Genomic DNA, 461373 nt, shown 5'->3' on the forward strand with positions numbered 1-461373 from the left:
GCGGGTTGCCGATGTCGTGCATCAGGCAGGCCATTTCGACGATACTCTCAAATGGCCCGGTTAACTCATCCAGGCCATACTTTTCCAGCAGGCGCTGCTCTTTCAGGCGGCTTAAAATCTCTTTGGCGATATAGCGCCCGACCTGCTGAACTTCCATAGAGTGCGTTAAACGGGTGCGAACCGCCGCGTTACGCTCAAGAGGAAAGACCTGGGTTTTCTGCTGCAAACGCCGGATGGCGGCGGAGTTGATGATACGTCCGCGATCGCTTTCGAAGATGCGCAGGATCTCATGTTCGGTTTTCACGCCCTGCGGCGAGCGATACCGGCGATGCCAGTTGATCTTGTTGCGAAAATCGATGTCGTCCATTTCCTCTCCTCTACGCAGGCGCACGGGGTGTCATGCAATTGTGTATGCCATGATAGACTATGCCCTGTAAACCTATTCCTGCCTTATCACATTAGCGAGTATCTCCATGAAAATTGGCATCATTGGTGCAATGGAAGAAGAAGTTACGCTGTTGCGTGACAAAATCGAAAACCGTCAGACGCTGAATATTGGCGGAAGCGAAATTTACACCGGTACGCTGAATGGCACAGACGTGGCCCTGCTCAAGTCCGGCATTGGTAAAGTGGCCGCCGCGATGGGCGCAACTCTGCTGCTGGAGCACTGCAAGCCGGATGTGATTATCAATACCGGCTCCGCAGGCGGCCTGGCACCGACCCTGAAAGTGGGCGATATTGTGGTCTCTGATGAAGCGCGTTATCACGATGCCGACGTCACCGCCTTTGGCTATGAGTATGGTCAGCTGCCGGGCTGCCCGGCGGGCTTTAAAGCCGATGAAAAGCTGGTGCTGGCGGCAGAAGCCTGCATCGGTGAGCTGAACCTGAACGCGGTGCGCGGGCTGATTGTTAGCGGCGATGCGTTCATCAACGGCTCCGTGGGCCTGGCAAAAATTCGCCACAACTTCCCGCAGGCGGTTGCCGTTGAGATGGAAGCGACCGCTATCGCTCACGTTTGCCACAACTTTGGCGTGCCGTTTGTTGTGGTTCGCGCCATCTCCGACGTGGCGGACCAGCAGTCTCACCTGAGCTTTGATGAGTTCCTGGTGGTGGCGGCAAAACAGTCCAGCCTGATGGTTGAAACCCTGGTGCAGAAACTGGCACGTGGGTAATCCCCTTTTCAGGGCGCTCGCCGCCCTGCTTCTGTTTCTGCCGGCGTGGCTCTTCGCTGCGCCGCGCGTTATTTCGCTCTCTCCGGCCAATACCGAACTGGCTTTCGCCGCCGGTATCACGCCTGTCGCCGTCAGCAGTTACTCAGATTATCCCCCCGCCGCCGCGCAGATTGAGCAGGTTGCCAGCTGGCAAGGGATAAACCTCGAACGCATCCTCGCCCTGAAGCCCGACGTGGTGCTGGCCTGGCGCGGAGGCAACCCGGAGCGTCAGGTCGATCAGCTGAAAAAGTTTGGTATCCGCGTGATGTGGATCGATGCCATCTCCATTGAGGAGGTCGCGCAGACGCTGCGCCAGCTTGCCCCTTATAGCCCGCAGCCCGCGCAGGCTGAGCAGGCCGCGCAACAACTGATGAGCGCGTATGAGACGCTAAAATCCCGCTACGCGACGCAGCCGAAAAAACGCCTCTTTATGCAGTTCGGCACGCAGCCGCTCTTTACCAGCGGCAAAGGTTCGATTCAACACCAGGTGGTGGAGTTGTGCGGCGGCGAGAATATTTTTGCCGAAAGCCGCGTGCCGTGGCCGCAGGTGAGCCGTGAACAGGTGCTGGCGCGCCATCCGCAGGCAATTATCCTCGCGGGGGAAGAGAAGGCGCAAACGCGCGTGAAACAGTTCTGGGGCGACCAGCTGAATGTGCCGATTATTTCTCTGCATGATGACTGGTTTGAACGGGCGAGCCCGCGTATTATCCTCGCCGCTCAACAACTCTGTTCTGCCCTTGCGCAGGTGAAATAACCGGGGAATGAACCATGCTGGTCTACTGGCTGGATATTATCGGCACCGCCGTTTTCGCCATCTCAGGCGTTCTGCTTGCCGGAAAGTTGCGGATGGACCCGTTTGGCGTGCTGGTGCTCGGCGTGGTGACCGCGGTCGGCGGCGGTACCATTCGCGATATGGCGCTGGCGCACGGACCGGTCTTCTGGGTGAAAGATCCCACCGATCTGGTGGTGGCGATGGTCACCTGCATGTTAACCATTATTTTAGTGCGCCAGCCGCGCCGCTTGCCGAAGTGGATATTGCCGGTGCTGGATGCGGTTGGTCTGGCGGTGTTTGTCGGTATTGGCGTTAATAAAGCATTTCTTGCAGGTACCGGGCCGCTGGTGGCGATCTGTATGGGCGTAGTGACGGGCGTCGGCGGCGGCATTATTCGTGATGTGCTGGCACGTGAAATACCGATGATCCTGCGTACAGAGATTTACGCCACCGCCTGTATTGCAGGTGGCATCGTCCATGCTACGGCGTTCTATGTTTTTGCCGTGCCGCTGGAGTCAGCGAGTATGGTGGGAATGGGGGTCACGCTGGTGATTCGCCTGGCGGCGATCCGCTGGCACCTGAAGCTGCCAACCTTTGCGCTGGATGAAGCGGGTCGTTAACAAGCGGGGTAAATGCCGGTGTTACCCGGCATTTCACATAATCAGATGCTGAACGACGAACCGCAGCCGCAGGTGCTGGTCGCGTTCGGGTTAGTCACCACGAAGCGGGAACCTTCCAGACCTTCGGTGTAATCCACCGAACCGCCCACCAGGTATTGCAGGCTCATCGGGTCAACCACCAGGCCAACGCCCTGCTTCTCAATGGTCATATCGCCGTCGTTAATCTGATCGTCAAAGGTAAAACCGTACTGGAAGCCGCTGCAACCACCACCGGTGATGTAGACACGCAGTTTCAGATTTGGGTTCTCTTCGTCCGCGATCAGGCTTTTTACTTTATTGGCTGCTGCGTCGGTAAACTGCAGCGGCAGCGCTACGTCATCACTCATGTCTTGCTCCCGTTAATACGTCGACCTGGGCAAATATTGACCCGATCATGGCGGCTATTATCCATTAGGGTAGTCAATCGTTCAAGTATTCTCCCGCGGCAGCGCACGCTCAGCGGCGGCCTCCTGCCTGGCAAGTGTTCGTGCCAGGATGGCGGAATAGAGCGGTTTACCGCCCAAAAACTGGGCTAACAGTGTCGCACCAAGGCAGGTAATGATCATTGGCAAAATAAGCTGATAATTGTCAGTCATTTCCAAAACTAGCACGATTCCGGTCAAAGGCGCGCGCAGCGAAGCGGCAAGTAACGCGCCCATTCCGGCAACGGCAAAGGTCGCCGCATCGAGTTGGTAATGGGGAAAAATCGCCATGCTCGCCGAGCCGAAGGCCATGCCGAGCACCGTGCCTAACGACAGCATCGGCGCAAAAATCCCGCCCGGCGCGCCGGAGCTAAAGCAGAGCAGCGTCATCGCCACGCGGATCAGAAAAATAAACAGCAGCGCGCTAACGCCATAATTCCCGGCAGACGCGATGGGGATCAGCGCAAAACCGCCGCCGGAGAGCGCGGGCGCCATCAGGCCGAGTACGCCGCAGGTTCCACCAATCAGGCCACCTATCAGCACCCATTTTCCGGTCTTCCCGCCATGCAGACGCTGAAACAGATCCTGGGTACGCAGCACCAGCGTGTTAAACAGCGGGCCGATACAACCAAACACCATCCCCAACAGCAGATAGAGCCACAGGGTGTTAACCGGCGCGTTACTCAATTTACCGACATCAATCACCGCCGCTTCGCCGTTGAACAGGCGAAAGACGATGCTCGACATGATCACGCCGGTAAAGACAGCCTTGATGGAGATAAGGTTGTAGTGAAACTGCGAGCGCATCTCCTCAATGATAAAGAGAATGCCCGCCAGCGGCGCGTTAAAGGCCGCAGAGAGCCCCGCCGCCGCGCCGGTCGCCAGCAGAGTGTGGCGCGCTTCGCCGCTGCGCAGACGGAAGAGATCGCACACCATTCGCCCGACGTTGCCACCAATCTGCACCGTTGGCCCTTCGCGCCCCAGCACCATGCCAGCGCCCAGCGTGCCCATGCCGCCGAAAAACTTCACCGGCAGCACGCGCCACCAGCGCACCGGGCGTAGATCCTCCAGTGCGCCTTCGATCTCCGGAATACCGGAGCCGCCCGCTTCCGGCGCGAAGCGGCGCACCAAAAAGTAGCCAATCATCGCCAGCAGCGCCGAGGCGATAAAGGCCAGCGGCCAGACGACAGCGCTGTTCGCCACCTGCGCCAGCGCACCAATGCGCAGATTGATCACCGCGTTAACCGCTTTTTCAAAGGCGACGCCAACCAGCCCGGTAAGCGTTCCCGCTACGGCCGCCACCACGAGGATCGCCAGCGGCGTTTTATCACGTTGCAGCATGCGGCGCAGAATATCTCTGCGTCGGCGTCGTTCAACCTGCTGCTGTTCAAATGAGGGAGTGTTTTCTGACATCGGCTCTGATACGTCATACAAAAGGAGTATTGTAGCCACCCGTTGCCGCCGCGTCGCGGGCAAAATCCCTGCAAAATATGTCCTTCTTCCCGGCAAAACTTTCATCCGCTTCCGGTAATCACATAGAATGAGCGGCAACGATTTTTTCCAGCAACCAGGAATGAAAGCATGAGTAAGTCTGAAAACCTCTTTAATACAGCGCGACAGCTTATCCCTGGCGGGGTCAATTCACCGGTACGCGCCTTCACCGGCGTTGGCGGTACGCCGCTGTTTATCGAGCGGGCTGACGGAGCTTATCTGTACGATGCCGACGGCAAAGCCTATATCGACTACGTCGGCTCCTGGGGACCGATGGTGCTGGGCCACAACCACCCGGCGATCCGCAATGCGGTGATTGAAGCGGCCAGCCGCGGGCTGAGCTTCGGCGCGCCGACCGAGATGGAAGTGAAAATGGCGGAGCTGGTGACCGAACTGGTTCCGACCATGGATATGGTGCGTATGGTCAACTCCGGCACCGAAGCGACAATGAGCGCCATCCGCCTTGCGCGCGGTTTTACCCATCGCGACAAAATCATCAAATTCGAGGGCTGCTACCACGGTCACGCCGACTGCCTGCTGGTGAAAGCGGGCTCCGGCGCGTTGACCCTCGGTCAGCCGAACTCACCCGGTGTACCGGCGGATTTCGCTAAACACACCCTCACCTGCACCTATAACGATCTCGACTCGGTGCGCGCGGCGTTCGAGCAGTATCCGCAGGATATCGCCTGTATCATCGTTGAGCCGGTCGCAGGCAACATGAACTGCGTACCGCCGCTGCCGGAGTTCCTGCCGGGCCTGCGTGCGCTGTGCGACGAGTTTGGCGCGCTGCTGATTATCGATGAAGTGATGACCGGTTTCCGCGTCGCGCTGGCGGGCGCACAGGCTTACTACGATGTGGTGCCGGATCTGACCTGCCTTGGCAAAATCATCGGCGGTGGGATGCCGGTAGGCGCCTTCGGCGGTCGCCGCGACGTGATGGAAGCGCTGGCACCGACCGGGCCGGTCTACCAGGCGGGCACGCTGTCCGGTAACCCGATTGCGATGGCCGCGGGCTTCGCCTGTCTGAACGAAGTAGCGCAGCCGGGCATTCACTCGACCCTGACCGATCTGACAACTCGCCTGGCGGAAGGTTTGCTGAACGCCGCGCAGGAAGCGGGCATTGGGCTGGTGGTGAACCATGTCGGCGGGATGTTTGGTCTCTTCTTTACCGACGCGCAGAGCGTGACGAGCTATCAGGATGTGGTGAAGTGCGACATTGAGCGCTTTAAACGCTTCTTCCACCTGATGCTGGAGGAAGGGGTTTACCTGGCACCGTCCGCGTTTGAAGCGGGCTTTATGTCCGTTGCCCACAGCGTTGAAGATATCGATAACACCATCGACGCCGCGAAGCGCGCCTTCGCGAAGCTGTAATGCCCTGCTGATATCGGGGAAATGCCGGATGGCGCTGCGCTTATCCGGCCTACAAAACCACCGTGATGCCATCGGGCAATGCCGGATGGCGCTGACGCTTATCCGGCCTACAAAACCACCGTGATGCCATCGGGAAATGCCGGTTGGCGCTGACGCTTATCCGGCCTACAAAATCTGGTTCTCAGCCTTCGTAGGCCCGGTAAGCGCTAGCGCCACCGGGCATTTTTTTAGCGGCTCTGCTTCCTCAGCAGATAGATAAAGTACGGCGCGCCAATAAAGGTTGAGAGCAGCCCCGCCGGGATCTGGAACGGAAACAGCACCATCCGCCCGCACCAGTCGGCAAACACCAGCAACACGCCCCCTACCAGCGCCGAAATGACCATATGCGGCATCGTGCGGCGAAAGCCCATCATCCGCGCGATATGCGGTGCCATCAGCCCGACAAAGCTGAGCGGCCCGATGGTCATCGTCGCAGCCGCCGTCAGCGCGGCCGCTAGCATCAGCAGCACGACACGCGACGAGGTCAATGCCATCCCTACCGAGCGCGCACTCTCCCCGCCGAGCGGCAGGATCATCAGCCAGCGGCGGCACAGCGGGGTTAACGCCAGCAGCACTCCCATCACCACCGCGCTGCGCACCACCAATTCACCAGAAGCGTTATAGGTACTGCCGGAGATCCAGGTCAGGATCGTCGCCATGCGCGGATCGCCGCTCGCCTGTAACATCATCAACAGCATGGTAAAGGCGGTACTGAGCGCCATCCCCGCCAGCAGCATGCGGTGCGGCGAAAAGCCGCCGCGCCCGGCGGCGAGCATAATGATCAATAGCGTTGCCGCCGCGCCAAGGCTCCCGGCGGGCAGCAGCCAGCCAAAGGCGTTGCCCGGCACAAAGAAGAGCATCAACACCACGCCAAACGCTGCGCCGGAGCTGATACCCAGCACTTCCGGGCTGGCCATCGGATTACCGGTCAGGCGCTGGATAATGCACCCGGCCACCGCCAGCATCATCCCGGCGGTCAGCGCGGCGATAATGCGCGGCCAGCGCCAGGGCAGCAGTTGATCCAGCAGCGTACCGCTGGCCCACTGCCAGCCGTGCGCGTCGCGGCCAAAACTGAGCGCCGCCCACATCGCCAGCAGCAGTAACAGCAGGCCACCCAGCGCAAACCACATCACATGCCCGCGCTCGGGGCGAACCTTATCCCCACCATCCATTGCCGGGGCGCTCATACTGCGCAGGCGCGGCAGCAGCCACAGCAGCAGCGGTGCGCCAATCAGCGCCGTCATCGATCCGGTGGAGACCTCCATCCAGATACGCGTCAGCCAGAGGATCACCTGATCGGAGAGCCAGAGGATCAGCGCGCCAATCAGCGGGGCCAGCATCAGGCGCGTCAGCAGACGCCGCGCGCCAAGCATCTTCGCCAGCAGCGGCGCGAAGAGGCCGATAAAACCAATAATGCCGACGGCGTTAACCAGCAGCGCGCTGAGGGCAATCGCCAGCGTTAACGCCGCCAGCCGCGCCAGCGACAGCGCCAGCCCAAGGTTGCGCGCCACGCCATCATCCAGCCCCATTAAAGTCAGCGGGCGCAGCAGCAGCAGCGTTAACACCGTGCCGCCAAGCAGCTGCGGCCAGAGACGCTGCACCACGCTCCAGTCGGTTTGCGTCAGCGTACCGGTGCTCCACAAAAACATGCTTTGCAGCTGATCGTGGTGAAACAGCGCCAAAAGCTGATTGATCGCCCCGCAGTAGAGGCTCACTACCAGCCCCGCAAGAATCAGGGTCACCGGAGAGAGTCGTTTCCCCCACGCCACGCCAAACACCAGCGCGCCGACGCCGCAGGCACCGAGCAGCGCCGCAAACTGCGAGGCCATCACACCGGGGATCGCCCACAGCGTAGTGATGGTGATCCCGAGCTGGGCACCGGTCGCCACGCCAAGGGTGGTCGGCTCCGCCAGCGGGTTACGCAGCACCTGCTGGAAAAGCACGCCCACCAGCCCAAGCCCGGCGCCGACCAGCAGCGAGATCGCCAGGCGCGGCAGCAGGCTGTAGTGAAACAGCATCTGATCGATACGATCGATATTCGGCGTAAACAGCGCCTGTCCCCACTGGGCGCGCGGCAGCGCAAGGGTGAGGTTGTACCAGGTTAACCCGGCCGCCAGCATAAACAGCACCGCCAGCAGCAGCGCCGATGAGAGGGAGAAGCGACGGATCATGCCCGGCCTCCCAGCGCGTTATCCAGCACGCGGGTGAAATGCATGGCGGAGAGCGTCGCACCGTAGAACCAGACCGCAGGTACGCGCTGAAAACGCCCCTGGCGCACAAACGGCATCGCCTGCCAGAGCGGTGTCGCCATCACTTTTTGCATATCCTGCTCATTGTTGTGATCGAAGCAGATCACATCCGCATCTTTATAGGCGGCAAGCCGGTCGATGCCGACCGCCACGCTGCCCCAGAAGGTCTGCTCGCCCTGCCAGGCGTTACGAATGCCGAAATCATCGAGCACTTCCTGAAACAGGCAGTTGGCACCAAATACCAGCACATGGCGCGGATCGAGCAACGTAATCATCAGCAACGGGCGGTCGCCGCGCCGGGCAAAGCGCGGCTTTGTAGCGCTCATCAGGGCATCGAACTGCGCGAGATGCTGTTTCGCTTGTGGCTCTTTGTTGAGCAACTGCGCCATCTCGTTCAGTGAGCGTCGGGCCATCGCCAGCGGCTTTTTACCGTCGCTGAAGGTAAACCCGCGCCCCGGCGCTATGGTCGCCAGCTTCGCTTCGGAGGGGCCATAACCCGCCGACCAGACCAGCAGCGACGGCTTCATCTGCGTCAGCAGTTCGAGGTTCGGTTCGGTACGCAGGCCAACATCAATGACCGACGCTGGCAGCGACGGTTCGTTGACCCAGGTATTGTAATTTTGCACATCGGCGACGCCGTAGGGCACCACGCCCAGCGCCAGCAGCAGCTCGACCGGCAGCCACTCAAGAGCGATGACGCGCTGCGGATCGACGCTCGCAGCCTTCGCATTTCGCATCTGCCAGAGCAGCGGCGACAGCGCCATTGCCGTCAGTAAACGCCGACGGCTGATTGCAGGTATAGCGGCCATCAGTAGACAAAGCTCACGGGCGCGGCACCGGCCGGGTGCGGCAGGATCCCCATCGGGATACCGTAAATCTGCTCCAGCGTCTCGGCGCGCATTAACGCCTCCGGTGCGCCTTCGGCGATCATCTCACCGCCGCGCAGCGCCACCAGATAGTCACAGTAGCGCGCCGCCATATTGATATCGTGCAGCACGGCAATTACCGTCAAGCCACGCTGTTGGCTTAAGCGGTGCACCAGCGCCAGCACATCGACCTGATGGGCGATATCAAGCGCGGAGGTCGGCTCATCAAGCAGCAGGCAGCGGCTATCCTGTGCCACCAGCATGGCAATCCACGCACGCTGGCGTTCGCCACCGGAGAGGCTATCCACCAGCCGGTGCGCCAGCGGTTTTAAACCGACCAGCGCAATCGCCTCCTCCACTTTCTCGCGGTCAGCCACACCAAAACGCCCCAGCGCCCCGTGCCACGGATACCGCCCAATCGCCACCAGTTCGCGCACGGTCATCCCTTCCGCCTGCGGCAGCTGCTGCGGCAGATAGGCAACTTTGCGGGCGAAGGATTTGCTGCTCCAGCTCTCCAGCGGCTGCCCGTCGAGCAGAATATCGCCCTCAGAGGGCGCCTGATGGCGGCCAAGCATCTTCAGCAGCGTCGATTTACCCGAGCCGTTATGACCAATCAGGCCGGTCACTTTCCCGCTCGGGAAGGTCAACGACAGCGGATGCAGCAGCGTGCGTCCCGGCACGCGAAAGGTGACATCATTCAGTTGAAAGGTGGTATCGGGAAGCGTTTTGTTTTCCTGCATGGTTGCCAACTTGTCAGAGGGCACGGCGAACCGTGCCCGAAGAGAAAGATTAGAAGCGGAAGGTTGCGGTTGCCGTCACCTGACGTTCAGCGCCCCAGAAGCAGCCGTAGCTGTTAAAGCAGCTGGCGACATACTCACGGTCGAACAGGTTATTAACGTGCAGGGCCACATTGGAGCCCGCCATACCGAAGCGCGCCAGATCGTAACGCACCAGCGCATCAACGACGGTGGCGCTACCGACTTTAAACGAGTTCGCCGGATCGCCGAAGCTTGAGCCGGTGAAGCGCGCGCCGGTACCCAGCGTCAGGCCGGAGAGCGTGCCATCATAGAAGGTGTAATCTCCCCACAGCGAAGCCATATGTTTTGGCACCTGCGGCGGAGTGTTACCTTTCTGTTTGGTATCGGTGGTGTATTCCGCTTGCGTATAGGTATAAGAGCCGACCACATTCAGGTTGGCGGAGAGTGCCGCTTTGGCTTCAAGCTCCACGCCGCGCGAACGCACTTTACCGCCTTCGACTGACCAGACCGATCCCGCAGGGTCGGCCATCAGGTTGTTGCTCTTGGTCAGCTGATAGAGCGCGCCGGTCAGCACAATCGGCCGATCGCTCGGGCTGTATTTCACTCCGGCTTCATACTGCTTGCCTTTCGACGGGGCGAAGATCGCGCCATTCGCACCGGAGGTGGACGACGGTTCGAAAGATTCGCTGTAGCTGAAGTAAGGCGTGACGCCATTATCAAACAGGTAGTTAACGCCGCCGCGCCAGCTGAATTGGTTATCATCACGGGTTGTGGTGATGCCAGTCTCGCGGTTAAACGCGCTCTGCTTCGCCCAGTCGTAACGGCCGCCGAGCGTAACCAGCACCTTCTCCCACTGCGCCTGATCCTGCGCATAGAGGCCGGTCTGTTTCTGGCGGTTAAGAATGCGGTAAGCGCCAGACGGGCCAGAGTGGGCAGCGAAATCAAAATCGCCGCGATCGAGGTTATAGATATCCGATGGCGCGACAGATCCCGCATAGCCAAACCACGAGTCGATATCGTTGCGCATACGCATAAAGTCGACGCCGGTCAGCAGCGTATGGTCGACAGATCCGGTGGCAAAGGTGCTTTGCAACTGCGTATCGACCGAGAAGTTCTGCAACTTCTCGTTATCAATCACATACTGGCGCGTCAGGTAGTGGTTCCACTGCGACGGCGCGATGCTGGCACAGGGGCTGTTTTTTGCATCGGCGGTGTAGAGCGGGTCAGAGCACATACCGTAGCCGTAGACGCTGTTTTGCGAGGTTTTGTTCTCGGCGTAGCGCAGGTTCTGGCGCACGGTAAAGGTATCGTCGAAGGCGTGCTCAAAGCTGTAACCGACCATCTTCTGGTTACGGGAGTAAGTGTTGTTCTTCGCACCTTCGTTAAAGCTGGTCGGCAGGCGTTTGCCGTTTGGCAGCGGTTCAACGGTTCCCTCTTTCGGCAACCAGCCGTAATAGCCGGTGTCAGGCTCATTCTGGAAATAGGAGAGGAAGGTGAAGTTGGTTTTATCATCCGGCCGCCAACTAAAGGAGGGCGCGATGGTATAACGCTGCTCTTTTTTCCCGTCCTGCTGCGCATTAGCAGAGCGCGCCAGGCCGGTCAGGCGATAGGAGTAAACACCGTCGTCATCCAGCGCATCGCTGAAATCAAACCCGGTCTGAAAAAGGCTGTTGGTACCGGCTTTAAACTGAATTTCATGCAGCGGCGTGGTGGTCGGGCGCTTGCTGACCATATTCATCAGGCCGCCGGGGCTGCTTTTTCCGTAGAGCACGGAGGTTGGCCCGCGCAGCAACTCAACGCGTTCCAGCATATAGGGCTCGATCACCGCGTCGTTATAGAAGTTGCCCTGCAACTTCAGGCCGTCGAGGTAGTTATTCTGGCTTTGGTTATCAGCGGCAAAACCGCGGATGATCAGCTGATCGTAAGTATTGGAAGCCCCACGTGTGCCCACGCTGACGCCAGGCGTGTAGCTCAGGGCCTCTTTCGCCGATTTCGGCTGATGCAGCGCGATCTCTTCAGCGGTGACGACAGAAATGGACTGCGGCGTTTTTTCCAGCGGCATATCCGTTTTTGTTGCGGTCGCGGTATGTTTCGCCGCGATAGTCGCCGCCGGCCCCCACGCATTCTCTTGCGGCGCGGCGGTGGTGACGGTGATAGTTTCTTCTTTTGAGGTGGTGGCAGCCTGTGCATAAACAGACATGCCGCTAACCGCTGTGGCTACTACGACTGCGAGAGTACGCAGCGTAAAAGTGACTGGCTGAGCAGTTGTTGGACGCGCCATGAGTGTATCTCTGATTCAGTAAGTGAACGTTAACGTAAACGAGAATTATTATTATGACCGCAGAATAATATGCGAAGCGCTCTGTGCATAGCAAGCGCAATGCCGCCCGGCGGGGCTTAAGCGGGAAAAATTAAGCGCTGAAAAAGCAGGATGTTAATTGCATGAAGAAAGGAATTTAACGCGGCGTTATTTGAATGTATCAGAAAGGACAAAATAAAAACCCCGGTCTGCTGAACCGGGGCTTTTTATGGCTAGTTACTGCCGAACATATCTTTAATCCAGCCCGCGACGCCGTCGCTCTTCTGCTCCTGCTGCGGCTGTTGTTGCTGCGGCTGTTGCTGCTGTTGCGGCTGCGTCGACTGATCGAACGGGTTGCCCGTTTGCGGCTGCATCATCTGACTTTGCTGGCACAGCGCGTCCGGATTAGTGGTCCAGACCGGCAGCTGGCGTACGCCACCGCCGCCGCAGATAAAGTTACCCATATCATCAACGCCGATGTTGGTGATGTCCTCCGGCGGCGTCAGATCCAGCGGGATCGGCGACTGATTTTGCAGATAACGCTGGTAAATCGCCATTGCGCCGCTGGCACCATACAGCTTGGTCGGCTGGTTATTATCGCGGCCAACCCAGGTGATGGTCACTTCACGCCCGTCGATACCGGCAAACCAGGTATCAACGTTATTGTTGGTGGTACCGGTTTTCCCCGCCAGGTGCAGGCCCGGATACTTCGCACCAAGCTGGCGACCCGTTCCGCGCTGAACCACCTGCTGCATGGTCCACAGCGTCATGTAGGCCGCCTGAGCAGGCACCACACGTTCCGCCTGCGGGTAGCTCTGATAGAGCACCGTGCCATCTTCAGCAATCACCGAACGCAGCGCGGAGAGTTGCGCGCGGTTACCGCCGCTGGCGATGGTCTGGAAGGCCTGCGCCACTTCAATCGGCGTCAGGTTGAGCGCACCCAGCAGCATTGACGGCATGCCGTTCAGCTGATTTTTCGGCGCGCCAAGTTTCTCCCAGGTGTCCGTTACCGCCGGTAAGCCTACCGCCATGCCGAGGTTAACGGTCGGCACGTTCATCGAGCGCGTCAGCGCATCTACCAGCATCACCTGACCGCTGAAGCGACGATCGTCATTCTGCGGCGACCACACCTGGCCGTTGGAGAGGCGCAGCGAAATCGGCGCATCGGCAATCCAGGTATTCAGGCGATAGGTGTTCGGCTGGCTCAGCGCCGTCAGGTAGGTCGCCGGTTTCGCCAGTGAGCCGATAGAGCGACGCGCCTGCATGGCACGGTTATAACCGGCAAACTGCGGTGTCGCACCGCCCACCATCGCGCGCACTTCACCAGTGTAGCGATCGACTACCACCATCGCGGTTTCCAGATCCGACAGCTTGCGCTGTTTGATCAGCAGCGGAATGCCCTCCACCGCTGCTTTTTCGGCGGCATCCTGCGCCACCGAATCAAAGGTGGTGAAGATCTTCACGCCGGAGAGATCTTTAACTTTATCGCCAAGTTTGCTCTGCAACTCCTGGCGCACCATCTGCATAAAGGCTGGCTGAGGTGAGATTACCCCGCCGCGAGGTTGCACGCCAAGCGGACGGGCACTGAGCATGTCATACAGCTCCTGGTCAATCACGCTCTGCTGTTGCAGCAGGCGCAACACCAGGTTACGGCGCTCAAGGGCCAGTTTCGGGTTACGCCACGGGTTGTAAATCGACGCCCCTTTTACCATCCCGACCAGCAGCGCCTGCTGATCGAGGCTCAGCTCTTCCACCGGACGGCCAAAGTAGTAGAGGCTCGCCAGCGGGAAACCGCGGATTTCGTTATCGCCGCTCTGACCGAGGTAGACCTCGTTCATATAGAGCTCAAGGATGCGATCCTTGCTGTAGCGGGCATCCATGATCAGCGCCATATAGGCTTCGTTGGCTTTACGCCAGTAGGAGCGCTCGCTGCTGAGGAAGAGGTTTTTCACCAGCTGCTGGGTCAGCGTACTTGCCCCCTGCACCGTGCGACCTGCGGTGAGGTTCGCCAGCACAGCACGGCCAATGGAGTAGAAGCTGATGCCGTCATGCTCGTAGAAGTGGCGGTCTTCCGTCGCCAGCAGCGTGTCGACCAGCAGATCCGGGAAACCGTTACGCGCAACGAACAGGCGCTGCTCGCCGTTCGGCGAAGAGAGCATGGTGATCAGGCGCGGATCGAGACGGAAGAAACCGAACTGGCGGTTGCTGTCCATATTCTCAATCGTCTCCAGGCGATCACCGTCAAAAGTCAGACGCGCGCGCACCTGGCCCTCTTTGCTGTCCGGGAAATCAAACGGACGGCGGATCATCTCGATGCTTTTCGCCTGCACGGTGAACTCACCGGGACGCGTCATCTTGGTCACTTCGCGGTACTGCGTCGCCTCCAGCAGCTTGACCATCTCATTTTTGCTGATGGCCATATCCGGCTCGAGGTTGACCATACGGCCATAGACGGCGGCAGGCAGCTGCCACACTTTACCGTCGATACGGGCGCGGATTTTCTGATCCAGATAGACGCCATAAATGGCAAACAGCACTGCGCAAACAATGAAAATTTTCAGCAGCAGCCAGAACCAGCCGCGTTTACCGCGGGGCTTCTTGCCTCTGCCTCTTCCCTTTTTCGGCACTGCGTTTTCCTCTTCATCATCGTATTCGTCATACTCTTCATCACGAACGCGACGACGACTGATTTTCTCTTTTGCCGGGCGCGCAGGTTTCCCCTTGCGTCCAATTGGCTCGCGGTCATTCCCCGCCATGCTTTACTCTCCGCAACGTTCAGGCGCAAGGGCCCGATTCTCAGCTCTTCGGCCCACAGGCAGAAGAAGAACTCTCTCAATTTATACCACTGCTGAATGACGCTATACGCATCAGCACTATGAATACTTTTTCGTTCGCCGCGTCGGCGCGGTGTTCGCTGGATCGTCCGGCCAGACATGTTTGGGGTAGCGCCCCTTCATCTCTTTTTGCACCTCGCGGTAGGTTCCGGCCCAGAACGCGCCTAAATCACGCGTAATTTGCAGCGGCCGCTGGGCAGGCGAAAGCAGCTCCAGCACCAGCGCCACACGCCCCTGCGCAATAGTCGGCGTGGTGGCTTCACCGAACATCTCCTGCATCCGCACCGCCAGCGCAGGCGGGTTATCTTCATGATATCGGATGGCTATCCGGCTTCCGGTCGGCACAGTGTAATGCCCAGGCAGCTCACTATCCAGCCGTTGACGCAACGACCACGGCAGCGCCTGCTGCAACGCCTGCCCCACATCAAGGGTCTGTAAATCGCGCAACGAACGAATGCCGCCCATCTGCGGCAGCAGCCACGCCTCAAGGGTGTCGAGCAGCGAGGCGTCATCAACGGCGGGCCAGTCGAACTCCGGCAGCCACTTCGCGGCGCAGAGTAAGCGTAAACGATACTGCGCCGCTTCGCTTGTCCAGTTCAGCACCCGCAGCCCCTTTTCGCGAATACCGTTTAGCATCGCCTGGTGCAACTCCTCTTCAGAGGGCTTCGCCAGCGGCTGCGCGCTCAGCGTCAGTTGCCCAATTTGCCGACGGCGAAATGCTTTCAGGGTGCCGAGCGTTTCATCCCACTCGACGCTGTCGGACTGGGTAATCAGTTGCGGGCATTGGGCAACAAGCGCGTCGATATCCAGCGGCAGCGCCAGTAATATACGCGCATCCGGCGACTGGCTCCCCTGCAACAGCAATGGCGCGAGCAGCCATTCGTGACGGTTTAGCGCGTCATCGGCATCCAGCGTTGCACCTAAACCGTTCGCCAGCTGGTAGCGCCCCTGCTGGCCGCGTCGGCGCGCAATACGATCGGCAAACGCGCAGGCGAGAAGCGGTGCCAGTGCGCTGATATCCGGCTCGCCGCCGCTGCTCTTCAGCCTGCGTGCCAGCTGGCGCGCGCGCTGCTGCCAGTTCCCCTGCTGGCGCGAGAAGGCGGCGCTCAAATCACTATTACTGCCGCGCGGCGGCTCTTCGAGGATCGCCGCAAGCTTCGCGGCGGTGGCAATCTCATCATCGCCCTGCGCGCTCGAAAGCATCGCCGCCAGACGCGGATCGTTGCCGAGCGCCGCCATTTTCATGCCAAACGGCGTTAAACGCCCCTCTTCCAGCGCGCGCAGTTGCGTCAGCAGCCTGCGCGCCGCCGCCAGGTTAGTCTCAGGCGGCAGATCCAGCCAATTAAGCTGGGCAGCATCCTGGCAGCCCCACTGCAATAACTCCATTAACAGGCCGGAGAGATCGCTATTGACGATCTCCGGGCTGCTCTGCGCCGCCGCACGCTCCGCCTGCTCTTTGGCAATCAGATGCAGGCAGATGCCCGGCTCCAGACGCCCGGCGCGTCCGGCGCGCTGGGTCATCGACGCCACGCTGATGCGCTGGGTAATCAGGCGCGTTAAGCCGCTGCGGGCATCAAAACGGGCAACGCGCTCCTGCGCGCTGTCCACCACCAGCCGGATCCCTTCAATGGTCAGGCTGGTTTCGGCAATATTGGTCGCCAGCACCACTTTTCGCTTGCCGGCGGGCGCAGGCAGAATCGCTTTACGCTGTTCGCTTAACGGCAGCGCGCCATACAGGGGGCAGAGCAGCACATCGCTGCCGACGCGCGACGCCAGTTGCTCCTGCACGCGCTGAATCTCGCCGACGCCTGGCAAAAAGAGCAGCAGCGAACCCGGCTCGTTGCGCAGTAGCTCAGCCGTGGCCTGCGCCACCGCCTCATCAAAACGTTGATGAGCGGGCAGCGACTGGTAGCGCTGTTCAACCGGGAAGGAGCGCCCTTCGGAGACGATCACCGGCGCATCCGGCAACAGCGAGTGTAGACGCTCATTATCCAGCGTCGCGGACATAATCAGGAGTTTCAGATCCTCCCGCAGTCCCTGCTGCACATCAAGCAGCAGCGCCAGCGCAAGATCGGCCTGTAGACTGCGCTCGTGGAACTCGTCGAGGATCACCAGCCCGACGCCATTTAGCTCCGGATCGTTTTGCAGCAAGCGAGTGAGGATCCCTTCGGTGACCACTTCAAGACGGGTATTCGGGCCGATGCAGGTGTCGGCGCGCATGCGGTAACCCACTGTGTCGCCGGGTTGCTCATTAAGAAGCTCCGCCAGCCGCTGCGCAACGTTGCGCGCCGCCAGACGTCGTGGCTCGAGCAGCAAAATTTTCCCTTCAACTATATTCTGTTGCAGCAGTTGCAGCGGCAGCCAGGTCGATTTCCCGGCACCGGTCGGGGCGCTCAGCAGCACCTGGGACGCATTTTTCAGCGCAGAGAGAAGATCGGGCAGAACGGCGGCAACCGGCAGTAAGGACACAAACGCTCCAGGGGTTAACAGAAGAGGAGCAGCAGTATACCATCCCCACATATTCTTGACCTCGAGCACACTATGCCCGCATCAAAAAGGCTCTTTTTTGCCATCGAACTGCCCGCCGATATCCAGCAGCAACTTGTGCAGTGGCGCGCGCAGCACTTCGCGCCGGAAGCGGGACGGCCAATTGCCGCCGCCAATTTACATCTGACACTGGCCTTTCTGGGCGATATCAGCGCCGAGAAACAGAAGGCGCTGGAGACGCTGGCCGGGCGCATTCGCCAGCCGGGCTTTACGCTGACGCTGGATGATGCCGGGCAGTGGCTGCGCTCGCGCGTGGTGTGGCTCGGTTCGCGCCAGCCGCCGCGCGGATTACTGCAACTGGCGGATATGCTGCGCGCGCAGGCAGCACGCAGCGGCTGCTATCAAAGCCCGCAGCCTTTTCACCCGCACATCACGCTGCTGCGCGACGCCAGCCACGCGGTTTCGCTCCCGCCGCCGGGTTTTCGCTGGTCTTTTCCGGTCACGGAGTTTGCGCTCTACGAGTCGCAGTTTCTCAACGGGCGTACCCGTTACACCGCCCTGAAGCGCTGGTCCCTTAGCGGGGAGTAATCATTTCGGCGCGTCCTGAGCCACGAACATATTAAGGAAGAGATATGGAATTCACCCCGCCGCTACAATCCGCCACGCTGGTGACGCGCTATAAACGCTTTCTGGCGGATGTGGTGACGCCCGAAGGCGAAACCCTGACGCTGCACTGCCCGAATACCGGCGCGATGACCGGTTGCGCGACGCCTGGCGATCGGGTCTGGTATTCCACCTCAACAAATCTGAAGCGTAAATATGCCCACACCTGGGAATTAACTGAAACGCAACAGGGCGCATTTATTTGCGTTAATACTCAGCGGGCAAATATGTTAACGAAAGAGGCGATTATCGCTGAGCGCCTGCCTGAGTTAACGGGATATAGCGTGCTGAAAAGCGAAGTGAAATATGGTGCGGAGCGCAGCAGAATTGATTTTCTGTTACAGGCGGAGGATCGCCGCAACTGCTATATTGAAGTGAAATCGGTCACGCTCGCCGAGCAGCAGTCAGGCTATTTCCCGGATGCGGTCACACTGCGCGGGCAGAAGCATTTACGGGAGTTGATGAGCGTTGCGGCCAATGGTGACCGTGCGGTGATCTTGTTTGCCATTCTGCACTCCGCCGTTGAACATTTCGCACCCGCGCGCCATATTGATGGGGAATACGCACGATTATTGAGTGAAGCGCAACAAAATGGGGTGGAAGTTATTGCTTATAAAGCGGAACTTTCTGCCGATAATATGAGTCTTAGCTTGCCGCTACCGTTCTCGCTTTAAGGCAAGCGCCTGACGAATAAGTGATTTGGTCGCGTGCGCAAATACGCTTTTCTTCACAGGGTTGTCAAGTGTTACGTATGGATATTTGCCATCCGTAAAAGCATCTGCTATTTATAGCGGCCTGATTTTTCCCCCGTACGGGGATCGATAGTGCGTGTTAAGGAGAAGCAACATGCAAGAAGGGCAAAACCGTAAAACATCGTCCCTGAGTATTCTCGCCATCGCTGGGGTGGAGCCGTATCAAGAGAAACCGGGCGAAGAGTATATGAACGAAGCCCAGCTGGCGCACTTCAAGCGGATTCTTGAAGCCTGGCGCAATCAACTTAGGGATGAAGTCGATCGCACCGTTACGCACATGCAGGACGAAGCGGCTAACTTCCCGGACCCGGTTGACCGTGCTGCTCAGGAAGAGGAGTTCAGCCTCGAACTGCGTAACCGCGATCGCGAGCGCAAGCTGATTAAGAAGATCGAAAAAACGCTGAAAAAAGTAGAAGACGAAGATTTCGGTTTCTGCGAATCCTGCGGCGTTGAAATTGGTATCCGTCGTCTGGAAGCGCGTCCGACTGCCGACCTGTGCATCGACTGCAAAACCCTGGCGGAAATCCGCGAAAAACAGATGGCGGGCTAACCCCCGGCATTCCCCAAGACGCCCCGCAAATGCGGGGCGTCTCTTATGCGGCGGCGAACGCGCCCGCCCTGTACTTTTTTGCCTGTCGATATGCCTGAATCACACTATATCGGGCGCTTTGCGCCATCCCCATCCGGTGAACTGCATTTTGGTTCGTTAATTGCCGCCCTCGGCAGCTATCTGCAAGCCCGTGCTCAGCGTGGTATCTGGCGCGTGCGGATTGAAGATATCGATCCTCCCCGCGAAGTGCCCGGTGCGGCAAAGACGATTTTGCGTCAGCTGGAACACTACGGCCTGCACTGGGACGGTGAGGTACTGTGGCAATCCCGGCGACATGAAGCTTACCGGGAAGTGCTGGCGCGGCTGCACCGTGAAGGGCTGAGCTACTTCTGCACCTGCACGCGGGCGCGCATTCAAAGCGTGGGCGGTTTCTATGATGGCCACTGCCGCACCCTCAATCATGGCCCGGCAAACGCCGCGGTCCGCCTGCTGCAACGCCAGCCGGTGCTGGAGTTTACCGACCGCCTGCGCGGGCGCATCGTCGCCGAAGAGAAACTGGCACGCGAAGATTTTATTATTCACCGCCGCGATGGATTATTTGCTTATAACCTCGCCGTGGTGGTCGATGACCATTTTCAGGGTGTGACGGAGATCGTACGCGGGGCAGATTTGATTGTGCCAACGGTGCGGCACCTCTCCCTTTATCAACAATTAGGCTGGCCGACACCCGAGTATGTTCATCTGCCATTAGCCCTTAATGAACAAGGGGATAAGCTCTCCAAGCAGAACCATGCGCCTGCCCTGCCGGAGGGCGATCCGCGTCCCGTGTTGATCCGTGCTTTACAATTTATGAACCAGGATGTAACAAAAGAGTGGCAGGATCTCTCGCTGGAGACTCTGCTGGAAAAGGCGGTGGCGAACTGGTCGCTTTCACGCGTACCTGTAACAGGCGATGCGAATACAGCATTCTCAAATGCTTCGCGCTGAGCTATGATTAGCCGCTATTTTTTTGTCCCGATGACGTCTGACACTACCGAGGTGTACTATTTTTACCCGAGTCGCTAATTTTTGCCGCAAGGTGCTAAGCCGCGAAGAGAGCATGGCCGTTGAGGCAATGGCCAAACCGCAGATGGCGGTTATCCCGCGTGAGCAGCACGCTATTTCCCGCAAAGATATCAGCGAAAATGCGCTCAAAGTGCTCTATCGTCTGAATAAAGCGGGCTATGAAGCTTACCTGGTAGGCGGCGGTGTGCGCGACTTGTTGCTGGGCAAAAAACCAAAAGATTTTGATGTCACCACCAACGCCACGCCGGATCAGGTGCGCAAGCTGTTCCGCAACTGCCGCCTGGTGGGTCGCCGTTTCCGCCTCGCACACGTGATGTTCGGGCCGGAGATTATCGAAGTGGCGACCTTCCGTGGTCATCATGACGATCAACAAACCGATCGCACCATCTCCCAGCGCGGCCAGAACGGCATGCTGCTGCGCGACAATATCTTCGGCTCAATTGAAGAAGATGCCCAGCGTCGTGACTTCACCATTAACAGCCTCTATTACAGCGTTGCCGACTTTACCGTACGTGATTACGTCGGCGGCATGCGCGATCTGCAAGAGGGCACCATCCGCCTGATCGGCAACCCGGAAACCCGCTACCGCGAAGATCCGGTGCGCATGCTGCGCGCGGTGCGTTTCGCCGCCAAGCTGGGCATGCAGATCAGCGAAGAGACCGCCGAGCCGATCCCGCGTCTGGCAACCTTAATTAACGACGTGCCGCCGGCGCGTCTGTTTGAAGAGTCCCTGAAGCTGTTGCAGGCCGGTTACGGTTACGAAACCTACCAGCTGCTGCGCGAATATGGCCTCTTCCAGCCGCTCTTTCCGATTATCACCCGCTGCTTTACCGAGCGCGGCGACAGCCCGATGGAGCGCATTATTGCCCAGGTGCTGAAGAACACCGATAACCGCATTCACAACGATATGCGCGTTAACCCGGCGTTTCTGTTTGCCGCCATGTTCTGGTATCCGCTGCTGGAGAACGCGCAGCGTATCACCCAGGAGGGCGGGCTGGCTTACTACGACGCCTTCGCACTGGCGATGAACGACGTGCTCGACGAAGCGTGCCGCTCGCTGGCGATCCCGAAACGCATCACTACGCTGGTTCGTGATATCTGGCAGTTGCAGCTGCGTATGTCCCGTCGCCAGGGCAAACGCGCCTGGAAACTGATGGAGCATCCGAAGTTCCGCGCCTCATACGATCTGCTGGCACTGCGCGCCGAGGCGGAAAACAACGCTGAACTGCAACGCCTGACAAAATGGTGGGGCGAGTTCCAGGTCTCTGCACCGCCAGCGCAAAAACATATGCTTGATGATTTAGGTGAAGAGCCGGCCGAGCGCCGTCGTCATCGCCGTCCGCGTAAACGCGCTCCGCGCCGTGAGGGCAGTGCGTGACGCTGGCCTTTATCGCGCTGGGCAGCAATCTCGCCTCGCCGCTCGATCAAGTGAACGCCGCGATAGCCGCGCTGGGGGAGATCCCCGACAGCCGGATCGTGGCGTGCTCCTCGCTTTACCGCACTCCCCCGCTCGGTCCGCCGGATCAGCCTGACTATCTCAACGCCGCCGTGGCGCTGGAAACAACGCTTGCGCCGGAGATCCTGCTCGATCATACGCAGCGTATTGAGTTGCAACAGGGGCGCGTGCGTAAAGCCGAGCGCTGGGGGCCGCGCACCCTCGACCTCGATATTATGCTGTTTGGCGAGATGACGGTGCAGACCGCGCGCCTGACCATTCCCCACTACGACATGAAAAACCGCGGCTTTATGCTGTGGCCGCTGTTTGAGATCGCGCCGGACCTGCATTTCCCCGATGGCGAATCATTACAGGCCGTGCTGACGCGGCTGAACGCGCCAAAACCTCACGCCTGGTAACCCCGCCTGAAAAGGTGACCTGCATCAACGGGTTGCCTAAAGTCATTGCCCCCCTGAATGTTGCTGCTTAGAATGCGCCAGATTCGCCTTCGACTATCAGGAAACGCTATGAAACCGACGACCCTCTCGTGGCTGCTGAAATGTAAGCAGGAGAAGCGCCGCTTCGCCACCATCACCGCCTATGACTACAGCTTCGCCAAACTCTTTGCCGAAGAGGGGATCAACGTGATGCTGGTCGGCGATTCGTTAGGCATGACGGTACAAGGGCACGACTCTACACTGCCGGTGACGGTAGCCGACATTGCTTATCACACCCAGGCGGTTCGCCGCGGCGCACCCGCCTGCCTGCTGCTCGCCGATCTGCCGTTTATGGCCTACGCCACCCCTGAACAGGCGTTTGAGAACGCGGCTGCGGTGATGCGCGCCGGTGCCAATATGGTGAAAATCGAAGGCGGCCGCTGGCTGGCACCGACGGTGAAAATGCTCACCGAACGCGCGGTGCCGGTGTGCGGACACCTCGGTTTAACCCCGCAATCGGTCAACATATTCGGCGGTTATAAAGTGCAGGGACGCGGCGATGCAGCGCAGGGCCTGTATGAGGATGCGCTGGCGCTGGAAGCGGCAGGCGCGCAGCTGCTGGTGCTGGAGTGTGTGCCGGTTGCACTGGCGCAACGCATTACTGAGGCGTTAACCATTCCGGTGATTGGTATTGGCGCAGGCAATGTGACCGACGGACAGATTCTGGTGATGCATGACGCCTTCGGCATTACCGGTGGACATATTCCAAAATTTGCCAAAAATTTCCTCAATGAAGCAGGCGACATGCGTGCCGCGGTCAGGCAGTATGTGGCTGAAGTCGAGTCCGGAGCCTATCCGGGCGAAGAGCACAGTTTCCATTAAGGAGCCTTGTTGTGTTGATTATTGAAACCCTGCCGCTACTGCGCCAGCATATTCGCCGCCTGCGTCAGGAAGGAAAACGCATTGCGCTGGTGCCGACCATGGGCAACCTGCACGATGGTCATATGAAGCTGGTTGAGGAAGCGAAACTGCGCGCCGATGTGGTGGTGGTAAGCATCTTTGTGAACCCGATGCAGTTTGACCGCCAGGATGACCTGGTGCGCTACCCACGCACCTTGCAGGAAGATTGCGAAAAGCTGAACAAACGCAAAGTCGATTTCGTCTTTGCCCCCGCGCCTGCGGATATCTACCCGCAGGGTACGGAAGGCCAGACCTACGTTGACGTTCCGGGCATCTCGACGATGCTGGAAGGTGCCAGCCGTCCCGGTCATTTCCGCGGCGTCTCCACCATCGTCAGCAAGCTGTTTAACCTGGTCCAGCCCGACATCGCCTGCTTCGGCGAGAAGGATTACCAGCAGTTGCAGCTGATCCGCAAAATGGTGGCGGATATGGGCTACGACATTGAGATTGTCGGTGTACCAACCGTGCGGGCGAAAGATGGCCTGGCGCTCAGCTCGCGTAACGGCTACCTCACCGCTGACCAGCGTAAAATCGCGCCGGGAATGAGCAAAGTGATGAACGCCATCGCTGATAAATTACAGGCGGGCGAGCGCGATATCGAAGAGTTGGTGGCGCTGGCGGAGCAGCAGGTTAACGAAGCCGGTTTCCGCGCTGATGATATTCAGATCCGCGATGCGGACACGCTGCTTGAAGTGACAGAGAGCAGCGAGCGCGCGGTGATTCTGATGGCGGCATGGCTCGGCCAGGCGCGGCTTATCGACAACAAAGTGGTTGAATTGACCCAGAAATAATCTGGCAGAACGCTGCGCCGGTTAAGGCGCGGCAACAACAGACGGGGTTAAGCAGGGAGCCGTCTCCCCGTTTCGGCTTTACTCTCAGTAACGAAGGTTCAACTTATGATTCGCACTATGCTGCAAGGCAAGCTCCACCGCGTCAAAGTGACGCAGGCCGACCTGCATTACGAAGGCTCCTGCGCCATCGACCAGGATTTCCTGGAAGCGGCCGGTATCCTTGAATACGAAGCCATTGATATCTACAACGTCACCAACGGTAAGCGCTTCTCTACTTATGCGATTGCCGGTGAGCGCGGCTCGCGCATTATCTCCGTTAACGGCGCGGCGGCGCACTGTGCGGATGTCGGCGATATTCTGATTATCGCCAGCTACGTCACCATGCCTGATGACGTGGCCCGCAGCTGGCAGCCGAAAGTGGCCTATTTTGACGGCGACAACGAGATGAAACGCACCGCGAAAGCCGTGCCGGTTCAGGTTGCCTGATGCCCTACCCCTGCGGCTGATTGCTGATCAGCCGCGACATCGTTTCCAGCGAGTCCGTCCGTAAGATATAGAGCCGTTTTAACAAGAACGGATTATCCCCCGGCTTCACCTTCCCGCGCACCGTGGTTACCGCCATATGGAAACCGGCATCATTTGCCGCTTTCACCGCTTTATCGTCATAACCGCCAAACGGGTAAGAGAGATAGAGCACATGCGGGTTGAACTGCGCCAGCGCGCGGCGCGAACGTTTAAAATCAAACAGAATGTTGTGATAGCTGCGGCTAAAAAGGATCGGATGGCGCGCATCGTCGACCCGGTGCAGGAAGTGGGTGTGTGACTGCACATCAAACACGTCACGAATGCCGTTAAGTTCCGACACGCTCATAAATTGCAGCGATTTTGGGTCCCACTTCTGCGGCTTTAGCTTGATGCGCGACGAGATAATAAACGCCGTCGCTTTAAAACCATACTGGCGCAGGATCGGGTAGGCGTAGCGGCTGACGGACTTCAGCCCATCATCAAAAGTGATCACCACCGCGCGGGCAGGCAGGTTCATGCGGTTACGCACATACCCTTCCAGCTGGTACATCGACAGCGTGGCGTAACCCTGGTCGCGCAGCCACGTCATCTGGTTGGTAAAGGCACGAACCGAAGTGGTAGTGGAAGTGTGGCGAAAGCGGGTGTTCTCTTCGTCATGCAAAATGTGGTGGTAGGTCAGCACCGGCAGGCCGTTATCTTCCTGCGCATCGAGGCTGCTGACCCACGCCAGCCGGTTGCCAATGCGGATCTGAAACCAGGTCTGGTTCAGGCGATCCTTGAGCTTATCGATAATCGGGTAGCGCAGGTTTTGCGCCAGCGTGCCGAACTGCGGGCTGGTTTTATCCGGCGCGTTGTAGAGCGGCGTATCCTGCCAGGTGATGAGATTCTGGTTGCTAAGCGGCTTATTGAGATCCCCGAGGCTATCCTGTACGCGCTTGTTGCCCGTTACCGTGCCGAGATGGCCTTTATCAATAAACCCCGAGCCAAAGCCGAAGCGAAAGGCATAGTAATCCTCCTCGCCCGGCACCACGCCGATAATCTGCCCGGCGCGAATATTGCCGACGGTAATCACCTTATCGCCCACCTGCGCCCAGATGTCGGCATCTTCGGTAGTTTGCAGATAACGTGCAGGAACAGCTTGTTCGCTGATAATGGCGGCAGAGGCGCTGCCGGCCAGCAACAGAAAGAGAAAGGCAATCAAACGAGACATGAGACGAACCGCGTTAGGAAAGTGGCGTGATTGTAACAAAACCTGAGGGATTTAATGGCTTTGTTTAGGTCAAAAAGTGGGCTAACTCTGCGGATTGCTTTTTGGAGCAGGGGGCGTCAGGTTCGGAATAGATGATTCCGCTCGTTCAGACATTTCAGCAATCAAATTATTTTGCTGGATAAACTGACCAATAGCCTGTGTCTTAAATTCAGCGGTGATGCGTTTTGCACCAGCCAGTAAAGCCATAGCAAAAACCAAAGGCAGATTTATATACCGGGAAAGTGAAATTAAAAGCGACAAGGCAATATAATCAGCTGCTTCCTGAATTTTGTATTAACGCTTTCTTGGTGTATTTTCACTCTGCAATTGCACCTTAATAATGGACTAAGGAAATATCATGAACATGGATAAAGCTATTATTCTCGCTCTGCTTTTAAGTTTTTCATGCGTTTCAGGCGCGGCTTTCGCGGCTCAATGCCCGGCAAAAGGAAGCATAACGTCAACGGGAGTGGAAACGGACAGTGATGGGATTTCAAGCATGGTTTATTGCTCTCCATCAGCCACTAACTGTAAATGGAAAGGATTCGATCCGATGGCCATCATTGGCAGTAAAGTAAAAGAACTCTTAAATGCGATGAATCAGCCCACACGAAATAATGGACTCACTTATTGTGATTACCGATTAGAATCGGGCGATCAAATAAGAATGTCTTTAAAACACAATTAATTGCTGTTCATGCATAACAATAAGATCGCCGAAGCGATCTTATTGTTTTTTAGAATAATGCTGAAAACAGCCGGATTACCGTTAGCTACGCAGCCCGCGCCCGCGCTGAATCAAATACCAGCAGGTCAGATAAAAACCGAGGATAAAGACCACCAGCACGCCGACCGTGGTGACCAGCGGCACATCGCTGATCCCGAGGAAGCCGAAGCGGAAACCGCTGATCATATAGACGATCGGATTCAGGTGTGACAGCGCCTGCCAGAATGGTGGCAGTAGCGTCAGGGAGTAGAAGACGCCGCCGAGATAGGTCAGCGGGGTCAACACAAAGGTCGGGATCAGGCTGATATCGTCAAAGGTTTTGGCGAACACCGCATTCAGCAGACCGGCCAGCGAGAAGAGCACTGCGGTAAGCAGCAGCGTCAGCCCGACAAACAGCCATGAGTGCACCTGGAAAGGCACGAAGAAGAGCGATACCGCCGTTACCAGCACGCCAACGCACAGGCCGCGCGCCACGCCGCCGCCAACATAGCCGACGATAATCACATGCGTCGGCACCGGTGCCACCAGCAACTCTTCAATGTTGCGCTGGAACTTGGCGCTAAAGAAGGAGGAGGCGACGTTGGCATAGCCGTTGGTGATCACCGCCATCATGATCAGACCCGGAACGATAAACTGCATATAGGTGAAGCCGTGCATTTCACCGATACGCGAACCGATCAGGTTGCCGAAAATAATAAAGTAGAGGGTCATGGTGATCACCGGCGGCACCAGTGTCTGCACCCAGATACGCATAAAACGCTGGATCTCTTTGTACCAGATACTCTTCAGCGCCACCCAATAAAGCTGCATCATGCGCCCTCTCCTTTCCTGTCATGCACCAACGTAACGAACAGCTCTTCAAGGCGATTGGCTTTGTTACGCATACTTAATACCTGGATCCCCTGCGCGCTCAGTTGGCTAAAGACGCTGTTGATCCCCTGCTCGCGCAGCACTTCCACTTCGAGCGTTGACGTATCTACCAGTCGATATTGATACCCTTCCAGCTTCGGCAGCGCGCTTTTCGCCGCTAAATCGAGGATAAAGGTCTCCGATTTAAGCTTGGAGAGCAGCGACTTCATTGAGGTGTTCTCCACCAGTTCGCCATGCTGGATGATGCCGATATTGCGGCACAGCATCTCCGCCTCTTCCAGATAGTGGGTGGTGAGAATAATGGTGGTGCCTTTGTCGTTCAGATCTTTCAAAAAGCCCCACATTGAACGGCGAAGTTCGATGTCGACACCTGCCGTTGGCTCATCAAGGATCAGCAGTTTTGGCTCGTGCATCAGCGCGCGGGCAATCATCAAACGGCGCTTCATACCGCCGGAGAGCATGCGCGCACGTTCATTGCGTTTTCCCCACAAATCAAGCTGGTTGAGGTACTTTTCGCTGCGCACTAAGGCATCTTTACGATCGACACCGTAGTAGCCCGCCTGGTTGACGACAATCTGCTGTACGGTTTCAAACGGGTTGAAGTTGAACTCCTGCGGCACCAGCCCAAGCTGGCGTTTGGCGTTCACTACATCTTTTTCCAGGTCATAGCCAAAGACGCTGACCCGGCCAGAGGTTTTGTTCACCAGCGAGCTGATAATGCCGATGGTGGTCGACTTGCCCGCGCCGTTCGGCCCAAGCAGGGCGTAGAAGTCTCCCGCCTCGACTTGCAGATCGATTCCGCGCAGCGCCTGAACGCCGCCCGGATAGGTTTTTTTAAGCTGCTCAAGCTCCAGTGCAATGGTCATGAATTATCACTTACCTATTTTCTTACACTCGATGTGTGGTTTTAAAAGAGAAAGAGTTGACCTATATTAGGCCTCGCACTTATTTTGCTTACAGGTCGCAAAGCGCTATGAAAGACATAGATACACTCATCAGCAACAACGCACTATGGTCAAAAATGCTGGTCGAGGAAGATCCAGGATTTTTTGCAACGCTGGCGCAGGCACAAAAGCCGCGCTTTCTGTGGATTGGCTGTTCAGACTCACGCGTTCCGGCTGAGCGCCTGACTGGCCTTGAACCCGGCGAGCTGTTTGTTCACCGTAACGTGGCCAACCTGGTCATCCATACCGACTTGAACTGCCTCTCCGTTGTGCAATACGCCGTTGATGTGCTGGAAGTTGAACACATCATCATCTGCGGCCACTACGGCTGCGGCGGCGTTCAGGCTGCGGTTGAAAACCCGGAACTGGGTCTTATCAACAACTGGCTGCTGCACATTCGCGACATCTGGTTTAAACATAGCTCGCTGCTCGGCGAAATGCCGCCAGAACGTCGTCTCGATACGCTTTGCGAATTGAACGTCATGGAGCAGGTTTATAACCTTGGCCACTCAACGATTATGCAATCCGCCTGGAAACGCGGCCAGAACGTGACCATTCACGGCTGGGCTTACGGCATCCATGATGGCCTGCTGCGCGATCTGGAAGTGACTGCCACCAACCGCGAAACGCTGGAACAGCGTTACCGCACGGGTGTACAGAACATCAGCCAGAAGCACATTAATCATAAATAACAATCGGGGCCGTCGGCCCCGATTTTTTATTCGTCCAGCATTACCACTTTGCCGACATAGGGCAAATGGCGATAGCGCTGAGCGTAGTCAATTCCGTAACCCACCACAAACTCATCCGGAATCGAAAAACCGACATACTCGACGGTGACATCTACTTCGCGTCGGGACGGCTTATCCAGCAGGGTGCAGATCGCCAGCGATTTCGGCTGGCGCAGGCTCAGGATCTCGCGCACTTTCGACAGCGTGTTGCCAGAATCGATAATGTCTTCAACAATCAATACATCTTTGCCGCGAATATCTTCATCCAGATCTTTGAGGATTTTCACATCGCGGGTCGATGACATGCCGCTGCCGTAGCTGGAGGCGGTCATAAAATCGACTTCATGGGAGACCTGCACTTCACGGCAGAGATCGGCCATAAACATAAACGAGCCGCGCAGCAGCCCCACCAGCACCATCTCGCTGCCGCTATCTTTGTAACGTTCAGTGATTTGACGACCCAGTTCGGCGACGCGTGCTTTGATCTCCGCTTCCGGGATCATCACTTCAACTTTGTGTTTCATATTAACTAACCATATGATTTTAGAAGCAAATAATTCAACACCAATCGCTTAAACCGGTGATTGAAACGCAAGCCGTGAAGTATACCAGCAAAACCAATTCAGGTGGGCATGCATCGAGAAAGCTCGATTTGTGATGACGATCACACTTGTTAACACCTATAATTAGTTGCTATCAAAAATTTAACAAACTGATGAGTATTCCTTTTATGGCAGAAACAAAATCGCAACGGTCGCGGCTATTGATAATGCTGACGACGATCTTTGCAGCCTTCTGCGGGCTGTATCTTTTAATCGGTGGTGTCTGGCTGGTCTCCATCGGCGGCTCCTGGTACTACCCCATCGCTGGCCTGGTGATGCTCGGTGTGACCTGGCTGCTGTGGAAAGGGAAGCGTTCCGCGCTCTGGCTTTATGCGGCCCTGCTGCTTGCCACCATGCTGTGGGGCGTTTGGGAAGTCGGCTTCGACTTCTGGGCGCTGACCCCACGTAGCGATATTCTTGTCTTCTTCGGTATCTGGCTGATTCTGCCATTTGTCTGGCGTCGCCTGATTATTCCTGCCCGCGGCGCGGTTGCTGCTCTGTTAGCGGTACTGCTGATTAGCGGCGGTATTCTGACCTGGGCCGGTTTTAACGACCCGCAGGAGATCAACGGCACCCTGAGCGCCGACTCAACGCCTGCTGCACCGATCTCCAACGTTGCCGATAGCGACTGGCCAGCTTATGGCCGTAACCAGGAAGGCCAGCGTTACTCCCCGCTGAAGCAGATTAACGCGGATAACGTGAAGAACCTGAAGGAAGCCTGGGTATTCCGCACCGGCGACCTGAAGCTGCCGAACGATCCGGGTGAAATCACCAACGAAGTGACGCCGATTAAAGTGGGCGACACCTTGTTCCTCTGCACCGCGCACCAGCGTCTGTTCGCACTTGATGCGGCAAGCGGTAAAGAGAAGTGGCACTTCGATCCGCAGCTGAACGCGGATCCGTCCTTCCAGCACGTCACCTGCCGTGGTGTCTCTTACCACGAAGCGACGGCGGAAAACGCTAGCCCGGACGTGGTGGCTAACTGTCCGCGCCGCATCATTCTGCCGGTGAACGACGGTCGCCTGTTCGCAGTGAACGCCGATAACGGCAAGCTGTGTGACACCTTTGCTAACAAAGGTATCCTCAACCTGCAGACCAACATGCCGGTTACCACGCCGGGGATGTATGAGCCGACTTCACCGCCGATCGTCACCGATAAAGTGATTATCATTGCCGGTGCGGTAACGGATAACTTCTCTACTCGTGAGCCGTCTGGTGTGATTCGTGGTTTCGATATCAACACCGGTAAGCTGCTGTGGGCCTTCGATCCGGGCGCGAAAGATCCGAATGCAATCCCGGCGGATGAACACCACTTCACCCTTAACTCGCCGAACTCCTGGGCACCAGCGGCCTATGACGCGAAGCTGGATATGGTCTACCTGCCGATGGGCGTTACCACGCCAGATATCTGGGGCGGTAACCGTACGCCGGAGCAGGAGCGTTACGCCAGTTCCATTGTTGCGCTGAATGCGACCACCGGTAAGCTGGTGTGGAGCTATCAGACCGTACACCACGATCTGTGGGATATGGATATGCCGTCCCAGCCGACGCTGGCGGATATCGATGTGAACGGTAAGAAAGTGCCGGTCGTTTATGCTCCGGCGAAAACCGGTAACATCTTCGTGCTGGATCGCCGTAACGGCGAACTGGTTGTGCCGGCACCGGAAAAACCGGTTCCGCAGGGCGCAGCGAAAGGCGATTACGTCACCAAAACCCAACCCTTCTCCGATCTGAGCTTCCGTCCGAAGAGAGATCTGAGCGGTGCGGATATGTGGGGTGCCACCATGTTCGACCAACTGGTGTGCCGCGTAATGTTCCACCAGATGCGTTATGAAGGCATTTTCACTCCGCCGTCTGAACAGGGTACGCTGGTCTTCCCGGGTAACCTTGGCATGTTTGAGTGGGGCGGTATCTCCGTCGATCCAAACCGCCAGGTGGCGATTGCCAACCCGATGGCGCTGCCGTTTGTCTCCAAGCTGATCCCGCGTGGTCCAAACAACCCGATGGAGCCGCCGAAAGATGCGAAAGGCACCGGTTCGGAATCCGGTATTCAGCCGCAGTATGGCGTGCCGTTTGGCGTAACGCTGAATCCGTTTCTCTCTCCGTTTGGCCTGCCGTGCAAACAGCCAGCCTGGGGTTATATCTCTGCGCTGGATCTGAAAACCAACCAGGTAGCATGGAAAAAACGTATCGGTACGCCGCAGGATAGCCTGCCGTTCCCGATGCCGATTAAAGTGCCGTTTACCCTCGGTATGCCGATGCTTGGCGGCCCGATCTCCACTGCCGGTAACGTGCTGTTTATTGCCGGTACAGCGGATAACTACCTGCGCGCATACAACATGACCAACGGTGACAAACTGTGGGAAGGTCGTCTGCCAGCGGGTGGTCAGGCAACGCCGATGACCTATGAAGTGAATGGCAAGCAGTACGTTGTCATCTCCGCAGGCGGTCACGGTTCGTTTGGTACCAAGATGGGTGATTACATCGTGGCGTTTGCTCTGCCGGATGACGCGAAGTAATTAAGCACTCAGTTGTCATATTGCCAGATGGCGGCTAACGCCTTATCCGGCCTACAAAACAAAGCCCGGCATGCATGCGCTGCCGGGCTTTTTTATTGTCAAATCGCAACGCATTGCCGAATGGCGGCTGGCGCCTTATCCGGCCTACAAAACCCCGAAACCGATCGCAGAACCGTAGGCCTGATAAGCGCAGCGCCATCAGGCATTTTTGCCGGGCGCAGTTTACGCGACGGTAAAGCCGAGCATCATGCCGGTATCTTCATGCTCCAGCAGATGGCAGTGCGCCATATAGGCAAACTCTTTCGCTGCCGCATGATCAAAGCGCACCAGCACTTCGCTGCGCGCACCGTACACATTAACCGTATCCTTCCAGCCTGCGCGATGCGCCGCCGGCGGCTTGCCGTTTTCGGAAAGAATGCGGAACTGCGTACCGTGAATATGGAACGGATGCAGCATCATGTCCCCCTCCCCGGAGATCGCCCAGCGCTCAAACTGCCCTTTTTGTACCGCAAATTGCGGCGTCGCCATATCAAACGCTTTGCCATTGATACGGTTGGCATTGTGGAAATCAAACCCCTGGCTGCCGTGATCCATATGGCCATGATCCATCTGCATCCCGTGCATATCGTTGTGATGCATTCCCATGCCTGCCATCGCGCCGTCGCCATACTTCTGCTGCAGCGCCTGCATGCCCATCATATCGAGCATCGGATCCATCGACAGTTGCAGGGTGCGCTGAGTTAAGCCCTCAAGCGAAGGCAGTGTGGGCAGCGAAGCAAGCGTATCCGGCAGATCGCCCGAGGCGGTCACCTGCAACGGTTGAATACGCAGCACCGGCACCGGCTTATCAAACGGCGCGACGGTCATCCCCATCTGCTTAACCGGCAGCGTCAGCAGATCGAAAGGCTTGCCGTCGCTGATATCCACCAGCACCTCGAAGCGCTCGCCCATCAACATCGGTAGCTCCGTCACCTTAACCGGCTCACTCAGCAACCCGCCGTCGCTGGCGATGACATAGAGCGGGCGCTTATCGCTGGTGGCAAAATTGAGCGAGCGCGCGTTACAGCCGTTGAGCAGACGCAGGCGCAGCCAGCCGCGCGGAGCCGCATGCTGCGGGTAGACGGCACCATTAGCGAGCAGTGTATCGCCAAACCAGCCCACCGCCGCGCTCATCACATCGAGCTGGTAATCAATCTGCCCCTGCGCGGTAAATTTTTTGTCCTGCGCGATCACCGGCACATCATCGATGCCCCACTGCTGCGGCAGGCGCAGCTTGCGGCTGTTGTCATCTTCGATCAGCACCAACCCGGCGAGCCCCATCGCCACCTGACGCCCGGTTTTGCCATGCTGATGGGGATGGAACCAGCAGGTGGCGGCCTGCTGCGTGGGCGTGAAGGTCACCGTCCGGCTACCGCCCGCCTTAATCACGCCCTGCGGCCCGCCGTCGACCTCGCCCGGCACTTCGAGACCGTGCCAGTGCACGGTGGTCTCTTCAGCAAGCTGATTGCGGATATCCACCGTCACCGCTTTTCCCTGACGCAGCTGAATGGCAGGCCCCAGCAACGCGCCGTTATAACCCCAGGTTGTCGCGCTTTTCTGCGCAAACTGGCTCTCTCCCGCCTGCACCGTTAAGACGATGCGGCTCTCTGCATCGGGGGCAAGCAGCGGTGGAATGGGTAACGTGGGCCGGGTGGCGGCGAAGAGCGAGCGGCTCCAGAGCGGCAGCGCGCTGGCGGCTCCCAGGAGCGCGGAATATTTAAGGAAATCTCGACGTTGCATGGGTATATCCTTATCAAGAGTCGGCGATGCTTTAAGCGTAAACCTTTCCCCTGCCGGAAGGTCAAGAAAGCAGACGATAATAAATATCGTCGCGTTAACTGGACTGTGCTAACGTTTAATTTCCGTTACGCCGTGGTAGAGAGAATGAAAACGTTTTTCAGAAGTATCATCCTTGGCAGCCTGCTCGCTGTCTCCGCCAATAGTTATGCCCTGAGTGAATCTGAAGCTGAAGACATGGCCGATCTGACGGCGGTGTTTGTTTTTCTGAAAAATGACTGCGGTTATAACAACTTACCTAACGGGCAGATCCGCCGTGCGCTGGTCTTTTTTGCCCAGCAAAATCAGTGGGATCTCAGCAACTACGATAGCTGGAACATGAAAGCGCTGGGCGAAGAGAGCTACCGCGATCTGAGCGGCATCGGCATTCCAACGGCGAAAAAGTGTAAGGCCCTTGCCCGTGACTCGTTGAGTCTGCTCGCCTACGTGAAATAGCGCCTATCTTTTGACCGTGCATCGTTCTCCAGAGTTGGCTATCATGTTGCGCCCGTTTTTCACGGATGTTAACAAAGGAGCGACGAATGGCCGACAACACCATTTGGCAAGAAACGCTGCACGACAACTTTGGTCAGTACTTTGCCGTTGATAAGGTGCTTTACCACGAGAAGACCGATCATCAGGATCTGATTATCTTCGAAAACGCCGCCTTTGGCCGCGTGATGGCGCTGGATGGCGTGGTACAAACCACCGAACGCGATGAGTTTATCTATCACGAGATGATGACTCACGTTCCGCTGCTGGCGCACGGTCACGCAAAGCATGTGCTGATCATTGGCGGTGGCGACGGCGCGATGCTGCGCGAAGTCTCCCGCCACAAAAATATTGAAACCATCACCATGGTAGAGATCGACGCAGGCGTCGTCTCCTTCTGCCGCCAGTACCTGCCAAAACACAACGCCGGTGCCTACGACGACCCGCGTTTTGAGCTGGTGATTGATGATGGCGTCAACTTCGTCAACCACACGCAAAAAACCTTCGATGTGATTATCTCTGACTGTACCGATCCTGTCGGTCCGGGCGAGAGCCTCTTCACCTCGGCGTTTTATGAAGGGTGCAAGCGCTGCCTCAATCCCGGCGGGATTTTTGTCGCGCAGAACGGCGTCTGCTTCTTACAGCAGGAGGAAGCCGTCGGCAGCCATCGCAAACTGGGCCACTACTTTGCCGATGTCAGCTTCTACCAGGCGGCAATCCCGACCTATTACGGCGGCATTATGACCTTTGCCTGGGCGACGGATAACGAAGCGCTGCGCTCGCTCTCCACGGAGATTATCGCCGCGCGTTTCCACACCGCCGCACTGACCTGCCGTTACTACAATCCGGCAATCCATACGGCAGCATTCGCTCTGCCACAATATCTACACGATGCACTGTCTGCACAGTGACGCTAAGGGGGTGAGAAAAATTGAAAAAGCTTAAACTACATGGCTTTAACAACCTGACCAAAAGCCTGAGTTTTTGTATCTACGATATCTGCTACGCCAAAACCGCCGAAGAGCGCGACGGCTATATTGCCTATATTGATGAACTCTATAACGCCAACCGCCTGACGGAGATCCTGACGGAGACCTGTAACATCATTGGCGCCAACATTTTGAATATTGCCCGCCAGGACTACGAGCCACAGGGTGCGAGCGTGACGATTTTGGTTAGCGAAGAGCCGGTCGACCCGCACCTGATCGACAAAACAGAACATCCGGGGCCGCTGCCGGAAGCAGTTGTCGCGCATCTGGATAAGAGCCATATTTGCGTGCACACCTACCCGGAAAGCCACCCTGAAGGCGGATTGTGCACCTTCCGCGCCGACATTGAAGTCTCAACCTGCGGGGTGATTTCGCCGCTGAAAGCGCTGAACTACCTGATCCACCAGCTTGAGTCGGACATCGTGACCGTCGACTACCGCGTGCGCGGCTTTACGCGCGACGTGAATGGCATGAAGCACTTCATCGACCACGAGATTAATTCGATCCAGAACTTTATGTCTGACGATATGAAATCGCTGTATGACATGATGGATGTGAATGTTTACCAGGAAAACATCTTCCATACCAAAATGTTGCTTAAGGAGTTCGACCTTAAGCACTACATGTTCCATACCAAACCGGAAGATTTGACGCCGCAGGAGCGGAAAGAGATCACGGAAGCGCTGTGGAAAGAGATGCGCGAGATCTACTACGGCCGTAACATCCCGGCCGTGTAAATGCGCAGCGGGAGCAGGGACGCTCCCCGATTAGCGCTGCTTGAGAAATTGCCGGTAAGCGGCCACCACCTGAAGAAAATCCTCCACGCCGCAGAGGGATAAACTCTCCTCATCGTAGTAGTTCATCCCCTCTTCCATCTCGTCGCCGGTAAACTCCAGCAGATTGGCGCGGATCATCACCTCTTCACCATCCAGCCACAGCGTATACTCATGGCCGACGCGCTGCCACGAGCGCTCGCTGCCCTTCACCGTTTGCGCCGCCTGCTCCACTTCATCCAACAGGGCGAGGTTCTCTTTCACCTCTTCGTTAAACCAGTGGCCGATCACTTCGTGCCCCATCGACATGCGCACTTTGACGCCACCGGTGACATCGCGCAGAAATTCGTAATCCATCATTGCTCCTCATGGGGGCCAGAGAGCCGCCAGTGCTTTAATTATCGCAGCACCATACAGGAAAAAAAGCGCGGGGACGGGAAGGAAGGGAAAAAAAAGCCACTCCGAAGAGTGGCTTTTTTATTTAGACGGCGGTCTGGAATATCACGCCTTCAGCTTTGTCGGTGTATTGATCAAGCTGGTCAAAGTTGAGGTAGCGGTAAGTATCCACGGCGGTTTTATCCACCTGATCCATAAAGGTCAGATACTCCTGCGGCGTCGGCAGCTTGCCGATCAGCGCCGAGACGGCTGCCAGCTCCGCAGAGGCCAGGAAGACGTTCGCGCCGGTACCTAAACGGTTCGGGAAGTTACGGGTCGACGTTGAAACGACGGTCGCACCGTCTGCCACACGCGCCTGGTTACCCATGCACAGGGAGCAGCCCGGGATTTCGATACGCGCACCGCTCTTACCAAAGACGCTGTAGTAGCCCTCTTCGGTCAGCTGCGCGGCATCCATACGCGTCGGCGGAGCAACCCACAGGCGGGTCGGCAGCTGGCCTTTATGGCTGTCCAGCAGCTTACCGGCGGCGCGGAAGTGACCGATGTTGGTCATACAAGAGCCGATGAACACCTCATCGATGCTTTCGCCCTGCACATCAGAGAGCAGACGCGCATCGTCCGGATCGTTCGGCGCGCAGAGGATCGGCTCTTTGATTTCGGCCAGATCGATATCGATCACCGCCGCGTAATCTGCGTCCGCATCCGCTTCAAGCAGCTGCGGATCCGCCAGCCATTTCTCCATGCCCTGGATACGGCGCTCCAGCGTACGGCGGTCGCCGTAGCCTTCAGCAATCATCCACTTCAGCAGCACGATGTTGGAGGTCAGGTACTCGATAATCGGCTCTTTGTTCAGCTTGATGGTGCAACCCGCGGCAGAACGCTCAGCGGAGGCATCGGTCAGCTCGAACGCCTGCTCGACTTTCAGATCCGGCAAGCCTTCAATTTCCAGGATACGGCCGGAGAAGATGTTTTTCTTACCCTTCTTCTCAACGGTCAGCAGGCCCTGTTTGATGGCATACAGCGGAATAGCGTGAACCAGATCGCGCAGGGTGATGCCCGGCTGCATTTTGCCTTTAAAACGCACCAGCACTGATTCCGGCATATCCAGCGGCATCACGCCGGTCGCAGCGGCAAATGCCACCAGACCAGAGCCCGCCGGGAAGGAGATACCAATCGGGAAACGGGTGTGGGAGTCACCGCCGGTACCAACGGTATCCGGCAGCAGCATGCGGTTCAGCCAGGAGTGGATAACGCCATCGCCCGGACGCAGCGACACGCCGCCACGGTTCATAATGAAGTCCGGCAGCGTATGGTGGGTAGTGACGTCAACCGGCTTCGGATAGGCCGCGGTGTGGCAGAAGGACTGCATTACCAGATCGGCAGAGAAGCCGAGGCACGCCAGGTCTTTCAGCTCATCACGGGTCATCGGACCGGTGGTGTCCTGCGAGCCGACGGAGGTCATCTTCGGTTCGCAATACGCGCCCGGACGAACACCTTCTACGCCACAGGCGCGGCCAACCATTTTCTGCGCCAGCGAATAGCCGCGGCTGCTTTCCGCCACGTCTTTCGCCTGACGGAAGATCTCGCTCTGCGGCAGACCCAGCGCTTCACGCGCTTTGGTGGTCAGGCCACGACCGATGATTAGCGGGATACGGCCACCGGCGCGCACTTCATCAATCAGCACGTCGGTTTTCAGTTCAAAGGTCGCCAGCAGTTCGCCGGTTTCGTGGTTGCGCACTTCGCCTTTGAACGGGTAAACGTCAATCACGTCGCCCATGTTCAGGTCAGAAACGTCAACTTCAATCGGCAGCGCACCGGCATCTTCCATGGTGTTGAAGAAGATAGGCGCGATTTTGCCGCCGAGCACCAGACCGCCGCCGCGCTTGTTCGGCACGTTCGGAATGTCGTCGCCCATAAACCACAGCACCGAGTTGGTGGCGGATTTACGCGAAGAGCCGGTACCAACGACGTCGCCGACGTAGGCCAGCGGGAAGCCTTTCTGCGCCAGCGCCTCGATCTGTTTGATCGGGCCAACGCTGCCCGGCTGATCCGGTTCGATCCCTTCACGGGCGTTTTTCAGCATCGCCAGCGCGTGCAGCGGAATATCCGGGCGCGACCAGGCATCCGGTGCCGGTGAAAGGTCATCGGTGTTGGTTTCGCCGGTCACTTTAAAGACGGTAACGGTGATCTTCTCGGCCAGCGGCGGACGGCTCTGGAACCATTCAGCATCCGCCCAGGATTGCATCACCTGTTTGGCGTAGGCGTTGCCCGCTTTCGCTTTCTCTTCCACGTCGTAGAAGTTATCGAACATCAGCAGGGTATGGGAGAGGGCTTTGGCAGCAATCGGTGCCAGCGCGTCGTTATCCAGGGCTTCAATCAGCGGATGGATGTTGTAGCCGCCCTGCATGGTGCCCAGCAGTTCAACGGCTTTTTCAGGGCTAACCAGTGGGGAGGTCGCGTCGCCTTTGGCGACCGCTGCAAGGAAACCCGCTTTTACATAGGCGGCTTCATCAACACCGGGCGGGACACGGTTAGCCAGCAGGTCTAACAGGAATTCTTCTTCGCCAGCAGGCGGACTCTTCAGCAGCTCGACAAGCGCGGCCATTTGGGTTGCATCTAATGGTTTTGGCGCAATCCCCTCAGCAGCACGTTCAGCTACGTGCTTACGGTATTCTTCTAGCACGACGGTTCTCCTCGCTCTCATTGTCATAATGCGGCAGGCGTTTCTCTTCACGCTCCTGTGAGACAGCAGTTTGTAGGGTAAATCCGCGAACCGCGCCGGGCAGCATAGCAGGAATTTCAGGGGGTGTTAATCTGTTTACAAAAAAGCAACATTAAATCCCGGCTGAATCGTTACAGATGGCATAAAGCCGACGGCAGAGGGGTTTAGCGAAAAATAATCCTCGAACCGCCGAGAAAACAAACGGCTCCGCAGAGCCGTTACGTTAAGACAATGTTAAAGCTTGCCGAGAATGTCCAGCCCCCAGCTACGGCTGTATTTCTCCGGGTTCAGGCTCTCATCAACCAGTTTGCCCAGCAGGTACTTTTTCACCGTTTCACGGTTATCTACCTGCTGATGGTGCTGAACGTTAGCCAGTTGGCCGCGTCCGTTGTAGTTGAGCGTGGTGCTGTTCTCCTCGCTGTTTTCCACCACATGGTAGTAGTAGCTTTGTGAGGATTTCTGCGTGCCCAACGCCAGCGGAATCGACGGATCGATCGCCTGGTGCCATGCGGCGCTCAGATTGCTGCGCGTCGTCTGCTTCACGCTCTTGGAGCTGTCGCTGTGGGCGTTGGCTTCCGTTGACTGCGAGGCGGTGTAGGCAAAGCGATCTTTCTCCTGCAACTTCGCCGGGTTGACCGACTTCTCCGTCTGCGTCAGCGAGAGCGAGAAATCATTCAAACCGCTCAGCTGTGACGCGCCGTTATCGCCGATGCGGATCGCATTCGTCGCCACGACAGGCATTGTTTCAGCGCTGGTATTGCTGTTAAGCGCGCGGAAGACCGCCTTCATCGCTGCCATCTGGTCATAATTGCCCTGCCCGGCAGTGCGCGCTTTATCGAATTTGCTATCCCACGCGCTTAAGGCGATTTGCTGCTGCGCGGCGTTGCCGGCAAAGGCAGAGTGCGCCATATCGCTGCTCATTTTCAGCGAGAACTCGCCATCTTCATAAGCCGTGGAGCGCGTTTTGTTATCCGCATGGAAATTGAGCGACTGCAACGACTTGTCGTCGTTACGCAGGTCGGTTTTCAGATCCACCGATTTCAGCAGGCGGGTATCAAACTGAGTTAAGCCGCTGATATCAAGTTGCGGCTGCTGCTTGCCGAGGCCGCTCAGGGTCTCCCCCAGCGCTTTACCGAGGCCTGCGATGGCGGCGGCTTCGTCGTCATTGAGCGCTTCGCCATCGGTTTTCAGCTGAACGGTCATGCCGTCATCCTGCTGGCTCATCACCAGCTGCACTTTGGTGCCGGACTGGGTGACGATATCCATGCTGATGGCGGAGTCATTTGCCGCGCGGGCAATGCCCATATCCGCACCGCGCAGCGTCTGCACGACATCGCCACGGTTATCATTCAGATTGCTCAGCAGCGTGCTGCCAAGCGTGACGAAAGCGGAGATGGAGGTGCCGCCAGAAGCCAGCCCCATCAGCCCCTGAATCTGGCTATGCTGCTGCTCGGCAATCGCCGGGTTCACTTTCTTGGGCATCAGCGAATAGACGGCGGCGATCTCCGACGTCTGGCTGCCAAACATCACTTTTGTCGAGGCGTCATCCGCGGGAGATGCTTTGTTTACAGATGCGGGTGCGGCAATGCCCACTCGCGCCGGGGTACTGACCCGCGCGGCTGATGGCAGTAGCGCAGTAAGGTTAAGGCCGTTAATCATGGCGATGAAACTCCCTCTCACCGAAATAGTAAATAAGTAACATCGGCAACGTGCGGCGAAGGTTTATCGCTTTTGGCTGAAAAGCAGGCACCCGTCACTTTTACGTATAAAAAAAGCGGACCAGTTGCCCGAGCCCGCTTTTTAAGATGTCAGCAATCAACTTACATGATGTTGGCGACAGATTTTGCCAGCTGCGCTTCGAGAGCCGGTTTCGCCTCTTCGAATTTCAGGTTTACTTTGTTGGCGTTAGAGACCACGCGGGTCTGGTATTTCGCGCGGTTACCCTCTTCGGTGCTGGTCTGCAGCTTGATACCGGAGGTGCCCTGACGCAGGGCGGCGATATTATCGGTGGTCACTTTCGCTTTGCTGCGCTCGGAGATCTGCAGGTCGGTGATCATAGTGAAGTTCACATCTTCCACCATCGCGTCTGCTGCGAGACCAATCAGGCCAGCCGCCAGACCCACACCCAGCGCGGCGCCGGAGGAGTTGCTGTTATAGGCGGTGATACCGGCACCCAGACCGGCACCAATCGCCGCGCCTTCGTAACCACTTTTCAGGTAGCCCTGAGTTTCACGCAGATCCATTTTGTCCGCTTTCAGCACGTTCGCCTGGATCCAGTAATAGGCCGTATCCGGAGAGGAGGTGACTTTGTAGCCTTTATCGCTCAGCTCTTTCGCCAGCAGAGTCTGCAAATTACTCATGTCTTTATCAGAGGTATTTTTCACCTGGATAAATACCGTTTTCTCAGAAGCCGGCTCCAGCCAGATGGTCTGGCTCATCTGGGTTTTCACATCCAGATTGCGTTTTTTGATAGCCGTCGTCATCGCGCCACAGCCGGAAAGGGTAAATGCCGCCAGAACCATACCGACGACAGCGAGTTTTTTAATAGACATTAACGATTCCTTTATATTTCGAACACCAGAAGAACAACAAATGCGGCAAAGGCAGGACGGGAGCGATGAAACGCGGATAAGAGACAAAGTCCATGTCATGACGACGCCAGGCCGCCCGCCTGAGGCGAGCGTGCCAACACTATTCTTAAGTGAGTTATCGGCTTCGTTATCAATTGGTTGAGAGGGAATTACCTACTAAATGTGGTGGTTTTCTCCAGGCATAAAAAAAGCAGCCATAAAGGCTGCTTTGTTTCGAACGCGTAAGCGGCGTGAAGAGAGTTATTTCTTCTTCGCTTTCGGGTTCGGCAGGTCGGTGATGCTGCCTTCGAACACTTCTGCGGCCAGGCCAACAGATTCGTGCAGCGTCGGGTGCGCGTGGATGGTCAGCGCGATATCTTCTGCATCACAGCCCATTTCGATCGCCAGACCGATTTCACCCAGCAGCTCGCCGCCGTTGGTGCCGACAACCGCGCCACCGATAACACGGTGCGTCTCTTTGTCGAAAATCAGTTTGGTCATACCGTCTGCGCAATCGGAAGCGATAGCACGGCCAGAAGCTGCCCACGGGAAGGTGGCGGTTTCGTAGCTGATGCCTTTCTCTTTCGCTTCTTTCTCGGTCAGACCTACCCATGCCACTTCTGGCTCGGTATAGGCGATAGACGGGATCACTTTCGGATCGAAGTAGTGTTTCTTACCGGCGATAACTTCTGCGGCAACGTGGCCTTCATGCACGCCTTTGTGCGCCAGCATCGGCTGACCGACGATGTCGCCGATAGCGAAGATGTGCGGCACGTTGGTGCGCAGCTGTTTGTCGACGCGGATAAAGCCACGGTCGTCCACTTCCACGCCCGCTTTACCGGCGTCGAGGTTTTTACCGTTCGGCACACGGCCGATGGCGACCAGCACGGCGTCGTAACGCTGCGGTTCAGCCGGAGCTTTTTTGCCTTCCATCGTAACGTAGATACCGTCTTCTTTCGCTTCAACGGCAGTCACTTTGGTTTCCAGCATCAGGTTGAACTTCTTGCTGATGCGTTTGGTGAAGACTTTCACCACGTCTTTGTCTGCGGCCGGGATCACCTGGTCGAACATCTCAACCACGTCAATCTCTGAACCCAGCGCATGGTATACGGTGCCCATTTCCAGACCGATGATGCCGCCACCCATAACCAGCATACGCTTCGGTACGGATTTCAGCTCAAGCGCGCCGGTGGAGTCCCACACGCGCGGATCTTCATGCGGAATGAACGGCAGTTCAATCGGACGGGAACCCGCCGCGATGATGGCGTTGTCGAAGTTGATTACGGTTTTGCCGTTTTCGCCTTCCACTTCCAGGGTGTTCGCCCCGGTAAATTTACCCAGACCGTTAACCACTTTGACCTTACGGCCTTTTGCCATACCTGCGAGGCCGCCGGTCAGCTGGTTAATTACTTTGTCTTTCCAGGTACGGATTTTGTCGATGTCGGTCTGCGGTTCGCCGAAGACGATGCCGTGCTCGGCCAGCGCTTTAGCTTCTTCAATCACTTTCGCGACGTGCAGCAGCGCTTTAGAAGGGATACAACCTACATTCAGACAAACACCGCCGAGGGTGTTGTAGCGTTCAACGATGACGGTTTCCAGACCTAAATCAGCGCAACGGAAGGCAGCAGAGTAACCTGCCGGGCCTGCCCCAAGTACGACGACCTGAGTTTTGATTTCAGTACTCATCATGACCTCTTATTGATTTCCGGCGGTCAGGGGTACTTCATGTCGCCCTTCATCCACCGGGACGTTCTATCCGCCCGCAGTTTACAAAATTGTTAACATTTTTGAAACAACAAACGGCTAACGAATTGTCCTTTGCCCCTGATAACCCCAAAAGCGCTATGAGATTAGCAGAAAAAAGCCGGCCGTCAGGCCGGCTTTTCGATTACATCACCAGACGGCGAATGTCGGACAGCATGTTATTGATGATGGTGATAAAGCGCGCCCCATCAGCACCGTCAATCACGCGGTGGTCGAAGGAGAGCGAAATCGGCATCATCAGACGCGGAACGAACTCTTTACCGTTCCACACCGGTTCCATCGCGGACTTGGAGACGCCCAGGATAGCCACTTCCGGCGCGTTCACAATCGGCGCGAAGTGGGTTGTACCCAGGCCGCCGATGCTGGAGATGGTGAAGCAGCCGCCCTGCATTTCGCCGGCAGTCAGTTTACCATCACGCGCTTTCTTGGAGATCACGGTCAGTTCGCGGGACAGCTCGGTCACGCTCTTCTTGTTCACGTCTTTAAAGACCGGAACCACCAGGCCATTCGGGGTATCAACCGCGACACCGATGTTGATATATTTTTTCAGCGTCAGACGCTGACCATCTTCGGACAGGGAGCTGTTGAAACGTGGCATCTGCTCAAGGGCCGCAGCAACGGCTTTCATGATGAAGACCACTGGGGTGAATTTCACGTCCAGTTTACGTTTCTCGGCTTCGGCGTTCTGCTGTTTACGGAACGCTTCCAGATCGGTGATATCGGTTTTGTCGAAGTGGGTAACGTGCGGGATCATCACCCAGTTACGGCTCAGGTTAGCACCAGAGATTTTCTGGATACGGCCCAGTTCCACTTCTTCGATTTCGCCGAACTTGCTGAAGTCCACTTTCGGCCACGGCAGCATGCCTGGCAGACCACCGCCGGTAGCGGCAGCAGGTGCGGATTCCGCGCGTTTCACCGCGTCTTTCACGTAAGCCTGAACGTCTTCACGCAGGATACGGCCTTTACGACCGGAGCCCTTCACTTTCGCCAGGTTCACGCCGAATTCGCGCGCCAGGCGGCGGATCAGCGGAGTTGCGTGGACGTAAGCGTCGTTCTCTGCGAAGTCAGATTTGCCTTCTGCTTTAGCCGGAGCCGCAGCAGCCGGTTTCTCAGCTTTTGCAGCCGGTGCCGGAGCCGCTTCCTGTTTCGCTGCCGGAGCAGCGGCAGGCGCAGCGCCTTCTACTTCGAAGACCATGATCAGCGAGCCGGTGGAGACTTTGTCGCCCACGTTCACTTTCAGCTCTTTTACCACGCCCGCGAACGGTGCCGGGACTTCCATCGAGGCTTTGTCGCCTTCAACGGTGATCAGAGACTGTTCAGCAGAGACTTTATCGCCGACTTTGACCATCACTTCGGTCACTTCGACTTCGTCACCGCCGATATCCGGTACGTTAACGTCTTTCGCGCCCGCAGCCGCTGCCGGAGCAGAAGCCGCTTCTTCTTTGACCTGCGGTTTCGCGTCAGCAGCCGGTGCAGCACCCGCCACTTCGAAGACCATGATCAGAGAACCGGTGGAGACTTTGTCGCCGGTGTTGACTTTGATCTCTTTCACGGTGCCAGCGAACGGCGCCGGAACTTCCATGGAGGCTTTGTCGCCTTCCACGGTGATCAGGGACTGCTCAGCGGTCACGCTGTCGCCCACTTTCACCAGAATTTCGGTCACTTCGACTTCATCACCGCCGATATCCGGCACGTGAACGTCTTTTGCGCTTGCAGCGGCCGGTGCGGCAGCTGCCGGAGCGGCTTCTTTCTTCTCTTCTGCCTGAGCAGGTGCAGCGTCAGCTGCACCGTCGGCGGAATCGAAAATCATGATCAGTTTACCGGTCTCGGTTTTGTCGCCGACAGAGACTTTGATCTCTTTCACGACGCCAGCCTGCGGAGACGGAACTTCCATAGAGGCTTTGTCGCCCTCTACGGTGATCAGCGACTGTTCAGCTTCAACTTTGTCGCCCACTTTGACCAGAATCTCGGTGATTTCTACTTCATCAGACCCGATGTCCGGTACGTTGATTTCGATAGCCATTGTCTCTTTACCTCTTACGCCAGACGCGGGTTAACTTTATCTGCATCGATGTTGAATTTGGTGATCGCTTCTGCCACCACTTTCTTGTCGATTTCGCCACGTTTAGCCAGTTCGCCCAGGGCTGCTACAACCACGTAAGAAGCATCAACTTCGAAGTGGTGACGCAGGTTTTCACGGCTGTCGGAACGACCGAAGCCATCGGTACCCAGTACGCGGTAATCATCAGCCGGTACATAAGTACGAACCTGTTCGGCGAACAGTTTCATATAGTCAGTAGATGCTACAGCCGGAGCGTCGTTCATCACCTGAGCGATGTACGGAACGCGCGGAGTTTCCAGCGGGTGCAGCATGTTCCAGCGTTCACAATCCTGGCCATCACGCGCCAGTTCGGTGAAGGAGGTGACGCTATAAACGTCAGAACCTACGCCGTAGTCGTTAGCCAGGATCTGCGCTGCTTCACGAACGTGACGCAGGATAGAACCGGAGCCCAGCAGCTGAACTTTACCATTGTTACCCGCAACGGTTTCGAGTTTGTAGATACCTTTACGGATACCTTCCTCGGCGCCTTCCGGCATTGCCGGCATGTGGTAGTTTTCGTTCAGCGTGGTGATGTAGTAGTAAACGTTCTCTTGTTTCTCGCCGTACATGCGCTGCAGACCGTCATGCATGATGACCGCAACTTCGTAAGCGTAAGACGGATCGTAAGAGATACAGTTCGGGATAGTCAGTGACTGAATGTGGCTGTGACCATCTTCGTGCTGCAGACCTTCACCGTTCAGGGTCGTACGACCAGAAGTACCACCTACCAGGAAGCCGCGAGCCTGCTGGTCGCCTGCCTGCCAGCACAGGTCACCGATACGCTGGAAACCGAACATCGAGTAGTAGATGTAGAACGGAATCATCGGCAGGTTGTTGGTGCTGTAAGAGGTCGCAGCCGCCAGCCAGGATGCGCCAGCACCCAGTTCGTTGATACCTTCCTGCAGGATCTGACCTTTCTCGTCTTCTTTGTAGTAAGCAACCTGCTCACGGTCCTGCGGGGTGTACTGCTGGCCGTTCGGGCTGTAAATACCAATCTGACGGAACAGACCTTCCATACCGAAGGTACGCGCTTCGTCGGCAATGATCGGAACCAGGCGATCTTTGATCGACTTGTTCTTCAGCATCACGTTCAGGGCACGAACGAAGGCGATGGTGGTGGAGATCTCTTTGTTCTGCTCTTCCAGCAGCTGAGAGAAGTCTTCCAGCGCAGGCAGATCCAGTTTTTCGGTGAAGTTCGGCTGACGTGACGGCAGGTAGCCTTTCAGTGCCTGGCGACGTTCATGCAGATATTTGTGCTCTTCAGAGCCTTCAGCGAAGGTGAGGTAAGAGAGTTTTTCAACTTGCTCATCGGTCACCGGAACATTGAAGCGGTCGCGGATATAACGCACGCCGTCCATGTTCATTTTCTTCACCTGGTGGGCGATGTTTTTACCTTCGGCGGTGTCGCCCATGCCATAACCTTTAACGGTGTGGGCCAGGATGACAGTTGCTTTGCCTTTGGTTTCCTGCGCTTTTTTCAGTGCAGCGTAGATTTTCTTCGGATCGTGACCACCACGGTTCAGTGCCCAGATCTGCTCGTCGCTCCAGTCTGCAACCAGTGCGGCGGTTTCCGGGTATTTACCGAAGAAGTGTTCGCGAACGTACGCACCATCTTTCGATTTGAAGGTCTGGTAGTCGCCGTCAACGGTTTCGTTCATCAGCTGGATCAGTTTACCGCTGGTGTCTTTACGCAGCAGCTCGTCCCAACGAGAACCCCACATCACCTTGATTACGTTCCAGCCAGCACCTGCGAAGATGCCTTCCAGTTCGTTGATGATTTTGCCGTTACCGGTGACCGGGCCATCAAGACGCTGCAGGTTACAGTTGATGATGAAGCAGAGGTTGTCCAGTTTCTCACGGGTCGCGATGGTGATCGCACCTTTGGATTCCGGCTCATCCATCTCACCGTCGCCGAGGAAGGCGTAAACGGTCTGTTCAGAGGTATCTTTCAGACCACGGTGTTCCAGATATTTCAGGAACTTCGCCTGATAAATCGCACCAATCGGGCCCAGACCCATGGAAACGGTCGGGAACTGCCAGAATTCCGGCATCAGTTTCGGGTGCGGGTAAGAGGAGAGGCCTTTACCGTGAACTTCCTGACGGAAGTTGTTCATCTGCTCTTCAGTCAGACGACCTTCAACAAATGCACGTGCGTACACGCCCGGAGAGATGTGGCCCTGGAAGTACACCAGATCGCCGCCGTCTTTCTCGTTACGAGCGCGGAAGAAGTGGTTGAAGCAGACTTCGTAAATGGTTGCGGAAGACTGGAAGGAGGCCATGTGACCGCCCAGCTCGAGGTCTTTTTTAGACGCACGCAGAACCGTCATGATTGCGTTCCAGCGGATAGCTGAACGAATACGGCGTTCCAGTTCCAGATTGCCCGGGTATTCCGGTTCATCTTCAACGGCAATAGTGTTTACGTAGTTGCTCGCCCCTGTGCCAGCTGCCACTTTCACACCGCCTTTGCGGGCTTCAGAAAGGAGCTGGTCAATCAGATACTGAGCACGCTCAACACCTTCTTCACGGATGACCGATTCGATCGCCTGTAGCCAGTCGCGAGTTTCGATCGGATCCACGTCATTTTGTAAACGTTCTGACATGGGGGGTATTCCTTATCTATCTAATCGTTGATTGTCTGGAACCTGTCCCATTGCACTCTGACGGCCTGTAAAGGTTCGTAAAAGTGCAATAAGACAGGTTCTGCGTTTAGTTGCCGCGCTCTAAAAGTTGGCGCTGTTGTTACAACTCTTCCGGCACAATTTGCGCCAGAAAATTCTAATTCTTGCGCTGCTCCAGCCGACGCAGAGAGCGTTCACGACGGCTCTGTTCACGGCTGCGATCCAGCAAAATCTCTTCGATAAACGCCAGATGGCGGTGCGACGCTTCACGCGCCTCTTCCGGTTTGCCTGCCATGATCGCGGCGAAGATGCTCGCGCGATGGTTGCTGACCAGCGGTAGCATCTCGCGGCGGGCGTAGAGCAGTTCGAAGTTTTGACGAACGTTCTGCGCCAGCATCGGCTCCATGCAGCGTAGCAGATGAAGCAGGACTACATTGTGTGCCGCTTCCGTTACGGCGATTTGATACTGCACGACCGCGCTGGACTCCGCGTCCAGATCGCCCGATTGTTGAGCCAGCTCAATGGCGCGATGCAGCTCGCCAATCCGCACTTTGTCTTCGTCGGTGCTGCGAAGCGCCGCGTAATAAGCAGCAATGCCTTCCAGTGCATGGCGCGTTTCGAGAAGATCAAATTGGGATTCGGGATGATCGGTCAGAAGCTCGACCAGCGGATCGCTGAAGCTCTGCCACAGACTGCTTTGGACAAAGGTCCCGCCACCCTGGCGACGTAGGAGCAGGCCTTTCGCTTCGAGACGCTGGATGGCCTCGCGCAGTGAAGGACGAGAAACGTCGAACTGTTTGGCCAGTTCGCGCTCTGGAGGAAGTTTTTCACCGGGACGGAGTGTGCCCTCGAGAATCAAAAACTCCAGTTGCTGCTCAATCACATCGGAAAGTTTAGGTTGGCGGATTTTGCTGTAGGCCATTGTTCCCTGTCTCTGCCACTCGCCCGGAGTAAATTGGTCTTACCAATTTCATATTGTTGACGCTAAAGTAACAAAGTATTCACCTTCTGTCCATACAGGTTTTGATTGAAATCAGGAAACCACGCACATTTTAACAAGCAAAGAGAAATGGCGTTTCAAAGATGTAACCTTACGCAAATGACTCGTTTACCCCTTAAGAGTGAGTTTTAACTTTCCCGAAACGCAAATTACTGAATGTGAACCGATTCAGTCGGTTTATAGATGATTTTTTATTCACTTCTGATGAATAAAAAGAGGGGTGTTTTGGTATGAGGGGGGAAGAGGGTTATTTGCCGGCGCTCTTTTTTTCATCAGCTCGTCATAGACCCGTCATAAAGCAGATGCATTCCCGTTCGCTTACCACTATTCTTTGGCATGCGAAAGGTCTCAAGTCAAAATCATCCTGCCGCTTCGTAAAGCAAAAAATACATATAAATGGAACTTATTCATTACACGCTCAAACATAGCGTAAACATAATAACCACACACGAGGTTTCATAATGGAAGGTCAACAGCACGGCGATCAGCTAAAGCGCGGCCTTAAGAACCGCCATATACAGCTTATCGCGCTGGGCGGTGCTATTGGGACTGGGCTGTTTCTGGGCAGCGCGTCAGTCATCCAGTCGGCCGGCCCCGGCATTATTCTCGGCTACGCCATTGCCGGTTTTATCGCGTTTCTGATTATGCGCCAGCTCGGGGAGATGGTGGTCGAAGAGCCGGTTGCCGGCTCCTTCAGCCATTTCGCTTACAAATACTGGGGCAGTTTTGCCGGCTTCGCCTCCGGCTGGAACTACTGGGTGCTCTACGTGCTGGTCGCCATGGCCGAACTGACGGCGGTCGGTAAATATGTCCAGTTCTGGTGGCCGGAGATCCCTACCTGGGCTTCCGCTGCCGTCTTCTTTGTCGTTATCAACGCCATCAACCTGACCAACGTAAAAGTGTTCGGCGAGATGGAGTTCTGGTTTGCCATTATCAAAGTGGTGGCCGTGGTGGCGATGATCCTCTTCGGCGGCTGGCTGCTGTTTAGCGACAGCGCAGGCCCGCAGGCGACGGTTCGCAACTTATGGGAACAAGGCGGCTTCCTGCCGCACGGCATCGGCGGCCTGGTGATGATGATGGCGATCATCATGTTCTCCTTCGGCGGGCTGGAGCTGGTCGGTATCACCGCGGCGGAAGCGGATAACCCGGAGCAGAGCATTCCCAAAGCGACCAACCAGGTTATCTACCGCATTCTGATCTTCTACATTGGCTCGCTGGCGGTGCTGCTCTCCCTGCTGCCGTGGACCCGCGTAACGGCTGACACCAGCCCGTTTGTGCTGATCTTCCATGAACTGGGCGACTCCTTTGTCGCTAACGCGCTGAATATCGTGGTGCTGACTGCGGCGCTGTCGGTCTACAACAGCTGCGTTTACTGCAACAGCCGCATGCTGTTTGGCCTGGCCAAACAGGGCAACGCGCCGAAAATGCTGCAAAAAACCGACAAGCGCGGCGTGCCGGTCAACACCATCCTCGTCTCCGCACTCTTCACCGCGCTCTGCGTGCTGATTAACTACCTCGCACCGGAATCCGCCTTTGGGCTGCTGATGGCGCTTGTGGTCTCGGCGCTGGTGATTAACTGGGCGATGATCAGCCTCGCGCATATGCGTTTTCGTCGTGCGAAGCAGCAACAGGGCGTGAAACCGCGCTTCCCGGCGCTCTTCTACCCGCTGGGGAACTGGATCTGCCTGATCTTTATGGCGGCAGTGCTGGTTATCATGGTGATGACGCCGGGTATGGCGATCTCCGTGTGGCTCATCCCGGTGTGGATTGCCATTCTTGGCGTCGGCTACCTGGTACGACAGAAAAATGCTAAAGCGGTGAAAGCACACTGATCCTCTTCTGCCCTGCCCTCTCCCGTCCGGGAGAGGGTTGTTAAACCAATGTTATCTTCCTCACACTTTCCTTTACGTAGCCATTTTGTCCATCTCTGCGGCGTGATCCTGCTACGCAAATAAAAATTTACGGGCGAATAATCGAACTCATACCTCAGAGGGAGACCCGTCGATGGACACCACTAAACTGTCTGTTAAAGAGAAGATTGGTTATGGCATGGGCGACGCCGGATGCAACATCATCTTTGGCGCCATCATGCTGTTTGTGAACTATTTTTACACCGATATCTTCGGTCTGGCTCCCGCGCTGGTCGGTGTGCTGCTGCTGTCGATTCGCGTTATTGATGCCATCACCGACCCGTTAATGGGCGCGCTGGCCGACCGCACGCAGAGCAAATATGGCCGTTTTCGCCCGTGGCTGCTGTGGATTGCACTGCCTTACGCGGTCTTTAGCGTGCTGATGTTTACCACCCCGGAGTGGACCTACAGCAGCAAAGTTATCTATGCCTTTGTCACCTACTTCCTGCTTTCGCTTACCTACACCGCCATCAATATTCCCTACTGCTCACTGGGCGGCGTTATCACTAACGATCCGAAAGAGCGCGTAGCCTGCCAGTCTTACCGGTTTGTGATGGTCGGCATCGCGACGCTGCTGCTGTCGCTGACGCTGCTGCCAATGGCGGAGTGGTTCGGCGGCGCGGATAAAGCCAAAGGCTATCAGATGGCGATGACGGTGCTGGCGTTTATCGGCATGTGTATGTTCCTGTTTTGCTTTGCTACGGTGCGCGAGCGTGTGCGCCCGGCGGTGCCGACTAATGACGACATGAAGAAAGATCTCAAAGACGTATGGAAAAACGATCAATGGGTGCGCATTCTGCTGCTGACGCTGTGCAACGTCTGCCCCGGCTTTATCCGTATGGCTGCAACCATGTACTACGTCACCTGGGTGATGCAGGAGAGCACCCACTTCGCCACGCTGTTTATCAGCCTTGGCGTGGTCGGCATGATGTTCGGTAGCATGCTGGCAAAAGTGCTGACCGACCGCTGGTGCAAACTGAAAGTCTTCTTCTGGACTAATATCGCGCTGGCGATTTTCTCCTGCGGCTTCTACTTCCTCGACCCGCGCGCGACGGTGATGATTGCGGTGCTTTATTTCCTGCTCAACATCCTGCACCAGATCCCCTCCCCGCTGCACTGGTCGCTGATGGCCGATGTCGATGATTACGGCGAGTGGAAAACCGGCAAACGTATCACCGGGATCAGCTTTTCCGGCAACCTCTTCTTCCTGAAAGTCGGGCTGGCGGTGGCGGGCGCGATGGTCGGTTTCCTGCTCTCCTGGTATGGCTACGACGCCGGTGCCAAACAGCAGAGCGCCAGCGCCATCAACGGCATCGTACTGCTGTTTACGGTGATCCCGGGCGTCGGTTATCTCATCACCGCAGGCGTGGTTCGTCTGCTGAAAGTCGACCGTGAATTGATGAAACAGATCCAGGCGGATCTGGAAAAACGCCGCATTAACTACCACGAACTGAGCGACAGCCAGAGCGTACCGGCGGCGAAAAACGTAAGGAATGCATAATGAAAACCTGGCCGAACCCCTTTATTGAACAGCGCGCAGACCCGTTTATTCTGCGCCACGACGAACACTACTACTTTGTCGCCTCGGTGCCGGAGTACGATCGCCTGGAGATCCGCCGCGCCGCCACGCTCGACGGGCTGCGCAGCGCAGAAGGCGTGGTGGTGTGGCGCAAGCCGCAAAGCGGGCCGATGAGCGAGCTTATCTGGGCACCGGAGCTGCATCATATTGAGGGCAAATGGTATCTCTACTTTGCCGCCGCTGGCACAAAAGCGCTCGATAAGCTGAATATGTTCCAGCACCGCATGTTTGTGCTCGAGTGCGCCGATACCGATCCATTAACCGGGGAGTGGGTTGAGAAAGGCCAGGTTAAGACGCCGTTCGACACCTTTGCGCTGGATGCCACCACCTTTGTCCATCAAGGCAAGCGCTGGTATTTGTGGGCGCAAAAAGCGCCGGATATTGCGGGCAACTCCAATCTCTATCTGGCGGAGATGGAAAACCCGTGGACGCTGAAAGGCGAGCCGGTGATGTTAAGCAAACCGGAATATGAGTGGGAGTGTCGCGGCTTTCTGGTTAACGAAGGCCCGGCGGTGCTGTTTCACAACGATAAGCTCTTTATTAGCTACTCCGCCAGCGCGACGGACGAGAACTACTGCATGGGGCTGCTGTGGATCGATCTCGACGCCAACCCGCTTGAGCCACAAAACTGGCATAAATCGCCCGAGCCGGTGTTTAAAACCAGTTATGAAAACCGCCAGTATGGCCCGGGACACAACAGCTTTACGCAGACGCCGGAGGGGGAAGATGTGCTGGTGTATCATGCACGTAATTACACCGAAATTGAGGGCGATCCGCTCTACGATCCCAACCGCCATACGCGCCTGAAAACGATTCGCTGGCAGGAAAACGGGATGCCTGACTTCGGCATCCCGGCGGCGGATAATCAGTAAACCGGCGGCACGCGGTTACATCAGCGTGCCGTAAATCGTCAGTACCGCCACCACCACGACCACGGCAAACGAGGTCTTCTTCGCCATCGACACCGCCGCTTTCGGCGTGGCGACCTTATCATGATGCGGCTCGCGCGCCAGCGAGAACTGCGCCAGCCGCGTCAACACATGGTATTGCGAGGTGTGGGTATCGCCGAGCGAGGCAAACCAGGCTGGCAGCGCTTTCTCACCATGACCGAGCAGCGCGTAGACCACGCCCGCAAGGCGCACCGGTACCCAATCGAGCAGATGTAAAATAGCGTCGATGCCAGATTGCTGCCGCTCGGTCGGCGTCTTGAAGCGCGCCAGCCAATACTGCCAGGCGCGCAAAAAGGCGTACCCGACCAGCAATACCGGCCCCCAGGGGCCACCCACCACAAACCAGAACAGCGGCGCGAGGTAGAAGCGGAAGTTAATCCACAGCAGCGCATTCTGCAATTCGCGCAGGAACTCGCGCTCGTCGCATCCGGGCGGCACGCCGTGAATCAACGTCAGCTCACTGGCCATCGCCATATGGGCGCGGCTGTCGTTTCGCGCCGCCGCTTTCAGATAGGCGTGGTAGTGCAACCGCACTTTGCCCGCGCCGATGCACAGCAGGCCAATCAGGATCCACACCACCAGCAGCGGGACGTTGAAAAACATCCCCAGCAGCGCGCGCAGAATCAGGAAGGTCACCAGCATGGCTAACGCCGTCATTAACAGCGTTCTCAGCATCGAATAGCGCTTGATGCGCCGGAACAGCACCTCCAGCCGGTGGTCCAGCTGCCAGTGCTCTCCCAGTTTAAACAGCCGCTCCGCTGCCAGTACCAGCAGCATGGTGAATAACGTCATGGCATCTCCTTTTCTGACAACGCGGCGACCAGGGCACGAAATTTGGCCCAGTCAAACGCAGGGCCGGGGTCGGTCTTACGTTCAGGCGCGATATCGCTATGTCCGGTCATATTGTCGGCAATCGCCGGGTAAAGCTCAATCACCGTTCTTGTCACCGCCGCCAGCTGGCGGTACTGCGCGTCGGTATACGCCAGATCGTCCGTTCCCTCAAGCTCAATGCCGATTGAGAAATCGTTACAGCGCTCGCGCCCCTGATAAGAGGAGACGCCCGCATGCCAGGCGCGCTTATCGAAAGGCACATATTGCACTATTTCTCCGTCGCGGCGAATCAGACAGTGCGCAGAAACGCGAAGATGAGCAATGCCGGCAAAATAGGGATCGGCGCTGGGATCCAGCGTGCCGGTAAAGAGCGCGTCAATCCACGGGCCGCCAAACTCGCCGGGAGGCAGGCTGATATTATGTACCACCAACAGTGATGGCGACTCATCGTCCGGGCGGCAATCATAATGCGGAGAGGGCACATGCCGCGCCTCCACCAGCCAACCCTTGCGTAACTGCATAAGGAACTCCTTATAGAGGATGGTGCTGAAACACGCTTCAGAGTAGCATGCTTAGGCCGCCTCCCATAATGCCGGAGCTGCACAACCAAACGCTAACTTTGTGATTCGTTACACTTTTTGGAGCCTATCATGCCGCCTCGCCGCTATAACCCCGACCTTCGCCGTGACGCGTTGCTAAAACGCATTGAACTGGATATTCCTGCCGCCGTCGCGCTGGCACTGCGTGAAGATCTGGGTGGAGAAGTCGATGCGAATAACGACATTACCGCGCAATTATTACCGCCAGAGAATCACTCCCATGCGGTAGTGATCACCCGTGAAGAGGGGGTGTTCTGCGGTAAACGCTGGGTTGAAGAGGTGTTTATACAGCTGGCGGGCGACGACGTAACGCTCACCTGGCACGTTGCGGATGGCGACACGGTGCACGCCGATCAACCGCTGTTTGAGCTGGATGGCCCTTCGCGCGTGCTGCTCACCGGTGAACGTACAGCACTCAACTTTGTTCAGACGCTCTCCGGCGTCGCCAGCGCGGTGCGCAACTATGTTGCCCTGCTGGAGGGCACCAAAACACAACTGCTTGATACGCGCAAAACCCTGCCCGGCCTGCGCACGGCGCTGAAATATGCGGTGCTCTGCGGCGGTGGCGCGAATCATCGTCTCGGGCTTTCCGATGCGTTTCTGATCAAAGAGAACCACATTATCGCCGCAGGCTCAGTGCGCAACGCGGTAGAGAAGGCCTTCTGGCTGCATCCGGATGTGCCGGTCGAGGTTGAAGTCGAGACGCTGGAAGAGTTCGATGATGCGCTGAAGGCGGGTGCCGATATCATCATGCTGGATAACTTCGCGCCCGAGCAGATGCGCGAAGCGGTCAAACGGGCCAATGGCCAGGCGAAGCTGGAGGTCTCAGGCAATGTTACCGAGCAGACGCTGCGCGAATTTGCACAAACCGGCGTCGATTACATCTCTGTTGGTGCGCTGACAAAGCACGTTCGCGCCCTCGATCTCTCAATGCGTTTTCGCTGATCATCTCCCAATATCACGGGCCGCTGGCCCGTTTTTTTGCGGCTTATCTCGCAGCAATCTTGTTCTGTTATGCAACAGCGGTAAAAACGCCGGAAGCCACTTTCCGGGCTGCTCTTTTGCCCCTCGCACCGCTTTTCACCCCCTGACACAGTAACGGCTCTGCATAAGGAGCCGTCTATGAACAGACAACACGGATTTACCCTCATTGAGCTGATGGTGGTGATTGGCATCATCGCCATTCTGAGCGCCATCGGCATTCCCGCCTATCAAAACTACCTGCGCAAAGCGGCGCTAACGGACATGCTGCAAACCTTTGTTCCCTACCGCACCGCCGTCGAGCTCTGCGCGCTGGAGCGCGGCGGCGTCGATAGCTGCGATGCCAGCAGCAATGGCATCCCCGCTCCAACGACGACGCGTTATGTCGCCGCGCTCAGCGTTGCCAAAGGCGTGGTTTCGCTCACCGGCCAGGAGAGTCTTAACGGTTTGAGCGTGGTGATGACACCGCAATGGAGCAGCGCAAATGGCATTCAGGGGTGGACGCGCAGCTGTAATACCGAGGCAGACAGTGCGCTGCAGCAGGCGTGCGAAGACGTTTTCCGTACCGGTCGATAAGGATATCTGATGAAAGAGAACAAACTCGAGGCGCTGTGCCGCCGCCATAACGCGGCATTACTGAGCAAAGATGATGAAGCACTGGTTATCGCGGTTGTAGGCAGCCCGAGCATGGAGCTCATGGAGTCACTCAGTTTCGTTGCTCAACAGCGCGTTGATATCCGCTGCTGGACGCAGGATGAAATGGAAAAGCATCAACAGCTTGCCGCGCAGTTACTACCTGCGGCAAGTGTCGCACTCACCGAGGAGAGCGGCTCGGCGGTTGAGATCATCAACCATACGCTGCAGCAGGCGCTGATGCTGCGCGCATCGGATATCCATTTCGAGCCGGGCGAGACGCACTACGCAATCCGCCTGCGAGTGGATGGCGTGCTCCATCCGCTGTCGCCCCTGCCCTGTACTCTCTCCGATACTCTGACCGCCCGGTTAAAAGTGATGGGCAATCTGGATATCGCCGAGCGGCGACTGCCGCAGGATGGGCAGTTTACCGTCACCCTCGCCGATCAGCCGGTGTCATTTCGTATTGCCACACTGCCCTGCCGTCACGGCGAGAAAGTGGTGCTGCGGCTGCTGCACCAGGTAAACCAGGCGCTGGCACTGCCCGCGCTCGGCATGACTGACGCGCAGCTGGCACAGTTCAATGCCGCGCTGGCGCAGCCGCAAGGTTTACTGCTGGTGACCGGTCCCACGGGCAGCGGAAAAACCGTCACGCTCTACAGCGCGTTGCAGGCGCGCAATAAACCGGAGGTTAATCTTTGCAGCGTGGAAGATCCGGTGGAGATCCCGCTTGCCGGGCTGAACCAAACCCAGATAGCACCGCGCGCCGGGCTCACTTTTCAGAGCGTGCTACGTGCCCTGCTGCGCCAGGATCCCGACGTCATTATGGTCGGCGAGATCCGCGATGGTGAAACCGCCGAGATTGCCATCAAGGCTGCGCAGACGGGTCACCTGGTGCTGTCGACGCTGCATACAAACTCCACCAGCGAAACGCTGGTGCGGATTGAGCAGATGGGCGTGGCGCGCTGGATGATCTCTTCGGCATTATCGCTGGTGGTTGCCCAGCGGCTGGTGCGTAAGCTCTGCCCCCACTGCCGCAAACTGGCAACGGAGAGCATTCATCTGCCGGATAACGTCTGGTCACGCCCGCTGCCACGCTGGCGCGCTCAGGGATGTGAAGCCTGTTATCACGGTTTCTACGGCCGGGTTGCGCTATTTGAGATCCTCAACATCACACCGCCGATCCGCCAGGCGATTGCCAGCGGCATGAGCGTGAACGAGATTGAGCAGTGCGCGCGTGAAGGGGGCATGACAACGCTCTTTCACCATGGCTGCCAGGCGGTTGAACAGGGGCTGACGACCTTTGAGGAGCTGGTGCGGATACTGGGTTACCCGCATGGCGAGTAGGCAACTCTGGCAATGGTCGGGGCTGGATGATAGCGGTGAACTGCAAGCGGGGCTGCTCTGGAGTGAAAGCCGCGCGGCGGCGGTATTGTGCCTGCTACAGCAACAATGCCATCCGCTGACGCTGAAACGTCGACCGGTGCGTGCGCGTCTGTGGAGCCCTGAGCAGAGTACGCCGCTGCTCAACCAGCTTGCCACCCTGCTTCAGGCCGGGCTGACACTGCCGGAAGGACTACAGCTGATGGCGGAGCAGCATCCGTCCAGGCAGTGGCAGGCACTGCTGCACAGCCTGTCAGCGGCACTCGAAGAAGGGGAAACCTTCTCTGCGGCGCTGCGTCAGTGGCCGGAGGTATTTCCCCCGCTCTGGCAGGCGATGATCCGCACCGGTGAACTGACCGGCAAGCTGGACGAGTGCTGCTTCAGGCTCGCTGCGCAGCAAAAAGCGCAGCATGAACTGAAGCTGAAGGTGAAAAAGGCGCTGCGCTACCCGCTGATTATTCTGTCGCTGACTGCGGCGGTGGTGCTGGCGATGATCTACCTGGTGCTGCCGGAGTTCGCCGCCATCTACCAGACCTTCAATACGCCGCTGCCAGCATTAACGCGCGGGGTGATTGCGGGAGCGGAGATAGTCAAACAGTGCGCGCTGCCTTTGATGCTGCTTAGCGTGCTGGCAGGCGTGCTGCTGCTACGGCTACGTAATAACGATAACTGGCTTCGTGCCTGTCAGCGGTTGCTGCTTGCCAGCCCGGTCATCGGGCCGCTGGTGCGCGGGCAGCGCCTGAGCCAGATCTTTACCGTCTTGTCGCTGACCCAGCGTGCCGGTATCGCCTTTTTACAGGGGCTGGAGAGCGTGACCGAAACGGTGGTCTGCCCCTACTGGCGGGATCTGTTAGTGCGCGCGCAGCAGGAGATAACCGAGGGTGCACCGATATTTGCCGCGTTAAAAGCGAGCGGCGAGTTTCCACCGCTCTGCATACAGCTGGTGCGAACCGGGGAACTGTCAGGCGCACTCGACAGCATGCTGGATAATCTGGCGCAGTATCACAGTGAGCAGACGCAGCATCAGGCCGACGGGCTGGCGGCGGTGCTGGAGCCGCTGATGCTGGTGGTGACAGGGATAATCATTGGTGTGCTGGTGGTGGCGATGTACCTGCCCATCTTTCATCTTGGCGATGCGATGGGCGGTACGGGCTGATGGCGGTACAACGCGTTAAGCCGCGTTTACCGCAAGCCATTTACAGGCTGTTGAAAACGCGGTTTTCCTGCTCCTGAACGCGAATAAAGGTGGTGCGTTTGGTCAGCTCTTTCAGACGAGAGGCACCGACGTAAGTGCAGGCGGAACGTAAACCACCGAGGATATCGCGCGCGGTGTTCTCAACCGGGCCACGCAGCGGAAGCTTGACGGTTTTACCTTCAGCGGCACGGTAGCCTGCCACGCCACCAACGTGACGGTTCATCGCCGACTCAGAGCTCATGCCGTAGAAGAGCATAAACTTCTCGCCATTCTCTTCCATCAGCGTGCCGCCGCTCTCTTCATGCCCTGCCAGCATACCGCCGAGCATCACGAAGTCTGCGCCGCCGCCAAAGGCTTTGGCAACATCGCCCGGCACGGTGCAACCGCCGTCGCTGACGATCTGGCCGCCGAGGCCGTGCGCCGCATCGGCACACTCAATCACCGCCGAGAGCTGCGGGTAACCGACGCCGGTTTTCACGCGCGTCGTGCAGACAGAGCCAGGGCCAATGCCCACTTTGACGATATCGGCACCGGAGAGGATCAGCTCTTCGCACATTTCGCCGGTTACGACGTTGCCCGCGCAGATCGTTTTGTCCGGCCAGGCTTCACGGGCCTTAGCCAAAAACTGCACGAAGTGTTCGGAGTAGCCGTTAGCAACGTCGATGCAGACAAAATTGAGGGACGGATGCAGCGCGAGGATCTGTTTGGTTTTTTCGAAATCGGCATCGGATGTGCCGGTTGAAACCATTACGTGGCGCAGCACAGAGTCGGCCTGCGCCTGCACAAATGCTCGCCACTCTTCAACGGAGTAGTGCTTGTGTACGGCAGTCAGAATATCGAACGAGGCCAGCGCTTTCGCCATGGCGAATGTCCCTACGGTATCCATATTGGCAGCGATAACCGGTACGCCAGACCAGCGCATTCCTGAGTGCTTGAAAGTGAATTCGCGCTCCAGTTCAACATCGGAACGGCTTTTAAGAGTGGAACGTTTAGGGCGGATAAGAACGTCTTTGAAACCTAACTTCAAATCTTCTTCGATACGCATGTAGGGATTCCTGGGGTTAATGGCGCTAAGACAAACTCACAACTCCAGTGACGCTATCATACGCACTAATAAGGGCCGCGCAAGACTGCGAAAATCTCTTTTTTTACGCTACAATCCTATAAATTTACCTGGTGAATATGCCAGTTTCAGTTAATTGATTTCTTTATTGTCTGATTGATTTTCAAATTACTGATTCCTATAAATAAAAAAAGAGTGGCTTTGCTTTTTTTCACGCTAAGTCTGCTGCGGTTTCGTTGTGATGAGTGGCGAAAATAACAGCAGAGAATGAGTCTGGCAGCCCCTTACAGGATTGAGCGTTATGAAGTATAAGGTCGCGTTAACGGGCGGTATTGGCAGCGGTAAAAGTACCGTGGCGGACGCGTTCGCCAAACAGGGCGTTAACGTTATCGATGCAGACGTTATTGCCCGCCAGGTCGTCGAGCCTGGCACCCCTGCGCTACGCGCGATTGCCGAAAAATTCGGCGATGAAATGATCCTCGCGGACGGCTCACTCAACCGTCGCTTACTGCGCGAACATATTTTTGCCTCTGACGTTGATAAGCGCTGGCTCAACGGCTTGCTGCACCCGCTTATTCAGCAAGAGACCGAGCGTCAGATGGCCCGGGCGACATCACCTTATGTGCTGTGGGTCGTTCCGCTGCTGGTGGAGAACCAGCTGTACCACAAAGCCGATCGGGTATTAGTCATTGACGTTCCGGTTGAGACGCAAATTTTACGCACCATGCGCCGTGACGGCGTGACCCGCGAACATGCTGAACAGATCCTCGCCGCGCAGGCTACGCGCGATGCGCGGCTTGCCGTCGCGGATGATGTCATTGACAATAATGGCGCACCAGATGCAATCGCATCGGATGTTGCCCGCCTGCATGCGCACTATCTCGCTCTCGCCGCGCAGGCCGTATCACAGGAAAAACCGTAATGCACACCCACATCCTTTTTGAACATCCGCTGAATGAAAAAATGCGCACCTGGCTGCGCGTCGAGTTCTTACTGCAACAACTCTCCGTACATTTGCCCGTCAGCGACCACGCTGGCGCGCTGCACTTCTTCCGTAACGTGGGCGATCTGCTGGATGTGTTCGAGCGCGGTGATACCCGTACTGAATTGTTGAAAGAGTTGGAGCGCCAGCAACGTAAGCTGCAAGCCTGGAGCGAAGTGCCGGGCGTCGATCCCAGACGTATTGAAGAGATCCGCCAACAGCTGAAAGGGAGCGGTGCCGTGCTGATGAATGCGCCGCGTATTGGTCAGATGTTACGTGAGGATCGGCTGATTGCGCTGGTACGCCAGCGCTTAAGCATTCCCGGCGGCTGCTGTAGCTTCGATCTGCCGACTCTGCATATGTGGTTACACTTACCGCAGGAGCAGCGCGATGCGCAGGTCAACTACTGGCTGGAGAGCCTGGAACCGCTGCGCGCTACCCTGACATTAATCCTCGATCTGATCCGCAACGCCGCCCCGTATCGTCGCCAGACCAGCCTGAACGGTTTCTACCAGGATAACGGTGATGATGCCGATCTGCTGCGTCTGCAACTGCCGCTCGAGGCGCGGCTTTACCCGCAAATCTCCGGCCATAAAAGCCGTTTTGCCATTCGTTTTATGCCCCTCGACAGCGAACACGGCACGGTGCCGGAGCGGCTCGATTTTGAATTAGCCTGCTGTTAAGGAACTCTGATGACTGATAAGACAATTGTGAATTGCCCGACCTGCGGCAAACCTGTGGTATGGGGCGAAGCCAGCCCGTATCGCCCTTTTTGCTGCAAACGCTGCCAGCTGATTGACCTCGGCGAATGGGCGGCGGAAGAGAAACGCATCCCAAGCTCGGGCGATCTCTCAGACAGCGATGAATGGAGCGAAGAGCAACAGTAATCCCGGGCTGCCCGCTGGCTGAAGGTCAGCGGGTCTTGCTCAGCGCAATCAGTTTTGTAATAACTGGTTCGTTAGCCGGGGGAAAATCTTCTACTTTCAGCGCGCTCTGCGCAATCCACTCGCCTGGCTGCCCCTCTTTCCCCCACGGTTCGCCCTGCCATTTATCCACCAGCCAGAACCAGAGCGTGATATGGCGGTCGGGAAATTCATACTCCAGCTTATCGAACAGCGTGGCGCTTTGCGTGGTGATGCCCACCTCTTCCTGCAGCTCACGGATCATCGCCTGCTCAGGCGTTTCACCCGCTTCGATTTTGCCGCCGGGAAACTCGCGCATGTTTGCCATATGCGCATCGGCCGCGCGCCGGGTAATAAAGATTTCGCCCTGCGGATTACGAATAATACCGACGGCAATATTGAGTATCTTCATGCTGCTGACTCCATAAAAAAGGCGCAGATCTCTGCGCCTTTTTATCTGTTAATTAGCGATTATGCGAGACGGCCATGGCACTGTTTATATTTTTTACCGGAACCGCACGGGCAAGGATCGTTCCGGCCGACTTTGCGCTCGCCAGATTGATCGGCAAGTGCGGCGGCAGCAGCGGCTTCATCGTCCTGATGGCTTAGCTGCTGCATCTGTGCCAGACGCTCGGCCTCTTCGCGGCGCTGCTGCTCCATCGCTTCCACCTCTTCCGGCATGCGCACCTGCACCTTGCTCAGAGTGCTGATCACTTCATACTTCAGTGACTCCAGCATCGCGGCGAACATGGCGAAGGATTCACGCTTGTACTCCTGCTTCGGATCTTTTTGCGCGTAGCCGCGCAGATGGATCCCCTGACGCAGATAATCCATCGCCGCCAGGTGCTCTTTCCACAGGGAGTCGAGAGTTTGCAGCATGACGCCTTTCTCGAAGTGACGCATCATCTCCGCGCCGACCACTTCCTCTTTACGCTGGTAGGTCTCTACCGCGCTCTGCAGAATACGCTCACGCAGCGTCTCTTCATGCAGGTTAGGCTCTTTATCCAGCCACTCTGCGATCGGCAGGTCGAGGTCGAAATCATTTTTCAGACGCTCCTGCAGGCCAGGAATATCCCACATCTCTTCCAGAGACTGCGGCGGAATGTGCCCGTCGATGGTCGCTTTGAAGACATCTTCACGAATGCTGTTGATGGTTTCGCTCACATCGGTCACATCCAGCAGTTCGTTACGCTGAGTGTAGATTGCGCGACGCTGATCGTTCGCCACATCATCATATTCCAGCAGTTGCTTACGGATATCGAAGTTGCGGCTTTCCACTTTACGCTGCGCGTTAGCAATCGCTTTTGTCACCCACGGGTGCTCAATCGCTTCACCCGGCTTCATGCCAAGCTTGCGCATCATGCCGGAGACGCGATCGGAGGCGAAAATACGCATCAGCGCATCTTCCATCGAGAGGTAGAAACGGGAAGAGCCCGCATCGCCCTGACGACCGGAACGGCCGCGCAGCTGGTTATCGATACGGCGCGATTCATGGCGCTCGGTACCAATAATGTGCAGACCGCCTGACGCCAGCACCGCGTCATGACGTTTCTGCCACTCGGCTTTCAGCTCTGCAACCTGTTCAGGCGTCGGATCGACAAGCTCGGCCAGCTCAGACTGCCAGCTGCCGCCCAGCACGATATCGGTACCACGGCCCGCCATGTTGGTGGCAATAGTGACCGCGCCCGGATAACCGGCCTGTGCCACGATATCGGCTTCTTTGGCGTGGAATTTGGCGTTCAGTACGTTATGTTTGATGCCCGCTTTGGTTAACTCATTCGACACCACTTCTGATTTTTCAATCGAGATGGTACCAACCAGCACCGGCTGACCGTTGGCAGTACGCTCTTTGATATCTTCGATGATCGCCTGGATTTTTTCCGCTTCGGTCATATAGACCAGATCCGCCATATCTTTACGGATCATCGGGCGGTTGGTCGGCACAACCACGGTATCGAGTTTGTAGATGGAGCTGAATTCAAACGCTTCGGTATCTGCGGTACCGGTCATACCGGCCAGTTTTTCATACAGACGGAAGTAGTTCTGGAAGGTGATGGAAGCCAGCGTCTGGTTTTCGTTCTGGATCTCAACGCCTTCTTTGGCCTCAACGGCCTGGTGCAGGCCATCGGACCAGCGGCGGCCCTGCATCGTACGACCGGTGTGCTCATCAACGATGATCACTTCGCCCTCTTTCACGATGTAATCAACATCGCGGGTAAAGAGCACATGGGCACGCAGCGCGGCGGTAACGTGATGCATCAGCATAATGTTGGTCGGGGAGTAAAGCGACTCACCCTCCTCCATGATGCCCTCTTTCACCAGCAGCTCTTCAATCAGTACCAGACCGCGCTCGGTCAGGGTAACCTGACGCGCTTTCTCGTCGACAGAGAAGTGGCCTTCGCCCTGGAAAGTGTCAGAATCCTCTTTCTCCTGGCGCACCAGGTGAGGAATGATTTTGTTCACTTTTTTGTAGAGATCGGAGCTATCTTCCGCCGGACCGGAGATGATAAGCGGCGTACGCGCTTCATCGATCAGGATGGAGTCCACCTCATCCACCAGCGCATAGTGCAGCTTACGCTGAACGCGCTCTTCCGGGCTGAAAGCCATGTTGTCGCGCAGGTAGTCGAAGCCATATTCGTTGTTGGTGCCGTAGGTGATATCGGCGGCGTAAGCTTCGCGTTTTGCGACAGACGGCATGCCCGGCAGGTTGATGCCGACGGTCAGGCCGAGGAATTCAAACAGCGGACGGTTGTTTTCGGCATCACGCTGCGCCAGATAGTCGTTGACGGTAACCACGTGCACGCCTTTGCCGCTCAGCGCGTTGAGGTAGGCCGGCAGGGTTGCGGTCAGGGTTTTACCTTCACCGGTGCGCATCTCGGCGATGCAGCGATCGTTCAGCACCATGCCGCCAAGCAGCTGCACATCAAAGTGGCGCATGCCGAAGACGCGTTTACTGGCTTCGCGTACCACCGCGAAAGCTTCTGGCAACAGGGAGTCCACGCTTTCGCCCTTCTCAAGACGCGCGCGGAACTCTACCGTCTTCCCTTTCAGCTCATCATCGCTGAGCTTCTCAAGGGCCGGTTCCATGGCATTGATCTGGTTGACGGTTTTACGCATACGACGCAGCGTACGATCGTTGCGGCTACCGAATACTTTTGTTAACAAATTTAGCATGATAAAAAATCTCTGATACTCCGCTCAGCGAAGCGAAAAAATGGATGAATAGGGCTTTTTTTAGCTGAGGGAGTATGGGCCTGCGCGGATACCCTGCGCCTGGCTAATCCAGTTCGAGACACTGAACGTTGCGAATGGTGTAAAAGAGAGGCGATCCGCAAGGCGTACGATCGCCGGCGGCTTGCTTTCGACGTTAAGCAGCGCGCTTAGCGTATCGAGCAGGGCAAGATGGTGTGCCTGAATCGGCAAAGGCTCTTCCGTTGCGGCGGCCAGCGTTTGCGGCGCCATGGCGAACGAAAGATGACGAATAACGGTGCGGATGGCGTGCTGATGCCAGTAATCGACGGTGAAGTTCGGGCGGCGTTTCGCTTCCAGCAGCGCAAGGCTGGTAAAATTGGCCGTGGTCGCCGAAGCGTGATTGCGCGTCGTTTCGCGCGTGGCATGGGTTTCGGTATTACTGGCAAGCGCAGGCAAGCCAAAACTCGCCGCGACCATCCCTAATAAGAGATGCGGCCAGAAATAGCGTCTGCCAAATTGTCGCCAACGCGTCAGTATTCCGCTCACTTGCTCCACCAAAAAAGACGCGTCCATGATGTTGCGTCTATGAAAGTCGATTGCGCCCAAATCTTATCACTAATGCCGCCGCCACACAGCAGGAAACAGGCCTGACGCGCGTGAAAACTGGCGAGGAAAGCAGCAATCAAACGCAGGATCGTAGCGTTGAAAAGATTTCCGGAAAGATTAGTCGTAAAGAGAGGGTTTTGCGGCGCGCAAAAAGAAAAACGACTGGTTCCCCTGACCGGAGAGAGTGCCAGGTTAACCAGTCGATTGTTTAGGTTATGGCGTTATGCCAGAACCATTGAAGGTGCTTTAAATGCCAGCGGCAGTTCAGCTTCGTCTTCGAAGGTCACATATTCCCAGGCTTCCTGTTTTGCCAGGACAGCCTGCAGAAGTTTGTTGTTCAGCGCATGACCGGATTTATAAGCGGTAAACGCACCGATAATGTTGTGACCACACATAAAGAGGTCGCCGATTGCATCGAGCATTTTGTGGCGCACGAATTCATCTTCGAAACGCAGGCCGTCTTCGTTCAGTACGCGATAATCGTCAACTACGATGGCACAATCGAAGCTTCCGCCCAGGCACAGGCCGCGGGACTGAAGGTATTCGATATCACGCATGAAACCGAAGGTACGCGCGCGGCTAATCTGGCGCATAAATGCGTCGGCAGAGAAGTTCATCGCGTAGCGTTGCGTGCTTGCATCAATCGCCGGGTGGTTGAAGTCGATGGTGAAATCGAGCGTAAAACCATTATGCGGTTTGAACTCGGCCCACTTATCGCCATCTTCAACGCGCACCGTCTCTTTGATGCGAACGAATTTCTTGGCACTGTTCAGCTCTTCGACCCCTGCGTCAAGCAACAGGTATACGAACGGTGCTGCACTGCCATCCATAATTGGAATTTCCGGTGCATCGACTTCGACAATAATGTTGTCGATACCCAGCCCCGCCAGAGCCGCATTTAAGTGCTCGACGGTGGAAATCCGCACGTCATGCTCGTTGACCAGACAAGTACAGAGCATAGTATCACGCACAGATTTAGCATCAGCCGGAAAGTCTACCGGTGGATTTAAGTCAGTGCGACGATAGATGACCCCGGTATTTGCCGGCGCAGGGCGCAACGTCAGTGTGACTTTCTTGCCGGTATGTAAACCGACACCAGTCGCCTGAACGATACGTTTAAGAGTCCTTTGTTTGATCATCGTATAATCTCGCCTTATTACCAATCCAACCAAATTGTATAACACAATGGGTGGGCCAGTTTAGCACAAAGAGCGAACATGCCCAACTTCCAGTAAATTCTTAGTCCGCCTGCTTACGCAGAAACGCCGGAATATCCAGATAATCGGGCTCTTTGGTGGTCTGCGGCATATTGTCGTTAACCACTTTCGCCGGCTTCTGCTCCTGCTGCATCGGCTGCATGCCGTGCTGCTGATAGCGATCCATAACCGGCTGCTGCGCCTGTTTGTTAGTTACCAGAGTAATCTCAGGACGCTTGTCCATACCGATACCGGTGGCAACAACGGTCACACGCAGTTCGTCGTTCATATCCGGGTCGAGAGAGGTACCGATAACCACCGTCGCGTTATCAGAAGCGAACGCACGAATGGTGTTACCGACGGTCTCGAACTCATCCAGACGCAGGTCGAAGCCCGCGGTGATGTTAACCAGCACACCACGCGCGCCAGAAAGATCGATATCTTCCAGCAGCGGGCTGGAGATCGCCATTTCTGCCGCTTCTTCCGCACGATCTTCACCGCTTGCCACGCCGGAGCCCATCATTGCGTAGCCCATTTCGGACATCACGGTGCGCACGTCGGCGAAGTCGACGTTCATCAGACCCGGACGGGTAATCAGCTCGGCGATACCCTGCACCGCGCCTTTCAGCACGTCGTTTGCCGCGCCAAACGCGTCAAGCAGAGAGATACCGCGACCCAGCACTTTCAGCAGCTTGTCGTTCGGGATAGTGATCAGGGAATCGACATGTTTTGAGAGCTCGGTAATACCCTGCTCTGCAAAGGCCATGCGCTTCTTGCCTTCAAAGTTGAACGGCTTAGTCACCACCGCAACGGTCAGAATGCCTAAGTCTTTAGCAACTTCAGCTACCACAGGCGCCGCACCGGTACCGGTACCGCCACCCATGCCCGCTGCGATAAAGACCATGTCAGCGCCTTCCAGCGCAGCGCGCAGCGCTTCACGATCTTCTTCAGCCGCATTACGACCGACTTCAGGGTTAGCCCCTGCGCCCAGACCTTTGGTAATACCGCCACCGATCTGAATGGTTTGCCCTACCGCCGTCTTACGCAACGCCTGAGCGTCGGTATTCACCGCGAAGAACTCAACCCCTTCGATGCGCTCGCGCACCATATGCTCTACGGCATTACCGCCGCCGCCACCGACGCCGATGACTTTAATCACCGCGTCGTTGGTTAATTCCATTGGTTCAAACATAATCTCTCTCCGTCTTTACGCCTCATCCACCTGGCAGCCCGTGGGCCGCTTATCAGGATTGGCGTATGTGCCTGTCGCCTGAAACCGCTAATTTTCTACGGTCTCTGAAAAAAATTAAAACTCTTTTCGCAGCCAGCTGTTGATTCGTTTGAACCACGAACCGACTGACGTCCGCTTTTCCACTTCCGCTTCACCACTTAAATGGGTCTCTTTCCCGTAGTGCAGCAACCCAACCGCCGTAGAGTAATACGGCTCCTGGGCGTAATCAGTTAAGCCAGTAATATTGAGCGGTGCACCAATACGCACCTGCGTATGGAACACACGTTGCGCGCAGGCCGCCAGACCTTCAATCTGCGCCGCGCCGCCGGTTAATACAATCCCTGCCGCAAGATGATGTTTCACACCCTGCTGGCGAAGCTGCTCCTGCAACTGCAATATCTCGTCGTTGACCAGGTTGAGCAGCTCGGTATAGCGCGGCTCAATCACATCTGCCAGCGTCTGGCGCTGCAGGCTGCGCGGCGGTCGACCGCCCACGCTCGGTACTTCCACGCTCTCATCTTTACCGACCAGCGATCCCAGCGCGCAACCGTGGCGAACTTTAATCGCTTCCGCATCGCTCGGCGGTGTACCGAAGGCATAGGCGATATCGCTGGTTACCACATTCCCCGCGTAAGGGATCACTTTGGTGTGGCGCAGCGCGCCACCGGTATAAACGGCCATGTCCATTGTACCACCGCCGATGTCAACGACGCAGACGCCCAGTTCGCGTTCATCTTCCGTCAACACCGAATAGCTGGAGGCCAGCCCGGCAAAGATAAGTTGGTCAACTTTCAAACCACATCGTTCAACGGCTTTAACGATGTTTTTCGCCATATCGTTATGGCAAGTAATCAGGTGTACTTTCGCCTGCATACGCACGCCGGAAAGGCCTACCGGGTTTTTAATGCCCTCCTGGTAGTCAATGGCGTACTCCTGCGGAATCACGTGCAACACGCGGTGTTCATCGCGTACGCGGACTGATTTCGCGGTATGCACCACGTTTTCCACATCTTCCAGCGTCACTTCTTCTTCTGAAATCGGCACCATACCAATTTCGTTCTGGCAACTAATGTGTTTCCCCGAGAGCGCAAGGTAGACCGAGGAGATCTGGCAATCGGCCATCAGTTCGGCCTGATCGATGGCGCGCTGTACGCACTTCACCACCGACTCCAGATCGTTCACCCCGCCTTTGTCCATCCCACGGGATGGGCAACTGCCTACGCCAATGATATTAACAATACCGTCGGGCAGAACTTCCCCTACTAAAGCGGCGACCTTCGCGGTGCCAATCTCCAGTCCAACTACCAGTTTTCTGTCCGTCGCCTTGATCATTGTTGCTCTGCCTGTGCCTGATTCTGTTGTGCCTGATTTTGCTGCTGATCCGCTTGTTCCTGTACAGGGGCAGGCTTCCAGCCTACCGCCGCGCCTGAGTCATAGCGCAAATCCACGTAGCTTATCTCTTTGCCATCCGTCTGGGCCTGCTGCTGCAGCACCGGGTAGAGTTCAACAAAGCGCGCCAGACGTTTCATCGTATCGCCACGGCCCAGGTTGAGCTTAATATCATTGCTCAGCGTCACCTGCCAGGAGCGCCGCGCGGTCATCGCCGCTTCTTTCAGCGTGAACTTATCCTTTGCCAGCACCTGTCCCATATCGCGGTATCCCTGCAGCACTTCGTTTTCGCTGCCTTCCGGGCCATACAGCATCGGCAATATCTGCTTGCTGGTGCGTTCCGCCGGTACGCTAAAGGCGTTGCCGTCCGCATCAACCATATGCTGGTCATTCCACCGCGCTATGGGCACATATTCAACCAGATGAATCTTCAATTCGTCCGGCCACTGCTTTCTTACGCTCGCCTGCTTGATCCACGGCAGGCGCTCAATCTGGCTCTGAATGATATTGACGTCCTGAGACATAAAGGTCCCGGGTGCGCCAAGCGCCAGAATGGACTGGCGAATATCATCATTGCGCGTGTAGTGACGATCGCCGGTTAAGACCAGCTTCGACAGCGGTAACCGCTGTGCGTCATCCATCCAGCCGAGCACGATCCAGCCACTCACCAACACGGTGCACAGTACCGTCAACAGGAACACAATGCCGGCAAGGCGCGTTCCATTGTTGCGGCGGGAGGTCGTTACCGCCTCCGCTTCGCGATTTCGCGTGTTCAGCGCAGCCTGAGACATATCACTCCGCCAGTTCCAGAATACGAACAACAAGCTGGGTAAAGCTCAGCCCCGCCTGACGCGCCGCCATCGGCACCAGGCTATGGCTGGTCATACCCGGCGAGGTATTCGCTTCCAGCAAGTAAAATTGACCATCGCTGTCGAGCATGGCATCAATTCGCCCCCAGCCGCGGCAGCCTAAAACCTGCCACGCTTTGGCGATCAGCGCCTGTAAAGCCGCTTCCCGCTCTGCTTCCAGACCTGATGGGCAGAAATACTGCGTCTCATCAGAGAGATACTTCGCCTCATAATCATAGAAGATTCCCGCCGGTTGAATGCGAATCGACGGTAAATTTTCATTTCCAAGCAACGCGACGGTAAATTCCGGGCCACTGAGCCATTTTTCGATCAGAACTTCATCATCGTGTTGAAAAGCAAGCGCTAAAGCCGCCTGCAGATCGCTACTTTCGTTGACCTTTGACATCCCGACGCTTGAGCCTTCACGGCTTGGCTTAACGATCAGGGGTAAGCCCAACGCTTCAATACTTTGAATATCAGACACTTGCAGGCCTGATTCAAACTCGCTGCGCGTCAGCGCAACCCACGGCGCGACTGGTAAACCCGCGCCCTGCCACAGCAGTTTGCTGCGCAGTTTATCCATTGAAATCGCAGAGGCCATCACCCCGCTGCCGGTGTAAGGAACGCCGGTCAGCTCCAGCAGACCCTGCAACGTGCCATCTTCACCGCCGCGGCCATGCAGGGCGATAAACGCTTTACTGAAGCCCATCTCTTTCAGGCGGGTTACATCAACCTCGCGCGGATCGATGGCATGGGCGTCAACACCACCTTCACGCAGCCCGGCAAGCACAGCCGCGCCTGAATTAAGCGACACATCGCGCTCGGCGGAGGTGCCACCCAGCAGAACGGCAACTTTCTCAGCCACGCTGCACCTCCTCGCTCTGCGGAACCAGTTTGCACTGCGCGAGGCTACGGGCGATCTTACCGATATTGCCCGCGCCCTGAATCAGGATCAGATCGTTACCGGTCAGCACCGGGGCCAGCATCGCTGCCACCTGATCCGGATCGGAGACCAGGATCGGGTCGATCTTGCCGCGACCGCGGATCGTGCGGCACAGCGAACGGCTGTCAGCACCCGGGATCGCCGTTTCGCCCGCGGCATAAACTTCCAGCATCAGCAGCTTATCCACCTGCGTCAGCACGTTGGCGAAATCGTCATAGAGATCGCGGGTACGCGTATAGCGGTGAGGCTGGAAAATCATCACCAGATTTTTATCCGGCCAGCCGGCGCGCGCGGCTTTAATCGTGGCGTCCACTTCCGTTGGATGGTGACCGTAATCATCAACCAGCATCGCGCTGCCGCTGTTGCCATTCACCGCTTCCAGCGGAAACTCGCCGAGGAAATCAAAGCGGCGGCCGGTGCCCTGGAAGCTCTCCAGCGCGCGCAGAATCGCTTCGTCGTCAATCCCCTCTTCCGTCGCCACGGCCACCGCCGCTGCGGCGTTAAGCGCATTATGGCGACCCGGCGCATTGAGCGTTACGCGCAGCGCCGGTTTATCCTGGCGCACCAGCGTAAAGTGGCCCTGCGGCCCCTGCTGGCGGTACTCTTCAACGCGCACATCGGCGTCGTCGCTAAATCCATAGGTGGTAATTTGACGACCAACGCGCGGCAGCAGCTCGCGAATCACCGGGTCATCAACACACATCACCGCACGCCCATAAAACGGCAGGTTGTGCAGGAAGTTGATAAAGGTCGTTTTCAAATTCTCGAAGTCACCCTGGTACGTATCCATATGGTCGGCTTCGATATTGGTCACAATCGCCACCATCGGTTGCAGGTGCAGGAAGGAGGCATCGCTCTCATCCGCTTCGGCAATCAGATAGCGGCTATGACCGAGGCGCGCATGCACCCCGGCCGCTTTTACCAGCCCGCCGTTAACGAAGGTCGGATCCAGACCCGCTTCTGCGTAGATACTGGAGACCATGGCGGTGGTGGTCGTCTTTCCGTGCGTCCCGGCGATAGCGATGCCGTGACGAAAACGCATTAATTCAGCCAGCATCTCTGCGCGGCGGATCACCGGGATACGTGCTTCCTGCGCGGCAACAATCTCTGGGTTATCGGCAGAGATGGCGCTGGAGACCACAACAACGCTCGCATCGAGCACATTTTCCGGGCGATGGTTGAAGTAGATGGTGGCGCCAAGGGACGTCAGCTGCTGCGTCACCGGGTTTGGCGCTAAATCAGAACCGCTAATCTGGTAGCCTTCGTTGGCCAGCACTTCGGCAATACCGCCCATGCCAGCACCGCCGATGCCAACGAAGTGAATGTGCCGGACGCGACGCATCTCGGGCACGATTAAACGCAGTTTCGCAAGTTCTTGTGTATTCATTTTCTAAACGCCATCAACTTCTAAAAAAATTGGCGCGACGCAAACAGGCGTCGCCACGATTTAACCTTGAGCCACAAGGCTCACTTCATGCGCCACCCGCTCGGTGGCGTCGGGGATGGCTGCCGCGCGAGCGCGTTCCGCCATCTCTCTTAATGCTTCACGATCCCAGCCCGCAAGCGTTGCTGCCACGGCATCAACGGTAAACTGCGGCTGTTCAAGGATCTTCGCCGCGCCCACTTTCTCCAGCGGCAGGGCATTCCAGTACTGCTGTCTGTCTTTGTGCTGAAACGGCACAAACAGCGCTGGCAGACCGGCAGCGGCGATTTCGCTTACCGTCAGCGCGCCGGAGCGGCAAACGACCACATCCGCCCACGCATAGGCTTTAGCCATATCGTCAATAAATTCAGTAACTTTATGCTGCGCCTGACCCGCAGTGGCATATGCCTGCTCGACATCCTGCTGCGCGCCTTTCCCGCTCTGATGCCAGATGGTGATCGCCGCGCCCAGTTTAGCCGCCACCTGCGGCATGGTCTGGTTCAGCACGCGTGCACCCTGCGAGCCGCCAACTACCAGCACGCGAATGGGTCCTTCGCGGCCCGGCAGGCGCATCTGCGGCAGGGGCAGCGCCAGCACATCGACGCGCACCGGGTTCCCCACCACTTCCGCTTTCGGAAATGCGCCGGGAAACGCCTGCATCACTTTGGTGGCGATCTTCGCCAGCCACTTGTTGGTCAAACCGGCAATACCGTTCTGCTCATGCAGGACAACCGGAATACCGAGCGACCAGGCGGCAAGACCGCCAGGGCCGGAAACATACCCGCCCATGCCCAGCACCACGTCCGGCTTGAAGCGCTTCATAATGTCGCGCGCCTGACGCCAGGCATTAAAGATACGCACCGGCGCGAGCAGCAGCGCTTTCAGCCCTTTGCCGCGCAGGCCAGAGATGCGGATGAAGTCGATATCAATGCCATGTTTCGGCACCAGGTCAGCCTCCATACGATCGGCGGTTCCGAGCCAGCGTACTTGCCAGCCCTGATCCATCAAATGGTGCGCCACAGCGAGACCGGGGAAAACATGCCCGCCGGTTCCGCCTGCCATCACCATTAACCGCTTAGGTTGACCACTCATCACACACCTCGTGTAAACGCCTGAGCTTTCTTCAGACGCGTTTCATAATCTATCCGTAGCAACAGCGTAATCGCCGTCGACATAATCAATAAACTGGAGCCGCCGTAACTGATCAGCGGCAGGGTTAAGCCTTTGGTCGGCAGCATACCGGCTGCCGCACCGACGTTAACCAGCGCCTGGAAGCTAAACCAGATACCTATGGAGCAGGCAAGGAAACCGGAGAAGCGGTGGTCAATCTCCAGCGCTTTTCTGCCAATGGACATGGCGCGGAAAGCGACGAAGAATACCATTAAAAGTGCGGCTACCACACCGATATAACCGAGTTCTTCGCCGATGATGGAGAAGATAAAGTCGGTATGCGCTTCCGGCAGATACTCCAGCTTCTGCACCGAGTTGCCGAGCCCCTGCCCCCACAGCTCGCCGCGGCCAAACGCCATCAGCGACTGGGTTAACTGATATCCGCTGCCAAACGGATCTTCCCACGGGTTCCAGAAGGAGGTTACGCGGCGAATACGATAGGGTTCAGCGAGGATCAGCAGCACCACTGCCGAGATACCCATGCCGATAATGGCGATGAACTGCCACAGCTTCGCACCCGCGAGGAACAGCATCGCCAGCGTAGTAATAAACAGCACCACCACCGTACCGAGGTCAGGCTGCGCCAGCAGCAGCACCGCCAGCACGAGGATCACACCCATCGGTTTTAAGAAGCCGCGCAGGTTATTACGTACCTCGTCCACTTTGCGCACCAGGTAGTTCGCCAGGTAGCAGAAGAGCGACAGCTTGGTGAACTCCGCCGGCTGGAAGCGCATGATGCCAAGGTCAATCCAGCGCGATGCACCGTTGATCGAACTCCCCACCACCAGCACCACTAACAGCATAATGATCGCCGCGATCAGCATCACCGAGCTGTACTTCTGCCAGAACTCCATCGGCAGACGCAGCGTGATCATCGCCATACAGAACGACAGGAACAGATAAAGCCCATGGCGTTTGGCGAAGAAGAAGGGATCGTCCGTCAAACGCTGACCGACCGGCATTGACGCCGAGGTCACCATAATGAAGCCGATCGCCGCCAGGCCCAGCGTCAACCACAGCAGCGTGCGGTCGTACATCACCAGGCTGTCGGTATCTTTCTGTCGCGAGCCCATGACCCAGCCTTTCAATGCCGCAAACAGCCACGCCAGGATCCCATAACCTGGCAGACGCGGCATTCTCGGGCGGGGAAGCGTTAAACGCATTAGCCTAACTCCTGCGCCAGACGGGTGAACTGGTCGCCCCGTTGTTCGAAATTCTTAAACTGATCGAGGCTGGCACAGGCCGGCGACAACAGCACCATATCCCCTGGCTGCACACGCGCGGCAATTAAGCGCATCGCCTGATCCATAGTTTCGGTCTGCTCAGCTACATCCGGGCGCAGCGCAGCCAGCTCAGCGCCATCGCGCCCGAAGCAGTAAAGACGAATACGATCGCCGCCGAGATAGCGCTTCAGCGGCGTGAAGTCCGCCGATTTGCCGTCGCCGCCCAGCAGCAGATGCAGCGTACCCTCCACCTGCAGGCCATTAAGCGCCGCTTCGGTGCTGCCGACGTTGGTCGCTTTCGAGTCGTTGATCCAGCGCACGCCGTTATGCTCAAACGCCAGCTGGAAGCGGTGCGCCAGCCCGCCAAAAGTGGTCAGCGCTTTCAGGCTGCTGGCGCGCGGTAAACCTGCCGCATCCGCCAGCGCCAGCGCCGCCAGCGCGTTGGTGTAGTTGTGCTGGCCGCTCAGTTTCATCTCTTTGACGTTCAGCACCTTCTCACCTTTTACCCGCAGCCAGATTTCGCCCTGCTGGCGGTTGAGGTGATAGTCACCAACGTCAACGCCAAAGCTGACGCAGCGCTCATCGGCACCGCGAACCGGCATGGTCAGAGCGTCATCGGCATTGACCACGCACACTTTGGCGTTTTCATAGATACGCAGTTTGGCGGCGCGGTACTGCTGCAGGCCAAACGGATAGCGATCCATATGATCTTCAGTAACGTTGAGAATGGTTGCCGCCACGGCGTGCAGGCTGGAGGTGGTTTCCAGTTGGAAGCTGGAGAGCTCCAGCACATAAAGCTCGCGCGCGTCGTCCAGCAGCATTAGCGCTGGCAGGCCAATATTACCGCCGACGCCAACGTTTTTACCGGCCGCTTCCGCCATCTCACCGACCAGTTTGGTGACGGTGCTTTTGCCGTTCGAACCGGTAATGGCGATGATCGGTGCCTGCGCTTCACGGCAGAAGAGCTCGATATCGCCGACAATCTCAACGCCCGCGTCCGCTGCCGCACTGAGCGACGGATGCGCCAGCGCCATACCGGGGCTGGCGACAATCAGATCGGCGCTCTGCAACCAGTTATCGTTAAGACTACCAAGATGGCGCTCGACCGTTTCCGGCAGCTTATCCAGCCCCGGCGGCGACGTGCGGGTATCCATCACCTTAGGCGTGACGCCGCGCGCGAGGAAAAAGTCCACGCAGGAAAGGCCCGTCAGGCCTAAACCGATAATGACGACTTTTTTACCCTGGTAATCTGCCATGATTAACGTACCTTCAGCGTTGCCAGGCCAATCAGCACCAGCATCAGCGAAATAATCCAGAAGCGCACAATCACGCGCGGCTCCGGCCAGCCCTTCAATTCATAGTGGTGGTGAATCGGCGCCATACGGAAAATGCGCTGGCCGCGCAGTTTGAACGAGCCAACCTGCAAAATCACCGACAGCGTTTCCACCACAAAGACGCCGCCCATAATCACCAGCAGGAACTCCTGGCGCAGCAGCACGGCGATAATGCCGAGCGCGCCGCCGAGCGCCAGCGATCCGACATCGCCCATAAAGACCTGCGCCGGATAGGTGTTAAACCACAGGAAACCGAGCCCGGCACCGACAATCGCCGTACAGACGATCACCAGCTCACCCGCGTGACGCAAATAAGGGATGTGCAGGTAGTTGGCGAAGTTCATGTTACCGGTCGCCCAGGCCACCAGTGCGAAACCGCCTGCGACAAAGACGGTTGGCATAATCGCCAGCCCATCAAGGCCATCCGTCAGGTTGACGGCGTTACCGGTGCCGACAATCACAAAGTAAGCGAGCAGCACATAGAACAGACCGAGCTGCGGCATCACATCTTTAAAGAACGGCACAACCAGTTCGGTGGCGGGAGTATCTTTTCCGGCAAGGTAGAGCGCAAACGCGACGCCCAGCGCAATCACCGACATCCAGAAGTACTTCCAGCGGGCGATAAGCCCCTTAGTATCTTTGCGCACCACTTTGCGGTAATCATCGACAAAGCCGATGATGCCGTAGCCCACCAGCACCACCAGTACGCACCAGACGTAAGGGTTGGAGGGGTAAGCCCACAGCAGCACGGAGACAACAATTGCGGTGAGGATCATGATCCCGCCCATCGTCGGCGTACCGCGTTTACTGAAGTGCGATTCCGGGCCGTCGTTACGCACAACCTGGCCAAAAGAGAGTTTCTGCAAGCGGGCGATCATGCGCGGCCCCATCCATAAGGAGATGAAGAGCGCGGTCAGCAGGCTGACAATGGCGCGAAACGTCAGATAGGAAAAGACGTTAAAGCCGGAATAATATTTGACCAAATGCTCGGCCAGCCAAACTAACATGTCCCGTTCTCCTGTAAGTCGCGTACCACCTCTTCCATGGCGGAGCTACGTGAACCTTTCACTAAAATGGTAATCATTGGGTGCTCGGCAATCAGCGCTTTTAAACGCGCCGTGGCCGCAGCTTTATCGTTGAAATGCTCGCCAACGCCGCTGGCGTCGCTGAGCGCTTTACTTAATGTGCCGACGCTCAGCACCTTGTCGATACCGACGGCTTTCGCCGCTTCGCCGACCTGAACGTGGCAGGCTTCGCTCTCGTCGCCCAGCTCCGCCATATCGCCCACCACCATCACGCGGTAGCCGGGCATCTCTGCCAGCACGTGCGCTGCGGCGGTCATCGACCCGACGTTAGCGTTATAGGTATCGTCCAGCAGCAGCTGGTTTTCACCGAGGCGCACCGGGAAAAGACGCCCCGGCACAGCTTTCAGCTTCGCCAGGCCCTGTTTTACCGCATCGAGAGATGCGCCCACCGCCATCGCCAGCGCGGTTGCTGCCAGCGCGTTAGCAATGTTGTGACGTCCCGGCAGGGGTAAAATTACCTCGGCATTGCCGGTCGGCGTTTGCAGCGTGAACTCGGTACCGTGCGAGGTGATATGCACATTGGTGGCGGTAAAATCACTGTTCGCCGCGTTGGGCGAGAAGCGCCACACTTTGCGATCGCCGATAATGCTCTGCCAGTTCAGCCAGTCATTGTTATCGGCATTGAGAATGGCGATGCCGTTGGCCGGCAGGCCGGTGTAGATTTCACCTTTCGCCTTCGCCACGCCCGCCAGCGATCCGAACCCTTCCAGATGCGCAGCGGCCAGGTTGTTGACCAGCGCCGCTTCCGGGCGGGTCAGGCTAACGGTCCAGGCGATTTCACCCTGGTGGTTAGCACCCAGTTCAATCACCGCGTACTGATGCTCTTTGGTCAGACGCAGCAGAGTCATCGGCACGCCGATATCATTGTTCAGGTTGCCCGCGGTGTAGAGGGTGTTGCCGCACTCGCCAAGAATGGCGGCGGTCATCTCTTTCACTGAGGTTTTACCGGAGGAGCCGGTCAGCGCAACGACGCGCGTAGGCACCTGCTGACGCACCCATGCCGCCAGTTCGCCAAAGGCCTGGCGGGTATCGCCCACCACCAGCTGTGGCAGATCGGTATCCAGTTTGCGGCTCACCAGCAGCGCGCCCGCGCCGCCCGCTTTGGCTTGATCGGCAAAATCGTGGGCGTCGAAACGTTCGCCTTTCAGCGCCACAAACAGGCAGCCCGGCGTCAGTTTGCGGGTATCGCTGGTCACGGCGTCAATCGTGACGTCCTGACCCAAAAGTTCACCGTGCAGCGTGCCGGCAAGCTGGCTGAGCGTTACGCTAATCATGCTACTACCCCCAGCAGACGCGCGGCGGTGACACGGTCTGAGTAATCGAGACGGTGGGTGCCGACAATCTGATAATCTTCATGGCCTTTACCTGCCAGCAGCACCACATCATTCTCTTTAGCCTGCATAATGGCGTTGGTCACCGCTTCGGCGCGGCCCTCGACGACATGCGCGCGACCGGCGTCGAGCATACCGGCGAGGATGTCATTAATGATGGCGCGCGGCTCTTCGGTGCGCGGGTTGTCATCGGTGACGACCGGCACATCGGCAAACTCTTCGGCAATCGCGCCCATCAGCGGACGTTTGCCCTTGTCACGATCGCCGCCGCAGCCAAAGACGCACCACAGTTTTCCTGTGCAGTGCAGGCGCGCGGCCTGCAGCGCTTTTTCCAGCGCATCCGGCGTATGGGCATAATCCACTACCACCGTCGGTTTGCCCGGCGCGCTAAACACTTCCATCCGTCCGCAAACGGGTTGCAGGCGGGAGGCGGTTTTCAGCAGATCGCTGAGGGGATAGCCGAGCACCAGCAGGGTTGCCAGCGCCAGCAGCAGATTGCTGACGTTAAACGCGCCCATCAGGCGGCTTTCGATTTCGCCTTCGCCCCAGCTGGAGTCAAAGCGAATGGTCGCCCCGCTGTCGTGGTAATCGACGCTCAGAGTTTTCAGCCAGCGCCCGTGGCAATCCGGGTTGATATGACCTTCCATCGACACCGCAACCGCATCCGGCAGGTTTGCCAGCCAGCGGCGGCCCACTTCGTCATCGGCGTTGATGATCGCCTGACCATAGTGGTGCGAGGAGAAGAGCAGCCATTTGGCGGCTTCGTAATGGGTCATATCGCCGTGATAATCGAGGTGATCGCGGCTTAAATTGGTGAACACCGAGGCGGCGAATTTCAGCGCCGCCACGCGATGCTGGACTAAACCGTGGGAGGAGACCTCCATTGCGGCTACAGTAGCGCCCTGCCCCGCGAGACCGGCAATCACATGCTGGACATCAACCGCGGAACCGGTGGTGTTTTCCGTCGGCACCACTTTACCAAGCAGGCCGTTGCCGACCGTACCCATCACCGCGCTGGTTTCACCCAGCAGCTGGCTCCACTGCGCTAACAGCTGCGTGGTGGTGGTTTTACCGTTGGTACCGGTGACGCCGATCAGGCGTAGCTGGTCTGACGGCTCGCCGTAGAAACGGCCCGCCAGCGCAGAGAGGCGCTCGTTCAGCTGGCTTAAGTAAACCACCGGTACACCGTGCATTTCACGAATTTCACCGTCATTTGCCTCGCCTTTCGCTTCAGCAATAATGGCAGCAACACCTTGCGCAATCGCCTGCGGGATATAACGACGCCCGTCCGCCTGATGACCGACCACCGCCACGAAGAGATCGCCCGACGCAGCCACACGGCTGTCGAGTGTCATCTCTCGTAGTGCTCGCGCAGGTAGCATCGGTACCCACGGAGCGAGAAGGTCGCGCAAATTACGATCTGCCACCTGATCCCTCGCCTTGATTAATTACAAACTCACTTTTTTCGCCCGTGGTCAGCGCATCCGGCTCGATGTTCATGGTGCGCAGTACGCCGCCCATGATGGCACCGAAGACCGGCGCAGAGACCGCGCCACCGTAGTATTTGCCCGCTTGCGGATCGTTAATGACCACCACCAGCGCAAAGCGCGGCCGGCTGGCAGGCGCGACGCCCGCAGTGTATGCAATGTATTTGTTGATGTAGCGCCCATCCGGCCCGACTTTTTTCGCCGTACCGGTTTTGATCGCGATGCGATAGCCCTTGATGGCCGCTTTTACCCCGCCGCCGCCCGGCAACGCCACGCTCTCCATCATATGCACCACGGTGCGGACAATGGATTCGTTGAAGACGCGCTCACCCGGTACGGGCGGGTCGACTTTGGTAATCGACAGCGGGCGATAGATGCCGTAGCTGCCAATGGTTGCGTAGACTCGCGCTAACTGTAACGGCGTTACCATTAGCCCGTAGCCGAAAGAGAAGGTGGCCCTCTCTATGTCAGACCACCGTTGTTTTTGAGGAAATAAGCCACTGCGTTCCCCGACCATCCCCAAATTGGTCGTTTTTCCCAGTCCAAAACGTGAGTAAGTATCTACTAACGCTGAGGAGGGCATCGCTAACGCCAGCTTGGATACGCCAACGTTACTCGACTTCTGCAGCACCCCGGTGAGGGTCAATTCGCTATAGCGCGCCACGTCTTTGATTTCGTGACCGTTAATTCGGTAAGGCACGGTGTTAAGCACCGTATTCGGGTTAACCACGCCGCGTTGCAGTGCGGTCATTACCACCATCGGTTTCACCGTTGAACCCGGTTCGAAAACGTCTGTGATAGCGCGGTTACGCATGGCATCTTTGGCAGTGCCGGAGAAGTTGTTCGGGTTATAGGAGGGGCTGTTCGCCATCGCCAGCACTTCGCCAGTGTTGACATCCACCAGCACGGCGCTGCCGGACTCGGCTTTGTTAAATGCCACGGCGTTGTTCAGCTCACGGTAAACCAGCGCCTGCAGACGTTCGTCAATGCTCAGCGCGAGATTGTGCGCCGCCTGGCTGTCGGTCGAGGAGATATCCTCAATCACGCGGCCATAGCGATCTTTACGCACGATGCGCTCGCCCGGCTGGCCGGTAAGCCACTTATCAAAGCTTTTTTCGACCCCTTCAATCCCCTGACTATCGACGTTGGTAAAGCCGATCAGGTGAGCGGTCACTTCCCCGGACGGGTAGTAGCGGCGCGACTCTTCGCGCAGATGAATGCCGGGAAGCTTGAGTTTTTTGATGTAGTCCCCAAGATCCGGATTGACCTGACGGGCAAGATAGATAAAGCGCATCTTCGGGTTAACGTTGATGCGCGAGGCCAGCTGATCGAGCGGCATGTTGAGCGCATCGGAGAGCGCTTTCCAGCGGTTATCCAGCGTTACGCCGCCCGCGTCATGCAGCTCTTTCGGATCGGCCCAGATCGCTTTTACCGGCACGCTGACCGCCAGCGGACGCCCGGAGCGGTCGGTGATCATCCCGCGCGACGTCGCCACTTCCTGCACGCGCAGCGAGCGCATATCGCCCTGGCGCACCAGCATATCGGGGTTGATGATTTGCAGATACGCGACGCGGCCAATCAGAAAGCCGAGCGCCAATAAAATACAGCCGCAAAGCAACGCAAAACGCCAACTTATAAAGTTGGCCTGCTCTTCCTGGCGTTTCGCTTTCACCATCTTCGCCGCGGCTTTCATGCGCTGGGTTGTTCCTTTTTCATCGCTATTTCTGCACCACAATATTTTCCTGTGAAGGATCGACGTGCTGCATCTGCAGCTTCTCGGTAGCAATCCGCTCCACCCGGCTATGATCGCCGAGGGCGTTCTCTTCAAGAATCAGATTGCGCCATTCGATATCCAGCGCGTCGCGCTCAATCACCAGTTGTTCACGCTGTGCGGTCAACAGACGGGTATGGTGCGCGGTGGTGACGACCGTGATGGCCGTCATGATGATGCAAATGAACAGGCAGAGTGGCAGTTTCCCGAACCGCAAAAGATCGTCGCCGATCACGCCAGGCAAAGCATGGCGCTCGCTGCTTCCTAACGATCCCTTAACTTTGCTGAGGGTCTCTGTCACTCTGCCGATCATGCGTTCGTCCTCTCTGCAATACGCAGAACTGAACTACGGGCACGTGGATTTTCCGCCACTTCTTCTTCGCCCGGCATCATTTTTCCTAAGGCTCGCAGTTGACGGCCACCCAGCTTGCTGAGTTGCGCTTCGGTCATCGGCAGCCCGGCAGGAACCTGCGGCCCACGGCTTTGCTCACGCATAAAGCGCTTCACAATGCGGTCTTCCAGCGAGTGGAAGCTGATGACAGAAAGCCGGCCTCCCGGGGCCAGCACATCGAGCGAGTTTTTTAGCGCCTGCTCTATCTCCTCCAGTTCACTGTTCACCCAGATGCGCACCGCCTGGAAGGTACGGGTCGCGGGATGTTTAAACTTATCTTTTATCGGCGTCGCCGCTGCCACCACTTCCGCCAGTGCTTTGGTGCGGGTCATCGGATCGAGGCGATTACGCTCGACGATGGCGCGGGCGATGCGTTTAGCAAAACGCTCTTCGCCAAAGGTTTTCAGCACCCAGGCAATATCCGCTTCGTCTGCGGTTTGCAGCCACTGGGCGGCAGACTGGCCGCGCGTCGGATCCATACGCATATCCAGCGGGCCGTCTCGCATAAAGGAGAAGCCGCGCTCCGGATCGTCAAGCTGCGGTGAAGAGACGCCAAGATCGAGAAGAATGCCGTCGATCTTGCCAATAAGATCGCGCTCGCTGACATAATCAGCGAGCGCAGAAAAGGGTCCATGAATGATGGAGAAGCGCGGGTCATTAATGGTCTTCGCAACTTCAATTGCCTGCGGATCGCGATCGATTGCCAGCAAGCGGCCTTCCGCCCCCAGTTGGGAGAGGATCAGGCGCGAGTGTCCACCGCGACCAAAAGTGCCATCAATGTAAATGCCATCAGGACGAATATTCAGGCCGTTAACGGCCTCATCCAGCAGCACCGTTGTGTGTTTAAAATTTTCCATCATCATTAAAGAGACAAATCCTGCAACCGATCCGAAAGTCCTTCGGAACCGGATTGCTCAGCGTCAATATCTTCCCTGACCTGTTGATACCAGGTCGTTTCATCCCACAGCTCAAATTTATTGAACTGTCCGACCAGCATCACCTCTTTGGTTAGCCCGGCGTGCTGCCGTAAGACAGGCGCAATTAAGATGCGACCGGCGCTATCCATCTGGCACTCGCTGGCATGCCCCAGCAATAAACGTTGTACGCGCCGCTCAAGCGGGTTCATGCTCGACAGCCGCGACAGTTTTTGCTCGATAATTTCCCATTCGGGCAGAGGGTAAAGCAGCAGGCATGTGTGGCGAATATCAATGGTACAGACCATCTGGCCGGAGGCACTCTCCTGCAGCGAATCCCGATAACGGGTCGGAACGGATAACCGCCCTTTGCTGTCGAGATTGACTAACGTCGCGCCACGGAACATGTCCGGTTTACCCCCGCATGATCATTTCCACCACTTTATCCCACAAAACCCCACCGAGGGAGTTTACGGAGCGGAGGAAAAGCTTGTCAAGCCAGCGCAAAGGCCAACAAGAACAAAAGATCCCTTATTCGTAATGAATATCAGCGTCGGTGAAATAGTGCTCAGCTTACGAGGCAAATTAACGTCATGAATATTTGCAAGAAAAAAGGGGGGAATATAGGGCCCGGGGTTTCAGACCATTCCGTTTCTGTACGCGAAATATAAAGTGTCAGTTTGCGACGCGGGCGGCATTTTAAGGCATAACGGCGCGACTTAACAGCGCCAGATGCAGGAGCTGGCGCTAACTTAGCCCCGGTTTCGCTAAGGGAATGCTTCGCTCAACAAAAGTGGTTGTTAATTAATCGAAAGCGATCAGGAGATGTAACAATTCAATACAGAAATCATCATCAGTAACTTCTTAACGGGCAGTGTGAAATCGGAAGTAAAGAAACTTAAAGAAATAATAAATCAGAGCATCTTCGTAAATTAAGGATTTATCTGAGGAGTTAAATAGCACTATTTCGATTAAGGCGAAATGTTGAAAAGGAAAAAGGCAGCGGGCGCTGCCTTAATTGCGTTTATTTATACCCGGCTTAATATGCCGCGTCGATAGAGATTACGTCGAATACGGCTTAACCCCGGCTTCGGCTTGCGCGGTTCATCGAGGCTTGCCAGCACAATCTCGAGCACCCGCTCGGCGACGTCGCGGTGACGCTGCGCCACAGCCAGCACCGGGCATTGCAGGAAATCGAGCAGTTCATGATCGCCAAAGGTGGCTATCGACAGATTGGAGGGCAGCTTGCCGTCGCGGCGCAGCGTCACATCCAGCACGCCCTGCAGCAGCGCGAAAGAGGTGATAAACATCGCTTCCGGCATCTCGTTCGTTTCCAGCCACTTTTCAAATAACTGGGCGGCGGCTTCGCGCTCATAGCCATTGGCGTAGAGGTACTTCACCTCGCGGGGATCGTCTTTCCAGGCGGTGCGGAAACCCTGCTCGCGCAGGAAGCTTACCGAGAGTTCCGGCAGCGCGCCTAAATAGAGCACGCGCTCCGCCGGCATTTTACGCAGCTCCGCCGCCAGCATCTCTGAATCCTCCTGATCGGCACCCACTACGCTGGTGAAGTGTTCACGATCCAGCGCGCGATCGAGCGCGACAATCGGGAAGGCGTCATTTGCCCAGCGCTGATAGAAGGGATGCTCCGGCGGAAGCGAGGTAGAGACGATAATGGCGTCAACCTGCCGTTGCAGCAGATGTTCGATGCAGCGCATCTCATTATCGGGCTGATCTTCAGAGCAGGCGATCAGCAGCTGGTAGCCGCGCTGGCGCGCCTGGCGCTCCAGATAGTTGGCAATACGGGTATAGCTTGTGTTTTCCAGATCGGGAATAACCAGCCCAATCGATCGTGTGCGTCCTGCTCGTAACCCAGCCGCCACCGCGTTTGGGTGGTAGTTATGCTCACGAACGACCGCCATAACTTTCTCAACGGTTTTATCGCTAACACGATACTGCTTCGCCTTTCCGTTGATGACGTAGCTTGCCGTGGTTCGTGAGACGCCGGCGAGCCGGGCGATTTCATCCAGTTTCACAATTGCCCCTTAAAATGATGCGCACCATAACCTTTTTAGGGATATAGGTTAATTTCCATAACATCTAAGCGCAGAAAGGTTACTGCGGCAACCGCTTTTCTCTCTGCTTCCGGCTGATTTCGCAAAAAAAAGCCCGGCATAATCAGCCGGGCTTAAAAATGTGGAACCTTGCTCGCATCAGCGCATGATTTTATCGCCGCGTGATAAACCGACCACGCCGGAGCGCGCCACTTCAACAATCTTCGCCACATCACGAATTGTGGCGAGGAACGCGTCCAGTTTGTCGCTGGTGCCGGCGAGCTGAACCGTGTAAATCGACGGCGTGACGTCAATGATCTGCCCGCGGAAAATCTCCGCGTTGCGTTTAACCTCTTCACGGCCATAGCCGCTGGCCTGAATCTTCACCAGCATGATTTCGCGCTCAACATACGCTCCCTGCCCCAGTTCGTTAACGCGCAGCACGTCCACCAGTTTGTGCAGCTGCTTCTCGATCTGTTCGAGGACTTTTTGATCGCCCACGGTCTGGATGGTCATCCGCGACAGGGTGGGATCGTCCGTTGGTGCGACCGTCAGGCTCTCAATGTTATAGCCACGCTGTGAGAAGAGGCCAATGACGCGCGATAACGCGCCCGATTCGTTTTCCAGTAAGACAGACAGTATCCGGCGCATAATCAGGTTCTCTCCGTTTTGCTTAACCACATCTCATCCATGCCGCCGCCGCGGATCTGCATCGGATAAACGTGTTCACTTCCGTCAACGGTCACATCAACAAAGACCAGACGATTGTTTTTCACCTGCTCCAGCGCCTCGGCGAGCTTCGCCTCCAGCTCTTCCGGGCGGGTAATGCGGATGCCGACATGACCGTACGCTTCGGCAAGACGGGCAAAATCCGGTAAAGACTCCATATAGGACTGCGAGTGGCGCCCGGAGTAGATCATGTCCTGCCACTGCTTCACCATGCCGAGGTAGCGGTTGTTGAGGTTGAGAACCAGCACCGGCAGCTCATATTGCAGCGCCGTTGAAAGCTCCTGAATATTCATCTGGATACTGCCATCGCCGGTGACGCAAATCACCGTTTCGTTCGGCAGCGCCATTTTTACGCCCAGCGCGGCAGGTAAGCCGAAGCCCATCGTGCCGAGGCCGCCGGAGTTGATCCAGCGGCGCGGTTTATCAAAGCGGTAATAGAGCGCGGCAAACATCTGGTGCTGGCCAACATCGGAGGTGACATAAGCATCGCCATTGGTCAGACGCCAGGCGGCCTCAATCACCGCCTGCGGTTTGATGCTTTCACTTTGCGTGTCATATTTCAGGCACTGGCGCGCGCGCCACTGTTCAATGCGCAGCCACCAGTCGCGGATCTCATCATGCGGCTGCGACGCGCTCTCCTGCTCCAGCAACTCCAGCATCTGCTCCAGCACCTGGCGCGCATCGCCAACAATCGGCACATCTGCCTGTACGGTTTTAGAGATAGAGGTGGGATCGATATCGATATGCAGCACCGTCGCGTCGGGGCAGTACTTGAGCAAATTATTGGTGGTGCGATCGTCAAAACGTACGCCGACAGCAAAGATCACGTCGGCATGATGCATCGTCATATTCGCTTCATAGGTGCCATGCATCCCGAGCATGCCGAGGGACTGACGATGGGAAGCCGGGAAGACGCCCAGCCCCATTAATGAGGAGACCACCGGCGCATTCAGCGTTTCAGCCAGCTGGCGCAGCGGCGCGTCGCAGGCAGAAGTAATGGCCCCACCGCCGACATAGAAGACCGGTTTTTTCGCGGCAACCAGGGTTTGCAGCGCGCGTTTAATCTGCCCTTTGTGCCCCTGCGTGGTTGGGTTATAGGAGCGCATACTGACCGACTCCGGCCAGAGATAGGGCAGCTTGTTCGCGGGGTTCATAATATCTTTCGGCAGATCCACTACCACCGGCCCCGGGCGTCCGCTGGCAGCGAGCCAGAACGCCTTTTTCAATACGCCGGGAATATCTTCCGTCTGCTTCACCAGAAAGCTGTGTTTTACCACCGGGCGGGAGATGCCCACCATGTCGCACTCCTGGAAGGCGTCGTAACCAATCAGCGAGGTCGCTACCTGACCGGAGAGCACCACCAGCGGAATGGAGTCCATATAAGCTGTCGCGATACCGGTGATGGCGTTCGTCGCGCCGGGGCCGGAAGTCACCAGCACCACCCCCACTTCGCCTGTCGCACGCGCCAGCCCGTCTGCCATGTGAACGGCCGCCTGCTCATGTCGCACCAGCACATGCTCGATGCCACCGACGGTATGCAGGGCGTCGTAGATATCAAGTACCGCGCCTCCGGGGTAGCCGAATACCTTCTTTACGCCTTGATCGATGAGCGATCGGACGACCATCTCGGCTCCAGACAACATCTCCATGCTTTGCCTCCAGGCTTACGTTTGTCGACTGACGGCAGAACTCATTTCCGCACTGTCGCTCTGTTCAGAACAGGACATCCTGCTTTCTGATTATGAATGGCAGTTACCATAACCGCTCAAAATCTGGCAGGCAATCCGACCTCCGGCGAGGAAAAGCCGCGCTAAAAGCAGAAATACGACGTCTTAAATGAAGAGCTGGTGAAAACGTCTGTAATAAGCCGCGACGATGACCATTGATCGCTGTGATAAGGGAATGTTCAGTAATTCATGCATTTTTAACGTCGCGCAGAGATTCGTAGCCGAGGCAAATCAGAATAAAATAGTAGTTCGCTCGATAAATGCAGAATAAACCGGAAGTTTGCAACCCGGTTTATTCCGCACGCCGCTTAGTGGCTACAGACCGACACCAGCAGCTCCTCCATCCACTGATGCCCCTTATCGCGACCGGCAGATTCGTGCCACGAGAGACAGCAGGTACGGCTGTTGAGCGTAAGCGGCAACGGCAGCGTATGCAGCGCCAGCCCGCTGGCAAAGCGCTCCACCAGCCAGCGCGGCGCAATGGCAACCAGATGGGTTTGAGAGACAACGTTTAATACGCTGGGCAGCGCCATTCCCTGATAGGCAATGCGGTTGCGCTTTTCAACCGTGTCGTACCAGGGCTGGCTGAAAGAGGCGTAGCGCTCCAGCGAAACAACGGCGTGCTGCTCGTTAAACAGGCTGTTTTCCGTCGTCAGTTCAGCGATGCGCGGATGTTGTTGGCTCACCGCCAGCACCATTTCATCTTTAAACAGCGGGACGCAGGAAAATTCCGGACGACGAAATTCTTCATAGCCGATCACAAATTCTATTTCCTGATAGCGCAACTGATGTTCGGTACTGTGATTTAGATCAGATTTAAATATCAGTTTTATATTTGGTGCGACGGCTTTCACATTATTGTAAATAACCGAAGTCAAGAAATTATCGAGTGGACTGCATACGCAAAGATTAAAAATACGCTCGCTGCTTTGTGGATCAAAACCGGAGCCAGGCAGTTCATTTTGTACCAACTGAAGTGCCTGTCTTATCGCGCCAAAAAGCTGATACGAACGCGCGGTAGGTTGAATACCCCGACCATAACGAACAAAAAGTTCGTCATTAAACATCACTTTAAGACGCGCAACGGCATTACTGACGGCGGGTTGAGACATGCCCAACGCATGGGCTGCACGCGTAATGTTTTGCTCCTGCATAACGGCATCAAAAACGGTCAGCAAATTGAGATCTACTGAACGTAATTGAGGTTTCTCGCCGTCATTAACTTTTTGATTATAAAGACTTTCCCCGGGAAAATTGCAATCCGTCGTCATGATAAACTCCCTTGACTTGTGTAATAATAATATTCAGGAAGATGATTTATCACGCATATAGCATTATTAGAAGCGCAGTGTGAAAATTTAGGAATATATAAAGCTTACATTTAATTTCCTGGATGAAATTAAAAAAAGCATTACTTAGCCCTGTAATATAAATTATTTTTTAATATTTTCACTTCCATAGCTGTTTTGTAACGATAATCATAAGTCGATCGCCCTACCCACCATTTTATTTAACATCTTGTCGAAAGGGATTATTAATTCTCCGCGCCTTGCCTTCGCTTTTTCTTACGAAAAGTCTTATGAACACAAAAAGCAAGAATGTCGCGATCTCGCTAATTACACAGCAGATTAAACTAAAGCGCGGGGCGATGATTTGCGCTTCAACATAGCCAGTTTTCGCCGGGGGGTTGACATCAAAGTGCGTATCCAGTACCACTAAAAGCATATCGATTTTAACGGGAGCAAGATTCATGATTCGTCACGTTCGTTTCGCTGGTCTACTACTACTAAACGCATTAACTGTGCGCGGTAGACCGGTGGACGACACTCAGAACTGAATCGTCTTCCTGTTAAGACTAAGAACCCGCGCCTTGGCGCGGGTTTTTTTATGCTCGTAGCGAGGCGGCCAAAGCGAACAAGGATCTAAACCATGAGCCAGCAGCAAGTCGTAATTTTCGATACCACCTTACGTGACGGTGAACAGGCATTGCAGGCAAGCCTGAGTGTGAAAGAGAAGCTGCAGATCGCCCTGGCGCTGGAGCGCATGGGTGTTGATGTGATGGAAGTCGGTTTTCCGGTCTCGTCGCCGGGCGATTTTGAGTCCGTGCAGACCATCGCCCGCCAGGTAAAAAACAGCCGTGTCTGCGCTCTGGCGCGCTGCGTAGAGAAAGATATTGATGTCGCCGCAGAGTCACTGAAAGTGGCTGAAGCGTTCCGTATTCACACCTTTATCGCCACCTCGCCGATGCATATCGCCACCAAGCTGCGCAGCACGCTGGATGAAGTGATTGAGCGCGCGATCTATATGGTGAAACGTGCGCGTAACTACACCGATGACGTGGAGTTTTCCTGTGAAGATGCCGGGCGTACGCCGATTGAAGACCTGGCGCGCGTTGTCGAAGCGGCAATCAATGCCGGGGCGAAAACCATCAATATCCCGGACACCGTGGGCTACACCATGCCGTTCGAGTTTGCCAATATCATCACCGGCCTGTATGACCGCGTTCCTAACATTGATAAAGCCATTATCTCTGTCCACACCCATGATGACTTAGGCCTGGCCGTCGGTAATTCGATTGCCGCCGTGCATGCCGGTGCGCGCCAGGTGGAAGGTGCGATGAACGGCATCGGCGAACGTGCCGGTAACTGTTCACTGGAAGAGGTGATCATGGCGATTAAAGTGCGCAAAGACATTATGAATGTGCACACCCGCATCAATCATCAGGAGATCTGGCGCACCAGCCAGACCGTGGCTCAGATCTGCAATATGCCGATCCCGGCCAACAAAGCGATCGTCGGCACCGGCGCCTTCGCCCACTCCTCCGGCATCCATCAGGATGGCGTGCTGAAAAACCGCGAAAACTACGAAATCATGACGCCAGAGTCGATCGGCCTGAACCAGGTGCAGCTGAACCTGACTTCACGCTCCGGTCGCGCAGCGGTCAAACACCGTATGGAAGAGATGGGCTATCAGGAGAGCGACTACAACCTGGATAACCTGTACGACGCCTTCCTGAAGCTGGCGGATAAAAAGGGCCAGGTCTTTGATTACGATCTGGAAGCGCTGGCCTTTATCAACAAACAGCAGGAAGAGCCGGAGCATTTCCGCCTGGAGTACTTCAATGTGCAGTCCGGCTCCAACGATATCGCCACCGCCTCGGTGAAACTGGCCTGCGGCGAGGAGATCAAAGCCGAAGCCGCCAACGGCAACGGGCCGGTTGACGCAGTCTACCAGGCGATTAACCGCGTCACCGAGTATGACATTGAGCTGGTGAAATACAGCCTGACGGCGAAAGGCCACGGGAAAGATGCGCTGGGCCAGGTTGATATCGTCGTCAATTACAACAACCGCCGCTTCCACGGCATCGGCCTGGCAACAGATATCGTTGAGTCCTCCGTCAAAGCGATGGTCAACGTGCTGAACACCATCTGGCGCGCCGCGGAAGTGGAAAAAGAGTTGCAACGTAAAGCGCAGAACAAAGAAAACAACAAGGAAACCGTGTGATGTCGAAAAGTTACCATATTGCCGTGCTGCCGGGAGACGGCATTGGCCCGGAAGTGATGGCGCAAGCCCTGAAAGTACTGGAAGCCGTGCGCAGCCGTTTCACGATGCGAATTACCACCAGCCATTACGACGTTGGCGGTATCGCCATTGACCGCCACGGCAACCCGCTGCCGCAGGCGACGGTCGAAGGCTGCGAGCAGGCCGATGCGATTCTGTTTGGCTCCGTCGGCGGCCCGAAATGGGAAAACCTGCCGCCAGCGCAGCAGCCGGAGCGCGGCGCGCTGCTGCCACTGCGTAAACACTTCAAGCTGTTCAGCAACCTGCGTCCGGCCAAACTCTATGCGGGCCTGGAAGCCTTCTGCCCGCTGCGCGAAGATATCGCCGCCAACGGTTTCGATATCCTGTGCGTACGCGAACTGACCGGCGGCATCTACTTCGGCCAACCGAAAGGGCGCGAAGGCAGCGGTCAGCATGAGAAAGCTTACGACACCGAAATTTATCACCGCTTTGAGATCGAGCGCATTGCGCGTATCGCTTTCGAGTCGGCGCGCAAACGCGGCAAAAAAGTCCACTCCATCGATAAAGCCAACGTGCTGCAAACTTCGCTGCTGTGGCGTGAAATCGTCAATGAGATCGCGGGCGAATACCCGGACATTGAGCTGGCGCATATGTATATCGATAACGCCACCATGCAGCTGATTAAAGATCCCTCCCAGTTCGACGTGCTGCTCTGCTCCAACCTGTTCGGCGATATCCTCTCTGACGAGTGCGCGATGATCACCGGCTCAATGGGCATGCTGCCCTCTGCCAGTCTGAATGAGCAGGGCTTTGGCCTGTATGAACCGGCGGGCGGCTCCGCGCCGGATATCGCGGGCAAAAATATCGCCAACCCGATCGCGCAGATCCTGTCGCTGGCGCTGCTGCTGCGCTACAGCCTGAATGCAGACGAGGCGGCAACGGCCATTGAACAGGCCATTAACCGGGCTTTAGAAGAGGGCGTTCGCACCGGCGATTTAGCGCGTGGCGCGTCCGCAGTCAGTACCGATGAGATGGGCGATATCATCGCTCGTTATGTCGCAGAAGGGGTGTAATCATGGCTAAGAGTTTGTACGAAAAGTTATTTGACGCCCATGTGGTCTATGAAGCGCCGAACGAGACCCCGCTGCTCTATATCGACCGCCATCTGGTGCATGAAGTGACCTCGCCGCAGGCGTTTGACGGCCTGCGCGCGCACAATCGCCCGGTGCGTCAGCCGGGTAAAACCTTCGCCACGATGGATCACAACGTCTCGACGCAGACCAAAGATATTAACGCCTCCGGCGAGATGGCGCGTATTCAGATGCAGGAGCTGATTAAGAACTGCAACGAATTTGGCGTCGAGCTGTATGACCTGAACCACCCCTATCAGGGCATCGTGCACGTGATGGGCCCGGAACAGGGCATCACCCTGCCGGGGATGACCATCGTCTGCGGCGACTCCCACACCGCCACACACGGCGCATTTGGCGCACTGGCGTTCGGTATCGGCACCTCAGAGGTGGAACATGTGCTGGCGACGCAGACCCTGAAACAGGGGCGCGCCAAAACCATGAAGATTGAAGTCAACGGCACCGCCGCGCCGGGCATTACCGCCAAAGATATTGTGCTGGCGATTATCGGCAAAACCGGCAGCGCTGGCGGCACCGGTCACGTGGTGGAGTTCTGCGGCGACGCGATCCGCGCGCTCAGCATGGAAGGCCGCATGACGCTGTGCAACATGGCGATTGAGATGGGTGCGAAAGCGGGCCTGGTCGCGCCGGATGAGACCACCTTTAACTACGTGCAGGGTCGCCTGCATGCGCCGAAGGGCAAAGATTTCGACGAAGCGGTCGCTTACTGGAAGACGCTCCAAACCGATGAAGGCGCCCACTTTGACCGCGTAGTCACCCTGCAGGCCGAGGATATCGCCCCGCAGGTCACCTGGGGCACTAACCCAGGCCAGGTGATCTCGGTCACCGAGATCATTCCCGATCCGGCCTCCTTCGCCGATCCGGTTGAGCGTGCCTCGGCGGAAAAAGCGCTGGCCTATATGGGGCTGAAACCGGGCGTACCGCTGACCGACGTGGCGATCGACAAAGTCTTTATCGGCTCCTGCACCAACTCACGCATTGAAGATTTGCGCGCGGCCGCGGCAATTGCCAAAGGGCGTAAAGTGGCGCCGGGCGTGCAGGCGCTGGTAGTTCCAGGCTCCGGCCCGGTAAAAGCACAGGCGGAAGCGGAAGGTCTGGATAAGATCTTTATCGAAGCCGGTTTTGAGTGGCGTCTGCCGGGCTGTTCGATGTGCCTGGCGATGAACAACGACCGCCTGAACCCGGGCGAGCGCTGTGCCTCCACCAGCAACCGTAACTTTGAAGGGCGTCAGGGCCGCGGCGGGCGTACCCATCTGGTCAGCCCGGCAATGGCCGCCGCTGCGGCAGTAACCGGTCGTTTCGCTGATATTCGTCATTTGCAGGCTTAAGGAGATCACCATGGCAGAGAAATTTACCCAACATACCGGGCTGGTGGTTCCGCTGGATGCCGCTAACGTCGATACCGACGCCATTATCCCGAAGCAGTTTTTGCAGAAAGTGACGCGCACCGGTTTTGGCGCGCATCTGTTTAACGACTGGCGTTTCCTCGACGATAAAGGCGAGCAGCCGAACCCGGAGTTTGTGCTCAACTTTCCCGAGTACAAAGGGGCGTCGATTTTGCTGGCGCGGGAGAACTTTGGCTGTGGCTCCTCGCGCGAGCATGCGCCGTGGGCGCTGACGGATTACGGCTTCAAAGTGGTGATTGCGCCAAGCTTTGCCGACATCTTCTATGGCAACAGCTTTAATAACCAGCTGCTGCCGGTGACCCTGAGCGACGAAGAGGTGGACGAGCTGTTTGCGCTGGTGCAGAGTAACCCGGGCATCACCTTTGAGGTGGATCTGCAGGCGCAGGTGGTTAAGGCGGGCGGCAAATCTTACAGCTTTACGCTCGACGCCTTCCGCCGCCACTGCATGCTGAACGGTCTGGACAGCATTGGCCTGACGCTGCAACACGACGACGCTATTGCCGCCTACGAAGCAAAACAACCCGCGTTTATGGGGTGATAGCCTGAAGCTGATTGTCGGATGGTTATCCGGCAGTCGGCATCGTGCGGGTTTGTTTGCCGGATGGCGGCGTTGCCTTATCCGGCCTACGGGTAACAATGCAAATGTGAAGACAACCCGCCTTTACGGGCTGGTAGCCTGAAGCTGATTGTCGGATGGTTATCCGGCAGTCGGCATCGTGCGGGTTTGTTTGCCGGATGGCGGCGTTGCCTTATCCGGCCTACGGGTAACAATGCAAATGTGAAGAGTAGGCCGGATAAGCGTTAGCGCCATCCGGCAATTGAACCGCCGCACCGCGCCTTACACATCCTTCACCCGGCTGGTGAGGAGCAGCGTCACCACCGACAGCCCGGCAATTCCCCAATACACCGAACCGTGACCAAAATATTGCGCCAGCGCGCCCTGAATAACGCCAGCCAGAATCACACCGGTTGAAATACTGTTGGTAAACAGCGTCGTCGCTGAACCTGCCCTGCCCGGCATCAAATCCTGGAACCAAAGCATACCGATCCCGGCGACAATACCGATAAACACCGCATTGAAAAACTGCAATAGCAACAGCGCCGTCTGGCTATGGAAAAAGAGCAGGCCGATGTAGAACAGCACACCTGCTGCAACGGCGATCAGCATCATCAGCCGCTTACCGAAACGCTTCACGAAATAACCCGCGAGGATCATCGCCGGGATCTCAAGGCCTGCGGCTGTGCCCATCAAAATGCCCGCCAGCTTGTCCGGCAGCCCCAGATCAAGGCTGATCCACAGCGGCATATCAATGATGTACATGGTGTTGCAGGTCCACATCAGCGTCGAGGCGATAAACAGCATGCGCACATTGCTGTCGCGCCAGCCGCTCACCTGCGTAACGGCTACGTCGGCAGGCTGCTCAACCCGTGGCACCGACGGCAGCCAAAAGGCAATCAGCACCAGGCTGACAATAAACAGCCCGGCGGCGATAGAAAACATGGCCACAAAGCCATAATTGAGCGCCAGCATAAACGCCAGCGGCGGCCCGATAACCCACGCCAGCGAGAGCTGCGCGCGCATAATCGAACTGAACATCACCACTTCCCGCGCCGAGCTGTCGGCGTACTCACGCGCCAGCGCGAAGAGCTGCGGCATCGCGGTGCTGGCAAGCGACGCCAGCAGCACGCCACAGGTGATTAAGGTCAGATAGTGACGGTTAAACGCGAACAGCAGCGCGTTTCCCACCGCCATCAGGCAGCAAAAGAGGATCAGCTTGCGCCGGTCGCCCTGGCTGTCGGATCGTTTTGCCAACGCAAGGCTGACGAGGATCCCGGCAATGGCGTTAACGGTATAGAACAGCCCGATCCAGAAGGGCTCTGCGCCCACTTCGCGGCTGAGGAACAGGCTCAGCGTCGGCGCCTGTACCGCACCGGCAACACCCATCATAAAGGCGACGATCATAAACGCGACGTAGACGCCATTCATGCGGCGTCCCATCGTCATCAACCAGAGCATGGCATTTCCTTGTTGAAAGCGGAAAACAGCGACGCAAGCTTAAACGAAAAAAGCCAGCAAAAACATTTTGCTGGCGGGTGCATTCGCACTTAATACTCAGTCACACATGATTCGGGCGAGTCAGTTTTTCCACACGCGTCGTCATTCCCCACTCCGCTATGCGCCTCCTCGCTTTCATCGCAGAGAAGTATCGGCTTAATATAGGGATAAATAAATTGCTGAGTTTTTGCCGGGAGTTCCTCTTTTATGTCCTCTGGTCGCCTGCAACAACAGTTCATCCGTCTGTGGCAATGCTGCGATGGAAAATCTCAGGAAACTACGCTTAACGAACTGGCGGAGCTGCTCAACTGCTCCCGCCGCCATATGCGCACCCTGCTCAACACCATGCAGACGCGCGGCTGGCTCACCTGGGAGGCGGAAGCCGGGCGCGGTAAACGCTCGCGCCTCACCTTCCTCTACACCGGCCTCGCGTTACAGCAGCAGCGGGCGGAAGATCTGCTCGAGCAGGATCGCATCGACCAGCTGGTGCAACTGGTAGGGGATAAAGCCGCCGTGCGCCAGATGCTGGTGTCGCATCTTGGCCGCAGTTTTCGCCAGGGGCGGCACATCCTGCGCGTGCTCTACTACCGCCCGCTGCGCAATTTGCTGCCCGGCTCGCCGCTGCGCCGCTCCGAAACCCATATGGCGCGGCAAATCTTCAGCACCCTGACGCGCATAAATGAGGAAAACGGGGAACTGGAAGCCGATATTGCTCACCACTGGAAAGCTATTTCTCCCCTGCACTGGCGCTTCTACTTACGCCCCGGCATCCACTTTCACCACGGCCGCGAGCTGGAGATGGCGGATGTTATCGCCTCCTTACAGCGCGCCAGCGCCCTGCCGCTCTACTCCCATATCCGCGATATCGTTTCCCCCACGCCGTGGACCCTCGACATTCACCTCTCGCAGCCCGACAGCTGGCTGCCGTGGCTGATGGGCCACGTGCCGGCGATGATCCTGCCGCAGGAGTGGGAAACGCTGGCGAACTTTGCCAGCCAGCCAATTGGCACCGGCCCTTACGCGGTGATGCGCAATACCCGCAACCAGTTAAAAATCCACGCCTTTGAGGATTACTTCGGTTTTCGCGCCCTGATTGATGAAGTGAATGTCTGGGTGCTGCCGGATGTCGGGGATGAGACCACCTGCGGCCTGACGCTTGAAGGACCAACGGAGGGCGAAAAAGCGGTGGAGAGCCGTCTCGAAGAGGGCTGCTACTACCTGCTGTTTGACGCGCGATCCAGCCGCGGCGCGAACCCGGCGGTGCGCGAATGGGTAAGCCGGATCCTTTCGCCAACCAATCTGCTGTGGCACGCCAGCGAACAGAACCAGCGCTACTGGTTTCCCGCCTATGGATTGCTGCCGCGCTGGCACCACGCGCGCCCTGGCAGTGGTGAAAAGCCCGCCGGGCTGGAGACGCTGACGCTCACCTTCTACCGCGAGCATAACGAGCACCAGGCGATTGCCCACACCATGAGTACGCTGTTGGCAGAACATGGCGTTAAGTTACTGATTCAGGAGGTCGATTACGATGAGTGGCATCGCGGCGAAACAGAGAGCGATATCTGGCTTAACAGCGCTAACTTTACACTGCCGCTCGACTTCTCGGTCTTCGCCAACCTCTATGAGGTGCCGTTGCTGCAACACTGCATCCCGCGCGACTGGCAGGCAGACGCCGCGCGCTGGCGCGCCGGGGAGATGAACCTGGCGATGTGGTCACAGCAGTTGCTGGCGAGTAAAGCGATTGTGCCGCTGATCCACCACTGGCTTCGCATTCAGGGGCAGCGCACCATGCGCGGGCTGCGCATGAATACTCTCGGCTGGTTTGACTTTAAATCGGCCTGGTTTGCGCCGCCGGATCCGTAATGCTTTCAGATTGTTTACCAAATCATTACAATAGCGCCGTTCTCAACGGGGTGCTGCGCTTCACGCGCGTGCTGAGAAAATACCCGTCGAACCTGATCCGGATAACGCCGGCGAAGGGATTTGAGGCTCTCTCAAAATCCTTTGCCACCCATTTATGAGGTGCAAAGTGTTAAAAAAATCGTTGTCACTGCTGCTGCTTATTGCCGCGCCCGTTTTCGCTAAACCCGTCCTGACCGTCTACACCTACGACTCCTTCGCCGCCGAATGGGGGCCAGGCCCTGCGGTAAAAAAAGCCTTTGAAGCCGACTGCAACTGCGAGCTGAAGTTCGTGGCGCTGGAAGATGGCGTCTCGCTGCTCAACCGTCTGCGCATGGAGGGCAAAAAGAGCAAAGCTGACGTCGTGCTCGGTCTTGATAACAACTTGCTGGAAGCCGCGACCCAGACCAAACTCTTCGCCAAAAGCGGCGTGCCGGATGACGCGGTGAAAGTGCCGGGCGGCTGGAGCAATGACACCTTTGTGCCGTTCGATTACGGCTGGTTCGCCTTCGTCTATGACAAAACCAAACTGAAAAACCCGCCGAAGAGCCTGAAAGAGCTGGTCGAAAGCGATCAGAAGTGGCGCGTGATTTATGAAGATCCGCGCACCAGCACGCCAGGGCTCGGCCTGCTGCTGTGGATGCAGAAAGTCTATGGCGATAAAGCCCCGGAAGCCTGGCAAAAGCTGGCGGGCAAAACCGTTACCGTCACCAAAGGGTGGAGCGAAGCCTACGGCCTCTTTTTGAAAGGTGAAAGCGATCTGGTACTGAGCTATACCACCTCGCCTGCCTACCACATCATCGAAGAGAAGAAAGAGAACTACGCGGCGGCGAACTTCAGCGAAGGCCACTATTTGCAGGTTGAAGTTGCGGCGCGCACCGCCGCCAGCAAGCAGCCGGAGCTGGCAGAAAAATTCCTCAAATTTATGGTTTCACCGGCTTTCCAGAGCACCATCCCTACCGGCAACTGGATGTACCCGGTGAGCAACGTCACGCTGCCCGCCGGTTTTGACCAGCTTGAGAAACCGCAAACTTCGCTGCAATTCTCGCCACAAGAGGTGGCCGCCCAGCGCGCAGCATGGATAGCCTCGTGGCAACGCGCCGTCAGCCGCTGATCCCCGGCTGGCTGCTGCCTGGCCTCACCGCCGCCACGCTGATGGTGGCGGTGGCGCTGGCGGCCTTTTTCGCGCTGTGGCAAAACGCACCTGTCGAAGGGCTATCTGACTTTTTATCGGACAGCTATCTGTGGCACGTGGTGCGTTTCTCCTTCTGGCAGGCTTTTCTCTCCGCCCTGCTCTCCGTGGTGCCCGCCATTTTCCTCGCCCGTGCGCTCTACCGGCGACGCTTTCCCGGCCGCCAGTTGCTGCTGCGCTTATGTGCGATGACGCTGATCCTGCCGGTGCTGGTGGCGGTGTTTGGCATTCTCAGCGTCTATGGTCGCCAGGGGTGGCTCGCCACGCTCTGCCAGACGCTTGGCCTCGAGTGGAGCTTTTCGCCATACGGTTTGCAGGGCATCCTGCTGGCGCACCTCTTTTTTAACCTGCCGATGGCCTCGCGCCTGCTGCTACAGGCGCTGGAGCAGATCCCCGGTGAGCAGCGCCAGCTGGCAGCCCAGCTCGGCATGCGCGGCTGGGCCTTCTTCCGCTTTGTTGAGTGGCCCTGGCTGCGCCGCCAGATCCCGCCAGTGGCAGCGCTGATCTTTATGCTCTGCTTCGCCAGTTTCGCCACCGTGCTGTCGCTGGGCGGCGGTCCGCAGGCGACCACCATAGAGCTTGCCATCTACCAGGCGCTCAGCTTTGATTTCGATCCCGCCCGCGCGGCGATACTGGCGCTGATCCAGATGATCTGCTGCCTCGGGCTGGTGCTGTTAAGCCAGCGGATGAGTAAAGCCTTCGCCGTCGGTAGCCATCACATTCAGGGCTGGCGCGATCCGGAAACGCGCTGGTTTAGCCGCCTCGCCGATACGCTGTTAATCGTGCTGGCGCTGCTGCTCATGCTACCGCCGCTGCTGGCGGTGATTGTCGACGGGCTTAATGTCAGTTTGCTGAAGGTGCTGGCAGAGCCAGTGCTGTGGCAGGCGGTGTGGACGTCGCTACGTATCGCGCTGGTCGCCGGGCTGCTCTGCGTGGTGCTGACCATGATGCTGCTGTGGAGCAGCCGCGAACTGCGCGCGCGCCACCGCGCAGCCGCCGGGCAGACGCTCGAACTGAGCGGCATGCTGATTCTGGCGATGCCGGGGATTGTGCTGGCGACCGGCTTTTTCCTGCTGCTCAATAACACCATCGGCCTGCCCGACTCTGCCGATGGCATTGTGATGTTTACCAACGCGCTGATGGCGATCCCTTATGCGTTAAAGGTGCTGGAAAACCCGATGCGCGATCTCACCGCGCGGTATGCCCTGCTCTGCCAGTCGCTCGATATTGCCGGTTTTCGCCGCCTGTGGGTGGTGGAGCTGCGCGCGCTGAAACGCCCGCTGGCGCAGGCGCTGGCCTTTGCCTGCGTGCTGTCGATCGGTGATTTTGGCGTGGTGGCGCTGTTCGGCAATGAAGATTTCCGCACGCTGCCCTTCTATCTCTATCAGCAAATCGGTTCTTACCGCAGCCAGGATGGAGCCGTCACCGCGCTGATCCTGCTGCTGCTCTGCTTTTTACTCTTCACTGTGATTGAAAAACTACCGGGCCGCCATGCTAAGACTGATTGATGTCACCTGGCTTTACGAACACCTGCCGATGCGCTTTACCCTTGCAGCCGAACGGGGTGAGCAAATTGCCATTCTCGGCCCCAGCGGCGCAGGCAAGAGCACGCTGCTGAACCTGATTGCCGGGTTTATTACCCCGGCGAGCGGCACGATTTTACTCGGCGATGAGGATCACACCCGCACGCCGCCCGCGCGCCGTCCGGTGTCGATGCTGTTTCAGGAGAACAACCTCTTCACCCACCTGACGGTGCGGCAGAATATTGGCCTGGGGTTACATCCGGGGTTGAAGCTGAATGCCGCGCAGCGGGAGAAGCTTAATGAGATTGCCGCCACCATGGGGCTGGAGAGCCTGCTTGAGCGACTGCCGGATCAGCTCTCCGGCGGCCAGCGCCAGCGCGTAGCGTTAGCACGCTGTCTGGTGCGCGAGCAGCCGCTGCTGCTGCTGGATGAGCCCTTTTCCGCGCTCGATCCCGCCCTGCGCCAGGAGATGCTTGCGCTGGTGCAGAGCGTCTGCCGTCGCCAGCAGTTAACATTGCTGATGGTGTCGCACAGCGTGGAGGATGCCGCGCGCATTGCCGAACGCGCGCTGGTGGTCGCCGAAGGGCGTATCGCCTGGGATGGCGCAACCGACACGCTGCTTAGCGGCAACGCGCCGGTCTCCGCCCTGCTCGGCATTCAGGCTCAGTGACCGCGGATCACCTTGCCGAGAATATCGAGATAGATCGGCATCAGCGGGTGTTTTGCCAGCATCACTACTGCGGCAATAGCAATCACCATCGTGCCCGGTGCCAGCCAGAGCAGGCGCTGGCGCGGCAGGTATGCCGTTAAGCGATCGCTGCCCGATTTGCCCGCCCGCCACAGACGCCAGCAGAGCCAACAGGCCAGCCAGAGCACAATCGCCGTCAGCAGCAGCAGCCATTTAAAACTGCTGCTCTGCATATCGGCAGGAATATCGATCGCCGCACCGGCAAGAATCCCCGGCAGGAAGTAGAACGGCGGCCACAGCAGGCAGCCAATGATATTCGGCGGTAAAAATTTGCGGATCGGCAGATCGAGCATTCCGGCGACCATTGGCACCAGCGGGCGCGTCGGGCCGACAAAGCGCCCCACCAGAATGGTAAACAGGCTGTGCTCATGCAGCGCGTGTTCGGTCTTATCGAGCAGCCCTTTGTGCTTTTTCAGGAAAGACCAGCGGTGCAGCGGTTTCTTAAAGCGCCAGCCGAGCCAGAAGGAGATCCAGTCGCCAAGCAGGCAGCCTACAATGCCCGCCAGCCACGCATGCCAGAAATTAACTTCCCCGCTGCCAATCAGCGCGCCCAGCGCCGCCATCATCACCGTGCCGGGAAGGATCAGCCCCACCAGCGCCAGCGACTCAAAAAAAGCGACCAGCGCAATCGCCACCAGCGAGTACATGGCTGACTGGGTAATAAAGTGTTCCAGCAATGCTTCCATAAAGGGTCCTGTTCAGATTGAACGGCGGATTCTGCGGAGCGCCTCCGCCACCGTCAAGCTTTCAATTATCTGAATCTTTACCACTTATGTCAGATTGAAGAACAGATTATTTCCATTCTTTACGCTTCATTCACATCCTGCACGAAACTCGCTCGGGCTGGCACCGGTGCATTTTTTAAACACCCGAGAAAAGTAGAGCTGATCGTCAAAGCCGACGTTGCGCCCGACGCTGGCAATCGGCATCCGCGTGGTGCTCAGCAGCAGCTTCGCCTGGCTGATGCGCTGATCTTCACGCCAGCTCAACACGCTGACGCCAAGCTGCTGGCGAAAGAGATGCGACAGGCGCGACGGCGAGAGGCAGACATGCTGCGCGACGCTGGCGATATCAAAATGGTTATCGGAAAGGTGGTCGCTGATGTACTGGCAGGCATCACGCACGCGGTTATCAAGGGGCGGATTGAGGGATTCGTTGATCGCCTCCATGCGCCGCAGCAGTAACTGTTCGAGCAGGTTGATCGCCAGATGTTCGGCGTAGCGCCCGGCGCTCTGCCCGGCGTCGATAATTTGCGCAAAAAGGTCGCGAAAACGATCCATATGCGCATCATCCGGGCGGTAAAAACCGGTTTGCGCGAAGAGCGTCGGCCAGTTTAGCCACTCCTGCCAGTAGGCGCGCGGACGGAAGTAGACCCACTGGTGATACCACGCCTCGGCGTCAGGATGGCGGCCATAGTGGTGAATCTCGCCGGGGGGAAAGAGCAGAATATCGCCGGGGCGGCAGACAAACTGTTTGCCCTGGTTCATCACCACGCCTTCGCCGCGCACCGTCAGGTTGAGGATATAGCCCTTCATCCCCATCGGTCGGTCAACAAAAAAGTCGAGATAGCTTTCCGATTCAATCGGCGTCAGACCCGCCACCAGGTGCGCGTTAAACGAGTACCCGGGCAGCAGTGGATCATTTTGAGATTCGGCCATAAAACGCATTACTCCCCTACCCGACAAGGAAACCAATTGTCCATATTGTCATTCCCGTTATTTCCCGGCTAATGGCGGGCAGAGCGCGTCAATACTGCCATCACGCGATGCCGCAAGACAAAAGCGATAAGCCCTTTTTAACGCCTTAAAGCAGGGTCAAAACGGATAACGAAAGTGTCTATAAAGGCGACAGAAATGTCCACATCGAATTTTTGCACGGCGTCACACTTTGCGATGCCATAGCAATTTCGTCCATAAGATTAGCGAATCCTGCCTGACGGTTTTCGCCGCCGATCTCTATCGTTTTTCTAACGGTTATTCTTATGGAGCACTAAGCATGGCAATCACGATTGGCCTCGATTTCGGCAGCGATTCAGTACGTGCGCTGGCGGTAGACTGCACATCCGGGGCGGAGATCGCCACCAGCGTCGAGTGGTATCCGCGCTGGCAGGAGGGCCGTTATTGCGACGCGCCGCATAACCAGTTTCGCCATCACCCGCGCGATTACATCGAATCGATGGAAGCGGCGCTCAAAAGCGTGCTGGCAGAGTTAAGCGACGCCCAGCGCGCAGAGATCAAAGGCATTGGCGTAGACAGCACCGGCTCCACCCCGGCGCCGATTGATGCCGAAGGCCGTGTGCTGGCGCTGCGTCCGGAGTTTGCCGACAACCCGAACGCCATGTTCGTGTTGTGGAAAGATCACACCGCCGTGGAAGAGGCGGAAGCCATCACCCGCTTGTGCCACACCTCCGGTAAAACCGACTACTCGCGCTACATTGGCGGCATCTACTCCAGCGAATGGTTCTGGGCAAAGATCCTGCACGTGACCCGCGCCGACAGCGCCGTGGCGCAGGCCGCCGCCTCGTGGATCGAGCTGTGCGACTGGGTGCCTGCCCTCCTTTCCGGCACCACGCGCCCGGAAGCGATTCGCCGCGGGCGTTGCAGCGCCGGGCATAAATCCCTGTGGCATGAAAGCTGGGGCGGTCTGCCGCCTGCCGCCTTCTTTGATGAACTCGATCCGATTATCAATAAACACCTGCGCTGGCCGCTCTTTACCGAAACCTTTACCGCCGACCGCCCGGTGGGCACGCTGACCGCCGAGTGGGCGCAGCGCCTGGGGCTGCCTGAATCGGTGGTGATCTCCGGCGGCGCGTTCGACTGCCATATGGGTGCCGTTGGCGCGGGCGCACAGCCCAATACGCTGGTGAAAGTGATCGGCACCTCCACTTGCGACATTCTTATCGCCGATAAACAGAGCGTTGGCGACCGCGCGGTGAAAGGTATCTGCGGCCAGGTGGATGGCAGCGTGGTACCGGACTTTATCGGCCTCGAAGCGGGGCAATCCGCCTTCGGCGATATCTACGCCTGGTTTGGCCGCATCCTCGGCTGGCCGCTGGAACAGCTGGCGCAGCAGCACCCGGAACTGAAAGAGCAGATCAAAGCCAGCCAGAAACAGCTGCTGCCAGCGCTTACCGACGCGTGGGTGAAAAACCCCTCTCTCGATCACCTGCCGGTGGTGCTCGACTGGTTCAACGGCCGCCGCACGCCAAACGCTAACCAGCGCCTGAAAGGGGTGATCACCGATCTGAATCTTGCCACCGACGCCCCGGCGCTGTTCGGCGGACTGATTGCCGCCACCGCCTTCGGTGCCCGCGCGATTATGGAGTGCTTTACCGAACAGGGTATTGCCGTTGACAACGTAATGGCACTTGGCGGCATCGCACGTAAAAACCTCGGCGTGATGCAGGCCTGCTGCGATGTGCTCAACCGCCCGTTGCAGGTTGTCGCCTCTGAACAGTGCTGTGCGCTGGGCGCGGCCATCTTTGCCGCCGTCGCCGCAGAAGTACACGCCGATATCCCGGCTGCGCAGCAGAAGATGGCGAGCGCCATCGAGAAAACGCTCCAGCCTTCAGCGCAGGCGCAGCAGTTTGAACGGCTCTATCGTCGCTATCAGCAGTGGGCCGTCAGCGCCGAGCAGCACTATCTCCCTTCAGCCGCGACAGTTTCGCCGGCCGCGTTAACCCATTAAGGACACGATCATGACTATTTTCGACAAGTATGAAATTTGGTTCGTTATTGGCAGCCAGCACCTGTACGGGCCGGAAGCCCTGAAGCAGGTGACGCATCATGCCGAGCAGGTGGTTAACGCCCTCAACGCAGAAGCGAAACTGCCCTGCAAACTGACGCTGAAGCCGCTGGGAACCACGCCGGATGAGATCACCGCCATCTGCCGCGATGCCAACTATGACGAGAAGTGCGCCGGGCTGGTGGTGTGGCTGCACACCTTCTCGCCGGCGAAAATGTGGATCAACGGCCTCTCTATCCTCAACAAGCCGCTGTTGCAGTTCCATACCCAGTTCAATGCCTCCCTGCCGTGGGACAGCATTGATATGGACTTTATGAACCTCAATCAGACCGCGCACGGCGGCCGTGAATTTGGCTTTATCGGCGCGCGTATGCGCCAGCAGCACAGCGTGGTAACCGGTCACTGGCAGGATAAACAGGCTCACTCCCGCATCGGCGCGTGGATGCGCCAGGCGGTATCTAAACAGGATACCCGCCACCTGAAAGTGGTGCGCTTTGGCGACAACATGCGCGAAGTGGCGGTAACCGACGGCGATAAAGTGGCCGCGCAGATCAAGTTTGGCTTCTCGGTGAATACCTGGGGCGTCGGCGATCTGGTGCAGGTAGTGAATGCGGTGAGCGACGGCGATATCAATGCGCTGGTCGATGAGTATGAGAGCAGCTACCGCCTGACCGCAGCGGCACAGGTGAACGGCGATAAACGCCAGAACGTAATTGATGCCGCGCGTATCGAGCTTGGCCTGAAACGCTTCTTAGAAGAGGGCGGCTTCCACGCCTTCACCACCACTTTTGAAGATCTGCACGGCCTGAAACAGCTGCCGGGCCTGGCGGTACAGCGCCTGATGCAGCAGGGCTACGGCTTTGCCGGCGAAGGCGACTGGAAGACCGCAGCGCTGCTGCGCATTATGAAGGTGATGTCCGGCGGCCTGAACGGCGGCACCTCCTTTATGGAGGATTACACCTATCACTTTGAGAATGGCAACGACCTGGTGCTCGGCTCGCATATGCTGGAAGTGTGCCCCTCTATCGCTCTCGACGAAAAACCGACGCTGGACGTGCAGTATCTCGGCATCGGTGGCAAGGCCGATCCGGCGCGTCTGATCTTCTCCACCAAAACGGGACCGGCGATCAACGCCAGCCTGATCGATCTCGGCGATCGCTTCCGCCTGCTGGTGAACTGTGTTGAAGCGGTGAAAACGCCGCACGATCTGCCGAATCTGCCGGTGGCGAATGCCCTGTGGAAAGCGCTGCCGGATCTCAATACTGCCTCCGAAGCGTGGATCCTCGCCGGTGGCGCGCACCATACCGTCTTTAGCCAGGCGCTGACGCTTGATGATATGCGCCAGTTCAGCGAGCTGCACGGCATTGAGCTGACGGTGATTGATGAAGATACCCGCCTGCCAGCGTTTAAAGATGCGCTGCGCTGGAACGAGCTCTATTACGGTTCTAAGCGCTAAGCCGATGCCCGGTGGCACTGCGTTTACCGGGCCTACAAAACCCATATGCCGGATAGATGCAGCGTCATCCGGCAATACAGACGACACGAACCCGTAGGCCGGATAAGCGCAGCGCCATCCGGCAATACAGACAAAACGAACCCGTAGGCCGGATAGATGCAGCGCCATCCGGCAATACAGACGACACGAACCCGTAGGCCGGATAAGCACAGCGCCATCCGGCAATACAGACAAAACGAACCCGTAGGCCGGATAAGCGCAGCGCCATCCGACAATACAGACAAAACGAACCCTTAGGCCGGATAAGCACAGCGCCATCCGGCAATACAGACGACACAAATCCGTAGGCCGGATAAGCCACGCGCCATCCGGCAATACAGGAGAAACCGATGCTCGACGATCTCAAACGGCAGGTGCTGGAAGCTAACCTGGCACTGCCAAAACATAATCTGGTCACCCTGACCTGGGGCAACGTCAGCGCCGTCGACCGCACCCGCGGCGTGCTGGTGATCAAACCCTCCGGCGTCGACTACACCGTGATGACCGCCGAGGATATGGTGGTGGTCGATATCGCCACCGGCGAAGTGGTTGAAGGGACGAAAAAGCCCTCTTCCGACACCCCTACCCACCGCTTGCTTTACCAGGCGTTTCCGACCATTGGCGGCATTGTCCACACCCATTCGCGCCACGCCACTATCTGGGCGCAGGCCGGGCAACCCATTCCGGCGACCGGCACCACCCACGCCGACTACTTTTATGGCGAGATCCCCTGCACCCGCAAAATGCGTGATGAGGAGATCAACGGTGAATATGAGTGGGAAACCGGCAATGTGATTGTCGAAACCTTCGAGAAAAACGGTATCGACGCGGCACAGATGCCCGGCGTGCTGGTGCACTCTCACGGGCCGTTTGCCTGGGGTAAAAATGCCGATGACGCGGTGCATAACGCCATTGTGCTGGAAGAGGTGGCCTATATGGGCATCTTCAGCCGCCAGCTCAATCCGCAGCTGCCCGCTATGCAACAAACGCTGCTGGATAAGCACTATTTACGTAAACACGGCGCGAAAGCCTATTACGGGCAATAGCTGTATAAAACCACAGCATCACCTACCGAACCAGGCTATAATCTCGCCTGGTTTTGGTTGAGTGAGAGCAAACTTTGGCGCAGGCGCAAGAAGGCTTTATTTTAACCCGTCACTGGCGGGATACGCCCAACGGGACGGAGATCGAACTCTGGCTCGCCACTGACAACGGCCCGCTGCGCGCGGTGCTGCCGCCGCAGGAGTCAGTTGCCTTTATTCCCGCAGAGCAGGCCGACAAAGCCCGCGCGCTGCTGCGCGATGAGCACAACTGGCGCTTAACGCCCCTCTCCCTCAATGATTTTCACCGCCGTCCCGTAATGGGCCTCTACTGTCGCGCCCATCGTCAATTAATGCGTTTTGAGAAGCTGCTGCGCGAAGGCGGTGTTACCGTCTATGAAGGTGACGTCCGCCCGCCGGAGCGCTATCTGATGGAGCGCTTTATCACCGCTCCGGTGTGGGTCGATGGCGAACCGCGCGGCAACGCGCTGGTCAATGCACGCCTGAAGCCGAGCCCGCACTATCGCCCGCCGCTGAAGTGGGTGTCGCTGGATATTGAAACCACCCGCCACGGTGAGCTTTACTGCATCGGCCTTGAGGGCTGCGGCCAGCGCACGGTCTATATGCTCGGCCCGGAGAATGGCGATGCGCAGGGGCTCGATTTCGATCTTATCTATGTCGCCAGCCGCCCGCAGCTGCTGGAGAAGCTTAACGCCTGGTTTGCCGAGCACGATCCCGATGTGCTGATTGGCTGGAACGTGGTGCAGTTTGATTTGAAAGTGCTGCAAAAGAGCGCCGAGCGCTACCGCGTGCCGCTAACTCTCGGGCGCAACGGCAGCGAGCTGGAGTGGCGCGAGCACGGCTTTAAAAACGGCGTCTTCTTTGCCCAGGCACCGGGCCGCTTGATAATCGACGGCATCGACGCGCTGAAGTCCGCCTTCTGGAGCTTCTCCTCCTTCTCGCTGGAATCGGTATCGCGCGAGCTGCTTGGCGAGGGCAAAGCGATCGACAACCCGTGGGATCGCATGGATGAGATTAACCGCCGCTTCGCCGAAGATAAGCCGGCGCTCGCTACCTATAACCTGAAGGATTGCGAGCTGGTGACACGTATCTTCCACAAAACGGAGATTATGCCCTTTTTGCTGGAGCGTGCGACGGTCAACGGCCTGCCCGCCGACCGCCACGGCGGCTCGGTTGCCGCCTTTAGCCATCTCTATTTTCCGCGCATGCACCGCGCCGGTTACGTGGCCCCCAATCTCGGCGATGTCGCACCGCAGGCCAGCCCCGGCGGCTATGTGATGGACTCGCGTCCTGGCCTCTATGATTCGGTGCTGGTGCTCGATTACAAAAGCCTCTATCCGTCGATCATCCGCACCTTTCTTATCGATCCCGTCGGTCTGATTGAGGGGTTAGCGCAGCCGGATGCGGCGCACAGCACGGAAGGTTTTCTCGGCGCGTGGTTTTCGCGCGAGAAGCACTGCCTGCCGGAGATTGTCGGGCAGATCTGGCACGGGCGCGATGAGGCCAAACGGCAGGGCAATAAGCCGCTGTCGCAGGCGCTGAAGATCATTATGAACGCCTTCTACGGCGTGCTCGGCACCACCGCCTGCCGCTTTTTTGATCCGAGATTGGCCTCGTCGATCACCATGCGCGGGCACCAGATCATGCTGCAAACCAAAGCGCTGATCGAAGCCGAAGGCTATGACGTGATCTATGGCGATACGGACTCCACCTTCGTCTGGCTTAAGCATGCACACAGCGAAGAGGCGGCGGCGAAAATTGGCCAGCATCTGGTCGAAACGGTTAACCGCTGGTGGACGGCGCACCTGCAACAGCAGGGGCTGGAGAGCGCGCTGGAGCTGGAGTTCGAAACCCATTTTTGCCGCTTTCTGATGCCGACCATTCGCGGTACGGATCAGGGGAGTAAAAAGCGCTACGCCGGGATGATCCAGGAGGGCGACACGCAGCGCATGGTGTTTAAGGGACTTGAGACGGTGCGCACCGACTGGACGCCGCTGGCGCAGCAGTTCCAGCAGTCGCTCTATCTGCGTATCTTTCGCAACGAGCCGTACCAGGATTATATCCGCGAGACCATCGCCAGCCTGATGGCGGGCGAGCTGGATGCGCAGCTGGTCTACCGCAAGCGCCTGCGCCGCCCGCTGGCGGAGTATGAGCGTAATGTGCCGCCGCACGTGCGTGCCGCGCGGCTTGCCGACGAAGAGAACCAGAAGCGCGGGCGGGCGCCGCAGTACCAGAACCGCGGCACCATTAAGTATCTCTGGACCACCAGTGGCCCGGAACCGGTCGATTACCAGCGCTCGCCGCTCGATTACGATCACTATTTAACGAAGCAGTTGCAGCCGGTCGCCGATGGGATCCTCCCTTTCCTTGACGATGACTTTGCTACACTGATGACAGGGCAGCTGGGACTATTCTGACCGTGATGCTGCACGAATCGGTCTATACGAACGAAGTTGGTTCCAGTACCATAGCGCCCTTCCTTTTTCTGGCCCCAAATTTATCCGCCCGCCTGTCGCCAGGCGGTGACGAACTATTGCCTGCAATTAGAGATTAGAGTTCATTTATGCCCTTTACACTTGGTCAACGCTGGATCAGCGATACGGAAAGCGAGCTTGGACTTGGTACTGTCGTTGCGATGGACGCGCGCACGGTCACCCTGCTTTTCCCCGCCACCGGTGAAAATCGCTTGTATGCCCGCAGCGACTCTCCCGTCACGCGCGTCATGTTCAATCCCGGTGACACCATTACCAGTCACGACGGCTGGCAGCTCACCATCGATGAAGTCAACGAAGAGAACGGTCTGCTCGCCTATACCGGTACGCGTCTTGATACCGGGGAGAGCAACGTGGTGCTGCGTGAAGTGCTGCTCGACAGCAAGCTGGTGTTCAGCAAGCCGCAGGATCGTCTTTTCGCCGGGCAGATTGATCGCATGGACCGTTTCGCGCTGCGCTACCGCGCGCGGAAATACCAGAGTGAGCAGTACCGCATGCCGTGGAGCGGCCTGCGCGGGCAGCGTACGAACCTGATTCCGCACCAGCTGCACATTGCCCACGACGTGGGCCGCCGCCATGCGCCGCGCGTGCTGCTGGCCGATGAAGTGGGGCTGGGCAAAACTATTGAAGCCGGGATGATCCTGCATCAGCAGTTGCTGGCGGGTGCCGCCGAGCGCGTGCTGATCGTGGTGCCGGAAACCCTGCAACACCAGTGGCTGGTTGAGATGCTGCGCCGCTTCAACCTGCGCTTTGCGCTGTTTGATGACGATCGTTACGCCGAAGCGCAGCACGATAGCGATAATCCTTTTGAGACTGAACAGCTGGTGATCTGCTCCCTTGATTTCGTGCGCCGCAGCAAGCAGCGTCTCGAACACCTGTGCGATGCCGAGTGGGATCTGCTGGTGGTCGATGAGGCGCACCATCTGGTGTGGAGCGAAAAAGAGGCGAGCCGCGAATATCTCGCCATTGAACAGCTGGCCGAGCGCGTGCCGGGCATTCTGCTGCTGACCGCAACGCCGGAACAGCTCGGTATGGAGAGCCATTTTGCGCGTCTGCGCCTGCTCGACCCGAACCGTTTCCATGATTTTGCCCAGTTTGTTGAAGAGCAGCAAAATTACCGCCCGGTAGCCGACGCCGTCGCGCTGCTGCTGGCGGGCGAACGCCTGAGCAATGACGATCTCAATATGCTGAGCGAGCTGGTGGGCGAGCAGGATATCGAGCCGCTGCTGCAAACCGCGAACAGCGATCGCGACGGCGCGGCCGATGCGCGCCAGGAGCTGATCGCCATGCTGATGGATCGCCACGGCACCAGCCGCGTGCTGTTCCGTAACACCCGTAACGGGGTGAAAGGCTTCCCGAAACGCGAACTGCACACGATTAAACTGCCGCTGCCGACCCAGTACCAGACGGCCATTAAAGTCTCCGGCATTATGGGTGCGCGTAAAAGCCAGGAAGAGCGCGCCCGCGACATGCTCTACCCGGAGCAGATCTACCAGGAGTTTGAAGGCGACAGCGGCACCTGGTGGAACTTCGATCCGCGCGTCGAGTGGCTGATGGGCTACCTTACCAGCCACCGTTCGCAGAAGGTGCTGGTGATCTGCGCCAAAGCGGCGACCGCGCTGCAGCTGGAGCAGGTTCTGCGCGAGCGCGAAGGTATCCGCGCAGCGGTGTTTCATGAAGGGATGTCGATTATTGAACGCGACCGCGCGGCGGCGTGGTTCTCGGAAGAGGATAGCGGCGCGCAGGTGCTGCTCTGCTCCGAAATCGGTTCTGAAGGGCGTAACTTCCAGTTCGCCAGCCATCTGGTGATGTTCGACCTGCCCTTCAACCCGGATCTGCTCGAGCAGCGTATTGGCCGTCTGGATCGTATTGGCCAGGCGCACGACATTCAGATCCACGTGCCATATCTTGAAAAAACCGCGCAGTCGGTGCTGGTGCGCTGGTATCACGAAGGGCTGGACGCGTTTGAACACACCTGCCCGACCGGCCGCGCCATCTATGACAGCGTGCACGGCGAGCTGATTAACTACCTCGCCGCGCCGGAAAACACCGACGGTTTTGACGATCTGATTAAAGCCTGCCGCGCGCAGCATGATGAGCTGAAAGCGCAGCTGGAGCAGGGCCGCGACCGCCTGCTGGAGATCCACTCCAACGGCGGCGAGAAAGCGCAGGCGCTGGCTGACAGCATCGCCGAACAGGATGATGACACCGCGCTTATCGCCTTCGCCATGAACCTGTTTGATATTGTCGGCATTAACCAGGACGATCGCGGCGAGAACATGATCGTCCTGACGCCGTCGGATCATATGCTGGTGCCGGACTTCCCGGGCTTGCCGGAAGATGGCTGCACCATCACCTTTGAGCGTGATGTGGCGCTGTCGCGCGAAGATGCGCAGTTTGTCACCTGGGAGCACCCGATCATCCGCAACGGTCTGGATCTGATCCTCTCCGGCGATACCGGCAGCAGCACCATTTCGCTGCTGAAGAACAAAGCCTTACCGGTCGGCACGCTGCTGGTAGAACTGATCTACGTAGTTGAAGCGCAGGCACCGAAGCAGCTGCAGCTTAACCGCTTCCTGCCGTCGACGCCGATCCGTCTGCTGGTGGATAAAAACGGTAACAACCTCGCTGCACAGGTGGAGTTTGAAACCTTTAACCGTCAGCTGAGCGCGGTCAACCGCCACACCGGCAGCAAACTGGTGAACGCCGTACAGCAGGAAGTGCATACCATCCTGCAAAAAGGTGAAGCCCAGGTGGCTGATGCCGCGAAGGCGCTGATTGACGCTGCGCGCCGCGAAGCCGATGAGAAGCTCTCTGCAGAGCTGGCGCGTCTCGAAGCGCTGAAAGCCGTCAACCCGAACATTCGTGATGACGAACTGGAAGCGATCGAGAGCAACCGGCTGCAGGTGATGGAGAGCCTGGCGCAGGCCAGCTGGCGTCTGGACGCGCTGCGTCTGATTGTCGTCACGCATCAATAACGGAGCCCGCAATGGTGATGGAGCCCTACAACCCGCCGCAGGATCCCTGGCTGGTCATTCTCTATCAGGATGAGCACATTATGGTCGTCAACAAGCCCAGCGGCTTGTTGTCGGTGCCGGGGCGTCTTGATGAGCACAAAGACAGCGTAATGACGCGCATTCAGCGCGACTATCCGCTGGCGGAATCGGTGCACCGGCTGGATATGGCTACCAGCGGCGTGATAGTGGTGGCACTCACCAAAGCGGCCGAGCGCGAGCTGAAACGCCAGTTCCGCGAACGCGAGCCGAAAAAGCAGTACCTGGCGCGCGTCTGGGGGCACCCGGAAAAATCGGAAGGGCTGGTGGATCTGCCGCTGATTTGCGACTGGCCTAACCGGCCAAAGCAGAAGGTCTGTTTTGAAACCGGCAAAGCGGCGCAGACGGAGTATGAAGTGCTGTCGTATGACGAAGATGGCAGCGCGCGGGTGCGCCTGAAGCCGATCACCGGCCGCTCGCACCAGCTGCGGGTGCATATGCTGGCGCTGGGTCATCCGATCCTTGGTGACCGCTTTTATGCGACACCGGAAGCGCTGGCGATGGCACCGCGTTTACAGCTCCATGCCGAAATCTTGACGATTACCCATCCGGCGTTTGGCAACAGCATGACGTTTAAGGCACCGGTGGATTTTTGAGAACGCGCCCCGATCTTGCGGTCGGGGACGTTTTTATTAGCGAAACCCTTTCTGTTCGCGAATCAGTTCGTAGGCTTTCTGGATGTCCTGCGCTTTCTGCTTCGCCATCTCCATCATCTCCGGCGGTAATCCTTTCGCCACCAGCTTGTCCGGGTGATGCTCGCCCATTAAGCGGCGATAAGCGCGTTTAATGGTTGTCGCATCGTCGGTGGCTTTCACCCCCAGCACGTTGCAGGCATCTTCCAGCGTTGGGCCGCGTTGCGACTGCTGCCATCCGCCACCGCCCGCCTGCTGCTGCGAGTTGTTAAAGCCGCCGCCAAACTGCGCCCCGCCCTGCATCATCAGCAGGAACTGATCGAACTGCTGGCGAGAGATGCCCAGCTCTTCGGCGATGACGTAAAGCACCTGGCGTTCGCTCGGGTGGAGCGTACCGTCAGCAAACGCGGCCTGGATTTGAATTTCCAGAAACATCCTAATCAAATCAAAGCGGCCAAAACAGACGCTGCGAAACTGACGCATCTTGTCGCGTAACGGGTAGTTATCCGTTTTGCCGACGCGAAAAGCGTGCTGCGCCGCGGTGCGCGACTCGCCGTGCAGGTTCAGACGATCCATAAACAGGGTCGCGACCTGAATATCCGCTTCCGTTACGCGCCCCTTCGATTTGGTTAAATGCCCCATCACCTCAAAGGTGGTGGCAAAAAAGAGCGTCTGGCGCTCGCGCTGGTTGGCAAACCACGCCATTTTACGGCTGCGCGATTTGTCAAAAAGATGCCCAATAATCAGCCCCAGCACGGCGCCCCAAAAGCCGCCGCCTACGAAAAGGGCAACGACCACTCCAACCACTTTCCCCCAATACTGCATATACTCCCCAAATCGTCATGCCGTCGGCTAAAATTTGCTTTATCATACCCGTCATTCTATGCCGTGCACAGGCGCAGGCTCTCCTTCTGGCTCGAACGCGGGCAGGATTAAAACTAGCGTTGCAAAGGCGAGTAAGTTAGTCTCAGACCGTTTGCCAGCGTAAAGCCACAGATGACGGAACAACACATAAAACGTATGAAAAAACGTATCCCCACCCTCCTGGCCACCATGATTGGCTACGCCCTTTACAGTCAGCAGGGGATGGCAGCCGATCTTGCCTCGCAGTGTATGCTTGGCGTTCCCAGCTATAACCGCCCCCTGATTAAAGGCGATACCAATAACTTACCGGTAACGATCAACGCCGATCATGCTAAAGGCAACTACCCTGACGACGCCGTGTTTACCGGCAATGTCGATATTAATCAGGGTAATAGCCGCATGCAGGCCGATGAGGTGCAGGTTCATCAACAGCAACCGGAAGGTCAGACGGAACCTGTACGAACGGTGGATGCGCTCGGTAATGTGCACTATGACGACAATCAGGTCATCCTGAAAGGTCCGAAAGGTTGGGCTAACCTCAACACCAAAGACACCAATATCTGGGACGGTAACTACCAGATGGTTGACCGTCAGGGTCGCGGTACTGCCGATGTGATGAAACAGCGCGGCCAGAACCGTTATACCATCCTGGATAACGGTACCTTTACCTCATGCTTGCCCGGCTCCAATACCTGGAGCGTTGTCGGCAGCGAGGTGATTCAGGATCGCGAAGAGCAGGTTGCCGAGATCTGGAACGCCCGCCTTAAGCTTGGCCCGGTTCCGGTCTTCTACAGCCCCTATTTGCAGTTGCCGATTGGTGATAAGCGCCGCTCAGGTTTCCTGATCCCGAACGCCAAATACTCAACCAGCAACTATTTCGAATTCTATCTGCCCTACTACTGGAACATCGCGCCCAATATGGATGCGACGATCACGCCGCACTATATCCATAAGCGCGGCAACACCCAGTGGCAGAATGAGTTCCGTTATCTGTCGCAGGCGGGCGAAGGCCTGATCGAGTTCGATTATCTGCCTTCTGATAAAGTCTACGAAGATGAGCACCCAACCGAGGGCGATCGCCATCGCTGGCTCTTCTTCTGGCAGCATACGGGCGTGCTGGACAAAGTGTGGCGTTTTAACGCCAACTACACCAAAGTCAGCGATCCGAACTACTTTAACGACTTTTCGTCAAAATATGGTTCCAGTACCGACGGTTACGCCACGCAGATCCTCAGCGTCGGCTATGCAGTCGAAAACTTTGACGCCACGGTCTCGACCAAACAGTTCCAGGTGTTTAACCGTAACAACAGTAACTCCTACTCTGCGCAGCCGCAGGTAGATGTGAACTGGTACCACAACGATCTCGGTCCGTTCGATTTCCGCGTGTATGGCCAGGCGGTCAACTTTGTTAACACCAACAAAAACAACCCAGAGTCGACGCGTCTGCATCTGGAGCCGACCTTAAGTCTGCCGGTATCCAATGACTGGAGCAGCCTCAATACTGAAGTCAAACTGTTGGCGACCCATTACCAGCAGACCAATATCGACACCTTTAACGCGGCGAACGCCAACGCGCAGACGGGTCGGTCGTATGACGCGAACGTCAACCGTGTCATGCCGCAGTTTAAAGCCGACGGCAAGCTGGTCTTCGAGCGCGATATGGACTGGGCGGCTGGCTATACCCAGACGCTGGAGCCGCGCGCGCAGTATCTCTATGTGCCGTACCGCGATCAGAGCCATATCAACAACTACGACTCCTCCCTGTTGCAGTCGGACTACAGCGGCCTGTTCCGCGACCGCACCTATGGCGGCCTCGACCGCATCGCGTCAGCGAACCAGGTTACCACCGGTCTCACCACGCGTATTTTTGATAATGCGGCGGTTGAACGTTTTAACGTTTCTGTTGGTCAAATCTACTATTTCACCGAGTCCCGTACCGGTGATGACAATATCAACTGGGAGAAAGACAACAAAACCGGTTCGCTGGTGTGGGCGGGTGATACCTACTGGCGTATCTCCGACCGTTGGGGCCTGCGCGGCGGGGTTCAGTACGATACGCGTCTGAACAACATCGCCAACAGCAGCTCCGCGCTGGAGTATCGCCGTGATGAAAACCGTCTGCTGCAGCTGAGCTATCGTTATGCGAGCCCGGAGTATATTCAGGCAACGCTGCCGGAATTCGCGGCGGCAGATCAGTTTAAAAAAGGGATTTCGCAGGTGGGCACCGCCGCAAGCTGGCCGATTGCCGATCGCTGGTCTCTTGTTGGCGCGTACTATCTTGATACCAATACCAAAAAACCTGCGGACCAGATGGTTGGTGTGCAGTACAACTCCTGCTGTTATGCGATTCGCCTCGGCTGGGAACGCAAACTTAACGGCTGGGAGAACGATCAGAGCAAGTATGAAAAAGTTATCGGTTTCAACATTGAGCTTCGCGGCCTGAGCTCCAACTATGGCCTGGGTACGCAAGAGATGCTGCGCTCGAACATCCTGCCGTACCGTAGCTCACTGTGATCTGTTTGATTTGCAACGTAATCCGCACTGCGGTTAATTGAAATGGAAAAGGTATGAAGAACTGGAAAACGCTGCTTCTCGGTATCGCTATGGTTGCGAATACCAGTTTTGCCGCGCCTCAGGTTGTCGATAAAGTCGCCGCCGTGGTTAATAACGGCGTCGTGCTCGAAAGTGACGTTGATGGTTTGATGCAGTCCGTCAAAGCGAATGCTGGCCAGGCGGGTCAACAGTTGCCGGATGACAAGACGCTGCGCCATCAGATCCTGGAGCGTCTGATCATGGATCAGATCATTTTGCAGATGGGCACGAAAATGGGCGTCAAAGTGACTGACGAACAGCTCGATGCCGCTATCGCGGATATTGCGAAACAGAACAACATGACGATGGATCAGATGCGCAGCCGTCTGGCCTACGACGGGATGAATTTCAGCACCTATCGTAACCAGATCCGCAAAGAGATGATCATCTCCGAAGTGCGTAACAGCGAAGTGCGTCGCCGCGTGACCGTGCTGCCGCAGGAAGTCGAATCGCTGGCACAGCAGGTTGGCAATCAGAACGACGCCAGCACCGAGCTGAACCTGAGCCACATCCTGATCCCGCTGTCAGAAAACCCGACTTCCGCCCAGGTTAACGAAGCAGAAGCCCAGGCGCGCTCGATCATCGAGCAGGCGCGCAACGGCGCTGACTTTGGCAAGCTGGCAATCACCTACTCTGCCGACCAGCAGGCGCTGAAAGGCGGCCAGATGGGCTGGGGCCGTATTCAGGAACTGCCGAGCGTCTTCGCGCAGGCGCTGAGCACGGCGAAAAAAGGCGACGTGCTGGGTCCAATCCGCTCCGGTGTTGGTTTCCACATTCTTAAAGTGAACGATCTGCGCGGTCAGTCGAAGAGCATCTCCGTGACCGAAGTGCATGCCCGTCACATCCTGCTGAAACCGTCGCCGATCATGACTGATGACCAGGCGCGCACTAAGCTGGAAGAGATTGCAGCCGACATTAAGAGCGGTCGCACTACCTTCGCTAATGCGGCGAAAGAGTTCTCTCAGGATCCGGGTTCAGCCAACCAGGGCGGCGACCTCGGCTGGGCGGCAGCGGATATCTACGATCCCGCTTTCCGCGATGCGCTGATGAAGCTGAAACGCGGCCAGATGAGCGGCCCGGTGCACTCCTCCTTCGGCTGGCACCTGATCGAAATGCTCGATTCGCGCAACGTCGACAAAACCGATGCCGCGCAGAAAGATCGCGCTTATCGGATGTTGATGAACCGCAAGTTCTCTGAAGAGGCGGCAACCTGGATGCAGGAACAACGTGCCAGCGCTTACGTCAAAATTCTGAGCAACTGATGAACACGCAGCGCATCGTTATCACTCCCGGTGAACCTGCCGGGATTGGCCCGGATCTGGTGGTGCAGCTCGCCCAGCGCGACTGGCCGGTTGAACTGGTAATCTGTGGCGATGCGACGCTGTTAACTGACCGGGCAGCCCTGCTCGGTCTGCCGCTTACGCTTCGGGAGTACGCTCCCGGGCATGCAGCGGTGCCGCAACAGTCCGGAACCCTTACCCTGCTGCCTGTTGCACTGAACGCGCCGGTTGTCGCCGGTCGTCTTAATCCGCAAAACGGCGCTTACGTCGTCTCTACCCTTGCCCGCGCCTGTGATGGTTGCCTGAACGGTGAGTTCGCCGCGCTGGTGACCGGCCCGGTGCATAAAGGGGTGATCAACGATTCGGGGACGCCATTTACCGGACACACGGAGTTTTTCGAGCAGCGCGCCCACGCCGATAAAGTGGTGATGATGCTGGCAACGGAGACGCTGCGCGTGGCGCTGGCGACGACGCATCTGCCGCTCAGAGAGGTGGCGGATGCCATCACGCCCGATTTGCTGCGTGAAGTGATCACCATCCTGCACGGCGATTTACGGCAGAAGTTTGGTATCGCCTCTCCGCATATTCTCGTCTGCGGCCTCAACCCCCACGCGGGCGAAGGCGGTCATATGGGCACGGAAGAGATCGACACCATTATTCCGGTGCTGGAAGCGATGCGTCGCGAAGGCATGAATCTGAGCGGTCCGCTCCCGGCAGACACGCTGTTTCAGCCGAAATACCTCGATAACGCCGACGCCGTGCTGGCGATGTACCACGATCAGGGCCTGCCCGTGCTAAAATACCAGGGCTTTGGCCGCGGGGTGAATATTACCCTCGGTTTACCTTTTATTCGCACCTCCGTCGACCACGGTACCGCCCTTGAACTGGCGGGACAGGGAACAGCGGAGGTCGGCAGTTTTATTACGGCGCTTAATCTCGCCATCAAGATGATTGTTAATACTCAATGAATACTCGCGTCCATCAGGGCCACTTAGCCCGCAAGCGCTTCGGGCAAAACTTCCTCCACGACCAGTTCGTGATCGACAGCATTGTTTCCGCCATCAACCCGCAAAAGGGTCAGGCCATGGTCGAAATCGGCCCGGGTCTTGGCGCGCTGACCGAACCGGTCGGCGACCGTCTGGATAAAATGACGGTTATCGAGCTTGACCGCGATCTGGCAGCTCGTCTGCAAACGCATCCGTTCCTCGCACCAAAGCTGACGATTTATCAGCAGGATGCGATGACCATGAACTTCGGCGAGCTGTCGCAAACCCTCGGCCAGCCGCTGCGCGTTTTCGGCAACCTGCCCTACAACATCTCGACACCGTTGATGTTTCATCTGTTTAGCTATACTGATGCCATTGCCGACATGCACTTTATGTTGCAAAAAGAGGTGGTAAACCGCCTGGTTGCAGGGCCAAACAGTAAAGCGTATGGACGACTGAGCGTAATGGCGCAGTACTATTGCCAGGTGATCCCGGTGCTTGAAGTGCCGCCGACCGCCTTCGCGCCGCCGCCAAAAGTCGATTCCGCCGTGGTGCGTCTGGTGCCGCATACCACTATGCCGCACCCGGTAAAAGAGGTTCGCACCCTGAGCCGCATTACCACCGAAGCGTTCAACCAGCGCCGTAAGACCATTCGTAACAGTCTCGGCAATGTGTTTACCGTCGACGTGCTTTCATCGTTGGGTATTGATCCGACGATGCGCGCAGAAAATATCTCTGTTGCGCAATATTGTCAGTTAGCCAACTACCTGACGGATAATGCGCCGCCGAAGGAGAGTTAACCCATGATCAATTCGCCCCGCGTCTCTGTGCAGGTCCAAAGCCTCTATATCGAGTCACAGTCGCAACCCGACCATGAACGCTATGTCTTTGCTTACACCGTCACCATCCGGAACCTGGGGCGAAGCGCCGTCCAGTTGCTCAGTCGCTACTGGTTGATCACCAATGGAAATGGCCGCGAAACGGAAGTTCAGGGCGAAGGTGTGGTCGGCGAACAGCCCCATATCGAGCCAGGCGGCGAATTTCAGTACACCAGCGGCGCGGTGATCGAAACGCCGCTGGGCACCATGCAGGGCCATTACGATATGGTCGATGCGCAGGGCAACCCCTTCCGCGTCGCTATCCCGGTCTTCCGACTCGCCGTTCCAATAGTGATCCATTAATCAATGTCTACATACTTTATTGGCGACGTTCACGGTTGCTTTGATGAACTGGTCGCGCTGTTAAACCAGGTGCAGTTTTCACCGGAAAAAGACACCGTATGGCTGACCGGCGACCTCGTGGCGCGCGGACCTGGCTCGCTCGACGTGCTGCGCTACGTCAAATCCCTTGGCGACAGCGCGCGCGTTGTGCTCGGCAACCACGATCTGCATCTGCTGGCGGTCTTTGCCGGTATCAGCCGCAATAAGCCAAAAGACCGGCTTAACCTGCTGCTGGAAGCGCCCGACGCCGACGAGCTGATTAACTGGCTGCGTCGCCAGCCGCTGCTGCAAATCGATGAAGAGAAAAAGGTGGTGATGGCCCACGCCGGGATCACGCCGCAATGGGATCTCGACACGGCAAAAAGCTGCGCCCGCGATGTCGAAGCGGTGCTGGCGAGCGACTCCTATCCGCTGTTCCTCGATGCGATGTATGGCGATCTGCCAAACCACTGGTCGCCGGAGCTGAGCGGCCTTGCACGTTTACGCTTTATCACCAACGCGTTTACGCGGATGCGTTACTGCTTCCCGAACGGGCAGCTGGATATGTACTGCAAAGATACGCCGCAGAACGCGCCGGCACCGCTGAAGCCCTGGTTCTCAATTCCGGGTCCGGTCGCGCAGGAGTACAGCATCGTCTTTGGCCACTGGGCATCGCTGGAAGGCGAAGGCACGCCGGAGGGGATTTACGCGCTGGATACCGGCTGCTGCTGGGGCGGGGATCTCACCTGCCTGCGCTGGGAAGATAAGCAGATCTTCACGCAGCCATCGAATCGCCAGATGGATCTGGGTGATGGGGAAGCCATCGCCTCCTGAAATGAAAATCCCCGGCATGCCGGGGATTTTGCTATTAGCGACGCTCGAGAATTTCGAAGCAGTAGCTGTGTGAATTCAGCGCGTCAGCGTCGTGGAATTCACTGAAGACCGAGTCCCACTCGTCCGGATCGTAGTCCGGGAAATGGGTATCGCCCTCCACTTCCGCATCAATGTGCGTCAGATAGAGGCGCTGCGCTTTCGGCAGGAACTGCTCGTAGACGCGGCCGCCACCGATCACCATGATCTCCTGCGCATCGCCGCACGCCGCCAGCGCATCCTCAACGGATTTAACCCACTCAACGCGATCGTCGGTGCCCGGCTGGCTGCTGATGACAATGTTTTTACGCCCCGGCAGCGGGCGACCGATGGATTCCCATGTCAGGCGGCCCATCACAACAGGTTTATTCAAGGTGTTGCGCTTAAACCAGGCGAGATCGGCAGGGAGATCCCACGGCATGGCATTCTCCATACCGATGACGCGATCCACTGCTAACGCCGCAATCAGACTGATCATTCATTCACTTCCTGGATGCAAAAAATTGTCGCCACTATACGGAAAGCACAATCTTTCGTCGACGGTGCGCAAGGTAAAGAAGAAGAAAAATTTCTGTTCTGCTGGCGGTGACCCTGCACATCATCGCACCGCCAGCTTTCCATGCCTGATCTATCAAGCCGTTAGCCGTCAAGCAGCCTTAACAGACCGCGCGATCAGGGCTGCGGTTTCACCGCGGGTTCATCTGCCGGATCGTCCGTATGCCTTCCCTCTTCCGTCCCCTGCCAGCCATGGCGCTGCGTGACGGAGAGATGCGCGCGATCTTCGGCGATAATCTCCGTCAGCATGGCGCTGGTGCGTTTAAACACCGCAACGCGTCCCTGGCCGCCATCTTCTGCATTTGCCATCTCTTCAATCATGTCGTGATTAAAGCGGCGGAAGCGATCGGCGCGCTCGCGCGCCTCATAAGCGCCCAGCCCCAGCCCTTCGAGCGCCTGACGCCCGGTTTTCAGCGCCGCTTCGAAGGTTTCACGTTCTGGATCCTCAACGCCCATCTGACGCAGGCGAATATAGTGATCGACATCGCGGGCGCGGGCAATGATGCGCAGATGCGGGAAGTGCTCCTTCGCCAGCTCCGTTAAGTGCAGGCTGGCTTCGGGATCATCAATTGCGTTGATCAAGACTTCTGCCCGCGCCGCGCCCGCTGACTCCAGCAGATCGACGCGGGTCGCGTCACCGTAGAAGACCTTCATGCCAAACTTACGCAGCGTCTCGATATGGTCGGGATCGTGATCGAGGATCACCATCTTCACGCCGCTGGAGAGCAACAAGCGCCCTGAAATCTGCCCGAAGCGGCCAAAGCCGGCAACGATTACCCGCGCCTCCTCTTCGTCGATCGCATCGGCTTCCTGCTCACGATCGCCGCCGCCCGCCTCCAGACGCGCGAGCACCAGCAGCAGCAGCGGCGTTGCCGCCATCGACAGCGCCACGGTGAGGGTTAAGGCTTTCGCCCATTCGCTATCCAGCACCTGCGCCGTCTGCGCTGCGCCAAACACCACGAAGGCGAACTCACTCCCCTGCCCCAGCAGCGCCGCGAACCACCAGCGCTGCTTGCGCGGCACCGTTAAAGGACGCGCGATCAGCCACAGCACGCCGGTTTTAATCACCAGGAACCCGCCCAGCAGCAGCAGGATGCGCAGCGGATGGCTCACCAGCGTGCCGAAATCGATCGACATACCAACGCCGATAAAGAATAGCCCGAGCAGCAATCCTTTAAAGGGCTCGATATCGCTCTCCAGCGCGTGGCGGTACTCGGAGCTGGCAAGCAGCACCCCGGCGAGGAACGCGCCCATCGCCATCGACAACCCGGCCTCTTCCAGCAGTAAACCGAAGCCGAAGACCAGCAGCAGCGCCACGGCGCAGAAGACTTCCCGCAGGCCAGAGCGGGCAACAAAGCGCAGCGCAGGACGCGCGACATAGCGCCCAATCAGCACCACCAGCGTTAGCGCCGCCACCACTTTTAGCGCGGATAATAAAAAGGCGCTAAGGGTCATCGCCCCGCCGCTGGCGGCCAGCAGCGGGATCATCGCCACCAGCGGAATCGCGGCGATATCCTGGAACAGCAGCACTGAAAAGGCGCTGCGCCCCATCTGCGAGGCGGTAAGGTTCCGCTCATTCATCGCCTGCATGGCAATAGCAGTCGATGAGAGCCCCAGCGTCAGGCCAATCAGCAGCGCCACCGGCCACGGCAGCCCGAGCAGCAGACAGAAGCCGCCGAGCAGCAGGCCACAGCTGCCCATCTGCAACGCGCCGCCGCCAAACACCGAGGCGCGCAATTTCCATAAACGCTGCGGATCCAGCTCCAGGCCGATGATAAACAGCATCAATACCACGCCGATTTCGGCGAAGTGCAGAATAGACTCCGCATCGGTGACCAACCGTAATCCCCACGGGCCGATAATCCCGCCAGCAATCAGGTAGCCGAGCACCGAACCGAGCCCGAGGCGCATAGCGATGGGTACCACCAGCGCCGCCGCGCCCAGGTAGATCAACGCCTGAATCATTGAGTGACTATCCACGCTGCACCTCCAGCCATGCCTGCAAACGCTGTTTATATTGCCGTGCCTGCGCCTGCAGGGTTTCGTCATCACAAACAAAGGTGCGGTGAATGGCAAAAGGCGGCAGCCACGTCAGCCCGCAGTAGAGCGCCGTGGCCTGCAAAGGCTGGGCAAGCACCTCAAATCCTGGGTGATCGCCCAGATCAAAATGGTGTTCGCCGCCGCCGGTGGTCACCGCCCACATAATGCTTTTGCCGCGCAGCGCGGTGCCGCCGTAACCATATGCCCAGCCATGAGCCAGCACTTTATCGATCCAGAGTTTGAGTAACGGCGTGACGCTATACCACTGCATCGGGTGCTGCCAGATGATGAGATCGGCACGCGCCACCGCCTGCTGCTCGGCGGCAATGTCGATATTGAAATCGGGATAGAGGTCGTAAAGGGAGCGGATTTCCACCTCATCCATTGTCTCAACCTGCTCAAGCATGCGCTTATTAGCATGGGAGTGTTGCGGATAGGGGTGGGCGTAAATAATGAGAATCATCGATTACCTGTTTCACTGATATTTTCAGAGAGTGTAGTCAGTTAATCGATTGGCTAACAGTAGCAATCTGTAGGGGAATTCAGAGGGGGTCGTGCGGCGGCGAAAGCCACCGCACGCTAAGCGTGGCGAATTAGTTATTCAGCTCGCTCATGCCTTTAACCTGGTCACGGTTAATCTGCTGCGTTTTACCGGTTTCGGCATTTTTAATCGAGACCATGCCGGTATCTTTGTCTACCTGCGGTTTGCCGTCGGTGACGATGGTTTTACCATCGGTCGTCTCTACAGCCTGGTTTGAAGAACAACCGGCAACGGTGAACAGCGCAGCGGCAGTCATTACGGATGTGAGCAGAAGTTTAGTTTTCATGGTTCTCTCCCTGTTTTGCAGTCAATTTTAAGCTTCTTGGGAGTAAGTGTAGGGTAACTCGCTGAGGGATGAGGAAAATACAGAACACTCTGAAGGTGGATGGGAAGTGGTGGGCCGGATAAGGCGTAGCCGCCATCCGGCAATAATGCCTGATGGCGGCTACGCCTTATCCGGCCTACAAAATAGTGCAAATACAAAAAATTCGGGCCGGTAAACCGGCCCGCTCTGTTACTTGCTGATCTGCGCGTGCATCTCCTGCACGGAGGTCACCTTCTCGGTGGCGTCGGCATTCAGCGCCATCGCGGTGGCGAAGCCGCCGTTCAGGGTGGTGTCGTAATGCACCTTGTACTGCAGCGCGCTGCGGCGAATCAGTTTTGAATCCTCAATCGCCTGGCGGCCTGCGGTGGTGTTGATGATGTAGGTATATTCGCCATTCTTAATACGATCCTGAATGTGCGGACGCCCTTCATGCACCTTGTTCACCAGACGCGGGTTGATGCCCGCTTCGCCGAGCACAATCGCCGTGCCGTGGGTGGCATCCAGCTCAAAGCCCTGCTTCAGCAGCTTGGCGGCGAGGTCGACAACGCGCTCTTTATCCCCTTCACGCACCGACAGCAGCGCACGGCCGCGCTTCTGCATGGTGGAGTTGCTGCCGAGCTGCGCTTTAGCGAACGCTTCAGCAAAGGTGCGACCGACGCCCATCACTTCCCCGGTCGAGCGCATTTCCGGCCCTAACAGCGGGTCAACGCCCGGGAATTTGTTGAACGGCAGCACCACCTCTTTCACCGAGTAGTACGGCGGGATAATTTCGCTGGTGTGGCCCTGCGCAGCCAGAGTCTGGCCAGTCATCACGCGCGCCGCCACTTTCGCCAGCGGAACACCCGTCGCTTTTGAAACAAACGGTACGGTACGCGCCGCACGCGGGTTCACTTCAATCAGGTAGACGTCGTTATCTTTCACTGCGAACTGCACGTTCATCAGACCGCGCACCTGCAACTCAAACGCCAGTTTCTGCACCTGCTGGCGCATCACATCCTGAATCTCCTGGCTGAGCGTATAGGCTGGCAGCGAACACGCGGAGTCACCGGAGTGCACCCCTGCCTGCTCGATATGCTCCATGATGCCGCCAATCAGCACGCTTTCGCCGTCGCAAATCGCGTCGACGTCCACTTCTACTGCGTCATCGAGGAACTTATCCAGCAGCACCGGCGCATCGTTAGAGACACTGACTGCGGTCATAAAGTAGCGACGCAGGTCGACTTCGTCGTAGACAATCTCCATTGCGCGGCCGCCCAGCACATAGGAGGGACGCACCACCAGCGGATAGGTGATCTCTTTGGCTTTCTCAACCGCCTGCTCCAGCGCCGTGACCGTGGCGTTAGCCGGTTGCAGCAGCTTCAGGCGCTCTACCGCCTGCTGGAAACGCTCGCGGTCTTCCGCGCGGTCGATTGCGTCCGGGCTGGTGCCGATAATCGGTACGCCCGCTGCTTCCAGTTCGCGCGCCAGTTTCAGCGGCGTCTGCCCGCCGTACTGGACGATTACGCCCTTCGGCTTCTCGATACGCACGATTTCCAGCACATCTTCCAGCGTTACCGGCTCGAAGTAGAGGCGGTCGGAGGTATCGTAATCGGTGGAGACGGTCTCCGGGTTACAGTTGACCATAATGGTCTCGTAACCATCTTCGCGCAACGCCAGCGAGGCGTGGACGCAGCAGTAGTCAAACTCAATACCCTGGCCGATACGGTTTGGACCACCGCCGAGCACCATGATTTTTTCGCGATCCAGGTTCGGGTTCGCTTCGCACTCCTCTTCATAGGTGGAGTACATATAGGCGGTATCGGTAGCGAACTCCGCGGCACAGGTATCAACACGCTTGTAGACCGGGTGCAGGTTGTACTGGTCGCGTAGCTTGCGGATCTCCGCTTCGCGCACGCCAACCAGCGTCGCCAGACGCGCATCGGCGAAGCCTTTGCGTTTCAGCTGGCGCAGGAAGTCGGCGTTCAGGCCGTTAATGCCCTGCGCGGCGACCTGCTCTTCCAGACGCACCAGCTCCTCAATCTGCACCAGGAACCAGCGGTCGATATTGGTCAGGTTGAAGACGCCATCAACGGAAAGGCCAGCGCGGAAAGCGTCAGCGATGTACCAGATACGATCCGCGCCCGCGTCTTTCAGCTCGCGGCGGATTTTGGTCAGCGCTTCCGGATCTTCAAGGCTCACTTTCGGGTCGAAGCCGGTGGCGCCCACTTCGAGACCGCGCAGCGCTTTTTGCAGCGACTCCTGCTGAGTGCGACCAATCGCCATCACTTCACCAACGGATTTCATCTGCGTGGTCAGGCGGTCGTTAGCGCCGACAAATTTTTCGAAGTTGAAGCGCGGAATCTTGGTGACGACATAGTCGATAGAGGGTTCGAACGACGCCGGGGTACGCCCGCCGGTGATATCGTTCATCAGCTCATCCAGCGTGTAACCTACCGCCAGTTTCGCCGCCACTTTCGCAATCGGGAAGCCGGTTGCTTTCGAGGCCAGCGCCGAAGAGCGAGAAACACGTGGGTTCATCTCGATAACAATCAGACGACCGTTTTTCGGGTTGACCGCGAACTGCACGTTGGAGCCGCCGGTCTCAACACCAATTTCACGCAGTACCGCCATCGAGGCGTTACGCATGATTTGGTACTCTTTGTCGGTCAGGGTCTGCGCCGGAGCCACGGTGATGGAGTCACCGGTGTGAATGCCCATGGCGTCGAAGTTTTCAATCGAGCAGACGATGATGCAGTTGTCGTTCTTATCGCGCACCACCTCCATCTCATACTCTTTCCAGCCAATCAGCGACTCATCAATCAGCAGCTCTTTGGTCGGAGAGAGGTCGAGGCCGCGGGCACAAATCTCTTCAAACTCTTCGCGGTTATAGGCAATGCCGCCACCGGTACCGCCCATGGTAAAGGAGGGGCGGATAATGCACGGGTAGCCGACGTCAGCCGCCACGGCCAGCGCTTCGTCCATGGTGTGCGCAATGCCGGAACGCGCGGTATCGAGGCCGATTTTCTTCATTGCGATATCGAAACGGCGGCGATCTTCCGCTTTATCAATCGCATCTGCGGTGGCACCAATCATCGTCACGCCGAACTCTTCCAGCACGCCCTGACGCTCAAGCTCCAGCGCGCAGTTGAGCGCGGTCTGGCCGCCCATTGTCGGCAGCACCGCATCCGGGCGCTCTTTTTCGATGATTTTGCGCACCACTTCCCAGTGGATCGGCTCGATATAAGTAGCGTCCGCCATTTCCGGGTCGGTCATGATGGTCGCCGGGTTAGAGTTTACCAGGATAACGCGGTAACCCTCTTCGCGCAGCGCTTTACACGCCTGCGCGCCGGAGTAGTCGAATTCACACGCCTGGCCGATAACAATCGGGCCAGCGCCAAGGATCAGGATGCTTTTTAGGTCTGTACGTTTTGGCATGGCTCTTTTTCTCCTGATTATTTGGCGGTATGACGATACTGCTCAATCAATTCAATAAAGTGGTCAAACAGCGGCGCGGCGTCGTGCGGGCCAGGGCTGGCTTCCGGGTGACCCTGGAAGCTGAAGGCCGGCTTATCGGTGCGATGAATGCCCTGCAGCGTGCCGTCGAACAGCGATTTGTGCGTGACGCGCAGGTTAGCAGGCATGGAAGCCTCGTCGACGGCAAAGCCGTGGTTCTGCGCGGTGATCATCACTGTATTGTTGTCGATATCTTTTACCGGGTGGTTGCCGCCGTGGTGACCAAACTTCATCTTCACGGTTTTCGCACCGCTCGCCAGCGCCAGCAGCTGGTGGCCGAGGCAGATGCCGAACACCGGAATATCGGTTTCGAGGAAAGCTTTAATCGCGTCGATAGCGTAGTCGCACGGTGCCGGGTCGCCGGGGCCGTTAGAGAGGAAGATGCCGTCCGGATTCATTTTCAGCACTTCTGCGGCCGGGGTTTGCGCCGGGACTACCGTCAGGCGGCAGCCGCGATCCACCAGCATGCGCAGAATGTTGCGTTTCGCGCCGTAATCATAGGCCACAACGTGGTAAGGCAGTTCGCTCTCTTGTTTCGCTTCCGGCAGGTCGCCCGCCAGCGTCCAGCTACCCTGCGTCCAGCTGTAGCTCTCCTGGGTCGTCACCTCTTTCGCCAGATCCATCCCGTTCAGCCCCGGGAAGGCTTTCGCTTTCTCCAGCGCCACGGTCTCGTCGAGGTTTTCGCCCGCGATGATGCAGCCGTTCTGTGCGCCTTTTTCGCGCAGCAGGCGGGTCAACTTGCGGGTATCGATATCGGCAATCGCCACGATGTTATGGCGTTTCAGGTAGGAAGAGAGATCTTCAGTGCTGCGGTAGTTGCTGGCAATCAGCGGCAGGTCGCGAATCACCAGACCCTGCGCATGCACCTGAGAGGACTCTTCGTCAGCCGCGTTGGTGCCGACATTGCCGATATGAGGATAAGTAAGAGTGACGATTTGGCGGGAATAGGAAGGATCAGTGAGGATTTCTTGATAACCGGTCATTGAAGTATTGAAAACGACTTCCCCAACCGCCGTGCCCGTTGCCCCTATGGCCCGACCGTAAAACTGGGTTCCGTCTTCCAGAACCAATAGCGCTGACTTAATCAAAACACCCTCCAGAGAATATTCACTCACTTTATTTGCATATTAATTCATATCAGGATGATGAATCAATGCAAATTTGCTGGCCGTGGATTTTTGGCAAACGGCGGCATTCTGGAGAGATGTGGGATAAAAGTCAACTTATGACGCCTGTTTTTCTTTCTCTTTTACGCCACTGCCTGCTTTTACAGGGTTTAAGAGATAAAAAAATAAGATAAGCAGAGCGGGGGAAACGCTTGCGCGGCAAGAAAATTGTATCTCATCAGAGGTCGCGGTGAAAAACCAGACCAGATGGTCAAAATTTACATTTTAGAAACAAAAAATGGCTTATAAAGTATCTATTTCACCGCTTTAAGCTTAGAAATCATTTTTAGAAGGCAAAATAAAAGGGCAATAAATTATTGCCCTTTGCAATCAATCAATTATGACTGCAACAACCACATCACGAAGGGTAAAAATGCTTACAGATTGTTGAGATCAAGGACATCACGCATGTCAAAAAGACCGCTTTCTTTGTCTTTAAGCCATGAAGCGGAACGCACCGCGCCATTAGCGAAGGTCATGCGGCTTGATGCTTTATGCGTAATCTCGACACGTTCGCCAATATCGGCGAACATCGCCGTATGTTCGCCGACGATATCCCCGGCGCGGACCGTAGCAAAGCCAATGGTGCCAGGAACACGCTCGCCGGTATGGCCTTCACGCGAATAAACCGCGCACTCTTTTAACTCTTTATTCAGTGAGCTGGCGATCGCTTCACCCATCGCCAGCGCCGTGCCTGACGGGGCATCCACTTTATAGCGATGGTGGGCTTCGATAATTTCAATATCGGTGTAGTCACCCATCACCTTTGCCGCTTTCTCCAGCAACTTCAGCATGACGTTCACGCCAACGCTAAAGTTGGCGGCAAAGACGATGGCAATCTCCTGCGCCGCATCGCTGATCGCCTGCTTGCCCGCATCATCAAAACCGGTGGTACCAATCACCATAGCTTTATGGTGCTGACGGCAAAACGCGAGATGATGCAGCGTCCCTTCCGGGCGGGTGAAATCGATAAAGACATCGAAATCATCTTTCACTGCCTCAAGGCTGCTCTGCACCGTGACGCCGCTTTTACCCGCGCCTGCGAGTTCGCCCGCATCGCTTCCCAGCAGAGAGGAACCCTCCCGCTCCAGCGCTGCACCAAGGGCCACGCCCTCCATAGCTAGCGCCGCCTGAATCAGCTGTCGGCCCATTCGACCGCCAGCGCCCGCGATGGCTACGCGGATTGCTGCATCATGCATAGTTGTGCTCTTTTGTTAATTAAATGCGTAAAAATCGTTTCCAGATTAACCAGCCCATCGCTGAGCCACCAGCCGAAAACGTCGATAATTAGAAATTAATGATATACACCAGCAAATATCAGTAAAAGGCATGAAAAGAGCCTGGCTTCGTTATTAAGGTGCCAGCGCCAGCACGTCGGCGAACCATGCACGAAAGCCCTCAACATCCATCTCCAGCGCTACCTGCACATTGGCGGGCATCCCCAGCTTGCCGTCGATATCCACCACCGTCGCACCCGTGGTGAACTGCCCCTGCGTCTCAACCGCCACAAAGCAGGGTTTGAGGGTAAAGAGATCCGGGCGGACCAGATAAGCGATAGCGCAGAGATCGTGCATGCGCTGCCCGGTGGCCATGCTGCCGCTGCGGTAGTGGCTGAAAAGCGCATGCAACATTTTGCCGGTGCGGTTAAAGGTGGGAAGCGTTGCCAGAAAGGCAGGCGCAAGGGTCGCGTGGTTGGTGACATCCAGGCCGCACATGACGATATCCAGCCCGCTGGCAAAAACGCGCGCCGCGGCGTCGGGATCGACGGCAATATTAAATTCGGCGCTCGGCGTAAAGTTACCGCGCCCGGCGGAGCCGCCCATCATCACCAGCCGACGGATGTTGAACTGGCACTCCGGGTAGTGGGTAAGCAGCAGCGCGATATTGGTCAGCGGGCCGATGGTCACAAGCGTAATGGGTTCAGGCGAGGCCAGCAGGGTTTCACGGATTGCCTGAAAGGCCGGGATCGCCAGCGGCTGGCGTGCGTGTTCAATAAAGTCGTAGCCATCCAGCCCCGATTCGCCATGCACATTTGCCGCGCTGTAGAGCGGGCGCAGCAGGGGCGTGGCGGCGCCCTGCGCCAGTGGGACATCCGCGTTCCAGAAGTGAAGCAGTTGCAGCGCGTTGCGGGTGGTTTTCTCCAGCGAAACATTACCGGCAACGGTTGTGATCAGTTTCAGATCGCACTCAGGCGCGAACAGCGCGGCGGCAATCGCCACGGCGTCGTCAATACCGGGATCGGTGTCGAGAATGATTGGCAGACCCATAGCCCCTCCACGAAAAATGGTCAAAAAAAATGCCAGACTCAGTCTGGCATCTTCGCATAACCCTCGGGAAAAAGGTTACTCGACTTCGCGAACCTCGACCCGCAGCTCTTTTGGCACTTCGAAGACGATATTCTCTTCGCGCCCTTCAAGCGGGATGGCCTCGCCGCCGCCCAGCTCCTGCAGGCGGGTAATCACGTTCTGCACCAGAATATCCGGCGCGGACGCGCCAGCGGTAACACCGACACAGGCAATACCCTGAACCCAGTTCTCCTGGATATCAGAGGCATCATCAATCAGATAGGCCGCTTTGCCCATCCGCTGCGCCAGCTCGGCGAGCCGGTTGGAGTTGGAGGAGTTTTTCGACCCGACTACCAGCACCACTTCCGCCTGTTCAGCCAGTGCGCGCACCGCTTCCTGACGGTTGGTGGTGGCATAGCAGATATCATCTTTACGCGGCCCGACGATCTGCGGGAAACGCACGCGCAGGGCGTCAATGACATCAGAAGTATCGTCGACGGAGAGCGTGGTCTGGGTCATAAACGAGAGTTTGCCCGGATCTTTGATCTCAAGCGTCGCCACATCGTCCGGCGACTCAACCAGGTACATGCCCCCTTTCGGGTTGCTGTACTGACCCATGGTGCCTTCCACTTCCGGGTGACCGGCGTGGCCAATCAGGATCGCCTCTTCTCCACGTCGGCTGGCGCGTGCCACTTCCATATGCACTTTCGTGACCAGCGGACAGGTGGCATCGAAGACCGTTAAATCACGGCTTTTCGCTTCGTTGCGCACCGCTTGTGAAACGCCGTGCGCCGAGAAGATAAGGATCGCGCCGTCCGGCACTTCGCTTATCTGCTCAATAAAGATGGCGCCGCGCTCGCGCAGGCTGTCGACCACGTAGCGGTTGTGCACCACTTCGTGACGCACGTAAATCGGCGCGCCGTAGATCGCCAGCGCGTTTTCAACAATGCTGATAGCGCGGTCAACGCCAGCGCAAAAACCGCGCGGGTTAGCCAACAGGATCTGCATTTGTCTCCTCCAGTGCCGGATCGACTTCCAGCACATCGATATCAAAGTGGACGGTTCTGCCCGCCAGCGGATGGTTGAAATCGACGGTAATCGAGTCGCCGTTGATTTCGCGGATCACGCCCGGCATTTCGCTGCCATCCATTGCGGTAAAGAGCATAATCGCGCCGATTTCAGGCTCACCGGCGTCCATAAATTCACGGCGCGAGAAGTACTGGATCAGATCCGGGCTCGGCGTGCCGAAAGCGGCATCCGGCTCAAGGGAAAAGACCTTTTTCTCCCCGGCCTTCAGGCCAAGCAGATGTTGCTCCAGCCCTTCGGAGAGGGAACCGTCGCCAAGGCGAAACAGCGCCGGCTTACCGTTGTTGCGTGTGGATTCGGCAAGTGAACCATCTTCGAGCTTGAGCGTGAAGTGCACCAGCACTGCGCTGTCGCTCTGTACGGATTTAGACATGCAGGTTGCTCTTATGTGATAGCGAATGTAGGGCCCGGGCGCGTACTGCATGCCGGATGGCGCTACGCTTATCCGGCTTACCAACCGGGCCTACATCGCTTTATGGCTTACGCCTGTTTTTTCACTGCGGCGGAGGGTAAAAACCCTTCCAGCACGATCAGCGCCGCGCCGATACAGATTGCGGTATCAGCAAGGTTAAAGGTAGCAAAATGCCAGTCGCCCACATAAAAATCGATCATATCGACGACAAAGCCATGCCACAGACGGTCGAACAAGTTACCCAACGCGCCGCCAATAATCAGCGCATAGGCGATGTTATTCAGCTTTTGCGACGCTTTGGCGCGGTACATCAGCACCGCAAGCACCACGCAGATACCGATAGCGATACCCGCGAAGAACCAGCGTTGCCAGCCGCCACTGTCGGCGAGGAAGCTGAATGCCGCCCCATAGTTACGCGCATAGTGCAGGTTTAACGACGGGAACAGAGAGACCGTCTCCCCCAGAGCGAAGTTCTGAAGGATCAGGTATTTACTGCCCAGATCGATAATCAGCACCGCCACGACCAGCCATAGCCAGCGCAGCCCTGTTGAAAAGATCGGTTTACTCATCAGGCAAACTTACGTTTTTCGCCGTCACCGGCGACGTTGCTAACACAGCGTCCGCAAATTTCTGCGTGTTCCGCCACCTGACCGACATCATGGGTGTAATGCCAGCAACGCGGGCACTTCTCACCATCGGCTTTACTCAGCGCTACTTTCAGCCCTTTGAGCAGTTCGCTCTGCTGTGCATCCGCAGACGCGCTGGCATAATCCTCAACCTGCGCGCCGGAGGTCAACAGGACAAATCGCAATTCATCGCCCAGCGCCGTCAGTTTCGCCGCCAGCTCCGGCTGCGCGAACAGTGTCACCGTCGCTTCAAGAGATCCGCCCACTTTCTTATCGGCACGCGCTTGCTCGATCACCTTGTTGACTTCGCCACGCACTTTCAGCAGCTCGGCCCAGTAGGCGTCGTTCATCGCTTCGCTGTCCGCCAGGCCAAACAGGCCTTCGTACCACTCACCGGTGAAGACATACTTCTCGCGATCGCCAGGCAGGTAGCCCCAGATCTCATCCGCAGTGAAGGACATGATCGGTGCCATCCAGCGCACCAGCGCTTCACAGATGTGATAAAGCGCGGTCTGACAGCTGCGACGCGCGCGGCTCTCTGCTTTCGCGGTGTACTGGCGGTCTTTGATGATGTCGAGGTAGAAGGAGCCCATCTCCACGGAGCAGAAACGCATCAGGCGCTGCACCACTTCATGGAAGTCGTAGGATTCGTAGGCTTTCAGGATATCTTCCTGCGCCGCTTTCGCGCAGCCAACGGCCCAGCGATCCAGCACCACCATCTCCTCCGGTTTCACCATATCTTTCGCCGGATCGAAACCGTTAAGGTTCGCCAGCAGGAAGCGCGCGGTGTTACGGATACGACGATAGCTGTCGGCGGCACGTTTCAGGATCTCGTCGGAAACGGCCATCTCACCGGTGTAATCGGTTGATGCCACCCACAGACGCAGGATATCCGCGCCGAGTTTGTTCATCACATCCTGCGGCGAAACAGTGTTGCCGATCGATTTCGACATCTTGCGGCCCTGACCGTCGACGGTGAAACCGTGGGTCAGCACCTGACGATAAGGCGCTTTGCCCTTCATCGCCGTGGAGATCATCAGGGATGACATAAACCAGCCGCGATGCTGATCCGAGCCTTCCAGATACATGTCTGCCGCGTGGCCTGCGAACTCCGGGCGTACGTCGACAACGGAAGCGTGGGTTGAACCGGAGTCAAACCAGACGTCCAGCGTATCCGGCACTTTGACATAGCTGTCAGCGTCATCGCCGAGGATGTCGCGCGGGTCGAGATCCCACCAGGCCTGAATACCGTCAACTTCGACGCGTTTTGCCACCTCTTCCATCAGCTCCAGCGTACGCGGGTGCAGCTCTTCGGTATCTTTATGGACGAACAGCGACATTGGCACGCCCCAGGTGCGCTGACGGGAGATACACCAGTCAGGACGGTTAGCGACCATCGATTCGATACGCGCCTGGCCCCAGTCCGGGATCCACTGCACGCCTTTGATCTCTTGCAGCGACTGCGTGCGCAGCCCTTTTTGATCCATGCTGACGAACCACTGCGGCGTGGCGCGGAAGATGATCGGCGACTTGTGACGCCAGCAGCACGGATAGCTGTGCTGCATCTTCTCGACGTGCAGCAGCGCGCCTTTTTCGGTCAGCAGCGCCACGATGATGTCGTTCGCTTTGAAGACGTTGATGCCATCAAGTGTCGGGTAGGTGCCCGGCAGATAGCGACCGTCCGGACCAACCGGGTTGGCAATTTCCAGACCGTACTTCTGGCTGATGGTGTAGTCGTCCGGGCCGTGACCGCCAGCGGTATGCACCGCACCGGTACCCGCTTCCAGCGTAACGTGATCGCCGAGGATCGCCGGAACATCGAAATCGAGGAACGGGTGTTTAAAGCGCATCAGCTCAAGCTCAGCGCCGTTGACTGTAGCCAGCACGCGATAATCGCTGATGCCGGTGCGTTTCATCACGCTCTCAACCAGATCTTTTGCCAGGATCACCGCCTGGCCGTCAACCTGCACCAGCGCGTACTCAAACTCCGGAGAGAGGGAGATAGCGCGGTTAGCAGGGAGGGTCCACGGCGTGGTAGTCCAGATAACCAGCGAGACTGGGCCGTTAACAGAATCAACGCCAAATTTCGCTTTCACCGCCTGCTGATCGACGGCCTGGAAGGCGACGTCGATAGAAGGTGAGGTTTTGTCGTAATACTCAACTTCCGCTTCCGCCAGCGCGGAACGGCAGTCGACGCACCAGTGCACCGGTTTTGCCCCTTTCAGCAGGTGGCCGTTACCGATGATTTTGCCCAGCGCGCGGATGATATTGGCTTCGGTTTTGAAGTCCATGGTCAGGTAGGGGTGCGACCAGTCGCCGAGCACGCCCAGACGGATAAAGTCTTTGCGCTGCCCGTCTACCTGCGTGGCGGCATATTCACGGCACTTGGCGCGGAACTCGGCGGCGGTGAACTTCTCGCCCGGTTTGCCGTACTCCTGCTCGACTTTCAGTTCGATCGGCAGACCGTGGCAATCCCAACCCGGAACGTAAGGCGAGTCATAACCTGCGAGCCCTTTGGACTTCACAATAATGTCTTTCAGAATCTTGTTAACCGAGTGACCAATATGAATGCTGCCATTCGCATATGGAGGGCCATCATGCAGAATGAAGGTTTTTTTGCCTTTTTTCGCCGCACGGATGATGCCGTAGAGGTCATCATCAGTCCAACGCGCCAGCATTCCCGGTTCGCGTTTGGCGAGATCGCCACGCATTGGGAACCCTGTTTCCGGCAAATTCAGGGTAGATTTATAGTCACTCATTAGATTCTCGGTTCCGTATTTCGGTTTGATTAATACCACCAGGCCTTAAGAAGCCGGTTTAGATAGCCCAAAAAACTCACGGGCCGCTACCTCATCTCGGGCGATTTGCGCCTTCAGTTCATCGAGGGAAGCAAAGCGCTGTTCGTTACGTATTTTTTTACGCAGTACTACGTCTATATGGCGACCATAAAGGTCCATTGCAACATCCAGCAGGTGCACTTCCAGCTGCTGGCGAATACCTGCCACCGTCGGACGGGTACCAATATTGGCAACGCCCGGCAGCAGCGTATCGCCGAGGCCCGCCACTTCAACCGCGTAGACCCCTTTTACCGGGGAGACCTGGCGGCGCAGCGGCACATTCGCCGTCGGAAAACCGATGGTGCGCCCCAGCGCATCGCCGTGGACAACGCGCCCGGAGATGCTGAACGGGCGGCCAAGCAGATTCTCGGCAAGCGCCAGGTCATCGTTCGCCAGCGCCTGGCGAATCGCGGTGCTGCTCACCCGCACGCCGCCTTCGCAGAAGGTTTGCGTACTGGTGACGTCAAAGCCATATTTCTCGCCGGCCTTCTGTAATAACAAGAAATCCCCCTGGCGACCAGCGCCAAAACGGAAATCGTCACCGACTGCGAGAAATTTCACACCGAGGCGGTCGACCAGCAGGTCGCTAACAAAGGTTTGTGCGGTCAGCGCCGCAAAACGCCTGTCGAAGCGCAGGCAGAGAACATACTCCACGCCGCATTCGGCCAGCCAGCGAAGCTTCTCGCGCAGACGCGTCAGCCGCGCGGGAGATTTCTCCCCGGCGAACAGCTCCAGCGGCTGCGGTTCAAAAATCATCACCACCACCGGCAGGCCACGCGCGCGCCCTTCTGCGCCCAGCCCCTGTAGCAACGCCTGATGACCGCGATGTACGCCGTCGAAATTACCAATAGTCAGCACACACCCGTGCGGTGCATGACTGAGGTTATGTATGCCGCGTATCAGCTTCATGTCTGGCTCAAAACAGTGAAAATCGTCGGATTATACCTTGTACAGCGGGCAACGTTAACCGGCGATTGCCTTATCGCGCCAGAAAGGAGAGGCTTTTCATCAGGCTGCCGCTGGCTGTGGTGAGAATCTGCCGTTATGCACGATTTTTCTGGTGGAAAAGCTGTATTCGCGACACGCAAGCTGTTAGAATCCTGCGCCATCACTACGTAACGAGCGTCGTTGCTTAACGGCGCTTATTTGCACAAATCCATTGACAAAAGAAGGCTAAAAGGGCATATTCCCCGGCCTTTGAATTGTCCATAAAGATCATATTTGGGAGTTGGACCTTGGCTAATATCAAATCAGCTAAGAAGCGCGCCGTTCAGTCTGAAAAGGCTCGCAAGCACAACGCTAGCCGTCGCTCAATGATGCGTACTTTCGTTAAGAAAGTATACGCAGCAATTGAAGCTGGCGACAAAGCCGCTGCGCAGAATGCATTTAACGAAATGCAACCGATCGTGGATCGTCAGGCCGCTAAAGGTCTGATCCACAAAAACAAAGCAGCGCGTCATAAGGCTAACCTGACCGCGCGTATCAACAGCCTGGCTTAATCGCTTCGCTGTTCGCTTTGTAAAAAAACCCGCTTCGGCGGGTTTTTTCATTTCTGATGGAGCGCGAAGAGCGCCGAGTAGTCGCGATTGCAGATGCGCTGCACCGCCGGATGCTGGATCATACGTTCAGCAAAAATCGCGTGATACTCCTCCTGCACGTTGTCGAGCCTGCCTATCTCCACCATGCGCGCATCGGCATAGAAGTCGTCGCCATAAGAGGTCGGCGCAACAAAGATGGCATCATGTTTTGCGCCAAAGGCCTTCATCAGCGCAGCATCATCAAACTCGCCGAGGATCTCCACCTGCAGGTTCTGCACATGAAACCAGTTCATCAGCTTGCGGCCGAGCATTGAGCGGCGACCGGGAATTAATAACCGACGCGTTTCAAGGCAGGCGGGAAACGGCAGCTCTGGTGCCGGGCCGCTGCTCCAGAAGCTGACGCTGCATTCGCCAATCTTCACCGAAAAGAGCCCCTCCTGCTGCGCAGAGTCGATGGGGCAATCAGAGATAATCATATCCAGCTTATGCTGACTTAACTGTTCCAGCAGCAACTCGTGCGTTGATTCAAAACAGCGCAGATGAATCGGCTCGCCTTCCTGCACGGCGGCATCAAGAATGCCGCTCACCAGCCGCTTCGAGAGCGCATCCGCCACGCCGACATCAAACAGCAGGTTCGCCTCTTTGCGGTAGTTAATGATATCGAGCATCTCCTGGCTCAACGCGAACATCTTATCGGCATAGCGAAATACCAGTTGCCCCAGTTCGGTAGCTTCCAGCCCCCGCCCTTTGCGTTTAAAGAGCTTGCCCTGCAGCCGCTCCTCCAGCGCTTTGATCTGCCCGGTGATGGTCTGCGGCGTTAAGTAAAGCGCCTCCGCCGCGCCAACGACGGAGCCTTCCCGGTAGACATGCCAGAAGTAGTACAGATGGTTGTAATTAATATATGACATGGCGCTCTACCTTTACGTTACTGCGCCGGGCGGATAATGCGCGTACGCAGCAGGCAGTAACCCGCCACGGCCGAGATAACCGAGCCGGTGAGAATGCCCAGCTTGCTCCAGGCGATCATATCTGCATGGGCATCGCCAAAAGCGAGCGACGAGATAAAGATCGACATGGTAAAGCCGATACCGCACAGCACGCCAACCGCCATAATCTGTTTGAACACCGCGCCATGCGGCAGCTTCGCCAGTTTCAAACGCAGCGCCAGCCAGCAGAAGAGCGAAATGCCGAGCGGCTTACCGATCACCAGACCGGCAATAATCCCCAGCGGCAGCACATCTGTCAGACCAGCAAGGGACATACCGTTCAGGGAAACCCCGGCGTTGGCAAAGGCAAACAGCGGCAGGATAAGCCAGGCGACCCACGGGCTAATGGCATCGCTCAGCTGATGTAACGGCGACACGCCGTTCTCTTTCTTCAACGGCACAAAGAAACCGACGATAACGCCCGCAAGCGTGGCATGAACCCCGGATTTCAGCACCGCCGTCCACAGCACAACGCCCACTAACATATAGAGACCGATGCGGCGCACGTTGAGCGCGTTCATGATTGCCAGCACGGCGATAGCGGTCGCGGCAACGCCCAGCGCCAGAGTCGAGAGATCGCTGGTATAGAAGAGTGCAATAATCACAATCGCGCCGAGATCGTCAATGATCGCCAGCGCCATCAGAAACACTTTCAGTACCGGCGGGACACGATTACCTAACAGCGCCAGCACGCCAAGGGCAAAAGCAATATCGGTCGCGGTAGGAATGGCCCAGCCGTGGCTTGCCAGCGGGTTATGACCATTAAACAGCAGGAAGATGAGCGCTGGTGCGACCATCCCACCCAACGCGGCAATCACCGGGAATACCGCCTGCTGACGGCTGGCGAGCGTTCCCTCAACCAGTTCATATTTCACTTCCAGACCGACCATCAGGAAAAAGATCGCCATCAGCGCATCGTTAATCCACAACAGCATGTCTTTATTAATCTCAAGCGCCCCGACTTTCAGCTGGACCGGAGTCTGTAAAAACGAGCTGTAAATCTCCTGCGTCGCGCTGAGGTTCGCGCAGAGCATGGCCAGCGCGGCGGCACAAATCAGCACGATGCCACCTGAGGCATCGCTATTTAAAAAACGGTGCAAAAACTTCATCGGATTCTCTCACTCCCTGTAACGTCGTGGCGGCTATCTTACTCCTCGCTACTCTTCGTTAAAAACAGATTATTATTGCTTATCAGCTCTGTTTTCCCGAGGTATGCCAGCGGATAAAAAAAACCCGGCAGCGCCGGGTTGATAAAGAGAGGTGATACGGGACGCTTAGCGCGTCAGGTCGTCGAAGAATTTTTTGACGCCGTCGAAGAAGCTTTTGGAGCGCGGGCTGTTGTTTTCCCCCGTCGGGCCACCAAAGCTGTCCTGCAGATCCTGCAACAGCTGTTTCTGCTTCTCGTTCAGGCCGACCGGCGTCTCTACGACCACGCGGCACAGCAGATCGCCCTGCGCGCCACCGCGCACGGATTTCACGCCTTTACCGCGCATGCGGAACAGCTTCCCGGTCTGGGTTTCGCTCGGCACTTTCAGCTTCACGCGACCATCCAGCGTCGGAACTTCGATTTCGCCGCCCAGCGCCGCCATAGCAAAGTTGATCGGCACTTCGCAGTAGAGGTTATTACCTTCACGCTCGAAGATCGGGTGCTGTTTCACCTGCACCTGAACGTAGAGATCGCCTGCCGGCGCGCCATGCTCGCCCGCTTCGCCTTCGCCACTCAGACGAATACGATCGCCAGTATCCACCCCTGCCGGGATCTTCACGGAGAGGGTTTTGGATTTCTCAACGCGACCGTGGCCGTGACATTTGTTGCACGGATCTTTAATCAGCGTACCGCGGCCCTGACAGTGCGGACAGGTCTGCTGTACGGCAAAGAAGCCCTGGCGCATCTGCACCTGGCCGGAGCCATGACAGGTCGGACAGGTCTGCGGCTGGGTACCCGCTTTTGCACCGCTGCCGTGGCAGATGTCGCACTCTTCCAGCGTCGGGATACGGATCTCTTTCGTGACGCCGCGTACCGCTTCTTCCAGCGTCAGCTCCATGGTGTAACGCAGATCGGAACCACGCGCCGCGCGCTGACGGCCACGACCGCCGCCGAAGATGTCGCCAAAGACATCGCCAAAGATGTCGCTGAAGTCGGCACCGCCGCCAAAGCCGCCGCCGCCGTATCCACCGCCGCCGCCGCCCTGCTCAAAGGCCGCATGACCGTACTGATCGTACGCCGCGCGTTTCTGGGGATCGGTCAGGACCTTATAGGCTTCGTTGATCTCTTTGAATTTGCTTTCGGCCTCTTTATCGCCCTGGTTGCGGTCCGGGTGAAATTTCATGGCCAGGCGTCGGTACGCCTTTTTGATCTCAGACTCTTCGGCCGTTTTCGACACGCCGAGAATCTCGTAATAATCTTGCTTCGCCATCGGTTTATCTGCCCCTTAACATACGAGCACGGGCGTGGAGAAAACTCCGACGCCCGTGCTGGTTATCTACCCTGCATAAGGGCGATTACTTTTTGTCTTTAACTTCTTCGAACTCGGCGTCAACCACGTCGTCATCTTTCGCCGCGTTGGCGTTGTTCGCAGAAGCATCAGCGCCGCCCGCCTGCTGCTGTGCGTGCTGCTGCTGGGCGATTTCCATCAGTTTCTGGGAAACCTGTGCCAGCGCCTGCATTTTGGCGTCGATGGCCGCTTTATCTTCGCCTTTCAGCGCAGTTTCCAGCTCGCTCAGCGCAGACTCAATTGCAGTTTTGTCTTCAGCCGGCAGTTGGTCGCCTGCTTCTTCAACCTGCTTACGGGTGCTGTGCAGCAGATGATCGCCCTGGTTACGGGTCTGTACCAGCTCTTCGAACTTACGATCAGACTCGGCGTTCGCTTCCGCGTCACGCACCATTTTCTGGATTTCATCCTCGTTCAGACCAGAAGAAGCCTTGATGGTGATCTTCTGCTCACGGTTGGTATTCTTGTCTTTCGCAGAGACGTGCAGAATACCATCGGCGTCGATATCGAAGGTCACTTCGATCTGCGGCATGCCGCGCGGCGCCGGGTTGATACCATCGAGGTTGAACTGGCCCAGCGATTTGTTATCGGAGGCGCGTTTACGCTCACCCTGCAGCACGTGGATGGTTACCGCAGACTGGTTGTCTTCCGCAGTAGAGAACACCTGGCTGTGCTTGGTCGGGATGGTGGTGTTTTTGTTGATCAGCGGAGTCATCACGCCACCCATGGTTTCGATACCCAGCGACAGCGGGGTAACGTCCAGTAGCAGAACGTCTTTAACTTCACCGGTCAGAACGCCGCCCTGAACCGCAGCACCGATAGCTACCGCTTCATCCGGGTTCACGTCTTTACGCGGATCTTTGCCGAAGAACTCAGCCACTTTTTTCTGCACCATCGGCATACGGGTCTGGCCACCGACCAGGATCACGTCGTTGATGTCAGAAACGGAGAGGCCCGCATCCTGCAGCGCAACTTTCAGCGGCTCGATAGAACGGCTTACCAGGTCTTCAACCAGGCTTTCCAGTTTCGCGCGAGTCACTTTGATGTTCATGTGTTTCGGACCGGTCGCGTCTGCGGTGATGTACGGCAGGTTCACGTCGGTCTGCTGTGCAGAAGAGAGCTCGATTTTCGCTTTCTCTGCCGCTTCTTTCAGGCGCTGCATTGCCAGCGGATCGTTGCGCAGATCGATACCCTGATCTTTCTTGAACTCTTCCACCAGGTAGTTGATCAGACGGCTGTCGAAGTCTTCACCACCGAGGTGGGTGTCACCGTTGGTCGCCAGTACTTCGAAGGTTTTTTCACCGTCTACATCGTCGATTTCGATGATGGAGATATCGAAGGTACCGCCGCCCAGGTCGTATACCGCGATAGTGCGGTTACCGGTCTCTTTATCCAGACCGTAAGCCAGCGCTGCCGCTGTCGGTTCGTTGATAATACGTTTTACTTCCAGGCCCGCGATACGGCCGGCGTCTTTGGTCGCCTGACGCTGCGCATCGTTAAAGTAAGCCGGAACAGTGATAACCGCTTCAGTTACCGGTTCACCCAGGTAATCTTCCGCCGTTTTCTTCATTTTTTTCAGCACTTCAGCAGAGATCTGCGGCGGTGCCATTTTGTTGCCTTTCACATCAATCCAGGCGTCGCCGTTGTCGGCTGCCATGATTTTGTAAGGCATGATAGATACGTCACGCTGGACTTCTTCGTCCTGGAAGCGACGGCCAATCAGGCGCTTGATCGCAAACAGCGTGTTTTGCGGGTTCGTCACTGCCTGACGTTTAGCCGGCTGACCTACCAGAGTCTCGCCATCCTGTGTGTACGCAATTACGGAAGGCGTGGTGCGATCGCCCTCGGCGTTCTCAAGCACACGCGCCTGAGCTCCATCCATGATGGCTACACAAGAGTTGGTTGTCCCAAGGTCGATACCAATAATTTTACCCATCTAAACGTCTCCACTAAAAATTCGTCATCAGCTGGTTGTGAACCTGTAATAAGGGCAAACCTCACGGTTTCAACTGCCCTGTATTGATTTTTTTGCAAGCACACAAAATGCGGTTGACTACAAGATGGGGTCGCCGCGCCGCGCATCAAGGGGGAGACAATAAAAAAATTTTTAATTTCCACCTGTTCAGATCATAGACAGGCCCGGTAGCGCTATTTATGATGCCGCGCCCCGCTTGCAGAAAACGCCCGCGGGGTAATTATTTCTCCCCTTTATCAATTGATTCTTTTGAGGAATTATGGGCAACACTAAGTTGGCTAATCCGGCTCCGCTGGGCTTAATGGGCTTCGGCATGACCACTATTCTGCTTAACCTGCACAATATTGGTCTATTCCCGATGGATGTCATTATCCTGGCGATGGGCATTTTCTATGGTGGTATCGCACAAATTTTTGCCGGCCTGCTTGAGTATAAAAAAGGCAACACCTTCGGCTTAACGGCTTTTACCTCTTACGGTTCTTTCTGGTTGACGCTGGTAGCAATTCTGCTGTTCCCGAAAATGGGGCTGACAGAGGCGACCAACGGCCACTTCCTCGGCGTCTATTTAGCCATCTGGGGCGTCTTTACCCTGTTTATGTTCTTCGGCACGCTGAAAAGCGCGCGCATGCTGCAGTTTGTCTTCCTGAGCCTGACGGTGCTGTTTGCGCTGCTGGCGGTGGGACATCTGGCGGATAACGAAAACATCGTTCATATCGCAGGCTGGATTGGCCTCGTCTGCGGTGCCAGCGCCATCTACCTGGCGATGGGTGAAGTGCTGAACGAACAGTTTGGCCGCACCGTGCTGCCGATTGGCGAAAAGCACTGATTCGTTCAAGTGCCAGCAATAAAAAACGGAGCCTGAAGGCTCCGTTTTTTTTATAAGGATTCGAGCGGGGTGTCGGCCACGCTATCGGCATGATGCAGATCCTGGCGCAGCCAGATGCCTAAGCCAAACCCCATCAGGGAGAGCGCCAGCACATACCAGGCCGGAGCCATCGGCGAGACGCTCATCAGCATCGTCACCGCAATCGGCGTCAGCCCGCCGAAGATGGCATAGGAGACGTTGTAAGAGAAAGAGATGCCGGTAAAACGCACCTCCGCCGGAAAGGCGCGCACCATCACATAAGGCACAGCACCCACAACGCCGACGCACAACCCGACCAGGCCATAGAGCATAAAGAGTTGTTCCGGGTGGCTACCAACGCGGTGATAGAAGAGCCAGCTGGCGGCGGCGAGTAGCAGACTGCCGACGATAAAGGTGCGGCTGGCACCAAAGCGATCAACTAACAGCCCGGCCGCCAGACAACCAAAGCAGAGCATGATCGTGGCAATGCTATTTGCCTGTAAGGTCAGGGCGGGCGCGAAGCCATACTGCTTTTGCAGCCAGACCGGCGACATCAGAATGACCACCACAATTCCGGCCGAGAGCAGCCAGGTCAGCAGCATCGAAACTACCACTGCCTTTTTGTGCTTCAGCACCACCGCTTTTACCGGCAACTCCTGCGCCAGCGCTTTGCGCTGCTGCATCTCCAGGAAAATGGGCGTCTCACGCAGCCAACGGCGTAAATACATTGCCACCAGCCCGAACGCGCCGCCAAGCAGGAAGGGGATACGCCAGCCACCATCGTGGATCGCCTGCTGCGTCATGCTGGTGTTGACCAGCGTGGCAACCACCGAACCCAGCAGGATGCCAACCGTTAAGCCCGCCGTCAGCGTGCCGCAGGCAATACCGATGCGGCGCGCCGGGACATGCTCAGCGACAAACACCCATGCTCCAGGCACTTCGCCACCAATCGCTGCGCCCTGCAACACGCGCATTAACAGCAGCAGCAGCGGCGCAACAATGCCCATTGAGGCATAGGTCGGCAGCAGGCCAATCGCCAGCGTTGGCAGCGCCATCAGCAGTATGCTGAGGGTGAACATCTTCTTGCGCCCGACCAGATCGCCGAAGTGCGCCATCACAATACCGCCCAGCGGGCGCGCCAGATAACCGGCGGCGAAAATCCCAAAGGTCTGCACCTGGCGCAGCCACTCGGGGATATCGGCCGGGAAGAAGAGCTCCCCGACCACAGCGGCGAAAAAGACGAAGATAATGAAATCGTAAAACTCCAGCGCCCCGCCGAGGGCGGCGAGGGTCAGGGTTTTATAATCCTGTTTATTCAGAGGGCGTGTGTAATGTGACATAGCGAACCGTTGATAAGAGTGAACGATTATATTTTTACGGGTTATGTAAACTAAAAATGACTATACCGTAAAAATATCAATACGCCACCGCCGGGATCGCATATGTCAGAAAAGCGCTGCTTTCAGGATAAAGTTTCGCGCCTTGCGCTTTTAGGACGAAAAGCTGCTACGACCTGCGGATCTGTCTCCACATACGGACCATCAAGAAGCTGTACACAATACGGTACACTGGCAAAAATGCCCGCCACTTTCACTTCACCGCTCTCGCTTTTCAGCCCTTCGAGGGTCTCTTTAATCGATTTCGGCTGGCCTGGCAGGTTAAGGATCAGCGCCTGTTTGCGGATCACGCCCACCTGGCGCGAAAGAATGGCCGTCGGTACAAAGTTGAGGCTGATCTGGCGCATCTGCTCGCCAAAGCCGGGCATCTCACGATCGGCAACGGCAAGGGTGGCATCAGGCGTCACGTCGCGGCGTGCCGGGCCGGTTCCGCCGGTGGTCAGCACCAGATGACAGCTCATCTCATCCACCAGCTCACATAACGTTTGCTCAATGATTGTCTGCTCGTCAGGGATCAGGCGCGTTTCGATGTGAAAAGGGGTGGTTAAGGCCGATGCCAGCCATGCCTCAAGCGCGGGCAAACCTTTATCTTCATAAACGCCGCTGGAGGCGCGATCGGAAACCGAAACTAAACCAATGCGTAGTGTGTCCATAATTATTCCGTTGCATAAAACCGTTTACGGAATGATACACGCTGAGGGGAGAGGCAAACAGAGTGGAGAGAAGAAGCGTGACCGGGAGCCCGGCCACGCCTGATGATTACAGCAGATCGCCGATCATTTTTTCCAGTTTTTCCTGGTCAACGGCAAACTTGCGGATACCGTCAGCCAGTTTATCAACCGCCATCGGATCCTGGTTGTGCTGCCACAGGAATTCCGCTTCGCTGATGCGCTCCGGACGTGCCTTCACTTCGCCGGTGTACGACAGTTTGCGCTCCAGCGCGCCTTCGCTTTCTGAAAGCTCTTTCAGCAGCGCCGGGGCGATGGTCAGACGGTCACAGCCAGCCAGCTCAATGATTTCGCCGGTGTTACGGAAGCTTGCGCCCATCACCACGGTTTCATACCCGTGCTCTTTGTAATACTGGTAGATTTCGCTCACGGAAACCACGCCCGGATCTTCTGCCGGAGCGTACTCTTTCTTGTCGGTATTAGCTTTGTACCAGTCAAGAATACGGCCTACGAACGGGGAGATCAGGTAGACGCCCGCTTCGGCACAGGCACGCGCCTGGGCGAAGGAGAAGAGCAGCGTCAGGTTACAGTTGATGCCCTCTTTTTCCAGCTGTTCTGCTGCGCGAATGCCCTGCCAGGTGGAAGCCAGCTTGATCAGGATACGATCGTTGCTGATGCCTGCATCGTTATACATTTTGATCAGGCGTTTGGCTTTGGCGATGGAGCCTTCGGTGTCGTAAGAGAGGCGCGCGTCAACTTCAGTAGAGATACGGCCCGGGATCAGTTTGAGGATTTCCAGACCGATGTTAACGGCCAGGCGGTCAGACGCATCAACCACTTGCTGCGCGCGATCGCTGCTCTGGCTGCGCGCCCAGGTCACAGCTTCGTCAATCAGTTTACGGTATTCCGGGATTTGGGCTGCCCCAAGGATCAGAGAAGGGTTGGTTGTAGCATCCTGCGGCTGATAGAGCTTCATTGCCGCGATATCTCCGGTATCAGCCACGACTGTTGTGTACTGACGCAGGGAGGTCAATTTATCCGTCATGATAATGTTTCTCTTTAAACGATACCCTGAATAAATCACGTCGAGACCGATGACGCCTTTATGGCTTGTCGGGCGCAAAGGCTGCCAGCGCACCTGAACGAGAAGTATGACGAGTATACTTGTTAGGGGGATGTAACCGGTCTGGCAAGATGATAACACGACGCCCTGTCAGCGCAACCGCAGACAATGCAGGTGGCATTGTATGATAAACTCCCTGATTAATTGCCTGCGAAGGGATAAGCCCGTTGTAAACGCGCCGTCGCAGGTTACCTCCCCCGGCATCGACAAGAGGGTCGTTAATGCCAGAATTCTTCTCTTTTATCAGTGAGATCCTGTGGGGATCGCTGATGGTATACCTTCTGGCAGCGGCGGGTATCTGGTTTGCATTTCGCAGCCTGTTTGTCCCGTTTCGTTTTTTCCGCGACTTTGGCAAAAGTCTGAAAAGCGGCCGTAGCGTACCGCCCGGTGCCCTTACCTCGTGGCAGGCGCTCTGCCTGAGCCTGGCGACGCGCTTAGGCAGCGGCAACCTGGCGGGCGTGGCGTTTGCGCTCACTGCCGGCGGCCCGGGCGCGATCTTCTGGATGTGGATCGCGGCGCTTATCAGCATGGCGACCAGTTTCGCCGAGTGCGCGCTGGCCCAGCTCTATAAAGAGCGCGATGCCAATAACCAACTGCGCGGCGGCCCGGCCTGGTATATGGCGCGCGGCCTAGGCATGCGCTGGATGGGCGTGCTCTTCTCCATTTTCCTGCTCCTCGCTTATGGGCTGGTGTTTAACACCATTCAATCCAGCGTGGTGACGCGCGCCGTTCACTTCGCCTGGCAGGTGCCGGGTACGCTGACCGGGCTGGTGCTGGCGGTGGGCTGCCTGCTGTTTATGACCCGTGGCCTGGCGGTGCTCTCCCGTCTGATGCAGTGGATGGTGCCGCTGATTGCGCTGGCATGGGTTGCGGTGAGTTTCAGCATCAGCCTCTGGCATGCCAGCCTGTTACCGGAAGTCTTCGAGACCATTTTTAAAAGTGCCTTCGGCTGGCAAGAGGCGGCGACCGGCACCATGGCATGGACGCTGAGCCAGGCGATGACCAGCGGCTTTCAGCGCAGCATGTCGACTAACGAAGCCGGAATGGGCTCCTCACCGAATGCCGCAGCGATGGCAGCCTCCTCCCCGCCCCACCCCGTTGCGCAAGGCATTGTGCAGATGATTGGTGTGCTGACGGATACCTTTCTGGTCTGCACCGCCAGCGCGATGATGCTGCTGCTGGCAGGTAACGGGTCGGCAGAGAGCAATCTTATTGGCATCCAGTTGATGCAGCAGGCGATGGTCTCTCTTGCGGGCGGCTGGAGCGCCGGGTTTCTCGCGCTGGTGGTGCTGCTGTTCGCCTTTACCTCGATCCTCGCCAACTATCTCTATGCCGAGAACAACCTGATCTTTTTAGGCCACAACAGCCGTGGCAACCTGATGCTGCTGCGAGGCGTGGTGGTGTTAATGGTGCTGTGCGGTTCACTGGTCAGCGTACCGCTGATTTGGCATATCGCCGATGTGGTGATGGCGCTGATGGCGATGATTAACCTGACCGCCATCCTGCTGCTGTCGCCGGTGGTTAAGCTGCTGGCGGGGGACTATCTGCGCCAGCGTAAACTCGGCGTCGAGCCGGTGTTTAACCCGCAGCGTTATCCGGAGATTCAGCGTCAGCTGGCGCCAGGCAGTTGGGACTCGCTTCCCCCTTCGTCTCGCTAATCGCAACTATCGATCAAGCCAGGTGATTTTTTTGTTAAAGTCAGCGGAAATTTCTCACACAGCAAGGAGTGAGCATGCTGATTTTGATTTCACCTGCCAAGACGCTCGATTACCAGAGCCCGCTGGCAACCGAGCGCTACACCCAGCCAGCACTGCTGGAGCACTCTCAACAGCTGATTAAGACCGCCCGCACGCTTTCCGCGCCGCAGATTAAAAAGCTGATGGGGATAAGCGATAAGCTCGCCGACCTCAATGCCACCCGTTTTCACGACTGGCAGCCCGATTTCACACCGGAAAACGCGCGTCAGGCGCTGCTGGCGTTTAAAGGCGATGTTTATACCGGCCTGCAGGCGGAGACCTTCAGCGATGCAGATTTTGACTTCGCCCAAAAACATTTGCGCATGTTATCCGGCCTGTATGGCGTGCTGCGTCCGCTCGATTTGATGCAGCCCTATCGTCTGGAGATGGGCATTCGTTTTGAGAATGAGAGAGGCAAAGATCTCTACCAGTTCTGGGGCGATATCATCACCGATACCTTGAATGAGGCGCTGGCCCAACAGGGCGATGAGATTGTGGTGAACCTGGCGTCCGATGAGTATTTCCGCGCTGTGAAGCCGAAAAAGCTCAATGCGCGCATCATCAAACCGGTGTTTCTCGATGAGAAAAACGGCACGTTTAAGGTCATCAGCTTCTACGCCAAAAAAGCGCGCGGCCTGATGAGCCGCTACATCATTGAGCAGCGTCTGACGAAGCCGGAGCAGCTAACGGGCTTTGACCGCGAAGGGTACTTCTTTGATGAGGCGGCCTCAACGCCAGACGAACTGGTGTTCAAGCGCCACGAACAGTAAGCGGAAAAGCGTCCCCCACCGGTCAGTGGAGGACGCCTGAGATTACGCTTTTTGCATCATCAGCTGACGTAACGCCGCAAAATCCGCAGGCAGGGAGTGGGAGAGCAGCGGCAGATCCGCGCGGTCAGCCAGCTCTTTCGGCAGCGGCAGCGTTTCGCCAAGGATCGCTTCTACGCTCTCTTTGAACTTCGCCGGATGCGCAGTGCCGAGGAACAGGCCATATTCCCCCGGATGAAGCTGATCGCGCAGGGCGCGGTAAGCAATTGCGGCGTGAGGCTCTGAGACGTAGCCCTTCTCTTTCAGCTCAACGATCGTCGCTTTGGTGGTTTCATCATCCACCGCCGCGTAACCCAGCTCGTTCAGACGCCAGATTTTACGCCGGAACAGCTCCTCCACGCGCGGCCAGTTGTTCGGCTGGCTGACATCCATCGCGTTTGACAGCGTCGCCTGCGTCGCTTTTGGCTGCCACTCGCCCTCTTTCAGGAAACGCGGCACGGTGTCGTTGGCGTTGGTGGCGGCGATAAAACGCTTCACCGGCAAGCCGAGTGATTTCGCCAGCAGACCCGCAGTGAGATCGCCGAAGTTGCCGCTTGGCACCGACACCACCAGCTGGTTGCGCGCCTCTTGCGGCAGCTGCGCCACTGCTTCGAAGTAGTAGCACACCTGCGCCAGCAGACGGCTGATGTTAATTGAGTTGGCGGAGTTAAGGCCCAGCGCGCTTTTCAGCTCTTCATCGTCAAAAGCCTGTTTGACCAGCGCCTGGCAGGCGTCAAAGTCAGCATCAATGGCAACCGTTTCGATATTCCCACCCAGCGTACAGAAGAGCTTCTCCTGCAGCGGGCTGATTTTGCCCTGTGGGTAGAGGATCACCACGCGCACATTTTTCATGCCGTAGAAGGCATGAGCAACGGCCGCGCCGGTGTCGCCGGAGGTCGCAGTCAGAATGGTGACCGGTTTGTCGCCGCTGATGGCGCTCAGCATCTGCGCCATAAATCGCCCGCCGAAATCTTTAAACGCCAGCGTTGGCCCGTGGAACAGCTCCAGGCAGCCGATATCGTTTTCGACCGGTTTTACCGGTGCCGGAAAAGCGAAGGCGGCGCGCACGCGGGCTTCCAGCGCTTCCTGCGGGATCTCATCGCCGATGAACGCAGAGAGGATCTTCGCGCTGCGGCTGACGAAGTCCTGCTCCAGCATCTCGTCGATTTCCGTCAGGTTGAATTCCGGCAGATCGTGCGGGAAGAAGAGCCCCTGATTTTTGCCCAGCCCTTGTGTGACGGCCTGCGCGAAGCTGACCTGCTCATTGTGATCTTTTAAGTTGTAGAGTTTCATTGGTTATCCCACTACCCTTGCGCCCGCCGTGTCCAGCCGGCAAATATGAACGAAGCCTTCCTGATTTTGCAGATAGTGTTTGCCGAGCCAGTCGGCCACGCGCTGCGCGGTATCCGGCTTGTCGCACAACGCAAACAGCGTTGGACCCGAACCGGAGATGCCGCAGGCCTGCGCGCCGATATCCGCCACCGCCTGACGCGCCTGCTCAAAGCCTGGCAGCAGCTTCATGCGATAGGGTTCGGCAATCACATCTTTCATCAATTTCGCCGCCAGCGCGGGCTGGCGGGAATAACAGGCATGAATAAATCCAGCCAGGTGACGCCCGTGAGCAATACACTCCTGACGGCGATACTGCGCCGGTAAAATGGCGCGCGCTTCTGCCGTCGAGACTTTAATGCCCGGGTAGGCAAGCACCCATAACCACTCATCAAAGCATGGCACCTGCTGGCTGATAATGCCGCCTTCCTCGATCATCAACTGCATGCCGCCGAGATAACAAGGCGCGACGTTGTCGTAATGCACGCTGCCGGAGATGCGCCCTTCCAGCTCGCCCATCAGCGCCAGCATGCGCGTCTCATCAAGCGGTTTACCGCAAAACTCGTTCATCGCCACCAGCGCCGCCACGACCGAACAGGCGCTGGAGCCGAGACCGGAGCCGATCGGCATGTTTTTTTCCAGCGTCATCGCCACCGGCACCTGCTTGCCAATCTCCTGGCAAAAGAGCTCCCAGCATTGATAGACGATATTCTCACGCGCTTCGCTCGGTAACTTACTGGCGAAACGCCCTCTGTTTTGCAGACTAAAGTGGTCAGCAGCTTCCACCGAGACCGTGTCGCCTAACAGCGTGCCATCGACCGGCGTTACCGCCGCGCCGAGGACATCAAACCCTACGCTCATATTGGCGCTAGACGCCGGCGCATACACCTTCACCATCTCAGACCCCTAACTTCCACGAAAGCGTACGCAGCAGGTCGGCAAACACGCCCGCCGCCGTAACATCATTACCCGCGCCGTAACCGCGCAGCACCAGCGGCAACGGCTGGTAATAGTGGCTGTAAAACGCCAGCGCGTTCTCGCCGTTTTTCACTTTATACAACGGATCGTTGCCGTCGACTTCGGCGATCTTCACCCGGCAGGTGCCATCCTCTTCAATGTTGCCAACATAACGCAGCACATTGCCAGCGTCACGGGCCTTCGCCACGCGGCTGGCAAACTCATCATCCAGCGACGGCAGACGCGCCATAAAGCTGTCGACATCGCCAGAATCATCGAAGCTTGCTGGCAGCACCGGCTCGATCACGATATCCGTTAGTTCCAGCTCACGCCCGGTTTCACGCGCCAGGATCAATAACTTACGCGCGACATCCATGCCGGAGAGATCGTCACGCGGATCCGGCTCGGTGTAGCCCATTTCGCGCGCCACTTTTGTCGCTTCCGACAGGCTCATCCCTTCGTCGAGCTTACCGAAAATAAAGGATAAAGAGCCGGAGAGAATGCCGGAGAAACGTTGCAGCTCATCACCGGCGTTAAGCAGGTTTTGCAGGTTTTCAATCACCGGCAGACCCGCGCCAACGTTGGTGTCATAGAGGAATTTGCGGCGCGATTTCTCTGCGGCGCGGCGCAGCTGATGGTAGTAATCCATCGACGAGGTGTTCGCTTTTTTGTTCGGCGTGACGACGTGGAAACCTTCGCGCAGGAAGTCGGCATACTGATCGGCGACCGCCTGGTTGGAGGTGCAATCGACGATTACCGGGTTCAGCAGGTGGTACTCCTTGACCAGACGAATCAGTCGGCCCAGGTTGAACGGCTCCTTCGCTTCGGCAAGCTCGGCCTGCCAGTTGTCCAGGTTCAGCCCGTGAACATTGGTCAACAGCGCTCTTGAGTTAGCGACGCCGCAGACGCGCAGATCGATATGCTTATTCTTCAGCCACGTTTGCTGACGCTTCAGCTGCTCCAGCAATGCGCCGCCGACGCCGCCGACGCCGATCACAAAGACCTCAATCACCTGATCGGTGTTGAACAACATCTGGTGAGTGACGCGCACACCAGTGGTGGCATCGTCATTGCTGACCACAACAGAGATAGAGCGCTCGGAGGAGCCCTGGGCGATTGCCACGATATTGATGTTAGCGCGTGCGAGTGCGGCAAAGAATTTCGCCGAGATGCCGCGTAAGGTGCGCATGCCATCGCCGACAACGGAGATGATTGCCAGGCGCTCCATCACGGCGAGCGGCTCCAGTAATCCCTCTTTCAGTTCAAGATAGAACTCTTCACTCATCGCGCGCTGCGCACGGGCGCAGTCGGACTGCGGCACGCAGAAGCTGATGCTGTACTCGGATGAAGATTGGGTGATAAGCACCACGGAGATGCCGTTGCGCGACATGGTAGCGAAGACGCGGGCGGCCATGCCCACCATCCCTTTCATTCCCGGACCGGAAACGCTGAACATCGCCATATTGTTAAGATTCGAGATGCCCTTAACCGGCAGTGCGTCGTCATCCGAGGTGGCGCCAATCAGCGTACCTGGTGCTTGCGGGTTGCCGGTGTTTTTAATCAGGCATGGGATCTGGAACTGGGCGATGGGGGTAATGGTGCGGGGGTGAAGAACTTTAGCGCCGAAGTAGGAGAGCTCCATGGCTTCCTGATAGGACATCGACTTCAGCAGCCTGGCGTCCGGCACCTGGCGCGGGTCGCAGGTATATACGCCGTCCACATCCGTCCAGATTTCACAACAGTCGGCGCGTAAACATGCGGCCAGCACGGCGGCGGAGTAATCGGAGCCGTTACGCCCGAGCACCACCAATTCGCCCTTCTCATTGCCCGCGGTGAAACCGGCCATCAGCACCATATGATCCTGCGGAATACGGCTCGCTTCGATACGGCGCGTGGATTCAGCGATATCGACCGTTGATTCGAGATAGTGCCCGACCGCGAGCAGTTTTTCGACCGGATCGATAACCGTCACTTTATGACCGCGCGCTTCCAGCAGCCCGGCCATAATCGCGATAGAGAGCTTTTCACCGCGGCAGATAAGCGCAGCGTTGATGCTGTCCGGGCACTGGCCCAGCAGACTGATGCCGTGCAGAACATGTTTGATCTGCGCGAACTCGGCATCGACCACGGTTTTGAGTTGTGCGAGCGGAAAGCCGGGCTGCGCATCTGAAAGCCCCTGCAGCAGCTCGGAGAAAATACGCTCCGCATCGCTAATGTTGGGAATTGCATCCTGTCCGGAGATGGTTTTTTCAATCATCGCGACAAGATGGTTGGTAATTTTTGCGGGAGCAGAGAGTACGGTTGCGACTTGCCCCTGCCTGGCATTACTTTCCAAAATATCGGCAACACGCAGAAAGCGCTCCGCATTTGCCACTGATGTACCGCCGAACTTCAACACTCTCATGCTTTACCCCTTGATTTTTGCTCGAAAAAAAAGCCCGCACTGTTCAGGTGCGGGCTTTTTTCAGTATTTCCTGTACGCGTCAGCCCGCACCGTTACCTGTGGTAATGGTGATGGTTGTAATAGTGGTAATCGTGCAGATGCGTGCCATGGATGTTGTGCTCTGTATTATTATCTGTCTGTGCTGTATGCCTATATTGGTTAAAGTATCTGCCTGCTTAAGTCAATTTATTTTTTAATTATGCAGAATTTATTCAATTCCCGTCTGCGCTAAAAGCGGAGCCGTTTACAGCCCGATCAGGGCGATGGGAAATCGATATCGCAGCATCTTCAGCTATAAAAGAATCTTATTGCAGCGCGTTACTCGATAAGCTTTTTTTCGATATCGTGAAGCAAACGGTGCAACATGGCGGTGTCGCGCTGCTCAAGTAAGCCAAGCCGCTGATCCAGCCAGTCGACCATTTTCATATCATCAACCACGTCTAATTTTTTGAGTAAATTATGTGCCCGTAAACGCAGTGCGCTTAACTGGTTATTATCAACCTGAGAAATTGTTTGCGGCGCACTTTGCATTAACGCAGATAATTGATAGCAAAATACCATTACCGCCTGGCCGAGATTGAGCGAAGGGTAATCTGCCGCCATCGGTACGCCGGTCAGAATATCCGCCAGCGACAGCTCATCATTGGTCAGCCCGGAATCCTCACGCCCAAAAACCAGCGCCGCGCCGCTAAGCCAGGCGCTTTTTTCCTCTAATAACGGCACAAGCTGCTCAGGCGTTGCGTAATAGTGAAATTTCGCCCGGCTGCGCGCGGTAGTGGCAATAGTGAAAGGAATATCGGTCAGCGCGTCGGCGAGCGTCGCGTAGTGTTTCGCGTTATCCAGGATGTCGCCCGAACCGTGCGCGACGCGCCTTGCTGCTTCCTGTAAATGGGCATCGCTGTCGACAATACGTAAATCAGTAAAGCCCATCGTTTTCATGGCACGCGCCGCTGCGCCGACGTTTTCCGCTCGCGCGGGGGAGACAAGAACTATTGCCAGTTGCATCGAAACCTTCTTTTTTCATGCCCGCTGAAAAATGTGACATCAATCAACATATTACGTGGAGCGAATTTACAATTAGATAACACCAAACGCCGATCGGCCCCGTCTCTACGCTTAAAAAAAGCTAAACTGTTTATCAGCAATATTACCTGTTAAGATGTTAACAGAACGGGCATATCCCTCTGTTTCTTCTTGGCATTTTAATACAGAAATGTCTGCCTGTGTTGGATTCAGGCTATTTATCAATTAGCGTACGCAACTACTTGGTTTATTGAAAATTTGTAATAGAAGCTAGCAGCTGGCTATCAGAATTTCGCTAAAGTGTTAACGTGCTACAATTGAACTTGATATATGTCAACGAAGCGTAGTTTTATTGGGTGTCATTTGCGTCTTAGCCTGTTATGTTGCTGTTAAAATGGTTAGGATGACAGCCGTTTTTGACACTGTCGGGTTCAGAGGGAAAGTGCCCACGACCAAGCTAATGATGTTGTTGACGTTGATGGAAAGTGCATCAAGAACGCAATTACGTACTTTAGTCATGTTATGCCGTCATGTTAATTTTCGACATGCACCAGGCTGGTCAGGGACTTTTGTACTTCCTGTTTCGATTTAGTTGGCAATTTAGGTAGCAAACATGCAGATCCCGCACATTCTTATTGTTGAAGACGAGTTGGTAACACGCAACACGTTGAAAAGCATTTTCGAAGCAGAAGGCTACGATGTCTTTGAAGCGACTGATGGCGCTGAAATGCATCAGATCCTTTCTGAACACGATGTAAACCTGGTGATTATGGATATCAATCTGCCGGGTAAAAACGGTCTTTTATTGGCGCGTGAGCTGCGTGAGCAGGCAAATGTCGCGCTGATGTTCCTGACCGGTCGCGACAACGAGGTCGATAAAATTCTCGGCCTTGAAATTGGCGCGGACGATTACATCACCAAACCCTTTAACCCGCGTGAATTGACTATCCGCGCGCGCAACCTGCTGTCCCGTACCATGAACCTCGGTACCATCAGCGAAGAGCGCCGCAGCGTCGATAGCTACAAATTCAATGGCTGGGAGCTGGATATCAACAGTCGTTCGCTGATTAGCCCGAACGGCGAGCAGTATAAGCTGCCGCGCAGTGAGTTCCGCGCGATGCTGCACTTCTGCGAAAACCCGGGCAAGATTCAGTCGCGTGCTGAGCTGCTGAAAAAAATGACCGGGCGTGAGTTGAAACCGCACGATCGTACCGTGGATGTCACCATCCGCCGTATCCGTAAGCACTTTGAGTCAACGCCGGATACGCCAGAAATTATCGCCACCATTCATGGCGAAGGTTACCGCTTCTGCGGCGATCTGCAGGAATAAACGAACGCAAACGAAAAAGCGGCGCACAGTGCGCCGCTTTTTTTATTTCCAGATCCTTAACTCATCTTCCGTCGCAGGCTCCGCTGCGATCCGTTTTATCCCTGCCGCTGACAATGCATACCAGTCAAATTTACGTGTCAGGAACATTACCGCAGTCAGTGCCACAAACAGCACGCCGGTTCCCAGTAAGAGCGCATTATCCTCAGAGTTGAGCAGTCCCCACATCACCGCATCAAGCAGCAGTAGCGCGGCGGTAAAGCCCAGACTTGCGCGCCAGCTCTTCATCACGCCCTGCAAATAGAAGCCGTTCAACAGCGCGCCGAGTAGGCTGGCGACAATCCACGCGGCGGTAAATCCGGTATGTTCAGAAAGCGCCAGTAATACCAGATAAAACATCACCAGCGACAAGCCAACCAGCAGATATTGCATCGGGTGCATCTGCCGCGCGGTGAGGCTTTCAAATACGAAGAAGGCGAGGAAAGTCAGCACGATCAGCAAGATGGCATACTTTATCGCTCGGTCGGTCAGTTGATACTGATCCGCCTGGGTGACGATATTGACGCTGAATGCCGGCAGTTCCCAGTTGTTCTTACTGGAAAGCACTACCGTATCGCGCACTTTACTGTCCAGATTGTTGGCAAACCAGCTACTCTGCCAGTGCGCCTGGAATCCGCTCTCGCTCACTTCACGTTTTTCCGGCAGGAAATCGCCCATAAAACCAGGGTGCGGCCAGTCGCCCTTCAGCGCCATCTCGCTATTACGGCCAAGCGGCACCACAGAAAATTCACCGGTTCCACTCAGGTTGAACGACATCGCCAGCTTGAGCGGTTTTTGCAGGCTCTCCATCGCCAGCGGCATATGCACGCCCTGTAGATCGCTCATCAATCCCGTCCCCGGCTCGACGCGCAGCGCTTCGCCGTTCACGCTTGTGCTGCGCACCAGGCCAATGCCACGAGAATCGCTCACCGCCAGCACGATAAACGGCTCGCCAAGCGTCACATTCTCACTGGGTTTGATATCCAGCCGCTTCGGGTCGAACTCGGCGTTAATATCGATGTTGTTATGCCAGAGTTGCCCGTCATAGATACCGATCTTGCGCGTTTCAACCTGCTGATTACCGTTGACCATCAGCGATTCCGGCAACCACAAACGGATGAAACTCTGCTTGCGACGTATCTCTTTCGGCGGTTCGTTTTCGCCGCTGCTCTCCAGCGATACGGTGGTTTCCGTTACCGGAATGGCGATCAGCGGGCCAATCAATTTTTGCGAGCCAGCGCTGCTCTGGCGCAGCGTATCGGTCACTTCATGTCGATAATCGGCGCGCTCGCCAATCAGGCTGCTGAGCATTGTCAGCGGGATAAGTAACACACACAGGCAACTTGCCAGCGTAACCATTTTCCAGAACAGGGGGGATTTCAACATAGCCTTCTCCTTAGTGATGCGCGCAGCATAACGAGGCTATGTGTGAAGCATTTGAAGTTATGTGAAGTGAGGGTGAAGTGTCAGACGGGCTTCGCAGCCCCCTTCCGCACGGTTCGACACCGTGACAGCGCCGTGATGCAACCGCGCGACTTCCTGGACAAATGCCAGCCCTAATCCGCTGCTCTTCTGCCCGTTCCCGCGCGGCAGGGAGTAGAAGCGCTCAAAGATGCGCGGCAGCGCGTAATCAGGGATGCCAGTGCCGCTATCGCTCACCGTAATCACCACCTTGTCGGCTTGCTCCGTGGCACGCAGGACAATATTGCCGCCAGCAGGTGTAAAGTCGATGGCATTATCCAGCAGGTTTCCCACCGCCTGCGCCAGCAGCTCTTTATCACCAGCCACCACCGTCTCGTTAGCCTCATAAACAATGTTCAGCGCCTTTGCCGCTGCCACCGCGCTTCGCTCCTCCTGCAATTGCTGAAAGAGCGCACTCATCTCAACAGGCGCGAAGGCGATTTCCAGACGGTTCTCCAGCTTCGCCTGATGCAGAAGCTTCTCAACCAGGCGCTGCATACGGCTATTCTGCGCAAGAATATTCTCCGTGAAGCGGGTCGCGACTGGCTGAGGAGGATGTTCACGCAGGATCTCCGCCGCGCCGCGGATCGCCGCCAAGGGGCTTTTCAGCTCATGGGTCAGGGCATAAACATACTGTTCGATATAGTTTTTCCCCTCCAGTTTGACGCGCATGCTCTCCAGCGCCTGCGCCAGTTTGCGCAGCTCGCTGCTGCCCAGCTCGGGCAATGGCACGGGGCGGTCTTCGGTGACCGAATCGGCATAGCGGGCGAGCTTGCCGATCGCGCGGTTGATCCACCACACCATCACGCCGCCAATCAGCAGCGCAATGCCGAGCAGCGCGCCACCAGCCCACAATATGCGTCGCTCGCTGCGTTTTATCACCGGATCCATGGCGCTATTGGGTTTACCGACGCTCACCACGCCAATGATCCGCCCCGCCTCTTTCACCGGCGCGGCGACATACATCACCGTACTTTGCGGATCGCCCGCCACCAATGGTGAGCTACGCGCGCCATACTGCCCGCGCAGCGTCAACCAGACATCGTTCCAGCGCGAATAGTCCTCGCCCAGCGCTTTGCCCGTCGAATCAAATACCACGCGCCCGCTCGCGTCCGTCATATAGACATGGTACTCATTGCGCACTTTGTGAATGCCATTGATATGGGCGTTAATCGGGTGTTGATGGAGGGTAGAGAAGGCCTGCGCCAGCCGCCCATCCTGTGCATGCCCGCTGCGCAGATCCTCGCGGGCAAACTCCGCCAGCAATGTCGCGGTATCAATCAACGTGCCTTCGGTTGCGCGCCGCACGCCGGGTTTGATCTCCTGCACGAAGATAAACAGCACAAACCAGGCGGCCACTGCCACAATCAGGAAGTAGCCCAGCAGCAGGCGCATGCCGATACGCATCAGCGCAGCCCCAGGCTGTAACCCATGCCACGATGGGTGTTGATCGGCGTCAGTTCAGGATTGATTGCGCGCAGCTTGGCACGCAGCGTTTTGATATGGGTGTCGACCGTACGATCGAAGCTCTCTTGCCCATCGCACCACACCTGGTCCATCAACTGCTGGCGCGAAAAGATCCTCCCCGGTGCCTGCAATAGTGTTTTCATTAACAGGAATTCATACCGCGTCAGATTCAGCGTTTCGCCGCACCAGAGGATAATCGCCGCGGTTTCATCCAGTTCAAACTCGCCGACGCGAATAAGGTCGCTGTGCAACGAGGCTTTCTGCATTCTGCGTAATACGGTGCGCACGCGGGCGCACACTTCGCGCGGCGAGAAGGGTTTGGCGATATAGTCATCCGCGCCCATCTCCAGCCCCAGCAGCTTATCTACCTCTTCGCTGCGCGCGGTCAGAAACAGCACCGGCAGCGCGGGTGCGCGTGCCAACAGACGCCGACACAACTCAAAGCCGCTGATATCCGGCAGGCCGACATCAAGGATGACCAATTCGGGCAACCGCTGCGCCGCTGCATCCAGCACCGGCAAACCCCGCTCAAATGCGGTGACGGCAAACCCATCCTGTTGCAGCATATAGATTAAGGTTTCAGCGATACTGGCTTCATCTTCCACCAGCCAAATCAGCGGTTGCGGCATAGACACGTTGCTTATTTACCCCACGGCATGATCGGCACCGCGCTGATGGCGTTCTTCGGAGAACCTTCGACCACTTTATCGGAGTAGGCTAAATAGGCCAGCGCGTTACGCTTGGCGTCGTAGAAACGAACCACCTGTAACTTTTTGAAAACTAATGAGGTTCGCTTCTGGAAAACAACATCGCCCTGCGCTTTGCCGTTCTTGATTTTATCGCTCAGCTCAACCGGCCCCACCTGCTGGCAAGAGATCGCCGCATCGGAGGTATCCTCTGCTAAACCAAGCCCACCTTTGATACCGCCGGTCTTCGCCCGGCTGATATAACAGGTGACATTCTTCACATCGGGATCGTCGAACGCTTCAACGACGATTTTGTGATCAGGGCCGAAAATCTTAAACACCGTATCCACCGATCCAATCTGCTCCGCCTGTGCGGAAGCCAGTGAGGTCAACAGGAGAGCAGGAATAACAAACTTTGTATATTTCATATTGTTACCATTTTTGAATATTACGTTACGCAACTATTCAGTTTTCATATGAGAAACTGTTTGCAGATCACCCATTTACAAAATTTATGATTAAAATCAGTCACAATGCGCGGGCAAGCACAAAAAAAACACTGCATGCTAAACCCCTTAAAACCCGCTATTATCCCTCCCCTGATATCAAGCGTTCACCGCTGCTGTGCTATGGAAGAGGATATTTTATGGATCAGGCTGGCATCATTCGCGACTTACTTGCCTGGCTGGAAGGCCATCTCGATCAGCCGCTGTCGTTAGATAATGTGGCGGCAAAAGCGGGCTATTCCAAGTGGCATTTGCAAAGGATGTTCAAGGATGTCACAGGCCACGCTATCGGCGCCTATATTCGCGCCCGCCGTTTGTCGAAATCCGCCGTTGCGCTGCGTCTCACCGCCCGCCCGATTCTTGATATCGCGCTACAGTATCGCTTCGATTCCCAACAAACCTTCACCCGCGCGTTTAAAAAACAGTTTGCCGTTACCCCAGCGCTCTATCGCCGTTCACCGGACTGGAACTCGTTTGGCATCCGTCCGCCGCTGCGTCTGGGCGAGTTCGCCTTACCGACGCATAGCTTTGTCACGCTGCCACCGATGAAGCTTATCGGTACTACGCAAAACTACACCTGCGCGCTGGAGGAGATCTCCGATTTTCGTAACCAGATGCGTATCCAGTTCTGGCGCGAGTTTTTAAGCAATGCGCCAACCATTCCGGATGAGCTGTACGGCCTGCACGAGCCGCGGCCGAGCCAGGAAAAAGATGACGAGCAGGAAGTCTTTTACACCACCGCCCTGACGCCGGAGCAGGCAAATGGTTACCTGAACAACGCTCAGCCGGTCGAACTGGAAGGGGGAGACTATGTTGCCTTCTCCTATGATGGCGCACCGGAAGGGTTACAGGAGTTTATCCTGACCGTCTACGGCACCTGCATGCCGATGCTTCAGCTGACGCGCCGTAAAGGCCAGGATATCGAACACTTCTACCCGCAGCGTAACGCCATCAACGATCGTGAACCGCCAACGCACATCCGCTGCGAGTATCTGATCCCTATCCGCCGTTAACGCTGCATCTCATCGAGCGCAGGAGCGTCCAGATGCGAGACGTCGCCTGCGGTTTCCACCACCCAGCCTGACGCCAGCCATGGGCTCTGCTGATAGTCGATGCGGGAGATGGAGCAGTTGCGCAGGCGCAAACGGCGTTCGGCGTAAGCTGGCAGACCAAGGATCGTGCTCACCAGACACCCCAGCGCCATGCCGTGGCTCACCAGCAGCGGACGGCTGCCCTGTGGCAGTTCGAGACAGGCTGCCAGCGCGGCGTGCATACGCTCGCTCAGTTCTTGCATCGACTCCCCTTCAGGAATGCGGCCATCTGCGGTGCCGTTGACTAACTGACGACGCCAGCCCTCCTCCTCTTCGGTCAAAGAGTCGAGGGGGCGTCGCTCCAGCACGCCCATATTGAGCTCGCGCAGGCGCGGTTCCAGCGTCACGTCGCAGCCGCAAATGTCCGCGATAATCTCCGCCGTGCGGCGCGTACGCCCCAGGTCGCTGGTGATAATGTGGGTGATGCCCAGTGCTTTCGCGCGTTCCGCCACCTGTCGGGCTTGTGTTTCGCCCTTGTCGGTTAACGGACTGTCAGACTGGCCTTGAATACGACGCTCGGCGTTCCAAAGGGTTTCACCGTGGCGAACAAGGTATACCTGTAACATGTATTGTTATCCATTATACTGCGATGAATTTATTTCTCTGAGGAAGGCTCAAGTCCGCATGGGAAAAGCAGTTTCCTCTCGGACATGCCTTAGATGATTATGCACCAAGTTGTCTGCGCTACCACCAATCCCGCCAAAATTCGGGCGATTCTGCACGCTTTTAACCAGATTTTCGGCGAAGGATGCTGCCATATTGACTCTATTTCCGTCGAGAGCGGCGTTCCGGAACAACCCTTCGGCAGTGAAGAAACGCGAGCTGGCGCACGAAACCGCGTGCGAAACGCGCGCGCGGCGCAGCCGAACGCCGATTTTTGGGTGGCGATCGAAGCGGGTATTGATGAAGGGAGCACCTTCAGTTGGGTGGTGATTGAGAATGGTGAGTTGTCCGGCGAATCCCGCTCGGCAACGCTGCCGCTGCCGGAAGTGATTCTGCGCGATGTGAACGCTGGCGAAGCGCTGGGGCCGGTGATGTCACGCTATACCGGCATTGATGAGATAGGCCGCAAAGAGGGAGCCATCGGCGTCTTTACCGCCGGGGCGCTGACCCGCGAAAGCGTCTATCACCAGGCGGTGATTTTAGCGCTCAGCCCGTTCCATAACGCCGTTTATCGTTGAGCGTTAAGTAACGCTTTTTCCAGCCACAGACGCAAATCCGTCGGCGCGGCTTTCAGGCTGTTGGAGCCGCGCGTGATGGTCGCAATGCCCGCGCCAAGCTCGTTTTTCAGCTCGCGCTGGCTCATCTCGCCGCGCAACAGCTCTTCGATAATACGCACCCGCGTGCCCAGCGCTTCACGCTCGTCCGGCGTAAGCATCAGGTTAAGCAATGGGATATGCAGTTCGTTGTCGTACGCCTGCCTGAGCAGATCAACAAAGCGTTGCCACTCCTGCTCGCGCTGTTCGGCCATCGCCGCTGAATAGGGGGATTGCTGAGTCATAGTTTGTCGCCGTGTTAGGGATTTTTATGCTGCGTACTCGTGCATGAGTACGCAGCATAGCATAAACCACACTAATCAGTAACGGCGCTGCCATTCAGCGTCACTGAGGATGGTCGCTTTCTCGTCCTGCAGGAAGTAACGGTAGTAGGCATCATAAGCCAGCACGTTTTTCACATAACCGCGCGTTTCCGAGAAAGGAATGCTCTCGATAAACGCCACCGCATCCAGCTTGCCGCCGCTGTTATTCAGCCAGCTACGCACCCTTCCCGGCCCGGCGTTATAAGCCGCCGAGGCGAAAATACGGTTATCGCCAAACTGCTGATAGACATACTGCAGGTAGCTGGTACCGATCTTGATGTTAGTTTCCGGATCGAAGAGCTGGCTGGAGTTACTGTAGCCCGGGATCGAAAACATCTTCACGGTGTGCGTGGCGGTAGCAGGCATAATTTGCATCAGCCCACTCGCGCCGACCGGCGAGCGCGCCGTCGGGTTCCAGGCGCTCTCCTGGCGGGAGATCGCCATCGCATAGCTCGGCGAAATCTCTTTATCGCCGGTATAGCGCGTATAGAGATCGCGATACGCCAGCGGGAAGCGCTCCTCTAACTGATCCCACAGCTTGCCGCTGATCGTCGCCTGCACGCTCAGATCCCACCACTGCTGCTCAAAGGCATAACGCGCCAGCTGCGCCTGCTGCTGCTGGCTACGGCTGGAGACCAGATTCGCCCACTCGCCGCGCGCAGTGTTATCCATCTTCCAGTACATCAACTCGCGCACGCGCGCCATCTCTGCGCTCTGCAACAGGGTCGGATCGACGTTGCCATCAGCCTTATCTATCTTTAACTGATACGCTTCGCCCAGACGCTGCGCGGCAGCCATCGGGTAGAAGCCGCGCTGCTGCATCAGCGCATGGAGGATCTCTTTGGCGTCGTTTTCACGCCCGCGCTCCAGCAGCAGATCGGCCTGCCAGTAGCGCCACTCATCTTTCTCTTTCGCCTCCATCGGCAGGCGCGAAAGCCAGGTGTTCAGCCCGCGGCGATCGCCATTGCTGAGCGCCATACGAACACGCCGCTCCAGCAGTGAAACGGATTGCGAACGCATAATCGTATCGTCGCGCCAGCGCGCCTGCTCGCTGGTAACATCATTGCCCATCAGCCGCCACGCAACCGTCTCGCGCAGCTGCTGCGTCTGCTCTTCATTGAGTTTTTGCGCCTGCGCCAGCGACGGGATCATCAACCGGGCATTTTCCACATCCTGGCGCGCCACGCTTTCAAACGCTTCTGCCGCCATCTGGCGCGTAAAGTCCGTCGCCCCGGTGGTGGTGGCAAAACTCATCACCGTCATCGGATCGTTGGCGAGCGTCACGATCGCCGACGAGATGGTCTGGTAATCGGGCGGCATCTGGCTCGCCAGCAGCGTGACAAGCCGCGTATTGCCGGCTTTCATCGCCAGACGGATACGTTCCAGGTAAGCGAGCGGATCCTGTTTGCCCGACGCGCGCCATGCGCCAAACAGCTGATCGCAGGCGTTGGGCTGGCTTTTACCGCTCAGCCAGAGATCTTTCGCGCCCGCCCAGGCTTCATCCGCCTGGCCGCTGTTCCATTTGGCGAAGTAGTAGTTGCACTGCGCCTCGGTGGTCGTGGGTTTGTCCGGGCTAAAGGCCAACAACCCCTGCCAGTCCTGACGCCGCGCCAGTTCGTTCACAAAGCGGTTTTTCAGCGTGCGCGCGGCGGGCAGCGTCGGATACTGCTGCACAAACTGGGTGACAGTGAGCGCCGGTTCGCTCATCAAATCGTCGGTGATCTGCCGGTATTGCAGGTAGGGGTAAAGGGGATAGGTTTGCAGCGTCGGCATTAGCTGCTGCACAACGTCCATCTGGTTGTTGTCCCAGGCGCTTTTGATTTGCGCATACCGATCGCGTTGTTCATCCAGTGAGTCCGCCTGCGCCGCATTGCTGAAGGACAGCAAACACACGCAGGCCGCCGCTAACCGCCAGGCGGCATGTTTAGCTCTCTGCACAGCTCTTTCCTCTTATCTGTCACATTTTTACAGCATCATGCCGCATACAGGGGTTAATGCTAACCGGGCATGCCGTAACGCGCCACGTTACGCACACTTTTTTACCTTTCTGGTGTGATTTAACAGTGTGAGCGTCGCTGGCTGGGATTAGCGCGCGAAAACGGCTACACTCCGCTGTTAAATGCACTACTCATAACAAAGAGGCGAAGTCCACCGTGGCTCAATTCGTATATACCATGCACCGTGTCGGCAAAGTTGTTCCGCCGAAACGTCATATTCTGAAAAATATCTCCCTCAGTTTCTTCCCCGGCGCAAAGATCGGCGTACTCGGCCTTAACGGTGCCGGTAAATCGACGCTGCTGCGCATCATGGCCGGTATTGATACCGACATCGAAGGGGAAGCGCGCGCGCAACCGGGTATTAAAATCGGTTACCTGCCGCAGGAGCCGCAGCTCAATCCTGAGCAGACGGTTCGTGAATCGGTTGAAGAAGCCCTTTCTGAAGTGGTTAACGCGCTGAAACGTCTGGATGAAGTTTACGCCCTCTACGCTGAGCCGGAGGCGGATTTCGACAAGCTCGCCGCTGAGCAGGGCAAGCTGGAAGAGATCATCCAGGCGCACGACGGTCACAACCTGAACGTGCAGCTTGAGCGCGCCGCCGATGCGTTGCGTCTGCCGGACTGGGATGCAAAAATCGCCAATCTCTCCGGGGGTGAACGCCGCCGCGTCGCGCTGTGCCGTCTGCTGCTGGAAAAGCCGGACATGCTGCTGCTCGACGAACCAACCAACCACCTGGATGCCGAATCCGTTGCCTGGCTGGAACGCTTCCTGCACGACTTCGAAGGTACCGTCGTGGCGATTACCCACGACCGTTACTTCCTCGATAACGTTGCGGGCTGGATCCTGGAGCTTGACCGTGGTGAAGGTATTCCGTGGGAAGGCAACTACTCCTCGTGGCTGGAGCAGAAAGATCAGCGTCTGGCGCAGGAAGCCTCTCAGGAAGCGGCTCGCCGTAAATCCATTGAGAAAGAGCTGGAGTGGGTTCGCCAGGGCGCGAAAGGCCGTCAGTCGAAGGGCAAAGCCCGTCTGGCACGCTTTGAAGAACTTAACAGCACCGAGTACCAGAAACGTAACGAAACCAACGAACTCTTTATTCCGCCAGGCGCGCGTCTGGGCGATAAAGTGGTTGAAGTCAGCAACCTGTGCAAAGCCTACGGCGACCGCCAGCTGATCGATAACCTCTCCTTCTCCGTACCGAAAGGGGCCATCGTCGGCATTATCGGCCCGAACGGCGCCGGTAAATCGACGCTGTTCCGCATGATGTCCGGTCAGGAGCAGCCTGATGCCGGTACGATCACCCTCGGTGAAACGGTGAAACTGGCCTCTGTTGACCAGTTCCGTGACGCAATGGATAACAATAAGACCGTCTGGGAAGAGGTCTCCGGTGGGCTGGATATCATGCGTATCGGCAACACCGAGATGCCAAGCCGCGCCTACGTTGGCCGCTTTAACTTTAAAGGCACCGACCAGGGCAAACGCGTTGGTGAACTCTCCGGTGGTGAGCGCGGTCGTCTGCACCTGGCGAAGCTGTTGCAGGTTGGCGGCAACATGCTGCTGCTCGATGAACCAACCAACGACCTGGATATCGAAACCCTGCGCGCACTGGAAAACGCCCTGCTGGAGTTCCCGGGCTGCGCGATGGTTATCTCGCATGACCGCTGGTTCCTTGACCGTATCGCCACCCACATTCTGGATTACCAGGATGAGGGTAAAGTGGAGTTCTTCGAAGGTAACTTCACCGAATACGAAGAGTACAAGAAACGCACGCTGGGCGCCGAAGCGCTGGAGCCGAAGCGTATCAAGTACAAACGTATTACCAAGTAATAAGCAGAGCGAATGGGGAGACCCATTCGCTCTCTTTTTCCCGCAAATCCTCAGCAAATTCCTCTTCTTTCCCGCACTAAAAAAGTATTTTTGTTTTTCTGTTATTCAGGACGAATAAGCCGCCTCGTTATATTCGCCATAGAAATAAAATAAAAACAAACTGCATCAGACAGGGTTAATTAGCAGCAGAAATACCTGCTCAATAACTATCGGCAGAATATCTGTTTTAGCTTTCGCTAAAAAAGCCGCATCTTGAATAACGCTACAGCCAGTCGCTACCATTTTGCTTCCTCGTCACAGGCAGTAAAGGGAGCCCTCTTATGCACATCATTACGGACGATCGCTTCCTGGCGTGCGGGCTGCGGGCGCTGTTTGATCAGGGGCTATTTAATCTTGCCGAAGAGGACGTTATCGTCGATTTTGATGATCACTTTCTGATTATTACCACGCTGCCGACGTTAAAAACGATTATGTCTGGCGACCAGTGCTTCGAGCACTTTTTATTACAGCCCTTTTTTAAAATTGAAAAGCGCATCGCCATAAAAGCGTTACCGCTTCAGCTGAAATACCGCCCCTGGCGGCAGCGCAAATATACATCGCCATCACTGCCTCTCACGCGCAAAGAGCGGGCGCTGCTGACGTATGTGATGAACAGTGAATATCAAAACGGGATTTTTGATTGTGGCGAGCTGGGTAGCAAGACCCTGAGCACTCACAAATACAATCTGCTGCGGAAGGTGAACCTGCGCTCGATTGCCGCGCTGGCGCAGGTGCATATGCGCTGGAAAACGCTCTCTCATCTGCGCTGTTTCTGGCCGGAGAGCGCATGCGCCAAACCGGCCAGAGAGCGCGCGCTACGCGCCCATCAGCTGTTTTACCAGGTCAACACACTGCAAGAAGCGTGAGTCATAATCGGCCTCTTCAACGCGAACATAGTCGATATTATTCGCTTCCAGCATCGAGACCAGCAGGTTCTGAAACTCACGGCGATCGACAGAGCTGCCGAGGCTGCGCAAGCCGTCGTTGATCCACGGCGTATTGTTTTCCAGCAGGATCACCAGATCGAAGCGATACTCATCGATCAGCGCCTGCACAAAGGGGTGCTCCCGCCCCTCATACTTTTTACAGAAGGCCTGCGTGGTGACAAAGTCGGTATCGATAAAGGCGACTTTATTAGCGTATTTCACCGCGAAATCAATATATTGCGCATGGCCGAGGGCGATTTTGTCGTAGTCGGAATATTGCAGCGCAATCTCATCCCCGCCGAGATGGGAGAAAACGTAATCACGGCCAAACTCCCAGGCGCTGGTGGTGTTGAAGATATTGGCAAGCTTGTTCACCAGCGTCGACTTCCCGCTCGACTCCCCGCCGAGGATCGCCACGGTGCGCACAAAGAAGGGCTTCACTTCCGTCGGAATGTATTCCCAGTAGCGGAACGGGTTTTCACGAATTTGTGAGCCGCTGATGTTCATAAAGGTGCGCTCGGGATCGACCAGCACCGCTTCCGTGCCGAGATGCTGCAAATATTGCGGCGCATCCGCGGCCTCAGAGGTGTAGATCCAGTTCGGCGTAATGCCCTTTTCCGCCATAAAGGCTTTGATGCCATTGCTCCAGACGTCCCAACCGTGTGGATAGGGCTCCATCCCCTCTTCGTTGAACGCATGGATGCGGATATTTTTCTGATACTTAAAGGTTTGCAGCAGCCAGCGCAGGCGGTCGCTCACCGTCGGTTGCTGCGACATCGCGCTCTCTTCAAACAGTGCGCGGTCGCGGGTTTCGTCATACCCGAGGATGATATGCAGCTCGTCAACCTGGCTACAGGCGCGCTGGATCAGGTAGATATGGCCGGTGTGCAGCGGGTAGAACTTGCCGAACACCACGCCGATATTTTTCTCGCGACGCGGGAAATCGAGCCCGAGGAAACGGTGCAGCGCCTCCAGCTTTTGCGCGCTGGGGCTTTTGATTTTGGCATTCAGCAGCTGGCTTAAGTAGCCTTTGGTCATGCCGCTGGCATCCGCGACCTGCTGCAACGTGCAGCCCTTCTGGCGAATGGCGGTTTTTAAGTAGTCGAATGACGACATCGTTGCCTCCTGCAAAAGTGATAAGCCAATTATAAGTCGTCAAAGACGCTTAGCGCATCGGCGAGCTTCTTCACGCCAAAGATCTGCATGCCTTCCGGCACCTTTTTCGGCACGTTTGCCGCCGGAACAATCGCCCGGCGAAAACCGTGCTTCGCCGCTTCCGAGATACGCTCCTGGCCGCTCGGCACCGGGCGGATCTCACCGGCCAGCCCGACTTCGCCGAACACCACCAAATCCTGCGGCAGCGGGCGATCGCGCAGGCTGGAGACCATCGCCAGCAGCAGCGCTAAGTCGGCGCTGGTTTCCGTCACTTTCACCCCGCCGACCACATTGACAAACACATCCTGGTCCGCCATCTGCAAACCGCCATGGCGGTGCAGCACGGCCAGTAAAATCGCCAGCCGGTTCTGCTCAAGCCCTACCGCCACGCGGCGCGGGTTCGACATCATGGAGTGATCGACCAGCGCCTGGATCTCCACCAGCAGCGGGCGCGTCCCTTCCCAGACCACCATCACTGAACTGCCGGAGGTCACTTCATCCCCGCGGCTAAGGAAGATGGCCGACGGGTTGCTCACTTCTCGCAGACCTTGCTCGGTCATGGCGAAAACGCCCAGTTCGTTGACCGCGCCAAAACGGTTCTTATGGCTGCGCAGCGTGCGGAAACGGGAGTCAGCATCGCCGTCCAGCAGTACCGAACAGTCAATACAGTGCTCCAGCACTTTCGGCCCCGCCAGCGAACCATCTTTCGTCACGTGGCCGACCATCACAATTGCCACGTCGCGGGTTTTGGCAAAGCGGGTGAGATACGCCGCGGTTTCGCGCACCTGCGCGACGCTGCCGGGCGAGGACTGGATATCCGCCATGTGCATCACCTGAATGGAGTCGATCACCATCAGGCGCGGCTTCTCCTCTTCTGCAATCATGCAAATCTGCTCGATGCTGGTCTCGGAAAGCATATTCAGGTTAGTGGTCGGCAGCCCTAAACGGTGAGCGCGCATCGCCACCTGCTGCAGTGACTCTTCGCCGGTGACGTAAAGGGTTTTCATCTGCTCGGAGAGCTTGCAGAGCGTCTGTAACAACAGCGTCGATTTACCCGCGCCCGGGTTACCGCCGATCAGAATGGCGCTGCCGGGCACCACGCCGCCGCCGAGGACGCGGTCAAACTCTTTAAAGCCGGTGGAGAAGCGCGGCAGCGCTTCGAGGCTGATATCGGAGAGCTTTTGCACCTTCGACACGCCCGCGCTGCCCGCATAGCCGGAGAGGCGCTCGTTGCGCGCAACGGTTGGCGAAGCGGCCACGCGCACTTCGGTAATGGTGTTCCAGGCGTGACAGGCGCTGCATTGCCCCTGCCAGCGCGGATAATCAGCGCCGCACTCATTACAGACAAACGCACGTTTTGGAGCTTTCGCCACATTCACCTCTACTTCTTATTAATACTGCCGGAAAGGATACAAAATACGCCCATCAGGTCGGCGTGACGAATGGTCACTTCCGCCTTCTCATTCACGGTCGGTTTGGCGTGAAAGGCGATACCAAGCCCGGCGGATTTGATCATCGGAAGATCGTTAGCGCCATCACCAATCGCCACGGTCTGTTCCGGGGCGATCTCATACTCTTCAGCCAGCAGCTTCAGCGTTTTCGCTTTGTACTGCGCATCGACGATATCGCCCAGCACCTGGCCGGTAAATTTACCGTCGACGATCTCCAACTGATTCGCCACCGCCGCCGTCAGATGCAGCTTGTCGCGCAGGTAGTCGGCAAAGAAGGTAAAGCCGCCGGAGGCAATCGCCACTTTCCAGCCAAGGGTTTCCAGTTTTAACACCAGCTGCACCAGACCCGGCATCAGCGGCAGATTTTCGCGCACCTGATGCAGGATAGCAGCATCCGCGCCTTTTAAGGTTGCCACGCGGCTGCGCAGGCTGGCGGTGAAATCGAGCTCGCCGCGCATTGCGCGCTCGGTCACTTCAGCGACCTGTTCGCCGGTGCCGGCCAGTTTGGCGATCTCATCAATACACTCAATCTGGATTGCGGTGGAGTCCATATCCATCACCAGCAGCCCTGGCGAGCGCAGGTGTGGGATTTTACCGAGCGGCGCGACATCCATGCCCTCATCGTGCGCCAGGCGCGTTGCGCGCGGCGTCAGCGAGCCTGCCAGGCGAATCACCTGATACTCATCCACGCTCCAGGCTGAAACAATCACCATCGCGGCACCCAGCTTGCGCTGATAGGTGGTCAGACGCTGCTTATCGAGGCTCCGGCTATAGAGCAACCAGCCGCTACGACCAGCGTGATAATCCAGAGGCATCACCTCATCACCACTGAGAGAGAGCGGCAATCCCGGCCACTGAGAAACATCATCGGGCAGGTCGCACCAGGTCAGACTGTTAGGCATTAAAGCTCCTGTAAAAACGTTCGCGCCAGAAAGCACCGGAGGGGAAAATAACGCAAGAGGCTACCTTGTAATCAACGCTTCTGGCAACATTAAGCATCAAATTTACAACAGGTGACACATGAGTCGCGCAAAACTTAAATTTCGGCTGCATCGCGCCGTGATTGTCCTTATCTGTCTGGCGCTGTTGGTCGCACTGATGCAGGGTGCATCCTGGTTCAGCCAGAAGCATCAGCGCCAGCGAAATCCGCAGTTTGAAGAGCTGGCAAGAACCCTGGCGCGCCAGGTGACGATCAATCTCACCCCGCTGATGCGCACCGAAACGCCCGATGAAAAACGTATAGCCGCCATCTTAGGCCCGCTCACGGAAGAGAGCCGCATTCTCGATGCTGGCGTTTATGATGCACAGGGCGACCTGGTGGCGCGCGCCGGTGAAGGTATTGAGGTACGTGACCGACTGGCGCTGGATGGCAAAAAGGCGGGGGCCTACTTCAACCAGCAGATCGTCGAGCCAATCCAGGGCAAAAGTGGCCCGCTGGGTTACCTGCGCCTGACGCTGGATACGCACACGCTGGCGACGGAAGCTAAACAGGTAGATAACACCACCAATATTCTGCGTCTGATGCTGCTGCTCTCCCTGGCGATCGGCGTGGTGCTGACGCGCACCCTGTTGCAGGGCAAACGCACCCGCTGGCAACAGTCCCCCTTCCTGCTGACGGCCAATAAAGCGGTGCCGGAAGAGGATGAGCAGGAAAAGCGAGAGTAGCCGCCGCGGCTTCCCGTACGCCCCCTGATTTTTTAGCAAGGATATCGCCTATGTCGACGCTTCGTCTTCTTATCTCCGACTCTTACGATCCGTGGTTTAACCTGGCGGTTGAGGAGTCGATTTTCCGCCAGATGCCCGCTACACAGCGGGTGCTGTTTCTCTGGCGCAACGCCGATACGGTGGTGATTGGCCGGGCGCAGAATCCGTGGAAGGAGTGCAACACTCGCCGCATGGAAGAGGACAACGTGCGGCTGGCAAGGCGCAGCAGCGGTGGCGGCGCGGTGTTCCACGATCTCGGCAATACCTGTTTTACCTTTATGGCCGGCAAGCCGGAGTATGACAAAACCGTCTCCACCAACATTGTGCTCAATGCGCTACAGGCGTTGGGCATTAACGCGGAAGCCTCCGGGCGCAACGACCTGGTGGTCAAGACCGCCGAGGGAGATCGTAAAATCTCCGGCTCGGCCTATCGCGAAACGCCGGATCGCGGCTTTCACCACGGGACGCTGCTGCTCAACGCCGATCTCAGCCGTCTGGCGAACTATCTCAACCCGGATAAGAAGAAGTTGCAGGCCAAAGGCATCACCTCCGTGCGCGGGCGGGTGGCGAATCTGGTCGATCTGCTGCCGGGCATCACCCATGAACACGTTTGCGCGGCCGTCATCGAAGCCTTCTTTGAGCACTATGGCGAAAGCGTCGAAGCAGAGGTTATCTCGCCGGACAAAACCCCGGACCTGCCGAACTTTGCTGAAACCTTTGCTCGCCAGAGCAGCTGGGAGTGGAATTTCGGCCAGGCCCCGGCCTTCAGCCATTTGCTGGATGAGCGTTTTACCTGGGGCGGCGTGGAGCTGCACTTCGATGTCGAAAAGGGGCACATCACCCGCACGCAGATCTTTACCGACAGCCTGAACCCGGCACCGCTGGAGGCACTGGCGGCACGTTTGCAGGGCTGCCTCTATCGCGCCGATATGCTGGCGCAGGCGTGCGACGCGCTACTGGTGGATTTCCCGCAGCAGCAACAGGAGCTGCGCGAACTATCGGCCTGGATCGTGCAGGCCGTGCGATAGAGCAGTAAGCCTGGCACTGTGCGTATCGGGCCTGATACGCGCAGCGCCAGAGAGATCACGCCATACGGTCTACGCTTCGCGCTGCCTGCTCAACCTTCCCTCTCATATCCCGTGCAATTCGACGGAAGCCATCGCTGATGCGCATATCGTCCGCCACAGCCTGCCAGAACTGGTTTGCCAGCGGGATAGCAACATCCCAGGCCTCTTTCTTCACCTGCGTGTCGACAACCAGATCAACGGCCTCTTGCCGCATCATGCCAGCGGTTGCAGGAGCAAAGGCCATCGGTAACATATCGTAGACCGGGGTCAGTTTCATCGGTGGTGTTGAGAGAAAAAAGGAGAGATTACCAGCATGCATATCGCTATTAGCAATCAGCCGCCCAAATGCCCAAATCTGCTCCGTGAGTGTTAACGATTCGGCATCTGTTTGCCGCTGTTTCACTAACTCGGCGACAACTTTTGGCCATGCGCCCGGGGAAGAAACAAATTCACTTTGCAGTGACTCCAGGGAGACAATAGCGCGGCGGCCTTCTGTACCAACACAATCAAAGCGGCGCGTTTCGAGAAACACTTGCCGGTTTTCGCCCATCAACGCAACGGAATGCGTGCTTTCAATTCCGGCGTTTGCCAGGACAGCAAGCGCGAGGGATTCTGCAATCAATAAATCCCCCCAGCGCACGGCGGCTTCCGTGGTTTGCGGGGCAGTAAACTTAACCAGCCTGTGAGCATATTCCGCACCGGTTTGCGCATAACACATAAATTTCGGCTGTTCACCGCCAGCAGAGGAGCCGATGATTTCTCCTTGAAGCGCCCGGAAAGCCAGCTCAGCATAGCTGTTCAGCTTTTCATCTTCTGTTATTGCCGCAGGTGGAGAAGCGGCGATCCATTTTTGATAACCAGCCTCGCCAATTAACCAGCCGCCGCTCTGCTCGTTCGCACTCATGGCGAGCGCAAAAAGCACATCTTCTTCCTGCCACAGGCGAATATCTTCAGGGAGTTCAAATTGTCGGGCAATGTTACGCCCCCAGGCTCGCCCTAAAAATCCCTGTGGGCGTAAATCGGTCAGATACCAGGGGATGCCATCAAACCATTGCCAGCTACCGTCCTCCATACTCACCAGACAACTTCCCTGCGGCCAGCAGGGGCGTAATTCTCCCCATTTACAGGCCCGCCCATTTTCATCAATACGCCACAACGGGAATAGTTCAATACCGCGAACAGGGCGCAATAAGGCATAACGCGTCGCGCGCGCTTTGCCGAATTGCAGAATATGAGGTTCCGCCGCCGTAAGACGTGAAAACGTCGCCTGGCTGATCTTTAAGGTGCTGCGCAAATCAGCGGCTGTGCGGGGGCCCTGTAGTAATGCATCCGAAAGAAGCGACATAGTGAATAGATACCTGAATAGATACTTGAATAGATTTATATCACTATTTTTATGATTTGAAAGGGGAAAAAATGAAAATGAAAAAATAGGTGAATAGATAGTGAGGGGTAAAATGCCGGGCAAGCTTACCGCTGCCCGGCAGGCAAAATTACGCGTTATCGCCCAGCAGGACAGATTCCAGCGCGATTTTGATCATGTCGTTGAACGTGGTTTGACGCTCATCGGAGGTGGTCTGCTCGTGGGTGCGGATATGGTCGGAAACGGTGCAGATAGTCAGCGCTTTCGCACCGAACTCTGCCGCAACGCCATAGATACCCGCCGCTTCCATCTCAACGCCGAGGATGCCGTACTTCTCCATCACGTCGAACATCTCGCCATCCGGGGAGTAGAAGAGATCGGCAGAGAAGAGGTTACCCACGCGCGCATCGACGCCAAGGTTTTTCGCCGCGTCAACCGCGTTACGCACCATGTCGAAATCCGCGATCGCTGCGAAGTCGTGATCCTTGAAACGCATACGGTTCACTTTGGAGTCGGTGCAGGCACCCATACCGATGACGATGTCACGCAGTTTCACATCCATACGCACGGCACCGCAGGAGCCGACGCGGATGATCTTTTTGACGCCAAAATCGGTGATCAGCTCTTTGGTGTAGATGGAGCAGGATGGAATACCCATACCGTGACCCATTACAGAGATTTTGCGGCCTTTATAGGTGCCGGTGTAGCCCAGCATGCCGCGCACGTTGTTCACTTCACGATAATCTTCGAGAAACGTTTCGGCGATGTGCTTTGCACGCAGCGGGTCGCCCGGCATCAGTACGACGTCCGCGAAATCGCCCATTTCTGCATTGATATGTGGGGTTGCCATCGTTGCTTCCTTTGACTTGTTAGAAAATGGAGGGCGGGAAAGACCCCGCCCAAAAAGATCAGAACATGGCTTTGCCATACTCCATATCAGAGACGCCGAAGTAGCGGGCGATCGTCTGACCAATATCAGCGAAGGTCTCGCGGTGTCCCAGCGAGCCTGCTTTTACTTTCGGGCCGTAGATCAGTACCGGAATGTGTTCGCGGGTATGATCGGTGCCTTTCCAGGTCGGATCGCAGCCGTGGTCGGCGGTGAGGATCAGGATATCATCTTCCCCCACCAGCTCCATCAGCTCCGGCAGACGGCGGTCGAACAGCTCCAGCCCGCCCGCATAACCGGCAACATCGCGACGATGGCCCCAGGATGAGTCAAAATCGACGAAGTTGGTGAAGACGATGGTCTTATCACCCGCTTCTTTCATCTCGGTAATGGTGGCATCAAACAGTGCGTCAAGGCCGGTTGCCTTCACTTTTTTGGTGATACCGCAGTTGGCATAGATATCGGCGATTTTACCGACGGAGACCACCTGCCCATCCTTCTCCTCGACCAGTTTTTGCAGCACCGTCGCGGACGGCGGCTCAACGGCCAGATCGTGACGGTTGCCGGTACGCTGGAAGTTACCCGCTTTGTCGCCCACAAACGGACGCGCGATAACGCGGCCAATGTTGTAGCCGCCTTCGGTCAGCTCTTCACGGGCAATTTCGCACAGCTCATAGAGCTTATCGAGACCAAAGGTCTCTTCGTGGCAGGCAATCTGGAACACCGAGTCGGCAGAGGTATAGAAAATCGGCTTGCCGGTTTTCATATGCTCTTCGCCGAGCTGGTCAAGAATGACCGTCCCGGAGGAGTGGCAGTTGCCGAGATAACCCGGCAGGTTAGCGCGCTCGACCAGCTTATCCAGCAGTTCCTGCGGGAAGCTGTTTTCGGTATCGCTGAAGTAGCCCCAGTCGAAAAGTACTGGTACACCGGCGATTTCCCAGTGGCCTGACGGCGTATCTTTCCCGGAAGAGAGTTCATGCGCCCAGGCATACGCGCCAATAATCTCGGCGTTGCCGTCCATACCGGCCGGGATCTCGCCGGTTGCGCCTTCGTGGGCTTTCGCAAGCCCGAGGCGAGTGAGATTCGGTAGATTAAGCGGACCTTTGCGCCCGGTATCTGCTTCACCTTTCGCACAGGCTTCAGCGATGTGGCCGAGAGTGTCGGAACCCGCGTCGCCGAAGCGATCCGCGTCTTCTGTCGCGCCGATGCCGAAAGAGTCCAGCACCATGATAAATGCACGTTTCATATGTTCTCCGTACCTTGTGCTTTGAAAAAAAGCGATCAGATCAGTATACCGCTATTCAGTAATGCGGCGATAGACCGTCGGTGTCTCTTTTGGTGCGCGGTCGCTCACACTTATTGCCGCTTTCACCACCTGTGCGGCGCTCTGCCAGCTGGCTTCATCTTTGGCGTGGATAATGGCGAGCGGACGTTGGCCGTCAACCTGCTCGCCGAGGCGCACCATATCGGTTAAGCCAACGCTGTAATCAATGGTATCGGATGCCTGACGACGACCGCCGCCCAGCGAGACCACCGCCATACCCAGCTCGCGGGTATCCATTGCGCTGACAAACCCTTCATCGTCGGCGTAAACCGCTTTGCTCAGGGTTGCCGTCGGTAAATAGCGATCGTAGTTCTCAACAAAATCATGCGGGCCTTTCTGCGCGGCCACCATGCGCCCGAAAATCTCGGCCGCTTTACCGTTATCCAGTACCGCCTGCAATTTCGCGCGCGCGTCAGCGTCGTCTTTCGCCAGTTTGCCGGAGATGAGCATTTCGGCGCTGAGCGCCATCGTCACCTCAAACAGGCGTGGATTACGGTATTTGCCCGTCAGGAACTGCACCGCTTCGCGCACTTCCACCGCGTTACCGGCGCTGGAGGCCAGCACCTGATTCATATCGGTCAGCAGCGCGGTCGTGCGTACGCCTGCACCGTTGGCAACGCCTACAATCGCTTCCGCCAGCTGTTCTGAACGCTCATAGGTCGGCATAAACGCCCCGCTGCCCACCTTCACATCCATCACCAGCGCATCAAGCCCTTCCGCCAGTTTTTTGGCGAGGATCGAGGCGGTAATTAGCGGAATGGAGTCAACGGTGGCGGTAATATCGCGGGTGGCGTAGAAGCGCTTATCCGCCGGTGCCAGCGAGTTGGTCTGGCCGATAATCGCCACGCCAACCTCTTTGATAATGTCGCGAAAACGCTGGTCAGAGGGGAAAATATCAAAGCCCGGAATCGCTTCCAGCTTATCGAGCGTGCCGCCCGTATGGCCGAGGCCGCGCCCCGAGATCATCGGGATATAGCCGCCGCAGGCCGCCACCATCGGGCCGAGCATCAACGATGTCACATCGCCAACGCCGCCAGTGGAGTGCTTATCCACCACCGGGCCATTAAGATCGAGGCTTTTCCAGTCAAGCACGGTACCGGAATCACGCATCGCCATGGTCAGCGAGACACGCTCTGGCATGCTCATATCGTGGAAGAAAATGGTCATCGCCAGCGCGGCGATTTGCCCTTCAGAAACGGTGTTATCGCGAATTCCGTTGATAAAGAAACGGATTTCTTCATCACTCAGCGCGATGCCATCGCGTTTTTTACGAATAATTTCTTGAGCGAGAAACAAGGTAACCCCCTGAGGATAGAGAGGGCCGGGCAACGGATTCAGCCCGGCAATATGGCTAATGATGGCGCAGCGCCATCAGGCAATCATCAGTAAGCGCTGCCGCTTTTACCGTCGCCGTGACCGAGCGCTTTCAGCAGGCTCGCCAGCAGGCTGGACGCGCCAAAGCGGTAGTGACGCGCATCGGCCCAGTCGGCGCCAAACAGCTGATCGGCAATCGCCAGGTACTGCTGCGCATCTTCTGCCGTGCGCACGCCGCCCGCCGGTTTAAAACCAACGCTTTTTTCCACGCCCATATCGCGGATCACTTCCAGCATGATGCGCGCGCTCTCAGGGGTGGCGTTGACCGGCACTTTACCGGTGGACGTTTTAATAAAATCAGCCCCGGCTTTGATGGAGATTTCAGAAGCTTTGCGAATCAGTGCTTCCTCTTTCAGCTCACCGGTTTCGATAATCACTTTCAGCAGCACATTCGCCGCCGCACAGGCCTCTTTACACGCTTTCACCAGATCGAAACCGACCTGCTCGTTACCGGCGATCAGCGCGCGGTATGGGAAAACGACGTCCACTTCATCCGCGCCGTAGGCGATGGCCGCGCGGGTTTCCGCCAGCGCAATCCCGATATCGTCATTACCGTGCGGGAAGTTGGTGACGGTGGCGATGCGGATCTCCGGCGTCCCCTGCTCGTTCAGGGTTTTACGTGCAATCGGGATAAAACGCGGATAGATGCAGATCGCGGCAGTATTGCCGACCGGGGTTTTCGCCTGATGGCACAGCGCAATGACTTTCTCATTGGTGTCGTCATCATTCAGGGTGGTCAGGTCCATCAGTTTCAGCGCGCGCAGGCTGCTGGCAGTTAAATCAGTCATATTCTCTCCGACGGCATAATGCCGGTTTCAGTTCGGTTTTGTGAGTATTCTAACATTCACCCACAATTACACTTCGACACGCATCACAGTTAGCAAAAAGTTTGTTCACGCTTGCATAACCACAACGCGACATTGATCAAATTATTTTGCCGCAGAAGAGCGGACACGCGTGAAGGCAATCGCAGCAAGCCCACGCCATTTGAATGTGAGAATTTTAACACAGGAGAGTGTGCCTGCCGATGAAAAAGCGTTACAGCTACTAATCAGGCAGAGCGAAGAGCCGTTGGGTATTGTGAAACAGCGCGTTAGCAATCACATCCGGCGCTTCCGGGCGCAGCTCGCAGAGAGTTGCAAAAACCTTTGCAGCCCGCTCCGGGCGGTTGGGCTGCCCCTGAAAACCGTTCAGCGGCATATCGGGCGCGTCTGTTTCAAGCAGCAGCGAGGCGAGCGGTAGTTGCGCCATCACATCGCGGGTTTTACTGGCGCGCGGATAGGTAATCGTGCCGCCAACGCCGATGCAGTAGCCAAGATCGATAAAGCGCTGCGCCTGTTGCAGGCTACCGGCAAAGCCGTGCACCACGCCGGTTCGCGGCAGGTTATGCTTTTTCAGCTGCATCGCCAGCTTGTCATGGGTGCGGCGGGAGTGAAGAAGCACCGGCAAATCATAGCGCTTCGCCATTTTTAGCTGCGCATCCAGCAGTTCCTGCTGGCGCTCAAACTGCGGATTATCGCGATAGAGGTCGAGGCCGATTTCGCCGATGGCGATCACCTTCTCAGGCCGGGTGGCGAGCAGCGCATCCAGCTCTTCAAGGCTCTGCTGCGTATGCTCCTCCACCACAATCGGGTGCAGGCCCAGCGCGCCATAGAGGGCATGATGCTGCTGTGCAAGCTTGCAGACGCGATCAAAATATTGGGCGGCGATGGCGGGCACAATAATGCGCTCGACGCCCGCCTCTGCCGCGCGGGCGATACTGGCCGCTTCATCGCCTTTGAAGGGTGCAAAATCGAAATGGCAGTGGGTATCGATAAAGCGAAAACTCACGCGCTGTCCTCGTTATTGAGCGAAATATCATTCGCCTCCGGCGCGGTCACCAGCGGCAGATCAAGCGCGTCGTTCGCCACCTCGGCGGGCGGCACCACGCGCGTGGTCGGCGCAACCACCGGCGTATAGCGCAGCAGCGGCGGCGTCTCGGCAAGCAATTTGCCCACCGTTGCCAGGAAGTAGCGCCCGCATAAGCGGCCAATTTTATAATCTTCCCGCAGCGCCGGTAAACGGCTGCCGAGCGCCATGCTTTTTAACAGCTTCGGCGGGTAGATCTCGATAATGCGCAGCTTGCCCGGCGGCGTTTCGATAAACCGCTGCGTGGCGAGATAACTCTTCTCATGATGCTGCACCAGGTTGACCAGCGACTGCAGGCTGCTTTCGCCGAGCCAGCGCTCCATACGCTTAAACCACTGCGGCGTGTAGTACATCTGCGACGGCACGGTGCGGATCACCACGATGGTATCGGCCCCGCGACGCGCAGCTTCCTGCACGGGTATGGCGTCGCTAACGCCGCCATCAAGGTAGTTCACGCCGCTCAGTGCCACGCCGGTGCGATAAAAGCCTGGAATGGCGCTTGAGGCGCGGATCAGGTCGAGCCATGTCTGGTGATTAGGTAAAAAATACTCCGCCGAGTAATCATCCTGGCGGCAGGCGCACATATAAAAGGCTTTGCCGGCGTCAAAGGCACGTACGCCATGATCCATTGCCAGCGGCATTTCGGTCGCGGTGGCGTTAACCAGCCAGTCAAGATCGATAAGGTTGCCCCCGCGCACGAAGCGCAGCGGGTCGAAGAATTCCCGTCGCGTGGTGTAGCGCATAATCACTTTACGCGCGTAACCCGGTTGGTTGCAGACATAGGCCGACAGGTTCTGCGCGCCGGCAGAGGTGCCAAAGAAGAGATCGAAAGGGTTGAAGTCGGCGCGCATAAACTCATCCAGCACGCCTGCGGTAAAGATGCCGCGCTGACCACCGCCTTCGCACACCAGTGCCAGACGTCCCGGTCGAAACGGTTTCAGCGCCAGCGGCGCAATATTGCCGAGCGTGATGGGAATATGTTGCCCCACTTCGTTTTCCTTTTAAGCAAATGTCACAACAAAGTAGCGCAATATTTAAGTCCCTGAAACAGCAAAGCCAGTCACGAGGACTGGCTTTAATGTAACCGAAGTTTAAGCGTGTTAAACGCTACGGGCGCCGACGACCCATGAACAGGCTGACCAGGAACAGAACGATACCAACGATGAAGACGATTTTCGCCGCACCGGCTGCTGTACCTGCCAATCCACCAAAGCCCAGAGCGGCGGCAATTAACGCGATAACCAGAAAAATAATGCCCCAACGAAACATAAAACTCTCCTTAACCATAGTTAATGTCGACCGCAAGCGATGGGCTCTCAGATGCCCATCCGCGATATTTCCTGCCAAGTATCTATCGCGCCCGGACATCGCCAGGCGCGGATTTTCTCACGTACTCTTATTTAACTTTCAGGTCGTTCTTCACGCTTTTCACGCCATCAACTGCTTTGGCGATGCTTTCAGCGCGCTCACTTTGAGCCTTGGACTCTACCGTGCCGGATAACTGAACAACGCCGTCAGTGGTTTCCACTTTCACCATGCGGGACGGGACGTTCTCATCGGCCAGCAGCTTCGCTTTGATTTCGCTGGTGGTGGCGGTATCACCCGCGTAACCTTTTGCAGTGCTCTCTTTCGCATCGCGAACGTGCAGTTTGTCGCTTACAGAAGCCACGCCTTCTACACCTTTCGCCACGGAAACCGCCTCTTCAGCCTGTTTCTGGCTTTCGACGAAACCGCTCAGGGTTACCACTTTTTTGTCCGTTTTCACGGAGATATCGGTGCTTTTAATGCTTTCATGATCGACCAGCGCCGCTTTAACTTTTGCAGTAATGGTACTGTCGTCCATGAATCCACCGACTTTATTCATAGAGCTATCAATTTTGTCCCCTGCACTGGACGCGGTGCTTTGCGCTTTATCAGTGGTGGTTTCCGCCGCCAGGGCAGAACCCGTGGTCAGAACAGAGCCCAGCGTAATAGCCAGCAGGGTTTTAGAAAGAGTCAGCTTTGTCATAGTCATCGATGTTATTCCTGTATGTTTGCCCACCATTTGGGCTGCTGCAGCAAGAAGCTGCCAACTGCTGCGGTGAAACTCACCGTATCAACGTCAATGGTTGCGATCACATTCCGGCAAATCGCTGCGCTGATGCAGTTGTTAATGTTATCTTGTGATTGGTTGAGTGGATAAAAGACCATTAAACACGCATTGAGCAGGACTTTAAGCCACACACCTTGTCATCACTTTGTTAAATATAGATCACTCTCGACAAAGATCCTGTTGGAGTGCGTAAAAAGCGAGCAACAGACAGAAAAAGCGAGGGTTTTAAGAACTTTCCGCAAGAAACGGCAGGGTGGAAAAGAGGCCGGAGCGCGGCTTCTGCCGCGCTCCGTAGAGGGATTAGTGTTCGCGGGTTTTATGGAAGGTCACTTCCGGGTAACGCTCTTGGGTCAGGTTGAGGTTAACCATGGTCGGCGCGATATAGGTCAGGTTATCGCCGCCATCGAGCGCCAGCTGGATCTCGTTCTTACGCTTAAACTCTTCGAACTTCTTCACATCGCTGCTCTCTACCCAACGCGCGGTTGCCACGTTGACGGACTCATAGACCGCTTCGACGTTGTATTCGCTCTTCAGACGCGCTACTACCACATCAAACTGCAGCACACCGACCGCGCCGACAATCAGATCGTTGTTGGCAATCGGACGGAAGACCTGCACCGCGCCCTCTTCTGAAAGCTGAACCAGGCCTTTAAGCAGCTGTTTCTGTTTCAGCGGGTCGCGCAGGCGAATACGGCGGAAGAGTTCAGGGGCAAAGTTCGGAATGCCGGTGAACTTCATCATTTCACCCTGCGTGAAGGTATCGCCAATCTGAATGGTGCCGTGGTTGTGCAGACCGATGATGTCGCCCGGGTAGGCCTCTTCAACGTGAGAGCGGTCGCCCGCCATAAAGGTCAGCGCATCGGAGATCACCACATCTTTTCCGGTACGCACCTGGCGCAGCTTCATCCCTTTTTCGTAGCGCCCGGAAACCACGCGCATAAAGGCAACGCGGTCACGGTGCTTCGGATCCATATTGGCCTGGATCTTAAAGACAAAGCCGGTGAACTTCTCGTCGTCCGCTTTCACTTCGCGCACGTCGGTTTTACGCGGCATCGGCGGCGGTGCCCACTCAACTAAGCCATCCAGCATATGATCGACACCAAAGTTACCGAGCGCGGTGCCGAAGAAGACCGGCGTCAGCGCGCCGCTCAGGAAGAGATCCTGGTCGAACTCGTTGGAGGCACCCTGCACCAGCTCCAGCTCATCGCGCAGCTGCTGGGCCAGATCCTCGCCAACGGCGGCATCCAGCTCCGGGTTATTCAGCCCTTTAACGATGCGGACTTCCTGGATGGTGTGGCCTTTACCGGTCTGATAAAGGTAGGTTTCATCTTTATAGAGGTGGTAAACCCCTTTGAACAGCTTGCCGCAGCCAATCGGCCAGGTGATCGGCGCGCAGGCGATCTTCAGCTCGCTCTCAACTTCGTCCAGCAGCTCCATCGGATCGCGGATGTCGCGGTCGAGTTTGTTCATAAAGGTGAGGATCGGCGTATCGCGCAGACGGGTCACTTCCATCAGCTTACGGGTACGATCTTCGACGCCCTTCGCCGCATCGATCACCATCAGACAGCAGTCAACGGCGGTTAAGGTACGGTAGGTATCTTCGGAGAAGTCTTCGTGCCCCGGGGTGTCGAGCAGGTTGATCAGGTTCTCGCGGTACGGGAACTGCATCACGGACGTGGTGATGGAGATACCACGCTGCTTCTCCATCTCCATCCAGTCAGATTTTGCATGCTGGTTGGAGCCACGACCTTTTACAGTCCCGGCGGTCTGGATCGCCTGTCCGAACAGTAGCACCTTTTCGGTGATGGTGGTTTTACCGGCATCGGGGTGCGAGATGATAGCAAACGTGCGGCGCTTCGCTACCTCTTGGTAATAAGGAGACAACGTCATAATTGAGATCTTCTGTGTAATTGCGCGGCACTGAGCCCCGCGTTAAAGACGAAAAATGCGGCTATTGTACTCAACGGTTGAGTGCAGACAATCAATGTTTACACAGGAGTTGCTCCAGTTCGTTCAGGGACGTCACCGTCCAGGTCGGGTTGATACCTTCAGGCAGCGCGCGGTTGTGGGCATTCAACCAGCAGGTCGAGAGCCCGGCGTTGATGCCGCCCAGAATATCTGACTCCGCCGTGTCGCCAACCATTAAGACGCGATCGCGGGATGGGTTACCGGCCTGCTTCAGCGCATACTCAAAGATGCGCGGATCCGGTTTAGCCACGCCAACCTGTTCAGAAATCACTAACAGATCAAAATAGTCGCGCAGTCCGGTGCGTTCCAGGCGAATTTGCTGCAAGGCGGTAAAACCGTTGGTGATGATGCCGATTTTCACTTTGCCCTTCAGGCTGTCGAGCAGCGACACCGCGCCCGGCAGCGGCGCGCAGATTTCCGCCATCGCGTTGAGAAACGCTTCATTAAGCATGCCCGGCGGCACATCCAGCCGCTCGGACCAACTCTGGAAACGCTGATGCTGCAACTGTAGCGCGGTGATGGCGCCGTTCTGATAATCGACCCATAAAGGTTTATTAACAGATTGATATTCTGCGAAATCCTGGTCGGTGAATGTCACGCTATAGTCAAGAAACATCCGTTGTAAGCCGCCAAACGAGTCGAAGGTGAACAGCGTTTCATCAGCGTCAAAGAGTATCCAGTCCCATTTCATTACATCACCTTTATTCAATTACAGAGGAAGCGCCATGATGATGGCATCCTCACGCCCGTGGGTCGTGGGATAGTAGTTGCGCCTGATAGTCGCTTCGTTAAAACCTAAACTTTCATACAGCGCAATGGCGGGCTGGTTAGAGGCGCGAACCTCCAGCCACAGCGTCAACACATCGCGCTTTTCCAGCTCGCTGATCAGATGTTCAAGCAGCTGGCGGCCCAGCCCCTGGCGCTGCCAGGCGGGATCGACGGCGATATTGAACAGCGTGGCTTCATCAAGCACCACCTGCGTGATGGCGAAAGCGGCCATCTCGTCGCCCACCATCAGCCGATAGTTGAGGTAGCGCTCCCCCTGATTGCTGGCGAGCGTTTTTTCGCTCCAGGGAAAGGCGTGCGCCCGGGTCTCTATTTCGTAAGCGCGGGGCAGATCAGTCGTGCTGAGGGAAGAAATCGTGTTCATGTTCGCAGATTTGTTGCCATAAGGCGGCGCGTGCCGCAGGGTTTGCGCGTAGCTCATCAACAGCGGGCGTCGAGACCTGCGCGCCCGACAGCGGCAGCGGCGCATCAATGCCCAGCAGCCAGCTGTTGCAATGGCTCTCAGGCGGCAGCATCGCGACGCGATCCGGGGTGAGTTGCAGCACCTGATCTGCCGTCACGGTCAGAGCTCGCAGCACGTCGGTGACAAGCGGATCGTTTAATGCAGGCAGCGCAGGCGAGACCATTACCAGACGAATATGCGCGGGCAGCGAAATGGCGATCTCGCCCTGTAACGCCGTCGGGCGGCGCAGGGTCCACTGGGTAATGCCCAGTTGCTGTAATTGCCAGTCGCGTCGGGAAGTCATCGTGAAACACTCCTGTATCAGGCGCGCAAATATAACAAACTCGTCGAAAATGCGCCATCAACACGCGGCTTATAGGGATAAAGACGCAGCCAACAAAGAGGTTGCGTGGCAGATAACGTGTTACACAAAATCATTCGTGTTGCGTCGAGGCGGCAAGGATGAATATCCCCAGGAGCTTACAAAAGTAAGTGACTGGGGTATGAAGACGCAGCCAACAAAGAGGCAGCGCGAAGGATAACGTGTATAATCGCCGGCTCAGTTTAAAGAGGAACACGTAATGTCTGCTTTTACCCCGGCAAGTGAAGTCTTGCTGCGCCACAGTGATGATTTCGAATCTAACCATATTCTTTTTGCCGGTGATCTGCAGGATGACCTGCCTGCTCGTCTGGAGAGTGCCGGGAGCCGTGCCTGGACCCAACAGTTTCATCAATGGCAAACCCTGAGCCAGCAGATGGGCGAGCACGCCAGTTTTAGCCTGGTGGCGGATAGCGCGATGATTGGCGAGAGCGATACGCTTATCTACTACTGGCCGAAAAATAAGCCGGAAGCGCTGTTTCAACTGATGAATTTGCTTTCACTGCTGCCGGTGGGAACGGATATTTTTGTGGTTGGCGAAAACCGCAGCGGCGTGCGCAGCGCCGAGCAGATGCTGGCTGAGTATTGCACGCTGAATAAAGTCGACAGCGCGCGTCGCTGTGGGCTTTATCACGGCCGCCTTGATAAAAATCCTGCCTTTGATCCTGACGGCTTCTGGGGCGAGTACGCGCTGGACTCCCTGACGATTAAAACCATGCCGGGCGTCTTTAGCCGCGATGGGCTGGATGTGGGCAGCCAGTTGCTGCTCTCCACGCTGACGCCGCATACCAAAGGCAAAGTGCTGGATGTTGGCTGCGGCACGGGCGTGTTGGCGGCGGCGCTGGCAAGCCATTCGCCGAAAGTGCGTTTGACCCTGTGTGACGTCTCGGCACCGGCGATTGAAGCCAGCCGCGCGACGCTTGCGGCGAACGGGCTTGAGGGCGAGGTTTTCGCCAGTAATGTCTTCTCTGAGGTGACCGGTCGCTTCGATATGATCATCTCCAATCCGCCGTTCCATGACGGGTTGCAGACCAGCCTCGAAGCGGCGCAAACGCTGATTCGCGGCGCGGTTCGTCACCTCAACAGCGGCGGCGAGTTGCGCATTGTGGCGAACGCCTTCCTGCCCTATCCGGACGTGCTGGATCAAACCTTCGGTTTCCATGAAGTGATCGCGCAGACCGGACGCTTTAAGGTTTACCGTACCGTGATGACGCGCCAGGCGCTGAAGAAATAAGTCCTCTCCCCGGCGGGCCTGCTCGCCGGGTGAATTTCCCTGCTGTTAGCCGACGCCCATTTTTGCAGCAATCGACGACTCTGCGCGCAATTAACTGTTGACGAAAAGTTGAAAACATCTAGAATGCGCCTCCGTGGTAACGATACTTCTGGTATCGATGGTATGCGAAGGTGGCGGAATTGGTAGACGCGCTAGCTTCAGGTGTTAGTGTCCTTACGGACGTGGGGGTTCAAGTCCCCCCCCTCGCACCAGATATCTTGCTCACCCCTCATATCTCCCCCCTCTGTTACATCAACATTTTCAAATTCAGCAGCATCAAAATGACTCCGCCAATCAGAGCAATGCTTGATGGCAACAGAACGTAATGACGTAACCTTTTGTGGTAAAGCATTACTGGCGTCAATAACAAACCCAGTAAAATTACCGCGCGCCAGCTGTTGACCGACAGGTCTGCCAGCACTAATGCGGCCACAATCATGCCCGGAAAAACGATCCCCCAACGACTTCCCAACGCGCGCTGCAGCATGGTTTCATCTCTTCAATCACGAATGATAACCAATATCATATGATAGAATTTCTCATTTGTCAGCGTGGTCGTACTGTCTGAAGATTCTGCATCTTCTAATGACAGCCATTCAGTAAGGTGATAAATTAAGCACCGCTTAAATAAAAATTCTTATTACTAATATTTCGCGATGACGATTTCATTGCGTAACTTTATTTTACGACTCATAACGCACTGAAAAACTGCGGATAAATACGACTTATAGGTATGACATCACAAACATGGCAATCTCTTTGTAATAAGAGATATCGATTGTCCCTACGTCTCTTTTTACTGCTCAACGCCATTTCAGCACTCTTTTCTATGCTGGTGCCGCTCTATAATCTGCACGCCGTTACGCTGCCGGTTGGCGCGATCTTCACGCTCAGCGCGGTGTTGCCCGCGTGGCACAAATTTTACCCCAGAAGCAAAATCAACATCACACTGATCTCACTGCTGTTTGGCTGCCTTTGGGCGTGGCATGTGGTTCTTAAAGCGAAACTGATAGGAGATGATGCTTCGGCCTATCTGTTAATTGCGCTGCTCAGCGTTCTGTTTATTGGCACTATCGCTTTCTCCAATAATGTCATCGCCTTCCTGCTCCACTCTCTGCCGCTTTTTGTAACCAGCTTATGGCTGAATGAATCTGAGAGCTGCATGCGCCTCATCTATAGCTTCTCTCTGCCCGTTATTGGGATTGCCATTCAGCATGCGATTCAGAAGCGTAACGATAGTTTTGCCCGCGCTTTGATGCAGCGCCTGATGCAGGAGCGGAAAACGCTTAACGACCTGAGCATGCTCGACCCGCTCACCGGTCTCTACAACCGCCGCGGATTGCAGCATAAGCTCGATAACCTGCTTGCTGTCGATGACAGCAGCCGTTTTGTTCTGCTGTTGGATATCGATCACTTCAAAGCCTATAACGACCATTACGGGCACATGATGGGCGATCAGGCGCTTATCCGCGTCTCTGCTGCGCTGCGCGACGCGGTGCGCTCACGGGATATCGTGGCGCGCTTCGGTGGCGAAGAGTTTATGATCTTGTTGAATAACATCGACCAGGATCAGGCGCGGATGGCCGCAGAGCATATCCGCCAGCGGGTCTACGACCTGAAGATCCCCCATATGTTTAATGAAAGCGTCGCCACCAATGTCACCGTCAGTATCGGTATTGCGCCGTTGCAGAATAACGATATTGATGCCGCGCTGACGCAGGCGGATAAAGCGCTGTATGAAGCCAAGCACTTAGGCCGTAACAGTATTCTGGTCAGCGGAGACTTACAGCTCGCCTGACGTGCGCTGGCGCTAACTTTACGATAAACATCTTGCTATCGGTTTCGCCTCTGGATAGGATTGGCAATCATTATCATTTAGATTCCTTCTCCAGCTGGGGCTATGGCATACCGTACCGCATCGATTACGCAACATGTTATCTGGCAAAGCCCGCTTCATGATGAGCGCGACTCGCTGGCGACTGCCATGCGGGACGCCATTGCCAGCACGCGGGCCCATCTGCTCGATTTCCTGCGCCTTAATGAAGATGCGCCTCATCAGGCGATGACGCTGGCGGAGTGGTCGCGCCCGACGGCGTTAAGCTCGCTTATCGCCACCTACTCCGACCATATTTACCGTAACAATCCTACTCAGCCGCGTGAAAGCAAACCGCTGCTCTCGCTGTGGGCGCAATGGTATCTCGGGCTGATGGTGCCGCCACTGTTGCTGACGCTGTTAACGCAAAAAAACGCGCTGGATTTAGACCCTGATAACTTCCACGTTGAATTTCATGAAAGCGGGCGCGCCGCCTGCTTCTGGATTGATGTTCAGCAGGATCATAGCCTGACGCTGAAAAATGATGCGGAACGTATTGCCGCCCTGGTCACCCAGACCATCCAGCCGGTAATAAAGGCGCTGGAAGCGACGGGCGATATCAACGGCAAACTTATCTGGAGCAACACCGGTTACCTGATTAACTGGTATCTGGGCGAGATGATGCCGCTTATCGGCGAAGCCCGGCTCGCCGCCCTGCGCCAAATCTGCTTTTTCGAAAAATCGCTTGCCGACGGCAGCGACAATCCGCTGTGGCGTACGGTCGTGCTGCGCGACGGCGCGCTGGTTCGCCGGACGTGCTGCCAGCGCTATCGCCTGCCGGATGTTCAGCAGTGTGGCGATTGCACGCTGAAATAGCGTTGTACGCTGGAATAGCAAAGGGGCGATGATTCGCCCCTTTGTTGTATCAGGCAACCTGCCGATTTTCCTCTTCTGCGCGGCGCGCCTCTTCTGCCTCCTGCTCCAGCAGCTGCTTCTCATACACCTTGAAGAAGGGGTAGTAAATAACCGCCGAGATGGCGGCGAGGAGCAGAACCAGCACGGCGGCACGGAAATCCCAGCCTAATGCCCACGCGGCACCAATCGGTGCGGGTGCGGTCCACGGCACAACCGAAATCACGCGGCCAATCAGATCCATCTTCATCACCGCCCAGGCAATGATCGCGTTGAGCGTCGGTGCCAGCAGGAAGGGGATAAAGAACACCGGATTCATCACAATCGGCGTGCCGAAAATCACCGGTTCATTAATGTTAAACAGGCTTGGCACAACGCTGAGACGGCCAATCGATCGTAAATGGACCGAGCGGCTACGCAGGTAGCAGAACACCAGCCCCATCGTCGCACCCGACCCGCCAATCACAATAAAGAAGGTCCAGAACGCCTCCATAAAGATGTGCGGCAGCGGCGCGCTTTGTGCCAGCGCGCTCTGGTTGATACCCAGGTTGGTCAGCCAGAACATTTGCAGCATGCCGGAGACAATCGCTGCGCCGTGGATACCGGCAAACCAGAGCAGATGACCAATGATCACCGCCAGCAGGATCGCAGGCAGCGAGTCTGCCGCCGACACCAGCGGTTTAAACAGCGCCATGATCGCCTGCGGGATGAGCATATTGAACTGCGACTGAATCAGCAGGCTGAGCGGATAGAGCGTCAGTACCACCACCAGCACCGGGATCAGCAGATCGAAGGAGTTCTTAATCATCGGCGGCACCTGGTCCGGCAAGCGGATGCCAATATTGTGCGCCTTCAGAAACCGCATCATCTCCACGCAGTAGATGGCGACAAGAATAGCGGTGAAAATCCCGGTGCCGCCAAGGCTGTCCACCGGCAGCGTGCCGCTGGTTTTCGGCGCGGCAACCAGTAAAAATGCCATCAGCGAGAGCATCGCGCACATAAAGGGATCAAGCTGATATGTCTTCGCGTAGTGCTTGCCGAGGTTGTAGGCGATAGCGGCGCAAATGTAGATCGACATGATCCCCATTGTCATATCAAACGGTGTGAGGATCCGCCCTTCATACTGCTTCGCCAGATCCAGCCAGCCGCGGGCAAAACCCCATGTGGTATCCGGCGAAAAAGGCGGGTAAGCAAACACCAGTAAAAATGAGCCGACGATCATGAAGGGCATCGCGGAGATAAAGCCATCGCGGATCGCCATAACGTGACGCTGGGAAGAGATACGCCCGGCTATCGGGCTGACGTAGTTTTCAATAAACCGAAAGATAAGGTTGAACGCAGCATGGTTAGCAGACATCGTCGATCTCCTGTCAGAGTTGCAAGGTAATGGCAACAGCAGCGGTGCAGCCGTGCCGCGATCGGTTTCGGATGGTTGAAACCATGCTGATTGTCAGGCCAGCATTACAACTGAGTAGGGTAGGTTTCATAAGAGGCTCTTTTTATTTTAGGGTCAGGGGGAGTGACAAAATGAGTATTAACCTGCCCTGACAACACTGCAACTGGTTCATGTAACCGGTTTCCGCGATTGTGAAGGGGATCGAGAAACGTAATGTAAGCGGTTTGTCATGAAGGATTATTTACAGAGATAACTCGCTTGTGACAGATTAGCTGCGGTCTTTCGCAGGAGAACATCATGAGTTTGCAGTCCGTGCGGCAATTCTTTGCCGATAACGCCCCCGATATCGATATTATTGAACTCAATCAAAGCACGGCAACCGTTGCGCTGGCTGCGGCGGCCCATCGCGTCGAGCCGGGACAGATCGCCAAGACGCTGTCGTTGAAGGTGAAAAACGAGGTCATTCTGGTTGTCGCGAAAGGGGACGCCCGGCTTGATAATAAAAAACTGAAAAACACCTTTGGTGCCAAAGCGCGGATGTTGAGCAGTGATGAAGTAGTCACCATTACCGGCCACCCGGTCGGTGGCGTCTGCCCTTTTGGGCTGGAAACCCCGCTGGCGGTCTATTGCGATGTCTCGCTCAGGCAGTACCCGGAAGTGTTACCGGCGGCGGGCGCAATTCATAGCGCGGTACGTATCTCACCGGAACGCATGGCGGCACTGACCTCTGCAAAGTGGATTGACGTTTGCCTGTAGTGTTTCTGCGCCAGGCCCGGTCCTGGCGCTTATGCGCAATGTGGCGAGCGCTACATCAGCTCTGATGCCGCCCGGGTACTGGGCGGAATCCAGGTCAGAATATCCGCGGCATCAAGTAAACCGACATCGGATGTCACGCCCAATTTTGTCATGGCATTAAATTTATGCGCGCGGATGGTTTTCACATTGCGGTCCAGCTGCGAGGCGATCTCTGCAATGGAAAAGCCTCGCGTCATATAGTGCAAAATCTCCCTTTCGGTTGGGCTCAGCATACGAAACTGGCTGACGTAGCCATGATTAATCATGTTTTCGTTAACCCGCCGGGTTTCGCCAAGCAGCGTGGTGAGTTGTTCAAGCAGCATAGGCAGCTCTGATGATTTACTTAAGATGCCGTGCAGCCGCGACGGCGAGAGGTGCCCCACCAGCCGCGCTTCTCTGTCATCTCCCGCCAGCACAATGCGCTGAACGCCCGGGCAGGAGAGCGAGAGCAGATGCAGACACATCAGGCATTCGCGCCGCTCTTTACGCTGACCAAAAAGCGAATAGATGACCGAGAAATAGGCAGACTTTTTTAATGCCTGCCGAAAGGTAATATGATCCTTAAAAAAATGAAAAGAGTAGTTTGCAAAAACGGGCTCGCTGAATAAACTCTGCAACCCTTCCCGACTCATCATGCATTTTTCAATGATGGCTACATGTCCCGCTTGGCTAATGTTTTCCATTCATTATGGTCTCCATATGCTGATCCTAAATTCAGCTCTTTCATACCCTGATGGCTATTAATCCACGTGTACAAATCTGCATTACTGCGCAGCGATAAACGTCGCATTGCGCTATTTTTCTGCGCGCTGACGGTTTTGTTGCTTTTTTTGAGCAACATGGCGATTTGGTTTATTCCCCACCCCTTTCCAAGAAGGCGTAACACTTTCCGTTCGGAAAAGGTGAGTAATTTTCGCGGCGCTGGCGACTCTGCACAGTGCTGCCGTACCGCAGAAAGTAGCGTCGGACTCACTTTAGGAGCGTTTTCATCTCCGCCGCGTAGGGCATTAACCACACTTTCGATCGGCTCAATATCGGCGAGCAGCATGGTTTGCGGCTGGATTAAAAAGTCCACCGCATCAGGATAAAATTCTGGGGAAATAAAGAAGAGCCAGCGCGTTTTATCGCACTGCGAAATTAAGGTGTAGTAGTGTTCACAGCGCTGCTGCGCAGACCGCAACCCACCGGAGAAATCAATGATAACCAAGCCGCTACCCGCTAACTGCGGCAGCGTGACCTCCTCTATCGTGGCGTAATGCGTTACCGGATACTCAGGAAAATGATGCTCAAATATGCTGCCAATACCGGCCCTAAGTACGGGAGCCTGGCTAATAATAATCCCGTGATTGCCGCCTGGTGATAGCATAAAAACCTCCGCTTCCATTTGCGCTCTCTATCAATCCTCGTAATGAGTATTTACTCAATCGGTACCAATATTGCGTAAATTAGCAATAATGTTCCGAACCAGCCGTTATAAGAATTGTTGGAGTTTATGATTAGCTATTTAATATAAATATTTAAAATCATAATATTGCCAACGTGCGTGACAACATAGCACAAGGACTCTTCAAATACTTAGTGCCTTATTAAAAATAAAATAATTAAAAGAATACAATCAAATTGTATATAGTTAATAAAAGATCAATAACCTTAATAAATATTTAAGCATCCGTGTAAAGTAAGAATATTAACGCTTACCAGGATTATCCGTAATATGTCGCCGTAATTTATATGGCTTTTGTAATAATATTCTTATGCCTATTGATATGGTAAATAATCAAAGGCGACTCATTACCAGAATTTATTGCACACTTCTTGATCTGCGTTAGCGCCAGTCTTACCCGCTCTTGTGCTAAAAAGAGGTGTTCCGTTCCCCCTTTGCGAGCGGTGTGACCAGATAACCAGGGCAAGCATGCAAACAGACCACTCAACGCAGCGAACCATTACGCGCTTGTGTATTCAGTGCGGCCTTTTTTTGTTACAGCATGGCGCAGAGAGCGCGCTGGTGGAGGAGCTGTCGACGCGCCTGGGGAAAGCCCTCGGTATGGACAGCGTCGAGAGCCTGATCTCCTCAAATGCCATTGTGTTAACCACCATTAAAGAGGGCCACTGTCTCACCTCAACGCGCAAAAGCAGCGATCGCGGCATCAATATGCATATGGTGACGGAGGTGCAGCATATCGTCATTCTCGCCGAGCATAAGCTGCTGGATCTTCAGGATGTTGAGAAACGCTTCGCCCAGCTAAAACCGCTGCGCTATCCGCGCTGGCTGGTGACGCTAATGGTCGGGCTCTCCTGCGCCTGTTTCTGCAAACTCAATCGCGGCGGCTGGGATGGTGCGTTTATCACCTTTTGCGCCAGCAGCATCGCAATGTATGTCCGCCTGCTGCTGGCAGGAAGGCATATGCATCCGCAAATCAACTTTTGTATTACCGCTTTTGTCGCCACCACCGTCTCCGGGCTGCTGCTCACCCTACCCGCTTTTCTGCACTCCTCAACGGTAGCGATGGCCGCCAGCGTGTTGCTGCTGGTGCCGGGTTTTCCGCTTATTAACTCTGTGGCCGACATGTTTAAAGGGCATATTAATACCGGGCTGGCGCGCTGGGCGATTGCCAGTCTGTTAACACTCGCGACCTGTATCGGCGTGGTGATGGCGATGACGCTCTGGGGGCTGCGCGGATGGATATAATCTCGTTCTTCTATGCACTGGCACAAGATATGCTCCTGGCCGCCATTCCGGCGGTGGGCTTTGCGATGGTGTTTAATGTCCCTCACCGCGCGCTGCGCTGGTGCGCGCTGCTGGGTGCTATCGGTCACGGATCGCGTTTCGCCATGATGCACTGGGGTTTTAATATCGAATGGTCGACCTTTGTCGCCTCAATGCTGGTAGGCTGCATTGGCATCCGCTGGTCGCGCTGGTATCTGGCGCACCCCAAGGTCTTTACTGTGGCAGCGGTCATTCCCATGTTTCCGGGAATTTCAGCCTATACCGCGATGATCTCGGCGGTAAAAATTAGCCACGTCGGCTACAGTGAAGCATTAATGATCCTGCTGTTGACCAACTTCCTGAAGGCCTGCTCGATCGTTGGCGCGCTGTCGATCGGTTTATCCCTGCCGGGGTTATGGATCTACCGCAGACGGCCGCGAGTTTGAGTGGCTAAAAATAACTTGCAATTAAATCGCGCACTACCTATATTTAAAACCATGAAGAAAAACTCAACTTCCACCGCGAACGAGCAGCTCGCGTTAGATAACCAGTTTTGTTTTGCGCTCTACTCAACAAACCTGGCGCTGCATAAGCTTTATCGGCAGTTGTTAACGCCGATGAACCTGACCTATCCGCAGTATCTGGTCATGCTGGTGCTGTGGGAGAAGGACGATCTTACGGTGTCGGAGATTGGCGAGCGTCTGTTCCTCGACTCCGCCACGCTGACGCCGCTGTTAAAACGTCTGCAAAGTGCCGGGCTGATCGATCGCCAGCGCTCGCGGCATGATGAACGCCAGGTGGTTATCACCCTGAGCGAAAGCGGCCGTGAATTACAGCAGCAGGCAAAGGCCATCCCGGAAGCGATACGCTGCGCGGTGGCCTGCGATGATGCGACGCTGAACGACGTCAAAAAGCAGCTGGAGCAGTTTCGCCAACAGTTTCACCAGGCATAAATTCCCTTTCGGGGATTTATGCTGATATATAAATCGCACGCTATTTTATAGCAAACACTCAAGATAATAAGGAACCTGTCATGTCTTTAGAAAAAGTTGTTTACACTGCCAAAGCCAAAGCAACCGGAGGCCGTGACGGCCGCGCAACCTCTTCTGACGGCGTTCTCGACGTCAAACTGGGTGTGCCGAAAGAGATGGGCGGCGCAGGCGGTGAAGTGACCAACCCGGAGCAGCTGTTTGCCGCTGGCTACTCTGCTTGCTTCCTCGGCGCGATGAAGTTCGTGGCTGGCCGCGACAAGATCAGCATGCCTAAAGAGGCCTTTATCGAAGGTGAAGTGGGTATCGGCCCGTTGCCGACCGGTTTTGGTATTGAAGCCAAACTGAACATTCACCTGCCGGGGATGGACGCTGACGAAGCGAAAAAACTGGTCGACGCCGCGCACATCGTCTGCCCTTACTCCAATGCCACCCGTGGCAACATCGACGTTACGCTGAACATCATCGCGTAACGCGTTTTTTAGCCAGCACGTTTGGGAAATGACAAAGCCGGGGCAACCCGGCTTTTTTCGTGCTGTGCTCCCCTTTCCGCGCGCTGTGTTACTATGTGCCTTTCTGTCGGCGGCCTGCACTGTGCCCGCCACTCTTTCTGTCGTTACCCTGTTTGAGAACGTGTTATGTCTTCCAGAATCCTGACGTCGAATGTTATCGGCATTGATGAATTTATGCGCGATAACGCCGCGATACTGGCGCGCGCGGAAGGCGGTACCGTCGCCGTATTTGCAAATAACAGCCCCGCGTTTTACGCGCTCACCGCCGAGCGCCTTGAACAGCTACTGGCGCTGGAAGCGCAGCTTTCGCGCCCGCCAAGCGACGTGTCGCTTGATGCGCAATTCTATGAAGAGCCCACCGCCGCGCCGGTAAGCGTGCCGATGGGCAAATTCGCTATGTATCCGGGCTGGCAGCCAGACGCCGATTTTCAGCGCCTGGCCGCGCTGTGGGGCATCGCGCTGACGCAGCCAGCTACGCCGGAAGAGCTGGCGTCATTCGTCGCTTACTGGCAGGCGGAAGGCAAAGTCTTCCACCACGTGCAGTGGCAGCAGAAGCTGGCGCGCAGCCTGCAAATCGGGCGCAGCAGCCAGAGCGGCGCGGCGAAGCGCGATATCAACACGCTCTCTGAACCGGACAACCACATTCCACCTGGCTTTCGAGGTTAGCGATGAAAAACGTTGGCGAATTGATGAAGCGGCTGCAAAAGATGATCCCGGCTCACGTCGAACCGGCGTTCAAAAACAGCGAAGAGTTGATGGCCTGGCAAAAGCAGCAGGGCGAACTGCGCTCGGCGGCGCTTGAGCGTGAAAACCGCGCCATGAAGATGCAGCGCACCTTTAACCGTTCCGGCATCCGTCCTCTGCATCAAAACTGCTCTTTTGATAATTATCGCGTCGAGACGGAAGGCCAGATGCGCGCGCTCAGCCAGGCGCGGCAGTATGTCGAAGAGTTTGATGGCAACATTGCCAGCTTCATCTTCTCCGGCAAGCCGGGCACCGGCAAAAATCATCTTGCCGCCGCCATCTGTAACGAACTGCTGCTGCGCGGTAAATCGGTGCTGATTATCACCGTGGCGGATATCATGTCGGCAATGAAAGAGACCTTCGGCAACCGCGAAAGCAGCGAAGAGCAGCTGCTGAACGATTTAAGCAGCGTGGATCTGCTGGTGATCGACGAAATTGGCATGCAGACCGAGTCGCGCTACGAAAAAGTGATCATCAATCAGATTGTCGATCGCCGCTCCTCCTCTAAGCGCCCGACCGGCATGCTAACCAACAGCAATATGGATGAGATGAATAAGCTGCTCGGCGAACGCGTAATGGATCGCATGCGTCTCGGCAACAGTTTGTGGGTCATCTTCAACTGGGACAGCTACCGCAGCCGCGTCACCGGTAAAGAGTACTAGAATCAGCCGCTTCAACGCCGTGTTATCTCCAACGCGGCGTTTTCCTCCTTTTCTCGCTGTGCGATAGCGATCACCTTTCCCGCTTTCTAAACCAATTCTGAATAAACCGCCGATAAGATGACACTACAATTGCAGGTGTGTGACATCGTCATTAAATTATGCATCCTGTTACAAATATTCATGACCAGTAATATCTCTGGCACTTTTGAGGAATAACGGTTGTCCGGATTGCTCTCCCTTGCCCTGTTTATCGCCTCGGTGGCGATTTATGCTACGAAAGCGGGCCGCAATAAGTGGTGGTTTAGCGCCACGCTTCTCGTATTAGGCCTGTTTGTTCTATTAAACATCACCCTTTATGCCAGCAACTACTTTACCGGCGACGGTATTAACGATGCGGTGATCTATACCCTCACCAACAGCCTGACCGGCGCGGGTGTCGGCAAATATCTGCTGCCCGGTGCAGGCTTAGTGCTGGCGCTGGTCGCTCTGTTTTGCGCGCTCGGCTGGGTGCTGCGCCGTCGTCGCCATATGCCCCACCATTTCGGTTACAGCCTGCTGGCACTGGCGCTGGCCTTAGGATCGGTGGATGCCAGCCCGGCGTTTCGCCAGATAACTGAGTTAGTAAAATCGCAAACCCGCGAAAGCGATCCCGATTTTGCCGCCTGGTACAAAGTGCCTGCAAAACAGATCCCCAACCCCCAGCTGAACCTGGTCTATATCTACGGCGAAAGTCTGGAGCGCACCTACTTTAATGAGGATGCTTTTCCCGGATTGACGCCGGAGCTTGGGGCGCTGAAAGCCGAAAGCCTCGATTTCAGCCATACCGAACAACTTCCCGGCACCGATTACACCATCGCAGGCATGGTCTCCTCGCAGTGCGGTATTCCGCTCTTCGCGCCGTTCGAAGGCAACGCCTCCGCCTCAGTCTCCAGCTTCTTTCCGCAAAACCTCTGCCTCGGCGATATCCTGAAAAACTCCGGGTATGAGAACCACTTTATTCAGGGGGCGAACCTGCGTTTTGCCGGTAAAGATGTGTTCCTCAAATCCCACGGTTTTGACCATCTGATTGGTGCCGAGGAACTGAAAAACCAGGTCGCCGATCCCGGTTATCGCAACGACTGGGGCTTCTACGACGATACGGTGCTCGACACCGTCTGGCAGCAGTATGAATCCCTCTCTCGCGCAGGTAAGCGCTTCTCCCTGTTTGCGCTGACGGTGGACACTCACCACCCGGACGGCTTTATCTCTCGCGGCTGCGAGCGCAAAAGCTACCGTTATGACGATAAAGTGAACCAGTCATTCAGCGCGGTGACCTGCAGCCAGCAAAATATCGCCAGGTTGATTAACCGGATAAAAGCGTCGCCCTGGTTTAAAGATACGGTGATTGTGGTCTCGTCCGATCATCTGGCGATGAACAACAGCGCCTGGAAATACCTGAACAAGCAGGATCGCAGCAATCTCTTCTTCGTCCTGCGTGGCGACCAGCCGCAGCAGGATCTCTCCGGCATTAAGCGCAGCACACTGGATAATGGCGCCACCGTGCTCGATATTCTCGGTGGCGACAACTTCCTCGGACTCGGTCGCAGCAGCCTCTCCGGGCAGTCGCTCTCCGGCGTCTTCCTCAACATGAAGCAGAAGGTGCTGGCGTGGAAGCCAGATATCATCCGCCTGTGGAACTTCCCCAAAGAGATGAAAGAGTTCACCGTCGATGGCGAAAAAGAGACCATCACCTTCTCCGGCAGCCAGTTCCGCCTGCCGCTGCTGGTGCGCGTGTCGGAGAAAATCGAGCCGCTGCCGGAGAGTGAATACTCCGCGCCGCTGCGTTTCCAGCTGGCGGATTTCGCGCCGCGCGACAACTTTGTCTGGGCCGATCGCTGCTACAAAATGGCGCGGCTCTGGGCTCCTGAGCTGGCGCTCTCAACCGACTGGTGCGTCTCGCAGGGTCAACTGGGCGGTGAGCAGCAGGTGCAGCGCGTCGATAAACCGCAGTGGCAGGGGAAAACGGCGTTTAAACAGTCGGTTATCGATACCGATCGCTATCAGAAGAGCGTCGAGACGCTGAAGATCCTTGATAATGACATTCGCTACAAAGCGGACAGCTTTATCTTTAATGTCGCGGGCGCGCCGGAAGAGGTGAAACAGTTTAACGGCATCTCCCGCCCGGAAAGCTGGGGGCGCTGGTCAAATGCCCAGCTCGGCAAAGAGGTGGCTATCGAGTACCAGCAGCCGCTACCGGTGCAGTTCGATCTGGTGATCACCGCGAAAGCGTTTGGTGATAACGCCAATCGCCCGATTCCGGTGCGTGTCGGTAACGAAGAGCAGATGCTGACGTTAAGTCATGAGGTGAGCACCACCACGCTCCATTTCACCAATAGCGCGGGCAGTAACAAGCTGGTCATTGTGCCGCCGGATCCGCAGTCGACCAACGAAGGGAATATCCTCGGTCATGCGCCGCGTCAGCTGGGAATTGGTCTGGTAGAGATAAAAGTGGTGAAACGCGAAGGGTAAAAGCGCGCCCTGCAGAGCAGGGCGCAGCGGGAAATCAGAAGGTTTCCCAGTTTTCGCCAGAGGTGGTCGCTACCGCTTTACGCGGCAGCACTGCTGGCGCAGCTTTGTTACCACCAGCTGTTTTCGCAGCAGCGCGCTGCTCGTTCATCAGGCGGAACACGGCAACCGCTTCGGTCAGACGGCTGGCCTGCTCTTCCAGCGCGGCGGCCGCCGCGGCAGACTCTTCCACCAGCGAGGCGTTCTGCTGCGTCACGCGATCCATCTCGGCAACAGCCAGACCAACCTGGTCGATACCGCGGCTCTGCTCATCAGAGGCAGAGGCGATTTCGCCCATAATATCGGTCACGCGGGTAACGGCGTTAACGATCTCATCCATCGTTTCACCAGCGCTCTCTACCAGCGTGGAACCCACTTCAACGCGTCCAACAGAGTCTTCAATCAGGCTCTTAATCTCACGCGCCGCCTGGGCACTGCGCTGGGCAAGGTTACGCACTTCACCAGCAACCACGGCAAAACCACGGCCCTGTTCACCGGCACGCGCCGCTTCCACCGCAGCGTTGAGCGCCAGGATGTTGGTCTGGAAGGCAATCCCATCAATCACGCTAATAATGTCAGCGATTTTCTGCGAACTGGCGGTGATGTCACGCATGGTCTGCACCACGTTATCCACCACTTTGCCGCCTTTCTGTGCCGTCTCCGACGCGCTCAGCGCGAGGTTGCTCGCCTGACGGGCGTTCTCGGCGTTCTGTTTCACCGTCGCGGTCAGCTCTTCCATGCTGGCAGCGGTCTCTTCCAGAGAAGCGGCCTGCTGTTCAGTACGCGAAGAGAGATCGTTGTTACCAACGGAGATTTCGCTGGCACCGCTGTAAATGGCGTTTGCGCCATTACGCACGTCGCTAACGGTGCGCACCAGTTCGCCCTGCATATGACGCAGGCTATCAGCCAGCACGCCCATTTCGTTGGAGCCCTGCACTTCAATGCGCTGGCCCAGATCGCCACCGGCGATATGGCGAATGTTGTCGATCAGGTGGTTCAGCGGTGCGATCAGCGCACGTTTGATGCCGACCCATACGGCGATAATCACCAGCAGCACCACCAGCAGCACGCTGATAATGATCCAGATGGCAGAACCGTAGGAGCTCTCACTGTCAGCCACGGCGGCGTCATACAGACGATCGTTCTGCTGTAAGTAGGAGACATACTGCTTCTCGAAGCCATCCTGGTAGCTTTGCGTCGGCTGATCGAAGAACTCGTTGATCTTGCCTGCGCCAAGTAACTGGATCAGATCCGCCAGCGCGTTGTGGTAGATATCGTAATTACGCTTGATCTCCGCCGCCGCCTCTTCACTCTGGCGTGGATCGCGCGGCAATGCCTGGTAGGCATTCCAGTTCACTTCCGCCTGTTTTAGCGAGGTGCTGGCAATCTGCATCAGTTCCGGAACGGTCGCGCCGCTGCCGATATTGTTCTGATCCATCATGTAGCGGATACCCGCGCGGTTCAGGGTGTTACGGGTTTGCAGCAGCGCAACCCAACTGCCGTTAAGCGTGGATTGTTGCTGACGAATGGTTTGAAGGACGGTGAAGTTTTCTTTGTCTTGCTTTAGCGAATTAAAGAACAATCCGCCGGAGGTGAGTTGTAAAAGGCCAAATAATCCGAGAACCAGTAACAAGCTGGTCACGATTTTGATGCGCGTTAACATATCATTCTCTTTCCTTATAGATAGTGAGTAGATTTTCGGCCTGAAGAGGAAAAACTTTATGGGTAAATGCACTATTTTGTAGGGATATTAATAGCGGCATCAGCTTGTTACGTTGGCTAATCTGTTGCGATCTTACGTGATCTTGCTCACATAATTTTTCGGAATAGTTGCAGTGTAAAACCTCTTAGCCCCACTTCGATACCGCTCACCGCGCTTATATAACCGCTCGGCAAAATCGCCCCCTTTCGCGCGCGTGATTTGCCATCATGGCGGGCAGCATTTGTCCTGTTTAACACCACACACGTCTCTTCCCTATTTCTGATAAAAACCAGGTCTGCTATGGATACAAAAAAACTCTTTAAGCACGTTCCGTGGGTCATCCTTGGGGTCATCGGTGCTTTTTGTCTGTCGGTCGTCGCGTTACGCAGGGGTGAGCATGTCAGCGCCCTGTGGATCGTGGTCGCCTCCGTCTCTGTTTATCTTGTTGCTTATCGTTACTACAGCCTCTACATCGCCCAGAAGGTGATGAAACTCGATCCAACCCGCGCCACACCTGCGGTGATTAATAACGACGGTCTTAACTACGTACCAACCAACCGCTATGTGCTGTTTGGTCACCACTTTGCCGCTATCGCCGGGGCCGGTCCGCTGGTCGGCCCGGTGCTTGCTGCGCAGATGGGCTATCTGCCCGGCACGCTCTGGCTGCTGGCAGGCGTCGTGCTGGCGGGAGCGGTGCAGGACTTTATGGTGCTGTTTATCTCTTCACGGCGTAACGGCGCGTCGCTGGGCGAGATGGTGAAAGAGGAGATGGGCCGCGTGCCGGGCACCATTGCCCTCTTCGGCTGCTTCCTGATCATGATTATCATCCTGGCGGTGCTGGCGCTGATTGTGGTGAAAGCGCTGGCAGAGAGCCCGTGGGGCGTCTTTACCGTCTGCTCAACGGTGCCGATTGCGCTGTTTATGGGCATCTATATGCGCTTCCTGCGCCCGGGCCGCGTCGGCGAAGTGTCGGTAATCGGCATTGTGCTGCTGGTGGCCTCAATCTGGATGGGCGGCGTGATTTCGCAAGACCCATACTGGGGCCCGGCGCTGACCTTTAAAGACACCACCATCACTTTTGCGCTGATTGGTTATGCCTTTATCTCTGCCCTGCTGCCGGTGTGGCTGATCCTCGCCCCGCGCGACTACCTGGCAACATTCCTGAAAATCGGCGTGATTGTCGGCCTGGCGCTGGGGATTGTGATCCTCAACCCGGAACTGAAGATGCCTGCGGTAACGCAGTATATCGACGGCACCGGCCCGCTGTGGAAAGGCGCGCTCTTCCCGTTCCTGTTTATTACCATCGCCTGCGGCGCGGTCTCCGGCTTCCATGCGCTGATCGCCTCCGGTACCACACCGAAGCTGCTGGCGAATGAGACCGACGCGCGCTTTATCGGTTATGGCGCGATGCTGATGGAGTCCTTTGTGGCGGTGATGGCGCTGGTCGCGGCCTCCATTATCGAACCGGGCCTCTATTTCGCCATGAACACGCCGCCTGCGGGTCTTGGCATCACCATGCCAAACCTGCATGAGCTCGGCACTGCAAATGCGCCGATGATCATGGCGCAACTACAGGATGTCACCGCGCACGCCGCGGCGACGGTCAGCTCCTGGGGCTTTGTGATTTCGCCAGAGCAGATCCTGCAAACGGCGAAAGATATCGGTGAACCCTCCGTGCTTAACCGCGCGGGCGGCGCGCCGACGCTGGCCGTCGGTATCGCCCACGTGTTCCACAAAATCATTCCGATGGCGGATATGGGTTTCTGGTATCACTTCGGCATTCTGTTTGAAGCGCTGTTTATTCTGACCGCGCTGGATGCGGGCACCCGCGCAGGCCGCTTTATGCTGCAGGATCTGCTGGGTAACTTCGTGCCGTTCCTGAAGAAAACCGACTCGCTGGTTGCCGGTTTGGTGGGAACTGCCGGTTGCGTCGGCCTGTGGGGTTATCTGCTCTATCAGGGCGTGGTCGATCCGTTAGGCGGCGTGAAGAGTCTGTGGCCGCTGTTCGGTATCTCTAACCAGATGCTGGCCGCCGTGGCCCTGCTGCTCGGCACCGTAATCCTGGTGAAGATGCTGCGCACCAAATACATCTGGGTAACGGTCGTTCCCGCCACCTGGCTGCTGATCTGCACCACCTGGGCGCTCGGCCTGAAACTCTTTAGCAGCAACCCGCAACTGGAAGGCTTCCTCTACATGGCTAACCAGTACAAAGCGAAGATTGCCGCGGGCGGCAGCGAGCTGAGCGCAGAGCAGATTGCCAACATGAACCATATCGTGGTGAACAACTACACCAACGCCGGGTTAAGCATTCTGTTCCTCGTGGTGGTTTACAGCATCATCTTTTACGGCATCAAAACGTGGCTCCAGGTACGCAATAACACCACGCGCACCGATAAAGAGACGCCGTATGTGCCGGTGCCGGAAGGCGGCGTCAAAACCTCTTCGCACCATTAATCTCAACCCTGTGCCGGAGCGGGCTCGCCCCTCTCCGGCATTACCAATATCTGGAGGCGCGAATGTTTGGTAACTTAGGCCAGGCTAAAAAGTACCTCGGGCAGGCGGCAAAAATGCTGATTGGTATTCCGGACTATGACAACTATGTTGATCATATGAAAACCAACCATCCCGATACGCCCTATATGACCTACGAAGAGTTTTTCCGCGAGCGTCAACAGGCGCGTTACGGCGGCGATGGCAAAGGCGGCGTCCGCTGTTGTTAAAGGAGAGTTCATGACACCTGTTGCAGTTACCCTGCTGACCGGCTTTCTCGGTGCAGGCAAAACCACCCTCTTGCGCTACATCCTTAATGCACAACACGGCTATCAGATTGCGGTTATCGAAAATGAGTTCGGCGAGGTCTCCGTTGACGATCAGCTGATTGGCGATCGCGCCACGCAGATCAAAACCCTGACTAATGGCTGCATCTGCTGTAGCCGCTCGAATGAGCTGGAAGATGCGTTGTTGGATCTGCTCGACGGTCTTGATCGCGGCGATCTTCATTTTGATCGGTTAGTGATCGAGTGCACCGGCATGGCCGATCCCGGCCCGATCATTCAGACCTTCTTCTCTCATGAGATCCTCTGCCAGCGCTACCTGCTCGACGGCGTAATTGCGTTGGTCGATGCGGTGCATGCCGATGAGCAGATGAACCAGTTCACGCTGGCGCAATCGCAGGTCGGTTATGCGGATCGTATTCTGCTGACCAAAACCGATGTCGCGCCGGATAACGCGGCGCTGCGCGAACGTCTAGCCCGCATCAATGCCCGCGCGCCCATCTACACCGTGACCCACGGCGATATCGATCTGGCGCTGCTGTTTAATACCAGCGGTTTTATGCTCGAAGAGAACGTGGTCGCTGCCAAACCGCGCTTCCACTTTATGGCCGATAAGCAGAACGATATCAGCTCAATTGTGGTGGAGCTCGATTACCCGGTGGATATCAGCGAGGTATCAAGGGTGATGGAGAACCTGCTGCTGAGCTTTGCGGAGAAGCTGCTGCGCTACAAAGGGATGCTGTGGATCGACGGCGAGCCGAACCGCCTGTTATTCCAGGGCGTGCAGCGCCTCTACAGCGCGGACTGGGATCGCCCGTGGGGCGACGAAACGCCGCACAGTACGCTGGTGTTTATCGGCGTGCAGCTGCCAGAGGAAGAGATCAGAGCGGCGTTTGCCGGGCTGAAAAAGTAACTGCCTGATGGCGCTACGCTTATCAGGCCTACAAAAACACAGCAGCACGTACGTACGCCGGATAAGGCAACGCCGCCATCCGGCAAAACCGAATGGCGGCCCAAGATGGATATGAGGTCGTGCGTAGGCCGGATAAGCGCAAGCGCCATCCGGCAAAACGAATGGCGGCCCAAAATAGATATGGGGTTGCGCGTAGGCCGGATAAGGCAAAGCCGCCATCCGGCAAAACGAATGGCGGCCCACAATGGATATGAGGTCGTGCGTAGGCCGGATAAGCGCAAGCGCCATCCGGCAAAACGAATGGCGGCCCAAAATGGATATGAGGTCGTGCGTAGGCCGGATAAGGCAAAGCCGCCATCCGGCAAAACCGAATGGCGGCACACAATGGATATGGGGTTGCGCGTAGGCCGGATAAGCGCAAGCGCCATCCGGCAAACGATGCCAGCTACGGCTATTGACGCACCACCACCAGCTTCTGGTTCACAAACTCTTTGATCCCCAGATCCGACAGCTCACGCCCAAAGCCCGAACGTTTCACCCCGCCGAACGGCAGCTCCGCCGCAGTATCGGTCAGCCAGTTGATGTATACCATCCCGGTTTCAATCCGCGACGCCATCTCTTTCGCCCGCTCAATATCGCGGCTGAAGATCGCCCCGCCGAGTCCATAATGGGAGTCGTTCGCCAGGCGCACCGCCTCCTCATCGTCCTGCACCACATAAATCTGCGCCACCGGCCCGAAGAACTCTTCGAAATACGCCGGGTTGTCACGGGTAATGTGGGTCAGAATCGTCGGCTCAAAGAAGTTGCCTTCGCTGTTCGCCGGTTTACCGCCGAAGTGGAGTTTTGCCCCCTTCTGCACCGCTTCGCTCACCTGTTTGCTGAGGGTTTCCAGCGCATCTTTCGACGACAATGGCCCAAGCGTGGTGCTCTCATCAAGCGGGTCGCCCATCTTCACCTGCTGGAAAGCGTCAGTGAACTGGCGCAGGAACTGATCCGCCACCTTCTGGTGCACGATAAAGCGTTTTGCCGCCGTACAGACCTGCCCGGCGTTAGCCAGACGCGCCTGCACACCGGTTTTCACCGCCTTCTCCAGATCGGCATCGTCGAGCACGATAAAGACATCGTTACCGCCCAGTTCGAGGGTCGATTTTTTAATGTGCTTCGCCGCCTGCGACGCCACTGCGCTACCCGCTTTTTCCGAGCCGGTCAGGGCTGCGCCCTGTACACGTGGGTCGGCGATAATCGCCGAGACCTGATCGGAAGAGATAAACAGGTTGGTCCATGCCCCTTCCGGCGCACCCGCTTCACGCACCAGATGGGCGAAGGCTTCGGCGCAGTGCGGCACAATGCTGGCGTGCTTACAAATTACCGGGTTACCGGCAGCCAGGTTCGGGGCCAGCACGCGAATGAGCTGGTAGTATGGGAAGTTCCACGGCTCGACCGCCATGATGATGCCGATCGGATGGTGCTCAACCCAGGCATCACCCAGTTCGGTGTCATATTTCACCGGGGCGAGGAATTTTTTCGCGTTATCCGCATAGTAACGGGCGATCTGCGCACAGATCTGCACCTCGCTACGGCTCTGGGCAATCAGTTTCCCCATCTCCTGGGTGGCGATTTTTGCCAGCTCCTCCTGATGGCTCTCCAGCAGGTCAGCCAGTTTATGCAGTACCGGCAGCCGCTGGTCGATGCTCCCTTTTGCCCACCCGGAGTGGTAAAGGGCGTCAGCCTGGCGCAGCGTCGCCTCAATATCGGCATCGCTATGGTTCGGATACTCTTTAATCAGCTGATTGTTGAAAGGATTCACTGTCTGGTAAGCCATATGGGTCTCCTTAATTTACCGCTTAGGGTAATAAGGGTAGTAAAGCGTCAGGAGGCGTGAAGTAAAGTTGAGTATATCCGGAGTGTTCTTATGTTTCATTTAGCGTGATATTTTTGCCAGCAGGAAATATAAAAATGACGAAATTAATTAATAACCAACAAGTTACATTATTTATCAAGTAACCAAACCTTATTTAACCCTGTAATATTTCTGGATAAGTAAATAAATGCTCTTTCCTGTCAATTTTTGTTCAATTAAAGCTTAATTAACGCCGCTTTATTTCCAGCGCGCCTGCATCCGCTATGCTTAATACCAGACAAATAACAGGAGGAAAATATGCAGCAGAGCGTTCGCGGAATTGATCATATTGGTATTACCGTGCCGGATATAAAAGCCGCTACCCGTTTTCTTACCGAGGCATTAGGTGCGGAGCTGATTTACCAGTCCGTGGCACCGGAAGATGAGGATATTGATAGCGAAGCGCAACAAAAGACGCTGCGGCTGGTGCCGGGCACGGTGATCAAAGCGGTCAGCATGCTCAAGCTGCAACATGGGCCGGGTATTGAGCTGTTTGAAATGCAGGGGCCTTCGCAACGTGAACCGCTGCGGGCGAACGACTTTGGCCTGCAACACTTTGCGGTCTATGTCGACGATATCGACGCCGCGCTGAAACAGTTTGCCGATGCCGGTGGCGAAGTCTTTACCGGGCCGCAGCCGCTCGGTTTCCCGACCGAAAAGGGCGACGGCAACTGTTTTTGCTATGGCCGCACACCGTGGGGCAGCATCGTCGAATTTATCGCTTACCCGACGCCGATGCCCTACGAGCGCGATACGCCGCTGCGCCGCTGGAAACCGTGACGATTAACCCGCGCCCACCATATGTGGCGGCTTTTGCATAACGCGTTTCACGTTACCTGATGCGCTGTGTTATACCGGAAAACCGCTCCAGACCGAGATGACGAATAGCCGTGACTCGCGATATCGCACAAACCTTTTGCCGCTCCGCGGCGCTGCCCGGCGTGGAGCTGCGCAGCACCCGCAACAGCACGCAGGCCTATAAGCGCCACCGCCACGCGGAGCTCTCCATCGGTGCGATTATCGACGGCCAGACCCGCTGCGTCTGCCACCAGCAGGAGTACCTGCTGCGGCCAGGCGATCTGATTGTGATTCCAGCCCTGACGCCGCATAGCTGCAACCCGCTTGCCGGGCAGCCGCGCAGCTACCATATGCTCTATCTGGCAGATGAAAACCGCGCCCGGCAGGTGATTCGCGATCCGCAGTTGTTCGAACACTTCCTGCATATTGTCGCGCTGATGGAGAACAACCAGACGCAGCCATTACCGGATGCCATCAGGGCTTTGCTCACCGCCTTACCGAATGTGCCTGACGATGAACCACTCCGCGCGATCAGCAAGCAGGTGCAGATGGCATTGCAGGAGAATTTGCAGCAGCCGCCGACGCTGGATGCGCTGGCCCACGCCTTTTCACTGCGCAAAGAGACGCTGATCCGCACCTTCAAGCGTGACACCGGTTTAACGCCCGGCAGCTTTCTTAACCTCGCCCGCGTCGAGTTTGCCAAAAGCCGGCTGCGCGCCGGGGATAAGCTGGCAGATGTCGGCTACCAGAGCGGTTTTGCCGACCAGAGCCACTTCCATAAAACCTTTGTCAGCTACACCGCCGCCACGCCGCGCCAGTACGCGCAGGGATCAATATCAGACAATAAATAGCGCCGCGCAGCGGCTATGGTGACCGCAATGTTTATGCGAGGTCACTATGGATATCTTTCCCGCCGCTTTTCCCGCTCTGGCGCTGGCGCATTTTGTCGCGCTGCTCAGCCCCGGCCCGGACTTTTTCCTGCTGATAGGTTACGCCATTCGTTACCGCCTGCGCGGCAGCGCCGGGCTCTGCCTCGGCATCGCTTTTGGTAACGCGCTCTATATTCTGCTGGTGATTATCGGGGCCAGCGCGCTGCGCCACTACAGCGGTCTGTTTACCGCCATTGAACTGCTCGGCGCGCTTTATCTGCTGTGGATTGGCTCACACCTGGTGCGCAGCCGCCCGCAAACGCTGGCGCTGGATGAGACGCGTCAGCGCTGCCCCGGCATCGGTAAACAGTTTTTACTTGGCCTCGGCTCGGCGCTTCTCAACCCGAAAAACGCCCTCTTCTACCTGGCGCTGATGACCGCCCTGCTCGGCCCGGATGTGACGCTACTGCAACAATCGGCCAGCGGGATCTGGATGGTGATGGTGGTACTGCTGTGGGATTTAGCGCTGGTCAGCCTGATTGGCCTGCCTGCGCTGCAACGGCGTCTGAGCCGCAGCATCTGCTGGATAGAGCGCATCGCGGGCGTAGTGCTGATGGTGTTTGGCGGGTGGATCTTATGGAAAACCCTGTAAAGCGTTATTCGAATAGCTCGGCATGGGTACCCAAATCGGTGAATACCACCAGATGCTTTTCATCATCAAGGCGATAGACCAGCAGATAGTCGCCGCCGATATGCAGTTCGCGAAACCCCTGCATATTTCCGGTTAAAGCATGATCGTTATATTGAGCGGGAAGCGGGTTGCCGGAGAGCACCATCGACATGATAGCTGCCGTCTCATGCATATCCCGGCGTCCCGCTTTGTTGTATCGCTCCCAGGCCTTCACAAAGGTTTTGGTGTAATCGGAGCGGAATGGCAGGCGCGCGCGTTTACTCTTTCCCATCGTTTAAGCTGTCCATTAGCTGTTCAACACTCTCAAAGCGTCCCTGCTTTTGCGCGGCGATCTCTTCGGCCTCTCTCATTGCGTTACGTAACCGGGCGGTTGGTTTCGTACTGATTTCAAAGGGTATCCCTTCGTTTTTAACAATTTGCTCAGCAAACAGACGTATCGCCGTGCTCCAGTTGAGGCCGCAATTTTCAAGCACCAGCCCGGCGCGTGCTTTAAGTTCGCTGTCGATACGCGATCGGATAACAGAATCCATATAACCTCCTGTGTATTTGTGGGCACAGTGTAGCTACAAAATTGATTCTTTGCACCTTCGCCTCGTCTCGCTCTATGCTTATCAGATGGAAAAATTAGCTGAACTGAAGCGCGCCAAACGACTGGCGCTGTCGCTGCTGCTGGTCGCCGCCGCGGTATTTGTTACCACTCTCTTTCTGCCGCCGAACTTCTGGGTGAGCGGGGTCAAAGCCATTGCCGAAGCGGCGATGGTCGGCGCGCTGGCCGACTGGTTTGCGGTGGTGGCGCTGTTTCGCCGCGTACCGCTGCCGTTTATCTCCCGCCATACGGCGATTATTCCGCGCAATAAAGACCGGATTGGCGACAATCTCGGTCAGTTTGTGCAGGAGAAGTTTCTGGATACCCAATCGCTGGTGGCGCTGATTCAGCGGCATCAGCCCGCGCAGATGATCGGCGTCTGGTTCAGCCAGCCGGAGAACGCGCAGCGCGTCGGCACGCATCTGTTGCAAGTGATGAGCGGCTTTCTCGAGATGACCGATGACAGCCGTATTCAGCGGCTGATCCGCCGGGCGGTGCATAAAGCGATCGATAAAGTCGACTTAACGCAAACCAGCGCCCTGATGCTGGAGAGCCTGACGCGTAATAATCGCCATCAGAAACTGCTGGATACGTTGATTACTCAGTTGATTGCGCTGTTACAGCGGGAGAGTACGCGCACCTTTATTGCCCGCCAGGTGGTGCACTGGCTGGAGACCGACCATCCGGTGAAAGCGAAAGTGCTGCCGAAAGAGTGGCTGGGGGAGCAGAGCGCGGCGCTGGTCTCCGATGCCGTCAACTCTCTGCTGGATGATATCAATGCCGATCGCACGCACCAGATCCGCCAGGCGTTCGATCGCGCGACGATGAAACTGATCGCTAACCTGAAAAGCGATCCGGAGATGGCGGAGCGCGCGGAAAACATCAAAGAGTATCTGAAGAACGATGAGGCCTTTAACCGCTACGTCGGCGAGATGTGGGGCGATCTGCGCAACTGGATGAAAGCGGATATGCAGTCTGACGATTCAAAGATGCAAAAGCGCATCAGCGAAGCCGGGCTGTGGTTTGGCGAAACGCTGCTGGCGGACGGCGCGCTGCGCGCCTCGCTTAACGAGCACCTCGAGCAGGCGGCCCATCGCGTAGCACCGGAGTTTTCGGCTTTCCTGACGCGTCATATTAGCGACACGGTGAAGAGCTGGGATGCGCGGGATATGTCTTACCAGGTGGAGCTGAATATCGGCAAGGATCTGCAATTTATCCGCATTAACGGCACGCTGGTCGGCGGCTGTATCGGCCTGATTTTGTACCTCTTGTCGCAGATCCCGGCGCTCTTAAACCTCTCTGCCCTGTGAGTTGCCGGATGGCGGCTTACGCCTTATCCGGCCTACAAAAGCACCCTGCACGCGAATCGTAGGCCGGATAAGCGCAGCGCCATCCGGCAATGGGTTCACTCCTCAATCACAAACCGTGTCGCTTCAAAGCGGTTCAAAATCAGGTGCACCAGATAAACCATCGTAAGCGTCACCACCAGCGAAACGGTGACGGAGACAATACGATACAAATCACTGAACACCAGGTCGGTGTCCGGATGCAGGTTCTGGCCAAACATAATGCCGATGGTGGTGACGCTGGCGAAACCGACGCCTGCCCCCACCTTCTCCATCACATGCAGCCGCGCGCTAAACGCCAGCCCAAGGCCGATCAGCGGCATCATCAACAGCATATGGCTGCTGTGGTTATAGAGAATCAGCTGCACCAGCAGGATATAGAGACACGCCAGCACTACGCCCACCACGCGCCACAAAGAACTCAACACCGACCCGCGATAGTGCATCGGAAAGAGGATCAAAATCCCCGCCATCAATGCCGAAAGGGAATCGCTCAAATCGCTCATCTGGAAGACAACAAAAATCATCGTCGCCACCGTGCCGGAGAGCAGCGATTCGTGGCGCACCCGCGCGGCATTTTTCTCAATCAGCGGCGGGCGGGTGCGCGGCTCGACGTCCGGCAGCAGAAAGTGCATCAGCGCACTAAGGGCGACGGCCATAATACTGGCCTCAATATTGGAAAAGAGCAGCGTATGCCAGTCGCTCGACGGGTAGCTCATAAAGTTGAGCATCGTGCTCTGGCACACCACGCCGGTAGAACCAAAGAGAAACAGCGGGCCTTTGCTCATAAAGCGAAAACGCATCACGTAGAGCCCAAACACCACCAGCGTCATGATCACCGGCCACTGCATCAGATAGCCGATGATAAACACCATTTCGATGCAGTTAATTACCGCGCTGAATACAAACTGTTTGGCGACATGGCGGTTAAAGACCGGCACCAGCGACAGCAGCATCACCGGGTAGATAACATAGAAGACGCCATACTGCGTGTTGTAAAAGCTCGACACGCTCAGGGCGATCATCCCGGAGAAAACGATGCGCAGCGTCTGGCGAAAATCATTCGCCGTGTAGACGATATTGCCGTGCGGCGTAAAGACGCGGGCCAGCGTGTTAATAGACATAGTGCAGCAGGCTTACCAGGCGGATTTGCAGCCCGGAGAAGAAGCGGGCGAAGATCCCTTCGCTGTTATAGAGCTGCACCGTGGCGCGTGCGCCGGTCGGCAACTCTTTTGGCAGCGGCTCATCCAGCGCCACATGGATACGCATACGCTGCGCATCGCGCACCCAGCGGTTGGAAGTTTCCGGCTCCGAAAGCTGGCCGTTTACCGCTTCCTGCCCGGCGAGTGTGCCCGCATCGCTGCTGGTGACATGCGCATGAAAAACCTGGCCCGGCAGCGCATCAAATACTACCGTCGCATCGGTGCCGACATGGGTATGGCGCAGGCTCTTTTCACGAAAATCGGCGACGATATCGCTCTTTTCATGCACAAGCGCCAGCGACGCGCCGCCCGCCTGGGCATAAAAACCGGGGCTGAGTTGCAGGTTGCTGACCGTGCCGTCTGCTTCGGCGCGCACCTGCGTCCAGCCAAGGTTCAGCTGCGCCTGTTGCAGGGCGTTGCGGTATTTTTGCAGCGTGACGTTATGCGCTTCATCACGTTCACCACGCTGAATGCGCAGCGCTTCAATGCTGGCGTTAAGGTTCGTCACCGACTGCTCGCTCCCCTGCCAGGTGGTGCGCACGTTATCGAGATCGGACTGCGAGACACTCTGCATTTTGCCGAGGCGCTGATAGCGCTCAAAGGTGACGCGATTATTCTGCGCCGTCAGTTGGGCAGTTTTCAGGCTCGCCTGCGCGGCAGCGATCTGCGCGTCGAGCTGTTGATTGGTCAAACGCGCCTGCGCCAGCGCAATCTCAGCGGCTTCAACCTGGTTTTCAAAGGGAGTCGCGTCGAGTCGGTAGAGCAGATCGCCGCGCTTCACCCGGCTGTTGTTCTGCACGTAGACCTCAGAAACATAGCCAGAGACGCGGGCGGAAACCGGCGTCACTACGCGCATCACGGTGGAGTCCGGCGTCAGCGGGATCCAGATATCGGCGACAATAAAATAGACAAACATCAGCAGGAAAGAGGCAATACTGACCCTTACCCAGCGGGCAAATTTTTGTTCAGGCGTCATCATTTTCTTATTCGGTTTTATTATCTTCTTCGCGCATCACGCGCAGATTACAGGCGAGTTGGCTCAGCGTGGCGCTGAACTTTTGTAGATCTTCCGCCGGGATACTCTTCGTCGCCCGCAGCTGGCAGGCTTCAATCACTTGCGTGATTTTCTCCAGCAGAGCACACCCTTTGGCGGTCAATTTCAGCAGGCGGATGCGCTTGTCGTACGGCGATGTCGTACGCGCAATCAACCCTTGAGTCTCCAGTTGGGCGAGCGTGCGCATCAGCGGCGGCAGCTCAATGCCCTGCACTTCCGCCAGCTCGCTGACCGAAATATTGTCCCCCAGTTGCTGCAACTGCATCAGCACCGTCCAGCTCGACTGAGTGATGCCGGTGTCGCGCAGGGCATGATCAATGGTTGCTCGCCACTGGCGCACCACCATTGCCATGCGCATTCCCAGCGGTCGGCGGGCAAACAGTTCATCTTCGGTCATTACATCCCCTCACATTAGCGGAGGGGCACGATAAAGGTTATCAGGGTAACTATCAAGAAACGGCGGGGCAAAGAGCATGGATTGTGAAAGGCGAGGAGGTCAATCAAAAAACACCATTCCCTTATAGGGCTTCGCGCGACAAGCCGCCAGACGCTGCGCCAGATTGCCGACGTGTGCTTCCAGCTTGTGGCCGTCCGGGTCAAGGAAGTAGTACGACGCCCCTTCGCTTTTGTTCACCTTCCAGCTCACCACGCCCGCCTGCTCCAGCCGGGTGATAAACGCCGCCAGTTCGCCCTCGTCAATGCTGAAGGCGTAATGGGTGTAATCGCTTTGATCGGCAGGAACAACCCGGCGCGCCTCATCGACGGAGAGACAAATCCAGATATCGCCGCAGGTGAGATACGCGCCGTTATCCCAGCGCGCATGCAGCTTCAGGCCGAGCAAATGATGGTAGAAATCAACGCTGCGCGCCAGGTCGCTGACCGCAAGCGTAAGGTGGTTAAGGGTAGTTAACATAGGCGTACTCACTGTTGCGAAAGCCGTTGGGGATGAAAGAGAAGAACACCGCCGCGCTTCACGCAACCTGTCCCGGCGGTGCTCAGAGGGTTATTTCGCGGCTTTCACCTCGGCGACAAACTCGGGGAGATCCCAGGCACCGCCCGCGCGAATGCCGCGGCACAGGCCGGTAGTGCTTCCGCTGCTCTTACGAAACGCTTCGCCGTCCCACACCCACTCGGCTGATGCCCAGCAGTCGCCAATCCCGCGCCCGCGCTGAGCGAGAGTGATGGCACCGTCGCTGTAGTCCGTTCCCGAGCTGGTGATGAACTGCGGTTTCTCTTTCAGGGCATTGTCGACTAGCCAGTAGCCATACCCTTCGTTGTAGGCAGCACGCCAGCAGAGTGTGGACACCAGGCCATGTTTTGCGTCCAGCGGCGTCAGGGTGAGATCATTTTCGCCCTTGATCACCTCCTCTTCCGGGCTGGAGAGCCGGCCACAGTCATCATCTTTAGCGATGGCCGCCAGCAGCCGGGGCGTGAGTTCTTTTGCTTCAGCGGCACTCAGGGCGCGCGCGTTTTCCTTGCTGACCGGCGCGGCCAGGATCACCGGAGCGGGGATCGCAGCGGTAACCGAGGTTTCGGGCTTATTGCCTTTTTTACTCAGTGCGCCCGGCGTGCCGACGCGCCCCTGCACATCGTCAATCTTCAGCAGCGCGGCAGACGCGCCGTCGCCTGAGAGCACAAACGGTTTCGCACCGCCTTTAAAGACCACCTTGCCGCTGCCCTTCACCGCAGCAATCATCTGCGCTGCCTGCTCGTCCGTCAGACGCCAGGTGTCGTTATCGCCGGGGGTTAACGCCCCGAGGGATTTACCGTTAATCCACAGCGCCAGCTTCGGCGGCGGTTCACTGCCATCCATATCTGCCAGCACCACCTGCACGGAAACCGGCGTCTGCGGCCCCGCTTTACGGGTGATCAACACCGAGCCGGAGGCATCCTCTTCCGTGCTGTAACCCGCAGCGCGGCAGGTCAGGGTGTTATCGCACACCACTTGCCAGTCTTTATGTTCGAACGAGACGCTGGCAGGTGCCGACAGCGCGGGAAGGCTCAGGGTCGCTGCGGTTATCAGCGCCGCGGTGATACTTTTTTTCATGCCATCACTCCATTGAGAAAGGCGTCAGGGGTGCGAAACAGAATCAGGAAAATGATGAGGCGAGAGAGTTCCCGCCTCAGAAAAGCACAGTCGATTAGTCGAGGTTGAGATCGGCGTAGGAGTTGACCACGCGGGAGACAATGCCGTAATCCATCGCTTCTTTAGTGTTCATCCAGAAGTTGCGATCGGTGTCCTGCTTCACTTTCTCCACCGGCTGGCCGGTCGCGTCAGCAATCATGCGGTTCACACGCTCAAGGGTACGGATGATCTCTTTGGCTTCGATTTCGATATCGCTCGCCTGACCACGCACGCCGCCCAGCGGCTGGTGGATCATAAAGCGGGTGTTCGGCAGCGAGTAGCGATGCTCTTTTTTCGCCGCGAGGAAGATGGTGATCCCGGCGCTGGCGACCCAGCCGGTGCCGATGATGTGCACTTCCGGAGTGATGAATTTGATCATGTCGTGGATGGTATCTGCCGCTTCGACATGGCCGCCCTGGCTGTTGAGATAGATTTTGATCGGCGCATCGCTGATGCCCTGTAACAGCAGAAGCTGGGTTACCACTTTCTCAGTCAGCGCCTGGTTGATCTCACCGGAGATGATGATCGAACGCGCATCCAGCAGTTTCTGCTGCATCAGCTGGCTGGCATTGCCCGCTTCTTTCTCTTTTTTGTCGTCATCATCGTGGTTAGTAATAAAATGCATGGGCTCTCTCCCTTCAGGTTATGGAGCTAAGCATAGCCCAACGCAGGGTGGGCGGGAACCACCAGATATTTCCAGCGCCCGTTTTGCCTTCAGCTTATATCGCTGCGTCTTAGTCCCATATCCCTTAACTGTTCGTCACTCAGCCTGCGCAGTTCGCGTCGGGTTTTCGCCAACAGGTGCCAGCGCCGCAGCTGGCGCCAGAGTAAAACAAACCCGGAAAACGGGCGCCGTGGTCGATTTTCGAAAAATTCCATGTTGCTCTCCTCGCCTGAAAAGAGCTCTATCTTCGCTGCGATCGCCCTGCACAATACAGACTCAGAAAATAGTTTTCTTTACCATACAGATGCCGTAAAAAGGGATCTGCACGCCGCTTTCTCGCCCGATCTGTACTGTTTTTCGCAACTGTATGGTGACTTTTTAGGATACAGCATGACCCGCTACCAACATCTGGCCACTTTGCTGGCAGAGCGCATTGAACACGGCTTATATCGCCACGGTGAAAAATTGCCTTCGGTGCGCAGCCTGAGCCAGGAGCATGGCGTCAGTATCAGCACCGTACAGCAGGCCTATCAGGTACTGGAGACGTTGCAGTTAATCACTCCGCAGCCGCGCTCCGGCTACTTTGTCGCGCCGCGCAAAGCCAAACCGCCGGTGCCGGCGATGTCGCGCCCGGTACAGCGCCCGGTTGACGTCACACAGTGGGATGAAGTGCTAACTCTGCTTGATGCGCGCACCGATAAAGAGATTGTCGCTTTCGGCGGCGGCGCACCGGACCTTAACCAGCCGACCCTCAAACCGCTGTGGAAAGAGATGAGCCGCATCGCGCAGCACCAGGTGATGGATGCACTCAGCTATGACCCCCTGCCCGGCCAGCAGGAGCTGCGCGAACAGATCGCCCGCCTGATGCTTGATGGTGGCACCTCGTTAAACGCCGAAGAGATTGTTATCACCGCGGGCTGCCACCCGGCGCTGTCACTGGCGCTGATGGCGGTCTGCGGCCCCGGCGATATTGTCGCCGTCGAGTCGCCCTGCTTCTACGGCACCATGCAGCTGCTGCGCGGGCTGGATATCAAAGCGATTGAAATTCCGACCGATCCGGAAACGGGGATCAGCATTGAAGCGCTGGAACTGGCGCTGGAGCAGTGGCCGATCAAAGGGGTGATCCTGGTGCCCAACTGCCAGAACCCGCTCGGGTTTGTCATGCCGGAAGCACGCAAAAAAGCGGCGCTGTCGCTGGCCCAGCGCCACGATATTGTCATTTTCGAGGATGATATTTATGGCGAGCTGGCCACCGATTATCCGCGCCCGAGCACCATCAAATCCTACGATATCGATGGCCGCGTGCTGCTCTGCAGTTCACTGACCAAAACCGTGGCACCGGGTCTGCGTATTGGCTGGATCGCGCCGGGGCGCTATCTGGATCGGGTGATCCATAAAAAATATGCCGCCATCGGCACCAACGTTCCCTCCACCCAACTGGCGGTAGCGGCGTTTATCCGTGACGGGCACTATCACCGCCACGTACGCCGGATGCGTCAGGTGTACCAGCAGCGGCTGGCGATCTACACCTGTTGGGTACGGCAATATTTTCCATGCAATATCTGCGTAACGCGCCCGCAAGGGGGATTTCTGCTGTGGGTCGAACTGCCGGAAAGCGTCGATATGGTCTGCGTTTCCCGCGCGCTCTGTCGCTTAAAAATTCAGATCGCACCCGGTTCGCTCTTTTCGGCTTCCGGCAAGTATCGCAACTGCCTGCGCCTCAACTGCGCCCTGCCGCCGGATGAAGAGAGACGGGAAGCGATCAAGCAGCTGGGCGCGGCGATCCACAATGCGCTGGAGGCGTAGCCTCAGAGAATCGCCTCGTTAGTCAGAATACGCCGCGCGCCGAGGTAGTGATCCTGCCAGTAATCATTGGTCAGGTTACTGATACGGATCTTCAGCCCGCTGCGCGGCGCTTCGATAAAGGTATTGTTGCCAAGATAGACGCCAACGTGATCCGCCGGGCCGCGCGTTTTACTGCGGAAGAACACCAGATCGCCGCGGCGAAGTTTATGGCGGGCTACTTTTTTCAGCCCCTTATCCCTGAACATCGCACGGGTGGTGCGCGGCAGTTTTCGATCCAACACTTTGTTATAGGCGTAGACCACCAGCCCGCTACAGTCGAACCCCCGCTGCGGTGAGACGCCGCCGCGCACGTAAGGTTTACCGAGCTGTTTCTCCAGGCGGTTCATCACCGTAAGTAACGATGCGCGAACGCGCGCTTTTCGCTGCGCCTGCTGATGCGCGGCAGTTGTCTGCGCATTCGTCTCAGACGCGGTTGATACTGGCTTCGCCGTGCGCGAGGGGGTTTGCACACACCCGGTTGCCAGCGACAGCACAAGAAGAGTAAAAAAAAGCCCCAAAAACCCTCGGAGCAAGCTCCGACTGGGGGCGACGATGGATGACAAAATCACAGCTTTCACAAGAACAACACATTTAAACCAACGAGTTAAACGTAAGCACCGGCTACAGCCAGCACCGCGGATAGCGCGTTTATTGACGAGTAAACGCCTGAACCTTCTGGGCAATCACTTTATTAAGCTGGCAAACACGCGCTTCCGATACGCCGATCACCTGCGCAATCTCTTTCAGGCTCAGTTCATGCTGGTAATAGAGCGCGAGGATCAGCTGCTCACGCTTGTCGAGGCTGGCTACCGCGCTGCGTAACGTGTAGGCGGGAAGCAGTTCATCCTCGAGCTGGCGGCTATAGAGCGCGCTGGCGTGCAGATCGCTCTCCAGCAGGTTATCCAGGCTCTCCAGCGCACTGGCCGAGTGCAGCAGCAGATATTGCTGCCAGGCTTCCGGCGTCACCGACAGCCGTTCACTCAGCTCCTCAAAGCGCGGCTCATACCCCAGCTCACGGGTGATCTCGCGGATCGCATCCGTCAGCTTATGCGTCTGTTGACGCAGCCTGCGCGGCCGCCAGTCCTGCTGGCGTAACTCATCCAGCACCGCGCCGCGAATACGCTGAATGGCGTAACCGGCGAACTGCGCGTCCGGCGGGCCATAGCGGCGCAGCGAGGCCAGCAACCCCATCAGGGCAATCTGCCGCATATCCTCTTTGCTCATTACGCTGCTGGTCTGCCAGCTGAACTGTTTGACGACTTTATGTACCAGCGGCAAATAATCACTGATATAACGCGCTTCATCAGCGGGATTTAAGGTTTTTGCGGCAGTTAAATTCATCATTTACATTACGTATGAGGAACAGCGGATAAAACAATTAATAAAAAGTTTCGGCAACACCTAATTAACAAAATGAGAAGAGAAGTAGCGAATAACTCACAAAAGCGCTCCTCAACGGCGTCAAACAATACACCACAAACCCGTTTTTTAATCCTTTGAAAAGCGGCAACTAATGAAATCACATGTAATTTACGCTTCGCCTTCCGTATTATTAACGCCACAAACCGGTGAACTACGAATATTTATTCTGTTATTTATCCGATTCAGCCGACGACATTATTTCTTGTGATATGCCTCTGCCGGATTGGCCTCAATCGTTAACCTTTTATGAATAAAACCAATTGCACCGTGAATAACTGGGTCATCGTTCCCGCCTCAGGCGCGATCCACCATGTGGTGACCGGCGAGGAGAGACGGCTGGGAACGCACCCGCTCAGACTGCTGGCTGTTTTGCAGCAACACCCCGGCGAGATCCTCTCCCATGAGGAGTTGACTGCGCAGGTATGGGAAGATCGCGTAGTCGGTAGCCATAGCCTGCCCAACGCCATCCACACGCTGCGTACCGCCCTGGCGGATAACGGCAAGCAGCAGCGAATCATTCGCACCATCCCGAAACAGGGCTATGTGCTGGAGGCAAAATATTGCCGCCCTCTGGTCAGTGGGCCGCCGCCAGACCCGCGCCCTGCCGCGCCTGAAATCGATATTCCCCCGCAGGAGACGCCACCTGCCTTCCCCCCGCCACCCCGGCAACAGACGCCTGTTGCTGCGCAACCTTTTCCCTACATAAAGGTCCTGCTTATTATGCTGATCTTAATATTCAGCACTCTCTGTAGCGGCTATCTGGCGCTCACCTATAACAACAAAATAGTGGCAAAAGAGGTGGCGAAAAATATCTACAGCCATCTGCGTATTTTTGCGCTGCTGGCACCGGGCGAAACAATGAAAGAGCCGACGGCTATTTATGATCGCTTAAAAGAGAGCTATACCCGGCTTAATCGGCAGGCAAAGCAGAAGGCGCTGCGTATTGCTATTTATTATCGAAGCCAGAACCAAACTCTGAATTATACCTTCCGCATACATACTCCCTGCGAGCAGCGGGTACTGGTGATGCAAATTGACCACTGGCGCTCCGACACGGCGTTATTAAATAAGCTGATCATGAGTGAGACACGGAGAAAAATGGATGAAATGGCACTTTGTCACCGCCAATAAACAGTCACTATTACTGCTTGCCACCACTCTGGCGGCGCTGGCCTGCGGCATCGTTTTCCAGTGCGAACAGCGCGCCCTTTATCAGACGGGGGAGATCGTACAGCAGGTGGGGTTTTATGATTTGATGCTGCACCAACAGGAGATCTACGATTCGCGCATCAGCACGGCGGGCAATATTATTGTCAGCACGCTCAGCAGCCCGCACGATGCGGCCTTTATGCTCAAAAGTAACTTTGTCCACACGCGCCAGCGCTATGGTAAACACTATTTTGCCTACGCACCGGTGCTGTTCAACCCGGCAAAAGGTAACCGCATGGTGACCAACAATGTTGATCTGCTCACCTATTCAGAGAACGCCATGCAGCAGATTGCACCCGACGGTGTGCCGCTGGTCTGTCAGCAAAATGGCATGATTTTTCGCTATCAGCTGGAGCGGGATTAAGCAAAAACCCGGGGATTAAGTTTGCAGCGACGGTGGTCGTTTTAGGTAGCCAGATAGCCGCCAACGTTAACCGCCCTCTGTGAGACGCACATCATGACAGCGCCCCCATTTTCTGACGCGACCCTCTTTTTGCTTAACCAGGCGCAGGCCGACCTTGATCAATTGCCGGAGGTTGACCAGCCTAAGATTGAACGCCTTCGCGCAGCGCTTAACGCTGGCGAACTTGAGCTCGATCCGGATGCGCTGGTGCAGGCCATTTTCACTTTTCATCAGCGCTGACGCGCCGCTTAATGATGACTTATGCGCAGCATGAGCAGCGTCACACTCTCGTTTCGCGCCCCGTGTAAGAATAAATTATTCTTAAATTGATAGTTATGAATAATATATTATTCCTTTTTCGGTTGCCGTGGCCGCGCAGCGGCAGGCAGAAAGTCATAACGCAGAGTGAAGTGAGACGTGATGAACATTGATCTATCCACATTGACGACCGAAGGCCGCAACAGCGCCAGCGCCAATATCGACATGCTTGATACCGAGGCGATGTTACGGGTGATTAACCGTGAAGATCAGAAGGTCGCGCTGGCGGTTGAGCAGGTGATCCCGGCGATTACGCAGGCGGTCGATGCGATTGTCAGCGCCTTCAAAAAGGGCGGGCGTCTGATCTACTGCGGTGCGGGCACCTCCGGGCGTTTAGGCATTCTGGATGCCAGCGAATGCCCGCCCACTTACGGTACGCCGCGTGAGCAGGTTGTCGGCCTCATTGCTGGCGGACATCGCGCGATTTTGCAGGCGGTGGAGAACGCCGAAGATAGCCTGACGCTCGGCGTCGAGGATCTCAAATCCCTCAATTTCAACGCCAACGACGTGCTGGTCGGCATCGCCGCCAGCGGGCGCACGCCCTATGTGATTGCCGCCATGGAGTACGCCAAAAGCCTGCATGCCACCAGCGTATCGCTGACCTGCAACGCCGGTAGCCCGATGACGCAGATTGCCGATATCGCCATTACGCCGGTGGTCGGCGCGGAAGTGGTTACCGGCTCCTCGCGCATGAAAGCGGGCACGGCGCAAAAACTGGTGCTCAATATGCTCACCACCGGGGCGATGATCCGCAGCGGCAAAGTCTACGGCAACTTGATGGTAGACGTAGAAGCGACAAACCAGAAGCTGGTGCAGCGCCAGGTCAATATTGTCATGGAAGCCACCGGCTGCGACAGCGACGAGGCGAAGCACGCGCTACAGGCCAGCAACGGCCACTGCAAAACCGCCATCCTGATGGTGCTGGCGCAGGTTGACGCCGAAGAGGCCGCCCGTTTGCTCGCGGATAACGGCGGGTTTATTCGCCAGGCGCTGGCCCACGCAGGAGTGAAGTGATGGCCAAAATCACGCCGGAACTGATCGCCTCCATCCTGCAACGGGTTGGTGGCGAAGCGAATATCAAAAGCTGCGGTAACTGCATGACACGCCTGCGCCTGGCGCTGCATAACGACACGCTTGTCGACAAGGCCGGGCTACAGGCACTGCCGGGCGTACTCGGCGTGGTAAACAGCGACGATCAGTTGCAGATCATCGTGGGCCCCGGCAAAGCGCAAACCGCGGCTGAGATGATGAGTCTCTTAATCAGCCGTGACAACGCGCCCACTGAATCGGCCTCGCTTAAAGAGGTCGCCCGCGACACCAAACAGCAGATGAAGGCGAAGCAGACCAGCGGCCTGCATCAGTTTCTGGCGAAATTCGCCACCATTTTCACACCGCTTATCCCCGGCTTTATCGCCGCCGGGATGCTGCTCGGCTTCGCCACGCTGATTGAGCAGAGCCTGCCGGTTGGCGCGCAGGATAAGAGCAGCGCGCTCGCGCACGTCGTCGGTTATATGAAAGTGTTCGGCAAAGGGTTGTTCACCTTCCTGCCGATCTTGATTGGCTACAACGCGCAAAAAGCCTTTGGCGGCAGCGGCGTCAACGGCGCAATTATCGCCGCGCTGTTTGTGCTCGGCTACGACGCGAAAGCAACGGTCGGCTACTTCTCCGGGATCGATAACTTCTTCGGCATGAGTATCGATCCGCGCGGCAATATTATCGGCGTGCTTATCGCCACGATCCTTGGCGCGTGGATCGAGCGGCAGATCCGCCGGTTTGTGCCTGACAATCTCGATATGATCCTCACCTCGCTGCTGACGCTGCTGATCACCGGCGCGCTCACCTTCACATTGATCATGCCGATCGGCGGCGAGCTGTTTAAAGGGATGTCGTGGCTGTTTCTGCACCTGAACGGCAACCCGTTTGGCTGCGCGGTACTGGCGGGGCTGTTCCTGATTGCCGTGGTGTTTGGCGTGCATCAGGGCTTTATTCCCGTCTACTTCGCCCTGATGGATGCGCAGGGGTTCAACTCGCTCTTCCCGATTCTGGCGATGGCGGGCGGCGGCCAGGTGGGCGCAGCGCTGGCGCTCTACTTCCGCGCGGCGCGTGAATCGACGATCCGCAACCAGATCCGCGGGGCGATCATCCCCGGCCTGCTCGGCGTCGGCGAACCGCTGATCTACGCCGTGACCCTGCCGCGCGTTAAACCCTTTGTTACCGCCTGTATCGGCGGTGCCTGCGGCGGATTTTTTATGGGTGCCGTGGCGTGGCTTGGCTTACCGGTCGGGTTGAATACGGTGTTTGGCCCTTCCGGGCTGGTGGCGCTGCCGCTGATGACCTCCGATCACGGCATCTATGCCGGGATGGCGGTCTATGCGGCGGGCGTGGTGGTGGCCTATCTCGGTGGGTTTATCGTCACCTGGCTCTTCGGCCATAAAGGTGTCGATCTCAGCTAAGAAAAAACCCGGCGCAGAGGCCGGGTTTATCACATCAGAATGCGTAAGAGAGGCTGCCAACGATGCTGCGCTCGGCGCCAAAGTAGCAGTAGTTGGCGGAGTTACAGGCGGCGACATAGCGCTTATCGGTGAGGTTATTCACGTTCACCTGGGCGCTCAGCCCTTTCAGACCAACATTCGACAGATCGTACCCGACGGCCAGATCCACCAGCGTGTAGGAGGGCAGCGTGTGGGTATTCTCACGATCGGAGGTGATGCCGTTAACATACCGCACGCCGGAACCGAGGGTCAGGCCATTCAGCGCACCCGCTTTCACGTCATAGCTCAGCCAGGCGCTGGCCTGATTACGCGGGGCGTAAACCGCGCGTTTCCCCTGCTCTTCGGGGCTGCTTTTCTTATAACGAATGTCGTTATAGGTGTAAGCCGCCTGTAAGCGCAGGTTATCCGTCAGCTGACCCACCGCTTCCAGTTCAACCCCTTCAGATTCAATCTCGCCAATAGCGCGGTAGGGATCGGTCGGCTCCACTTTGGTGGCGATATTGTTCTGGTTGATGCGGTAAACCGAGGCGCTGTACATGGTCTGCGAACCTTCCGGCTGGAACTTCAGCCCCGCTTCCCACTGTTTGCCCTTCATCGGTTGCAGGATCTTGCCGTTCTCATCGGTAAAGCTGGTCGGCGTAAAGGCCGTCGAATAGCTGACGTAGGGCGCAAATCCGCTGTCGAAGAGGTACATCAGCGCCGCACGGCTGCTGATATGGTCTTTTTCCAGCGTATCGTGGGTGTCACCGATCTTATTGCTGTTGGTGATCTTCACCTGATCGTGACGGCCACCAAGGGTCAGACGCCAGCGATCGAGCGACATCTGATCCTGTACATAGATCCCGGTCTGCTCCAGTTTATGCTTTTCGCGGCCATACACCGAAATAGAGAGCGGATCGGCACCGTAAACCGGATTAAAGGCATCGATCGCCGGGAAGCTGCCATAGGACGAGGTGACGTTGTTATTGCGATGCTGATAATCAACGCCCACCAGCAGACGGTGGTTAATCGCACCGGTATCGACGCTGCCATCCAGCTGGTTATCCAGCGTCACCGCCGAGAGGGACTCATCTGAGCCGGAGTAACCGCGGTTCAGCTCGGTCTCATTCAGCCAGCCCGAGGCATAAACCTGATTGAGATCGACTTTGGTACGCAGGTAGCGCAGCTTCTGGCGCACCGACCAGCCGCTGTCAAACATATGTTCAAAGTTATAGCCGACCATGTTTTCACGGCGTTTGTACTTGTCGTACTGATCTTCGCCCTCAAAGAAGGTGTTGGAGATTTTGCCCCCGGCGTGCGGCACCACGGTACCTTCATAGGGCAGGCCGGAGTGGCTGCCGCCTTCCGGATCGCGATGCAGATAGGCCATCACATCGAGGCGCGTGCTATCGGTAATACGCCAGGTGACGCTCGGCGCGATGGCGTAACGCTGCTCTTTCAGGTGATCAAACTGGGAGTCGGCATAGCGGGTCATACCGGTTAAACGCACCGCTACGCGATCGTTATCATCCACCGGCCCGGTCACATCAAACGCCGCGCCGCGCTGGTTGTTATTGCCCGCGAAGAGTTTCACTTCACCGCCCGGATCGAACGACGGTTTACGCGAGTTCAGCGCCACAATGCCGCCCGGCGACGAGCGACCATAGAGCACAGATGCCGGGCCGCGCACCACTTCAACGCTGTCTAAAAACCACGGGTCGATCACCAGCGAGCTGTGGGAGTTGGTATCGCCCATCATCTTCAGGCCGTCGAGATAGACGTTATCGAGGCTGCCGTCGGAAAAGCCGCGCAGCACGATGTAATCAAAGCGGTTAGAGGCGCCAATTTGGTTGCTGTAGACGCCCGGTGTGTAGCTAACGGCCTGGCGCACGCTGGTTGCGCCCTGCTCTTCATACTGCTGGCGCGTGACGATCGAGACCGCCTGCGGCGTTTCGATATCCGGCGTCTCAAGCTTGGTCGCGCCGCTCTGCACCTGCGACGTTACTACCACGGTATCTTTGGCGTTTTCCTGCGCCAGCGCCGAAACGCTCATCCCACCGGTTATGCAGCCAATCATCAATGCCAGTCGCGTTTTTGCGAACATGAAACTCTCCAGAAGCGGTTATTATTGTAAATAAGAATTATTACCCTTTTGGATTCGCCAATAGCTATGCGCAATGACAATTCACATATGCGCGGTGACAAAATGGCGCCCAGGGCGAGAGAAAAGGTCTACGGAGAGGCGATAGGCTGGCGCGCTTCGCTCGGCGCGATGCCATACCGGCGGCGAAAGGCGGTAGAAAAGTTGGTAGCGTGTTGATAGCCCGACATCCAGGCCGCTTGCTGCACGCTGTAACCCTGGGCGAGGTAGCGCCGCGCCAGCGCGAGGCGGCAGTCGCGCAGATAATCAAACACCGAGTGACCATAGGCCTGGCGGAACTTCACCCGCAGGCTGCTGGTGCTCATCGCCGCCAGCTGCGCCAGCGAATTCAGGGTGTACTCTTTTTCCGGCTGCTGCTCCAGCAAGCGGCGCACCGACTCAAGCCGCTGCCCCTCACCGCCGCAGGCGCGCGTACAGCGCTCCACGCCCGCCATCCGCTGTGACAGCGCGTGCCCGACCAGTTGCAGCATCACCCCTTCGAGGATCAGTTCGCGCGAAAGTGCGGGCAGCGTTGAAAGCTGGCTCTGTTGTAAACCGGAAAGCAGAAACTCGGGCACCTGCCATAAAAAGGTTGGCGCGCCGTGGGATTCCCACTGCTCCAGCAGCGCGGTAAGCAGCGGCGAGCGCTGGCAGCTGGCCGGATCGACGCCGAGCGACAGCGTGCGCAGGGAGTTATCCGCCAGATGACGGGCATTCATCACCTGCTGCTCGCTCAGGCGCGACGTAAAGGCCATACCAGAGCGAACGATAAACTCCTCGCCGTTAAGGCGCAGCATTACGCTGCCTTCCAGCACCACCAGCATATAGAGCGGGCAGCTGTGCAGAGAGGTGGTTTCATAGGGTTGCAGAACGCGAATGTCGGAGCGGGTCAGGTTCAGGCCGCTGGAGAAGCGCATCTCCTGCACATCGCCCTGAATCACGATACGCCGCTCTTCGCTCAGCGAGCGGCAGGAAGCCAGCGCCGGAAAGCGGTAATCGATGCCGTAGCGCTCGCCAAAGCCGATAAAATCTTCAACGGAAAAGTCTCTTTTTTGCATAACCGGCAGCCGTTCGTTCTCGGTCAAACCCAGGCCCCACGCCGGGCGAAACGGCCTACACCTTACCATCCGCACCCGGCTGCTTCAATGCTATTGAGAACGATTCTCATAAAACAGGGAAGAGGGCGTTGCGGGCATCATGGGCAAGAACCGCTCACCCTGTCGGCCTATAACGGCAAATAAGAGTGCCTCCTTTATACAGGGCAATATCACTCTGCCAGGGTCATTTTTATCTCTTTGCAACCTCTCACATTGCCATCACATTAGCTCCGCACTTTCACGCTAATATATCCCTCAATCTTTCCTGCTTATTTTTTCTTTATTTCTCCACATTATGAAATTTCGTAAAACGGACCTATTTATAAATAAAATATTTACCCAAAAAACATAATTTCAATTAATGTACTGCGTAATGAGAATGTTCATTCTCATCCTTATTTAACCGGGGGTCGCGATGTCGCAAAAAGCACTACAGGAGCAACGCCATCAGCAGCGTAAAGACGAGATCATTGCGGCTGCCCGGCGGCGTTTTCGCATCAGTGGCTTTCATGCCGCCAGCATGTCGCAAATCGCCCTCGAAGCGCAGCTGAGCGTCGGTCAGATTTACCGCTACTTCATCAATAAAGACGCCATTATTGAAGAGATGATTTGCCGCATTATTGACTACCGCATCGCCGAAATGGAGAGCAAAGCCGAGACTACGCATCTACCGGAAATGCTGGCCTGGCGGCACACGCTCAGCCCGGATGACGATGCGTTAATGCTGGAGATGTCCGCTGAAGCGACGCGCAACCCGCAGGTGCAGGCGATGATGATTGAAGCCGATGCCCGCATGTTTAACACCGCCTGCCAGCACTTGCACAACAGCCACCCTCACCTGTCGCAAGAGCGCATACGGTGCTGTGTGGAATTACTGGCAGTGTTAATGGAAGGCAGCACATTTCGCCGCCTGACGCCACAAAAATGCGACCCGGCACAATTACAGCAGCTCTATCAGGAAATTACCGCGATGTTATTTGCGAAGAAATAAAAATCCGTAGATGAAAAAGCGGCGGCGCTATTTCTGGCGCCGCCGAAATAACCTGTTTACTCGCCTGCTCCACACTCCTGTTAATCAAAACGGGCAGGCTTCGCTCATGCCAGGAAAACTGAAATGAAGTTAATAAAAACAACCCTGTTGGCCGCGATCGCCCTTGTCGGTTGCGATAACGCCACGCCACCTGCACAACGCCCGCCCCAGCAAGTGGGGATTGTCACCTTAAAAAGCCAGCCGCTGGACGTTACCAGTCAGCTTACCGGGCGCATATCCGCCGCGCAGTCGGCAGAGGTTCGCCCTCAGGTGGGTGGCATCATTCAAAAACGGCTGTTTACGGAGGGCGATACGGTAAAGGCCGGGCAGGCGCTTTACCAGATCGACCCTTCCAGCTATCGCGCCGCCTTTGATGAAGCCAGTGCGGCACTGAAACAAGCGCAGGCACTGGTCGTTTCCGACTGCCAGAAAGCCACGCGCTATGCGCAACTGGTGAAAGAGGATGGTGTTTCGCGCCAGGATGCGGATGATGCGCAATCCACCTGCGCGCAGGACAAAGCCAGCGTGGCGTCGAAAAAAGCCGCGCTGGAGAGTGCGCGCATCAATCTCAACTGGACTACCATCAGCGCACCGATTGGCGGACGCATCGGCATCTCCTCCGTCACGCCCGGCGCGCTGGTCACGGCTGAGCAAACCACGGCACTTGCCACGATTCGCGGGCTGGAGAGCATGTATGTTGATCTGACGCGATCCAGCGTCGATCTGCTGCGCCTGCGCAAGCAGGCGCTCACCAGCGACAGCAATACGCTGGGGGTGACGTTAACGCTTGAAGATGGCAGCACCTACAGCGAAAAAGGGCGCCTGGCGCTGACGGAAGTCGCCGTTGATGAGTCCACCGGATCCGTTACGTTACGCGCCATCTTCCCGAACCCGCAGCACCAGCTCTTACCGGGAATGTTTGTCCGCGCGCGCGTCGATGAAGGGGTAATGGCTGATGCCATTCTCGCACCGCAGCAGGGCATTACGCGCGATGCAAAAGGCAATGCCGTCGCGCTGGTAGTAAATGCGCAGAACAAAGTGGAGCAGCGCACGGTTGAAACCGGCGACACTTACGGCGACAAATGGCTGGTGGTAAAAGGCCTCGCCAGCGGCGATAAACTCATTGTGGAAGGCAGCGACAAAGTGAGTGCTGGCGCAACAGTGAAAGCGGTGCAGGTGCAAGAGACTGACGGAGGGAAAGCCTGATGTTCTCGCGCTTTTTTGTCCGCCGCCCGGTCTTTGCCTGGGTTATTGCCATTCTTATCATGATGGCCGGTATTCTGGCGATCCGCTCACTGCCCGTTGCCCAGTACCCGGATGTCGCCCCACCGGCTGTCAAGATCACCGCCACCTATACCGGCGCATCGGCGCAGACGCTGGAAAACAGCGTCACCCAGGTGATTGAACAACAGCTCACCGGGCTGGATAACCTGCTCTACTTCACCTCCACCAGCAGCTCCGACGGCCAGGCGACCATCACCGTCACGTTTGAGCAGGGCACTGACCCGGATACCGCGCAGGTTCAGGTACAGAATAAAGTCCAGCAGGCGGAGTCGCGCCTGCCAACGGAAGTGACGCAATCGGGCGTCACGGTAGTGAAATCCCAGAGCAACTTCTTGTTGATCATGGGGTTGTACGATAAGACCGACCGCGCCAGCAGCTCCGATATTGCCGACTGGCTGGTCAGTAACATGCAGGATTCGCTGGCGCGCGTAAACGGTGTCGGTAGCCTGCAAGTCTTCGGCGGTGAATACGCGATGCGTATCTGGCTGGATGCAGACAAGCTGAAATCCTTCTCGCTGATGCCGTCTGATGTGCAATCGGCCATCGAAGCGCAGAACATCCAGGTCTCCGCCGGTAAAATCGGCGCGCTGCCCGCGTCCGATAAACAGCAGTTAACCGCCACCGTGCGCGCCCAGTCGCGCCTGCAAACCGTGGCACAGTTTCGCGACATCATTGTCAAAAGCCAAACCGATGGTGCCGTGGTGCGCGTTAAGGATGTGGCGCGCGTCGAGATGGGCAGCGAAGACTACAGCGCCCAGGCAAAGCTGAACGGCCACCCGGCAGCGGGCCTGGCGGTGATGCTGGCACCCGGCGCGAATGCGCTGGACACCGCCACGCTGGTTAAAAACAAGATTAATGAGTACCGCAACAACATGCCGCAGGGCTACGACGTGGCCTACCCGAAAGACAGCACCGATTTTATTAAGATCTCCATTGAAGATGTGGTGAAGACGCTAATCGAAGCCATCATTCTGGTGGTCTGCGTCATGTACCTGTTTTTGCAAAACATCCGCGCAACGCTGATCCCGGCACTGGCGGTGCCGGTGGTGCTGCTCGGCACTTTCGGAGTGCTGGCGCTGTTTGGTTACTCCATCAATACCTTAACGCTGTTTGCCATGGTGCTGGCGATAGGGCTTTTGGTCGATGATGCGATTGTGGTGGTGGAAAACGTCGAGCGCATTATGCGCGACGAAGGTTTGCCTGCCCGCGAAGCGACGGAAAAGTCGATGGGCGAAATCTCCGGCGCGCTGGTGGCCATCGCGCTGGTGTTGTCTGCCGTATTTCTGCCAATGGCCTTCTTTGGCGGCTCGACCGGGGTAATTTATCGGCAGTTCTCCGTCACCATTATTTCAGCGATGGTGCTCTCGGTGGTGGTCGCGCTGACGCTCACCCCGGCGCTGTGCGGCGCAGTGTTAAAACATAGCGCGCCCCATAAAAAGGGCTTCTTCGGCGCCTTTAACCGCTTTTACAACAACACGGAACAGAAATATCAGCACGGCGTATTGCGGGTGCTACGCCGCGCGCTATCCGTGCTGGGAATCTATGCCGTGCTGTGCGGCGCGATGGCGCTGGTGATGTGGCGCTTGCCGGGCAGTTTCCTGCCGACGGAGGATCAGGGCTCGATTATGGTGCAGTTCACCCTGCCCGCCGGGGCCACGGCAACGCGTACCGATGCGGTGGCGAAAAAGGTCACGGAGTGGTTCCTCAACAATGAAAAAGCCAATACCGATGCCATTTTTACCGTTACCGGTTTTAGCTTTAGCGGCAGTGGGCAGAACGCAGGGATGGCCTTCGTCTCGTTGAAAAACTGGTCTGAACGCGACGGCGCGCAGAACACCGCCCAGGCGATTGCCCAGCGCGCCAGCCAGCAGTTAGCCACCATCCGCGATGCCACCATCTTCGCGATGACGCCACCGTCGGTTGATGGCCTCGGCCAGAGCAACGGTTTCACCTTTGAGCTGCTCGCCAGCGGCAGCACCGATCGCGATCGGCTCCTCACGCTGCGTAACCAGTTGCTGGCCAATGCCAATCAGCGTGCTGAGTTGCAGGCGGTTCGCGCCAACGATCTGCCGCAGATGCCGCAGTTGCAGGTCGATATCGACAGCAACAAAGCCGTGGCGCTGGGGCTCTCCCTGAGCGATGTGAGCGATACGCTCTCCAGCGCCTGGGGCGGCACCTACGTTAATGACTTTACCGATCGCGGCCGGGTGAAAAAGGTCTATATCCAGGGCGATAGCGACTTCCGCGCGTCCCCTTCCGACCTGCAAAAATGGTACGTGCGCGGCAGCGATAACAGCATGACGCCGTTTTCAGCCTTTGCCACCACCCGCTGGGAGTACGGCCCGGAGAGCCTGGTGCGTTACAACGGTTCGGCGGCGTATGAGATTCAGGGCGAGAATGCCAGCGGCTTTAGCTCCGGCGCGGCAATGACCGAAATGGAACACCTCGCCGATAATCTGCCTGCGGGTACCACCTGGGCGTGGAGCGGCCTGTCATTGCAGGAGAAACTCGCCAGCGGCCAGGCGATGAGCCTCTACGCCATCTCCATCATGGTGGTGTTTTTGTGCCTTGCCGCGCTGTATGAAAGCTGGTCGGTGCCGATCTCGGTGATTTTAGTCATCCCGCTCGGCCTGCTCGGCGCGGCGCTGGCGGCATGGATGCGCGGGCTAAGCAACGACGTTTACTTCCAGGTCGCGCTGCTCACCACCATCGGTTTGTCGTCGAAAAACGCCATTTTGATTGTTGAATTCGCCGAAGCCGCGGTGCAGCAGGGGCAGTCGCTCTCCCGCGCGGCCCTGCGCGCTGCGCGTACCCGCCTGCGCCCAATCATGATGACCTCGCTGGCATTTATAGCCGGGGTCGCGCCGCTGGCGATTGCCACCGGGGCCGGGGCCAACAGCCGCATCGCCATCGGTACCGGCATTATCGGCGGCACGCTGACGGCAACACTGCTGGCGATTTTCTTTGTTCCCCTTTTCTTTGTGCTGGTGAAAAAACTCGTCACCGGTAAACGCGCGCGTCAGGAGTAATTATGTTGCGTATGAGTGTTCTGTTTCTTGCCCTGCTGAGCGCTGGCTGTGTCTCCCTCGATCCGACTTATCAGCGCCCGCAGGCTCCGGTTCCGGCAACCTTGCCGGGCAGCAGTGGCCAGGCGCAGGCCGTCGCCACAGAGTGGCAGCAGATAGTGAATGATAGTCGCCTCAAACAGGTGGTCAGCAATGCGCTGACGCAAAACCGTGATGTCCAAAAAGCGATCGCCGATATCGACGCGGCACGCGCGCTTTATGCTGAAGATCGCGCCGCGCTCTTCCCGACGGTGAATGCCGAACTAAGTAACACCCGTAGCCGCACCGTGGCGGGCGGGCTCACCAGCAGCGCGGAAGCCGACGGCGCGGTCTCCAGCTTTGAACTCGATCTCTTTGGCCGTAATCAGAGCCTCGCCCGCGCCGAGCGCGAAACCTGGCTTGCCAGTGAATATACCGCGCAAAATACCCGGCTGAGCCTGGTGGGGGAAATCACTACCGCCTGGGTGACGCTGGCGGCAGATAACAGCAACCTTGCCCTCTCCAGGCAGACGATGGAGAGCGCGCAAAACTCGCTGAACATTGCCAAACGCAGGCAGACGATCGGCGTCGCGGCCGCAGGGGATACCGCGCAAGCGATGGCGGTATTTCAGCAGGCGCGCGCCAGCGTTGCCAGTTATCAGACGCAAGTGATGCAGGATAAAAACGCGCTCAACCTGCTGGCGGGCGAGACGGTGCAAGAAGCGCTGTTGCCGGGTACGCTGGAGAGCCTGGCGGATAACAGCATTACGCTGACCCCGGCGGGCGTCTCCTCCTCCGTGCTGCTGCGCCGCCCCGATATTCAGGAAGCGGAGCATAATCTGAAGAGCGCGAATGCCAATATCGGCGCCGCGCGGGCGAACTTCTTCCCGACCATTTCACTCACCGCCAGCGCGGGCGTTGGCAGCAGCTCACTTTCGTCCCTCTTCAGCCATGGCATGAAGGTGTGGTCATTTGCGCCGTCCATCACGCTGCCGCTCTTTACCGGCGGGAAAAATATGGCGCAATTGCGTTACGCCGAAGCGGAGAAAAAGGGGCTGATTGCCACCTATGAGAAGACGATTCAGAGCGCGTTTAAAGATGTTGCCGATGCGCTGGCGCGCCGCGAAACGCTCACCGAGCAGCTGGATGCTCAGCGTGAATATGTCGCAGCCGAGCAAAAAGCGCTGGATATCGCCCAGCGCCAGTACAAGGCGGGAACCGGCGATTATCTCTCGGTTCTGACAGCCCAGCGCTCGCTCTGGTCGGCGCAGGAGTCGCTGATTTCACTGCAACAAATCGACCTGCAAAACCGCATCACGCTCTGGCAATCCCTCGGCGGCGGCGTCAGTTGATCCTCTCACCCCTTTTTACCGCCCGGCTTTAAGCCCCGGTGAAACTCATTAATGCGTTTCACCGTTTTAATCGCCCGCTGCGAATTGGCTGACGCCACCGACAGCACGATCATCTCCAGGCAGAGCAACACCGTGCCGTGCAGCGGGATTTTGCCCTTCTCGCCGCCGCGCGGGACATGGATCACCACATCCGCTTGCTGGCTGAAGCGCGAGTCGACGGCGTTGGTCAGCAGGATCACCGGAATGCCGAGCCGCCGCGCCTCTTTCAGGGTGGTAAGCCCTTCGCGGTGCGCCGATTTCTGCGCCATCATCACCAGCACATCGCCGCGCTGTAACCCAATCAGCTGCTCAGAAAGGGCGATGCCGGTGCGGTTAAGTTCAATAGCGGGCAAGCCGATGCGGTTGAAAAGCCGCGCGCTGTACTCCGCCAGGATCCCCGATGCGCCAATGCCGAAAATCGCCACCTGGCGGGCGTCGACCAGCAGCGCCACCGCCTGCGCGATAGCGTAACGGTTGGCAGGCGCGGAGAGCACCTCGCAGGTATGTTGATGCCCTTCGAGGACAAAATCGATACCTGAATTGACGTCGCAGGCGAGCGCATTCACCGTGGTGCTCATCTTCTCGGCCGACGATGCCGCCGGGCCAAACCACTGCTCCAGCGTCTGCTTCAGATCGCGCAACCCGGCAAAGCCCAGCGCCTGAATCGCCCGCACCACGGTGGCGTCCGAGGTGTGGGTGGCGGCGGCAATCTCCATCGCCGTCTGCTCCAGCACCGCTTCGCGATGATCGTGGATATAACGCACCACCGCCTGCAAACGCGGCGACAGCGTCTGCACCCGCGCGCGAAAACGCTCGCCGTAGATATCGACGCGGCTTCTGGCCCGCTTTGCGTTCTGCATGTTTATTTCCCTTGTTGCGGCAGCGGTCGCCCGGCAATCTGCGACTGCACCTGCGCCACCATCAGGCTTAACGAGGCAAAGGAGTTAGAGATCGCCTCTTCCCGTGAAATCAGTACATAGCGCCCGTTGTGACAGGCAGTGAGGAAATCGCACCAGCCGGGCATCACCGCGTTCATGGCGGCCATCTCATCCTGCGGTGTGCCGCCGGTATCGCCGCGCCATGTCGCAAAGACAAAGTCCGCATCCAGCTCCGGTAGCCGCTCGGCGCTGACATCCATCCGCCCGCCTTCAGGGATGCTGTCGATAAGCGGCGGGAAGCGAAAACCGGCATCCCGCAGCACGCGGCCCAGCGAATGATAGCTGTGTAACACATTGATTTTGCCGTTGTTGGCCTGGATAACCGACACCGTAATCTTGCGGGTATCAATGGTCTTTTTCAGCGCCGCAATCTGCTCCTGATAGCGCCGCATCAGGATCGCCAGCCGCGCCTGCGTGCCGGTCAGCTGCGCCAGCTTGCGGTAGATCTCCGGCGCGCCGCCCTGCAAATGATCGATGCTCACGGTTGGGGCGATCTTCGCCAGTTGCTCCACCGGCGTGTTGCGGCTCGGCTCGGTGATGATCAAATCGGGTTTTGCTGCGGCAACGGCTTCCATATCGATATCGGCAGAGCCGATAAAGCGGATGTCAGAGTTATCAAAGTCGACGCCGGTTAACAGCGCGCCGGAGCGTAACACGTGGCGACCATCCGCCTGCGTACGTCCGTGGCTGGCGACCGGCGGTACGCCAAGCTCAATCAGCGGAATGGTGATATCGAGATCGTGCAGCGAGACAATGCGTTTCGGGTGCTGCGGTACCTTAACCACGCGGCCTAAATCGTCGGTGAAACTCTGCACAGGCTCTGCGGCGGCGCCGGCAAAACCGGCCAGCAGCAGCAGGGAGAAGAGGAAGCGCATAGAACTCCTTAAGGTTACAAGCGATCGCGCCGCTGCCAGAGCAGCAACAGGAAAAAGGGGCCACCCACCAGGGCAATCACAATCCCGGCGGGAAGTTGCAGCGGCGCAAACGCCAGCCGCCCAATCGTATCGGCGGCGAGCACCAGCAAACCACCGAGCAGTGCGCTGCCCCAGAGCAGCGCACGCTCACCGCCGCGCAGCAGAAAGCGCGCCATATGCGGGGCAATCAGCCCGACAAAGCCGAGGCTGCCGACGCAGGAGACGCTGGCCGCGGTCAGCAATACCGGGGCGAACACGCGCAGGCCGTTAAGGAGCATCAGCCGCACACCGAGACCCGTTGCCGCCTGATTGCCGAGCTGCGCGACATCCGCCGCCCGGGCAGTGAGCAGCAAAATAAGCGCCGCAGGTAGCGCCCAGCAGAGCGCCACGCCCAGCAGCGGCCAGCTGGCAGCCTGTAAACTGCCCGCCAGCCAGAGCATCGCGGTCTGTACGTCGCGCACGTCGGCGGTGGTCATAAAGAGGCCAATGCCGGCAGCGAAGGTCCAGGAAAGGCCAATACCGAGCAGCACAAAGCGTGGTCGGGAGACGTCGCGCGCCAGCGCGATCACCAGGCCTGCGGCAAGCAGGCCGCCCGCCATTCCCGCCAGCGGACGCCAGACAACGCTCACCGCCGGAAAGCTGAACACCAGCGTTAACACCGCGACGCTGGCCCCCTCTTTCACGCCAATTAAGCCCGGATCCGCCAGCCCGTTGCGCGTCATGGATTGCATCGCCGCGCCCGCCATGCCGAGCATCGCTCCGCAGAGCAGCGCCATGCAGAGCCGCGGCAGGCGCAGATCCCACACCACATAGTGCTGCTCGCCGCTGAGCATCTGCGGCATAAACAGCGCCCGCGCCAGGCTCGAGGTCGGCACGGTCAGCGATCCGCGCGAAACGCCAAACAGCAGCAGCCCCAGCGCCAGCAGCAGCAGGCCGCTCAGCCACAGCAGCGCGCGCGGGCGCAGCAGGCGGGAGAAGCCGCCGATCCGAAATACACGCAGCCCGGCGCGATGCAGTTGGTGGCTCATTTGAAGAACCTCGCTGCCAGCAGCGTAAACAGCGGCGCGCCGACCAGTGCAGTCATCACGCCGGTTGCCAGCTCCTGTGGCGACAGTAGCGTTCGCGCCGCAATATCCGCCAGCAGCAACAGTGCCGCCCCGCCGAGCGCCGAGAGTGGGATCACCACGCGCAGATCGCTCCCCGCCAGGCGGCGCACCATATGCGGCACCACCAGCCCGACAAACCCGACCGGCCCGGCAATGGCCACCGCCGCGCCGCACAGCAGCGCAATGGCGAGTAAGGAGAGCAGGCGAATTCGCGTCAGCGAAACGCCAAGGCCGCGCGCCAGCGTATCGCCGAGCGCCAGCATATTCAGTGCAGGTGCCAGCCCAATCGCCAGCGCCAAGCCAGCGGTGGCAGCCATCGCCGCAGGGGTGATCTGCCCCCAGCTTAGCCCGGCAAGATCGCCCGCCAGCCAGGTGCGCATGCTCAGCAGGGTCTGCTCATCAAGGATCAGGATCGCGGCGGTGATTGACGAGGCAAAGGCCGACAGCGCCACGCCGCAGAGCGTCACCTTCATCGGCGTAAAGCCAGCGCGCCCGGCCGAACAGAGCAGCATCACCAGTGAGAAAAGTAGAGCCGCGCCGCAAGCGGCAATCAGCGGTCGGCTCACGGAGACATCGCCCACCGTGATGCCAAGCGCGGTAGTTGCCACCACCGCCAGCGCAGCACCGGAATTCAAACCGAGGATGTGCGGCTCGCCCAGCGGGTTGCGAATAACCGACTGCAAAAGTGCTCCGGCCACGCCCAGCGCGCCGCCGGTAAAGAGCGCGGCGACGAGGCGCAGCAAGCGCAGGCTGACGATCACCCGGTGATCGAAATTGTGCGGATCAAAGGCGATCAGCGCCTGTACCACCGTCGGCGGTGCGATGTAGCGCGCGCCGAGGCCAAGATGGGCAATGGCCGCCATTATCACTAATGCCAGCAGGCCAAGCGCGGCGATGCTCACGCGCGCAGATTGACGAACGCTCATGCGTTACTACCGCCCGGTTTGCGAAAGGGCATAAAGAAGGGCTTGCCGGTCAACGGGTTAACCGACATCTGTACCTCGACATCAAACACGCGTTTGATCAGCTCCGGCGTGCAGGCTTCGCCTTCGTTGATCACCCCCTGCAAACGCCCCTGCTTGAGGAAGATCAGCGTGTCGGCGTAGTTCACCGCGAAGTTAAGATCGTGCAGCACCACAATCACCGTGCGGCCATGATCGCGGGTTAAGGTGTGCAGCAGTTCGAGGATCTCCACCTGATAGCGAAGATCGAGGAAGGTGGTTGGTTCATCAAGCAGGATCACCGGCGTTTGCTGCGCCAGCGCCATCGCGATCCAGCAGCGCTGCCGCTGGCCGCCGGAGAGGCTGTCTACAGGTTGATGGGCAAACCCGGCGGTGCCGGTCATTTCCAGCGCCTGCTGTACCGCATTTTCATCCTCTTGCGACCACTGGCGCATAAAGCTCTGCCAGGGAAAACGCCCGCGCGCGACCAGCTCAAATACCGTCAGCCCTTCCGGCACAACCGGCGACTGCGGCAGGATGCCCAACTGGCGGGAAACAGTTTTTGTCGGCTGCTGGTGAATCGCTTTGCCATCCAGCAGCACGCTGCCGCCCAGCGGTTTCAGCATGCGGGCAATGGTGCTAAGCAGGGTGGATTTCCCGGAGCCGTTTGCGCCCACCAGCACACTCATTTTGCCGAGGGGAATGGTCAGGCTGATCTCATCAATAATGAGTTGCTTGTGATAGCCCGCCGACAGGCGGTCGAGCACGATACCTTGCCCGCTTTCAGGTTGTTCCACGTGTTGTGGCATGTTGACTCCTGCGCCGCAACAGCGTGGCTACCCGCGCGTGCGTTAGCATCAAATAAAAATAAATCTCATTCTCTTTTGAAATTTTGCAGTTTGCCGCTGTAGTAGTCAAGTATCCTAATCAGCTAATGCACTTAGCCGCCCTGGCAGATTATCGGTGCTTATCTGCAAAACCGGATTAACCATTAACTTATTTATTTTTAATAAGTTAATTAACTAAACCTACTGCGCAAACTGCCCTCTTATCGCTGCGCTTCTGCTGTAGTGAATATCTCACTTTTATCATTTACTACTACATAAGCCCATGATTGAATGATTATCAATTACAAATCCGAAGCCACGCACTACGGTTAACGGATCGCGCTTTATCCATCAGCAATAACCATAAAAAAACGTTCACGCCTGCCGATAACGCAGGCACTCTTCGGGAAAACAGAAGTCATGGCAGATTTAACGGGTTGTTATTCCGGGCAAAAGGGGCGCGCGCGCCTCTCTGCGCTTATTTTAGGCGCGCTCGTTTCACCGCTCACGCACGCAGCAGATAACAAAGAGGGCGACACCGTAACGGTGGTGGCAGATGCCGCCGCAGATAAACCGGCGACCTCCGGTTACCAGCCGCTCAACTCCTCCACCGCCACCCTGACCTCAATGCCGCTGCTGGATATTCCGCAAGTGGTGAACACAGTCAGCGACCAGGTGCTGGAAGATCAACACGCCACCACGCTTGATGAAGCGCTCTATAACGTCAGCAACGTTGTGCAGACCAACACGCTCGGCGGCACGCAGGATGCGTTTGTGCGCCGTGGTTTTGGTGCTAACCGCGATGGTTCTGTGATGACCAACGGCCTGCGCACCGTGGTGCCGCGCAGTTTTAACGCCGATGTCTCACGGGTGGAAGTGCTGAAAGGCCCGGCCTCAACGCTGTATGGCATTCTCGATCCCGGCGGGCTTATCAACGTGGTGACCAAACGCCCGGAGACCACCTTTGGTGGCTCTGTTTCCGCCACCTCCAGCAGCTTTGGCGGCGGCACCGGTGAGTTTGACGTTACCGGCCCGATTGAGGGCACGCGGCTGGCCTGGCGCCTGATCGGCGAATACCAGAACGAAGATTACTGGCGTAATTTCGGCAAGCAGAAAAGCACCTTTATCGCCCCTTCGCTGAGCTGGTTTGGCGATAACGCGACGATCAACGTGCTCTATTCCCATCGTGATTATCAGATGCCGTTCGATCGCGGCACGATCTTCGATCTTGCGACCAAACAGCCGGTCAATGTCGACCGTAAAACCCGTTTTGATGAGCCGTTTAATATTACTGACGGTGAATCTGACATCGCGCAGCTCAACGCTGAATACCGCTTTAACAGCCAGTGGACCGGAAAGCTGGAGTATGGTTTCAGCCAGGATAAATACAGCGATAACCAGTCGCGGGTGATGGCCTATAACGCCGCCACCGGCGGGCTGACGCGCCGGGTGGATGCCACGCAGGGATCGACCCAGCGCATGCACACCACGCGCGCCGATCTGCAGGGTAACGTGACGCTTGGCGGCTTTTATAACGAGATCCTTACCGGCGTCGCGTATGAAAATTACGATCTGCTGCGCACCGATATGATCCGCTGTAAAAACGTGAAAGATTTCAACATCTACAACCCGAGCTACGGTCGTGCCAGCAAGTGCACAACCGTCTCGGCCTCCGATAGCGATCAGCGCATCCAGCAAGAGAGCTACTCGGCGTACGCCCAGGATGCGCTCTACCTGACGGACAACTGGATCGCCGTCGCCGGGATGCGCTACCAGTATTACACCCAGTATGCGGGCAAAGGGCGTCCGTTTAAGGTCAACACCGACAGTAGCGATGAGCAGTGGACGCCGAAGTTTGGCCTCGTTTATAAACTCACGCCGTCGATCTCGCTGTTCGGTAACGTGGCGAAAGCCTTTATGCCGCAGTCGTCGATTGCCAGTTATATCGGCGACCTGCCGCCAGAAACATCGACATCCTATGAGGTGGGTGCCAAATTTGACCTGTTCGACGGTGTTACCGCCAATATCACGGCGTTTGATATTCACAAACGTAACGTGCTGTATAACGAAATCATCGGCGATGAGACGGTAGCGAAAACCGCCGGGCGCGTGCGCTCCCAAGGTGTTGAGATGGATCTGGCGGGTGCGCTGACGCCGAATATGAATGTGATTGCCAGCTACAGCTATACCGCGGCGAAAGTGCTGGAAGATCCGGACTACGCCGGTAAACCGCTACCGAACGTGCCGCGTCACACCGGTTCGCTGTTCCTGACCTATGACATTCACAATGTTTATGCCGGTAATACGCTGACCCTCGGCGGCGGCGGTCACGGCGTTAGCCGCCGCTCGGCCACCAACGGCGCGGATTACTACCTGCCGGGCTATGTCGTCGCGGATGCCTTTGCCGCTTACAAAATGCAGCTGCGCTACCCGGTTACATTGCAGCTGAACCTGAAAAACCTGTTTGATAAGACCTATTACACCTCATCGATGGGCACCAATAATCTGGGTAACCAGATTGGCGATCCGCGTGAAGTGCAGTTCACGGTGAATATGGATTTTTAAGGTTTAACCGGTAACGCTTCTGCATTGCCCGATGGCGCTTGCGCTTATCGGGCCTACAAAACCATCATCGCTTGCGCTTATCGGGCCTACATGCGAGCACACGCTTTTCGTAGGCCGGGTAAGGCGTAGCCGCCACCCGGCACCGCCTCTGCACTGCCCGATGGCGCTACGCTTATCGGGCCTACAAAACCATCATCGCTTCGCTTATCGGGCCTACGTGTGAGCACACGCTTTTCGTAGGCCGGGTAAGGCGTAGCCGCCACCCGGCAACGCCTCTGCACTGCCCGATGGCGCTGCGCTTATCGGGCCTACGTGTGAGCACACGCTTTTCGTAGGCCGGGTAAGGCGTAGCCGCCACCCGGCACCTTCCCCGTACCGCCGCTTCATTAAACAGTCACCTGCACGCCATGCTTTTGCAGCATTGGTTTCACACAATGCCCGCTTTCGAAACCCGTGACGTTTTTTTCAGGCAACTATGAAAAAGTACTGGCTTCCCTGGCTTATCCTCTCGCCGTCGCTGCTCTTCCTGGCGCTGTTCACCTACTTTCCCCTGCTGCGCTCGGTCTACGACAGCCTGTTTGATACGCGCATGGCGAGCGACAACCCGCCGTTTGTCGGCGCGGCTAACTTTACGCGCCTGCTGGAAGACAGCGTCTTCTGGCAATCGCTGCTCAATAACCTGCTCTATATCCTGCTGACGGTGATCCCGGGCGTCGCGCTGGCGCTGCTGCTGGCCGTCGCGCTGTGGGAAAACCACCGCGTAAACCGCTGGCTACGCACCGCTTTTTTCTTCCCGATGATTATCCCGATGGTCAGCGCCGCCGCGCTGTGGCTGTTTATCTTTATGCCCGGCCTCGGCATGCTCGATCACTACCTGGCCACCCTTTTTGGCCCGATGAATAACAACTGGCTCGGTCGCAGCAACAGCGCCCTGTTTGCGCTGGCGCTGATTGGCGTATGGAAATTCGCTGGCTACTACATGCTCTTTTTCCTCGCCGGATTGCAGGGCATTCCCGCTTCCACGCGTGAAGCGGCGGTGATGGAAGGCGCAACGCCAACCCAGGTTTTCTTCAAAGTCACGCTGCCGCTGCTGCGCCCGACCCTGAGCTTTGTGCTCACCACGGCGCTGATCTACTCCGTAACGCAGATCGATCACGTTGCGGTGATGACCCACGGCGGGCCGGACAACGCCACCACCGTGCTGCTCTACTACATCCAGAATCTCGCCTGGGAGACGCACGATCTCGGTAAAGCGTCGGCGGCCACCTTTTTAACGCTGGTCGGCCTGTTCATCTTTTCGCTGGTTAACCTGAAATTACTGGAAAGAGGAGCGCACTATGAGCGTTGAGATTTCGCCTGCCCTCAACTCGACGGCAGCCGCTGCCCGCCCGCGCTGGCTGCGTCTGCGCCACTCCCGTTCGTTTACCCTCGCGCTGCTAATGAGCTGCCTGGCGCTGCTGTGGGTCAGCCCGTTTATCTGGATGCTGTCGTCCGCCTTCAGCACCACCACCTTCGGCGAAGAGATGGCCTCAATTCTGCCGCGCTTCCCGCTAACGCTGGATAACTTCCGCGAGGCGTGGAACAGCGTCGACTGGCTGAGCCTCTATGGCAACACGCTGATTTTCGCCTTCGGCACCTTCTTCGTGCAGCTTTTTACCATCACGACCGCCGGGTATGTCTTCGCCTGCCACGAGTTTCGCGGCAAGCAGACGCTCTTCGTCCTCTTTCTGGTGCAGCTGATGATCATGCCGGTGGTGATGATGATCCCCAATATGCTGACGCTGAAAACCTTCGGCCTGCTCAACACCTTAACCGGCGTGATGATGCCCTACTTCACCTCGGCGTTTGGCGTATTCCTGATGCGCCAGGCCTTTCTCGCCATCCCGAAAGAGATCGAAGAGGCGGCGCTGATGGAGGGCTGCCGCTGGTGGCAGGTGCTGTTCCGCGTGATGTTACCGATGTCGTGGCCGTCGCTGCTCGCCTTCGCCACCGTCAGCATTACCTATCACTGGAATGAGTATTTATGGCCGCTAATGATGCTTAACGATCCCGATAAGCAGGTGCTGACGGTCGGGCTGGTCTCCTTCGCCATGGGCGCGGAGTCCGGCGGGCAGTGGGGGGTGATCAGCGCCGGGACGCTGATGGTCTGCCTGCCGCTGATGGTCGCCTTTATCGCGTTCCAGAAACAGTTTCTTCGAAGCTTTGGCTTCTCCGGCATTAAATAAGGAGTGCAGTGATGTTTTTAGCGCAAATTTCCGACACCCACTTTCGCAGCCAGCATGAGAAGCTGTACGGGTTTATAGACGTCAATGCCGGTAACGCCGACGTGGTGTGCCAGCTAAACGCCCTGCGCGAGCGCCCGGATGCGGTGGTCATCAGCGGTGATATCGTCAACTGCGGACAGCCTGAAGAGTACCGCGTGGCGCGCCAGGTGCTCGGCAGCCTCGATTACCCGCTGTTTGTTATTCCCGGCAATCACGACGACAAAGCGCACTTTCTTGAGTATATGCACCCGCTCTGCCCGCAGCTGGGCAGCGATCCGCACAATATGCGTTACGCGATTGATGAGTTCGCCACCCGCCTGCTGTTTATTGACTCCAGCCTCGCCGGGGAGTCAAAAGGCTGGCTGACGCCGGAGACACTGAACTGGCTGGAAGCGCAGCTTACGCAGAGTAAAGATCGGCCTACCGCGCTCTTTATGCACCACCCGCCGCTGCCGCTCGGCAATGCGCAGATGGATCGCATCGCCTGCGAAAACGGCCATCTGCTGTTAAATCTGATTGAGCGTTTCCCGGCGCTGACGCGCATCTTCTGCGGCCATAACCACAGCCTGACCATGACCCAGTATCGCCAGGCGACGATTGCCACCATTCCCGCCACCGTGCACCAGGTGCCGTACTGCCACGAAGATACCCGCCCCTATTACGATATGTCGCCGCCCGCCTGCCTGATGCACCGCCAGATTGGCGAACAGTGGGTCAGCTACCTGCATTCGCTCTCGCACTACCCTGGCCCGTGGCTCTACAACCCGCAGATCAGCTGCCCGGTGGATGAGCGCTAAAACCATGTTAAGACTCAATCAGGTAAGTAAAAGCTTTGAGGGGAATGCGGCACTGAACGCGGTCTCGCTGGAGATTGCCGACGGCGAATTTGTGGTGCTGGTCGGGCCCTCCGGCTGCGGCAAAAGCACACTGCTGCGGTTGATCGCCGGCTTAGAGAGCGTCAGCAGCGGGGAGATCTGGCTCGATAATCAGCAGATCACCACCCTTTCGCCGCGCGATCGCAACTTTGCGATGATCTTCCAGAACTATGCCCTCTTCCCGCATCTTTCCGTGCGCGACAACATCACCTTCGGCATGAAGGTGCGCAATGAGGAGCGAGCAAGCTGGCAGCCGCGGCTGGAGCGCGTGGCACAGATGCTGGAACTCGATACGCTGCTGGAGAGAAAACCGGCCAAGCTTTCTGGCGGCCAGCGTCAGCGCGTGGCGATGGCGCGCGCTATCGTGCGCAACCCGAAGCTCTTTTTGATGGATGAACCGCTCTCTAACCTTGATGCCCGCCTGCGCAGCGACGTGCGCGACAGCATTATGGCGATGCACCAGCAGTTACAGATAAGCACCATCTACGTCACCCACGATCAGACCGAAGCGATGTCGATGGCTGACCGCATCGTAGTGATGAACGGCGGGCATGTGCAGCAGGTAGGCCGCCCGGAAGAGCTCTATGCGCACCCGGTGAACCTGTTTGTCGCTGGCTTTATCGGCTCACCGGCGATGAATCTGCAACGGCTGCCCTGCGCCGCGGGCGACGTGCTGCTGGGCGAGCAGCGCCTGCCGCTGCCGGCTCACGCTTGCCATCATGCTGAGGTGTGGCTCGGCATTCGCCCGGAACATATCACCGATGTGCCAGAAGCAGGCCATCTGATGCTGCCTGCCACCGTTACCCAGCGCGAACTGATGGGCGCGGATTACCAGCTGCATGTCACCACGCCCATCGGCAACCTGCGCTACATCCGCCGTCACCGGGGCGATGTTCCCAACAAAGGGGATACGCTCAGCGTCGGTTTTTCACCGTTTGATTGCCACCTTTTTGCTGCCGATACGCAGCGTAATTTACACCAGGAGAGAGACCATGCATAAGCTGATGCGAGCGCTTACTTACGGTATAACCCTTGCGATAAGTGCCACTGCGGCGGCGCAGGAGAAGATCGACTTTATGTTTCCGGCACCGGTCGACGGCAAGCTGACGATGGAGATGACGCGCATCATCAAAGCCTTCAACGACTCGCAAAAAGAGGTCGAGGTGCGCGGCATTTTTACCGGCAACTACGACACCACCAAAATGAAAGCCGAGTCCGCGCAAAAGGCGGGCCAGCCGCCTGCGCTGGTGATTATGTCCGCCAACTTCACCACCGATCTGGCGCTGAAAGATGAAATCCTGCCGATGGATGAGCTGTTTAAATATGGCGATAAAAAAGCGGGCGATTTCCTGCAAAGCGCCTTCTGGCCTGCGATGCAGAAGAATGCGCAGGTGATGGGCGTGACCTATGCCATCCCGTTCCACAACTCGACGCCAATCCTCTACTACAACAAAACGCTGTTTGCGCAGGCGGGCATCACGCAGCCGCCGCAGGACTGGAAAACGCTGCTGGAGGATGCGAAAAAGCTGACGGACCAGAGCAAAGGCCAGTGGGGCATTATGCTCCCCTCCACCAACGATGATTACGGCGGCTGGATCTTCTCCTCGTTGGTACGCGCCAACGGCGGCAACTACTTCAACGAGAACTTCCCGGGCGAGGTCTATTACAACGCGCCGACCACCATTGGCGCGCTGCGCTTCTGGCAGGATCTGATCTACAAAGAGAAAGTGATGCCCTCTGGCGTGCTGAACTCCAAACAGATCAGCGCCGCCTTCTTCTCCGGCAAGGTCGGCATGACAATGCTGAGCACCGGCGCGCTTGGCTTTATGCGTGAAAACAGCAAAGGGTTTGAACTGGGCGTAGCGATGATGCCTGGCCAGTTGCAGCGCGCGGTGCCGATTGGCGGTGCCAGCCTGGTGAGCTTTAAAGGCATCTCAGACGCGCAGAAAAAAGCGGCTTATACGTTTATGACCTACCTCATTAGCCCCGAGGTGAACGGCGCATGGAGCCGCTTTACCGGCTACTTCTCGCCGCTGAAAGCGACCTACGACACGCCGGAGATGAAGGCTTACCTCAAGCAGGATCCGCGCGCGGCGATAGCGCTGGAGCAGTTGCAGTATGCGCACCCGTGGTATTCCACTTATGAAACCGTCGCCGTGCGCAAAGCGATGGAGAACCAGCTCGCCGCGGTGGTAAACGATGAGAAAGTGACGCCAGAAGCCGCGGTCGCCGCCGCACAAAAAGAGGCGGATACGCTGATGAAGCCATATGTCGATAAAACGGCGCTACAGCCAGTGAAATAAGGGATTTGCAGGCCCGCAGGGAAGCGGGGAAGACTTGCTCCAGTAAGCACTCACTAACGCAGCAGTGTCATACTTAGCGTCGCCTGGCGGGTTTGCGCATCGTAATAGAGTGAAAAGGTATCTGCTGCGGGGTCGCCGGGTTTTCGCCACTCTTCTGCACTGGTTATTGGATGCGGATCGCGCTTATAGCCGAGGGTTTGAATGTACTGCCGCAGCGCCTCGATACTCTCTTTGCTGGCATTATCAAAAATAATGCTGTTGATGGAGGGATAACCGTCACCATTGTGAAACTCAAAATGATACTTCGTGGTGATACGCGGAGCCTGCGCAATCGCCTTTTCGGTCAACGTGTTGTAATCCCAAAGATTTCGTTCGGTGTAGACCGTGGTTTGCCCCAGCCCGGAGAGCATCAGCCAGAGCAGAAAGAAGAGCACCAGCGCGAGGGAAACCACCAACAGGCTGCCCCACTTCACTATGCGGAAGATTAACGCGGTGGCTGCGTGGGGCTTTTGCATCATTACTTTTTATCCTGCACCTTAGTTTGACGCTCCAGTCTTACCTACTCTTCGCGCGCCATAATCTTCCCGATAAACGCATCAAGCTGATGGCGTTGCAGATAGCTTTTCACCTGACGCTCCCAGCCAGAGCCATCGCCGAGCACCGCGCGGCTGTGCGTCGGAGCGTAGAGATAACGCGTGTCGTAAAGGTTCATCAGCGACTGGTTCATCGCATCGATATTGGCCGGGGTTTTCTTGCTCCTCTCTTGCTGAATAGCCAGCGAACGCAGCACTTTTTCCCGCGACGCTTCATCGGGCGTCCACGACTGCTCGCTCAGTTCGCTCAGCACCAGGAACTGCGGCTGATACTCCTCCGCCAGCGCGGCCTGCAACCGATCGTGGCCGTCAAGGATCACAAACGACGCCAGACCGGCGATATACCACACCAGAATCGGCGGCAGCGCGTTTTCGCGGCACTTCTTGCGCCACCACTTCACGCGTCCGGACCCGGCATCGACCGGATAGCGGCTGAGCAGCAGATGACCGCCCCACCACCAGTCAACCCACTTCACCTTTTCCGGGTTTTGCAGATCGGGAAAATCTTCACTGTAGAGCGACCAGTTCACGCCGATATAGGTGCTGTGGTCGGGCGTCTCAAAACGCCACTTCTCGCGCGGCACTTTGCGATCGCAAACATAGGGTGCCTTCGGCTTTGCCGCCAGCATCGGGCGCAGCAGCCAGCGGCGTGGCGGCAACAGCGGAACGGGCGCTTCCATCAATTCACGGGCAAAGTAGCGGCACCAGTGGCTGATCCAATTCTCTTCGCCCGCCCGTTTAGCGCTTTCTACGTCCGCCGAGCTGATGGCAGGCAGCAGCAGATCCTGGCCGGGGTGCTCGGCGTTAAACACCAGCCAGACGCCGGAGTGGTCGTTTAGCATCGTCGCCCAGAAGAGGGGTTCGCCATTGACCTGCAGCGCCATGCGGCCGTTATTGCCGCTCTGCATCTCCATCGCCTGGCCATTGCCTTCGCGCACCACCAGCTCCAGCCCCTGCCAGCGATCCTGACGGTCATGCAGATCTTTCCACCAGTACTCACTCATCCTCTTCTCCTCGCGACGTAACCCGCAGAGTGTAAGGCAAAGTTGCCGCAGGGATAACTACCAGAATGTCTTAAACCATGGCTGAGATTAAAGGAAAGGGATCTCCTGCCGTTTATTACTTCTCATTACTTTGTGAAAGGAACCACAATGTTACATGCCATTTTGAACAGCAAAGCACGGCGCGTGGATGTGAGCGATAAGGCCGCGCAAAGCTGGCGGTCGGTATTTCAAAACTATGAAGACCTCTTAACCGCCGCATTCTGGGGGCGAATAAGCTACCTCTCCCAGGAAGCCATACAGGCTTTACTCTCCTCACTGCTCGCTACCGATACTGGCCCGTGGGGAAAATTTGAATCCCTCACCTTCTGGCCTAAATACCCCTTTCCCGACGAACTCGATAGCGCTGTCGCGCCGTGGATCAATGAGCATGATAAGTATGCCGAGCCCGATGTTGTCCTGACTTTCGAGCACGCCACGCTGATGGTGGAAGTAAAACCGCCCGAGGGCGGCCAGCAGTACCAACAGCAGTGGTGTAAAGAGATCTATGCATGGAAAAACAGCGAAGAAGCCCAGCAGGCGCTGTATTTTCTGGCGATCGGCAACTTACCGAAGCACGCTAACGCTCTGTTTTGCGATTTGAAGGATCTCTTTGATGACGTGTCGTTTTACGGCTTAGAGTGGCGCGAGGTTCGTACCAAAATGGAGCACCCCGCCTGCGGCTGGTCGACAGATCAGGATCAACGCATTATCGCTGATTGCCTGCGTGCCCTTGAGCTATACGGCATTCGCGCGCCGTTGTTGCCGTGGCAGCCCTTTCTTTCGTTTCTTCATCACGCCGACCTGTCGGCTGGCCTCCCCTCATTACAAGGAAAATCCTGATGTCCGATCCCTTTAGCGTTGTTCGCCAGGCGCACCGGATTTGTGCTGCCTACTATCAGCAGATCCTGCCGCTCATCAATGAAACCGCCTCTCGCCTCGATGCAAAGTTTTTTCGCCGCGCTCACTGTAGCTTCAACCCACCGCCGCAGCGTAACAGCAACCCTTTTACCTGCTGGGAGTGGGATTTCCTGCCGCTGATGGATGCCGCCTTCGTTTTCGCTCATCAGCAGGCCTCCTCAAGCAATATGGGGAGCGAGGATTTCGTTATTGATTTCCGCCTGGTGACTGACAGCGAGCTTGCCTGGGAGCAGCGCGATGAAAAGTATGGTGAAAATGAAAAGCCGCTCGCCAGCGCGATGAAAACAGCGCCAGAAAATACAGAAAGCTTCCTGAATATTTACCTTTTCGCCGCCTGTGAAAATGGAACTTACGATTCCCCTTTCACGCTGTGGAACAGCTATAGCGATTATCCAGAAACAGACGGTACGGTCACGCTTGCAGAGGGTGAACCCATTAAAGCGATCGGTTTCCGGGTTCAGCTTCATGAACTGGCGCATGACGGCAGCGTTGACGAGCTTGTGGAGCGCATCAAAGCTCATCTGGAGATACTGCGGGCGGATAAAACAGCATAATCCCCGCCAGCAGCGTAAAGGCGATCAGCGCTGGTGCCGCGCCGATCTGTGCGTAAAGCACGCCGAAAAGCATCGATCCGGCAACCTGTCCGGCGGCGAGCATAAAAAAGACCACGCCGACGCCGGATGCCGGTCTCTCTGGCGTGGCCTGCGCGCCGCCAACCAACAGCACGCCGGAGAGCGTAATGTAACCCGCCCCACAGAGTGCGACTGCCGGAAACAGCCAGCCGCTGAAGGCATGGCTGAAGGCAATCAGCACCAGCGGCGCAGCCATAAACAGCAGCGACAGACGGTAAACCTGTCGCATGCCGATGAGGCGCGCAAGCGGCCCGGTCAGCACCCCGAGCACTCCCGCCGCGCCGCACACCAGCCACAGCAGGCTTATCAGCGTATCCGCGACTTTCGCATGCTGGCGCAGCACCTCGGGGCCAAAGCTCCACCACGCCGCGCTCGCCATACCGCTGATAAAGGCGACGATCGCAAGCCGCACCAGCTGGCGAGTAAACAGCCTCGCCTGAGCGGATGTTTCAACCTGCCTCAATGCACCCGACGGCAGATAACGCCATACCGGCAGCAACGTCAGCAGCGCAATTGCGGCAAACAGCACGCAGGCGTAGCGCCAGGGCAAAATAAGCAGCAGCGGCACAGAGAGGATAATCCCTGCGCCGGTGCCAGCGTTGATAATGGTGTTAACCTGCGTCTGGCGCTGCGCGGTGATGGCCTGGCTGACTGCCGCCGCCAGCGAGGGTGAAGAGAGCCCGGCGCTGAAACCGGCAATCAGCAGCCCTGCCGCCAGCAATATGGGTGTGGAAGCCGCGGCAAGCAGCAGCAGACCCGCTGCGGCACAGAGCGCGGAGATCACGCCCACAAGTCTTGCGCCGTAGCGCGTGCAGAGCCGGGATGCCACTGAGACCGACAGGCAGTAGGCGGCGAAACTGCACGCGGAGAGCACGCCCGCCAGACGCGGGCTGAATGGCACCTCCTGCGAGACCGCGGGCAGCATCAATCCCCATGAGAAACGCGCCAGCCCGTAAGAGACGGCAATCAACAGGAAACCGGTAACGGCGAGCGAGAGGGACTTTTTCATCGTGCCTCCTGGCGTGCCATCAGCAGTGCCGCCGCATCACCGGCGCGCTGTGCAGCCTGCGCACCGACGATCAGTGCCGAAGTAATAGCGCCTTCAAACAGCATCCATATCGCATCTGCCAGCGCGACGTCGTGCACGCAGGCGGTGATGTAAGCGCGCAGCTGATAGCGAAAATCGAGCGCCAGTGCCGACAGACGAACACTCTCCTGCGCATACTCGCCCCAGGCTTTCAGAAAGAAGCAGCCGCCGGTGCCGTAAGCCTCCATCCAGTCGCCAAGCACGGTGAAAAGCGTGTGAATGGCGAGCGGATCGCCGGGCTCGCGCAGGTCGGCAAAAAAGCGCTGCTGACGCGCCTGCATTACCGCCTCGGTAAGCTGCTCGCGCGACGGAAAATGGCGATAAAGCGTGCGCGTGGAGACGCCCGCTTCGCGACAGATGCGGTCGGTGCTGGTGGCGTGAAAGCCGTTGTCATAGAAGAGCCGCTCGGCGGCCTGGATGATATCGTTTCTTTTTTGCATAGTTAAAAAGTAAACCGATCGTTTTACTTCTGCAAAAAAATAGCGAAAAAAAATTAAGATTAATTATTTATAGTGCAGGGCTCTGTCGATTCCCATTAACAGGCCTTACCGCTTCGATATTTAGCGCGTGAAACATCCGAAAAGAAACCCTTTCCCTTGAAGCACGCTGTCCGTTTGCTAATTCTTAAAAATCACCCTCGCACTCCATTCGTTCCACCACCTTTTTTAATTGACCTCCGCTTTCATCTTTCAGGCGCGAGATGATGTTTATCAGGGGCTTACTATGTCCGATTACGATATCCTTCCCAAAAACCTGCCCGACACGACAAGCGAAATGGCCGATCTTTTTGAGATGGAGCTGCCGGAAGCCTATCTGGGTTCACCATTAGAAAATGATTACTCACAGCTTGTTAATGATATTTATGAACTTTTCCTCGACGACGCAGAGAATATTCCTCATCAGTCATCAAACCGCCTGACAAAAAATAGCAATCAACTCGATGAAAATAACCAGCAACACCTGAGAGACGTTATTCAGGACGCGTTAAATAAAAAACTGCCTCAGCTTATCGAATTTCACACCAAGGGTTTTAACCTTGTAGATCTTGATAAAAACACGCTGCAAAATCTTCAGGATGTTTTGCAAAATGAACGGCTTAATATCCCTGAAGATCTGCTTAAACCTGCCCGGCGATTTATTGATACTCTCAATTCCGTTGCCAACTCAGAAGAGGCGCGCTCCCCGGACCTGCTACAGGCATTGCCCGTTATAAATAGCGTTATTCAGCACCTGAGCGCTGCGATTGACGATCTCAGCGCCACTCGCCGAGTCAGTTCGCTGAACTGGGAGGAGGAAGTTGAGCAGACGGCGCGCGAACAGCGTGAGCAACTGGTCACCCGCGCGGCTAAGAGACTTTTCCCACAGCAGAATCAGGGCGCAGAGCGCGAGGGCAACCGCCAGAAACTCGACAGTCTGCTGTTCGCGCAAAGCAATGCGCTCAATGCGGAGTATAAAAAATTCAGCCTGCTTAAAGCCTCGCTGGTCGCTGAAAGCCGCCTGACTCGCCAGCGGCTGGCGAGTCATTTACAGACCCGCGCACACACCCTTCTTCAGGGCGCGCGTGAAGCACGCAGCGCAGCGCTGGATATGTTGCTCACCGAATCCGGCAGCGGTCAGATGCACCCCGAGCAGCTTATGCACTGGAGCCAGGGCTATCAGCAATATGCCCGTTATCTTCGGGCTGTCGATGCCGAGCCGGACACCCATGCAGTCAAAGGAAATCCGCTGATTGCCGCCGTGCATGCAACAGCCCGCCGGGGCGGATCGGCGCGCAGCCGAATCGCTGGCACCATTGTGCCGCTTGCTGATGCGCTTGGGGCTGTCGCCGTTCACCTTATGCAGGAAAAACAGCGTACCGAGCCTGCGCCAGCCGACCCTCAACCTGCGCAGAAGGAGGAGCCAGGCCTTGCGGGCAAGATAAAAAAGGTGGTCTGGGACAAAGGGCGTAAAAAGGGACGTGCTGTCAGGGCGACCTCCGCCTGGCTGGCACAATCTGCTGGCAGCGCATTCAGCAGGGCGGCCTTTCGAACAAAGCATACCCTGCAGCGGACGCCCTCCGTCAGCGAAGGAACGCGGCAGGCCATTAACAATACCGCCCTGCTTTTACTTGATGAAATACAGCAGACAGAGCGGCGAATCAAACTCTTGCCGGGTTATGCCTGGGTACGCCAGGAAGCGGTACAGCAGCAGCAAAACATCAGCCGGGAAATCACCGATCCCCATGAATCAGCATTGATGGATGAATTGGTTTCCCAGCGGCTTGCAGAGGAGAGCGAACGCTGGCAGCAGCTTGCGGAAAATGCGTCCCGCCAGATAGAGACCTTGCTCTCTCCCCTCACCCGGCTCGCGGAAACGAGCTGGTTCAACGAATTTTATTTTGCGCTGAGTGATGAACTGCGGGCAAACCCAACGCCGGGAAGCGCGGAGGCGATTGTGCGCATGGATGAAACAGTCATACAGGCCGTCGAACAGCTAGCCGATATCGGGCGTCAGCTGAACGCCTCTGCTGTGCGGCTAAGCGGCCACGGACATGAAGGCGGAAAAGCATTGCAGGAAAAAGCCGGTCAATGGCTGATGACGCTGAAAACCGTGAAGAACCAGGTTAAAACGCAGGCCATTCACCTCACTGGCCAGACGCCGGATAACTTCTCCCGCAGCGGCATGCTGGCGCGAGGGATAGCGGAGTGGGCGCAGACGCTCAGACAGGATTATCTTGCGGATCTTGCGGGTGATGAACGCACCAGCGCGAACGCTCTCTTCGATAAGTTTCTGATTGAGCGACTTAGCGAGCACCATCAACACTTTGCAGAGCGTGGCGATCCTCAGGCAGAGCGCCTGCTGAAACGGGTCTCGATTGCGTTAAAGCATACCGCTGAAGGGACAACGGTCTATCCGCCGACGGCGGAGGAGATCCTGGCGGGAACCCGCACGATCTCTGAGGATGTCCAGCACTGGGCAGAGAAAAAAATCCTCACCGGTGCGCTATCAGCGGCAATTTCAGGCGGCTTTAAACTGCTTACCGGGCCTATTTCCCTGCCCGTACGCATCGCCCTGCGCGGCGCGAAAACCGGCTGGACGCTGAGCAAAAATCTCAGGGCGATGAGCCGCGTTCGGCTGGGTGAAGGGCCAGCGAGCCGCAGCGCGCGCGATCGGCTTATCAATCAGGAGCTGTCGAAACTGGCATTCAGGCTGACGCTCTCATTATCACCCGCAGGCGGATATGGCGTGGCCGCCACCCTTGTTGGCAGCCAGATATGGAAGGGAAAAGAGGGGTATACAAAAGCGCTGGCAAAAAAAGTGGTTGTCGATCTGCCGCAGGAAGCACTGTGGTATGGCCTTGCTTATGGCGGTTACGCTGGCATTAACGCCGTGGTGAGGGCCAGCGCGGAACGCGCGATGCAGAAAGCCTGGGAGCAGGCGGCTAATGAGCGACGTGCAAAAATCAACCGTCTGCTGCAACAGTTCAACATGATGAATATCCAGGAAGAGGAGAGTGTTTCAGAAACAGACGAATCAACAGACGAAATCGCCACTGAAAAGATGGCGGAATCCGCACAGGAGAATGTAGACATCGAAGAGAGCAGTCCGGATGACATGGAGGTTGAAACCCTGGCATCTGAAAGCGAAAAGCGGGCGACTGATGCCGCTAACCCTGACACAAAAAACAAAAGCAAAGTGCCACAATTGTTTCGTAAGCGGGTAAAAAGGTTAGTAGCAGAAGATGATACCTCCGCAACAGGCGTGTCGTTTAGCTCAACATCGGCTACCAGTGATAATAAAATTATTACCTCTCAGGTTTCAGGCCGTTTAAAAGCTATGGTCGAAAAAATTGCTATCGGCCAGGCTTTCTGGCATGAAAGCCTGAAGAACGGGCAGGAAGGTTCAATTTATACCGTAGGGGGTAAATATTTTATTTATATAAATGACAAATACTGGCCTATTTATCTTAAGGATGATCAACGTGGCGTTATTACGTTAAACCCCTATGCCACAGGCAGCAAAATAAAGCTCGAGGTTCATCGCGATAAAAACACCTGGATACCCACGGCAACGGAAAAGGTACAAGATAATTACCCCCCGCTCCCCACAGAACCAGAGAGCAAATCCACTGCAGAGAATAAAGCAACAAACGAGTCGAAATACGACGCCGCAGGTCACCCTGTATCGACAGTAGAGTTATCCAACGACACCGCTTCATCCGAGCTTTATAATCAAGCAAAAAACTGGTCAGTTTACGGTGCCTTTTATTATGACAAAATGGTCAAAGGCAAAGAGGCGCAAATTTATATAGATAGTAAAACTCAGAAAACCTATATTTATTTATATGGGTTTTACTGGCCCATCATTATTACAGGAAATTCAACAGCGGTAATCGAATTAAATCATCATGAACTGGGACTGAAAGAATTCATCAACATAAGAAGAACAGAGCAACAATGGGAACTCACTCCAATATTTAAAACGAATGCACTGCCTGATAAAACCGCAGGCAATTACAGTATTGAGGCCTATATCAAGGCATTTTTCAATCCTAAATACGCTGCTGTAGTTACGGCTGATCAACTACATAAGTCAGATGATGGATTATTTATCGATAATTCCTCAGGCCAGCATTACGTACTGGTGGACGGGCACTATTGGCCCGTCAGTTCAATTTTAATGACTGAGGATGAAGATAAAGAAAAGAGGAGAATTTATGGCGGAGACGGGCGAGAGTATCTTGATATATATTTTAACTATGCCCTTAGCGCCTGGATACCGTTACACACCTCAGATGAGGCCCTTGATACAGAAGATAATACTGTAAAAAACACATCATCTAACGATTTAATTGACAAACTGAACAAACTGGAGCGGCGTTTATCCGTACGCCCAGCTAATTCAGGGCCGGGTTTAGAAGGCGAAGTTTATCAGGATAAAAAAGGCAGATATTATATTTTTCTTCAAAATCATTACTGGCATTTTAGCTGGATAAAATTAAACGTGGGTGCTATTGAAATAAAAGAGAATGGTGTGCGCAAGCTGATTGTCATCAGGAAATATGGTAACGAATGGCAATATTTTGACGAAGAAAATGTATCTGAAGATTTTGAACTTGAGAGCCTGTTAGATGAACTCAGTGATGCACTGCTTGATAAAAAAACGCAAGCCGCACTCGAATCATTAATATGGAGTGGAAGTTTTACCTCGTTAGATAACTTCCTGCACGATGTGAATAATATACTTGAAGATGCATTTTATCGACTCTATGAAAAACCAATCAGTGATGAGTTGAGCAATGCTATCTTACTCAGTAACAGAGTTTCAGAGTTGCAAAAATCTCTTGCTTACTATGAGCCTGATGAAGATAAGGAGAAGAAACAATATAGCTGGAAAGAAAGTCTGCTCGCACTCTATCAAGAGGAATTTTCTCGTGAGGAGGAGCAGAGTAGCTATATTTATACCGCACGACAGGCGCTTACTGCGGCGGAGGAGGCCAAGAGAAGGATTAGCCAATTCAGCACCACGAGCATTGATCAACAGCTCAAAGAGCAGCATGATGCACTGACTAAGCGAAAAGAGGATCAGCTTTATTGGCAAACGTTGCCGGCCACACGTCCGCTGGATAAGCACGTTCAACTAGTCAAACCCCGACTTGACTCTCTGGCAATCACCATTAAAGCGCATGAAACAAAAATCGGTCAGCTTCTTGCATTAAGAAAACAAATCCTTGCCCGCAAAGCGGAATATCAGACAGTTATAGATAGCTATGACAAAAATTATCGTCTGGTAAATTACGCTATTGACTTCGCGAAAAAATCCCTTCAAAGCCAGAGGAAATTAACAGGCGTCAATGACACCATGAAAATAGCCGAATCGGTATTAATTAACCTCACCTTACAAAAAATTGCCATCAGAGATTCGGCCAATGGCCCTTATACTCAGCTTGAACTTGATAAATTAAAATCACTAAGCATAGCGAAAATAATGATAGCCCAGATTATTGAACGTTACACCTTAAGCCAGGAGTTGATAAAAAAAATCTCAAAGACCAACATTAAATATCCGCCACTTAAGAATAATTATCAGGACATAGAGTGGAGCAATACTCAGGCAGAGAAATTTTATGATGCAACGTATTTAGACGACTATAATCCTGAAGCGAATCAGCTTTTAGCCCCACTATTCTATTGGTTGCTTAAAAACAATAAAAACTACAACGCATTGAAAAGCATGGACATTGATGATGTTGTTGATATTTATTATACCGACGCCCACTCTTTAAACCCACTACAGAAAATCAAGGAAATGCCTGAAGGTTATACTCCATTGGCAAATTTGTTAGGTCGAGAATATTTCAACTCTGACAGCGAGTATTACCAGCAATTCATTTCCTATAAGCAAAAATACAGTGATTACGAAGCCAGTGAAAGCACTAAAAGCTTACTATTATCATCCGAACTGACGTTGAATGAGATCACATCAAAAGTTAAGAAACGTCTGTATTTTAATGTCCTGCAATCAAGTGATGTTAAAGATAAACATGATGGTGCGATGTTGTTTATTGAGTTAGATGATGGGCGATGGGTTTTCTTCTCTCTTTTCGCCGAGTCTCTTTTCAGTCGGGTATTCTCTCACGAAGAAATGATGGCAAATATTTGGCTGAAGAAAATAGCCAATCTCATTCCAGAAAAATTACATTATCACGGTATTGAATCCGTATTCCCAGAATATTTCTTTATCGAGAACTTTGATCCCAAAAATAAAAACAGGAAAACCAGCAAATATCGCAGCCTTGAAGCCAGAAAAAAGAAAGAGTTAGAGGATTTAATCAATAACACTTTATACAAAGGTAGCAATAATGTTACTGATACTAATCCCTTTAAGGATAAAAAATACTATGGGTTGACCTATGATTTTTCACTTAACTCATATCAACCCCAGCAAACATTATTAGAAACAGTCAATAAAGCTTTTGTGGATGTGCTTAATCGCTCCGCAACTAACCGGAAAACTGCGTTATATCAGTCAAGCGTTTTTCAGAAGATCGTTGATATACTAGTTCCTTTTTATGCTGAAATCCGAGGAGCTATAAATGATCCAGAACACAAGGTTGACGCTACATCAATCATGTTGGATGTAGTCGGCGTGTGCTTTGTTGCTTCTCAGGCGGGAACGAAAACTGCAGCATTGCTTAAAAATGCCAAGGGAATTGGGCAAATAATTAGTGAAGGAACTAAAAAAGGCTTAGTAGGGAAAAACCTACAAAAATTTATCATTAAGGAGTTGGGCAAGCAGGGTATTATTAACGCATCAAAATTATCCAGGATAAGTATTAATGCTCTACTGGATCTGGTATTACCATTTAATGCCGGAAGCTTAATAAAAAAAGTGATACCCAAAAAGAAATTATTCTCAGGTTTTGAAGATATTGTTAATTCTGGCTTTCCCCAATCAATAAATAACAGAGGCATTAATAAAAAATATATCAATACGGAAGTTTCCATTGATGATTTGACGCCAACTACAGAGCGTGGCGTCAAGGTATATATCACTAAAGCAAATGGAGAAAGTAAACGTAATTACTATATTAAATCAGATGGCAATATCCATCAGATTCGCTGGGATGATTATGCGCAAACATGGCGAACCGTCGATCCTAAAAACCCGGGTCGATTTAGTTATGGCGAACCGATTGTCTTTGAGGATGGAAAATGGGTGATAAATAAAAATTACGGTGGGCTACGCGGCGGGGCTATAACTGATCCAGATATCATCATGGGCGAGATGCCTCAACGAGAGGGTTTTCCTCTGGAGAAAGTCCAGGATAATCTTTTCAGCACGAGTGAGGTAGATGCGCAGGCACACCTTAATGAAATTAAGAAAAACAGAGAGTTGAATAGCGCAATTTTATCGCCTAATGAAAAATGTGAATCCGTCATTTTTCCTGTTGGCAAATATATGGAAGCAAAAGGGTTTACTGATATTCGCTGCCGCGCTATGGCCTTTTATGTGAACGGTATGGATGACAGACCCGGTAACCACTTCCTTCTTATCGGCACTAAAAAAGGCAGAGATTATGCCTTTGACATTACCGCTGGACAATTCCATGGGCAATTCGAAGAATTAAGCGGCCCTATTATCATGCCAGAAGAGTTGTGGGCGCAGAAATATGGCAATGTCACTGCCGAAAGAAAACTTATCATCTACTCTGACTATGCTTTTAAAGATATATCGGACGCTAAAAATGATTTTAGTGCTTACAGCAAATATTTATCCGAAGGGCCAAATTGCCGTGTACCTAATGCAAAAGTGATTAAGCGCCCCGTCTGGTACTACTCTAAAAAAACGGTCGAAGATTTTCCTGCGGCGGCGGCAGATAAAAAAAGGCGGGAGGGATGACACTGTTCAATCCAGTACGCGAGGCCGCAAGACGCAGTAATCTCACAACACAGGCCTCAAATGTTAGCTGGGATTATGCGGTTGAGCTCCTTGAAAATGCGGAATTGCTGGCTAAAGGGCCGGCGAGAACATTACGCACGGGCATTCGGCAGGCGACCAGATACCAACGGGAAACAGCCTCCTCTCCAGGTGCCATCGATGGCCTCTTAACGAATAGTCAGGTGATTACCAGCCATGAAAACCTGCTGCATGTTAAACAGGGCGAAATCATCGTCTTTATGGAAGTTGCTCCCGATTTAGCCAGCAAGGGGCCACGTCCAATTCATGTGATGGTAAGCCTCGGTAACGGGCGCTTTGCCGGGGTGAAAAATAGTGTGCTTAACGGCAGTTTCGGCGATGGCAAAAAAATATTAACCGCAGAGCAGTTGGGAGAGTTCCTGAACGGGACATTCAAACGCAGGGGCAATGCGCAGTTGCCGGACTTGCAGATTATTGCCGGCAGGCCAAAAGGTCTGCAGCTTGAGCACCCTTCGCTAAAATCGCTGGCAGAAAATGCCTCGTTATCAGCAACAGGCAACACCGATATCGCCACTACCACCGCAGAATTACTCAGCAAGTCGGGCGAGCTGGCGGAAGAGCAGGCCAGGGCATTAAAAGATGTGCTAACGCCCATGCTATCCACTACCAGTTCGGGTATTGCTCGTCAGCCGGTAACGAGTTTATTGGCTGATGCCGTCCCGGTTAGTAAGCAACAGCTGGCAACCTTGCCCAAAGGGCAGTTGATTATTTTTGATAAAACATCCGATGCCTCATCAACAAGACATGTTATGTACAGCCTGGGTAACGGTGAGTTTTTTATGGTTAACCCCAAACATCTTAATTCTGGGTTACCGGCGAATAAAAACCTGATCAAAGCAGAACAATTTTCTGATGAGATATTTAAAAATCGCAAAGTCTATGCTGGCAAAATTTCACTGAATAATCTTCGGATTAAATCACTGCTGGGACAGGACGCCGAATTTATTGTCAGCGGCAGTAAATTAACCATTACCGCACATGGCGCTGCATCAAGCGTAAATGCACTGGATGCGTCTGAACTTGCAGAGGTTATTCGTGGTCTTGGGCTACGCGAAGTTTCTAAAGTGGACTGGTCAAAAATTAAAGAAATAGAGCTTAAATCCTGTTTTGGCGCGTTTGGGTCGCTACCCATCGGGAAAGTTCTGGCGAATATCCTGAATAAAAAAGTAACGGCTTACCCCTTTTACTTCAGCGAGAAGATTCGTGGTACCAGCAATATCTTTACCCGGGCCAGAACCTATATTCCCGCTGATTTAACAACCGTAGAAGTAGAGAAACTCATTAAACAGCAAAGCCGCAATCGTGATTTCTGGGATAAGCTGCTGCACCTTTCGCAAAAAAGCGCAGCGCAGCGGGTGCGTCCTGGCACCCAACTTGATAATACGCTTGACGATGTTGTCAAACTGGCAAGGGGTGACACAACGGTTGAGCAATTCTTTAAAGATTACCCGCATTACAAAACCGGGCTGAGTATCACAGAGAGTGAATTCAGAGCTCTTATCAGCGAAAGCCTTACTGATAGTGAAAAATTTGTTATGCGAATATGGGATATTGTGATGCTCAGTACTTTTACTTCAAATATGGTGGATCTATCTCTTGAAGGCTGATCTTTAGCGGCAAAAATAACGATAAAGCAGCGCATAGGTTTATCCGGTCATCCCTTGTTCAGGTCATTAACTTTGATGGTCCGGCTTTATGCCTCTTATTGTATGCGGTGAAACAATTATGCTTTCACTGGCCTTGCCATGACTGGCCGTGTCGATAATAGCAGCATGAAACATCCGAAAAGAAACCATTTACCTTGAAGCACACCACTCCTTTGCTAAATCTTAAAATTCACTTTCGCACTCCATTCTTTTCACAACTTTTTGTCAGCGGCAACTGCCTATACCCGTCAGGCGCAAGTTGATTATTATCAGGAGCTTACTATGTCCGATTACGATATCCTTCCCAAAAACTTGCCCGACACGACAAGCGAAATGGCCGATCTTTTTGAGATGGAGGTACCGGAGGCGTACCACGGTTCATTGTTAAAAAATGATTATTCGCAGCTTGTTAATGATGTTTATGAGCTTTTTATCGACAACGCAGAGGAAACTCCTTATCAGTCATCCAGCCGTGTGGCAAAAAACAGCAGCCAGCCGAATGGAAATAAAAAGCAACAGGTAAGAGATTTTATTGAAGAGGCTTTTAATAAAAAATTGCCTCAGCTTATCGAATTCCATAAGAAGGGTTATAACCTTGTAAATCTGGATAAAAACACGCTGCAAAAGCTCAGGCATACTCTACAAAATGAACGGCTGACTATTCCCGAATCGCTGCTTAAACCCGCCCGCCGGTTTATTGACACCCTTAATGCCCTATCCGATTCAGACGGGGCGCTCTCCCCTGACCTGCTGCAGATACATCCGCTGGTGAATGACGTCATTCAGCACCTGGGTGCCGCGCTGGACGATCTCAGCGCCATCCACAAAGTCAGCACACTGAACTGGGAAGAGGAAGCTGAACAGACGGCGCGTGCACAGCGTGATGCGCTTATTAATCTCGCCGCCCAAAAGCTCTCCCTGAAGGAACGCCCGGCGAATGAACAACAGTCCATCCGCCAGAAGCTTGATAGCCTGCTGTATGCCCGGAGCAACGCGCTCAATGCGGAGTATAAAAAATTTACTCTGTTAAAAGCCTCCCTTGTCGCTGAAAGCCGTATCACCCGCCAGCGACTGGCACAACATCTACAAACCCGGGCGCAGACATTGCTGGACGGTGCCCGGGAAGCCCGCCGCTCCGCGCTGGACATGCTGCTGAATGAGTCCGGCACCGGGCAGATGAACCCCGAACAGCTTATGCACTGGAGCCAGGGTTACCAGCACTATGCCCGTTACCTTCAGGCTGTAGATGCCAGGCCAGACGCCAGCGCTATATCCAGAAATCCGCTGATTGCCGCCGCACAGGAAACTGCCCGTCGTGGCGGATCGGCACGAGCCAGGCTCGCCGGCAGCATGGTGCCGCTGGCTGATGCGCTGGGCGCGGTTGCCGCGCGTCTTTTACAGGAGAAACAGCGTACGGAGCCAGCGCCTGCTGACACACAGCCTGAGCAAAGGGGAGAACCTGGCTTAACGGGCAGGATAAAAAGCGTTGTCTGGGATAAAGGTCGTAAAAAGGGGCGGGCTGTCAGGGCGGCCTCCACCTGGCTGGCGAAATCCTCCGTCAGCCAGGTCAGCCGGGCGGCCTGGAAAGCGAAACATACCCTGCAGCGGACACATGCCCTCAGCGAGGGCACCCGCCAGGCCATTCACAACACCGCCCTGCTTTTGCTTGATGAAATTCAGCAGGCAGAGCGAGGCATCAAACTTTTACCGGGTTATGCCTGGGTACGCCAGGAGGCGGTACAGCAACAGCAAAATATCAGCCGGGAAATCACCGATCCCCATGAATCACCTTTACTGGATGAGCTTGTCTCGCAGCGGCTGAATGAGGAAAGCGCTCGCTGGAAGCATGCGGCGAATCACACCGCCGGTCAGATAGAGGCCCTGCTATCCCCCCTTACCCGTCTCGCAGAATCATCCGGGTTTAACGAATTTTATTTTTTGCTAAGTGATACGCTGCGGGCTAATCCGGAGCCGGGAAGCGGAGAGGCGATCGCTGGCATGGATGAGACGGTGATATATGTCGCAGAACAGCTGGCAGATATGGGTCGCCAACTGAATGCTTCCGCCGTACGCCTGAGCGGGCACGGGCATGAAGGCGGAAAAGCGCTGCAGGAGAAGACCGCTCTCTGGCTGATGACGCTGAAAGCCCTCAAAACACAGATAAAAACGCAGGCCATTCACCTTACTGGCCAGGCACCGGATAACTTTTCCCGCAGCGGCATGCTGGCCCGCGGCATCGCCGAATGGGCACACAAGCTGAAAGAGGAGTACCTGGCCGGTCTCGCCGGTGATGAACGCGGCAGGGCAAAGGCGCTATTTGAGAAACACCTCAGCGAGTTGCTCAGTGAGCAGCGACATCACTTTACAGATAAGAGCGATCCGCAGGCAGAGAGCCTGCTAAAACAGATCTCCATTGCGTTAAAACATGCCGCTGAAGGGACGACGGTCTACCCGCCGACGGCGGAGGAGATCCTGGCGGGAACACGCAGTATCTCCGAAGATGTACAGCACTGGGCAGAGAAAAAAATCCTTACCGGCGCGCTGTCGGCAGCGATTTCAGGCGGCTTGAAACTGCTGACCGGGCCGGTTTCCCTGCCCGTGCGCATCGCCCTGCGCGGCGCGAAAACCGGCTGGACGCTAAACAGAAACTTCCGGGCGATGAACCGGGTGCGGCTCGGTGAAGGGCCGCCAGATAAGCGTGCCAGAAACCAGCTTTTTCATCAGGAGATGTCGAAGCTGGCCTTCCGGCTGACGCTCTCCTTATCTCCGGCCGGGGGCTATGGCGTGGCCGCCACGCTTGTCGGTAGCCAGATGATTAAGGACCAAAAAACCTACACCAAAGCGCTGGCAAAAAAAGTGGTTGTCGACCTGCCACAGGAAGCACTGTGGTACGGCCTCGCGTATGGCGGTTATGCTGGCGTTAGTGCCGTGGTACGGGCCAGCGCAGAGCGCGCGATGCAGAAAGCCCTGGAGCAGGCGGCTCATGCGCGGCGCGAGAGAATTCACCGCCTGATGCAACAGTTCAGCCTGATGGATGTTCAGGAAGAAGAGGATGTTTCAGAGTCAGATGAATTAGCAGACAGCACCGAAACTGAATTAAGCGCAGAAACCGCTGACGAAGCCGTCACCGAAGATACAGATGCCAGGGAAGAGAAGGCGGTAGAAAAAACCGCTGCAGAAGGTGAAACGCCTGCGGCTGCCACCACCGATCAGATCACAAAAAATAAGGAAAAAGTGCCGTTATTATCCCGCAGCAACCGGGTAAAAAGATTTGCACCGTTCAATGGCGCATCCCGAACAGGCATAGCGCTGAATCCCACGTCTGCTAAGGCTGATAATAAAATTCTCTCCTCTCAGATCTCCGGCAATTTAAAAGATATTGTTGAGACACTCTCCAGCGGAGGAGGATTCGTAGATTCCAGTTTCAAAAATGGGCAAGAAGGGGCAGTTTATAGCTCAGGCGGCAGCGCTTATATTTATATAAATAAGAAATACTGGCCTATTCATTTCAAGAAGAGCCAGAAAGCCGTCATTATAATCAATCCTTATGCAAAAGATAGTGAATTAAAAATTGAAGTTAGCCTCGATAACAATCTCTGGATAGTAACCGAAAATAAAAAAAATTACCCCACCCTTCCCATTAAGCCAGGGAAATCAGCAACTGAAGCAGGCGAAGTCACTACTGTTTCAGGTAAAAAGGACGGTCAAAAGGGCATCTCGGCGGTAGAATTATCTGGCAGTACAGCATCCCCTGAACTTTATGAGCAAGTAAAAAACTGGTCAGCCGACGGTGCCTTTTATTATGACAATATGGCCGATGGTAAAGAGGCGCAAATTTATACGGATAATGAAAGTCATAAAACCTACATTTATTTTAATGGGTTTTACTGGCCAGTAGTTATAACTGGAAATTCAACAGCGGCCGTCGTACTAAATAACAACAACCCGCAGCAGAAAAAAATAATCAACATTAAGAAAACCAATCAACAGTGGAGGCCAACGCCAACATTCAACACAAGTCCTTTGCCTCTAAAAACTGTAGGTAACTTTAGTATTGAAGAGTATATTAGCGCTTTTTTTAGTACTAAAAATGCAGCAAAAATCACACCTGAAAGATTACAAAAATTAGATAACGGATTATTATTAGATAACTCTACCGGACAACATTACATACAGATAAACGGTTATTACTGGCATATCACATCTGTTCTCCTTCGTGGATCTGAAAAGCTGGAAACCTGGAAAATACATGAAGCGGGAACGCATGAATACCTCAACATAAATTATAATGCTGCTTCTGGAACATGGGTCCCATTGCAAACAAAGGATGATGAGTATCATACAGCGAAAAATAAAACGCCTACTACCTTAACGGCAGATTTGATTGGCGAGATAAAAAAATGGGATCTTGATTCGTCTGTGCGTCCTGTTGGTTCAGGGCCAGGCCTGGAGGGGGTAGTCTATCAAGACAGAAGGGGTGAACATTATATCTATCTGCAAAATCACTACTGGCCCTTCAGTTGGGTAAAACCCAATGTAGGTGGGGTGACAATTACCGTCAACGGCATTCGTAAATTTTTTATTCTGCTTCGGGAGAACAATCAATGGCAGTATTTTGATGAAGAGTTGATAGCAGATTCGTTCGATATCGATGGTCTTCTAAAAAACATCCAGGATGCTACGCTAGATAATGAAACGCAAGAGGAAGTAGAGTCAATATTGTGGAGAGGACATTTCACATCCCTGGATAACTTACTAAATGATTTACAGGAAGTACTTGAGCAGGGATTTTACAGACTTTATGAAAAACCAACCAGCGTCGCTCTCGTCAATATAATTTCATTAAGCAATAAGGTATCAGAACTGCAAAAATCCATTGCTTATTATAATCCTGATAAGGGTAGCGAAAAACAAGATCGTAACTGGAATCAAAGCCTTCTCGATTTATATCGTGAAGAATTCTCCCGCGAGGCGGAAGAGAGTTCTTATTTATATGCCGCACGACAAGCTAAAGTTGCGGCAGATGAAGCCAGTAAAAATATAGCTCAACTCAGCACTGCGGCTATTGATCGGCAGATCAAGGAACAATACAACGCTATCTCTGCACGCATGAAGGATATATCTTACTGGCTTGATTTTCTTTTAGAGAGGCCGCTATCAGTTGATACACCAATAGCCCAGGAGAATATCGATTCCCTTAAGTTAACAATAAATACGCATCAAACCAAAATCAAACAACTCAATGTGTTGAGGAAACAAACCCTCGATCGTAAAGCCGAATACCAGAAAGTCATAGACGAATATAATAAAAACTATCGCCTGATAAATAACAGCATCGATTACGTGAAGAAAAATTTGGCCACTAAGAAAAAAAACGACGGAATGAATGATGATGTTACCATAGCCGAAGAGTTATTGATTGATTTCACTTTACAGAAAATTGCCATACGAAATTCCGCTACAGAATCCTATACGCAACTCGAACTTGATAAATTAAAAAAGCTAAGTATTGCGCAAACCATGATAGCGCAACTTATTGAACGCCATACTTTGAGCCAGCAATTAATAGAACAAATAGAGCAGTCATCTATTCGATTTCCGTCACTGAAAAACAATTATCAGGATATTGAATGGAGCAATAAAGAGGCAGAGAGAATTTATCGAGAGAACTTCCCAGATGATGAAAACCCGGAATCGAATCAGCTACTACCCCCATTAATCTACTGGTTATTAAAAAACAACGGCAATTATAAAGCGCTTAAGTCAATGGATATAGATGATGTTATTAACATCTATTATTCCGACGCTTATTCATTAAACCCCCTTAAGAAAAACAAAAACATGCCAGAAGGGTATACCCCATTGGCTCACATGTTAAGTAGCGAATACTTCAACTCTGACAGCGAGTATTATCAGCAATTCGTTACCTATAAAGAAAAATACAGTGATTATGAGGCTAGTGAAAACACTAAAAACCTCCTCATGTCATCCGATCTCTCTCTGGATGAGATCACATCTAACGTCAAAAGACGTTTCTATTTTAACGTGCTTCAATCAACTGATGTTTATGATAAACATGATGGAGGAATGTTATTCGTTGAACTGGAAGATGGTCGCTGGGTTTTTTTCTCTCTTTTCCCTGACTCTCTTTTTAGCCGGGTATTTACGCGCGAAGAAATGATGGCAAATATCTGGTTAAAAGCAATCGCCACTCTTACTCCAGAAAAAATACACTACCACGGCATCGAATCCGTCTTCCTCGAATCTTTTTTTCTTGAAAACTTTGACCCTAATAATAAAAACAAAAAGACTGGAAAGTATCAGAATATTGAAGCCAGAAAGAAAAAGGAGTTTGAAGATTTAATTAAAAACACCTTATACAAAGGTAGCGATGATATTACTTATGACATCCCTTTTAAAGGTAGCTCATACTATGGATTGACTTATGATTTTTCAGTTAACGTTGAGCAACCGCAAGAAACTCTATTAGAAACCCTGAATAAAGCTTTCCATGATGTATTAAAACGCTCCGCAACTAATCGCAAAACAGCGTTATACAAGTCTACATTGTTTCAGAAAATAGCTGATATAGTTATTCCCTTCTATGCAGAAATACGTGGAGTAATAAATGACCCCGAGCATAAAATTGATGCCACATCAATTATGCTCGATATTGTGGGTGTATGCTTTGTTGCTTCTCAGGCTGGAACTAAAACTACAGCACTGCTCAAAAATGCAAAAGGGATTGGTAAAATCATTGGTGAAGGGAGGAAAATTGGTTTAGTCGGCAGAGGTTTACAAAAGTATGTAATTAAACAAATGGGCAAACAAGGCCTAATCAATGCATCAGGACTCGCAAAAATAAGCGCTAACGCACTATTCGACCTTGTCTCACCTTTTAACTTACAAGACTTAGCGAAAATTTCCTTTCCAGGAAGGAAACTCACCGCTGGCATTAACAATATAATCAATAATAATTTTCAAGGAGCATCCAGGAGCAGAGGAATTCCTGATAAATACATAACCACAAATGTTTCATTTGATGATTTATCAAAGACGAATGTCCGTGGTGTCGAGGTTTATACATCAACAACTGATAGTAAATTGGACAGGAAGTATTTTATTAAATCTGACGACAACCTCTATCAAATACGCTGGGATGATTATGCGCATACATGGCGTACTGTTGACCCCGAAAATCCCGGGCGTTTTAGCTATGGTGAACCAGTTATATTTGAAGATGGTAATTGGGTAATAAATAAAAATTACGGAGGGTTACGAGGTGGTGAAATAAAATATCCTCAGGTTAGCATTGGTGAGCAACCGATGAGGGAAGGATTAAAAGAGGGGAAAGTCACTGAAAATCTTATCAGTACTCCAGATGTTAATGCCGAAGCATATCTTGAAGAAATAAAAAAGACCGGTGGATTAAGTGGCGCAATAGCCTATCCCTCTGAAAAGTGTGAACTTGTGATTACAGCCATGGCTAATTTCATGAAAAAAAAGGAATTTGAAAATATTCGATGCCGAGGCATGGCTTTTTTTGTTAACGGTATGGATATTTCTGCCACTAATCATTTCGTTCTGATTGGCAGAAAAAATGGTAGGGATTACGCCTTCGATATTACTGCCGGACAGTTTTATGGGCAATATCCAGAGTTAAGCGGTCCAATCATTATGCCCGAAGAGTTATGGGCGCAAAAATATGCCAATATTACTTCCGAAAGAAAGCTCATCAAATATGCTGACTACCCCCTGAACGAACTACGAAAGGTAAAAATAGATTACGGATCTTATAGTCCTTATCTCGTGCGAGGACCCAATAGCCAATTGCCTAATGCATTGGTCCTCAAGCGACCTATCTGGTATTTTCCAAAAAGAAGTGTCGATGATGTGGCTGACATTGTTAACACTAATAAAAAACTGGCCTTTGACACCCTTGAGCAGGCCAATCCTGTGCGCGAGGCGGCAAGACGTAGCCGGTTAATAAGCCAAACATCCGACATCAGTTGGGAGTATGCAGTCAACCTCCTTGAGAATGCCGAGCTAATAAGTAAAGGCCCGGCCATAACCCTACGGACAGGCATACGTCAGGCAACAAAATACCAGCGAGCCAGCGCCTCCACCCCTGGCAACGTGGATGATCTCTTTGCAAGTAGTACCGTAATCAACAGCCATGACAATCTGCTTAGTGTAAAGCAGGGGGAAATATTGATTTTTATGGAGGTTGATCCTAATTTACCGGCCAAAGGACCGCGCCCGATCCATGTCATGGTAAGCCTTGGTAATGGCCGCTTCGCCGGCGTCAAAAATAGCGTGCTTAACAGCAGCCTCGGTGATGGCAAAAAGATATTAACCGCAGAACAGCTGGGCGAGTTTCAGAACGGGACATTCAAACGCAGGGGAAGTGCGCGGCTACCGGATTTGCAGGTTATCGCGGGCAGGCCGAAAGGCCCTGGAATTGAGTATCCTTCGCTCAAATCGTTAGCTGAAAATGCCTCTTTTTCGATCGCAGATAAGACTGATATATCAGCGACAACCACACGATTACTCAGTATGTCGGGGGAACTAGCAAAAGAGCAGGCTAACGCATTAAATCTGGCGTTAACACCGTTATTGTCAACTACGGGTGCCGGTGTTGCACACCAGCCCATTACCAGTTTATTGACCAACGCTACCGCCGTTAATAAACAGAAACTGATGACAATACCGAAGGGCGAGTTAGTCATTTTTGATAAATCATCCGATGCGTCTTCTACGAGACACATAATGTACAGCCTGGGGGATGGTGAATATTTCATGGTCAACCCCAAGCATCTTGATGCTAGCCTACCGGCAGATAAGGCTATCATTAAGGCAGAGCAGCTTTCCGATGAGATATTTAAAAATCGCAAAGTCTATGTCGGTAAAATTTCACTCACTAATATTCGCGTAAAATCACTTCTTGGGCAGGATGCTAGTTTTAGCGTTAGCGGCAATAAATTAACTATTAATGCCCATGGCATCCCATCCAATGTTAATTACATGGATGCATATGAGCTTGCTGAGGTTATTCGTGGGCTGGGGCTACGTAAAATATCGAATGTAGACTGGTCAAAAATAAAACACATCGAACTCAAGTCTTGTTTTAGCGCTTTTGGAAAATTACCAACAGGAAAAGTCCTTGCACATATTTTAAATAAAAAAGTGACGGCTTACCCATCCTATTTCAGTGAGAAAATGCGCGACACAAGAAATATTTTCAATCGAGCCAGAACTTATGTTCCGGCTGATTTATCGACAATCGAGGTCGAGAAATTAGTCAAACAACAGAGCCGTAATCATAATTTTTGGACAAAACTCCTGCGGCTACGACAACAAATCAAAGCTAAAAGAGTGCGCCGTAGCGCCGATCTTTTTGACAATACGCTTGAGGATATTGCTAAGCTGGCGGATGGCGACACGACGGTTGGGCAGTTCCTGAAAGATCACCCTGAGTACAAAAGTGGGCTAAGCGTGACAGAGAATGAACTCAATGACCTCGTCAGCGAAACTATTCCTGATGATGAAACATTTGCCATGCGGTGCTGGGATATTCTCATGCTCAGCACCTATACCGCGAATCTGGTGGATAAATATCTTGAAGGCTAGTCAGCGGATGGACGTCAGATTGAGTTTTACATCGCTGCCCTGATGGGAGTGATACTCTCCTGCAAGATAGCGGTCGGCCAGTTCGCCCATCTTCCCGGCGCCCTTTTCGGCATCATACTCGCTCCAGTTATCAAAACCGCCAGCGCTGGCTGATGCGTCTTTACTGGCAGCAGGTTCACTGGCGTACGCTTTCGCTACGCAGAGCGCCAGTGCGTCATCTTTGTAATTCTGCCCATAGGTTCGGCTTGCAGCTTCAGGTTGAGGCGCAGCGCTTACCCCGGCGCTCAAGAGTAAGGTAGCGATTAACGCGCGAGAAAACCCTCTCATCAATAACTCCCGATAAAACAGAGTTTGAGCAGCAGAGCGTAAAGCAAAGCACATAAAAAAGGCCAGCCACATAACATGGCCGGCCTCAGTTTAACGACTGCGCCCGATTAGCTGAGCTTAAACACCGCTACCGCCTCTTCCAGCAGCTGAGACTGCTCTTTCAGCGAGTAGGCTGCGGCAGAGGCTTCTTCAACCAGCGCGGCGTTCTGCTGGGTAACGGTATCCATCTGCGCCACCGCGAGGTTGATCTGATCGATCCCGCGGCTCTGCTCACCGGTGGAGAGCGCAATTTCCGACATCAGTTCGGACACCTGCTTCACCGAGTTGATAATACGCTGCATGCTCTCACCCGCGCTGGTGACGCGATCGCTGCCCACCAGCACCTGACGACCAGAAAGCTCAATAAGCTCTTTGATCTCTTTCGCCGCCACGGAGGAGCGCTGCGCGAGGTTGCGCACTTCGGTTGCTACCACGGCAAAACCACGGCCCTGCTCGCCTGCGCGCGCCGCTTCGACGGCGGCGTTGAGCGCCAGGATGTTGGTCTGGAAAGCAATGTCTTCGATAATGCCGATAATAGTGCCAATCTTGCCGGAGCTGGTTTCGATCTCTTTCATCGACACCACCGCTTCTTCAACAATCGCATTCCCCTCTTGCGCCGCGCTGCGCATATTCCCCGCCAGGCTGTTGGCCTGCTGGGTGTTTTCAGAGGTGTGCTTCACGGTAGAGGTCAGTTCTTCCATGCTGGCAGCGGTCTGCCCCAGCGAAGCGGCCTGCTCTTCGGTACGCGCCGACAGATCGGTGTTACCCGCAGCGATCTCTTCTGCGGCGTAAGCCACGCTCTGGCTGGAGTTACGCACCTGAGAGATGATCTGCACCAGCGAGAGACGCATCTGCTCCAGCGCGCTCATCATGCCGCCAATCTCATCTTTCGAGTTGGAAACCACCGGCAGATTTAGCTCGCCCGCCGCCATTTTCTGGCAGTGCAGACGCGCGGCATCCAGCGGCGACAGCACACGGCGACGCAGCAGGATAAAGATCCCCACAATGATCAGCGTAAACAGCAGCGCAAAGACGCCGAGGGTCACCATGCTGTTCACGAAGCGGCTCTGCGCCTCAGTGTTCAACTGCTGGGCATACTTTTCACGGAACGCCAGCAGGTTATCAAGGGTGATCTCGAACTGGCGATCCAGCTGAGGGATAGTCGTGCTGACCAGCTGGTTGAAGCGCGCAGTGTCGTTGTTTTTCGCCGCATCCATCAGCGGACGTAAGCCGTTATCAACATAGTTCTGCCAGGCCTGGCGATAGGGCGTGGCAAGTGCATCTTCACCGGCAACACGCGGCGCAGCAAGATAGTTGTTAAACGCCGCCGAGGCTTTTTGCATCACCTCGTTGGCGCTCTCAAGGGAGGCCTGCGTTTTCTGGCTATCGCCCAGCGAGGCGTTAATCATCGCCTCCATCAGGCGTACGCGCAGGGTACGGCTATGGTTAATCGGATCGATGACCGACAGCACCACGCGGATCTCTTTGTTTACGTTATCCAGCGAGTCGTTACTGCGGGTAAGCGACCAGAGGTTAGATGCGGAGCTGATAAGGAAGATAGAGAGTAACAGACCAAAAACGAGCAATGAAAAACGCCTGACTGACATAGTGATCCCTTGGGTGATAGAGCGACAAAACGATGTGGCACCGCATAAAATGCGAATTGCCTTAAAAGAGTTATCGACCAAAAGGGAGCGAAATTTAAATTAAATAAACACATTTACACTTTTAATGAATCATCAAAATTCATTCATCAAACAAATTTTACTCCCCTTCACGCAAAGAAGATCTCGCATTCGTAATAGGATTCATTATCATTGCGAAACTATTTCGATGATTCCATAAATCACCATAATGTTAATGAAGGATAGTGTTGAATGAAGAAGGTTCTCTGCGCGCTGGGGCTGGCGCTTGCCTCATTAAGTTCTGCTTATGCCACCACATATCCCCTCACCCTTGAAAACTGCGGCTACAAAGAGACCTTCACCAAAGCCCCTGAGCATGTGGTCGCGCTGGGGCAAAACACCGCCGAGATCCTGCTGCTGCTTGGTTTAGAGGATAAAATCGCCGCCACCGCCTTCTGGCCGACCAAAGTCCTGCCGCAGCTGGCTGCGCAAAATGCGAAGATTAAAACCCTGACGGTGGAGATCCCGACGCTGGAGTCTGTGCTGGCGCAAACCCCGGATTTCGTAGCTGCGCAATCGCCGCTGCTGCTGGGGCCGGAGAGCAAAGTGGCGAAGCGCGAAGATCTCGCCACCGTCGGCGTTAACAGCTATATGTCGCCAGGTATGTGCGCCACCAAAAAGGGCACCGGCGATATGTACGGCAGCCGCCAGAAGCTGTGGGACATGACCTATCTCTACCAGGAGATCGAAGATTTCGCGAAAATCTTTAACGTTGAAGATCGCGGCCAGGCGCTGGTTGCCGACTTCAAAAAACGCGAAGCCGATCTGCGTAAAGAGTTCGGTAAAAACAAAAAAGATCTCTCCTTCGTCTTCTGGTTCTCCAGCTCATCCCCTTCCGCTGACGCCTACGTCGGCGGCAAAAACAGCGCCTCCGGCTTTATCGCCAACGTGCTCGGCGGCCATAACGCCATCACTACCGAAACCGAGTGGCCGACCGTTGGCTGGGAGAGCATCATTGCCGCCAACCCGGATGTGATCGTCGTCTCCAGCCTCGACCGCAACCGCTGGGCGCTGGATAACGCCCAGGAGAAGATTAAGTTCCTGAAGAGCGATCCTGCCGTCAGCCAGCTTGAGGCGGTGAAAAAAGGCCATATCGTGGTGATGGATGGCCAGGCGATGAACCCCACCATTCGCACCATTTATGGCGCAGAGCAGGTTGCTGAACAGCTGAGAAAGATGGGGCTTAATTGATGGCAGCGTTGCACCCAACGCGACAAACGTTGTGGTTAAGTAGTGCCGCGCTGCTTGCCGTTGTGCTGCTGGTGGTGGTGATTGCGGTAGGAGCCAGCGTCGGCGAACTGGCGATCCCGTTACCCAGCGTTTTCTATGCGATTGGCAATAAGCTTGGGCTCACCGCCGAGCCGCTCAACCGCATCTATGAAAGCGTGATTTGGGATTTCCGCCTCAGCCGTTCGCTGGTCGCCGCCTGCTGTGGCGCAGGGCTGGCGATTTGCGGCGCGGTGCTGCAAAGCCTGCTGAAAAACGCCCTTGCTGAGCCGTATGTGCTCGGCGTCTCGGCGGGCGCATCGACCGGCGCGGTCTCGGTAGTGGTGCTGGGTCTTGGCGCGGGTGCGGTATCGCTCTCGGCGGGTGCCTTTGCCGGAGCCTTTGCCGCCTTTGCGTTCGTGGCATTTCTCACCAACGGCGCGCGCGGCGGCAACGAGCGCACCATCTTAGCCGGGGTGGCCGCTTCGCAACTCTTTAACGCCGTCACGGCGTATACCATCAGTACCTCCGCCAGCGCCCAGCAGGCGCGCGACGTGATGTTCTGGCTGCTGGGCAGCTTTAGCGGCGTGCGCTGGCCGGAGTTCCAGCTGGTGCTGATCGTGGTGCTGATTGGTCTGGCGATCTGCCTCTACTACTCGCGGGCGCTGGATGCCTTCACCTTCGGCGATGATGCGGCGGCCTCGTTAGGCATCGCCGTGCCGTGGGTGCGCCTCGCGCTGTTTACTACCACGGCGCTGATCACCGCAACCATTGTCAGCATGGCTGGCTCCATCGGTTTTGTCGGGCTGGTGGTGCCGCATATGATGCGCTTCTTCTTTGGGCCGCTGCACCGCAGGCTGCTGGTTGCCTGTGCGCTGGCGGGCGCGATTTTGATGGTGCTGGCGGATATCGCCTCGCGCATGCTGATCGCCCCGCAGAGCCTGCCGGTGGGCGTCGTCACCGCGCTGGTCGGCGTGCCGTTCTTCGCGTTTATTATTTACCGTTCAAGGAATCGCTAATGAGCATCGCCGCTGAAAACATCACCTGGAAGGTGGGTAAGAAAGTGATCGTCAACGATGTCTCACTGACGGTTGCGCGTGGCGAAACGGTGGGCCTGCTGGGGCCGAACGGCTCGGGGAAATCCTCCCTGCTGCGCGTGCTGGCGGGGCTGCGCCGCCCGCATAAAGGACGCGTATTGCTCGACGGGCAGAACCTTCACCGGCTGCCCAAAAAGCAGCTCGCCCGTCGGGTAGCGTTCGTTGAGCAGCACGGCATGACCGATGCGAATATGCGCGTGCGCGACGTGGTGAAACTGGGGCGTATTCCGCACCACTCCCCTTTCTCCAGCTGGAGCACGGAGGATGATGAGACCATCTCCGCCGCGCTGGCACGCGTCGACATGCTGGAGAAAAGCCAGCAGGGGTGGCTGACGCTGTCGGGCGGCGAGCGGCAGCGCGTCCATATTGCCCGCGCGCTGGCGCAGATGCCGTCAGAGATCCTGCTCGACGAGCCGACCAACCACCTCGATATTCACCACCAGTTACAGCTGATGAAGCTTATCAGCGAGTTACCGGTGACCAGCATCGTCGCCATTCACGACCTCAACCATGCGCTGATGTTTTGCGACAGCCTGATTGTGATGCAGCACGGCGCGGTAGTGGCGAGCGGTACGCCGCAGGCGATCCTCACCGAAGATCTGCTGTGGGAGGTGTTTCGCGTGAAGGCGAAAATCACGCCATCGCCCTGTCATGATAAAAACCATATCCACTTCATCGCCTGACGTCAGGATTTCCGCATGTCTTTTCCCCACCTGCGGCCAGCGAAAAAGCTCTGGCCGCCTGTTTTACTCGGTAGCCAGTTTGTTTTTAATATCGGCTTCTACGCCGTGGTGCCCTTCCTGGCGATCTTCCTGCGTGATGATTTACTGCTCTCCGGCGGGCTGATTGGCCTGGTGCTCGGGCTGCGCACCTTCTCGCAGCAGGGGATGTTCTTTATCGGCGGCGCGTTATCGGACCGCTTTGGCGCGCGCGTCATTATCCTCTGCGGCTGCATTATCCGCGTCGCAGGCTATCTGATGCTGGCCTTTGGCCACTCGCTGGGGCCGATCATTGTCGGAGCCTGCCTGACCGGGATCGGCGGCGCGCTCTTCTCACCCTCGATTGAAGCGTTGCTGGCGCGCGCCGGTGCCCAGAGCGAAAGCCGCGGCAAGCGCAGCCGCGCCGAGTGGTTTGCGCTTTTTGCCGTCTGCGGCGAGCTCGGCGCGGTGCTTGGCCCGGTGGCGGGCGCGCTGATGACTGGCCTCGGCTTTCGCCAGGTGGCGTTAGCAGGTGCTGGGGTGTTTGTCGTGGCGCTGATAGTGCTCTTCTTCTGCCTGCCGCCCGCGCCGCCAAAACGCCAGACGCTGGCGGTCACGCCGTGGTGGACCACCTTTCGCCAGCCGCGCTTTGTCGCCTTTATCATTGCCTACAGCTCCTGGTTACTGAGCTACAACCAGCTCTACCTGGCGCTGCCGGTTGAGATCCAGCGCGCGGGCGGCAGCGAAAAAGATCTCGGGCCACTGTTTATGCTGGCCTCGGTGCTGATTATCACCCTGCAATTGCCCCTCGCCCGCTTAACGCGCCGCATTGGTGCCGCGCGCATGCTGCCGGTGGGCTTTTTGCTCATCTCCACAAGCTTTGCCAGCGTCGCGCTCTGCGCCGCCAGCACGCCGCCTGCGGGCTGGATGCGGCTGCTGCCCGCCATCAGCTTCGTCTCGTTATTAACCCTCGGGCAGATGCTGCTGGTGCCTGCGGCGAAAGATATGGTGCCGTGGTTCGCTGACGACGCCACGCTCGGCGCGCACTATGGCGCGCTGGCGACGGCGGGCGGTTTTGCCGTCCTGGCGGGCAACCTGCTGTTTGGCAGCCAGCTCGACCGGGCATTAACCCCCTCGGTTGAGGCGATCTACCCCTGGTTGCAGCTGGCTATCTTCCCGCTCTGTAGCGCGGTGGCCTTAATCTTTATCTGCCGCCCGATGCGCAGGGGCTAAGCGGGCGCTCAGTTGCAGCACCAGGCTGAACGCGGCGGGTAACACCGTCAGCGTCACCAGCGTTGCCACCAGCAGCCCGCCGATAATGGCGTAAGCCATCGGCCCCCAGAACACCTGATGGGAGATGGGGATCATGCCGAGGATCGCGGCGCAGGCGGTCAGCATAATCGGCCGCGCGCGGTGCTCCGACGCGGCGATAATCGCCTCATCAGGCTGCATCCCAAGTTGCAGGTTACTGTCCACTTCGCTAATCAGGATCACCGCGTTGCGGATGATCATCCCCGCCAGTGCGATCACTCCCAGCAGCGCGACAAACCCCATTGGCGTGCCGGTCGGCAGCATCGCCAGCACAATTCCCGGCAGGCCAAACGGTGCCATGGTGACGGCCAGCAGCATGCGCGAGAAGCGCTGAAGCTGAACCATCAACAGCAGCAGCATAATGATCAGCGTCACCGGCAGCACGGCATACACCGAGCCGTTGCCCTTGTCCGACTCGGCAACCGTGCCGCCCTCCTCAATGCGATACCCGGCAGGCAACTGGGCGCGTAGCTTATCCACCGTCGGACGCAGGCCGGATGATACCGCTTCCGCGCGCAGGCCCGGCGCGAGATCCGTCTGCACGGTGATAAAGGGCAGCCGCTGATGACGCCAGATCACCGGGTCGCCCAGCCCCCACTCTGGCGTCGCCACTTCGCTCAGCGGAATTTTTGTGCCGTTAGAAGTTGGCAGCATCAAGGTGCCGAGCGTGCCGATATCGAGCCGCTCGCGATCGTTACCGCGCAGCACCACGTCCACCAGCCGATCGTTATCCCGCACCGTGGTCAGCGTCGCGCCGGACCAGACGGTATCAAGCATCTGGGCAATGCTTTCCGAGGAGACGCCCGCCGCGCGCGCGGCGGTCTGATTAACCTGTAAGCGGATCATCCGCTCCGGCTCCCCGGCGGTCAGGTTCACTTCCCGGGTCAGCGGCGAGCCGCCAATCTGCGCCGCCAGTTGATGCGCCAGCGTCTGCACTTTTGCATAATCCGGCCCGCTCACGCGGTAGCGCACCGGCCAGCCCACCGGCGGCCCCAACTCCAGCGGCGACACGCGAGAGGTAATGGCGCTGAACTGGCTTGCCAGCAGGGTCTCCAGCTGTTGACGCAGCCGGTCACGGGCGGCGAGATCTTTTGCCACCACCACCAGTTGCGCGGTGTTCTCGTTGTCCTGCAAAACATCCATCGGCAAATAAAAACGCACCGCCCCGGAGCCAACGTAGCTGCTGTAGCGATCGAGATCCTTATTACCGGTCATCGCCCGCTCCAGGCGTTCCACCTGCTTCTGCGTCTCGGTCTGCGAGGCGTTAGCGGGCAGCGAGAGCGTCACCAGCAGTTCCGGGCGATCGGAGGCGGGGAAAAACTCCCCCTGCAAATAGGTGGTGCCGACCAGCGACAAACCCAGCGCCAGCAGCGCCAGTGCCAGCGTGGTCAGCCGCCAGCGCAGCGCGAGGCGCAGCAGCGCCTGATAGCCGCGCTTCAGCCTGCCAACGCGATCGCCGTGCTTTTCTATGCGCGCGGGCAGCAGCCAGGTGCCGGTGAGCGGGGAGAAGAGGATCGCCACCAGCCACGAGCAGAGCAGCGCGATCAGCACCACGGCAAACAGCGAGTAGCAGTACTCCCCGGCGCTGGAGGCGGCGAAGCCGACGGGAATAAACCCGGCAATCATCACCAGCGTGCCGGTAAGCATCGGAAAGGCGGTAGTTTTGAAGGCATAGGTAGCGGCTTGCCTGCGCGACTCCCCCGCTTCGAGGCGTGCGACCATCGTCTCCACGGTGATCATTGCATCATCCACCAGCAGACCGAGCGCGATAATCAGCGCGCCGAGGGAGATACGTTGCAGGCCGATCCCGGCGAGCATCATCCCGGCGAAGGTCATCGCCAGCACCAGCGGAATGGCGGCAGCCACCACCAGACCCGCGCGCAGGCCCAGCGAGACAAAGGAGACGGCGAGCACAATCACCACCGCTTCTACCAGCACGCGGACAAAACCGCTCACCGCCCCGCTCACCACCTGCGACTGATCGGCCACTTTCACCATCTCAATGCCGTGCGGCAGCTGGGCCTGGATCTGCGCCATGCGCTCATCCTGCGCCTTGCCAAAGCGCAGCATATTCCCGGTCGAAGCCATCGAGATCGCCAGCCCCAGCGCCGGTTGCCCGTTAACGCGAAACTGTGGCGCGGGTGGCTCAGCGGTCTGGCGGGTGACGGTAGCGATATCGGTGAGTGGAATATAGCGATCGTTGATATGCAGCGTCACCGCCCGCAGGCTCTCTTCGCTGCTTAACGCGCCGCTGACGCGCAGCGCCACGTTATCCTCGCCGGTGCGGATGGTACCGGCAGGCGCGATGGCATTTTGCGCCTTCAGCGCCGTGCTGATCTGCTCAATATCGAGCCCCATTCCCGCCAGCTGACGCGGGGAGAAGGCGATAACAATCTGCTCCTGCTGTTCGCCGATCATGCTTATCTTGCCGATATCGTGCAGCGAAATCAGGCTGCGGCGGATGGTCTCCAGCCGATCGCGCAGTTCACGCGGCGAGTAACCGTCGGCGGTAAAGCCATAGATGGTGCCGAAGGTATCATCAAACTCATCATTAACCTGCGGCCCCTGCGCGCCCTGCGGCAGATCGGCGGCGCTGTCCTGCATCTTTTTCCGCACCTGGTACCAGATGTCGGGCACCGCTTTTGGCGGCGTGTCATCGCGCAGGTTGACGTTGATAATCGTGCTGCCAGCGCGGGTTTCGCTCTCAATAAAATCGAGGTGCGGAACCTCCTGTAACTTCTTCTCCAGCACGTCGGTGACCAGCTGCGTTGTCTCTTCGACGCTGGCACCCGGCCACTGAGCGGTGACGACCGCCGTTTTGATGGTGAACGCCGGATCTTCATTGCGCGGCAGTTGCTGATAGCAGAGCACGCCCATCACTATCACCAGCAGCATAAAAAAGGTGACCAGTTGCTGATGTTCCAGCGCCCAGGCCGAGAGGTTAAAGCGCGAGCGTTTCATGGCTGTAACTCCCCGGCGATCACCTGCTCACCGGCGCGCAATTTGCTGACGCCCGCAGTAATGACTCTGTCGCCGGGGCGCAGGCCGGAACGGATAAACACCGATGAGGCGCTATAGCCACCCAGCGTCACCGCGCGCGGCTGCGCCCGGTTTTTCTCATCAATCACAAACAGCGCCGGTTGTTGACCAAGACGGCTTAATGCCGGGGCGGGCACCGCAAAGCCTGCGGATGCTGACTCCGGCAGCGCAATGGTGGCGCTGGCACCGAGCGCCATCGCCGCGGGCGGGTTTGCCAGCGCCAGCCGCACCTGCCAGGTGCGCGTCTGCGGATCGGCCTGCGGGCTGATATCACGCAGGCTGCCGCTCGCCTTCACCGACGGATCCGCCAGCAGCGCAACGGTGAAAGTTGCGTTTGATGCCAGCTGGCGCGGGTCGGCAACAGCAAACACCACGTCGCGCGCCTCGCTGGTGGCGAGGGTAAAGACCGACTGCCCGGCGCTGACCACCTGCCCGGCAGAGGCGTTCACGCGCGTGATGATGCCGTCTGCCGGGGCGACCAACTGCGTCCAGCTCAGATTCTGCTCGGCATTGCGTAATGCCGCAGTGCTGCTTTTCAGCTTTGATGCCGCTGATTGCCAGTCGGCGCGGGCGCTGTCGAGCTGCGTGCGGGCAATCGCGCCGGAGGGCATTAACGCCTGCATCCGTTTCAGATTCAGCGCTGCTACCTGCTCAGCCGCGCGGGCACTCTCCACATCGGCGCGCGCGCTGGCGAGCTGGTTTTTGCCGGTTTCGCTCTCAAGGGAGGCCAGCACCTGCCCGGCATGCACCCGCGCGCCAATATCCACCTCACGGGAAATCATGCGGCCATCCAGGCGGAAGGCCAGCGTGGTCTCATCATGGGCGCGGATCTCGCCAGTGCGCACCGTTTGCGAGTTTGCCGCACTGTTAGTGACGACCAGGTAACGCACCGGACGCGGCGGTGCCGGTTTATCGGTTTTCTTCTCGCCACAGCCGGTCGCAGCCAGCGCCAGCGATAGCAGCAGAGGAAACCCGCGGACAGCGTGCAAAAGCCTGTGCGCGAGCGGGCGTGCGTAAGGGATAAACTGTTCTGACATAGCGCCACTCCGGATCGGTAATGGCGCTATTACAGGCGTGACGCGTCGAGATTCAGCCCACGTTTCGTCAAGGTTTTATCAAGGCTGCAACTTTTCTTGCGCCTCAACCACGTGGGGAAGGTGAAGGGTAATCGCCAGCCCGCCCGCTTCCGGCAGCGCGGCGCTGATGCTGCCGCCGTGGGCATCGACAATCGCCTGGGCGATGGATAACCCAAGGCCGCTGCCGCCGGAATGGCGCGCGCGCGAGGTTTCGGCCCGCGTGAAGCGATCAAACATCAACGGCAGAAAATCAGCCTCCACGCCGGGACCGTCATCGGTGAAATCAATTAAATAGCCGCTCGCCTGCGAGGTGAGGGTAATAAACAGATGGCCGCCCTGCCGCCCGTAACGCACCGCATTCTCCATCAGCACGGTAAAAACCTGCCCTAAGCGGAAGGCGTCGCCCTCCAGCGGCGCGGGCGTTGGCGCGGTCAGGGTAAAGGTGAACCCGGCGGCGTCGGCCTGCGGTTTCATCCACGCCGCGCGTTCGCGCAGCAGATCGTCTAAGAGCAGCGGCTGGCAGTTGAGCATCAGCTGCCCGGCGTCGGCCAGCGAGAGCAGGTGCAACTCATCCGTTAAGCGGCGCAGCAGTTGTAATTGCTTCATCACCATCGACATCTGCGCAGGGCTTGGCTCAAACACGCCATCCAGCATCCCCTGCAGGCGACCAATCGCGGCGGTAAGCGGCGAGCGCAGTTCGTGAGCCATCGCCACGTGGGAGGCGCGCAGTTCACGCTCATAGCGCGCCAGCTGGCGGGTCATGCCGTTAAAGTCGCTGGCAAAGCGCACCATTTCGGCGGGCGCCTCTTTTACCAGCTCAGCCTGTGCGCCAAATGTCCCCTGCGTCACCTCTTCGGCGGCGTCGCGCAGGCGGCTAAATTGCAGGGTCAGCGGGCGGGCATAGCGCAGCCCCATAAAGACGATAAAGGGGATCATCACCAGCACCAGCACGCCGACCATGATCCAGTCCGTTGAGGCGATAGTGGGCGTGGAGTAGCTCAGCCCCCACCAGGTGTCGACGATTTCGTGAAAGCGCACCGGGTTGATTTCGGGGTTCTCTTTTAACAGCAGAAACTCGGCGCGCACGGGCGCAGGCATGACGTGCAAAACCCAGAAGATTTGCACAGCGTAGCGCAGCCACATACAGACCGCGATGATGATCACTGTACCGATCGCCAGCGCGAGGATGCGCACGCAGATCCAGCGCCAGAGTGACTGTTGAGCTAAATTTTTCATGGTTGAGCGAACCTGTAACCGACGCCGCGCACGTTGCTTAACACGCCGCTGACGCCCGCATTTTCCAGCTTTTTACGCAGGTTGTAGACGTGCGTGTCGACCACCCGCTCCAGCGCTTCGCTTTCGGGCAGGCAGTGCTCCAGCAGATGCTGGCGGGAGAAAGCACGCGTTGGATGGCGCATCAGTGTCGTAAGCAGGGAGAATTCCGTCGGCGTCAGTTCCAGCGCGCGCGTCTGCTTATCTTCTTGCGTGACGGTCACGCTAATGGCGACGGTGTCGACCGCGAGGTTGTGCCAGCGCAGCACTTCTTCCTGAGTTTCCGCGCGCTGCGTGCGCCGCAGTACCGCCTGCACGCGCGCCACCACTTCGCCGGGGTGATAGGGCTTCACCACATAATCATCCGCGCCGTAACGCAGCGCGCCAATGCGATCCGGCGCATCGCCGAGCGCGGTGACCATGATTACCGGCACATCGCTTTTGCGCCGCAGCGCCGCCAGCACTTCGCTGCCGTTCATGCCGGGCAGCATCACATCAAGCAGGATCAGATCGGGCTTGCAGCGCTGCGCCAGCTCCAGCCCGGCCAGGCCGTCGCTCGCCAGCGTCACCTCATAATTTTCACGGCGCAGATAGGCCTCCAGCACGCCCGCCGCATCCGCGTCATCCTCAATCACCAGCACTCTTTTCGCCACCATTTCCCCACCTTGACCGTTTCTTAACACTTTGCTGACGGTTTATTGATACGACCTGTCTATGTTCCCTTTCAGCGCTTGCGCACACCCTTTCCCACCGACGAGATGTGACGATGATAACGAGAAAACGTACGTTGTATAGCCTCTGCGCCCTGCTGGCAGCCACCGCCTCTGCGGCGCACGCCGATGATGATCCATCGGCACAAAATGGCGTTACTGTAGGCATTGGCGCACAGTCTGCGCCGCGCTATAGCGGTTCAGACAAGCAGCGCCTGCAATTCGTTCCGCTGATTCAGGCGCGTGATAATGCCCTCTTCATTGATTCGCAAAAGGGCATCGGTTACGACCTGCAAAGCGATAACGGCCTCTATCTCGAACATACGCTCGGTTACGGCCTTGGCCGCGACGAGAGCAACTCCTCCTGGCGCGACGGGGCTAATAACCTGAAAGGGATGGGGAAAATCGATGCCACGATGAATACGGCGTTTGCCGTCGGCTGGTCGATCACTCCGTGGCTCTCCGTTGAAGGCAAAGCGACGCTGCCGCTGACCGACAGCCAGGGCGTGCAGTATCAAACCTCGGTGACGCTGCTGCCGGTGCAGAGCGCCAGCGATACCGTTGCACTCCAGTCCGCCGCGCTGTTTGGCGACAGCCGCTATATCAACACCTTTTATGGCGTCAGCGCGCGGCAGAGCCAGCGCAGCGGTTTTCGCCCCTATGATCGCGCGGGCGGTTTCTACGGCGTCAACAGCTCACTCACCTGGAGCCATCAGTTCGACGAACACTGGGGAACGCTGCTGAGCGCGGGCTACACCTGGCTTGGCGATCGCGCGGGCGACAGCCCGATTGTCTCGCAACGTAATGAGGGAACCGGCACGCTTGCCGTGACCTGGACCTTCTGAACAGGGGGAAGATCGTGAAAAAAGAGGATTATCAGTTGGTGGGGAAGATCTGGTTTGGCTGCTTTCTGGTTTACCTCGGTGCCTATCTGACATATATCTCTTTGTAATGATTGCCAACAAAACAGCGATGAGATGAATAAAGACGCCCACACTCAAACAGCCCTTTGCCTCGACACGCCACGGCTGGTCTGCACGCAAATCGAGGAACTGGATCGCGATTTTTTTAGCCGCCTGATGGCGAGCGCCGAGGTGCAGCATTACATCTCGGACGCGCGCGCGCCAGAGGAGATCGAGGAGGCTTTCACCGCCCGCTTGCCGCCCTGGCAACCAGGGAGCGCACACTGGCTCTGCCTGGTGGTGCGCGACAGAGCGAGCGGTGAAAGGCTCGGCGTCACCGGCTATATCCATCGCGAAGCGGACTGCGCCGAAGTGGGCTTTCTCTTTGCTCCCGAGGCGCAGGGAAAAGGCTATGCGCGCGAGTCGTTACAGGCGGTGTGCGATTTCGCCTTCCATCAGGGTGGCATCCGGCGGCTGACGGCGACGGTCACCGCCGGTAATCACCCCTCTCGCCGCCTGCTGGAAAAAGTGGGGTTTGTGCTGGAGGGCGAACTGCGCGAGAGCTACTGGCTGCATAACCGCTGGCACAATGACTGGCTGTTTGGCCTGCTGCGCCAGGATTATCTCCATCAATAACGAGGGTGTTATGACGCTAAACATCACCGCCATTACCCCGGCAGTCGACGGTTTTCAGGCGCTAAAACAGGCGAGCGTGGCGGAAGGATTTAATATGCTGCGCAGGCTTGAGGAGAACTGGCTTAATCAGCACAACCGCTTTGATAAGCCAGGCGAAATGCTGCTGGGCGCGTTGCTTGACGGCCAACTGGTCGGCGTTTGCGGGCTGAATATCGACCCGTTTGTGCAGGGAGATCGCGCAGGCCGGGTGCGCCACCTCTACGTTGCCGCAGCCTATCGCAGCCAGGCAGTGGGCAGCGCGCTTTTGAGGGAGATTGTCACCCACGCCGCGCAGAGTTTTGATCATCTCTACACGCATGCACCGCAGGCGGCGTTCCGCTTTTACCAACGCGCAGGCTTTGTGCCAACGGAAGGGATTGAGCGGGTGACGCACTGCCTGCGGTTGGGGCAAAACTAGCCGGTAAGATTGCCCTACCGGCTGCTGGCGTTACGCGCGCATCGGCTCGCCGCGCACCGGACGGTCGCCCGCCACGAAGTAGTCGGCGTTGCTGCGCGGCAGCGGCGTGCGGCCACGGATATTATCGGCAATCTTCTCGCCAATCATAATGGTGGTGGCATTCAGGTTACCGGTGATGATCAGCGGCATAATCGAGGCATCGACCACGCGCAGCCCTTGCAGGCCGTGCACGCGCCCTTCCCCGTCCACTACCGCCATCTCGTCGCTGCCCATTTTGCAGGTGCCGCACGGATGGTAGGCGGTTTCGCCGTGGTTACGCACAAACTCATCCAGCTGCTCGTCGGTCTGGCACTCGATACCGGGGCTGATCTCACGCCCGCGATACTTATCCAGCGCTGGCTGGTTGATGATCTGGCGCGTAATGCGGATCGCATCGCGGAACTCCTGCCAGTCCTGCTCGTGGGCCATATAGTTAAACTGAATGGCCGGGTGCATACGCGGATCGCGCGATTTCAGGCGCACAAAGCCACGGCTCGGCGAGCGCATGGAGCCAACGTGGCACTGGAAGCCGTGGGCTTCGACCGCGTTGCTGCCGTTGTAGTTAATCGCCACCGGCAGGAAGTGGTACTGAATGTTCGGCCAGGCGAACTCTTCCCGGCTGCGGATAAAGCCGCCGCCTTCAAACTGGTTGCTGGCACCAATCCCGGTGCCGTTAAACAGCCACTCCGCGCCGATTTTCGGCTGGTTCCACCACTTCAGCGCCGGGTAGAGCGACACCGGCTCTTTGCACTCGTACTGCAAATACATTTCGAGGTGATCCTGCAGGTTTTCCCCGACGCCCGGCAGATCGTGCACCACGGGAATATCGAACTTCTTCAGCAGATCCGCCGCGCCGACGCCGGAGCGTTGCAGGATCTGCGGCGAAGCGATGGCCCCCGCGCAGAGCAGCACTTCGCGGCGCGCATGCACCTGTTGCGGCGTGTTGCTGGCACCGTGCAGATACTCAACGCCCACCGCCCGCTTGCCGTCGAACAGAATGCGATCGGTGGTGGCATGGGTGATGATGGTCAGGTTAGAGCGTTTCTTCGCGGTATCGAGGTAGCCACGCGCGGTGCTTGAGCGACGCCCGTTCGGCGTCACAAAGCGATCCATCGGGCCAAAGCCCTCTTGCTGATAGCCGTTGAGATCCTCGGTGCGCGGATAACCTGCCTGCACGCCCGCTTCGATCATCGCCGCAAACAGCGGGTTGTTGCCCGGTTTGCAGGTGGTGATGCTGACCGGGCCTTCGCCGCCGTGGTAGTCGTTTGCGCCGATATCACGCGTTTCCGATTTGCGGTAGTAAGGCAGGCAGTCGAGATAGGTCCAGCGCTCAAGCCCCGGTTCCTGTGCCCAGTTATCGAGATCCATCGCGTTGCCGCGCACGTAGCACATGCCGTTGATCAATGACGATCCACCCAGCCCTTTACCGCGCCCGCACTCCATGCGGCGGTTGTTCATATGCGGCTCGGGTTCGGTTTCATACGCCCAGTTGTAGCGTTTTCCCTGCAACGGGTAAGCCAGCGCCGCAGGCATCTGCGTGCGGAAATCAAAACGGTAATCGGGACCGCCCGCTTCAAGCAGCAGCACGTTGACGTCGCTATCTTCGGTCAGTCTTGTTGCCAATACGTTCCCTGCGGATCCGGCTCCGATGATGATGTAATCAAATTCCATTAGTCGCTCCTCAGGTTAAAATTCACTCAAAATACAGACTGGAAACGGGTCATTTCGAGCTGCACAGACTTCACCTGGGTGTAGTTTTGCAGCGTCATCAGGCCGTTTTCACGCCCGACGCCGGAGTGCTTGTAGCCACCCACCGGCATTTCGGCGGCGGATTCGCCCCAGGTGTTGATCCAGCAGATCCCCGCTTCAATCTGATGAATGACGCGGTGCGCGCGGTTGAGATCCTGCGTCACCACGCCAGCGGCCAGACCGAAGTCGGTGGCGTTGGCGCGGCGTACCACTTCCTCTTCGCTTTCATAGGTGAGGATCGCCATCACCGGCCCGAAGATCTCTTCACGCACAATGGTCATCTCGTCGCGGCAGTCGGTAAAGACCGTTGGCGCAACCCAGGCACCGTTATCGAACTCGCCGCCAGTCAGACGTTTGCCGCCGCAGAGCAGGCGCGCGCCTTCACTGATGCCGGATTCGATATAGCGCATCACGTTGTCGCGGTGCGGGAAGCTCACCAGCGGGCCGAAGTTGGTGGCCGGATCGTTCGGATCGCCCGCTTTAATACGCGCCACGCGATCGGCGATCTTCACTTCAAACTCTGCCTGCCATTTCGCCGGGATAAAGACGCGCGTGCCGTTGGTGCAGACCTGGCCGGAGCTGTAGAAGTTGGCCATCATCGCGATATCGGCAGCGAGATCGAGATCCGCGTCGTCAAAGATGATCAGCGGCGATTTACCGCCCAGCTCCATGGTGACCTCTTTCAGGGTCGAACCGGCGGCATTCGCCATCACTTTTTTACCGCTGGCCACGCCACCGGTGAAGGAGACTTTGTCGATGCCCGGATGTTCGGTCAGCAGCTGGCCGGTGACCGCACCGCTGCCCGGCAGAACGTTAAAGACGCCGTCTGGCAGGCCCGCTTCGGTGTAGATTTCCGCCAGTTTCAGGGCGGTGAGCGGTGTGACTTCGCTCGGTTTGAAGATCATTGCGTTGCCCGCAGCCAGCGCCGGTGCGGATTTCCACAGCGCGATCTGGATCGGGTAGTTCCACGCGCCGATACCGGCAACCACGCCAAGCGGCTCGCGGCGAGTGTAGACAAAGGAGGTGTCGCGCAGCGGGATCTGCTGCCCTTCCAGCGACGGGATCAGCCCGGCGTAGTACTCCAGCACATCGGCACCGGTGACAATATCAACCGCCTGGGTTTCGCTCAGCGGTTTACCGGTGTCGAGGGTTTCCAGCGCGGCCAGCTCGTCATTGCGCTCGCGCAGAATATCGACCGCGCGACGCAGGATGCGTGAACGCTCCATCGCCGTCATCGCCGCCCAGATTTTCTGGCCTTTACGCGCGCTTTCTACCGCGCGATCGACATCGGCCTGCGCCGCTTCGTGCACCTCGGCTAGCACTTCGCCGTTGGCCGGGTTGATGGTCTGGAATGTTTTTCCAGCCGCGGCGGGAACGTATTGACCATCAATATAGAGCTGCTGTTCTGCGAATCGGGACATGATTCCTCCTTCCTCAGGGATTCTCTGCGCCAGCCAACTGCTGGCGGATGAATTGGGTGGTGAGCGTTCGGGCAACGTCCGGGTTGAACGGTTTGCCGCTCAGGGCTGCGCGCAGCCACAGGCCATCAATTAAGGACGCCAGGCCATGCGCTGCCAGCCGGGCCTTTTCGCGCGGCAATTCGCGGCGAAACTCCGCCGTCAGGCTGGAGAAGAGGCGTCGGCTGCTGACCCGCTCAAGGCGGCCGAGCTGCGGTTGATGCATGCTGCTGGCCCAGAAGTCGAGCCACGCTTTCATCGCTGCGCTGTGTACCTGCGTTTCGTCGAAGTTACCGTCGACAATCGCCAGTAAACGCGCTTCGGTCGTGGCCTGGGCTAACGGTTTCAGGCGTACCGCCACCGCGTCACGCAGCTGGCGTGTGATATCGCGCATGGTGGCTTCCAGCAGGCCGTTTTTGTCCTTGAAGTAGTGGCTGATGATGCCGGTCGATACCCCGGCCCGGCGCGCAATCTGCGCAATGGTGGCGTCGTTGATCCCGACGTCGTTGATCGTATCCAGGGTCGCATCAATCAGTTGCCGACGGCGTATCGGCTGCATTCCCACCTTTGGCATGACTCCCTCTTCCACCGCAAAGTAAGGGCTCTATTTAATCTTTTTTTGATTGCACGTTCAATATAAAAAAAGAATTTGTTAAGGTAATGTACCTCCGCTGTTACAAAAACGAAGCGGCAGTGTGTAAGCTGTAGCAGGCTCAATCCGTAACAAAAATGAGGGAAAAACAACAAGAAAGAGGCAGCACGTTACAAGTAATCTTTTGATTTATTTACAGGAAATTAACCAGAGGTAACCGATGATTAATCCACCTGCCAGTGAAAAAGACAGAATCAATCCTGTGGTGTTCTACACCTCCGCCGGACTGATTCTGACATTTTCACTTGTCACCATTCTCTATAGCGATCTCGCCGCGGCGTGGATCCAGACCACCGTTAACTGGGTGTCGTCCACCTTTGGCTGGTACTACATGCTGGCCGCCACGCTCTATATCGTCTTTGTCATCTATATGGCCTGCTCGCGCTACGGGGCGATCAAACTCGGGCCAGAGCAGTCAAAACCGGAATTTAGCCTGTTAAGCTGGTCGGCGATGCTGTTTGCCGCCGGGATCGGCATCGATCTGATGTTCTTCTCCGTCGCTGAACCGGTGACGCAGTATATGCAGCCGCCGGAAGGTGCCGGGCAGACGATGGAAGCCGCGCGCCAGGCGATGGTCTGGACGCTGTTCCACTACGGCTTAACCGGTTGGTCGATGTATGCCCTGATGGGGATTGCCCTCGGCTACTTCAGCTACCGCTACAACCTGCCATTAACCATCCGCTCGGCGCTCTACCCGATTTTTGGTAAACGCATTAATGGCCCGATTGGCCACACGGTGGATATTGCAGCGGTGATCGGCACCATTTTCGGTATCGCCACCACGCTTGGCATTGGCGTTGTGCAGCTTAACTACGGCCTGAAGGTGCTGTTTGATGTGCCGGAAGGGTTAACCGCGCAGATGGCGCTGATTGTGCTGTCGGTGGTTATCGCCACCATTTCGGTCACCTCCGGCGTCGATAAAGGCATCCGTATTCTTTCTGAACTGAATGTCGCGCTGGCGCTCGGGTTGATCCTGTTTGTGCTGTTTATGGGCAAAACGGATTTCCTGCTCAACGCGCTGGTGCTGAACGTGGGCGATTACATCAACCGCTTTATGGGCATGACGCTGAACACCTTTGCTTTTGATCGCCCGACGCAGTGGATGAACAGCTGGACGCTCTTCTTCTGGGCCTGGTGGGTGGCGTGGTCGCCGTTTGTCGGCCTGTTCCTTGCGCGCATCTCACGCGGTCGTACCATCCGCGAGTTCGTGCTCGGTACGCTGATCATTCCGTTTACCTTTACCCTGCTGTGGCTGTCGGTGTTTGGTAACGCCGCGCTGTATGAGATCATTCACGGCGATGCCGGTTTTGCCCAGGAAGTGATGGCGCATGCTGAACGCGGCTTCTACAGCCTGCTGGCGCAGTACCCGGCGTTTAAACTGAGCGCCTCGGTTGCCACCATTACCGGCCTGCTCTTTTATGTCACCTCGGCGGACTCCGGCTCGCTGGTGCTGGGTAACTTCACCTCGAAGCTGAAGGATATCAACAGCGATGCGCCGAACTGGCTGCGTATCTTCTGGTCGGTGGCGATTGGCGTGCTGACGATGGGGATGCTGATGACCAACGGCATTTCCGCCCTGCAAAACACCACGGTGATCATGGGTCTGCCGTTCAGCTTTGTGATCTTCTTTGTGATGGCGGGACTTTATAAGTCGCTGAAGGTGGAGGATCACCGCCGCGCCAGCGCCAGCCGTGAAACCGCACCCTATATTCCGGCGAGCAACGATCGCCTGAGCTGGAAAAAGCGTCTCTCGCGCCTGATGAACTACCCGGGCACGCGCTACACCCAGCAGATGATGGAGACAGTGATCTACCCGGCGATGCAGGATGTGGCGAAAGAACTGGAGCTACGCGGCGGTCGCGTTACGCTGGAGAGTGTGCCTGCGGAGGATGATAAACCGCTCGGCCATCTCGATTTGCGTGTGCTTCTCGGCGACGAGCAGGACTTTGTTTACCAGGTCTGGCCGCAGCAGTACTCCGTTCCCGGCTTTACCTACCGCGCGCGCAGCGGTAAGTCGCACTACTTCCGTCTGGAGACCTTCCTGTTAGAGGGCAGCCAGGGGAATGACCTGATGGATTACAACAAAGAGCAGGTGATTATCGATATTCTCGATCAATATGAACGTCACCTTAACTTTATCCATCTGCACCGCGAAGCGCCCGGCGCAAATATTGTTTACCCACAGATGTAACGTCATAAGGCCACGCAAGTGGCCTTATTTTTTCAGGCAGATGAATTTGCGCTAAGGGAAAGTGTTTTTAGGAAAAATCTGCAAATACGACTCAGCTTTTCAATTTCATGCATTGCGCTCTGTATCTGAAGATGTCGATCTGTAAAATGACTTCTTTCATGGAATGGTTGCGCATTGACGTTAAACGTTTATTCCCGCCAACCGTGAGCACAGCAAAAAACCAAAAAAAGAAACACCTCGCAAACCTTTGAACGCGCGGGGCAATAGCTCCGGGAGAGTTGCTATGTTTGACCGTATCACCGTCACCCCGCCAGCCGGCGCCGAGTCGCTGATGTTCTGGAAACTTAACGGCACAGAAGTGATGTCGCGATCCTTTGCACTGAACGTCACGATGTTAAGTGAAGATGGCAATATTGACCGTAGAGCGCTATTAGGGAAACCCTTAACTATTAAGGTGCCAACCCAGAGCCTGCAACCACGCTATTTCAACGGCAAAATTACCGAGGTGAATCTGCAAAGCACCGAGCTTGATGGTGTGCGTTACGCAGTATATCTCCTGAAAATTGAATCCGATTTATGGCCGCTGCTGCGCGACCGTAACCAGCGTATTTTCCAGAACCAGCGTGTGCCGGACATTATTAAAACCGTGCTGTCGGAATATGGCGTTAAAACGGAAGATAAGCTGACCGGCGACTACCGTAACTGGGAGTATTGCGTTCAGTACCAGGAGAGCAGCTACAACTTTATTAGCCGCCTGATGGAGCTGGAAGGGATCTACTTCTACTTCCGCCATGAGGCGGATTCCCACACCATGGTGCTGATGGATGCGGCAGAGCATCATGAACCTTTTAGCGGATATGAAGTTATCCCCTATCACGCCACCCTTTCCGGCGGGTCGACGGATAAAGAGGGTATTGGTCAGTGGGCGATCAGCGAACGCGTTACGCCCGGCCTTTACAGCATCGATGATTACGACTTCCGCAAGCCGAACGCGTGGATGTTCCAGGCGCGGCAGAACCCTGCTTCGCCCTCACCCGGCCAGATTGACTATTACGAGTGGCCGGGCCGTTTTGTCGAGCATTCGCACGGTGAGTTTTACGCCCGTATCCGCCAGGAGGAGTGGCAGGCCGAGCAGCAGCGCATTGACGCCAACGGCACGGCGCTCGGTATCACGCCGGGTTATACCTTTACTCTCGGCAACCCGCCTTTTGCTGGCAGCAGCAATGATTATCTCGTCGTCAGTGCCGCCTACACGCTGGAAGAGAACAGCTACGCCAGCGGCAGCGCATCCGACACTATTCATCAGATTCAGTTTGTGGTGATACCGGCGGCAACCACCTTCCGTTCGGCACAACGCACGGAGTGGCCACGCACACATGGTCCGCAGACCGCCCGCGTAGTTGGCCCGCAGGGTGAATCAATCTGGACCGACCGCTATGGCCGCGTGAAGGTGAAGTTCCACTGGGATCGTCATGCAAAAGGCGATGACACCAGCTCCTGCTGGGTGCGCGTATCCAGCGCATGGGCTGGCCAGGGTTTTGGTGGGGTGCAAATCCCACGCGTCGGCGATGAGGTGGTTATCGACTTTATTAACGGCGACCCGGATCGTCCGATTGTCACCGGTCGCGTCTATAACGAAGCAAGCATGCCGCCATGGGATCTGCCGGGCGACTCAACCCGTATGGGCTTTATGACCCGCAGTAAAGACGGCAACAAAGATAATGCCAGCTATCTCTTCTTCGAAGATAAGCTCGGCAACGAGTCGGTTGACCTCCACTCCGAGCGGGATATGAACGTCTCCGTTGAGGGAATCCACAAGGAGACCGTGCATAAAGAGACGATCTATAACCATAAGCTCACCCGTGCCATAACGGTGGAAGATCACGACACGCAGACCTTTAATAAAGGGCAGACCATCTGCGTGAGCGCCGAAGGCCGTAAAGAGACGATTGTCGATAACGAGACCAAATCAGTCACCGGTTACTCCGACAACAGCTACACCAAGAATCTGGTGATCAAAACCGACGCCTCGGTCAGTACCCTGGCGGCAGAGAAGATCATGTATGAAGTGCCGGAAGTGGTGTTTGGCCAGGTGGTGAATGCAGAGGGTCAAGAGTCGGCGTTAACACCGGTGCCTTTTGATATCAGCAAACCGGTGGGGCCCGTCATGTCGGCGCCAGGATCAATGCCTTCCCCGGCTGACTATATGTCTTCAGCTTCATCAAGTGCCATTGGCGCCGCCACGAAAGTGACCTACAAGAAAGGCGTAGTGACACACGTCGAAGGGGTCGATAAGTTAACGGTCGATCAGAACCACATTGTCGACATACATGGTAATGCATCGAGGAATATTCAGGGCGTGCTCACCGAGACAGTGCTGGGGGAGATGAACCTTTATTCTCCAAGTAAGATAACCATCAAAAGTGATACGCAAGTGAATGTCGATACGCCATGGGCTGTTGAAACAAAATGGACAGCTGTAGGTTGCAGTGCGTTTACTGCCTCTGTGGTAGGCTTTTCCACTGGAATAACAACGACTAAGTTGGAAAGTAATTCCGTAAACGTTGTCTGGAATAACGGCATAAAATTCAAAGTTGGTAGGTTTCAATCCAGCAATTACGCGTTGGCATTCAAGAACGCAGCGTTAACATCATTCATATGAGGTTTAGTGTGGAAATATTTTTAAAAGGGTTCCTATATATATCCGTTGGCATTGTGGTATTAGCAATCTGTATTACTACAGTCAAAAGCTTAATTGAAAAAAAAATAGCTAAAGAGATTATGACAGATCCTTGCTATATAGAAGCAATAATCACAGAAATTATGCCAGGCACGCCGACCTCTTATGGCATAGTAAACATTACAGTTACTTATGAGTTTACTGCTAATAATGGGAAAACTTACAAGAAGGAAAAAATTCTGACGGCCATTAAAACAATGGATTTACAAAAATTCAATGAGGGATCGACTATTCCTGTCGTTTATCTTAAAAGCGATCCATCGAAGAATATGTTGAACATGAGGAATGCGATGGAAGATTACAAGCGATTTGGATAAAAACGTAAGTTTGAGTTTTATGCAACATGTAGTTTTCGACACGCGTAAGGACTATAAGGATTTTTAATTTATGGTTATAGATTTCCTTTCTTATATCATGCCGAAAATTGCATGGATCATTCCTTTATGTATTTTAATCTTCGTTGCATATGTTTTTATTAAAAACAGAGAATCAGATAAGCTCGACGATTATATAAAAGAGAATGGCGTTGATGTTGAGGGAACTATGACAGTAATCAAGCCAGATGCAGCTCAAACCATAAACAATAAAATAGTTGCTGTTATTACTGTGCAGTATGAGTTTGAAGGCAAAAGCATAACTTCTAAGCGTGGTCTTAGTTTTTATATAACGGACAAGGATAAGTTTAAGGTTGGCAATAAAATCAGGATAAGAATAAATCCTGCAAACCCGACGCAGTTTTACTATACTGATTACAGAACTTACTAACCATACACATAATATCTATCAATGATACCCAGCTTTTTCTAGCTGGGTATTATTGCAAATTTATAATTATTCTATTTCAAAACCTGGAATTTTAAAGCTGTTATGTTCGATATTATAGCAAAAGCAATCGTTTATCTATTTATTGGGTTATTTATCACCGCGATATGCTACTCAATAATAAAAAGTTTTTTTGATAAGAAAACAGCCAAAGAGATCTTAAAAGATCCCTGCTATGTTGACGCAACCATTACACAGATTATACCGCGTACACCATCGAATTTCGGCATAGTTAGCATTTATGTTGATTACCAATTTACCGCAGATAATGGGGAGACATATGAGAATAAGAATGTACTCATAAATATCAAAACCATGGATCTTTATAATTACAAACAGGGTTCAACCATTCCTGTGGTCTATCTTAAAACTGATCCAGCCAAGAACATACTCAATATGCGCGATGCAATGCTGGATTATAAACGCCGATAGGCATTATCTCTTAAAAGATAAGCATCTATAATACTGGAGAAACAGAACTATCATGATGGAATTTTTATCAACCGTTTCACCAAAGTTAGGCTGGTTTATCACTGGCGGCATGTTGCTTGTTTTCGTTTATATCGGCATCACTAACTGGCGGAGCCAGTCCAAAGATGCAAAAACCAAACAAAATGGCACTGACCTTAAGGCAAATATCGTTGATTTAAAACTTGATGAGCGTCAGGGCGTTAATAATCATCTTACGGCAGCCGTGACGGTGAAATATATTTTTAAAGGAGAGGAAATTATCGCCAAACGTGGTATTGCTTTCCCTTTTATTGAAAAGGATCAGTTTTTTCCTGGTGCCGAAGTCAATATCCGTGTCGACAATGAGACGGGGAAACACTTCTATTTTAGCGATTACAAAACCTATTAACTCCGTGGTGTTGCGGGGCAACTGCCTTCCTGTTTGCTACGCACTTTCACCAGCACCTGATGCAACTGCCCGATGGAGAGATTGCGTACCACGGGCTCTGGTTCGCCGCGCAACCAGCGAAAAAAATAGCAGATGCCGACTAGATCGAGACCTTCGCTTGTAAAGAGGTACTCGTTCTCCTTTAACGAGAAAAGCGAGCGGAAATCCTCCTCATCTGTTGCAAAACGGACAGCAAAAAACTTCTCTGCTTCTTCAAGAAGCTCAACGCCGTCATCACCGCAAATACCCAGATCCTCTTCCAGCAGTGTGCTTTCATCGATCGCTTTGCGCGTACATCCCGAAAACTCACGCACAAAAGCAATCACCTCTTCTACGCTCGGGCTCACTGTTGCACTCCTCTCGCCCGGCTTTATGGCGCCGGGCGTAATGATTACTGGCCTTCAAAGCCGTAATACTGCACCGGATAGCGCTGACCGTTGATCTCCAGATCGCGCCAGGGCTTGCTGACGGTTTTCGGCATACTTTCGCGCAGCGCTTTTTCGGCGTTTTGCGACAGCGTGACGCTGCCCGCCTGACGCCACTCATTGCCCTGACGGGTATAGACCGAGATCCCTGCGTCGTTGCGGTTATAGAGCAGCACTTCCGGCGTGCCGTCGTCGTTGAGATCCTGCATCCAGATCAGGCAGGCGCTGCTATCCACCATGCAGGTGCTCAGCGTGTGATCAACATACTGCGTTTGCGCCTGCCACCAACTTTCCGGCGGCGCTTCGCTGCCCGCGCGCAGCGGGATGCTTTTCTGCAACGCGTTAATGTCTTTCTTCGTGCCTTCGTGATAGCCGCCGAGGATTTGCATCAGCATCGCTTGCTGCTGCACCGGATCTTTCAGCCACTGCGGATGCGCTTTCAGCATCTGCAACGCTTGTTTCCCCCGACGTCCGGCGTTGCTTAACGTATAGAGATCGCCGTCATCGGCTTTGGCTTTGCCCTCGGCGTATCGCGCCAGTTGATTGTTAACAGTGATGCGCAGCGGATCGACAACCGGCGTATGCAACAAAAACCAGCCGCAGGCTGTTAGCGCCAGCATCAGAACGGTGAAACGGTTCATGTTAGCCGCGCCCTGCGTCCAGGCCCGGCGCTGATAGCTCACCAGCAGCAGAGACCCGATCAACGCGAGAAGCGTAAGAGCCACGCCGTAAACGCGATCCACCGTCCAGCCATATTCAGCGATGCGCAGCCACAGCGCCCAGCCCGCCAGCGCAGCGAGCAGCGGCGTGATCCACTGCGCCACCAGCACCAGACGCGCGATCACCTGCGACCAGTGTGACGTAGCTGGCGCTTTTTCGCCAACCATGGCGCTGAACGCCAGCATCAGCAGCGTCATAGTGAGCAGAAGTGTCGCGGCGGAGACAGAGGCCGGGATAATCGCCAGCCCGGTAAAGGGCAGGCAGGCCATAAACAGCAGAGAGATAACCGCATGCAGCGGCAGCAGGACGCTGACCGCAAGCGTCAGCAGATTACGAAACAGCCCGGCAGCACCAGGCAGGCGTCGGCAAAAGATAATGCCGACAGCGATGGCTGCACCCGTCGCCATCGGCGGGAAAAAAGGGTTATCAAAAAAGAGGCGCTCGAACAGCGTGATGCCAATCATGCTGAAGAGTTTGCTCCACAGCAGCAGCACCAGCCAGAACAGCCCGGTCATTACTGCGGTCACGCCCAGGGTGAAGGTGTTGTTCCATAGCGCGCCGGTGATAAAAGCATTTCTATCCGCTTTCTGCCCGGACGGCGTGCAGAACGCCGCCAGAAACGGCATCACCAGAGTAAGCAGAAATGTCGAGGCACCGAAGTTTGTGCCGTGAAAATCATCGTTCGGCAACCCGGGAAAGTTCCAGCGCAGCCAGCCGGTCATCAGCGCGATAAACGGCAGCGTCAGCAGCGCGCAGAGCCACGGCTTAAAGTCTTTAACGCGATAAAGCGTGAAGGCGAGCACGCTGGCAAATGCAATGGCAAGCGGCGACAGATAAATTGAGTAGTTATCATGCAGCTTAAGCGCGTCCGGCAACGCCCATAGCAGCCCGGCGAGCGTGCCGATGGCGATAATCACCCATCTGGTTTTTGCCGGGAAATCCTCTTTTTGCAACATCGCGATTCCTTTGCTGTTTGGCTGTGTGAAACGTAGTTATACGCTTATTTTTTCGTCAAAAATCACTACGGGTTTTGCTGGCTCTTTTCTTGCTCTGCTTTGTACGGTGCACGCTCAGGCATTGTCCATGCTGAGATGGAGAGCGCAATCACTTGTTTGGGTGGGGAGCTTAATCGCATACCACGCATTGACTCGAAATAGCCAGGGAAGCATCTGGCGCACAGAGCGTAACTCAGCCATTAATGAGTTTTTAAAATAGGAGCCAATATCAGAAAATTATTATTAGATTTCTTGATCTACTGCCAAAGATACTCGCAATCACAACATGTTAGATTGACGGGAAATTAAGTCCCCAAAGCACTATACACATGGATTGTGAGGTTAGAAGTATGAGCCGACGTGAAGATATTCTGGACCCTTCCAGATTTTGGTCTGAATCAGCAATAAAAAGCGGTCTTTTATATTCAGATGTCTTGGGATGGCTCGATATGGGGCATGCCCGTGGTGATGATATCCGGGAGTTATTAGCGCGTTTTGCTGCGGGAGAAGCCAGTGGTAAGGAGCATTACGAAATCAAATATGAACAAAAGATGGCAATAAGCCGGCTCAATACTGGCCGCTTCAGTATCTGGCGGATAAAGCGGGGAAGAAGTATAGAAGAGCGAAGAAGTATCATTCTTGCCATGATGATGGACACCGCAGTGGCGTTCGAAAACTGGCAGGCCATGCCATGGTTCAGTTGGTTCACCGATAGCGGCTTCAGTAGTGAAGATTTGGTCTCGGATCTGTTCGGTTTCTATAGAGTTAATTTTCCCCGCATTTACTGGCGAGATTTGCGTATTGCCAGCAAAGAATCAGCACTACGCCGATGGGACTACTATGGCCCTGTCGGTGACTACAAAAACACTGGATTTTTACCGTTGCTCTTCCCTGATCCCATCGATAAACAGCTATGCTATCGCGCACCTTACAAGGCTCAGCTTCCGAGGTTTATGATGCAGGTTACGCCTTATAAATTGAGACCGGGTGATGACACTGTGTATCGCACTAGTAAAAGAGCAGGTATCTCAGTTGCAATGGAGTAACTACAAGTGAATAAACTAAAAAGAGCGTCAATGCTTATTCTGCTGGTCATCATTGGCTTTGTGCTGATTGATTGCAGCATGCAGAAAGTTGCAGAGCGCCACGAAGGTTATACCCAGGCAAACCTGTGGGCCTATTATCTTTACACCGACAGCGACATTCGCCATGCGCCGAGAGCCTCGGAGAAATATCACTTCACCTTCACCGCCGAGGATGGCACTCAGCCAAGGGACAGCAGCATTGTTTACGGCCCGGGCGCTGACATAACCGTTATCAGAAATTATTTAACCTCACTGGGATACGCCAGCGTAAAGCGTGAAGGCCTGCTGGAAAGTTGGCAGCGCGAAGGGGAAAACACGCCCTACTTTGTTATTACCCGGGATCCGCAAACACGGACGCTGACGCTGACTCGCTCTAGTTTTTAAATAGGCTTTTCTCTTACCGCGCCATTTACTCCGAGCACTTACCGGTAAGTTAAGGTAAAGGTCGCTGTTGCACTGGCGACACCTGCGCTGACGCGAGGGGCAGTCTGGTAATAGCGAGCTTTAAACTGGACGGTCTCGGTGCCGCCGCCGGGCGAGGTGTAGTAAATCCTGCGCTGCCCAAAACGCACCGCCCGATCGTCGGGCGCGAAATAGAGCTGCACACCGACGCCCGTTGCCGCGATATCGCCAGGCGCGCTGTCCAGATTCATCACGCCCGGCACGTTTGAGGGATGCTGTTCTGCGTCGACCTGGACGTAGATACGGGCGTCTTTATCGCACTCCAGCTCAATCCAGAAATCTTTCCATTCGGTATAGGCGCCGGGGCCATAAAAGTTCGATTTTTCATGGTCGCCCAGCAGCACATAGAGCTCCGGTGTCAGGATCGTGCAGGCCGTGGTGGTAACCGTGTTGGTGCCGCCCAGCATGACATTGGCAAAATAGAAGCGGCTGTCAATTGAGGCGCGCGCCAGCACGCCGGGGGTCAATGTTCCCGGCGTGATCGCGCCGGTTTTGATTAATTCCGCTTTCATACCGGCACCGATATAGACACTGGTGTTCGGCGGCACGCGCTGATCGTAAGGCAGCTGTTTTCGGGATCCGATATTGGTTAAGCGAATCCCCACACCGGGCAAATTCGTTGCATAAATTCTGTTTCCGATGGCGCTCTGAGCGCGCCACTGGCTCATCTCCCAGCGGTAAACCCAGCTCTCATTACATCCGGCGATGTTGTTCCCGCCGTTATAGGCACTCGTAACTGCCGTCGCAATCACGATACCGACAGGCGTATCACGTTGTACCGAGACGTTGCCGAAGCTGATGGCATTGCCGATCTCACCCGCCAGATTGCTGGCAAAACCGCAGGCGGCCTTCGCGCCGCCGGAGAGGGACCAGATCACCAGCAGGCCGGAGAGTGATTTTACGAACCGCGTCATGCCAGGCACTCCTGTTCTGTTTCAATTACTGGGCTGTTGCCGACGTTGTCCGGCAGGCGAAAATGGACTTCACACTGCTGATCCGCGTTCCATTTCACCTTAAGTTTCCCTTCATCCGGCACGCCCGCGAGATAGACCACGCCGTCATCGCCGACGATGCCGCTGCTCCCCTCTTTAAGCGTTGCCTGAGCGCCGAACGGCACCGGTCGCCCCTGATAAGAGAGCTTCATCAGCACGCGCCACCCGACCCGGGTGTTGAAGTTCGCCATCACCACGGCCCCTTGCGTCGGGGTAACGGTTTGCACTGCGCTATCGATATCCACCTCATCGCCAAGGGTAGTGGTATCCAGCACCAGGCGGTTTTTCCGGTACGGCGTGACATAAGGCACAACCGCATAGCCACGCCGGTCGGTGTAAAGACCGGTGTTGTTCTGCACTTTCGCATCACGAGCGTCCGGCGCTTTCAGCACGGCCAGCGTCTGGCCCAGCGGCTGGGAGAGAGTTATGCCGTGCGGATGGGCAACCACGCCGCCTTTCAGACCGTAGTTAATCTGCTGAAAGTGCGCGTCATAGTTGTAGCCGCCGCTTATCTCACCCTGCCCGCCTTTGTAACCGGCGCTGAGACTCCCCGCACTGCCCGCGCCGTGATAACTGTGGCTCTGCTGGATGCTGTAGCTCAGGTTGTTGTCGGCAAGCGTCGTACCGCTGAGCCCCACCTGCTGGCGGGTATTGCCGTGCCGTGCGCTGTTCAGGCTGTAGCTCGCCCACGCGTTGGGCAGAAAACGGCTGAGCGGCACCTGGACGCTGAAGGCCAGCTGCTGCTCTGCGGGCTGTACGCGAGCCGGATAGGTGTTATAGCTGTAGGCGAGGTTGTAACTGATGCCACTGAAATTACCGCTCCAGCCGGTGCTTAGCGTGCGTTCGTAGCCCTCCTCCTGCCAGAAACTCTGCTGATAACCGGAGAGATAAAGCGAGCCGTAATCCCCCACGCTCTGGCTGAGATCGAGCTGAAGCTTCTGCCGCTTGTGGTTCCCTCCTCGCCAGTGCTGATTGCCCTCGATGCGCCGATCGTTCGCCTCCTGAAAGGTGTAAAACCCGGCGGTGGAGTAGCGGTACGCCGCAAGGGTGAAGCGGGTATCGGTGGCCTGAAAATCCTTTGCATATTGCAGCCGGTAGGAGTGGCCGTGGTGAGCGTCGTTGCGGTTCAGCGTGCTCTGGGCAACCGACATATCGGCGGACAGGGAGCCGAGATCGCCAAGCCCAAAACCGAGCCCTGCCGCCCCGGCGTGGTAATTTTGCGCTGCGATCGCGCCGCCAAAAAGGGTAACGGCGCGCGGCAAGCCGTAGATAGCCGTCGCCTGACCGAAGGCTGGCTCATCGCTGGTTCTGTTACCGCTGCGATACTTCCCGGCAGTCAAAGCATATTTCAGGCGACCTTCGCGCTGCATAATCGGCACCGCCGAGAAGGGCTGGGTAAAAGTGCGTTCGCTGCCGTCCGCCTCTTTGATGGTGACGGTGAGATCGCCACTGCCGGAAGTGGGATAGAGATCGCGGATAACAAACGCCCCGGGCGCGACGTAGCTCTGGTAGATGATGTAATCATTCTGCCTGATGGTCACCTGCGCACTGGACTGGGCGATGCCGCGGATCACCGGGGCAAAGCCGCGCAGGCTGTCCGGCAGCATGTTGTCGTCAGAGGCGAGCTGCGCGCCGCGAAACTGCACGCTGTCGAAGATCTCCGAGGTCGTGTAGCTGTCGCCAAGAGTCAGCTGCCCCTTCAGCCCTTTGATGTTGCGTTGCAGATAGGTGTTAATCGACGCCCAGCGGCTGCCCTGGTCGCTGGCGTAATGCCCGGTCGAGTCGTTACGCAGCCGCCACGCCCCGAGGTTCACCCCGCTTTGCAGGCTGGCGTAATAGCTGTCGCGCGAGCCTTTACCTACATCAAGCCAGCGATGGCTACCGCTGAGGCTATAGTTCAGCAGCGCGGCGGTCACTCCCTCGTCCCACTCGGCGGGATCAACATCGCCTCTGGCATGCGCATCCATCGCAGCCTGCGGCAGGCTAACGTTGAGCCTTAACTGGCTGAACCGCAGTTCGGCAGCGGCCATCGGGATGTAATGGTCGATATCCTCAAGCGGTGCCTCCGGCGACAGCGCCGCCAGCCCGGGAAAGGCGTCGATTCTCACTCCCCAGCCCCGCAGCATCGCGGGCGTGATCTGCGCATGCAGTCGCTTGTCTGTGCCCACGATAAAAGCAATATCCTGCGCCTCCCCCTGCTTTTCACCATTCACATAGACAGTCACGCGGTAGGTGCCCGGCAACTGACCGTCCGGTTCAGCAAAGAAGGCGAGATCGGCTACCGGCTGGCCCGGGTTATCAAGCTCCAGCGCATGAAGATTAAAGATCTCGCGCGCGTCCGCATGGCGCAGGTAGCCGGGCAGCAGCAGCACTATCGGCACCAGTGCCGGTAACAACGCCCGCTGCCGCGAAGTCGGGGTTTTCATCACCGTCATCTCAGAGCGGCCGATGTTCAACCCGGCTGACGCCGCCGTAATCGCTGATCGCCTGCCAGCTGACGCGCGAGACCGCCGCCGAGGGTAGCGTAAAGCTGGCGTTGCCCAGGGGCGGCACCATATCAACGTCCTTAACCTCTTTTCCGTCCACTTTCAGGGTGAAGAGCGTGACGTAATAGGGCGTGGGATTGGTGACGGTCAGGCGATTGCCGCGATGCGTGAACCGCAGATTCTGATAAGCGCTTCCCGGCTCGCCCGGCAGCCCGCCGGGGCGGTAGAAAAGCTTGATGCGCGATTTGATCACCACCTGCAGCATGTTGATGCGCGCAACGCTGTCATCCATGGCGGGAATCGATTTAACGTTCAGCCAGAACACCGACTCGCGATCCTGCGCCAGCGCGCCGCCCGTGCGGATGATGCGCAGCAGGTTCTCTTCATCCGCGTTGATGCGAAACAGCGGCGGCGTGACGATAAAGGGCGCTTTGCGACCCTGCTCACCGTTATCAACCCAGCTCTGCACCAGATAGACATTTGATTTATCCGGGTTGCGGACGGAGAGCGAGGCCTCTTTTTTATCACCGTCATAAATAACGCGCGTCCCACCAATCACGATCCCGGACTCTGCCGGCCCACAAAGCAGAGCCAGCAGCAACGCCAGCACAACATGCAGATGCCTGTTCATCTTCTTCTCTCCGGACACCATCCTTGTTATGCGGAGATACACCGTTAATGTGTATCTCCGCGTCAGTCGGGCATTAGCGGTAATTCAGAGTGAACTGCGAGGTGGCGTTAGCCGTACCGGTGGTGACTGTCGTGCCGGTCGAGACATAGCGGGCGGTGAAGTCCAGCGTGTTGCTGCCTTCATCGAGGGTGTAGTCGCCCGAGGCCGAGTAGAGCGGAATGGCAGAGCCATTTTTATCCGCAATTTCGATGCCGACCCCGCTCGCAACGTTACTTCCGCTGTCCAGCGACAGCAGGCGCTGATTAACCGCATGCGCGGTGCCGTCGAATTTCACTTTCAGCGCGGTGACGGTGTCGGGGCAATCATTGAGCGTAATGCTGAAGTGTGTCGGGGCCGCTTTCAACCCAGCAGAGCCGTTGAGCGTCGTCACGGAGACTTTACCTAAATCAACGTTCATGCTTTGCGAACCGCTGTCGACCACGCAGGTCTGGTCGGTGATGCTGCCGGTGAAGTAGATAGTGCCGTCTGCGGCCTGCGCCGCGCCGGCAAGCCCTATCCAGACGATAAAAGCCGTGTTTGCTAACCGCATTTTCATTTTCTTCTCCTTGATAAAAATGACGCAGAGCCATGCCCTGCTCTACAACGGCGGCGAAAAAATCCGCGTCAGACTTTCCCGTTAGTGCCAGAGTGTTGAGTTCAGCGGAAGATTTTTAAAAACTGAGAAAGGCAGCATAAAACGTCAGGGAACGCGCTTTTTGGCAAGATTAGAGAGATAAAATAACGGGACGTTGAGAAGATAACACTGGCAACGTGAACAACTGGATCACGTTGCCAGTAAAGGTTAATGCATTATTACGACGTGCTTGCAAAAAATAATGGTTTAAAAACAGCAAGATAACGTCTTGCCTGAAGAGGCATCAGAAAAATTTTGACTCTACCCTAAATTTTTCTGATACTACTTTGCGATTTGGCACTAAATGTTTGATTTTGCGAAACATCTCCCCAGACATTCAGAAACCGTTGCGTGTTGGTGGCCGTGTAGATCACCGTATGCCGGATGTTCCGGTGCCCGAGATAATCCTGTATCAGACGCGTATCGCGCCCCAAATCCGCCAGCGCGTAACCGCACCCGTGCCGCAACATATGCGGATGAGCGGAGATGCTGATACCCCCCAGTTCGCCATAGCGTTTAAGCAGCAACCTCACCTGGTGACGCGAGAGCGGCCCGCCTTTTTGCGAGAGGAAGAGCCAGTCGCTGTCCGCATCCCGCCAGCGGCGACGCTCGTTCAGCCAGCGCGTCAGCGCAGGCAGTTCGGTATCAAACAGCGGATGCTGCGTGGAGAGGCTGTTTTTGAGCCGCCGGACGTAGACTGACCGCCCCACCAGATCGATATCCGACAAGCGTATATCGCACAGTTCGCTGACGCGCAGCCCGTGTAAAAAACACATCTGGATGAGGCAGTAATCCCGCGCAAAATGCAGCCCCCGGTCTGTTGCCAGCAATATTTGCCTCACCTCGTGGCGAGTCAGGTGTTTTCTCTTAACTGACATTGTCTTACTCCTTACTTAAAAAAGGGGAATAAAATCAGGCCAGTACCGTGAATGTAGCCCGGCCTGAATCCAGCGACAGAATAGCATTTTGGAAAGGGGGAGTTGGGGAGGAATTTTTTTAGGGGTTATTGGGGTTATTTGGCTAAGGGTAGGATTCTGCGTAATGGGAGGGCATCAGAAATGTCCCCCGCATTATTTATACTTTTTAGCAGAAGAAGTATTTAAATTAGGGCTTCTCTACCACCGATACAATGACGGTTTCTGGCTTCGATACGACACCAACCGAGACAGAGGTTTTGGAGTCAGCGCCTTGCCAGCACTCCCCTTCAATATCGCAGACACCAAGACGCTTATATCCATTTTCTTCAAGATAGGTCTTTATTCTGCTCGCATCTGTGGTACCCGAAAACGTCACATCGTAAATAAGCAGATCCGGGCCGGTGACATTGGAATACCCGAACCGATAATTTTCAGACACGCGCGGTATTTTCTTTAACACTTCTGGGGTGAAAAATTCGTACTCCCGTTTATCCTGCTCCGTATAGTTAGCGCTTTCAGCAAAATCCATTTTGACGTAGGGCCATGCGTAAACCAGGCATGCGGCGATGACGGCAATCGTTGCGAGTAAAATTTTCGTAGAGATTTTCATACTATCGGTGCGCCCTTTCCTGATTGCATAAAGCTTCCATTAATGGTTGATATAGCTACGTTGCCTGAGTTCCAGTCAGTATAAGGCCGAATGGTTTGCAAGAAAGCAGGTAAATGGCCGTGATGCGGGCTGGCATTGGGGAAGCGTTCAGGGTCCGGGAAAAGAAGGGGCTGAAAAGTTTCATTTTTCCATGAACCTATTTCCCCGTAATAGTCCCAGCGCTTGAGGGCTTCCTCTTTGCTGACCGGGTGTAACAGCGGGAAAGGGTTGATACATGACATGATGCGATAAAATCCAAGCAAATCAGAAACAAGATCCTCACCACTGAATCCACTGTCAGTAACGAGATTATTAGGGAATGCTCCCTGAAAGCTTTCAAATTTTTGGGCTAATGTCATCATCATTGAAAGCGCGATGCTCTGGCGTTCGGGATAGGTTCTCCCCTTCTTGATGTGCCATCTTATGTACTTTCCCAGCCGAATAACGCGCCGCCTGTCAGCCATTGATTGCGAATAGGTGACATAGTAGGACGCATCCCTTTGTGATTCACCTATTTGAAACTGATTCCACAGTTTCAAGATATCTGCCCCCTGAGCATGCCCTAAATCAATCCACCCCAGGACTTCGGTATAAATCAGCCCTCTACGGCTTACACAGGCCATTGAGCCGTCAATAATATCCTCTCGTATACTCATCTTTGAATCTCCCTATCCGTTGTTTTACATAACCCCAAAAAGCCATGCGGATAGATTTTATGCAGTTACTTCGTTTTTCGTTAACTGAAAAGCACTGAGAAACTTCTTTTTGTGATGGATACTACGTTGTCAGGCATATTCCCTGCTTCCGATATCAGACACAGATGTCAGTTAGTAATAGCAGGATGTTTATTTACACATTCACTGTCTCGCCTCGGGCAGGAGAATCTCATAGCGTTTCGCAGAATGAGGTCTGTCCTCGCTCCCGCTAGCCATTAATAATTCGCTGAGGTGGGGTAATCACTCAACCGGTGCTTAACCGCTCATTCATTAAGAGAACGATTTTTAAAAATCTCTATAAGTACGTCCTGAGTATTTCTGCTTGTTCACCGGACGATTAAAGAAGGGTTTAAAAAGCTCACTCTGACGAGTTAAATGGCCCGCTTTCAGAGCCCGGGTAACGGACCTTCTGGTTGGAATGACCGCCTCCTGACAATGAACCGCTCCCGGGGCTTTACCGGGAGCGGATTTATATTCAGGCGACTTTCTGTTTACCGGAAATCACGCCTATAAACTCCTGCACCTGCTTCTGTTTCCGCGCTGAAAGCTTGCAGGCCCGGCGCAGCGACTGCATCAGTTCGCTCTCTTGAGGAGCGGCTTTTCGGGCGGTGAGCACAATGCACCCTTCCATTACTTTCACATCGACTCCCGTACCGCTGGTAAAACCGGCGGCTTCCAGCCACTGCCCTTTCATAATAATGGCGGGAATACGGCTGTAATCCGGATAGCGGCTCGCATAAGTTACGGTCAATTGACGGTTATTTGCCGGGGAGACTTCTGGTTCAAACGGTTGTGCAATAGAATGCGTGTCAGTCATGATTGCTATTCCCTATAAATAGTGATTGTGATGAGCGATGCGGGTGTGTTGCAGCACATCCGCATCGCGCTAAAAACCTGTACATATCACCAATAAACAGAAATAAAGTCCAGATAAAAACAGGATAAAATAAGCGCTTTCTGAAGCCATTCAAATATAAATACGAGACATTTACCCAAACAAAAAAAAATCAAAAGGCACACCAGACTAATGCATTAGAAAATAAGAATAGTGTTTTAGGCAAAGATATTAACACCTTTAGCCGCACGCTCGGCTTTGATTTTTACCGTTGATTGCCTGCACGCCCTTGATCAAGCACAAAGACAATGACTTAAAATCAGAGAGTCATGCAAAAATTAACGCACAAGATCTGTGCTTCCCGGCTCAGGATTATCTTAAAGTTTGGATGTCAAATTTATGCTGGGCACTTCCATATTATCGTTAATATTCAAAAGTAGCCTAGCTGTACCTGGACCTGAATAAACTTGCCAAGACAATTGTTTTGATAGCTAACTCATAAAGGCTATGAAATTCTCCATCTTATTGATACCGTACAACAAAAAATGAGGTCGCCATGAAAACAACTTTGTACAAAGACTTTACCTTCGAAGCCGCACACAGCCTTCCAAACGTACCGGAAGGCCATAAATGCGGTCGCTTACACGGGCACTCTTTTGTAGTGCGCCTTGAGATCACTGGTGAAGTCGATAAGCATACCGGCTGGATTATCGACTTTGCCGAACTAAAAGCGATTTTCAAACCCACTTTGGATAGGCTAGATCACTACTATCTCAATGATATACCGGGCCTGGAAAACCCTACCAGCGAAGTGCTTGCTGAATGGATTTGGAGTCAGATTAAGCCACAACTACCAATCCTTAGTGCGGTAGTTGTGAAAGAAACATGCACTGCCGGATGCATTTATAGCGGTGAATAACAATTTATTTAGATAGCCATTTTTACATGGCTATCTATTTTTTTAAATCCTCATTATTATATATAACCAGCCTAACAAGAATATTTCATATATTGTAATGGATTAACAATCTATTTTTCGCCAATTCAATTTAAGTTATCCTAACTCAAACTTAATGCTAAAAAAGTAGTTGCAAATGAGATTTTACCTATAAAATCAATCACTCGATAATGAATTAAACACGTCGCTTTGTTATATTCAAACCTACTAAAACTTTTATTTTTTCACTTGAATATGGGATTTATCTCAGTATCCTGTCTCTATTGACTGAGCTTTTGCTTCTTTATGTGTGTCGTTCAGACATGGAAACCGCTTATTTCACTCCATGACTGTCCATTTTTCGCCCAAAAACATACATGCGAAGACAATTTCAAGGATTGTGATGATGAGCATATTACCTATAGGGTCGTTGGTTGTTTCTGATAGTTTTGAAGGTATCGGAAAAGTCGTCAGCCTTGATATCGAGGCTGACAATGCAAAAGTTGCTTTTTTTGAGTCTCCCGCACACCCCTATACACGTCAAGTTGCAATTAGCCTTGAAAAGTTGACGCCGACGATCCCCCATGAAGAAACAGTGATTTACTGTGTTGAACCACAAAGCCAGCGGTGGGCACGCGGCCGCTTTGGCGGTTCCCGACCCAATGGCGAGTTTTTGGTAATTTTTCGCGAAGATGACGCAACTACGCTGCCTATCGATAAGATCTTCGTATTGAACAAAGCGCTCGATAAACCTATTAATCCTGCACATTTTCTGGCTTACCAGGCCAATGACGCCCCCTTCTTCTTTCCGCGTCGACACTCTTTCATCAAAACCTACATCCAGCAACGCGCTTCCTGCAGGGGTATGGCATCCATTTCCAGCAGCGCTGTCGAACTAGAACCGCATCAGTTGGCCGTGGTACGGCGAGTCTTACAAGATAAAACGCCGAAATACATTCTGGCGGATGAAGTGGGCCTAGGGAAAACTATTGAAGCAGGTATGATTATTCGTGAACATGCCCTAGAAGAAGCCGGGTATGCCACTATGCTCATTGCTGTCCCAGGCCAACTAATCAGTCAGTGGCGGGAAGAATTAAGCGAACGTTTTCAGCTGAAACAGTTGCTCATGAATGCCTCGACGATGCTCTCCTTGTTAAGGCAAAAGGAGGTTACGCAAGGGGTTGTTATCTGCAGTTATTCTGAGGCCTGCCTTCTGCTGAGCAGAGGATTATCACCTTCCCTGATGGCCATCGATGAAGTCCACCAAATTGCCGACTGGCCGTGGTCCACGGACGAAGACCGGCGTGATGATTTCAAACTGATGTCACAAGCATGCCAGAAAGCACATTACGCATTGCTTCTGACTGGTACGCCACTGCATGGCCATGAGCGCAACTTCCTGTCGATGCTGCACTGTATCAATCCGGAAGCTTTCCAAATTGATGAAAACCACCTGCATGCATTCACCAAACTAGTGAAAAATCGTGAAAGCCTTGGCGGTGTTTTCTCTTCTTTAGTTCCATCTGTGTCTAATATTAGTCTTCGCCGTAATCTTGATGAGGTTCTGGTGCAATTCCCCGATGACCATCAGTTGGCAACGCTATGCCAAGAATTATTTCCGCTGATCGGGCGATTTTCTCAGCCAACACCTGAACGTGAAGCGGGTATTAAAGCGATACGACTACATCTTGGCGAGCATTACCGCATCCACCACCGTCTGCTGAGAAATCGTCGTCAGGTTGCACTGAGTCAGGATGAAAGCAAAAACCTGAACCTGGACCTTCTCTTCCCTGGACTGAATGGCGTAAGGGAATCTCACTGGCAAACCGGGGGACTGACCCTGGATGAGTTGCTGGAAGAGTATCGCTCTATGGCCGTACTACCGCAAAACCAGCATTGGTCGTTAAAAGAAGCGAACTACATCGCATGGATTGACGATCTCTTTTCCAGTCCGATTTGTGTTCTACAGCGGGCAAAAGCCATTCTCACCGCGTCAACGGGGCTGCCCAAGGATGAGCAAGCCTTATTGGAACACATCGTTTCCACGGCTAAAAATGAGCAACAGGCTATCGACAATATGCTGGCCGCATCGCTTAATGACTGGCTACATCAATTCCCAGATGGCAAAGCTATTGTCTTCTGTGATCGCCCTGAACTGGCACAGCACCTGTCAGTCAAGATGAGCATTCTGCTGGACTACACGATAGAACTCTATCAGCCAGGCAAACCACTACAGTTCACTCAGGCGCAAAACTCCGTTCGGTTGCTATTGTGCGATAGAAGCGGCGAGGATGGGCTGAATCTCCACGGAGGACGTCGCCTAGCCGTTCACTATGGTTTGCCGCGATCCTGCAGCCGGATTGAGCAACGTCTCGGCCGTCTCAACCGCTACAGTGCCAACCTGCGTGGTATCAAACCGGTTCAAAGCCTGATACTAAAAAACCATGTGACCAATAGCTTACGCAATCAGTGGGCCGACATTCTGGTGAACAGCATTGGCCTGTTTAACAACACCATCGCCAGCCTGCAGTTCGTACTGGATGATTATATCGGTGATGCCTGGAACAGACTGTTCCTCGAAGGCCCACAAGTGTTGGAAAACCTTGCAGCAGAATTCCCTGGTGAAAAAGGCGTCTTGGTCAGAGAGGCCAACAAAATCAACATGCAGGAAAAATTGCTGGCGATGGATGAAGAAGTCTCGCAAGCGGCACTTTTCGCTCAGCAGCTTAGTAATGGCGATCTCATTGCAGTAGAACAGTGTAAAGCACTTACGCCATGGATCTCTCAAGGGTTGCGTTTCCGTTCATCAGGAAATGCTGAAGAAGGGATGCGCTTTAGTTTTGAACTAGCTGAACGCAGTTCTGGGACGCTGGTAGATTTCAAAACATTCCTGACAACCTGCATGCTCAGCTTCGACAAAGAGGGAGGCAATCCGCCTTCTACCCATTTGATGAGTGCAGCACGTATTCCTGCCATTGACGGGACAACGGTTTATCCTTTGCGTTACGGCCAACCTTTCGTCGATGCGATCTGGCAGTTACTTAATCAGGACGCACGGGGCAGTTCGGTGGCGATGCTACGTATGATTAACGCAGAACTGAATGAACCTCGCTATTTCTTCCAGATGAGTTGGCTCATTACTGGCTGCGATCCGCTAAGCCCTTACGCCACTCTTCGTCAATGCGATGAACTGGAACCACCACGCATTGTTGAGGAGTGGGTAGCCGCCGACGGTTCCCTGGTGACAAATCCACAACTGCTTGGGCTGCTGAACAGCGAGTACAGCCAGACCCCTTCTTCCGCAAAAAGCTATGTGGACCTCAATCTGCGAGCTACAAGATGGCAAGAAATTGAAGAGCTGATTTCCGCTGATGCGTGGAAAGAACAGGTTGAGCAGGTATATGACAAAGCTCTGCAAAAACAGCGAGATTTGGCTCCAGCCAACGCTTACATCCAGTTGATGTCGGTAAAAGCGATCATTCTCTGCAGCAGCAATATCTTATCTGGAGTCGCCTAATGACGGAACAATGGTCACGTCTGCAGTTTGCGCTAACTACCTATTTTACCGATGACGTTACCTTCAAAGAGGGGATTGAAAATCCCTTCTTCCTGAGGTTAATGAACATCATCATCGACCCTTCTGCGGGCCTGAATGATATTTTTGCCGGCTATGCCGATGCCCTTCGCACTGCACAGGTGAGCGGCATCGAAGATCCCTGGTTACCTTCTCCGCCGACGCTGACGGAGACACCAGACCCACTTTGGGGGCTGGAAAAATCCGTCGCGGGGCAGACGCTGTCACTCTCTGCGGAAGCGGACCTGACGAGCACCCAAGCCACTTACCAGCGCAGAACCCGACGTAACTTATTGCAGCCGGAAATGGATCCGGCGCTAAAAAATCTGCTGGTCGACACGCCTCATACGCACTATCGTGGCTTCGGACAGCAGGCGGCAATCCGCACGCTGCTCACCTCCGACGTCAACAGCACCGTGGTTGTGAATCTCCCCACCAGTTGCGGCAAGAGTCTTATCACGCAAATCCAGGCTATCAGTGCACCATTCGGTTCGTTAACGCTGGTGATTGTCCCAACGGTAGCTCTCGCGATTGAACAAGCGGATTTTATGCGGGACATGCTGCGTCAGGCTGAGCAGGATCACGGAGGAACCTATGCCTGGGTTGGTGGTCAGGATCACACAACACGCCAGACACTGAAAGAGCGGTTGAAAAACGGCTCACAGCGCGTCCTGTTTTGTTCGCCAGAGGCGGCAAAATCGTCGCTGGTTCCAGTACTATTTGACCTTGCGAAAAATAACCTAATTGGTGCCGTTGTTATCGACGAAGCCCATCTTATAGACCAGTGGGGTGCTGAATTCCGTCCTGATTTTCAGCTGATTGAGCCGCTGATTCGTTCATTAAAAGCACAGCCCGGATGCCGTTTTCGCACCCTGCTACTCTCCGCCACCTGGAGCCAGAATACCCGTGATGTGATTGTTGAGCAGTTCCGCTCAGATGAGAGCGAACTGATCGAGATTACAGCGAACTTCCTCCGCCCAGAGCCAGAATACTTCGTACATGCTGAGCCTACCCCTGGTGCGCACCAGCAGCGCGTGGAGTTGTTGCTGATGGCGCTCCCACGCCCGCTTATTCTCTATTGCACCACGAAGGAAGAAGCAGAAAACTGGCATCATCGACTTCAGCAACAGCATTACCAGCGTGTTGGCCTGTTCCATGGCGACACGGAAACCCTGGTACGCAAAAAACTGATTTCACAATGGGCAAGCGATCAACTGGACATCATGATTGCCACCTCGGCGTTTGGCGTAGGAATGAATAAGAGCAACATCCGTACGGTCATTCATGCCGCAATTCCGGAAAATATTGATCGCTATTATCAGGAATGTGGACGTGCCGGGCGAGATGGCAAAGCCTGTCAGGCGCATCTGGTCTGGCACAGTGCGCAAATGGAGACAGCAGAAAACCTCTCGGTCGAGAAGCTTATCAGTGTCGAAAAAGGCTACCAACGTTGGAAAGCAATGTTTGAGCAATACCAGCCCAGCGACATCGCCAGTTACAGTATCTCGCTGGATACCAAACCCAATCATATCGACTATCAGGGTGATCGAAATAAAGCCTGGAACCGCAGAACTTTGCTATTGATGCAGCGCAACGGGCTGATTGAACTGGTGTTCGCAGCCCCTGAACTGCCAGAACACCTACGAAAAGACGAAGAAGAAAACGGTCAGGCAGTTCAAGACTGGTTTACCGGGTACTACAACAAAGTGCATATCCGCCACTGTAACGACTCGCACCATTCTGAAGAATACTGGAACACCTTTGTTGATAAGGCCCGCAAGGAAGAACTAGCTAAGCGCCGCGCGGCATTTACCCTATTGAAAAGGTGGATCCTCGACCCTCGCCTTCCTCTGTGCCAGATACTGAGAAAATTTTATATTTATCAGCATCATGCCCCGGAAATCACCTGCGGCGGATGTCCAGGATGCCGGGCTCAGAGTAAAGGTGCGTTTTCTCCGACAGTCGGGGCCGATGTGGAAATTTTACGCGCGACACCGAAGAGACGAGCACGCTTCGCTGGTTCCGAAAAGAAAGTGTATTACAGAGAAGAACTGGATATTCGGGAGCTGTTGTCTGAACTTCGCGTACCGCTTCGTCAGTTGATCGTTTCCGGCGAATTCGGGACCATCCGCACAGAAAAAGCCGATTTTCATCATCTGGAACGCGCTTTGGCTTCCGTTTCGCATTTTTGGAGCGTGCAAAAGATGGCAGCGCCTACGACAGAGGGTGCGGAAATCGTGATTGTGGCTAATACCGCCACGGCATTGCCGGTTTTACCAGCATCACGCTATGAGCGTATTTTCATCGCTCCACAGCACTTGGTAGACCCACATCATCCTTATAGAACATGGTGGGACAGCGCAGGAAACGCGCAGCCCCTGGACACTTTTATCAGGCAAATACAGTATGTCAATCATCAATAACGCAAACCCAGGAAGCAGCCTGGTGCTGATCCCGCTGTTTGATCGTATCTTACAAAATGCCTCTACCCCGCTTTCCCAGGAGGCAGTTGTGGCTCGCTATCGCCCAAATAGCCTGCCCGCTAACGATAACGCCTGGGGGAAAATCAAAGAGAATCTCGCGTTCTGGTGCCGGCAGGGACTTTGGCCAATGGACGAGGGAATGCTCCTGCCGCAACCGGAGGAAACTCGCCCTCTCTATCAGCGTGTACTGCAATGCACCATTGCCGCCTGCAAAGAAAAAGGCATCGCCGAAGGTAAGGAGTGCGAACCTTTGTGGCGGGTACTGGCCTGTCTGATGAATCTGCAGCAGCATTCTTTAGGCGGCAAAGAGCCGCTGGCACCGAATATCATCACAGAAAAACTGCAGTTATGGCTTCCGACCGAAATCGTTAACAGCAATACCGAAAAACTGGTCAGGGAATATGGACGCTATCTCGGCTTTCTGGAACTGGCCCCGGACCAGAACTATTACACCGACCCGACCCGGGCGATTAAGTGCTTTTTGCCGCAGATTTTTGGCGATCAGAAAATTATGCCTATCAAAACCTTCTTGGCCAATATGGCCGAAGTGATGCCAATGATGGACGGCGGCGAGTTCAGAGCAACTGTTCAAAAGATGATGGCAGAACAGGGATGGTCCGCGCCGGAGGGCAAAAATCTCAGCACCAGCACATCGCTGGCCCTGCGCCGACTTGAGGTCAGCCAGCAAATTCAACTGATTACCGGAAGTGATGATGCCGCATCGTTATCGCTGCAACTGCCTGGTGGTGAAATCCGCCCGGTCAGCCAGGTCGGCCTCAGGGAGAACGCACAATGAGCATCATGAACTATTGGCCGTCCTTAGAGAACATTGTACATTGCATCCGCAACGAAGCCGAAGAACTGCAGGACGATGTGCTGCTGGCGGTGCATGAGCCGATGGTCCTCACCCGCCGCGACGTTAACAACAAACAAGAACTCCTCCGTGATGAGGCGTTATTTACACAACTGCTCTCCACTGAACGCGCAATCCCACTGATTGGCCGTTCAGGGATGGGGAAATCGCACCTGGTGCGCTGGTTGGACTCCCGTCTGAAAAGCCATCTGCAGGCGAAAGGCGAGCTTGAACAGTGGGAAATTATTCGTATTCCGAAAAACGCCAGCCTGCGTCAGGTTCTGATGTTGATCCTGAAAAACCTACACGGCGGCTTTTTTGATGATGTGCGTAAAAGCGTTGACGACGTGGCTGAGAAGCACTCTGCAAAAGATCTAGCCGATCTGATGCTAACCATGATGTCGCATCAGTTGGAAAGCATGTACAACGAGGCGATGGCAGTTGGCCAGGAATACGAATCGCAACGGAAAGAGATTCCAGCCGAAATCGGTGATCGTCTTGATGCGATTATCGAAGAAGTGAGCAATGGCATTGGTAAACTCATTACCGATCCGAAATTCAAAGAAGACTTACTTCAGCCTGAGCATTGCATCTACAAACGTGCAAGCCGTATGAGCGATGGGCTTAGGGTCGGCGATGAGGATCACGAAAACTACGAACTGGTGCCTGGTGATCTTTTCTTCCAGAAAAACATCGACGATCTGTCATCGCCCGCCCGGGAATATATTCGCCATTCGCGTATAGATGAAGAAGAGAATGAAAGAGCCCGCATTCAGGCTGTCGGCGTGCTGAATGAAGCGATGCACTCCGCTCTTAAATCACTTTTTTCAAAATTATTTAACCTTAATGGCGGTAATTTCCAGGAATTGTTTCAGCAGATCCGCCGCGAGTTGCTGAAACAAGATCGCCGTCTGGTGATCCTGGTGGAAGACATGGCCGCCATTTCGGCGATTGAAGATGTGCTAATCGACAGCCTGATCGAAGAAGGTATGCGTGACGGAGTGACAACGCTCTGCCCTGTGCATTCTGTTATAGCCGTCACCGATAACTATCCGGGCTATAAGCGCCGTCAGGAAACGCTGATGACGCGTGCGGGCTATGAGTGGATCATTGAAAGTACTGACAGAGAAAACAACGAAGAGCGGATTGTCTCACTGTGCGGCCGTTATCTGAATGCGGCGCGTCATGGCGCAGCTGCCCTGATACAGTCAAGGGCACAAGGTTTACCCGACTGGCCGCCGGTATGGCAGGATGAAGACACGCCGGAATGGCTTGAAGATTTTGGCATTACACCTAAACAGGGTGTTCCACTGTTTCCGTTCAACCTCAACGCGATTCGGGCACTGGCAAATAAAAACCTTCGTGACAGCAGCGGCCAACTCACCTTTAACCCGCGAATGGTGATTAATCGTATCCTGCTGGATATTCTGCGTGATTGTCGCGTTGAAGCAGAGCGTGGTTCATTCCCTCCACCGAACCTTGCCAGCCTGACTGCCGATGCTGAAGTCCAAAACAAAATCAGCCAGTTAACTACCGTTCGAATTCCCAGTGCGGCGTCGCTGGCAGCACTGTGGGGCTATGGCTACCACTCTTGGGATGACGTCAGCAAGCACTTGCCATCGGGCGTAGCCAAAGCCTTCGGTTTGAATGAATTAGCCGAGTACCTGAACGGCAAGACTCCTGAATTCACTAACGTAGGCAATGGCCCTGGTAAGACCATCATTACAGATCCTGTAAAGCCTGTCTCTCCTCCTCCGCCTCTCGTACAAAACCTAGGACTGCCTTTTGTCAGACACCTCAAAGCCTGGGTCAACGACAAAGTCATTTTACCTCAAGATGTTGCCCGCAGCCTTCGCGCCGGGCTTAACACTTGCTATGAGGTATACGCCCAAGCGGAGTTTTTCGGCATGGTGGACAAACCGCCGCTGCTCGAGCGTATCCCGCTGATCAGTCTACCGCTGTCAGCGTCAGATCCTTCGAACGCCATTGTGAAGTTCTACGATCGTAAAGACCTCGACGATCCTATGCGCAGAATCGAAATTTACAACGTGTCTCTTGCGGTGCTACGAATCCAGCATTACGCCGAACTTGAGGAAGGGTTGAATTACCCTGAGGCGATAGAAGACTACGCCCATTATGAAAACTTTGTAAGTTGGTGGGTGCCTCAGACCACAGAGATTGCGGTTAACCATGCCCGAGCGCGGAAACTGAAGCCTGCGCTGCGTAATCATTACCAGAAAGCGCTGCTGCTAGGTCTATTGACTGGCAAAGAGAATCCGGCGGAGCTCATCGATGCGCTTTGCCTGACGCAAAAAGGAGTCGGACGGACTGAAGGGAAAACTCGCGGTCGTACCGCAGACTCTAACCCATCCGACCTCTGTTTCTACGGACTCGAAGCCAATCAGAAACCGCATTCCAGCATAAAAGTGGCTGAAGCCCGGCAGGCAGCGCTTCAGGGTTGGGACGACGCACGCGACGCGTGGCTTTCTCAAGTTGCAGTCCCTGAATTAAGTTCCGGACTCACATCAACCCGCGCACTCGAAGCCGGAGTGGTCACCTCTGCGTTGAGAGAGATCCAGAAAGAACCGCTGGGAGCGGATGTGCAGCGTGCGGCAGAGACAGCCCGCAAAGAGATAGCATCAACGATCGAAAATGCACAACTCTTTGAAAATATAAAAAATAGCGATGACTTCATTGCCCTTCTCGATGAGTGGCAAACGTTTATCGAAGCGGTACGCACCCAATATTACCCTCCGGAATCCGAGCAGATCAGAAACTCATCATGGTTGCTGGGTGAAATTGAAGCGTTAAGAGTGGATGCAGAGGCCAGCCTGAACACGCTGCTCACGCTTAATTCCCTCGTCAGACAGAAAGATGCCTTCATGCTGTGGCATGACATTTCCCATCTGGATGGTGATTACGTCAGCCGTATCGGTAACCTTCTTGCGCAATGGCAGAACATTCAATTGAAAATCAGCTTTACGCTAAAGCAGATAAACAGTAAGGGTGACGCGCCGAAACTGAAAAGTGCCTGCGCGCTGGTTGAAGAGCGACTGAAAAATCTGGCGGCTGATATCAGCGCCTCTGGGGTGAATGAATGAGTACATTACGCCAACAGCTTGCAGAGATGCAGAAGCAACTGGATTTGAGCGTCAAGGCGAGTAAAGCCACGCAGATTATTGAGAAATGCAGCATTGTGCTCTCAAAAACCGACACCGTCGCTGGGCATTATAGTCGCCTTAAATACCAGTACCTGGCCCTACAACTTCTGCCGTCTGAATTGAGGGTCAACTGGAGAGAAGGTCAACGAAATGAACTCAAAAATGTGGCTAACGGCGTCAATAACCTGCTGTCTCAGTGGAGTCGTTGGCTGAATAATCAGACCCAAGTAGCAGCCGATACGCAAGCCTCGGATGAACAGCTGGATGGAGTGGTTGCAACGCAGGAACCTACAGCATATGACATCATTCAGAATGATTCTCTGACCAACTGCGTGACCCTAGCGCTTAGCCTGCACCGCACACTGAGCGACCAATTGAGAAGCGTATGGGAAGAGTGGTTGCAAGTGATGCATCAAAAGATTCATGTTGATAGCAAAACCCTCGATGCTCAGCAAAAGGTCGACAAATACAAAGCTATTGCCGATGAGTATTTATCCTTACGCGGCAAGTACGACCTGCTGATTCAATCCTTACCTGAAAACGGTGAATGCATTCTGCAGATCACTGCCATGTCGGATCAACTGCATTCTCTGCGCGAAGCAATGAATACCGATGACTGGCCGGAGGCGGTGAGACTTTTCTTTGACCGTATTAACGGCCCGCTACGCGGCAAACCCACTCTCAGCGCACTCACGCCGGAAGTGCTTAACTGGCTGCAGAATGAAGACATGTTGGAAGTCTTTGTTATCACAAGGAAATAATGACATGACTGCAGAGAATTTAATCCGTCTACATGCGGCCCTGGACATACTCGAAGGGCGAGAAGCCGAACTGCTGGTCTGGGGAGACACGGAAGGGGCCTTTACGGATGCGGATATTCTGTCCCTGTTTGCCCACCATTTTCCTGATGAGAATGGCAAAGTGCTGATGCAGGATCTACAAGACGCCGCGATGTTATTTAGCATCCCCAATACTCAGGGAATGAGGCTTTATCGCACGCGTATGGCGGAATCTGTTCATCTGTTTCGCCATCAGCGCCAGTGGTTTCGCGGCCAGCAGTTGAATCGCACACGGACGCTGGTGGCTGACTATCGCTTTATCCGCCGCCCGCGCAGTTACCCGGCAAGGATACATCCGGCTGAAGAGGTGCTGAATCAGTGGTCCGACGTTGAATGGATGAACGACATTAAACGTCAGGCCCTGCTAACGCTTATCGGTGATTTCTCCATAGCCGGTTTTCAATCCAGGGCTACGGCGCGCATCCTGCGGGCATGGGATTTTCACAGCAACCACCCACATGCCAAAGAAGCAACCGCCACCATCGTATGTGCCGGCACCGGCAGCGGTAAAACCCTGGCGTTTTATCTGCCTGCGCTAACGTCACTTATCAACGATCTTCAGCGCGACCGCTCGGCGCGGGTTCGATCAATGGCGCTGTATCCGCGTAAAGAGTTGCTTAAAGATCAGTTTATGGAGACTTGGGGAAAATGCCGCGAAGTGGACACCCAGGCAAAGAAACTTTCCGGGCGAAAGATCCGCGTTGGCTCCTTCTTTGGCGATACGCCGTACAGCATCCAATACGTTGAAAAAGACAAAGATCTTCCTTTTGATCTGCTGCGCTGCAGTACGCCAAAATGCCAAGGCGAAATGCGCTGGAAAGCGGAAGATATCCGTCAGGGCAAAGAGATCTTGCGCTGTACGCACTGCACGCACAGCGTGGGTGAAGATGAAGTGGTGCTCACCCGCATCTCAATGATGAATAACCCGCCGGATATTTTGTTTACTACCACTGAAATGCTCAACCAGCATCTCGGCAACAACAAGGCCAGCCACCTGTTCGGCGTCGGCATGAACGTAATTGCACCGCCGGTGGTTCTGCTCGATGAGGTCCATACCTATTCAGGCAACAGCGGCGCGCAAACCGCCTATCTGCTTCGTCGCTGGATGCAACTGGCGCGCTGCCGCCCGCATTTTGTGGGCCTCTCGGCAACGTTGAGCGATGCTGAGCGGTTCTTCGCAGACTTGGTAGGGGCCAACAAAAAGCATGTCATGCTCATTGAGCCCGCTTTCCAGGAGATGGTAGACGAAGGGGCTGAATATCTATTGGCGCTGCGAGGCGATCCCGTTTCGCAAACGGCGTTGCTCTCTACCACCATCCAGACCAGTATGCTGGCACGCCGTATTATGGATTCCCGCAAAGCCACGTCGCACGGCACTTGGGGACGAAAAACCTTCGTCTTTACAGACGATCTTGATATCAATAACCGCCTCTACCATCAGCTTTGCGATGCCGAAGGGTGGCGTACGCGCGGACAACAGCTTCTGCCTAACGAAACTCCGCTGGCAGCTCAACGTAATGAAAACAAAGGGGTTTCCGATGCATTAACCCTTGCCGGTCAAAACTGGCGAATGGCGATCGATATTGGGCATCCTCTTGATAATCTCGATCGGGCCATCGTGGCGCGGACATCCAGCCAAGATGCCGGAGTCAATCCCAAAGCCGACATTGTCGTGGCAACCGCCTCGCTGGAAGTCGGCTTTAACGATCCCTCAGTCGGGGCAGTGATTCAGCACAAAGCACCGCGCAATGTCGCCTCTTATCTTCAACGCAAAGGCCGTGCCGGACGCTCAAGAACCATGCGCCCTTGGATGGTGGTCGTGCTGTCAGAATTCGGTCGCGATCGCGTGGTGTACCAGCGTTATGAGGAGCTGGTGACGCCGGAAATCAAGAGCCAGTCGCTTCCTCTGGGCAATATCCATATCCAGAAAATGCAGGCAGCGATGGCAACTCTGGACTGGCTAAGCATGAAGATTCCTGGTAGTAACATCTGGTCATTGCTGAACAATCCGCCCAAAAGCAAAGAGCAGCAAAGGCATCTGGAACGCATGCTCACTTTGATTTCCGCTGTGCTGGAAAAGGAAGTCTCTCAGCAGGAACTGGAACAATACTTATACTACGCGCTTAAAATTACCGAACCGCAGCTTCAGCGCGTTATGTGGTCGCCGCCGCGCTCTATCATGATGGAACTGCTCCCAACTATGAAGCGTCAATTGACCACCCGGTGGTCACTGATGGGTATTCCCGGTGCAGACAGATCGATGGGGCGTTCACCACTGCCTTCGTTTATTCCAGCAGCACTTTTCAGTCAGCTGAACTTGCCTGAACTGAGCATCCAGCTTGAACGCCGCTTTACAAAATATGAAAATCTGCCATTTATTCAGGGCCTGAAGGAGTTTGCACCGGGTCGCATCTCCAAGCGCTACGCCATTTATTCCGATCTGGAAGCCGATTGGCTGGTGCCAAACAATTTTGTGCCGCAACTGAACCAGGTTTCAGACGTCGATTTCGACATCAACGAGGCATTTGGTGATACCTGGCAGCCGGAGTGTCTGATAACCCTTGCGGATGCATCGCAGCTAAAAGTCATTCGTCCTCTGCAAATTCTTACCCGATCTCTTGATTTCAAACAAAATCTGACTGAGAAGAGTAACTCTCAGTTGACGTGGAACACTCACTTTTCCACAGATGCCCATGCCGAAGCGATGGCGATCCCCGCTGGGCCATGGAGCACAGTGTTGCGGTCCGCCACGTTTTATACACATCAACATATGACGCCCCTTGAGCTGACTCGTTATGCCACCGCAGCCAGCGCTTCACTACGCAGTAAAAGCAAACAACAGGCTTGGGTGAATTTCAGATGGGTCGAAAACGGTAACCCGGTAGCAGTGGGTGCACGCCAGTGGGTGGATGGCATGAAACTGAGTTTTACGCTGCCTTCCGCGCTGCATCAGCAGGTCATGAATGATACAAAGTTAGCCGGGTCTCTCAGAACGCTCTATTTCCACCACTGTATTAGCAATGAAGCTCGATTTGAATATGACAGTTTCACCGCTAACTGGATCTACGAGTGCTATATGGCGGCGCTGACCAAAGAAGTTGTCAGCACCACCACCCTCGCTGATGCAATTCACGCCCTGCGCACACCTGAGGGCAGAGAGTCGCTGGCGACAATTGCCGATTCGCTGTTCCAGGCTGAAAACATTTTTGAAAACAACGAAGATGGAGAGGATTCAGCGGAGCGCCAGGAATTACAGCAGCAGTTGAGGAGTCTGTTCAACGAGCCAGAACTGCTTGTAATGCTTGATACGCATAGCGCCGTGTTGACTGATGATCTAAGCCAAAATGCCTCTTTTTGCCAGTGGCTCCAGACGTTGTTGATCAACACCTTTTCAGGTGCCGTAAAACAGACCAGTCATCTGTTGCTGCCTGAAGTGGACGACAGAGGACTGCTCGTCGACAGCGTTCTTGATGGTAATCAACTCGATATCTGGCTCACTGAATCAGAGCCGGGGGGCTGCGGGATTATCACCCGTCTCGAAGAAGCGTTCCACAGCGATCCGGTCGCCCTGCTGAATTTGTTTATCCGTAGCTTCGCCGCCAGCGACTACGAGCAGATCGATGACGATCTCTTCGAACTGCTCTCGCTACTCTCTTCAAGCACCACATTGCAGCAGACGCTGAACAATCTGCGCTTGGCCGGGAGCCATCACGATCGCCGGATGGCGAATGGACACCTACGAGCTGAGCTAAAAAAACAAGGTTTTGCCCTGTCTCACAGCTTTATGTCTGTGCTGTATACTCGCATACTTCGCCCTGGCAGCCAGCCTTCTCACGATCGGCGCTTGCTGGAATATCTGCGCGAATGGCGGGCGCTGGAGGCCAAAGCTGGTTATGAGATTAGCCTGAACATCTTCGCCCATACCCAGGCAATTCAGGAACTCCCCGGAGCGAACGTCACAAAAATTTTCGACCGTTTTTGCCAGATTCAGGGCATGCTGTGGCAGCGTGGCAATATCCTCCGTCAGTCGATACTCAGCTACTACAACCCCTTTGATAACGGACTAAAACTCACGGAAAGGCTGTTGCTCAGCACCTTATTCCGGCAACATGCAACGCAGATCGATGTGACCGACAGCGATTGGCTTTCGCAGATCCACACGGCGATCTCTCGCGAAGGTTTTGCTGAATTGTTGATCCCCCGGGTGGCCCGCCAACAGGTTGTACAGATCGTGTCCGCGTTACAACTGGCACCTATCGATTATTTCGGCCTGCATCTCTACCCGAGAATGGGGGCCGTCGACTATCGAGGCGGCAACATCGTGTTGCGGGTCGAACTGGCTGAAGCCCTGCAGTAAGGAGAAAGATGAATGGAAGAGCAACGACAAATATTTCTCCACGGACCTCTCGGACAGCGACAACTGCGGGAAGTACTGAGTGCGCAGTTCAGTGGGCTTATCCTATACCCTGAACTCATCTGGCTGATCTCGCCATGGATGAGCGATTTTGACGTCATTGATAATCGCGGGGGGCAATGGAGTTTTCTTGATCCGTCGTGGGGGGCCAGAATGATCAGTTTCCAGGAGCTACTGGCGACGGCGGTAAATAACGGCTGTCCACTCAGGATTGTTACTCGCCCGGACACGCTTAACAAAGTGTTCGTAGAGCGACTGCAGGCAAGACTTTCGCCAGATCATGATATGCAATACTCCTATTATGAGAACCTGCATGCCAAGGGCATGTTAACAAAGCACTTCTTCCTGAAAGGTTCGATGAACTACACCTGGAGTGGTGCGAACCTTAACGATGAGCATTTGATGTTCTCAAGCAACAAAACCCTCATTTCTGACGCACTGATTGAGTTCGGTGGGCAATATACCTTCGGTGACAGCGATGAATAACATTCCCTCTTGGCTTCGAGCCTTCTTTGGCGAAAACAATTTGCTCAGCCTCGAAAAACTTCTAAGCGACGCCCCCGGCGCTTATGCGGCCGAGCAGAAAAACGCGCTATTGCCTTTAGTGGCGAGCGCACTGGACGGTGAATGGCCCATTATTCTGCCTTGGTGCGACCGCCAGCACTGGGTTTTCTTCGCGATGGCGGAAGATGAGCGCACCCTGCAGGAACTCACCAAAGTTATCGATGCCCGACTTGGTTCAGCTGACGTTGACCCCGACCGCCGAATTTACCTGATCCCGACTTCTGGCCCCACTCTCGCGGCGGAAACCGCACTCCTGGAACATAGCCCAACAGGGTTTATTCGTATTGAGTTGCTGAAAGGCAAACGTGAAGATAAGCAGGCGAAAACGCGGGTTTTTGCCGCCCTGCAAGAGGTGATTAACCTGTTCCGCCTGCGCCCATCGCTCGTTCGCACCAGCAAGCGTCCGTTTGGCCGTATCCTCAGCGATTTCATGCTGGCTACAAATCAAAAAGAGGTGGAGGCCAGCAATAACTTTCTGCAAGAACTGCGCGATAACGGTCTGCTCTCCAAACGCAATCTGCTGCTACTTGAGCTTCAGCAGGCCGGAAAATGGCAAAATTGGGATGCCTTGCTAAACCACCAGGATCTGCCCGATCTGATCCGAGGACGCATTCCCTCGTCGCTGACCAGAATGCTGCTTGCCGCTTATCAGCACCGTTATCTGGGCCATGATGCCCTGAGCTACATGCAGGGGCCGCCATCGGCTTTGCGCCCGGCTTTCCTGGCGCTCCAACCGCTCTTTACCCAGGTTCCACTGCTAGGAAGCGAAGAAAAGGAATTTAACGCCTGGAGAAGCTGGGCAATTGGCGTGGCGCTGGCGGGTGAACAAGCCCTGCTCAGCATGATGCCTGACGCGCTGAAATCAGGATGGCTTCAGGAATTACAGCACTGGGCCGAACTCAAGGGCACCGGGTACGATACCCCGACCTCTTCTCCTGTCTCGTTGTCGCTGCCGCCAACAACACTTGAATCTCTGGCCAGTTATCTACAATCGTCGTTGACAGCCACAGCCGAAACGCTGGAGAGCTATGCTAAGATACTCAGCACGGTATCTCCACAACTGCTTGATCAAGCCAAGAAAACCCCGCTTCTGGAAACGCTGATTGAGAGTATCAACCGGTTTGCTACTGTGAGCATCACCGGCTGGGACAACTGGTTCTCACGTCTGCGCGAACCCGATGCCGATAGCAACGCTTTGATGCAGGTTGTTGCACTGGAGAGTGAGCACTGGCCCGCCACCTCCTTCCAGGAGTCGGCCTTTGTTCACCTGCTGGCGCAGGATTTTCCGCCGCACGCCTTTTCAACATTACGCAATGCCATGCCCGCCTTTATCGAGTGGCTGGGGAAAAACCAGCTTCATTTGCAGAGTACAACATGGCTGAAATGGGTGGATGTACTGGCGATGGAACAAAGCGTCAGTCCAGCGGACATTAAACTGGCGACCCTAGCAACCGAATATTTCCTGCAATGTTCTCTCAGCCGTGTTGAATATCAGAATTTCGTTGCGACACTGCAACTCATTATTGAGCGCGGCAGTTCACTTAAAAATCTGCCCTCGTTGGGAGAGATGATCGAACTGTTCCTAGATGCACCGGAACATGATAACGCCGAACGAAACGCGCTATGGTTGGATATTCAGACTTTTGCTGTTGGAGTGTGGCCGCGCCTCGATCATTCAACCCGTGCCATCATGCGTAGTCTGGCCATCAACGTATTAGGCAATGGAGCCGATTCTGCGTTTCCTCCAGAACCGGCACGAAGCAATAATAGCGAGCCTGAAACACTTCCGGATCTCTCGGGTAAACGCGTCGCCATTTATACCCTGACAGAAGGGGCTGCCCGCAGGGCCCGAGGGATGATTGAGGCGTTGTTTCAGGGGATCAGAGTAGATGTGAATCATGACCATACCGCGACGGATAAGCTGGTCAATTTAGCAAAACAGGCTGATTACTTTATTTTTGCCGCAGCAAGCGCAAAACATCAGGCGCTGTATGCGATAACGCCTCATCGTCGCGATCTCATTTATCCTGAAGGTAAAGGAGCCGGTTCGATTTTGAATGCCTTTGTTGCACGTCTTCAACAACCCATGAGTGTTGACGTATAAAAAATAAGGGGCATTCGCCCCTTATTTTTTTAGAGGTTTGCGTTTGCCGCTTTTATATAGCTTGTTACAAGATAATCAGTCACCAAAGATATATCTTTTGACAAATTTTGCAGCTCATTCCATTTACGAACGATTCGCTGACCGTCAATATCCGTGCCGAAGTCCCACACCCCGTTACTCCATGCACAAAGCGGCTTAATTCGGTTTAGCTCTTCGACAAAACGAGTATAGGAAGGGATCTCGGTCCAACCAGGTTCACCTTTATAGTCCTGATGTACTTGATCGATTTCATCCATCAAACTTCCAAGCGCAAGAATACCAACGCCATGTAACAAGCGTGAATAGCGAGGCTTTTTGTCCCAGTCATCAGTGAATACGGTTTCTACAGCCGACCAAAAATTATTCAGCAATTTAACCATTTTCTCTTCATCCCCCAAACCTGTGGCCGGGTCGCGGAAACGATACAAAGCTCCCTCACGAAGACTGGCATCGATCATTTTGATCATCGAATTATCAGCAATAACTCCATCCGGATTGGTCGCTGTTTTGATGCGCCCCGCAAGTGGGCCTTCACCAAAGTTCAGCCGTTGAGTTAGCAGCGAAGGAAACTTACGTAATTGCAGATCGGATGGCAGACGCCCGTGGGTATGCGGTGCCAGCTCATACAGGAGCGTTTTCGGCAGCGGTTTGGTTGAGTTCACGAGCATAAACTGTTCACGCTGCTCTTCAGCGTCATTGGCGATAAATGCGGAGACTGGCATCATAAACGAGTCGATTTCCGCATCCCGTAAAGCTGCGGTACGCTGTTGACCATCCACAATAAACCCAGGTTTCTCAAAATCTTTATCTTCAGAGAAAGGTATAACCAGATGCCCCATGTCGCCATTATCTGTAAGCGGTTCAAAACGCACACGCTTGTCGAAAGCGATAATCACTGGGTTTGGTATCATCGGATTCGCGCTCTCAATGTAGCGCTGAATTTCACGAATATGGTTACGTACTTCTGGGCGCTGATAACCAACCAAATTCTCTTCGCCGCGGCGAATACGCGAAATCGCAGCAATTTTACTTATCTGCTTACCTTCTATCGCGAGGCTGTAGAGTTGCCTCTCCTCACCCTGACGAATCCGCAGAGCGGGAACACGATATTCACTCATGACAGTTCCTCTGAGCGTAATGACAATGTGTGCTGCAAACGGTTATACAGCACCTGAATATTATGGAAACCGCGGCGACGGTTACGTTCTGCGCCACGGAAAATGATGACGTTAATACCAATAGCCTGGCAGATATTACACTGGCACTGTTTCCAGGGGCGATCTCTCAGCGTGCGCTCATAATCCGTACAAATTTTTTCAGCCTCTTTTTCACCCGAATGTAGGCGTTCATAAGCTAAGACTGCCTCAAGGGTCTTCTCAAGAGAAAAAGCCCCTTTATCGTATTCAAACAAAGCATTCATGGCATCTTTTTCCAGATGCCGGGCAACATCCTGATCAATCACACCAGATTTAATTTTGCGGCTCAAACTTGGATTTGCATCAAACTGAGGAACACGCACAGCGGTATAGCCGGGGCCATCGGGGGTATGGTAGTTATTTTTCCGATCTTTAAAGGCCTGCTGCAGCGGTGTAGTCGAGTCAATACTAGTCACACCAAATTTGATAAAGTCGGCGAAGCTCTCTGGGCGAGCAATACCAAGCAAGTGAACACGTGTATCACTTTTCAGCAACGGTTTAATCTCTTCGAGAGTCTCAAGGATCTGCGCCGTTTTCAAAGGCACCATCCCCCCCATGGTGATATTTTTGTATCCCATGGCCAGCAGAGCTTCGACGGATTGACGGTAGGAGGATTTGCTCCATCCATGTGCTACACCAAAGGCAGAGAAACAGGATTTTTGTGACTTGTTCAAAAACTCTTGAGCCAAGGTCAGCGTAATATCCTGGCGTCGGCGGCATTCAGCCAACACTTCGCCACTGAATACTTCACCAGGTTTCTCATAGCCAAAGACGATATGGTCGAGAGAGACACCATGGTTAAAGCGAGAAGTTTCGTAGAATTCAATTACCTCTTCCACCCGATATGGAGGGACATCCTGATTGACATAGGTGAATGCACCACAGTCACCCATGGTTTCCATATTTTCCGGTAGACGGAAAAAATGCTTCATGCCATTACGGAAGTAACGCAAACGCTGGGCACGCGTATATTTGCTCTCACCGCCGCCAAGGCCATCCACAACGGCTTTAGAAACCAGCATACCGTCGTAAGGGCGAGAAAAAACTTCATGTGGATAATGATCGTCACGTTGTCGTACGCGATGTTCATTACGGGTTTCGCGGAGGAAGTCGAAACTGGGATCGATAAAATCCTGACTATCAGGGAAAAAATACTTTAGCTTCGACAACTTATTCTCCTGTGACGCCACTGCAAAGCCTCAAAAAACGAAGGATTCTATCATAAATCCCCCGCCAGTAGCATTAAGGTTTAGTACCAGATAGAGCCTTGAACGCAGCCCGGAATCGTTTTTCCTCAAATGAGTTTCCTGAGTCTCGAAAGGTACGCAAAGCATGTGTTGCACTAAGCCCAGGCTCTTGTTTCATGATCTCTAAAATGAAATGGTTAACTTCTTCCGGACTACGTCGGATTCCTTTTTTTGTTGCATACGCAGGTAACTCTTGCAACTCATCCGATATACGTAATGAAAGCTCACTTAAATCATCTAAATTACCAGTAGAAAACTCATTGATTAAATATTTGGCCATGCTGATATTAAGCGTTAACATATTACATTTAAGCCATGTAGCCATTTTCTGGCTTGTTTTGAATGAATATTTTTGTAGTCTATCATTGATTTTTTTTGATGTTATTATAAGTAATTGCTTATTTGAATCAGTTAAATAATCGAGGCCATTGAGCACATCAAGTTCAATTGCATTAATATAATCAGGAGACCCACAAATAATAAAATAATCACTTTTATTACTTTTCATTAATTCGGCAATCGATGTTGGATGCTTAGATTTAAAAAATGAGCGCTCGCATATTTCCTTCCACCATGTTCGATGGAAAGTTTTACCAATATATTCACTTGAATAGGATGGTATTGACTCCTCGTATCCAACTGCAAAAGTTGCTTTGTAAGGGATCACTTTATCTTGATGATGTAGAAGCCCTAAACCGGCAGAAATCACCCATAGATCAACAGGATATTTTTTCAAAACTTCTTTTGCTGTTGCCCAATGCCCTCCTTTATAGAGGTCCTTTACGCTTACAGTTAATGAATTAGAAATGGCCTTGTTCAGGGCACTACACCAAGAATTAATCAAGATATTTGAAGGAGTCCGGCCTGATGAAAATTGACTTAAACTCAATATCGTCTTGCTATCACTATTTTTACCATTCGTGCAGGTTGTTATTAAGTTGATGTTGCTCACAATCGCTCCCCCAAAAGTTTGTAGCAAAGCTACCTCAGAAAAGCAGGGGTTGCAAGAAGCGAATCGGTACACACGGTAAAAAGTTTCTGAGACAGTTCTCAGTGAGGGATATACTCGAAGTACTCATCCTGTGCATTCGGACATTTATGGCATCTTTTCAAAATGCCTTTCTCTACTAAAACAAGGCAAAAGGAGTGACATGATTCAAGAAGAGTTTCTGTACTTACATTTTCACCCTTTGAAATCAACGCCCTGGCGAGGGTGTCATAACTGAATCCCCCTGTCGAGTGCGAGACAATACTCATAGCAAGTTGGGTATCAAAAGTCTTCATAGCGCATCTCTTAGTAAGTAGCCTGTTCCATTTATAAAAAACTATTGATAACTATTCAAGAATACATTCTAGATTCGTTTTGTAGATACATAAAAACTTTATAACTACCAGGCAAAATGTCTTCCGGATCGATCTGTTATTGATATTTGTCCTGGCAGCGCTAATGCCCCCACAGGTACAAAGATTATCGAACCTGAAATACCATCATGTGTACCAACATCTGTTGATACACATACGTTAATGTCGGTTGGACCTGAGAGAATGAAGATATGGTGCAAGGCGAGTAAGTGTAGGATTTCAAACACAAAAAAAGCCGCTCTTAGGCGACTTATCTTTGCATCTTATGGTGCCGAAGGCCGGACTCGAACCGGCACGTATTTCTACGGTTGATTTTGAATCAACTGCGTCTACCGATTTCGCCACTCCGGCACGGAAGGGGATGCGGAAACGTGTTGGATTATACCTGTCAATCGCCTCCATGCAAGCAGCGCCGCGCGTAAGGTCTGCCAAGTGCTGAAATTTTCAGCGCTAAACCTTCCCCTCTCCTCCCCTCATAAATTCACCAAACCAATTGTTGGGTGATTTACATCACTGCGCATTTGTTATGTGATCACGTAACATTCACCGGTAATCCATCACCAGGAAAACCTATGCGTTTTTACCAGGTCGATCCCACGCTGGAAAACTACTGGCGGGGGGTGATCCTCTTTGGCAACAACTTCGCGACCTATAAGTTCGCGCTGGCGCATGCGCTGTACGATATCGATCGCAGCAATACCTTCATCTCCTTGCAGGATCTGGCGATCCCCTTTAGCCAGCACATCTGCGCGCATCTGAGAAACGCACCAAAGCAGATCCTCAACACCAGCAAACCCGGCCCGTTTATCACCGCCTGCTTGCAGTTTAATCGGGGTGAGATTAGTTACGATGAGCTGTTGCAGGTGACGGCGAAGCTGGGTTTTAAGGTGGTGTTGAAGGCGTTCCATAACGTCAACGGCGGGCCGATTGAGAAGCAGTTTTTTATTGATGAGCAGCGCGAAGGCAAAGGCATTCGCCTGACGGATGATTTTTACCGCCTGACGCAGACGCCGCAGTTCCAGAACCTGGTCCATGAGACGGATGCGCGCTGGACGCTGGTCGAAAAGGCCTGGGAGATGAACCTGCCGCCGCAGCTGTTGGACGTTCACTATGATGATGAGCAGCAAACGCTTTTTACCCAGCTTAAAAGCGCGCGCATCACGCTGACCAGTTGCCGGAACAGCCTCAATGGTTACCAGAAAGGGCATTGTTTTTACTGCCATGCGCCGATAAGTCTCGAAAACGGCGATCCGCTATTAGCCGACGTCGATCACTTTATCCCGTTGATGGCGCGCGCAGGATTGCCAGGCGTCAACCTGAACGGCGTCTGGAACCTGGTGCTGGCCTGCCAGAGTTGCAACCGTGGCGCGCAGGGTAAGTTCGCCCAGTTGCCGACCTTGCAGCTGCTGGCGCGCCTGCATGCCCGTAATGAGTATTTTATTAATAGCCGCCTGCCGCTGCATGAGGCGATTATCAACCAGACCGGTAACAGTGAACCGAAGCGCAGAGCATTCCTGAATGACCGCTGGAACAGGGCGCTGGCTTCACAGCTAAAAACCTGGGCTCCAGAGAGACAACAACAGCGAGTGCTCTGATGACGATGAATTACTACCAGAACCATGCACAAACCTTCTTCGACGGCACGGTCGATCTCGATATGTCGCCGCTGTACGCCGACTTTATGGCGCACTTGCCGGAACAGGCGAGCGTGCTGGATGCGGGATGCGGCTCCGGGCGCGATGCGCTGGCCTTTGCCCGCAAGGGTTACCACGTGGAAGCGTTCGACGCCTCTGCCGAACTGGTGGCGCTGGCGCGTCACTACAGCGGGCTGCCGGTGAAGAAGATGACCTTCGACCAGTTGAATGAAACGCAGGAGTACGACGGGATCTGGTGCTGCGCCTCGCTGCTGCACGTCCCGTATAAGGAATTACCTGCGGTGATAAACACCCTGGCGCGCGCGCTGAAACCCGGCGGCATCTGGTATCTGTCGTTTAAATATGGCGACAGCGAGCGCGAACTGGCGGGCCGTCGTTTTAGCGATATGACGGAGTCCCGGCTGACCGCGCTGCTGGCACCCCTGCCTGAGCTGACAATCCATAAAATGTGGATAACACAGGATCAGCGCCCCGATCACGAGGAAAGCTGGCTTAACGCGCTGGTTAACAAGCGCTAACCCGCCTGCAAAAACAGCGCCCGCTCCGCTTCACGCCGCCGTGTCAGGCCGGGCAGCACTCTGCCGCCCGCTTTGTTCCAGCGCAGAAACTGGTCGGCGGCCTGCGTATATTCGCCCTGATTTAACAGCTTGAGCAGCGTCGAGCTCTGCAAGTTCCCGGCACCGAGATTAAAGGTAAACGACACCAGCGCGTCGAACTGATCCTGGTCGAGATCGACCGTCACCAGCCTGTGCACGCCGCGCTCGCTCGTCTGCAAATCCTTGCGCAGCAGCGCGTCAGCCTCCGCTTCGGTAATCGGGCGGGGGAAGTTCTCGTTCGGCAGGATCAGGTGCCCGTAGCCGATGGTCCACTTGCCGACGGCATCGCGATACTTCTCCAGCCGTAGCCCTTCAAAGGATTTTATTAATGCGACGCCAGCATCGCCGGTGTGTTGCGGTTGATTCGCCATCATCGTTGCTCCTGTAGAGAGAGAATGGCGCTGAGCGTTGACTGCGCGTTGCGCCCTTATTTGAGGATGGTTCGGACACATAGTGTTGCAAAGTCGCCACGGCTTAATAGATGGATGGAAAATCCTAAAAAACGCGGCTTTCAGAGCAATCGCTTAACGAAACGGGCGGTATGGACAGCCGCAGGCTGCCAGAGCGGCGGCAGATGCCCTACACTTCAAGCGTCTCCCTCAACATAAAGGAATCCGTGATGAGCATCATCAAAAACTACGCCGCGCCACAGGCTGGCGCCGAGCTTGAGCTTCAGGAATACGATGCAGGCCCGCTGGCGGCTGAAGATGTTGAAGTCGCCGTGGATTATTGCGGGATCTGCCACTCTGACCTGTCGATGATCGACAACGAATGGGGCTTCTCCCAGTATCCGCTGGTTGCCGGGCATGAAGTGATTGGCCACGTGGTGGCACTGGGTGACGCCGCGCAGAACAAAGGGCTGAAAGTGGGCCAGCGCGTGGGTATCGGCTGGACAGCGCACAGCTGTGGGCACTGCGACGCCTGTATCGACGGCAACCAGATCAACTGCCTGGAAGGCGCGGTGCCGACCATCCTGAACCGCGGCGGCTTCGCCGATAAAATCCGCGCCAGCTGGCAGTGGGTGATTCCCCTGCCTGACAGCATTGATATTGAAACCGCCGGTCCGCTGCTGTGTGGCGGCATCACCGTCTTTAAACCGCTGCTGATGCACAACGTCACCGCTACCAGCCGCGTTGGTGTGATTGGTATTGGCGGTCTGGGCCATATCGCCATCAAACTGCTGCGCGCGATGGGCTGCGAAGTGACGGCCTTTAGCTCAAACCCGGCAAAAGAGGCAGAAGTGCGTCTGATGGGCGCAGATTATGTGGTGAACAGCCGCGATCCGGAAGCGTTGAAAGCGCGCGCGGGTCAGTATGATCTGATCATCAACACCGTTAACGTCGATCTTGACTGGCTGCCCTTCTTCGAAGCGCTGGCGCACGGCGGCCATTTCCATACCGTCGGTGCCGTGATGAAGCCGCTGGAAGTACCGGCCTTTACGCTGATTGGCGGCGATCGCAGCGTCTCCGGTTCCGCAACCGGTACGCCGTATGAGTTGCGTAAGCTGATGAAGTTTGCCGGTCGTGCGAAGGTTGCGCCGACCATCGAGATGTTCCCGATGTCGCAGATCAACGAAGCGTTGCAGCATGTGCGCGACGGTAAAGCGCGTTATCGCGTAGTGTTGAAAGCGGATTTTTAAGCCGTTCAGCCCGGTGAGCGTCAATGCCGCCGGGCAGGTTTAACGCCGGACGGCGCGTTGTTGAGCGTGCGGGTTAAATGCCAGACGGTACGTTGTTGAGCGTGCAAGTTAAATGCCGGATGGCGGCTTCGCCTTATCCGGCCTACGCGGTTTCAGCGACATATGCTTTACGGCAACTGTGCCCGGTGAACCACCGGGCACCTCTTCCTATTTCCCTATCGCAGCAAACACTTCGGCAATCGCTACTGCGCCGGGATCGGTCACGCCTTCGAGGTTCTCACTGTTGACGTAAGATGAACGCCCCGCGCCCGCTTTCTGCATGGTGGCGGTGCTCTCTGCCCCTTTTTTCGCGGCATCGATGGCAGCGGCTAATCCGCGATCGCGCAGGGCTTCCAGCGCCGGTTGTAACGCATCGATCAGCGTGCGGTCGCCGAGATCCGCCCCGCCATAGTGTTTCATCTGCTTTAACCCCAGCAGCAGCGCGTCGGGCAACGGCGTGGCGTTATGCACCGCCTGGCCTGCGGCGGTAAAGAAGATCGACATCAGCACGCCGCTGGAGCCGCCCATCACCGTCGCCAGCCGCTCGCCAGTCAGTTGCAGCAGCTGCGCGGTGTTGTTCAGCGGCAGCGCGTTCTGCTCCAGCAGGCGCTTGATCTCGCGCGCGCCTTCGGCAAAGGTCGAGCCGGTATCACCATCGCCCACTTTCGCATCCAGCGCGTTGAGGCGGTTTTCCAGGTCGATCAGCGTCTGCGCGGCGGTGCCGACCAGCGCTTTTACCTGTGGATTATCGGAAGGCTCAATCTCCAGCCCGGTGTAAACGGCTTTGTGCGGCTGGGTTTTCATCGGCGCGAAGGCGACCGGTTTCTGCCAGCCGACGGTCTGCACCTCGGCGCAGAGCGCCTGCTCAAACTCATCCGTTAAACGTAGCAGGGAAAGGGAGAAGCCTTTCATATCGAGCGAGCTGACCAGCGGCGCGGGGCCAATCAGGTAGGCCAGTTGATCTTTCAGCGCCGAATGGGCCAGCTCTTTGGTCAGCAGCGCCATCTCCAGCGCCGAAACGCCACCGAGGTTGTTGATCAACACCGCCACGCGATCATTGCCGACCGCCGCGCACAGCGGTTTAACCAGCGTATCGATCAGCGATTTGCTGTTGTGGGTCTCAAGGGTACTCGCACCCGGCTCGCCGTGAATGCCGAGGCCAAGCTCAACGTGGCCCTGCTGAATGCGCCCCTCTTCGCTGTCGCTGCCCGGCAGGTTGCAGCTCTCCATCGCCAGCCCGAGGCTATAGACGTTGTCGCAGGCCTGCTGGGCGAGGTCGCGCACTTCGCTCAGGGATTTGCCCTGCTCTGCGGCGTAACCGGCAATTTTGTGCACCAGCGCTGTGCCGGCGATGCCGCGCGGCTGTTTGTTATCGGGCAGCGCGATGTCATCGGCAACAATCACCATCTCCACTTTCAGGCCGTAGCGCTTGGCTTTCTCGGCGGCGAGACCGAAGTTGAGCCGGTCGCCGGTGTAGTTTTTGACAATCAGCAGACAGCCGCGATCGCCGGTCACCGCCACAATGGCGTTCAGCACCGCGTCTACGCTCGGTGAAGCAAAGAGATCGCCGCAGACGGCGGCGGTGAGCATGCCTTTACCGACAAACCCGGCGTGGGCCGGTTCATGGCCGGAGCCGCCGCCGGAGATAACCGCCACGCGGCTTTTATCCCAGTCGGCGCGGGCGACGATGCGGATCGCCGGATCGCTCTCAAGGCGTACAAGGTTGCCGTGCGGGGCGGAGATCACCAGCCCTTCGATGGCGTCGTTGACCAGCTGTTTGCGGTCGTTGAAAAAGAATCTGGACATAATCTTCCGGGAGTGTAGTGAAACATCCCTCAAGCATAGCCCGCGCCGGGCGCAGCGGGGCAAAGACCAGATTTTACTGAAAGGTATCAGGGCGTGGTGCGGCCAAAACCGGCGTGGTAACCGTGGGTGTTACGCAGCTTGTCGAGGCGGGTCCCCTGCCAGAAGGTCATAGCAATCGCCAGCACCAGCAGGCCGCCGTGCAGGTACATCGCAAGGTGCGTATCGAGGAGGAAAAACCCGGCAATCACCGGCAGCAGCGCGCTCATCCAGAGCTGATCGAGCAGAGTCTCCGCCGCGTTAAAGCGTGCCAGCACGCGATCCGCCTGCGCCTCTTCGGGCGAGCCGCGGCGCACTGTACCAACAGCTTGCGCCAGCGCAGCGGCACGGCGGATAAGCCACTGCACCAGCAGCAGCGCCAGCACGACCACTGCGGCTTCAAAGGCCAGCAGGGCGCTGTCGCCCGCAGCCGAGGTCAGCCACTGCCCGCTCAATACGGTAATGGTGAAAAGGGCGTTGAGGATGCCGAACAGCAGTGCGGTAGAGAAACGGAGCGCAAAGCGCCTGGCGAGGGAAAACATCGTGTGCTCCTTGCAAAAAAGAAGAGAGGCCGCAGCCTCTCTTGGGATTTACTGGCTCTTGCGTGACATCAGCCACAGGCTCAGCAGGAAGAAGGAGGCGCTTGGCAGCAGCGCCCCGACCACCGGCGGAATGCCGTAGACCAGCGTCAGCGGGCCGAAAATCTGATCCAGCACGTAGAAGACAAAGCCGAAGCTGATGCCGGTGATAACGCGCACGCCCATCGCCACGCTACGCAGCGGGCCGAAGATAAACGACAGCGCCATCAGCATCATTACCGCCACGGAGAGCGGCTGGAAGATCTTGCTCCACATATTGAGCTGGTAGCGCCCGGAGTCCTGGCCGCTCGATTTCAGGTACTTCACGTAGTTGTGCAGGCCGCTGATGGAGAGCGCATCGGGATCGAGCGCCACCACGCCAAGCTTGTCCGGCGTCAGGTTGGTTTTCCAGGTCCCGCTCACAGTCTGCGAGCCGGTCACCTGTTTCGGATCGGTCAGGTTAGACTCATCGACCTGCGACAGATTCCAGATTTTATGCTCCGGGTCGAACTTCGCCGACGCGGCGTAGCGCACCGACTGCAAACGACGATCTTTGGTGAACGCATAGATGCTGACGCCACCCAGTTCGGTATCGCTCTTCACCCGTTCGATATAGATAAAGTTACTGCCATCTTTCGCCCACAGGCCAGCCTGGGTCGAGAGCAGCGAGCCGCCGTACATCGACTGCGCACGCTGGTTACGCGCCATCTGCTCGCCCTGCGGCGCGACCCACTCGCCGATCGCCATGGTCAGCAGCACCAGCGGGATCGCGGTTTTCATCACCGCCATCGCAACCTGCATACGGGTGAAGCCAGAGGCCTGCATTACCACCAGTTCACTGCGCTGCGCCAGCATGCCCAGCCCCAGCAGTGCGCCGAGCAGCGCCGCCATCGGGAAGAAGATCTGGATATCTTTCGGCATGCTGAGCAGGGTATAGAGACCTGCGCCGAGGGCATCGTAACTCCCCTGCCCGGCTTTTTTCAGTTGGTCGACAAACTTGATGATGCCTGAGAGCGACACCAGCATGAACAGGGTCATCATGATGGTGGTAAAAATGGTTTTACCGATATAGCGGTCGAGAACGCCAAAAGCCTGCATTATACCGCTCCTCTACGGGTAAAACGGGCACGAACCCGGCGCATCGGCACCGTATCCCACAGGTTCAGCACCACGGCCAGCGCCAGATAGAGCAGGTTAACCGCCCACATCCAGATCATCGGGTCGAGCTTCCCTTTCGCGCCATTGGAGCGCAGGGTGGTCTGCAACAGGAAGAAGATGAGATAGAGCAGCATCGCGGGCAGCATTGAGAGCACGCGCCCCTGACGCGGGTTAACCACGCTCAGCGGAACCACCATCAGCGCCATCATCACCACGGCGAAAATCAGCGTTAAACGCCAGTGCAGCTCGGCGCTGGCGCGCGGGTTATCGGTGTGGAACAGCGTGCGCATCCCCATCTGCTCGGTATCCGTCGGATCGAGCGTCACGGCCTGATGACCAACAACGGCCTGATAGTTCTGGAAATCGGTAATGCGGAAGTCGCGCAGCATCGCCGTGCCTTCAAAGCGCGTGCCGCTGTTGAGGGTCACTACCTGCGAACCATCTTTATGCTGGGAGAGCTGCCCGGAGTCCGCCAGCACCACAGAAGGACGGGCGTTACCTTTTGGACGCAGCTGGGCAAGGAAGACGTTGGTGAACTTTTTGCCTTCGACGCCTTCGATAAAGAGCACCGAGTTGCCGTCTGTCGCCTGCTGGAACTGCCCCTGCGCCAGCGCCGCCATGCCGGGGTTAGCTTTGGCATCGGCCAGCACCTGATCCTGATGGCGCGAAGACCACGGCCCGGCCCACATCACGTTGACTGCCGCCACCGCACCGGTAAACAGCGCCAGCACCAGCGCGGCTTTCACCAGCACCGCCCGGCTCAGGCCGCAGGCGTGCATCACCGTAATTTCACTTTCTGTATAAAGTTTACCCAGCGTCATCAACAGACCCAGGAAGAGGCTCAGCGGCAGGATAAGCTGCGCCATCTCTGGCACGCCAAGCCCGAGCAGAGAGAGAACGAGGTTCGTGGGGATTTCGCCGTCAGCGGCTGCGCCTAAAATTCTGACCAGTTTCTGACAAAAGAAAATCAGAAGCAGGATGAATAGGATTGCAAGCTGGCTTTTCAGCGTCTCCCGCACCAGATATCTTGTGATTATCACTTTAATTACGCCCGTAAAAACCAGTCTTTTTGCTGGAAAATCGCTTGTTTCATGGCTTAAACGTCATTTATTCTCTTGAGTCGTCGAAATGATCGCTAAGATTAATATACTCAGCGGATACGTGCGTGAGACCCGATTCTGACGTGCCGAAACCGCAGTAACGTTAAGATTAACACGAAGTCACCGCAACAGCGGACCTGAGTTACGAAAGCTTGCAATTCTATCCGTAGCCGCCGCCGTTGTCTTTAAGATTCAGGAGCGTAGTGCATGGAGTTCAGTGTAAAAAGCGGTAGCCCGGAGAAACAGCGGAGTGCCTGCATCGTTGTTGGCGTCTTTGAACCGCGCCGGCTCTCTCCGATTGCCGAGCAGCTGGATAAAATCAGCGACGGTTATATCAGTGCGCTGCTGCGTCGCGGCGAACTGGAAGGCAAGCCGGGTCAAACCCTGCTGCTGCACCATGTGCCAAATGTGCTTTCCGAACGTATTTTGCTGATTGGTTGCGGAAAAGAGCGTGAATTGGATGAGCGTCAGTACAAGCAGGTTATTCAGAAAACGATAAATACGCTGAATGATACTGGCTCGATGGAAGCGGTCTGCTTCCTGACCGAACTGCACGTTAAAGGGCGCAACACCTACTGGAAAGTGCGCCAGGCCGTTGAGACGGCGAAAGAGACGCTCTATAGCTTCGATCAGCTGAAGACCACCAAAAGCGAGCCGCGTCGCCCGCTGCGTAAAATGGTCTTCAACGTGCCGACCCGTCGCGAGCTGACCAGCGGCGAGCGCGCGATCCAGCATGGTCTGGCGATCTCTGCCGGTATCAAAGCGGCGAAAGATCTCGGCAATATGCCGCCAAATATCTGTAACCCGGCCTATCTCGCCTCCCACGCGCGCCAGCTGGCGGACTCCTACAGCAAAAACGTCACCACCCGCGTGATTGGCGAACAGCAGATGCGCGAGCTGGGCATGTGCTCCTATCTCGCCGTCGGCCAGGGTTCGCAGAACGAATCCCTGATGTCGGTGATTGAGTACAAAGGCAACCCGTCTGAAGATGCGCGCCCGATTGTGCTGGTCGGTAAAGGGCTGACCTTCGACTCCGGCGGTATCTCGCTCAAGCCTGGCGAAGGCATGGATGAGATGAAGTACGACATGTGCGGCGCGGCGGCGGTGTATGGCGTGATGCGCATGGTTGCTGAACTGCAACTGCCGATCAACGTTACCGGCGTGCTGGCGGGCTGTGAAAACATGCCTGGCGGACGCGCGTACCGCCCAGGCGACGTGCTCACTACCATGTCCGGTCAGACGGTTGAAGTGCTGAACACCGATGCCGAAGGCCGCCTGGTGCTGTGCGATGTGCTGACTTACGTTGAGCGTTTCGAGCCGGAAGCGGTGATCGACGTGGCGACGTTAACCGGTGCCTGCGTGATTGCGCTGGGCCACCACATTACCGGTCTGCTGTCGAACCACAATCCGCTGGCTCACGAGCTGATTGGCGCGTCTGAGCAGGCGGGCGATCGCGCGTGGCGTCTGCCGATGAGCGATGAGTACCAGGAGCAGTTAGAGTCCAATTTTGCGGATATGGCGAATATCGGCGGCCGTCCTGGTGGTGCAATCACCGCAGGCTGCTTCCTCGCGCGCTTTACCCGCAAGTACAATTGGGCGCACCTGGACATCGCCGGTACCGCGTGGCGTTCCGGTAAAGCGAAAGGCGCCACCGGGCGTCCGGTCGCCATGCTGTCGCAGTTCCTGCTCAATCGCGCCGGATTTAACGGCGAAGAGTAACATGTGACTTTGTTTGCCGGATGGCGGCTGCGCCTTATCCGGCCTACAAAACAGCGTAGGCCCGGTAAGCGTAGCGCCACCGGGCTTTGCATTTAAAACCTCAACCAAAAGCCCCATATATGAAAAATGCGACGTTCTATCTTCTCGACAATGACAACACTGCGGATGGCTTAAGCGCCGTCGAACAGCTGGTGTGTGAGATTGCCGCAGAACGTTGGCGTCATGGCAAGCGCGTGCTGATCGCCTGCGTCGATGAGCAGCAGGCCATTCGTCTTGATGAAGCGCTGTGGGCGCGACCGGCGGAGAGTTTTGTGCCGCACAACCTGGCCGGTGAAGGCCCGCGCGGCGGTGCGCCGGTCGAGATTGCCTGGCCGGCGAAACGTAACAGCAGCCCGCGCGACATCTTAATCAGCCTGCGCGCGGAATTTGCAGATTTTGCCACCGCTTTCACAGAAGTGATAGACTTCGTCCCTCACGAAGACTCTCTGAAACAACTGGCTCGCGAACGCTATAAAGCCTACCGCGTGGCCGGTTTTAACCTGAACACGGCAACCTGGAAATAATGGAAAAGACATACAACCCCAAAGATATCGAACAGCCGCTGTACGAGCAGTGGGAAAAGCAGGGCTATTTCAAACCGAACGGTGATGAAAGCCAGGAAAGCTTCTGCATCATGATCCCGCCGCCGAACGTCACCGGCAGTTTGCATATGGGCCACGCCTTCCAGCAGACCATCATGGACACCATGATCCGCTACCAGCGCATGCAGGGGAAAAACACCCTCTGGCAGGCCGGTACTGACCACGCGGGTATCGCAACCCAGATGGTGGTGGAGCGTAAAATTGCCGCTGAAGAGGGTAAAACCCGCCACAATTACGGCCGCGACGCCTTTATCGACAAAATCTGGCAGTGGAAAGCGGAATCCGGCGGCACCATTACCCGCCAGATGCGCCGTCTCGGCAACTCCGTGGACTGGGAGCGCGAGCGCTTCACCATGGATGAAGGCCTCTCCAATGCCGTGAAAGAGGTGTTCGTCCGTCTCTACAAAGAGGATCTGATTTACCGTGGCAAACGCCTGGTAAACTGGGACCCGAAACTGCGCACTGCGATCTCCGATCTGGAAGTGGAAAACCGCGAGTCCAAAGGCTCGATGTGGCACATCCGCTACCCGCTGGCTGACGGCGCAAAAACCGCCGACGGTAAAGATTACCTGGTGGTCGCGACTACCCGTCCGGAAACGCTGCTCGGCGATACCGGTGTCGCGGTAAACCCGGAAGATCCGCGCTACAAAGATCTGATTGGCAAATTCGTGCTGCTGCCGCTGGTTAACCGCCGTATTCCGATTGTTGGCGACGAACACGCCGATATGGAAAAAGGCACCGGCTGCGTGAAAATCACCCCGGCGCACGACTTTAACGACTACGAAGTGGGCCGTCGTCACGCCCTGCCAATGATCAACATTCTGACCTTCGACGGTGATATCCGTGAAAGCGCAGAAGTGTATGACACCAAAGGCAATGAATCCGACGTCTACGCCAGCGATATCCCGGCGGAGTTCCAGAAACTGGAGCGCTTTGCCGCGCGTAAAGCGATCGTCGCTGCCGTTGACGCCCTTGGCCTGCTGGAAGAGATCAAACCGCACGACCTGACCGTCCCGTATGGCGATCGCGGCGGCGTGGTGATCGAACCGATGCTCACCGATCAGTGGTACGTGCGCGCCGATGTGCTGGCGAAACCGGCCGTTGAAGCGGTCGAGAACGGCGATATCCAGTTCGTGCCGAAGCAGTATGAAAACATGTACTTCTCCTGGATGCGCGACATTCAGGACTGGTGTATCTCCCGCCAGCTGTGGTGGGGCCACCGCATTCCGGCGTGGTACGACAACGACGGTAACGTCTACGTTGGCCGCAGCGAAGAGGAAGTGCGTCAGGAGAACAACCTCTCTGCGGATGTCGCCCTGCGCCAGGACGACGACGTGCTCGACACGTGGTTCTCTTCCGCGCTGTGGACCTTCTCGACCCTCGGCTGGCCGGAAAACACCGACGCGCTGCGTCAGTTCCACCCGACCAGCGTGATGGTGAGCGGCTTCGACATCATCTTCTTCTGGATCGCGCGCATGATCATGATGACCATGCACTTCATCAAAGATGAAAACGGCAAACCACAGGTGCCGTTCAAGACTGTCTATATGACCGGTCTTATCCGCGATGACGAAGGGCAGAAGATGTCGAAATCGAAAGGCAACGTTATCGATCCGCTGGATATGGTTGACGGTATTTCGCTGCCGGATCTGCTGGAAAAACGCACCGGGAACATGATGCAGCCGCAGCTGGCGGAAAAAATCCGCAAGCGCACCGAGAAGCAGTTCCCGGACGGCATTGAGCCACACGGCACCGACGCCCTGCGTTTCACCCTCGCGGCACTGGCCTCAACCGGCCGTGATATCAACTGGGATATGAAGCGCCTGGAAGGCTACCGTAACTTCTGTAACAAGCTGTGGAACGCCAGCCGCTTTGTGCTGATGAACACCGAAGAGCAGGATTGCGGCTTCAACGGCGGCGAAATGGTGCTGTCGCTGGCGGATCGCTGGATCCTCGCCGAGTTCAACCAGACCATCAAAGCGTACCGCGATGCGCTGGACAGCTACCGCTTCGATATTGCAGCCGGCATTCTGTATGAGTTCACCTGGAACCAGTTCTGTGACTGGTATCTGGAGCTGACCAAGCCGGTGATGAACGGCGGTTCCGAAGCCGAGCTGCGCGGCACGCGCAACACGCTGGTAACGGTGCTGGAAGGTCTGCTGCGCCTGGCGCACCCGATCATTCCGTTTATCACTGAAACCATCTGGCAGCGCGTGAAAGTGCTGAAAGGTATTGATGCCGATACCATCATGCTGCAACCGTTCCCGAGCTTTGACGCCGCCCAGGTGGATGAGCAGGCCGTGGCCGATACCGAGTGGCTGAAGCAGGCGATCGTTGCGGTGCGTAATATCCGCGCCGAGATGAACATCGCGCCGGGTAAACCGCTTGAGCTGCTGCTGCGCAGCGCCAGCCCTGAAGCGCAGCGTCGCGTAAACGACAACCTGAGCTTCCTGAAGACGCTGGCGCGTCTGGAGAGCATCACGCTGCTCTCTGCCGACGAGAAAGGGCCGGTTTCGGTCACCAAGATCGTTGATGGCGCAGAGTTGCTGATCCCGATGGCCGGTCTTATCGACAAAGAGGCCGAGCTGGCGCGTCTGGCGAAAGAGGTGGCGAAGGTTGAGCAGGAAATTGGCCGCATCGAGAGCAAGCTGGGTAACGAAGGCTTTGTCGCCCGCGCGCCGGAAGCGGTGATCGCCAAAGAGCGTGAGAAGCTCGACGGCTACGCGCAGACCAAAGCGAAGCTGATTGAGCAGCAGGCGGTTATCGCCGCGCTGTAATCATCAGCACGCAAAAAAAAGCCGGGCATCGCGCCCGGCTTTTTTATTGGCTGCGGGATAACTCCCGCTGCTTTTGTCGGCCGGATAAGGCTAATCCCCTGCCCGACTGCTTTTGTCGGCCGGATGAGGCAACTCCCCTGCCCGACCGCTTTTGTCGGCCGGATGAGGCAACTCCCCTGCCCGACCGCTTTTGTCGGCCGGATAAGGCGACTCCTCTGCCCGGCTGCTTTTGTCGGCCGGATGAGGCAACTCCTCTGCCCGACCGCTTTTGTAGGCCGGATAAGGCTTAGCCGCCATCCGGCACGTTCTACCGAACTTAAATCGCCGCCGGATAGAACGACAAACCACGCGCCAGCAGGTTAGCCGGATCTTTCGCTGGCTGAACGCCGTGATCTTCCAGCGTCAGCGCTTCCAGATTGCCGTGCACATGGGTATTTTCCAGCAGGTAGCGGGTCATACGCACCTTCGCCCACGGCCATGCCAGGAACAGCGTCACGATGCACACCGCCATATTACTGATAGCGATCCACAGCATGCGCCCAACGGTCACCGTGGAGGAGAAGCGAATATCCCCTTCCAGCGCCAGCTGGCTGTAGAGGTAAGCGCGCAGCTTCACGAAAGCAAAGGTAAAGCAGACAATCGCGCCGAGAATATAGATCAGGTAGGTGAGCATGATTTTGCCGTACATCGGGCCCATCATCATCGCCATCTGCTCTGGATCGCCCTGCAGCAAATAGGCAGACTGCATCAGTTCAATCATCGCTGGCACAATCAATACCATCACCAGCGCGATAAACGGAATAAACAGCAGCATCGACAGCAGCACAATACCGATGCATTTTTTCATTGAGAAACTGCCGGAGAATTTTAATTTGCCGTACTGCAAATTATTCGCCAGCATGCCATACCACTGCGCGGCAAATACGCCCTGCATCACGCCAATACCCAGCAATACGGCCAGCGATCCGATGATGCCTACCGTAACAATGGCGCCAATCGAACCACTGCTTGCCACCATAGTTGCGAAGATAGAGAAAATAATCCCTACGCCAACCATAATCAGCAGCGGGCAGCCCATCATCACCCACCACGCGCGCAGCGGGCTGGCGTAAAAGTTAAAGCGCACGCCGTTAATCTCGGTCATCAGCATCTGATAACGCAGACCCTGCGTAATTAACCATGGGAAGAAGAGAATAAATAAACCCATCATGCAGAGTTGCAGAATAACGTTCCCATGGAACACGTTAATTAAAAAAATCGCATACAGCGCCAGCAGGCAGAGCCAGCCAACAAAAATGGAACTGCCGGTCGCGTGGTAAGAGAAACGCGCGCCCTCCAGCTCGGTGTTTTCGTAGAAATAACGACGCGCGCGAATTAACGCCCAAGGTAAATAAATCCCCAGCGTTATTAAGGTCAGCAGAATATTGACCAGCCAAACAACGAAATAGCCTTTCCCGCTACCCTGAAAGCGGAAATGGCGCACGGGAGCCGCCACAGAAGCATGAATGTCGGAAGTCATAACAATCCTTATTGTAAAAAAGAGGTGCTAACGGAGTTAACCACAGCAATATTGCTTAAGAATTATCTCCACTGTGCAGTGTAAATACCTTACGGTCAAAAAAATAGCGCCCAATATTCCTGGTCTTGCCAGATGCGCCCTGTAGTGGTATTAACCAGGATCCCCGAAAAAGCAACAGACAGAGTGCGAAAATGAATGTAACCGCGCCGGTAGAGGTCAAAATGCGCCGCATTGCCGCGACAGATAATGCGGCTATCGCCTCGGTGATCCGTCAGGTGTCAGCCGAATATGGCCTGACGGCTGATAAAGGCTACACCGTTGCCGATCCTGAACTGGACGAGCTTTATCAGTTATATAGCCGCGAAGGCTGCGCTTACTGGGTCGTGGAATTAAATGGCGACGTGGTGGGCGGCGGCGGCGTGGCGCCATTGAAGTGCAGCGAGCCGGATATCTGCGAACTGCAAAAGATGTATTTTCTGCCCTGCGCGCGCGGCCAGGGGCTGGCGAAAAAGCTGGCGCTGATGGCGCTCGATCACGCGAAAAAAAGCGGCTTCACGCGCTGCTATTTAGAGACCACCGCCTTTTTAACCGACGCTATCGGTCTGTATGAGCACCTGGGGTTTGCGCATATCGACGGCCCGCTGGGCTGCACCGGTCACGTCGATTGCGAAGTGCGAATGTTAAAAACGCTCTAATCAAGTGCGGGCGCATCGGCCCGCACCATCACTGCTCTTCCGTCGCCAGCACCAGCCGCACAATCGCGGCGGCTTTCTGCGGCGGTAGCGCCAGCACATCACCCCAAAGTTGTTGCAGCATATCGCAGACCAGCTTCTCTTTGCCGATGGCATTTTGCGGCGCATCCAGCAGTTGCAGATCCTGACCATACTTCTGCGCCATCGGCTGCACTACCGTGGCGATATCCCGCTGCGCATTGGCGCGCTCTTCGGCAGTTACCGTGTGTTTATTGGGCCCGTAAGAGGCGTTGAGCATGGCGGCTTCAGTGTCGAGGCGGCGTTTTAGCATCTCCGGGGAGATAAAGCGCACCGGGTTGATGCCCCCTTTTACCGCCGGGTATTGAAAGCGGAAACAGGCATCATCGCTCTTCGCCTGAATTTCGGCGGCCTGCTCCATCATCACGCGCATTTCGGCGACCACCAGGTCGTCCGGCGCAAACTGCAAACGCTGCATCTGCACCGCGAGGATTTGCGGCTGAATGGCGTCGATCACTTTCTGCTCATTCGCCCCCTCTTTCATCATTACCATCACCTGGGCGCGCAGTTTCGCCATCAGGGCGGGATCGTGCTCGGCGATAAACTTCCACGCCGGGATCTGCTGCACCGTCGCGTCAAACTTCTCATCCGCGGTCTGGGCTAACTTTTCGCCCTGCAAATATTTAATGTCGATCACGTTCCACAGGGCGATAAACACAACCACCAGCACGATCGCGCTCCCTTTGCTCAGCCACCCTTTTTTACGCAGCAGGCTGGCGACCACGGCGATCGCCATCCCGGCGTAGCCCGCCATCAGGATATGTGTCCAGTTCATTATTTTCCTTTGATCTCAAATCAGGCCGGTACGCCGCTGTGAAAACGGAACTCCGTATCCGGTGAGCTAATCAGCGCCGCTTCCACTTCGCCGAAATGGCGCACGCGCGGCGCAATATCGGTGGCCGAAATCTGCTGCGCCAGCGCGAGGTAATCCTGGTAATGGCGCGCTTCGGAACGCAGGAGCGACAGGTAAAATTTTTGCAAATCCGCGTCAAGACACGGCGCAAGTGCGGCGAAGCGTTCGCAGGAGCGCGCTTCGATATAGGCACCGCAAATTAATTTATCGACCAGAGTCAGCGGTTCATGAGTGCGAACTTCTTTCAGCATCCCTTTGGCATAACGGCTGGCGGTAATTTTCACATAGGGAATGTTGCGGGCGAGCATCGCTTCGCGCACCTGCCAGAAGTGGTGCAGCTCCTCTTTGATCAGCAGCACCATGCTGTCGATCAGCGCCTGGCCCCAGGCATCATCGGTCTGCGGCATCACGCTTTTGCCGATCTGCTTATGCAGGGCGACAAAGTCCGGTTCCGGGCCTTCACGGAAAGTAAACTCTTCATAGGGCTTCAGCCAGGCGAGCAGCGCTTCTGAGCCGGTTTTATCGGCAACGTAGCGGCGCACCAGCAGCATGGCGGTTTGGGCGGCCTTCAGTTCGCAGACCAGATGATCCGTAAGCAGCAGCGGCAGCATCTCGGGCTGACGGGCTTTTTCTATCCAGGCGGTGGGGGTTGGGCAGTGCAGAAAAGCGCGAACCGGGGCGAGTAGTTGCGGGTAATCCATGGCATTTCCTTGCTTTGCGGCAGCGGGGCGCTGCCGCAACGTTCACTTAGTGACGGACACCGTCATCTTCTTCGTCAACGTAATCTTCGTCGTCTTCGTCGTCGCCCTCTTCGCCGTTCGGGTCTTCGTAGTAGGTGCCCCAACCGTCGTACTCAACGTCGAATTTCTCTGCCAGGTTGATCAGTTGCTCAACCTGCGCGTCGATCAGATCGGCATTCAGCGCGCTTTCGCTCAGCACGTCGCAGCAGATCACCACTTCGCCCTCTTCCAGCTCCAGCTCTTCCGGCTCGGTCACTTCGTAGCCGAGTTTGAAGGCTTCAACGGCCGCTTTTTCCAGCGTTTCGAAATCATCTGCCGACAGGTGATGCTCAATGGTGTAGAGCGCATCAGGATCGCTGCCATCTTCCAGCAACTCTTCAATAATCAAACGCGTCTCTTCGCGCTGCTCTTCCAGGTGTTCCGGGTTTGCCATGGGTCGTTCCTCATCAAAGTGGCAGATACTCTTATTGTCACACACCGCCGCCATTGCCTCCACTCTTCGCCGAAAAGATTTATCCCTCAGGGTTGCAAATGAATATTCATCCATATAGATTGAATTTTAATTCAATAATTGGCGTTCGCCATGCGAGGAAAAAATGTCACCCTTTTACCAGAAACATTTTCTGAAACTGCTCGATTTTACCCCTGCTGAAATCCACGCTCTGCTGCAACTTGCCGCGCAACTCAAATCTGATAAGAAAAAAGGCCAGGAAGTCCAGAAACTTACCGGCAAAAACATCGCGCTCATCTTCGAAAAAGACTCTACCCGTACACGATGCTCTTTCGAAGTTGCCGCTTACGATCAGGGCGCTCGCGTCACCTACCTCGGCCCAAGCGGTAGTCAAATCGGGCATAAAGAGTCAATTAAAGATACCGCGCGCGTGCTGGGCCGGATGTATGACGGCATTCAGTATCGCGGCTATGGCCAGGAGATTGTTGAAACCCTGGCGCGCTTCGCGGGCGTGCCGGTGTGGAACGGCTTAACCGATGAGTTTCACCCCACGCAGCTGCTGGCGGATCTGCTCACCATGCGCGAGCACCTGCCGGGCAAAGCCTTTAACCAGATGACGCTGGTTTATGCAGGCGATGCGCGCAACAACATGGGCAACTCAATGCTGGAAGCCGCCGCGCTGGTGGGCCTCGATTTACGCCTGGTGGCACCGAAAGCCTGCTGGCCGGAGGCGAGCCTGGTAGCAGAGTGCCAGGCGCAGGCGGTGAAAAACGGCGGCAATATTCTGCTCACCGAAGATGTCGCCGTCGGCGTGAAAGATGCGGACTTTATCTACACCGATGTCTGGGTGTCGATGGGTGAAGCGAAAGAGAAGTGGGCGGAGCGCATCGCCCTGCTGCGTCCTTACCAGGTCAACAGCAAAATGCTGTCGCTGACCGGCAACCCGCAGGTGAAGTTTCTCCACTGTCTGCCAGCGTTTCATGACGATCAGACCGCGCTTGGCAAGCAGATGGCGCAGGAGTTCGGCCTGCACGGCGGCATGGAAGTGACGGATGAAGTATTTGAATCGCGTGCAAGCGTGGTGTTTGATCAGGCAGAAAACCGCATGCACACCATCAAAGCGGTGATGGTCGCCACGCTCAGCGAGTAACGCGTTTCCCCTCTCCTCACAGAGAGGGGGAGCAATCAGGCCACCAGCAGCTTAACCACCACTTTGCGTACCTGCGCGGGCGCATTGACCGCGCAGAGCGGTTTATGCACTTCGCCCGGGAAGAAGACAACAAAATCCCCGGCGCTCAGCACCACGGTTTTCTCCTGCTCGCCCTGCGGCAAAAAGGCGATATCTTTATCCGCCAGCCAGTCGGTATCCGGCGCGCCCGCAGGCTGCGTGCTGAAGGTCATCCCCTCTTCGCCTTTTAAAACAATCTGGATATCCAGATAGCGCGCGTGATACTCGGCGCGGCGCTCGGCAAAGGGCTGCGTCATATCTTCCGATACGAGGTAAAAGAGGCGGTTGCCATCGATATCGTGTTTGCCAACCGGCGTCGCTGCGGTCACGTGCTGCTTGATATGCTCAATCGCCTGGCGCAGCTCTTCCGGCAGCCAGGGTTGTAGGTTGTGAATATTGCCAACGATCATTGCTAAACCCTCAATTAAAACAGCGTTTCATTTCCACCATTTATACGAGGATTCCCCCGCGCCTGCTACCCCTATCTGCCCGAGTTTTGCGTTAACGCATGTTTCAACGCTGGCGCGTAAGCGGCGTGAAAAACGCATTACTATTCATAGAGAACCGATTGCACTGCGTAAAGTGTGCATCAAACGCTTGATCCGCGAAAACTGCTGCGTATAATCCGGGACAATTTGCCGGGAGGAAGCATGGTCCAGTGTGTTCGAGAGTCTCTCTTACCGCGTCTTAACAAAGGCGCAGGCCTGCCGTTTTTCGCTCCCGTGGCTTACCCCATATCCAGCCCCTCTTTTGAGGGGCTTTTTTTTGCGCCGTCGTCAGGAGATAACCATGGCTAATCCGCTATATCAGAAACATATCATTTCCATAAACGATCTCAGCCGCGAAGAACTTGAACTGGTACTCCACACGGCGGCGAGCCTGAAAGCCAACCCGCAGCCGGAGCTGCTGAAGCATAAAGTGATCGCCAGCTGCTTCTTTGAAGCCTCCACCCGCACGCGTCTATCTTTTGAAACCGCGATGCACCGCTTAGGCGCAAGCGTGGTCGGCTTCTCCGACAGCAGCAACACCTCGCTCGGCAAGAAGGGCGAAACGCTGGCGGACACCATTTCGGTGATTAGCACCTATGTCGATGCGATTGTGATGCGCCACCCGCAGGAGGGCGCGGCGCGCCTGGCGACGGAGTTCTCCGGCGGCATTCCGATCCTCAACGCCGGCGACGGTGCGAATCAGCATCCGACGCAGACGCTGCTGGATCTCTTCACCATTCAGGAGACCCAGGGCCGTCTGGAAAATCTCAATATTGCGATGGTGGGCGACCTGAAATATGGCCGCACCGTGCACTCGCTGGCGCAGGCGCTGGCGAAATTTAACGGCAATCGCTTCTACTTTATCGCCCCGGACGCGCTGGCGATGCCGCAGTACATCCTCGATATGCTTGATGAAAAAGGGATCGCCTGGAGCCTGCACGCCAGCATCGATGAGGTGATGGCCGAGGTCGATATTCTCTATATGACGCGCGTGCAGAAAGAGCGCCTCGATCCGTCGGAGTATGCCAACGTCAAAGCGCAGTTTGTGCTGCGCGCCGCCGACCTTGAGGGCGCACGCAGCAATATGAAAGTGCTGCACCCGTTGCCGCGCGTCGATGAGATCACCACCGATGTCGATAAAACCCCGCACGCCTGGTACTTCCAGCAGGCCGGGAACGGTATTTACGCCCGCCAGGCGCTGCTGGCGCTGGTTCTGAATCGCGATTTGGCTCTGTAAGAGGGAAACGACAATGACGCATGACAACAAACTTCAGGTCGAAGCCATCAAACGTGGCACCGTGATTGACCATATTCCGGCGCGTATCGGCTTTAAGCTGCTGACGCTGTTCAAACTGACAGAAACGGATCAGCGCATCACCATCGGCCTGAACCTGCCTTCCGGTGAGATGGGCCGTAAGGATCTGATTAAAATCGAGAATACCTTTCTGACCGACGAGCAGGTAAACCAGCTGGCGCTCTATGCGCCGCAGGCGACGGTGAACCGCATTGATGAGTATGAAGTGGTGGGCAAATCGCGCCCAAGCCTGCCGGAGCGCATCAGCGGCGTGCTGACCTGCCCGAACAGCAACTGCATCAGCCATGCCGAGCCGGTGTCGTCGAGTTTTGCGGTGAAAAAGCGCGAAAACGATATCGCGCTGAAGTGCAAATATTGTGAAAAAGAGTTCTCGCACCACGTGGTGCTGGCCAACTAATTGCGGCTGGTAAAGCCGGATGCCCTCCCTATAATGGATCGGCATCCCTTTTACCGCAGATTACAGGAGTGATTTATGACTAAAGTTATCGCCACGGAAAACGCGCCAGCCGCGATTGGTCCTTATGTGCAGGCCGTCGATCTCGGCAATATGATCCTCACTTCCGGTCAGATCCCGGTCGATCCGAAAACCGGCAGCGTGCCGGATGCGATCGATGCCCAGGCGCGTCAGTCGCTGGAGAACGTGAAAGCGATCGTTGAAGCGGCAGGTTTGACCGTGGGCGACATCGTGAAAACCACCGTTTTCGTGAAAGATCTCAACGATTTCGCCACCGTTAATGCCACCTACGAAGCCTTTTTCACCGAGCATAACGCCTCCTTCCCGGCGCGCTCCTGTGTCGAAGTGGCCCGTCTGCCGAAAGATGTGAAAATCGAAATCGAAGCCATCGCCGTTCGTCGTTAATGCCTTCAGCCGCCATCAGCGCCCTTGCCTGATGGCGGCTGCGCCTTATCAGGCCTGGGAAACCATGTTGCTGAAACGGCGTAGGCCGGATAAGCAAAGCGCCATCCGGCAAACAGTTCGTACATCAACCTCCAGCGCAATGCCTGATGGCGGCTACGCCTTATCAGGCCTACAAAACCAGACCACAAACCGCATTCCCGTAGGCCGGATAAGCAAAGCGCCATCCGGCAAACAGCCGCTTTCCGCAGGCCATGCGGCACGCTATCTAGCGGTTAACCGTTGCGCGCAGCAGTTTTTCCAGCGGATACACTGCCGCAATCACCACTTCATCCTGCACCTGCGCCGCGCTATCCAGTTCACGCTGAATCGAAGCAATCTCCTTATCATCAAGCGTTCCCTGACGGGCGACAAGATCGGTTAACCGCAGGCCAATTGCCGCCAGTTTGTCGACCTCCTGCACCACCGGTTTCATCGCTTTCAACTGGTAGTTAGCCTCGCAGAGTGTGAGCGCATCGCTGGTATTGTTTTGCCAGCGCATAAACAGATGCCGCAGCGCCCCGGCGCTGGCATTATCTTCCGCGTCGCTAATTAGCCGATCCGCCCACTGATTCATCTGCCGCACCGTGCTGCTCTCGGCAAACAGCGCATCGGCAAGACGGTTAAGCGGTTCAAACTGATGATAATTCCCCGCCTGAAACTTCAAATGCTGACGCGTGTAATAGTGCGCAGGCTCAAGGGCCTGGGCGAGGATTTGCAGCGGCACGGTATCGGCGCTGTTCGCCAGCCGGGTGAACTGCGTCAGTTGCTGGCTATGCTGCTGCAGGCCAACCGAGACCGAAGACCAGCTATCAACGGCCTGCAAACGCATATACATATTCTCGCTGTCGTTGACATCCTGCGCCGACCATAAACGCTCCGCCACCGCAAAAGCGCGCGGCCACAGCTTGATATCCAGCACCGGGGCAGCAACATTTTCCGCCCACAGCGCCGCTTCCCCGCCGAGCAGGTTCGCCTGCTGCGCGGCATCCGGCACCACCGGCGCGATCCCGTCTGGCACCGTTTCCAGCCGCGCGCCGCTGATGGGGTAACGCACATTACCCAGCAGGAAATAGCCGTTCAATTTATCGTCTGCGAGGGTAACCACCGGGCGCGTCTCGCCCATCCAACTGTCGACGGTAAAGGTCACCTGATCGTCGCTGCGCCAGCTGATATTCTCCACCGCGCGGCGGGATTTACCTTTGAAATCAATAAATCCGCGCCATCCCTCGTCACCCTTCACCAGCGTAAAGCTGCCCTCAACCGGGCTGCCTTTCAGGCGCGGCATCGAAAATGACCAGCTCTGCGCGCTCTCGTTGTCGCCAATCACATCAACGCCCTTTAACCCCTGCGGCACAATCTCATTGCGGTAGTGATAGGCGGTGTATTGCGGTTGATCGAGATAAAAACCCGTAGAGAGAATGCCCTTGTAGCCCTGCTTCGCGACCTCGCCCAGCGCATCCTGGCCCTGCCAGGATTGAATCAAAATACTTTTCGGCAGATCCGGGTGAAAGATCTCATCCCAGCCGACCATCTGCCGGTGATGTTTTTCGAGAATCGTTTCCAGTTTGCGGTTGAAGTAAGCCTGTAACGCGTGGCTGTCTTTGAACTGATGATCGCGCATAAATTGCTGGATCTGCGGATTGTTTTTCCACTGGGTATCGTCCACTTCATCGCCGCCGATATGCAGGTAGGCATCCGGGAAGATCGCTGCCAGTTCGCTCACCATCGCCTCCGCAAAGGCGTATGTCGCCTCTTTTGTCGGATCGAGTACCGGTTTCAATACGCCCCAGTGGCGCTCCATGGCATAGGGCCCCGGCGCGCTCAGCAACTCCGGGTAGGCAACCGCAATTGCGGAAGCGTGGCCCGGCATATCAATCTCCGGCACCACGCGGATGCCGCGCGCCGCCGCATAACGCACGACTTCGCGCATCTGCGCTTCACTGTAGTAAAGCCCGTCGCTGGCAAGCTGCGTCAATTTCGGGTAGCGCGTCGAGGCAAACCGCCAGCCCTGATCGTCGGTCAGGTGCCAGTGCAGCACGTTGAGCTTTGCCGCCGCCATGCCATCAATCTGCCGCTTAATATCTTCAACGGGAATAAAGTGGCGCGCTGAGTCGAGCAGCAGCCCGCGCCACGGGAAGCGCGGCGCATCTTCGATGGTCACCCAGGGGAGCTGCGTCTGTTCGGCGCTGTTTTGCAAAAGCTGAAGCAGCGTCTCAATACCGCGCTGCGCGCCAAAGCGGGTGTTGGCCGCAATCTTTGCGCCGCTGCCGTCGACAGTCAGCGTATAGCGTTCATCGCTATCCAGCGCCGGAATGGGTGTCACCTTGTGGGCAATCGCGATCGTAATCGTGGCATTCGGTGGATTTGCCGCCTGCGGTTGCAGCGTCCAGCCAGTTTGCCGTGCAATACGCTGGCGTAGCTGCGTGATTATCTCGTCGGCATCGTCGCCGCTGACGCGGATGGTCAGTTGATTATTCAATATCAGCGCGCCCTGCTCCGCCGGACGCGTCACGCTGGCAGGCCAGGGCATTAAGGGCAGATCGCCCGCCGGTGCGGCAAGAGCAGAGAAGCCGAGCAGCAGTCCGGCGGACAAGAGGCTGTAACGTAACATGCAGGTTCCTTAAGCGGGGAAAGCGAAGCAAAACACTCAGGTAACATGCACACATTTTCACCGTCAAGCGCGCCGCCCGATGGCGATCACACGCCGGTTCATTTAAGAGAAATGCCCGGTAAAACAGCACCGCCCCGGGCCGGATAAGCGCAGCGCCATCCGGCAAACAACCCGCACATCGCCCTCCGGCGAAATGCCTGATGGCGGCTTCGCCTTATCAGGCCTGGGAAACTGCGCCTTATCAGGCATGGGGAAACCATGTCACTGAAACGGCGTAGGCCGGATAAGCGCAGCGCCATCCGGCAAACAACCCGCATATCGCCCTCCGGCGAAATGCCTGATGGCGGCTGCGCCTTATCAGGCCTACAAAAATGCGCCTTATCAGGCATGGGGAAACCATGTTGCTGAAACGGCGTAGGCCGGATAAGCGCAGCGCCATCCGGCACTTATCCGCGCTACTGCCAGCCGTAACGGCGGTAAAAAATCCCCTTCACACACTGGGTCAGGATCATATACCCCGCCAGAATCGCCACCAGCCACGGGAAATAAGCGAGCGGCAGCGCCTGCAATTGCAGGTAACCCGCCAGCGGTGAAAAAGGTAGCGCAATCCCAACGCAGATCCCCATCAGCGTCATCGCCACCAGCGGCCAGGCGGGGCGGCTCTGAATAAACGGCACGCGGCGGGTGCGGATCATATGCACAATCAGCGTTTGCGACAGCACGCCCACCACAAACCAGCCGGACTGGAACAGGGTTTGCGCCTCCACCGTATTGGCCTTAAACACCCACCACATCACGGCAAAAGTAATAATGTCGAAGATGGAGCTGATCGGCCCGAAAAAGACCATAAAACGCCCGAGATCCGCCGGGTTCCAGCGCTGCGGTTTGGCGATCTGCTCCTCGTCGACGTTATCAAACGGGATCGCCACCTGCGACACATCGTAAATCAGGTTCTGAATCAGCAAGTGCAGCGGCAGCATCGGTAAAAAGGGCAGAAACGCGCTGGCCACCAGCACGCTAAAGACGTTCCCGAAGTTCGAACTGGCGGTAATTTTGATGTACTTGAGCATATTGGCAAAGGTACGACGCCCCTCGATTACCCCCTGCTCCAGCACCATCAGGCTCTTTTCCAGCAGGATAATATCCGCCGCTTCACGGGCGATATCGACCGCGCCATCCACCGAGATACCAATATCCGCCGCCCGCAGGGCAGGCGCATCGTTTATGCCATCGCCCATAAAGCCCACCACGTGCCCTTCGCGCTTCAGCAGGCGCACAATGCGCTCTTTGTGCATCGGCGTCAGGCGGGCAAACAGCGTCACATGCTGCGCCACGTGCGCCAGCTCGTTATCGCTCATGCGTTCGATTTCGCTGCCAATCAGCACATCGCCCACCGCTAAGCCCACTTCGTGACACACTTTGCCAGCGACCAGTTCGCTGTCGCCGGTGAGGATTTTGACGGTGATGCCGCTGGCTTTCAGCGCTTTTAACGCCGGGGCGGTGCTCTCTTTCGGCGGATCGAGAAACGCGATATAGCCTTCGAGGATCAGATCCGACTCATCAATCCGCTGATAGTCACCGCTGCGCGCAGGCAGATATTTGGTCGCCACCGCCACCACCCGCAATCCCTGGCGGTTAAGGGTACTGGTGACGCGCTCAATGCGCCGCAGCATGCTGTGATCCAGCGGCACAATCTCACCGTTGTAGCGCACATGGCCGCAGACGCTGAGCATCTCGCTGAGCGCGCCTTTGCAAATCAGCTGATGGGCGTCTGCATCCTGCGCTACCACCACCGACATGCGGCGGCGCTCGAAATCAAAGGGGATCTCATCCACTTTGCGCCACTGCGCGGCGAGCGTCTGCGCCATCTCCGCCTCGACGCTCTCCAGCACCGCGGTATCGAGCAGGTTTTTCAGCCCGGTCTGGTAATGGCTGTTGAGCCACGCGCAGTGCAGCACCCGCTCGCTCACTCTGCCGCTGATATCGGTGTGGTTCTCCAGCACGATTTTGTCCTGCGTCAGCGTGCCGGTTTTATCGGTGCAGAGAATATCCATCGCGCCAAAGTTCTGAATGGCGTCGAGGTGTTTCACAATCACTTTCTGTTTTGAGAGCTTCACCGCGCCGCGCGCCAGCGTCGAGGTGACAATCATCGGCAGCATCTCCGGCGTCAGCCCAACGGCGACGGAGAGGGCAAACAGCGCCGCCTCCCACCAGTCCCCTTTGGTGAAACCGTTGATCAGCAGCACGATGGGCGTCATCACCAGCATAAAGCGGATCAGCAGCAGGCTGACGCGGCCGATCCCCTTCTGAAACGCATTCGGTTCGCTCTCCTGCTCACCGACCCGGCTGGAAAGTTGCCCAAACCAGGTCTGGCCGCCGGTAGCAATCACCAGCGCCTGCGCGGTGCCGCTCACCACGTTAGTGCCCATAAAGCAGAGGGTGTCGCACTCCAGCGGGTTGCTCTGCGCCACCTGGCGGGTAATAGCGCTCTTCTCAACCGGCAGTGATTCCCCGGTCAGCGACGCCTGGGCGACAAAGAGATCCCGCGCCTGCACGATGCGCAGATCCGCCGGGATCATATCCCCGGCTGAAAGCTTAACGATATCGCCCGGCACCAGCTGATCGATCGGCAGCTCGCACCAGTCGCTCTCGCCGGTATCACTCACCACGCGCCGCACCGTCGCGGTGTTGGTGACCATCGCTTTTAGCGCATCCGCCGCTTTGGTCGAGCGCGCTTCCTGCAACCAGTTCAGCAAGGTGGAGATCGCCACCATCAGCGCGATCACCCCTGCGCCAAAGAGATCTTCCGACGCATAGGAGATGATGCCGAGCACGGTGAGCAGCAGGTTGAACGGGTTGCGGTAGCAGAGCCAGAGATGCACCCACCACGGCGACGGTTTCTGCGCCGGGATCAGGTTCTCGCCGTGGATCTCCCGCGCCAGCCGCACCTCCTGCGCGTTTAACCCCTCCGGGTGGCTGTGAAAGGTTTCCCACAGCTGCGGCTGGTCCATCAACGCTGTATGCAGGCAGCGTTCACTCATTGAGGGCGGGATCTCGCCCTGGGTGGCGCTACGCACGCCGGGAAGCGGATCGCGCGCGACCAGGCGGCGCGGTAAGTGGCGATTCAGGCGAGCGAAAAGCTGCCGGGTAAATGTTTTCAGCATAGCGATCTCCTTGCCCCCGCATCACGCGGGTGCGTTAACTACAGGCGCGACAATGCCGCACCAGCAGGTGTCAATAACTTGGGCAGGGACGATAGGGCGTCGCTGCCTTACGCATCCGGTAAGGCAGCAAATGCGGGCTTACCGGAAGGGTCTTCTCCATCGGGGATGAGGGGTGGGATCGGGATCCATAGCGCCTCCGGTAAGGGTTAAAAGGGAATGATTACGCAGCGGTATCATATACCCCGAAATGTAAACCGAACGTATACGACCGCAACTCGGGAAGCGCAGGGATAAACCAGACTTTACTCATTGTTGTTATTTGCTCTGAAGTGCAACACTTTCTGACTCTGCCAACCCCCATCGCCAGTATCAGGAGTGCTGCATGCCAAACCGGCTGACCATTAATGACATCGCGCGTTTAAGCGGAGTGGGAAAATCGACCGTCTCGCGCGTGCTGAACAATGAAAATGGCGTCAGCCAGCAGACGCGCGAACGGGTGGCGGCGGTGGTCAATCAGCACGGCTTCTCCCCTTCCCGCTCCGCACGCGCCATGCGCGGGCAGAGTGACAAAGTGGTGGCGATTATCGTGACGCGGCTCGACTCCCGCGCCGAAAACCTGGCGGTGCAGACCATGCTCCCGGCCTTTTATGAGCAGGGCTACGACCCGATCATGATGGAGAGCCGCTTTCAGCCGGAGCTGGTGGCGGAGCATTTGCAGATGCTGAGCCAGCGTAATATTGACGGCGTGGTGCTGTTCGGCTTTACCGGCATTACTCCCTGCCTGCTTGCCGCCTGGCGCGACTCGCTGGTGGTGATGGCGCGCGACGTCAGCGGCTTTTCCTCCGTCAGCTATGACGATGAGGGTGCCATTGAACTGCTGATGGCAAAGCTCTATGCAGAGGGCCACCGGCAGATCGCTTTTATTGGCGTCCCGCACAGCGATATCACCACCGGCAAGCGTCGCCACCAGGCTTATGAGGCGTTTTGCCACCAGCACAATCTGACGCCGCGCGCGGTGCTGCCCGGCCTGGGTATGCAGCCGGGTTACGATCACGTGGCGCAGGTGCTGACACCCGAGACCACGGCGCTGCTCTGCGCCAGCGACAGCCTCGCCCTTGGTGCCAGCAAATATTTGCAGGAACGGCGCATCGCGCTTCAGCTTGCCAGCGTCGGCAACACCTCGCTTATCAATTTTCTCCACCCGGAGATCCTCACCGTCGATCCGGGATACGCCGAAGCGGGTCGCCAGGCGGCCGCGCAGCTGATCGCCCAGGTGACAGACGTTGATGCCCCGCGCCAGCACGTCATTCCTGCCCGTCTGGTTTAACATTCATACGCTTTTTTGATGCATTTTTAAGCATGATGAAAGCGTGAAATTTTATATTCCCTCTGAATGCCCCGCCCGCTGTAGCGTCAGATTTTTACTTTGTCCTGCGTCAAAAAAGGCGTAAACATCTTTGATGCAAATCACTATATATAGAAATTAGAATGCCACCCGGCCCTACATGTTGTAGTTCTTGACTATTATACGAACAAACCTACCGCCCGGAATGCAGGTCATTCTGTGGATAATCGGGGCCAGAACGGGACGAACTTATTGGTTTTAATAATGAATAACCAACCGATAGGGCGTCTTTATCGTGTGGATAACCTGTTTTTGCAGAAGGGAGTGATCATGACACCGCATGTGATGAAACGAGATGGCTGTAAAGTGCCTTTCAGCTCGGCGCGGATCCAGGAGGCAGTCTGGCGCGCCGCAACCGCAGCGGGAGTCGATGACGCAGACTATTGCGCCACCGTCGCAGCAGTTATCAGTAGCCAGATGCAGGATCGCGCGCAGGTCGATATCAGCGAAATTCAGACCGCCGTTGAAAATCAGCTGATGTCCGGCCCCTACAAGCAGCTGGCGCGCGCCTATATTGAGTACCGTCACGACCGCGATATCGCCCGCGAAAAGCGTGGCCGCCTGAACCAGGAGATCCGTGGCCTGGTGGAGCAGACCAACTCGGCGCTGCTTAACGAGAACGCCAACAAAGACAGTAAAGTGATCCCGACCCAGCGCGACCTGCTGGCGGGGATTGTCGCCAAACACTACGCCCGCCAGCATCTGCTGCCGCGCGATGTGGTGCAGGCCCATGAGCGCGGCGAGATTCACTACCACGATCTCGACTACTCACCCTTCTTCCCGATGTTCAACTGCATGTTGATCGACCTGAAGGGGATGCTGACTCACGGCTTTAAGATGGGCAATGCGGAGATTGAGCCGCCGAAATCGATCTCCACCGCCACGGCGGTGACCGCGCAGATTATCGCCCAGGTCGCCAGCCATATTTATGGCGGCACCACCATCAATCGTATTGATGAAGTGCTGGCACCCTTTGTTACTGAAAGCTTTGAAAAGCATCGTAAAGTGGCAAACGAGTGGCAGATCGCGGACGCCGACGGCTATGCCCGCTCGCGTACCGAGAAGGAGTGCTACGACGCGTTTCAGTCGCTGGAGTATGAAGTCAACACGCTGCATACCGCCAACGGCCAGACGCCGTTTGTCACCTTCGGCTTTGGCCTAGGCACCAGTTGGGAATCGCGCCTGATCCAGCAGTCGATTCTGCGTAACCGTATCGCAGGCTTAGGCAAAAACCGCAAAACCGCTGTGTTCCCGAAACTGGTGTTCGCCATTCGTGACGGGCTGAACCACAAGTTCAGCGATCCAAATTACGACATCAAACAGCTGGCGCTGGAGTGCGCGAGCAAGCGCATGTACCCGGACATTCTCAACTATGACCAGGTAGTGAAAGTGACCGGCTCGTTTAAAACCCCGATGGGCTGCCGCAGTTTCCTCGGCGTGTATGAAGAGAACGGTGAGCAGATCCACGACGGGCGTAACAACCTTGGCGTTATCAGCCTTAACCTGCCGCGTATCGCGCTGGAAGCGAAAGGGGATGAAGCCGCTTTCTGGAAACTGCTGGATAGCCGCTTAGCGCTGGCGCGCAAAGCGCTGATGACCCGTATCGCCCGCCTTGAAGGGGTGAAAGCGCGCGTAGCACCGATCCTCTATATGGAGGGGGCGTGCGGTGTGCGTCTGCAAGCGGATGACGATATTGCGCCGATATTCAAAAACGGTCGCGCGTCTATCTCGCTGGGCTATATCGGCATTCATGAGACCATCAATGCCCTTTCCGGCAATAAACATATTTACGACAGCGAAACCCTGCGCGCAAAAGGGGTGGCGATTGTTGAGCGTCTGCGCCAGGCGGTGGATCGGTGGAAAGAGGAGACCGGCTACGGTTTCAGCCTCTACAGCACGCCGAGCGAAAACCTCTGCGACCGCTTCTGCCGCATCGATACCGCCGATTTTGGCGTGGTCGATGGCGTGACCGATAAAGGGTATTACACCAACAGCTTCCACCTCGACGTGGAGAAGAAGGTGAACCCGTACGACAAAATCGACTTCGAAGCGCCCTATCCGCCGTTAGCCAGCGGCGGGTTTATCTGTTACGGCGAGTACCCGAACATTCAGCACAACCTACGCGCGCTGGAGGATGTGTGGGATTACAGCTATCAGCATGTGCCCTATTACGGCACCAATACGCCGATTGATGAGTGTTATGAGTGCGGTTTTACCGGCGAGTTTGCCTGCACCAGCAAAGGCTTTACCTGCCCGAAATGCGGCAACCATGATGCATCCCGCGTATCGGTGACCCGCCGCGTGTGCGGTTATCTCGGCAGCCCGGACGCGCGCCCGTTCAACGCTGGCAAGCAGGAAGAGGTAAAACGCCGCGTGAAGCATCTTGGCAATGGGCAGATGGGTTAAGCCCGGCGATGTGCCCGATGGCGCTCCGCTTATCGGGCCTACGGTTGCGCCATACTGGTTTTTTGCAAAGCGACTCTGAAGCGATTTCGCAACACAGTTATGCCGGCAAGCAGGAAGCGATTTCGCAAAGCAATTGGCCTCATAACATGGCGGCAAACGAAGGAATCCCGGGGAGCTTACATAAGTAAGTGACCCGGGTGAGTGAGAGCAGCCAACACGGTTATGGCGTCAAGTGGGAAGCGAAAATGAAATATCATCAATACTATGCCGTCGACATTGTGAATGGTCCCGGCACCCGCTGCACCCTGTTTGTCTCCGGCTGCGTGCATGAGTGCCCAGGCTGCTACAACAAAAGCACCTGGCGGCTGAACTCCGGCCTGCCGTTTACGCAGGAGATGGAGGATCGGATCATCGCCGATCTCAACGACACGCGCATTAAGCGCCAGGGGATCTCGCTTTCCGGCGGCGATCCGCTGCATCCGCAAAACGTGCCCGATATTTTGAAGCTGGTAAAACGCATCCGCGCCGAATGCCCCGGCAAAGATATCTGGGTGTGGACCGGCTACAAAATCGATGAGCTGAACGCCGCGCAGCAGGAGGTTGTGGATCTCATCAATGTGCTGATCGACGGGAAATTTATGCAGGATCTGAAAGACCCGATGCTGATCTGGCGCGGCAGCAGCAATCAGGTTGTGCACCATTTGCGGTGATGGTGTTATTTCCTGAGTCAGGCTGTATTAAACGTTACGCAGTCATTAGATAAATTAACCCGCACATAATGAGTGCGGGCTTATTTTATTTATGCCGAGTCTGAATGATGTCTAATTTATCGCCCTTCTCTATCACACGGAAAGTTGAGACATAGGCTTTCCTTGTCGCTTTTTTATTCTCACTATCTGCACTTCTGTTTACTTCAATCTGGGTGAGGTACTCCTGACCTGATTTGAATTTAAATTCATCAGACTGGATACAAAAAAGCCCAGATTTTGCTTGTTTGGAAGAGGGATAGATGCACTGTTCCGATGGCTTTTCGAGGTTGTAAGTTATTGCCGATACCACCGCCTCATCACTCTGTAGAGGTAAAGACAAGCATATATCGTTATTGTTTACGTGAGCAGAGACGGGAGTCTCTTTCGTATATCGACGATCGAGGTTATCCCCCAATGTACAACCACTCACAACAACGATTAAAACTATAGCGAGTTTATTTAAGCTGTTCATTTATAGCCCCCGGAAAACATCATAAACACCACCTTTCTTATCAACCCAATTTAAAACCCGCAGTTACGCGGTAAAAATTAATGAGTTAAAACTAAGCTTGCGGTGCCAATGTAAAATATTTAGCGCCGTAAATTCTAACAAAATGAAAGAGTCATATATCTGTGTTTCCGCTTTTAATACGGCTTAGCGGGTAGAACATCCCCACATAACCGCTCTCAAAACCGGCTTACGCAGGCCATCGCCACGCGTTGAAAGGTGTCGAAATCGGCGCAGGCGCAGAGCCTGGCGGTGGCGCGTTCGCGCAGGAAGGTGACGAAGATATCGTAGATCGCCATCGCCTCTTCATACTCGCTTTTGCTGATCGCCAGTAAAAAGATAACGTGCGCCGTCTCATCGCCCCAGGCGATGCCCTGCGGGGCCAGCACGGTGTAAACCACGGTTTTCTTTGCCAGCAGGCCAAGGGCGTGCGGCAGCGCGATGCCTTCCCCGAGCATTGTGCTGACAATCGCTTCGCGCTCCACCACCGAATCGAGGAATTCGCCATCGACAAAACCCTCCTGCTGTAGCTCGCCGCAGAGAGTGCGGAACAGGGTTTGCTGATCCATCGCCTCATCGATAATGCGAAAGTGGGCGGCATCAAAATACTTCTTCAGCATCCACGGGCGGGTGCGATCCACCAGCACCAGTTTGCCAATCTGCTCCAGCTGGTAGTCGCTGGGGAACGGCGCGATGGTCACCACCGGTTTATCTTTTTCGCTGACGCGCGCGGTAGAGATAACAAAATCTTCCGCCAGCGTGTCGCACTGCTCGTAGTCGCGCAGCGTCACGGTGCGGGTAATGACGATTTGCGGATATTTGCGTGCCAGCACCGCTTCAATCATCCGCACCATCGCATTCCCGGCATCGCACACCAGCAGCACGCGCGGCTGGCGCTGGTAGCCAACGTTGTAGTGCCGCTCCAGCCCGACGCCGATATGCAGCACCAGAAAACCGATCTCGTTTTCGCTAATGGTATAGGGCGTATATTTCCCCCAGCTCGACACCGCCGCCAGCGTCATATCCCATGCCATCGGGTAGTGCTGTTTAATGTTATCCAGCAAGGGGTTAGGGATCATGATCTGGTAGCGCACGCGGGTGATCATGGTTTTGATATGGGTCAGCAGGTCGGCATGCAGCTGCGCATCGCCCTGCAAGTTGTAGTTATAGTGTGTGTTGATATAGCCAAGGATGTAGTTCACCAGCGTTTCGTCATCATCGGCGCTGATGGCGCTGGGTGCGGGATCCTGCACCCGCCGGGCGGCGATATGCACCCGCAGCCAGTGCTCCTCCGCCTCCGCCAGCGGTTTGCCCGCCAGCTGCTGCAACGCACTGGCAATATCCCGCGCGGCGTGATGCACCTGCTCATCACCATCGTCGGCGGTGAACTCCGAGAGCGGAAACCCCTCGCTGATACGCCTCACGGCAACGGCGCAGTAGAGCTGAATAAAGCGGTCGCCCTCATCGGTAAGGCGAATATGGTAGCGGCTGAAACAGTCGTGCAGAAACGGCGCCAGCGCCTCGGGCACGCCCGCGTTAAGGGCATCTTCGGTAATCAGCGGGTTATGGGCATTGTGCTGCGCCAGTTCCCACAGTAGATCGGTGAGGCAGGCGCGCAGCGCCATCTCGCTGCCGAAGAGCTTCATGCCGTGGCGCGGGCGGGTCTCCAGCGTCAGGCGGTAGCGGGAGAACCACTCGCGCACCTCAGTCATATCGTTTTGCAGCGTGGCGCGGCTGACAAACCACTCGTCGGCCAGATCTTCAAGCTTGAGCGAGAAGGCCGAGGTGAGGAAGCGCACCACCAGGTAATGCACCCGCTCCGGCCCGGTGCGCGGAATGCGCAGCGCGCGCGGACGGGTGGCTTGCAGCGCATGGTAAAGCGCGGCATCGAGCACCTTCAGCTGGTAACCGCTGCCGCGGCTCAAAATAAACTGCGCGCCGTGGTTCTCCAGCAACGCATTGAGCGCAGTGATATCAGCACGGACGGTACGCGTGGAGACCGACAGCCGCTGCGCCAGCTCATCCTGCGGCAGCGTCTCGTTTTGCAGCAGGCTGAAGAGTTGCGCTAAACGTTGGTTCGGAAATCGCACGTCGTTACCTCATGGTTAAAAGTGCCGGAGATTGCTGATATATATCCAGATAATCAGGCCGGGTAACCCCGGCGACAGGCCTTACACCAGCGCTTTAGTCATCATAAGCAGCTGGCGGACATCCGCCGGGCGGGTCTCGCCACTCACCTTATCAATAATTGAACTATAAATGTGCGGAATGATTTTGCTGACGCCCGCCGCCAGCGCTATTTCGACGATCTCGCTGAAATTCTCCAGATCGATGCCGCCGGTCGGCTCCAGCCAGAAGTCGTGTCGCGCGCAGGCTTCGGCTACGGCTTTGTACTCCTCGCGGCATTGCAACCCGCCCATCGGGAAATATTTGATTGAGCTGCCGCCCATATCTTTCAGCAGGGCAATCGCCGTTTCCACCGGCACAATCGCATCGGCGGCCTGGCTGCTGAGCGGCCCGGTTGAGATCTTTACCTGCCCCGGCGTGCCGGTGGGCGACACCAGACCATTAACCACCGTCTCGTTCTGCCCAAGCAGCGCGCGGCTGGTGCCTACGCCAGTAAAGACCTGGTTCACATGCTGCGGCTGCACTTCGCGGGAGATGGCGCTGACCATCGCCGACTGGTTCGGATCGCCCGCACCGAGGCCGACTGAGAGCGCATTATCGATCCTCAGCGCGTACTGGCGCATATCGGCCACCGCCGAGTCGATATCCGGGTAGTTTTTTGACAGCACGCCGACCAGCACATGCCCTTCCGCCGCTTCATAGATGGCGCTGGCGTTATCAATGCTGCCTGCCAGCACGTTCAGACATACGCGGTCGTGGTAAAAGTTGGGGGTCAGTTTCATGGGCGTGGCTCCTTATTCATTTCCTCGGCGATGCGTTGCGCGATGATGGTCAGTTGCTCGGCGCTGACGCTGCGCACATCGGCTTCGATAATCCCTTCATTGGCTTTGTAGCCGCGAAAATAGATGGCGTACTCGCCCTGTTTGAGGGCCTCGACCAGCTCACCGGTAGCAATGCAGGTGACGGCTTCATCAAATTTGATTTCACTGCGGGCGATATCTCGCCCGGCGCTGTCCCACACCACGCGGGCGCTAACGCCATTAAGGCTATTGAGCTGTTCAATAAAAGGCGTCATTTTGGCGACCATCTCCGCCCCGCTCTCCTTTTTCGCGCTGAGGTAGTGCTCGATGGCGCAGGTGAGGCCAAGAATGCCCTCTTTGCCCACCTTCATCGCGCGGCCAATGCCCGCCGTCTGGCGTTTCACCCACTCGACGTATTGCGTTTTGCCAATCACCAGCCCGCTGGTTGGCCCTTCAATCGCTTTCGCGCCGCTGTAGATCACCAGGTCGGCCCCGGCCCGGTAGTAGCACTGCAAATCCTCTTCGGCAGCGGCATCGACAATCAGCGGCAGGTTATGTTTACGCGCCACCACGGCGGCCTGCTCGACGCTGAGCATGCTCTTCTGCACACAGTGATGGGACTTGATAAAGAGGATCGCCGCCGTGCGTGGGGAGATCGCCGCCGCCAGCTGATCGGCGGAGCATTCGTTGGCGTAACCGGCTTCAACCACTTTGCCGCCGCCAAGCGCCACCATCGTGCCAACCGGCGCACCGTAGTTCACGTTGTGCCCGCGCGGCAAAACAATCTCATTATTTTCGATCTTGGTGCTGTGCAGGTTCTCCAGCAGCCAGTCGCTCTCTTTCACCAGCACGGCAGCAACGGCTTGCGCCAGCCCGGCCGAGGCGCAGGAGACGACGGTCGCGCCTTCCACATCCAGCAGCTTCGCGATGTAGTCGCCGGTTTTATTCACCAGGTCTTTCATTTCGAAGTAGTGGTTCATGCCCTGCAACGCCGCCTCCACCACTTCCGGGCGCGGGGTCGAGACGCCGAGCGCCGTCATGCGCCCGGAGGCATTAATCACCTGTTTTAACTGGTACTTCTCATAAATCGAAGACATGCTCTGCCCTCCCTTGTTCGGTCAGATAGCCCCGGCCCGCGCGAATGGCGGCCAGCGGCGTAAGTAACTGGTCGGCCTGCAAGGCGCTGTTCTCTGCATCATTGAACAGCACCGGCTGGCGGCGAAGATCGAAAATTGTCAGATCGGCATCGAAGCCAACCGCCAGACGCCCCTTCTTCGCCAGGCGCAGGCCGTCGGCGGCGTGGTCGGTCACGCAGGCGATCACCTGCGGCAGCGAGAGGCCGATGGCGAGAAACTTGGACATCACGTTCGCCAGCGATCGCACCGGGCCATCAATGCGGTTGCGGCAGTAGATATCGGAACTGATGGTGTGCGGCAAAATACCGAGGCCGATGGCCTGCTTCGCCACCGCAAAGCTGAAGCTGGCGCTGCCGTGGCCGACATCGAGGCGCACGCCGCGCGTAATGGCGCGAGTCACCGCAGCGCGCAGTTCGCCGCCCGGCGTCAGAATGCGGTTCGGCTTGCCGTTGTAGCAGTGGGTGATGATGTCCCCGGCGCTCAGCAGGTCGGCAATCTCATCGAGATTCGGCGGGTTATTGCCGATATGCACCATCAACGGCAGATCGCCATTCTCCTGCTGCATCGCCTTCGCGCGCTCCAGCGGCGTGATGCCGTTGTCACCAACCACACTGCTGCTCATGCGTGCCTTCAGGCCAACAACAAAATCGGGGTGGCGCTGCACGGCGTCGCGTACAGCGCGGGCGTCGATATTGTCGAGGTTCGCCAGCTCGTTCTGCGCAATCAGCCCGACGCGCGAGATATTAAGCAGGGCGTAAACGTCGGTCGTGGCCTGGCGGGTGATGGCGTAGAAGTCATCAATATCATCCGCGCCGGTGCTGCCAGCATCGATAACCGTGGTGACGCCGGTTTCAATCCCGACGCTGTCCGGCTGGTCGTGGTAAATCGGCGAGTTGGGGTAGCAGTGGACGTGGGAGTCGATCCACCCGGCGCTGACATAGTGTTTGCCCGCCAGATCGACGGTTTTCACCGCCGGGCCGCTAATCTCACCAAGTGCTGCGATTTTCCCGTCGCTGAGGGCAATATCCGTTACCGTATCGTCCACCAGACGCGCCCGGCGCAGGAGTAAATCAAACATATCTCTCTCCAGAAGTGACGGGTGCCGCAGCACCCGTATCGATCAGAGTGCGACCGGGAAGATCGCGCCCAGCAACATTGCGCCGAGGATAGCGCCGCCGGTAATCGGCTTTTGCCAGAGGTAAAAGAGCAGCGCGCCCACCAGCGAGCCAATGCCAATCGGAATCGAGGCGGTCATGGCGCTTAAGATAATCAGCGGGCCAAGAAAACGACCGGAAGCGTTACCCGCACCCATCATTACGTCTGCGCCGTAGGTGGAGTCGCTCTGATTAATGGTGAATTTACGCGCCAGAATGATCAGGTAACCAATCGCCAGGCCAATCACCAGCCCGGTTGCCAGCGAGGCAACAAAGTTGGCGACCGGGAAGACAAAGCCCGCGCCGAGCAGCAGCGCCGGGACGCCAAGCCCAACGCCGGTCTGGATCGCGCCGCCAATATCGAGAATGCCGACCAGCGACCCTTCGATAATGCGCGCAAACAGGAAGCTGGCACCGAAGGCGGCGACCGCGCCGTAAACGCCGGTATCCATGCCCGCGCGCAGCATCGAGACAAACGCCACTTCGTTAAACGCGCCGATGCCGTAGAGGTAGTACATGTGCGTTCCGGCAAAGACGCCGGAGGAGAGCAGACCAACGAAGATCGGGAATGACCAGTCGGCGTACCAGAAGCCTTTATTCTCTTCCATTGCAGATCCTTATTTGCCGCTCAGCGAGTTGTGGATGAGCTCCAGCCAGTTCGGCGCGCTCAGGTGGAATGACTCAATCATTTTCAGATCGAAGCCGCGGAAGAAGGCGCTCAGCACAAACAGGGCGACAATGGCGCTCATCATCACTTTGGTGACGCGGTTCCAGCCGCTCTCTTCCACCCCTTTACCAATCAGGATGCCGAGCACCAGGCCCGGTACGGCGTTGCCCATAATCAGCTGTGCTGCGCCGCCGAATACTGTCGCCCAGAAGCCCGATTTTTTGCCCGCGTCGATCGCCGCCAGCCAGAAGATCACCGGCATGATGGTGTTGACCAGCAGGTTAGCGGCGGGTACCAGCACTTTGACGGCGGTGACTTGCAGCGCGGCTGGCACGGAGGAAGCGGTGAGGTTAAGGAAGGTGACGACCACCATGCCGATCAAGCCACAGGCAATCGCCATCTTTTTCGGATTGTGCAGGGTTTCGCCGACGTTGCGGTTCTTGACCATCAGCGCCGCCGCGCCCCAGTTCGGAATGATGCGGTGGTCAACGTCCTGGGTGAACGAACCCGCCGCTACCGACGAAGCCCAGGCGTTAAAGAAGAAGCCTAAACCAAAGGAGAAGTGCGAAGCCGGATCCCCTTCGCAGGAGTTCAGCTCGCCCAGTGTACGAAATGCGCCCATTCCCTGAGTGGTTGGCGCGTGAAACATGCGTGCAGCCCCGGCGCCCACACCGACGCCGACCAGGCCGCCGATAATGAGCGATTTTATTAGTATGAGTAAGAACATCAGTCTGCCCTCTTCTACCCTGCCAGCAACGCCTGCGGGGTATGCGGTAAGTTAGTGCGTGACGAACTCCACCTTATCGAGATTGATGGCGGTCACGTTGACGGTCACGTCCAGCTCCACACTGTACGAGCGTCTTTCGCGACGCAGAAAGAGGAACAGAAAGGCCTCTTTGCGCGTCGTTTCCTGCGCCTGAACGACCTGCACATCCTGTGGCTCAATACGCAGTAAAATGTGCGGCGACGCCTTCATCACCGCGGCCTGAACATGGTTCAGCGCGTCAGCAAAGGCGCGCGTTTTGGCGTCGCCCTTGCCCTTCACCCTGACCGTGGTGGTGAACTGTTCTTTCATGGTTATGCGCCGTGTTTTTTCTGCCACGCCTGCACCAGGCGCTCGCCTAACTCTTCTTTATCCATAAAGCCGAAACCGAGTACTTTGCACCCTTCGTTGATGGCGGTGACGCCCTCGTCGATGGAGCGCATGCCGTGTTTCGCTTTATAGCCATATTTGTTCTGCGCGGTGATGGCGCCTGCGCCGCCGCTGCCGCAAAAGGAGATGCCGAAGGTGGCGTTTTCCGCGTTCATCACATCGCCGAGTTTCATATCTGCCGCCACGCCCGGTACCACTACCGCGCGGCCGCCCGCTTTCTCGACGCCTGCCGCAACTTTCTGCCCTTTGCCCAGGCGGTCGCCAATCACTACGGTAATCTGTTCCATGGTTTGCTCCTTAAAGGTTCTCTTTTGCCACTTCGAAGTGCACTGACAGCAGCCAGGCCTCTTCTTGCGGGAGATTGCCAAACGCCGCCACCACGTCATGGGCGAGGCGCATTGATTCAGGCGAGATCTCATCAAACAGGCTGGCATCCACTTCCGGCAGCGGCTCGCCGGTCACCGACCGGTGCGCCATCGCGCGAAGATGGGAGGTCAGCATCTGCTGCTGCACCGCATTCGGCGTGATGTTCTGCGCATGAAGCAAGGTGTAGACCTGCGACAGCATGCGCTCCGCCAGGGTTGCCGTTTGCGCCGCCTGTATGGTCGCATCGTTCATTACCGCTCCGTTATTCACTCGTCGTACCCCGTTGATGGCTCAGGGATAAAGCTAACGGCGCGAAGGCAGAGTTTGTAGCGAGGAGTTTTCCACTTCGAAGTGGAAACCGGGAGGGCGTTAGTGATCTGCGCCACAAAAAAAGCGCGCGGGGGGATTTTTCACTGAACGGCGGTCACAACGTTGGGCGATGAGGGTGGGATTTCATGCCCGATGGAGCAGAAAAAAAGGGGCAAGCGAGAGGAGAAAGTGTGAGGGGGATAAGGTTTGCTTATTGGGGGGCCGCTGAAACGGCGTAGGCCGGATAAGGCGGAGCCGCCATCCGGCAATGGGGTTACCACGGTGGAATGGTTCCGTTCACCATGCGTTCGGGAGTTTCATTAATCTCTTATGCGGTGAACGGGACAAGGGAAGCGGCCGCGCTCCCCTTGTCAATCCCCGCGGCCCCGCGAGGAAATCGGTGCTGCGCACTGCGCTCACCTCCCACGTGCCTGACTGCGGCCGGCTCGACTCGACATCCTGTCTCGGTTCGCCTCTGTCCGCCATCCATGGCGTCCAGACCTTGTCATTCACGCTTCGGTTCGCCGATTTCAGCGGGGACACAACCCCTCGCTGTGAGATCTTGGGTAAAAGCAATATCGGTGTGGCTGTAGGTACGGTTTGGTAGGCCGGATAAGCGTGTAACGCGCCATCCGACAATGGTGCCGCGGAAGTATTGCCGGATGGCGACTGCGCCTTATCCGGCCTACAACGGCGCATCACGTATGCCGGAAAACGGCATAAAAAAAGGGCCGCGACGGTGAGGTGGCGGCCCTTTCCTGATGGAATTCGGTTAACGGAATTTCTGATGATAGGTATTGCGGGTACCGGCAATATCCTTCGCTGCCGCCTTCGCTTCTTTCACTTTGCCTTCGTTCGCCAGCTTCATCGCGCCATCGATCTGGGCAATCAAAATATCAAAACCGTGGCGGAAATCTTTCATCTCCGGGCTGTCTGGCGCTTTACCTTCCAGCTTCGGCGGGGTCTCTTTCTGGGCGTCCTGCGCGGCGGTGCGCATTTTCCCTAACGCCTCTTTCAACTCAGAAGCATCGTCGGTTTTCTGCACCACTTTGTAGTTGTCATTCAGCGTTTCCATATCATCTTCAAGGTCAGCGGCAAAGACCGCTGAACCCACAAACAACGACGACACCGCAAGGATCGCTAACAGGTTTTTACGCATTGCTCATTTCCTTTTTTATTATCACGCTTTAAGGCGCAGAACGCCGCGCCACGAATTATTGTCCGGCGATCTTCATCTCCGGCAGCAACACTGAACCACACTGGATGTTGCTGCGCTGTTCGATATCGTCACCGATAGTAACAATATTGCGCCACATATCCTTCAGGTTGCCGGCAATGGTAATTTCGCTCACTGGATACTGAATTTCACCGTTTTCTACCCAGAAACCAGACGCGCCTCGCGAATAATCCCCGGTAATACCGCTCACGCCCTGGCCCATCAGCTCGGTGACCACCAGACCAGTGCCCATCTCTTTCAGCATCTGCTCAAAGCTCAGGCCGCGCCCGGCAATGCGCCAGTTGTGAATACCGCCCGCGTGACCGGTGCTCTTCAGCCCCAGTTTGCGCGCCGCGTAACTGGTCAGCAGCCACTGCATCAGCACGCCCTCTTTCACGATATCGCGGCGCTCGGTGCGCACGCCTTCGCTATCGAACGGCGTGGAGGCCAGCCCTTTACGCAGGTGCGGATGTTCTTCAATGGTTAACCACTCCGGCAGGATCTGTTTGCCGAGGTAATCGAGTAAAAAGGTCGATTTGCGGTAGACCGCGCCGCCAGCAATGGCGCCAACCAGGTGACCAAACAGCCCGGTCGCCACTTCATTAGCGAAAATCACCGGCGCTTTCATGGTCGACAGTTTACGCGGCGAGAGGCGCGACAGCGTGCGGCGGGCGCACTCTTCACCCACCCACTCCGGCGTTTTTAACTCTTTGATATCACGGCTAATAGTGTAGGCGTAATCGCGCTCCATATCGCCATTCGCTTCGGCAATCACGCTGCTCGACAGCGAGTGGCGGCTGGAGCAGTAGCTCTGCAACATGCCGTGGCTGTTGCCGAAGACTTTAATGCCGTAGTGGCTGTTGAAGCTGCCGCCTTCGGTGTTGCTGATGCGTTTGTCCGCTTTCAGCGCCGCCTGCTCGGCGCGCGCCGCCCACTCAATTGCTTCATCGGGGGTCACTTCCGCCGGGTGGAAAAGATCGAGATCCGGGGCGTCAAAGGCCAGCAGCTCTTTTTCTGCCACGCCAGCGAACGGGTCTGGCGAGGTGTAGCGGGCAATATCAAGCGCCGCCTGAACCGTGCGCGCAATCGCCTCCGGGCTCAGATCCGTCGACGAGGCGCTGCCTTTGCGGTTCTGGTGATAAACGGTGATGCCCAGGGCACCATCGCTGTTAAATTCGACATTCTCCACTTCACCATAGCGGGTGCTGACGCCGATACCGGTGGTTTTGCTGACCGCCACTTCCGCGCCATCCGAACGGCCTGAAGCCAGATCAAGCGCGGTTGCGACCGCTTCTTCCAGAACTTTGCGCTGTTGTGCCACTTGTGTGATTACTTTCATCGCCAATGCCATAATTAAGGGAGAGAATCTTTGAAGTCTAACAGAGAACCGTTTTTCAGTGCGCGCCTTAACTGGTAACATTAGCCTCTTTTTTAAGGAGCCTGAGATGACAAAGCAGCCCGACGACTGGCTCGACGACGTGCCCGGTAACGAGAGCGAAGACGAAGATGATGAGATCATCTGGGTCAGTAAGAGTGAAATTAAGCGCGATGCTGAAGAGTTAAAGCAGCTTGGCGCTGAAATGGTAGAGCTGGGAAAAAATGCGCTGGATAAGATCCCGCTCGACCAGGATCTGCGCGACGCCATTGAGCTGGCGCAGCGCATCAAGAAAGAGGGTCGCCGCCGTCAGTTGCAGTTGATCGGTAAAATGCTGCGTCAACGCGATGTCGAGCCGATTCGCCAGGCGCTGGATAAGCTGAAAAACCGCCATAACCAGCAGGTCGCTTTCTTCCATAAGCTTGAGCACCTGCGCGATCGCCTGATTGAAGAGGGTGATGACGCGGTGCCGGACGTGCTGAATCTGTGGCCAAATGCTGACCGTCAGCAACTGCGCTCGCTGATCCGCAACGCCAAGAAAGAGAAAGAGAGCAACAAGCCGCCAAAAACCGCGCGTTTGATCTTCCAGTATCTGCGTGAACTCGCAGAGAGCAGCGAAGAGAGCTAAACCGCACAGAACCCTCTTTAACCGAAGAGGGTTTTTTATCCCCGGCAAGCTGAAACGTTAAAGCTAAAATCACGCTACTTCACATATTCACACCCTCCATTAGTTTCATTTCATCAATAAACGAGATCAATATCTCCCTTTCCGCCTCTGCCCGACGCTCATTTTCAGCAGATGAAACGGATCACATTTTCCTGGCGGCGCAAAACGTAGATTCCTGCTGTAACGCAGGTAATCGATTCAGCTAAAAAGGAAAATAAGATGAAAAAGACCGTGATGCTCTCCGCTATTGCGCTGCTGGTGTCCGCGCCGGTGATGGCAAAAACCTGGGTGCTGACAAGTGCTGAAGGCAACATCGAGCAGGGAAACTGGCGTATCACCAGCGATCAGCTGAACATTAAAGATCAGCAGTTCAGCATTGAACAGGTGGTGCTGCACGGCGGCAAGCAGGAGGGGAGCAAAGTCATCAAGCTGACCAGCAAAAACGGCCTGACCATTGCCCTTAGCCCAACGCGCGGCATGAATTTACTCTACGCCGATGGTTTTGGTGTGCATATGGGCTGGAGTTCGCCGGTGAAAGAGGTGGTGAACCCGGCGTTTATCAACCTGGAGAGCCGCAACGGTCTTGGCTGGCTGGAAGGCTTCAACGAAATGGTGGTGCGCTGCGGCTATGAGTGGACGGGTCACCCGGTCACGGCTGACGGGCAGCTTTACACCCTGCATGGTAAAGCGGGTAACACGCCTGCCTCGCAGGTTTCCGTCGATGTCAGCGAAAAAGCGCCGTATGAGATCCGCATTCGCGGGCTGGTGAAAGAGAGCACTTTTAAGAAAGCGGATCTGCAAACCGAGATGGAGCTGCGCTACATTCCGGGCAGCAACAGCTTCAGCCTGCATGATGTGCTGACCAACCACGCTGACTACCCGCATGATTATCAGATCATCTATCACAGCAACTTCAGCAAACCGATCCTCGAAGAGGGTGCGCGCTTTATCACGCCGCTGGAGAGCGTCAGCCCGTTCAATGACTACGCCAAAGGCGGCATGAAAACGTGGCAAACCTATGCCGGGCCGACCAAAGGCTTCGACGAAATGGTCTTTAATATCAAACCACTGGCCGATGCGAACAAGCAGACGGTCGCCGCGCTGCTGAATAAAGCGGGCGATAAAGGCGTGGCGATTGACTACAACACCGATCAGCTGCCAGTGCTGACGCTGTGGAAAAACACCGATACCGAAAAACAGGGGTACGTCACCGGTATCGAGCCGGGCACCAGCTACGCCTACCCGGTGACCATCGAGCGCGAGCAGAAACGCGTTAAACAACTTCAGGCTGGCCAGAGCACCCGTTTCGACCTCACTTATACTCTGCTGCACAACCGCGATCAGGTGGCGAAAGTTGAAGAGCGCGTGAAAACCATTCAGGGCGACAAAGTGCCGCAATCTAGTGATACGCCGATGGCGAAAGAGTAACGCCAGGCATAAAAAAAACCGCGCCGGTCTCCCGTGCGCGGTTTTTTTACGCGTCAGCTATCAGGCTTTTTCAGCCGCGAGCTGCGCTTTTTTCTCCAGCTTATCGAGCAGCTTCTGGTGAATGCCGCCAAAGCCGCCGTTACTCATCACCAGAATGTGATCGCCCGGCTGGGCGCTTTTCACAATCTGATCCGCCAGCGTATCGACATCCGCGCTCCAGTGCGCAGGCTGGATACAGGCCTCCGCCACTTCCGCAACCTGCCAGGGAATATGCTGCGGTTGCAGGAGGAAGACTTCATCGGCGCGGCCCAGCGACGGCGCGAGGTCATCTTTGCACAGCCCCATCTTCATGGTGTTGGAGCGCGGCTCCAGCACGGCGATGATCTTCGCCGTGCCGCCCACTTTGCCGCGCAGCGCGGCGAGCGTGGCGAGGATTGCCGTCGGGTGGTGCGCAAAATCGTCATATACGCAGACGCCGTGCGCTTCACCGCGCAGCTCAAGGCGGCGGCGGGCGTTGATAAACGAGCCGAGCGCGTTGGCGGCATCCGCAGGCGTAACGCCAACATGACGCGCAGCGGCGATCGCCATCAGGCCGTTATGCATGTTGTGCTCGCCCACCAGGCCCCAGTTGACCTGGCCGACGCATTCGCCATCCAGCCACACTTCCCAGTTTGAAGCATCGGTGGTCAGTTTCTTCGCCTGCCAGTGGCCCTGATCGCCCACCAGCTCCTGCTCGCTCCAGCAGCCCATCGCCATCGTCTGTTTCAGGTTGATATCGTTTTCCGGCCAGATGATTTTCCCCTGCCCCGGCACGATGCGCACCAGGTGGTGGAACTGCTTCTGGATCGCTTTCAGATCGTCAAAAATGTCCGCGTGATCGAACTCAAGGTTGTTGAGGATCAGCGTGCGCGGGCAGTAATGGACGAATTTGGAGCGCTTATCGAAGAAGGCGCAGTCGTACTCGTCAGCTTCGATAACGAAAAAATCGCTCTCGCCGAGGCGCGCGGAAACATCGAAATTGCCTGGCACGCCGCCGATGACAAAACCGGGTTTATAGCCGCAGGCTTCGAGGATCCAGGTCGCCATCCCGGCGGTGGTGGTTTTGCCGTGCGTACCGGCAACCGCCACAACCCAGCGGTCGCGCAGTACAAAATCATGCAGCCATTGCGGGCCGGACATAAACGGAATGTTCTTCTCCAGCACCGCTTCGACACACGGGTTTCCGCGGGTCATCGCATTGCCGATGATAACCAAATCCGGCGCGGGATCGAGCTGGCTTGCATCATATCCCTGAATTAAATCAATGCCTTGCTTCTCAAGCAGCGTGCTCATCGGCGGATAGACATTGGCATCCGAACCCGTTACCTGGTGGCCCAGCGAGCGCGCCAGCATTGCCAGCCCGCCCATGAAAGTGCCACAAATCCCCAAAATATGAATGCGCATACGTCATTATCCTTGCTTAACCTGGCGCACATTTTACGCATATGTTTAACGTCTGAGAAATGCATTTCAGGATAATCCGTACCCCGCTGGCGCGATTCACCTGTGCGCGAAGTTTTGAATGTTTGTTAGTATTGTTGCATGTCCGCTGCGTTTTCGTTTGCGAAAGCTCGGGTTGTTACCGTTTCGTTGGTAAACGGCCCTGAACTTCTTCGCCAAACATGCTGAAAACCGCAGGCTACAATCGCTTTACTCCATATTCAAAAATGCAGGGAAAGTGTTATGAAAACGTTAGGTGAATTTATTGTCGAAAAGCAGCATGAGTTCTCGCATGCCACGGGTGAACTGACTGCTTTACTGTCGGCGATAAAACTGGGCGCCAAGATCATTCATCGCGATATCAATAAGGCCGGTCTGGTCGATATCCTGGGTGCCAGCGGTGCTGAGAACGTACAGGGCGAAGTGCAGCAAAAACTCGACCTGTTTGCGAACGAGAAACTGAAATCCGCGCTGCGCGCCCGCGACATCGTCGCCGGTATCGCCTCTGAAGAAGAAGATGAGATCGTCGTTTTCGAAGGGTGCGAACACGCTAAATACGTGGTGCTGATGGATCCGCTGGATGGCTCCTCCAACATCGACGTTAACGTCTCTGTTGGCACCATCTTCTCTATCTACCGCCGCGTTACGCCTGTTGGCACGCCGGTTACCGAAGAGGACTTCCTGCAACCGGGCAACAAACAGGTTGCCGCCGGTTATGTGGTTTACGGCTCGTCGACGATGCTGGTTTACACCACCGGCTGTGGCGTTCACGCCTTCACCTACGATCCGTCACTCGGCGTCTTCTGCCTCTCCCAGGAGCGCATGCGCTTCCCGGAACGCGGCAACACCTACTCGATTAACGAAGGGAACTACATCAAATTCCCGCAGGGCGTGAAGAAGTACCTCAAGTTCTGCCAGGAAGAGGATAAAGCGACCCACCGCCCTTACACCTCGCGCTACATCGGTTCACTGGTGGCGGATTTCCACCGTAACCTGCTGAAAGGCGGCATCTACCTCTACCCGAGCACCGCCAGCCACCCGCAAGGGAAACTGCGCCTGCTGTATGAGTGCAACCCGATGGCCTTCCTCGCGGAGCAGGCCGGCGGCAAAGCGAGCGACGGGAAAGAGCGTATTCTTGATATCCAGCCAGAGAGCCTGCACCAGCGCCGTCCGTTCTTCGTCGGCAATGAGCATATGGTGGATGATGTTGAGCGTTATATGCGTGAGTACCCGGACGCGTAATAGCTTGTGATTGCCGGAGGGCGCAATTGCCCTCCGGCAAATCGTTACTTCACAAAGGTACGCTTCACGCGTTCGGACACGATGAAGTAAGGGATCCAGATACAGGCGCTCAGCACATTGCGCACCAGCGGTTTCACCGTCTCAAAGACATAAGGCACATCCAGATAGTGGTGCCCCAACAGCAGATCGACGGCGACAAAGGCCGTACCCACCCCCACCAGTACAATGTAATGCCGCGGCAGCTGACGCTTCTTACGGAAAAAGAGGCTGCTGACAAACAGCGCATAGGCAAACATGCCGACAAACGACGCCAGCTCGAAAAAGAGGATCCCTTTCTGCCCCGAGCCAATCAGCGCGAAGTTCTCCATTAAAAAGCGCAGCGTAAAGTTAATGGATATCAGGTTGACGATGATCGACGCAACCAACCCCAGCGCCGGGAGATAGAGCCAGCCGCGGATCTTTTTAAACTCGCGCTCCTCGCAGACGGCACAATAGTCGCTGCCCTTCAGCGCCTCGCTATCACATTGAATACATACAGCCATGACACCTTACCTTTGATTATGCTTGCGTCTGCAAACGGAACGACGCCATCGCTTCAAGCAGCTCTCGTGATTGCTGCTCCAGCGAGCGCGTCGCCGCAGACGATTGTTGTACCAGCGCCGCATTCTGCTGCGCCGTTTCATCCATCTGACTTACTGCAATATTAACCTGCTCAATACCGCGGCTCTGCTCCTGGGACGCATTGGCTATCTCGCGCATTAATTTAGTCATGCGCAACACCTCTTCGGCGATTTCGTCCATCGTTTCTCCAGCCTGCATCGCCAGATCGCTGCCTTCGGAGACCTGCGCCTGCGAGCTGCTGATAAGCTGGCGGATCTCTTTCGCGGAGTCGGCGCTGCGGCTGGCGAGGCTGCGTACTTCACCCGCCACTACCGCAAAGCCTCTGCCCTGCTCACCCGCGCGCGCCGCTTCAACGGCGGCGTTAAGCGCCAGAATGTTGGTCTGGAAAGCAATGGCGTCGATCACGCTAAGAATATCGGCGATGCGATCGGAACTGCCAGCAATATCGCGCATTTTCTCAATCACATAGCAGACCATTTCGCTGCCGCGATCGGCGGTATCAGAAACCGCTTTCGCCAGCTTATGCGCCTGCTCGGCGTTGTCGGCGTTAAGTTTCACCGTGGCGGTGATCTGCTCCATGCTGGCGGCGGTCTGCTCCAGCGAAGTGGCGGTGGATTCGGTGCGCTGCGAGAGATCGAGGTTGCCTGCCGCCAGCTCCCGGCTGCCGGTATCAATCTGCGAACTGGCATCGCGCACGCGCATCACGGAGCCGATCAGCGCATGGCGCATCTCCTCAATCGCCGCGTTCAGGCGGTTAAACTCTTTTCCCGTCACCTCGGTTTTCGCGGCAATCAGGTTGCCCGCCGCCACCTGTTCCAGTTGTTGAATCGAGGTGTCGAGGGGTTTAAGCAGCATATGGCGCAGCGCCAGCCAGGCGAGCACGATAATCCCGGCCACCAGCAGCGCGACCACAAAAATCAGCGACATAACAAAGCGCTTACTGCTCTGCACCGCCGCCACTTCGGTTTTACCGCGCGCTTCGCCCCACGCCTGGAAGGCCTGCATATCGTTATCGAACTGGCGGGAGACGGGGATCAGTTTGCTTTCGAGGAGTTCGTAATAGGCATCGGCGCTCTGTTGGTTGAGCGCGTCCTGCATCGGCTTAATGCCCTGGCTGACGTAATCGCCATAGCTTTTCGCCACCTTTGCCAGCAGCGCTGCGCCCTGCTCATCATCAACGCCCGCGCTGATAACGCCAGTTAGAGAGTGCTCACCGAGCGCGATTTCGTTATTGATCAGTTTTACGGAGTTGGCTGCATCATCCAGCAGGCCCACCTCCATCATGCGCACCGCCTGGCCCGCTTCGTTGCGCGCGCGCAGAATCATGGTGTAGCCGCTGTTCAGGCGCGCCATCTTTTCGCCCTGTAGCTGGTTGATTCGCGCCAGCGAAGCGGAGCTCTTATTGAGCGCATAAATACCGATACCGCTGACCAGCAGCAGCAGAAGAGTCATAACAGCCAGCAGAGAAAGTAAGCCCGTACGGATCGAAAGCGTTTTAAGCATGATGTGGATTCCGGTAGCGAAGAACTTTTTGGCGTAAATTAAGCCCATTCGACAGTTATCGACCGCTACCGGAATTCCTTTAGAAGAAAAATAGCAATTTCAATATCTTGTTACTTTGTTGCCGTTGGGCTTACCCGCGTCACCGGCGAGTTCTGTCGGCTCTCCCACAGCACCGTCAGGCCGCGTTGCAGGGCGATAAAGATAAACAGCAGGATGCCGATGGCGATCTTCGTCCACCAGGAGCTGAGCGTACCGTCGAAGTTGATATAGGTCTGAATCAGTCCCTGAATCCCCACGCCGAACAGCGTACCAAGCACCGTGCCAACGCCGCCGCTCAGCAGCGTGCCGCCGATCACTACCGAGGCAATCGCGTCCAGCTCGACGCCCACGCCCGCAAGCGCATAGCCCGCCTGGGTGTAGATCGAGAAGACAATCCCGGCAAGCGTTGCCAGCCCCGTTGAGAGCATATAGATGCGAATCGTGGTGCTGCGCGTCGAGATGCCCATCAGGTTCGCCGAGGTGGCATTGCCGCCAATGGCGTACACTTCGTTGCCAAAACGGGTGCGGTGAGCAAGGAAAATACCGACCACCACCACCATCAGCATCAGCAGCCCCATCGCACTCAGCCGCCCGCCGCCGGGGATGGTCCAGGCGAGGCTGGAGAGGGTGTCATACATCGGGTGGTTAATGGGAATCGACTCTTCCGACAGCAGATAACTGACGCCGCGCAGGAAGAACATCCCGGCGAGGGTGATGATAAAGGCCGGGATTTTCAGTGCGTCGATCAAAAGCCCCATAAAGGCACCGAAGGCGCAGCCCATCAGTAAAATCAGCGGAAAGGCGAGCAGCGGCGAGATGCCCCAGGCACCAATCGCTTTTGCCAGAAAGACGCCGGTGAAGGCGATCACCGAGCCGACGGAGAGATCGATACCGCCGGAGAGGATCACAAAGGTCATGCCGACGGCGATAATGCCAAGAAAGGCGTTATCCGTCAGGATATTACAGATGACGCGCGTCGAGGCGAAGCCGGGAAACTGCGTCAGGCAGTAGAGATAGCCGAGCACGAAAACGCCCAGCGTGATCATCAACGGCAGGTTACGTTTTATCATGACCGCGCACTCCTTTAAGCAACGCAATAAAGCGCGGCGACTGGACAATCAGCACACACATCACCACCACCGCTTTCACTACCTGGTTAAGTTCCGGCTGAAAACCGGAGAGCAGAATACCGGTGTTCATGCCCTGAATAATCAGCGCGCCCACCACCGACAGCACAATGTTGAAACGCCCGCCCATTAGCGAGCCGCCGCCAATCACCACCGCCAGAATGGCGTCCAGCTCCAGCCACAGCCCGGCGTTGTTGGCATCCGCACCGCGAATATCCGCCGTGACAATCACCCCGGCGATGGCCGCGCAAACGCCGCTCAGCACGTAGGTCAGCATCACCACCAGCCGCGTATTCACCCCGGCGTTTTTTGCCGCGCGGATATTAATCCCCACCGCTTCGATAAACATGCCCAGCGCCGTTTTGCGGGTAAAGAGCCAGAAGATAACTAATGTCACCAGCGCGATGATCACCGGCGTTGGGAAGAGCAGCAGCGAGCCGCTGCCGAGCCACGCCAGCGATGGCGCGTTAAAGGTGACGATCTGCCCGGAGGTGATCAACTGCGCGACGCCGCGCCCGGCGACCATCAGGATCAGCGTGGCGACAAAGGGCTGGATCTTGAGGATCGCCACCAGAATGCCGTTCCACAGCCCGGCCAGCACGCCGGTTGCCAGCGCTGCCAGCAGCACTACCGTCAGGCTATGGCCGGAAACGGTTAATGATGCCGCCGTCGCGCCGGCAATCGCCATTACCGCACCGACCGAAAGATCGATGCCGCCGGTGGCGATCACCAGCGTCATGCCAATGGCCAGCAGCGCGACCGGGGCTGCGCGGTTAAGAATATCGATCGGGCTGCCGAACAGGCGGCCATCCTGCAACACCACCTGGTAAAAATGGGGCGCGACCAGGCTGTCCACCAGTAAAACCAGCAGCAGGGCTAAGATCTGCGGCGTGCCGGTCGGCCAGCTAAAACGGCGCTTCGGCTGCGCCTGTTGGCCCAGTGATTGAGGCATCACACTCTACTCCTTACGCCGCAATGGCATTCATGATCGCCGGAACGGAAAGCTCGGCGAGCGGGATCTCGGCGACCTGCTTGCGATCGCGCATGATGATCACCCGATCCGCATAGCCCACCAGCTCCTCCAGCTCAGAGGAGATCACCAGCAGCGCCAGCCCGTCGGCGCAGAGGGTCTCGATCAGGCGGATGATTTCAGCATGCGCGCCAACATCAATCCCGCGCGTCGGTTCATCGAGGATCAGGAACTGCGGGCGCGTCAGCAGCCAGCGCGAGAGCAGCACTTTTTGCTGATTGCCGCCGGAGAGAAACTCAATCGGCTGTTCGGCGCTCGGCGTGCGAATACCCAATTGGCGGATAAAACGCTCGGCAATCGCGTTCTGCTCTTTACGCGGGATTGGACGCAGCCAGCCGCGCTGGGCCTGTAGCGCCAGCACGATATTCTCGCGTACCGAAGCGGCGGCGATAATGCCGTCGGTTTTGCGATCCTCCGGGCAGAAACCGATCCCAAGACAGGAGGCGCGATGAGGCGATCGCAGGGTTTGCGGCTGGCCTTTGATCATCGCGCTGCCGCTGTCGGCGGGCTTAATGCCAAAGATCACCTCTGCCGTTTCGGTGCGCCCGGAGCCGAGCAGCCCGGCGAGGCCGACGATCTCACCGGGGCGAACCTCAAGATCGAACGGAGCGATCACCCCTTTCTTGCCGTAGTTGCTAAAGGCGGCCACCGGCTTGTTGCTGAGCAGCGTGCGCCCGGCGCGTTGCAGAGCGTTACTCTCCAGTTCGCGGCCCAGCATCATCTTCACCAGCTCAATTTGCGGCAGCTCGCGCGTTTCGCGACAGCCGACAAAGCTGCCGTTGCGCAGCACGGTGATGCGGTCGCAAACGGTGTAAACCTGGTCGAGAAAGTGGGTGACAAAGATGAGGCTGACGCCCTGATCGCGCAGCTGGCGCATCAGGGTGAAGAGCATCTCTACTTCCTGAGTATCAAGACTGGCAGTTGGCTCATCAAGGATCAGCACTTTTGCCGAGAGATCGATAGCGCGGCAGATGGCGACAATCTGCTGCATCGCCACGGAGAAGCGGTTAAGCGGCTCGCGCACGTCGAGCGAGAAGCCGTAAGATTGCATCAGTTTGCTGGCGCGCTGCTCCATCTCTTTGCGGCGCAGCAGGCCGAAACGACGCGGCTCGCGGCCAATAAACAGGTTATCCGCCACCGACATATTCGGCAGCAGGTTCACTTCCTGGTAAACGGTGCCGATCCCCAGTTGTTGGGCATGGGCGGTATTTTTGGGATTAATAGCCTGGCCTTCGAGCCAGATGGTGCCCTTATCCGCGTGGTAAACCCCGGTCAGCGCTTTGATAAGCGTCGATTTTCCCGCGCCGTTCTCACCGAGCAGGGCCATGATTTCACCGCGTCGCAGCGAGAAATCCACGTTATCGAGCGCTTTTACGCCGGGAAAGAATTTACTTAAGCCTTCGGTACGCAGGATTTCCTGGTGTGCTTCCGCGTTCATTGTTGACCCCTTACACAGATGCCCTCTCCCCGGCGGGGAGAGGGACGACAGGACTCAGTAACCCATGTTTTTCTTCTTCTCCAGCTCCTCTTTCGCCGTATCCGGCAGATAGAGGGTGGATTTGGTAATGGTCAACTTCGGCGGCTCGGTGCCATCCTTTTTGAATTTCTCCAGCGCGTCGAATGCCGGGCCTGCCATGTTCGGCGTCAGCTCGACGCTGGCATTGGCTTCGCCATCGATCATCGCTTTATAGATATCCGGTACGCCGTCGATAGAGCCGGTGAGAATATCTTTGCCCGGTTTCAGACCTGCTTCTTTAATGGCCTGAATGGCACCAATCGCCATGTCGTCGTTATGGGCGTAAACCATGCAGATGTTTTTGCCGTTGTTCTCGGCTTTGATAAAGCTCTCCATCACCTCTTTCCCTTTACTACGGGTAAAGTCACCGGACTGAGAGCGGATAATTTTGATGTTAGAAGCTTTAGAGATCGCTTCTGCGAACCCTTTCTTACGGTCGATGGCAACGCTTGCGCCAACGGTGCCTTGCAGTTCCACCACGTTACACGGTTTGCCAGCGACGGTTTTCACCAGCCATTCACCAATCAGCTTCCCTTCGAGGACGTTGTCAGCGGTGACGGTCGTCATGTAGAGCGATTTATCTTTCACATCAATGGAGCGGTCGAGCAGGAAGACCGGGATCTTCGCCTCTTTCGCCTCTTTCAGCACCGGCTCCCAGCCGGTTGCAACCACCGGGGCGATAAAGATGGCGTCAACGCCCTGCGCGATAAAGGAGCGCACCGCTTTAAGCTGGTTCTCCTGTTTTTGCTGACCGTCAGCAATCTTCAGGGTAATGCCGCGTTTGCTGGCTTCGCTTTTCGCGACGTTGGTTTCAGCGGCACGCCAGCCGGACTCCGAACCGACCTGTGAAAATCCCACGGTTAACGACGCAGCCATCGCCATAGACGACATAGCTGCCGAAACTGCTGTGACAAGAAGTAAACGCTTCCACATAAGAGCATCCTCGTAGGGTTATTGTTGGCTACTACTTCGCCTGCGGGGAAACTATAGACAATCGGAGATGTAACAAAATGAGTTACATCACAAATCGGAAAAGTGAATGAATTGTTAGTTATCAGTTGCGATCTGGCGCGCGAAAAGGGGAGGCGAAACACAGCAGGAATCTCCCTTGAAATTGCAGAAATTTACTGGCATAGCAAAAACGCATTTTTACGCTGTAACCGCTTACACAAAATTATTCAGTATGCTGCTATGGATATGGACAAAGTTGTCATAAAAAGGCGCCGGTAAAGGCTCTGAAAAGTGGCGGGCGAGTAAAAGAGCCCAAGACATTCACCGCCAGTTGGCTATAATACCCGGCACTTGTTTGCCACACATTTTAAAGGAAACAAACATGAGCTTACTCAACGTCCCGGCGGGTAAAGATCTGCCAGAAGATATCTATGTTGTTATCGAAATTCCGGCTAACGCTGACCCGATCAAATACGAAGTCGACAAAGAGAGCGGCGCGCTGTTCGTTGACCGCTTCATGTCCACCGCGATGTTCTATCCGTGCAACTACGGTTACATCAACCACACCCTCTCTCTGGATGGTGACCCGGTAGACGTGCTGGTCCCGACGCCGTACCCGCTGGAGCCAGGCTCTGTGATCCGCTGCCGTCCGGTTGGCGTGCTGAAAATGACCGACGAATCTGGTGAAGATGCCAAGCTGGTTGCGGTTCCGCACACCAAGCTGAGCAAAGAGTACGATCACATTAAAGATGTGAACGACCTGCCGGAACTGCTGAAAGCGCAGATCACCCACTTCTTCGAGCACTACAAAGATCTCGAGAAAGGCAAATGGGTGAAAGTGGACGGTTGGGACAACGCTGAAGCGGCGAAAGCTGAAATCGTTGCCTCCTTCGAGCGCGCTGCCAAGAAGTAAGCCGTTTTCGTAAGAGAAGCCCTGTAGCGCAGTATGCGCACAGGGCTTTTTTTATGTGTGCGGGTTGGGGTTGCCGGATGGCGGCGGGGCCTTATCCGGCCTACGAAGTGCGCACGTCCGGCTTTCGGCGCGGGCCTGTTTTGCCGGATGGCGGCGATGCCTTATCCGGCCTACGGAGTGCGGCTGCGGATTTCGGCGCTGGCCTGCCTTGCCGGATGGCGGCGATGCCTTATCCGGCCTACAAATTCTGCCGGATGGCGGCGGGGCCTTATCCGGCCTACGAAATGCGCCTGCGGCATGCGGGATGACAGAGGTTGCGGTTAAACGTAGGCCGGATAAGCGCAGCGCCATCCGGCAAAAATGCGCGGCGCAAAAAAAACCGCGCCATCGGCGCGGTTCTCTGTGACTGATTACTACTTTTGATAATGGTCGCGGTCAAGCCAGTCGCCGCTTTCAATCAAGGTTTTCCCCTCAACCGAACGCTGGTAGACGTACATCCATGCGCCACCGTACGGCGTCTGGATCAACTGCCGTTTATACTCGCCGCCTGCGGTACGCAGGGCGTCCAGCTCACCGAGCGTTGAGGCGTCGATGCGATAGACTTCACCCAGCACGCTGCCGTTGCCCGGCACCGCGCCTGGGTAGTGCCCCAGGCTGTACAGCTGATGATTTTCAACGCTGAAGTCGCCCAGCCACTGAGCGTTGGTCATCCAGTGGCTGTTGCCCTGCTTGCGTCGTAAACTGCCGTAGACAAATATTCGCATTGCTAAAACTCAAACTGATAGAGCAAATCAAGTGCCTGATCTACGCCAGACACCGCTTCAAGATACAGCTTAGGCATCAGGCGATAACGTAACGTGAGAGTCGCCAGTGAGTCAAAAATTCCTACACCATATTTTACTTGTAGACCCGGCAGCACATAGCCGCTGACCACCACTTGTGAGGAGTCGCCGACGCCCTGTGTGTCCAGCGCCAGGTTGCTGACGCCAAAGGTCTCGCCGATTTTACCCACAACCTGCCCACTTTGCGCAACCCCAAGACCAATTAACATCGAGGTCATTGCCGCACTATCGCTCTGCTCGCTCTCCAGCCCCTGCCCGCGAAGCAGGTAGGACAATGCTTCCTGCTGCGACATCGCCGGGTCGGAGAAGATCTCCGCTTTCGGTTCATCCGCAGAGCCGGTCACGCGCACCCCGGCAATCACATCGTTCTCCGTGGCTTCCGGGTTACGGATCGCTTCGAGGTTAAGCAGCGGCTGATCCGGCGGGCCGGAGAAGAGCAGTTCCCCTTTACGCACAATCAGATCCTGCCCGTACGCGCGAAAACGCCCTTCCGGAATATTGATCTGCCCGTTCAGCCCAAGGCCCTGCTTATCCTGCGCCACTTTCAGATCGCCCGTCAGCCGCGCTTTCAGGCCGAAGGCCGAGAGCCGCACGTTATTGCCGACATGCACCGTCACATTGCTGTTGATCGGGATCGACGCGTGCTGCTCCTCTTCCGGTTGCAGCTGGTCGTTGAGCATCACCTCATCGCTGGAGACACCGACGGCGCTCTCCGGCACATCGTGCACCACAATGCGCGCCCACGGCACATCCACATCGCCGTCGAGGGTAAAGAGGCTCGGCGTCGCTTCAAACACCACATCCGGCGAGACATCGAGGCGTACCATTGGCGGCACGGTGATGCGCACCTTGCTGCCTTTTGCCGCAATGCGCGCGCGCCAGTTGTCGATCTGGCTCCAGTCCGCATCGCCGCTGAGGTTAATCTGCCCCTGGCTGGTGCGTACCACGCCTTGCAGCGTTGAAGTGGTTCCGTTGAAGTTCATCGCCAGCTGGCTCGGCTGCATGTCGAACGGCATAAAGTTGCCCTCAACATCCAGCGCATTGAGCCCAAGCTGACCAAACAGCTGCGGGCTTTGAGCGTTGCCGCCAAGGCGCAGGTTGGCATTGAGCGTCCCCGCCGCTTTCTCGCCGCGGCTGAAGATGGCATTCGCCATCGCCAGCGAGAAGTTGCGAATATTCACCGTTCCGCCGAGATTGCGTCGCCCTTGCGGATCGGTGACCTGGATCTGGCCGTCGAACTGGCCATTATTGGTCAGCCGCATCAGCCAGCCGAGATCGGCGCGATCGTTTTGCAGCTTCGCATTCAGGTTCAGCGTGTCGAAGGCGACCGGCAGCGGTGCACCGTTGACCTCCTGCGTCACTTTCACCCCGCGCCCGGCAAGCGTCACCTGCCCCTGCGGCAGACCCGGTTTGGTGCTGTCCCAGCTGACATCCGCTTTGCCGCTAAAGACGCCGCTCGCCTGCGTCGCTTCCGGCATAAACGGTTTCAGCATCGCAAGGTCGAAACGGTTGAGATTAACCACCGCGCGCCCTGCCGCACCGGCATCAATGGTTTGTGGCACGCACAGCTCGGCATTCGGATTGAGCCAGCAGTGCGGGCCAATGGCGATCTTCTGCTCCTGGTTGCGGTAATCGAGCGCAATCGGGCGCGTCAGCGACCATGGCCCGACCGGCGTGGCGAAACGCGTGTCGCTGAGCGTCCCTTTCCAGCGCTGCTGCTGGCGATCGAAACTGCCTGCCAGCGCCAGCTGACCGGAGACCGGTTCGCCCTGCACGCGCAGCTGCAACTTGTGCTGCTTCTCATTGCCGTCGGCGGCCAGCGTCACCAGGCTGATGTTGACGCCAGGCTGGGCGATACGCTCAACGCGCACGTTCAGCTTGCCGCCAATCTGATCGCTGGATTTCACATCCCCTTCCACGCGCACGCGGGCGATGGAGAGCTCCTGCCAGCGCAGATTGTTGGCAGTAATATCCGCCAGCGCCTGCGGCGCATCGACGGTGCCGCGCACTTTCACTACCCCTTTCGCCGTGCCGCCGAGACCCGGTAACGCGTTATCGAGGCCTGGCGCATCAATATTGGCGTCAAGGTTGAGATCTTTTACCCCCAACTCGCCTTTGATATCGGCACTGTTTTTACCCAGTTCAAGGTGCAGGCCTGGGATCACCCATTGCAGGTAGCTGTTGCCTTTCAGCTGCCCGTCGACCTTGACCCGGTTCTGTTTAACGTTGCCGTTAAGCTTCAGCTCCGGCACATCCATCTGCCAGCTGCCGCCGTAAAGGCTACCGCGGGTTTTCACCAGTCCATTGAGCTTCGCAGGCCATTCGGGGAAGGCTTTTGCTGTATCAATGCCCTTCAGCGTCAGTTCGCCGCGCCAGCTGATCGCCTGCTGCCAGTCGAGCAGCGCTTTCAGTTCGGTGGTGCCCTGTAGCGCAGCGATAGAGAGCTTATCGATACTGATCTGCTGCTCGTTGCCTTTACCGTCCAGCGTGATGGTGGCCGGCGGAACCTGCTGCCCTTTTACCGCCGTGCGGAACGAGAGCGCGTAGTCGGTCATTTTGCCGCTGAGCTTCAGCTTCAGGTTATCGGCCTGGTACTGCTTCTCGCCGGTAAAGGGCCAGTAGAGCTGCTGGCTGGTGATATCGAGATTGAGCGGTAACCCCGCTTCGGCCAGCCGCGTTTGCGCCCGCAGCACCATGTCCACCGGGCCGGAGAGGTTAACGCCAAGCTCCAGCTGCTTGCGCATTTCGCCGCCCACTTTCAGCTTAACCTTCTCGCCTTTCAGCGGATCGACATTCAGCGTCGAGTTGAGCGTGATATCGACCGGCCAGCTGTCGCGCAGTTGCGCGGTGCCGGTGGCGTTGACCTGGCCCTGGTTCGAGTCGATATCGAAGGCGTCGAGTTTCATCTGCCCGTCAATGCTGCTCACTTTTAGCAGCAGGCTGCGCACCAGGATATCGGTATCGCCGGTCAGGCGTAGCTGCTCACCGCGAAACTCTTCAATATTCAGATTGAGCGGCAGATGCACATCCTGCATTTCCGGCAGCAGCGGCTTCTCAAACAACGCTTTCAGCGTTTCGCCCAGCGGTTTCTCCTCCGGCTTCGGGTTGTGCACCTTCGGATCGAGAACCTCTTCCTGCGCCACATCGGCCGCTTTCGGTAATGCAATCAGCAGGCCCTGTAGCGAGGTCGGTTTCAGGGTCAGGTTTTTCTCCTGCCAGTTGAGGCCGGAGCTAAAATCCATCAGCGAGACGGTGGTGTCATCGATTTTGATATTGATGTTTTCCAGCGCCACCCGGCTCAGGGTAATCGGGTACGGCGTGGAGAGGTTCAGCGGCCCGCTATCTTCCTCTTCCACCTTCTGCGCAGGCGGCATCTTTTTGGTGTCGATCGCCACGTTGATATCTTTCAGCGACAGATCGTTGACGCAAACACTGCTGTTGCGCAGGCAGCCGAGGTTAAGCGCAAAGTGGATCTGCCCCGCGTCGACCGCTACGCCCGGCTGGGTATAGCGGATATTTTTCAGCGACAGATCGCGCCAGCCGCCGGTGACCTGGCCAATCTCCAGCCCCGGTACCCAGCGGTTCGCTGCCTTAAACAGCAGATGCAGGCCGCTGGTGGTGCCGACCAGAAAGATCGCCGTGCCCAGCAGTAACACAAGAAACGCCACCACGCCGAGGCTGATCTTCTTCCATAAACTCATAATTCTGGCCCCAACCCGATGTAAAACTGCAACCCGTGCTCCTCTTTATCGCCGACCGGTACCGCGAAATCGAGCTTGATCGGCCCGACCGGCGACTGCCAGCGCACGCCGACGCCGGTGCCGGTTTTAAAGTTGCTGCGGCGGATATCGCTCACCGCTTCGCCGCTGTCGACAAATACCGCGCCCCACCATTTCCCGGTGACGTTGTACTGGTACTCCAGCGAGCCGGTCGCCAGTTTTGAGGCGCCGATCAGTTTGCCGCGTTCGTTCTCCGGCGAGATCGATTTGTATTTATAACCACGAATGCTGCGATCGCCCCCGGCGAAGAAGCGCAGATCCGGCGGTACGCGCTGGAAATCACCGGTTTCAATCCAGCCGAGGTTGCCACGCGCGATAAAGCGGTGGCGATCGTAGAGCGTGCGGATCCAGACGTTTTGCGCCTGCAAGACGAGGAAGTCGACATCCGATCCCCAGGCGGTGTTGGAGTAATCGACCGAGTAGCGCTGGGAGTCGCCCCAGGTTGGCATCAGCCCGCCGCGCGAGCGGGTACGGCTGATCATCACGCCCGGATAGAGCAGCATGGTGGTGTTGGTGACGTTGGCCTGCGTAAAGTGATCGAGGCTCCAGCGCAGGTTGATCGCCCGCTGCCAGCCGCTGGAGAGATCCCAGTAGCGCGACAGCGCGAGCGTCGTTGAGTCCGCTTCCGTATCGTTAAGATCGGTACGCTTGAACCCGCCCTGCACCAGGTAGTACTGCTCCAGCGGATTTTTCAACAGCGGCATCTTGTAGCTGAAATCAAGCTGCTGCTCCGGCGCCGAGACGCTCATGCTGGTGGTAAAGCTGTGGCCGTAGGAGTTGACCCACGGTTTTTTCCACGTCGCTTTGACGCGCGGCCCGACATCGGTGGAGTAACCGACGCCGGTCTCAATGGTGTTTTCCGTGCGCGGCGAAACTACGCCTCTCAGCGGCAGCACTTTGGTCTTACGCGCCTTGTCGAACTCCGGCGCAACAATCACCGAGTTAAACCAGCCGGTGGCGGAGAGGCGGCGGTTAAGCTCCGCCAGATCCTGGGTCTGGTAATAGTCACCCTCGTGGAAAGGGATGAGGTTTTGCAGATATTCGTCGCGAATTTGCGAGCCCTGGAAGGTAACATCGCCGAAGCGGTAACGCTGACCGCTGTCATAATCGATATCCCAGAACGCCTGGCGGCGATCCAGCGCAATGCCCAGCTGGCTTTTGTTGAACTGGCTGTCGAAGTAGCCTTTGCGCAGCGCGACGCTGGTAAGGGATTTTTTAAAGCTGTCGTAGTCGTGGTGGTTTAACACCGTGCCGATAGCCGGGCGCTTTTTCAGCAGCGAAAGGTAGTCGCTGTCGGTGCGCGCGCCGCCGCGCAGGATCACGTTGTTGCCGCCGATGCGCACAGGCTCACCCGCCGTAACACGGGCGATCAGCACCTGGCGCCCCTTCTCCGGCGGCGGGCGCAGTTCGAAAACAATGGTTGGCTCGTAGTAGCCTAACGCTTTTAACCCTTCGCGGATGGCATCATCAACGCGCGCCTGGAAACGGCGGTCGGGCGTCACTTCATCACTCTGGATAGTCGACAGTTGGGCGCGCACATTTTTTTGCAGTTGCCCGGTTAACCCCTCAAGTTGCAATCGCACATTGGCGGCGAATGCCGTTTCGCTCACCAGCAACAAACCGGCAAAACATAAAAGACGGATCTTTGGCACGTTCTCTCCTGAATATCCTCGCTCCCACTCCTGGAAGGAAACGTAAGCGCAGCTCCGCGCTGGGCCTGATTGTGCCACGACAGCAGCAGTCAGGCTGATAAAAACCCGCATTATCGGGTTGAAAAACGGACGACTAGCCCAAAATTTCTTATGTTTAAATCTAGTCTGATTTAGGTCGTACATTGTGTTAAAACACCATCCTTAACACAACCCTAACCGCAATGACACTCGCCGGGAGGTATTACCGTGAGCCTGTTCGATAAAAATAACCTTGTTTCTCAGTCTGATGCTCTGCCCGGACGCCCGACGCCGATGCCTGTCGCCAGTTTACACGCTGTTAACGAGCACTCGATGACACACGTCCCGGAAGGGATGGAGGTGGCGATTTTCGCGATGGGCTGTTTCTGGGGCGTGGAACGCCTCTTCTGGCAGCGCGAAGGGGTCTACAGCACCGCCGCAGGCTACACCGGCGGCTACACGCCAAACCCGACCTACCGCGAAGTGTGCAGCGGCCAGACCGGGCATGCCGAAGCGGTACGCGTGGTTTACGATCCAAAAGTGGTGAGCTACGAGCAGCTGTTGCAGATCTTCTGGGAGAACCACGATCCAGCCCAGGGGATGCGTCAGGGCAACGATCGCGGCACGCAATACCGCTCCGCCATCTATCCCCTCACCCCGGAGCAGGACGCCGCCGCGCGCGAAAGCCTGGCACGCTTCCAGGCCGCAATGCGTGAAGCGGGCGACGCGCGCACCGTCACTACCGAAATCGCCAGCGCCAAACCGTTCTATTACGCGGAAGATGAGCACCAGCAATATCTCTACAAAAATCCGCAGGGCTATTGCGGGATCGGCGGCATCGGCGTGTGCTTGCCGCCGCAGCTTAACCAGTGATTAAACAGCCGATTCTATGAAGGATCGGCTAATATTTTCTGCTCATATTGATAGGAAATTAAAAATGCAGGTGCATAACAAAAAGGATAAAGATGATTTTGACCGTAAAGCTACTGCCTTAAGATCCCTTGCTCACAATTTAGCGACGAAATATATCCAGTACTTCTCGTCCGATTTCCTCTCGCAAGTTGAAGCCTTTATCCGCGGCCTTGAAAAAGAGATTGGCATGCACTGCTTGTCTTACAAAGGCGGTGCAGAACTAATTAGCAAAGAAATTGAGCATCTCAGTCAACAGGATGTTCAACTTACTTTTAACCAAGCTCGCATCTATTTGATTATCGAGAAAGAAAAAGAAAATCAAAAACTTAACTTGGTTCTGAAAAATGTTGGTTTTGTGGCTGGAGGGGCACAAGTCGTTGGCGGTTTTGGAATATGTGCCGCTTCGCTTGGTGTGGCTTGCGCTGCATATGGAACGCCAATGATGCTGCAAGGATCGAATAATGTGTACGAAAATGGCTACTATTTGCTATTTCGCGAAGACAGAAGCGGTACAGTCAGAGATGCTTATAGATATGCTGCCAGCCAGCTTGGATATGGCAACACTCAAGCTGATTTCGTATATGGTGCGGTTGATCTTGCGATGAGTGGCTATGGTGCAACTCGCTCAGTACTATTACCCAGAGAAAAATCCTGGAGCTTGTTCAGAAATATTAGTTCGGACTACATCCGGGGATGGCAGGAATCAACTAAAACAGCCTTGCTGTTGGATGGGATAAGTTCAACATCAACAACATGGTCGATGTATCAATTGCAAGGAGGAAAATAAATGGAGCTATTTCAGCCGCTGCCTATATGGCCGATTATTCTCTATTACACTCTTTCAATAGCAATATTCGCGCTACTTTTTACTATCAAAACTAAGATCAACAACAGAAATTATTACTGGCTCTTTGTGTTTTATACTTTTTTTGTCGTTGCGGTGGCAGCCATTCAGTTTTGTATTTTGATGCATGGTACCTCTTTTATGAAAGGCTTCTTGCATATCAACTTCGATGTCGATCGATACGACTCAATACGCTGGGGTGCCGGCTTTTTTGCCTTGATAAGCTATTTCGCTATGCCGCAAAACAAATACGTTAAGGTTGCCAAATAACCTTAATTATTGTGCGTAATTTTAATTATCAGGCGGTAAGTAAACCGGAAAAGACCCGATGTTTTTCTGCGCAGTAACAAAGCGACTACGCCTCTGGCAGCGTCACCTGAGCTTACGCTATACTAACGGCGCAATTGCCGGTCCACCGCTTCGGGCCGGCATTCATTGTGTTTACCACATGGATATTCCAAAAAAACCTTCCGAGGATCCGGTTAATAGCTGGATAAATTATGTTAAACAGTATCTTAGTCATACTCTGTCTGATCGCGGTGAGCGCGTTTTTCTCGTTATCTGAGATCTCGCTTGCCGCATCGCGAAAAATCAAACTTAAACTGCTTGCCGATGATGGCAACATCAACGCTCAACGCATCCTGAAAATGCAGGAAAATCCCGGCACCTTCTTCACCGTGGTGCAAATCGGCCTTAACGCCGTCGCCATTTTGGGTGGTATCGTCGGTGACGCCGCCTTCTCCCCCGCGTTTTACAATCTGCTGCTCAATGTCGTTTCACCGGAGCTGGCCGATCAGCTGAGCTTTATCATCTCGTTCACGCTGGTAACGAGTCTCTTCATCCTGTTTGCTGATTTGACCCCGAAACGCATCGGTATGATTGCGCCCGAAGTTGTGGCTTTGCGCATCATCAACCCGATGCGCTTCTGTCTCTTCGTTTTCCGCCCGCTGGTCTGGTTCTTTAACGGCATGGCGAACGTCATTTTCCGCATCTTCAAACTGCCGATGGTGCGCAAAGATGACATCACCTCTGACGATATCTACGCGGTGGTGGAAGCCGGTGCGTTAGCCGGGGTGCTGCGTAAGCAGGAGCATGAACTGATTGAGAACGTGTTTGAGCTGGAGTCGCGCACCGTTCCCTCGTCAATGACCTCGCGTGAAAACGTGATCTGGTTCGATCTGCACGAGGATGAGCAGAGCCTGAAAAACAAGGTATCTGAGCATCCGCACTCGAAGTTTCTGGTCTGTAACGGCGATATCGACCATATCGTCGGTTATGTTGATTCGAAAGATCTGCTTAACCGCGTGCTGGCAAACCAGAGTATGGCGCTGAACAGCGGCGTGCAGATCCGCAACACGCTGATTGTGCCGGACACCCTGACGCTCTCTGAAGCGCTGGAAAGTTTTAAAACTGCAGGGGAAGATTTCGCAGTGATCATGAACGAATATGCGCTGGTGGTGGGGGTGATTACCCTCAACGACGTAATGACCACGCTGATGGGCGATCTGGTCGGCCAGGTGGAAGAGATGATCGTCGCCCGCGATGAGAACTCATGGCTGATTGACGGCGGTACGCCGATTGATGACGTGATGCGCGTGCTGGATATCGATGAGTTCCCGCAGTCCGGCAACTATGAAACCATCGGCGGTTTTATGATGTTTATGCTGCGTAAGATCCCGAAACGCACCGATGCGGTGAAGTTCTCCGGTTACAAATTTGAAGTGGTGGATATCGATAACTACCGTATCGATCAGTTGCTGGTGACGCGTATTGATGCGCGCACCACGGTGCTGACGCCGAAACTACCGGATATGGAAGATAAAGGCGCGGCGTAAAGCCAGAAGCGGAAACATCAACGGCCCCTATGGGGCCGTTTTTTATAGGACTTTATAACTGCATAGCACAACAGATTAAGCCATATCGGTCTGCAGGCGCAGAACCTGGCGGTTAACTTCAGACATCACAGAGAAGTGCTGTTTGTCTTTCACTTTCGGCAGAAGGATCTTGCCCTTATCAAACTCGAAAGCGCCAACGTCCTTGATATACAACCGTCCACGGAACAGGATCTTGACGTACTTAGCCACCTGAAGTGGGTTGTAACGCTGGAAAATTTTCATTCTTCTATCTCTCCTGTAAAACAGATTACGCCCTTGCGGTACCACATTTGGTCCAACGTTGATGAGCGCAAATTTTGATGCCCAGTGACTATAGTCCACAACATGACCGATACATAGTCTGAATGGGTTTATTTACCTTTTGATGACAATTAATCAGAATTTTCTTTTCAAACCCTGAAACTTCGCAGTATAAGCCTACGTTTTTTAACCGTTATGTGCGTTAACCCGCAAACTGGCATCCCGATTGCGGGAAAAGCGTATTGATCGCACATATGATTAAACTGCCGTACCGAGTGGTCGGATCACCTGCATATAAACATGAGAGACGGAGACACCATGACCCTACGTAACATTCTGGCAGCGACATGCTTGTTACTGCCGCTGGTCGCTTCAGCGCATAACTTTGAAACCAACCAGCGCGTGCCGCCTGTGGGCGTTGCCGACCGCGGGGAATTGCTGCTGAATAATGACAAGTTTAGCTATAAAAACTGGAATAGCGCGCAGCTGCCGGGAAAAGTGCGCGTAGTGATGCATATTGCCGGTCGCACCTCGGCAAAAGAGAAGAATGCCGCGCTGATTGAGGCGATCAAAAGCGCCAACCTGCCGCACGACAGATACCAGACCACTACCATCGTGAACACCGACGACGCCATTCCGGGCAGCGCGATGTTTGTGCGCAGCAGCCTTGAGAGCAATAAGAAGCTCTATCCGTGGTCACAATTTATCGTCGACAGCGAAGGTTCCGTGCGTAAAGCCTGGCAGTTGGAAGAAAAAGGCTCCGCGATTGTAGTGCTTGATAAAGAGGGTCGCGTAGAGTTTGCGAAAGATGGCAGCCTGAGCCAGCAAGAGGTGCAGCAGGTGGTTGCCCTGCTGCATAAACTGCTCAGTAAATAGAGACACGAAAACCGGGGTTGAGGAACGACTCACGCGGAGTGTAATCAAGCGTGCGCCCTTTCCAGTCATGAACGTGCGCCCCGGCCGCTACCGCCACCGCGTGGCCGGCCGCCGTATCCCAGACGCTGGTCGGCCCAAAGCGCGGATAGAGCTGCGCTTTCCCTTCCGCCACCAGGCAGAACTTCAGCGATGAACCAATCGCCGTGGTTTGATGCTCGCCAAGCTGGTGCAGATACTCCTCCAGCTCCGGATCGTTCGAATGCGAGCGGCTGATAACCACCAGCGGCGGTCGCGCATCACGCACCTGGATCGGCTGGCGATGACCGCCCTCCTCTTTCCATGCGCTGCCCTCTGCGGCGGCGTACATCACATCAAGTACCGGGGCATAGACCACGCCCAGCACCGGTTTGCCCTGCTCAATCAGCGCGATGTTGACGGTAAACTCACCGTTACGCTTGATAAACTCTTTGGTGCCATCGAGCGGATCCACCAGCCAGAAACGATCCCAGCTCTGGCGCGTCTCCCACGCGGGAGGATCTTCTTCAGACAGGATCGGAATATCCGGCGCTAACGCCTGTAGCCCGCGAACAATCACATGGTGCGCGGCGATATCCGCCGCCGTCACCGGCGAGTCATCCACTTTACTGGTCACATCCATCGGCTGATGGCCGTCGTACACCTGCATAATGGCATCGCCCGCGTCGCGCGCGAGCTGACAAATTGCATCTAACATATCCACCTCTCTCTGTGCAGTGGTGTGTAACTCATTGTTTTACTTATATCGCATTGCGCCGCGATCTGCCAACTGTGAGAGGGATTGCAGTTTTATTGCTCACTTTTATGGCACTATTCACAATTCTGTAAGCAACACACTGTACATAACAATTTCTTTTGTGGCTTAGATCGAAAAGGACGCCTCTGATGATTAAGTTTAGTGCAACGCTTTTGGCCACGCTGATTGCGGCCAGCGCGCAAGCGGCAACGGTGGATTTACGTATTATGGAAACCACTGATTTGCATAGCAATATGATGGATTTTGATTACTACAAAGACTCGGCAACGGAAAAATTTGGCCTGGTGCGCACCGCCAGCCTGATTAATGCCGCGCGCGGCGAAGCGAAAAACAGTGTGCTGGTCGATAACGGCGACTTAATCCAGGGCAGCCCGCTGGGCGACTATATGGCGGCGAAGGGGCTGAAAAAAGGGGATATTCACCCGGTCTACAAGGCGCTGAACACTCTCGATTACGCGGTCGGCAACCTCGGTAACCACGAATTTAACTACGGGCTGGATTACCTGCATATGGCGCTGGCCGGGGCGAAATTCCCCTATGTGAACGCCAATATCATCGATGCTAAAACCAACAAACCGCTCTTCACCCCTTATCTGATCAAAGAGACGCCGGTGGTGGACAAAGAGGGTAAAACCCACACCCTGCGTATCGGTTATATCGGCTTCGTGCCGCCGCAAATTATGGTGTGGGACAAAGCCAACCTGAGCGGCAAAGTGACGGTAAACGACATCACTGAAACCGCCCGCCACTATGTGCCGGAGATGCGCGCGAAAGGCGCCGACCTGGTAGTGGTCGTTGCCCACTCCGGCCTCTCGGCGGAGCCCTACCAGGCGATGGCGGAGAACTCCGTTTACTACCTCAGCCAGGTGCCGGGCGTTGATGCGATCCTGTTTGGTCACGCGCACGCCGTCTTCCCGAGCAAAGAGTTTGCCGCGATTAAAGGCGCGGATGTCAGCAAAGGGACGCTGAACGGTATTCCGGCGGTGATGCCGGGCATGTGGGGCGATCACCTCGGCGTGGTCGATCTGGTGCTGAATAACGATGCCGGTAAGTGGAAAGTCAGCGACGCGAAAGCGGAAGCGCGGCCGATTTATGACGCCGCCGCCAAGAAAGCGCTGGTCGGCGAAGATGCCAAATTGGTGCAGATCCTCAAGCACGATCACGATGCTACCCGCGAGTTCGTCGGTAAACCAATTGGCAAATCGGCGGACAATATGTACAGCTACCTGTCGCTGGTGCAGGACGATCCGACCGTGCAGGTGGTGAACAACGCGCAGAAAGCCTATGTTGAGCACTTTATTCAGGGCGATCCGGATCTGGCGAAATTACCAGTGCTCTCTGCCGCAGCGCCGTTTAAAGCGGGTGGGCGGAAAAACGATCCGGCCAGCTTTGTTGAAGTGGAAAAGGGGCAGCTCACCTTCCGTAACGCCGCCGATCTCTACCTCTACCCCAATACGCTGGTGGTGGTGAAAGCGACCGGCAAAGAGGTGAAAGAGTGGCTGGAGTGCTCCGCCGGGCAGTTCAACCAGATCGATCCCAACAGCGACAAGCCGCAGAACTTAATCAACTGGGACGGTTTCCGCACCTATAACTTCGACGTTATCGACGGCGTGAAGTACCAGATTGATGTCACGCAGCCAGCGCGCTATGACGGCGAGTGCCAGAGCATCAATCCCAAGGCGGAGCGCATTAAGAACCTGACCTTTGACGGCAAGCCTATTGATCCGAATGCGGTCTTCCTTGTTGCCACCAATAACTACCGCGCTTACGGCGGCAAGTTTGCCGGTACCGGCGACAGCCATATCGCGTTTGCCTCGCCGGATGAGAACCGCGCGGTGCTGGCGAAGTGGATCAGCGATGAGACGCAGCGCGCAGGGGAAATCCACCCAGCGGCGGATAACAACTGGCGACTGGCACCGATCAGCAGCAGCCACAAGCTGGATATTCGCTTTGAAACTGCGCCATCGGAGAAAGCGGCGGCGTTTATCAAAGAGAAAGCGCAGTATCCGATGCAGAAAGTGGGTAATGATGAGATCGGTTTCGCGCTCTACAGCATCGATTTACGCAAGTAAGCAGGTAACCCGCAGTCGGTAGCGGCTGCGGGTTGATTACGCCACATCGCGCTCGCGGTGATGGGCCAGCACCTCCGGCAAGTTCAGCTCAATCCAGTCTGCCAGCGCGGCAACCTTTTCACTCACCTGCTCGCCGAGCGGCGTCAGGCTATATTCAACATGTGGCGGCACCACCGGAAAGGCGACGCGGTTCACAAAACCATCTTGCTCCAGCCATTGCAGGCTCTGCGCCAGCATCTTCTCACTAACGCCGCCCATCTTGCGGCGCAGATCGCTAAAGCGGTGCGTTCCTTCGCGCAGGGCAACCAGAATTAACACGCCCCAGCGGCTGGTGACGTGTTTCAGCACATCCCTGGAGGGGCACTGCTCGGCGAAGAGATTGCCGTCGCGCATCTGTTCGCTCAGGGTTTGCGGGCGAGTTTGCTGTTTCATACTTACCTTTTTGTACGTACTTACTAAAAGTTAGCTAGGGTGCTAGCCTACCACAACACTTACCCCCACGCAGGAGAAACATCATGATTGCACTCACCGGCGCCACCGGCCAACTCGGCCAGTTTGTTGTAGAAGCCCTGTTAAAAACCGTTCCCGCAAAAGAGATTGTCGCCATCGTGCGTAACCCGGCGAAAGCCGAAGCGCTCGGCAAACAAGGTCTTATTGTTCGCCAGGGCGATTACAACGATCAGGCCGCCCTCACTCAGGCGCTGGCGGGCGTCGAAAAACTGCTGCTCATCTCCAGTAGCGAAGTCGGCCAGCGCGCAGCGCAGCATCGCAATGTGATCAACGCCGCGAAAGCCGCAGGGGTGAAATTTATCGCCTACACCAGCCTGCTGCATGCCGACACCTCACCGCTTGGCCTGCACGTTGAGCACGTGGAAACCGAAAAGCTGCTCGCCGAATCCGGCATCCCGTTTGCCCTGCTGCGTAACGGCTGGTACAGCGAAAACTACCTTGCGAGCGCACCGGCGGCGCTGGCGCACGGCGTCTTCCTCGGTGCGGCGGGCGAGGGCAAAATTGCCTCGGCAACGCGTGCCGATTATGCCGCTGCTGCCGCGCGTGTCATTAGCGAAGAGGGTCATGCCGGCAAGGTTTATGAACTGGCGGGCGACAAGGCCTGGACGCTGAGCGAACTGGCGGCGCTGCTGAGCGAGGCCAGCGGTAAGAAGGTGGTTTACCAGAACCTGAGCGAAGCGGATTTTGCCGCCGCGCTGAAAGGCGCAGGTTTACCGGATGGGCTGGCAGAGATGCTGGCAGATTCCGATATCGGTGCCTCGAAAGGTGGGCTGTTTGACGACAGCCAGACCCTGAGCAAACTGATCGGTCGCCCGACTACCTCGATCGCCGACAGCGTTAACGATCTGCTGTAACGTTAATAATTGGTTAAATTTTATAGCCTCTCACCGGGCCATCCCTAATAATAGAGGGCATGTTCCGGGGGAGGTGAAGTGTGGAAGGCGTACCTGAGCAGTTTATTGACGAGCGCGACAGCGCGCGGTTTCGCCACCTGGCGCAGTTCCCGGGGGTGGAGCTGTATCATGCGCATATCTCCCGCTACGCCTTTGAGCCACATACCCATGAAGCGTTTGGCATTGGCGCGATTGAATCCGGTGCCGAGCGCTTTCGCTATCGTGGGACTCAGCATGTCGCCCCGACCAACGCGATCGTCACCATGAACCCCGATGAGATCCACACCGGCGAAGCGGTAGGCGAAGAGGGGTGGCGCTACCGCATGGTCTATCTCGACCCCGATCTGCTCGAGCAGGTAACCGGCGTGCGTCACTGGTGGTTTCGCGATGTTACGCGGCTCGATGCGCTGCGCGCCCGCCAGATCTGCGGCCATATTTATGCCCTCTGGCACACCGACGATCCGCTGGCGCAACAGGGCGTGCTGCTCGATCTGATTGATACCTTTCGCCCGCTGGCGCAGCACGCGCCGCAGCGCCCGGAAGGGGCGCACCGTTTTGAGCGGGTGCGCGAGTATCTGCATGACAACTATATGCGCAGCCTGACGCTCGACGATCTGGCAAGCGTCGCGGCGCTCAGCCCCTATCACTTCCAGCGCCAGTTCAAAGCCCATTTCCACGTCACGCCGCACCAGATGCTGATGGCGATCCGCCTGTGGCGCGCCAAGCATTTCCTTACCCAGGGAATGCCTGCGGCAGATGTTGCCGCCTTAACGGGCCTGACGGATCAATCCCACCTCACCCGCGCCTTCACCCTGCGCTACGGCATTACTCCGGTGCGCTACCAAAAGCAGGTTGCGCGCCGATAATGCGCAATCTCCTACAATACGCCCCCGCCCTGCTCCCCTACACTGGCGACAACCAGATAAAAGAGGTGAAGAGATGGTAAGTGGTGTGTTGTATGCCTTGCTCGCCGGGCTGTTTTGGGGGCTGATTTTTGTCGGGCCGCTGATCGTGCCGGACTACCCGGCCGCCCTGCAATCGACGGGGCGCTACCTGGCGCTGGGGCTGATCGCGCTGCCGTTAGCGTGGCTCGGGCGCGCGCGTCTGCGCCAGTTAACGCGAAGCGACTGGTGGACGGCGCTGTGGCTGACGTTGATGGGTAATCTGATCTATTACGTCTGCCTCGCCAGCGCCATCCAGCGCACCGGCGGCCCGGTGTCGACGATGATTATCGCCACGCTGCCGGTGGTGATCCCGGTGTGCGCTAACCTGCTCTACAGCCAGCGTGACGGCAAGCTCGCCTGGGGACGGTTGCTGCCCGCGCTGATCGCCATCGCCGTCGGGCTGGGGTGCGTGAACGTTGCCGAACTGCGCCAGGGCATTGCGGATTTTAGCTGGAGCCGGTATGGCTCAGGCATTGCGCTGGCCTTTGTCTCCGTGGCCTGCTGGGCGTGGTATGCGCTGCGTAACGCGCGCTGGCTGCGGGAAAACCCGGATAAGAACCCGATGATGTGGGCAACGGCACAGGCGCTGGTGACGCTGCCGTTGTCCCTGGTAGGCTATCTTGCGGCGTGTCTGTGGCTTGACGTTCAGAAGCCCGACTTCGCGCTCCCCTTCGGCCCGCGTCCGCTGCTGTTTATCGGCCTGATGTTCACTATTGCGGTGCTCTGCTCGTGGGTGGGGGCGCTATGCTGGAACATTGCCTGCCAGCGTCTGCCGACGGTGATTGTCGGCCCGCTGATCGTCTTTGAAACCCTCGCCGGGCTGCTCTATACCTTCCTGCTGCGCCAGAGCCTGCCGCCGCTCTTAACCCTGCTCGGCATTACCCTGCTGATTGGCGGCGTGGTGATGGCCGTCGCGTCGAAACCGCAGAAGGCCCGCATCACTCAGCTTGAGCAGCCATAAAAAAACCCGGCTTACGCCGGGTTTTAATCAGAAGGTTTCCCAGTTGGCTTCGTTAACGCTGGCCGCAGCCGGCGTCTTCGCCATCGCAACCGGCGAGCGCAACGCAGGACGCTGAACGTCACGGCTGCGGTTCACTTTGAACACCGCAACGGTTTCGGTCAGGCGAGCGGCCTGCTCTTCCAGCGCAGCGGCCGCAGCGGCGGACTCCTGCACCAGCGAGGCGTTCTGCTGGGTCACGCGATCCATCTCGGCAACAGCCTGACCAACCTGGTCGATACCACGGCTCTGCTCATCAGATGCAGAGGAGATTTCGCCCATGATATCCGTCACACGCGTTACCGCGCTGACGATCTCAGCCATGGTTTCACCGGCTTCGTGTACCAGCGCCGAACCGGCGCTTACGCGGTTACCGGAGTCATCAATCAGCCCTTTGATCTCTTTCGCGGCCTGCGCGCTGCGCTGTGCCAGCGTACGCACTTCCCCTGCCACTACGGCAAAACCACGACCCTGCTCACCGGCACGGGCAGCCTCAACTGCGGCGTTCAGCGCCAGGATGTTGGTCTGGAAGGCGATACCGTCGATCACGTTAGTGATCTGGGCAATTTTGCTGGAGCTGGCGGCGATTTCGTCCATTGTACGCACCACGCCATCCACCACTTCACCGCCTTTCTTCGCGGTACCGGACGCGTTAAGCGCCAGCTGCGTTGCCTGACGGGCGTTGTCGGCGTTCTGTTTCACCGTCGCGGTCAGCTGCTCCATGCTGGCTGCGGTCTCTTCCAGCGAGGCCGCCTGCTGCTCGGTACGCGAAGAGAGATCGTTGTTACCGATAGAGATTTCACCGGCACCGGTATAGATCGTGTCTGCGCCATCGCGCACTACGCTGACGGTTTTCACCAGCGACTGCTGCATCTCCTGCACGTTCTGCGCCAGACGCGCCATCTCGTTGGAGCCTTCGGCGTGGATCGCGTGAGTCAAATCACCGGTAGCGATATGGCGAATGTGGCTCATCACTTCATGCAGCGGCTTCAGCAGCACGCGCTGCATTGCCACCCAGCTCATAGCGATAACAGCCAGCACGACAACCATCACTGCCGCCAGGATCCAGAGAATGCGGATGTAGTCATGTTCGTTCTGCTGCACACCTTCGCTGGCAAGTCTTGCCTGCTCGGCGCGCCAGGCGCGGTAGCTCTTCTCCATCCCTTCCTGTTTTTTCTGCGCATTCTGACGGAACATATCTTCCAGCTTACCGGCCAGCAGCAGGCGGTTCATTTCGGTCAGCGTCGCGTGGTAGGTGCTGTACTGCTTCTCCAGCTCGTCAGAGAGCGCCTGATCCATACCCGGCGTCTGCGGCAGCTTGTAGTAAACATCGTAATGCTGCTGTGCCTGGTTAAGCAGGTTGGTGGCGTTTTGCACCAGCTCACCGAGCTGGCCGCCGTTAATCTGGCTGGCGGTGCTGCTCTGTAAGCGCAGCATGCCGCGGTTCAGGGTCACGCGCGCCTGGTTGAGGCTGATCCACGCATCGGTAAATTCGGATACGTTCTGGCTCGATACCTGGGAAACATTGAAGTTGTGCTTGTCATTGTTTAGCGCACTAATGAAAACGCCAGCTGAAATCAGCTGAAGTGCGCCAAGCACAACTAAAACCATGATTAATAAAGTTATAACTTTGATACGTTTGAACATCGTCGGCCTTTATTGCGTACAGAATATTGTCAGAACAGAGACTATCGGCAGCGATGAAAAGTTGTTTAATGTCAATAATTTGCCCTATCCAAAACTTTCCAGAAAAAGTAATTGTATTCAATGTGTTAATTTCGAAAGATTTTTTGTGATGCGTATCACGGTTTTTCACGCAAGAAAGGAATAAGGCTGCCGCGTTCTCCGTAAGGGGTATATCATCGCCATAAAGATGTATTTAAAATACAACTTATAGACTCCACGATGAGGTAACTGCTATGGCTTTCCGCGATCAACCCTTGGGCGAGCTGGCGCTCTCCATTCCGCGCGCTTCTGCCCTGTTTCGTAAATATGATATGGATTACTGCTGCGGCGGTAAGCAGACGCTGGGCCGCTCGGCGGCGCGAAAAGAGCTCGATATCGACGCCATTGAAGCCGAACTGGCGAAACTTGCTGAGCAGCCTCCCGACAAGGAGTGGCGCACGGCACCGCTGGCAGAGATCATCGACCACATCATTGTGCGTTACCACGATCGCCACCGCGAACAGCTGCCGGAGCTGATTCTGCAAGCCAGCAAAGTGGAGCGCGTCCACGCCGATAAACCGAATGTGCCGCGCGGGTTAACCAAATACCTCACCATGCTGCACGAGGAGCTCTCCAGCCACATGATGAAGGAGGAGCAGATCCTCTTCCCGATGATTAAACAGGGCATGGGCGCGCAGGCGATGGGGCCCATCAGCGTGATGGAGAGCGAGCACGATGAGGCGGGGGAGCTGCTGGAGGTGATTAAGCACACCACGCAGAATGTGACGCCGCCGCCGGAAGCCTGCACCACCTGGAAGGCGATGTATAACGGTATCAACACGCTGATTGATGATTTGATGGAACACATCAGCCTGGAAAATAACAATCTTTTCCCGCGTGCCCTCGCAGGTGAAAAATAAAAAGACGCCCGAGAGCGTCCTTGATATGGAAGTTTAGAGCCGCCTCGCGGCTCTTTTTTTATGGCTTGCGGTTAGCAATGCGCTTCTTACCGGCAAAGAGCCAGCCCGCGCCCAGCACCACAAACCACAGCGGCGTCACGAGCAGCGCCTGGCGAGTGTCCGCTTCCAGCGTCAGCAGCACCAGCACAAACAGGAAGAACGCCATGCACACCCAGCACATCACTTTGCCGAGCGGCATTTTGTAGATCGATTTTTCGTGCAGCTGCGGGCGCTGTTTACGATAGACCAGATACGAACAGAGAATGATCGTCCAGACGAACATAAACAGGATCGCCGATACGGTGGTGATCATGGTGAACGCCGCAATCGCGCTCGGGTTGAAATAGAGCATCACCACACCGCCCAGCAGGCAGATGCAGGAGAAGGTGAGCCCTTTCGCCGGTACCGCGCGTTTAGAGAGTTTGGCGAACGCTTTCGGTGCCACGCCATCCTGCGCCAGGCCAAACAGCATACGGCTGGTGGAGAAGACGCCGCTGTTGGCGGAAGAGGCGGCAGAAGTCAGCACCACAAAGTTGATGATGCTCGCTGCCGCCGGAATGCCGACCAGCACGAACAGCTCAACAAACGGGCTCTTATCAGCAACCACAGAGCTCCATGGCGTGACCGACATAATCACGATCAGCGCGAAGACGTAGAACATGATGATACGAATCGGAATCGAGTTGATGGCGCGCGGCAGGGATTTCTCTGGATCTTTCGTCTCCGCGGCGGTTGTGCCGACCAGTTCGATACCGACAAAGGCAAACACCGCGATCTGGAAGCCTGCAAAGAAGCCGCTGATACCTTTCGGGAACCAGCCGCCCTCATTCCACAGGTGGCTGAACGAGGCTTCAACGCCGGTCGGCGATTTGAAATGCATCAGCACCATACCGACGCCGACGATAATCAGCGCCACAATGGCGACGATTTTGATCATCGCGAACCAGAACTCCATCTCGCCGAACATCTTCACCGTCGCGAGGTTGAGGCTCAGCAGCACGACGACCACGGCCAGCGCGGCGACCCAGTCGGCAAGGCCGGGGTACCAGAATTGTGCATAGGCGGTAATGGCGACCACATCTGCCATGCCGGTGACGACCCAACAGAACCAGTAGGTCCAGCCGGTAAAGTACCCCGCCCACGGCCCGAGCAGGTCGGCGGCGAAGTCGCTAAAAGATTTATATTCGAGGTTGGAAAGCAGTAATTCGCCCATCGCACGCATAACGAAAAACAGCATAAAGCCGATGATCATATAAACGAAGATGATTGACGGACCGGCGAGGCTAATTGTTTTGCCGGAACCCATAAATAAACCGGTACCAATGGCACCGCCAATAGCAATTAGCTGAATATGCCGGTTCGTAAGATTACGCCGTAGCGACTGTTCAGCCGGAGCCGCATTATCAGCGTCGGCTTTAACTTGATCTACCATGTTGTTTTCCTGTCTGTGTTGTTGGGCTCTGCTGGCCTTTACGTGTCTGCTTCGTCCTTAATGGACGCATCGATATTAGGTAAGAATCGGCGGGATGAATACTCTGAATTAAATTGAATGTTAAATATTTGTTTAAAGTGAGTGTTATATCACCTGGCAAATGCGAAACAGCTCACAAAAATACACCTGATTGTGCGCTTTGCAAGATAATATATTGCTAATAGTTCTGTTTACCAACGATTCACGAAGTTAAAACCCCTCTCCTCTATTAAAAGAGAGGAGTTTTGCGCCGAAACTTACAGAATTTCCAGCAGTTCCACTTCGAACACCAGCGTGCTGAATGGCGGGATGGATGCGCCAGCGCCGCGCTCGCCGTAAGCGAGGTTGTGCGGAATGGTCAGTTCCCATTTGGAGCCAACCGGCATCAGGGTCAGGGCTTCGATCCAGCCTGCGATCACGCCGTTAACCGGGAATTCAGCCGGTTCGCCGCGTGCGACGGAGCTGTCGAATACGGTGCCGTCGATCAGCTTACCGGTGTAGTGGACGCGTACGCGGTCGGTGCGCGCCGGGATAGCGCCTTCGCCCTGGGTGATCACGCGGAATTGCAGACCGGATTCGGTGCTGTTAACGCCTTCGCGCTCGCGGTTTTCATCAAGGTATTTCACGCCTTCTGCCGCCATCTCTTCGAAACGGGAGCGACGAACCGCGTCGGCACGTTCGTGGATTTCACGCAGCGCACGATGAACAACGTCTACCGGTACCGCAGGCTGTTTGCCCGCCAGCGCATCGGCGATACCCGCGACCAGCGCTTCCGGTAACAGCCCCTCTAACCCGGATTCGCTCAGCTGCTGTCCTACCTGCAAACCAATGCCGTAGCTGGCTTGCGCTTCGATCGTGTCAAAAGTTGGGGTGGTCATGGGTTTTCCTTCCATCGCTTTTTAAAGTAGCGCGCAGCATAACAGCCGCCCTGGGCCAGGCACAACTTTGTCACGGGAAAGATGACAAAAGCGCGCGAAAGGGAAAGAATGGTTCACGTTAGCAAAACCCTGCATTGTGGTGACAAAATAGTACTTTGTACGGGCTTTCATGCGCTTAAACGCCGCGAACGCCAATGCAGGGAGATAAAGTGTATATACTCAACGAGACAGGATATTAAATGACGCGGAGCAGGAGGAGAGCCATGCCCGGGCGATTTGAACTGAAACCTACCCTTGCGAAGATCTGGCATGCCCCGGACAATTTTCGCCTGATGGACCCGCTCCCGCCCCTTCACCGTCGCGGCCTGATTCTGGCGGCGCTGCTGGTTATTATCGGCTTTCTGTTGCCGACAACGGATGAGAGCGTGCCGCAGCGCAGCGGTGAGGCGCGCGATGCGCAGCTCGATCTGCAAAACTCGCCTAATGTCGCGCCGCCGCAGGTGGTCAACGACCCGCAGCTCAACGCACCCAGCGCGGAAGCGTCGATGCAGCAGCAGGAGTCGATTGAGCAGCAGCCTTCAACCGAGCAGCAGCCCACCGCAGAGCAAAACAGCCAGCCGCTGGCGACCAGTAGCGGCATTGAGCAGCAGTGGCGCACCTACCGGGTGGGCGAAGGAAAAACCCTCGCGCAGCTCTTTCGCGATCATAATCTGCCGCCAACGGATGTCTACGCGATGGCGAAGGTCGAGGGCGACGGCAAGCCGCTCAGCAATCTGCAAAGCGGCCAGATGGTGAAGATCCGCCAGAACGCCAGCGGCGTGGTGACGGGTCTGACGATTGAGACCAGCGGCCAGCAGGTGCTCTTTACCCGCCAGCCGGACGGCAGCTTTATCCGCGCCCGCTAAACTTTATGCGCCGGGCAGCAATTACCCGGCGCGCTTATTGACCCACGCGATCCCCGTACAGACCAGCACCAGCGCGACAGCGTATTTCCACTCCAGAATATTCTCGCCGAGGAAGATGGCCGACAGCACCGAGCCTGCCACCGGAATCACAAAGTTAAATGGCGCGATCATGCTGACGCGGTTCACTTTCAGCAGCGCGCTCCAGAGAGCGAAGGCGACAGAAGAGAGCAGCGTCAGGTAGGCGAGCACCGCGACCGCCGCCGCGCTATCCACCGCCAGCGTTCCACCCGTAAGATAGCCGCCTGCCAGCAGCGCCAGGCCGCCTATCGCCAGCTGCCAGCCGGTCATCACCGTCGGATCGACCGTTTGCGAGATACGCTTACCGTACAGCGTGGCGGCAGAGAGGATAAACGCCGCCAGAATGACAAAGCCGTCGCCCTGCCAGACAAAGCGAAAATCCGCCAGCCCGCCGTGGAAGTTCACCAGCATCACGCCCGCGAAGCCCAGCACACAGCCGAGCGTTTTGTTATAGCTCAGCTTGTCATTGTGATAGATGAAGTGTGCCAGCAGCACGCTGAAGAAGGTGCCGGTAGCATTCATGATCGATCCGTTCACCCCCGTCGTATAGGCAAGGCCAATATAAAAGAAGGTGTATTGCAGGGAGGTCTGGGTCAGCCCGAGCAGCGTCAGTTGTCCAAACTGCGAAGCGCTTAGCCTGGCGATCGGTTTACTCTGCGCCAGCGCGAACAGCAGCAATAACGCCCCGGCAAAGAGAAAACGGTACCCGGCGAACACCACTTTAGAGGGGATGTCGTCGGTAGCGATATGGAACAGTTCATAACCGCTTTTGATTGCCGGGTAGGAGCTACCCCATAACAGACAGCAGAGCGTGGCGCAGGCGTAAGCGATATGACGACGGGCAAAAACGGGAGCGGGCAGTGGGGAGTCCATGGCTAATCTCAAAAATAAAATTGCGTTTCAATTTAGTATCTGAGAATGCGGCGCAAATAGCTACCGGGAAAGACGGGAATTGTCGGCGGGGCAGAAAAGCAAAACGCCGGCACAAGGCCGGCGCTTCGTCTCTCGTTGTCGTCATGTTGCAGAGGCGTTAGCGCCTGCATACCCGAACAACTCAGAGCGCAGTGAAGAGTAAAAAATTACTCAGCAACTACGTTTACAGTCAGCTTAGCGAATACTTCGCTGTGAACCTGGAAGTCCACTTCGTGCTCACCGGTGGTACGCAGAACGCCGTTCGGCATACGAACTTCGCTCTTCGCCACTTTAACGCCAGCTGCAGTTACAGCGTCAGCGATATCGCGGGTACCGATGGAACCGAACAGTTTACCTTCGTCGCCTGCTTTAGACGCGATGGTAACGGTGCCCAGTGCATTGATTTGCTCAGCACGAGCGTTAGCAGCCGCCAGAACGTCAGCCAGTTTGGCTTCCAGCTCAGCGCGACGTGCTTCGAAATACTCAACGTTTTTCTTGGTAGCCGGAACAGCTTTACCCTGCGGTACCAGGAAGTTACGAGCGTAGCCCGCTTTAACGTTAACCTGATCACCCAGGCTACCCAGGTTTGCTACTTTATCAAGCAGAATAACTTGCATTACCTTATCCTCTCAAAGTCGTATTAATGGACCGTGACCGATTACTGATGACGATCAGTGTACGGCAGCAGGGACAGGTAGCGAGCGCGTTTGATAGCGCGTGCCAGCTGACGCTGATATTTTGCACGGGTACCGGTGATACGGCTCGGGACAATCTTACCGCTTTCGGTGATGTAGTTTTTCAGCGTAGCGATATCTTTGTAATCAATCTCAACAACGCCTTCCGCGGTGAAACGGCAGAACTTGCGACGACGGAAATAACGTGCCATTTGGCTAGTCTCCAGAATCTATCAATTCAATCTGCTCGGCATGCAGAACCATTTTGCTCAGGCCGTTCTTTGCCTTGTGGCAACTGATGAACCCCTGAACGGTTACTGCGCTACCGACCGTTATACTGTGAGTAATGGCCTGGTTCTCCTGCCCGCTGATTATTACAGGCATTTGGCACCACGCCTGCCGGTGAAAACCGGCTTCCTCCTGCACAGAGCGGTGCTCAAGCACGAACTGGCAGTGTGGAATTCCTGACGGGCTGACCTTTCGCAGCGGCGTCCTGCACACGGTGCCGGACAACACCAGACGGTTGGTCATCAGGAATTACTCTTCAGAATCCCCAGCATCTGCATCATCTGCGGTTTCGTTTGCAAAATCATCGCGACGCTCACGGCGCTCGTCTTTCGCTTTAACCATCGGAGATGCTTCGGTTACCGCGTTCTTAGTACGCATAACCATGCTACGGATAACGGCGTCGTTGAAGCGGAAGTTTGTTTCCAGCTCATCGATCGCTTCCTGCGGCGCTTCAACGTTCATCAGAACGTAGTGTGCTTTGTGCAGTTTGTTGATCGGGTAAGCCAGCTGACGGCGGCCCCAGTCTTCCAGACGGTGGATCGTACCTTCTGCTGCAGTGATTGCACCAGTGTAACGTTCGATCATGCCCGGAACCTGTTCGCTCTGGTCAGGATGGACCATAAAAACGATTTCGTAATGACGCATCGAATTGCTCCTTACGGATTATTCAGCCTCCTGTCTGGGTCAGCCGAGGCCCGGGGAGGCAAGGAACGTGTTAAAGGTCGGCTGAAAAATTGACGCGTCATAATACTGGCGCCTCCCCAGGAACTCAAGGTGAATTGCACAATTAATTCGCACTAAGCGCCAAGAGAAGCCGCCACGGCGAATTACACTTAACCAGCGCACCTCACAACCATAAGGAGAAGAGATGTACAGGCGATAGTTCCCGAAGACGTACTGGAGCGTAACATCATGAAATACATCGCACTTTTACTAGCAACCCTGCTGCTCAGCGCCCAGGCTAGCGCAGCGATAAACCTTCCCCCACCGCAAGCCCGCAATATGGATGACGTGCAGAGCTTAGGTGTTATCTATATTAATCATAATCTTAGCGACGAAAGCGACGCCGAACCGGTGCTGATTCAACGCCCGGATGCCGCCCCGCCGATTAAAGATGACGGCTAAAAAAGCCGACTGTCGCCTCCAGCGCCTGCGGCGTAATGCGATGAGCAACCCCCGCTTCCCACAGAGTGGTTAGCCTCGCGTCACGCTGCGTGTCGGCCAGCGCCTGCTGTAATCGGAAGGATTCAGCTGCGGGCACGACATCATCCGCTTCGCCATGCCACAGCAGCAGCGGGCGATCGGCGACTCTCTCCAGCTGGCCCGTCACTTCCCATTTCGCCAGCGGCGCGAGAATAGCGTCGAAAGTTTCCTGCTGGGCAGCATTAGTGACGTCAAGCGGCGGGAACAGCGTGCGGGCAAGCGAGGTGAAGTAGCCCGATCCCATCAGGCTGGCGACGCAGCGCACTTCCGGGTGACGGGTCATAATGCCCAGCGCCGTCATTCCGCCCATGGATGCGCCGCCCACCGCCAGCCGGTTCTGTTCAATCAGGTTGCGCTGGTGCAACGCATCGCGCAGCGCGGCAAACTCTTCAAGATTGCCCTGCAGGATTTGCCAGAACTGACGCAAGCGGCGCTCAGCGTCGCCGCTAAAGCGCGCACCATGATCGGGTGCGTCGGGCATGATCACGCGAAAACCCGCCTGCGCCAGCGCGACAGCGAAGTAGCTGTACACCAGCTTTGATGAGGTAAAGCCGTGATAGAACACGACGCAGGGGAGCGGTTGTTGCCCTTTTCCTGACGGGAAGGCGTGCAGCGCCTCATTACCGGCAAAGTGGTCTGTCTGAATTTCAATCATTTTTCCCTCCGTGATCTATAGTGCAGATATGCCACCCGCAGCGCGCTGGCGCAAGCCAGATTCCGCATAAGCATTGCGCATGATGAGAGCCAGCTTACGCTTTCAAAACACTTTCATTCGAAATCAGTGCTCAAGCTAACACTTCGGGAATATCACCCCCAAAGTGAAACCCATCAGGAACTACACTATGGCTATCAGTAGAGATAAGAAACCGATGCGCGCCCTGCTGCCGCTGTTGTTTGCCCTGCTTATCAGCGGCTGTGCCGCGCTGGAAGGCAAGCCGCAGCCAGCGCCGCCAGCAAAAGAAACTCCGCAAGAGATTAGTCGAAATCAGACGCAGGGATTGCGGGAGATCGGGGCGGTTAACGTCACGGTAATGGGCTCGCCCATGGATGTAGAAACAGCGCTCAAAGCCAAAGCCTCCGAGGCGAAAGCAGACTATTACGTCATCATAATGATGGATGACAGCGTATTCCCCGGCCGTTGGTATGGTCGCGCCCTGCTTTATCGATCGTAGCGAGGTATTGATTTTAAGGACTTTTACACTGCTTTGCGTCCATTGATGTTCTTCTGTGCACTATTGGGTTCTGACTTCTCTTGTGCGTAAGGAAGCCCCGATCCGACTCGGGGTAGCGAAAAATGGAGCTGACGACAATGAAACAATCTCTCGCCTTAAACTCGCTGTTACTCTCTGCCGGTATGCTGAACACCACCGCGCAGTCCGCCGAGTTTGCCTGCGCCGACCGCGTAACGGGGCTTAATGAAATTGGCCTGATCTCGGTCGATAACGTCGCAGGCAGCCAGCAAGATGTTGAGCGTGTCATTGCCCTGAAAGCGGATGAACAGGGTGCTTCCTGGTATCGCATTATTCGCATGCAGGAGGCGATGCAGGTTGATTCGTGGCAGGTGCAGGCGATTCTTTACGCCTGAGGGTCGTCAATAAAAGCCACTAATTCAGGGTGTTTCTTTATGCCCCTACTTTCTTTAAGATTATGTTATTCGGGTGATACATCCGTGTAACGTATTGTTACAAATCTACGCTAAATGTTGTCCGCGCCCTGCCGTTAAGGAGGCTCACACATACAAAAACGGACACATTATGAGCGCCCTCTTTCGTCGTGCCAGCCTTGGTGCAAAGCTCTCTTTGCTGACTGGTGCAAGCGTTGCGACGCTATTTCTTTTATTTACCTTTCTGATGAGCAACAACGCCAGCAACCAGCTGGAAACGCTGGCTATGGAAGATCTGCACAGCCAGTCCACCGGCGTGGTCGACATGGTAGAGATGTTCAACAGCAGCCTCACTGAAGAGGTTGAAAGCTACACCCGATTGTTTGGCAGTTTCCTGCCACAGCCGCTTGCCATCGACCCGCAACAGCGCCGCGAGATTAACGGCATCGACGTCCCGCTGCTGAAAGCCGGTGATGTTGAGCTGCACAACAACAACGCCATTCCCGATGATTTCCTTAACCGCACCGGCGCGATTGCCACCCTCTTCGTGCGCAGCGGCAACGAATTTGTGCGTGTTGCCACGTCTCTGCGTAAAGAGAATGGCGATCGCGCGATCGGCACCAAGCTCGATCCCGCCGGCCCGGCGTTTGCACAGGTGATGAAAGGTGAGGTCTATCGCGGCCTCGCGCTGCTGTTCGGCAAGCGCTATATCACCCAGTACCAGCCGGTAAAAGATGCCAGCGGCAATACCATCGCTATTCTGTTTGTCGGCGTCGATATCAGCCGCTCCTGGCAGGTAATGCGCGGCAAAATTCTTGGACGCAAACTGGGCGAGAGCGGGCATTTCTTCGTGATTGACCGCAACCCGGGGAAAAACCTCGGCAACTACCTGTTCCACGGCGACCAGGAAGGCAAACGCCCGCAGTGGAGCGAAAGCGATCTGCAGGCGGTGCTGAACAACGAGAGCGGCACGCTGACACAGCAGAGCGCCGATGGCCGCACGCTGCTGCTCTCCTACACCGCGCTGCCCGGCTGGAACTGGGCGGTCGTGGGCGAAGTCGATAAAGCCACGCTGCTGCACGATGTAAACGCGATGCGTAACCAGTTCCTGCTGGCGGGCGTTATCGTCTCCCTGCTCTTCGCGACGCTGTTTGTGGTGATCATTCGCCGCTGGCTGTCGCGCCCGCTGCGTAGCGTGATCGATCTGGCACAGCAGTATGCCGCAGGCGATCTGCGCGCCACGCTGGCGGTAGATCGTCACGATGAAGTCGGAGAGCTGATCGCCGCGATCAATGGTATTGGCGATGGGCTGCATAAAATCGTGCTGCAGGTGCGCGAATCCGCCGCCGAGATTAATCTAGGCACCAATGCGCTGGCCGCCGACAGCAGCGAGATCAGCGATCAGATTAATAAACAGGCCAGCAGCGTCGAAGAGACCTCCGCCAGCATGGAGCAGATTGCCGCCACCGTGCAGCAAAATGCCGCCAATATGGAGCAGACTCAGCACCTGGTAAATGAAACCACTGACGCGGTGAAAAAAGGCGGCCAGACCGTCGAACACTCCGTGGAGACGATGGAAGATATTCGCGCCGCTTCACAGCGTATCGCCGATATTACCCATGTGATCGAGTCAATTGCCTTCCAGACTAACATCCTCGCCCTTAACGCAGCGGTGGAAGCGGCGCGCGCAGGCGAGCATGGCAAAGGCTTTGCCGTTGTCGCCCAGGAAGTACGCGCCCTGGCGGCACGCAGTGCTAACGCAGTGAAAGAGATTGACGCGCTGATTGGCGATACGCTGAAAAAAGTGGGCGAAGGCCACTCTCAGTCGGAAGCGACCCGCATTGCGATGCAGGCGATCATCAATCACATGAACAATATCAACCAGTTGGTGCATGAGATTAACCATGCTTCTCATGAACAGTCTGCCGGGATTAACCAGGTCAACCTGGCGATGACGCACATTGGCGATGCCACGCACATCAACGCCGGACGCGTGACCCAGAGTGAAGAGACCGCGCGCATTCTGCGTGAGAAAGGGGCGCATCTGAGCGAGCTGGTCAGCCTGTTCCGCTTAAAAATGGATTAATGGGCTCCGCCCGTGGCGCGCAGCAGCAGGTCACTTTTGACCTGTTCATCAATCCGCGACGCGCCGCGGGTATCAAGCATCATCTGGCACCACGCTTGCGCTATCGGCGGCGATGCGTGCCGCAACATTTGCGCACCGACGCCCAGGAGCCAGAGCTGCTGAGTGATTTCCCGCCCCTGCACTTCGTCCGGCTTACGCAGCCGCGGCTGGAGCTGCCGCCAGGCGCGTTCGAAATGGCGATCCCGCCCTTTTACCGCCGCAAACTCTTCGCTTAGTAGCGCCAGCACGCCCGGCTGTTTGACCAGCACGCGCAGCACATCCAGGCACATCACATTTCCCGACCCTTCCCAGATACTGTTGACCGGCACTTCGCGGTAGAGCCGCGGCAGTTCGCTCTCTTCGCAGTAGCCGATCCCGCCCAACACCTCCATCGCTTCGGCGACGAACGGTATGCCGCTTTTACACACCGCAAACTTCGCCACCGGCGTAAAGAGCCGCGCCCATAACGCGTCCTGTTCATCCGCCCGGTTATCCCATGCGCGGGCGAGGCGAAAGAGCATCGCCGTTTGTCCCTCAAGCTGGAGCGCCATGCGGCTGAGCACGTCGCGCATTAGGGGCTGATCGACAAGGTTTTTGCCAAATGCCTGGCGATGATGGGCATGATAGAGCGCCACGGAGAAGGCGCGGCGCATCAGGCCGTGGCTGCCGAGCGCGCAGTCAAAGCGCGTCAGCCCGCCCATTTTGAGGATCTGGCGTACGCCGTCGCCCTCTTCGCCGAGCAGCCAGCCGCAGGCGTCAACAAACTCCGCTTCGCTGCTGGCGTTCGAACGGTTGCCGAGCTTCTCTTTGAGCCGCTCGAGACGCACGCCGTTACGTTCACCGTCCGGTAGAAAGCGCGGCACAAAGAAGCAGGAAAGGCCGCCCGGCGTCTGCGCCAGCACTAAATGCGCATCGCTTTGCGGCACCGAAAAGAACCACTTATGCCCCACCAGCCGGTAGTGATCGCCGCTCCTCTCCGCGCGTGTGGTGTTACTCAATACATCGGAGCCGCCCTGCTTCTCAGTCATCCCCATGCCGATAAGCAGCCCGCGCTTCTCCCCGCCCGGCAGCAGATGGGGATCGTAGCGATCGCTGAGCAGCGGTTGCTGCCAGCCTGCAAATGCAGCGGGAAGTGCCTGTTGTAATAATGGCGTGGCGGCAAAGGTCATGGTGATGGGGCACAGCGTGCCGGACTCCACCTGCGCATGCAGCACGAAACGGGCGCTGCGCGCGACAAACGATCCGGCGCGCGCCTGCTCTTCCCACGCCAGGTTATGCACGCGGTTGCTGCACAGTCCCTGCATCAAAAGGTGCCAGGCCGGGTGAAAGCGCACATCATCCAGCCGCTCGCCGGTGCTGCTGTAGCGCAGCAGTTCCGGCGGATTGGCATTTGCCAGCCGACCGAGTTCAAGAGATTCCGCCGTGCCGAGCTGCTGGCCGATGCTGGCGAGCAGTTCTGCATCCCACGCCGCGCCTTCACGCATCACTGCGTCGTAGAGGGGACGATCAGACAGAAACAGGTTGCTGTTATGCAGGGGAATGGGTTGGTTAAAAACGGTGTGCGTTTGCCAGCGCATGCTCTCGCCCTCCTTCAATGGCCACGCCGCTAAGTATGGACAGCCCGCGCTGGCGCTGCATGGGAGGGGAGTCACACAGCGGTAATATCATTGCGATCAATCGTGAAACGGCTCACATTATTCAGGAATAATATATTTCTCTGCGAACATTCTAATGAATAATTTATTCTCACCTTCCCAACGAGAATCATTATGCATTCACCTCACCCAGCGCCAGATGCACACAAGCGTGCGCTTATCGCCGGCTCGATTGGCAACTTTATCGAGTGGTACGAATTCGCGGTGTATGGCTTTCTCGCCACCGTAATTGCGAAAAACTTCTTCCAGCTGGCGGGCGACACGGGGTTGACCAGCCTGATCCTCACTTACGCCTCGTTTGCTATCGCCTTTTTCTTTCGCCCGCTGGGCGCGGTGCTGTTTGGGCGCATTGGCGATCGTCTCGGGCGTAAACCGACGCTGATTATCGTCCTGGTGCTGATGACGCTGGCGACCGCCGCTATCGGTATGGTGCCGGTCTATGCCTCGATTGGCATTGCCGCACCGCTGATCATTACCGGGCTGCGCATTTTGCAGGGGCTTTTTGCCGGCGGTGAGTATGGCGGCGCGGTGTCGCTGATGACCGAGTTCGCCCCGCGCGGTAAACGCGGGCTGTATGGCGCCTGGCAATCCTTTACCGTTGCGCTGGGGCTGCTCAGCGGCGCGGGCGTGGTGGCGCTGCTCTCGACGATCCTCACACCGGAAGCACTGCACGAGTGGGGCTGGCGCATTCCCTTCTTCCTCGCCCTGCCGATGGGCGTGGTTGCGCTGTGGCTGCGAGTGAGCATGGAGGAGACGCCAAGCTTTGTGCAGCAGCAGGAGAAACCGGTCGCCCAGCGCGCCAACCGTGCCGCGACGCTGAAAGCGATTTTTATGGGCATCGGCCGGGTGATGGTGTGGTCCGCCGCCGGGTACACCTATCTGGTGATTATGCCGACCTACCTGCAATCGGCGCTGCATACCGGCTTTAACCAGGCGCTGCTGATTGCGGTGATCTCCAATGTCGGCTTTGCACTGACCATCATTCCTGCCGGTATAGCGAGCGACCGTTATGGCCGCCGCACGGTAATGGTGACAGCGACCATTTTGCTGCTGATCCTCGCGCTGCCGCTGCTCAAAATCTTGCAGGCAGAGTCGAGCACGCTGGCAGTGAAAGCGGTGGTAGTGCTGATTGCGGGCGGTCTGGTGGGCGTGCTGGCAGGTCCCGGCCCGGCGATGCTGTCGGAGATGTTTCCGACGCGCGTGCGCTACACCGGCCTCGGCGTGGCCTATTCGCTCTCAAACGCGCTCTTTTCGGGCTGTGCGGGGTTGATCATTACCGGGCTGATTAAGGAGACCGGCAACCTGGATATTCCGGCCTATTACGTGATGGCAACAGCAGTGGTGAGTATTGCGGCGCTAATGACGCTCAATAAAGATGACCATTTGCGGTCGCTTGAGGAGTAACAGCGCGATTTTGCGTAGGCCGGATAAGCGAAGCGCCATCCGGCATTAAATCCACTTAACTGCGCTGGCGCACCGCTTCAAACAGGCAAATACCGGTCGCGACCGAAACGTTCAGCGAGGAGACGCTGCCCGCCATCGGAATGCTGATCAGCTCATCGCAGTGCTCACGGGTCAGACGGCGCATACCTTCGCCTTCCGCGCCCATCACCAGCGCCATCGGCCCGGTCATTTTGCTCTGGAACAGGGTGTGATCCGCTTCGCCCGCAGTGCCGACGATCCAGATACTCTCTTCCTGTAACAGACGCATGGTGCGCGCCAGGTTGGTCACGCGGATCAGCGGTACGTTCTCCGCCGCGCCGCAGGCCACTTTTTTCGCCGTGGCGTTCAGCTGCGCCGATTTATCTTTCGGTACGATCACCGCATGGACGCCCGCCGCATCGGCGCTACGTAAACAGGCCCCGAGGTTATGGGGATCCGTGACGCCATCAAGGATCAAAAAGAAGGGTTGATCGAGGCTGGCGATCAGATCCGGCAGATCGTTTTCCTGATACTGACGGCCAGGCTTAACGCGTGCAATGATCCCCTGGTGCACCGCGCCTTCGCTCTTCTCATCCAGATACTGGCGGTTCGCCACCTGGATCACCACGCCCTGCGCTTCCAGCGCGTGGATCAGCGGCAGAAGACGTTTATCTTCGCGGCCTTTCAGAATAAAGACTTCCTGAAAACGCTCCGGGGCGCGCTCCAGCAGGGCCTGCACCGCATGGATGCCGTAAATCATTTCACTCATTGATGGTACTCATTTGGGGCGGTTTGCGCCGGGTTGTTAGGGCCGTGATAGATATCACCGGCGCCCATTATAACCAACCCACGCCTCAGGTCGAACTTAACCCGCCGCACAAGGCGGCAGGTTTATCTAAACCCCGGGCAATGCGCGTTAAAAACTCTCCCAGCTTGTCTCTGCCAGCGCCGGTTTAAGTGCGGCGGTCTTGCTTGCCGCTGGCTTTTTCACCGCCTGCGCTTTATGGCCGGAGAGGGTAAAGATGGAGATAGTCTGCTCCAGTTCGCGCGCCTGCTCTTCGAGGGAGCTTGCTGCCGCAGAGGACTCTTCCACCAGCGCGGCGTTCTGCTGGGTGGTGGTATCCATCTCTGCCATCGCCTGACCGATCTGCGAGATGCCGCGGCTCTGCTCTTCGGACGCGCCGGCAATCTCATTCATGATATTGCGAACCTGGGCCACAGAGGTGACGATCCCCTCCATCGCTTCACCGGCACCCGCCACCAGCTTAGAACCATTCTCCACCTGGCTGCCCGCTTCGTGGATCAGGGCCTCAATCTCTTTCGCCGCCGTGGCGCTACGTTGCGCCAGCGTTCTCACCTCGCCTGCAACCACGGCAAACCCGCGTCCCTGTTCGCCCGCACGCGCTGCTTCTACTGCGGCGTTGAGTGCCAGGATATTGGTCTGGAAAGCGATGCTGTTAATAACGTTGATGATGTCGCCAATTTTGTGCGAGCTGGCGCGGATCCCCTCCATGGTGGTGACCACTTCACCAACGATCTTGCCGCCGCGATCGGCGCTGGAAGAGGCCTCTGCCGCCAGTTTGCTGGCGTGGCTGGCGTTTTCCGCATTCTGTTTCACCGTCGAGGTCAGCTCTTCCATGCTGGCGGCAGTTTCCACTACCGCAGCGGACTGCTGCTCGGTACGCGAAGAGAGATCGATATTGCCAGCGGCGATTTCCGCCGAGGCGCGCGACACGCTCTCCACGCCGCTACGCACACGAGAGATCACCTCTTTCAGGTTCTCATTCATCACGGAAACGGCTTGCAGCAGCAGGCCCGGCTCATCGCGACGTTGGGTTGAGATGGACATGGTGAGATCGCCCTGCGAAATGCGCTCGGCAATGTGCAGCGTTTCACGCAGCGGGCGGGTAATGTTACGGGTGATGCGCCAGGCAATCAGCAGCGCAATCGCAATGCCTACTGCCGCAGCAATCAGCATGATGGTCATCGCATGAGACATGGTTTCCTTCACCTGCGCCTGCTGCCAGACGAAGAAATTCTCAACGGATTCGTTTAACTGGGACGCAGTGCCGGTCAGGGTTTTGGACTGTGTCGCCTGATCGGCAAACGCGGTGACAAACTGGTTAATATTCCCCTGCAGGCTGGCAAGCTCCGTGGTCAACGCAGCGTTCAAAGAGGCGAGTTCTCCGCCCTGCCCGGCCAGCGCTTTACCATATTCCGCGCTTTGCTGAAGCGCCGTGCTGAGACGGGCGGCGGTATCAGCGCTGCCGGAGTCAATCAGCTCTTCAATTAACAGCGCCGACTGTTGCAACCGCGCTTCAAGGCGCACAGCCACCACCGCGCTTTCCGGTGTAATGCTATCGTCGGCACTCAGTGATGCGGCCTGCTGGGCGACATCTTCAATCTTTGCGCTACGCAACGCGGCGGTCAGCTCATTACGCCGTTTTATTGATGAGACAAAGGCGCTCCTTTGCGTCATGTAGGTATCAGCTTGCTGCTGCAGACTGTCAATTTTTGCCTGCCCTTCCTGGCTCCAGGAAAAAGTGTCCAGTGATTTCGCCAGCTCGATAATTTGTTGTAAAGCCTTGAGGTTTTTATCAGCGTTTTCTGCCGAGCCGGTATATTGATAAAGAGTGCGGTTAAGGCGTGCGGTGCTAAGTGTATTAACCATCTGGACGGTAACCGCTTCTTTGTCCGCATTTTCTTCAACTTTTTTAAAGCCAATAAGACCTGTTGCAACGGTAATCATCATAATAATAAGCACGATAATAAAACTGGAGGTCAGTTTTTTACCGACGCTCAAATTATTCGCGATGTTTCCTACAAAAGCGGTAACGGACATACGGTTCACCATAAAGTTAGATTGGGGGCGCTATTTCCAGTTATCGTCAGCCCTAAAATTTAACTTTATGATTTATTCTTCAGCTTATGCGTAAAGTACAGTATTCATGATCTAAATCACGTATTACTGCAACGCACAACGAATTCATTTCGGCGTAAATATTACCGCCTCGCTTAGGATATATCATATTTATTTAGCTTTTTAGCGGTGGCACTTTATTAGGATGCTATTAATGTCGTTAAAAATAATTTTACAACACGCGGTTGCGCGCTGGAGCAAGCGTGCTTTAGCGAAGCGGAGCAGCCCTTCAGCAATGGCCAATAGATGATGCAAACCTGTAAGCAAGCAGGGTTATAAAGTTCGTGACAGATATAATTATTTCAAAGAATGTAACTGCATATTAAGGTCAAAGAGAAATGATTATTATTAATTGCGATGGTAATACTTTTCACATTTGAATTGATGACTAAAAAAAGAACAGCCAGGGAAAATATTCACTATTAATTGAGGCGGGGAATTAAACCAACGCTAAACCAGACGGGTAACCAGCATTGACTTCGTTAAATAATAGCCATAACGGGCATTGAATATCTGGTGTTACGCAATTTACATTTTGAGACCAGAGCAATTTTTCAGACAGCCACTCACTTGATAAGTTCACTGCGAAATTATTGAGGAGTGACAAACGTGAAAAAATTATCTGTTCTTTTATCTTTATCTCTGGTGATGGCATCCGGTTCAGCGCTGGCAATGGGTTTTACCGCCGAACAAAGCAAGAACTACACCAATCTCAATGCTGAATTAGGCAAAAGCTCAGACGGCTTATATGCAGAGAGCAACTGGGTAAAAAATACCAAAGATGGCGCGCAGCTGGGCAGCCTGGGCGTGGGCTATAACTTTGGCCTCGGTCCGTTGACTCTCTCTGCGGGTACAAAAGCCGTCTACCTCGGGCCGAAAAAAGGCGATAACGGCGTGGCCTTCCCGATTGGCGGCGGCATCGACTGGGCGCTGACGGACAGCGTTCATCTCTATGGCGAAGGCTACTCCGCACCGGAAGGTCTGACCAACAGCGTGAAAAATTACGTCGAAGCGAATGGCGGCATTAAGTGGACGCCTGTCACGCCGCTTACGCTTAAAGCCGGTTACCGCCACGCAAGCGTCGATGGTAAAGATGGCCGCCCGGGCCACACCATTATCGACGGGGCCTATTTAGGCGCTGGCGTTACCTTCTGATATTTGTGCATACCGGGGAGAATGCTTCTCCCCGATTCCCTCTTCCCCATCTTATTTGGCTTCGCCCATCTCCCGGCGTATATCCTTTTATCTTTCCCCCCGATTAAGTGCTTGCACAGGGCGATTATTGCATTTACCAGACTTTACCTGACGCGGGAAACGATAAGCCCACATAATGTTAAAATCGCTCCTTTGCACTTTTGAATGACCTGAATGACAACAAAACAGGGACGCGGAGCGATCGCAGGCCATCTGCTTGCGACAAAGAAGCGAAACCTCAATACATCTGGGAGGAAATGTGACTCAACACAACAAGGGAAAGCGCGTTAAGGCGAGTGTGCTCACCGCCTTTATTACTTCACCCGCCGCAGGCGGCATTATTCTTATTCTGGCTTCAGCGGCGGCGATCATTATTGCCAACTCGTCACTGCAGCAGGATTACACCGCTCTCCTCGCCCATAAGCTTGCCGGTATGTCCGTTGAACACTGGGTCAACGACGCGCTGATGGCTATCTTCTTCTTACTGGTTGGGCTGGAGATCAAGAGAGAGTTATTAGCGGGCGAGCTTTCGACCTGGAGCCAGCGGGCGTTACCTGGCTTTGCCGCGCTGGGCGGCATGATTGTCCCGGCCCTGATCTATCTCTTTTTCAACAGAGGTAGCGCAGAAGCGATGGCGGGCTGGGCGATTCCGGCCGCGACGGATATCGCCTTTGCGTTGGGCGTGCTGGCGCTATTAGGCAGCCGCGTCCCTGTTTCGCTGAAAATATTCCTCTCAGCATTAGCAATTCTTGATGATATGGGTGCCGTGGCGATTATTGCCCTCTTCTATACCAGCCATATCTCGTTTGTCATGCTCGCCGCGGCGGCCCTCACGCTGGTCGCGCTGTTTGTGATGAATCGTGCCGGTATCAAAACGCTGTGGCCCTATCTGCTGGTCGGCTGTGCGCTATGGTTCTTTATGCTGCAATCTGGCGTGCATGCCACCATCGCGGGTGTGTTACTTGCGCTGTTCGTGCCGCTCGGTGCGGATGATACGCAGGAGTCGCCTCTCGAGCGGCTTGAGCATGGCCTTTCGCCGTGGGTCACCTTCCTGATCCTGCCCATCTTTGGCTTTGCTAACGCTGGCGTATCGCTCTCTGGCCTGACCGCAGAAGAGATCCTCTCTCCGGTTCCGGTTGGCGTCGCGCTCGGTCTGTTTATCGGTAAACAGGTCGGCGTATTTGGGCTATCACTGCTGGCGATCCGCACCGGGCTGGCGCGCCTGCCAGAGAGCAGTAGCTGGATGCAGCTGTATGGCGTTTCCGCGCTCTGCGGCATCGGCTTCACCATGAGCCTGTTTATCGGCAATCTTGCTTTCCCGACCTCCCCGCTGCTGGTTGACGAAGTCAAAATTGGCGTGCTGGCAGGCTCGATCCTCTCTGCCATTGTTGGCATGGTCGTTCTGCGCCTCTCCTTGCAGCGGCAAAGATAAAACTCTGCTGGCGCGGATATAACAACAGTGCCGGGTGCATGTCACCCGGTATTAGGTTGATCCGCAAGCCACGACAATAAGCGCCATCATTACTGCATGAATTCTTATATTTAATAGGGATATATTGAAGGGAGTAATAACTTCTCCTGACCATCATATTTGTTACTATTTTGCTGTGCGTTTTTATCCGTTCAGGGCCACTAACCTATGGAATAAATTGATTATGAGTGAACAAGATCTTTCGACAAAAAAGCCGGGTAACACGATTAATAAGCCGGTGTTTTTCACATCGGCGTTATTAATCGTGCTCCTTGTGGCTTTCGCATCGCTTTTCCCCGAACTGGCTGACAGCAAATTCAAGCTGTTACAGCAGGAGCTTTTCACCAATGCCAGCTGGTTTTATATCCTAGCCGTCGCGCTGATCCTGCTGAGCGTCACCTTCCTTGGGCTTTCGCGTTACGGCGATATAAAACTTGGCCCCGACCATGCACAGCCCGATTTCAGCTACCACTCCTGGTTCGCAATGCTCTTTTCGGCAGGCATGGGTATCGGCCTGATGTTCTTTGGCGTCGCCGAACCGGTGATGCACTACTTGTCCCCACCGGTGGGGACACCTGAAACCGTCGAGGCGGCGAAACAAGCGATGCGCCTGACCTTTTTCCACTGGGGTCTGCATGCCTGGGCTATCTACGCGATTGTCGCGTTGATCCTCGCCTTCTTCAGCTACCGTCACGGTTTACCGTTGACGCTGCGCTCCGCGCTCTACCCGATTATCGGCGATCGCATTTATGGCCCTTTAGGTCACGCCGTCGATATTTTCGCGGTGATCGGTACGGTCTTTGGCGTGGCGACCTCGCTGGGCTACGGCGTATTGCAGGTCAATGCTGGTCTGAATCACCTATTCGGCGTGCCGATTAATGAAACGGTACAGGTTATTTTGATCGTTGTGATCACCGGTCTTGCCACCATTTCCGTGGTATCGGGGCTGGATAAAGGGATTCGTATTCTCTCTGAACTGAACCTCAGCCTGGCGCTGCTGCTGCTGGCGTTAGTGATGCTACTTGGCCCGACGGTGCTGCTGCTTAAATCCTTTGTCGAGAACACCGGCGGATATCTCTCCGAGCTGGTGAGTAAGACATTCAACCTTTACGCCTATGAGCCGAAGTCGAGCAACTGGCTGGGCGGCTGGACGCTGCTCTACTGGGGCTGGTGGCTCTCCTGGTCGCCGTTTGTCGGTATGTTTATCGCCCGCGTCTCCCGTGGCAGAACGATCCGCGAGTTTGTCACCGGCGTGCTGTTTGTCCCGGCTGGCTTCACGCTACTGTGGATGACGGTGTTTGGTAACAGCGCGATCCATCTCATTATGACCGAAGGCGCACGTGACCTGGCTGATACCGTGCAGCAGGATGTCGCGCTGGCGCTGTTTAACTTCCTTGAGCACTTCCCTTTCTCCGGCATCCTGTCGTTTATCGCTATGGCGATGGTGATCGTCTTCTTTGTCACCTCCGCTGACTCAGGTGCCATGGTGGTGGATACCCTCGCCTCCGGCGGCTCAAGCCATACGCCGGTCTGGCAGCGCATCTTCTGGGCCGGGCTGATGGGCGTGGTGGCGATTGCGTTGCTGCTGGCTGGCGGTTTGAGTGCCCTGCAAACGGTGACCATTGCCAGTGCGCTGCCCTTCTCGGTGATCCTGCTGATCTCCATTTATGGGCTGTTAAAAGCATTGCGTCGGGATCTCACTAAACGTGAAAGCCAAAGCATGGCGACCATCGCGCCAACTGCGGCACGCAACCCTATTCCGTGGCAGCGCCGGTTACGCAATATTGCCTATCTGCCGAAACGCTCGCTGGTAAAACGCTTTATGGATGATGTTATCCAGCCGGCAATGACGCTGGTGCAGGATGAGCTGAATAAGCAGGGAACGCGCAGCACCATCAGCGACGCGGCGGATGATCGTATTCGCTTTGAAGTCGACCTGGGCGATGAGCTTAACTTTATCTATGAAGTGAGGCTGCGCGGTTACAACGCCCCGACCTTTGCGATTTCGGGTCTCGAGAACGATGAACAACAGGCGGAACAGCATAAATACTATCGTGCTGAAATCTACCTGAAAGAGGGCGGGCAAAACTATGATGTTATGGGCTGGAACCAGGAGCAGCTGATCAACGATATTCTTGATCAATATGAAAAACATCTACACTTCCTGCATCTGGTTCGTTAACCACGACAACACCGCCTGCGGGCGGTGTTTTTTCATCTGGTTATCAAAGCCTGACGCGCTTAATTTTGCCGAAATGACAACGAGTTAATGGAGACCCTGGATGGCCAATTTTTTTAAGAAGTTGTTTGGCGGCGGTAACGATAACGCGAAGGATGAAGCGCTTCGCGAACCCGAGCTGACCATTGCCCGCGCCAATTATGAGATGCAGCAGCGTACGCAGGCGGCAACGGAGATGTGGGGGATCGACAGCGCCGAGTGGGGTGTCGATCTCGATGCCGGCACCATTACCTTTACCAATCATGAAAAGGGGTGGGTCATTACCGCGCCGGTTCAAGTGGTGGGCACCTATGACACGGAAGAGGGCTCCTGGCTATGGGGATGGGATCACCCTTCTGTGCGCGAACCGCTCGGCGAATATGCCGCCTGCGTGCGCACGTTCGGCGAGCAGCATGGCCTTGAGGCCTTAACCACACGCCAGATTAGCGCTTCAACAGAAGATGCCTGGACCTTTACCGCACTCGCCTGCCATCTTGGCGGCGGTCAGGGTGGATATAGCGGCCTCGCTGGCACGACCCGGGTATTTATGGTCTATGACAATGTGACTATTAATAAACAAGCGTAACCGTATGTTGCAGATCTGGAAAATAACCGTCACAGCAGCTTTTTTCCGGATCTCAGCATTAAGCAAAATCTCAATTCATGCTCAACTGTTATCAAATAAATAGAGCAGACTGTTATGGTTTTTAATAACGTCCCATAGCCACCCGCCTGAGAAGAACCCCACCTAACCATATGAAATACAAACTCTTTTAAACCACAACTTTTATGCTTATTTATTATTAATAACAGAATAAAAAGCAGATAGTTCTCAAAAAAAAGAGAGTGCGCAAATGTCTTTTATAATTAAATAAACAGTGATTAATTCAAAACAGCGACTTATTATTTATTATACAAAGTGTCTTATCGCTTATAAGAAAACTTTTTTTAGCGACAACTCTTATAAGGCGATTTAAATATGCATCTTTATTCGCTCAGGGCGATTTTTTATTAATTAAAAGATGCAGGTTTGACTCAGCTGGAGATCTTTTCCAGAGAACGCTCACCAACGCAGGGGCGGCAGAAAAAGCAGAGCGCACTGAAAGAGTGAGAGCCTCGCTTCGCAGCCCCTAACAGGAGGAGACCATGAGCACCATTGATACCGAAAAAAAGGCAGGCGTGCTTATCGAAAAGGCGGTTAAACAGCTGCTGAACACGGATGAGGCAGTCTCTTTTCGCGCCGTGCTGGAAATACTCAATGACAAACGCAAACAGGCAGTAAACCGCGAAGGCATTGCCGCCTGCGACAGCGCTATTGATGAGATTCAGGCGATGATTGCTAAAACCACGAACGAACGTTCCCGTGCGCCTGTAAGCCGTAAGAACTTCCTCGCACAGTGGAAGCCGGGCGCGGACGACAAAATCCATTAATAAAAAAACGGCAGCCTCCGCTTGCACAGAGGCTGCCGCGATAAATCCATTTATTTAGATATCATCCTGAGTGCGATGAACAATCATCTCCAGCGCGTTGCGCAGGATATCATTCTGGACAACATCGGATTCCGTTTCGAGGCGGCTAATAAGGGCCAGAATCAGATCCTTATTAGTTACCACGGTTTTCACTGATTTCAGTGCAAAGGTCAGCTCGTCAATAATCTGTTTTTCGGCCTCAAAGGCATGAAGCTTGCTGTCTGTAGTCTCAAATGTCTTAAAAGTCGCGTTATTCATCATAAACTCGCTAAAAAAAGTGACGTGGCTATCCTTTGCAGTCAGCCCAGTATGTTGTACAGATTTCCCCACGAAACTTGTACAACACCGACAAGTTAGACGTGAAAACGTTAGCGCGCAATCTTTTTAAAGATATATCCTCTCGTTTTGATACCCTTCCCCCTTCCCACCCCTTGTATAGCGCGCTCTGACGCGGCTTTGCAGGGTGATGTTAACCTGCTCAGGAGAGAAGAGATGGGCTGCAATGAGTTCGATTTTTATGAAGATGATGAGGGTATAACGACGGATTTAACCCTGCCCGCTTTTGGCGCGCAGGAAGTGCAATGCACTGCCCTTGAGTGCGATGTGGTGGATGAAAATATAAGGGAGACAATCGCCTTTCTTATTCATCAACAATACGCCGTTTTTGATAAAGCGATTATCGAAGCGCAGAGCTATACGGCGCGGGTCTATTCCGCACCGCCCGGCGATCTGACGCTAATAAAAATCTATTTGTTGCCGCAGGAGGAGAAGAGTTTCGGTTTACTCTTTTCAGCGGAAATCGATCCTGAACACGGTCTGGGTATGAAATTCAAAGGATATGACTTAACGGAAATTGGCAGCGCGGAAACGGCTTTTCTCTGACGCGTTATTTCGCTGAGATTATCCTCCCTGCCCCAATAAAGAAAAACCCCCTCTTTGCAGAAGGGGTTTTGATTATCAATCGGCTTTTTTCTTGCGCGACGCGCGTTTGGCTTTGGTCGCGGCGGCTATTTTTTGCGTTTTCTCAGAGGGCTTTTTCGCTTTTTTCGCCTTGCCCTTGGCTTTATCGCCGCGGAATTCGCTATCCGGCTCGAAATTCACCTTTTTATTGGCCTGGCGACGCGGCGGTTTTTTGCTCGCGTTGCTGCGCCCTGCGGTGCCTTTCTTATTACGCTCGCGATCGGTTTTACCCGGGTTACGCGGGGCGCGCTCGCTGGAGATGAGCGAGAAGTCGATTTTGCGCTCGTCCATATTGACCGCTTCAACCTTCACTTCAACCCGGTCGCCGAGGCGATAGGTCTGACCGCCGGATTCGCCAATCAGGCGCTGACCAACCTGGTCAAAACGGTAGTAGTCGTTATCCAGCGACGAGACGTGCACCAGACCGTCGATAAAGAGATCCACAAGACGCACAAAGAAGCCGAAGCCGGTGACGCTGGCGATGACGCCGGAGAAGGTGTTACCCACCTGATCCTGCATAAAGTCGCACTTCAGCCAGTCCGCAACATCACGGGTCGCTTCATCAGCGCGGCGCTCGGCCATTGAGCAGTGCTGACCCAGCTGGAGAATCTCTTCCATGCTGTAGTGCCAGCCGCCCGTCGCAGTGCTGTTGCCCTTCTCGCCGTTCTCTTTCGCCAGCAGATACTTGATCGCGCGGTGCAACGAAAGATCCGGGTAGCGGCGAATCGGCGAGGTAAAGTGCGCATAGGATTGCAGCGCGAGACCAAAGTGGCCGCGGTTTTCCGGATCGTAGATTGCCTGTTTCATCGAGCGCAGCAGCATGGTTTGCAGCATTTCGTGATCGGGACGATCGGCGATCGACTCCAGCAGCGCGGCATAATCGCGCGGCTCCGGCTTGTTACCGCCCGGCAACTCCAGACCCAGCTCGGCGAGCACGGTACGGAACGAGGTAATAGCGTCGTTGGTCGGTTTATCGTGAATACGGAACAGCGCTGGCTCTTCTGCCTTCTCAACGAAGCGTGCCGCAGAGATGTTGGCGAGGATCATGCACTCTTCAATCAGCTTGTGCGCGTCGTTACGCTGCGTCTGCTCAATGCGCTCAATACGGCGTTCGGCGTTGAAAATGAACTTCGCCTCTTCGCTCTCAAAGGAGATGCCGCCGCGCTCGGCGCGCGCCTGCTCAAGGGTTTTATAGAGGGTATGCAGCTCTTCAATGTGTTTCACCAGCGGCGCGTATTGCTCGCGCAGCTCGCCATCGCCCTGCAGCATATGCCACACCTTGGTGTAGGTCAGACGCGCGTGGGAGCTCATTACCGCTTCGTAGAACTTATAGCCGGTCAGACGCCCTTTGGCGGAGATGGTCATCTCACACACCATACAGAGGCGGTCTACCTGCGGGTTCAGGGAGCAGAGGCCGTTGGAGAGCACTTCCGGCAGCATTGGAACGACCTGCGACGGGAAGTAGACGGAGGTGCCGCGATTACGCGCTTCGTTATCCAGCGGCGTACCGTGGCGCACGTAGTAACTGACATCGGCGATGGCAACCCATAAGCGCCAGCCGCCGCCGCGTTTCTTCTCACAGTAAACGGCGTCATCAAAGTCGCGGGCGTCTTCGCCATCAATAGTGACCAGTGGCAGATTGCGCAGATCGACGCGGCCTACTTTGGCCTCTTCCGGCACCTGCTCTTTCAGGTCGGCAATCTGTTTTTCAACTTCTGGCGGCCACTGGTAGGGAATTTCATGGGTGCGCAGCGCCATATCGACGGCCATGCCGGTGCCCATGTTGTCGCCCAGCACTTCAACAATTTTACCTACCGCTTTGGTGCGGCGAGTCGGGCGCTGGGTCAATTCGACCACCACCACAAAGCCCATGCGCGCGCCCATAATCTCTTCAGGCGGGATAAGGATATCGAAGCTCAGGCGGCTATCGTCCGGCACTACAAAGCCGACGCCTGCGTCGGTGAAGTAGCGGCCGACAATCTGCCCGGTTTTCGGCACCAGAACGCGGACAATGCGCGCTTCGCGGCGACCTTTGCGATCCGCGCCCAGCGGCTGCGCCAGCACCTGATCGCCGTGGATGCAGGTTTTCATCTGCTCGCTGGAGAGATAGAGATCGTCTTTGCGGCCTTCAACGCGCAGGAAGCCGTAGCCGTCGCGGTGGCCGATAACAATGCCTTTCAGCAGGTCGAGACGTTCGGGTAAGGCGTAGCACTGGCGGCGGGTGAAGACCAACTGCCCGTCGCGCTCCATGGCGCGCAGACGGCGGCGCAGGGCTTCGTGTTGTTCTTCGCCTTCGATATTGAGCTCAACAGCCAGTTCATCGCGGCTGGCAGGCTTTTCGCGTTTGGAGAGATGGTCGAGGATAAATTCGCGGCTGGGAATAGGATTAGAGTATTTTTCAGTTTCGCGTTCGAGGAAAGGATCTTGTGACATAGCGGTTCCTCCGTTGTCAGCTCTGGCGGAGCGTTTCGTCATTCCACCAGCAATAATTTGTAAAGCGGTTGATTCTCTTCAACCAAATCGGCAAGCGTGTAGTTATCAAGTTCCTTCAGGAAACTCTGCACGGCTTTTGAGAGGGCGACTTTCAGTCGGCAAGCGTTGGTGATGTGGCAAAAATCGCTGTGGCAGTTCACCAGCGTTAGCGGTTCAAGGGAGCGCACAACATCACTGATACGAATATCTCGCGCGGGCTTGCCCAGGCGGATACCGCCATTTTTTCCACGCACCGCCGCGACATAGCCTTCACGACTTAGCTGATTGATTATCTTAACCATATGATTACGGGAGACACCATACGTTTCTGTCACTGCAGAAATGTTGGTCATCTGCCCTTCCGGCAATGCCGCCATGTAAATCAAAGCGCGTAAACCGTAATCGGTAAAGCTTGTTAACTGCACACCAACCTCAATAACAGGAAAAAAAGCGAGATACCCGCAGGTATTGACTTTATTGATGATAAACCAGCCACCAGTCAGGTCGCTAATTTATTTGAACAGAAAGGTAAAAAAAGCGAGGAGAAAGGGCGCGGATTTCGCGCCCTTAAGCAGGATTATGCGTCGAACGGGTCGCGCAGAATCATGGTCTCAGTGCGATCCGGACCAGTAGAGATGATATCGATCGGTACACCAGTAAGTTCTTCAATACGTTTGATGTAATTGAGCGCTGCCTGCGGCAGACCGCTGCGCTCTTTCACGCCAAAGGTGGTTTCAGACCAGCCCGGCATGGTTTCGTAGATCGGCTCGATACCTTCCCAGTTGTCGGCTGCCAGCGGCGTGGTGTCCACTTCGCGGCCATCCGGCATGCGGTAAGCGACGCAGATTTTCACCTCTTTCAGGCCATCCAGCACGTCCAGCTTGGTCAGGCAGAAACCAGAGAGGGAGTTGATCTGTACGGCACGGCGCACGGCAACGGCGTCCAGCCAGCCGGTACGACGACGACGACCGGTGGTCGCGCCAAATTCGTTACCCTGCTTGCAGAGGAACTCGCCGGTTTCATCAAACAGTTCGGTCGGGAACGGACCTGCACCCACGCGGGTGGAGTAGGCTTTGATAATGCCCAGCACGTAATCAACGTAGCGCGGGCCAAGGCCGGAACCGGTCGCAACACCGCCAGCAGTGGTGTTAGAGGAGGTGACGTACGGATAGGTACCGTGGTCGATATCCAGCAGCGTACCCTGCGCGCCTTCGAACATGACGAAGTCGCCGCGCTTACGCGCCTGATCCAGCAAGTCGGAAACGTCAACAACCATGGCGGTCAGGATGTCGGCAATTGCCATCACATCGTCCAGCACTTTCTGGTAGTCAACCGCTTCAACTTTGTAGTAGTTCACCAGCTGGAAGTTGTGATATTCCATCACTTCTTTCAGTTTATCGGCGAAAGTCGCTTTATCGAACAGGTCGCCAACGCGCAGACCGCGACGGGCAACTTTATCTTCATACGCCGGGCCGATACCGCGACCGGTAGTACCGATTGCTTTCGCACCGCGCGCTTTCTCGCGAGCGACGTCCAGCGCAACGTGATAATCAAGGATTAACGGGCAGGCTTCAGAGAGCAGCAGACGTTCGCGAACCGGGATACCACGGTCTTCCAGTTCTTTCATCTCTTTCATCAGTGCAGCAGGCGACAGCACAACACCGTTACCGATGATGCTGGTGACGTTTTCGCGAAGAATGCCTGATGGAATAAGATGGAGGACGGTTTTTTCACCGTTGATTACGAGAGTATGGCCTGCGTTGTGACCGCCCTGGTAGCGTACAACATATTTAGCCCGTTCAGTCAGAAGATCGACAATCTTCCCTTTACCTTCGTCACCCCATTGGGTGCCCAGTACGACGACGTTGTTACCCATTTTTTCAAAATCACCGTTTGCTTAAAAATGGATTCTACCACCGCTTTTTTAGAGAATCAGCACTTTTTCCGTGCAAAATTCCCGCGAGTTAGCCGATTATTGCCTTAGCCAATCGTTTTCCTCAACATGTAGTAGACAACGATGCCTGCGACCACAAGTCCGCCGCCAAAACGGCGCAAAATATTATCCGGAAGCTGGCTCAATGAGGCGATCATTCGCCGCCAGGCACGCGGATAAAGCATCGGGCCAAGCCCTTCAAGCACCAAAACTAACGCCAGCGCGAGCCAGATTGTTGCGTTCATGGGTCATCCTTACAAAAGAAAAACCACCGCCTGAGGCGGTGGTTTTCATTATCAAAAACCGTTGACGCGATATTAGCGCGCGGTGGACGCCGGCGTCTTCATATAACGGAAGAAATCGCTATCCGGGCTGAGTACCATCACATCCTGATTGCTGTCGAAGCTGTTTTCGTACGCACGCAGGCTACGGATAAAGGCGTAGAAGTCCGGATCCTGGCTGAAGGCATCAGCAAACAGTTTCGCCGCTTCGGCATCGCCTTCACCACGCATGATGCGACCCTGACGCTCGGCTTCCGCCAGCGTTTTCGTCACTTCATAGTCCGCGGTAGCGCGCAGTTTTTCCGCCTCTTCCTGGCCCTGTGAGCGGTGGCGACGTGCAACCGCTTCACGCTCGGCGCGCATACGGTTGTAGATCGCATCCGACACTTCCGTCGGCAGGTTGATCTGCTTAATGCGCACATCGACCACTTCAATGCCCAGCGCGGCCATACTGTTCGGGTTGATGACCGGCACTTTGCCGTTCGTTTCAGCCTGAACGCGTTCAGCGGCTTTCGCGATAGCATCGTCCGCCGCAGGCGTAACCACTTCATCTTCGGTGCCCGCAGAGCCAGAGTTCAGCGCATCGCGCACTTCCGAGGTCAAACGGCCGCGGGAGTCGGTGACGATATCTTTAACATCCAGGCGACCAATCTCAGAACGCAGACGGTCAGAGAACTTACGTTTCAGCAGCACTTCTGCCTGGGAGACGTCACCGCCACCGGTAGCCAGGTAGTAACGGCTGAAATCGCTGATGCGCCACTTGATGTAGGAGTCGACGATCAGATCTTTCTTCTCTTTGGTCACAAAGCGATCCGCCTGGTTATCCATGGTCTGGATACGCGCATCAAGCAGTTTGACCGATTCAATAAACGGCAGTTTGAAGTGCAGGCCCGGTTCGAAGACTAACGGCTTGTTGTCGCCGTCACGCAGCACTTTACCGAAGCGCAGCGAAATTCCGCGCTCGCCCTCTCGCACCACGAAAATCGAGGTGAAAAACACTACCAGCACGATGATGATGATCGCGATTACTGACTTACGCATCGTTATTCCCCCTGACGCTGGTAGTCGTTACGCTGCGCGTTGACGCGGCGTTGATCCATGATATCTCCCGCTGAGGAAGTCGAATTGCTGTTGGCGCTGCTGCCGGAGTTGGAGGCAGGCGGCAGACGCAGCAGATTATTTGCGCCGTTGCTGTCGCTCTTCGCCGCCGGCGCGCTACCGCCTTTCAGCATCTGATCCAGCGGAAGCACCATCAGGTTGCCGCCTTTATCATTCACCAGCACTTTACGGGTGTGGCTCAGCACTTTCTCCATCGCTTCGATATAGAGACGCTCACGGGTGATTTCCGGAGCAGCTTTATACTCAGGCAGGATCTTGGCAAAACGCGCCACTTCACCCTGCGCTTCCAGCACGGTCTGCGTTTTGTACGCGCGCGCTTCTTCGAGGATACGCTGCGCCTGGCCGTTCGCACGTGGCTGCACTTCATTGGTGTAGGCTTCCGCTTCACGAATGAACTGCTGCTCGTTTTCACGGGCGGCAATCGCATCATCAAACGCGGCTTTCACCTCTTCCGGCGGACGAGCGGCCTGGAAGTTGACGTCCAGCAGGGTAATACCCATGTTGTAAGGACGAATGGTCTCTTCCAGCTCGCGCTGGGTATCGCTACGAATAACGGTACGCCCTTCGGTCAGAATACGATCCATGGTGTATTTGCCGATTACGCCGCGCAGGGCGCTGTCGGTCGCCTGGCGCAGACTGTCATCGGCGCTGGCAACGCTAAACAGATAGCGCTCAGGATCGGTCACACGGTACTGCACGTTCATCTCAACGCGCACGACGTTTTCATCAGAGGTGAGCATCACGCCAGAGGCCGCCAGTTCACGAACGGATTCGACGTTTACCGCCGTCACGTTGTCGATAAAGGTCGGCTTCCAGTTCAGACCCGGTTCAACCAGGTGACTGAACTTACCAAAGCGTGTCACCACGCCGCGCTCCGCTTCTTTAATGGTGTAGAAGCCGGTTGCAGCCCAGATCACCACGGCAGCAACGGCAGCGATGCCGAACACGCGCCCGCCCAGTGGACTGCGAGGGCCAGAAGCGCCTGGATTACTCCCGCCGGTGCCTTTGCCACCGCCCAGACCGCCGAGCTTTTTGCTCAGCTTGCGGAAGATATCATCCAGATCAGGTGGCCCCTGATCGCGACCGCCTTTGTTTCCATTTCCCTCAGAGTTGCCGCCTGGTTTGCTGCTTCCCCACGGGTCGCGGTCTTGTCCGTTGTTACCGGGCTGATTCCACGCCATGTATGTGCTCCATATTTATTTTGCGGTGTATGCCCGCACAGGCGGGCACCCCCAAAGGGGAAAAATCTTCAGGCTTTGCCGATCAAACGATGTACTCTTCGAGCGCCGGTTCTTGTTTACAGAGTCGACGCCAGTCAACGATAGGCATCCGTATCTGCATACCTACGCTGCCATCCTCTTCCGTCCACTCTTTTTCTATTGCCTGAAGCTGATAAAACCGGCTTCTTAAACGCCCCTCTTCCGCTGGCAGTCGCAGCGTGTGCTGCGCAACTTCGCCGGCAAGACGTTCTGTCAAAGCCTGGAATAACAGTGGTACGCCAGCCCCCGTCTGGGCGGAGAGCCAGACGCGGGTCGGTTTGTTCTCTTCATCTCTGTCGATACGCGGCTCGAAATCCTCCAGCATATCGATCTTGTTCATCACCAGCAGCGTCGGGATTTCGTGTGCGTCGATCTCTTCGAGCACCGTGTTCACCGCGTCGATATTTTCCTGCACGCGCACATCAGCGCCGTCAATCACGTGCAGCAGCAGCGTCGCCTGGCGCGTCTCCTGCAGCGTTGCTTTAAACGCGGCAACCAGATCGTGCGGCAGGTGGCGAATAAAGCCGACGGTATCGGCCAGTACGGTTTCACCGACATCTGCGACGTCAATGCGGCGCAACGTCGGATCCAGCGTGGCGAACAGCTGGTCAGCTGCGTAGACCTGCGCTTCGGTTATCTGGTTAAACAGCGTCGATTTACCGGCGTTGGTATAACCCACCAGTGAAACCGTAGGAATATCCGCCTTAGTACGGGAACGACGCCCCTGTTCACGCTGTTTCTCAACCTTTTCCAGGCGCGAGAGGATTTGAGTAATGCGATTACGTAACAAACGACGGTCGGTTTCGAGCTGGGTTTCACCCGGACCACGCAAACCAATCCCGCCCTTCTGTCTTTCAAGGTGGGTCCAGCCACGCACAAGGCGCGTCGCCAGATGGCGCAACTGCGCCAGTTCTACCTGCAATTTCCCCTCGTGCGTTCGTGCACGCTGGGCAAAAATATCCAAAATCAGGCCGGTGCGATCGATAACGCGACATTCGCACAGTCGCTCCAGGTTACGTTCCTGGGCAGGGGATAGCGCATGATCAAAGAGTACGACGGACGCACCCGTTGCTTTTACGGCTTCTGCAATCTCGACTGCTTTACCTTCACCAACGAAATATTTGGGGTGCGGTGCTTTACGGCTACCGGTAATCACCTGCATTGCTTCGACACCGGCGGAAGAGACCAGAGCTTCAAACTCCTGGAGATCTTCCATATCTTTGTCTTGCGAAAAATAGATGTGTACCAGCACCGCCTGCTCACCGGCGTCATAACGGTCAAACAAGCGTAAACCCTCATTAAATACCAGCGGGGAACACAGCGAAACTGGCTCCCCGATCTGGAAATCAGCCTTCAACCTTACTCGGTTTCTTCGCTGTCCTGCTGTGCAGAGCCTTGCGCGTTGCTACCATGATGGTAGTTGTTGTTGGAGCCGCCACCCGCATTGTTGCTGTGATGTGAAACCGGGCGGGACGGAACAACAGTTGAAATCGCGTGCTTATAAACCATCTGGCTGACTGTATTCTTCAGCAAAATTACGAACTGATCGAAAGACTCAATCTGTCCTTGCAGTTTGATACCATTCACCAAATAAATTGAAACTGGAACACGTTCCCGACGCAGTGCGTTCAGGAACGGATCTTGTAAAGATTGCCCCTTAGCCATTCTATCTTTTCCTTATATGCTTGTTTTGTACTTAGAACCCGGAAGCTCTGAAAACTGCGTAAAAATTTGCGCACGATACGCGGTAATTGTACACATTCACCCTGCGATAGCACTAACTACCTGTAACACGTCATGGTAAGACTTTTCTGGCTTTTCACTCTCTAACCAGTGAACCTCATCCCATCCGCGTAGCCAGGTCATCTGTCGCTTGGCTAACTGCCTCGTCGCGCAAATACCTCGATAAACCATTTCATCGTATGAAATCTCGCCTTCAAGATAGGACCACATCTGGCGGTATCCCACACAACGAACGGAAGGCATATCCGTATGCAAATCTCCGCGAGCAAATAGCGCCCGCACTTCTGCTTCAAAACCTGAAGCTAACATCTGGTGAAAACGCTGCTCGATTCGCTGATGGAGCAGTTCACGGCTCGCCGGGGCGATGGCGAACTGATGCACCTGGTAAGGCAGAGCGTCTCCTGACGTTTGCGTCAGATCTGTTAAAGTTTTACCCGAAATGAAAAAAACTTCCAGTGCCCGGGAAAGCCTTTGCGGATCATTCGGATGGATTCGTGCTGCAGCGACAGGATCGATTATCTGTAACTGCGCATGTAACGCATCCCATCCACGCTCTGCAGCCTGCTGTTCAATCTCGGCTCGTACCTTCGGATCGGCTGATGGCAAGGGGGATAATCCTTCCAGCAGCGCCTTAAAGTAGAGCATCGTGCCGCCCACCAGCAGAGGAATACGGCCTGCATCGGTGATCGCTTTCATTTCGGCCAGCGCATCGCGGCGGAAATCAGCTGCCGAGTAGGCCTGCGCCGGATCCCGGATATCAAGCAACCGGTGCGGCGCAGCGCGAAGCTCTTCCGCGTTCGGTTTAGCTGTACCGATATCCATGCCTTGATAAATAAGGGCTGAATCAACGCTTATCAACTCAACTGGCAAAACTTTACGTAACGCGATTGCGAGCGCTGTTTTACCGGAGGCCGTTGGGCCCATCAAAAAAATTGCCTTCGGCAGGCTTGCCTTACTCACTTCACTCATCGTTCAGGGCGTTCATCGCCTTTTGTAAATCAACAGGTTGTAATAAACCATCCGGCGGGGTCTTTACCAGATGCGGACAAAGCCGTTCGACGTCGGCCAATAAAGTGATCGCCTGAGCGACGCTCCACTGCGCATGTTCGGTCGCCAGACGGCGCGCCAGCCAGTGGGCAATATTCACCGCGTCAATGCTTGCCTGCTGCGCCAGGTAGCCTAACAGTTCAGGAATCAAGTTTTGTAAATTTTGTTGGCGCAAGGGTAAAGGCACCGCGCGAATGGTCACGTGATGGCCATCCGGCACAAATTCGATGCCCATTTGCGTCAGCACGGGCTGCGCGCGCTTAAGCGCCGCGCTCTCATCAGTGGAAATTTTCAGCCGTACCGGAATCAATAGCGGCTGCCCGCAGCCCGGCCCATTATCCGGCGAGAGCTGCGCATGACGCAGCCAGCGCTCGGCCACTGGCAGTGCCAGCAGCGCCAGCTTGCCGTCGCGTTCAAGCAGCGCGTAGTGTGGGGCAATCAGCGTCAGCACGCGGCCAAAACTCTGGCTGTGCCCGTCGAGCGCTGGCGTTGCAGCGGGTGCTCGCTTCTCCGCTTTCGGCTCAACCACCGGCGTTTCCAGCAGCTTCTGGTAGAGCGCGCCCTGCTGTTTCTGGTAACCCGGCTGCGCATTCGGCCAGCCGCGATCGCTGCTCGCAGGCGTACGGGAAGAGGCACCGGAGGAGGACCCACCGCTGGAAGAGGATGAATAGGATCCAGCCTCGGGTTCGCGCGCAGCACGTGGTTCAGCAAACTGATTGCGCCCGGCGGCAACGCGGTTTTCCGGCAGCGCGCGCGGCGCAGGTTCGTCCGAGAGCGGCAGCGTCGCGTCAAGCTGTTGCTGCAACACGCTCAGCACGCCCTGATAGATAAAATCATGCACCAGCCGCGACTGGTGAAAGCGCACCTCATGCTTAGCTGGGTGGACGTTGACATCCACCTGATGCGGGTCGATCTCCAGGTAGAGCACAAAAGCGGGTTGCTGATCGGCACCGAGCTTATCTTCGCAGGCCTGGCGAATGGCATGGTTAATCAACCGGTCGCGCATCATGCGGCCATTCACATAGCAGTATTGAATATCGGTAAACGCAGCAGTGTTGCTATTGGGATCGGCAACCCAGCCGCGCAGGGCTAAATCGCCGTGCTGCCACTCAATCTCCAGTGCCTTTTCAAGAAAAGGCATCCCGCAAATGGCACCCAGACGACGCTCTTTCTGCCCGCCTTGCGCGACCGCGCGGTACTGGCGCACCATCTTACCGTTATGGTTGAGGTTAATAGTGACGTCGAAGCGCGCCAGTGCGATGCGGCGGATCACCTCATCGATATGGTTGAACTCAGTCTTTTCCGTACGCATAAACTTGCGCCGCGCCGGGGTGTTGTAGAAGAGATCCAGCACTTCAAGCGTGGTGCCAACCGGGTGAGCGGCCGGTTTTACCGTGACCGCCATTTCGCGCCCTTCGGCATAGGCCTGCCACGCTTCCTGCTGCTCAGCGGTGCGCGAAGTGAGCGTTAAGCGTGAAACCGAACTGATACTCGCCAGCGCTTCGCCGCGAAAGCCGAGGCTAATGATCGCTTCTAAATCATCAAGAGAAGCAATCTTACTGGTGGCATGACGCGCTAACGCCAGCGCAAGTTCCTCTTTTTTGATCCCGCAGCCGTTATCGCGGATGCGGATAAGCTTGGCGCCGCCGCGCTCAATATCGATATCGATGCGTGTTGCACCAGCATCAAGGCTGTTCTCCACCAGCTCTTTCACTACCGACGCAGGACGCTCAACCACTTCGCCTGCGGCGATCTGGTTCGCAAGCTGTGGCGGTAGAACCTGTATCGGCATGAAAAGAATCCTTAGTTAAGCAGACCATCTGCGGGCGCGCCCGCATTCGCCATTTGCGCACCGCCCTGCGGGGCTGATTGCAGAGGATGCGCAAGGAAGTAGTTACGCAGGCCGCCATAAATGGCCGCCGCGATTTGCTGTTGGTAATCGTCGCTGGCAAGCAGTCGCTCTTCGCTGCGATTGCTAATAAACCCGGTTTCCACCAGCACAGAGGGAATATCCGGCGAGCGCAGCACGCCAAGGCTCGCATGCTCCGGGCGGCGTTTATGCAGCGCGCCCACGCGTTGAAGCTGGCTCAGCATATTGGTGGCGACATCATAGCCGACGCGCTGGGAGTGGCCGAATTGCAGATCGAGCACCGCCTGGCTGAGATAAGGGTCGGACTGGCTGTTAGCCAGCACATCGCCCGCACCGCCCAGCAGTTCGGACTGCTTCTCATGCTGCTCAAGCCAGCTTGCCATTTCGCTGTTTGCGCGGCGGTTAGAGAGCACCCACACCGAGGCGCCCGTCGCGTCGCGGTTTGGCGCGGCATCCGCATGAATCGAAACCAGGAAGTTGGCGTTCTGTTTACGCGCCACGTCCGAACGGCCCATCACTGAAATAAAGTAGTCGCCGTCGCGGGTCATCACGGGCTTAAACATCGGGTCGGCATTGAGCAAAGCGCGAAGCTTACGCGCGATGGCAATCGTCACGCTCTTCTCCTGCGTGCCGCCAGCGCCAATCGCGCCGGGATCCTGACCGCCGTGACCGGCATCAATCGCAATAATCACTTTATCGCCCGAGGCCGCGCGCGTCTGTGCGGCGGGCCGGGTGGTGGTATTACTGCTCACCACGCTGGTAATGCGATCGTTATCCGGTTTAAACGGGTTGCGCGCAGGCGCGGTTGGTTGCGGCCTCATAACCGGGGCCTCGGCGCGCTTCACCACCACGGGCGGCGGCGGAGGCGGAGGTGGCGCATCGGCATCGATGGTGAAGACCACTGTATACCCTGCTCCGCTCTGCTGTTTTACCGCGCGGGTTTTGCCGTTTTGCGTCAGGTCGACCACCAGGCGGATCGACTGGTTATCTTTCGCCGTCCCGGCACGGATGCTCTTTACCAGGTTATTACCGCTAAATTGCAGCGGTAGCCCCTGGATAATGCCGGTCTGCTTAATATCGAGCGCCACGCTGCGCTTGCCCTGCTGGCTAAACGCATAGTCAGGATCGCCCATAAAACTGAAGGTGATACGTGCCTGGTTCTCGCCATTCGATACCTGAATATCCGCTAAACTCGCGGCGTTAACCTGGAAACAGAGCATCAACAGCGTAAGCGCCAACCAACTTGTTATGCGAGAGATCATCCCGTCACCTTTCCTGTTAACCAGCCATACGCGCCAGTAACGATTCGCCCGATGAGGATACCGCGCCAATGCGCGCCTCACGCCCCTGCGCCTGATAATCTAAATGGATTTCAATATCCGGCTCCGGCAATACGCCTGTGCCCTGCTGCGGCCACTCGACGAGGCAGATCGCGTCGTTGGCAAAATAGTCGCGGATGCCCATAAACTCCAGCTCTTCCGGATCGGCGAGCCGATAGAGATCGAAGTGATAGACCATCAGCTTATCGAGGTCGTACGGCTCCACCAGCGTGTAGGTCGGGCTTTTCACATTCCCGTTGTGGCCCAGTGCCTGCAGAAAGCCGCGGCTAAAGGTCGTTTTGCCGGCACCAAGATCGCCATACAGATAGATCACCGTTGCGCCCGCGCACGCTTGCGCCAAGCGCTGGCCGAGATCGAGGGTGGCTTGTTCATCAGGTAAAGGGATCACGCGATTAATCATTTTCTGTATCAATTACATCCGGGTTAACAACACGCAGCAGCGTGCTAAAAAGATCGGTAGCCAGCATGCCGCGCTGGCCATACTGCGCCGCCCGCAGATCCGCCGCCGCGCCGTGCGCGACGCAGCCTGCACAAGCAGCATCATACAAACTGAATTTCTGTCCGAGCAGCGCGCCGATAATACCAGAGAGCACATCGCCCATGCCGCCGCTGCCCATTCCGGCATTGCCGGCATCAATAATACCGCATTCGCCGTCTGCGCTCGCCACCACCGTGCCCGCGCCTTTCAGCACCACCACGCCCGCATAGCGTTTTACCAGACGCTGCGCCGAAAGTAAGCGATCACTCTCAATTTCCGCCACGCTGCAGTTAAGCAGACGCGCCGCTTCGCCGGGGTGCGGCGTCAATACGCGATTGTGACGTTTATCGGGGTTGATTGCCAGAAGGTTCAGCGCATCCGCATCCCACAGCATCGGTTTACGGAAGTTCTCAACTTTTTGCAGAGCTTTTTTGCCCCACTCCTGCTGCCCAAGGCCGGGGCCAATCACCACCACGTCGGCCCATTCGAGGCTCTCATCAAGAGACTCTGGCGTAAGTTCATCAACCATAAGTTCCGGCCGCTGGGTGATGATGGGGGCAATGTTCTCGCGGCGCGTTAGAATACGCACTAGACCAGCACCGGTGCGCAGAGCCGCTTCGCCCGTCATACGAATCGCGCCCGCCGTACCGTGGTCGCCGCCAATGATCACCAGCCGCCCGTTATCACCTTTATGAGAGGTTGGCGGGCGCGGCGTAAACCATTCTGAAAGTTGGCTGGCGTCAAAACGGGAAAGGGGTGGCTGCTGCCCATCAAGCCAGGCCTCAAGCCCCAGCGCATGGTGATGCAATTGCCCTACCACATCGCGCGCTTTGCCGGTCAGCAGGCCCGGTTTCAAGGCGATAAAAGTTATGGTGTGGCTGGCCTGAATCACTGCACCGGGTGTTGTGCCGGTCTGTGCATTAAGGCCAGAAGGGATATCAAGGGCAATACGCGGCGCAGCGTGCTGGTTGGCGCGCGTAATCAGCGCCGCAACGTTGTCGCGCGGTGCGCTGCTCAAGCCAGTGCCGAGCAGGCCGTCGATAATCAGATCAACACCTTCAGGCCAGAGCGCCTCTTCGGCGTGGATCATGCCGCCGGCATTGAGCCAGGCCTCACGTGCCTGCGTCGCCTCTTCAGGCAGCGGTTTATCGCTCCCTAGTGCGATGAGGGTAACCTCAATGCCCGCAGCGGCAGCAAGGCGCGCGACCACATAGCCATCGCCGCCGTTATTGCCATGCCCGCAGAGCACCAGCCAGTGCTGCGCCGCAGGGAAATTATCCCGCGACACCTGAAAGGCGGCCTGGCCTGCGCGCAGCATCAATTCGTATAACGTAATGCCGAGGCTGTCGGCCGCCTCTTGTTCGAGACGTTTCAGGTCGCCAGCAGGCCAGATGGAGTGTGGTATACTTGCCGCGTTTTTTTTCATCTCTATGGTCCGTCATGTCACAGCCCCTCGATCTCAATCAGTTAGCGCAACAAATCAAGCAATGGGGCACTGAATTAGGTTTTCAGCAGGTCGGTATTACCGATACCGATCTCACCGCCAGCGAGCCGAAGCTGCAGGCGTGGCTGGATAAGCAGTATCACGGCGAGATGGAGTGGATGGCGCGTCACGGTATGATGCGCGCCCGCCCCCATGAGCTTCTCCCCGGCACGCTTCGCGTTATCAGCGTACGGATGAACTACCTGCCGCCGAACGCGGCCTTCGCCAGCACGCTAAAAAATCCGGCGCTCGGCTATGTCAGCCGCTACGCGCTGGGTCGCGATTATCATAAGCTGCTGCGCAGCCGCCTTAAAAAGCTCGGCGAGCTGATCCAGCAGCAGTGTGCTTCGCTGAATTTTAGACCGTTTGTCGACTCTGCGCCCATTCTTGAGCGGCCGCTGGCGGAAAAAGCCGGGCTTGGCTGGACAGGTAAGCACTCACTTATTCTCAGCCGCGATGCAGGGTCGTTTTTCTTTCTTGGCGAACTGCTGATTGATCTGCCTTTGCCTATCGATCAACCGGTCGAGGAAGCGTGCGGACGCTGCGTCGCCTGCATGACCATCTGCCCAACCGGGGCGATTGTCGAGCCCTATACCGTCGATGCGCGCCGCTGTATCTCCTATCTCACCATTGAGTTAGAGGGTGCGATCCCCGAGGAATTTCGCCCGCTTATCGGTAACCGGATTTACGGCTGCGATGACTGTCAGCTTATCTGCCCGTGGAACCGCTTCTCGCAGCTTACGGATGAGCCGGATTTCAGCCCGCGCAAAGCCCTGCACGCGCCAGCATTGATTGAATTGTTCGCCTGGAGTGAAGCGCACTTTTTGAAAGTCACGGAGGGGTCGGCTATTCGCCGTATCGGTCACCTGCGCTGGCTGCGCAATATTGCGGTCGCGCTGGGCAATGCGCCGTGGGATGAGGCTAATATTGTGGCGCTGAAACAGCGGCTGGGTGAGCACCCACTTCTTGATGAGCACATAACCTGGGCGATTGCGCAGCAAATTGAGAAGCGTAATGCCTGCGTCGTTGAGGTGCAGCTGCCACAAAAACAGCGCCTGGTGCGGGTGGTTGAAAAGGGTCTGCCGCGCGATGCCTGAGCCATCCACAGCTTGTGAATAAAATTAAAAACACATTACGTTTCAACGTTAACAAATTCGTCAAGCGATCGTGTTAACATTTTGACATGTTATTTTTATTTTAAAATTCAGTAAGTTACAACGAGATAATCTGATAAGCGAAGCAATAGAATCCAGGCTAAGCAAAGCTCACCCTGTGGATAACTCTGTTCACAATACTTTTTTAGCACGAAAGGAAATCGCCCGCAGCGCGCTTCTTCGCTGTGGATAATTTTTTGGAGATGAAAGATTGGAGCGGGAAACGAGACTCGAACTCGCGACCCCGACCTTGGCAAGGTCGTGCTCTACCAACTGAGCTATTCCCGCATACTTATCTGGCCTGGCTAATCGCCGTGAACCAGTAAATCTGGATGGTGCGTGCCTTGAGGCATTTCAAATTTGGAGCGGGAAACGAGACTCGAACTCGCGACCCCGACCTTGGCAAGGTCGTGCTCTACCAACTGAGCTATTCCCGCATATTTATCTGGCCTGGCTAATCGCCGTGAACCAGTAAATCTGGATGGTGCGTGCCTTGAGGCAATTCAAATTTGGAGCGGGAAACGAGACTCGAACTCGCGACCCCGACCTTGGCAAGGTCGTGCTCTACCAACTGAGCTATTCCCGCTTATCAGCGCTATTTCAACAAGTTAAAGCATTTAACCGCTGAAATTTCGTGATGCCGTGTTTCACATTTCTGTGTCTTCACGGGAGGCGCATTATACGAGAAATCATTCCTGCTGCAAGCCCCTGAAAGCAAATTTTCGTTTTTTTTGTTTAACTGCCGATTTAATCGACAAAACGCACATTTTTGCAGCAAAACCGCGCCAGCACTGGTTTGCAGAGCCGAAAACGACATATCGGCTCTGCGCACGCAGACGCTTACAGTTTAATAAAGTGTTCGCGGTAGTAAGCCAGCTCCGCCACCGATTCGCGAATATCATCCAGCGCCTGGTGAGTATTCTGCTTTTTCAGGCCGGTCAGCACTTCCGGTTTCCAGCGGCGCGCCAGCTCTTTCAGGGTGCTGACATCCAGGTAGCGATAGTGGAAGTAGGCTTCCAGCTCCGGCATGTACTTAAACAGGAAACGGCGATCCTGGCCGATGCTGTTGCCGCAAATGGGCGATTTACCGGCCGGTACCCACTCTTTCAGAAACTCAATCGTCGCCAGCTCCGCCGCGCGATCGTCAAAGGTGCTCGCTTTAACGCGTTCAACCAGGCCGCTGCCGGTGTGGGTTCGCACGTTCCACTCATCCATCAACGCCAGCTGCGCGTCGGATTGATGCACTGCCATCACCGGCCCTTCCGCCAGGATATTGAGGTTGGCGTCGGTCACCAGTGTCGCGATCTCAATAATGCGATCGCGCTCGGGATCTAAGCCCGTCATTTCGAGATCAATCCAAATGAGGTTGTTTTCATTTGCGCTCATGCTATTTTCCACCCTTATCGCGTCACTATATTCATCCAGAATTGAGTGTATCATAGAGGTTTTGCCCATCCGGGGCGACCAGGAGCCAGCACGATTGAGTAAAAATAAACTCTCCAAGGGACAGCAGCGCCGCGTTAAAGCGAACCATGAGCGCCGACTGAAAACCTCGACGGAGAAACCCGATTACGATGACAACCTGTTTGGCGAAACGGCCGAAGGGGTGGTCATTAGCCGCTTTGGTATGCATGCCGATGTAGAATCCGTCGACGGCGATGTGCATCGCTGCAATATTCGCCGCACTATCCGCTCGCTGGTTACCGGCGATCGCGTGGTCTGGCGGCCAGGCAAAGCGGCCGCGGAAGGCGTCAACGTGAAAGGGATTGTCGAAGCGGTGCACGAGCGTACCTCGGTGCTGACGCGCCCGGATTTCTACGATGGCGTTAAACCCATCGCCGCCAATATCGATCAAATCGTTATCGTCTCGGCGATCCTGCCTGAACTCTCACTCAACATTATTGACCGCTATCTGGTGGCCTGCGAAGCGCTGGACGTTGAACCGCTGCTGGTGCTGAATAAAACCGATCTGCTGGATGAAGAGGGCCTGGCGTTCGTCAACGAGCAGATGGATATCTATCGTCATATTGGCTACCGCGTATTGATGGTCTCCAGCCATGCGAAAGATGGCCTTGATCCGCTGATCGCAGCCTTGACCGATCGCATTAGCATCTTTGCCGGCCAGTCCGGCGTCGGCAAATCGAGCCTGCTCAATGCGCTGCTCGGCCTCAACGAGGAGCAGATCCTCACTAATGACGTCTCTGACGTTTCAGGTTTGGGCCAGCACACCACCACCGCCGCGCGCCTCTACCACTTCCCGCAGGGCGGCGATGTGATTGATTCTCCGGGCGTGCGCGAGTTTGGCCTCTGGCATCTCGAACCGGAACAAATCACCCACGGTTTTGTCGAATTCCATGATTATCTCGGTCACTGTAAATATCGCGACTGCAAGCACGATACCGATCCCGGTTGTGCGATCCGCGAAGCGGTAGAGAACGGCAAAATCGCGGAGAGCCGCTTCGAAAATTATCACCGTATTCTCGAAAGCATGTCGCAGGTAAAGACGCGTAAAAGCTTTTCTGAATCAGATGACTGACAACTAAGCTAAGCGTCGTTAGAATCGTCCCCCATTTTAAGACTCCGACGCCGGGCGTCGGGTCAGGAACGACAGTAAACAATGGCCTGGAGGCTACCTTGTTAAACTCATTCAAACTTTCGCTTCAATACATTCTGCCGAAACTGTGGCTCACTCGCCTGGCGGGCTGGGGCGCAAGCAAACGTGCAGGCTGGCTGACCAAACTGGTTATCGATCTGTTCGTGAAATACTACAAGGTCGATATGAAAGAGGCGCAGAAGCCGGATACCGCCAGCTACCGCTCTTTTAACGAATTCTTCGTCCGCCCGCTGCGCGACGAAGTACGCCCGCTCAATACCGATCCGAACGTGCTGGTGATGCCGGCGGATGGCGTAGTAAGCCAGCTTGGCGCAATCGACAATGACAAAATCCTGCAGGCTAAAGGCCATAACTACAGCCTTGAAGCGCTGCTGGCAGGCAACTACCTGATGGCGGATCTGTTCCGTAACGGTAGCTTTGTCACCACCTACCTCTCGCCGCGCGACTACCACCGCGTGCATATGCCGTGCAACGGCATCCTGCGTGAAATGATCTATGTGCCGGGCGACCTCTTCTCCGTTAACCACTTAACGGCGCAGAACGTACCTAACCTCTTCGCCCGTAACGAGCGCGTCATCTGCCTGTTCGACACTGAGTTTGGCCCGATGGCGCAAATTCTTGTTGGCGCGACCATTGTTGGCAGCATCGAAACCGTCTGGGCGGGTACCGTTACGCCGCCGCGCGAAGGGATCATCAAACGCTGGACCTTCCCGGAAGGCGAAAGCGAAGGTGCGGTCGCGCTGTTGAAAGGCCAGGAGATGGGCCGCTTTAAGCTCGGTTCCACCGTTATCAACCTGTTTGCGCCGGGTAAAGTGCAGCTGGTTGAAGCGCTACGCAGCCTCTCAGTGACCAAAATCGGCCAGCCGCTGGCGCTCTCCACCGAGCCGTTTGTGCCGGTTGATGCGCAGGAGCCTGCGCCGCTGCCGGAAGAAGAAATTAAAGCGGAACATGACGCCAACCCGCTGGTTGACGACACCAAAGAAGACGTTTAAGCCTCGCCCCAGGGAGACTGTAGTGCGCCTGATTATCGCTTTTCTGATGGCCTGGTGCCTCAGCCAGGGAGCCGTTGCCGCAACGGCTCCCGATGCCCGTCAAATTGCCCAGGAGCTGGAGCAAGCCAAAGCGGCGAAAAACACGCCGGACCAGGCGGAAATTGTTGAAACGCTGCAAGGCGCGCTGAACGCCCTCGATGAGCGTAAAGGCTCCCTTGAACACGCCCAGCAGTATCAGGAAGTTATCGACAACTTCCCTAAACTTTCCCGCACCCTTCGCGCCCAGCTCGATAATCTGCGCGACGATCCCCCTTCTGTTTCACCCGGCATGAGCAGCGACGCGCTCAACCAGGAGATCCTGCAAGTCAGCAGCCAGCTGCTGGAGAAGACGCGCCAGGCGCAGCAGGAGCAGGAGCGCGCGCGGGAGATCAGCGACTCCTTAAGCCAGCTTCCCCAGCAGCAAACCGACGCCCGCCGCCAGGTGACGGAAGTGGAGCGTCGCCTCGGGGCACAAACCAGCAACTCGGCGCTTGCCCAGGCGCAAAATTTTGCTGCCCAGGCAGAGTCGGCAAAGCTGAAAGCAGTGGTTGATGAATTAGAGCTGGCGCAGCTTTCAGCCAACAACCGCCAGGAGCTGGCGCGTATGCGCTCAGAGCTGGCGCAAAAGCAGAGCGAGCGGCTGGATGCTTATCTGCAGGCGCTGCGTAATCAACTCAACAGCCAGCGTCAGCGCGAAGCCGAGCAGGCACTGGAGAGCACGGAGATGCTGGCGGAAAATAGCGCGAACCTGCCCGCCAGCATCGTTGAGCAGTTCCGTATCAACCGCGAGCTATCCCAGGCGCTGAACCAGCAGGCGCAGCGCATGGATCTGGTCGCTTCACAGCAGCGCCAGGCAACCGGGCAAACGCTACAGGTGCGCCAGGCGCTCAATACCCTGCGCGAGCAGTCCCAGTGGCTCGGCGCATCGAATATGCTCGGCGAAGCGCTGCGCGCGCAGGTGGCTCGTCTGCCTGAAATGCCGAAACCGCAGCAGCTGGATACCGAAATGGCGCAGCTGCGCGTACACCGCATGCGTTATGAAGATCTGCTCAATAAGCAGCCGCAACTGCGACAGATTCGCCAGGCGGATGGCAAGGTGCTGACCGCTGAGCAAAACCGTATTCTCGAAGCCCAGCTGCGCACCCAGCGCGAACTGCTCAATTCGCTGTTGCAGGGCGGCGATACGCTGATCCTGGAGCTGACCAAACTTAAAGTTTCCAATAGCCAGCTCGAAGATGCGTTAAAAGAGGTGAATGAGGCGACCCACCGCTATCTCTTCTGGACGGCGGATGTCAGCCCGATGGGCTTCTCCTGGCCGCTTGAGATTGTGCAGGATCTGCGCCGCCTGCTGTCGCTGAACACCATCAGCCAGCTGGGCAAAGCCAGCGCGATGGTGCTGACCAGCAAAGAGACGCTCTTCCCGCTGTTTGGCGCGCTGATTCTGGTGGGGGTGAGTATTTACTCACGTCGCCACTTCACCCGCTTCCTGGAGCGCTCCAGCGCCCGCGTGGGCAAAGTGACCCAGGATCACTTCTGGCTCACCATGCGCACCGTCTTCTGGTCCATTCTGGTGGCGTCGCCATTACCGGTGTTGTGGGCAACGCTCGGCTACTGCTTGCAGGAGGCGTGGCCCTATCCGCTGGCGGTAGCGATTGGTGATGGTGTTACTGCCACCGTGCCGCTGCTATGGGCAGTGATGATCTGTGCGACCTTCGCGCGACCAACCGGGCTGTTTGTCGTCCACTTCGGCTGGCCGCGAAACCGCGTGGCGCGCGGATTACGTTACTACCTGATGAGCATCGGCTTTATCGTGCCGCTGATCATGGCGCTGATTATGTTCGATAACCTGAACGACCGGGAATTCTCCGGCTCGCTCGGTCGGCTCTGCTTTATCCTGATTTGCGGTGCGCTGGCGATTGTGACACTGAGCCTGAAACGCGCCGGCATTCCGCTGTATGTCGATAAGAGCGGCAACGGCGACAATATGGCTAACCATCTGCTGTGGAACCTGCTGCTTTGCGCCCCGCTGTCGGCGATTCTCGCTGCCGCGGTCGGTTACTTGGCAACCGCGCAGGCGCTGCTGGCAAGGCTGGAAACCTCCGTTGCTATCTGGTTCCTGCTGCTGGTGGTCTATCACATTATTCGCCGTTGGATGTTTATCCAGCGTCGCCGTCTGGCCTTCGAGCGTGCACGTCATCGACGCGCAGAAATCCTCGCGCAGCGCGCACGCGGTGAAGAGGATGCGGCACATCAGCTCAGCACCGAAGGCACCGCCGACATTGACGAGCCGGAAGTCGATCTCGACGCCATCAGCGTGCAGTCCCTGCGCCTGGTGCGCTCGATTTTGATGCTTATCGCCCTGCTGTCGGTGATTTTCCTCTGGTCTGAGATCCACTCTGCCTTCGGCTTCCTCGAGAATATTCCGCTGTGGGATGTCACCTCCACGGTACAGGGCGTTGAAAGTCTTGAACCGATCACCCTCGGCGCGGTGCTGATTGCCATTCTGGTGTTTATTATCACTACCCAGCTGGTGCGCAACCTTCCTGCGTTGCTTGAACTGGCGCTGTTGCAGCACCTTGAGCTGACGCCGGGGACAGGTTACGCCATTACCACCATCACCAAATATCTGCTGATGCTGTTTGGCGGGCTGGTGGGCTTCTCAATGATTGGTATTGAGTGGTCGAAGTTGCAGTGGCTGGTGGCCGCGCTCGGTGTTGGTCTCGGGTTTGGTTTACAGGAGATCTTCGCCAACTTTATCTCTGGCCTGATCATCCTGTTTGAGAAACCGATCCGTATCGGCGATACGGTGACGATCCGCGATTTGACCGGCAGCATTACCAAGATCAATACCCGAGCGACCACCATCAGTGACTGGGATCGCAAAGAGATCATCGTGCCGAATAAGGCCTTTATCACCGAGCAGTTTATTAACTGGTCGCTCTCGGACTCCGTCACGCGCGTGGTATTAACGGTGCCCGCGCCGGTCGATGCCAACAGCGAAGAGGTGACGCAGATCCTTTATACCGCCGCCGAGCGCTGTTCGCTGGTGATTGATAACCCGCCGCCGGAAGTGTTCCTGGTGGATTTGCAGCACGGGCTGCAGCTGTTTGAGCTGCGCATCTATGCGGCTGAGATGGGCCATCGTATGCCGCTGCGCCACGAAATCCACCAGCTTATTCTGGCGGGCTTCCGTGAACATGGCATCGACCTGCCCTTCCCGCCGTTCCAGATGCGCCTTGAGAGCCTCGACGGTAAACGCGCGGCCAAAACGTTGTCTTCAGCGGGGAGAAGCAGCCGCCCGGCGGGCAGCCTGTAACTCTTTGAGTGCCGGCTTATCCGGCCTGCGGAGGTGCTACTCTTCAGGCCGGGTAAGGCGTAGCCGCCACCCGGCACAAACGGGCAGTTACGAGCGGTCGACGCTAAACGCCATCACTTCCGCCAGCGTTTCAGCCTGCAGCGCCAGCATCACCAGGCGGTCAACGCCCAGCGCGACGCCGGAGCAGTCCGGCAGGCCTGCTTTTAACGCTTCCAGCAAATTATGATCCACCGGCTGCTGCGGCAATCCGCGCGCGGCGCGCTTGCGGTTATCCTGCTCGAAGCGCTGCTGCTGCTCGCGGGCATCGGTCAGCTCATGGAAGCCGTTCGCCAGCTCAATCCCTTTAAAGTAGACCTCAAACCGCTCCGCGACGCGGTGATCTTCGGTGCTGATCTGCGCCAGCGCCGCCTGGCTGGCCGGGAAGTGGTAAACAAAGGTAGGACGATCTTTACCGATCTGCGGCTCAACACCCATGGCGAACAGCAGTTGCAGCAGGGTGTCGCGATCCTCTTCCGTATCGGCGATATTGCTCAGATCCAGCTTCGCCGCCACTTCACGCAGTTGCGCTTTATCCGCCGAAAGCGGATCGACCTCCAGGTAGCGCTGGAACGCCTGCTGATAGGAGAGCGACTCTGCGGCCGGGCACTCCAGCACCTGTTGCAGCAAATCATCCACCTCATTCATCAAACGGTACATGTCATAGTGCGGACGATACCATTCGAGCATGGTGAATTCAGGGTTGTGATGACGCCCCATCTCTTCATTACGAAAGCTGCGGCAGAGCTGGAAAACCGGGCCACAGCCCGCGGCCAGCAGGCGCTTCATATGGTATTCGGGGCTGGTCATCAGGTAGAGATTGATGCCCTGAGAGTGGCCGGGGCCAACAAAACGGGTTTCAAACGGGACCAGATGCACATCGGTCACCGTTGCCTGACTCATACAGGGCGTCTCCACCTCCAGTACGCCGCGATCGGCAAAGAAACGGCGAATTTCCGCCATAATTGCCGCGCGTTTCAATAAGTTGGGGATGGATGCGCTCGGCTGCCAGGTTGCCGTCTCGCTCATGGTTCTTTCTCCGATTTCTAACAAGGGCACGAAGTCTACCCGCATCGATCTGCTTAGACAAATTTTGCACAGATAATTTTCATAGCCCTCGTCAATAAATAGATATGAGCTATTTAGAGATGATATCGATCAAGCTGGAAGCCGTATCACGCGGAAGAACAGCAAAACACTCGAACACGTCAAATTTCCCCTCAGTCAATGCGGATATACTGCCCGCTACCCCAAAAGGAGCAGTGGACCTCTTCCGTAATGAAGGCAAGCGCACCTGGCTTATCGTTGCGGAACAACAATAATCTGGAGGAATGTCGTGCAAACCTTTCAAGCCGATATCGCTGTGATTGGCGCAGGCGGAGCAGGATTACGCACCGCGATTGCCGCGGCGCAGGCCCATCCCAACGCTAAAATCGCACTGATTTCAAAAGTCTATCCCATGCGCAGCCACACCGTTGCCGCCGAGGGTGGTTCCGCCGCCGTCGCCCAGGATCATGACAGCTTCGAATATCACTTCCACGATACCGTGGCGGGTGGTGACTGGCTTTGCGAACAGGATGTCGTCGACTACTTTGTCCATCACTGCCCCACGGAGATGACCCAGCTTGAACAGTGGGGCTGCCCGTGGAGCCGCCGCGAAGACGGCACGGTCAACGTGCGTCGCTTTGGCGGCATGAAGATCGAGCGCACCTGGTTCGCTGCCGATAAAACCGGCTTCCACATGCTGCATACGCTGTTTCAAACCTCGTTGCAGTTCCCGCAAATTCAGCGTTTCGACGAACATTTCGTGCTCGACATCCTGGTGGATGACAACCACGCGCGCGGCCTGGTCGCGATGAACATGATGGAAGGCACGCTGATCCAGATCCGCGCCAACGCGGTGGTGATGGCCACCGGCGGTGCGGGCCGCGTTTACCGCTATAACACCAACGGCGGCATCGTTACCGGCGACGGCATGGGAATGGCGCTGTCGCACGGCGTGCCGCTGCGCGATATGGAGTTTGTGCAGTATCACCCGACCGGCCTGCCCGGCTCCGGCATTCTGATGACGGAGGGCTGCCGCGGCGAAGGCGGTATCCTGGTGAACAAAAACGGCTATCGCTATTTGCAGGATTACGGCATGGGGCCGGAAACACCGCTCGGCGAGCCGAAAAACAAATATATGGAGCTTGGCCCGCGCGACAAAGTATCGCAGGCCTTCTGGCACGAGTGGCGCAAAGGCAACACCATCTCCACACCGCGCGGCGATGTAGTGCATCTCGATCTGCGCCACCTTGGCGAGAAGAAGATCAAAGAGCGCCTGCCCTTTATTTGCGAGCTGGCAAAAGCCTATGTCGGCGTCGATCCGATCAAAGAACCGATCCCGGTGCGCCCGACCGCGCACTACACTATGGGCGGCATTGAGACGGATCAGAATTGCGAATCGCGCATCGCCGGGCTGTTTGCCGTCGGTGAGTGCTCCTCGGTCGGCCTGCACGGTGCTAACCGTCTTGGCTCTAACTCGCTGGCGGAACTGGTGGTCTTTGGCCGCCTGGCGGGCGAACAGGCGGTTGAACGCGCCTCCACGGCCAGCCCGGCAAATGACGATGCGCTCAACGCTCAGGCCGCCGATGTTGAACAGCGTCTGAAGGCGCTGGTGAATCAGAACGGCACCGAGAGCTGGGCGAAAATCCGCGATGAGATGGGCGAATCGATGGAAGAGGGCTGTGGCATTTACCGTACGCCGGAGCTGATGCAGAAAACCGTCGATAAGCTTGCTGAGCTACAGGAGCGCTTCAAACGGGTACGCATCACCGACACCTCCAGCGTCTTCAACACCGATATTCTCTACACCCTTGAGCTGGGCCACGGCCTGAACGTTGCAGAATGTATGGCTCACTCGGCGCTGGCACGCAAAGAGTCGCGCGGTGCCCATCAGCGTCTCGACGAAGGCTGTACCGAGCGCGATGACGTTAACTTCCTCAAACATACGCTCGCGTTCCGCGAAGCGGACGGTACAACCCGCCTCGAGTACAGCGACGTGAAAATCACCACGCTGCCACCGGCGAAACGCGTTTACGGGGCAGAAGCGGAGTCGGGTGAGAAGAAGGAGACGAACAATGTCTGAGATGAAGAACCTGAAGATTGAAGTGGTGCGCTATAACCCGGAGGTCGACAACGCGCCGCACAGTGCCTTCTACGACGTGCCTTACGATGAAGCCACCTCGCTGCTCGATGCGCTGGGCTATATCAAAGATAACCTCGCACCCGATCTCAGCTATCGCTGGTCGTGCCGGATGGCGATTTGCGGCTCCTGCGGCATGATGGTCAACAAAGTGCCGAAGCTGGCCTGCAAAACCTTTCTGCGTGACTACACCAAAGGGTTGAAAGTCGAGGCGCTGGCCAACTTCCCGATTGAGCGCGATCTGGTGGTTGATATGACCCACTTTATCGAGAGCCTTGAGGCGATTAAGCCCTATATCATCGGCAATACGCGCACGCCGGATCAGGGGCCGGGCAAACAGACTCCGGCGCAGATGGCGAAGTATCACCAGTTCTCCGGCTGCATCAACTGCGGCCTCTGCTATGCCGCCTGCCCGCAGTTTGGCCTCAATCCGGAGTTTATCGGCCCGGCGGCGATTACGCTGGCGCACCGCTATAACCTCGACAGCCGCGACCACGGCAAACAAGAGCGCATGGCGCAACTCAACGGCCAGAACGGCGTGTGGAGTTGTACGTTTGTCGGTTACTGCTCGGAAGTCTGTCCGAAGCACGTCGACCCGGCCGCCGCCATTCAGCAGGGCAAGATTGAGAGTTCGAAAGACTTTCTTATCGCCACCCTGAAACCTCGCTAAGGAGTGCATGATGACGACTAAACGTAAGGCCTGGGTTCGCCCCATGCCGTCAAGCTGGTGGAAAACCCTGCCGTTTTATCGCTTCTATATGCTGCGCGAAGGGACGGCGATCCCGGCGGTGTGGTTCAGCCTTGAGCTGCTGTATGGCCTTTTCGCGCTGAAAAACGGGCCGGAGAGCTGGATGGGCTTTGTCGCTTTCCTGCAAAACCCGGTGGTGCTGCTGCTCAACCTGATCGCACTGGCGGCCGCGCTGTTGCATACCAAAACCTGGTTCGATCTGGCACCAAAAGCGTCGCTGATCATTGTGAAAGGCGAAAAAATGGGGCCAGAGCCGGTGGTAAAAGGGCTATGGGTGGTGGCTACCGTGGTCACGGTGGTTGTGCTGTTTATCGCCCTGTTCTGGTGAGGAATTGATAATGATTAACCCAAATCCAAAACGTTCTGACGAACCGATGTTCTGGGGGCTGTTTGGCGCAGGCGGTATGTGGAGCGCCATCTTCGCGCCGGTGATGATCCTGCTGGTCGGCCTGCTGCTGCCGCTCGGTCTCTTCCCCGGCGAGGCGCTGAACTACGAGCGCGTTATCGCCTTTGCCCAAAGCTTCATTGGCCGCGCCTTTCTCTTCTTAATGATTGTGCTGCCGGTCTGGTGCGGTCTGCACCGCATCCACCACATGATGCACGATTTGAAAGTGCATCTGCCCCAGGGCAAATGGATTTTCTACGGCCTCGCGGCGATTATTAGTGTCGTTGCGTTAGTCGGCGTAATTTTCCTGTAAAACCTGTCGCTCTCCTGCATGCGCAGGAGAGCAAATTTCCCGCCATCTTCTACACTTACGTAAAAGCCAGGAGGGAGAATACCATGCGTTTACTGCCTATCTTCGCAGCGGTCACCGCTGCTTTTTTAGTCACGGCCTGCAGCACGCCCACACCGCCAAAAGGCGTTACCGTGGTGCAGAATTTCGATACGCAACGCTACTTAGGGAAATGGTACGAGATCGCCCGCTTCGATCACCGCTTTGAGAGCGGTCTGGAGCGCGTCACCGCGACCTACAGCCTGCGCGACGATGGCGGCTTAACCGTTATCAACCGGGGTTATAACCCGGATCGCGGCAAATGGCAGGAGTCGGTCGGGAAAGCCTACTTCACCGGCGATCCGCGCACCGCGTCGCTGAAGGTCTCATTCTTTGGCCCGTTCTATGGCGGCTACAACATCATCTCGCTGGATAAAGAGTATCGCCATGCGCTGATTTGCGGCCCGGATCGCGACTATCTGTGGATCCTCTCCCGCACGCCGACCATTTCGGCCGACGTGAAAGAGAAGATGCTGGCAGACGCGACCCGCCAGGGCTTCGAAGTGAACAAGCTAATCTGGGTCGATCAGCCCCATTAATGGGCGCTGATTTTTAAGCCAATAATTCCGGCCACAATCAAACAGAGGCTAACGATACGCGCCAGGCTTGCGGACTCGCCGAGTAATACAATCCCGGCGATCGCCGCGCCAACGGCGCCAATGCCGGTCCAGACCGCATAAGCGGTACCGACCGGCAGGGTTTTCATTGCCCATGAAAGCAGCACGACGCTAATAAGCATCGCCACGACGGTAATAATACTGGGAGTGATGCGGGTAAAACCGTGGGTATATTTCAGGCCGATAGCCCAGACGACTTCAAGAAGACCGGCGATGACGAGAATAAACCAGGACATGGTTGGCTCCAGTACGGGGCCGTCCCCGAATAATAAGTGACGCTGTCGGGTCGTCCCGCCAGCCAGGTGATGAGTGTCAGATTTTCCCTTCTTTACCTGAGGATTTCAACCCCACAAACCCCCATTCAGTTTCAGGAAGTTAAAGCAAGAAATAGCCCCTCTTCGCAGCGGAATTCAGGCATTTATTCATCATATCCAGCGAATATGATGAATCGCTTTCCTGGATTCAGAAAGCCGTGCGCCCTACTCTGACTGCGAAGAAAAATATGTTCAAAATGCTTGTGATTGACCGCTGTTACTTCACCCGTTCAGGGATGGAATCCTGGCTCAATCAAACCGATCTGTTTCCCGCCTCTTTCCTTGTCACCGCTCTGCATAATTTGATGCTGGCGAAAGAGCATATTGTCCAGTGGCAGCCGGATCTGGTGATTATTGATTTACACAGCTTTAAAGATGAAATTCATCATATTCAACAACTTGCTTCGCTCTTCTCGGTATGTGGTGCATCCTGCCAGGTGATGCTGCTGGAGTCGGGCTATGACACACAGCTGTCGGCGTTTTGCGCGCAATTTCCGATTGCGGCGATCCTGCAAAAGACGGATCCGCTGGAAAAAGTGGCGCAGGCCATTGATAACATGATGCAGGCGCGCCCGGTCAGGCAGTCACGGCGAGTCGTGACGCCGCTGTTAACGCGTCAGGAAGAGAAAGTATTAACCCTGTGGATGGAAGGCAGAGATAACGCGGCAATCGCAGCAAACATGCGGATCAACGGGAAAACCGTTTATACCTACAAAAGAAACATTCGTATGAAGTTGGGGATGGGAAACCGCTTTACGCCGTTTTTGTCGCTCCCAGAGGCAAACTAACGGTACGGCACAGGCCGTACCGGCAGTCATCACTGTTGTGCTTTGGTCGCAGCGCCAGAAATTGCGCTACCGCCATCGGAGATATCTTCGCCGACGCCACGGGTGGTGTTACACGCCGTCAGCACGGATGAAAGAACCAGTACAGAAAAGATCGCAACAAATGTCTTCTTAACCATAATATCT

The 461373-nt window shown here is 56.1% G+C and carries 393 protein-coding genes, 5 tRNA genes, 2 pseudogenes, 1 riboswitch and 1 other annotated feature (1 of these 402 running past the window's edge); of the genes and pseudogenes, 176 read left to right on the top strand and 224 right to left on the bottom strand.

Annotated features, from left to right (window positions below; all coding sequences use genetic code 11):
* On the bottom strand, positions 1-367 hold the beginning of the coding sequence (gene dgt, locus EH164_RS18250; protein WP_124969706.1) for a dGTPase. 1148 nt of this gene lie to the left of the window's left edge; only the first 367 of its 1515 coding nucleotides appear in the window; its start codon is at positions 365-367; its stop codon lies beyond the left edge, outside the window.
* A 106-nt stretch (positions 368-473) separates the two neighbouring features.
* Here dgt and mtnN point away from each other — a divergent pair, with 106 nt between their 5' ends.
* The 3 genes from mtnN to EH164_RS18265 are packed head-to-tail and all read left to right on the top strand — an operon-like array spanning position 474 to position 2603.
* Positions 474-1172: a 5'-methylthioadenosine/S-adenosylhomocysteine nucleosidase gene (gene mtnN / locus EH164_RS18255; protein ID WP_042711574.1), complete on the top strand. Its 699-nt coding sequence runs from the start codon at positions 474-476 to the stop codon at positions 1170-1172.
* A complete protein-coding gene (gene btuF / locus EH164_RS18260; protein ID WP_124969709.1) occupies positions 1165-1965 on the top strand; it encodes a vitamin B12 ABC transporter substrate-binding protein BtuF in 801 nt (266 codons plus the stop codon). Before mtnN ends, btuF begins: the two co-directional genes overlap by 8 nt.
* Before the next feature lie 14 nt (positions 1966-1979).
* Positions 1980-2603: a TRIC cation channel family protein gene (locus tag EH164_RS18265; protein ID WP_124969711.1), complete on the top strand. Its 624-nt coding sequence runs from the start codon at positions 1980-1982 to the stop codon at positions 2601-2603.
* A gap of 41 nt (positions 2604-2644) precedes the next feature.
* On the opposite strand, the gene erpA is transcribed toward EH164_RS18265, so the two are convergent.
* Positions 2645-2989: an iron-sulfur cluster insertion protein ErpA gene (erpA, locus tag EH164_RS18270; protein WP_023480429.1), complete on the bottom strand. Its 345-nt coding sequence runs from the start codon at positions 2987-2989 to the stop codon at positions 2645-2647.
* 81 nt (positions 2990-3070) lie between these two features.
* Positions 3071-4477 carry a H(+)/Cl(-) exchange transporter ClcA gene (gene clcA, locus EH164_RS18275; RefSeq protein ID WP_124971568.1) on the bottom strand — a complete coding sequence of 469 codons (1407 nt, stop codon included), beginning with the start codon at positions 4475-4477 and terminating at the stop codon, positions 3071-3073.
* Positions 4478-4645: 168 nt separating this feature from the next.
* On the opposite strand from clcA, the gene hemL reads away from it, so the two are divergent.
* Complete coding sequence (gene hemL, locus EH164_RS18280; RefSeq protein WP_124969714.1) at positions 4646-5926, top strand: glutamate-1-semialdehyde 2,1-aminomutase; 1281 nt, start codon at positions 4646-4648, stop codon at positions 5924-5926.
* A 227-nt stretch (positions 5927-6153) separates the two neighbouring features.
* On the opposite strand, the gene fhuB is transcribed toward hemL, so the two are convergent.
* The 6 genes from fhuB to hrpB form a co-directional block, all read right to left on the bottom strand.
* On the bottom strand, positions 6154-8136 hold the full coding sequence (gene fhuB / locus EH164_RS18285) for a Fe(3+)-hydroxamate ABC transporter permease FhuB (RefSeq protein ID WP_124969717.1): 1983 nt from the start codon (positions 8134-8136) through the stop codon (positions 6154-6156).
* Entirely contained in the window at positions 8133-9023 is an 891-nt protein-coding gene (gene fhuD / locus EH164_RS18290; RefSeq protein WP_124969720.1) for a Fe(3+)-hydroxamate ABC transporter substrate-binding protein FhuD, read from the bottom strand. The genes fhuB and fhuD overlap by 4 nt, the downstream gene beginning before the upstream one ends.
* The gene (gene fhuC, locus EH164_RS18295; RefSeq protein ID WP_023480201.1) at positions 9023-9820 is read right to left on the bottom strand and encodes a Fe3+-hydroxamate ABC transporter ATP-binding protein FhuC; all 798 of its coding nucleotides are present in this window, start codon (positions 9818-9820) and stop codon (positions 9023-9025) included. The genes fhuD and fhuC overlap by 1 nt, the downstream gene beginning before the upstream one ends.
* 49 nt (positions 9821-9869) lie before the next feature.
* Positions 9870-12119, bottom strand: a complete 2250-nt coding sequence (gene fhuA / locus EH164_RS18300) for a ferrichrome porin FhuA (RefSeq protein ID WP_124969723.1) — start codon at positions 12117-12119, stop codon at positions 9870-9872.
* Between the two features lie 251 nt (positions 12120-12370).
* Positions 12371-14893 (bottom strand): bifunctional glycosyl transferase/transpeptidase, encoded by a 2523-nt coding sequence (gene mrcB / locus EH164_RS18305; protein ID WP_023480502.1) that lies wholly within the window; start codon positions 14891-14893, stop codon positions 12371-12373.
* A 117-nt stretch (positions 14894-15010) separates the two neighbouring features.
* Entirely contained in the window at positions 15011-17440 is a 2430-nt protein-coding gene (gene hrpB, locus EH164_RS18310) for an ATP-dependent helicase HrpB (protein WP_124969726.1), read from the bottom strand.
* Between the two features lie 72 nt (positions 17441-17512).
* Between hrpB and thpR the strand changes: the two genes are divergently transcribed.
* From thpR to panD, 9 genes are all read left to right on the top strand, one after another.
* Positions 17513-18046 (top strand): RNA 2',3'-cyclic phosphodiesterase, encoded by a 534-nt coding sequence (gene thpR, locus EH164_RS18315; protein WP_124969729.1) that lies wholly within the window; start codon positions 17513-17515, stop codon positions 18044-18046.
* Positions 18047-18090: 44 nt separating this feature from the next.
* Positions 18091-18795, top strand: coding sequence for a DNA/RNA nuclease SfsA (gene sfsA, locus EH164_RS18320; RefSeq protein WP_124969732.1), 705 nt, complete (start codon positions 18091-18093; stop codon positions 18793-18795).
* 172 nt (positions 18796-18967) lie between these two features.
* On the top strand, positions 18968-19423 hold the full coding sequence (gene dksA, locus EH164_RS18330; protein ID WP_007373199.1) for an RNA polymerase-binding protein DksA: 456 nt from the start codon (positions 18968-18970) through the stop codon (positions 19421-19423).
* Positions 19424-19513: 90 nt separating this feature from the next.
* Entirely contained in the window at positions 19514-20410 is an 897-nt protein-coding gene (gene gluQRS, locus EH164_RS18335) for a tRNA glutamyl-Q(34) synthetase GluQRS (protein ID WP_124971571.1), read from the top strand.
* A 58-nt stretch (positions 20411-20468) separates the two neighbouring features.
* Positions 20469-21866: a polynucleotide adenylyltransferase PcnB gene (gene pcnB, locus EH164_RS18340; RefSeq protein ID WP_206430707.1), complete on the top strand. Its 1398-nt coding sequence runs from the start codon at positions 20469-20471 to the stop codon at positions 21864-21866.
* Positions 21863-22342 (top strand): 2-amino-4-hydroxy-6-hydroxymethyldihydropteridine diphosphokinase, encoded by a 480-nt coding sequence (gene folK, locus EH164_RS18345; RefSeq protein WP_124969738.1) that lies wholly within the window; start codon positions 21863-21865, stop codon positions 22340-22342. Before pcnB ends, folK begins: the two co-directional genes overlap by 4 nt.
* 108 nt (positions 22343-22450) lie before the next feature.
* Positions 22451-23242, top strand: coding sequence for a 3-methyl-2-oxobutanoate hydroxymethyltransferase (panB, locus tag EH164_RS18350; RefSeq protein ID WP_124969741.1), 792 nt, complete (start codon positions 22451-22453; stop codon positions 23240-23242).
* An 11-nt stretch (positions 23243-23253) separates the two neighbouring features.
* Entirely contained in the window at positions 23254-24111 is an 858-nt protein-coding gene (gene panC, locus EH164_RS18355; protein WP_124969744.1) for a pantoate--beta-alanine ligase, read from the top strand.
* 105 nt (positions 24112-24216) lie between these two features.
* Entirely contained in the window at positions 24217-24597 is a 381-nt protein-coding gene (panD, locus tag EH164_RS18360; protein ID WP_023480241.1) for an aspartate 1-decarboxylase, read from the top strand.
* Between the two features lie 4 nt (positions 24598-24601).
* On the opposite strand, the gene EH164_RS18365 is transcribed toward panD, so the two are convergent.
* A complete protein-coding gene (locus tag EH164_RS18365) occupies positions 24602-25846 on the bottom strand; it encodes a polysaccharide deacetylase family protein (protein ID WP_023480477.1) in 1245 nt (414 codons plus the stop codon).
* Positions 25847-25927: 81 nt separating this feature from the next.
* Positions 25928-26092, bottom strand: a complete 165-nt coding sequence (locus EH164_RS22620; protein ID WP_164483627.1) for a hypothetical protein — start codon at positions 26090-26092, stop codon at positions 25928-25930.
* A gap of 151 nt (positions 26093-26243) precedes the next feature.
* On the opposite strand from EH164_RS22620, the gene EH164_RS18370 reads away from it, so the two are divergent.
* Complete coding sequence (locus EH164_RS18370) at positions 26244-26573, top strand: hypothetical protein (protein WP_124969747.1); 330 nt, start codon at positions 26244-26246, stop codon at positions 26571-26573.
* Positions 26574-26654: 81 nt separating this feature from the next.
* On the opposite strand, the gene EH164_RS18375 is transcribed toward EH164_RS18370, so the two are convergent.
* A complete protein-coding gene (locus EH164_RS18375) occupies positions 26655-27425 on the bottom strand; it encodes an ABC transporter permease (protein WP_034813337.1) in 771 nt (256 codons plus the stop codon).
* The gene (locus EH164_RS18380) at positions 27422-28348 is read right to left on the bottom strand and encodes an ABC transporter ATP-binding protein (protein WP_023480271.1); all 927 of its coding nucleotides are present in this window, start codon (positions 28346-28348) and stop codon (positions 27422-27424) included. The genes EH164_RS18375 and EH164_RS18380 overlap by 4 nt, the downstream gene beginning before the upstream one ends.
* 107 nt (positions 28349-28455) lie before the next feature.
* On the opposite strand from EH164_RS18380, the gene can reads away from it, so the two are divergent.
* A complete protein-coding gene (gene can, locus EH164_RS18385) occupies positions 28456-29118 on the top strand; it encodes a carbonate dehydratase (RefSeq protein ID WP_023480421.1) in 663 nt (220 codons plus the stop codon).
* A 26-nt stretch (positions 29119-29144) separates the two neighbouring features.
* Here can and hpt read toward each other — a convergent pair whose 3' ends face one another.
* On the bottom strand, positions 29145-29681 hold the full coding sequence (gene hpt, locus EH164_RS18390; RefSeq protein ID WP_124969750.1) for a hypoxanthine phosphoribosyltransferase: 537 nt from the start codon (positions 29679-29681) through the stop codon (positions 29145-29147).
* A gap of 206 nt (positions 29682-29887) precedes the next feature.
* On the opposite strand from hpt, the gene EH164_RS18395 reads away from it, so the two are divergent.
* On the top strand, positions 29888-32278 hold the full coding sequence (locus EH164_RS18395; protein ID WP_124969753.1) for a glucose/quinate/shikimate family membrane-bound PQQ-dependent dehydrogenase: 2391 nt from the start codon (positions 29888-29890) through the stop codon (positions 32276-32278).
* Between the two features lie 222 nt (positions 32279-32500).
* Here the strand turns inward: EH164_RS18395 and cueO are convergent, their stop codons facing one another.
* Positions 32501-34057 carry a multicopper oxidase CueO gene (cueO, locus tag EH164_RS18400; protein WP_124969756.1) on the bottom strand — a complete coding sequence of 519 codons (1557 nt, stop codon included), beginning with the start codon at positions 34055-34057 and terminating at the stop codon, positions 32501-32503.
* Between the two features lie 144 nt (positions 34058-34201).
* Between cueO and EH164_RS18405 the strand changes: the two genes are divergently transcribed.
* The 3 genes from EH164_RS18405 to speD all read left to right on the top strand — a co-directional run bounded on the left by EH164_RS18405 (position 34202) and on the right by speD (position 36311).
* The gene (locus EH164_RS18405) at positions 34202-34549 is read left to right on the top strand and encodes a YacC family pilotin-like protein (RefSeq protein ID WP_023480277.1); all 348 of its coding nucleotides are present in this window, start codon (positions 34202-34204) and stop codon (positions 34547-34549) included.
* 86 nt (positions 34550-34635) lie between these two features.
* Positions 34636-35496 carry a polyamine aminopropyltransferase gene (gene speE, locus EH164_RS18410; RefSeq protein WP_023480226.1) on the top strand — a complete coding sequence of 287 codons (861 nt, stop codon included), beginning with the start codon at positions 34636-34638 and terminating at the stop codon, positions 35494-35496.
* A gap of 20 nt (positions 35497-35516) precedes the next feature.
* Positions 35517-36311: an adenosylmethionine decarboxylase gene (gene speD, locus EH164_RS18415; RefSeq protein WP_023480253.1), complete on the top strand. Its 795-nt coding sequence runs from the start codon at positions 35517-35519 to the stop codon at positions 36309-36311.
* Positions 36312-36341: 30 nt separating this feature from the next.
* Here speD and yacL read toward each other — a convergent pair whose 3' ends face one another.
* From yacL to pdhR, 8 genes are all read right to left on the bottom strand, one after another.
* Positions 36342-36704 carry a protein YacL gene (gene yacL / locus EH164_RS18420; RefSeq protein ID WP_023480494.1) on the bottom strand — a complete coding sequence of 121 codons (363 nt, stop codon included), beginning with the start codon at positions 36702-36704 and terminating at the stop codon, positions 36342-36344.
* A 124-nt stretch (positions 36705-36828) separates the two neighbouring features.
* Complete coding sequence (acnB, locus tag EH164_RS18425) at positions 36829-39426, bottom strand: bifunctional aconitate hydratase 2/2-methylisocitrate dehydratase (protein ID WP_124969759.1); 2598 nt, start codon at positions 39424-39426, stop codon at positions 36829-36831.
* A gap of 273 nt (positions 39427-39699) precedes the next feature.
* Positions 39700-41124, bottom strand: coding sequence for a hypothetical protein (locus EH164_RS18430; protein ID WP_124969762.1), 1425 nt, complete (start codon positions 41122-41124; stop codon positions 39700-39702).
* A gap of 161 nt (positions 41125-41285) precedes the next feature.
* Positions 41286-42017 carry a conjugal transfer complement resistance protein TraT gene (gene traT, locus EH164_RS18435; protein WP_023480291.1) on the bottom strand — a complete coding sequence of 244 codons (732 nt, stop codon included), beginning with the start codon at positions 42015-42017 and terminating at the stop codon, positions 41286-41288.
* A gap of 279 nt (positions 42018-42296) precedes the next feature.
* The gene (lpdA, locus tag EH164_RS18440) at positions 42297-43721 is read right to left on the bottom strand and encodes a dihydrolipoyl dehydrogenase (protein ID WP_023480442.1); all 1425 of its coding nucleotides are present in this window, start codon (positions 43719-43721) and stop codon (positions 42297-42299) included.
* 202 nt (positions 43722-43923) lie between these two features.
* Positions 43924-45822: a pyruvate dehydrogenase complex dihydrolipoyllysine-residue acetyltransferase gene (aceF, locus tag EH164_RS18445; RefSeq protein ID WP_124969765.1), complete on the bottom strand. Its 1899-nt coding sequence runs from the start codon at positions 45820-45822 to the stop codon at positions 43924-43926.
* Between the two features lie 14 nt (positions 45823-45836).
* Complete coding sequence (aceE, locus tag EH164_RS18450; RefSeq protein WP_124969768.1) at positions 45837-48500, bottom strand: pyruvate dehydrogenase (acetyl-transferring), homodimeric type; 2664 nt, start codon at positions 48498-48500, stop codon at positions 45837-45839.
* Positions 48501-48675: 175 nt separating this feature from the next.
* On the bottom strand, positions 48676-49440 hold the full coding sequence (pdhR, locus tag EH164_RS18455) for a pyruvate dehydrogenase complex transcriptional repressor PdhR (protein WP_023480248.1): 765 nt from the start codon (positions 49438-49440) through the stop codon (positions 48676-48678).
* Between the two features lie 539 nt (positions 49441-49979).
* Between pdhR and aroP the strand changes: the two genes are divergently transcribed.
* The 3 genes from aroP (at position 49980) to EH164_RS18470 (ending at position 53879) form a co-directional block, all read left to right on the top strand.
* Complete coding sequence (gene aroP, locus EH164_RS18460) at positions 49980-51350, top strand: aromatic amino acid transporter AroP (RefSeq protein ID WP_076768886.1); 1371 nt, start codon at positions 49980-49982, stop codon at positions 51348-51350.
* 172 nt (positions 51351-51522) lie between these two features.
* On the top strand, positions 51523-52929 hold the full coding sequence (locus EH164_RS18465; protein WP_124969771.1) for a glycoside-pentoside-hexuronide (GPH):cation symporter: 1407 nt from the start codon (positions 51523-51525) through the stop codon (positions 52927-52929).
* Positions 52929-53879, top strand: a complete 951-nt coding sequence (locus tag EH164_RS18470; RefSeq protein WP_124969774.1) for a family 43 glycosylhydrolase — start codon at positions 52929-52931, stop codon at positions 53877-53879. Before EH164_RS18465 ends, EH164_RS18470 begins: the two co-directional genes overlap by 1 nt.
* A 15-nt stretch (positions 53880-53894) precedes the next feature.
* On the opposite strand, the gene ampE is transcribed toward EH164_RS18470, so the two are convergent.
* Positions 53895-54749 (bottom strand): beta-lactamase regulator AmpE, encoded by an 855-nt coding sequence (ampE, locus tag EH164_RS18475; RefSeq protein WP_124969777.1) that lies wholly within the window; start codon positions 54747-54749, stop codon positions 53895-53897.
* On the bottom strand, positions 54746-55309 hold the full coding sequence (gene ampD / locus EH164_RS18480) for a 1,6-anhydro-N-acetylmuramyl-L-alanine amidase AmpD (RefSeq protein ID WP_023480445.1): 564 nt from the start codon (positions 55307-55309) through the stop codon (positions 54746-54748). The genes ampE and ampD overlap by 4 nt, the downstream gene beginning before the upstream one ends.
* Positions 55310-55438: 129 nt before the next feature.
* Between ampD and nadC the strand changes: the two genes are divergently transcribed.
* The 4 genes from nadC to hofC all read left to right on the top strand — a co-directional run bounded on the left by nadC (position 55439) and on the right by hofC (position 59540).
* Complete coding sequence (nadC, locus tag EH164_RS18485) at positions 55439-56332, top strand: carboxylating nicotinate-nucleotide diphosphorylase (RefSeq protein ID WP_124969780.1); 894 nt, start codon at positions 55439-55441, stop codon at positions 56330-56332.
* Between the two features lie 177 nt (positions 56333-56509).
* Entirely contained in the window at positions 56510-56944 is a 435-nt protein-coding gene (gene ppdD, locus EH164_RS18490; RefSeq protein ID WP_023480358.1) for a prepilin peptidase-dependent pilin, read from the top strand.
* A gap of 9 nt (positions 56945-56953) precedes the next feature.
* On the top strand, positions 56954-58348 hold the full coding sequence (gene gspE / locus EH164_RS18495; RefSeq protein ID WP_124969783.1) for a type II secretion system protein GspE: 1395 nt from the start codon (positions 56954-56956) through the stop codon (positions 58346-58348).
* Positions 58338-59540 carry a protein transport protein HofC gene (gene hofC, locus EH164_RS18500; protein WP_124969785.1) on the top strand — a complete coding sequence of 401 codons (1203 nt, stop codon included), beginning with the start codon at positions 58338-58340 and terminating at the stop codon, positions 59538-59540. The genes gspE and hofC overlap by 11 nt, the downstream gene beginning before the upstream one ends.
* A 40-nt stretch (positions 59541-59580) precedes the next feature.
* Here the strand turns inward: hofC and EH164_RS18505 are convergent, their stop codons facing one another.
* Positions 59581-60624 (bottom strand): GMP reductase, encoded by a 1044-nt coding sequence (locus EH164_RS18505; RefSeq protein ID WP_023480391.1) that lies wholly within the window; start codon positions 60622-60624, stop codon positions 59581-59583.
* A 319-nt stretch (positions 60625-60943) separates the two neighbouring features.
* On the opposite strand from EH164_RS18505, the gene coaE reads away from it, so the two are divergent.
* Genes coaE through yacG form a run of 3 tightly spaced genes read left to right on the top strand, consistent with a single transcriptional unit; the run spans position 60944 to position 62511 of the window.
* Entirely contained in the window at positions 60944-61564 is a 621-nt protein-coding gene (gene coaE, locus EH164_RS18510) for a dephospho-CoA kinase (RefSeq protein WP_023480460.1), read from the top strand.
* The gene (gene zapD / locus EH164_RS18515) at positions 61564-62307 is read left to right on the top strand and encodes a cell division protein ZapD (protein ID WP_124969788.1); all 744 of its coding nucleotides are present in this window, start codon (positions 61564-61566) and stop codon (positions 62305-62307) included. The genes coaE and zapD overlap by 1 nt, the downstream gene beginning before the upstream one ends.
* Positions 62308-62316: 9 nt before the next feature.
* A complete protein-coding gene (gene yacG / locus EH164_RS18520) occupies positions 62317-62511 on the top strand; it encodes a DNA gyrase inhibitor YacG (protein WP_023480199.1) in 195 nt (64 codons plus the stop codon).
* 25 nt (positions 62512-62536) lie between these two features.
* Here yacG and mutT read toward each other — a convergent pair whose 3' ends face one another.
* The 23 genes from mutT to leuO form a co-directional block, all read right to left on the bottom strand.
* Positions 62537-62938, bottom strand: a complete 402-nt coding sequence (mutT, locus tag EH164_RS18525) for an 8-oxo-dGTP diphosphatase MutT (protein ID WP_124969792.1) — start codon at positions 62936-62938, stop codon at positions 62537-62539.
* 59 nt (positions 62939-62997) lie between these two features.
* Positions 62998-65703, bottom strand: coding sequence for a preprotein translocase subunit SecA (secA, locus tag EH164_RS18530; RefSeq protein WP_124969795.1), 2706 nt, complete (start codon positions 65701-65703; stop codon positions 62998-63000).
* A gap of 57 nt (positions 65704-65760) precedes the next feature.
* Positions 65761-66264 carry a secA translation cis-regulator SecM gene (gene secM, locus EH164_RS18535; protein WP_023480225.1) on the bottom strand — a complete coding sequence of 168 codons (504 nt, stop codon included), beginning with the start codon at positions 66262-66264 and terminating at the stop codon, positions 65761-65763.
* Between the two features lie 281 nt (positions 66265-66545).
* Positions 66546-67463, bottom strand: a complete 918-nt coding sequence (lpxC, locus tag EH164_RS18540) for a UDP-3-O-acyl-N-acetylglucosamine deacetylase (protein WP_023480366.1) — start codon at positions 67461-67463, stop codon at positions 66546-66548.
* A 100-nt stretch (positions 67464-67563) separates the two neighbouring features.
* Entirely contained in the window at positions 67564-68712 is a 1149-nt protein-coding gene (ftsZ, locus tag EH164_RS18545; RefSeq protein ID WP_124969798.1) for a cell division protein FtsZ, read from the bottom strand.
* A gap of 114 nt (positions 68713-68826) precedes the next feature.
* On the bottom strand, positions 68827-70083 hold the full coding sequence (gene ftsA / locus EH164_RS18550; protein WP_023480191.1) for a cell division protein FtsA: 1257 nt from the start codon (positions 70081-70083) through the stop codon (positions 68827-68829).
* A complete protein-coding gene (ftsQ, locus tag EH164_RS18555; RefSeq protein ID WP_042718391.1) occupies positions 70080-70931 on the bottom strand; it encodes a cell division protein FtsQ in 852 nt (283 codons plus the stop codon). Before ftsQ ends, ftsA begins: the two co-directional genes overlap by 4 nt.
* Position 70932: 1 nt before the next feature.
* Entirely contained in the window at positions 70933-71853 is a 921-nt protein-coding gene (locus tag EH164_RS18560) for a D-alanine--D-alanine ligase (RefSeq protein ID WP_124969801.1), read from the bottom strand.
* On the bottom strand, positions 71846-73318 hold the full coding sequence (murC, locus tag EH164_RS18565) for a UDP-N-acetylmuramate--L-alanine ligase (RefSeq protein WP_042718388.1): 1473 nt from the start codon (positions 73316-73318) through the stop codon (positions 71846-71848). The genes EH164_RS18560 and murC overlap by 8 nt, the downstream gene beginning before the upstream one ends.
* Before the next feature lie 60 nt (positions 73319-73378).
* Positions 73379-74446: an undecaprenyldiphospho-muramoylpentapeptide beta-N-acetylglucosaminyltransferase gene (murG, locus tag EH164_RS18570; protein ID WP_124969804.1), complete on the bottom strand. Its 1068-nt coding sequence runs from the start codon at positions 74444-74446 to the stop codon at positions 73379-73381.
* Entirely contained in the window at positions 74446-75687 is a 1242-nt protein-coding gene (ftsW, locus tag EH164_RS18575) for a cell division protein FtsW (RefSeq protein WP_054802800.1), read from the bottom strand. The genes murG and ftsW overlap by 1 nt, the downstream gene beginning before the upstream one ends.
* The gene (gene murD, locus EH164_RS18580) at positions 75687-77003 is read right to left on the bottom strand and encodes a UDP-N-acetylmuramoyl-L-alanine--D-glutamate ligase (protein ID WP_124969807.1); all 1317 of its coding nucleotides are present in this window, start codon (positions 77001-77003) and stop codon (positions 75687-75689) included. The genes ftsW and murD overlap by 1 nt, the downstream gene beginning before the upstream one ends.
* Positions 77004-77005: 2 nt before the next feature.
* Positions 77006-78088, bottom strand: coding sequence for a phospho-N-acetylmuramoyl-pentapeptide-transferase (gene mraY, locus EH164_RS18585; RefSeq protein WP_023480302.1), 1083 nt, complete (start codon positions 78086-78088; stop codon positions 77006-77008).
* Positions 78082-79440 (bottom strand): UDP-N-acetylmuramoyl-tripeptide--D-alanyl-D-alanine ligase, encoded by a 1359-nt coding sequence (murF, locus tag EH164_RS18590; protein WP_124969810.1) that lies wholly within the window; start codon positions 79438-79440, stop codon positions 78082-78084. The genes mraY and murF overlap by 7 nt, the downstream gene beginning before the upstream one ends.
* The gene (murE, locus tag EH164_RS18595) at positions 79437-80924 is read right to left on the bottom strand and encodes a UDP-N-acetylmuramoyl-L-alanyl-D-glutamate--2,6-diaminopimelate ligase (protein ID WP_124969813.1); all 1488 of its coding nucleotides are present in this window, start codon (positions 80922-80924) and stop codon (positions 79437-79439) included. The genes murF and murE overlap by 4 nt, the downstream gene beginning before the upstream one ends.
* A complete protein-coding gene (locus tag EH164_RS18600) occupies positions 80911-82677 on the bottom strand; it encodes a peptidoglycan glycosyltransferase FtsI (protein ID WP_124969816.1) in 1767 nt (588 codons plus the stop codon). Before EH164_RS18600 ends, murE begins: the two co-directional genes overlap by 14 nt.
* Positions 82678-82702: 25 nt before the next feature.
* Positions 82703-83068, bottom strand: coding sequence for a cell division protein FtsL (ftsL, locus tag EH164_RS18605; protein ID WP_023480380.1), 366 nt, complete (start codon positions 83066-83068; stop codon positions 82703-82705).
* On the bottom strand, positions 83065-84006 hold the full coding sequence (gene rsmH, locus EH164_RS18610; RefSeq protein ID WP_023480357.1) for a 16S rRNA (cytosine(1402)-N(4))-methyltransferase RsmH: 942 nt from the start codon (positions 84004-84006) through the stop codon (positions 83065-83067). Before rsmH ends, ftsL begins: the two co-directional genes overlap by 4 nt.
* Before the next feature lie 2 nt (positions 84007-84008).
* A complete protein-coding gene (gene mraZ, locus EH164_RS18615) occupies positions 84009-84467 on the bottom strand; it encodes a division/cell wall cluster transcriptional repressor MraZ (RefSeq protein ID WP_023480198.1) in 459 nt (152 codons plus the stop codon).
* 621 nt (positions 84468-85088) lie between these two features.
* Positions 85089-86093, bottom strand: coding sequence for a catabolite repressor/activator (gene cra / locus EH164_RS18620; RefSeq protein ID WP_124969819.1), 1005 nt, complete (start codon positions 86091-86093; stop codon positions 85089-85091).
* A gap of 177 nt (positions 86094-86270) precedes the next feature.
* Positions 86271-86762 (bottom strand): acetolactate synthase small subunit, encoded by a 492-nt coding sequence (gene ilvN / locus EH164_RS18625; protein ID WP_007373137.1) that lies wholly within the window; start codon positions 86760-86762, stop codon positions 86271-86273.
* 2 nt (positions 86763-86764) lie between these two features.
* Complete coding sequence (gene ilvI, locus EH164_RS18630) at positions 86765-88489, bottom strand: acetolactate synthase 3 large subunit (protein WP_124969822.1); 1725 nt, start codon at positions 88487-88489, stop codon at positions 86765-86767.
* A 386-nt stretch (positions 88490-88875) separates the two neighbouring features.
* Positions 88876-89838 carry a transcriptional regulator LeuO gene (leuO, locus tag EH164_RS18635; RefSeq protein WP_023480261.1) on the bottom strand — a complete coding sequence of 321 codons (963 nt, stop codon included), beginning with the start codon at positions 89836-89838 and terminating at the stop codon, positions 88876-88878.
* 479 nt (positions 89839-90317) lie between these two features.
* Here leuO and leuL point away from each other — a divergent pair, with 479 nt between their 5' ends.
* The 5 genes from leuL to leuD all read left to right on the top strand — a co-directional run bounded on the left by leuL (position 90318) and on the right by leuD (position 95184).
* Positions 90318-90404 (top strand): leu operon leader peptide, encoded by an 87-nt coding sequence (gene leuL, locus EH164_RS22945; protein ID WP_124971575.1) that lies wholly within the window; start codon positions 90318-90320, stop codon positions 90402-90404.
* Between the two features lie 92 nt (positions 90405-90496).
* Positions 90497-92071 (top strand): 2-isopropylmalate synthase, encoded by a 1575-nt coding sequence (leuA, locus tag EH164_RS18645; RefSeq protein WP_023480193.1) that lies wholly within the window; start codon positions 90497-90499, stop codon positions 92069-92071.
* Complete coding sequence (gene leuB / locus EH164_RS18650; protein WP_124969825.1) at positions 92071-93162, top strand: 3-isopropylmalate dehydrogenase; 1092 nt, start codon at positions 92071-92073, stop codon at positions 93160-93162. Before leuA ends, leuB begins: the two co-directional genes overlap by 1 nt.
* Before the next feature lie 2 nt (positions 93163-93164).
* Positions 93165-94568: a 3-isopropylmalate dehydratase large subunit gene (gene leuC / locus EH164_RS18655; protein ID WP_076768896.1), complete on the top strand. Its 1404-nt coding sequence runs from the start codon at positions 93165-93167 to the stop codon at positions 94566-94568.
* A gap of 10 nt (positions 94569-94578) precedes the next feature.
* Entirely contained in the window at positions 94579-95184 is a 606-nt protein-coding gene (gene leuD / locus EH164_RS18660; RefSeq protein ID WP_042718363.1) for a 3-isopropylmalate dehydratase small subunit, read from the top strand.
* Positions 95185-95484: 300 nt separating this feature from the next.
* On the opposite strand, the gene EH164_RS18665 is transcribed toward leuD, so the two are convergent.
* Positions 95485-96663, bottom strand: a complete 1179-nt coding sequence (locus EH164_RS18665; RefSeq protein WP_023480372.1) for a sugar efflux transporter — start codon at positions 96661-96663, stop codon at positions 95485-95487.
* 246 nt (positions 96664-96909) lie between these two features.
* On the opposite strand from EH164_RS18665, the gene sgrR reads away from it, so the two are divergent.
* The 4 genes from sgrR (at position 96910) to thiQ (ending at position 101986) form a co-directional block, all read left to right on the top strand.
* A complete protein-coding gene (gene sgrR, locus EH164_RS18670; protein WP_094419351.1) occupies positions 96910-98565 on the top strand; it encodes an HTH-type transcriptional regulator SgrR in 1656 nt (551 codons plus the stop codon).
* A gap of 36 nt (positions 98566-98601) precedes the next feature.
* Positions 98602-98702: riboswitch (TPP riboswitch) on the top strand.
* Between the two features lie 29 nt (positions 98703-98731).
* A complete protein-coding gene (gene thiB / locus EH164_RS18675) occupies positions 98732-99715 on the top strand; it encodes a thiamine ABC transporter substrate binding subunit (protein WP_124969828.1) in 984 nt (327 codons plus the stop codon).
* Positions 99691-101301, top strand: a complete 1611-nt coding sequence (gene thiP / locus EH164_RS18680; protein ID WP_124971578.1) for a thiamine/thiamine pyrophosphate ABC transporter permease ThiP — start codon at positions 99691-99693, stop codon at positions 101299-101301. Before thiB ends, thiP begins: the two co-directional genes overlap by 25 nt.
* Entirely contained in the window at positions 101285-101986 is a 702-nt protein-coding gene (gene thiQ, locus EH164_RS18685) for a thiamine ABC transporter ATP-binding protein ThiQ (RefSeq protein WP_124969831.1), read from the top strand. Before thiP ends, thiQ begins: the two co-directional genes overlap by 17 nt.
* Here the strand turns inward: thiQ and EH164_RS18690 are convergent.
* The gene (locus EH164_RS18690) at positions 101980-102750 is read right to left on the bottom strand and encodes a DedA family protein (RefSeq protein WP_042718354.1); all 771 of its coding nucleotides are present in this window, start codon (positions 102748-102750) and stop codon (positions 101980-101982) included. The two genes, thiQ and EH164_RS18690, sit on opposite strands and share 7 nt — an antisense overlap.
* Before the next feature lie 126 nt (positions 102751-102876).
* On the bottom strand, positions 102877-103722 hold the full coding sequence (gene araC / locus EH164_RS18695) for an arabinose operon transcriptional regulator AraC (protein ID WP_023480364.1): 846 nt from the start codon (positions 103720-103722) through the stop codon (positions 102877-102879).
* A gap of 337 nt (positions 103723-104059) precedes the next feature.
* Between araC and araB the strand changes: the two genes are divergently transcribed.
* The 6 genes from araB (at position 104060) to rluA (ending at position 114505) form a co-directional block, all read left to right on the top strand.
* Positions 104060-105751, top strand: a complete 1692-nt coding sequence (gene araB, locus EH164_RS18700) for a ribulokinase (RefSeq protein ID WP_054802795.1) — start codon at positions 104060-104062, stop codon at positions 105749-105751.
* Between the two features lie 10 nt (positions 105752-105761).
* A complete protein-coding gene (gene araA / locus EH164_RS18705) occupies positions 105762-107264 on the top strand; it encodes an L-arabinose isomerase (protein ID WP_094419346.1) in 1503 nt (500 codons plus the stop codon).
* A 389-nt stretch (positions 107265-107653) separates the two neighbouring features.
* Entirely contained in the window at positions 107654-108349 is a 696-nt protein-coding gene (gene araD, locus EH164_RS18710) for an L-ribulose-5-phosphate 4-epimerase (protein ID WP_023480360.1), read from the top strand.
* A gap of 74 nt (positions 108350-108423) precedes the next feature.
* On the top strand, positions 108424-110781 hold the full coding sequence (polB, locus tag EH164_RS18715) for a DNA polymerase II (RefSeq protein ID WP_124969834.1): 2358 nt from the start codon (positions 108424-108426) through the stop codon (positions 110779-110781).
* A 146-nt stretch (positions 110782-110927) separates the two neighbouring features.
* On the top strand, positions 110928-113834 hold the full coding sequence (rapA, locus tag EH164_RS18720; RefSeq protein WP_124969837.1) for an RNA polymerase-associated protein RapA: 2907 nt from the start codon (positions 110928-110930) through the stop codon (positions 113832-113834).
* 11 nt (positions 113835-113845) lie between these two features.
* A complete protein-coding gene (gene rluA / locus EH164_RS18725; protein WP_124969840.1) occupies positions 113846-114505 on the top strand; it encodes a bifunctional tRNA pseudouridine(32) synthase/23S rRNA pseudouridine(746) synthase RluA in 660 nt (219 codons plus the stop codon).
* A gap of 36 nt (positions 114506-114541) precedes the next feature.
* Here the strand turns inward: rluA and djlA are convergent, their stop codons facing one another.
* Positions 114542-115366, bottom strand: a complete 825-nt coding sequence (gene djlA, locus EH164_RS18730) for a co-chaperone DjlA (protein WP_124969843.1) — start codon at positions 115364-115366, stop codon at positions 114542-114544.
* Positions 115367-115561: 195 nt separating this feature from the next.
* Here djlA and lptD point away from each other — a divergent pair, with 195 nt between their 5' ends.
* Genes lptD through apaH form a run of 6 tightly spaced genes read left to right on the top strand, consistent with a single transcriptional unit; the run spans position 115562 to position 122296 of the window.
* Positions 115562-117919, top strand: coding sequence for an LPS assembly protein LptD (gene lptD, locus EH164_RS18740; RefSeq protein ID WP_124969849.1), 2358 nt, complete (start codon positions 115562-115564; stop codon positions 117917-117919).
* Between the two features lie 53 nt (positions 117920-117972).
* The gene (gene surA, locus EH164_RS18745) at positions 117973-119259 is read left to right on the top strand and encodes a peptidylprolyl isomerase SurA (protein ID WP_023480474.1); all 1287 of its coding nucleotides are present in this window, start codon (positions 117973-117975) and stop codon (positions 119257-119259) included.
* Positions 119256-120245: a 4-hydroxythreonine-4-phosphate dehydrogenase PdxA gene (gene pdxA / locus EH164_RS18750; RefSeq protein WP_124969852.1), complete on the top strand. Its 990-nt coding sequence runs from the start codon at positions 119256-119258 to the stop codon at positions 120243-120245. The genes surA and pdxA overlap by 4 nt, the downstream gene beginning before the upstream one ends.
* Entirely contained in the window at positions 120242-121063 is an 822-nt protein-coding gene (gene rsmA / locus EH164_RS18755; RefSeq protein WP_023480359.1) for a 16S rRNA (adenine(1518)-N(6)/adenine(1519)-N(6))-dimethyltransferase RsmA, read from the top strand. Before pdxA ends, rsmA begins: the two co-directional genes overlap by 4 nt.
* Positions 121064-121066: 3 nt before the next feature.
* Positions 121067-121444, top strand: coding sequence for a Co2+/Mg2+ efflux protein ApaG (gene apaG / locus EH164_RS18760; protein ID WP_042715373.1), 378 nt, complete (start codon positions 121067-121069; stop codon positions 121442-121444).
* Positions 121445-121447: 3 nt separating this feature from the next.
* Positions 121448-122296 carry a bis(5'-nucleosyl)-tetraphosphatase (symmetrical) ApaH gene (apaH, locus tag EH164_RS18765; protein ID WP_124969855.1) on the top strand — a complete coding sequence of 283 codons (849 nt, stop codon included), beginning with the start codon at positions 121448-121450 and terminating at the stop codon, positions 122294-122296.
* Between the two features lie 34 nt (positions 122297-122330).
* Here apaH and folA read toward each other — a convergent pair whose 3' ends face one another.
* The 13 genes from folA to ribF form a co-directional block, all read right to left on the bottom strand.
* On the bottom strand, positions 122331-122810 hold the full coding sequence (gene folA, locus EH164_RS18770; RefSeq protein ID WP_124969858.1) for a type 3 dihydrofolate reductase: 480 nt from the start codon (positions 122808-122810) through the stop codon (positions 122331-122333).
* Between the two features lie 194 nt (positions 122811-123004).
* A complete protein-coding gene (gene kefC, locus EH164_RS18780) occupies positions 123005-124867 on the bottom strand; it encodes a glutathione-regulated potassium-efflux system protein KefC (protein ID WP_124969861.1) in 1863 nt (620 codons plus the stop codon).
* Positions 124860-125390 (bottom strand): glutathione-regulated potassium-efflux system oxidoreductase KefF, encoded by a 531-nt coding sequence (gene kefF / locus EH164_RS18785; protein ID WP_124969864.1) that lies wholly within the window; start codon positions 125388-125390, stop codon positions 124860-124862. Before kefF ends, kefC begins: the two co-directional genes overlap by 8 nt.
* 130 nt (positions 125391-125520) lie before the next feature.
* Entirely contained in the window at positions 125521-125754 is a 234-nt protein-coding gene (locus tag EH164_RS18790) for a YgdI/YgdR family lipoprotein (RefSeq protein ID WP_023480333.1), read from the bottom strand.
* Between the two features lie 228 nt (positions 125755-125982).
* Complete coding sequence (gene carB, locus EH164_RS18795) at positions 125983-129207, bottom strand: carbamoyl-phosphate synthase large subunit (protein WP_124969867.1); 3225 nt, start codon at positions 129205-129207, stop codon at positions 125983-125985.
* 17 nt (positions 129208-129224) lie between these two features.
* Positions 129225-130373, bottom strand: a complete 1149-nt coding sequence (carA, locus tag EH164_RS18800; protein ID WP_124969870.1) for a glutamine-hydrolyzing carbamoyl-phosphate synthase small subunit — start codon at positions 130371-130373, stop codon at positions 129225-129227.
* 455 nt (positions 130374-130828) lie between these two features.
* Positions 130829-131650 (bottom strand): 4-hydroxy-tetrahydrodipicolinate reductase, encoded by an 822-nt coding sequence (gene dapB / locus EH164_RS18805; RefSeq protein ID WP_124969874.1) that lies wholly within the window; start codon positions 131648-131650, stop codon positions 130829-130831.
* Between the two features lie 153 nt (positions 131651-131803).
* On the bottom strand, positions 131804-132718 hold the full coding sequence (gene rihC / locus EH164_RS18810; protein ID WP_124969877.1) for a ribonucleoside hydrolase RihC: 915 nt from the start codon (positions 132716-132718) through the stop codon (positions 131804-131806).
* A 75-nt stretch (positions 132719-132793) separates the two neighbouring features.
* A complete protein-coding gene (ispH, locus tag EH164_RS18815) occupies positions 132794-133744 on the bottom strand; it encodes a 4-hydroxy-3-methylbut-2-enyl diphosphate reductase (RefSeq protein WP_124969880.1) in 951 nt (316 codons plus the stop codon).
* Complete coding sequence (fkpB, locus tag EH164_RS18820; protein WP_023480425.1) at positions 133725-134195, bottom strand: FKBP-type peptidyl-prolyl cis-trans isomerase; 471 nt, start codon at positions 134193-134195, stop codon at positions 133725-133727. The genes ispH and fkpB overlap by 20 nt, the downstream gene beginning before the upstream one ends.
* A gap of 107 nt (positions 134196-134302) precedes the next feature.
* On the bottom strand, positions 134303-134803 hold the full coding sequence (gene lspA, locus EH164_RS18825) for a signal peptidase II (RefSeq protein ID WP_042715392.1): 501 nt from the start codon (positions 134801-134803) through the stop codon (positions 134303-134305).
* Positions 134803-137619, bottom strand: a complete 2817-nt coding sequence (ileS, locus tag EH164_RS18830; protein ID WP_124969883.1) for an isoleucine--tRNA ligase — start codon at positions 137617-137619, stop codon at positions 134803-134805. Before ileS ends, lspA begins: the two co-directional genes overlap by 1 nt.
* Before the next feature lie 45 nt (positions 137620-137664).
* Complete coding sequence (gene ribF, locus EH164_RS18835) at positions 137665-138606, bottom strand: bifunctional riboflavin kinase/FAD synthetase (protein WP_023480490.1); 942 nt, start codon at positions 138604-138606, stop codon at positions 137665-137667.
* 326 nt (positions 138607-138932) lie between these two features.
* Between ribF and rpsT the strand changes: the two genes are divergently transcribed.
* Positions 138933-139196 (top strand): 30S ribosomal protein S20, encoded by a 264-nt coding sequence (rpsT, locus tag EH164_RS18845; RefSeq protein WP_023480327.1) that lies wholly within the window; start codon positions 138933-138935, stop codon positions 139194-139196.
* 47 nt (positions 139197-139243) lie between these two features.
* Here the strand turns inward: rpsT and nhaR are convergent, their stop codons facing one another.
* The 4 genes from nhaR to dnaK all read right to left on the bottom strand — a co-directional run bounded on the left by nhaR (position 139244) and on the right by dnaK (position 144649).
* A complete protein-coding gene (gene nhaR / locus EH164_RS18850; RefSeq protein ID WP_124969886.1) occupies positions 139244-140143 on the bottom strand; it encodes a transcriptional activator NhaR in 900 nt (299 codons plus the stop codon).
* Between the two features lie 17 nt (positions 140144-140160).
* Positions 140161-141330 carry a Na+/H+ antiporter NhaA gene (nhaA, locus tag EH164_RS18855; protein ID WP_124969889.1) on the bottom strand — a complete coding sequence of 390 codons (1170 nt, stop codon included), beginning with the start codon at positions 141328-141330 and terminating at the stop codon, positions 140161-140163.
* Between the two features lie 165 nt (positions 141331-141495).
* Complete coding sequence (gene dnaJ, locus EH164_RS18860; RefSeq protein ID WP_023480326.1) at positions 141496-142638, bottom strand: molecular chaperone DnaJ; 1143 nt, start codon at positions 142636-142638, stop codon at positions 141496-141498.
* An 85-nt stretch (positions 142639-142723) separates the two neighbouring features.
* A complete protein-coding gene (dnaK, locus tag EH164_RS18865; protein WP_124969893.1) occupies positions 142724-144649 on the bottom strand; it encodes a molecular chaperone DnaK in 1926 nt (641 codons plus the stop codon).
* Between the two features lie 298 nt (positions 144650-144947).
* Between dnaK and satP the strand changes: the two genes are divergently transcribed.
* Positions 144948-145514: an acetate uptake transporter gene (satP, locus tag EH164_RS18870; protein WP_042715340.1), complete on the top strand. Its 567-nt coding sequence runs from the start codon at positions 144948-144950 to the stop codon at positions 145512-145514.
* Positions 145515-145564: 50 nt separating this feature from the next.
* Here the strand turns inward: satP and EH164_RS18875 are convergent, their stop codons facing one another.
* The 3 genes from EH164_RS18875 to tal all read right to left on the bottom strand — a co-directional run bounded on the left by EH164_RS18875 (position 145565) and on the right by tal (position 148642).
* On the bottom strand, positions 145565-146872 hold the full coding sequence (locus EH164_RS18875; protein ID WP_124969896.1) for an MFS transporter: 1308 nt from the start codon (positions 146870-146872) through the stop codon (positions 145565-145567).
* A 122-nt stretch (positions 146873-146994) separates the two neighbouring features.
* A complete protein-coding gene (mog, locus tag EH164_RS18880) occupies positions 146995-147582 on the bottom strand; it encodes a molybdopterin adenylyltransferase (protein WP_124969899.1) in 588 nt (195 codons plus the stop codon).
* Between the two features lie 106 nt (positions 147583-147688).
* Positions 147689-148642: a transaldolase gene (tal, locus tag EH164_RS18885; RefSeq protein WP_023480402.1), complete on the bottom strand. Its 954-nt coding sequence runs from the start codon at positions 148640-148642 to the stop codon at positions 147689-147691.
* Positions 148643-148941: 299 nt separating this feature from the next.
* On the opposite strand from tal, the gene EH164_RS18890 reads away from it, so the two are divergent.
* On the top strand, positions 148942-150378 hold the full coding sequence (locus EH164_RS18890; RefSeq protein WP_124969902.1) for a sodium:alanine symporter family protein: 1437 nt from the start codon (positions 148942-148944) through the stop codon (positions 150376-150378).
* 74 nt (positions 150379-150452) lie between these two features.
* Positions 150453-151226 carry a peroxide stress protein YaaA gene (yaaA, locus tag EH164_RS18895; RefSeq protein ID WP_124969905.1) on the top strand — a complete coding sequence of 258 codons (774 nt, stop codon included), beginning with the start codon at positions 150453-150455 and terminating at the stop codon, positions 151224-151226.
* Positions 151227-151268: 42 nt separating this feature from the next.
* Here yaaA and thrC read toward each other — a convergent pair whose 3' ends face one another.
* The 6 genes from thrC to yjjY form a co-directional block, all read right to left on the bottom strand.
* Entirely contained in the window at positions 151269-152555 is a 1287-nt protein-coding gene (thrC, locus tag EH164_RS18900; protein ID WP_042713419.1) for a threonine synthase, read from the bottom strand.
* Positions 152556-152558: 3 nt separating this feature from the next.
* The gene (gene thrB, locus EH164_RS18905) at positions 152559-153488 is read right to left on the bottom strand and encodes a homoserine kinase (RefSeq protein WP_124969908.1); all 930 of its coding nucleotides are present in this window, start codon (positions 153486-153488) and stop codon (positions 152559-152561) included.
* A 1-nt stretch (position 153489) separates the two neighbouring features.
* Positions 153490-155952, bottom strand: a complete 2463-nt coding sequence (gene thrA / locus EH164_RS18910) for a bifunctional aspartate kinase/homoserine dehydrogenase I (RefSeq protein WP_124969911.1) — start codon at positions 155950-155952, stop codon at positions 153490-153492.
* A 23-nt stretch (positions 155953-155975) separates the two neighbouring features.
* Positions 155976-156093, bottom strand: a sequence feature (Thr leader region).
* Positions 156032-156100, bottom strand: a complete 69-nt coding sequence (gene thrL / locus EH164_RS18915; RefSeq protein WP_124971581.1) for a thr operon leader peptide — start codon at positions 156098-156100, stop codon at positions 156032-156034. (Overlaps the previous feature by 62 nt.)
* Positions 156101-156309: 209 nt before the next feature.
* Positions 156310-156996, bottom strand: a complete 687-nt coding sequence (locus EH164_RS18920; protein WP_124969915.1) for a tRNA/rRNA methyltransferase — start codon at positions 156994-156996, stop codon at positions 156310-156312.
* 396 nt (positions 156997-157392) lie between these two features.
* Positions 157393-157533: a protein YjjY gene (yjjY, locus tag EH164_RS18925; protein WP_086870418.1), complete on the bottom strand. Its 141-nt coding sequence runs from the start codon at positions 157531-157533 to the stop codon at positions 157393-157395.
* 94 nt (positions 157534-157627) lie between these two features.
* On the opposite strand from yjjY, the gene arcA reads away from it, so the two are divergent.
* Entirely contained in the window at positions 157628-158344 is a 717-nt protein-coding gene (arcA, locus tag EH164_RS18930; RefSeq protein ID WP_023480336.1) for a two-component system response regulator ArcA, read from the top strand.
* Positions 158345-158386: 42 nt separating this feature from the next.
* Here arcA and creD read toward each other — a convergent pair whose 3' ends face one another.
* From creD to creA, 4 genes are read right to left on the bottom strand one after another with little or no spacing between them, the layout of a single operon-like run.
* Complete coding sequence (creD, locus tag EH164_RS18935; RefSeq protein ID WP_124969918.1) at positions 158387-159766, bottom strand: cell envelope integrity protein CreD; 1380 nt, start codon at positions 159764-159766, stop codon at positions 158387-158389.
* Between the two features lie 57 nt (positions 159767-159823).
* Entirely contained in the window at positions 159824-161248 is a 1425-nt protein-coding gene (gene creC, locus EH164_RS18940; protein WP_124969921.1) for a two-component system sensor histidine kinase CreC, read from the bottom strand.
* Positions 161248-161937, bottom strand: coding sequence for a two-component system response regulator CreB (gene creB / locus EH164_RS18945; RefSeq protein WP_124969923.1), 690 nt, complete (start codon positions 161935-161937; stop codon positions 161248-161250). The genes creC and creB overlap by 1 nt, the downstream gene beginning before the upstream one ends.
* Before the next feature lie 11 nt (positions 161938-161948).
* Positions 161949-162422: a protein CreA gene (gene creA, locus EH164_RS18950; protein ID WP_023480363.1), complete on the bottom strand. Its 474-nt coding sequence runs from the start codon at positions 162420-162422 to the stop codon at positions 161949-161951.
* A 218-nt stretch (positions 162423-162640) separates the two neighbouring features.
* On the opposite strand from creA, the gene robA reads away from it, so the two are divergent.
* Positions 162641-163513, top strand: a complete 873-nt coding sequence (gene robA, locus EH164_RS18955) for an MDR efflux pump AcrAB transcriptional activator RobA (protein ID WP_124969926.1) — start codon at positions 162641-162643, stop codon at positions 163511-163513.
* On the opposite strand, the gene gpmB is transcribed toward robA, so the two are convergent.
* A complete protein-coding gene (gene gpmB, locus EH164_RS18960) occupies positions 163510-164157 on the bottom strand; it encodes a 2,3-diphosphoglycerate-dependent phosphoglycerate mutase GpmB (RefSeq protein WP_124969929.1) in 648 nt (215 codons plus the stop codon). The genes robA and gpmB overlap by 4 nt on opposite strands.
* 99 nt (positions 164158-164256) lie before the next feature.
* Between gpmB and yjjX the strand changes: the two genes are divergently transcribed.
* Positions 164257-164772 (top strand): inosine/xanthosine triphosphatase, encoded by a 516-nt coding sequence (gene yjjX, locus EH164_RS18965; RefSeq protein ID WP_124971584.1) that lies wholly within the window; start codon positions 164257-164259, stop codon positions 164770-164772.
* Here the strand turns inward: yjjX and trpR are convergent.
* Together trpR and sltY are read right to left on the bottom strand one after the other, a co-directional pair.
* Positions 164763-165092 (bottom strand): trp operon repressor, encoded by a 330-nt coding sequence (gene trpR / locus EH164_RS18970; protein ID WP_023480369.1) that lies wholly within the window; start codon positions 165090-165092, stop codon positions 164763-164765. The genes yjjX and trpR overlap by 10 nt on opposite strands.
* A 75-nt stretch (positions 165093-165167) precedes the next feature.
* Positions 165168-167108 carry a murein transglycosylase gene (gene sltY / locus EH164_RS18975; protein ID WP_124969932.1) on the bottom strand — a complete coding sequence of 647 codons (1941 nt, stop codon included), beginning with the start codon at positions 167106-167108 and terminating at the stop codon, positions 165168-165170.
* 215 nt (positions 167109-167323) lie between these two features.
* Here sltY and ettA point away from each other — a divergent pair, with 215 nt between their 5' ends.
* Both ettA and EH164_RS18985 read left to right on the top strand, forming a co-directional pair.
* Positions 167324-168991 (top strand): energy-dependent translational throttle protein EttA, encoded by a 1668-nt coding sequence (gene ettA, locus EH164_RS18980; RefSeq protein ID WP_124969935.1) that lies wholly within the window; start codon positions 167324-167326, stop codon positions 168989-168991.
* A gap of 320 nt (positions 168992-169311) precedes the next feature.
* Positions 169312-169896 (top strand): LuxR C-terminal-related transcriptional regulator, encoded by a 585-nt coding sequence (locus tag EH164_RS18985; protein WP_124969938.1) that lies wholly within the window; start codon positions 169312-169314, stop codon positions 169894-169896.
* Here EH164_RS18985 and nadR read toward each other — a convergent pair.
* The 3 genes from nadR to serB are packed head-to-tail and all read right to left on the bottom strand — an operon-like array spanning position 169846 to position 173464.
* On the bottom strand, positions 169846-171072 hold the full coding sequence (gene nadR, locus EH164_RS18990) for a multifunctional transcriptional regulator/nicotinamide-nucleotide adenylyltransferase/ribosylnicotinamide kinase NadR (RefSeq protein ID WP_124969941.1): 1227 nt from the start codon (positions 171070-171072) through the stop codon (positions 169846-169848). The two genes, EH164_RS18985 and nadR, sit on opposite strands and share 51 nt — an antisense overlap.
* 29 nt (positions 171073-171101) lie before the next feature.
* Positions 171102-172484: a DNA repair protein RadA gene (radA, locus tag EH164_RS18995; protein WP_124969944.1), complete on the bottom strand. Its 1383-nt coding sequence runs from the start codon at positions 172482-172484 to the stop codon at positions 171102-171104.
* Positions 172485-172492: 8 nt separating this feature from the next.
* Positions 172493-173464, bottom strand: coding sequence for a phosphoserine phosphatase (gene serB, locus EH164_RS19000; RefSeq protein WP_124969947.1), 972 nt, complete (start codon positions 173462-173464; stop codon positions 172493-172495).
* Positions 173465-173582: 118 nt separating this feature from the next.
* On the opposite strand from serB, the gene EH164_RS19005 reads away from it, so the two are divergent.
* Together EH164_RS19005 and lplA are read left to right on the top strand one after the other, a co-directional pair.
* The gene (locus EH164_RS19005) at positions 173583-174227 is read left to right on the top strand and encodes a YtjB family periplasmic protein (RefSeq protein WP_023480449.1); all 645 of its coding nucleotides are present in this window, start codon (positions 173583-173585) and stop codon (positions 174225-174227) included.
* 50 nt (positions 174228-174277) lie between these two features.
* A complete protein-coding gene (lplA, locus tag EH164_RS19010) occupies positions 174278-175294 on the top strand; it encodes a lipoate--protein ligase LplA (RefSeq protein WP_124969950.1) in 1017 nt (338 codons plus the stop codon).
* A gap of 55 nt (positions 175295-175349) precedes the next feature.
* Here the strand turns inward: lplA and yjjJ are convergent, their stop codons facing one another.
* From yjjJ to EH164_RS19075, 13 genes are all read right to left on the bottom strand, one after another.
* A complete protein-coding gene (gene yjjJ / locus EH164_RS19015) occupies positions 175350-176678 on the bottom strand; it encodes a type II toxin-antitoxin system HipA family toxin YjjJ (protein ID WP_124971587.1) in 1329 nt (442 codons plus the stop codon).
* Positions 176679-176826: 148 nt separating this feature from the next.
* Positions 176827-177546 carry a purine-nucleoside phosphorylase gene (gene deoD, locus EH164_RS19020; protein ID WP_023480392.1) on the bottom strand — a complete coding sequence of 240 codons (720 nt, stop codon included), beginning with the start codon at positions 177544-177546 and terminating at the stop codon, positions 176827-176829.
* Between the two features lie 58 nt (positions 177547-177604).
* On the bottom strand, positions 177605-178828 hold the full coding sequence (gene deoB, locus EH164_RS19025; RefSeq protein ID WP_042716009.1) for a phosphopentomutase: 1224 nt from the start codon (positions 178826-178828) through the stop codon (positions 177605-177607).
* Positions 178829-178879: 51 nt separating this feature from the next.
* Positions 178880-180202, bottom strand: a complete 1323-nt coding sequence (gene deoA, locus EH164_RS19030; protein ID WP_124969953.1) for a thymidine phosphorylase — start codon at positions 180200-180202, stop codon at positions 178880-178882.
* A gap of 86 nt (positions 180203-180288) precedes the next feature.
* Entirely contained in the window at positions 180289-181068 is a 780-nt protein-coding gene (deoC, locus tag EH164_RS19035) for a deoxyribose-phosphate aldolase (protein ID WP_124969957.1), read from the bottom strand.
* 259 nt (positions 181069-181327) lie between these two features.
* Entirely contained in the window at positions 181328-182110 is a 783-nt protein-coding gene (locus tag EH164_RS19040) for a TatD family hydrolase (RefSeq protein WP_124969960.1), read from the bottom strand.
* On the bottom strand, positions 182107-183177 hold the full coding sequence (locus tag EH164_RS19045) for a patatin family protein (RefSeq protein ID WP_042716021.1): 1071 nt from the start codon (positions 183175-183177) through the stop codon (positions 182107-182109). The genes EH164_RS19040 and EH164_RS19045 overlap by 4 nt, the downstream gene beginning before the upstream one ends.
* 118 nt (positions 183178-183295) lie before the next feature.
* Positions 183296-183457, bottom strand: coding sequence for a DUF1328 domain-containing protein (locus tag EH164_RS19050; protein ID WP_023480205.1), 162 nt, complete (start codon positions 183455-183457; stop codon positions 183296-183298).
* A 127-nt stretch (positions 183458-183584) separates the two neighbouring features.
* Complete coding sequence (osmY, locus tag EH164_RS19055; RefSeq protein ID WP_023480446.1) at positions 183585-184202, bottom strand: molecular chaperone OsmY; 618 nt, start codon at positions 184200-184202, stop codon at positions 183585-183587.
* Between the two features lie 378 nt (positions 184203-184580).
* The gene (gene prfC, locus EH164_RS19060; RefSeq protein ID WP_023480192.1) at positions 184581-186170 is read right to left on the bottom strand and encodes a peptide chain release factor 3; all 1590 of its coding nucleotides are present in this window, start codon (positions 186168-186170) and stop codon (positions 184581-184583) included.
* 91 nt (positions 186171-186261) lie between these two features.
* Entirely contained in the window at positions 186262-186939 is a 678-nt protein-coding gene (yjjG, locus tag EH164_RS19065; protein WP_124969963.1) for a pyrimidine 5'-nucleotidase, read from the bottom strand.
* An 18-nt stretch (positions 186940-186957) separates the two neighbouring features.
* Positions 186958-187398, bottom strand: coding sequence for a ribosomal protein S18-alanine N-acetyltransferase (gene rimI, locus EH164_RS19070; RefSeq protein ID WP_124969966.1), 441 nt, complete (start codon positions 187396-187398; stop codon positions 186958-186960).
* Positions 187367-187780 carry a DNA polymerase III subunit psi gene (locus EH164_RS19075; protein ID WP_042716030.1) on the bottom strand — a complete coding sequence of 138 codons (414 nt, stop codon included), beginning with the start codon at positions 187778-187780 and terminating at the stop codon, positions 187367-187369. The genes rimI and EH164_RS19075 overlap by 32 nt, the downstream gene beginning before the upstream one ends.
* A 277-nt stretch (positions 187781-188057) precedes the next feature.
* On the opposite strand from EH164_RS19075, the gene rsmC reads away from it, so the two are divergent.
* Both rsmC and EH164_RS19085 read left to right on the top strand, forming a co-directional pair.
* Positions 188058-189089: a 16S rRNA (guanine(1207)-N(2))-methyltransferase RsmC gene (gene rsmC, locus EH164_RS19080; protein ID WP_124969969.1), complete on the top strand. Its 1032-nt coding sequence runs from the start codon at positions 188058-188060 to the stop codon at positions 189087-189089.
* A gap of 164 nt (positions 189090-189253) precedes the next feature.
* Positions 189254-189340, top strand: a tRNA-Leu gene (locus EH164_RS19085).
* A gap of 35 nt (positions 189341-189375) precedes the next feature.
* Here EH164_RS19085 and EH164_RS19090 read toward each other — a convergent pair.
* On the bottom strand, positions 189376-189615 hold the full coding sequence (locus tag EH164_RS19090) for a DUF1435 domain-containing protein (RefSeq protein ID WP_124969972.1): 240 nt from the start codon (positions 189613-189615) through the stop codon (positions 189376-189378).
* Between the two features lie 246 nt (positions 189616-189861).
* On the opposite strand from EH164_RS19090, the gene EH164_RS19095 reads away from it, so the two are divergent.
* On the top strand, positions 189862-190926 hold the full coding sequence (locus EH164_RS19095; RefSeq protein ID WP_124969975.1) for a GGDEF domain-containing protein: 1065 nt from the start codon (positions 189862-189864) through the stop codon (positions 190924-190926).
* Between the two features lie 102 nt (positions 190927-191028).
* Entirely contained in the window at positions 191029-191817 is a 789-nt protein-coding gene (gene fhuF / locus EH164_RS19100; protein WP_124969978.1) for a siderophore-iron reductase FhuF, read from the top strand.
* 49 nt (positions 191818-191866) lie between these two features.
* On the opposite strand, the gene EH164_RS19105 is transcribed toward fhuF, so the two are convergent.
* Complete coding sequence (locus EH164_RS19105; RefSeq protein ID WP_076768944.1) at positions 191867-193210, bottom strand: PTS sugar transporter subunit IIC; 1344 nt, start codon at positions 193208-193210, stop codon at positions 191867-191869.
* Between the two features lie 336 nt (positions 193211-193546).
* Here EH164_RS19105 and EH164_RS19110 point away from each other — a divergent pair, with 336 nt between their 5' ends.
* Positions 193547-194005 (top strand): YbaK/EbsC family protein, encoded by a 459-nt coding sequence (locus EH164_RS19110; RefSeq protein ID WP_124969981.1) that lies wholly within the window; start codon positions 193547-193549, stop codon positions 194003-194005.
* 50 nt (positions 194006-194055) lie between these two features.
* Here EH164_RS19110 and bglJ read toward each other — a convergent pair whose 3' ends face one another.
* Complete coding sequence (gene bglJ, locus EH164_RS19115; RefSeq protein ID WP_124971590.1) at positions 194056-194676, bottom strand: DNA-binding transcriptional activator BglJ; 621 nt, start codon at positions 194674-194676, stop codon at positions 194056-194058.
* A gap of 20 nt (positions 194677-194696) precedes the next feature.
* The gene (locus EH164_RS19120) at positions 194697-195410 is read right to left on the bottom strand and encodes a LuxR C-terminal-related transcriptional regulator (RefSeq protein WP_124971593.1); all 714 of its coding nucleotides are present in this window, start codon (positions 195408-195410) and stop codon (positions 194697-194699) included.
* Positions 195411-195956: 546 nt separating this feature from the next.
* Between EH164_RS19120 and EH164_RS19125 the strand changes: the two genes are divergently transcribed.
* The 7 genes from EH164_RS19125 to opgB all read left to right on the top strand — a co-directional run bounded on the left by EH164_RS19125 (position 195957) and on the right by opgB (position 202166).
* On the top strand, positions 195957-196733 hold the full coding sequence (locus EH164_RS19125) for a threonine/serine exporter ThrE family protein (protein ID WP_023480465.1): 777 nt from the start codon (positions 195957-195959) through the stop codon (positions 196731-196733).
* A complete protein-coding gene (locus tag EH164_RS19130) occupies positions 196724-197197 on the top strand; it encodes a threonine/serine exporter (protein ID WP_124969984.1) in 474 nt (157 codons plus the stop codon). The genes EH164_RS19125 and EH164_RS19130 overlap by 10 nt, the downstream gene beginning before the upstream one ends.
* Before the next feature lie 51 nt (positions 197198-197248).
* Positions 197249-197704, top strand: coding sequence for a MarR family winged helix-turn-helix transcriptional regulator (locus EH164_RS19135; RefSeq protein WP_124969987.1), 456 nt, complete (start codon positions 197249-197251; stop codon positions 197702-197704).
* 80 nt (positions 197705-197784) lie between these two features.
* The gene (locus tag EH164_RS19140; RefSeq protein ID WP_042715761.1) at positions 197785-198213 is read left to right on the top strand and encodes an organic hydroperoxide resistance protein; all 429 of its coding nucleotides are present in this window, start codon (positions 197785-197787) and stop codon (positions 198211-198213) included.
* A 165-nt stretch (positions 198214-198378) separates the two neighbouring features.
* Positions 198379-198918 (top strand): primosomal protein DnaT, encoded by a 540-nt coding sequence (gene dnaT, locus EH164_RS19145; RefSeq protein WP_124969990.1) that lies wholly within the window; start codon positions 198379-198381, stop codon positions 198916-198918.
* A gap of 2 nt (positions 198919-198920) precedes the next feature.
* Positions 198921-199658 (top strand): DNA replication protein DnaC, encoded by a 738-nt coding sequence (gene dnaC, locus EH164_RS19150; protein ID WP_023480325.1) that lies wholly within the window; start codon positions 198921-198923, stop codon positions 199656-199658.
* A 219-nt stretch (positions 199659-199877) separates the two neighbouring features.
* Positions 199878-202166: a phosphatidylglycerol--membrane-oligosaccharide glycerophosphotransferase gene (gene opgB, locus EH164_RS19155; RefSeq protein WP_124969993.1), complete on the top strand. Its 2289-nt coding sequence runs from the start codon at positions 199878-199880 to the stop codon at positions 202164-202166.
* Positions 202167-202200: 34 nt separating this feature from the next.
* Here opgB and tsr read toward each other — a convergent pair whose 3' ends face one another.
* The gene (gene tsr, locus EH164_RS19160; protein WP_124969996.1) at positions 202201-203865 is read right to left on the bottom strand and encodes a methyl-accepting chemotaxis protein; all 1665 of its coding nucleotides are present in this window, start codon (positions 203863-203865) and stop codon (positions 202201-202203) included.
* A 339-nt stretch (positions 203866-204204) separates the two neighbouring features.
* Between tsr and EH164_RS19165 the strand changes: the two genes are divergently transcribed.
* From EH164_RS19165 to yjiA, 3 genes are all read left to right on the top strand, one after another.
* Positions 204205-206358, top strand: coding sequence for a carbon starvation CstA family protein (locus tag EH164_RS19165; protein WP_124969999.1), 2154 nt, complete (start codon positions 204205-204207; stop codon positions 206356-206358).
* Positions 206359-206420: 62 nt separating this feature from the next.
* Positions 206421-206624, top strand: coding sequence for a YbdD/YjiX family protein (locus tag EH164_RS19170; RefSeq protein WP_054802764.1), 204 nt, complete (start codon positions 206421-206423; stop codon positions 206622-206624).
* Positions 206625-206634: 10 nt separating this feature from the next.
* Entirely contained in the window at positions 206635-207591 is a 957-nt protein-coding gene (gene yjiA / locus EH164_RS19175) for a GTPase (RefSeq protein WP_124970002.1), read from the top strand.
* A 451-nt stretch (positions 207592-208042) separates the two neighbouring features.
* Here yjiA and EH164_RS19180 read toward each other — a convergent pair whose 3' ends face one another.
* Entirely contained in the window at positions 208043-209413 is a 1371-nt protein-coding gene (locus EH164_RS19180) for an NAD-dependent succinate-semialdehyde dehydrogenase (protein WP_124970005.1), read from the bottom strand.
* Positions 209414-209749: 336 nt separating this feature from the next.
* Between EH164_RS19180 and EH164_RS19185 the strand changes: the two genes are divergently transcribed.
* The 3 genes from EH164_RS19185 (at position 209750) to EH164_RS19195 (ending at position 211810) form a co-directional block, all read left to right on the top strand.
* Positions 209750-210271 carry a VOC family protein gene (locus EH164_RS19185; RefSeq protein ID WP_124970008.1) on the top strand — a complete coding sequence of 174 codons (522 nt, stop codon included), beginning with the start codon at positions 209750-209752 and terminating at the stop codon, positions 210269-210271.
* A 104-nt stretch (positions 210272-210375) separates the two neighbouring features.
* Entirely contained in the window at positions 210376-211140 is a 765-nt protein-coding gene (locus EH164_RS19190) for an AraC family transcriptional regulator (RefSeq protein WP_124970010.1), read from the top strand.
* A gap of 46 nt (positions 211141-211186) precedes the next feature.
* Positions 211187-211810, top strand: coding sequence for a LysE family translocator (locus EH164_RS19195; RefSeq protein ID WP_124970013.1), 624 nt, complete (start codon positions 211187-211189; stop codon positions 211808-211810).
* Between the two features lie 4 nt (positions 211811-211814).
* Here EH164_RS19195 and EH164_RS19200 read toward each other — a convergent pair whose 3' ends face one another.
* Positions 211815-212120, bottom strand: a complete 306-nt coding sequence (locus EH164_RS19200; protein ID WP_042714566.1) for a type II toxin-antitoxin system YafQ family toxin — start codon at positions 212118-212120, stop codon at positions 211815-211817.
* Positions 212107-212379 carry a type II toxin-antitoxin system RelB/DinJ family antitoxin gene (locus EH164_RS19205; protein WP_124970016.1) on the bottom strand — a complete coding sequence of 91 codons (273 nt, stop codon included), beginning with the start codon at positions 212377-212379 and terminating at the stop codon, positions 212107-212109. Before EH164_RS19205 ends, EH164_RS19200 begins: the two co-directional genes overlap by 14 nt.
* Before the next feature lie 85 nt (positions 212380-212464).
* Between EH164_RS19205 and EH164_RS19210 the strand changes: the two genes are divergently transcribed.
* The gene (locus tag EH164_RS19210; RefSeq protein ID WP_023480496.1) at positions 212465-213745 is read left to right on the top strand and encodes a DUF445 domain-containing protein; all 1281 of its coding nucleotides are present in this window, start codon (positions 212465-212467) and stop codon (positions 213743-213745) included.
* Between the two features lie 95 nt (positions 213746-213840).
* Here the strand turns inward: EH164_RS19210 and EH164_RS19215 are convergent, their stop codons facing one another.
* The 7 genes from EH164_RS19215 to EH164_RS19245 form a co-directional block, all read right to left on the bottom strand.
* Positions 213841-214905 (bottom strand): DUF2955 domain-containing protein, encoded by a 1065-nt coding sequence (locus EH164_RS19215; RefSeq protein ID WP_124970019.1) that lies wholly within the window; start codon positions 214903-214905, stop codon positions 213841-213843.
* A complete protein-coding gene (locus tag EH164_RS19220) occupies positions 214895-215962 on the bottom strand; it encodes an HlyD family secretion protein (RefSeq protein WP_124970022.1) in 1068 nt (355 codons plus the stop codon). The genes EH164_RS19215 and EH164_RS19220 overlap by 11 nt, the downstream gene beginning before the upstream one ends.
* 4 nt (positions 215963-215966) lie before the next feature.
* A complete protein-coding gene (locus EH164_RS19225) occupies positions 215967-216434 on the bottom strand; it encodes a MarR family transcriptional regulator (RefSeq protein WP_023480341.1) in 468 nt (155 codons plus the stop codon).
* Positions 216435-216533: 99 nt separating this feature from the next.
* Complete coding sequence (locus EH164_RS19230; RefSeq protein ID WP_124970024.1) at positions 216534-216950, bottom strand: FosA family fosfomycin resistance glutathione transferase; 417 nt, start codon at positions 216948-216950, stop codon at positions 216534-216536.
* Between the two features lie 90 nt (positions 216951-217040).
* Complete coding sequence (locus EH164_RS19235; protein ID WP_124970027.1) at positions 217041-218084, bottom strand: DUF1176 domain-containing protein; 1044 nt, start codon at positions 218082-218084, stop codon at positions 217041-217043.
* 94 nt (positions 218085-218178) lie between these two features.
* A complete protein-coding gene (locus tag EH164_RS19240; protein WP_023480386.1) occupies positions 218179-218787 on the bottom strand; it encodes an ATP-dependent Clp protease proteolytic subunit in 609 nt (202 codons plus the stop codon).
* An 89-nt stretch (positions 218788-218876) separates the two neighbouring features.
* Positions 218877-219041, bottom strand: a complete 165-nt coding sequence (locus EH164_RS19245) for a DUF1127 domain-containing protein (protein WP_076768952.1) — start codon at positions 219039-219041, stop codon at positions 218877-218879.
* 175 nt (positions 219042-219216) lie between these two features.
* Here EH164_RS19245 and EH164_RS19250 point away from each other — a divergent pair, with 175 nt between their 5' ends.
* On the top strand, positions 219217-220632 hold the full coding sequence (locus tag EH164_RS19250; protein ID WP_124970030.1) for a PLP-dependent aminotransferase family protein: 1416 nt from the start codon (positions 219217-219219) through the stop codon (positions 220630-220632).
* 2 nt (positions 220633-220634) lie between these two features.
* Here the strand turns inward: EH164_RS19250 and EH164_RS19255 are convergent, their stop codons facing one another.
* Both EH164_RS19255 and EH164_RS19260 read right to left on the bottom strand, forming a co-directional pair.
* Positions 220635-221141 carry a C40 family peptidase gene (locus EH164_RS19255; RefSeq protein ID WP_241174979.1) on the bottom strand — a complete coding sequence of 169 codons (507 nt, stop codon included), beginning with the start codon at positions 221139-221141 and terminating at the stop codon, positions 220635-220637.
* A 178-nt stretch (positions 221142-221319) separates the two neighbouring features.
* Positions 221320-222012, bottom strand: coding sequence for a FliA/WhiG family RNA polymerase sigma factor (locus tag EH164_RS19260; protein WP_370277290.1), 693 nt, complete (start codon positions 222010-222012; stop codon positions 221320-221322).
* Between the two features lie 327 nt (positions 222013-222339).
* On the opposite strand from EH164_RS19260, the gene EH164_RS19265 reads away from it, so the two are divergent.
* The 5 genes from EH164_RS19265 to murP all read left to right on the top strand — a co-directional run bounded on the left by EH164_RS19265 (position 222340) and on the right by murP (position 226476).
* Positions 222340-223224 carry a winged helix-turn-helix domain-containing protein gene (locus tag EH164_RS19265; protein ID WP_124970033.1) on the top strand — a complete coding sequence of 295 codons (885 nt, stop codon included), beginning with the start codon at positions 222340-222342 and terminating at the stop codon, positions 223222-223224.
* Positions 223196-223666: a hypothetical protein gene (locus EH164_RS19270; RefSeq protein WP_124970052.1), complete on the top strand. Its 471-nt coding sequence runs from the start codon at positions 223196-223198 to the stop codon at positions 223664-223666. Before EH164_RS19265 ends, EH164_RS19270 begins: the two co-directional genes overlap by 29 nt.
* Positions 223667-223759: 93 nt before the next feature.
* Entirely contained in the window at positions 223760-223945 is a 186-nt protein-coding gene (locus EH164_RS19275; RefSeq protein ID WP_023480200.1) for a flagellar biosynthesis anti-sigma factor FlgM, read from the top strand.
* A gap of 180 nt (positions 223946-224125) precedes the next feature.
* Positions 224126-225037: an N-acetylmuramic acid 6-phosphate etherase gene (gene murQ, locus EH164_RS19280; protein WP_124970055.1), complete on the top strand. Its 912-nt coding sequence runs from the start codon at positions 224126-224128 to the stop codon at positions 225035-225037.
* A complete protein-coding gene (murP, locus tag EH164_RS19285) occupies positions 225037-226476 on the top strand; it encodes a PTS N-acetylmuramic acid transporter subunit IIBC (RefSeq protein WP_124970058.1) in 1440 nt (479 codons plus the stop codon). Before murQ ends, murP begins: the two co-directional genes overlap by 1 nt.
* Before the next feature lie 34 nt (positions 226477-226510).
* Here murP and EH164_RS19290 read toward each other — a convergent pair whose 3' ends face one another.
* Positions 226511-228598, bottom strand: a complete 2088-nt coding sequence (locus EH164_RS19290) for a TonB-dependent siderophore receptor (protein ID WP_124970061.1) — start codon at positions 228596-228598, stop codon at positions 226511-226513.
* Positions 228599-228726: 128 nt separating this feature from the next.
* On the bottom strand, positions 228727-229692 hold the full coding sequence (locus EH164_RS19295; protein WP_124970064.1) for a helix-turn-helix transcriptional regulator: 966 nt from the start codon (positions 229690-229692) through the stop codon (positions 228727-228729).
* A 454-nt stretch (positions 229693-230146) separates the two neighbouring features.
* Between EH164_RS19295 and EH164_RS19300 the strand changes: the two genes are divergently transcribed.
* The 4 genes from EH164_RS19300 (at position 230147) to EH164_RS19315 (ending at position 236441) form a co-directional block, all read left to right on the top strand.
* Entirely contained in the window at positions 230147-230722 is a 576-nt protein-coding gene (locus EH164_RS19300; protein WP_124970067.1) for a TetR/AcrR family transcriptional regulator, read from the top strand.
* Between the two features lie 123 nt (positions 230723-230845).
* On the top strand, positions 230846-231967 hold the full coding sequence (locus EH164_RS19305; protein ID WP_124970070.1) for an efflux RND transporter periplasmic adaptor subunit: 1122 nt from the start codon (positions 230846-230848) through the stop codon (positions 231965-231967).
* Positions 231967-235074 (top strand): efflux RND transporter permease subunit, encoded by a 3108-nt coding sequence (locus EH164_RS19310; RefSeq protein WP_124970073.1) that lies wholly within the window; start codon positions 231967-231969, stop codon positions 235072-235074. Before EH164_RS19305 ends, EH164_RS19310 begins: the two co-directional genes overlap by 1 nt.
* Positions 235075-235076: 2 nt before the next feature.
* Positions 235077-236441: an efflux transporter outer membrane subunit gene (locus tag EH164_RS19315; RefSeq protein WP_124970076.1), complete on the top strand. Its 1365-nt coding sequence runs from the start codon at positions 235077-235079 to the stop codon at positions 236439-236441.
* A 5-nt stretch (positions 236442-236446) separates the two neighbouring features.
* Here the strand turns inward: EH164_RS19315 and EH164_RS19320 are convergent, their stop codons facing one another.
* From EH164_RS19320 to EH164_RS19340, 5 genes are read right to left on the bottom strand one after another with little or no spacing between them, the layout of a single operon-like run.
* Positions 236447-237340 (bottom strand): MurR/RpiR family transcriptional regulator, encoded by an 894-nt coding sequence (locus EH164_RS19320; RefSeq protein ID WP_124970079.1) that lies wholly within the window; start codon positions 237338-237340, stop codon positions 236447-236449.
* Positions 237341-237342: 2 nt separating this feature from the next.
* Positions 237343-238293 (bottom strand): iron-siderophore ABC transporter substrate-binding protein, encoded by a 951-nt coding sequence (locus EH164_RS19325; protein WP_124970082.1) that lies wholly within the window; start codon positions 238291-238293, stop codon positions 237343-237345.
* 14 nt (positions 238294-238307) lie between these two features.
* The gene (locus tag EH164_RS19330; protein ID WP_124970085.1) at positions 238308-239360 is read right to left on the bottom strand and encodes an iron ABC transporter permease; all 1053 of its coding nucleotides are present in this window, start codon (positions 239358-239360) and stop codon (positions 238308-238310) included.
* On the bottom strand, positions 239357-240364 hold the full coding sequence (locus tag EH164_RS19335) for an iron ABC transporter permease (RefSeq protein WP_124970088.1): 1008 nt from the start codon (positions 240362-240364) through the stop codon (positions 239357-239359). The genes EH164_RS19330 and EH164_RS19335 overlap by 4 nt, the downstream gene beginning before the upstream one ends.
* Entirely contained in the window at positions 240361-241188 is an 828-nt protein-coding gene (locus tag EH164_RS19340; RefSeq protein WP_124970091.1) for an ABC transporter ATP-binding protein, read from the bottom strand. The genes EH164_RS19335 and EH164_RS19340 overlap by 4 nt, the downstream gene beginning before the upstream one ends.
* Positions 241189-241626: 438 nt before the next feature.
* On the opposite strand from EH164_RS19340, the gene EH164_RS19345 reads away from it, so the two are divergent.
* The 6 genes from EH164_RS19345 (at position 241627) to EH164_RS19370 (ending at position 249213) form a co-directional block, all read left to right on the top strand.
* Positions 241627-243771 carry a TonB-dependent siderophore receptor gene (locus tag EH164_RS19345; protein ID WP_124970094.1) on the top strand — a complete coding sequence of 715 codons (2145 nt, stop codon included), beginning with the start codon at positions 241627-241629 and terminating at the stop codon, positions 243769-243771.
* 475 nt (positions 243772-244246) lie between these two features.
* The gene (locus tag EH164_RS19350; RefSeq protein WP_124970097.1) at positions 244247-245119 is read left to right on the top strand and encodes a carbohydrate ABC transporter permease; all 873 of its coding nucleotides are present in this window, start codon (positions 244247-244249) and stop codon (positions 245117-245119) included.
* Positions 245109-245996 (top strand): carbohydrate ABC transporter permease, encoded by an 888-nt coding sequence (locus EH164_RS19355; RefSeq protein ID WP_124970099.1) that lies wholly within the window; start codon positions 245109-245111, stop codon positions 245994-245996. Before EH164_RS19350 ends, EH164_RS19355 begins: the two co-directional genes overlap by 11 nt.
* Before the next feature lie 11 nt (positions 245997-246007).
* On the top strand, positions 246008-246832 hold the full coding sequence (locus EH164_RS19360; protein ID WP_124970101.1) for a phosphodiesterase: 825 nt from the start codon (positions 246008-246010) through the stop codon (positions 246830-246832).
* A 4-nt stretch (positions 246833-246836) separates the two neighbouring features.
* Entirely contained in the window at positions 246837-247910 is a 1074-nt protein-coding gene (locus EH164_RS19365) for an ABC transporter ATP-binding protein (RefSeq protein ID WP_124970104.1), read from the top strand.
* Positions 247903-249213: an ABC transporter substrate-binding protein gene (locus EH164_RS19370; protein WP_124970107.1), complete on the top strand. Its 1311-nt coding sequence runs from the start codon at positions 247903-247905 to the stop codon at positions 249211-249213. The genes EH164_RS19365 and EH164_RS19370 overlap by 8 nt, the downstream gene beginning before the upstream one ends.
* A gap of 53 nt (positions 249214-249266) precedes the next feature.
* Here EH164_RS19370 and EH164_RS19375 read toward each other — a convergent pair whose 3' ends face one another.
* Together EH164_RS19375 and EH164_RS19380 are read right to left on the bottom strand one after the other, a co-directional pair.
* Entirely contained in the window at positions 249267-249731 is a 465-nt protein-coding gene (locus EH164_RS19375; RefSeq protein WP_124970110.1) for a hypothetical protein, read from the bottom strand.
* Between the two features lie 41 nt (positions 249732-249772).
* Positions 249773-250810, bottom strand: a complete 1038-nt coding sequence (locus tag EH164_RS19380; RefSeq protein ID WP_124970113.1) for a hypothetical protein — start codon at positions 250808-250810, stop codon at positions 249773-249775.
* A 147-nt stretch (positions 250811-250957) separates the two neighbouring features.
* On the opposite strand from EH164_RS19380, the gene EH164_RS19385 reads away from it, so the two are divergent.
* Positions 250958-251689, top strand: coding sequence for a hypothetical protein (locus tag EH164_RS19385; RefSeq protein ID WP_124970116.1), 732 nt, complete (start codon positions 250958-250960; stop codon positions 251687-251689).
* Positions 251689-252321 (top strand): hypothetical protein, encoded by a 633-nt coding sequence (locus EH164_RS19390; protein WP_124970119.1) that lies wholly within the window; start codon positions 251689-251691, stop codon positions 252319-252321. Before EH164_RS19385 ends, EH164_RS19390 begins: the two co-directional genes overlap by 1 nt.
* On the opposite strand, the gene EH164_RS19395 is transcribed toward EH164_RS19390, so the two are convergent.
* Both EH164_RS19395 and EH164_RS19400 read right to left on the bottom strand, forming a co-directional pair.
* The gene (locus EH164_RS19395; protein ID WP_124970123.1) at positions 252278-253408 is read right to left on the bottom strand and encodes an MFS transporter; all 1131 of its coding nucleotides are present in this window, start codon (positions 253406-253408) and stop codon (positions 252278-252280) included. The two genes, EH164_RS19390 and EH164_RS19395, sit on opposite strands and share 44 nt — an antisense overlap.
* Positions 253405-253926, bottom strand: a complete 522-nt coding sequence (locus tag EH164_RS19400; RefSeq protein WP_124970126.1) for a TetR/AcrR family transcriptional regulator — start codon at positions 253924-253926, stop codon at positions 253405-253407. Before EH164_RS19400 ends, EH164_RS19395 begins: the two co-directional genes overlap by 4 nt.
* Positions 253927-254209: 283 nt before the next feature.
* Here EH164_RS19400 and EH164_RS19405 point away from each other — a divergent pair, with 283 nt between their 5' ends.
* The 3 genes from EH164_RS19405 to EH164_RS19415 all read left to right on the top strand — a co-directional run bounded on the left by EH164_RS19405 (position 254210) and on the right by EH164_RS19415 (position 273222).
* Positions 254210-261868: a hypothetical protein gene (locus EH164_RS19405; protein WP_124970129.1), complete on the top strand. Its 7659-nt coding sequence runs from the start codon at positions 254210-254212 to the stop codon at positions 261866-261868.
* Positions 261865-263553, top strand: coding sequence for a hypothetical protein (locus EH164_RS19410; RefSeq protein ID WP_124970132.1), 1689 nt, complete (start codon positions 261865-261867; stop codon positions 263551-263553). The genes EH164_RS19405 and EH164_RS19410 overlap by 4 nt, the downstream gene beginning before the upstream one ends.
* 321 nt (positions 263554-263874) lie before the next feature.
* Complete coding sequence (locus tag EH164_RS19415; protein ID WP_124970135.1) at positions 263875-273222, top strand: hypothetical protein; 9348 nt, start codon at positions 263875-263877, stop codon at positions 273220-273222.
* Here EH164_RS19415 and EH164_RS19420 read toward each other — a convergent pair whose 3' ends face one another.
* Both EH164_RS19420 and EH164_RS19425 read right to left on the bottom strand, forming a co-directional pair.
* Positions 273223-273549 (bottom strand): T6SS amidase immunity protein Tai4 family protein, encoded by a 327-nt coding sequence (locus EH164_RS19420; RefSeq protein WP_124970138.1) that lies wholly within the window; start codon positions 273547-273549, stop codon positions 273223-273225. It lies immediately after the preceding gene.
* Positions 273550-273656: 107 nt separating this feature from the next.
* Positions 273657-275195 carry a methyl-accepting chemotaxis protein gene (locus EH164_RS19425; protein ID WP_124970141.1) on the bottom strand — a complete coding sequence of 513 codons (1539 nt, stop codon included), beginning with the start codon at positions 275193-275195 and terminating at the stop codon, positions 273657-273659.
* A gap of 270 nt (positions 275196-275465) precedes the next feature.
* Here EH164_RS19425 and EH164_RS19430 point away from each other — a divergent pair, with 270 nt between their 5' ends.
* The 4 genes from EH164_RS19430 to EH164_RS19445 are packed head-to-tail and all read left to right on the top strand — an operon-like array spanning position 275466 to position 279507.
* On the top strand, positions 275466-276464 hold the full coding sequence (locus EH164_RS19430) for an ABC transporter substrate-binding protein (RefSeq protein WP_124970144.1): 999 nt from the start codon (positions 275466-275468) through the stop codon (positions 276462-276464).
* Complete coding sequence (locus tag EH164_RS19435) at positions 276464-277498, top strand: iron ABC transporter permease (RefSeq protein WP_094420563.1); 1035 nt, start codon at positions 276464-276466, stop codon at positions 277496-277498. Before EH164_RS19430 ends, EH164_RS19435 begins: the two co-directional genes overlap by 1 nt.
* Entirely contained in the window at positions 277498-278259 is a 762-nt protein-coding gene (locus tag EH164_RS19440; protein WP_124970147.1) for an ABC transporter ATP-binding protein, read from the top strand. Before EH164_RS19435 ends, EH164_RS19440 begins: the two co-directional genes overlap by 1 nt.
* A 15-nt stretch (positions 278260-278274) precedes the next feature.
* Positions 278275-279507, top strand: coding sequence for an MFS transporter (locus EH164_RS19445; RefSeq protein ID WP_124970150.1), 1233 nt, complete (start codon positions 278275-278277; stop codon positions 279505-279507).
* On the opposite strand, the gene EH164_RS19450 is transcribed toward EH164_RS19445, so the two are convergent.
* The 4 genes from EH164_RS19450 to EH164_RS19465 all read right to left on the bottom strand — a co-directional run bounded on the left by EH164_RS19450 (position 279472) and on the right by EH164_RS19465 (position 285628).
* Entirely contained in the window at positions 279472-282546 is a 3075-nt protein-coding gene (locus EH164_RS19450; protein WP_124970154.1) for an efflux RND transporter permease subunit, read from the bottom strand. The genes EH164_RS19445 and EH164_RS19450 overlap by 36 nt on opposite strands.
* On the bottom strand, positions 282543-283661 hold the full coding sequence (locus EH164_RS19455; RefSeq protein ID WP_124970157.1) for an efflux RND transporter periplasmic adaptor subunit: 1119 nt from the start codon (positions 283659-283661) through the stop codon (positions 282543-282545). Before EH164_RS19455 ends, EH164_RS19450 begins: the two co-directional genes overlap by 4 nt.
* Positions 283662-283739: 78 nt before the next feature.
* Positions 283740-284936 carry a cell wall metabolism sensor histidine kinase WalK gene (locus tag EH164_RS19460; protein ID WP_124970160.1) on the bottom strand — a complete coding sequence of 399 codons (1197 nt, stop codon included), beginning with the start codon at positions 284934-284936 and terminating at the stop codon, positions 283740-283742.
* Entirely contained in the window at positions 284933-285628 is a 696-nt protein-coding gene (locus EH164_RS19465; protein WP_124970163.1) for a response regulator, read from the bottom strand. The genes EH164_RS19460 and EH164_RS19465 overlap by 4 nt, the downstream gene beginning before the upstream one ends.
* A 110-nt stretch (positions 285629-285738) precedes the next feature.
* Here EH164_RS19465 and EH164_RS19470 point away from each other — a divergent pair, with 110 nt between their 5' ends.
* The 3 genes from EH164_RS19470 (at position 285739) to EH164_RS19480 (ending at position 287677) form a co-directional block, all read left to right on the top strand.
* A complete protein-coding gene (locus EH164_RS19470; RefSeq protein WP_124970165.1) occupies positions 285739-286527 on the top strand; it encodes a MipA/OmpV family protein in 789 nt (262 codons plus the stop codon).
* A gap of 132 nt (positions 286528-286659) precedes the next feature.
* Complete coding sequence (locus tag EH164_RS19475) at positions 286660-287220, top strand: GNAT family N-acetyltransferase (protein WP_124970168.1); 561 nt, start codon at positions 286660-286662, stop codon at positions 287218-287220.
* 10 nt (positions 287221-287230) lie between these two features.
* Positions 287231-287677, top strand: a complete 447-nt coding sequence (locus EH164_RS19480) for a GNAT family N-acetyltransferase (protein WP_124970171.1) — start codon at positions 287231-287233, stop codon at positions 287675-287677.
* A 30-nt stretch (positions 287678-287707) separates the two neighbouring features.
* Here the strand turns inward: EH164_RS19480 and betA are convergent, their stop codons facing one another.
* Genes betA through betI form a run of 3 tightly spaced genes read right to left on the bottom strand, consistent with a single transcriptional unit; the run spans position 287708 to position 291496 of the window.
* Entirely contained in the window at positions 287708-289387 is a 1680-nt protein-coding gene (gene betA, locus EH164_RS19485; protein WP_124970174.1) for a choline dehydrogenase, read from the bottom strand.
* A 26-nt stretch (positions 289388-289413) separates the two neighbouring features.
* On the bottom strand, positions 289414-290886 hold the full coding sequence (betB, locus tag EH164_RS19490) for a betaine-aldehyde dehydrogenase (protein ID WP_124970177.1): 1473 nt from the start codon (positions 290884-290886) through the stop codon (positions 289414-289416).
* 13 nt (positions 290887-290899) lie between these two features.
* Positions 290900-291496, bottom strand: a complete 597-nt coding sequence (betI, locus tag EH164_RS19495) for a transcriptional regulator BetI (RefSeq protein WP_124970180.1) — start codon at positions 291494-291496, stop codon at positions 290900-290902.
* A gap of 238 nt (positions 291497-291734) precedes the next feature.
* Between betI and EH164_RS19500 the strand changes: the two genes are divergently transcribed.
* The 6 genes from EH164_RS19500 to EH164_RS19525 all read left to right on the top strand — a co-directional run bounded on the left by EH164_RS19500 (position 291735) and on the right by EH164_RS19525 (position 298186).
* Positions 291735-293765, top strand: coding sequence for a choline transporter (locus EH164_RS19500; RefSeq protein WP_124970183.1), 2031 nt, complete (start codon positions 291735-291737; stop codon positions 293763-293765).
* 283 nt (positions 293766-294048) lie between these two features.
* Positions 294049-296427: a type VI secretion system Vgr family protein gene (locus EH164_RS19505; protein ID WP_241174980.1), complete on the top strand. Its 2379-nt coding sequence runs from the start codon at positions 294049-294051 to the stop codon at positions 296425-296427.
* A gap of 8 nt (positions 296428-296435) precedes the next feature.
* Positions 296436-296822, top strand: a complete 387-nt coding sequence (locus EH164_RS19510) for a hypothetical protein (protein ID WP_124970186.1) — start codon at positions 296436-296438, stop codon at positions 296820-296822.
* Between the two features lie 70 nt (positions 296823-296892).
* Entirely contained in the window at positions 296893-297270 is a 378-nt protein-coding gene (locus tag EH164_RS19515; protein ID WP_241174981.1) for a DUF3592 domain-containing protein, read from the top strand.
* A 102-nt stretch (positions 297271-297372) separates the two neighbouring features.
* A complete protein-coding gene (locus EH164_RS19520; protein WP_124970189.1) occupies positions 297373-297759 on the top strand; it encodes a hypothetical protein in 387 nt (128 codons plus the stop codon).
* 52 nt (positions 297760-297811) lie between these two features.
* Positions 297812-298186 (top strand): hypothetical protein, encoded by a 375-nt coding sequence (locus EH164_RS19525; RefSeq protein ID WP_124970192.1) that lies wholly within the window; start codon positions 297812-297814, stop codon positions 298184-298186.
* Here the strand turns inward: EH164_RS19525 and EH164_RS19530 are convergent.
* Together EH164_RS19530 and EH164_RS19535 are read right to left on the bottom strand one after the other, a co-directional pair.
* The gene (locus EH164_RS19530; protein ID WP_124970195.1) at positions 298183-298572 is read right to left on the bottom strand and encodes a hypothetical protein; all 390 of its coding nucleotides are present in this window, start codon (positions 298570-298572) and stop codon (positions 298183-298185) included. The genes EH164_RS19525 and EH164_RS19530 overlap by 4 nt on opposite strands.
* Positions 298573-298616: 44 nt before the next feature.
* Complete coding sequence (locus EH164_RS19535) at positions 298617-300326, bottom strand: DUF4153 domain-containing protein (protein ID WP_124970198.1); 1710 nt, start codon at positions 300324-300326, stop codon at positions 298617-298619.
* 389 nt (positions 300327-300715) lie between these two features.
* Between EH164_RS19535 and EH164_RS19540 the strand changes: the two genes are divergently transcribed.
* Together EH164_RS19540 and EH164_RS19545 are read left to right on the top strand one after the other, a co-directional pair.
* Positions 300716-301411, top strand: coding sequence for a hypothetical protein (locus EH164_RS19540; RefSeq protein ID WP_124970201.1), 696 nt, complete (start codon positions 300716-300718; stop codon positions 301409-301411).
* Between the two features lie 6 nt (positions 301412-301417).
* Positions 301418-301834 carry a hypothetical protein gene (locus tag EH164_RS19545; RefSeq protein WP_124970203.1) on the top strand — a complete coding sequence of 139 codons (417 nt, stop codon included), beginning with the start codon at positions 301418-301420 and terminating at the stop codon, positions 301832-301834.
* A gap of 38 nt (positions 301835-301872) precedes the next feature.
* Here the strand turns inward: EH164_RS19545 and EH164_RS19550 are convergent, their stop codons facing one another.
* From EH164_RS19550 to symE, 8 genes are all read right to left on the bottom strand, one after another.
* Positions 301873-302826, bottom strand: coding sequence for a fimbrial protein (locus tag EH164_RS19550; protein WP_124970206.1), 954 nt, complete (start codon positions 302824-302826; stop codon positions 301873-301875).
* A complete protein-coding gene (locus tag EH164_RS19555; RefSeq protein ID WP_124970209.1) occupies positions 302823-305330 on the bottom strand; it encodes a fimbria/pilus outer membrane usher protein in 2508 nt (835 codons plus the stop codon). Before EH164_RS19555 ends, EH164_RS19550 begins: the two co-directional genes overlap by 4 nt.
* A 10-nt stretch (positions 305331-305340) precedes the next feature.
* Entirely contained in the window at positions 305341-306021 is a 681-nt protein-coding gene (locus tag EH164_RS19560; protein ID WP_124970212.1) for a molecular chaperone, read from the bottom strand.
* A gap of 73 nt (positions 306022-306094) precedes the next feature.
* On the bottom strand, positions 306095-306616 hold the full coding sequence (locus tag EH164_RS19565) for a fimbrial protein (protein ID WP_124970215.1): 522 nt from the start codon (positions 306614-306616) through the stop codon (positions 306095-306097).
* A 344-nt stretch (positions 306617-306960) separates the two neighbouring features.
* Positions 306961-307572 carry a tyrosine-type DNA invertase gene (locus EH164_RS19570; protein WP_124970218.1) on the bottom strand — a complete coding sequence of 204 codons (612 nt, stop codon included), beginning with the start codon at positions 307570-307572 and terminating at the stop codon, positions 306961-306963.
* A gap of 226 nt (positions 307573-307798) precedes the next feature.
* The gene (locus EH164_RS19575) at positions 307799-308221 is read right to left on the bottom strand and encodes a hypothetical protein (protein WP_124970221.1); all 423 of its coding nucleotides are present in this window, start codon (positions 308219-308221) and stop codon (positions 307799-307801) included.
* The gene (locus EH164_RS19580; RefSeq protein ID WP_124970224.1) at positions 308218-308916 is read right to left on the bottom strand and encodes a hypothetical protein; all 699 of its coding nucleotides are present in this window, start codon (positions 308914-308916) and stop codon (positions 308218-308220) included. The genes EH164_RS19575 and EH164_RS19580 overlap by 4 nt, the downstream gene beginning before the upstream one ends.
* A 535-nt stretch (positions 308917-309451) precedes the next feature.
* Positions 309452-309793 (bottom strand): endoribonuclease SymE, encoded by a 342-nt coding sequence (gene symE, locus EH164_RS19585; protein ID WP_124970227.1) that lies wholly within the window; start codon positions 309791-309793, stop codon positions 309452-309454.
* A gap of 574 nt (positions 309794-310367) precedes the next feature.
* On the opposite strand from symE, the gene queD reads away from it, so the two are divergent.
* The 9 genes from queD to dpdD all read left to right on the top strand — a co-directional run bounded on the left by queD (position 310368) and on the right by dpdD (position 328740).
* Entirely contained in the window at positions 310368-310730 is a 363-nt protein-coding gene (gene queD / locus EH164_RS19590; RefSeq protein WP_124970230.1) for a 6-carboxytetrahydropterin synthase QueD, read from the top strand.
* Positions 310731-311151: 421 nt separating this feature from the next.
* Positions 311152-314265 carry a protein DpdE gene (gene dpdE / locus EH164_RS19595; RefSeq protein ID WP_241174982.1) on the top strand — a complete coding sequence of 1038 codons (3114 nt, stop codon included), beginning with the start codon at positions 311152-311154 and terminating at the stop codon, positions 314263-314265.
* The gene (gene dpdF, locus EH164_RS19600) at positions 314265-316745 is read left to right on the top strand and encodes a protein DpdF (RefSeq protein ID WP_124970233.1); all 2481 of its coding nucleotides are present in this window, start codon (positions 314265-314267) and stop codon (positions 316743-316745) included. Before dpdE ends, dpdF begins: the two co-directional genes overlap by 1 nt.
* Positions 316729-317601, top strand: coding sequence for a protein DpdG (dpdG, locus tag EH164_RS19605; RefSeq protein WP_206430683.1), 873 nt, complete (start codon positions 316729-316731; stop codon positions 317599-317601). Before dpdF ends, dpdG begins: the two co-directional genes overlap by 17 nt.
* Positions 317598-320759, top strand: coding sequence for a protein DpdH (gene dpdH, locus EH164_RS19610; protein WP_124970236.1), 3162 nt, complete (start codon positions 317598-317600; stop codon positions 320757-320759). The genes dpdG and dpdH overlap by 4 nt, the downstream gene beginning before the upstream one ends.
* Positions 320756-321580: a hypothetical protein gene (locus tag EH164_RS19615; protein WP_124970239.1), complete on the top strand. Its 825-nt coding sequence runs from the start codon at positions 320756-320758 to the stop codon at positions 321578-321580. Before dpdH ends, EH164_RS19615 begins: the two co-directional genes overlap by 4 nt.
* 4 nt (positions 321581-321584) lie before the next feature.
* Complete coding sequence (gene dpdJ, locus EH164_RS19620; protein WP_124970242.1) at positions 321585-326015, top strand: protein DpdJ; 4431 nt, start codon at positions 321585-321587, stop codon at positions 326013-326015.
* A gap of 12 nt (positions 326016-326027) precedes the next feature.
* The gene (gene dpdK, locus EH164_RS19625; RefSeq protein ID WP_124970245.1) at positions 326028-326558 is read left to right on the top strand and encodes a phospholipase D-like domain-containing protein DpdK; all 531 of its coding nucleotides are present in this window, start codon (positions 326028-326030) and stop codon (positions 326556-326558) included.
* Positions 326551-328740: a protein DpdD gene (gene dpdD / locus EH164_RS19630; protein ID WP_124970248.1), complete on the top strand. Its 2190-nt coding sequence runs from the start codon at positions 326551-326553 to the stop codon at positions 328738-328740. The genes dpdK and dpdD overlap by 8 nt, the downstream gene beginning before the upstream one ends.
* A gap of 29 nt (positions 328741-328769) precedes the next feature.
* Here the strand turns inward: dpdD and dbpB are convergent, their stop codons facing one another.
* The 4 genes from dbpB to EH164_RS19655 all read right to left on the bottom strand — a co-directional run bounded on the left by dbpB (position 328770) and on the right by EH164_RS19655 (position 332935).
* Positions 328770-329897, bottom strand: coding sequence for a DGQHR domain-containing protein DpdB (gene dbpB / locus EH164_RS19635; protein ID WP_124970251.1), 1128 nt, complete (start codon positions 329895-329897; stop codon positions 328770-328772).
* Positions 329894-331144, bottom strand: coding sequence for a tRNA-guanine transglycosylase DpdA (gene dpdA, locus EH164_RS19640; RefSeq protein ID WP_124970254.1), 1251 nt, complete (start codon positions 331142-331144; stop codon positions 329894-329896). Before dpdA ends, dbpB begins: the two co-directional genes overlap by 4 nt.
* A gap of 73 nt (positions 331145-331217) precedes the next feature.
* Complete coding sequence (locus EH164_RS19645) at positions 331218-332174, bottom strand: hypothetical protein (protein WP_241174983.1); 957 nt, start codon at positions 332172-332174, stop codon at positions 331218-331220.
* 676 nt (positions 332175-332850) lie between these two features.
* Positions 332851-332935 (bottom strand) — tRNA-Leu (locus EH164_RS19655).
* A gap of 221 nt (positions 332936-333156) precedes the next feature.
* On the opposite strand from EH164_RS19655, the gene EH164_RS19660 reads away from it, so the two are divergent.
* Positions 333157-334179 carry an HNH endonuclease domain-containing protein gene (locus EH164_RS19660; protein ID WP_124970260.1) on the top strand — a complete coding sequence of 341 codons (1023 nt, stop codon included), beginning with the start codon at positions 333157-333159 and terminating at the stop codon, positions 334177-334179.
* Positions 334179-334757, top strand: coding sequence for a bifunctional 2-polyprenyl-6-hydroxyphenol methylase/3-demethylubiquinol 3-O-methyltransferase UbiG (locus tag EH164_RS19665; RefSeq protein ID WP_124970263.1), 579 nt, complete (start codon positions 334179-334181; stop codon positions 334755-334757). The genes EH164_RS19660 and EH164_RS19665 overlap by 1 nt, the downstream gene beginning before the upstream one ends.
* On the opposite strand, the gene EH164_RS19670 is transcribed toward EH164_RS19665, so the two are convergent.
* Entirely contained in the window at positions 334754-335206 is a 453-nt protein-coding gene (locus tag EH164_RS19670; RefSeq protein ID WP_042714022.1) for a lysozyme, read from the bottom strand. The genes EH164_RS19665 and EH164_RS19670 overlap by 4 nt on opposite strands.
* Positions 335207-335454: 248 nt before the next feature.
* Here EH164_RS19670 and EH164_RS19675 point away from each other — a divergent pair, with 248 nt between their 5' ends.
* Positions 335455-336474, top strand: coding sequence for an NAD(P)-dependent alcohol dehydrogenase (locus EH164_RS19675; protein WP_124970266.1), 1020 nt, complete (start codon positions 335455-335457; stop codon positions 336472-336474).
* Between the two features lie 207 nt (positions 336475-336681).
* On the opposite strand, the gene EH164_RS19680 is transcribed toward EH164_RS19675, so the two are convergent.
* From EH164_RS19680 to EH164_RS22825, 5 genes are all read right to left on the bottom strand, one after another.
* The gene (locus tag EH164_RS19680; protein WP_124970269.1) at positions 336682-338319 is read right to left on the bottom strand and encodes a dihydroxyacetone kinase subunit DhaK; all 1638 of its coding nucleotides are present in this window, start codon (positions 338317-338319) and stop codon (positions 336682-336684) included.
* A gap of 86 nt (positions 338320-338405) precedes the next feature.
* Positions 338406-338897, bottom strand: coding sequence for a hypothetical protein (locus EH164_RS19685; RefSeq protein WP_124970272.1), 492 nt, complete (start codon positions 338895-338897; stop codon positions 338406-338408).
* Positions 338898-338945: 48 nt separating this feature from the next.
* Positions 338946-340031, bottom strand: a complete 1086-nt coding sequence (gene lptG, locus EH164_RS19690) for an LPS export ABC transporter permease LptG (RefSeq protein ID WP_124970275.1) — start codon at positions 340029-340031, stop codon at positions 338946-338948.
* Positions 340031-341131: an LPS export ABC transporter permease LptF gene (gene lptF, locus EH164_RS19695; RefSeq protein ID WP_124970278.1), complete on the bottom strand. Its 1101-nt coding sequence runs from the start codon at positions 341129-341131 to the stop codon at positions 340031-340033. Before lptF ends, lptG begins: the two co-directional genes overlap by 1 nt.
* A 63-nt stretch (positions 341132-341194) precedes the next feature.
* A complete protein-coding gene (locus EH164_RS22825; protein WP_216848985.1) occupies positions 341195-341245 on the bottom strand; it encodes a hypothetical protein in 51 nt (16 codons plus the stop codon).
* A gap of 153 nt (positions 341246-341398) precedes the next feature.
* On the opposite strand from EH164_RS22825, the gene pepA reads away from it, so the two are divergent.
* The 3 genes from pepA to EH164_RS19715 all read left to right on the top strand — a co-directional run bounded on the left by pepA (position 341399) and on the right by EH164_RS19715 (position 346328).
* Entirely contained in the window at positions 341399-342910 is a 1512-nt protein-coding gene (gene pepA / locus EH164_RS19705; protein WP_023480432.1) for a leucyl aminopeptidase, read from the top strand.
* Between the two features lie 119 nt (positions 342911-343029).
* Positions 343030-343473: a DNA polymerase III subunit chi gene (holC, locus tag EH164_RS19710; protein ID WP_124970281.1), complete on the top strand. Its 444-nt coding sequence runs from the start codon at positions 343030-343032 to the stop codon at positions 343471-343473.
* Complete coding sequence (locus EH164_RS19715; protein ID WP_124970284.1) at positions 343473-346328, top strand: valine--tRNA ligase; 2856 nt, start codon at positions 343473-343475, stop codon at positions 346326-346328. Before holC ends, EH164_RS19715 begins: the two co-directional genes overlap by 1 nt.
* 316 nt (positions 346329-346644) lie before the next feature.
* Here EH164_RS19715 and EH164_RS19720 read toward each other — a convergent pair whose 3' ends face one another.
* Entirely contained in the window at positions 346645-347847 is a 1203-nt protein-coding gene (locus EH164_RS19720) for a YjgN family protein (RefSeq protein WP_124970287.1), read from the bottom strand.
* 191 nt (positions 347848-348038) lie between these two features.
* Here EH164_RS19720 and EH164_RS19725 point away from each other — a divergent pair, with 191 nt between their 5' ends.
* Positions 348039-348542, top strand: a complete 504-nt coding sequence (locus EH164_RS19725) for a GNAT family N-acetyltransferase (protein WP_023480203.1) — start codon at positions 348039-348041, stop codon at positions 348540-348542.
* A 28-nt stretch (positions 348543-348570) separates the two neighbouring features.
* Here the strand turns inward: EH164_RS19725 and EH164_RS19730 are convergent, their stop codons facing one another.
* From EH164_RS19730 to rraB, 3 genes are read right to left on the bottom strand one after another with little or no spacing between them, the layout of a single operon-like run.
* The gene (locus EH164_RS19730; RefSeq protein ID WP_124970290.1) at positions 348571-349392 is read right to left on the bottom strand and encodes a topoisomerase II; all 822 of its coding nucleotides are present in this window, start codon (positions 349390-349392) and stop codon (positions 348571-348573) included.
* A 20-nt stretch (positions 349393-349412) separates the two neighbouring features.
* Positions 349413-350171 (bottom strand): tRNA isopentenyl-2-thiomethyl-A-37 hydroxylase MiaE, encoded by a 759-nt coding sequence (gene miaE, locus EH164_RS19735; RefSeq protein ID WP_124970293.1) that lies wholly within the window; start codon positions 350169-350171, stop codon positions 349413-349415.
* Between the two features lie 46 nt (positions 350172-350217).
* Positions 350218-350643 (bottom strand): ribonuclease E inhibitor RraB, encoded by a 426-nt coding sequence (gene rraB, locus EH164_RS19740; RefSeq protein WP_023480438.1) that lies wholly within the window; start codon positions 350641-350643, stop codon positions 350218-350220.
* 163 nt (positions 350644-350806) lie between these two features.
* Here rraB and argF point away from each other — a divergent pair, with 163 nt between their 5' ends.
* Positions 350807-351811, top strand: coding sequence for an ornithine carbamoyltransferase (gene argF / locus EH164_RS19745; protein WP_042714033.1), 1005 nt, complete (start codon positions 350807-350809; stop codon positions 351809-351811).
* Positions 351812-351846: 35 nt separating this feature from the next.
* On the opposite strand, the gene EH164_RS19750 is transcribed toward argF, so the two are convergent.
* Positions 351847-352299, bottom strand: a complete 453-nt coding sequence (locus EH164_RS19750) for a YhcH/YjgK/YiaL family protein (protein WP_124970296.1) — start codon at positions 352297-352299, stop codon at positions 351847-351849.
* 240 nt (positions 352300-352539) lie between these two features.
* Here EH164_RS19750 and EH164_RS19755 point away from each other — a divergent pair, with 240 nt between their 5' ends.
* The 4 genes from EH164_RS19755 to ridA all read left to right on the top strand — a co-directional run bounded on the left by EH164_RS19755 (position 352540) and on the right by ridA (position 354551).
* Positions 352540-352686 (top strand): pyrBI operon leader peptide, encoded by a 147-nt coding sequence (locus tag EH164_RS19755; RefSeq protein WP_187291244.1) that lies wholly within the window; start codon positions 352540-352542, stop codon positions 352684-352686.
* Positions 352679-353614, top strand: a complete 936-nt coding sequence (pyrB, locus tag EH164_RS19760; RefSeq protein ID WP_023480227.1) for an aspartate carbamoyltransferase — start codon at positions 352679-352681, stop codon at positions 353612-353614. The genes EH164_RS19755 and pyrB overlap by 8 nt, the downstream gene beginning before the upstream one ends.
* 13 nt (positions 353615-353627) lie before the next feature.
* Positions 353628-354089: an aspartate carbamoyltransferase regulatory subunit gene (gene pyrI, locus EH164_RS19765; RefSeq protein WP_023480436.1), complete on the top strand. Its 462-nt coding sequence runs from the start codon at positions 353628-353630 to the stop codon at positions 354087-354089.
* A gap of 75 nt (positions 354090-354164) precedes the next feature.
* Entirely contained in the window at positions 354165-354551 is a 387-nt protein-coding gene (gene ridA / locus EH164_RS19770) for a 2-iminobutanoate/2-iminopropanoate deaminase (protein ID WP_023480382.1), read from the top strand.
* A gap of 265 nt (positions 354552-354816) precedes the next feature.
* Here ridA and EH164_RS19775 read toward each other — a convergent pair whose 3' ends face one another.
* Both EH164_RS19775 and mgtA read right to left on the bottom strand, forming a co-directional pair.
* Positions 354817-357201, bottom strand: coding sequence for a beta-N-acetylhexosaminidase (locus EH164_RS19775; RefSeq protein ID WP_124970299.1), 2385 nt, complete (start codon positions 357199-357201; stop codon positions 354817-354819).
* A gap of 455 nt (positions 357202-357656) precedes the next feature.
* On the bottom strand, positions 357657-360365 hold the full coding sequence (gene mgtA / locus EH164_RS19780; RefSeq protein WP_124970302.1) for a magnesium-translocating P-type ATPase: 2709 nt from the start codon (positions 360363-360365) through the stop codon (positions 357657-357659).
* A 382-nt stretch (positions 360366-360747) separates the two neighbouring features.
* Between mgtA and treR the strand changes: the two genes are divergently transcribed.
* The 3 genes from treR (at position 360748) to nrdG (ending at position 364886) form a co-directional block, all read left to right on the top strand.
* On the top strand, positions 360748-361692 hold the full coding sequence (gene treR, locus EH164_RS19785) for a trehalose operon repressor TreR (RefSeq protein WP_124970305.1): 945 nt from the start codon (positions 360748-360750) through the stop codon (positions 361690-361692).
* A gap of 348 nt (positions 361693-362040) precedes the next feature.
* The gene (gene nrdD, locus EH164_RS19790) at positions 362041-364176 is read left to right on the top strand and encodes an anaerobic ribonucleoside-triphosphate reductase (protein WP_124970308.1); all 2136 of its coding nucleotides are present in this window, start codon (positions 362041-362043) and stop codon (positions 364174-364176) included.
* Positions 364177-364421: 245 nt separating this feature from the next.
* A complete protein-coding gene (nrdG, locus tag EH164_RS19795) occupies positions 364422-364886 on the top strand; it encodes an anaerobic ribonucleoside-triphosphate reductase-activating protein (protein WP_124970311.1) in 465 nt (154 codons plus the stop codon).
* A gap of 85 nt (positions 364887-364971) precedes the next feature.
* Here the strand turns inward: nrdG and EH164_RS19800 are convergent, their stop codons facing one another.
* The 12 genes from EH164_RS19800 to pmbA form a co-directional block, all read right to left on the bottom strand.
* The gene (locus EH164_RS19800; protein WP_124970314.1) at positions 364972-365397 is read right to left on the bottom strand and encodes a putative T6SS immunity periplasmic lipoprotein; all 426 of its coding nucleotides are present in this window, start codon (positions 365395-365397) and stop codon (positions 364972-364974) included.
* Positions 365398-365612: 215 nt separating this feature from the next.
* On the bottom strand, positions 365613-367523 hold the full coding sequence (locus tag EH164_RS19805) for a transcription antiterminator (protein ID WP_124970317.1): 1911 nt from the start codon (positions 367521-367523) through the stop codon (positions 365613-365615).
* 81 nt (positions 367524-367604) lie between these two features.
* On the bottom strand, positions 367605-368342 hold the full coding sequence (locus tag EH164_RS19810) for a KDGP aldolase family protein (protein WP_042714055.1): 738 nt from the start codon (positions 368340-368342) through the stop codon (positions 367605-367607).
* Positions 368339-369457, bottom strand: a complete 1119-nt coding sequence (locus tag EH164_RS19815) for a DgaE family pyridoxal phosphate-dependent ammonia lyase (protein ID WP_124970320.1) — start codon at positions 369455-369457, stop codon at positions 368339-368341. Before EH164_RS19815 ends, EH164_RS19810 begins: the two co-directional genes overlap by 4 nt.
* Positions 369441-370574 carry an amidohydrolase/deacetylase family metallohydrolase gene (locus EH164_RS19820; RefSeq protein WP_124970323.1) on the bottom strand — a complete coding sequence of 378 codons (1134 nt, stop codon included), beginning with the start codon at positions 370572-370574 and terminating at the stop codon, positions 369441-369443. The genes EH164_RS19815 and EH164_RS19820 overlap by 17 nt, the downstream gene beginning before the upstream one ends.
* A 42-nt stretch (positions 370575-370616) precedes the next feature.
* Positions 370617-371258 carry a DUF4310 family protein gene (locus EH164_RS19825; RefSeq protein ID WP_023480214.1) on the bottom strand — a complete coding sequence of 214 codons (642 nt, stop codon included), beginning with the start codon at positions 371256-371258 and terminating at the stop codon, positions 370617-370619.
* A gap of 9 nt (positions 371259-371267) precedes the next feature.
* On the bottom strand, positions 371268-372044 hold the full coding sequence (locus tag EH164_RS19830) for a DUF4311 domain-containing protein (RefSeq protein WP_124970326.1): 777 nt from the start codon (positions 372042-372044) through the stop codon (positions 371268-371270).
* Positions 372045-372095: 51 nt separating this feature from the next.
* A complete protein-coding gene (locus EH164_RS19835) occupies positions 372096-372392 on the bottom strand; it encodes a DUF4312 family protein (RefSeq protein ID WP_023480238.1) in 297 nt (98 codons plus the stop codon).
* 2 nt (positions 372393-372394) lie between these two features.
* Positions 372395-372757, bottom strand: a complete 363-nt coding sequence (locus EH164_RS19840) for an SFCGS family glycine-rich protein (RefSeq protein ID WP_023480243.1) — start codon at positions 372755-372757, stop codon at positions 372395-372397.
* Positions 372758-372767: 10 nt separating this feature from the next.
* Positions 372768-373106 carry a glycine dehydrogenase gene (locus EH164_RS19845; protein WP_124970329.1) on the bottom strand — a complete coding sequence of 113 codons (339 nt, stop codon included), beginning with the start codon at positions 373104-373106 and terminating at the stop codon, positions 372768-372770.
* Between the two features lie 811 nt (positions 373107-373917).
* Entirely contained in the window at positions 373918-374304 is a 387-nt protein-coding gene (gene cybC / locus EH164_RS19850; RefSeq protein WP_023478426.1) for a cytochrome b562, read from the bottom strand.
* A 55-nt stretch (positions 374305-374359) separates the two neighbouring features.
* Positions 374360-375712 carry a metalloprotease PmbA gene (gene pmbA, locus EH164_RS19855; RefSeq protein ID WP_124970334.1) on the bottom strand — a complete coding sequence of 451 codons (1353 nt, stop codon included), beginning with the start codon at positions 375710-375712 and terminating at the stop codon, positions 374360-374362.
* A 94-nt stretch (positions 375713-375806) separates the two neighbouring features.
* Between pmbA and yjgA the strand changes: the two genes are divergently transcribed.
* Complete coding sequence (gene yjgA, locus EH164_RS19860) at positions 375807-376364, top strand: ribosome biogenesis factor YjgA (RefSeq protein WP_023478484.1); 558 nt, start codon at positions 375807-375809, stop codon at positions 376362-376364.
* 258 nt (positions 376365-376622) lie between these two features.
* Entirely contained in the window at positions 376623-377831 is a 1209-nt protein-coding gene (locus EH164_RS19865; RefSeq protein ID WP_124970337.1) for an aldose 1-epimerase family protein, read from the top strand.
* Positions 377832-377891: 60 nt separating this feature from the next.
* Here EH164_RS19865 and mpl read toward each other — a convergent pair whose 3' ends face one another.
* Entirely contained in the window at positions 377892-379274 is a 1383-nt protein-coding gene (gene mpl / locus EH164_RS19870) for a UDP-N-acetylmuramate:L-alanyl-gamma-D-glutamyl-meso-diaminopimelate ligase (RefSeq protein ID WP_124970340.1), read from the bottom strand.
* A gap of 279 nt (positions 379275-379553) precedes the next feature.
* On the opposite strand from mpl, the gene fbp reads away from it, so the two are divergent.
* The gene (gene fbp, locus EH164_RS19875) at positions 379554-380552 is read left to right on the top strand and encodes a class 1 fructose-bisphosphatase (RefSeq protein WP_023478503.1); all 999 of its coding nucleotides are present in this window, start codon (positions 379554-379556) and stop codon (positions 380550-380552) included.
* 44 nt (positions 380553-380596) lie between these two features.
* On the opposite strand, the gene EH164_RS19880 is transcribed toward fbp, so the two are convergent.
* The 6 genes from EH164_RS19880 to ytfQ all read right to left on the bottom strand — a co-directional run bounded on the left by EH164_RS19880 (position 380597) and on the right by ytfQ (position 387321).
* Positions 380597-381094: a DUF2569 domain-containing protein gene (locus EH164_RS19880; protein WP_124970343.1), complete on the bottom strand. Its 498-nt coding sequence runs from the start codon at positions 381092-381094 to the stop codon at positions 380597-380599.
* Between the two features lie 16 nt (positions 381095-381110).
* Positions 381111-382676: a methyl-accepting chemotaxis protein gene (locus tag EH164_RS19885; RefSeq protein ID WP_124970346.1), complete on the bottom strand. Its 1566-nt coding sequence runs from the start codon at positions 382674-382676 to the stop codon at positions 381111-381113.
* Positions 382677-382786: 110 nt separating this feature from the next.
* The gene (yjfF, locus tag EH164_RS19890) at positions 382787-383785 is read right to left on the bottom strand and encodes a galactofuranose ABC transporter, permease protein YjfF (RefSeq protein ID WP_023478490.1); all 999 of its coding nucleotides are present in this window, start codon (positions 383783-383785) and stop codon (positions 382787-382789) included.
* The gene (ytfT, locus tag EH164_RS19895) at positions 383772-384797 is read right to left on the bottom strand and encodes a galactofuranose ABC transporter, ATP-binding protein YtfT (protein WP_164483628.1); all 1026 of its coding nucleotides are present in this window, start codon (positions 384795-384797) and stop codon (positions 383772-383774) included. Before ytfT ends, yjfF begins: the two co-directional genes overlap by 14 nt.
* A 10-nt stretch (positions 384798-384807) precedes the next feature.
* Positions 384808-386310 (bottom strand): galactofuranose ABC transporter, ATP-binding protein YtfR, encoded by a 1503-nt coding sequence (gene ytfR, locus EH164_RS19900; RefSeq protein ID WP_124970349.1) that lies wholly within the window; start codon positions 386308-386310, stop codon positions 384808-384810.
* Positions 386311-386364: 54 nt separating this feature from the next.
* A complete protein-coding gene (ytfQ, locus tag EH164_RS19905) occupies positions 386365-387321 on the bottom strand; it encodes a galactofuranose ABC transporter, galactofuranose-binding protein YtfQ (protein WP_023478471.1) in 957 nt (318 codons plus the stop codon).
* Positions 387322-387721: 400 nt separating this feature from the next.
* Here ytfQ and ppa point away from each other — a divergent pair, with 400 nt between their 5' ends.
* Complete coding sequence (gene ppa / locus EH164_RS19915; protein WP_023478348.1) at positions 387722-388252, top strand: inorganic diphosphatase; 531 nt, start codon at positions 387722-387724, stop codon at positions 388250-388252.
* A gap of 413 nt (positions 388253-388665) precedes the next feature.
* On the opposite strand, the gene EH164_RS19920 is transcribed toward ppa, so the two are convergent.
* The 3 genes from EH164_RS19920 to tamA are packed head-to-tail and all read right to left on the bottom strand — an operon-like array spanning position 388666 to position 394525.
* Positions 388666-389016, bottom strand: coding sequence for a gamma-glutamylcyclotransferase (locus tag EH164_RS19920; protein ID WP_023478402.1), 351 nt, complete (start codon positions 389014-389016; stop codon positions 388666-388668).
* A 2-nt stretch (positions 389017-389018) separates the two neighbouring features.
* Complete coding sequence (tamB, locus tag EH164_RS19925) at positions 389019-392795, bottom strand: autotransporter assembly complex protein TamB (RefSeq protein WP_124970352.1); 3777 nt, start codon at positions 392793-392795, stop codon at positions 389019-389021.
* Positions 392792-394525: an autotransporter assembly complex protein TamA gene (gene tamA / locus EH164_RS19930; protein WP_023478416.1), complete on the bottom strand. Its 1734-nt coding sequence runs from the start codon at positions 394523-394525 to the stop codon at positions 392792-392794. Before tamA ends, tamB begins: the two co-directional genes overlap by 4 nt.
* A 246-nt stretch (positions 394526-394771) precedes the next feature.
* Between tamA and msrA the strand changes: the two genes are divergently transcribed.
* The 4 genes from msrA to EH164_RS19950 all read left to right on the top strand — a co-directional run bounded on the left by msrA (position 394772) and on the right by EH164_RS19950 (position 398134).
* Positions 394772-395416, top strand: coding sequence for a peptide-methionine (S)-S-oxide reductase MsrA (gene msrA / locus EH164_RS19935; RefSeq protein ID WP_124970355.1), 645 nt, complete (start codon positions 394772-394774; stop codon positions 395414-395416).
* 16 nt (positions 395417-395432) lie between these two features.
* A complete protein-coding gene (locus EH164_RS19940) occupies positions 395433-396242 on the top strand; it encodes a DUF4225 domain-containing protein (RefSeq protein ID WP_241174985.1) in 810 nt (269 codons plus the stop codon).
* The gene (locus tag EH164_RS19945) at positions 396243-396569 is read left to right on the top strand and encodes a hypothetical protein (protein WP_124970358.1); all 327 of its coding nucleotides are present in this window, start codon (positions 396243-396245) and stop codon (positions 396567-396569) included. It begins immediately after the preceding gene.
* Positions 396570-396799: 230 nt separating this feature from the next.
* Positions 396800-398134, top strand: coding sequence for a hemolysin family protein (locus EH164_RS19950; RefSeq protein WP_094419213.1), 1335 nt, complete (start codon positions 396800-396802; stop codon positions 398132-398134).
* A 75-nt stretch (positions 398135-398209) separates the two neighbouring features.
* On the opposite strand, the gene EH164_RS19955 is transcribed toward EH164_RS19950, so the two are convergent.
* A complete protein-coding gene (locus EH164_RS19955) occupies positions 398210-398416 on the bottom strand; it encodes a DUF1107 domain-containing protein (protein ID WP_094419212.1) in 207 nt (68 codons plus the stop codon).
* A gap of 336 nt (positions 398417-398752) precedes the next feature.
* Here EH164_RS19955 and EH164_RS19960 point away from each other — a divergent pair, with 336 nt between their 5' ends.
* Positions 398753-399310, top strand: a complete 558-nt coding sequence (locus EH164_RS19960) for a YtfJ family protein (protein WP_124970361.1) — start codon at positions 398753-398755, stop codon at positions 399308-399310.
* Here EH164_RS19960 and cysQ read toward each other — a convergent pair.
* Positions 399300-400043, bottom strand: coding sequence for a 3'(2'),5'-bisphosphate nucleotidase CysQ (gene cysQ / locus EH164_RS19965; RefSeq protein WP_124970364.1), 744 nt, complete (start codon positions 400041-400043; stop codon positions 399300-399302). The two genes, EH164_RS19960 and cysQ, sit on opposite strands and share 11 nt — an antisense overlap.
* 188 nt (positions 400044-400231) lie before the next feature.
* Here cysQ and EH164_RS19970 point away from each other — a divergent pair, with 188 nt between their 5' ends.
* A complete protein-coding gene (locus EH164_RS19970; protein ID WP_124970367.1) occupies positions 400232-402175 on the top strand; it encodes a bifunctional 2',3'-cyclic-nucleotide 2'-phosphodiesterase/3'-nucleotidase in 1944 nt (647 codons plus the stop codon).
* Positions 402176-402211: 36 nt separating this feature from the next.
* Here the strand turns inward: EH164_RS19970 and EH164_RS19975 are convergent, their stop codons facing one another.
* Entirely contained in the window at positions 402212-402607 is a 396-nt protein-coding gene (locus EH164_RS19975) for a helix-turn-helix domain-containing protein (RefSeq protein ID WP_023478486.1), read from the bottom strand.
* Positions 402608-402690: 83 nt separating this feature from the next.
* On the opposite strand from EH164_RS19975, the pseudogene EH164_RS19980 reads away from it, so the two are divergent.
* The 3 genes and pseudogenes from EH164_RS19980 to EH164_RS19990 form a co-directional block, all read left to right on the top strand.
* Positions 402691-403549: pseudogene (locus tag EH164_RS19980) on the top strand (SDR family oxidoreductase); the annotation flags it as partial.
* Between the two features lie 70 nt (positions 403550-403619).
* Positions 403620-404444: an AraC family transcriptional regulator gene (locus tag EH164_RS19985; RefSeq protein ID WP_124970373.1), complete on the top strand. Its 825-nt coding sequence runs from the start codon at positions 403620-403622 to the stop codon at positions 404442-404444.
* Between the two features lie 73 nt (positions 404445-404517).
* Positions 404518-405483 carry a DMT family transporter gene (locus tag EH164_RS19990; RefSeq protein ID WP_124970377.1) on the top strand — a complete coding sequence of 322 codons (966 nt, stop codon included), beginning with the start codon at positions 404518-404520 and terminating at the stop codon, positions 405481-405483.
* A gap of 27 nt (positions 405484-405510) precedes the next feature.
* On the opposite strand, the gene EH164_RS19995 is transcribed toward EH164_RS19990, so the two are convergent.
* Positions 405511-407166, bottom strand: coding sequence for a methyl-accepting chemotaxis protein (locus EH164_RS19995; RefSeq protein WP_124970380.1), 1656 nt, complete (start codon positions 407164-407166; stop codon positions 405511-405513).
* A gap of 272 nt (positions 407167-407438) precedes the next feature.
* On the opposite strand from EH164_RS19995, the gene ytfE reads away from it, so the two are divergent.
* Positions 407439-408104, top strand: coding sequence for an iron-sulfur cluster repair protein YtfE (gene ytfE / locus EH164_RS20000; RefSeq protein ID WP_124970382.1), 666 nt, complete (start codon positions 407439-407441; stop codon positions 408102-408104).
* A gap of 58 nt (positions 408105-408162) precedes the next feature.
* On the opposite strand, the gene cycA is transcribed toward ytfE, so the two are convergent.
* Both cycA and fklB read right to left on the bottom strand, forming a co-directional pair.
* Entirely contained in the window at positions 408163-409575 is a 1413-nt protein-coding gene (gene cycA, locus EH164_RS20005; RefSeq protein ID WP_124970385.1) for a D-serine/D-alanine/glycine transporter, read from the bottom strand.
* 296 nt (positions 409576-409871) lie between these two features.
* Complete coding sequence (gene fklB, locus EH164_RS20010) at positions 409872-410492, bottom strand: FKBP-type peptidyl-prolyl cis-trans isomerase (protein ID WP_054803029.1); 621 nt, start codon at positions 410490-410492, stop codon at positions 409872-409874.
* A gap of 263 nt (positions 410493-410755) precedes the next feature.
* Here fklB and EH164_RS20015 point away from each other — a divergent pair, with 263 nt between their 5' ends.
* Complete coding sequence (locus tag EH164_RS20015; RefSeq protein ID WP_054803030.1) at positions 410756-411397, top strand: LysM-like peptidoglycan-binding domain-containing protein; 642 nt, start codon at positions 410756-410758, stop codon at positions 411395-411397.
* Between the two features lie 21 nt (positions 411398-411418).
* Here EH164_RS20015 and EH164_RS20020 read toward each other — a convergent pair whose 3' ends face one another.
* The 5 genes from EH164_RS20020 to rpsF all read right to left on the bottom strand — a co-directional run bounded on the left by EH164_RS20020 (position 411419) and on the right by rpsF (position 413994).
* Positions 411419-412348 carry a DMT family transporter gene (locus EH164_RS20020; protein ID WP_124970388.1) on the bottom strand — a complete coding sequence of 310 codons (930 nt, stop codon included), beginning with the start codon at positions 412346-412348 and terminating at the stop codon, positions 411419-411421.
* A 206-nt stretch (positions 412349-412554) separates the two neighbouring features.
* Complete coding sequence (rplI, locus tag EH164_RS20025) at positions 412555-413004, bottom strand: 50S ribosomal protein L9 (RefSeq protein WP_042711846.1); 450 nt, start codon at positions 413002-413004, stop codon at positions 412555-412557.
* A gap of 41 nt (positions 413005-413045) precedes the next feature.
* The gene (gene rpsR / locus EH164_RS20030) at positions 413046-413273 is read right to left on the bottom strand and encodes a 30S ribosomal protein S18 (RefSeq protein ID WP_005974788.1); all 228 of its coding nucleotides are present in this window, start codon (positions 413271-413273) and stop codon (positions 413046-413048) included.
* Between the two features lie 4 nt (positions 413274-413277).
* Positions 413278-413592, bottom strand: a complete 315-nt coding sequence (gene priB / locus EH164_RS20035) for a primosomal replication protein N (protein ID WP_023478447.1) — start codon at positions 413590-413592, stop codon at positions 413278-413280.
* Between the two features lie 6 nt (positions 413593-413598).
* Positions 413599-413994 (bottom strand): 30S ribosomal protein S6, encoded by a 396-nt coding sequence (gene rpsF / locus EH164_RS20040; protein WP_023478405.1) that lies wholly within the window; start codon positions 413992-413994, stop codon positions 413599-413601.
* A gap of 267 nt (positions 413995-414261) precedes the next feature.
* Here rpsF and EH164_RS20045 point away from each other — a divergent pair.
* Positions 414262-414447, top strand: a pseudogene (locus EH164_RS20045) (hypothetical protein); the annotation flags it as partial.
* Positions 414448-414457: 10 nt separating this feature from the next.
* Here EH164_RS20045 and yjfP read toward each other — a convergent pair.
* Positions 414458-415207, bottom strand: a complete 750-nt coding sequence (yjfP, locus tag EH164_RS20050; protein ID WP_124970394.1) for an esterase — start codon at positions 415205-415207, stop codon at positions 414458-414460.
* 187 nt (positions 415208-415394) lie between these two features.
* Between yjfP and bsmA the strand changes: the two genes are divergently transcribed.
* The 3 genes from bsmA to EH164_RS20065 all read left to right on the top strand — a co-directional run bounded on the left by bsmA (position 415395) and on the right by EH164_RS20065 (position 418241).
* A complete protein-coding gene (gene bsmA, locus EH164_RS20055; RefSeq protein ID WP_071789431.1) occupies positions 415395-415724 on the top strand; it encodes a biofilm peroxide resistance protein BsmA in 330 nt (109 codons plus the stop codon).
* Positions 415725-415846: 122 nt separating this feature from the next.
* Positions 415847-416137: a DUF1471 family protease activator YjfN gene (gene yjfN, locus EH164_RS20060; protein ID WP_034811924.1), complete on the top strand. Its 291-nt coding sequence runs from the start codon at positions 415847-415849 to the stop codon at positions 416135-416137.
* Positions 416138-416306: 169 nt separating this feature from the next.
* A complete protein-coding gene (locus tag EH164_RS20065) occupies positions 416307-418241 on the top strand; it encodes a methyl-accepting chemotaxis protein (RefSeq protein ID WP_124970397.1) in 1935 nt (644 codons plus the stop codon).
* Here the strand turns inward: EH164_RS20065 and EH164_RS20070 are convergent.
* Entirely contained in the window at positions 418238-419857 is a 1620-nt protein-coding gene (locus EH164_RS20070; protein ID WP_124970400.1) for an isovaleryl-CoA dehydrogenase, read from the bottom strand. The two genes, EH164_RS20065 and EH164_RS20070, sit on opposite strands and share 4 nt — an antisense overlap.
* Positions 419858-420049: 192 nt before the next feature.
* Here EH164_RS20070 and EH164_RS20075 point away from each other — a divergent pair, with 192 nt between their 5' ends.
* Positions 420050-421339, top strand: coding sequence for an MFS transporter (locus EH164_RS20075; RefSeq protein WP_124970403.1), 1290 nt, complete (start codon positions 420050-420052; stop codon positions 421337-421339).
* Between the two features lie 55 nt (positions 421340-421394).
* On the opposite strand, the gene rlmB is transcribed toward EH164_RS20075, so the two are convergent.
* Positions 421395-422126, bottom strand: a complete 732-nt coding sequence (rlmB, locus tag EH164_RS20080; protein ID WP_023478470.1) for a 23S rRNA (guanosine(2251)-2'-O)-methyltransferase RlmB — start codon at positions 422124-422126, stop codon at positions 421395-421397.
* Between the two features lie 147 nt (positions 422127-422273).
* A complete protein-coding gene (locus EH164_RS20085; protein ID WP_124970406.1) occupies positions 422274-424199 on the bottom strand; it encodes a methyl-accepting chemotaxis protein in 1926 nt (641 codons plus the stop codon).
* Between the two features lie 687 nt (positions 424200-424886).
* On the opposite strand from EH164_RS20085, the gene EH164_RS20090 reads away from it, so the two are divergent.
* From EH164_RS20090 to EH164_RS20110, 5 genes are all read left to right on the top strand, one after another.
* A complete protein-coding gene (locus tag EH164_RS20090; protein ID WP_124970408.1) occupies positions 424887-425432 on the top strand; it encodes a YfaZ family outer membrane protein in 546 nt (181 codons plus the stop codon).
* Between the two features lie 298 nt (positions 425433-425730).
* Positions 425731-426903: a Na+/H+ antiporter NhaA gene (nhaA, locus tag EH164_RS20095; RefSeq protein ID WP_241174986.1), complete on the top strand. Its 1173-nt coding sequence runs from the start codon at positions 425731-425733 to the stop codon at positions 426901-426903.
* A 223-nt stretch (positions 426904-427126) separates the two neighbouring features.
* A complete protein-coding gene (locus tag EH164_RS20100; RefSeq protein ID WP_124970411.1) occupies positions 427127-429124 on the top strand; it encodes a choline BCCT transporter BetT in 1998 nt (665 codons plus the stop codon).
* Between the two features lie 100 nt (positions 429125-429224).
* Entirely contained in the window at positions 429225-429746 is a 522-nt protein-coding gene (locus tag EH164_RS20105; RefSeq protein ID WP_124970414.1) for a DUF6882 domain-containing protein, read from the top strand.
* Between the two features lie 560 nt (positions 429747-430306).
* Complete coding sequence (locus tag EH164_RS20110; RefSeq protein WP_042711827.1) at positions 430307-430591, top strand: hypothetical protein; 285 nt, start codon at positions 430307-430309, stop codon at positions 430589-430591.
* Between the two features lie 54 nt (positions 430592-430645).
* Here EH164_RS20110 and EH164_RS20115 read toward each other — a convergent pair whose 3' ends face one another.
* On the bottom strand, positions 430646-430891 hold the full coding sequence (locus EH164_RS20115) for a biofilm development regulator YmgB/AriR family protein (protein ID WP_094192953.1): 246 nt from the start codon (positions 430889-430891) through the stop codon (positions 430646-430648).
* A gap of 231 nt (positions 430892-431122) precedes the next feature.
* Between EH164_RS20115 and EH164_RS20120 the strand changes: the two genes are divergently transcribed.
* On the top strand, positions 431123-431512 hold the full coding sequence (locus tag EH164_RS20120) for a hypothetical protein (RefSeq protein WP_124970417.1): 390 nt from the start codon (positions 431123-431125) through the stop codon (positions 431510-431512).
* A 75-nt stretch (positions 431513-431587) separates the two neighbouring features.
* Here the strand turns inward: EH164_RS20120 and rnr are convergent, their stop codons facing one another.
* The 13 genes from rnr to nnr all read right to left on the bottom strand — a co-directional run bounded on the left by rnr (position 431588) and on the right by nnr (position 446558).
* Positions 431588-434023, bottom strand: a complete 2436-nt coding sequence (gene rnr / locus EH164_RS20125) for a ribonuclease R (protein WP_124970421.1) — start codon at positions 434021-434023, stop codon at positions 431588-431590.
* A 38-nt stretch (positions 434024-434061) separates the two neighbouring features.
* Positions 434062-434487, bottom strand: a complete 426-nt coding sequence (gene nsrR / locus EH164_RS20130) for a nitric oxide-sensing transcriptional repressor NsrR (protein ID WP_023478375.1) — start codon at positions 434485-434487, stop codon at positions 434062-434064.
* A gap of 152 nt (positions 434488-434639) precedes the next feature.
* Positions 434640-435938 (bottom strand): adenylosuccinate synthase, encoded by a 1299-nt coding sequence (purA, locus tag EH164_RS20135; RefSeq protein WP_023478343.1) that lies wholly within the window; start codon positions 435936-435938, stop codon positions 434640-434642.
* A gap of 104 nt (positions 435939-436042) precedes the next feature.
* The gene (locus EH164_RS20140) at positions 436043-436240 is read right to left on the bottom strand and encodes a DUF2065 domain-containing protein (RefSeq protein WP_023478406.1); all 198 of its coding nucleotides are present in this window, start codon (positions 436238-436240) and stop codon (positions 436043-436045) included.
* A gap of 72 nt (positions 436241-436312) precedes the next feature.
* Positions 436313-437317 carry a protease modulator HflC gene (gene hflC / locus EH164_RS20145; RefSeq protein WP_124970424.1) on the bottom strand — a complete coding sequence of 335 codons (1005 nt, stop codon included), beginning with the start codon at positions 437315-437317 and terminating at the stop codon, positions 436313-436315.
* Between the two features lie 2 nt (positions 437318-437319).
* A complete protein-coding gene (hflK, locus tag EH164_RS20150) occupies positions 437320-438576 on the bottom strand; it encodes an FtsH protease activity modulator HflK (RefSeq protein WP_023478440.1) in 1257 nt (418 codons plus the stop codon).
* Positions 438577-438658: 82 nt separating this feature from the next.
* A complete protein-coding gene (gene hflX, locus EH164_RS20155) occupies positions 438659-439939 on the bottom strand; it encodes a ribosome rescue GTPase HflX (RefSeq protein ID WP_023478522.1) in 1281 nt (426 codons plus the stop codon).
* 74 nt (positions 439940-440013) lie between these two features.
* Positions 440014-440319: an RNA chaperone Hfq gene (gene hfq / locus EH164_RS20160; RefSeq protein WP_023478362.1), complete on the bottom strand. Its 306-nt coding sequence runs from the start codon at positions 440317-440319 to the stop codon at positions 440014-440016.
* A 96-nt stretch (positions 440320-440415) separates the two neighbouring features.
* Positions 440416-441366 carry a tRNA (adenosine(37)-N6)-dimethylallyltransferase MiaA gene (gene miaA / locus EH164_RS20165; protein ID WP_124970427.1) on the bottom strand — a complete coding sequence of 317 codons (951 nt, stop codon included), beginning with the start codon at positions 441364-441366 and terminating at the stop codon, positions 440416-440418.
* Positions 441359-443236, bottom strand: a complete 1878-nt coding sequence (gene mutL / locus EH164_RS20170) for a DNA mismatch repair endonuclease MutL (RefSeq protein ID WP_124970430.1) — start codon at positions 443234-443236, stop codon at positions 441359-441361. The genes miaA and mutL overlap by 8 nt, the downstream gene beginning before the upstream one ends.
* Before the next feature lie 11 nt (positions 443237-443247).
* On the bottom strand, positions 443248-444576 hold the full coding sequence (amiB, locus tag EH164_RS20175) for an N-acetylmuramoyl-L-alanine amidase AmiB (RefSeq protein ID WP_124970433.1): 1329 nt from the start codon (positions 444574-444576) through the stop codon (positions 443248-443250).
* A 16-nt stretch (positions 444577-444592) separates the two neighbouring features.
* The gene (tsaE, locus tag EH164_RS20180; RefSeq protein WP_124970436.1) at positions 444593-445054 is read right to left on the bottom strand and encodes a tRNA (adenosine(37)-N6)-threonylcarbamoyltransferase complex ATPase subunit type 1 TsaE; all 462 of its coding nucleotides are present in this window, start codon (positions 445052-445054) and stop codon (positions 444593-444595) included.
* Positions 445047-446558: a bifunctional ADP-dependent NAD(P)H-hydrate dehydratase/NAD(P)H-hydrate epimerase gene (gene nnr, locus EH164_RS20185; RefSeq protein ID WP_124970439.1), complete on the bottom strand. Its 1512-nt coding sequence runs from the start codon at positions 446556-446558 to the stop codon at positions 445047-445049. The genes tsaE and nnr overlap by 8 nt, the downstream gene beginning before the upstream one ends.
* Before the next feature lie 14 nt (positions 446559-446572).
* On the opposite strand from nnr, the gene queG reads away from it, so the two are divergent.
* Positions 446573-447712: a tRNA epoxyqueuosine(34) reductase QueG gene (queG, locus tag EH164_RS20190; RefSeq protein ID WP_124970442.1), complete on the top strand. Its 1140-nt coding sequence runs from the start codon at positions 446573-446575 to the stop codon at positions 447710-447712.
* A 269-nt stretch (positions 447713-447981) separates the two neighbouring features.
* Here queG and EH164_RS20195 read toward each other — a convergent pair.
* From EH164_RS20195 to orn, 4 genes are all read right to left on the bottom strand, one after another.
* Positions 447982-448057: transfer RNA gene (locus EH164_RS20195), tRNA-Gly, on the bottom strand.
* A 73-nt stretch (positions 448058-448130) separates the two neighbouring features.
* Positions 448131-448206 (bottom strand) — tRNA-Gly (locus tag EH164_RS20200).
* Between the two features lie 73 nt (positions 448207-448279).
* Positions 448280-448355 (bottom strand) — tRNA-Gly (locus EH164_RS20205).
* A gap of 254 nt (positions 448356-448609) precedes the next feature.
* Entirely contained in the window at positions 448610-449155 is a 546-nt protein-coding gene (gene orn, locus EH164_RS20210) for an oligoribonuclease (RefSeq protein WP_023478488.1), read from the bottom strand.
* Between the two features lie 94 nt (positions 449156-449249).
* Here orn and rsgA point away from each other — a divergent pair, with 94 nt between their 5' ends.
* The 3 genes from rsgA to mscM all read left to right on the top strand — a co-directional run bounded on the left by rsgA (position 449250) and on the right by mscM (position 454730).
* Positions 449250-450305, top strand: coding sequence for a small ribosomal subunit biogenesis GTPase RsgA (gene rsgA / locus EH164_RS20215; protein WP_206430684.1), 1056 nt, complete (start codon positions 449250-449252; stop codon positions 450303-450305).
* A gap of 98 nt (positions 450306-450403) precedes the next feature.
* Positions 450404-451375, top strand: coding sequence for an archaetidylserine decarboxylase (gene asd, locus EH164_RS20220; RefSeq protein ID WP_124970445.1), 972 nt, complete (start codon positions 450404-450406; stop codon positions 451373-451375).
* A gap of 22 nt (positions 451376-451397) precedes the next feature.
* The gene (mscM, locus tag EH164_RS20225) at positions 451398-454730 is read left to right on the top strand and encodes a miniconductance mechanosensitive channel MscM (RefSeq protein WP_124970448.1); all 3333 of its coding nucleotides are present in this window, start codon (positions 451398-451400) and stop codon (positions 454728-454730) included.
* An 87-nt stretch (positions 454731-454817) separates the two neighbouring features.
* Here the strand turns inward: mscM and epmA are convergent, their stop codons facing one another.
* On the bottom strand, positions 454818-455795 hold the full coding sequence (gene epmA, locus EH164_RS20230; RefSeq protein ID WP_124970451.1) for an elongation factor P--(R)-beta-lysine ligase: 978 nt from the start codon (positions 455793-455795) through the stop codon (positions 454818-454820).
* A gap of 307 nt (positions 455796-456102) precedes the next feature.
* On the opposite strand from epmA, the gene frdA reads away from it, so the two are divergent.
* From frdA to EH164_RS20255, 5 genes are all read left to right on the top strand, one after another.
* Positions 456103-457893, top strand: coding sequence for a fumarate reductase (quinol) flavoprotein subunit (frdA, locus tag EH164_RS20235; protein WP_023478379.1), 1791 nt, complete (start codon positions 456103-456105; stop codon positions 457891-457893).
* On the top strand, positions 457886-458620 hold the full coding sequence (locus EH164_RS20240; RefSeq protein WP_054803043.1) for a succinate dehydrogenase/fumarate reductase iron-sulfur subunit: 735 nt from the start codon (positions 457886-457888) through the stop codon (positions 458618-458620). Before frdA ends, EH164_RS20240 begins: the two co-directional genes overlap by 8 nt.
* A 10-nt stretch (positions 458621-458630) precedes the next feature.
* On the top strand, positions 458631-459026 hold the full coding sequence (gene frdC, locus EH164_RS20245; RefSeq protein ID WP_124971623.1) for a fumarate reductase subunit FrdC: 396 nt from the start codon (positions 458631-458633) through the stop codon (positions 459024-459026).
* A 10-nt stretch (positions 459027-459036) separates the two neighbouring features.
* Entirely contained in the window at positions 459037-459396 is a 360-nt protein-coding gene (frdD, locus tag EH164_RS20250) for a fumarate reductase subunit FrdD (protein ID WP_124970454.1), read from the top strand.
* 83 nt (positions 459397-459479) lie between these two features.
* Positions 459480-460010 carry a lipocalin family protein gene (locus EH164_RS20255; protein WP_124970457.1) on the top strand — a complete coding sequence of 177 codons (531 nt, stop codon included), beginning with the start codon at positions 459480-459482 and terminating at the stop codon, positions 460008-460010.
* On the opposite strand, the gene sugE is transcribed toward EH164_RS20255, so the two are convergent.
* Positions 460007-460324 (bottom strand): quaternary ammonium compound efflux SMR transporter SugE, encoded by a 318-nt coding sequence (gene sugE, locus EH164_RS20260; RefSeq protein WP_023478475.1) that lies wholly within the window; start codon positions 460322-460324, stop codon positions 460007-460009. The two genes, EH164_RS20255 and sugE, sit on opposite strands and share 4 nt — an antisense overlap.
* A 266-nt stretch (positions 460325-460590) precedes the next feature.
* Here sugE and EH164_RS20265 point away from each other — a divergent pair, with 266 nt between their 5' ends.
* Positions 460591-461190 (top strand): LuxR C-terminal-related transcriptional regulator, encoded by a 600-nt coding sequence (locus EH164_RS20265; RefSeq protein ID WP_124970461.1) that lies wholly within the window; start codon positions 460591-460593, stop codon positions 461188-461190.
* Between the two features lie 29 nt (positions 461191-461219).
* Here the strand turns inward: EH164_RS20265 and ecnB are convergent, their stop codons facing one another.
* Entirely contained in the window at positions 461220-461366 is a 147-nt protein-coding gene (gene ecnB, locus EH164_RS20270; RefSeq protein ID WP_023478333.1) for a lipoprotein toxin entericidin B, read from the bottom strand.
* Positions 461367-461373: the final 7 nt, after the last annotated feature.

The organism is Kosakonia sp. CCTCC M2018092, from assembly GCF_003864115.1.
GTDB classification, from domain to species: Bacteria; Pseudomonadota; Gammaproteobacteria; order Enterobacterales; family Enterobacteriaceae; genus Kosakonia; species Kosakonia cowanii.

Excerpts from the sequence above, each read along its gene's own strand:
- EH164_RS19885 (WP_124970346.1), bottom strand. The coding sequence starts at position 382,676 with ATGCTTAAAACGCTTTCGATCCGTACGGGCTTACTTTCTCTGCTGGCT.
- EH164_RS19300 (WP_124970067.1), top strand. The coding sequence starts at position 230,147 with ATGTCGCAAAAAGCACTACAGGAGCAACGCCATCAGCAGCGTAAAGAC.
- yaaA (WP_124969905.1), top strand. The coding sequence starts at position 150,453 with ATGCTGATTTTGATTTCACCTGCCAAGACGCTCGATTACCAGAGCCCG.
- lpxC (WP_023480366.1), bottom strand. The coding sequence starts at position 67,463 with ATGATCAAACAAAGGACTCTTAAACGTATCGTTCAGGCGACTGGTGTC.
- queD (WP_124970230.1), top strand. The coding sequence starts at position 310,368 with ATGAAAACAACTTTGTACAAAGACTTTACCTTCGAAGCCGCACACAGC.
- gpmB (WP_124969929.1), bottom strand. The coding sequence starts at position 164,157 with ATGTTACAGGTATACCTTGTTCGCCACGGTGAAACCCTTTGGAACGCC.
- EH164_RS18430 (WP_124969762.1), bottom strand. The coding sequence starts at position 41,124 with ATGATTAACGGCCTTAACCTTACTGCGCTACTGCCATCAGCCGCGCGG.
- treR (WP_124970305.1), top strand. The coding sequence starts at position 360,748 with ATGCCAAACCGGCTGACCATTAATGACATCGCGCGTTTAAGCGGAGTG.
- sfsA (WP_124969732.1), top strand. The coding sequence starts at position 18,091 with ATGGAATTCACCCCGCCGCTACAATCCGCCACGCTGGTGACGCGCTAT.
- queG (WP_124970442.1), top strand. The coding sequence starts at position 446,573 with ATGTCACAGCCCCTCGATCTCAATCAGTTAGCGCAACAAATCAAGCAA.
- pyrB (WP_023480227.1), top strand. The coding sequence starts at position 352,679 with ATGGCTAATCCGCTATATCAGAAACATATCATTTCCATAAACGATCTC.
- deoB (WP_042716009.1), bottom strand. The coding sequence starts at position 178,828 with ATGAAACGTGCATTTATCATGGTGCTGGACTCTTTCGGCATCGGCGCG.
- aceF (WP_124969765.1), bottom strand. The coding sequence starts at position 45,822 with ATGGCTATCGAAATCAACGTACCGGACATCGGGTCTGATGAAGTAGAA.
- EH164_RS19820 (WP_124970323.1), bottom strand. The coding sequence starts at position 370,574 with ATGTTTGATTTACTCCTGCGCCGGGCGCGTCTGGTGGACGATACGGTA.
- satP (WP_042715340.1), top strand. The coding sequence starts at position 144,948 with ATGGGCAACACTAAGTTGGCTAATCCGGCTCCGCTGGGCTTAATGGGC.
- deoC (WP_124969957.1), bottom strand. The coding sequence starts at position 181,068 with ATGACTGATTTAACTGCCAGCAGCCTGCGCGCGCTGAAACTGATGGAC.
- can (WP_023480421.1), top strand. The coding sequence starts at position 28,456 with ATGAAAGACATAGATACACTCATCAGCAACAACGCACTATGGTCAAAA.
- EH164_RS19225 (WP_023480341.1), bottom strand. The coding sequence starts at position 216,434 with ATGACCGAAGATGAACTGTTTGCCCGCCGACCGCTGGGAATGCGCATG.
- EH164_RS19275 (WP_023480200.1), top strand. The coding sequence starts at position 223,760 with ATGACAGCGCCCCCATTTTCTGACGCGACCCTCTTTTTGCTTAACCAG.
- rplI (WP_042711846.1), bottom strand. The coding sequence starts at position 413,004 with ATGCAAGTTATTCTGCTTGATAAAGTAGCAAACCTGGGTAGCCTGGGT.
- nadC (WP_124969780.1), top strand. The coding sequence starts at position 55,439 with ATGCCGCCTCGCCGCTATAACCCCGACCTTCGCCGTGACGCGTTGCTA.
- tal (WP_023480402.1), bottom strand. The coding sequence starts at position 148,642 with ATGACGGATAAATTGACCTCCCTGCGTCAGTACACAACAGTCGTGGCT.
- EH164_RS19120 (WP_124971593.1), bottom strand. The coding sequence starts at position 195,410 with ATGCTATCACCAGGCGGCAATCACGGGATTATTATTAGCCAGGCTCCC.
- EH164_RS19800 (WP_124970314.1), bottom strand. The coding sequence starts at position 365,397 with ATGAACAGCTTAAATAAACTCGCTATAGTTTTAATCGTTGTTGTGAGT.
- murF (WP_124969810.1), bottom strand. The coding sequence starts at position 79,440 with ATGATTAGCGTAACGCTCAGCCAGCTTGCCGGCACGCTGCACGGTGAA.
- EH164_RS19445 (WP_124970150.1), top strand. The coding sequence starts at position 278,275 with ATGTCTTTTCCCCACCTGCGGCCAGCGAAAAAGCTCTGGCCGCCTGTT.
- EH164_RS19715 (WP_124970284.1), top strand. The coding sequence starts at position 343,473 with ATGGAAAAGACATACAACCCCAAAGATATCGAACAGCCGCTGTACGAG.
- EH164_RS19370 (WP_124970107.1), top strand. The coding sequence starts at position 247,903 with ATGCATAAGCTGATGCGAGCGCTTACTTACGGTATAACCCTTGCGATA.
- yjfP (WP_124970394.1), bottom strand. The coding sequence starts at position 415,207 with ATGATTGAAATTCAGACAGACCACTTTGCCGGTAATGAGGCGCTGCAC.
- hemL (WP_124969714.1), top strand. The coding sequence starts at position 4,646 with ATGAGTAAGTCTGAAAACCTCTTTAATACAGCGCGACAGCTTATCCCT.
- EH164_RS19520 (WP_124970189.1), top strand. The coding sequence starts at position 297,373 with ATGTTCGATATTATAGCAAAAGCAATCGTTTATCTATTTATTGGGTTA.
- EH164_RS19330 (WP_124970085.1), bottom strand. The coding sequence starts at position 239,360 with ATGAGCCACCAACTGCATCGCGCCGGGCTGCGTGTATTTCGGATCGGC.
- hfq (WP_023478362.1), bottom strand. The coding sequence starts at position 440,319 with ATGGCTAAGGGGCAATCTTTACAAGATCCGTTCCTGAACGCACTGCGT.
- EH164_RS18265 (WP_124969711.1), top strand. The coding sequence starts at position 1,980 with ATGCTGGTCTACTGGCTGGATATTATCGGCACCGCCGTTTTCGCCATC.
- EH164_RS20100 (WP_124970411.1), top strand. The coding sequence starts at position 427,127 with ATGAGTGAACAAGATCTTTCGACAAAAAAGCCGGGTAACACGATTAAT.
- dpdK (WP_124970245.1), top strand. The coding sequence starts at position 326,028 with ATGGAAGAGCAACGACAAATATTTCTCCACGGACCTCTCGGACAGCGA.
- EH164_RS19815 (WP_124970320.1), bottom strand. The coding sequence starts at position 369,457 with ATGTCTTCGATTTATGAGAAGTACCAGTTAAAACAGGTGATTAATGCC.
- mutL (WP_124970430.1), bottom strand. The coding sequence starts at position 443,236 with ATGCCGATACAGGTTCTACCGCCACAGCTTGCGAACCAGATCGCCGCA.
- ytfQ (WP_023478471.1), bottom strand. The coding sequence starts at position 387,321 with ATGTGGAAGCGTTTACTTCTTGTCACAGCAGTTTCGGCAGCTATGTCG.
- robA (WP_124969926.1), top strand. The coding sequence starts at position 162,641 with ATGGATCAGGCTGGCATCATTCGCGACTTACTTGCCTGGCTGGAAGGC.
- thrA (WP_124969911.1), bottom strand. The coding sequence starts at position 155,952 with ATGAGAGTGTTGAAGTTCGGCGGTACATCAGTGGCAAATGCGGAGCGC.
- carB (WP_124969867.1), bottom strand. The coding sequence starts at position 129,207 with ATGCCAAAACGTACAGACCTAAAAAGCATCCTGATCCTTGGCGCTGGC.
- dnaC (WP_023480325.1), top strand. The coding sequence starts at position 198,921 with ATGAAAAACGTTGGCGAATTGATGAAGCGGCTGCAAAAGATGATCCCG.
- mgtA (WP_124970302.1), bottom strand. The coding sequence starts at position 360,365 with ATGCTGAAAACATTTACCCGGCAGCTTTTCGCTCGCCTGAATCGCCAC.
- leuC (WP_076768896.1), top strand. The coding sequence starts at position 93,165 with ATGGCTAAGAGTTTGTACGAAAAGTTATTTGACGCCCATGTGGTCTAT.
- EH164_RS19335 (WP_124970088.1), bottom strand. The coding sequence starts at position 240,364 with ATGAGCGTTCGTCAATCTGCGCGCGTGAGCATCGCCGCGCTTGGCCTG.
- EH164_RS19135 (WP_124969987.1), top strand. The coding sequence starts at position 197,249 with ATGAAGAAAAACTCAACTTCCACCGCGAACGAGCAGCTCGCGTTAGAT.
- EH164_RS19360 (WP_124970101.1), top strand. The coding sequence starts at position 246,008 with ATGTTTTTAGCGCAAATTTCCGACACCCACTTTCGCAGCCAGCATGAG.
- EH164_RS19455 (WP_124970157.1), bottom strand. The coding sequence starts at position 283,661 with ATGTCAGAACAGTTTATCCCTTACGCACGCCCGCTCGCGCACAGGCTT.
- EH164_RS19990 (WP_124970377.1), top strand. The coding sequence starts at position 404,518 with ATGGTAAGTGGTGTGTTGTATGCCTTGCTCGCCGGGCTGTTTTGGGGG.
- ftsL (WP_023480380.1), bottom strand. The coding sequence starts at position 83,068 with ATGATCGGCAGAGTGACAGAGACCCTCAGCAAAGTTAAGGGATCGTTA.
- trpR (WP_023480369.1), bottom strand. The coding sequence starts at position 165,092 with ATGACTCAGCAATCCCCCTATTCAGCGGCGATGGCCGAACAGCGCGAG.
- apaG (WP_042715373.1), top strand. The coding sequence starts at position 121,067 with ATGATCAATTCGCCCCGCGTCTCTGTGCAGGTCCAAAGCCTCTATATC.
- EH164_RS19415 (WP_124970135.1), top strand. The coding sequence starts at position 263,875 with ATGTCCGATTACGATATCCTTCCCAAAAACTTGCCCGACACGACAAGC.
- dnaK (WP_124969893.1), bottom strand. The coding sequence starts at position 144,649 with ATGGGTAAAATTATTGGTATCGACCTTGGGACAACCAACTCTTGTGTA.
- EH164_RS22620 (WP_164483627.1), bottom strand. The coding sequence starts at position 26,092 with ATGGCTTTACTGGCTGGTGCAAAACGCATCACCGCTGAATTTAAGACA.
- orn (WP_023478488.1), bottom strand. The coding sequence starts at position 449,155 with ATGAGCGCAAATGAAAACAACCTCATTTGGATTGATCTCGAAATGACG.
- EH164_RS19500 (WP_124970183.1), top strand. The coding sequence starts at position 291,735 with ATGATTAATCCACCTGCCAGTGAAAAAGACAGAATCAATCCTGTGGTG.
- EH164_RS19670 (WP_042714022.1), bottom strand. The coding sequence starts at position 335,206 with ATGGCGAATCAACCGCAACACACCGGCGATGCTGGCGTCGCATTAATA.
- murC (WP_042718388.1), bottom strand. The coding sequence starts at position 73,318 with ATGAATACACAAGAACTTGCGAAACTGCGTTTAATCGTGCCCGAGATG.
- rpsR (WP_005974788.1), bottom strand. The coding sequence starts at position 413,273 with ATGGCACGTTATTTCCGTCGTCGCAAGTTCTGCCGTTTCACCGCGGAA.
- EH164_RS19920 (WP_023478402.1), bottom strand. The coding sequence starts at position 389,016 with ATGCGAATATTTGTCTACGGCAGTTTACGACGCAAGCAGGGCAACAGC.
- EH164_RS19535 (WP_124970198.1), bottom strand. The coding sequence starts at position 300,326 with ATGTTGCAAAAAGAGGATTTCCCGGCAAAAACCAGATGGGTGATTATC.
- cycA (WP_124970385.1), bottom strand. The coding sequence starts at position 409,575 with ATGGTAGATCAAGTTAAAGCCGACGCTGATAATGCGGCTCCGGCTGAA.
- ispH (WP_124969880.1), bottom strand. The coding sequence starts at position 133,744 with ATGCAGATCCTGTTGGCTAACCCGCGCGGTTTTTGCGCTGGCGTTGAC.
- EH164_RS19405 (WP_124970129.1), top strand. The coding sequence starts at position 254,210 with ATGTCCGATTACGATATCCTTCCCAAAAACCTGCCCGACACGACAAGC.
- mutT (WP_124969792.1), bottom strand. The coding sequence starts at position 62,938 with ATGAAGATACTCAATATTGCCGTCGGTATTATTCGTAATCCGCAGGGC.
- EH164_RS19140 (WP_042715761.1), top strand. The coding sequence starts at position 197,785 with ATGTCTTTAGAAAAAGTTGTTTACACTGCCAAAGCCAAAGCAACCGGA.
- EH164_RS19570 (WP_124970218.1), bottom strand. The coding sequence starts at position 307,572 with ATGTCAGTTAAGAGAAAACACCTGACTCGCCACGAGGTGAGGCAAATA.
- EH164_RS19185 (WP_124970008.1), top strand. The coding sequence starts at position 209,750 with ATGCAGCAGAGCGTTCGCGGAATTGATCATATTGGTATTACCGTGCCG.
- EH164_RS19775 (WP_124970299.1), bottom strand. The coding sequence starts at position 357,201 with ATGTTACGTTACAGCCTCTTGTCCGCCGGACTGCTGCTCGGCTTCTCT.
- thrC (WP_042713419.1), bottom strand. The coding sequence starts at position 152,555 with ATGAAACTCTACAACTTAAAAGATCACAATGAGCAGGTCAGCTTCGCG.
- EH164_RS18370 (WP_124969747.1), top strand. The coding sequence starts at position 26,244 with ATGAACATGGATAAAGCTATTATTCTCGCTCTGCTTTTAAGTTTTTCA.
- EH164_RS20015 (WP_054803030.1), top strand. The coding sequence starts at position 410,756 with ATGCCCGGGCGATTTGAACTGAAACCTACCCTTGCGAAGATCTGGCAT.
- EH164_RS20075 (WP_124970403.1), top strand. The coding sequence starts at position 420,050 with ATGCATTCACCTCACCCAGCGCCAGATGCACACAAGCGTGCGCTTATC.
- murP (WP_124970058.1), top strand. The coding sequence starts at position 225,037 with ATGGCCAAAATCACGCCGGAACTGATCGCCTCCATCCTGCAACGGGTT.
- EH164_RS19945 (WP_124970358.1), top strand. The coding sequence starts at position 396,243 with ATGGAGCTATTTCAGCCGCTGCCTATATGGCCGATTATTCTCTATTAC.
- dpdE (WP_241174982.1), top strand. The coding sequence starts at position 311,152 with ATGATGAGCATATTACCTATAGGGTCGTTGGTTGTTTCTGATAGTTTT.
- EH164_RS19475 (WP_124970168.1), top strand. The coding sequence starts at position 286,660 with ATGAATAAAGACGCCCACACTCAAACAGCCCTTTGCCTCGACACGCCA.
- EH164_RS19350 (WP_124970097.1), top strand. The coding sequence starts at position 244,247 with ATGAAAAAGTACTGGCTTCCCTGGCTTATCCTCTCGCCGTCGCTGCTC.
- EH164_RS19955 (WP_094419212.1), bottom strand. The coding sequence starts at position 398,416 with ATGAAAATTTTCCAGCGTTACAACCCACTTCAGGTGGCTAAGTACGTC.
- cueO (WP_124969756.1), bottom strand. The coding sequence starts at position 34,057 with ATGCAACGTCGAGATTTCCTTAAATATTCCGCGCTCCTGGGAGCCGCC.
- ppdD (WP_023480358.1), top strand. The coding sequence starts at position 56,510 with ATGAACAGACAACACGGATTTACCCTCATTGAGCTGATGGTGGTGATT.
- EH164_RS19050 (WP_023480205.1), bottom strand. The coding sequence starts at position 183,457 with ATGTTTCGTTGGGGCATTATTTTTCTGGTTATCGCGTTAATTGCCGCC.
- EH164_RS20065 (WP_124970397.1), top strand. The coding sequence starts at position 416,307 with ATGAGCGCCCTCTTTCGTCGTGCCAGCCTTGGTGCAAAGCTCTCTTTG.
- EH164_RS19290 (WP_124970061.1), bottom strand. The coding sequence starts at position 228,598 with ATGTTCGCAAAAACGCGACTGGCATTGATGATTGGCTGCATAACCGGT.
- yjjY (WP_086870418.1), bottom strand. The coding sequence starts at position 157,533 with ATGACTAAAGTACGTAATTGCGTTCTTGATGCACTTTCCATCAACGTC.
- EH164_RS19325 (WP_124970082.1), bottom strand. The coding sequence starts at position 238,293 with ATGCGCTTCCTCTTCTCCCTGCTGCTGCTGGCCGGTTTTGCCGGCGCC.
- EH164_RS19245 (WP_076768952.1), bottom strand. The coding sequence starts at position 219,041 with ATGGAATTTTTCGAAAATCGACCACGGCGCCCGTTTTCCGGGTTTGTT.
- EH164_RS19340 (WP_124970091.1), bottom strand. The coding sequence starts at position 241,188 with ATGCCACAACACGTGGAACAACCTGAAAGCGGGCAAGGTATCGTGCTC.
- hflC (WP_124970424.1), bottom strand. The coding sequence starts at position 437,317 with ATGCGTAAGTCAGTAATCGCGATCATCATCATCGTGCTGGTAGTGTTT.
- EH164_RS19810 (WP_042714055.1), bottom strand. The coding sequence starts at position 368,342 with ATGAAACTGACCCCCAACTTTTACCACGACCGCGTATGTCTGAACGTG.
- EH164_RS20085 (WP_124970406.1), bottom strand. The coding sequence starts at position 424,199 with ATGTCCGTTACCGCTTTTGTAGGAAACATCGCGAATAATTTGAGCGTC.
- EH164_RS19195 (WP_124970013.1), top strand. The coding sequence starts at position 211,187 with ATGGATATCTTTCCCGCCGCTTTTCCCGCTCTGGCGCTGGCGCATTTT.
- ftsW (WP_054802800.1), bottom strand. The coding sequence starts at position 75,687 with ATGCGTTTAACGCTTCCCCGCCCGAGAATGCCGCGTCTGCCAGGTTAT.
- nhaA (WP_124969889.1), bottom strand. The coding sequence starts at position 141,330 with ATGAAGTTTTTGCACCGTTTTTTAAATAGCGATGCCTCAGGTGGCATC.
- EH164_RS20120 (WP_124970417.1), top strand. The coding sequence starts at position 431,123 with ATGGGCTGCAATGAGTTCGATTTTTATGAAGATGATGAGGGTATAACG.
- EH164_RS19950 (WP_094419213.1), top strand. The coding sequence starts at position 396,800 with ATGTTAAACAGTATCTTAGTCATACTCTGTCTGATCGCGGTGAGCGCG.
- EH164_RS19375 (WP_124970110.1), bottom strand. The coding sequence starts at position 249,731 with ATGATGCAAAAGCCCCACGCAGCCACCGCGTTAATCTTCCGCATAGTG.
- dpdH (WP_124970236.1), top strand. The coding sequence starts at position 317,598 with ATGAGCATCATGAACTATTGGCCGTCCTTAGAGAACATTGTACATTGC.
- ilvN (WP_007373137.1), bottom strand. The coding sequence starts at position 86,762 with ATGCGCCGGATACTGTCTGTCTTACTGGAAAACGAATCGGGCGCGTTA.
- ecnB (WP_023478333.1), bottom strand. The coding sequence starts at position 461,366 with ATGGTTAAGAAGACATTTGTTGCGATCTTTTCTGTACTGGTTCTTTCA.
- murD (WP_124969807.1), bottom strand. The coding sequence starts at position 77,003 with ATGGCAGATTACCAGGGTAAAAAAGTCGTCATTATCGGTTTAGGCCTG.
- EH164_RS19540 (WP_124970201.1), top strand. The coding sequence starts at position 300,716 with ATGAGCCGACGTGAAGATATTCTGGACCCTTCCAGATTTTGGTCTGAA.
- EH164_RS19215 (WP_124970019.1), bottom strand. The coding sequence starts at position 214,905 with ATGTCTATTAACACGCTGGCCCGCGTCTTTACGCCGCACGGCAATATC.
- fhuD (WP_124969720.1), bottom strand. The coding sequence starts at position 9,023 with ATGGCCGCTATACCTGCAATCAGCCGTCGGCGTTTACTGACGGCAATG.
- EH164_RS20110 (WP_042711827.1), top strand. The coding sequence starts at position 430,307 with ATGAGCACCATTGATACCGAAAAAAAGGCAGGCGTGCTTATCGAAAAG.
- ridA (WP_023480382.1), top strand. The coding sequence starts at position 354,165 with ATGACTAAAGTTATCGCCACGGAAAACGCGCCAGCCGCGATTGGTCCT.
- EH164_RS19075 (WP_042716030.1), bottom strand. The coding sequence starts at position 187,780 with ATGACTTCCCGACGCGACTGGCAATTACAGCAACTGGGCATTACCCAG.
- EH164_RS18380 (WP_023480271.1), bottom strand. The coding sequence starts at position 28,348 with ATGACCATTGCACTGGAGCTTGAGCAGCTTAAAAAAACCTATCCGGGC.
- EH164_RS19420 (WP_124970138.1), bottom strand. The coding sequence starts at position 273,549 with ATGAGAGGGTTTTCTCGCGCGTTAATCGCTACCTTACTCTTGAGCGCC.
- ileS (WP_124969883.1), bottom strand. The coding sequence starts at position 137,619 with ATGAGTGACTATAAATCTACCCTGAATTTGCCGGAAACAGGGTTCCCA.
- EH164_RS19680 (WP_124970269.1), bottom strand. The coding sequence starts at position 338,319 with ATGTCCAGATTCTTTTTCAACGACCGCAAACAGCTGGTCAACGACGCC.
- kefF (WP_124969864.1), bottom strand. The coding sequence starts at position 125,390 with ATGATTCTCATTATTTACGCCCACCCCTATCCGCAACACTCCCATGCT.
- EH164_RS19750 (WP_124970296.1), bottom strand. The coding sequence starts at position 352,299 with ATGATCGTTGGCAATATTCACAACCTACAACCCTGGCTGCCGGAAGAG.
- EH164_RS19450 (WP_124970154.1), bottom strand. The coding sequence starts at position 282,546 with ATGAAACGCTCGCGCTTTAACCTCTCGGCCTGGGCGCTGGAACATCAG.
- dapB (WP_124969874.1), bottom strand. The coding sequence starts at position 131,650 with ATGCATGATGCAGCAATCCGCGTAGCCATCGCGGGCGCTGGCGGTCGA.
- EH164_RS19685 (WP_124970272.1), bottom strand. The coding sequence starts at position 338,897 with ATGTTTTCCCTCGCCAGGCGCTTTGCGCTCCGTTTCTCTACCGCACTG.
- creC (WP_124969921.1), bottom strand. The coding sequence starts at position 161,248 with ATGCGTATCGGCATGCGCCTGCTGCTGGGCTACTTCCTGATTGTGGCA.
- EH164_RS19210 (WP_023480496.1), top strand. The coding sequence starts at position 212,465 with ATGGAAAAATTAGCTGAACTGAAGCGCGCCAAACGACTGGCGCTGTCG.
- mraY (WP_023480302.1), bottom strand. The coding sequence starts at position 78,088 with ATGTTAGTTTGGCTGGCCGAGCATTTGGTCAAATATTATTCCGGCTTT.
- EH164_RS18375 (WP_034813337.1), bottom strand. The coding sequence starts at position 27,425 with ATGATGCAGCTTTATTGGGTGGCGCTGAAGAGTATCTGGTACAAAGAG.
- EH164_RS19125 (WP_023480465.1), top strand. The coding sequence starts at position 195,957 with ATGCAAACAGACCACTCAACGCAGCGAACCATTACGCGCTTGTGTATT.
- rluA (WP_124969840.1), top strand. The coding sequence starts at position 113,846 with ATGGTGATGGAGCCCTACAACCCGCCGCAGGATCCCTGGCTGGTCATT.
- EH164_RS19480 (WP_124970171.1), top strand. The coding sequence starts at position 287,231 with ATGACGCTAAACATCACCGCCATTACCCCGGCAGTCGACGGTTTTCAG.
- frdD (WP_124970454.1), top strand. The coding sequence starts at position 459,037 with ATGATTAACCCAAATCCAAAACGTTCTGACGAACCGATGTTCTGGGGG.
- speE (WP_023480226.1), top strand. The coding sequence starts at position 34,636 with ATGGCCGACAACACCATTTGGCAAGAAACGCTGCACGACAACTTTGGT.
- EH164_RS19660 (WP_124970260.1), top strand. The coding sequence starts at position 333,157 with ATGCGTTTTTACCAGGTCGATCCCACGCTGGAAAACTACTGGCGGGGG.
- yjfF (WP_023478490.1), bottom strand. The coding sequence starts at position 383,785 with ATGATAAAACGTAACCTGCCGTTGATGATCACGCTGGGCGTTTTCGTG.
- ftsA (WP_023480191.1), bottom strand. The coding sequence starts at position 70,083 with ATGATCAAGGCGACGGACAGAAAACTGGTAGTTGGACTGGAGATTGGC.
- dnaT (WP_124969990.1), top strand. The coding sequence starts at position 198,379 with ATGTCTTCCAGAATCCTGACGTCGAATGTTATCGGCATTGATGAATTT.
- EH164_RS19565 (WP_124970215.1), bottom strand. The coding sequence starts at position 306,616 with ATGAAAATGCGGTTAGCAAACACGGCTTTTATCGTCTGGATAGGGCTT.
- EH164_RS19665 (WP_124970263.1), top strand. The coding sequence starts at position 334,179 with ATGACGATGAATTACTACCAGAACCATGCACAAACCTTCTTCGACGGC.
- pdhR (WP_023480248.1), bottom strand. The coding sequence starts at position 49,440 with ATGGCCTACAGCAAAATCCGCCAACCTAAACTTTCCGATGTGATTGAG.
- sugE (WP_023478475.1), bottom strand. The coding sequence starts at position 460,324 with ATGTCCTGGTTTATTCTCGTCATCGCCGGTCTTCTTGAAGTCGTCTGG.
- EH164_RS19235 (WP_124970027.1), bottom strand. The coding sequence starts at position 218,084 with ATGAAAAAAAGTATCACCGCGGCGCTGATAACCGCAGCGACCCTGAGC.
- lpdA (WP_023480442.1), bottom strand. The coding sequence starts at position 43,721 with ATGAGTACTGAAATCAAAACTCAGGTCGTCGTACTTGGGGCAGGCCCG.
- EH164_RS18395 (WP_124969753.1), top strand. The coding sequence starts at position 29,888 with ATGGCAGAAACAAAATCGCAACGGTCGCGGCTATTGATAATGCTGACG.
- fbp (WP_023478503.1), top strand. The coding sequence starts at position 379,554 with ATGAAAACGTTAGGTGAATTTATTGTCGAAAAGCAGCATGAGTTCTCG.
- creA (WP_023480363.1), bottom strand. The coding sequence starts at position 162,422 with ATGAAATATACAAAGTTTGTTATTCCTGCTCTCCTGTTGACCTCACTG.
- EH164_RS19265 (WP_124970033.1), top strand. The coding sequence starts at position 222,340 with ATGAATAAAACCAATTGCACCGTGAATAACTGGGTCATCGTTCCCGCC.
- mtnN (WP_042711574.1), top strand. The coding sequence starts at position 474 with ATGAAAATTGGCATCATTGGTGCAATGGAAGAAGAAGTTACGCTGTTG.
- yjiA (WP_124970002.1), top strand. The coding sequence starts at position 206,635 with ATGACACCTGTTGCAGTTACCCTGCTGACCGGCTTTCTCGGTGCAGGC.
- EH164_RS18365 (WP_023480477.1), bottom strand. The coding sequence starts at position 25,846 with ATGTCTCGTTTGATTGCCTTTCTCTTTCTGTTGCTGGCCGGCAGCGCC.
- rapA (WP_124969837.1), top strand. The coding sequence starts at position 110,928 with ATGCCCTTTACACTTGGTCAACGCTGGATCAGCGATACGGAAAGCGAG.
- EH164_RS19580 (WP_124970224.1), bottom strand. The coding sequence starts at position 308,916 with ATGAGTATACGAGAGGATATTATTGACGGCTCAATGGCCTGTGTAAGC.
- EH164_RS19430 (WP_124970144.1), top strand. The coding sequence starts at position 275,466 with ATGAAGAAGGTTCTCTGCGCGCTGGGGCTGGCGCTTGCCTCATTAAGT.
- lspA (WP_042715392.1), bottom strand. The coding sequence starts at position 134,803 with ATGAGTAAACCGATCTTTTCAACAGGGCTGCGCTGGCTATGGCTGGTC.
- priB (WP_023478447.1), bottom strand. The coding sequence starts at position 413,592 with ATGACCAACCGTCTGGTGTTGTCCGGCACCGTGTGCAGGACGCCGCTG.
- aroP (WP_076768886.1), top strand. The coding sequence starts at position 49,980 with ATGGAAGGTCAACAGCACGGCGATCAGCTAAAGCGCGGCCTTAAGAAC.
- gspE (WP_124969783.1), top strand. The coding sequence starts at position 56,954 with ATGAAAGAGAACAAACTCGAGGCGCTGTGCCGCCGCCATAACGCGGCA.
- EH164_RS19720 (WP_124970287.1), bottom strand. The coding sequence starts at position 347,847 with ATGACTTCCGACATTCATGCTTCTGTGGCGGCTCCCGTGCGCCATTTC.
- ftsZ (WP_124969798.1), bottom strand. The coding sequence starts at position 68,712 with ATGTTTGAACCAATGGAATTAACCAACGACGCGGTGATTAAAGTCATC.
- aceE (WP_124969768.1), bottom strand. The coding sequence starts at position 48,500 with ATGTCAGAACGTTTACAAAATGACGTGGATCCGATCGAAACTCGCGAC.
- EH164_RS19940 (WP_241174985.1), top strand. The coding sequence starts at position 395,433 with ATGAAGGATCGGCTAATATTTTCTGCTCATATTGATAGGAAATTAAAA.
- EH164_RS18465 (WP_124969771.1), top strand. The coding sequence starts at position 51,523 with ATGGACACCACTAAACTGTCTGTTAAAGAGAAGATTGGTTATGGCATG.
- mrcB (WP_023480502.1), bottom strand. The coding sequence starts at position 14,893 with ATGGCGGGGAATGACCGCGAGCCAATTGGACGCAAGGGGAAACCTGCG.
- dnaJ (WP_023480326.1), bottom strand. The coding sequence starts at position 142,638 with ATGGCGAAGCAAGATTATTACGAGATTCTCGGCGTGTCGAAAACGGCC.
- EH164_RS20115 (WP_094192953.1), bottom strand. The coding sequence starts at position 430,891 with ATGATGAATAACGCGACTTTTAAGACATTTGAGACTACAGACAGCAAG.
- rsmC (WP_124969969.1), top strand. The coding sequence starts at position 188,058 with ATGTCTGCTTTTACCCCGGCAAGTGAAGTCTTGCTGCGCCACAGTGAT.
- traT (WP_023480291.1), bottom strand. The coding sequence starts at position 42,017 with ATGTCTATTAAAAAACTCGCTGTCGTCGGTATGGTTCTGGCGGCATTT.
- EH164_RS19970 (WP_124970367.1), top strand. The coding sequence starts at position 400,232 with ATGATTAAGTTTAGTGCAACGCTTTTGGCCACGCTGATTGCGGCCAGC.
- panB (WP_124969741.1), top strand. The coding sequence starts at position 22,451 with ATGAAACCGACGACCCTCTCGTGGCTGCTGAAATGTAAGCAGGAGAAG.
- EH164_RS20240 (WP_054803043.1), top strand. The coding sequence starts at position 457,886 with ATGTCTGAGATGAAGAACCTGAAGATTGAAGTGGTGCGCTATAACCCG.
- mog (WP_124969899.1), bottom strand. The coding sequence starts at position 147,582 with ATGGACACACTACGCATTGGTTTAGTTTCGGTTTCCGATCGCGCCTCC.
- dpdG (WP_206430683.1), top strand. The coding sequence starts at position 316,729 with ATGTCAATCATCAATAACGCAAACCCAGGAAGCAGCCTGGTGCTGATC.
- EH164_RS19865 (WP_124970337.1), top strand. The coding sequence starts at position 376,623 with ATGAAAAAGACCGTGATGCTCTCCGCTATTGCGCTGCTGGTGTCCGCG.
- leuD (WP_042718363.1), top strand. The coding sequence starts at position 94,579 with ATGGCAGAGAAATTTACCCAACATACCGGGCTGGTGGTTCCGCTGGAT.
- symE (WP_124970227.1), bottom strand. The coding sequence starts at position 309,793 with ATGACTGACACGCATTCTATTGCACAACCGTTTGAACCAGAAGTCTCC.
- EH164_RS19675 (WP_124970266.1), top strand. The coding sequence starts at position 335,455 with ATGAGCATCATCAAAAACTACGCCGCGCCACAGGCTGGCGCCGAGCTT.
- EH164_RS19365 (WP_124970104.1), top strand. The coding sequence starts at position 246,837 with ATGTTAAGACTCAATCAGGTAAGTAAAAGCTTTGAGGGGAATGCGGCA.
- EH164_RS19005 (WP_023480449.1), top strand. The coding sequence starts at position 173,583 with ATGAGTCGCGCAAAACTTAAATTTCGGCTGCATCGCGCCGTGATTGTC.
- EH164_RS20140 (WP_023478406.1), bottom strand. The coding sequence starts at position 436,240 with ATGAACGCAACAATCTGGCTCGCGCTGGCGTTAGTTTTGGTGCTTGAA.
- EH164_RS19560 (WP_124970212.1), bottom strand. The coding sequence starts at position 306,021 with ATGAACAGGCATCTGCATGTTGTGCTGGCGTTGCTGCTGGCTCTGCTT.
- EH164_RS20105 (WP_124970414.1), top strand. The coding sequence starts at position 429,225 with ATGGCCAATTTTTTTAAGAAGTTGTTTGGCGGCGGTAACGATAACGCG.
- EH164_RS19130 (WP_124969984.1), top strand. The coding sequence starts at position 196,724 with ATGGATATAATCTCGTTCTTCTATGCACTGGCACAAGATATGCTCCTG.
- ftsQ (WP_042718391.1), bottom strand. The coding sequence starts at position 70,931 with ATGTCTCAGGCTGCGCTGAACACGCGAAATCGCGAAGCGGAGGCGGTA.
- EH164_RS19725 (WP_023480203.1), top strand. The coding sequence starts at position 348,039 with ATGAATGTAACCGCGCCGGTAGAGGTCAAAATGCGCCGCATTGCCGCG.
- EH164_RS18875 (WP_124969896.1), bottom strand. The coding sequence starts at position 146,872 with ATGTCACATTACACACGCCCTCTGAATAAACAGGATTATAAAACCCTG.
- nadR (WP_124969941.1), bottom strand. The coding sequence starts at position 171,072 with ATGTCGTCATTCGACTACTTAAAAACCGCCATTCGCCAGAAGGGCTGC.
- tsr (WP_124969996.1), bottom strand. The coding sequence starts at position 203,865 with ATGTTAACGCGCATCAAAATCGTGACCAGCTTGTTACTGGTTCTCGGA.
- mraZ (WP_023480198.1), bottom strand. The coding sequence starts at position 84,467 with ATGTTCCGTGGCGCGACGTTAGTCAATCTCGACAGCAAAGGGCGGTTA.
- rpsF (WP_023478405.1), bottom strand. The coding sequence starts at position 413,994 with ATGCGTCATTACGAAATCGTTTTTATGGTCCATCCTGACCAGAGCGAA.
- epmA (WP_124970451.1), bottom strand. The coding sequence starts at position 455,795 with ATGAGCGAGACGGCAACCTGGCAGCCGAGCGCATCCATCCCCAACTTA.
- amiB (WP_124970433.1), bottom strand. The coding sequence starts at position 444,576 with ATGATCTCTCGCATAACAAGTTGGTTGGCGCTTACGCTGTTGATGCTC.
- yjgA (WP_023478484.1), top strand. The coding sequence starts at position 375,807 with ATGACAAAGCAGCCCGACGACTGGCTCGACGACGTGCCCGGTAACGAG.
- EH164_RS19825 (WP_023480214.1), bottom strand. The coding sequence starts at position 371,258 with ATGGAAGAGAATAAAGGCTTCTGGTACGCCGACTGGTCATTCCCGATC.
- ytfE (WP_124970382.1), top strand. The coding sequence starts at position 407,439 with ATGGCTTTCCGCGATCAACCCTTGGGCGAGCTGGCGCTCTCCATTCCG.
- pmbA (WP_124970334.1), bottom strand. The coding sequence starts at position 375,712 with ATGGCATTGGCGATGAAAGTAATCACACAAGTGGCACAACAGCGCAAA.
- creB (WP_124969923.1), bottom strand. The coding sequence starts at position 161,937 with ATGCCGCAACCGCTGATTTGGCTGGTGGAAGATGAAGCCAGTATCGCT.
- EH164_RS19220 (WP_124970022.1), bottom strand. The coding sequence starts at position 215,962 with ATGATGACGCCTGAACAAAAATTTGCCCGCTGGGTAAGGGTCAGTATT.
- rraB (WP_023480438.1), bottom strand. The coding sequence starts at position 350,643 with ATGGCAAACCCGGAACACCTGGAAGAGCAGCGCGAAGAGACGCGTTTG.
- EH164_RS19960 (WP_124970361.1), top strand. The coding sequence starts at position 398,753 with ATGACCCTACGTAACATTCTGGCAGCGACATGCTTGTTACTGCCGCTG.
- EH164_RS19505 (WP_241174980.1), top strand. The coding sequence starts at position 294,049 with ATGTTTGACCGTATCACCGTCACCCCGCCAGCCGGCGCCGAGTCGCTG.
- EH164_RS20070 (WP_124970400.1), bottom strand. The coding sequence starts at position 419,857 with ATGCGCTGGCAAACGCACACCGTTTTTAACCAACCCATTCCCCTGCAT.
- EH164_RS19410 (WP_124970132.1), top strand. The coding sequence starts at position 261,865 with ATGACACTGTTCAATCCAGTACGCGAGGCCGCAAGACGCAGTAATCTC.
- EH164_RS19295 (WP_124970064.1), bottom strand. The coding sequence starts at position 229,692 with ATGCAAAAAAGAGACTTTTCCGTTGAAGATTTTATCGGCTTTGGCGAG.
- dpdJ (WP_124970242.1), top strand. The coding sequence starts at position 321,585 with ATGACTGCAGAGAATTTAATCCGTCTACATGCGGCCCTGGACATACTC.
- EH164_RS19575 (WP_124970221.1), bottom strand. The coding sequence starts at position 308,221 with ATGAAAATCTCTACGAAAATTTTACTCGCAACGATTGCCGTCATCGCC.
- yjjJ (WP_124971587.1), bottom strand. The coding sequence starts at position 176,678 with ATGTCGCTTCTTTCGGATGCATTACTACAGGGCCCCCGCACAGCCGCT.
- ampE (WP_124969777.1), bottom strand. The coding sequence starts at position 54,749 with ATGACGTTATTCACCATGCTGCTGGTACTGGCAGCGGAGCGGCTGTTT.
- thiQ (WP_124969831.1), top strand. The coding sequence starts at position 101,285 with ATGCTAAGACTGATTGATGTCACCTGGCTTTACGAACACCTGCCGATG.
- EH164_RS19180 (WP_124970005.1), bottom strand. The coding sequence starts at position 209,413 with ATGGCTTACCAGACAGTGAATCCTTTCAACAATCAGCTGATTAAAGAG.
- EH164_RS19110 (WP_124969981.1), top strand. The coding sequence starts at position 193,547 with ATGAGTTTGCAGTCCGTGCGGCAATTCTTTGCCGATAACGCCCCCGAT.
- yjjX (WP_124971584.1), top strand. The coding sequence starts at position 164,257 with ATGCACCAAGTTGTCTGCGCTACCACCAATCCCGCCAAAATTCGGGCG.
- djlA (WP_124969843.1), bottom strand. The coding sequence starts at position 115,366 with ATGCAGTATTGGGGGAAAGTGGTTGGAGTGGTCGTTGCCCTTTTCGTA.
- rlmB (WP_023478470.1), bottom strand. The coding sequence starts at position 422,126 with ATGAGTGAAATGATTTACGGCATCCATGCGGTGCAGGCCCTGCTGGAG.
- rsmA (WP_023480359.1), top strand. The coding sequence starts at position 120,242 with ATGAATACTCGCGTCCATCAGGGCCACTTAGCCCGCAAGCGCTTCGGG.
- gluQRS (WP_124971571.1), top strand. The coding sequence starts at position 19,514 with ATGCCTGAATCACACTATATCGGGCGCTTTGCGCCATCCCCATCCGGT.
- EH164_RS19995 (WP_124970380.1), bottom strand. The coding sequence starts at position 407,166 with ATGTTCAAACGTATCAAAGTTATAACTTTATTAATCATGGTTTTAGTT.
- bglJ (WP_124971590.1), bottom strand. The coding sequence starts at position 194,676 with ATGAGTCGGGAAGGGTTGCAGAGTTTATTCAGCGAGCCCGTTTTTGCA.
- miaA (WP_124970427.1), bottom strand. The coding sequence starts at position 441,366 with ATGAGTGAAGTGAGTAAGGCAAGCCTGCCGAAGGCAATTTTTTTGATG.
- EH164_RS19315 (WP_124970076.1), top strand. The coding sequence starts at position 235,077 with ATGTTGCGTATGAGTGTTCTGTTTCTTGCCCTGCTGAGCGCTGGCTGT.
- EH164_RS19320 (WP_124970079.1), bottom strand. The coding sequence starts at position 237,340 with ATGCAGAACGCAAAGCGGGCCAGAAGCCGCGTCGATATCTACGGCGAG.
- fhuC (WP_023480201.1), bottom strand. The coding sequence starts at position 9,820 with ATGCAGGAAAACAAAACGCTTCCCGATACCACCTTTCAACTGAATGAT.
- EH164_RS20265 (WP_124970461.1), top strand. The coding sequence starts at position 460,591 with ATGTTCAAAATGCTTGTGATTGACCGCTGTTACTTCACCCGTTCAGGG.
- EH164_RS18470 (WP_124969774.1), top strand. The coding sequence starts at position 52,929 with ATGAAAACCTGGCCGAACCCCTTTATTGAACAGCGCGCAGACCCGTTT.
- rnr (WP_124970421.1), bottom strand. The coding sequence starts at position 434,023 with ATGTCACAAGATCCTTTCCTCGAACGCGAAACTGAAAAATACTCTAAT.
- betI (WP_124970180.1), bottom strand. The coding sequence starts at position 291,496 with ATGCCAAAGGTGGGAATGCAGCCGATACGCCGTCGGCAACTGATTGAT.
- EH164_RS18505 (WP_023480391.1), bottom strand. The coding sequence starts at position 60,624 with ATGCGTATCGAAGAAGATTTGAAGTTAGGTTTCAAAGACGTTCTTATC.
- EH164_RS19205 (WP_124970016.1), bottom strand. The coding sequence starts at position 212,379 with ATGGATTCTGTTATCCGATCGCGTATCGACAGCGAACTTAAAGCACGC.
- zapD (WP_124969788.1), top strand. The coding sequence starts at position 61,564 with ATGCACACCCACATCCTTTTTGAACATCCGCTGAATGAAAAAATGCGC.
- nrdG (WP_124970311.1), top strand. The coding sequence starts at position 364,422 with ATGAAATATCATCAATACTATGCCGTCGACATTGTGAATGGTCCCGGC.
- dpdF (WP_124970233.1), top strand. The coding sequence starts at position 314,265 with ATGACGGAACAATGGTCACGTCTGCAGTTTGCGCTAACTACCTATTTT.
- EH164_RS19755 (WP_187291244.1), top strand. The coding sequence starts at position 352,540 with ATGGTCCAGTGTGTTCGAGAGTCTCTCTTACCGCGTCTTAACAAAGGC.
- araC (WP_023480364.1), bottom strand. The coding sequence starts at position 103,722 with ATGGCCGAATCTCAAAATGATCCACTGCTGCCCGGGTACTCGTTTAAC.
- fhuA (WP_124969723.1), bottom strand. The coding sequence starts at position 12,119 with ATGGCGCGTCCAACAACTGCTCAGCCAGTCACTTTTACGCTGCGTACT.
- purA (WP_023478343.1), bottom strand. The coding sequence starts at position 435,938 with ATGGGTAACAACGTCGTCGTACTGGGCACCCAATGGGGTGACGAAGGT.
- nrdD (WP_124970308.1), top strand. The coding sequence starts at position 362,041 with ATGACACCGCATGTGATGAAACGAGATGGCTGTAAAGTGCCTTTCAGC.
- lptD (WP_124969849.1), top strand. The coding sequence starts at position 115,562 with ATGAAAAAACGTATCCCCACCCTCCTGGCCACCATGATTGGCTACGCC.
- EH164_RS19460 (WP_124970160.1), bottom strand. The coding sequence starts at position 284,936 with ATGAAAAATTTAGCTCAACAGTCACTCTGGCGCTGGATCTGCGTGCGC.
- EH164_RS19385 (WP_124970116.1), top strand. The coding sequence starts at position 250,958 with ATGTTACATGCCATTTTGAACAGCAAAGCACGGCGCGTGGATGTGAGC.
- fhuF (WP_124969978.1), top strand. The coding sequence starts at position 191,029 with ATGGCATACCGTACCGCATCGATTACGCAACATGTTATCTGGCAAAGC.
- EH164_RS19525 (WP_124970192.1), top strand. The coding sequence starts at position 297,812 with ATGATGGAATTTTTATCAACCGTTTCACCAAAGTTAGGCTGGTTTATC.
- EH164_RS19345 (WP_124970094.1), top strand. The coding sequence starts at position 241,627 with ATGGCAGATTTAACGGGTTGTTATTCCGGGCAAAAGGGGCGCGCGCGC.
- EH164_RS19515 (WP_241174981.1), top strand. The coding sequence starts at position 296,893 with ATGGTTATAGATTTCCTTTCTTATATCATGCCGAAAATTGCATGGATC.
- hflK (WP_023478440.1), bottom strand. The coding sequence starts at position 438,576 with ATGGCGTGGAATCAGCCCGGTAACAACGGACAAGACCGCGACCCGTGG.
- rsmH (WP_023480357.1), bottom strand. The coding sequence starts at position 84,006 with ATGATGGAAAATTTTAAACACACAACGGTGCTGCTGGATGAGGCCGTT.
- apaH (WP_124969855.1), top strand. The coding sequence starts at position 121,448 with ATGTCTACATACTTTATTGGCGACGTTCACGGTTGCTTTGATGAACTG.
- EH164_RS19615 (WP_124970239.1), top strand. The coding sequence starts at position 320,756 with ATGAGTACATTACGCCAACAGCTTGCAGAGATGCAGAAGCAACTGGAT.
- tsaE (WP_124970436.1), bottom strand. The coding sequence starts at position 445,054 with ATGATTAATCGCGTGATCCCTTTACCTGATGAACAAGCCACCCTCGAT.
- creD (WP_124969918.1), bottom strand. The coding sequence starts at position 159,766 with ATGTTGAAATCCCCCCTGTTCTGGAAAATGGTTACGCTGGCAAGTTGC.
- EH164_RS19090 (WP_124969972.1), bottom strand. The coding sequence starts at position 189,615 with ATGCTGCAGCGCGCGTTGGGAAGTCGTTGGGGGATCGTTTTTCCGGGC.
- prfC (WP_023480192.1), bottom strand. The coding sequence starts at position 186,170 with ATGACGTTGTCTCCTTATTACCAAGAGGTAGCGAAGCGCCGCACGTTT.
- dpdD (WP_124970248.1), top strand. The coding sequence starts at position 326,551 with ATGAATAACATTCCCTCTTGGCTTCGAGCCTTCTTTGGCGAAAACAAT.
- argF (WP_042714033.1), top strand. The coding sequence starts at position 350,807 with ATGTCACCCTTTTACCAGAAACATTTTCTGAAACTGCTCGATTTTACC.
- thrB (WP_124969908.1), bottom strand. The coding sequence starts at position 153,488 with ATGGTGAAGGTGTATGCGCCGGCGTCTAGCGCCAATATGAGCGTAGGG.
- folA (WP_124969858.1), bottom strand. The coding sequence starts at position 122,810 with ATGATCAGTCTGATTGCGGCGTTAGCAGTGGATCGCGTCATCGGTATG.
- rihC (WP_124969877.1), bottom strand. The coding sequence starts at position 132,718 with ATGGGTCTGCCAATCATTCTCGACACCGATCCCGGTATTGACGACGCC.
- EH164_RS19390 (WP_124970119.1), top strand. The coding sequence starts at position 251,689 with ATGTCCGATCCCTTTAGCGTTGTTCGCCAGGCGCACCGGATTTGTGCT.
- EH164_RS19975 (WP_023478486.1), bottom strand. The coding sequence starts at position 402,607 with ATGAAACAGCAAACTCGCCCGCAAACCCTGAGCGAACAGATGCGCGAC.
- EH164_RS19260 (WP_370277290.1), bottom strand. The coding sequence starts at position 222,012 with ATGAATTTAACTGCCGCAAAAACCTTAAATCCCGCTGATGAAGCGCGT.
- clcA (WP_124971568.1), bottom strand. The coding sequence starts at position 4,477 with ATGTCAGAAAACACTCCCTCATTTGAACAGCAGCAGGTTGAACGACGC.
- ytfR (WP_124970349.1), bottom strand. The coding sequence starts at position 386,310 with ATGAACGCGGAAGCACACCAGGAAATCCTGCGTACCGAAGGCTTAAGT.
- EH164_RS18985 (WP_124969938.1), top strand. The coding sequence starts at position 169,312 with ATGCACATCATTACGGACGATCGCTTCCTGGCGTGCGGGCTGCGGGCG.
- coaE (WP_023480460.1), top strand. The coding sequence starts at position 60,944 with ATGAAGTATAAGGTCGCGTTAACGGGCGGTATTGGCAGCGGTAAAAGT.
- araD (WP_023480360.1), top strand. The coding sequence starts at position 107,654 with ATGCTCGACGATCTCAAACGGCAGGTGCTGGAAGCTAACCTGGCACTG.
- yacL (WP_023480494.1), bottom strand. The coding sequence starts at position 36,704 with ATGGATTACGAATTTCTGCGCGATGTCACCGGTGGCGTCAAAGTGCGC.
- leuB (WP_124969825.1), top strand. The coding sequence starts at position 92,071 with ATGTCGAAAAGTTACCATATTGCCGTGCTGCCGGGAGACGGCATTGGC.
- surA (WP_023480474.1), top strand. The coding sequence starts at position 117,973 with ATGAAGAACTGGAAAACGCTGCTTCTCGGTATCGCTATGGTTGCGAAT.
- EH164_RS19355 (WP_124970099.1), top strand. The coding sequence starts at position 245,109 with ATGAGCGTTGAGATTTCGCCTGCCCTCAACTCGACGGCAGCCGCTGCC.
- dbpB (WP_124970251.1), bottom strand. The coding sequence starts at position 329,897 with ATGAGTGAATATCGTGTTCCCGCTCTGCGGATTCGTCAGGGTGAGGAG.
- pyrI (WP_023480436.1), top strand. The coding sequence starts at position 353,628 with ATGACGCATGACAACAAACTTCAGGTCGAAGCCATCAAACGTGGCACC.
- EH164_RS19400 (WP_124970126.1), bottom strand. The coding sequence starts at position 253,926 with ATGCAAAAAAGAAACGATATCATCCAGGCCGCCGAGCGGCTCTTCTAT.
- sgrR (WP_094419351.1), top strand. The coding sequence starts at position 96,910 with ATGTCCTCTGGTCGCCTGCAACAACAGTTCATCCGTCTGTGGCAATGC.
- ampD (WP_023480445.1), bottom strand. The coding sequence starts at position 55,309 with ATGCAGTTACGCAAGGGTTGGCTGGTGGAGGCGCGGCATGTGCCCTCT.
- EH164_RS19230 (WP_124970024.1), bottom strand. The coding sequence starts at position 216,950 with ATGTTAACTACCCTTAACCACCTTACGCTTGCGGTCAGCGACCTGGCG.
- cysQ (WP_124970364.1), bottom strand. The coding sequence starts at position 400,043 with ATGTTAGATGCAATTTGTCAGCTCGCGCGCGACGCGGGCGATGCCATT.
- EH164_RS19440 (WP_124970147.1), top strand. The coding sequence starts at position 277,498 with ATGAGCATCGCCGCTGAAAACATCACCTGGAAGGTGGGTAAGAAAGTG.
- leuL (WP_124971575.1), top strand. The coding sequence starts at position 90,318 with ATGATTCGTCACGTTCGTTTCGCTGGTCTACTACTACTAAACGCATTA.
- EH164_RS20020 (WP_124970388.1), bottom strand. The coding sequence starts at position 412,348 with ATGGACTCCCCACTGCCCGCTCCCGTTTTTGCCCGTCGTCATATCGCT.
- bsmA (WP_071789431.1), top strand. The coding sequence starts at position 415,395 with ATGGCTATCAGTAGAGATAAGAAACCGATGCGCGCCCTGCTGCCGCTG.
- araA (WP_094419346.1), top strand. The coding sequence starts at position 105,762 with ATGACTATTTTCGACAAGTATGAAATTTGGTTCGTTATTGGCAGCCAG.
- deoD (WP_023480392.1), bottom strand. The coding sequence starts at position 177,546 with ATGGCAACCCCACATATCAATGCAGAAATGGGCGATTTCGCGGACGTC.
- EH164_RS18890 (WP_124969902.1), top strand. The coding sequence starts at position 148,942 with ATGCCAGAATTCTTCTCTTTTATCAGTGAGATCCTGTGGGGATCGCTG.
- panD (WP_023480241.1), top strand. The coding sequence starts at position 24,217 with ATGATTCGCACTATGCTGCAAGGCAAGCTCCACCGCGTCAAAGTGACG.
- arcA (WP_023480336.1), top strand. The coding sequence starts at position 157,628 with ATGCAGATCCCGCACATTCTTATTGTTGAAGACGAGTTGGTAACACGC.
- hpt (WP_124969750.1), bottom strand. The coding sequence starts at position 29,681 with ATGAAACACAAAGTTGAAGTGATGATCCCGGAAGCGGAGATCAAAGCA.
- murG (WP_124969804.1), bottom strand. The coding sequence starts at position 74,446 with ATGAGTGGTCAACCTAAGCGGTTAATGGTGATGGCAGGCGGAACCGGC.
- EH164_RS18790 (WP_023480333.1), bottom strand. The coding sequence starts at position 125,754 with ATGAAAACTAAACTTCTGCTCACATCCGTAATGACTGCCGCTGCGCTG.
- murQ (WP_124970055.1), top strand. The coding sequence starts at position 224,126 with ATGAACATTGATCTATCCACATTGACGACCGAAGGCCGCAACAGCGCC.
- leuO (WP_023480261.1), bottom strand. The coding sequence starts at position 89,838 with ATGACGACGGATTGCAATTTTCCCGGGGAAAGTCTTTATAATCAAAAA.
- frdC (WP_124971623.1), top strand. The coding sequence starts at position 458,631 with ATGACGACTAAACGTAAGGCCTGGGTTCGCCCCATGCCGTCAAGCTGG.
- EH164_RS19840 (WP_023480243.1), bottom strand. The coding sequence starts at position 372,757 with ATGGAACAGATTACCGTAGTGATTGGCGACCGCCTGGGCAAAGGGCAG.
- dksA (WP_007373199.1), top strand. The coding sequence starts at position 18,968 with ATGCAAGAAGGGCAAAACCGTAAAACATCGTCCCTGAGTATTCTCGCC.
- EH164_RS18690 (WP_042718354.1), bottom strand. The coding sequence starts at position 102,750 with ATGGAAGCATTGCTGGAACACTTTATTACCCAGTCAGCCATGTACTCG.
- EH164_RS18405 (WP_023480277.1), top strand. The coding sequence starts at position 34,202 with ATGAAAACGTTTTTCAGAAGTATCATCCTTGGCAGCCTGCTCGCTGTC.
- EH164_RS19105 (WP_076768944.1), bottom strand. The coding sequence starts at position 193,210 with ATGTCTGCTAACCATGCTGCGTTCAACCTTATCTTTCGGTTTATTGAA.
- fhuB (WP_124969717.1), bottom strand. The coding sequence starts at position 8,136 with ATGATCCGTCGCTTCTCCCTCTCATCGGCGCTGCTGCTGGCGGTGCTG.
- nnr (WP_124970439.1), bottom strand. The coding sequence starts at position 446,558 with ATGAAAAAAAACGCGGCAAGTATACCACACTCCATCTGGCCTGCTGGC.
- EH164_RS19305 (WP_124970070.1), top strand. The coding sequence starts at position 230,846 with ATGAAGTTAATAAAAACAACCCTGTTGGCCGCGATCGCCCTTGTCGGT.
- rimI (WP_124969966.1), bottom strand. The coding sequence starts at position 187,398 with ATGAACACGATTTCTTCCCTCAGCACGACTGATCTGCCCCGCGCTTAC.
- tamB (WP_124970352.1), bottom strand. The coding sequence starts at position 392,795 with ATGAGTTTATGGAAGAAGATCAGCCTCGGCGTGGTGGCGTTTCTTGTG.
- EH164_RS19395 (WP_124970123.1), bottom strand. The coding sequence starts at position 253,408 with ATGAAAAAGTCCCTCTCGCTCGCCGTTACCGGTTTCCTGTTGATTGCC.
- EH164_RS19730 (WP_124970290.1), bottom strand. The coding sequence starts at position 349,392 with ATGAACTGGACACATATCCTGATGGCGGGCTACGCCGGGATGGCGATC.
- lplA (WP_124969950.1), top strand. The coding sequence starts at position 174,278 with ATGTCGACGCTTCGTCTTCTTATCTCCGACTCTTACGATCCGTGGTTT.
- EH164_RS19095 (WP_124969975.1), top strand. The coding sequence starts at position 189,862 with ATGACATCACAAACATGGCAATCTCTTTGTAATAAGAGATATCGATTG.
- EH164_RS19380 (WP_124970113.1), bottom strand. The coding sequence starts at position 250,810 with ATGAGTGAGTACTGGTGGAAAGATCTGCATGACCGTCAGGATCGCTGG.
- fklB (WP_054803029.1), bottom strand. The coding sequence starts at position 410,492 with ATGACCACCCCAACTTTTGACACGATCGAAGCGCAAGCCAGCTACGGC.
- ribF (WP_023480490.1), bottom strand. The coding sequence starts at position 138,606 with ATGAAGCTGATACGCGGCATACATAACCTCAGTCATGCACCGCACGGG.
- EH164_RS19550 (WP_124970206.1), bottom strand. The coding sequence starts at position 302,826 with ATGACGCGGTTCGTAAAATCACTCTCCGGCCTGCTGGTGATCTGGTCC.
- ilvI (WP_124969822.1), bottom strand. The coding sequence starts at position 88,489 with ATGGAGATGTTGTCTGGAGCCGAGATGGTCGTCCGATCGCTCATCGAT.
- betB (WP_124970177.1), bottom strand. The coding sequence starts at position 290,886 with ATGTCCCGATTCGCAGAACAGCAGCTCTATATTGATGGTCAATACGTT.
- EH164_RS19170 (WP_054802764.1), top strand. The coding sequence starts at position 206,421 with ATGTTTGGTAACTTAGGCCAGGCTAAAAAGTACCTCGGGCAGGCGGCA.
- holC (WP_124970281.1), top strand. The coding sequence starts at position 343,030 with ATGAAAAATGCGACGTTCTATCTTCTCGACAATGACAACACTGCGGAT.
- EH164_RS18600 (WP_124969816.1), bottom strand. The coding sequence starts at position 82,677 with ATGAAAGCCGCGGCGAAGATGGTGAAAGCGAAACGCCAGGAAGAGCAG.
- EH164_RS19470 (WP_124970165.1), top strand. The coding sequence starts at position 285,739 with ATGATAACGAGAAAACGTACGTTGTATAGCCTCTGCGCCCTGCTGGCA.
- EH164_RS19555 (WP_124970209.1), bottom strand. The coding sequence starts at position 305,330 with ATGAAAACCCCGACTTCGCGGCAGCGGGCGTTGTTACCGGCACTGGTG.
- yjjG (WP_124969963.1), bottom strand. The coding sequence starts at position 186,939 with ATGAAATGGGACTGGATACTCTTTGACGCTGATGAAACGCTGTTCACC.
- yjfN (WP_034811924.1), top strand. The coding sequence starts at position 415,847 with ATGGAGCTGACGACAATGAAACAATCTCTCGCCTTAAACTCGCTGTTA.
- EH164_RS19240 (WP_023480386.1), bottom strand. The coding sequence starts at position 218,787 with ATGCATTTTATTACTAACCACGATGATGACGACAAAAAAGAGAAAGAA.
- lptG (WP_124970275.1), bottom strand. The coding sequence starts at position 340,031 with ATGCAGGCTTTTGGCGTTCTCGACCGCTATATCGGTAAAACCATTTTT.
- mpl (WP_124970340.1), bottom strand. The coding sequence starts at position 379,274 with ATGCGCATTCATATTTTGGGGATTTGTGGCACTTTCATGGGCGGGCTG.
- EH164_RS19830 (WP_124970326.1), bottom strand. The coding sequence starts at position 372,044 with ATGTTCTTACTCATACTAATAAAATCGCTCATTATCGGCGGCCTGGTC.
- EH164_RS19250 (WP_124970030.1), top strand. The coding sequence starts at position 219,217 with ATGACCCGCTACCAACATCTGGCCACTTTGCTGGCAGAGCGCATTGAA.
- EH164_RS19200 (WP_042714566.1), bottom strand. The coding sequence starts at position 212,120 with ATGGGAAAGAGTAAACGCGCGCGCCTGCCATTCCGCTCCGATTACACC.
- EH164_RS18665 (WP_023480372.1), bottom strand. The coding sequence starts at position 96,663 with ATGCTCTGGTTGATGACGATGGGACGCCGCATGAATGGCGTCTACGTC.
- ppa (WP_023478348.1), top strand. The coding sequence starts at position 387,722 with ATGAGCTTACTCAACGTCCCGGCGGGTAAAGATCTGCCAGAAGATATC.
- thpR (WP_124969729.1), top strand. The coding sequence starts at position 17,513 with ATGCCCGCATCAAAAAGGCTCTTTTTTGCCATCGAACTGCCCGCCGAT.
- serB (WP_124969947.1), bottom strand. The coding sequence starts at position 173,464 with ATGCCTAACAGTCTGACCTGGTGCGACCTGCCCGATGATGTTTCTCAG.
- EH164_RS19425 (WP_124970141.1), bottom strand. The coding sequence starts at position 275,195 with ATGTCAGTCAGGCGTTTTTCATTGCTCGTTTTTGGTCTGTTACTCTCT.
- leuA (WP_023480193.1), top strand. The coding sequence starts at position 90,497 with ATGAGCCAGCAGCAAGTCGTAATTTTCGATACCACCTTACGTGACGGT.
- EH164_RS19270 (WP_124970052.1), top strand. The coding sequence starts at position 223,196 with ATGAAATGGCACTTTGTCACCGCCAATAAACAGTCACTATTACTGCTT.
- EH164_RS19465 (WP_124970163.1), bottom strand. The coding sequence starts at position 285,628 with ATGGTGGCGAAAAGAGTGCTGGTGATTGAGGATGACGCGGATGCGGCG.
- nhaR (WP_124969886.1), bottom strand. The coding sequence starts at position 140,143 with ATGTCATATATTAATTACAACCATCTGTACTACTTCTGGCATGTCTAC.
- EH164_RS19165 (WP_124969999.1), top strand. The coding sequence starts at position 204,205 with ATGGATACAAAAAAACTCTTTAAGCACGTTCCGTGGGTCATCCTTGGG.
- EH164_RS18920 (WP_124969915.1), bottom strand. The coding sequence starts at position 156,996 with ATGCAACTGGCAATAGTTCTTGTCTCCCCCGCGCGAGCGGAAAACGTC.
- EH164_RS19435 (WP_094420563.1), top strand. The coding sequence starts at position 276,464 with ATGGCAGCGTTGCACCCAACGCGACAAACGTTGTGGTTAAGTAGTGCC.
- miaE (WP_124970293.1), bottom strand. The coding sequence starts at position 350,171 with ATGGATTACCCGCAACTACTCGCCCCGGTTCGCGCTTTTCTGCACTGC.
- EH164_RS20255 (WP_124970457.1), top strand. The coding sequence starts at position 459,480 with ATGCGTTTACTGCCTATCTTCGCAGCGGTCACCGCTGCTTTTTTAGTC.
- erpA (WP_023480429.1), bottom strand. The coding sequence starts at position 2,989 with ATGAGTGATGACGTAGCGCTGCCGCTGCAGTTTACCGACGCAGCAGCC.
- fkpB (WP_023480425.1), bottom strand. The coding sequence starts at position 134,195 with ATGTCTAAATCCGTACAGAGCGACAGCGCAGTGCTGGTGCACTTCACG.
- pepA (WP_023480432.1), top strand. The coding sequence starts at position 341,399 with ATGGAGTTCAGTGTAAAAAGCGGTAGCCCGGAGAAACAGCGGAGTGCC.
- EH164_RS19880 (WP_124970343.1), bottom strand. The coding sequence starts at position 381,094 with ATGGCTGTATGTATTCAATGTGATAGCGAGGCGCTGAAGGGCAGCGAC.
- betA (WP_124970174.1), bottom strand. The coding sequence starts at position 289,387 with ATGGAATTTGATTACATCATCATCGGAGCCGGATCCGCAGGGAACGTA.
- araB (WP_054802795.1), top strand. The coding sequence starts at position 104,060 with ATGGCAATCACGATTGGCCTCGATTTCGGCAGCGATTCAGTACGTGCG.
- EH164_RS19835 (WP_023480238.1), bottom strand. The coding sequence starts at position 372,392 with ATGAAAGAACAGTTCACCACCACGGTCAGGGTGAAGGGCAAGGGCGAC.
- EH164_RS19310 (WP_124970073.1), top strand. The coding sequence starts at position 231,967 with ATGTTCTCGCGCTTTTTTGTCCGCCGCCCGGTCTTTGCCTGGGTTATT.
- cybC (WP_023478426.1), bottom strand. The coding sequence starts at position 374,304 with ATGCGTAAAAACCTGTTAGCGATCCTTGCGGTGTCGTCGTTGTTTGTG.
- yacG (WP_023480199.1), top strand. The coding sequence starts at position 62,317 with ATGACTGATAAGACAATTGTGAATTGCCCGACCTGCGGCAAACCTGTG.
- osmY (WP_023480446.1), bottom strand. The coding sequence starts at position 184,202 with ATGACTATGACAAAGCTGACTCTTTCTAAAACCCTGCTGGCTATTACG.
- hofC (WP_124969785.1), top strand. The coding sequence starts at position 58,338 with ATGGCGAGTAGGCAACTCTGGCAATGGTCGGGGCTGGATGATAGCGGT.